The organism is Luteibacter rhizovicinus (assembly GCF_004342265.1).
In the GTDB taxonomy this organism is placed as follows: Bacteria; Pseudomonadota; Gammaproteobacteria; order Xanthomonadales; family Rhodanobacteraceae; genus Luteibacter; species Luteibacter rhizovicinus_B.
In genome coordinates, this window is the sequence record NZ_SMCS01000002.1 from 1 (window position 1) to 461373 (window position 461373).

382 protein-coding genes, 2 tRNA genes, 1 pseudogene and 3 riboswitches (1 of these 388 only partly in view) are annotated in these 461373 nt (G+C 63.2%); of the genes and pseudogenes, 184 read left to right on the forward strand and 201 right to left on the reverse strand.

All coding sequences use genetic code 11. From position 1 onward, the window contains the following. The first annotated feature begins 206 nt into the window (after window positions 1-206). The 6 genes from EC912_RS04220 to EC912_RS04245 all read left to right on the forward strand — a co-directional run bounded on the left by EC912_RS04220 (window position 207) and on the right by EC912_RS04245 (window position 5423). Window positions 207-1043, forward strand: coding sequence for a cytochrome b/b6 domain-containing protein (locus EC912_RS04220; RefSeq protein WP_132141908.1), 837 nt, complete (start codon window positions 207-209; stop codon window positions 1041-1043). Next, on the forward strand, window positions 1036-1791 hold the full coding sequence (locus EC912_RS04225; RefSeq protein WP_132141909.1) for a molybdopterin-dependent oxidoreductase: 756 nt from the start codon (window positions 1036-1038) through the stop codon (window positions 1789-1791). The genes EC912_RS04220 and EC912_RS04225 overlap by 8 nt, the downstream gene beginning before the upstream one ends. A gap of 179 nt (window positions 1792-1970) precedes the next feature. Then, window positions 1971-2369: an HU family DNA-binding protein gene (locus EC912_RS04230; RefSeq protein WP_132141910.1), complete on the forward strand. Its 399-nt coding sequence runs from the start codon at window positions 1971-1973 to the stop codon at window positions 2367-2369. 181 nt (window positions 2370-2550) lie between these two features. Next, on the forward strand, window positions 2551-2937 hold the full coding sequence (locus EC912_RS04235; RefSeq protein WP_132141911.1) for a BlaI/MecI/CopY family transcriptional regulator: 387 nt from the start codon (window positions 2551-2553) through the stop codon (window positions 2935-2937). Between the two features lies 1 nt (window position 2938). Further along, entirely contained in the window at window positions 2939-4684 is a 1746-nt protein-coding gene (locus tag EC912_RS04240; protein ID WP_132141912.1) for a M56 family metallopeptidase, read from the forward strand. A 70-nt stretch (window positions 4685-4754) separates the two neighbouring features. Beyond that, window positions 4755-5423: an HAD-IA family hydrolase gene (locus EC912_RS04245; RefSeq protein WP_132141913.1), complete on the forward strand. Its 669-nt coding sequence runs from the start codon at window positions 4755-4757 to the stop codon at window positions 5421-5423. A gap of 181 nt (window positions 5424-5604) precedes the next feature. Here EC912_RS04245 and EC912_RS04250 read toward each other — a convergent pair whose 3' ends face one another. The 6 genes from EC912_RS04250 to EC912_RS04275 all read right to left on the reverse strand — a co-directional run bounded on the left by EC912_RS04250 (window position 5605) and on the right by EC912_RS04275 (window position 11053). After that, the gene (locus tag EC912_RS04250) at window positions 5605-7215 is read right to left on the reverse strand and encodes a sulfite reductase subunit alpha (protein WP_243649146.1); all 1611 of its coding nucleotides are present in this window, start codon (window positions 7213-7215) and stop codon (window positions 5605-5607) included. Further along, window positions 7212-8228 (reverse strand): FAD:protein FMN transferase, encoded by a 1017-nt coding sequence (locus EC912_RS04255; protein ID WP_243649147.1) that lies wholly within the window; start codon window positions 8226-8228, stop codon window positions 7212-7214. The genes EC912_RS04250 and EC912_RS04255 overlap by 4 nt, the downstream gene beginning before the upstream one ends. Before the next feature lie 61 nt (window positions 8229-8289). Next, entirely contained in the window at window positions 8290-9099 is an 810-nt protein-coding gene (locus EC912_RS04260) for a DUF4198 domain-containing protein (protein WP_132141915.1), read from the reverse strand. A 26-nt stretch (window positions 9100-9125) separates the two neighbouring features. Beyond that, entirely contained in the window at window positions 9126-9638 is a 513-nt protein-coding gene (locus EC912_RS04265) for a DUF2271 domain-containing protein (RefSeq protein ID WP_132141916.1), read from the reverse strand. Window positions 9639-9648: 10 nt separating this feature from the next. Next, the gene (locus EC912_RS04270) at window positions 9649-10269 is read right to left on the reverse strand and encodes a PepSY-associated TM helix domain-containing protein (protein WP_132141917.1); all 621 of its coding nucleotides are present in this window, start codon (window positions 10267-10269) and stop codon (window positions 9649-9651) included. Window positions 10270-10441: 172 nt separating this feature from the next. Continuing rightward, window positions 10442-11053 carry an outer membrane protein gene (locus tag EC912_RS04275; RefSeq protein WP_132141918.1) on the reverse strand — a complete coding sequence of 204 codons (612 nt, stop codon included), beginning with the start codon at window positions 11051-11053 and terminating at the stop codon, window positions 10442-10444. 381 nt (window positions 11054-11434) lie between these two features. Here EC912_RS04275 and EC912_RS04280 point away from each other — a divergent pair, with 381 nt between their 5' ends. Beyond that, window positions 11435-12838 (forward strand): tryptophanase, encoded by a 1404-nt coding sequence (locus tag EC912_RS04280; protein ID WP_132141919.1) that lies wholly within the window; start codon window positions 11435-11437, stop codon window positions 12836-12838. Window positions 12839-12871: 33 nt separating this feature from the next. Here the strand turns inward: EC912_RS04280 and EC912_RS04285 are convergent, their stop codons facing one another. From EC912_RS04285 to EC912_RS04305, 5 genes are all read right to left on the reverse strand, one after another. Further along, the gene (locus EC912_RS04285; RefSeq protein WP_132141920.1) at window positions 12872-13141 is read right to left on the reverse strand and encodes a hypothetical protein; all 270 of its coding nucleotides are present in this window, start codon (window positions 13139-13141) and stop codon (window positions 12872-12874) included. A gap of 863 nt (window positions 13142-14004) precedes the next feature. Continuing rightward, the gene (locus EC912_RS04290; RefSeq protein ID WP_165973505.1) at window positions 14005-14757 is read right to left on the reverse strand and encodes a hypothetical protein; all 753 of its coding nucleotides are present in this window, start codon (window positions 14755-14757) and stop codon (window positions 14005-14007) included. A gap of 184 nt (window positions 14758-14941) precedes the next feature. Next, complete coding sequence (locus tag EC912_RS04295) at window positions 14942-15226, reverse strand: hypothetical protein (protein ID WP_132141922.1); 285 nt, start codon at window positions 15224-15226, stop codon at window positions 14942-14944. Window positions 15227-15409: 183 nt separating this feature from the next. Further along, window positions 15410-15685, reverse strand: a complete 276-nt coding sequence (locus EC912_RS04300) for a hypothetical protein (RefSeq protein ID WP_132141923.1) — start codon at window positions 15683-15685, stop codon at window positions 15410-15412. 77 nt (window positions 15686-15762) lie between these two features. Next, entirely contained in the window at window positions 15763-16782 is a 1020-nt protein-coding gene (locus EC912_RS04305) for a ShlB/FhaC/HecB family hemolysin secretion/activation protein (protein WP_165973506.1), read from the reverse strand. Window positions 16783-16984: 202 nt separating this feature from the next. On the opposite strand from EC912_RS04305, the gene EC912_RS04310 reads away from it, so the two are divergent. The 6 genes from EC912_RS04310 to EC912_RS04335 all read left to right on the forward strand — a co-directional run bounded on the left by EC912_RS04310 (window position 16985) and on the right by EC912_RS04335 (window position 22133). Beyond that, window positions 16985-17659, forward strand: coding sequence for a response regulator (locus tag EC912_RS04310; protein WP_132141925.1), 675 nt, complete (start codon window positions 16985-16987; stop codon window positions 17657-17659). Then, entirely contained in the window at window positions 17652-19091 is a 1440-nt protein-coding gene (locus tag EC912_RS04315; protein ID WP_132141926.1) for a sensor histidine kinase, read from the forward strand. The genes EC912_RS04310 and EC912_RS04315 overlap by 8 nt, the downstream gene beginning before the upstream one ends. A 203-nt stretch (window positions 19092-19294) precedes the next feature. After that, window positions 19295-20131 (forward strand): alpha/beta hydrolase, encoded by an 837-nt coding sequence (locus EC912_RS04320; protein WP_132141927.1) that lies wholly within the window; start codon window positions 19295-19297, stop codon window positions 20129-20131. Window positions 20132-20147: 16 nt separating this feature from the next. Continuing rightward, entirely contained in the window at window positions 20148-20507 is a 360-nt protein-coding gene (locus tag EC912_RS04325; protein WP_132141928.1) for an EamA family transporter, read from the forward strand. Further along, on the forward strand, window positions 20504-20923 hold the full coding sequence (locus tag EC912_RS04330) for an EamA family transporter (RefSeq protein WP_132141929.1): 420 nt from the start codon (window positions 20504-20506) through the stop codon (window positions 20921-20923). Before EC912_RS04325 ends, EC912_RS04330 begins: the two co-directional genes overlap by 4 nt. Beyond that, window positions 20907-22133 carry a DegT/DnrJ/EryC1/StrS family aminotransferase gene (locus EC912_RS04335; protein ID WP_132141930.1) on the forward strand — a complete coding sequence of 409 codons (1227 nt, stop codon included), beginning with the start codon at window positions 20907-20909 and terminating at the stop codon, window positions 22131-22133. Before EC912_RS04330 ends, EC912_RS04335 begins: the two co-directional genes overlap by 17 nt. Here the strand turns inward: EC912_RS04335 and tsaB are convergent. The 3 genes from tsaB to EC912_RS04350 form a co-directional block, all read right to left on the reverse strand. Beyond that, on the reverse strand, window positions 22130-22819 hold the full coding sequence (gene tsaB / locus EC912_RS04340; RefSeq protein ID WP_132141931.1) for a tRNA (adenosine(37)-N6)-threonylcarbamoyltransferase complex dimerization subunit type 1 TsaB: 690 nt from the start codon (window positions 22817-22819) through the stop codon (window positions 22130-22132). The two genes, EC912_RS04335 and tsaB, sit on opposite strands and share 4 nt — an antisense overlap. Next, window positions 22816-24153 carry a cell envelope integrity protein CreD gene (gene creD / locus EC912_RS04345; protein ID WP_132141932.1) on the reverse strand — a complete coding sequence of 446 codons (1338 nt, stop codon included), beginning with the start codon at window positions 24151-24153 and terminating at the stop codon, window positions 22816-22818. Before creD ends, tsaB begins: the two co-directional genes overlap by 4 nt. 86 nt (window positions 24154-24239) lie before the next feature. Further along, the gene (locus tag EC912_RS04350) at window positions 24240-26168 is read right to left on the reverse strand and encodes an ATP-dependent DNA helicase (protein WP_132141933.1); all 1929 of its coding nucleotides are present in this window, start codon (window positions 26166-26168) and stop codon (window positions 24240-24242) included. A 116-nt stretch (window positions 26169-26284) separates the two neighbouring features. On the opposite strand from EC912_RS04350, the gene EC912_RS04355 reads away from it, so the two are divergent. Continuing rightward, window positions 26285-29044, forward strand: coding sequence for a valine--tRNA ligase (locus tag EC912_RS04355; RefSeq protein ID WP_132141934.1), 2760 nt, complete (start codon window positions 26285-26287; stop codon window positions 29042-29044). A 236-nt stretch (window positions 29045-29280) separates the two neighbouring features. Here EC912_RS04355 and lptG read toward each other — a convergent pair whose 3' ends face one another. After that, a complete protein-coding gene (gene lptG, locus EC912_RS04360; RefSeq protein ID WP_132141935.1) occupies window positions 29281-30372 on the reverse strand; it encodes an LPS export ABC transporter permease LptG in 1092 nt (363 codons plus the stop codon). Then, window positions 30372-31478: an LPS export ABC transporter permease LptF gene (lptF, locus tag EC912_RS04365; RefSeq protein WP_132141936.1), complete on the reverse strand. Its 1107-nt coding sequence runs from the start codon at window positions 31476-31478 to the stop codon at window positions 30372-30374. Before lptF ends, lptG begins: the two co-directional genes overlap by 1 nt. 97 nt (window positions 31479-31575) lie before the next feature. Between lptF and EC912_RS04370 the strand changes: the two genes are divergently transcribed. Both EC912_RS04370 and EC912_RS04375 read left to right on the forward strand, forming a co-directional pair. Then, complete coding sequence (locus EC912_RS04370) at window positions 31576-33066, forward strand: leucyl aminopeptidase (protein WP_132141937.1); 1491 nt, start codon at window positions 31576-31578, stop codon at window positions 33064-33066. Window positions 33067-33081: 15 nt separating this feature from the next. Next, the gene (locus EC912_RS04375) at window positions 33082-33504 is read left to right on the forward strand and encodes a DNA polymerase III subunit chi (protein ID WP_132141938.1); all 423 of its coding nucleotides are present in this window, start codon (window positions 33082-33084) and stop codon (window positions 33502-33504) included. 16 nt (window positions 33505-33520) lie between these two features. Here EC912_RS04375 and EC912_RS04380 read toward each other — a convergent pair whose 3' ends face one another. Continuing rightward, window positions 33521-37069, reverse strand: coding sequence for a hybrid sensor histidine kinase/response regulator (locus tag EC912_RS04380; protein WP_132141939.1), 3549 nt, complete (start codon window positions 37067-37069; stop codon window positions 33521-33523). A 145-nt stretch (window positions 37070-37214) separates the two neighbouring features. Then, window positions 37215-40718 carry a hybrid sensor histidine kinase/response regulator gene (locus tag EC912_RS04385; RefSeq protein ID WP_132141940.1) on the reverse strand — a complete coding sequence of 1168 codons (3504 nt, stop codon included), beginning with the start codon at window positions 40716-40718 and terminating at the stop codon, window positions 37215-37217. Window positions 40719-40811: 93 nt separating this feature from the next. On the opposite strand from EC912_RS04385, the gene EC912_RS04390 reads away from it, so the two are divergent. The 5 genes from EC912_RS04390 (at window position 40812) to EC912_RS04410 (ending at window position 45677) form a co-directional block, all read left to right on the forward strand. Further along, window positions 40812-42275, forward strand: a complete 1464-nt coding sequence (locus EC912_RS04390) for a GTPase (protein ID WP_132141941.1) — start codon at window positions 40812-40814, stop codon at window positions 42273-42275. 283 nt (window positions 42276-42558) lie between these two features. Then, window positions 42559-43185: a YceI family protein gene (locus tag EC912_RS04395; protein ID WP_243649149.1), complete on the forward strand. Its 627-nt coding sequence runs from the start codon at window positions 42559-42561 to the stop codon at window positions 43183-43185. Next, entirely contained in the window at window positions 43169-43756 is a 588-nt protein-coding gene (locus EC912_RS04400) for a cytochrome b (protein ID WP_132141942.1), read from the forward strand. The genes EC912_RS04395 and EC912_RS04400 overlap by 17 nt, the downstream gene beginning before the upstream one ends. Next, window positions 43753-44313, forward strand: a complete 561-nt coding sequence (locus tag EC912_RS04405) for a YceI family protein (protein WP_243649151.1) — start codon at window positions 43753-43755, stop codon at window positions 44311-44313. Before EC912_RS04400 ends, EC912_RS04405 begins: the two co-directional genes overlap by 4 nt. 11 nt (window positions 44314-44324) lie before the next feature. After that, a complete protein-coding gene (locus tag EC912_RS04410) occupies window positions 44325-45677 on the forward strand; it encodes a GTP-binding protein (protein ID WP_132141943.1) in 1353 nt (450 codons plus the stop codon). 42 nt (window positions 45678-45719) lie between these two features. Here the strand turns inward: EC912_RS04410 and EC912_RS04415 are convergent, their stop codons facing one another. Further along, window positions 45720-45947, reverse strand: coding sequence for a glutaredoxin family protein (locus tag EC912_RS04415; RefSeq protein ID WP_132141944.1), 228 nt, complete (start codon window positions 45945-45947; stop codon window positions 45720-45722). A 71-nt stretch (window positions 45948-46018) separates the two neighbouring features. Here EC912_RS04415 and EC912_RS04420 point away from each other — a divergent pair, with 71 nt between their 5' ends. Continuing rightward, the gene (locus EC912_RS04420) at window positions 46019-47401 is read left to right on the forward strand and encodes an L-serine ammonia-lyase (RefSeq protein ID WP_132141945.1); all 1383 of its coding nucleotides are present in this window, start codon (window positions 46019-46021) and stop codon (window positions 47399-47401) included. Between the two features lie 75 nt (window positions 47402-47476). Here EC912_RS04420 and EC912_RS04425 read toward each other — a convergent pair whose 3' ends face one another. After that, complete coding sequence (locus EC912_RS04425) at window positions 47477-47857, reverse strand: hypothetical protein (RefSeq protein ID WP_132141946.1); 381 nt, start codon at window positions 47855-47857, stop codon at window positions 47477-47479. Between the two features lie 170 nt (window positions 47858-48027). Between EC912_RS04425 and EC912_RS04430 the strand changes: the two genes are divergently transcribed. After that, window positions 48028-49695, forward strand: a complete 1668-nt coding sequence (locus EC912_RS04430) for an APC family permease (protein WP_132141947.1) — start codon at window positions 48028-48030, stop codon at window positions 49693-49695. A 178-nt stretch (window positions 49696-49873) separates the two neighbouring features. Then, on the forward strand, window positions 49874-51400 hold the full coding sequence (locus EC912_RS04435) for a trypsin-like peptidase domain-containing protein (RefSeq protein ID WP_165973507.1): 1527 nt from the start codon (window positions 49874-49876) through the stop codon (window positions 51398-51400). Window positions 51401-51440: 40 nt separating this feature from the next. Here EC912_RS04435 and EC912_RS04440 read toward each other — a convergent pair whose 3' ends face one another. From EC912_RS04440 to metX, 3 genes are read right to left on the reverse strand one after another with little or no spacing between them, the layout of a single operon-like run. After that, the gene (locus EC912_RS04440) at window positions 51441-52511 is read right to left on the reverse strand and encodes a homoserine dehydrogenase (RefSeq protein WP_132141949.1); all 1071 of its coding nucleotides are present in this window, start codon (window positions 52509-52511) and stop codon (window positions 51441-51443) included. After that, window positions 52508-53695 carry a cystathionine gamma-synthase gene (metB, locus tag EC912_RS04445; protein WP_132141950.1) on the reverse strand — a complete coding sequence of 396 codons (1188 nt, stop codon included), beginning with the start codon at window positions 53693-53695 and terminating at the stop codon, window positions 52508-52510. The genes EC912_RS04440 and metB overlap by 4 nt, the downstream gene beginning before the upstream one ends. Window positions 53696-53700: 5 nt before the next feature. Beyond that, the gene (gene metX / locus EC912_RS04450; protein ID WP_132141951.1) at window positions 53701-54735 is read right to left on the reverse strand and encodes a homoserine O-succinyltransferase MetX; all 1035 of its coding nucleotides are present in this window, start codon (window positions 54733-54735) and stop codon (window positions 53701-53703) included. 99 nt (window positions 54736-54834) lie between these two features. Further along, a riboswitch (SAM riboswitch) is annotated at window positions 54835-54950 on the reverse strand. 197 nt (window positions 54951-55147) lie between these two features. Between metX and EC912_RS04455 the strand changes: the two genes are divergently transcribed. Both EC912_RS04455 and EC912_RS04460 read left to right on the forward strand, forming a co-directional pair. After that, window positions 55148-56164 carry a cysteine synthase A gene (locus EC912_RS04455; protein WP_132141952.1) on the forward strand — a complete coding sequence of 339 codons (1017 nt, stop codon included), beginning with the start codon at window positions 55148-55150 and terminating at the stop codon, window positions 56162-56164. A 70-nt stretch (window positions 56165-56234) separates the two neighbouring features. Continuing rightward, window positions 56235-57839, forward strand: a complete 1605-nt coding sequence (locus tag EC912_RS04460; protein WP_132141953.1) for a peptide chain release factor 3 — start codon at window positions 56235-56237, stop codon at window positions 57837-57839. Window positions 57840-58033: 194 nt separating this feature from the next. Here EC912_RS04460 and EC912_RS04465 read toward each other — a convergent pair whose 3' ends face one another. Further along, a complete protein-coding gene (locus EC912_RS04465) occupies window positions 58034-59689 on the reverse strand; it encodes an FAD-dependent oxidoreductase (RefSeq protein WP_132141954.1) in 1656 nt (551 codons plus the stop codon). Between the two features lie 147 nt (window positions 59690-59836). On the opposite strand from EC912_RS04465, the gene EC912_RS04470 reads away from it, so the two are divergent. From EC912_RS04470 to EC912_RS04490, 5 genes are read left to right on the forward strand one after another with little or no spacing between them, the layout of a single operon-like run. Beyond that, window positions 59837-60769 carry a CPBP family intramembrane glutamic endopeptidase gene (locus EC912_RS04470; protein WP_132141955.1) on the forward strand — a complete coding sequence of 311 codons (933 nt, stop codon included), beginning with the start codon at window positions 59837-59839 and terminating at the stop codon, window positions 60767-60769. Between the two features lie 60 nt (window positions 60770-60829). Continuing rightward, complete coding sequence (locus tag EC912_RS04475; RefSeq protein ID WP_132141956.1) at window positions 60830-64468, forward strand: response regulator; 3639 nt, start codon at window positions 60830-60832, stop codon at window positions 64466-64468. Window positions 64469-64472: 4 nt separating this feature from the next. Next, entirely contained in the window at window positions 64473-65300 is an 828-nt protein-coding gene (locus tag EC912_RS04480) for a CheR family methyltransferase (protein ID WP_132141957.1), read from the forward strand. A 20-nt stretch (window positions 65301-65320) separates the two neighbouring features. Next, window positions 65321-65866, forward strand: coding sequence for a chemotaxis protein CheB (locus EC912_RS04485; protein WP_243649153.1), 546 nt, complete (start codon window positions 65321-65323; stop codon window positions 65864-65866). Next, window positions 65863-66867: a diguanylate cyclase domain-containing protein gene (locus EC912_RS04490; RefSeq protein WP_132141959.1), complete on the forward strand. Its 1005-nt coding sequence runs from the start codon at window positions 65863-65865 to the stop codon at window positions 66865-66867. Before EC912_RS04485 ends, EC912_RS04490 begins: the two co-directional genes overlap by 4 nt. 859 nt (window positions 66868-67726) lie before the next feature. Here EC912_RS04490 and EC912_RS04495 read toward each other — a convergent pair. Both EC912_RS04495 and EC912_RS04500 read right to left on the reverse strand, forming a co-directional pair. Beyond that, complete coding sequence (locus EC912_RS04495; RefSeq protein ID WP_132141960.1) at window positions 67727-70198, reverse strand: acyl-CoA dehydrogenase; 2472 nt, start codon at window positions 70196-70198, stop codon at window positions 67727-67729. Window positions 70199-70277: 79 nt separating this feature from the next. Further along, window positions 70278-71153, reverse strand: a complete 876-nt coding sequence (locus tag EC912_RS04500) for an alpha/beta hydrolase (RefSeq protein WP_132141961.1) — start codon at window positions 71151-71153, stop codon at window positions 70278-70280. Between the two features lie 140 nt (window positions 71154-71293). Here EC912_RS04500 and EC912_RS04505 point away from each other — a divergent pair, with 140 nt between their 5' ends. The 5 genes from EC912_RS04505 to EC912_RS04525 all read left to right on the forward strand — a co-directional run bounded on the left by EC912_RS04505 (window position 71294) and on the right by EC912_RS04525 (window position 75805). Then, the gene (locus EC912_RS04505; RefSeq protein ID WP_132141962.1) at window positions 71294-71884 is read left to right on the forward strand and encodes a TetR/AcrR family transcriptional regulator; all 591 of its coding nucleotides are present in this window, start codon (window positions 71294-71296) and stop codon (window positions 71882-71884) included. A gap of 101 nt (window positions 71885-71985) precedes the next feature. Beyond that, window positions 71986-73773, forward strand: a complete 1788-nt coding sequence (locus EC912_RS04510; RefSeq protein ID WP_132141963.1) for a phosphoenolpyruvate carboxykinase (GTP) — start codon at window positions 71986-71988, stop codon at window positions 73771-73773. 141 nt (window positions 73774-73914) lie between these two features. Then, the gene (locus EC912_RS04515; protein WP_132142776.1) at window positions 73915-74460 is read left to right on the forward strand and encodes an RNA polymerase sigma factor; all 546 of its coding nucleotides are present in this window, start codon (window positions 73915-73917) and stop codon (window positions 74458-74460) included. Next, window positions 74460-74879 carry a hypothetical protein gene (locus EC912_RS04520; RefSeq protein ID WP_132141964.1) on the forward strand — a complete coding sequence of 140 codons (420 nt, stop codon included), beginning with the start codon at window positions 74460-74462 and terminating at the stop codon, window positions 74877-74879. The genes EC912_RS04515 and EC912_RS04520 overlap by 1 nt, the downstream gene beginning before the upstream one ends. Before the next feature lie 20 nt (window positions 74880-74899). After that, window positions 74900-75805 carry a DUF4097 family beta strand repeat-containing protein gene (locus EC912_RS04525; protein WP_132141965.1) on the forward strand — a complete coding sequence of 302 codons (906 nt, stop codon included), beginning with the start codon at window positions 74900-74902 and terminating at the stop codon, window positions 75803-75805. A gap of 170 nt (window positions 75806-75975) precedes the next feature. Here the strand turns inward: EC912_RS04525 and EC912_RS04530 are convergent, their stop codons facing one another. After that, window positions 75976-76929 (reverse strand): hypothetical protein, encoded by a 954-nt coding sequence (locus EC912_RS04530; RefSeq protein WP_132141966.1) that lies wholly within the window; start codon window positions 76927-76929, stop codon window positions 75976-75978. A gap of 259 nt (window positions 76930-77188) precedes the next feature. On the opposite strand from EC912_RS04530, the gene EC912_RS04535 reads away from it, so the two are divergent. Further along, a complete protein-coding gene (locus EC912_RS04535; protein ID WP_132141967.1) occupies window positions 77189-80086 on the forward strand; it encodes an EAL domain-containing protein in 2898 nt (965 codons plus the stop codon). A 19-nt stretch (window positions 80087-80105) separates the two neighbouring features. Here the strand turns inward: EC912_RS04535 and EC912_RS04540 are convergent, their stop codons facing one another. Next, window positions 80106-81023, reverse strand: a complete 918-nt coding sequence (locus EC912_RS04540; RefSeq protein ID WP_279389022.1) for an Hsp33 family molecular chaperone HslO — start codon at window positions 81021-81023, stop codon at window positions 80106-80108. A gap of 170 nt (window positions 81024-81193) precedes the next feature. On the opposite strand from EC912_RS04540, the gene mtgA reads away from it, so the two are divergent. The 3 genes from mtgA (at window position 81194) to EC912_RS04555 (ending at window position 83348) form a co-directional block, all read left to right on the forward strand. Then, entirely contained in the window at window positions 81194-81886 is a 693-nt protein-coding gene (gene mtgA, locus EC912_RS04545; protein ID WP_243649154.1) for a monofunctional biosynthetic peptidoglycan transglycosylase, read from the forward strand. Window positions 81887-81895: 9 nt separating this feature from the next. Continuing rightward, on the forward strand, window positions 81896-82819 hold the full coding sequence (locus tag EC912_RS04550) for a glycosyltransferase family 2 protein (RefSeq protein WP_279389018.1): 924 nt from the start codon (window positions 81896-81898) through the stop codon (window positions 82817-82819). 100 nt (window positions 82820-82919) lie between these two features. Further along, a complete protein-coding gene (locus EC912_RS04555) occupies window positions 82920-83348 on the forward strand; it encodes a CBS domain-containing protein (RefSeq protein ID WP_132141971.1) in 429 nt (142 codons plus the stop codon). Here EC912_RS04555 and EC912_RS04560 read toward each other — a convergent pair. Further along, entirely contained in the window at window positions 83345-84625 is a 1281-nt protein-coding gene (locus EC912_RS04560) for an NTP/NDP exchange transporter (protein ID WP_279389019.1), read from the reverse strand. The two genes, EC912_RS04555 and EC912_RS04560, sit on opposite strands and share 4 nt — an antisense overlap. Next, window positions 84622-84807, reverse strand: coding sequence for a hypothetical protein (locus EC912_RS19350; protein ID WP_165973503.1), 186 nt, complete (start codon window positions 84805-84807; stop codon window positions 84622-84624). The genes EC912_RS04560 and EC912_RS19350 overlap by 4 nt, the downstream gene beginning before the upstream one ends. Window positions 84808-84859: 52 nt before the next feature. Between EC912_RS19350 and EC912_RS04565 the strand changes: the two genes are divergently transcribed. Then, complete coding sequence (locus EC912_RS04565) at window positions 84860-86194, forward strand: serine hydrolase domain-containing protein (protein WP_207906766.1); 1335 nt, start codon at window positions 84860-84862, stop codon at window positions 86192-86194. 168 nt (window positions 86195-86362) lie between these two features. Here the strand turns inward: EC912_RS04565 and EC912_RS04570 are convergent, their stop codons facing one another. The 3 genes from EC912_RS04570 to gcvH form a co-directional block, all read right to left on the reverse strand. After that, window positions 86363-87403 (reverse strand): energy transducer TonB, encoded by a 1041-nt coding sequence (locus EC912_RS04570; RefSeq protein ID WP_132141972.1) that lies wholly within the window; start codon window positions 87401-87403, stop codon window positions 86363-86365. A gap of 262 nt (window positions 87404-87665) precedes the next feature. Further along, a complete protein-coding gene (metJ, locus tag EC912_RS19780; RefSeq protein ID WP_343136918.1) occupies window positions 87666-88253 on the reverse strand; it encodes a met regulon transcriptional regulator MetJ in 588 nt (195 codons plus the stop codon). 511 nt (window positions 88254-88764) lie between these two features. After that, a complete protein-coding gene (gene gcvH / locus EC912_RS04580; protein WP_132141974.1) occupies window positions 88765-89163 on the reverse strand; it encodes a glycine cleavage system protein GcvH in 399 nt (132 codons plus the stop codon). A 327-nt stretch (window positions 89164-89490) separates the two neighbouring features. Between gcvH and EC912_RS04585 the strand changes: the two genes are divergently transcribed. After that, on the forward strand, window positions 89491-90648 hold the full coding sequence (locus tag EC912_RS04585) for a DUF3103 family protein (RefSeq protein WP_165973508.1): 1158 nt from the start codon (window positions 89491-89493) through the stop codon (window positions 90646-90648). A gap of 45 nt (window positions 90649-90693) precedes the next feature. Here EC912_RS04585 and gcvT read toward each other — a convergent pair whose 3' ends face one another. Next, complete coding sequence (gene gcvT, locus EC912_RS04590) at window positions 90694-91803, reverse strand: glycine cleavage system aminomethyltransferase GcvT (protein WP_132141976.1); 1110 nt, start codon at window positions 91801-91803, stop codon at window positions 90694-90696. 172 nt (window positions 91804-91975) lie between these two features. Between gcvT and EC912_RS04595 the strand changes: the two genes are divergently transcribed. From EC912_RS04595 to EC912_RS04610, 4 genes are read left to right on the forward strand one after another with little or no spacing between them, the layout of a single operon-like run. Further along, complete coding sequence (locus EC912_RS04595) at window positions 91976-93118, forward strand: MlaE family ABC transporter permease (protein WP_132141977.1); 1143 nt, start codon at window positions 91976-91978, stop codon at window positions 93116-93118. Further along, window positions 93115-93924: an ABC transporter ATP-binding protein gene (locus EC912_RS04600; RefSeq protein ID WP_243649155.1), complete on the forward strand. Its 810-nt coding sequence runs from the start codon at window positions 93115-93117 to the stop codon at window positions 93922-93924. Before EC912_RS04595 ends, EC912_RS04600 begins: the two co-directional genes overlap by 4 nt. A gap of 5 nt (window positions 93925-93929) precedes the next feature. Beyond that, complete coding sequence (locus EC912_RS04605; protein WP_132141978.1) at window positions 93930-94868, forward strand: MlaD family protein; 939 nt, start codon at window positions 93930-93932, stop codon at window positions 94866-94868. Beyond that, on the forward strand, window positions 94865-95485 hold the full coding sequence (locus EC912_RS04610; RefSeq protein WP_132141979.1) for an ABC-type transport auxiliary lipoprotein family protein: 621 nt from the start codon (window positions 94865-94867) through the stop codon (window positions 95483-95485). Before EC912_RS04605 ends, EC912_RS04610 begins: the two co-directional genes overlap by 4 nt. Window positions 95486-95512: 27 nt before the next feature. Here EC912_RS04610 and EC912_RS04615 read toward each other — a convergent pair whose 3' ends face one another. Both EC912_RS04615 and EC912_RS04620 read right to left on the reverse strand, forming a co-directional pair. After that, window positions 95513-96133, reverse strand: a complete 621-nt coding sequence (locus EC912_RS04615) for an alpha-ketoglutarate-dependent dioxygenase AlkB family protein (RefSeq protein WP_132141980.1) — start codon at window positions 96131-96133, stop codon at window positions 95513-95515. Continuing rightward, a complete protein-coding gene (locus EC912_RS04620) occupies window positions 96130-97533 on the reverse strand; it encodes an amidase (RefSeq protein WP_132141981.1) in 1404 nt (467 codons plus the stop codon). Before EC912_RS04620 ends, EC912_RS04615 begins: the two co-directional genes overlap by 4 nt. Window positions 97534-97660: 127 nt before the next feature. Here EC912_RS04620 and EC912_RS04625 point away from each other — a divergent pair, with 127 nt between their 5' ends. The 4 genes from EC912_RS04625 to EC912_RS04640 are packed head-to-tail and all read left to right on the forward strand — an operon-like array spanning window position 97661 to window position 103591. Beyond that, window positions 97661-99310: a 4Fe-4S dicluster domain-containing protein gene (locus EC912_RS04625; RefSeq protein ID WP_132141982.1), complete on the forward strand. Its 1650-nt coding sequence runs from the start codon at window positions 97661-97663 to the stop codon at window positions 99308-99310. Then, on the forward strand, window positions 99310-100572 hold the full coding sequence (locus tag EC912_RS04630) for a glycosyltransferase (protein WP_132141983.1): 1263 nt from the start codon (window positions 99310-99312) through the stop codon (window positions 100570-100572). Before EC912_RS04625 ends, EC912_RS04630 begins: the two co-directional genes overlap by 1 nt. Continuing rightward, on the forward strand, window positions 100569-100805 hold the full coding sequence (locus tag EC912_RS04635) for a hypothetical protein (protein ID WP_132141984.1): 237 nt from the start codon (window positions 100569-100571) through the stop codon (window positions 100803-100805). The genes EC912_RS04630 and EC912_RS04635 overlap by 4 nt, the downstream gene beginning before the upstream one ends. A 14-nt stretch (window positions 100806-100819) precedes the next feature. Then, window positions 100820-103591 carry a glycosyltransferase family 4 protein gene (locus tag EC912_RS04640; protein WP_243649196.1) on the forward strand — a complete coding sequence of 924 codons (2772 nt, stop codon included), beginning with the start codon at window positions 100820-100822 and terminating at the stop codon, window positions 103589-103591. Between the two features lie 18 nt (window positions 103592-103609). On the opposite strand, the gene EC912_RS04645 is transcribed toward EC912_RS04640, so the two are convergent. The 3 genes from EC912_RS04645 to EC912_RS04655 all read right to left on the reverse strand — a co-directional run bounded on the left by EC912_RS04645 (window position 103610) and on the right by EC912_RS04655 (window position 107926). Then, entirely contained in the window at window positions 103610-105709 is a 2100-nt protein-coding gene (locus EC912_RS04645) for a hypothetical protein (RefSeq protein ID WP_207906767.1), read from the reverse strand. Window positions 105710-105953: 244 nt separating this feature from the next. Further along, complete coding sequence (locus EC912_RS04650; RefSeq protein ID WP_132141987.1) at window positions 105954-106916, reverse strand: lysylphosphatidylglycerol synthase transmembrane domain-containing protein; 963 nt, start codon at window positions 106914-106916, stop codon at window positions 105954-105956. Then, complete coding sequence (locus EC912_RS04655) at window positions 106913-107926, reverse strand: glycosyltransferase family 4 protein (protein WP_243649197.1); 1014 nt, start codon at window positions 107924-107926, stop codon at window positions 106913-106915. The genes EC912_RS04650 and EC912_RS04655 overlap by 4 nt, the downstream gene beginning before the upstream one ends. Before the next feature lie 383 nt (window positions 107927-108309). Between EC912_RS04655 and EC912_RS04660 the strand changes: the two genes are divergently transcribed. The 10 genes from EC912_RS04660 (at window position 108310) to EC912_RS04705 (ending at window position 119559) form a co-directional block, all read left to right on the forward strand. Then, complete coding sequence (locus EC912_RS04660) at window positions 108310-109254, forward strand: glycosyltransferase family 2 protein (protein WP_132141989.1); 945 nt, start codon at window positions 108310-108312, stop codon at window positions 109252-109254. A 328-nt stretch (window positions 109255-109582) separates the two neighbouring features. After that, window positions 109583-110329, forward strand: coding sequence for an electron transfer flavoprotein subunit beta/FixA family protein (locus tag EC912_RS04665; RefSeq protein ID WP_132141990.1), 747 nt, complete (start codon window positions 109583-109585; stop codon window positions 110327-110329). A gap of 22 nt (window positions 110330-110351) precedes the next feature. Further along, complete coding sequence (locus tag EC912_RS04670) at window positions 110352-111296, forward strand: electron transfer flavoprotein subunit alpha/FixB family protein (RefSeq protein WP_132141991.1); 945 nt, start codon at window positions 110352-110354, stop codon at window positions 111294-111296. Window positions 111297-111432: 136 nt separating this feature from the next. Continuing rightward, window positions 111433-112536 carry a CDP-glucose 4,6-dehydratase gene (gene rfbG, locus EC912_RS04675; protein WP_132141992.1) on the forward strand — a complete coding sequence of 368 codons (1104 nt, stop codon included), beginning with the start codon at window positions 111433-111435 and terminating at the stop codon, window positions 112534-112536. After that, the gene (locus EC912_RS04680) at window positions 112533-113474 is read left to right on the forward strand and encodes an NAD-dependent epimerase/dehydratase family protein (RefSeq protein ID WP_132141993.1); all 942 of its coding nucleotides are present in this window, start codon (window positions 112533-112535) and stop codon (window positions 113472-113474) included. Before rfbG ends, EC912_RS04680 begins: the two co-directional genes overlap by 4 nt. After that, window positions 113471-114430 carry a glycosyltransferase family 2 protein gene (locus EC912_RS04685; RefSeq protein WP_132141994.1) on the forward strand — a complete coding sequence of 320 codons (960 nt, stop codon included), beginning with the start codon at window positions 113471-113473 and terminating at the stop codon, window positions 114428-114430. The genes EC912_RS04680 and EC912_RS04685 overlap by 4 nt, the downstream gene beginning before the upstream one ends. A gap of 11 nt (window positions 114431-114441) precedes the next feature. Continuing rightward, window positions 114442-115209 (forward strand): glucose-1-phosphate cytidylyltransferase, encoded by a 768-nt coding sequence (gene rfbF / locus EC912_RS04690; RefSeq protein ID WP_132141995.1) that lies wholly within the window; start codon window positions 114442-114444, stop codon window positions 115207-115209. Beyond that, on the forward strand, window positions 115206-116267 hold the full coding sequence (locus EC912_RS04695; RefSeq protein WP_165973509.1) for a lysylphosphatidylglycerol synthase transmembrane domain-containing protein: 1062 nt from the start codon (window positions 115206-115208) through the stop codon (window positions 116265-116267). The genes rfbF and EC912_RS04695 overlap by 4 nt, the downstream gene beginning before the upstream one ends. Further along, on the forward strand, window positions 116264-117598 hold the full coding sequence (locus tag EC912_RS04700) for an NAD(P)/FAD-dependent oxidoreductase (RefSeq protein WP_132141997.1): 1335 nt from the start codon (window positions 116264-116266) through the stop codon (window positions 117596-117598). Before EC912_RS04695 ends, EC912_RS04700 begins: the two co-directional genes overlap by 4 nt. A gap of 2 nt (window positions 117599-117600) precedes the next feature. Then, the gene (locus EC912_RS04705; RefSeq protein ID WP_132141998.1) at window positions 117601-119559 is read left to right on the forward strand and encodes a DUF7024 domain-containing protein; all 1959 of its coding nucleotides are present in this window, start codon (window positions 117601-117603) and stop codon (window positions 119557-119559) included. Window positions 119560-119694: 135 nt separating this feature from the next. Here the strand turns inward: EC912_RS04705 and EC912_RS04710 are convergent, their stop codons facing one another. The 7 genes from EC912_RS04710 to EC912_RS04740 form a co-directional block, all read right to left on the reverse strand. Next, a complete protein-coding gene (locus tag EC912_RS04710) occupies window positions 119695-120861 on the reverse strand; it encodes a nucleotide sugar dehydrogenase (protein ID WP_132142785.1) in 1167 nt (388 codons plus the stop codon). Between the two features lie 171 nt (window positions 120862-121032). Beyond that, window positions 121033-122358, reverse strand: a complete 1326-nt coding sequence (locus EC912_RS04715; RefSeq protein ID WP_132141999.1) for a hypothetical protein — start codon at window positions 122356-122358, stop codon at window positions 121033-121035. 32 nt (window positions 122359-122390) lie between these two features. Next, the gene (locus EC912_RS04720; protein ID WP_132142000.1) at window positions 122391-124445 is read right to left on the reverse strand and encodes a hypothetical protein; all 2055 of its coding nucleotides are present in this window, start codon (window positions 124443-124445) and stop codon (window positions 122391-122393) included. A gap of 16 nt (window positions 124446-124461) precedes the next feature. Then, window positions 124462-125061 carry a hypothetical protein gene (locus tag EC912_RS04725; protein ID WP_132142001.1) on the reverse strand — a complete coding sequence of 200 codons (600 nt, stop codon included), beginning with the start codon at window positions 125059-125061 and terminating at the stop codon, window positions 124462-124464. After that, window positions 125058-125456: a GtrA family protein gene (locus EC912_RS04730; RefSeq protein ID WP_132142002.1), complete on the reverse strand. Its 399-nt coding sequence runs from the start codon at window positions 125454-125456 to the stop codon at window positions 125058-125060. The genes EC912_RS04725 and EC912_RS04730 overlap by 4 nt, the downstream gene beginning before the upstream one ends. Further along, a complete protein-coding gene (locus EC912_RS04735; RefSeq protein ID WP_132142003.1) occupies window positions 125440-126387 on the reverse strand; it encodes a glycosyltransferase in 948 nt (315 codons plus the stop codon). Before EC912_RS04735 ends, EC912_RS04730 begins: the two co-directional genes overlap by 17 nt. Continuing rightward, window positions 126384-127334 (reverse strand): UDP-glucuronic acid decarboxylase family protein, encoded by a 951-nt coding sequence (locus EC912_RS04740; RefSeq protein WP_132142004.1) that lies wholly within the window; start codon window positions 127332-127334, stop codon window positions 126384-126386. The genes EC912_RS04735 and EC912_RS04740 overlap by 4 nt, the downstream gene beginning before the upstream one ends. 260 nt (window positions 127335-127594) lie before the next feature. On the opposite strand from EC912_RS04740, the gene EC912_RS04745 reads away from it, so the two are divergent. Both EC912_RS04745 and EC912_RS04750 read left to right on the forward strand, forming a co-directional pair. Next, the gene (locus EC912_RS04745) at window positions 127595-128479 is read left to right on the forward strand and encodes a class I SAM-dependent methyltransferase (RefSeq protein WP_165973510.1); all 885 of its coding nucleotides are present in this window, start codon (window positions 127595-127597) and stop codon (window positions 128477-128479) included. Window positions 128480-128559: 80 nt separating this feature from the next. Next, entirely contained in the window at window positions 128560-129972 is a 1413-nt protein-coding gene (locus EC912_RS04750) for a mannose-1-phosphate guanylyltransferase/mannose-6-phosphate isomerase (RefSeq protein WP_132142006.1), read from the forward strand. A 49-nt stretch (window positions 129973-130021) separates the two neighbouring features. Here the strand turns inward: EC912_RS04750 and EC912_RS04755 are convergent, their stop codons facing one another. The 8 genes from EC912_RS04755 to EC912_RS04790 all read right to left on the reverse strand — a co-directional run bounded on the left by EC912_RS04755 (window position 130022) and on the right by EC912_RS04790 (window position 141453). After that, on the reverse strand, window positions 130022-131374 hold the full coding sequence (locus tag EC912_RS04755) for a phosphomannomutase (protein WP_132142007.1): 1353 nt from the start codon (window positions 131372-131374) through the stop codon (window positions 130022-130024). Between the two features lie 20 nt (window positions 131375-131394). After that, entirely contained in the window at window positions 131395-132312 is a 918-nt protein-coding gene (locus EC912_RS04760) for an NAD-dependent epimerase/dehydratase family protein (RefSeq protein ID WP_132142008.1), read from the reverse strand. Then, window positions 132296-133330 carry a GDP-mannose 4,6-dehydratase gene (gene gmd / locus EC912_RS04765; protein WP_132142009.1) on the reverse strand — a complete coding sequence of 345 codons (1035 nt, stop codon included), beginning with the start codon at window positions 133328-133330 and terminating at the stop codon, window positions 132296-132298. The genes EC912_RS04760 and gmd overlap by 17 nt, the downstream gene beginning before the upstream one ends. Before the next feature lie 99 nt (window positions 133331-133429). Next, window positions 133430-136801 carry a glycosyltransferase family 4 protein gene (locus EC912_RS04770; RefSeq protein WP_132142010.1) on the reverse strand — a complete coding sequence of 1124 codons (3372 nt, stop codon included), beginning with the start codon at window positions 136799-136801 and terminating at the stop codon, window positions 133430-133432. A gap of 22 nt (window positions 136802-136823) precedes the next feature. Beyond that, on the reverse strand, window positions 136824-138212 hold the full coding sequence (locus EC912_RS04775; protein WP_132142011.1) for an FkbM family methyltransferase: 1389 nt from the start codon (window positions 138210-138212) through the stop codon (window positions 136824-136826). Further along, window positions 138209-139435, reverse strand: a complete 1227-nt coding sequence (locus tag EC912_RS04780) for an ABC transporter ATP-binding protein (protein WP_132142012.1) — start codon at window positions 139433-139435, stop codon at window positions 138209-138211. Before EC912_RS04780 ends, EC912_RS04775 begins: the two co-directional genes overlap by 4 nt. Beyond that, the gene (locus EC912_RS04785; protein WP_132142013.1) at window positions 139435-140229 is read right to left on the reverse strand and encodes an ABC transporter permease; all 795 of its coding nucleotides are present in this window, start codon (window positions 140227-140229) and stop codon (window positions 139435-139437) included. The genes EC912_RS04780 and EC912_RS04785 overlap by 1 nt, the downstream gene beginning before the upstream one ends. A gap of 54 nt (window positions 140230-140283) precedes the next feature. Beyond that, a complete protein-coding gene (locus EC912_RS04790; RefSeq protein ID WP_132142014.1) occupies window positions 140284-141453 on the reverse strand; it encodes a trans-sulfuration enzyme family protein in 1170 nt (389 codons plus the stop codon). Window positions 141454-141654: 201 nt separating this feature from the next. Here EC912_RS04790 and rfbB point away from each other — a divergent pair, with 201 nt between their 5' ends. The 4 genes from rfbB to rfbD are packed head-to-tail and all read left to right on the forward strand — an operon-like array spanning window position 141655 to window position 145038. Continuing rightward, window positions 141655-142695, forward strand: a complete 1041-nt coding sequence (gene rfbB, locus EC912_RS04795; protein WP_132142015.1) for a dTDP-glucose 4,6-dehydratase — start codon at window positions 141655-141657, stop codon at window positions 142693-142695. Next, window positions 142692-143579: a glucose-1-phosphate thymidylyltransferase RfbA gene (rfbA, locus tag EC912_RS04800; protein ID WP_132142016.1), complete on the forward strand. Its 888-nt coding sequence runs from the start codon at window positions 142692-142694 to the stop codon at window positions 143577-143579. The genes rfbB and rfbA overlap by 4 nt, the downstream gene beginning before the upstream one ends. Further along, on the forward strand, window positions 143576-144133 hold the full coding sequence (gene rfbC, locus EC912_RS04805; protein WP_132142017.1) for a dTDP-4-dehydrorhamnose 3,5-epimerase: 558 nt from the start codon (window positions 143576-143578) through the stop codon (window positions 144131-144133). The genes rfbA and rfbC overlap by 4 nt, the downstream gene beginning before the upstream one ends. Next, window positions 144130-145038: a dTDP-4-dehydrorhamnose reductase gene (gene rfbD, locus EC912_RS04810; RefSeq protein WP_132142018.1), complete on the forward strand. Its 909-nt coding sequence runs from the start codon at window positions 144130-144132 to the stop codon at window positions 145036-145038. The genes rfbC and rfbD overlap by 4 nt, the downstream gene beginning before the upstream one ends. A 20-nt stretch (window positions 145039-145058) precedes the next feature. Here the strand turns inward: rfbD and glmS are convergent, their stop codons facing one another. From glmS to EC912_RS04835, 5 genes are all read right to left on the reverse strand, one after another. Then, window positions 145059-146888 (reverse strand): glutamine--fructose-6-phosphate transaminase (isomerizing), encoded by a 1830-nt coding sequence (gene glmS / locus EC912_RS04815; RefSeq protein ID WP_132142019.1) that lies wholly within the window; start codon window positions 146886-146888, stop codon window positions 145059-145061. Between the two features lie 17 nt (window positions 146889-146905). Continuing rightward, entirely contained in the window at window positions 146906-148276 is a 1371-nt protein-coding gene (locus EC912_RS04820) for a pyridoxal-phosphate dependent enzyme (RefSeq protein WP_132142020.1), read from the reverse strand. Between the two features lie 219 nt (window positions 148277-148495). Next, window positions 148496-148720, reverse strand: a complete 225-nt coding sequence (locus EC912_RS04825; protein WP_132142021.1) for a YdcH family protein — start codon at window positions 148718-148720, stop codon at window positions 148496-148498. A 436-nt stretch (window positions 148721-149156) separates the two neighbouring features. Continuing rightward, complete coding sequence (locus EC912_RS04830; protein WP_132142022.1) at window positions 149157-149780, reverse strand: hypothetical protein; 624 nt, start codon at window positions 149778-149780, stop codon at window positions 149157-149159. Then, window positions 149780-150310 (reverse strand): DUF4398 domain-containing protein, encoded by a 531-nt coding sequence (locus tag EC912_RS04835; protein ID WP_132142023.1) that lies wholly within the window; start codon window positions 150308-150310, stop codon window positions 149780-149782. The genes EC912_RS04830 and EC912_RS04835 overlap by 1 nt, the downstream gene beginning before the upstream one ends. Window positions 150311-150419: 109 nt before the next feature. Between EC912_RS04835 and EC912_RS04840 the strand changes: the two genes are divergently transcribed. Further along, entirely contained in the window at window positions 150420-151529 is a 1110-nt protein-coding gene (locus EC912_RS04840) for a PilT/PilU family type 4a pilus ATPase (RefSeq protein WP_165973511.1), read from the forward strand. Between the two features lie 149 nt (window positions 151530-151678). Here the strand turns inward: EC912_RS04840 and maiA are convergent, their stop codons facing one another. Then, entirely contained in the window at window positions 151679-152332 is a 654-nt protein-coding gene (maiA, locus tag EC912_RS04845; protein WP_132142024.1) for a maleylacetoacetate isomerase, read from the reverse strand. Between the two features lie 116 nt (window positions 152333-152448). Between maiA and EC912_RS04850 the strand changes: the two genes are divergently transcribed. The 4 genes from EC912_RS04850 (at window position 152449) to EC912_RS04865 (ending at window position 156773) form a co-directional block, all read left to right on the forward strand. Further along, a complete protein-coding gene (locus EC912_RS04850) occupies window positions 152449-153612 on the forward strand; it encodes a phosphoglycerate kinase (protein WP_428993087.1) in 1164 nt (387 codons plus the stop codon). Next, a complete protein-coding gene (locus tag EC912_RS04855; RefSeq protein ID WP_132142026.1) occupies window positions 153612-154250 on the forward strand; it encodes an HAD hydrolase-like protein in 639 nt (212 codons plus the stop codon). Before EC912_RS04850 ends, EC912_RS04855 begins: the two co-directional genes overlap by 1 nt. A gap of 159 nt (window positions 154251-154409) precedes the next feature. Next, window positions 154410-155507, forward strand: a complete 1098-nt coding sequence (locus EC912_RS04860) for a hypothetical protein (RefSeq protein WP_132142027.1) — start codon at window positions 154410-154412, stop codon at window positions 155505-155507. A gap of 99 nt (window positions 155508-155606) precedes the next feature. Further along, window positions 155607-156773, forward strand: coding sequence for a hypothetical protein (locus tag EC912_RS04865; protein ID WP_132142028.1), 1167 nt, complete (start codon window positions 155607-155609; stop codon window positions 156771-156773). Between the two features lie 36 nt (window positions 156774-156809). Here the strand turns inward: EC912_RS04865 and tkt are convergent, their stop codons facing one another. Next, complete coding sequence (tkt, locus tag EC912_RS04870) at window positions 156810-158807, reverse strand: transketolase (RefSeq protein WP_132142029.1); 1998 nt, start codon at window positions 158805-158807, stop codon at window positions 156810-156812. A 240-nt stretch (window positions 158808-159047) separates the two neighbouring features. On the opposite strand from tkt, the gene EC912_RS04875 reads away from it, so the two are divergent. Both EC912_RS04875 and EC912_RS04880 read left to right on the forward strand, forming a co-directional pair. Continuing rightward, window positions 159048-159800 carry an outer membrane protein gene (locus tag EC912_RS04875; protein ID WP_132142030.1) on the forward strand — a complete coding sequence of 251 codons (753 nt, stop codon included), beginning with the start codon at window positions 159048-159050 and terminating at the stop codon, window positions 159798-159800. A gap of 206 nt (window positions 159801-160006) precedes the next feature. Then, window positions 160007-160603, forward strand: a complete 597-nt coding sequence (locus tag EC912_RS04880; protein ID WP_207906768.1) for a porin family protein — start codon at window positions 160007-160009, stop codon at window positions 160601-160603. A gap of 69 nt (window positions 160604-160672) precedes the next feature. Here the strand turns inward: EC912_RS04880 and EC912_RS04885 are convergent, their stop codons facing one another. The 4 genes from EC912_RS04885 to EC912_RS04900 form a co-directional block, all read right to left on the reverse strand. Continuing rightward, the gene (locus EC912_RS04885) at window positions 160673-161677 is read right to left on the reverse strand and encodes a class I fructose-bisphosphate aldolase (RefSeq protein WP_132142032.1); all 1005 of its coding nucleotides are present in this window, start codon (window positions 161675-161677) and stop codon (window positions 160673-160675) included. A 137-nt stretch (window positions 161678-161814) separates the two neighbouring features. Further along, window positions 161815-162261, reverse strand: coding sequence for an energy transducer TonB (locus tag EC912_RS04890; RefSeq protein ID WP_132142033.1), 447 nt, complete (start codon window positions 162259-162261; stop codon window positions 161815-161817). A 256-nt stretch (window positions 162262-162517) separates the two neighbouring features. Then, a complete protein-coding gene (gene pyk, locus EC912_RS04895; protein WP_132142034.1) occupies window positions 162518-163987 on the reverse strand; it encodes a pyruvate kinase in 1470 nt (489 codons plus the stop codon). 74 nt (window positions 163988-164061) lie between these two features. Next, window positions 164062-164889, reverse strand: a complete 828-nt coding sequence (locus tag EC912_RS04900) for a S1/P1 nuclease (protein ID WP_132142035.1) — start codon at window positions 164887-164889, stop codon at window positions 164062-164064. Window positions 164890-165045: 156 nt separating this feature from the next. Between EC912_RS04900 and gap the strand changes: the two genes are divergently transcribed. Continuing rightward, the gene (gap, locus tag EC912_RS04905; RefSeq protein ID WP_132142036.1) at window positions 165046-166059 is read left to right on the forward strand and encodes a type I glyceraldehyde-3-phosphate dehydrogenase; all 1014 of its coding nucleotides are present in this window, start codon (window positions 165046-165048) and stop codon (window positions 166057-166059) included. 758 nt (window positions 166060-166817) lie between these two features. Here gap and EC912_RS04910 read toward each other — a convergent pair. The 3 genes from EC912_RS04910 to hppD are packed head-to-tail and all read right to left on the reverse strand — an operon-like array spanning window position 166818 to window position 170173. Continuing rightward, entirely contained in the window at window positions 166818-167798 is a 981-nt protein-coding gene (locus EC912_RS04910) for a fumarylacetoacetate hydrolase family protein (protein ID WP_132142037.1), read from the reverse strand. After that, window positions 167795-169090, reverse strand: coding sequence for a homogentisate 1,2-dioxygenase (hmgA, locus tag EC912_RS04915; RefSeq protein ID WP_132142038.1), 1296 nt, complete (start codon window positions 169088-169090; stop codon window positions 167795-167797). The genes EC912_RS04910 and hmgA overlap by 4 nt, the downstream gene beginning before the upstream one ends. An 18-nt stretch (window positions 169091-169108) precedes the next feature. Beyond that, window positions 169109-170173 carry a 4-hydroxyphenylpyruvate dioxygenase gene (hppD, locus tag EC912_RS04920; protein ID WP_132142789.1) on the reverse strand — a complete coding sequence of 355 codons (1065 nt, stop codon included), beginning with the start codon at window positions 170171-170173 and terminating at the stop codon, window positions 169109-169111. Between the two features lie 111 nt (window positions 170174-170284). Between hppD and EC912_RS04925 the strand changes: the two genes are divergently transcribed. Then, the gene (locus tag EC912_RS04925; RefSeq protein ID WP_132142039.1) at window positions 170285-170734 is read left to right on the forward strand and encodes a MarR family winged helix-turn-helix transcriptional regulator; all 450 of its coding nucleotides are present in this window, start codon (window positions 170285-170287) and stop codon (window positions 170732-170734) included. 157 nt (window positions 170735-170891) lie between these two features. Here the strand turns inward: EC912_RS04925 and EC912_RS04930 are convergent, their stop codons facing one another. Continuing rightward, window positions 170892-172403, reverse strand: a complete 1512-nt coding sequence (locus EC912_RS04930; protein WP_132142040.1) for a peptide MFS transporter — start codon at window positions 172401-172403, stop codon at window positions 170892-170894. A 106-nt stretch (window positions 172404-172509) separates the two neighbouring features. Beyond that, complete coding sequence (locus tag EC912_RS04935; RefSeq protein ID WP_132142041.1) at window positions 172510-173358, reverse strand: tryptophan 2,3-dioxygenase; 849 nt, start codon at window positions 173356-173358, stop codon at window positions 172510-172512. Window positions 173359-173600: 242 nt separating this feature from the next. Between EC912_RS04935 and pdhA the strand changes: the two genes are divergently transcribed. From pdhA to EC912_RS04965, 6 genes are all read left to right on the forward strand, one after another. Beyond that, the gene (gene pdhA / locus EC912_RS04940; RefSeq protein ID WP_132142042.1) at window positions 173601-174680 is read left to right on the forward strand and encodes a pyruvate dehydrogenase (acetyl-transferring) E1 component subunit alpha; all 1080 of its coding nucleotides are present in this window, start codon (window positions 173601-173603) and stop codon (window positions 174678-174680) included. A gap of 12 nt (window positions 174681-174692) precedes the next feature. Beyond that, on the forward strand, window positions 174693-175673 hold the full coding sequence (locus EC912_RS04945; RefSeq protein ID WP_132142043.1) for an alpha-ketoacid dehydrogenase subunit beta: 981 nt from the start codon (window positions 174693-174695) through the stop codon (window positions 175671-175673). A 20-nt stretch (window positions 175674-175693) separates the two neighbouring features. Beyond that, window positions 175694-177079 (forward strand): dihydrolipoamide acetyltransferase family protein, encoded by a 1386-nt coding sequence (locus EC912_RS04950; protein WP_132142044.1) that lies wholly within the window; start codon window positions 175694-175696, stop codon window positions 177077-177079. A 132-nt stretch (window positions 177080-177211) separates the two neighbouring features. Then, complete coding sequence (locus EC912_RS04955; RefSeq protein WP_132142045.1) at window positions 177212-177826, forward strand: glutathione S-transferase family protein; 615 nt, start codon at window positions 177212-177214, stop codon at window positions 177824-177826. A 91-nt stretch (window positions 177827-177917) separates the two neighbouring features. After that, window positions 177918-178382, forward strand: coding sequence for a DUF1456 family protein (locus tag EC912_RS04960; RefSeq protein WP_132142046.1), 465 nt, complete (start codon window positions 177918-177920; stop codon window positions 178380-178382). A 74-nt stretch (window positions 178383-178456) separates the two neighbouring features. Then, window positions 178457-178840 carry a VOC family protein gene (locus EC912_RS04965; RefSeq protein WP_132142047.1) on the forward strand — a complete coding sequence of 128 codons (384 nt, stop codon included), beginning with the start codon at window positions 178457-178459 and terminating at the stop codon, window positions 178838-178840. Window positions 178841-178892: 52 nt separating this feature from the next. Here the strand turns inward: EC912_RS04965 and EC912_RS04970 are convergent, their stop codons facing one another. The 8 genes from EC912_RS04970 to EC912_RS05005 all read right to left on the reverse strand — a co-directional run bounded on the left by EC912_RS04970 (window position 178893) and on the right by EC912_RS05005 (window position 184900). Next, the gene (locus EC912_RS04970; protein WP_132142048.1) at window positions 178893-179216 is read right to left on the reverse strand and encodes a hypothetical protein; all 324 of its coding nucleotides are present in this window, start codon (window positions 179214-179216) and stop codon (window positions 178893-178895) included. Between the two features lie 2 nt (window positions 179217-179218). After that, complete coding sequence (locus EC912_RS04975) at window positions 179219-180589, reverse strand: tryptophan--tRNA ligase (protein ID WP_132142049.1); 1371 nt, start codon at window positions 180587-180589, stop codon at window positions 179219-179221. A gap of 98 nt (window positions 180590-180687) precedes the next feature. Further along, window positions 180688-181608 (reverse strand): arginase, encoded by a 921-nt coding sequence (rocF, locus tag EC912_RS04980; RefSeq protein ID WP_132142050.1) that lies wholly within the window; start codon window positions 181606-181608, stop codon window positions 180688-180690. 8 nt (window positions 181609-181616) lie between these two features. Further along, window positions 181617-182009 (reverse strand): rhodanese-like domain-containing protein, encoded by a 393-nt coding sequence (locus EC912_RS04985; RefSeq protein ID WP_165973512.1) that lies wholly within the window; start codon window positions 182007-182009, stop codon window positions 181617-181619. Between the two features lie 217 nt (window positions 182010-182226). Continuing rightward, window positions 182227-182302 (reverse strand) — tRNA-Thr (locus EC912_RS04990). A gap of 35 nt (window positions 182303-182337) precedes the next feature. Beyond that, window positions 182338-183108, reverse strand: coding sequence for an SPOR domain-containing protein (locus EC912_RS04995; RefSeq protein WP_132142052.1), 771 nt, complete (start codon window positions 183106-183108; stop codon window positions 182338-182340). A gap of 53 nt (window positions 183109-183161) precedes the next feature. Beyond that, complete coding sequence (locus EC912_RS05000) at window positions 183162-183920, reverse strand: type III pantothenate kinase (protein WP_132142053.1); 759 nt, start codon at window positions 183918-183920, stop codon at window positions 183162-183164. Beyond that, window positions 183917-184900: a biotin--[acetyl-CoA-carboxylase] ligase gene (locus tag EC912_RS05005; protein ID WP_132142791.1), complete on the reverse strand. Its 984-nt coding sequence runs from the start codon at window positions 184898-184900 to the stop codon at window positions 183917-183919. Before EC912_RS05005 ends, EC912_RS05000 begins: the two co-directional genes overlap by 4 nt. 267 nt (window positions 184901-185167) lie before the next feature. Between EC912_RS05005 and EC912_RS05010 the strand changes: the two genes are divergently transcribed. Both EC912_RS05010 and EC912_RS05015 read left to right on the forward strand, forming a co-directional pair. Then, entirely contained in the window at window positions 185168-185521 is a 354-nt protein-coding gene (locus EC912_RS05010; protein WP_132142054.1) for a hypothetical protein, read from the forward strand. A 96-nt stretch (window positions 185522-185617) separates the two neighbouring features. Next, window positions 185618-186385 carry a zinc-dependent peptidase gene (locus EC912_RS05015; protein ID WP_243649157.1) on the forward strand — a complete coding sequence of 256 codons (768 nt, stop codon included), beginning with the start codon at window positions 185618-185620 and terminating at the stop codon, window positions 186383-186385. Here EC912_RS05015 and EC912_RS05020 read toward each other — a convergent pair whose 3' ends face one another. From EC912_RS05020 to EC912_RS05045, 6 genes are all read right to left on the reverse strand, one after another. After that, window positions 186386-187768 carry an ATP-binding protein gene (locus tag EC912_RS05020; protein WP_243649158.1) on the reverse strand — a complete coding sequence of 461 codons (1383 nt, stop codon included), beginning with the start codon at window positions 187766-187768 and terminating at the stop codon, window positions 186386-186388. A gap of 86 nt (window positions 187769-187854) precedes the next feature. Then, window positions 187855-188547, reverse strand: a complete 693-nt coding sequence (locus EC912_RS05025) for a response regulator transcription factor (RefSeq protein WP_132142056.1) — start codon at window positions 188545-188547, stop codon at window positions 187855-187857. Beyond that, window positions 188547-188915 carry a PepSY domain-containing protein gene (locus EC912_RS05030; RefSeq protein WP_243649159.1) on the reverse strand — a complete coding sequence of 123 codons (369 nt, stop codon included), beginning with the start codon at window positions 188913-188915 and terminating at the stop codon, window positions 188547-188549. The genes EC912_RS05025 and EC912_RS05030 overlap by 1 nt, the downstream gene beginning before the upstream one ends. Next, entirely contained in the window at window positions 188912-189892 is a 981-nt protein-coding gene (dusA, locus tag EC912_RS05035) for a tRNA dihydrouridine(20/20a) synthase DusA (RefSeq protein WP_132142057.1), read from the reverse strand. Before dusA ends, EC912_RS05030 begins: the two co-directional genes overlap by 4 nt. A gap of 140 nt (window positions 189893-190032) precedes the next feature. Beyond that, window positions 190033-191313, reverse strand: a complete 1281-nt coding sequence (locus EC912_RS05040; protein WP_165973513.1) for a DUF418 domain-containing protein — start codon at window positions 191311-191313, stop codon at window positions 190033-190035. A 202-nt stretch (window positions 191314-191515) separates the two neighbouring features. Next, window positions 191516-191902, reverse strand: a complete 387-nt coding sequence (locus EC912_RS05045; protein ID WP_132142059.1) for a VOC family protein — start codon at window positions 191900-191902, stop codon at window positions 191516-191518. A gap of 268 nt (window positions 191903-192170) precedes the next feature. Here EC912_RS05045 and EC912_RS05050 point away from each other — a divergent pair, with 268 nt between their 5' ends. Further along, window positions 192171-192920 (forward strand): DUF5694 domain-containing protein, encoded by a 750-nt coding sequence (locus EC912_RS05050; RefSeq protein WP_132142060.1) that lies wholly within the window; start codon window positions 192171-192173, stop codon window positions 192918-192920. A 136-nt stretch (window positions 192921-193056) separates the two neighbouring features. On the opposite strand, the gene EC912_RS05055 is transcribed toward EC912_RS05050, so the two are convergent. The 31 genes from EC912_RS05055 to tssB form a co-directional block, all read right to left on the reverse strand. Next, the gene (locus EC912_RS05055; protein WP_132142061.1) at window positions 193057-193431 is read right to left on the reverse strand and encodes a hypothetical protein; all 375 of its coding nucleotides are present in this window, start codon (window positions 193429-193431) and stop codon (window positions 193057-193059) included. A gap of 48 nt (window positions 193432-193479) precedes the next feature. After that, window positions 193480-193896, reverse strand: a complete 417-nt coding sequence (locus EC912_RS05060) for a DUF1801 domain-containing protein (protein WP_132142062.1) — start codon at window positions 193894-193896, stop codon at window positions 193480-193482. Window positions 193897-194112: 216 nt separating this feature from the next. Continuing rightward, on the reverse strand, window positions 194113-194865 hold the full coding sequence (locus EC912_RS05065; protein ID WP_132142063.1) for a tetratricopeptide repeat protein: 753 nt from the start codon (window positions 194863-194865) through the stop codon (window positions 194113-194115). A gap of 298 nt (window positions 194866-195163) precedes the next feature. Then, the gene (locus tag EC912_RS05070) at window positions 195164-195466 is read right to left on the reverse strand and encodes a hypothetical protein (RefSeq protein WP_132142064.1); all 303 of its coding nucleotides are present in this window, start codon (window positions 195464-195466) and stop codon (window positions 195164-195166) included. Next, on the reverse strand, window positions 195463-196518 hold the full coding sequence (gene tssA, locus EC912_RS05075) for a type VI secretion system protein TssA (RefSeq protein WP_132142065.1): 1056 nt from the start codon (window positions 196516-196518) through the stop codon (window positions 195463-195465). The genes EC912_RS05070 and tssA overlap by 4 nt, the downstream gene beginning before the upstream one ends. Then, the gene (locus tag EC912_RS05080) at window positions 196515-202988 is read right to left on the reverse strand and encodes a filamentous hemagglutinin N-terminal domain-containing protein (protein WP_132142066.1); all 6474 of its coding nucleotides are present in this window, start codon (window positions 202986-202988) and stop codon (window positions 196515-196517) included. Before EC912_RS05080 ends, tssA begins: the two co-directional genes overlap by 4 nt. A gap of 11 nt (window positions 202989-202999) precedes the next feature. After that, window positions 203000-204706, reverse strand: coding sequence for a ShlB/FhaC/HecB family hemolysin secretion/activation protein (locus EC912_RS05085; protein WP_428993088.1), 1707 nt, complete (start codon window positions 204704-204706; stop codon window positions 203000-203002). Between the two features lie 132 nt (window positions 204707-204838). Beyond that, complete coding sequence (locus EC912_RS05090; protein ID WP_132142067.1) at window positions 204839-205174, reverse strand: hypothetical protein; 336 nt, start codon at window positions 205172-205174, stop codon at window positions 204839-204841. Then, window positions 205171-208815: a protein kinase domain-containing protein gene (locus EC912_RS05095; RefSeq protein ID WP_132142068.1), complete on the reverse strand. Its 3645-nt coding sequence runs from the start codon at window positions 208813-208815 to the stop codon at window positions 205171-205173. Before EC912_RS05095 ends, EC912_RS05090 begins: the two co-directional genes overlap by 4 nt. A gap of 6 nt (window positions 208816-208821) precedes the next feature. Next, window positions 208822-209547, reverse strand: coding sequence for a PP2C family protein-serine/threonine phosphatase (locus EC912_RS05100; RefSeq protein ID WP_132142069.1), 726 nt, complete (start codon window positions 209545-209547; stop codon window positions 208822-208824). Further along, the gene (gene tagF / locus EC912_RS05105) at window positions 209544-210296 is read right to left on the reverse strand and encodes a type VI secretion system-associated protein TagF (RefSeq protein WP_132142070.1); all 753 of its coding nucleotides are present in this window, start codon (window positions 210294-210296) and stop codon (window positions 209544-209546) included. Before tagF ends, EC912_RS05100 begins: the two co-directional genes overlap by 4 nt. 3 nt (window positions 210297-210299) lie before the next feature. After that, window positions 210300-213776, reverse strand: coding sequence for a type VI secretion system membrane subunit TssM (tssM, locus tag EC912_RS05110; RefSeq protein WP_132142799.1), 3477 nt, complete (start codon window positions 213774-213776; stop codon window positions 210300-210302). A 26-nt stretch (window positions 213777-213802) separates the two neighbouring features. Further along, window positions 213803-215134 (reverse strand): type IVB secretion system protein IcmH/DotU, encoded by a 1332-nt coding sequence (gene icmH / locus EC912_RS05115; protein ID WP_132142071.1) that lies wholly within the window; start codon window positions 215132-215134, stop codon window positions 213803-213805. Between the two features lie 4 nt (window positions 215135-215138). Next, a complete protein-coding gene (tssK, locus tag EC912_RS05120; RefSeq protein WP_132142072.1) occupies window positions 215139-216476 on the reverse strand; it encodes a type VI secretion system baseplate subunit TssK in 1338 nt (445 codons plus the stop codon). Window positions 216477-216712: 236 nt separating this feature from the next. After that, on the reverse strand, window positions 216713-218011 hold the full coding sequence (tagH, locus tag EC912_RS05125; RefSeq protein WP_132142073.1) for a type VI secretion system-associated FHA domain protein TagH: 1299 nt from the start codon (window positions 218009-218011) through the stop codon (window positions 216713-216715). A gap of 36 nt (window positions 218012-218047) precedes the next feature. Further along, entirely contained in the window at window positions 218048-218590 is a 543-nt protein-coding gene (locus EC912_RS05130) for a DUF6931 family protein (protein WP_132142074.1), read from the reverse strand. 10 nt (window positions 218591-218600) lie between these two features. Beyond that, the gene (locus EC912_RS05135) at window positions 218601-220610 is read right to left on the reverse strand and encodes a type VI secretion system Vgr family protein (RefSeq protein ID WP_132142075.1); all 2010 of its coding nucleotides are present in this window, start codon (window positions 220608-220610) and stop codon (window positions 218601-218603) included. A gap of 88 nt (window positions 220611-220698) precedes the next feature. Continuing rightward, a complete protein-coding gene (locus EC912_RS05140) occupies window positions 220699-221976 on the reverse strand; it encodes a tetratricopeptide repeat protein (protein WP_132142801.1) in 1278 nt (425 codons plus the stop codon). 101 nt (window positions 221977-222077) lie between these two features. Then, window positions 222078-222365: a PAAR domain-containing protein gene (locus EC912_RS05145; RefSeq protein WP_132142076.1), complete on the reverse strand. Its 288-nt coding sequence runs from the start codon at window positions 222363-222365 to the stop codon at window positions 222078-222080. Between the two features lie 138 nt (window positions 222366-222503). Further along, window positions 222504-223400, reverse strand: coding sequence for a hypothetical protein (locus tag EC912_RS05150; RefSeq protein WP_132142077.1), 897 nt, complete (start codon window positions 223398-223400; stop codon window positions 222504-222506). A 33-nt stretch (window positions 223401-223433) separates the two neighbouring features. Next, a complete protein-coding gene (locus EC912_RS05155; protein ID WP_132142078.1) occupies window positions 223434-224075 on the reverse strand; it encodes a dual specificity protein phosphatase family protein in 642 nt (213 codons plus the stop codon). A gap of 65 nt (window positions 224076-224140) precedes the next feature. After that, window positions 224141-225133, reverse strand: coding sequence for an FYVE zinc finger domain-containing protein (locus EC912_RS05160; RefSeq protein WP_132142079.1), 993 nt, complete (start codon window positions 225131-225133; stop codon window positions 224141-224143). A 48-nt stretch (window positions 225134-225181) separates the two neighbouring features. Further along, window positions 225182-226213: a hypothetical protein gene (locus EC912_RS05165; RefSeq protein ID WP_132142080.1), complete on the reverse strand. Its 1032-nt coding sequence runs from the start codon at window positions 226211-226213 to the stop codon at window positions 225182-225184. A 72-nt stretch (window positions 226214-226285) separates the two neighbouring features. Further along, window positions 226286-226882: a hypothetical protein gene (locus tag EC912_RS05170; protein ID WP_132142081.1), complete on the reverse strand. Its 597-nt coding sequence runs from the start codon at window positions 226880-226882 to the stop codon at window positions 226286-226288. Window positions 226883-227429: 547 nt separating this feature from the next. Next, on the reverse strand, window positions 227430-230168 hold the full coding sequence (gene tssH / locus EC912_RS05180; RefSeq protein WP_132142083.1) for a type VI secretion system ATPase TssH: 2739 nt from the start codon (window positions 230166-230168) through the stop codon (window positions 227430-227432). Between the two features lie 66 nt (window positions 230169-230234). Next, entirely contained in the window at window positions 230235-231260 is a 1026-nt protein-coding gene (gene tssG, locus EC912_RS05185) for a type VI secretion system baseplate subunit TssG (protein WP_132142084.1), read from the reverse strand. Continuing rightward, complete coding sequence (tssF, locus tag EC912_RS05190; protein ID WP_132142085.1) at window positions 231224-233107, reverse strand: type VI secretion system baseplate subunit TssF; 1884 nt, start codon at window positions 233105-233107, stop codon at window positions 231224-231226. The genes tssG and tssF overlap by 37 nt, the downstream gene beginning before the upstream one ends. A gap of 5 nt (window positions 233108-233112) precedes the next feature. Further along, the gene (gene tssE / locus EC912_RS05195; protein ID WP_132142086.1) at window positions 233113-233616 is read right to left on the reverse strand and encodes a type VI secretion system baseplate subunit TssE; all 504 of its coding nucleotides are present in this window, start codon (window positions 233614-233616) and stop codon (window positions 233113-233115) included. A gap of 107 nt (window positions 233617-233723) precedes the next feature. Further along, window positions 233724-234227 carry an Hcp family type VI secretion system effector gene (locus EC912_RS05200; RefSeq protein WP_132142087.1) on the reverse strand — a complete coding sequence of 168 codons (504 nt, stop codon included), beginning with the start codon at window positions 234225-234227 and terminating at the stop codon, window positions 233724-233726. A gap of 86 nt (window positions 234228-234313) precedes the next feature. After that, window positions 234314-235807 carry a type VI secretion system contractile sheath large subunit gene (gene tssC / locus EC912_RS05205; RefSeq protein WP_132142088.1) on the reverse strand — a complete coding sequence of 498 codons (1494 nt, stop codon included), beginning with the start codon at window positions 235805-235807 and terminating at the stop codon, window positions 234314-234316. A 5-nt stretch (window positions 235808-235812) separates the two neighbouring features. After that, on the reverse strand, window positions 235813-236328 hold the full coding sequence (gene tssB / locus EC912_RS05210; RefSeq protein WP_132142089.1) for a type VI secretion system contractile sheath small subunit: 516 nt from the start codon (window positions 236326-236328) through the stop codon (window positions 235813-235815). An 812-nt stretch (window positions 236329-237140) separates the two neighbouring features. Between tssB and EC912_RS05215 the strand changes: the two genes are divergently transcribed. The 3 genes from EC912_RS05215 (at window position 237141) to EC912_RS05225 (ending at window position 239277) form a co-directional block, all read left to right on the forward strand. Beyond that, the gene (locus EC912_RS05215) at window positions 237141-237563 is read left to right on the forward strand and encodes a helix-turn-helix domain-containing protein (protein ID WP_132142090.1); all 423 of its coding nucleotides are present in this window, start codon (window positions 237141-237143) and stop codon (window positions 237561-237563) included. Window positions 237564-237748: 185 nt separating this feature from the next. Further along, window positions 237749-238669 (forward strand): RHS repeat-associated core domain-containing protein, encoded by a 921-nt coding sequence (locus EC912_RS05220; protein WP_132142091.1) that lies wholly within the window; start codon window positions 237749-237751, stop codon window positions 238667-238669. Window positions 238670-238779: 110 nt separating this feature from the next. Beyond that, on the forward strand, window positions 238780-239277 hold the full coding sequence (locus EC912_RS05225; RefSeq protein ID WP_132142092.1) for a hypothetical protein: 498 nt from the start codon (window positions 238780-238782) through the stop codon (window positions 239275-239277). Between the two features lie 134 nt (window positions 239278-239411). Here EC912_RS05225 and EC912_RS05230 read toward each other — a convergent pair whose 3' ends face one another. The 5 genes from EC912_RS05230 to EC912_RS05250 form a co-directional block, all read right to left on the reverse strand. Next, window positions 239412-240230, reverse strand: a complete 819-nt coding sequence (locus tag EC912_RS05230; RefSeq protein ID WP_132142093.1) for a shikimate 5-dehydrogenase — start codon at window positions 240228-240230, stop codon at window positions 239412-239414. Between the two features lie 182 nt (window positions 240231-240412). Beyond that, on the reverse strand, window positions 240413-242680 hold the full coding sequence (locus EC912_RS05235) for a transferrin receptor-like dimerization domain-containing protein (RefSeq protein WP_132142094.1): 2268 nt from the start codon (window positions 242678-242680) through the stop codon (window positions 240413-240415). 40 nt (window positions 242681-242720) lie between these two features. Next, the gene (locus EC912_RS05240) at window positions 242721-245114 is read right to left on the reverse strand and encodes a TonB-dependent receptor plug domain-containing protein (protein ID WP_165973514.1); all 2394 of its coding nucleotides are present in this window, start codon (window positions 245112-245114) and stop codon (window positions 242721-242723) included. Between the two features lie 930 nt (window positions 245115-246044). Further along, complete coding sequence (locus EC912_RS05245; RefSeq protein WP_132142096.1) at window positions 246045-247691, reverse strand: alpha/beta hydrolase; 1647 nt, start codon at window positions 247689-247691, stop codon at window positions 246045-246047. Between the two features lie 213 nt (window positions 247692-247904). Next, window positions 247905-249068 carry an acyltransferase family protein gene (locus EC912_RS05250; RefSeq protein ID WP_132142097.1) on the reverse strand — a complete coding sequence of 388 codons (1164 nt, stop codon included), beginning with the start codon at window positions 249066-249068 and terminating at the stop codon, window positions 247905-247907. Window positions 249069-249233: 165 nt separating this feature from the next. On the opposite strand from EC912_RS05250, the gene EC912_RS05255 reads away from it, so the two are divergent. The 3 genes from EC912_RS05255 (at window position 249234) to EC912_RS05265 (ending at window position 253325) form a co-directional block, all read left to right on the forward strand. Then, window positions 249234-251342: a TonB-dependent siderophore receptor gene (locus EC912_RS05255; protein ID WP_165973515.1), complete on the forward strand. Its 2109-nt coding sequence runs from the start codon at window positions 249234-249236 to the stop codon at window positions 251340-251342. A 76-nt stretch (window positions 251343-251418) separates the two neighbouring features. Then, window positions 251419-252246 (forward strand): AraC family transcriptional regulator, encoded by an 828-nt coding sequence (locus EC912_RS05260; RefSeq protein ID WP_132142099.1) that lies wholly within the window; start codon window positions 251419-251421, stop codon window positions 252244-252246. 17 nt (window positions 252247-252263) lie between these two features. Continuing rightward, window positions 252264-253325 (forward strand): alpha/beta hydrolase family protein, encoded by a 1062-nt coding sequence (locus tag EC912_RS05265; RefSeq protein WP_132142100.1) that lies wholly within the window; start codon window positions 252264-252266, stop codon window positions 253323-253325. A gap of 9 nt (window positions 253326-253334) precedes the next feature. On the opposite strand, the gene EC912_RS05270 is transcribed toward EC912_RS05265, so the two are convergent. Both EC912_RS05270 and EC912_RS05275 read right to left on the reverse strand, forming a co-directional pair. After that, window positions 253335-253619, reverse strand: coding sequence for an addiction module antidote protein (locus EC912_RS05270; protein WP_132142101.1), 285 nt, complete (start codon window positions 253617-253619; stop codon window positions 253335-253337). A gap of 3 nt (window positions 253620-253622) precedes the next feature. Continuing rightward, window positions 253623-253919: a type II toxin-antitoxin system RelE/ParE family toxin gene (locus EC912_RS05275; protein WP_132142803.1), complete on the reverse strand. Its 297-nt coding sequence runs from the start codon at window positions 253917-253919 to the stop codon at window positions 253623-253625. Between the two features lie 232 nt (window positions 253920-254151). On the opposite strand from EC912_RS05275, the gene EC912_RS05280 reads away from it, so the two are divergent. Next, window positions 254152-254754: a DUF2306 domain-containing protein gene (locus EC912_RS05280; protein ID WP_165973516.1), complete on the forward strand. Its 603-nt coding sequence runs from the start codon at window positions 254152-254154 to the stop codon at window positions 254752-254754. On the opposite strand, the gene EC912_RS05285 is transcribed toward EC912_RS05280, so the two are convergent. Beyond that, a complete protein-coding gene (locus EC912_RS05285) occupies window positions 254743-255894 on the reverse strand; it encodes a helix-turn-helix domain-containing protein (RefSeq protein WP_243649161.1) in 1152 nt (383 codons plus the stop codon). The genes EC912_RS05280 and EC912_RS05285 overlap by 12 nt on opposite strands. Window positions 255895-256024: 130 nt before the next feature. Here EC912_RS05285 and EC912_RS05290 point away from each other — a divergent pair, with 130 nt between their 5' ends. The 4 genes from EC912_RS05290 (at window position 256025) to EC912_RS05305 (ending at window position 262852) form a co-directional block, all read left to right on the forward strand. Further along, window positions 256025-257905, forward strand: a complete 1881-nt coding sequence (locus EC912_RS05290; protein ID WP_132142103.1) for an ABC transporter ATP-binding protein — start codon at window positions 256025-256027, stop codon at window positions 257903-257905. A 168-nt stretch (window positions 257906-258073) separates the two neighbouring features. Then, on the forward strand, window positions 258074-260413 hold the full coding sequence (locus EC912_RS05295; protein WP_132142104.1) for a TonB-dependent receptor: 2340 nt from the start codon (window positions 258074-258076) through the stop codon (window positions 260411-260413). Window positions 260414-260415: 2 nt separating this feature from the next. After that, window positions 260416-261936 (forward strand): esterase-like activity of phytase family protein, encoded by a 1521-nt coding sequence (locus EC912_RS05300; RefSeq protein WP_132142105.1) that lies wholly within the window; start codon window positions 260416-260418, stop codon window positions 261934-261936. 31 nt (window positions 261937-261967) lie between these two features. Then, window positions 261968-262852, forward strand: coding sequence for a hypothetical protein (locus EC912_RS05305; RefSeq protein WP_132142106.1), 885 nt, complete (start codon window positions 261968-261970; stop codon window positions 262850-262852). 34 nt (window positions 262853-262886) lie between these two features. Here EC912_RS05305 and EC912_RS05310 read toward each other — a convergent pair whose 3' ends face one another. Then, a complete protein-coding gene (locus tag EC912_RS05310; RefSeq protein ID WP_132142107.1) occupies window positions 262887-263669 on the reverse strand; it encodes a hypothetical protein in 783 nt (260 codons plus the stop codon). Beyond that, entirely contained in the window at window positions 263669-264148 is a 480-nt protein-coding gene (locus EC912_RS05315) for a hypothetical protein (RefSeq protein ID WP_132142108.1), read from the reverse strand. The genes EC912_RS05310 and EC912_RS05315 overlap by 1 nt, the downstream gene beginning before the upstream one ends. A 513-nt stretch (window positions 264149-264661) precedes the next feature. Between EC912_RS05315 and EC912_RS05320 the strand changes: the two genes are divergently transcribed. Beyond that, window positions 264662-267697: a TonB-dependent receptor gene (locus tag EC912_RS05320; protein ID WP_132142109.1), complete on the forward strand. Its 3036-nt coding sequence runs from the start codon at window positions 264662-264664 to the stop codon at window positions 267695-267697. A 773-nt stretch (window positions 267698-268470) separates the two neighbouring features. On the opposite strand, the gene EC912_RS05325 is transcribed toward EC912_RS05320, so the two are convergent. Both EC912_RS05325 and EC912_RS05330 read right to left on the reverse strand, forming a co-directional pair. Further along, a complete protein-coding gene (locus EC912_RS05325; RefSeq protein WP_132142110.1) occupies window positions 268471-268869 on the reverse strand; it encodes a hypothetical protein in 399 nt (132 codons plus the stop codon). A 35-nt stretch (window positions 268870-268904) separates the two neighbouring features. Beyond that, a complete protein-coding gene (locus EC912_RS05330) occupies window positions 268905-270068 on the reverse strand; it encodes an MFS transporter (RefSeq protein ID WP_132142111.1) in 1164 nt (387 codons plus the stop codon). 172 nt (window positions 270069-270240) lie between these two features. Here EC912_RS05330 and EC912_RS05335 point away from each other — a divergent pair, with 172 nt between their 5' ends. Further along, window positions 270241-271017 carry a ferredoxin--NADP reductase gene (locus tag EC912_RS05335; RefSeq protein ID WP_132142112.1) on the forward strand — a complete coding sequence of 259 codons (777 nt, stop codon included), beginning with the start codon at window positions 270241-270243 and terminating at the stop codon, window positions 271015-271017. Between the two features lie 58 nt (window positions 271018-271075). Here EC912_RS05335 and EC912_RS05340 read toward each other — a convergent pair whose 3' ends face one another. Then, entirely contained in the window at window positions 271076-271738 is a 663-nt protein-coding gene (locus EC912_RS05340; protein WP_243649162.1) for a serine/threonine protein kinase, read from the reverse strand. A 73-nt stretch (window positions 271739-271811) separates the two neighbouring features. Here EC912_RS05340 and EC912_RS05345 point away from each other — a divergent pair, with 73 nt between their 5' ends. From EC912_RS05345 to EC912_RS05355, 3 genes are all read left to right on the forward strand, one after another. Next, window positions 271812-272588 carry a DUF3298 and DUF4163 domain-containing protein gene (locus EC912_RS05345; protein ID WP_165973517.1) on the forward strand — a complete coding sequence of 259 codons (777 nt, stop codon included), beginning with the start codon at window positions 271812-271814 and terminating at the stop codon, window positions 272586-272588. Between the two features lie 5 nt (window positions 272589-272593). Further along, on the forward strand, window positions 272594-273076 hold the full coding sequence (locus EC912_RS05350; protein WP_132142808.1) for a DUF456 domain-containing protein: 483 nt from the start codon (window positions 272594-272596) through the stop codon (window positions 273074-273076). Between the two features lie 69 nt (window positions 273077-273145). Continuing rightward, window positions 273146-274900 carry a DUF885 domain-containing protein gene (locus EC912_RS05355; protein WP_132142115.1) on the forward strand — a complete coding sequence of 585 codons (1755 nt, stop codon included), beginning with the start codon at window positions 273146-273148 and terminating at the stop codon, window positions 274898-274900. Between the two features lie 22 nt (window positions 274901-274922). Here EC912_RS05355 and trhA read toward each other — a convergent pair whose 3' ends face one another. Next, on the reverse strand, window positions 274923-275591 hold the full coding sequence (trhA, locus tag EC912_RS05360; protein ID WP_132142116.1) for a PAQR family membrane homeostasis protein TrhA: 669 nt from the start codon (window positions 275589-275591) through the stop codon (window positions 274923-274925). A gap of 284 nt (window positions 275592-275875) precedes the next feature. Here trhA and EC912_RS05365 point away from each other — a divergent pair, with 284 nt between their 5' ends. Further along, the gene (locus EC912_RS05365) at window positions 275876-276703 is read left to right on the forward strand and encodes a universal stress protein (RefSeq protein ID WP_165973518.1); all 828 of its coding nucleotides are present in this window, start codon (window positions 275876-275878) and stop codon (window positions 276701-276703) included. A 139-nt stretch (window positions 276704-276842) separates the two neighbouring features. Continuing rightward, on the forward strand, window positions 276843-277511 hold the full coding sequence (locus EC912_RS05370) for an energy transducer TonB (RefSeq protein WP_132142118.1): 669 nt from the start codon (window positions 276843-276845) through the stop codon (window positions 277509-277511). A 457-nt stretch (window positions 277512-277968) separates the two neighbouring features. Here EC912_RS05370 and EC912_RS05375 read toward each other — a convergent pair whose 3' ends face one another. Beyond that, on the reverse strand, window positions 277969-278268 hold the full coding sequence (locus EC912_RS05375) for a hypothetical protein (protein WP_132142119.1): 300 nt from the start codon (window positions 278266-278268) through the stop codon (window positions 277969-277971). A 287-nt stretch (window positions 278269-278555) separates the two neighbouring features. Here EC912_RS05375 and EC912_RS05380 point away from each other — a divergent pair, with 287 nt between their 5' ends. From EC912_RS05380 to EC912_RS05390, 3 genes are all read left to right on the forward strand, one after another. Beyond that, complete coding sequence (locus tag EC912_RS05380) at window positions 278556-279029, forward strand: cysteine dioxygenase (protein ID WP_243649163.1); 474 nt, start codon at window positions 278556-278558, stop codon at window positions 279027-279029. 43 nt (window positions 279030-279072) lie between these two features. Beyond that, complete coding sequence (locus EC912_RS05385) at window positions 279073-280446, forward strand: FAD/NAD(P)-binding protein (RefSeq protein ID WP_132142121.1); 1374 nt, start codon at window positions 279073-279075, stop codon at window positions 280444-280446. A gap of 111 nt (window positions 280447-280557) precedes the next feature. Then, entirely contained in the window at window positions 280558-280809 is a 252-nt protein-coding gene (locus tag EC912_RS05390; protein WP_132142122.1) for a hypothetical protein, read from the forward strand. A gap of 7 nt (window positions 280810-280816) precedes the next feature. Here the strand turns inward: EC912_RS05390 and EC912_RS05395 are convergent, their stop codons facing one another. From EC912_RS05395 to EC912_RS05405, 3 genes are read right to left on the reverse strand one after another with little or no spacing between them, the layout of a single operon-like run. Beyond that, window positions 280817-281146 (reverse strand): low molecular weight protein tyrosine phosphatase family protein, encoded by a 330-nt coding sequence (locus EC912_RS05395; RefSeq protein WP_132142123.1) that lies wholly within the window; start codon window positions 281144-281146, stop codon window positions 280817-280819. A 9-nt stretch (window positions 281147-281155) separates the two neighbouring features. Beyond that, entirely contained in the window at window positions 281156-282169 is a 1014-nt protein-coding gene (locus tag EC912_RS05400; protein ID WP_132142124.1) for a zinc-binding alcohol dehydrogenase family protein, read from the reverse strand. A gap of 49 nt (window positions 282170-282218) precedes the next feature. Continuing rightward, window positions 282219-283409, reverse strand: coding sequence for an MFS transporter (locus tag EC912_RS05405; protein WP_132142125.1), 1191 nt, complete (start codon window positions 283407-283409; stop codon window positions 282219-282221). A gap of 139 nt (window positions 283410-283548) precedes the next feature. On the opposite strand from EC912_RS05405, the gene cls reads away from it, so the two are divergent. Both cls and EC912_RS05415 read left to right on the forward strand, forming a co-directional pair. Further along, on the forward strand, window positions 283549-284970 hold the full coding sequence (cls, locus tag EC912_RS05410; RefSeq protein WP_132142126.1) for a cardiolipin synthase: 1422 nt from the start codon (window positions 283549-283551) through the stop codon (window positions 284968-284970). Between the two features lie 75 nt (window positions 284971-285045). Further along, complete coding sequence (locus tag EC912_RS05415) at window positions 285046-285816, forward strand: prolyl oligopeptidase family serine peptidase (RefSeq protein ID WP_243649164.1); 771 nt, start codon at window positions 285046-285048, stop codon at window positions 285814-285816. Here the strand turns inward: EC912_RS05415 and EC912_RS05420 are convergent. The 5 genes from EC912_RS05420 to EC912_RS05440 form a co-directional block, all read right to left on the reverse strand. Continuing rightward, window positions 285813-286205, reverse strand: coding sequence for a hypothetical protein (locus EC912_RS05420; RefSeq protein WP_132142127.1), 393 nt, complete (start codon window positions 286203-286205; stop codon window positions 285813-285815). The two genes, EC912_RS05415 and EC912_RS05420, sit on opposite strands and share 4 nt — an antisense overlap. Before the next feature lie 33 nt (window positions 286206-286238). After that, on the reverse strand, window positions 286239-287465 hold the full coding sequence (locus EC912_RS05425) for an MFS transporter (protein WP_132142128.1): 1227 nt from the start codon (window positions 287463-287465) through the stop codon (window positions 286239-286241). A 217-nt stretch (window positions 287466-287682) separates the two neighbouring features. Next, a complete protein-coding gene (locus EC912_RS05430; RefSeq protein WP_132142129.1) occupies window positions 287683-288702 on the reverse strand; it encodes a Gfo/Idh/MocA family oxidoreductase in 1020 nt (339 codons plus the stop codon). Window positions 288703-288715: 13 nt separating this feature from the next. Next, window positions 288716-289708 (reverse strand): inositol 2-dehydrogenase, encoded by a 993-nt coding sequence (gene iolG / locus EC912_RS05435; RefSeq protein ID WP_132142130.1) that lies wholly within the window; start codon window positions 289706-289708, stop codon window positions 288716-288718. Further along, window positions 289701-290567, reverse strand: coding sequence for a MurR/RpiR family transcriptional regulator (locus EC912_RS05440; protein ID WP_132142131.1), 867 nt, complete (start codon window positions 290565-290567; stop codon window positions 289701-289703). The genes iolG and EC912_RS05440 overlap by 8 nt, the downstream gene beginning before the upstream one ends. 207 nt (window positions 290568-290774) lie before the next feature. On the opposite strand from EC912_RS05440, the gene EC912_RS05445 reads away from it, so the two are divergent. The 9 genes from EC912_RS05445 (at window position 290775) to EC912_RS05485 (ending at window position 302320) form a co-directional block, all read left to right on the forward strand. Beyond that, a complete protein-coding gene (locus tag EC912_RS05445; protein ID WP_132142132.1) occupies window positions 290775-291806 on the forward strand; it encodes a sugar ABC transporter substrate-binding protein in 1032 nt (343 codons plus the stop codon). A 19-nt stretch (window positions 291807-291825) separates the two neighbouring features. Beyond that, a complete protein-coding gene (locus EC912_RS05450; RefSeq protein ID WP_165973519.1) occupies window positions 291826-292986 on the forward strand; it encodes an ABC transporter permease in 1161 nt (386 codons plus the stop codon). A gap of 13 nt (window positions 292987-292999) precedes the next feature. Next, on the forward strand, window positions 293000-293788 hold the full coding sequence (locus tag EC912_RS05455) for an ATP-binding cassette domain-containing protein (RefSeq protein ID WP_132142133.1): 789 nt from the start codon (window positions 293000-293002) through the stop codon (window positions 293786-293788). A gap of 29 nt (window positions 293789-293817) precedes the next feature. Next, window positions 293818-295788: a bifunctional 5-dehydro-2-deoxygluconokinase/5-dehydro-2-deoxyphosphogluconate aldolase gene (locus EC912_RS05460; RefSeq protein ID WP_132142134.1), complete on the forward strand. Its 1971-nt coding sequence runs from the start codon at window positions 293818-293820 to the stop codon at window positions 295786-295788. Then, window positions 295785-297665, forward strand: a complete 1881-nt coding sequence (gene iolD / locus EC912_RS05465; protein WP_132142135.1) for a 3D-(3,5/4)-trihydroxycyclohexane-1,2-dione acylhydrolase (decyclizing) — start codon at window positions 295785-295787, stop codon at window positions 297663-297665. The genes EC912_RS05460 and iolD overlap by 4 nt, the downstream gene beginning before the upstream one ends. Continuing rightward, the gene (iolE, locus tag EC912_RS05470; RefSeq protein ID WP_132142136.1) at window positions 297662-298561 is read left to right on the forward strand and encodes a myo-inosose-2 dehydratase; all 900 of its coding nucleotides are present in this window, start codon (window positions 297662-297664) and stop codon (window positions 298559-298561) included. The genes iolD and iolE overlap by 4 nt, the downstream gene beginning before the upstream one ends. Beyond that, the gene (gene iolB / locus EC912_RS05475; protein WP_132142137.1) at window positions 298558-299367 is read left to right on the forward strand and encodes a 5-deoxy-glucuronate isomerase; all 810 of its coding nucleotides are present in this window, start codon (window positions 298558-298560) and stop codon (window positions 299365-299367) included. Before iolE ends, iolB begins: the two co-directional genes overlap by 4 nt. A gap of 5 nt (window positions 299368-299372) precedes the next feature. Beyond that, complete coding sequence (locus tag EC912_RS05480) at window positions 299373-300902, forward strand: CoA-acylating methylmalonate-semialdehyde dehydrogenase (protein ID WP_132142138.1); 1530 nt, start codon at window positions 299373-299375, stop codon at window positions 300900-300902. A gap of 104 nt (window positions 300903-301006) precedes the next feature. Then, window positions 301007-302320: a carbohydrate porin gene (locus tag EC912_RS05485; protein WP_132142139.1), complete on the forward strand. Its 1314-nt coding sequence runs from the start codon at window positions 301007-301009 to the stop codon at window positions 302318-302320. A gap of 100 nt (window positions 302321-302420) precedes the next feature. On the opposite strand, the gene EC912_RS05490 is transcribed toward EC912_RS05485, so the two are convergent. After that, complete coding sequence (locus EC912_RS05490; protein ID WP_132142140.1) at window positions 302421-302609, reverse strand: CPXCG motif-containing cysteine-rich protein; 189 nt, start codon at window positions 302607-302609, stop codon at window positions 302421-302423. Window positions 302610-302681: 72 nt separating this feature from the next. Here EC912_RS05490 and EC912_RS05495 point away from each other — a divergent pair, with 72 nt between their 5' ends. The 4 genes from EC912_RS05495 (at window position 302682) to msrB (ending at window position 305395) form a co-directional block, all read left to right on the forward strand. Further along, the gene (locus EC912_RS05495) at window positions 302682-303395 is read left to right on the forward strand and encodes an HAD family hydrolase (RefSeq protein WP_132142141.1); all 714 of its coding nucleotides are present in this window, start codon (window positions 302682-302684) and stop codon (window positions 303393-303395) included. A gap of 74 nt (window positions 303396-303469) precedes the next feature. After that, window positions 303470-304408, forward strand: a complete 939-nt coding sequence (locus tag EC912_RS05500) for a YihY/virulence factor BrkB family protein (protein ID WP_132142142.1) — start codon at window positions 303470-303472, stop codon at window positions 304406-304408. After that, window positions 304405-304746: a glycine zipper 2TM domain-containing protein gene (locus tag EC912_RS05505; protein ID WP_132142143.1), complete on the forward strand. Its 342-nt coding sequence runs from the start codon at window positions 304405-304407 to the stop codon at window positions 304744-304746. Before EC912_RS05500 ends, EC912_RS05505 begins: the two co-directional genes overlap by 4 nt. 88 nt (window positions 304747-304834) lie before the next feature. Beyond that, window positions 304835-305395, forward strand: a complete 561-nt coding sequence (msrB, locus tag EC912_RS05510) for a peptide-methionine (R)-S-oxide reductase MsrB (RefSeq protein ID WP_132142144.1) — start codon at window positions 304835-304837, stop codon at window positions 305393-305395. 79 nt (window positions 305396-305474) lie between these two features. Here the strand turns inward: msrB and EC912_RS05515 are convergent, their stop codons facing one another. From EC912_RS05515 to EC912_RS05530, 4 genes are all read right to left on the reverse strand, one after another. Further along, the gene (locus EC912_RS05515) at window positions 305475-305780 is read right to left on the reverse strand and encodes a hypothetical protein (protein ID WP_132142145.1); all 306 of its coding nucleotides are present in this window, start codon (window positions 305778-305780) and stop codon (window positions 305475-305477) included. Between the two features lie 13 nt (window positions 305781-305793). Next, window positions 305794-308133: a S9 family peptidase gene (locus EC912_RS05520; RefSeq protein WP_132142146.1), complete on the reverse strand. Its 2340-nt coding sequence runs from the start codon at window positions 308131-308133 to the stop codon at window positions 305794-305796. A 101-nt stretch (window positions 308134-308234) separates the two neighbouring features. Beyond that, a complete protein-coding gene (locus EC912_RS05525; RefSeq protein ID WP_132142147.1) occupies window positions 308235-309047 on the reverse strand; it encodes an SDR family NAD(P)-dependent oxidoreductase in 813 nt (270 codons plus the stop codon). A 19-nt stretch (window positions 309048-309066) separates the two neighbouring features. Further along, window positions 309067-309579 carry a hypothetical protein gene (locus EC912_RS05530; protein ID WP_132142148.1) on the reverse strand — a complete coding sequence of 171 codons (513 nt, stop codon included), beginning with the start codon at window positions 309577-309579 and terminating at the stop codon, window positions 309067-309069. Window positions 309580-309723: 144 nt separating this feature from the next. On the opposite strand from EC912_RS05530, the gene EC912_RS05535 reads away from it, so the two are divergent. Continuing rightward, complete coding sequence (locus EC912_RS05535; protein ID WP_207906794.1) at window positions 309724-310467, forward strand: YdcF family protein; 744 nt, start codon at window positions 309724-309726, stop codon at window positions 310465-310467. Window positions 310468-310532: 65 nt separating this feature from the next. Then, on the forward strand, window positions 310533-311042 hold the full coding sequence (locus EC912_RS05540) for an OsmC family protein (protein WP_132142150.1): 510 nt from the start codon (window positions 310533-310535) through the stop codon (window positions 311040-311042). Between the two features lie 4 nt (window positions 311043-311046). Here the strand turns inward: EC912_RS05540 and wrbA are convergent, their stop codons facing one another. Beyond that, window positions 311047-311646 carry an NAD(P)H:quinone oxidoreductase gene (gene wrbA, locus EC912_RS05545; RefSeq protein ID WP_132142151.1) on the reverse strand — a complete coding sequence of 200 codons (600 nt, stop codon included), beginning with the start codon at window positions 311644-311646 and terminating at the stop codon, window positions 311047-311049. A 176-nt stretch (window positions 311647-311822) separates the two neighbouring features. Between wrbA and EC912_RS05550 the strand changes: the two genes are divergently transcribed. The 4 genes from EC912_RS05550 (at window position 311823) to EC912_RS05565 (ending at window position 314356) form a co-directional block, all read left to right on the forward strand. Continuing rightward, window positions 311823-312110: a hypothetical protein gene (locus EC912_RS05550; RefSeq protein ID WP_132142152.1), complete on the forward strand. Its 288-nt coding sequence runs from the start codon at window positions 311823-311825 to the stop codon at window positions 312108-312110. Between the two features lie 229 nt (window positions 312111-312339). Continuing rightward, window positions 312340-313269, forward strand: a complete 930-nt coding sequence (locus EC912_RS05555; protein ID WP_132142153.1) for a hypothetical protein — start codon at window positions 312340-312342, stop codon at window positions 313267-313269. 15 nt (window positions 313270-313284) lie between these two features. Then, window positions 313285-313485, forward strand: a complete 201-nt coding sequence (locus EC912_RS05560; protein WP_132142154.1) for a hypothetical protein — start codon at window positions 313285-313287, stop codon at window positions 313483-313485. Between the two features lie 100 nt (window positions 313486-313585). Beyond that, window positions 313586-314356 (forward strand): AraC family transcriptional regulator, encoded by a 771-nt coding sequence (locus tag EC912_RS05565; RefSeq protein WP_165973520.1) that lies wholly within the window; start codon window positions 313586-313588, stop codon window positions 314354-314356. Window positions 314357-314363: 7 nt separating this feature from the next. Here the strand turns inward: EC912_RS05565 and EC912_RS05570 are convergent, their stop codons facing one another. Continuing rightward, window positions 314364-314993: a LysE family transporter gene (locus EC912_RS05570; RefSeq protein WP_132142156.1), complete on the reverse strand. Its 630-nt coding sequence runs from the start codon at window positions 314991-314993 to the stop codon at window positions 314364-314366. Window positions 314994-315175: 182 nt separating this feature from the next. On the opposite strand from EC912_RS05570, the gene EC912_RS05575 reads away from it, so the two are divergent. After that, window positions 315176-316483 carry a NupC/NupG family nucleoside CNT transporter gene (locus EC912_RS05575; protein ID WP_132142157.1) on the forward strand — a complete coding sequence of 436 codons (1308 nt, stop codon included), beginning with the start codon at window positions 315176-315178 and terminating at the stop codon, window positions 316481-316483. Between the two features lie 247 nt (window positions 316484-316730). On the opposite strand, the gene EC912_RS05580 is transcribed toward EC912_RS05575, so the two are convergent. After that, entirely contained in the window at window positions 316731-318344 is a 1614-nt protein-coding gene (locus EC912_RS05580; protein ID WP_132142158.1) for an alpha-L-fucosidase, read from the reverse strand. Further along, window positions 318319-319497 (reverse strand): XylR family transcriptional regulator, encoded by a 1179-nt coding sequence (locus EC912_RS05585; protein ID WP_243649165.1) that lies wholly within the window; start codon window positions 319495-319497, stop codon window positions 318319-318321. The genes EC912_RS05580 and EC912_RS05585 overlap by 26 nt, the downstream gene beginning before the upstream one ends. A gap of 471 nt (window positions 319498-319968) precedes the next feature. Here EC912_RS05585 and EC912_RS05590 point away from each other — a divergent pair, with 471 nt between their 5' ends. From EC912_RS05590 to fdhD, 9 genes are all read left to right on the forward strand, one after another. Beyond that, on the forward strand, window positions 319969-322788 hold the full coding sequence (locus EC912_RS05590) for a TonB-dependent receptor (protein ID WP_165973521.1): 2820 nt from the start codon (window positions 319969-319971) through the stop codon (window positions 322786-322788). A 65-nt stretch (window positions 322789-322853) separates the two neighbouring features. Next, entirely contained in the window at window positions 322854-325067 is a 2214-nt protein-coding gene (locus EC912_RS05595) for a sialidase family protein (protein WP_132142161.1), read from the forward strand. 100 nt (window positions 325068-325167) lie between these two features. Continuing rightward, window positions 325168-327135: a sialate O-acetylesterase gene (locus EC912_RS05600; protein ID WP_132142162.1), complete on the forward strand. Its 1968-nt coding sequence runs from the start codon at window positions 325168-325170 to the stop codon at window positions 327133-327135. Beyond that, window positions 327132-328730 (forward strand): DUF5597 domain-containing protein, encoded by a 1599-nt coding sequence (locus EC912_RS05605; RefSeq protein WP_132142163.1) that lies wholly within the window; start codon window positions 327132-327134, stop codon window positions 328728-328730. Before EC912_RS05600 ends, EC912_RS05605 begins: the two co-directional genes overlap by 4 nt. A gap of 11 nt (window positions 328731-328741) precedes the next feature. Next, window positions 328742-331255 (forward strand): beta-glucosidase, encoded by a 2514-nt coding sequence (locus tag EC912_RS05610; protein ID WP_132142164.1) that lies wholly within the window; start codon window positions 328742-328744, stop codon window positions 331253-331255. 2 nt (window positions 331256-331257) lie between these two features. Next, window positions 331258-334110: a TIM-barrel domain-containing protein gene (locus tag EC912_RS05615; RefSeq protein WP_132142165.1), complete on the forward strand. Its 2853-nt coding sequence runs from the start codon at window positions 331258-331260 to the stop codon at window positions 334108-334110. A 50-nt stretch (window positions 334111-334160) separates the two neighbouring features. Then, complete coding sequence (gene dusB / locus EC912_RS05620; protein ID WP_132142814.1) at window positions 334161-335147, forward strand: tRNA dihydrouridine synthase DusB; 987 nt, start codon at window positions 334161-334163, stop codon at window positions 335145-335147. Window positions 335148-335597: 450 nt separating this feature from the next. Next, window positions 335598-337913, forward strand: a complete 2316-nt coding sequence (locus EC912_RS05625) for an FdhF/YdeP family oxidoreductase (RefSeq protein ID WP_132142166.1) — start codon at window positions 335598-335600, stop codon at window positions 337911-337913. Further along, window positions 337903-338697, forward strand: coding sequence for a formate dehydrogenase accessory sulfurtransferase FdhD (fdhD, locus tag EC912_RS05630; protein ID WP_132142167.1), 795 nt, complete (start codon window positions 337903-337905; stop codon window positions 338695-338697). The genes EC912_RS05625 and fdhD overlap by 11 nt, the downstream gene beginning before the upstream one ends. A 1-nt stretch (window position 338698) precedes the next feature. Here fdhD and EC912_RS05635 read toward each other — a convergent pair whose 3' ends face one another. From EC912_RS05635 to fusA, 4 genes are all read right to left on the reverse strand, one after another. Further along, window positions 338699-339040: a hypothetical protein gene (locus EC912_RS05635; RefSeq protein ID WP_132142168.1), complete on the reverse strand. Its 342-nt coding sequence runs from the start codon at window positions 339038-339040 to the stop codon at window positions 338699-338701. Continuing rightward, window positions 339037-339576 carry a molybdenum cofactor guanylyltransferase gene (gene mobA / locus EC912_RS05640; RefSeq protein ID WP_165973522.1) on the reverse strand — a complete coding sequence of 180 codons (540 nt, stop codon included), beginning with the start codon at window positions 339574-339576 and terminating at the stop codon, window positions 339037-339039. Before mobA ends, EC912_RS05635 begins: the two co-directional genes overlap by 4 nt. Further along, on the reverse strand, window positions 339573-340772 hold the full coding sequence (locus EC912_RS05645; RefSeq protein ID WP_132142170.1) for a molybdopterin molybdotransferase MoeA: 1200 nt from the start codon (window positions 340770-340772) through the stop codon (window positions 339573-339575). The genes mobA and EC912_RS05645 overlap by 4 nt, the downstream gene beginning before the upstream one ends. Before the next feature lie 713 nt (window positions 340773-341485). Continuing rightward, entirely contained in the window at window positions 341486-343561 is a 2076-nt protein-coding gene (gene fusA / locus EC912_RS05650) for an elongation factor G (protein ID WP_132142171.1), read from the reverse strand. Window positions 343562-344024: 463 nt separating this feature from the next. Here fusA and EC912_RS05655 point away from each other — a divergent pair, with 463 nt between their 5' ends. From EC912_RS05655 to EC912_RS05680, 6 genes are all read left to right on the forward strand, one after another. Next, complete coding sequence (locus EC912_RS05655) at window positions 344025-344732, forward strand: YoaK family protein (protein ID WP_132142172.1); 708 nt, start codon at window positions 344025-344027, stop codon at window positions 344730-344732. 84 nt (window positions 344733-344816) lie between these two features. Beyond that, window positions 344817-345797: an aldo/keto reductase gene (locus EC912_RS05660; protein WP_132142173.1), complete on the forward strand. Its 981-nt coding sequence runs from the start codon at window positions 344817-344819 to the stop codon at window positions 345795-345797. A gap of 76 nt (window positions 345798-345873) precedes the next feature. Further along, window positions 345874-346680, forward strand: a complete 807-nt coding sequence (locus EC912_RS05665; RefSeq protein ID WP_132142174.1) for a CHAD domain-containing protein — start codon at window positions 345874-345876, stop codon at window positions 346678-346680. A gap of 51 nt (window positions 346681-346731) precedes the next feature. Next, a riboswitch (cobalamin riboswitch) is annotated at window positions 346732-346962 on the forward strand. A gap of 209 nt (window positions 346963-347171) precedes the next feature. Then, window positions 347172-349463, forward strand: coding sequence for a 5-methyltetrahydropteroyltriglutamate--homocysteine S-methyltransferase (gene metE / locus EC912_RS05670; protein ID WP_132142175.1), 2292 nt, complete (start codon window positions 347172-347174; stop codon window positions 349461-349463). A 169-nt stretch (window positions 349464-349632) separates the two neighbouring features. Beyond that, window positions 349633-350847, forward strand: a complete 1215-nt coding sequence (gene metK, locus EC912_RS05675; RefSeq protein WP_132142176.1) for a methionine adenosyltransferase — start codon at window positions 349633-349635, stop codon at window positions 350845-350847. 947 nt (window positions 350848-351794) lie between these two features. Continuing rightward, window positions 351795-352076, forward strand: coding sequence for a hypothetical protein (locus tag EC912_RS05680; protein ID WP_132142177.1), 282 nt, complete (start codon window positions 351795-351797; stop codon window positions 352074-352076). A gap of 456 nt (window positions 352077-352532) precedes the next feature. On the opposite strand, the gene EC912_RS05685 is transcribed toward EC912_RS05680, so the two are convergent. The 5 genes from EC912_RS05685 to xylA form a co-directional block, all read right to left on the reverse strand. Beyond that, window positions 352533-353678 carry a sugar ABC transporter permease gene (locus EC912_RS05685; RefSeq protein ID WP_132142178.1) on the reverse strand — a complete coding sequence of 382 codons (1146 nt, stop codon included), beginning with the start codon at window positions 353676-353678 and terminating at the stop codon, window positions 352533-352535. 42 nt (window positions 353679-353720) lie between these two features. Further along, complete coding sequence (locus EC912_RS05690) at window positions 353721-355265, reverse strand: xylose ABC transporter ATP-binding protein (RefSeq protein WP_132142179.1); 1545 nt, start codon at window positions 355263-355265, stop codon at window positions 353721-353723. 84 nt (window positions 355266-355349) lie between these two features. Beyond that, window positions 355350-356363: a D-xylose ABC transporter substrate-binding protein gene (xylF, locus tag EC912_RS05695; protein WP_132142180.1), complete on the reverse strand. Its 1014-nt coding sequence runs from the start codon at window positions 356361-356363 to the stop codon at window positions 355350-355352. 26 nt (window positions 356364-356389) lie between these two features. After that, a complete protein-coding gene (gene xylB, locus EC912_RS05700; protein ID WP_132142181.1) occupies window positions 356390-357892 on the reverse strand; it encodes a xylulokinase in 1503 nt (500 codons plus the stop codon). Window positions 357893-357920: 28 nt separating this feature from the next. Beyond that, the gene (gene xylA / locus EC912_RS05705; protein ID WP_132142182.1) at window positions 357921-359237 is read right to left on the reverse strand and encodes a xylose isomerase; all 1317 of its coding nucleotides are present in this window, start codon (window positions 359235-359237) and stop codon (window positions 357921-357923) included. Between the two features lie 177 nt (window positions 359238-359414). Here xylA and EC912_RS05710 point away from each other — a divergent pair, with 177 nt between their 5' ends. From EC912_RS05710 to EC912_RS05720, 3 genes are read left to right on the forward strand one after another with little or no spacing between them, the layout of a single operon-like run. Then, window positions 359415-360593 carry a XylR family transcriptional regulator gene (locus EC912_RS05710; protein ID WP_132142183.1) on the forward strand — a complete coding sequence of 393 codons (1179 nt, stop codon included), beginning with the start codon at window positions 359415-359417 and terminating at the stop codon, window positions 360591-360593. 14 nt (window positions 360594-360607) lie between these two features. Next, the gene (locus tag EC912_RS05715) at window positions 360608-361681 is read left to right on the forward strand and encodes an aldose epimerase family protein (RefSeq protein ID WP_132142184.1); all 1074 of its coding nucleotides are present in this window, start codon (window positions 360608-360610) and stop codon (window positions 361679-361681) included. A 24-nt stretch (window positions 361682-361705) separates the two neighbouring features. After that, window positions 361706-363574, forward strand: coding sequence for an ATP-binding cassette domain-containing protein (locus EC912_RS05720; RefSeq protein ID WP_132142185.1), 1869 nt, complete (start codon window positions 361706-361708; stop codon window positions 363572-363574). A 603-nt stretch (window positions 363575-364177) separates the two neighbouring features. Here the strand turns inward: EC912_RS05720 and ppc are convergent. Next, a complete protein-coding gene (gene ppc, locus EC912_RS05725) occupies window positions 364178-366883 on the reverse strand; it encodes a phosphoenolpyruvate carboxylase (protein ID WP_132142186.1) in 2706 nt (901 codons plus the stop codon). Between the two features lie 94 nt (window positions 366884-366977). Then, window positions 366978-367067, forward strand: a riboswitch (S-adenosyl-L-homocysteine riboswitch). Between the two features lie 17 nt (window positions 367068-367084). Between ppc and ahcY the strand changes: the two genes are divergently transcribed. From ahcY to EC912_RS05745, 4 genes are all read left to right on the forward strand, one after another. Beyond that, window positions 367085-368515: an adenosylhomocysteinase gene (gene ahcY / locus EC912_RS05730; RefSeq protein WP_132142187.1), complete on the forward strand. Its 1431-nt coding sequence runs from the start codon at window positions 367085-367087 to the stop codon at window positions 368513-368515. 131 nt (window positions 368516-368646) lie between these two features. Continuing rightward, window positions 368647-369471 (forward strand): methylenetetrahydrofolate reductase [NAD(P)H], encoded by an 825-nt coding sequence (metF, locus tag EC912_RS05735; RefSeq protein ID WP_132142188.1) that lies wholly within the window; start codon window positions 368647-368649, stop codon window positions 369469-369471. A 247-nt stretch (window positions 369472-369718) separates the two neighbouring features. Beyond that, a complete protein-coding gene (locus EC912_RS05740) occupies window positions 369719-370237 on the forward strand; it encodes a DUF4124 domain-containing protein (protein WP_243649166.1) in 519 nt (172 codons plus the stop codon). Window positions 370238-370293: 56 nt separating this feature from the next. Continuing rightward, entirely contained in the window at window positions 370294-371211 is a 918-nt protein-coding gene (locus tag EC912_RS05745) for a branched-chain amino acid transaminase (RefSeq protein ID WP_132142189.1), read from the forward strand. A 223-nt stretch (window positions 371212-371434) separates the two neighbouring features. On the opposite strand, the gene EC912_RS05750 is transcribed toward EC912_RS05745, so the two are convergent. The 7 genes from EC912_RS05750 to EC912_RS19355 all read right to left on the reverse strand — a co-directional run bounded on the left by EC912_RS05750 (window position 371435) and on the right by EC912_RS19355 (window position 377655). Continuing rightward, window positions 371435-372721 (reverse strand): sensor histidine kinase, encoded by a 1287-nt coding sequence (locus EC912_RS05750; protein WP_132142190.1) that lies wholly within the window; start codon window positions 372719-372721, stop codon window positions 371435-371437. Beyond that, a complete protein-coding gene (locus EC912_RS05755; protein ID WP_132142191.1) occupies window positions 372705-373391 on the reverse strand; it encodes a response regulator transcription factor in 687 nt (228 codons plus the stop codon). Before EC912_RS05755 ends, EC912_RS05750 begins: the two co-directional genes overlap by 17 nt. A 247-nt stretch (window positions 373392-373638) precedes the next feature. Next, window positions 373639-374565, reverse strand: a complete 927-nt coding sequence (gene rimK / locus EC912_RS05760) for a 30S ribosomal protein S6--L-glutamate ligase (RefSeq protein ID WP_132142192.1) — start codon at window positions 374563-374565, stop codon at window positions 373639-373641. Further along, a complete protein-coding gene (locus tag EC912_RS05765) occupies window positions 374562-375014 on the reverse strand; it encodes an ATP-dependent zinc protease family protein (protein WP_132142193.1) in 453 nt (150 codons plus the stop codon). Before EC912_RS05765 ends, rimK begins: the two co-directional genes overlap by 4 nt. 114 nt (window positions 375015-375128) lie before the next feature. After that, window positions 375129-375692, reverse strand: a complete 564-nt coding sequence (locus tag EC912_RS05770; RefSeq protein WP_132142194.1) for a hypothetical protein — start codon at window positions 375690-375692, stop codon at window positions 375129-375131. Between the two features lie 159 nt (window positions 375693-375851). After that, a complete protein-coding gene (locus EC912_RS05775; RefSeq protein ID WP_132142195.1) occupies window positions 375852-377504 on the reverse strand; it encodes a cyclic peptide export ABC transporter in 1653 nt (550 codons plus the stop codon). Continuing rightward, window positions 377395-377655, reverse strand: a complete 261-nt coding sequence (locus tag EC912_RS19355) for a hypothetical protein (protein WP_165973504.1) — start codon at window positions 377653-377655, stop codon at window positions 377395-377397. Before EC912_RS19355 ends, EC912_RS05775 begins: the two co-directional genes overlap by 110 nt. 287 nt (window positions 377656-377942) lie before the next feature. Here EC912_RS19355 and EC912_RS19840 point away from each other — a divergent pair, with 287 nt between their 5' ends. The 6 genes from EC912_RS19840 to EC912_RS05800 all read left to right on the forward strand — a co-directional run bounded on the left by EC912_RS19840 (window position 377943) and on the right by EC912_RS05800 (window position 383975). Further along, window positions 377943-378131 carry a DUF6229 family protein gene (locus EC912_RS19840; protein WP_428993081.1) on the forward strand — a complete coding sequence of 63 codons (189 nt, stop codon included), beginning with the start codon at window positions 377943-377945 and terminating at the stop codon, window positions 378129-378131. An 89-nt stretch (window positions 378132-378220) separates the two neighbouring features. Then, window positions 378221-381094: a type 2 lanthipeptide synthetase LanM family protein gene (locus tag EC912_RS05780; protein WP_132142196.1), complete on the forward strand. Its 2874-nt coding sequence runs from the start codon at window positions 378221-378223 to the stop codon at window positions 381092-381094. Between the two features lie 102 nt (window positions 381095-381196). Further along, complete coding sequence (locus EC912_RS05785) at window positions 381197-381781, forward strand: hypothetical protein (protein ID WP_132142197.1); 585 nt, start codon at window positions 381197-381199, stop codon at window positions 381779-381781. Next, entirely contained in the window at window positions 381778-382332 is a 555-nt protein-coding gene (locus EC912_RS05790; RefSeq protein ID WP_132142198.1) for a hypothetical protein, read from the forward strand. The genes EC912_RS05785 and EC912_RS05790 overlap by 4 nt, the downstream gene beginning before the upstream one ends. 228 nt (window positions 382333-382560) lie before the next feature. Beyond that, window positions 382561-383397 carry a transporter gene (locus tag EC912_RS05795; RefSeq protein ID WP_132142199.1) on the forward strand — a complete coding sequence of 279 codons (837 nt, stop codon included), beginning with the start codon at window positions 382561-382563 and terminating at the stop codon, window positions 383395-383397. 173 nt (window positions 383398-383570) lie between these two features. Continuing rightward, window positions 383571-383975 carry a DUF2628 domain-containing protein gene (locus tag EC912_RS05800; RefSeq protein ID WP_132142200.1) on the forward strand — a complete coding sequence of 135 codons (405 nt, stop codon included), beginning with the start codon at window positions 383571-383573 and terminating at the stop codon, window positions 383973-383975. A 105-nt stretch (window positions 383976-384080) separates the two neighbouring features. Here EC912_RS05800 and EC912_RS05805 read toward each other — a convergent pair whose 3' ends face one another. Then, entirely contained in the window at window positions 384081-385349 is a 1269-nt protein-coding gene (locus tag EC912_RS05805) for a serine hydrolase domain-containing protein (RefSeq protein WP_132142201.1), read from the reverse strand. Between the two features lie 375 nt (window positions 385350-385724). Here EC912_RS05805 and EC912_RS19620 point away from each other — a divergent pair. Continuing rightward, window positions 385725-385892: pseudogene (locus EC912_RS19620) on the forward strand (LysE family transporter); the annotation flags it as partial. A gap of 77 nt (window positions 385893-385969) precedes the next feature. Here the strand turns inward: EC912_RS19620 and EC912_RS05815 are convergent. Further along, window positions 385970-388948 carry a sensor histidine kinase gene (locus EC912_RS05815; protein ID WP_132142203.1) on the reverse strand — a complete coding sequence of 993 codons (2979 nt, stop codon included), beginning with the start codon at window positions 388946-388948 and terminating at the stop codon, window positions 385970-385972. Between the two features lie 445 nt (window positions 388949-389393). On the opposite strand from EC912_RS05815, the gene EC912_RS05820 reads away from it, so the two are divergent. Then, a complete protein-coding gene (locus EC912_RS05820) occupies window positions 389394-390050 on the forward strand; it encodes a hypothetical protein (RefSeq protein ID WP_132142204.1) in 657 nt (218 codons plus the stop codon). Here the strand turns inward: EC912_RS05820 and EC912_RS05825 are convergent. The 6 genes from EC912_RS05825 to EC912_RS05845 form a co-directional block, all read right to left on the reverse strand. Next, window positions 390007-391029 (reverse strand): beta family protein, encoded by a 1023-nt coding sequence (locus EC912_RS05825; RefSeq protein ID WP_132142205.1) that lies wholly within the window; start codon window positions 391027-391029, stop codon window positions 390007-390009. The two genes, EC912_RS05820 and EC912_RS05825, sit on opposite strands and share 44 nt — an antisense overlap. Further along, on the reverse strand, window positions 391026-391556 hold the full coding sequence (locus EC912_RS05830; protein WP_132142206.1) for an ImmA/IrrE family metallo-endopeptidase: 531 nt from the start codon (window positions 391554-391556) through the stop codon (window positions 391026-391028). Before EC912_RS05830 ends, EC912_RS05825 begins: the two co-directional genes overlap by 4 nt. Further along, window positions 391556-392179 carry a hypothetical protein gene (locus tag EC912_RS05835; protein WP_132142207.1) on the reverse strand — a complete coding sequence of 208 codons (624 nt, stop codon included), beginning with the start codon at window positions 392177-392179 and terminating at the stop codon, window positions 391556-391558. The genes EC912_RS05830 and EC912_RS05835 overlap by 1 nt, the downstream gene beginning before the upstream one ends. Window positions 392180-392397: 218 nt before the next feature. Further along, the gene (locus tag EC912_RS05840; protein WP_132142208.1) at window positions 392398-392919 is read right to left on the reverse strand and encodes a hypothetical protein; all 522 of its coding nucleotides are present in this window, start codon (window positions 392917-392919) and stop codon (window positions 392398-392400) included. Window positions 392920-392962: 43 nt separating this feature from the next. Then, window positions 392963-393187 (reverse strand): DUF6538 domain-containing protein, encoded by a 225-nt coding sequence (locus EC912_RS19785; RefSeq protein WP_343136925.1) that lies wholly within the window; start codon window positions 393185-393187, stop codon window positions 392963-392965. A 94-nt stretch (window positions 393188-393281) separates the two neighbouring features. Next, window positions 393282-393355: transfer RNA gene (locus EC912_RS05845), tRNA-Gly, on the reverse strand. A gap of 147 nt (window positions 393356-393502) precedes the next feature. Here EC912_RS05845 and EC912_RS05850 point away from each other — a divergent pair. From EC912_RS05850 to EC912_RS05875, 6 genes are all read left to right on the forward strand, one after another. Next, window positions 393503-394177, forward strand: a complete 675-nt coding sequence (locus tag EC912_RS05850; RefSeq protein ID WP_132142209.1) for a hypothetical protein — start codon at window positions 393503-393505, stop codon at window positions 394175-394177. Window positions 394178-394252: 75 nt separating this feature from the next. Next, a complete protein-coding gene (thiS, locus tag EC912_RS05855) occupies window positions 394253-394453 on the forward strand; it encodes a sulfur carrier protein ThiS (RefSeq protein ID WP_132142210.1) in 201 nt (66 codons plus the stop codon). 30 nt (window positions 394454-394483) lie between these two features. Next, complete coding sequence (locus EC912_RS05860) at window positions 394484-395284, forward strand: thiazole synthase (protein WP_132142211.1); 801 nt, start codon at window positions 394484-394486, stop codon at window positions 395282-395284. 9 nt (window positions 395285-395293) lie between these two features. Next, window positions 395294-396013 carry a tRNA (guanosine(46)-N7)-methyltransferase TrmB gene (gene trmB / locus EC912_RS05865; protein WP_132142212.1) on the forward strand — a complete coding sequence of 240 codons (720 nt, stop codon included), beginning with the start codon at window positions 395294-395296 and terminating at the stop codon, window positions 396011-396013. Between the two features lie 64 nt (window positions 396014-396077). After that, entirely contained in the window at window positions 396078-397796 is a 1719-nt protein-coding gene (poxB, locus tag EC912_RS05870) for a ubiquinone-dependent pyruvate dehydrogenase (RefSeq protein ID WP_207906797.1), read from the forward strand. 235 nt (window positions 397797-398031) lie between these two features. Then, entirely contained in the window at window positions 398032-399849 is a 1818-nt protein-coding gene (locus EC912_RS05875) for an SLC13 family permease (RefSeq protein WP_132142818.1), read from the forward strand. Between the two features lie 198 nt (window positions 399850-400047). Here the strand turns inward: EC912_RS05875 and EC912_RS05880 are convergent, their stop codons facing one another. Continuing rightward, window positions 400048-400383: a Rieske (2Fe-2S) protein gene (locus EC912_RS05880; RefSeq protein ID WP_207906798.1), complete on the reverse strand. Its 336-nt coding sequence runs from the start codon at window positions 400381-400383 to the stop codon at window positions 400048-400050. A gap of 86 nt (window positions 400384-400469) precedes the next feature. On the opposite strand from EC912_RS05880, the gene EC912_RS05885 reads away from it, so the two are divergent. The 4 genes from EC912_RS05885 to EC912_RS05900 all read left to right on the forward strand — a co-directional run bounded on the left by EC912_RS05885 (window position 400470) and on the right by EC912_RS05900 (window position 404190). Then, window positions 400470-400757 carry a hypothetical protein gene (locus EC912_RS05885; RefSeq protein ID WP_132142215.1) on the forward strand — a complete coding sequence of 96 codons (288 nt, stop codon included), beginning with the start codon at window positions 400470-400472 and terminating at the stop codon, window positions 400755-400757. A 66-nt stretch (window positions 400758-400823) separates the two neighbouring features. Then, window positions 400824-401702 carry a methylated-DNA--[protein]-cysteine S-methyltransferase gene (locus EC912_RS05890; RefSeq protein WP_132142216.1) on the forward strand — a complete coding sequence of 293 codons (879 nt, stop codon included), beginning with the start codon at window positions 400824-400826 and terminating at the stop codon, window positions 401700-401702. 85 nt (window positions 401703-401787) lie between these two features. Further along, the gene (yedA, locus tag EC912_RS05895; RefSeq protein WP_132142217.1) at window positions 401788-402708 is read left to right on the forward strand and encodes a drug/metabolite exporter YedA; all 921 of its coding nucleotides are present in this window, start codon (window positions 401788-401790) and stop codon (window positions 402706-402708) included. Between the two features lie 69 nt (window positions 402709-402777). Then, window positions 402778-404190: a short-chain fatty acid transporter gene (locus EC912_RS05900; protein ID WP_207906771.1), complete on the forward strand. Its 1413-nt coding sequence runs from the start codon at window positions 402778-402780 to the stop codon at window positions 404188-404190. 139 nt (window positions 404191-404329) lie between these two features. On the opposite strand, the gene EC912_RS05905 is transcribed toward EC912_RS05900, so the two are convergent. Genes EC912_RS05905 through EC912_RS05920 form a run of 4 tightly spaced genes read right to left on the reverse strand, consistent with a single transcriptional unit; the run spans window position 404330 to window position 408800 of the window. Beyond that, on the reverse strand, window positions 404330-405643 hold the full coding sequence (locus tag EC912_RS05905) for an ABC transporter permease (protein ID WP_132142822.1): 1314 nt from the start codon (window positions 405641-405643) through the stop codon (window positions 404330-404332). A 22-nt stretch (window positions 405644-405665) separates the two neighbouring features. Beyond that, window positions 405666-406829: an ABC transporter permease gene (locus tag EC912_RS05910; protein WP_132142218.1), complete on the reverse strand. Its 1164-nt coding sequence runs from the start codon at window positions 406827-406829 to the stop codon at window positions 405666-405668. Between the two features lie 10 nt (window positions 406830-406839). Further along, window positions 406840-407526 carry an ABC transporter ATP-binding protein gene (locus tag EC912_RS05915; RefSeq protein ID WP_132142219.1) on the reverse strand — a complete coding sequence of 229 codons (687 nt, stop codon included), beginning with the start codon at window positions 407524-407526 and terminating at the stop codon, window positions 406840-406842. Between the two features lie 29 nt (window positions 407527-407555). Further along, window positions 407556-408800 (reverse strand): efflux RND transporter periplasmic adaptor subunit, encoded by a 1245-nt coding sequence (locus tag EC912_RS05920; RefSeq protein WP_132142220.1) that lies wholly within the window; start codon window positions 408798-408800, stop codon window positions 407556-407558. Window positions 408801-409022: 222 nt separating this feature from the next. Here EC912_RS05920 and EC912_RS05925 point away from each other — a divergent pair, with 222 nt between their 5' ends. The 3 genes from EC912_RS05925 (at window position 409023) to EC912_RS05935 (ending at window position 411718) form a co-directional block, all read left to right on the forward strand. Further along, complete coding sequence (locus EC912_RS05925; RefSeq protein ID WP_132142221.1) at window positions 409023-409709, forward strand: fumarylacetoacetate hydrolase family protein; 687 nt, start codon at window positions 409023-409025, stop codon at window positions 409707-409709. Window positions 409710-409775: 66 nt separating this feature from the next. After that, window positions 409776-410180: a large-conductance mechanosensitive channel protein MscL gene (mscL, locus tag EC912_RS05930; protein WP_132142222.1), complete on the forward strand. Its 405-nt coding sequence runs from the start codon at window positions 409776-409778 to the stop codon at window positions 410178-410180. Window positions 410181-410275: 95 nt separating this feature from the next. Next, window positions 410276-411718 (forward strand): M20/M25/M40 family metallo-hydrolase, encoded by a 1443-nt coding sequence (locus EC912_RS05935; RefSeq protein WP_132142223.1) that lies wholly within the window; start codon window positions 410276-410278, stop codon window positions 411716-411718. 80 nt (window positions 411719-411798) lie between these two features. Here EC912_RS05935 and EC912_RS05940 read toward each other — a convergent pair whose 3' ends face one another. From EC912_RS05940 to EC912_RS05950, 3 genes are all read right to left on the reverse strand, one after another. Next, the gene (locus EC912_RS05940; RefSeq protein WP_132142224.1) at window positions 411799-414891 is read right to left on the reverse strand and encodes an efflux RND transporter permease subunit; all 3093 of its coding nucleotides are present in this window, start codon (window positions 414889-414891) and stop codon (window positions 411799-411801) included. A gap of 10 nt (window positions 414892-414901) precedes the next feature. Further along, a complete protein-coding gene (locus EC912_RS05945) occupies window positions 414902-416038 on the reverse strand; it encodes an efflux RND transporter periplasmic adaptor subunit (protein ID WP_132142225.1) in 1137 nt (378 codons plus the stop codon). 134 nt (window positions 416039-416172) lie between these two features. Then, entirely contained in the window at window positions 416173-416634 is a 462-nt protein-coding gene (locus tag EC912_RS05950) for a MarR family winged helix-turn-helix transcriptional regulator (protein WP_132142226.1), read from the reverse strand. Window positions 416635-416709: 75 nt separating this feature from the next. Between EC912_RS05950 and EC912_RS05955 the strand changes: the two genes are divergently transcribed. Continuing rightward, a complete protein-coding gene (locus EC912_RS05955; protein ID WP_132142227.1) occupies window positions 416710-417222 on the forward strand; it encodes an O-acetyl-ADP-ribose deacetylase in 513 nt (170 codons plus the stop codon). Between the two features lie 44 nt (window positions 417223-417266). On the opposite strand, the gene EC912_RS05960 is transcribed toward EC912_RS05955, so the two are convergent. The 12 genes from EC912_RS05960 to EC912_RS06015 all read right to left on the reverse strand — a co-directional run bounded on the left by EC912_RS05960 (window position 417267) and on the right by EC912_RS06015 (window position 430817). Continuing rightward, a complete protein-coding gene (locus EC912_RS05960; protein WP_132142228.1) occupies window positions 417267-418934 on the reverse strand; it encodes a BatD family protein in 1668 nt (555 codons plus the stop codon). Beyond that, window positions 418934-420871 (reverse strand): tetratricopeptide repeat protein, encoded by a 1938-nt coding sequence (locus EC912_RS05965; protein WP_132142229.1) that lies wholly within the window; start codon window positions 420869-420871, stop codon window positions 418934-418936. The genes EC912_RS05960 and EC912_RS05965 overlap by 1 nt, the downstream gene beginning before the upstream one ends. Continuing rightward, window positions 420868-421848, reverse strand: coding sequence for a VWA domain-containing protein (locus EC912_RS05970; RefSeq protein WP_132142824.1), 981 nt, complete (start codon window positions 421846-421848; stop codon window positions 420868-420870). Before EC912_RS05970 ends, EC912_RS05965 begins: the two co-directional genes overlap by 4 nt. After that, entirely contained in the window at window positions 421841-422353 is a 513-nt protein-coding gene (locus EC912_RS05975; protein ID WP_132142230.1) for a DUF4381 family protein, read from the reverse strand. Before EC912_RS05975 ends, EC912_RS05970 begins: the two co-directional genes overlap by 8 nt. Then, entirely contained in the window at window positions 422350-423285 is a 936-nt protein-coding gene (locus EC912_RS05980; RefSeq protein ID WP_132142231.1) for a DUF58 domain-containing protein, read from the reverse strand. The genes EC912_RS05975 and EC912_RS05980 overlap by 4 nt, the downstream gene beginning before the upstream one ends. Continuing rightward, the gene (locus tag EC912_RS05985) at window positions 423282-424274 is read right to left on the reverse strand and encodes an AAA family ATPase (protein ID WP_132142232.1); all 993 of its coding nucleotides are present in this window, start codon (window positions 424272-424274) and stop codon (window positions 423282-423284) included. The genes EC912_RS05980 and EC912_RS05985 overlap by 4 nt, the downstream gene beginning before the upstream one ends. 362 nt (window positions 424275-424636) lie before the next feature. Further along, entirely contained in the window at window positions 424637-425311 is a 675-nt protein-coding gene (locus tag EC912_RS05990; protein ID WP_132142233.1) for a hypothetical protein, read from the reverse strand. A 173-nt stretch (window positions 425312-425484) separates the two neighbouring features. Beyond that, window positions 425485-427755 (reverse strand): type IV pilus secretin PilQ, encoded by a 2271-nt coding sequence (pilQ, locus tag EC912_RS05995; protein WP_428993082.1) that lies wholly within the window; start codon window positions 427753-427755, stop codon window positions 425485-425487. A 17-nt stretch (window positions 427756-427772) separates the two neighbouring features. After that, entirely contained in the window at window positions 427773-428297 is a 525-nt protein-coding gene (locus EC912_RS06000; RefSeq protein WP_132142234.1) for a pilus assembly protein PilP, read from the reverse strand. A gap of 8 nt (window positions 428298-428305) precedes the next feature. Then, complete coding sequence (locus tag EC912_RS06005) at window positions 428306-428974, reverse strand: type 4a pilus biogenesis protein PilO (RefSeq protein ID WP_132142235.1); 669 nt, start codon at window positions 428972-428974, stop codon at window positions 428306-428308. Beyond that, window positions 428971-429759, reverse strand: coding sequence for a PilN domain-containing protein (locus EC912_RS06010; RefSeq protein WP_132142236.1), 789 nt, complete (start codon window positions 429757-429759; stop codon window positions 428971-428973). Before EC912_RS06010 ends, EC912_RS06005 begins: the two co-directional genes overlap by 4 nt. Beyond that, the gene (locus tag EC912_RS06015) at window positions 429759-430817 is read right to left on the reverse strand and encodes a pilus assembly protein PilM (RefSeq protein ID WP_132142237.1); all 1059 of its coding nucleotides are present in this window, start codon (window positions 430815-430817) and stop codon (window positions 429759-429761) included. Before EC912_RS06015 ends, EC912_RS06010 begins: the two co-directional genes overlap by 1 nt. A gap of 243 nt (window positions 430818-431060) precedes the next feature. Between EC912_RS06015 and EC912_RS06020 the strand changes: the two genes are divergently transcribed. Together EC912_RS06020 and EC912_RS06025 are read left to right on the forward strand one after the other, a co-directional pair. Further along, window positions 431061-433559: a penicillin-binding protein 1A gene (locus EC912_RS06020; RefSeq protein ID WP_132142238.1), complete on the forward strand. Its 2499-nt coding sequence runs from the start codon at window positions 431061-431063 to the stop codon at window positions 433557-433559. A 62-nt stretch (window positions 433560-433621) separates the two neighbouring features. Continuing rightward, window positions 433622-434278: a hypothetical protein gene (locus EC912_RS06025; RefSeq protein ID WP_132142239.1), complete on the forward strand. Its 657-nt coding sequence runs from the start codon at window positions 433622-433624 to the stop codon at window positions 434276-434278. A gap of 88 nt (window positions 434279-434366) precedes the next feature. Here the strand turns inward: EC912_RS06025 and EC912_RS06030 are convergent, their stop codons facing one another. From EC912_RS06030 to glnE, 4 genes are all read right to left on the reverse strand, one after another. Further along, window positions 434367-435662, reverse strand: a complete 1296-nt coding sequence (locus tag EC912_RS06030) for a citrate synthase (protein WP_132142240.1) — start codon at window positions 435660-435662, stop codon at window positions 434367-434369. A 253-nt stretch (window positions 435663-435915) separates the two neighbouring features. After that, window positions 435916-436164, reverse strand: coding sequence for a type B 50S ribosomal protein L31 (locus EC912_RS06035; protein ID WP_132142241.1), 249 nt, complete (start codon window positions 436162-436164; stop codon window positions 435916-435918). A gap of 155 nt (window positions 436165-436319) precedes the next feature. Then, window positions 436320-437258, reverse strand: coding sequence for a nucleoside hydrolase (locus EC912_RS06040; RefSeq protein WP_132142242.1), 939 nt, complete (start codon window positions 437256-437258; stop codon window positions 436320-436322). A 49-nt stretch (window positions 437259-437307) separates the two neighbouring features. Next, complete coding sequence (gene glnE / locus EC912_RS06045; RefSeq protein ID WP_132142243.1) at window positions 437308-440184, reverse strand: bifunctional [glutamate--ammonia ligase]-adenylyl-L-tyrosine phosphorylase/[glutamate--ammonia-ligase] adenylyltransferase; 2877 nt, start codon at window positions 440182-440184, stop codon at window positions 437308-437310. Between the two features lie 190 nt (window positions 440185-440374). On the opposite strand from glnE, the gene EC912_RS06050 reads away from it, so the two are divergent. The 3 genes from EC912_RS06050 (at window position 440375) to EC912_RS06060 (ending at window position 444680) form a co-directional block, all read left to right on the forward strand. Next, complete coding sequence (locus EC912_RS06050) at window positions 440375-442237, forward strand: LTA synthase family protein (protein ID WP_132142244.1); 1863 nt, start codon at window positions 440375-440377, stop codon at window positions 442235-442237. Between the two features lie 239 nt (window positions 442238-442476). Next, window positions 442477-443778, forward strand: a complete 1302-nt coding sequence (locus EC912_RS06055) for an aspartate aminotransferase family protein (protein ID WP_132142245.1) — start codon at window positions 442477-442479, stop codon at window positions 443776-443778. Window positions 443779-443804: 26 nt separating this feature from the next. After that, the gene (locus EC912_RS06060) at window positions 443805-444680 is read left to right on the forward strand and encodes a CPBP family intramembrane glutamic endopeptidase (protein ID WP_165973524.1); all 876 of its coding nucleotides are present in this window, start codon (window positions 443805-443807) and stop codon (window positions 444678-444680) included. On the opposite strand, the gene EC912_RS06065 is transcribed toward EC912_RS06060, so the two are convergent. Next, window positions 444674-446644 carry a CocE/NonD family hydrolase gene (locus EC912_RS06065; RefSeq protein WP_132142247.1) on the reverse strand — a complete coding sequence of 657 codons (1971 nt, stop codon included), beginning with the start codon at window positions 446642-446644 and terminating at the stop codon, window positions 444674-444676. The genes EC912_RS06060 and EC912_RS06065 overlap by 7 nt on opposite strands. Before the next feature lie 207 nt (window positions 446645-446851). On the opposite strand from EC912_RS06065, the gene EC912_RS06070 reads away from it, so the two are divergent. Beyond that, entirely contained in the window at window positions 446852-447709 is an 858-nt protein-coding gene (locus EC912_RS06070; RefSeq protein WP_132142248.1) for a LysR substrate-binding domain-containing protein, read from the forward strand. A gap of 755 nt (window positions 447710-448464) precedes the next feature. On the opposite strand, the gene groL is transcribed toward EC912_RS06070, so the two are convergent. Together groL and EC912_RS06080 are read right to left on the reverse strand one after the other, a co-directional pair. Next, a complete protein-coding gene (gene groL, locus EC912_RS06075) occupies window positions 448465-450111 on the reverse strand; it encodes a chaperonin GroEL (protein ID WP_132142249.1) in 1647 nt (548 codons plus the stop codon). Between the two features lie 57 nt (window positions 450112-450168). Beyond that, window positions 450169-450462 carry a co-chaperone GroES gene (locus tag EC912_RS06080; RefSeq protein WP_132142250.1) on the reverse strand — a complete coding sequence of 98 codons (294 nt, stop codon included), beginning with the start codon at window positions 450460-450462 and terminating at the stop codon, window positions 450169-450171. Between the two features lie 269 nt (window positions 450463-450731). Here EC912_RS06080 and EC912_RS06085 point away from each other — a divergent pair, with 269 nt between their 5' ends. From EC912_RS06085 to EC912_RS06095, 3 genes are read left to right on the forward strand one after another with little or no spacing between them, the layout of a single operon-like run. After that, the gene (locus EC912_RS06085) at window positions 450732-451430 is read left to right on the forward strand and encodes an HAD hydrolase-like protein (protein ID WP_132142251.1); all 699 of its coding nucleotides are present in this window, start codon (window positions 450732-450734) and stop codon (window positions 451428-451430) included. A gap of 13 nt (window positions 451431-451443) precedes the next feature. Then, a complete protein-coding gene (locus EC912_RS06090) occupies window positions 451444-452763 on the forward strand; it encodes a DUF5690 family protein (RefSeq protein WP_132142252.1) in 1320 nt (439 codons plus the stop codon). Next, on the forward strand, window positions 452760-453944 hold the full coding sequence (locus EC912_RS06095; RefSeq protein ID WP_132142253.1) for a TIGR03364 family FAD-dependent oxidoreductase: 1185 nt from the start codon (window positions 452760-452762) through the stop codon (window positions 453942-453944). Before EC912_RS06090 ends, EC912_RS06095 begins: the two co-directional genes overlap by 4 nt. 12 nt (window positions 453945-453956) lie before the next feature. On the opposite strand, the gene phnF is transcribed toward EC912_RS06095, so the two are convergent. Beyond that, complete coding sequence (phnF, locus tag EC912_RS06100; RefSeq protein ID WP_165973525.1) at window positions 453957-454664, reverse strand: phosphonate metabolism transcriptional regulator PhnF; 708 nt, start codon at window positions 454662-454664, stop codon at window positions 453957-453959. A 100-nt stretch (window positions 454665-454764) separates the two neighbouring features. Between phnF and EC912_RS06105 the strand changes: the two genes are divergently transcribed. Further along, window positions 454765-455952: an alpha-D-ribose 1-methylphosphonate 5-triphosphate diphosphatase gene (locus tag EC912_RS06105; RefSeq protein WP_243649167.1), complete on the forward strand. Its 1188-nt coding sequence runs from the start codon at window positions 454765-454767 to the stop codon at window positions 455950-455952. On the opposite strand, the gene EC912_RS06110 is transcribed toward EC912_RS06105, so the two are convergent. Continuing rightward, a complete protein-coding gene (locus EC912_RS06110; RefSeq protein ID WP_132142256.1) occupies window positions 455949-458210 on the reverse strand; it encodes a TonB-dependent receptor in 2262 nt (753 codons plus the stop codon). The genes EC912_RS06105 and EC912_RS06110 overlap by 4 nt on opposite strands. Before the next feature lie 222 nt (window positions 458211-458432). Here EC912_RS06110 and cutA point away from each other — a divergent pair, with 222 nt between their 5' ends. From cutA to EC912_RS06125, 3 genes are all read left to right on the forward strand, one after another. Further along, complete coding sequence (cutA, locus tag EC912_RS06115; RefSeq protein WP_132142257.1) at window positions 458433-458771, forward strand: divalent-cation tolerance protein CutA; 339 nt, start codon at window positions 458433-458435, stop codon at window positions 458769-458771. Between the two features lie 80 nt (window positions 458772-458851). Continuing rightward, the gene (locus EC912_RS06120; protein WP_132142258.1) at window positions 458852-461074 is read left to right on the forward strand and encodes a protein-disulfide reductase DsbD family protein; all 2223 of its coding nucleotides are present in this window, start codon (window positions 458852-458854) and stop codon (window positions 461072-461074) included. Window position 461075: 1 nt separating this feature from the next. Continuing rightward, on the forward strand, window positions 461076-461373 hold the 5' portion of the coding sequence (locus EC912_RS06125; protein ID WP_132142259.1) for a TlpA family protein disulfide reductase. Its footprint extends 245 nt past the window's final position; 298 of the gene's 543 nt are visible here — the first part of the coding sequence; the start codon lies at window positions 461076-461078; its stop codon lies beyond the right edge, outside the window.

Consider the following 461373-nt stretch of genomic DNA (forward strand, 5'->3'; position numbering starts at 1 on the left):
ACGGCACCTCGGCGGGAAAAAGCCCGGCCAAGGTGTAACCCATGTCCTGGCACACCTGTTACCTATGTCCTGGGTCCATACACGCACGCCGGAATCCGCAGCGGTGCGCCCGGGAAGGCCCCGTCGCACGAATTCACGCTCTTCGCGAAAGCAATCCGTCCGTCGCCGGGTCATACTCCATATCGCCCCATGCGGACGGATGCCCCATGACCGACACGAACGGATCGCGCCTCGTCTATCGCCATCGCTGGCCAGTGCGCGTCATGCACTGGATCAACGTCGTCTGCCTGTTCGTGCTGCTGGGCAGCGGACTGCAGATCTTCAACGCCCATCCCTCGCTGTACTGGGGCATCCGCTCCGATCCCGGCAAGGAAGTCCTGAAAATAGGCGCCGCGCAACAAAGCGACGGCCAGCTGCGCGGCATCACGACGGTCGGCAACCATGCGTTCGACACCACCGGCGTACTCGGCGCCTCGCGCGTCGGCACCGACGTTCAGCCGCGTGCCTTCCCGTCGTGGGCGACGATTCCCGGTCCCGGCTGGCTCGCGATGGGGCGGCGCTGGCACTTCTTCTTCGCGTGGCTCTTCGTCGTCAACGGACTCTGCTATATCGCCTGGTCGCTGGCCAGCCGGCACCTGCGCGACGACCTCGTGCCCACGTGGCGCGACTGGCGCGGCATGGGACGCTCCATCGTCGATCACCTCCGCTTCCGCCACCCCCATGGCGACGAGGAGCTCCGCTACAACGTGCTGCAACGCATCGCCTACCTCGTCACCATCGTCGTATTCGGCGGGGGCATCGTCCTGATGGGACTGGCCATGTCGCCGCGCATGGACGCGGTGCTATCGCCACTGGTCGATCTCGTCGGCGGCCGGCAGTCGGCCCGCACCATCCATTTCGTCATCGCGTGCGGTTTCGTCGCCTTCATCGTGGTGCATGTGCTGGAAGTCATCATCACCGGCCCGCTGAACCAGCTCCGCGGGATGATCACCGGCTACTACCGCGTGAAACCCGAAAAGCCGCAGGAGACTCCCCATGACTGAACGCCGCCGGTTCCTGCGCAATACCCTTCTGGCGCTGGGCGGTGCCGTCATCGCCGGCTGCGACCGGATATCGAACAGCGACACCGGCGCGCGCGTACTGGGTACGGCCGAAGACGTGACACGACGGATGCAGAAGCTGTTCTCGCCGTCCCAGGCACTGGCGAAAGAGTACGGAGAAGCCGATATTTCGGCGGTTTTCCGGCCAAACGGCAGCACCATGCCGGATACGGACGACTATCGGGCACTGCTCGAATCCGGCTTCAGGGACTACCGGTTACAGATCGACGGTCTCGTGGCACAGCCGATGCAACTGTCGATCGCGGACCTGCGCGAGCTTGGCACCCGTACGCAGATCACCCGCCACGACTGCGTCGAAGGCTGGAGCGCTATCGGCAAATGGACCGGCACACCGCTGTCCGCCGTGATCGATCGCGTCGCCCCGACACCGGCCGCCCGCTACGTGGTCTTCCACTGTTTCGACGAGATGGAGGAAGACACGCCTTACTACGAAAGTATCGACCTGACCGAAGCCCGGCATCCGCAGACGCTGCTTGCCTATGCGCTGAATGGCAAGGATCTGCCCGTCGCGAACGGTGCGCCGTTGAGGCTGCGCGTCGAGCGCCAGCTCGGCTACAAGCAGGCTAAATACATCCGCAGACTGGAATTCGTGGACTCCTTTGGTGGCATAGCAGGCGGCAAAGGCGGCTACTGGGAAGACAATGGATACGAGTGGTATGCAGGCATCTGATGCGGTGCATCACGGGTCGGAAATGAATGAAGACCCCTTCGTCCCTTAAAAAAAGGGTCGAAACGAGAAAAAAATCTCGCTTACCCTATTTCACACGGCGCAAAGCAACGCTAGAGTGAGTCGCCCGCTGGGCACCGGCCGGAACGGCCGAACTTTTCGATCACGTGACAAGGATAACCATGGCCAAGACCACCAAATCGGCGGCGACAAAGAAAGCCGTCAAGGCGCCTGCCAAAGCCGCTGCTAAGGCTCCCGCCACCCTCAAGCCGATCAAGGACGCGCTGTCGAAGTCCACGCTCGTTGCCCATCTCGTCGAGCACAGCGGCGTCGAAGGCAAGGGCGTGAAGGCCGTTCTGGCCTCGCTTGAAGCCGTCATTGCTGCATCCATTCACAAGAAGGGCGCTGGCTCGTTCACGCTGCCCGGTCTGCTGAAGATCACGTCCGTAGCTGTTGCGGCCAAGCCGAAGCGCAAGGGCAAGGATCCGTTCACCGGTGAAGAGCGCATGTTCGCCGCCAAGCCTGCATCGGTTAAGGTCAAGGTTCGCCCGCTGAAGAAGCTCAAGGACGCGGCAGCCTGATCCGTTCGCGCATGACGCCCTAGCGTCCACGCGCAACGACAAGCATTCCAGACGCCCCCGCCTTCGGCGGGGGCGTTTTGGTTTGTGAGGTATGCACACACGGGATATGCCGGAAGTCATGCTTGACTACACGTGTAGTCAAGTGCACCCTGACTACACGTGTAGTCAGAGGCAATACCCCATGCTCAAGCGATCCATCGGCGATCAGGAACTGGCCCTCCTGGAATACGTTTCCAGCCATCCGAAGAGTTCGGTAGCGGATGTGCAGACCGGTTTCGGCGAGCCACGCAGTCTGGCGCGCTCCACGGTTCTGACGATGATGGAGCGGCTGCGCACGAAGGGCTATCTCGGTCGCCGCCGCGCCGAAGGTTCCTTCCGCTACAGCGCCAGCAGCGGTGCGACCGATGTCATGCGCGGCGCCGTCGGCAGCTTCGTCGAGAAAACCCTGCGCGGTTCCGTCTCGCCTTTTGTCGCATGGATGTCCGAACGCGGCGAAGTCACCGACAACGAACTGGCCGAGCTGGAAGCGCTGGTCAGTACGCTCCAGTCGAAGCGCAAAGGCCGCTGACATGGACGCCCTTGCCGAAACCCTGCTCCTGCGCCTCGGGCATACCTCGTTGCAAGCCTGCGTACTGGGCGCCGTGGTGTATGCACTGACCCGATACATCCCCTCGCTGTCGGCCGCGACGCGTGCATTGCTGTGGTGGCTGGTGGGCGTGCAAGCTGTCGCCGGCCTGTTCAGCGGTACGGCGTGGCAACTGCCGTGGCTCCCCTCGCCGCAGCCCACCGCGATCGAACCTACCACCATCACTGTCATGGCGCCCACGACGTGGCATGCCTCGCATGTCCCTTCCCTGCCCGAAGCACACGGCATCGCGTGGACGACATGGTTGTTCGCGGCCTGGGCAGCGATCGTCGCCATCCAGGCCATCGTCGCCTTCGTGCAGTGGCGCCGCATTCGCGGCGTGATCGCCCGCGCGTTGCCCCACGACGACGCACGCCTTGAGACGATGGTGTCGCAGCGTGCGCGCCGCCTGGGCATGCGCCGTTCGCCCGCTCTCGCATGTTCCGTTGAAGTCGTCTCGCCCCAGGTGGTCGGCATCCTGCGACCCACGATCCTGCTACCCGTCGAAGCCATACTGGACGACAGCGAGCTGGAGATGGCACTCGTCCACGAACTGGCCCATGTACGGCGCGGCGACATCTGGCTTGGCTGGATTCCCGCCCTCGCGCGCGCCCTGTTTTTCTTTCACCCCCTCGTGCATTACGCCACGCGCGAATACGCCCTTTCCCGAGAGGCGGCGTGCGATGCGGAAGTGCTGCGTCGCGGTCGTCAGGCACCACAAGCCTATGGACGTCTGCTACTGCGCATGGGCGTTTCGCCGCATACGCGGCATGCGCTCGGCGGCGCCTCCCCCACGTTCGAAACCCTGAAAAGGAGACTCACCATGCTTCAGAACGCCAACGAGAAGAGCCCCCGCGCGCTTGCCTGGTTCCTCGTCGCCGTCGTATCCGTGGCGGGCGTGGTGCCGTATCGCGTCGTCGCCTCGACCCATGTCGCACCTGCCGTCGATATGCAGGCACGTCCCGCACCGGTTGCCCCCAGTCTTCCGCCGCTACCGACCGCCCCGCCCGAGCCGATGCCGCCCGGCGTTCCGCCGGCGCCCCCCGTACCACCGCAGCCGACCGCGCCATTCGGCAGCGAGTTCGACCACAGTGTGGTCACGTTCGACAGCGACGCGCGCAGCGCTTACGTCATCATGGACGGCCGTTCGATGTTCATGAGCGGCACGCGTGTCGATGCGCAGCGCGCCAGGCAGCAGCGCAAGGGCGACGAACCCCTGCTGTGGTTCCGTCGCGCCGATGGCGAATGGGTCGTGCGCGATCAGACGTATATCAAGAAGATCCAGTCGGCCTTCTCGTCCGTCAGCGACCTGAGCGAAAAGCAGCAGGCCCTGGCCGGGAAACAGCAAGCGCTCGCCCAGAAGCAGCAGGGCCTGGGACAGCAGCAGGCGTCACTCGGTTACCAACAGGCAAAGCTCGGTACGAGACAGGCGGAAATGTCTTTACGCGCGCCCGACCCGAGCCTGTCCAGCGCACGCGATGTACTGGTAGGCGAGCAGAACAAACTCGCCGTCGAACAGAGCAAAATCGGAGAGCAGGCAGCAAAGCTCGGTATGCAGCAGGGCGAACTCGGCTCGCAGCAGGCGGAACTGGGGCAGCGTCAGCGGGAAGCAGGCCAGCGCGCCCAGCGCGACGTCGAAAACTTGCTCGACGAGGCTGTGCGCACGCACGTGGCGCAGGCTGCGCGCTGACGGAAACGCAGGTCTCCGGTAAGGTGAACACCTTCGTCGCCACGCGACGCGCTCACTTACCGGAGACCTCATGCAACTGACCGCCGGCCGCACCATCGAAGCACGGGCCCTGCTATTCGATATGGATGGCACCCTGATCGACTCGCGCATCGCCGTCGAACGTATCTGGAAAGCATGGTGCGAGCAGCACGGTGTCGACTGGCACTATGTCCTGCCCCGCCTGCATGGCGTTCGTCTTGCCGACTCCGTACGCAGCTTCGCGCCGCCGGGCACGGATCTGGTCGCCGAGACCGCGCATCTGTACAAACTGGAACTGGAACAGACAGATGGCATCGTGCCCATTCCCGGTGCTATCGACCTGCTCGCATCGCTACCCGCCGACCGCTGGACGATCGTCACCTCCGCCGACCGGGAACTGGCCGAGGCGCGACTGAAGAGTGCGGGCATCGCGCCGCCCGAACGGATGGTCTGCGGCGACGACGTCGCCCATGGCAAACCCGATCCGGAAGGTTATCTGGAAGGCGCGCGGCGTTTCGGCGTCACGGCCGGGGAATCGCTGGTGTTCGAGGATGCCGCCGCGGGGATCGAGGCGGGCATGCGTGCCGGTGCGCGCGTTATCGCGTTGGCCGGGGATCATCCCGAAGAGCTGCGTGAGGGTATCGAATGGGTGCCGGATCTGACATGGCTGCGATTCGATGGGGTGGTTGGGGATAAGGTGCGGCTTGCGGTAGTGCGTTAGGAGCGGATAGCGGAAGAGGCGCACGTTCGAGCGTGGTCGCTGCGGATTCCGGCCTGCGCCGGAATGACGGTGAAGCAAATGAAACCCGCGATGTTGATCCCGCCCTCTTCGTCATTCCGGCGCACGCCGGAATCCGCAGCGACCACATCCGGAAAAGTACAAACGCACGGGCATAACCACCTCAGTACACATCCCGCCGATACCGCCCCGCCGCCGCAAGCTCTTCGACACGCACATCCCCCAACACACTACGCAACGCCGTATCCACCCCGGGCGCCATGCCCGCCAGGCTCCCACATACATACACGCTGGCCCCATCGGCCACCCAACGGCGCAAGTCATCGCCTGCGGCGCACAACGCGTCCTGCACATAACGCAACGAGCCGCCATCGCGCGACCACACCAGATCCAGCCGCTCGATATCCCGCGACGCGCGCCACGCTTCCAGCTCGTCCACGTGCAGACGGTCCACTGCCGCCTGCCGTTCGCCGAAGACCAGCCAGTTACGCCGGTGTCCCGACGCGATGCGCTGCTTCAGTAAGGCGCGCAGTCCTGCGATGCCCGTACCGTTACCGATCAACACGACGGGACGATCGTCGGCCGGCGCATGAAAGCCCGCGTTACGACGCACGCGAACATCGATCTCCGCACCGACGGCCGCATGATGCGTCAGCCAGCCCGAACCGACGCCCAGTGCACCATCCGGGCCTCGTTGCCGACGCACGACAAGATGCAATGCACCATCGCTCGGCAGCGACGCAATGGAATATTCGCGATGCGGCAACGCGGCGAGCGTCGGAAGCCAGACATCGGGCGAGCATCCACGAACCTTATCGGGCACCGGCAGATGCATGCCAGCCAGCAGGTTCGTCAGCGCACTATCGGCGACAAGTTCCGCCTCTTCCGTCCAGCGTGCGATATCGGCGGCCCCATGCCGCGGACCGATCTCGACGATATCGCCCGCATTCCATTGCAGCCACGAGGCATCGCCGGGCACCAGCGCTACATGAAAACAGGCTTCGCCAAGGCTGCCCGCATTGAGCAGACGCCGCTCCGTCAGACGCCATGCCTGATACGAAGGACGCTGCCAGTCAGGCATCTCCGTATTTCCACTGAGCTGACCGATGTGGTGCTGCCAGTGCCGAAGCGCGCCCTCGTCGCCGTTGTCGACCTCCACCAGATCGAACAACGGCAGCGCGCCGGACGCATGCAACCAGTGTTCGAGGTGATAGCCGAATGCGCAGAAGTCGTCGTAGTCGCGATCGCCCAATGCAAGAACGCCGTAACTCAGATGACCAAGCGCAAGCGGTGCGGACATCGCGGCGCGCTGAAACCCCACCGCGCTGTCCGGCGCATCGCCCTCGCCCGTGGTACTGACGACGAACAGGACCCGTGCGTGACCCGCAAGCGTGCTCGCATCGAGTTGTCCGATCGTACGTGTGTCGACCGGTATGCCCGTATCGCGCAACGCTTCCGCCGTGCGCATGGCAAGCTCCTCGGCGAATCCCGTCTGCGATGCATGGACGACAAGAATACGTTCGGCGACCGGCGTTGCTACCGCGACGTCTATCACGCGCGATGCGGAAACCCTCTCACGACGACGCCCAACGGCCAGCGCCACGCTTCCGGCCGTCCAGATCAACGTAATGGCAATCGCCCAACCCAGACGCTGCGAGTCGCCGCTCGCGGAAAACAGGCTGGCCCGATGCCAGCGCCACAACATGATGGCGACCGCGATCAGGCACACGCCTATCAGGCATTGTCCCAGCAGTGCCCGCCGCGATGCGGTCACGACTTCAGCGCCGCCGCGAACGCCGGCGACATGCGTTCTTCGAATCCGTGTTCGCCATAGAGAACGAAAAGCACGGCGATACCATGAGTCTTCGCATACGCCATGCCCGCATCGGGACCGAGTACCGTCATCGTGGTACCCAGCGAATCGGCGTGCATGCAGTCGGCCGCGATGATGCTTACCGACGCGATTTTATGAGCGACGGGATAGCCCGTACGCGGGTCGATATGGTGTGAGAAAACCTTGCCGCCGCTTTCGAAGAAATGCCGGTAGTCACCCGAGGTAGCAATGGCGCGATCGCGCAGCGAGACGATCCGTTCCACCTGATCCACGTCGTCGACGGCACCCGCCGCCGCACCCGGTCGCTCGATACCGACATGCCACGGTGTGCCATCGGGTTTCCGGCCGCGTCCGCGCAGCTCGCCGCCCACTTCGACGAGATAGGCATCGATACCCTGCGCATCGAGCCAGCGTGCCACCTGATCGACACTGAAACCTTTCGCGACCGACGACAGGTCGACGTAAACGCCACCGGGCTGCAACGCACGATGGTTCTTCGGATCGAGCTGGACATGTTGCCAGCCAACCCGCGCGCGCGCCGTGGCGATGGCCTCCGGCGTCGGTGCTTCATGCGAGTGACGCTCCGGGCCGAAACCCCACAGATTCACCAGCGGTCCCACGGTCGGGTCGTACGCGCCACCGGACGACGATGCCAGTTGCAGCGCATAGCTCAGCACGTCGTAGAACTCGACGGGCAACACCTGCCACGTACCGGCCGGCGCGCTGTTGAACCGGCTGAGATCGGACGCCGGTTTCCACGTACTCATCTGCAAGTCGACGCGATCGACTTCGGCCTGGATGCCGGCACGGATGCGCGCCGGATCGGCCTCGGCGGGAAGGACGGCGTTGACCGACCAGGTCGTTCCCATGACCTCGCCTTCGAACCGGCGTACGTCGTTCGCTGTCGCCAGGGGAGCCACCAACAGAAACAGCAGGACGAGGATCGCTTTCATGGATGGCATCGCAGATGGAAAGGCCCGGACGCGATAACGCGCCACGGGCCGGATGGCTTACTTACTGGGGCAGTACTTCGAACGTGGCCGTATAGGCCAGCCGACGCTGCTTCGCTTCCTTGACGCTGGTATGGGTGTCTTCGGCACTGGCGTTCACCCAGTACATGCCCGGACCGGGGAACGTGATGCTGAAGTTGCCGTCCTTGTCGGTGGTGGTATCGATCTCGTCCGGCGAATTGCGGTAACGGGTGGCACCCGGAATCGCAATAACCTTCAGATTCGCCGCCGGCTTGCCGTCCAGCACCAGACGGAACTTCGCCGGCTCGCCGGCCGCAAGGTCGTTCGGATGCGTCACGGGAACCAGCTCGAGGCCGACGTTCGTGGCCTTCAGCGCACCGGTGCTCGGCGTGCCCTGCGTCACGAAGGTTTCGACACGCGTGGACATCTCGCCCACCTGCACGTTCTTCGCACCGGCCGGGACGCCGGTTTTCAGTTCGCCTGCCTTGCCGCGCCAGCGCTTCTTCTGGCCGTCGAGTTCATAGCTGGCGGTCAGCCCCTGGTTCACCAGTGCAAGACGATACGTGCCCTTCTGCGGAACGGCCAGATCGAACGTGCTGCGGTACTTGCCCGTCGACGCATTCTCCGGCTTCACCGTCGTGCCGTCCGGCGCGGTAATGACCAGCGTGTCCAGCTGCGCGGGGAAGTGATCCGGGTAATACAGATCGTTGGAGATCGCAGCGTCGACCGTCACCCAGGCCTCGTCGCTGGACAGCACGGTAGCCGACGGCACCATCCACATCTTGTGGGCCTGTGCGGCCAGCGGCAGGGCAAGGGCGAGGCAGAGCGCCGCGCGGGCGAGAGTACGTGTCATGGTCGTCTCCTGATGCTTACTAGGAACTAGGGATTGAGGTCGAGGCTGATCAGGCCGAGTTCGTCCTTGCCCTGCGCCGTGAGATGCGTGGGCTTCGCGGATGGCCAGTCGAAAGGAATGCGCTGCATTTCGCGACCGCCGACTTCGCGCGCGGCTTCGACGACGAGTTCGTAATGACCCGGCGCCAGCGTGCCCAGCGGCGGCTTGCCATCGGAAAACGAAAGTTGATGCTGGCCGGCGGGACGCGTCGCGCCGGACACGCCGTCGATCGGCATCGTCTGCTCGCGCCCGCTGCGCCGCCACCACTGGCGCATGTCCTTCAACCACTTCGTACCTTCGCCGTCGGCCTTCTTCACGTCGTACCAGACCGCCAGATTCGCGGCGACCGTGTGGTCTTCGCGCTCGATCCAGACAGCGACATACGGCCGGTGGTATTCGGCCACCTTCAGCGTGGGAATTTCCACGGTGAGATTCATGTCCGCACCGAACGCCGGCGCGGCAACGGCGAGGCAGACGGCAACGATAAGACGACGACGCATGAAACCCCCTTCAGTGAATGAACAACAGCACCAGCACCAGCGGCAGCACCAGACCGAGCGCAACCATCGGCCAGGTGGCACCGCGCTGCGCGGCGTGCATCTTCAGCAGGAACAATCCGGTGATCGCGAAGATCAGGCAGGCCAGCGCGAAGATGTCGATAAACCAGCTCCACACCGCGCCGGTATTGCGGCCCTTGTGCAGATCGTTGAGATAGGAAATCCACCCGCGGTCGGTGACTTCGTATTCCACCTCGCCGCTATCCCGCTGGATACTCAGCCATGCATCGCCACCAGGGCGCGGCAGCGCGAGATAAACCTCGTCGTCGCTCCAGTCCGCGTCTTTTGCCGCCAGCGAGAGATGCATCCGCGTATCGATCCAGTCGCGAACCGGTGCAGGCAATGGCGCCGACTTGCCGCTCGCAGCCAGCGTCGCCAACACGTCGGCCGGCAGCGTCGCCTTGCGATGCTCCACCTTCGGCGCCGCCTCGATACTGCCGGCGTGATTCAGCGTAAAGCCCGTACCGGCGAACAAAACCAGCGCAATCAGGCAGACCGCGGAACTGATCCAGTGCCACTGGTGCAGATACTTAAGCCAGAACGCGCGGCGTTGCCGGTCGACGGTATCGCGCATGTGCTGGCGTGGCCCCTGAGGTTTCGGATCGGTATGGGCCTACATGGTAGACGAGATGCGAATGACTCGCAATTGCGATGAAGGACGTCGGCAGGCCGCCATCAGAAGGGGCAAGAGCCGGGGCGGCCCTTGCCCGTCGATTCAAGATGCGACCCTTGATCGAACAACGGTCTTAGAACCTGTATTCGGTCGACAACTGGACGGTGCGCAAATTGAAGTGAATACGATCTTCATCGGACCGAGTTGCCATCCAATACTTATCCACAGACAGCCCGATGCTCCACGACGGCGCGACGTTGAAGCCGACACCAAGGCCCAGATAGTTGCCATTGTCGCGAATGCGACTTTTTACCTGGCCTTCGACCGACTGGAACGACGACGATGCCCGCCAATTCTGCCAGCCCGCGCGTCCCGTCACATACCAACGATCAGATAGTGCGAAGCGCACATTACCGCCCCAAGCAATGGTCGAGATTTTATGCCGACCGGCATAAGGGCCGACATCGTCGGTGCCCGTAAACGTCGACGTGCCAAACTTCTGATAGGCCAACTCCGGACCGAACGACCACTGATCACCGAGCGCCCAGCGAAATCCGCCATTCACGCCCAGCGTTGCGCCACTGTCTTTTACACGCTCGTCGAAGTACGGCACCGTCACGAAAGAAGACGTCGCCTTACCGACCTGCGCCCCGACAAACCACCCCGCCCCATCCTTCGCGGCTGCCGAACCAGCCACCGCGAAACACGCCACAGCAGCCACACCCATCCACATATGCTTCTTCATTCCATGACTCCTTGTGTCGTTCAATCCTCACCCGTCTGTCCGTCAGATCGGGCGTTCACTGCAAACCGGGAGCCTCACCGAGACAGCCCGGCTCTTACGCAAGCGTCAGCTGAAACCGATCGCTTCGAGAGCAATGTAGAGATCGACACCTGTCTCGTCACTACGACTAGTCCGAAAGAACATGGCATTTGTATGCCGCGCCATGACGGCGCACGACGAAGCCATGTAAGGGAATTCCGGCGCTCGGGTAACCGCATCGATCTCAGAAGCGGCAGAAGGGCACAGCGGCGCCTACAACCGAAGTGATATTGCAAGCACCATCACGACAGCGGACGCTCCAACGACGAAGTCCAGGTTGATTCGCGACTTCCGGAGGCCGTCATGAAGCGAGTTCCCGAGCCATACCGCATAAAAATGGTCGAGGCAATCCAGACACTCAGCGCCACCGAGCGTCAGCATGCGCTTGAGCGGGCCGGCTTCAATCCGTTTCTGTTGCGCAGCGACGAGGTATACATCGACCTGTTATCCGACTCCGGCACGGGCGCCATGAGCGACAGGCAGTGGGCAGGCCTGATGACAGGCGACGAGGCATACGCCGGCTCGCGCAACTTCTTCCATCTGCGCGATGCGGTCGCCGAACTATTCGGCTATCCCTATACCGTCCCGACTCATCAAGGACGTGGCGCCGAGCAAATACTGTTTCCTTGTCTTGTCGAAAAGAAGCGCCGAAGCGGACGCGCAAACAACCCTGTCTTCATCTCGAACTTCCATTTCGACACAACAGCGGCACATGTCGAGCGCGCTGGCGCTCGCGCACTTAATGCATTGACCGTCGAAGCGCTGGATACCGAAGAGTATTACGCCTGGAAGGGAAACTTCGATCTGGCGCTCCTCGAATCGCTTATCGACGAACACGGAAGCGACAACATCGTAGCGATCATCACCACCGTCACATGCAACAGTTCGGGCGGCCAACCGGTATCGCTGGAAAACATGAAAGCTGTCTACGCCATCGCACGACGGCACAACATTCCCGTCGTGATCGATGCAGCCCGTTTCAGCGAGAACGCCTACTTCATTCAACAGCGCGAAACTGGCTACGCAGGCACCCCCATCCGCGACATCGTAAGAGCCATGTTCCAATGCGGCGACATGCTGACGCTATCGGCGAAAAAAGACGCCATGGTCAACATCGGTGGATGTTGCAGTATCCGAGACGACAAGGAACTGTTCGAAGCCGTGCGCGCACAGTGCGTGCTTATGGAGGGCTTCGTCACGTACGGCGGTCTCGCGAGCCGGGACATGGAGGCACTCGCCATCGGTCTTGATGAGGCCGTCGACGAACGTTTCCTCGCGTTTCGCGTCGGGCAGGTAACCCATCTTGGCAAGCGCCTGCGGCAGGCGGGCCTACCGATCCAGCATCCCGTCGGAGGACACGCTGTCTTTCTGGACGCGGCCCGCATGTTGCCCGGTATCGCCCCCGATCGATTTCCCGCGCTTGCACTTGCGAACGAACTATATCTACACAGCGGCGTTCGCGGCGTGGAAATCGGCTCCCTGCTGATGGGACGCGACCCAAAGACGGGACAGCAAAAGCCCACGCCCCTGGAGCTGTTGCGACTGGCCATTCCGCGTCGCACGTACACCAACGACCATATGGACTATGTCGCCGACGCCCTGATCGACATTCATCAACACGCCTCCAGCATCCGCGGCCTGACCTTCGTCCACGAGCCACCGGTTCTAAGGCACTTCACAGCGCGACTGGTCCCGGTGCTGGACTGACCCTCCGCTTCTACAACAACAGCCGACATTCGTTCAGCCCACCAACGCATCCGCCGCCTTAGCGCGATACAACGCCACAACGAGACCCAGAGCCTCGTCGGCAAGCCCTCCCACCGACGACATCGCCTGCGCCATCTCGTCCGGATCGAAATCGGTATTTGCGGTCAGCGCCAGCATCTTCAACAGCGACTTCGTCGCGACAATTCGGGAGTACGCCACATCGTGCAGCGCTTGCGGCGGAAGATCGAGATTCCCCGCGCAGAGCGGACATGCGACGTGTAACGAAGGCGTGAGATGCGACATAGACGGTTCCTTGTGCCCGATAGGCCGCCACCCCCAAAAGGGTGGCGGACGTGTCGGGGTCGAAAACCGGTCTCTACCTAACCCGGCCAAGCCGAAGCCTGCCCGACACGCCCGCCATAAACACGCAGGAGTGAACGCAGGCAGCAGTTGCTGACCTGCGTAGGAGAGAAACGGGTTTCGACACCCGGCCGCCGAACTCGGCGACCCGGAAAGCATCCCAGCCCCTCACCCTCGCAACCATCCGATTATTCCGAAAAATGCGACGAATATTCTTGAGAGTGTTGGTGGGTGGCAAGCCGAACGTAACGAAAGTGCCAGCACTCATTCCTGCACAGCACAGAGGCTTTGGTGAAAACATCTGCCACACCACCACCCAGCACAGCCGGTAGGCAAACGCCGCATACGATGTCTCATCTAGTAGAGCGAGATATGTTCATCCACATGACGTCCGCACTTCCTGCAAGGCAGAGGCTTCGATGCCTTCCTGAGGAAACTCCCTACACCATGGTAGCGGCCACCACAGCGCGGGCACCGACAACGAAGAAATGGTAGCCCCGAGGCAATAAGAATGATCGGTGCTGCTACCAATGTCGCCCATCGCGCAACAGTCGGAAACAGCGCTATGCGATGCGTCGCCGCAACCGCCGAAGTCGCGACAACAAATCCGGCTATGGCCCAACCCTGTTTCTTCCGCATTTCCGCTGAAGCCGCGCGCATCCGACGATGTTCTCGAAAAGATTCATCCATGATCGACCTCATATCCAATAGATTCGCTACGAATCAAGCGTAGTCCTGCACCATTCCGATACGGCCAGAAGACCATCGCTCCGAGAAGTACTAGACACTCACTGCGACGGCTGAAATTACCGCGCATGCCGTTCCCCACCTTCCGAAGATGTCAAACCTTCGCTCTCCAACAATCCCAGGTCGCTGAGGAACCGATTGGCGCAATGGCTCCCAATTGCTGTTGCCGCCCTTCTTACTTCCGCCTCGTCACCAGCAAGCCAGCGATCGACACTCGCTGTCTTCTTTGTAGCGCCGAGACACGGCGATTCCAGAACGGTTCCCTTGTCGTCGCGCACTTTGATTACGACGTTGTAGTAGACCCGGTAATTGTCCTGTTCAGATAGCTTCTCGTAGTCGACACCCCAGAACGACGCCACTGCCTGCAAAGAGAATTTCCCGTCACTTCTGACGGTAACGCCATGGAGGCCGAGCTTACGCCTCAAAGCTTCTGCAGTCGCACTGGTTGGCTCACTGTATGCGAGTGACTCGGCGGGTCCAAATGCACTAGGAAGCGAGTCAGTGTCTGTATAACCACCCGGCGGGACCGGGTTTCGCTGCCTGATCGTGGTGTAACCACCCGCGAAGAGGGAGGCAACTGTCTTCGCTGCCGTCGCAGCCACGACCTTTCCCTTGGTCTGCGTTCTCAATTTAATCGGCAAACTCGAAGGAGATGTAATCCCTTCCAGACGCATCCTCTCGACCAAATCCGCCGAGGGCACTCCCGTCACTCGAGGGGGAGGTGCGCTGGCGCAACCGCCGAGGACAAGAATCACACCGATCAAACTGGCCTTATTCCGTTGAAACGCCATGTCACCACTCTCCCTTTCCATGTGTTATTTCTCCAATCAAACTCAGATACAGGTTACTTCGATACGTGAAAATGACACTGCCCCGAAGCGCAGCAGTACCGACATTGATCGGTGCCACCTCGCAACTTTTTCCGTGCCATGCACGCCATCAGGCTTCGCGCCATCGAAGAAAATCAGCACGACGCTGCGATTCATACTGGAAACATCAAGGCAGAACAGCACCTCCTTCAAGAAGGTCCAGCAACCGGCGAACAGCCTCGCCGATCAGCACAGGCTGACGATCAGTCGATTCTGTGTAACAGATTTCCTCAATCTTATTTGAGCAGTCAGAGAACACCGCGCGCAACCAACGCTCCTCATGAGCAACGACATCATTTTCCGCAAGATACAAGCAGGACTGAAGGCCTCCAATCTCTAGCTCACCCGCCAAGTAAAGTGCACACGCTCGTTTGACGGACTCAATTGTCTTTGGATAAAGCCAATGTTTCATTCAACCGATTTTCAGTTGCACCGCGCGTTGTCGTCGTGATTGAAGAAAGCAGCCCGGACTTTCCTTCCGACCAGTTTCCTCCCATGGGTGCGTTTCCACGCCGGCGTCGAGTACTACGTCGCATCTGGCCGCGGGGGCGATCCCGCCTTGATCGCTGGTGAGGCTGGCAGCGATCACGTGACATCAAGACTCATGGACGGAATTAGTCCACGCAATCAGCATGGCTAGTCCGCCCGCAACAACGAACAGCAAAAATTCGGGCCAAATAACAGCATGACTAGTCAGATTTTCAATAGTTTTGGAGAAACCATACATCCGACATGAATGCGCAAAAAGTACGACATTCGCCATTACTCCGGAAAGAAGGAATATTGTCCTATAGCGGTATCGCTTAATCAGGCGACCGATGACTGGCGCAACAAAACCACCAAAAATACCCGAAAAAAATCCATCGAACACACGACTACTCCTTGCCGCTATTGCTACCCGAAACAGCTGCATCAGCCGCCTTGCCGGCAGACTTCCCAACTACAAATTTATTCAGTCGCCCAGCGCTTTCCGACGCGCTGTGCGGCGAGGTCAACTGTGCGCGATTTGCCGCGCGTAGCGAAGGTCTGCCAGTAGCCCACGACCGTCTGGCGATAGGCGTAGTCGTACAGAGATGCCGTGAAAAGCCAATGGCCCATGGGAACGCTGTAGCTGGCATTCGTGCCGCGTGTTCCATGCCGTGAACTGGCGGGCAGGTTCCGGTTGATTCCCACCGACAGGAGGTCGTTCAACCGCAGCGGATTGTCGAGGGCCAGATTCAGCCCCGCCTGCAGGCGCCCGGTAGCACGCGAACCGGTGTCGTCCAGTGTGGCGACGACATGCCAGGGCCGGCTACGCCGCATCGCGATAACGAGGTCGGACTCCCCCGCAAGCCGTCCGGGCGCGATATCGACGTTGGCGTCCTGCGACGACAGGCGCTTGATCTGCTCAAGACCCTGCTCGATGTCGCGCAGGTTGAGCAGGTCGCCGGGGCGGATCGGAAAGGCGGTCCGCCATGTTTCGTCCTGCGAACCATGGGCAAGGCGAATGTTTCCCACCGTTCCCGGCAGCACGGCCAGACGAAGCACGCCCGGCGCGACCGCCTGTTCTGGCAGAGCGATACGCGTCGTGACATAACCCCGGTTGGCAATCAGGGCGGCTGTCCGTGCCCGGATCGCCTGAACGCCCTTCGGCCCGACGCAGCGACCGGCATAGCGGTCGAGGTAACGCTGGGCGAAAGCGAACTCCCTCGCATGTGCACCGTCGAGCCGGATAGCCGAAAAGCGCAGGCACTGCGCCTCCGCTGGCAGGTCGATGCGATGAGGGGCGACGTCCTGCGACTCCAGCCGCACCTCGGGCGCGTTGCGCTGATCGGCCCGCGCCTCGGCGTCGCGTTGCGCACGATCCCGTTGTTCCTGCCGGTCCAGCAACGTCTGCGACGCGGCGGATGAAGCGAATAAAGCCGCTGTCGCGACCGCAAGGCTACGCACGCGGAGCGTCATGCGCCGCGGCGGATAGAGCGTTGTCATCCCTGATGTCCTTGAAGCTTCCATCGGCCAAACCGACCGGCAACGGCCACTCTAAAAGGCGTGCCCGCGAGAATCCGCACGACTAATCTGAAAATCCCTGCCGATTTAGCGTCATATACGTGAACGATTAATCCGACAGGCCTTCGCCTCGGGGTTCCCCGAGGCGTATTCTTGCGCCAGCACCCCAGCAGGCTTTCCCCTGATGCGCATCCTTGTAGCCGAAGACGACGCCGCCATTGCCGCGGGCGTCCGTGCGTCGCTGGAACAGAGCGGGCACGCGGTCGATCACATTACCGATGGCGCCAGCGCCGATACCGCGCTGCGCGATCACCCCTACGACCTGCTCGTGCTGGACCTGGGCCTGCCGGCGCTGGACGGCAGCGACGTACTTGCCCGACTGCGACGACGCGGCGCGGGCATTCCGGTGCTGGTGGTGACGGCGCGCGAGGGCTTACGCGAACGCGTCCGCGTACTGGACCTGGGAGCCGACGATTACCTGGTGAAGCCGTTCGCCCTGGTGGAGTTCGAGGCACGCGTGCGCGCCCTGCTCCGTCGACGCACGACACAGGGCACGCCTGAATTGCAGATCGGCCAGCTGCGTCTGGATATCGCGGGCCATCGTGCGTGGATCGGGCAGTCGCCCCTGGAATTGACAGCACGCGAATTCGGGCTGGTCGAAGCGCTGGCCACACGACCGGACAAGGTCACCAGCCGTGCGCAGCTCGTCGAAGCCCTGTGCAACTGGGACGAAGACCTGACCGACAACGGTCTGGATATCGCGCTGCACCGCCTGCGTCGCAAGCTGCATGGATCTGGCACGAACGTGCGGACGATTCGTGGTCTGGGTTACCTGTTGGAAGAAATGCAGGATGCCTGACGCCGGTTTCGCGAAAACCACACATTGGCGACGACGCGGGAACGAAAAACCCAGCCTTCGACGTCGCTTGCTCACGTTTCTGCTGGTGCCCGTGCTGATCGTGCTGCTGCTCGATTCTCTGCTGGCCTATCTTGTCGCCCTCGCCTATTCCAATCGCGTGCACGATGCGGACCTGTCCGACTCGGCGCTGACGCTCGCCGAGATGATGACCAGCAATGCGCTGGACGGCGAACTGACGGCACAGGCGCGCTTCCTGCTGGAATACGATCCGGACGGACGCAATTACTACTCGGTGATCAGTTCGACGCGCGGACGGCTCATCGGCAATGCCGAACTCGGCAATCCGGGGCACCTGGTCGCCGTCGACCGCGCACCCGTGCTTTACAATTCGTCGCTCGGCAACCGGCCGCTGCGCGCGGCGGTGATGCGCATCCCCAATCCCAATGCGCACGAGCCGAACGACGTCCTCACCATTACCGTGGCGGAGAACCTTCGCGACCGCCACCAGCGCGCGCGCGAAATCCTGATGCTGACCCTGCCGTTGCAGACGCTGCTGATCCTGGCGATCTTCCTGCTCCTGTGGTTCGGCGTCAGCTACGGTCTGCGCGTACTCGAACCGCTGACCGCGCGCCTGGGCCGGCGCGGACACGACCTCAGCCCCATCGGCGAGACCGATGTGCCGGTCGAGATCCTTCCGTTGACGCGCACGATCGACGACCTGTTCGCCCGCATGCGCGGCATGATGACCTTGCAAGAGCGTTTCATCGCCGACGCCGCGCACCAGCTGCGCACACCGCTGGCGGGCATCCAGTTGCAGGTGGAGCGCATGGACACCACCAACGACGTGACGGCGCACGCCGATGCGCTGGCGCATATCCACCGGCTGTCGACCCGCGCCGCGCGCACGTCCGCGCAGTTGCTTGCGCTTACCCGCACGCAGTCGCCACATCTGGACGAAGCGGGCCGCATGTGCGCGATCGATCTGGCCCAGATCATTCCCGAGGCCGTCTCGTTGCGCGTGCACCAGGCCCTGGGCTCGCGCATCGATCTGGGCTACGAAAGCAATATGGAAAGCAGTCCCATTCTGGGCGATGCCCTGATGCTGCAGGAGCTGCTGGATAACCTGATCGACAACGCGTTCCACTACGCCGGACCCGGCCATAGCATCACCGTCGGTCTTCACAGGATCGACGACGCCGTGCTGCTCAGCGTCGAGGACGACGGCCCCGGCGTGGACGATGCGTTCCTGTCCCGGCTGGGCGAGCGCTTCTTCCGCGTGCCCGGCGTCCGTGAAGAAGGGACGGGCCTTGGACTGGCCATCGTGGAAAGCATCGCCGAGCAGCACGACGCCAAGGTGACCTTCCTTCGCGGGGCCTTGGGCGGCCTGCGCGTGGAAATTCGCTTCTCGCCGGCAGAAACGCCCCCCGCGTGACGAGTCCGCTCTTGTGCAGAAGCGCGCTTGAGCGCGCTCCCTGAGTGGGGCGCGGCCGTTCGCCATCCACTTCGCAGGAAATCGCGCTCAGACGCGCTTCTGCAGGGAAAGCTCGGTACAGGGCGCGTACAGCTGCCGAAAGGTTAGTGAAACCGCCTGGTGACACGCTGCAAGCACTATCCAGACCTGCGCGGAGCGCCAACGTGGCCAATTCGGCTGAATTCATCTATGAAGGCGATCGCACCGGCGTATTGCTTATTCATGGGCTTACCGGCACTCCGACTGAAATGCGTCTGGTGGGCAAGGGTCTGAACCGTGCTGGCTTCACGGTCGTCGGCATGCAGCTCGCAGGACATTGCGGTACCGAGGACGAACTGCTCGCCACTACCTGGGAAGACTGGTACGCCAGCGTCGAAGCCGCGGCCGAAACGCTGCGCGGACGTGTCGACCACCTGTTTGTTGCCGGCCTGTCGATGGGCGCGCTGCTCGCGCTGCGACTGGCGGCCCGGCGTCCCGAGTGGGTCGACGGCGTCGGCGTCTATGGCGCCACGTTCCGTTACGACGGCTGGAGCATTCCCTGGACGGGCAAGCTGTCCTTCCTGCTGCCGTGGTTCAAGCGTTTCGGCATCGGTCGCAAGCGCAGCTTCATCGAACAGCCGCCGTACGGCATTCGCGACGAACGCCTGCGCGCGCAGGTCAGTTCCGCGATGTTCTCGGGCGACAGCGCGGCCGCCGGCCTGCCCGGCAATCCGTGGCATTCGCTGGCCGAACTGTATGCGTTGGCGAAGGACGTGCGTAAGTCGTTGCATACGGTGACGGCTCCGTGTCTCATCGCCCACGCCGTCGAAGACGACGTGGCCAGCGTCGGCAATGCCCAGTTGGTCGAATCGCGCGTCTCGGGTCCGGTCGAAATGCTCCTGCTCGGCGACAGCTATCACATGATTACGATCGACCGCGAACGGCGCACGGTCATCGACCGCTCGGCGGATTTCTTCCAGCGTATCGTCACCGGTGCACGCCCGACGCGCGTGGCGGCGTAATGCACGGGCACGTCGTATGAGTACGCTTGCCGTCATTTTGTGGATACTCAACGTCGTGCTCGATACCGGCGGCCAGCTGGCCTTCAAGGCTGCGGCAAGCGACGACCGCGCCGGTGAAGGCATGGCGCGCTGGCGCTATATGTTCGCGCGGCCGTGGCTGTGGGTCGGCGTCGGCTGCTACGTGTTCGAGTTCCTCGTCTGGATCGCCTTCCTGTCGCTGGTGCCGTTGTCCGAGGGCGTGTTGCTTGGCTCGATCAATATCGTGGTCATCATGCTCGCCGGGCGCTGGCTCTTCCGCGAAAAGCTGACGCCGATGCGGGTTACGGGCATTCTTTTGGTGGCCGCGGGCGTCGCCATCGTCGGAGTCGGCGGATGAAGCGTTTTTACCTCATCGGCTTCGCGCTGCTCCTGGCGTTCGACACGCTGAATCTCGTGTGCTTCAAACTCGCGGGCAACCATGCGCTGCCCGTGGAGATGTCGATCGAGTGGATACAGCGTGTGTTCTCGCATCCCTGGATCTACGGCGCGATCTTTGGCTACATCGGTGCGTTCTTCACCTGGATGAGCCTGCTCAAGCACGCGCCGATCGGTCCCGCGTTCGCGGCATCGCACCTGGAAGTGATCAGCGTGATGTTGCTGTCCTACTGGATATTCTCCGAACCGGTGACGACACCCCAGATCATCGGCGCCATCGCCATTCTGCTGGGCATCGTCTGCCTCGCCATCTCGGAAACGGAAGTCGCCGAATCCACGCCCGGCGCCGCGGACAGCGCGCATGTCGTATCGCCCTGACCGCGAACTCCCCCCGACGGCTGGCCTGCCATTGGCCATGGGCGACCTGCGTGCGCGTCCCGGCAAACGTCTGACCGATGCCGCGGCGGCGTTGCTGGATGTACCGGCGACGCAGCTGGAATGCTCCGGCACGGCGTCGCTCATCGTGTCCCTGCTCGCCCTGAAGGAACTGGCGCCGAACCGACAGGAAGTCGTCATGCCGGCGTACACCTGCCCGCTGGTTCCGATGGCGGTACGAAAAGCGGGACTGATTCCCCGGCTGTGCGATCTGGCACCCGGGCAGTTCGACATGGACAGCGAACGCCTCGACGCCGCTTGCGGCGACGCGACGCTGGCCGTGCTGCCCACGCATCTGGCCGGCCGCATCGCCGATGTCGCGACCTCGGTTGCCATCGCCCGGCGCGCGGGAGCGTTCGTGATCGAGGATGCGGCGCAGGCGCTCGGCGCGCGTCACGACGGCAAGAGTATCGGCATGCTCGGCCACGCCGGTTTCTTCAGCCTTGCCGCGGGCAAGGGGCTGTCGATCTACGAGGGCGGGCTGCTGGTCGCGAGCGATCCCGACCTTCGCGCCCGGCTGGCTCGCGTCAGCGCCGAACACGTACCGCGTCGTCCCTTATGGGAACTGCGGCGCGGCATCGAATTGGCAGGCTACGCCGCACTCTACCGGCCGCGCGGCCTGCGCTGGGCGTATGGCGATCCATTGCGCCGCGCATTGCGTCGCGGCGATCTCGTGGCCGCCGCCGGCGAAGACTTCGGACCGGACATTCCGTTCCATCGCGTGGGCCGGTGGCGTGAACGCGTGGGCGCCACGGCTATCGACCGGCTGCCCGGTTTCCTGCGCACGACGGCACGGCAAGCGATGCGACGACTGCCGCGCCTCCAGGCGATCGAGGGACTGCATGTGTTCTCCGATCGTCCGGGCGACGAAGGCACCTGGCCTTATTTTCTTATCGCCATGCCGGACGAAGCCACGCGCGATGCCGCGCTGTCCCGTCTGTGGCACGCCGGTCTCGGCGTGGGCCGCCTGTTCATCCATGCCCTGCCCGACTACGCGTACCTCGGTGCGATGAAGGGCGACGACGATGTCGCCAACGCGCGCGACTTCGCCGCGTGCACGCTCACCGTATCGAACAGCCCGTGGATCGACGACGGTACGTTCGAGCACATCTGTGCGGTGCTCGAAGCGCTTGTCGTCCGAAGCCGCGCTTAGGCGCGCCCCTGCTCCACCAGCGTGAGCGCGACCTTGTCGCGCAGATAAACCGGCAACGCAAACTCCGGCGATACGGCCATGCCGTCGCGGAATCGACGTGCGGCAATTTCCGCGATGTGACGCGCCTGCGGAAAACGCGCTCCATCGGCCGACAGAACCGGCGCGTGGATACGTTCGCGAAGCACGGCTTCGTACGTGGCCCAGCCAGTGCCGACGACATGCCACGCCGACGCTTCCGGCAGGATGAGCGCCGCCGCCGTGTCCACACGTTCGGTATCCAGAGCGATCAGCCCGCCGTTGTCGTCGCGGCGATAGCATGCGACATAGATTTCGCCCATGCGCGCATCGATGACCGCCAGGATGGCGGCCTCGTCTTCCGGCGCTTCCAGCGCCAGTGCCTCCAGCGACGATACGGTGACTACGGGTACGCCCAGCGCCATGGCCATGCCCTGCGCCAGCGACACGCCGAGGCGTACGCCGGTGAATGCGCCGGGACCGCGACCTACCGCGATACCGTTGAGCGCTTCGCGCGACAACCCTGCCTCGGCCAGCAACGCGTTAGCCATCGGCAACACCAGCTCGGCGTGACGGCGCGGTGCGATCTCGCTGCGCTCGATCACTTCGTCCCCGTGGACGAGGGCGACCGAGCAGGCTTCCGTTGAGGTTTCGATGGCGAGGAAGTTCATGGCGTTTCCGTAGTGCGGGTCGACGTCGGCAGTCCGTAGGCGTACCAGTCAGTACGACGCGTGAGATACATCAGCGTGGCAACCACGGCCAGAAGCACGATGGCACCGATGAGCAGCGCGTATTGTTCCGCGCCGATCAGGCCGTAGAGTATCGCGTAAACCAAGGCCAGCACGCCGCCCAGCATGGCGCCCGCCCGCCAGGTGTCCAGTACCGCCGCCGCATAGCCGCCGACGATCAGGACCACGGCCGATGCCGCGGACAGATAGGCCCATCCGAAACCGATCTGCTCGGACAGCGCCAGCAACAGCACATAGAACGTGGCCATCGCACCGCCTACCAGCAGGTATTGCACCGGATGGACACGCAGGCGCTTCAGCACCTCGAACAGGAAGAACGCGACGAAGGTCAGCGCGATGAAGAGCAGACCGTATTTCCCGGCCCGCTCGTTCTGCTGATACACGCTGGCGGGCTGGTACAGATCCACGCCGAACGCCGAGGCCGCCAGCCGCGTGTCCACCTTGTCGTTACCCGCGTCCCAGTGCTGGCCGTAGTCGCGGTTCAGATCCAGCATGTGCCACGTCGCCGCGAAACCATCGGACCGCACGTCGCGCGAGGTGGGGAGCAAGGCGCCCGCGAAACTCGGGTCGGGCCAGGGCGCCTTGATGTCCACCGTATTGCTGCGCGCGAGGGGCAATACGCGCAGCGATTCGGTGCCCGCGATATGGGCGACGACGGTGAAGTTGACAGGTGTATCTCCCTGCGCGGCGAGGTCGACGGGCAACGAAACCACCGAGAATTCTCCCATCCGGTCCGTCGACGATGCGAAGCGCCGGGGCTTGCCGTCGATCGTCACGGAAATATCCTTCAGGCCCTGCGCATCGCGCAGCAACAAGCGCAGTTCGGCTTTGTTGCCGAGCCATGTCGCGTTGCTGGCCTTCTCGAAGGTACGGACATCCTCCGGCAGGATTCGCCCGGAAATGTGCACCTCGGCGACGTAGATGGGCGCTTCGTACATGCCGTATTTACGCTTGTCGACGGTCAGGTTCGCCGTCGTGGACAGCGTATCGGCGAGTACGATTTCGGTGGACATGCGCGTCGCCGTGGTCGTGGTTCCCGCCACGGCGACCTGTTCCTGCGTGGGGATGGCGAGCACCAGCCCGCCTATGGTCTGCGCGCCGCCCCAGCCCTGCGCGATGCGCGCGGTGGCATCGTCGCGCAACGCCTGGCGCTCCGCGACGAGACCGTTGATCTGCCCGAGCGGGATAAGCATCAGCAGCGCGAGCAATCCCACGCCGAGTACCTTGGCGGTAATCGTCTGTGTCCAGGTAAACATCGATGTCCCTTTCGGTCTGAGTAATACACAGCAAAGCGCTGCGCCCGGCCGTGGCCGGGCCGGGTTTCTGGCGGAATGCGGGCGAATCAGGCGTCCGCGGTGACGTCTTCGGCAAAAAACGACTTCACGTCGTCCAGCGAGCGCGTGCGCGGCATGGGAGGAATGCTGGCGAGGAACAGCTTGCCGTAGCCCTTGGTCATCAGTCGCGGATCGCACAGCACCAGCACGCCGCGATCGTGCACGTCGCGGATGAGCCGCCCCGCACCCTGCTTCAGCGCAATGACGGCGGTAGGTACCTGCCAGCCCATGAAAGGATTGATGCCCGCGTTTTCCAGTGCTTCCAGCCGTGCCTGCAACACCGGATCGTCCGGTGTCGCGAAGGGCAGCTTGTCGATGACCACGACACTGAGTGCCTCGCCCGCGACGTCGACGCCCTCCCAGAAACTGGCCGCCCCCAGCAGCACGCCGTGGCCGCTGGCGCGGAACTCTTCCAGCAGGCGATGACGTGGCGCGCTGCCCTGCACGAACAGCGGCCAGGGCACGCGGCCCTCCAGCAGTTCGGCTGCGCGACGCAACGCGCGGTGCGAGGTAAAGAGCAGGAACGCACGTCCGTTCGACGATTCCAGCACGGGCAGGATCGTTTCCACGACGCGGTGGGTATAGTCGCGCGCCGCCGGATCGGGCAACCCTTGCGGCAGATACGCCAGCGCCTGGCGGGCGTAGTCGAACGGGCTTTCCAGGCTGAGCGTGCGCGGGTCTTCGATGCCCAGCTGGCGGGCGAAGTGCTGGAAGTCGCCCGCGATCGACAGCGTGGCGGACGTATGGATCCACGCCGCGTCGGTCGCCATGCGCATGGCGCGCAACGGTGAGGCGAGGTCCAGCGGCGTGGCATGCAGCGCGAAGCCGCGCGGCCAGGTTTCGTACCAGCGCACGTCGGCGTCGGAGTGTTCTTCGACGATACGGTCCAGACGCATGCTGAGCATCTGCGCACGCTCGAACGCGTTGGTCAGCCCGCGCGAACGTTCCGCCTGCGCGCCGAGCAGATCGGCCAGCGCGGCGAGCACGTCGCGCAGCTCGGTCAGGCCGTCGTGCACGGCTTCGTTTCGTTCCAGCTCGCCGAACGAACCCTTGGCGGGCAACGAGTCCATGGCGAGGCGAACGCGCTTGACGATGTCCTGCAGCGCTTCGACCGGTTCCAGCAGCAAGCCCATGGCGCCGGTAATACCCTGGCATTCGGCCAGCGCGTCCTGCGCGAGATCGACGATCTGGCGCGCACTGATGCTCTGCGAGAAGAACTGTCCGGCAAGCTCGGGAATCTGATGGGCTTCGTCCAGGATGAACGCGTCGGCACTCGGAAGGATTTCGCCGAATCCCTCCTGCTTCAGCGCCAGATCGGCCAGCAACAGATGATGGTTCACGACCACCACGTCCGCTTCCATGGCTTCGCGACGCGCCTTCACCACATGGCAGTCGTCGAAGAACGCGCATTCGGTGCCCAGGCAGTTCTCCGACGTGGACGTGACGCGCGGCCAGACCGGCGAATCCTCGGGGATATCGGCCAGTTCCATGCGGTCGCCGCGGCGCGTGCGCGCCGACCACGCCCGGATCGTCGACAACTGGGAGGCCAGCACGCGGTCGTGATGCCCTTCCCTCACCGACTGGTCCAGACGGTACAGGCACAGATAATTGGACCGGCCCTTGAGCAGGCTGCTCCTGATCCGGCTGCCCAGCACCGATTGCACGCGTGGCAGATCGCGGAAAAACAGCTGGTCCTGCAAGGCCTTGGTGCCGGTGGAAACGATGACCTTGCGCCCCGATATCAGTGCGGGCACCAGATAGGCGAAGGTCTTGCCGGTGCCCGTGCCGGCCTCGGCGATCAGCAAGTCCCGCCCGTCGATGGCCTCGGCCACGGCGGCCGCCATCCGTTGCTGCGCCTCGCGTGGCGCGAATCCGGGCACTTCGCGCGCAAAGGGGCCTTCCGCCCCGAGCAGCGCGGCTACGTCGTGTTCAGTCATGGGCCAAGTATCGCCGAGGGCGCCCTTTTTGGCACCGCCCGGTCGGGGGCCCTACAATGCAAGGTCTTTAGTTTATTCACGCGCGCCCGCAAGCCGGCGCCAGCCAAGAGCACCGCATGGACAAGAGTTTCGAGCCCAGCCAGATCGAGTCGACGTGGTATTCCCGCTGGGAATCCAATGGCTATTTCAAGCCTTCGGGCAAGGGAACGCCGTATACGATCATGCTGCCGCCGCCGAATGTGACCGGCACGCTGCACATGGGCCATGCGTTCCAGCACACCATCATCGACACGCTGATCCGTTACCACCGCATGCGCGGTTTCGACACGCTGTGGCAGTTGGGCACCGACCACGCGGGCATCGCGACCGAAATGGTCGTCACGCGCCAGTTGAACGCCGAAGGCAAGCAGCGCTCGGACTTCGACCGCGAAGCGTTCATCGATCGCGTGTGGACGTGGAAGGCCGAATCGGGCGACACGATCGGACGCCAGATGCGCCGCATGGGTGTCTCCGGCGACTGGACCCGCGAACGTTTCACGATGGACGAAGGCCTGTCCCAGGCCGTCGTCGAGACCTTCGTGCGCCTGTCCGAGGAGGGCCTGATCTATCGCGGCCAGAAACTGGTCAACTGGGACCCCGTGCTGAAGACGGCCATCTCCGACCTTGAAGTGGTCAGCGAGGAAGAAGACGGTTCGCTGTGGTCGATCCGCTATCCGCTGGCCGACGGTTCGGGCGAGCTCGTCGTCGCGACCACGCGTCCGGAAACCATGCTGGGCGACGTCGCCGTCGCCGTGCACCCGGAAGACGAGCGCTATGCGCACCTCGTCGGCCACATGCTGAAACTGCCGCTGTCGGATCGCGAGATTCCGATCATCGCCGACGATTACGTCGAGAAGGACTTCGGCACCGGCTGCGTGAAGATCACGCCCGCGCACGATTTCAACGATTACGCCATCGGCCAGCGCCACAACCTGCCGATGATCAACATCTTCACCGACGAGGCGAAGATCAACGACAACGCGCCCGAGAAGTACCGGGGTCTCGATCGCTACGTGGCGCGCAAAGCCGTGCTCGCCGACCTGGAAGAACAGACCTTCCTCGTCGAGACGAAGAAGCACAAGCTGCAGGTGCCGCGCGGCGACCGCACCGGCCAGGTCATCGAGCCGTTCCTTACGTGGCAGTGGTTCGTCCGTATGGACACCCTCGCGGCGCGCGGCCTCGAAATCGTCGAGCAGGGTCACGTGAAGTTCGTACCCGAGAACTGGATCAACACCTATCGCCATTGGCTCGGCAACATCCAGGACTGGTGCATCAGCCGCCAGCTGACCTGGGGTCACCGCATCCCGGCGTGGTACACCGACGCCGGCGACATCGTCGTGGCCCGCACCGACGACGAAGCGCGCGAGCGTGCCGCGGCGAACGGTTATACCGGCGCGCTGCGCCGCGACGACGACGTGCTGGAAACATGGTTCAGTTCGGCGCTGTGGAGCCATTCCACGCTCGGCTGGCCGGATGCCGACGCGCAGAAGGCGCTCGGTTTCGATCGCTACCTGCCGACCGACGTGCTCGTCACTGGCTTCGACATCATCTTCTTCTGGGTCGCCCGGATGATCATGATGACCGATCATTTCACGGGTGAAGTGCCGTTCCGCGACGTGTATGTCACGGGCCTGGTCCGCGACAAGGACGGACAGAAAATGTCCAAGTCGAAGGGCAATGTGCTCGACCCGCTCGACCTCATCGACGGCATTACGCTGGACGAACTGGTCGACAAGCGCACGCGCGGCCTGATGCAACCGAAGATGGCCGAGAAGATCGAAAAGGCGACGCGCAAGGAATTCCCCGATGGCATCCCCGCCTTCGGTGCCGATGCGCTGCGTTTCACGTTCGCCTCGCTCGCCACACACGGTCGCGATATCAAGTTCGATCTGGAACGCGCCGCTGGCTACAAGGCGTTCTGCAACAAGTTATGGAACGCTTCGCGTTTCGTGCTGATGAATCTTGGCGAAGGCGCGGTCGCGCCGGTCGCCTCGCCCGCGACGGAAGCCGAGCGCTGGATTCTCACGCGTCTGCGCAACACGCTGGGCGAAGTGAAAAACCAGCTCGACATCTACCGCTTCGATCTCGCCGCACAGGCGCTGTACGAGTTCACCTGGAACGACTTCTGCGACTGGTTCCTCGAACTGTCCAAGCCCGCGCTCGGCGGCGACGACGCCGCGGCAGCCGCGTCCACCCGTCATACGCTTGCCGTGGTGCTGGAAACCCTGCTGCGCGCGCTGCATCCCATGACTCCCTTCGTCACCGAGGAAATCTGGCAGAACGTGCGCCCGGTACTCGGCATCGAAGGCGACACGATCATGCTGCGTCCGTACCCGGAAGCAACCGACATCGCCGGCGATAACGCCGCCGAGGCGGAAGTCGAATGGGTGAAGTCCGTCCTGACCGGCGTGCGTCGTATCCGCTCGGAGATGAACATTTCGCCGGGCAAGACGATTCCGCTGCTGCTCGCCGACGGTACCGACACGGATCGTGCCCGCGCTGCGAAATTCGCCGCACAGATCGCGTTCCTCGGTCGCGTCGAAACGCCGACGTGGATCGAAGGCAGCGACGAACCCGCTGCTGCCGTGGCCGTGGTCGGCACGTTGCGTGTATTGATTCCCCTGGCCGGGCTTATCGACGCCGATGCGGAGAAGGCACGTCTTGCCAAGGAAATCGCACGCGTGGAAGGTGAAGTGCGTAAGTGCGAAGCCAAGCTTGGCAACGCGAACTTCGTCGCTAACGCACCGGCCGAGGTGGTTGCACAGGAACGTCAGCGCATCGCCGACTGGAACGCGCAGGCCCATGCCATGCGGGAGCAGGCGCAGCGGCTGGGTTAAGAAGACCTTCCCTATGCCCCACCGTCGCCCCTGCGCAGGCAGGGGCCCAGTGCGGTGCGACAGGTTTAGCGACCGCGTAGGGTCATGCTTTTGTACGCCGGCATAAAGAGCATGATCAGGCGCCCCGCGATAACCCGTTGCACCACACTAGATTCCTGCCTACGCAGGAACGACGGTGAGGGCTCTGTCCGGTGCGGTAGTGGGGGGCGCGCGACGAAGCATGTGCCCGATCCGCCTTACCCGAATCGCCTGAAATACGCCAACGCCCCAACCACCAGCAACGACGGCGGCAACAGGTTCGCCAGCAGCGGCGGCAGTCCGTAGACCGTGCCGAAGTTCACCATCGCGCCCTGCAGGAAGTACCAGCCGATGGCCAGGATGATGCCGATGAACAGGCGCTTGCCAAGTCCGCCCGAACGCAGCGAACCGAAGGCGAACGGCATCGCGCACAACACCAGGATCAGTACGTTGAAACCGAACAGCACGCGGCCCCAGTACGCCACCGCGTACGCGCCGGGATTCTGCCCGTTGTTTTCCAGATAGCGCATGTTGCGCCGCAGATCGCCCATCGACAGATATTCGGGATGGATGACCGACTGCTCAAGCACACGCGGATTGAGATGCGAATCCCAACGCGCTGTGTCCTCGTGCTGTGCATGCGTGCCGGTATCGTCCAGCGTCGTCGTGCGCACGTTCGTCATCACCCACTGACTACCGTCGTGCACGGCGCTGTCGCCGTGCGCGAACTGCTTCACCTGTCCGTCGTCGGAGAATTCGAATACGCGCACGTCGACCAGCTTGACCGTATCGCGCTCGCCTTCCTGCGTCGCGATCGCGGACTTGGCATTGATAAACCGTTTTCCGTCGCGCGCCCACAAGCCACTGCTTGTCGCGCCGAGATTGCTCGAACGCATGCGCACCTGGATGGCCTGCGCATGCTGGTCGCCATAAGGCGCGGCGGTCTCGCCCATGACGATGACCGCCACCGTCAGCACCGCGATCACGCCGGCCGCCGACGTAGCGATGCGCAGCTTCGACATGCCGGCGGCGCGCAACGCGGTCAGTTCGCCGCTGGCCGCCAGGCCACCAAGACCGAGCAGGCCGCCGATCAGGGCGGCGTTGCTGAACATCTGGTACATGCGCCGCGGAATGGTCAGCAGGATGTAGGCAATCGCGTCGTATAGCGTGAAACCGTTCTTGCCGATGTTGCCGAGCTGGCGGACGAACTGCGTCAGCGCATCGAAGCCCGTCAACACCAGCCAGACGAGGAGCAGCGTCCCGAGGACGCTCATGCCGATGAGGCGGTCGGCGCGCTTGATGCCGAACATCAGGCGGTCCTCTTCGCGGCGCGGCGCGGCGTGTACTGTCGCCAGAAGAACCATGCGGCGACAGCGAACACCGCCAGATGCAACACCCAGATCGGTGCCGACGTATGCAGGTGTCCCTTCAGTATCTGCGCGCGGGCGATCAGCTGCCAGATGACGTAAAGGAAATAGGCCAGCACCGCGATAAGCAGACGGCCATAACGGGCGTCGCGCGGCGCCTGCCGCGACATCGGCAGCACCATCATCATCAGAACCAGCGTGCTGACCGGAGCGGCCACGCGCGATACGAACTCGCCCAGGGCATCCGGCTCGCGACTCGTGAGGAGCTGGGCGGTGGTCAGCTCGTGCGACGGATCGGTGTCCTGCTCGTCCTCGCCCACCGTGGACAGCGAAATGTCGTTGCGCTCGTACTTCATGCGGCGCCAGTTGTCGCCGGCAAGCGGAATTTCGAACTGCCAGCCATTGGAAAGACCCAGGAAGCGGCTTTCGCCGTCGCTTTCCTGATACATCTGCCCGTGTTCGGCATTGACGACGCGAACCTGCGGGTTCCCGTTGGAATCGACGCGGTCGGTGGCGATGAAGGTTTTGCCCAGTTTGGTGCCGTCGCGGCTGAGCGTATCCACGAAGATGATGCCCCCCTTTCCGGGCAGCTCCGTGAACCGGCCGGCGTCGAGACCGGCGGCGATGACCGAGCGATTGGCGGCGGCGATCAGCTGGTCGCTGGTACGCGAGGCGAGCGGGCCGAGCCAGAGCGACACGGTGCCGACCGCGACCGTGGTGATGGCCGCCAGCAGCGTGACCGGACGAAGCATGCCGCGCGGGCCCATGCCGGACGACGCCAGCACGTGCATTTCGCTCTCGCGATACATGCGCCCCAGGGCCATCAGGGTTCCCAGGAAAGCCGACATCGGCAGCAGCATGGACAGGAGATCGACCATCTGCAGGCCCAGGACCTGGAACATGATGGTCGGCTGGATGCTGCCGTTGGCTACCTTCTGAAGCACGGTCGCAAACGCGCCGCCGGCGAAGATCACCAGCAGCACGACGGCTGTGGCGAACACGCCATAGGCGAGCTCGCGAAGGAAGTATCGGTCTAGGATGCTCAGCATTTGGTAGAATTACCGGTTCATGCCGGGCCGGTTCCGGCCGACAAACCTCAAGTCTAGCCTGTCCGGCCCCCGGAGGGCTTTAGCAGGGTACGTAATTATGACGCTTCAGTTCAGCCTCGGTTCCATCGCTCCCGAATCAGCCGAAACCGCCGTCGCGGTGGTCGGCGTCTATGAGAACGGCATCCTGACCAGCGCCGCGGCGCGCGTGGACACGGCAGCCAACGGAGCCATCAAGCGGCTGGTCGAAAGCGGCGACGTGACCGGCAAGACCGGCGCGGTCACCACCCTGCTCCACCCGGCCGGAATCGCGGCAAAACGCGTACTCGTCGTGGGCCTCGGCGCCCAGAAGTCGTTCGATGCCGCCCGCTACCAGCGCGTTTGCCTCGAAGCCGCACGTGCCATCGGCCGCCTGCCGGTGGACGAAGCCGTCTCCTGGCTGGCCGAAATCGAGGTCCCGGGCCGCGATGCGGCCTGGCGCGTTCGCGTTGCCGCGCTGGCGACCGACCACGCCGCCTATCGCTATACCGCCACGTTCAAGCCGCGCGACAAGGCCCCGCCGCACGAACTCAAGTCGGTGACTTTCGTCGCGCCGGGCGAGGCGACCGCCGGCCTCGACCAGGCCCGCGCCATCGCCGAAGGCGTCCGTTTCGCCCGCGAACTCGGCAATCTGCCGCCCAATATCTGCAATCCGGCTTACATCGCCGATCAGGCCAGCGCGTTCGCCGATGCGAACGAAGGTGTCACCTTCGAGGTCCTGGACCAGCAGGCGATGGAAAAAGAGGGCTTCGGCTCCCTGCTCGCCGTGGCACGCGGTTCGGCCAATGAGCCGCAACTGGTCATCCTGCAGTGGAACGGCGGTCAGGCCGGCGAGCGTCCGTATGCTTTCGTGGGCAAGGGCATCACCTTCGACACGGGTGGCGTCAGCCTGAAGCCCGGCCCGGGCATGGAAGAAATGAAGTTCGATATGTGCGGCGCCGCGGGCGTCCTCGGCGCCTTCGTGGCCGCCGTGCGCATGAAATTGCCGTTGAACCTCGTCTGCGTGGTCCCGGCTGTCGAGAACATGCCCGACGGGGCCAGCTATCGTCCCGGCGATGTGCTCACCAGTCTTTCCGGCCTGACCATCGAAGTACTGAACACGGATGCCGAAGGCCGTCTGATCCTTTGCGACGCGCTTACCTACACGGGCAAGCGTTTCGAGCCGCACACCATCATCGACGCCGCCACGCTCACCGGCGCCTGCGTCGTCGCCCTGGGCAAGCACGCCAGCGGCCTGATGACGAAGGACGAAGACCTCTCGGCCGAACTGCTCGCCGCGGGCGAATCCACGCTCGACCGTGCATGGCGCCTGCCGCTGTGGGACGACTACCAGAGCCAGCTCGACTCGGGCTTCGCCGACGTGGCGAACATCGGCGGCAAGTACGCGGGCGCGATCACGGCCGGCTGCTTCCTGGCGCGTTTCACCGAAGGCCAGCGCTGGGCGCATCTGGATATCGCCGGCACCGCGTGGGACGAAGGCCGCAAGGGCATGGCGACGGGTCGTCCGGTGCCCCTGCTGGCCCAGTGGCTTCTCGATCGCTGCAACGGTTAAGCGCAGGCAGCCGCCATGCGTCGCGCCGATTTCTACCTTATCGACAAACCTCGCTTTCGCGAGGACCCGTTGCTACTCGTCTGCGAGCTTGCCCGCCGCGCTCATGCGGCGGGTCAGCTCACGCTGATCCTCACCCGCGACTTTCCGCAGGCCGAGGCGGTGGACGAATATCTCTGGTCGTTCGATGAAGACGCCTATATTCCGCACCAGCTCGCGGGCGACGACGACGACGAAGCCACGGCGGTACTCATCGTGCCGCCCGGCGTCGACACGGCGGACCGGCCGCTGGTCATCAACCTGCGCGATACCTGCGCGCCCGGTCAGTACGACCGCGTACTGGAAGTCGTCGCCGCGGATCCCGCCGAACGCGACGGGTCCCGCGTTCGCTGGCAGGATTACAAGCGTGGCGGTTTCACCGTCACCAAGCACGACATGTGACAGGCGCGGCGGCAGTCTATGCCGCCGCGTGACTCCATTGCGCAATGACCTGGTCGAGATCGGTGCCCCGCACTGGCTTGCGTACGAACCCGTTCATGCCCGCCTCGCGCGTTGCGTCCGCTTCGTCGCCTATGGATCGCGCACTCACGGCAACGATGGGCAGCGTGGCGTAGTGATCCATCCGCCTGACCAGCCGCGCGACCTGAAAGCCGTCGATACCCGGCAGATCCAGATCGAGCAGCATCAGGTCGTAACGCCGGCAGGGAAGTTCCGCCAGCGCCGCAAGACCATCGACAACATGCGTGACGTCATGGCCGCGCTCGCGCAACAGGCCGCCGATGACGTCGGCCACGGTGGGATCGTCCTCGACCATCAGGACGGAGACGGGGTTTGTCGTATCGCCATGCGCGAGCCCGAAGGGCCGTGGCGAACGGTTGGCACACGAACACTCCACCAATGGCAAACGCACCCGAAAACGCGTCCCGCCTTCGACTCCCGGCACGACGTCGATCCGGCCGCCCATCAGCAAGGCCAGCTCGCGACAGATGGAAAGACCGAGTCCCGATCCCAGCGCACGCTGCGGCGACGCACCCTGCTCGAAACGACGAAACAGGCGCGTACGCAAGGCATCGGAAATGCCGGGCCCCGTATCCGTTACGTCGAAGATCAGATGATCGGCATCGCGCGAAACGGCCAGGGTCACCGCGCCGGCGTCGGTGAACTTGACCGCGTTGCCAAGCAGGTTCTGCAATATCTGGCGGATGCGCGTGCCATCGCCGCGAATGTGTCCGGGAACGTCCGGGGAAAAGCTGCTCTCCAGTAGCAGGTTCTTGTGCCGTGCGGACACGCGGGCAAGCATGACCACTTCCGCCACGATGTCCCGCGTCGAAAGACACGTGGTTTCCAGTACCAGCCGACGCGACTCGATGCGGGTCAGATCCAGTGCCTCGTTGACCAGTCGCAACAGGAGCTCGCCCGACCGGGTCAATGCGTCGACATAACTTCGCTGGGTAGCGGTCAGCGATGTGAGCCCCATCAGTTCGGCCATCCCCAGCACGCCCGTCATCGGCGTACGGATTTCATGCCCGAGCGTCGCCATGAAGTCCGTCTTCGCTTCGTTGGCTTCTTCGGCCAGGCGGCGGCGCTGGTCGGCAAACTGCAGCGACAGCGACTGGTGCAGACGACGGCGCGACGCCACGACCAAGGCAACCACGATGGCAAGCGCGACAAGCACGTACGACGTCCATGCCCACCAGCGCAGCCAGGGCGCCGCGTCGACGATCACCGTAAGAGGCCGGGCCAGCTCGCCACGTACGCCATCGCGCGCGGCACCGGAAATGGACAGACGATAGGTACCGGCGCCGAGGTGCGCGAATTCGCGGATCCCCGAAGCGCCGACCGAGAGGGACGTCGCATGTCCGGCCGTCTCCAGCGAGAACGTATAACTATTGGCGGAAGGATCGACGTAGGACAACACCCGCGCGGCAATACGAACGTCGCGATCGTTCCAGCCCAGCCGGATCGTATCGTCGACGATCGGCAGCGCCACGCGCGTGCCTCCCCTGGCGACACTCGCTCCCGCCACTTCGACGGGAGGCCGCCGCGCGTGATCGCTTTGCCGGTCGGGGCGGAATCCGACCAGTCCGCTCAGCGTAGCGCCGTACATCGTGCCGTCGGGCAGCATGACCGTCGTGCCGTTCGTGAATTCGCCGCTGGAAAGACCGTCCGCCTCGCCGAAGGGACGGAACCGGCCCGTGCCGGGATCGAAGCGCCAGACGCCGGTCGGCCCATAAACCCACAGACGGCCCAGCGAATCCAGCCGCAAATTGAGGATATCGGGCGATGGCCAGCCGTCCGTCGCCGTCACGGCACGGTCGAGAACCGCCACGCCGTTCCGTATCGCGTAGTGCTCGAGGGCATCGGGTCTGGCCAGCCAGAATCCGCCCTCGTGAAGCTCGAAGGCATTCACCCTGCCCTTCGACACACCGTCGACGGGTCGCAGGGTGGCCGTTGCATCGTCCCAGCGCGCCAGCCCCGCGGTACTGGCGTGCCAGAGTTTGCCCCCGACGAATTCGAGCTGAAGCGTTTCCGTGTTTCCACGCGCGGGCACGGCGAAGGCCACGCGACTGACCGCAAGCGACTGCGGATCGATGACGAATACGCCACGCGCCAGGACAGCCGCGAACACGCGACCGTCAGGCACTTCCGCGATGGCCGTGACCGCGCGGTCGATGCGTCCCGGCGCGATGGAGCGCACTTGTCCCGATTCGCGCAGGTGCAGGCCATTGGCCGTTCCCACCCATAACCGCTCGCCCGCTCCTTCATGCAGCGCCTGGATACGCGACGTACCTACGTCGTACGTTCCTTCGGCTCGCCCCGTCACCGGATCGAAACGCCTGATCCAGCCACGCATGCCGCCAACCCATAGCCGGTCGGCGCCATGCGCCGCGATGGCGGTTACCGTTCGACCCGGCAGACTGGCCGCATCGGTCGGTATGTGACTGAAGCGGGTGAAGTCGTCCCAGGAGGGACCGATGTAGGCGAGTCCTCCGTCACTCTGTGCGAACCATATTCCGTGCTCGTCGTCTTCCAGAATCTGACGCACGGTGCGTCCCGGCAAACCGCCGCGCGCGGTCCACAGCGCCGGTAGCGGATGCACGCGGCCGTGGCGGTCCAGCAAATGGAGCCCCATCGCCGTCGCAACCCACAGCAGACCGTGACTGTCGGCAAGCGACGCGTCGATCGGCACGGCAGGCAAACGGTTGTCGCGATGCGCGACCCCGTTTGCATCCACCCGATACAGTCCGCGGTCCGTCGCAATACGCGGACCGGACGCGTCGCCATCGATGCGATTGACGCGATGGGGCCCGTCGTCGGCGAACCGGACCGCATGAAAGCGATCGTCGGTGTCCATCACGTCGACACCCGTGGGGCTTCCGATCCAGAGGCGGCCGTCGATGTCCGCGAAGAGCGATGTGACGATGTCGGATGCGGGACCGTCGCCGACATGGCCGCGACCGAAACGCTCGAAGCCGGAACCGTCGGCGCGCATACGATTGAGTCCCGTCTGCGCCGTGCCAATCCACAACGAGCCATCCAGCGTCTGCGCCAGCGACGTCACATCGTCGTCGGAGAGACTGCTCGTGTCGTCCGGATCGTGCTGCCAGCGCTGCGTCCGGTTCTCGGAAACATCGTGGCGCTGAAGTCCACTGCCCGACCCCGTCCACACGCGACCATTGCTGTCGACGAGCAGCCCGGTCGTGGCGGAAGTCGCTGCCGGACCGCTGCCATCGCGTGCTCGCGTCTCGAATCGCACACCGTCGAATCGCGCGAGACCCGTCGCCGTGCCGATCCATAAGAATCCACGGCTATCCTGCGCAACGGAATAGACCTCGCTGCTGGGAAGTCCCTGCGCAAGACCATAACTGCGGAACTGCGGTGTTGGCCGCGGCGCCGAAACATCGACGGCAGACGCGGACGAGATCGGTCCGGATGAAATCAGCCCGGAAGCGATCAGCCCAAAGGCAAGTGCGAACATCCCGTTCGTGGGTAGCAGTCTTGGCATGCGCAATTCCTTATGCGAGCCAGATGATGACACGTGCGCAATCGGGAGCTGCCCGAAAAATCTGAGTAAGCGCAGGGATCGCGGCCGTTTTCGACGGGGCGGCCGCCATGGTGTCGTGTAGGCGTTCGCGCAGTCCGGCCCTTCCTCACCTGGGGGCTTCGAGCACGGCGTCGAGATCCGCACCGCTCATCGGTTTACGGACGAAACCATTGATCCCGGCCGCACGGGTGGCGCTGGCCTCGTCGCCCACCGAGCGAGCGCTCACGGCCACGATCGGCAACTGTTCCATACCGTCCATTCGCCGGACCATGCGCGCGACCTCGAATCCGTCGATGCCCGGCAGGTCGAGATCGAGCAGCATCAAATCGTACGGGCGGCACGAAAGCTCCGTCAAACCCGCCAGTCCATCGCTCGCGTGGGTGATTTCGTGTCCGCGCCGCCGCAGCAATTCGACGATGACCTCCGCGACCGTCGCGTCGTCCTCCACCAGCAGTACCCGAAGACGTCGACCCGGCACCGGCTGACAAGACGGCAACGCCGGTGCGGGAGACACGCACGTGCATTCGGTCAGCGGCAGCCGCACCCTGAAACGGCTGCCTCGACCGAGCGCGCTGTCCACTTCGATGCTGCCACCCATCAGGGTGGTCAGTTCGCGACAGATCGCCAGCCCCAGCCCAGCACCCTGTTTGCGCTGTGGCGATGCCCCTTGTTCGAAGCGACGAAACAATCGCGAACGAAGTTCGTCGGACAAGCCGGGTCCCGTGTCGGAAACGTCGAACACGATATGGCCGGCCTGTCGCGATACCGCGACGGCGATGCCACCCCGATCCGTGAATTTCACGGCATTGTTGAGCAGATTCTGCAGTATCTGGCGAATGCGCGTGGCGTCGCCGCGGATACGTTCGGGTACATCGCCGGCCACGCTGGCGTCCAGCACCAGATGCTTTTCCCTCGCCGCGGCGGCAGCCAGATCGACCACTTCCCTGACAGTCGCGCGTACCGGCAGACACTCGGATTCGAGTACGAGCCGGCGCGCTTCGATGCGCGTGAGGTCGAGTGTTTCGTTGATCAGCCGGAGTAAAAGCGTCCCCGAACGCCGCACCGCATCGACATAACCGTGCTGCACGGTATCCAGCGGTGTCTGCGCTAGCAGTTCGGCCATACCGAGCACGCCTGTCATCGGCGTGCGCAGTTCGTGGCCGAGCGTCGCCATGAATTCGGTTTTGGCCTGACTGGCTTCGACCGCCAGCGCACTCTGCTGTTGCGCCAGCCGCATCGTCATGGCCCGGCGCTGGCGCTGGTGCGCGATGGTCGCGAAACCCAGCATCAGAGCGAGTCCGCAGGCCAGGTAGAGCGTCCAGGCCCACCACCGGTTCCACGGCGGCGCGTCGACGATGATCGTCAGGGGCTTCGCCAGTTCGCCCATGTCGCTGTCTCCACCGCCGCCGCGCACGTGCAGCGAATAGAAGCCCGGCGCCAACCATTCGAACTCCCGTACTCCTCCGGGGCCGGTACGGGAAAGTCGCGCACCGTCGCGATTCGTCAGCGCGAATTCGTGCCAGTTACGCGCGGGACTGCTATAGGAAAGCGTGCGCGCACGTATTCGCAAGTCGCGATCGTCCCAGCGAAGAACGAGAGTTCCGCTATCCAGCGGAACGGCGATACGCGAGCCATCGCGAGCGACGCTGGCATCGACCAGCAATACGGGTGGAGGTTTCACGTGATCGCTTTGCCGGTCGGGACGAAAGCCCACCACGCCGCCCAGCGTCGTGCCGTACACCGTGCCGTCGCGCAGTTTGACAGTGGCGCCCGCCGTGAACTCCACGCTGGCCAGTCCGTCGGCGATACCGAATGTCCGGAAGCGCGATGTCGAAGGATCGAAACGCCACGCACCCGTGTGCGCATAGATCCACAGCCGTCCCAATGCATCCAGCCGCAAGCCGAGTACATCCGGCGACGGCCAGCCTTCGTTCGCCGCGATCGATCTGTCCAGCATCGCGACCTCGCCCTTCCAGCGATAGTGCTCGAGGGCGTCGGGCCGTGCGAGCCAGAAGCCCTCCTCGTCGAGCTCCACCGCGTTGGCGCGTCCCGGTGCCACGCCGTCGACGAAGCGCATCTGCCCCGTCGCATCGTCCAGACGAGCGAGCCCGGCCGAGCTCGCCTGCCAGAGTCTTCCCTGCACGACGGTCAGTTCGCGCGTTTCGTTCTGACCGCGCCGCGGAGACTGGAAAAAAAGCGGGGTAGCCGTAAGCGACCGCGTATCGACCTCGAAAACGCCATCGATCGACGAGGCAACATAAAGCGTTCCGTCGCCACGTGTGACGATACCCGTCACCGCGCCGCGGAGTTGTCCTGGCGCCACGCGACGTACACGCCGCTTGTCATACAGATAAAGACCCGCGCTCGTCCCGACCCACAGCCGGCCATCGTCGGTCTGGCGTAACGCTTCGACACGCACGGAGCCGACGGTACAGGCACGTTCGACGGCTCCCGTCGCCGGATCGAAAAGACGGATCCATCCACGCAGTCCGCCGATCCACAGCTTGTCGTCGCCCCGTGCCGCGACCGCCGTTGCCGCGAGTCCGGGCAGGCCATGCGTGTCGGTAAAAATGTTCGTGAAGCGCGTGAAGTCGTCCCACGAGGGTCCCAGGTAAGCAAGCCCGCCGTCGCTGAGCGCGAACCACACGCCGTGCTCGCGATCTTCCATGATCTGGCGCACGGTCCGCCCCGGCAAACCGCCTTTCGCGGTCCATGCTCCTTCGATCAGGTCCAGACGGCCGTACCGGTCGAGCACGTGCAGGCCTTTGGCCGTCGCGATCCACAACATGCCGTGCGTGTCGCTCAGCGATGCATCGATCGCCACGGCAGGAATCCGCATATCGCGATACGCCATGCCGTCGACCAGACGATAGAGCCCGATATCCGTGGCGATACGCACCTCGCGCTCGTCGCCATCGATGCGATTGACCCGCGGCGAGACGCCGTTCTCGAAGACGATCCGGCGTATACGGCCATCGGTACCGACGCGCTCCAGCCCCGCATCGCTGCCGACCAGCAGTCCGCCGTCCGCCGTGGCGAAAAGGCTGCGGATCGCATCGGTCGGCGGACCGTCCGCGGCGCCCAGTTCGCGCGCGGGACGATCGAAACCGTTCTCGTCTTTTCGCAGGCGCTGAAGGCCGCTGCGTGCCGTGCCGACCCATATCGCGCCGTCCCGCGTCTGCGCGATCGCCGTGACATGGTCTTCGGAAAGACTACCGGGGGCCGCCGGATCGTGATGCCACTGCCGGAACGTACCTGCCGATGCATCGTAGCGATTGAGACCTGTGTCCTTGCCGCCGGTCCACACCTGATCGGCTGCATCCACGAAGACCGTCGACAACCGGTTCGAAGGCAGCGAACCGGGACGCGATACATCGCGTGCATGGACTTCGAATTCGACGCCGTCGAAACGGGCCAGGCCAGCCGCCGTGCCGACCCAGATATATCCGGTCCGGTCCTGGGCGACGGCGTGCACCTCGCTGCTGGGCAGGCCCTGGCCGAGACTGTAGCTGCGGAACTGGGGGGTCGGCTGCGGCGGCGCGATGTCTGCCGGAGACCGCGAGGCAAAAAGCGCGGCTGCGGCGACGAGCATCCATCTCGTGGCGGGCATGATGATGATTCTGCAATTCCTTATGCGACCCCGATCATGCCACGCCGGATCGTGTAGGGCTAATCCGACACAAGGGGCGGCTAGAATGCGGCCATGTCCCGACGCATGCGTCTGCTCATCTCCGCCATCGGCCTGGCGGCCCTCGCCTGGCTCGTCCTGGCCGCGTTCGATCGCCTGCTGAGCCTGGCGCAGCGCTACATGACGCTGCCCGAAGCGCTGCGCATCGTTATCGCCGTCATCCTCGCTATCTTCCTGATCGCGGGCGGCGGCGTGCTGTGGTGGCTGTTCGGCCGACACCCCGCGCGACGTCCGGTCAGCGCCCCGGACCGGTCGACCCTGGAAACGCGTATCGAGGCGGTCTCCCGGTTGGGCGGCGACACCGGGGACCTGTCGGCCGAACTGAGGGAACTGGACCGCCGGCGCGCCGGCGAGCGCGTATACGTCGCCCTGTTCGGAGACATCTCCACCGGCAAGTCGAGCCTTGTCGCCGCGTTGTGTCCGGGTACCTCGCCGCCGTCCGACGTGCTTGGCGGCACCACCCGGGAGGTCGGTCATTACGAAGGCCAGCTTCCCGACGGGCGTCCGCTGACTCTCGCCGACGTACCGGGCAGCCACGAGGCGGACGGCGAAGCGGTCGAGCGCATGGCCCGCGACGAAGTCCTTCGCGCGCATGCCGTCGTGTACCTGTGTGCCGGCGACCTGTCCCGCACCCAGGCCGCCGACGTGCGCTGGCTTGGCGACTTCGGGAAACCCATGCTGCTGGCGCTCAACAAGGCCGACCAGTGGACGGACGCCGAACGCGCGACCCTGACCGCACGGCTACGCACGCAGGCGGATGGGATTCCGGATACGGTGATCGCGATCAGCGCCGGCGGCACGGAACGTTTCACCCGCGAACTGGCGGACGGGACGATCGAACAGGTGCAACGCCAGCGCCGCCCGCAGCTCGCCCCGCTTTACGACGCGCTGGATCGCGTTCTCGCGCCAGGTGCGGAAGGCCTCGAGGCGCAACGGCAGAACGCGGTCCTGGCAGGGCTGCACCAGAAAACCGGCGAGCGCGAAGCCGAAGTGCGTGCCGCGGAAGCCTCCCGCATCGTCACGCGCTACTCGCGCCGGGCCATCGTCGGCGCGATGGCCGCCGTGGCGCCCGGCAGCGACCTGCTGATCCAGGGCGTGCTCGCGGCCGGGCTCGTGCGGGCGCTGGCCGCCCTCTACGACGTGCGGGTCAGCGACGTCCAGGTCGAAGAACTCGTCCGCCAGGCGCGGCTAACGCTGCGTACGGGGACGTCCATCGTCCTGGCTATCGCCGGCAACGCGCTCAAGGCGTTCCCCGGTCTGGGCACGTTGGGCGGCGGCGTGCTGCACGCGTTCGCCTATGCGCTGGTTTTCGACAGCCTGGGCAAGGCGCTGGCCGCATCGCTGGCCCAATGCCAGACCCTGGACCAGCGCGACGCGACGGACCGGATGAAAGACCTGCTGCAGGATGAGGATGGCTCGCGGCTACGCCGATTGGCCGCGCTGACCAGCGACGCGTTACGTAACAAAGATGCGATGTAGGAGCGGGCTTGCGAGCGAAAGCCGATGAAACGAGGAAACCTGATGCTCACATCCGCAAGCCCGGCCGTCTGGCTGCGAATGCAGTCCACATCGTCGCCGCTCCGTTGGCTTTCGCTCGCAAGCGAGCTCCTACAATCCGCGAGGGTGCTCCTACAAGAACCCGCCTGTTCAGGTTGCTATCGTTCGGCGAACAATCCGTTCCCCCTTCCCCCGCTGGCATGACCGCCCGCCTTCGGCCACACTGTTTTCTTCGCCCATGCTTACCGGAATGGAGGATCGCCGCATGCGTTTTGCCTACGTCCTCATTGCCGCACTCGCGCTGCCCGGCACGACGTGGGCCGACACGGCGACCTATCGCTACGACACCGTGCACAGCCAGGTGGTTTTCAGCGTGACCCACAACGGTTTTTCGCGCCCGTTCGGCCGTCTTCCGATCGCCGACGGCGTCCTGCGTTTCGATGACGCGGACTGGTCGCGTTCCAGTACCGAACTCACCATCGACCTGTCGAAAGTCGACATGGGCGACGACGCATGGAACAAGGCCGTTCGTGGTTCCGATCTCCTCGCCGCCGACACGTCGCCGCGGGCACGCTTCGTCAGCACCGGGGTCGAACGTCGCGGCGACAGCGATGGCGTGCTGCACGGCAACCTGACCTTGCGCGGCATCACCCACCCCATCGACATCGCCTTTCGCCTGAACCGGGTCGGCCGCACCATTTACGGATTGCATACCGTGGCCGGTTTCTCCGGTACGACCACGCTCGACCGTACCGTATTCGGCATGACCGGCAATCCGAATTCCATCGGGCAGAGCGTCGCCGTCTGGATCGAGGCGGAAGCCATTCGTACGGACGAAAAAACACCATCCGCTTCGTCACCCAAGGAGGCCGCCCATGGCGCTACGCAGTAACCCCACAGGCTGGAGTCCGGTCACCAAGTTTTTCCACTGGCTGATGGCGCTGCTGATTCTGGGCAACGGCTTCTTCGCGTTGTGGATGGACGGACTGAAGCCGTCGCTGAACAAGATCAACATGTTCGCGCTGCATAAATCGATCGGCCTCACCGTGCTTTCGCTGTTCCTGTTGCGCCTGCTGTGGCGCGCCGTGGATCGCCGCCCGCCCGACGAGCCGGCGCCGCGCTGGCAGCAGATTGCCGCGCATGCGGTTCACGGCCTGCTGTACCTGCTGATCGTCGCCTTGCCGCTGACTGGCTGGCTGTTCAATTCGGCGCACGGCTATCCGCTGCAATTCTTCAAGCAGTTCAACCTGCCCGCGCTGGTGGAAAAGAATCCCGGACTGTCCGACCTGATGGGTTCCGTGCACGAATACCTGTTCTGGTTCCTCTGCCTGGTACTCGTCGCCCATATCGGCGGCGCCCTGAAACATCATCTGATCGATCGCGACGATACGCTGCGCCGCATGCTGCCTTTCGCCCGCACCCGTCGCTCCGCCCCACCCGTCCCACCCGGAGATACGCCATGACGTCCATGTTCCGCCCCATGCTGGCCCTGGGCCTTGCCTTCGCCCTGCCCGTCGCCGCGCATGCCGCCGACTACACTGCCCAGCCTGCCAGCACGCTCGGTTTCAGCGGTAAATTCCAGGGTGCGCAGTTCGATGGCACCTTCAAGAAGTTCACCGCGGCGATCAGTTACGACCCGGCCAATCTGGCTTCCTCGAAATTCGACGTGACGGTGGATGTCGCCAGCGCAACGACCGGCGATGCCGATCGCGACGGTGCGCTGCCCGGCAGCGATTTCTTCGATGCATCGAAATTCCCGAAGGCGCATTACCTCACGACAGGTTTCACCAAGGACGCCAGCGGCGCGATTACGGCGCACGGCAACCTGACGCTGCACGGCGTGACCAAGCCCGTCGACCTTATCGTGACGTTCACACCGAAAACCGGCAGCGCGACCCTCGCGGTGAAGGGTGCGGTCAAGCGCCTGGACTTCGGCGTGGGCAGCGGCGAATACAAGGACACCGGCACGATCGCCGACGCAGTCGAGATCAACGGTAACCTCCAGCTGCTGCCGAAGTAAGCAAGGTACGCATGCCGTCTTTCTGGGATCGCGTGCGCGGCTTCGCAAGTCGCGCACGCACGCCGCCATCCTCCTCGCCACCCTCGCCCGCGACCGCGGACGGCGTGGCCCGAAGCCTGCGCGACCTGCTCGACGATCCCTCGATTCCCGCCGATGTGCGCACGTCCCTGGCGGACGATTTCGCGCGCATCGAGGCCATGCTCGCGCGCATCGAAAACGGTGAACTGCATGTCGCCGTGTTCGGCCGGGTATCGGCGGGCAAGTCGGCGTTGGGCAATGCGCTGCTCCGGCGCGGAGCGTTCACGGTAGGCGTGCTGCACGGCACGACGACCGACGCGAATCCAGCTCGCCTCGACGAAGCCGCGCACGATGGGCTGGTCCTTATCGACACGCCCGGCATCAACGAACTGGGTGGCGAGGAACGCGAGCACCTCGCTTTCGAAGTCGCCGAAGTCAGCGACCTGGTGGTCTTCGTCGCCGACGGCGACCTGACCCGCGAGGAGCGCGATGCGCTGCGCACGCTGGCCGAAACGCGACGTCCGCTGATCGTCGCGCTGAACAAGATCGATCGCTATACCGACGACGAACGCGAGGGCTTGCTCGAACGTCTTCGCGAGCATACGAAAGGCCTCGTGCGACCCGAAGACGTGATCGGCGTCGCCGCGCTTCCCTCGCCGAAAGTCTTTGTCGAAGTGGACGAACGCGGTCGCGAAGTACGACACGAACGCGCCATGCCGGCGGATGTGCGCGCCTTGCGCGAACGCCTGCTAGCCATCGCCGAGCGCGAGGGCAAGGCATTGTCGTCAGTCAACGCGGGTCTGTTCGCCGGCCGGTTGACCGACCAGGTCAGCGAACGGATCGCAACGGCGCGCCGCGATCTGGCCGGTCGCCTCATCAGGCAGTACTGCATTGCGAAGGGCGTCGCGGTGGCGCTCAATCCGGTGCCGGTGGCCGACCTTCTGGTCGCCGCCGGCCTGGACGCGGCCATGGTGGTTCAGTTGAGCCGCGTCTATGGCCTGCCGCTGACCCGCAGCGAGTCCGGGCGGCTTGTCGCCGTGATTTCGGCGCAACTGGCCGCCCTGATGGGTGCCATCTGGGGCATGCAACTAGCCGCGTCGGCGCTGAAGGGACTGAGCGGCGGCCTTTCCATTGTGGTCACCGCCGCCGCGCAGGGCGCACTCGGCTGGTATGCGACCGTCCTCATCGGCCGCGCCGCCGAGCGCTATCTGGTCGCGGGCAAGTCATGGGGCGAATACGGCGCGAAACGCGCTGTCGCGGATATCGTGGCCAGCCTGGACCGCGACTCGATCCTGCGCGAAGCGCGGGAGGAGATTCTGAAGCGGTTGAAGACCCGTCACGCCTGACCACCCTTGCAGGAGCGCGCTCCTGCGACAAACAACAGCCGGTCAGCCTTCCGCGAACGCGCGCACGGCTTCCACGTCGAACGGCCAGTCCAGTTCTGCCCCATCCGCACGGCGCAGCACGGGAACGCGGATGCCGTAGCGCGCTTCCAGCCCCTCGTCGTCGTCGATCCACTCACTGTGGAAATCCGGCAGCCGGGCTTCGGCCAGAAGGGCCAGCGCCTGGTCGCAAAGGTGGCAGTCGTCGCGTTGGAACAGAACGAAATCGGGCATGCGCGGGTGTATGGGGTCGGAGTCGGCAAGGCGTAGAATACCCGGCTATCCCCACATCGCCGTATTCCCCCATGGCCGTCAGCGTTTTCGACCTCTTCAAGATCGGTATCGGTCCTTCCTCGTCCCACACCGTGGGCCCGATGCGCGCCAGTGCGCGTTTCGCCGAGCACTGGCTCGACGAGAAAGGCGTGCTCGACCGCGTGGCGCGGGTGCGCTGCGAGCTGTTCGGGTCGCTGGCCATGACCGGACGCGGCCACGGCACCGACAAAGCGGTGTTGCTCGGCTTCGAGGGCGAGTGGCCCGACCGCGTCGACCCGGACACCATCCCGGCTACGCTGGAACGCATCCGCGGCACGAAGCGCATCCGCATTCTCGGCCGTCACGAGATCGCGTTCGACGAAAAATCCGATCTCGTTTTCAACAAGCGCCAGAAGCTTCCCTTCCATACGAACGGCATGCGCTTTTCGGCCTACGACGCCGAAGGCAACGAACTGGCCACGCGCGACTATTACTCGGTCGGCGGCGGCTTCGTGGTCAATCCCGACGAAGCGGCCGAAGACCGCATCGTGGCCGATACCAGCGAACAGCCTTATCCGTTTTCCTCGGGCGACCAGCTGCTGGCGCTTTGCGAAGAGCACCACCTGTCGATCGCCCAGCTGATGATGGCGAACGAGAAAATCTGGCGTAGCGAAGCCGACATACGCTCCGGCCTGCTGCACATATGGAAAGCCATGCAGGACTGCGTCAACCGCGGGCTGCGTTCGCCGGGCGTCCTGCCGGGCGGCCTGAAGGTGAATCGCCGCGCGCCGGCCATGGTCGCCGAGCTGCGCGCGCAGCCGGAAGCCGCGCTGCGCGATCCCCTGACCATTCTGGACTGGGTGAATCTCTACGCGCTGGCCGTCAACGAAGAGAACGCGGCCGGCGGCAGCGTCGTTACCGCGCCGACCAACGGCGCCGCGGGCATCGTACCGGCCGTACTCCACTACTACTTCCATTTCTGCCCCAACGCGAACGAAGACGGCGTCATCGAATTCCTGCTGACGGCTGGCGCCATCGGCATTCTGTATAAGGAAAACGCGTCCATCTCCGGCGCCGAGGTCGGTTGCCAGGGCGAGGTCGGCGTGGCCTGTTCGATGGCTGCGGGCGGCCTGACCGCCGCGATCGGCGGCAAGGTGCGTCAGGTGGAAAACGCCGCCGAGATCGGCATGGAACACAATCTGGGACTGACCTGCGATCCGATCGGCGGTCTGGTCCAGATTCCCTGCATCGAGCGCAACGCCATGGGCGCGGTCAAGGCGATCAACGCCAGCCGCATGGCGCAGAAAAGCGATGGCAAGCACCACGTGTCGCTGGACAAGGTCATCGCGACCATGCGCGATACGGGCCGCGATATGAAGGACAAGTACAAGGAAACGTCGCGCGGCGGTCTGGCGGTTAACGTTATCGAGTGCTGAGCTCTCGCGCTTGTTTGCTCTCTAGTTGCTCTCTGTGGGAGCAATAGAAAGCACCAGGAGGCCCGACGTCGTCGATCAGCGCTGCGGGCAAAGCCTCGGCAAGCGTTCGACGATCTCTACGCGCACGGGCTCGTCCTCTCCCCACCAGTTGGCCACGGCGGAATAGCAGACGCGCAGTTTGCCGCTGCGCGTATCGAAGCGCTGGCGGCTGGTGAAGGCAAAACACGACACGCTGGCCAGATTGCCGCGCTCACGCATGGTCTGCGCGCACAGGCGTACGGCCGCCACCGGGTCTTCGCCCGGATAGAGGGTGAAATAGAACCCCTTGGAGGTCCTGTCATAGGACTCCGAGTCGATCAACCTACCTTTATCGCTCCACTCGCTGGCGGCATTCACCCCGCCGCTTACCGACATAGCGACAACGAACACGCCGCAGACGGTCAATACCGAACGCATCCGAACCCCTTCTTCCAGGCTGCGCCCGGCAGTGTATCGCTCCCGGCCGAGACCGGGGTGAAGTGCCCCTGCCGGTCAGCACGGCTGACAGGTGGCGCCGGGGCTGTCATCATCCCGCCCTTGTGCCGCCTTGAGGGACCTCCCTGGTCTCCCATCCGACCGGAGTTTACATGTCTCATAGCGCTATCCGCCGCGACGTCGGCGCCTTTGCCCTCATGCTTACCGGCCTGGGCTCGATCATTGGCTCAGGCTGGCTCTTCGGTGCATGGCATGCCGCCCAGCTCGCAGGACCCGGCGCTATTTACGCGTGGATTCTCGGCGCGGTCATCATTCTCTTCATCGCCCTGACCTACGCCGAGCTTGGCGCGATGTTCCCCGAATCGGGCGGCATGGTGCGTTACGGTCATTATTCGCACGGCTCGCTGGTGGGCTTCATCGCCGGCTGGGCGAACTGGATCGCGATCGTTTCGGTGATTCCGGTCGAAGCCGAAGCCTCGGTGCAGTACATGGCCTCCTGGCCGTGGGAATGGGCGCAGTGGGCCAAGAGCCTGTATGTCGTCACCGAAGGTCATGGAGAACTTTCCCCGCCCGGCCTCGCCATCGCCGGCGTCCTGGTCATGGTGTACTTCTTCCTGAACTTCTGGAGCGTGAAGCTGTTCGCCAAGAGCAACACGGCTATCACGATCTTCAAACTCGTCGTGCCGGCCGCGACCGCGATCGCCCTGATGATGACGAGCTTCCACTGGGAGAACTTCAAGATCGGCGCGCATGGCGGCACGCACGCTTTCAATCTCTCCTCGATCCTGACGGCCGTGGCCATCAGCGGTATTGTCTTCAGCTTCAACGGCTTCCAGAGCCCCGTGAACCTGGCCGGCGAAGCGCGCAATCCGGGCCGCAGCGTTCCGTTCGCGGTCATCGGTTCGATCCTGCTCGCCACGGTGGTCTATGTGCTGCTCCAGGTCGCCTTCCTCGGCGCCGTGCCGCCGGAACATCTGCACGAAGGCTGGGCCGGCCTGAACTACAGCTCGCCGTTCGCACAGCTGGCAACGGCATTGGCGCTGAACTGGATGGCGATCCTGCTGTATGCGGACGCCTTCATCAGCCCAAGCGGCACGGGCGCGACCTATACCGCCACCACCGCGCGCATGATTTACGCGATGGAGCGCAACGGCTCGCTGCCGAAGATCTTCGGTCACATCCATCCGCGCTTCGGCATTCCGCGTCCGGCGATGTGGCTGAACCTGGCCGTGTCGTTCGTGTTCCTGTTCTTCTTCCGCGGCTGGGGTACGTTGGCGGCAGTGATCTCGGTCGCCACGATCATCTCGTACCTGACCGGCCCGGTCAGCGTGATGACCCTGCGCCGTACCGCTCCCGAACTGAAGCGTCCGCTGCGTATCTCGGGGCTGCCGGTGCTTGCCGCCCTGGCCTTCATCTTCGCGACCGAACTGCTGTACTGGGCAAGATGGCCGCTGACCGGCGAAATCATCCTGCTGATGGTCGTCGCGCTGCCGATCTACTTCTACTATCAGGCCAAGACCGGCTGGGAAGACTTCGGCCGCCAGCTGAAGGGCGCGTGGTGGCTGATCGTCTACCTGCCCGTGATCGCAGCCATCTCCTGGGCCGGCAGCTCGACCTTCGGCGGACACGACTACATTCCCTATGGCTGGGATCTGCTGGTCGTCGCGATCTTCGGCACGGTCTTCTACTTCTGGGGCATCTCGTCCGGCTGGCGTACGCCGACCGTCGATGCGGCGCGTTTCGACGCGCAGGAGCACCCCGGCGCGATCGTCGAGCCGCCGGATGCGGACGAGACGGCACGGATCACGGGTCACCGCTGAGGCGACCCAACCTGGATGAGAAAACAGCCGGCGCAAGCCGGCTGTTTTCGTTTGAGCGCCGTGAAATTAAGGCGTCATTTTCAGAATCGTCTGAGAGATGTCTCCACCAACCCGATACATCCTGAACCTTCCACGTGGACATCTCCCGCGACAACCGGAAGGCACAAGGAAAAACGTCGTGATCCAACTATCGAAACAGAAGCAACGCATTCAGATCGCCGTCGCGAGCCTCGCGGCGCTCGCCATTCTCGGAACGCTCCCCGCGCGAGCCACGGACGACCCGCATATCACGCAACTCGCCGCGACGTCGAACGCACCATTGCTACTTTCCACGGCCCCCGGCGCCGAACGCTTCCGCCCGGTCGGCAAGCTGATGGCGGCGTCCCACTGCACAGCAACGCTGATTGCCGGCGAAGGCCCCGTCGATCCGCAACGACCGGCGCTGATCCTCACGGCAGGGCATTGCGCCGCTCACGACCTTGGAGACAATAACGCGATCGTCGATGCGCCCGCGGACTCCGCATGGCGCTACACGCCCGCGTACTTTATCGATACGCAACCGGCACATACCTCATTCGCGGTGGAACGCGTGCTGTATGCCACGATGAAATCCATCGATCTGGCCGTCATGCAGCTCGACGCGACCTATGGCGATCTGGCTGCGGTGGGTATCGCGCCGATGCGCCTCGAACCGACGGCAACGACGATCGCCACACCCATCGAACTAACCCACGTTCCCATCATTGGCGTGCCGGACGAAGAACGCTACCTGCGCCATTCGCTATGCACGGCGAACGAAGCAAGGCGACTCTTCGAGGACCGGCATCCATGGTTCTGGACGTCCGCGGTTCCGAACGACTGCGAGGGCGTCGCGGGCGGGACCTCCGGTTCACCCGTCGTGCTGCGCGACCGCGCAAGCGTTATCGGCGTCCTGAATACGACCGTCGACGAAAGCAACGGATGCGGTTCGGGGCGTCCATGCGAGCTGGTCGAAGGCGAAGGTATGCCGCGCGAAGGCAGCAGTTATTTCATTCCCATCGACAGCATCGCACGCGCCTTCACCACCGATGGGATATTCGATGTCGACCTGCTCGATCCCGGTTCCGGTATTGCCCTTACCCGTACGGGACATTGGTCTACGCGCGAACTTGTCGCCGACGCGGAAGGCAACATGCACCCGGCCATCTGGAACCTGCAAGCCAGCACCCAGTTCGACGAACTCCGCTACAAAGTGGGTTTCGCCCAGACCCTGGACTGCGCCATCACAGAGGGCTACAGCGCTGCACTACGTACTACGGACCAGCCCCTTATCAACCTGCCCACGCCGACACGCGAAGGCATCTATGGCATGTGCATCGTCGGACGAACGAATGGCGACTCCGACTGGCAGAAACCGGAATACGCGTCGGTAAAACTCCGTCAGATCGACGAAACACCGCCGACGCTTACACCTCTTATCGCCGTCCTTCGGGAAACCGAAGAAAAATGGGATGTCTACGGCGCCACGCAACCCAGCGAAGTGAGCAGCGTCCAGATCAAATTCGGGCCCCGAGCCACCACGGACTGCGATGTCGACGAGGGCTACCACTACGCCGATGCGCATTGGGAGACGCTATCCAGGGCGCGCGCACCGTGGCGGTTCTGTGCACGCGGTGCCGATCTGGCCGGCAACCCCTCACCGGTCACGTGGCGCGACTTCGAGTAAAAATAAGGACTCGGGACGGGGCACCCTGTCCCGAGCAGGATTAGCCCAACGCGAGCACGTCGCCCAGAAGTGCCTGCGCCGTGATTTCCGGTCCCGCACCCGGTCCCTGAATCACCAGCGGCTGCGCGTGATAACGCGTGGTCGTCAGCGCGAACTGGTTGTCGGTCCCGGACAGACGCGCGGCTGGATGATCCGCCGGAACCTCGACCAACCCCACCCTTGCCCGGCCGCGCTGGTTCAGCCGCGCCAGATAGCGAAGCACCGTGCCGCGCGACCGCGCGGCGGCCTGCCGCTCGCGCAACGGCGCATCCAGTTCGCCGAGACGATCGAGGAAGGCCTTCGTTTCGATGCCACGCAATGCTTCGGGCACGAGACTCTCGATTTCCACTTCATCGCTACCCAGTGCGAAACCGGCATTGCGCGCGATGATGAGCAGCTTGCGAGCGACATCCTCTCCGGAAAGGTCCGAGCGCGGATCGGGCTCCGTGAAACCCAGGCGCCGCGCATCGCGCAGCAGTTCGGAAAACGGACGGCTGCCGTCGTACTGATTGAACAGCCACGACAGGGAACCGGAGAACACGCCTTCGAGGGTAAGCAGGCTATCTCCGCAGCTACGCAAACGGCGCAAGGTCGAAAGCACCGGCAACCCGGCGCCCACGGTCGCGGCATCGCCATAAACCGAACCGCGCCCGCTGGCATTCTGCAGGGCACGCCAGCCGCCCAACGCACCGCCGGCGAGTGCCTTGTTGGCGGTGACCACGTGGTAGCCGGCTTCCAGCCAATCGGTGTGGCGCCGTGCTTCGTTGGCACAGGCCGTCGCGTCGACGACCACCTTGCGCACCGCGCCACTGGCATCCAGCGCGGCAAGCAGCGGCCGGTTGTCCCTGCCCTCAGGCGAACGCTTCAGCTCTTCTGCAACAGCAGAGCCCTTCAGACCTGCCGCAAGCACATGCTGGCGCCGCGAGTTGGCCGCACCGACCAGACGCAACGAACGGGCGGCCGGCGTGTCGAGCAAATGGAGCAATGCGCGACCCACGACGCCGGTACCGAGCAGCACCACGGCCGTATGCGGAACGATAGTCTCCGCCGGAGCAACAGCGACCGCGTTCATGCGCCAACCTTGCGTTTGGGCGCGGCGACGCGTGCGGCCCGTTCGAGCGCGGCATCGAGGTCCGCCAGCAGATCGTCGCCATCCTCGATACCGACCGACAGACGCAGCAGGCTATCGGAGATGCCGGCGACAAGACGTGCTTCGGGGGCCATGGACGCATGCGTCATGGTGGCCGGATGCGCGACGAGGCTTTCGACGCCACCGAGCGATTCGGCGAGCGAGAAGTAGTGCAGCCCGTCGACGAAGGCTTCGATGGCTTCGACGCCGCCGGCGATCTCAAAGCTGAGCATGGCGCCAAAGCCGAGCTGCTGCCGTGCCGCGAGCGCATGGCCAGGATGACTGGCCAGCCCCGGATAGAAGACCCGGCTCACCGCCGAATGGCCGTCCAGACGTTCGGCGATGCGATGCGCATTTTCTTCATGGGCGCGCAGACGCACGGCAAGCGTGCGTACGCCGCGCAGGGTCAGGAAGCTGTCGAACGGCGAACCGGTAAGGCCATTGCAGTTGCCCCACCACTTCAGCTGCTCGGCAACCGCGGGATCGCGCGCGATGACCGCACCGCCCACGACATCGCTGTGACCGTTGATGTATTTGGTGGTCGAATGCACGACCAGATCGGCGCCGAGCTTCAACGGTTGCTGCAAAGCCGGCGAAAGGAAGGTGTTGTCCACGACGACGAGCGCACCGGCGGCATGCGCGGCCTGCGATACGTGGCGAACGTCGGTAATGCGCAGCAGCGGATTGGACGGGGTTTCGATCCACACCAGCGCCGGCTTCGCCGCGAGGCCATCGGCCAGCGCCGCCGGGTCGGTGAAGTCAACGAAACGCACCTGGAAGCGTCCCTTCTTCGCCCACGCATCGAGCAGGCGCCAGGTGCCGCCGTAGCAATCGTGCGCCGCCAGAACCAGCGCACCGGCGGGCACGAGTTCCAGCGCCAGCGCCACCGCGGACATGCCGCTACCCGTTACCACCGCACCCGCGCCCTCTTCCAGCTCGGTCAACGCATCGCCGAGCAGGTCGCGCGTGGGATTGCCGCTGCGCGAATAATCGTAAGCGCGCTTGCGACCGAACCCTTCGAACGCATAGTTGGTGGACAGATGCAGCGGCGGCACGACGGCACCGTGCTGGGTATCGCTTTCGATGCCGGCGCGGACGGCGCGGGTGCAGAGGCGGGAATCGGTCATGGGGTTTAGTCTCCGCAACAATCGTTGAGTACGTGGCGCAGCAGCGGGGCCAGCTGCGCGGTTTCTTTCAGAAAAGCGTCGTGCCCGTAGGGCGAGTCGATGACTTCGAGCGTCGCGGTGCCGGCGAGCCGGCGCTGCAGTTCGCAAAGATCGGCCAGCGGCACGAGGCGGTCGGACGGGAAGCCGACGAGCGTCGTCGGCGTGGCGATCGATTCGGGTGCCACGTCGTGCAGGTCGATGGACTCGGACAGGGCCAGGAAGCGCTCGGCATCGAAGCGTTCGACGAAGCGGCGACCCGCATGCTCGAGATAGTCCTCGACCGGGAAATGGAAACGACCGTCGCGCAGCTCCGGGCCTGCGGCGAAGCGGCGCGAGAATTCCTCGCTGCCGCGATACGTCGTCATTGCCAGCTGACGAGCCAGCGCGAGCGCCTCGTCCGTACGGCCGGACGAAAGCCCGAGCCGCACGATGCCGCGCTGGATCGAACGCTGCGCGGTCGACAGCGGATGCGGGCGATGCGCACCGGCCAGAAGCACCAGCTGGGACAGTTTCTCGGGGTGACGCGCGGCGAAGGCCAGCGCGGTCATGGCGCCATAGGACGAGCCAACGAAGGCACGGGCGCGGACGATGCCAAGGGCGTCGATCAGCGCGGCCAGCGCGTCGGCCTGGTCCTCACTGGAAACCGAAGGCGTGCCACCAATATCCTCCGGCGTCAGCCAGTCGATCGACAGGACACGGCATCCACGCAGGTCGATGGCGGCCGATTCACCGACCAGTTCCTGCCACCAGCCAGAGGCGCGATCGCGGCCGGTGCAGACATCGCGGTCGGCCGAAATGCCACCTTGCACGATGACCGTCGGGGCGCCGGGTGCGCCGCACCAGAGGTAACGGACGTCCACGTCGACCGGACCGCTGCCGTACTTCGGCGTAAAGGTCACGCGACGCGTGCCGCGCTGCTCGGTGAGATCGGCGGTTGCCCGCGGCAAAACGGCGGGAACGACGGCTTCGAAAGGGGTCACGATGGCGGGCTCTGCTGACATTGCGGCGATTCTCCGTAAAGCGGGTTCGAGCTTCCGCGGAGTAGCCAACAAGAGAGGGCTGCCACCGACGGGGCATGCGCGAACGCCGCCCGTCAGGACATCCCATCTATCGGCTGACGCTTTGGATAGCGCCCCGCAGGAGTTGGCACCGTCGCGGAAATCCGCAGGTTGCCCCGGCTTCAAAGGGCCTGTCCCTCAGCCGGTCTCGATGAGTGGAGCCGACGATACGCCCCGAACCGGATACGTGTCAACAGACGTTTAGACGTCCATACATCCAAATTCATCGCGCCGCGCAAGTATTCATCCGCAAGAATCCATGAAAATCGAATGATTTAGCCTGCTATACACCCGAAGCCGATGCGGCCTAAGATCGGCGGATCGCCCGCCCCGGGCCTCGCTCAAATGACCTTTTATGGATATTCGCCAGGACTTCTCAGCCGCCGTCGGCGACACACCCCTGATCCGGCTCTCCCACGCGTCGGCCATAACCGGGTGCGAAATCCTGGCCAAGGCCGAGTTCCTGAACCCCGGCGGGTCGGTCAAGGACCGCACCGCCCTGGGCCTGCTGGACGACGCGGAGCATCGCGGCCTGATCCGGGCCGGCGGCCTGCTGGTCGAGGGCACCGCTGGCAATACGGGTATCGGACTGGCCCTGCTCGGCGCCAGCCGGGGCTACCGCACCCTCATCGTCATGCCCGAGACCCAGAGCCGCGAAAAGATCGACGCGCTGCGGGTAACCGGCGCCGAAGTACGCCTGGTGCCCGCCGTGGCCTATAAGGATCCTGGCCACTACGCCCATGTCGCCCGGGCGCTCGCCGAGGACTTCAACGCCACGGACCCTGGCTGTGCCTGGTTCGCCAATCAGTTCGACAATACGGCCAACCGGGACTACCACGAGACCCATACCGGCGCCGAGATCTGGGCCCAGACCGATGGCCAGATCGACGGTTTCGTCTGTGCCGCGGGAACCGGCGGCACGCTGGCGGGGGTCGGGCGGGCTCTGAAGGCCATGCGTTCGGGCATCCGGATCGCGCTGGCCGACCCTGCCGGATCGGCCCTGGCCAGCTTCGTCAATACCGGCGAACTGAAAGCCGAAGGCACGTCCATCAGCGAAGGCATCGGCAGCAGCCGCATCACGGCCAATTTCGACGGCGCGCCGGTGGACCTGGCCTGGTCGATCCCCGACGACGAATCCGTACCGGTCCTGCACGACCTGCTCCACCGCGAAGGTCTCTGCGTGGGCGGCTCCAGCGGGGTCAACGTGGCCGGCGCGATCCGCCTCGCGCGGACCCTGGGGCCCGGCCACACGGTAGTCACCGTGCTGTGCGACAGCGGTATGCGCTATCAGGCCAAGCTCTACAACCCCCGGTTCCTGCGGGAAAAGGGCCTCCCGGTGCCGGACTGGCTGGACGCCGCCTTCCCCGGCTGAGCGCCCGGTGGCTGAGAGGGCGACCCTGACGCGGTACACTACGCAGTTAAGCCCTCATCGCGCAGCCCTCATGTCTTCACACCTCACCGAAACCCGGCGACGTCGCAGTTTTGCGATCGTCAGCCATCCCGACGCCGGCAAGACCACGCTGACCGAAAAGCTCCTGCTGTTCGGCGGCGCGATCCAGATGGCGGGCTCGGTGAAGGGCCGCAAGGCTGCCCGCCACGCGACATCCGACTGGATGGCGCTGGAAAAGGAGCGCGGCATTTCGGTGACTTCGTCGGTAATGCAGTTCCCGTACGACGACGCCATCGTCAACCTGCTCGATACCCCGGGACACGCGGACTTCTCCGAAGACACCTATCGCGTGCTGACGGCGGTCGACTCCGCGCTGATGGTCATCGACTGCGCGAAGGGCGTCGAGGAACGCACGATCAAGCTGATGGAAGTCTGCCGGCTGCGCGATACGCCGATCATGACCTTCATCAACAAGCTCGACCGCGAAGGCCGCTCACCGATCGAACTGCTCGACGAAGTAGAGTCGGTACTCGGCATCGCCTGCGCACCGCTGACCTGGCCCATCGGCATGGGTTCGCGCCTGAAGGGCGTCTATCACGTGGCGCTGGACGAAGTGCATATCTTCGAGCCCGGCAAGAACTTCACACGCCAGGACTCGACGATCTACAAAGGCCTGGATCATCCGGATCTCGTGGCACGCATCGGCGCCGACGCGTTGAAGGAAGTGCGCGACGAACTCGACCTGGTGCTTGGCGCATCCAATCCGTTCGACATCGAAGCCTACCTCGCCGGCAAACAGACGCCGGTGTTCTTCGGCTCCGCGGTGAACAACTTCGGCGTACAGCTGCTGCTTGACTTCTTCGTCGAGAAAGCGCCGTCGCCGCGTCCGCGCGAAACGCTGACACGCGAAGTCAAACCGGAAGAGGAAAAGCTCACCGGTTTCGTGTTCAAGATCCAGGCGAACATGGACCCCGCGCATCGCGACCGCGTCGCCTTCATGCGCGTGTGTTCGGGTACGTATACCGCCGGCATGAAGATGCAGCAGACGCGTACCGGCAAGGAAGTGCGCATCGCCAATGCGCTTACCTTCATGGCGTCGGATCGTGAAATCGTCGAACGCGCTTATCCCGGCGACGTCATCGGCCTGCACAACCACGGCACCATCACCATCGGCGATACCTTCACCGAAGGCGAGCCGCTGTCGTTCACCGGCATTCCGAACTTCGCGCCCGAACTGTTCCGTCGTGCACGCCTGCGCGATCCGATGAAGATGAAGGCTCTGCAGAAAGGCCTCGCCCAGCTGTCCGAGGAAGGCGCCACGCAGTTCTTCCGTCCGCTGATGTCGAACGATCTGATTCTCGGCGCGGTCGGCGTGCTTCAGTTCGATGTCGTCGCCTATCGCCTGAAAGACGAATACAACGTCGACTCGAGTTTCGAGCCGGTCGGGGTATCCACCGCACGCTGGGTGCATTGCGACGACGCGAAGAAGCTCGAGGAATTCCGCGAGAAGAACGCGACGAATCTGGCGATCGACGGTGCGGGCGAGCTGGTTTATCTCGCACCGACACGCGTCAACCTGCAACTGGCGCAGGAGCGCTGGCCCATGGTGCGCTTCGCGGCGACGCGCGAACATGCTGCGGCGGTGGAAGTTAAGTAAGAGCGCAATCGTTCGCGCTTGCACGAAAACCGTTCGCCTCGCCGCGGATTCCGGCGTGCGCCGGAATGACGGTGAGGGAAGGTGGATGTTGCGGCGCACAGGCCCTCTTATCGTCATTCCGGCGCACGCCGGAATCCGCGGCGGCCACGTGTGGCGAGCGACAAGATCGCACCAGGCGAACGCGAAAGACCGATCTACACCGTCGGGTTGAGGAACTTGTGGATCGCCTGCACCACCACCGATCCCTCGCCCACGCCCGATGCCACGCGCTTGACGGAACCGGAGCGGACATCGCCTACCGCGAACACGCCCTTCAGCGTCGTGGCATACGGCGAATCCATCGACGACACGGCACAGCCGCTACCCGTTTTCACGAAACCCTTGTCGTCCAGATCCAGGCAGCCGTTCAACCAACCCGTATTCGGCTCCGCGCCGATCATCACGAATACGCTGCTGATCGCGTGGACGCTGCGGTTCCCCTTGTCGTCGATCCATTCCACTTCGCGAAGATACGTGTCGCCCGCAAGCCGGTCGACACGGCAATACGTGTGCAACGTGATGCGTGGCGACTGTGCGATGCGCTGGACGAGGTAGTCGGACATCGTCGCGGCCAGGCCTCCCGAACGGACGAGAATGTGCACGTGCGATACGGTACGCGACAGAAAGACAGCCGCCTGCCCCGCCGAATTGCCACCGCCCACCACGACGACTTCCTCGCCATTGCATAGCGTGGCTTCCATCGCTGTCGCTGCGTAATGAATGCCCTGCCCTTCGAAGCGCTCGTAGTCGGGCACGTCCAGCTTTCGGTAGCGCGCGCCCGTGGCGACGACGACGGCGCGCGTCATCACGGTCGAACCATCGTCGAGCGTCAGGCGGTAAGGATGAGACGAACAGTCCATGCCCGACACCGCCCGCGATACGGCCATGTGCGCGCCGAACTTCATCGCCTGCACCTGCGCGCGGCCGGCGAGCGCCTGACCGGAAATGCCGGTGGGAAACCCGAGGTAATTCTCGATCTTCGAACTGGTGCCCGCCTGTCCGCCGGGAGCCAGCGCTTCGAGCACCAGCGTGTCCAGACCTTCGGACGCGGCATACACGGCAGCGGCAAGCCCCGCGGGTCCCGCACCCACGACGGCGACATCGTGTATGTGATTGCCATCCACCCGCAGACTGAAGCCGAGTTCGTCGGCCAGCTGTGCATTCGTGGGATTGCGCAATACGTGCCGGTCCGGCGTGATGACCACCGGACATTCGTGCGGTTCGAGACCGAAGCTGTCGATCAGGTGGCGGGCGTCCTCGTCGATCTCGGTATCCAGCAACCGGTACGGATAGCCGTTACGGATAAGGAAACTGCGCAGCCGGATGGTGTCGGCGCCGTGCGCGGAGCCGGCCAGCGTGACGCCACCGTGCCCATGCTGGATCAGCCCCACCCGGCGAAGGATGAAGGCACGCATGATGATTTCGCCGATATCCGGCTCGGCGGACACCATGCGCCGGAAGTTGGCCGGCGCCACGCGGATCAGGCGCGTATCGGCGCCGGTCCGGCTATTGACCAGGATCTGGCGCTCGCTGAAAAGATCGACTTCGCCGGTGAACTGGTTCGGGCCGTGGACGGTGAAGACATTCGGATTGCCGGCCTCGTCGATGTCGTAGACCTCGATGCAGCCTTCGAGCACGAACAGATAATCGACCCGGCGATCGCCACGCCGAATCAGGATCGTGCCCTTTGGTACATGCTCTTCGCGCCCGTATTGCATGACGCGCGCGGCCATATCCGGGTTCAGGTGCGGAAACGTCTGCTCCTGGCGCATATACGGGTCGGAAGGATTGTGACCGGGCGGCTGGTTCATCGTGGGCATTCCTGAGAGGACGAATACTGCCGGAAGGCCCGGCTCCGACGAACGGTAGTACGCGGCGGGGACGGCATCTTGTACTTATTTATCGCCCCCATGGTGTGCGCTTCCCTTTAAGCTTGCTCCATCAAACAGGGGAAGCCAATGTCCGAAGCCGAAGTCCTGCCGCCGCCCGTACCGCCGACGGTCGAGCCCCGCTGGATGCGCTGGATGCGCTCGCCCGCGGCACGCATCGCGATCTTCGTCGTGCTGCTCATCGTCCTCGGCTCCGTGGCCCGGGCGATCAGCCACGCCATCTACGGCGATTCGCTCAAGCACCTCGCCTTCATGGACGTCACGCCCCTGATCGAAGCGCTGCGCCTGCTACCCATCGTATTGGCCTACTGGATACTCGTTCGTTTCGTGGAGCGCAGACGCATTGCCGAACTGGCCCCGCGCAAGCTCGTCCCCCACGTACTGCTGGGTCTGGCCGCGGGTTTCGCACTCTTCAGCGCGGTCGTGGGCGTCCTGTGGTCCTTCGGCGCCTTCACCGTCTCCGGGATCAACCACGACGTGGTCTGGCTCGGCCCCATCCTCGTCCTGGGCGTCGGGGCGGGTGTCGGCGAGGAAATCATCAGCCGCGGCGTGCTCTTCCGCATCGTCGAGGAAGGTCTCGGAACGTGGGCGGCTTTGCTGATATCGGCGGCCTTCTTCGGCGGCATGCATCTCGGCAACCCCAACGCCACCACCTGGAGCGCACTGGCGATCGCACTCGAGGCCGGCCTGCTGTTCGGCCTCGTCTACCACGTCACCCGCTCCCTCTGGGTCTGCATGGGCATGCACGCTGCCTGGAACGTCGCGCAGGGGCCCTTTTACGGCATTCCCGTGTCCGGCTTCGACCAGCATGGCCTGCTCGCTTCGCATATGCAGGGCCCGGACTGGCTGACCGGCGGCGCATTCGGTGCCGAAGCATCGGTCGTGGCGCTTGCGTTGTGCTCGATCCTGACGGCAGTCTGCCTTGCCGTGGCGATTGACCGCGGCTCCATGGTGCCGCCGTTCTGGCGCCGTCCGAACCGGCACCTGCCCGTTACCATCTGATCGCACGTATGTAGCCCCAGGCAAGGATGCCGGTTTTCCCTAAGCCTTTCCGGTATCCATATGTCGTCCAGCAGCAAGAAACAGTCATGGCTGGCCAACCAGCCACTTCAGCGCAAGATGCTGATTGCCATCTGCGCCTTGCTCGTCGTCCTCCTGGCGGCGAGCGCCGCCAACCTGCTCTCTCTGGCCCGCGAAAAGGAAACCAGAGCCTGGTCGATGCACACCTATGAAGTGCTGGTGGCCCTGGCCGATGTGGAGAACGATGCGCAGAGCCGGCAGGTCGCCGCCCGCGGCTACCTCCTGAACCTCTCGACCAGCGAGTACGCGGATCTGGAGAAAGCGGATACCGAGCTCACCGCCAGCCTCGCGAAACTCCGCGAACTGACCGCCGACAATCCCCTCCAGCAGGGACGCATCGACCGTCTGGTCGAGATGCTCGACCGCTGGGAAAAGGAAGTCATGAAAGGCGCCATCGATCCCATGCGGGAAATCGGCGCGGCATCGACGCCAGAGGCATCCCTTGCGCGCGACGCTATCCGCCGCACTTACCTCGACCGTCGCACGGTATTGATGACCGACGTCCAGGCGCTGATCGCCGACATGACGGCCACGGAAAATGCCTTGCTCGTCCAGCGTAACGTCGCACTGGACGACACCCTGAACCTGGTCCGGGCATTCAACATCGGCTCGATTCTCGTGAGCCTGCTGTTCGCCGGACTGGTGCTTGCCATGACCTTCCGCCTGATCACGCGCCCCATCGTGCGCATGACCGAGCTGATGACACGGCTGGCGGCGCACGATCACAATGTCGACATCCGCCAGCTGGACCGTCGCGACGAAATCGGCCAGATCGCACGCGCCCTGCACGTCTTCAAGGAAATGGCGATCGACACGGCCGGCCAGACCTGGCTCAAAAGCGGCGTGTCGGCCATTTCCAGCAAATTGCAGGGTGCGACGACCTACCGCGAATTCGCCAATGTGCTGACCGGCGAACTGGTGCCGCTTCTGGAAGCGGGCGTCGGCGTGTTCTACATATGGAACGACGACTCATCCACACTCGAACTCCTCGGCAGTTACGGTTACCGCCAGCGCCGCCACGCCACGACCGGGTACGCCATGGGCGAAGGCCTGATCGGACAGGCTGCCGCCGAACGCAAAACGATCGTTCTTCAGGACGTTCCGGACGACTATGTCCGCATTCATTCGGGCACGGGCGAAGCGCCGCCACGGTCGATCGTCGTCATCCCCGTGCTGTCGCGCGATGCGCTGCTCGGCGTCGTCGAGATCGGCAGCTTCGCGCACCTGACCGGTGTTCAGGAGCAACTGCTCGACGAGTTGATGCCTATCGTTGCGCTGTCGCTGGAGAATCTGGGTCGCGCGCTGCGCACCCGCGCCCTTCTCGACACCACCCAAAGGCAGGCCGACGAACTGCGCACTTCCGAAGACGCGTTGCGCGCCCAGCAGTCGGACCTTCAGGCAACGAACGCCGAACTCGAAATCAGGACGTCCGAACTCCAGGAGCAATCGCAGCGCCTCGTCGCGTCGGAAGAAGAACTCCGGGTACAGGCGGAAGAGCTGCACGCATCCAACGAAGAGCTGCGCGAGAAAGGCACGACGCTCAACCAGCAGAAAGACGCGCTGGAGATATTGCAGCGCGACACGCAGGAAAAGGCCGAGGAGCTGGCACGCGCCAGCCAGTACAAGTCGGACTTCCTCGCCAACATGTCGCATGAACTGCGCACGCCGCTCAACAGCCTGCTTATCCTGTCGCGCAGCCTCGCCGACAACGACGAGAACAACCTCAGCGGCGAGCAGGTCGAATCGGCACGCATCATCCACGATGCGGGCTCCAACCTGCTGCGGCTCATCAACGATATTCTCGACCTGTCGAAGGTCGAAGCCGGAAAGATGGAGCGAGTGATCGACGATTTCGCCATCGCCGATCTCGTTCGCACCCTGGGCCGCACGTTCAACCACGTCGCCCAGGAAAAGAAACTCGGTTTCACCATCGATGTCGAGGCTGGTCTTCCTTCCACTATCCGGACCGATGCCGCCAAGCTCGAACAGGTAACGAACAACCTGCTGAGCAACGCATTCAAGTTCACGTCCGACGGAAAAGTCACCGTGCATATCGGTCGCCCGTCGGCCAGCCTCGCTTTACCGGCGACCCTCGATCGCGCCACCGCCGTCGCCATCGCGGTGACCGATACCGGCATCGGTATTCCCAAGGAAACATTCCAGCGGGTTTTCCACGCCTTCGAGCAGGTCGACGCGAGCACCAGCAGGCAGTACGGCGGCACCGGACTGGGACTGGCCATTTCGCGACGCATCACCGAACTGCTGGGAGGCGATATCGTGCTCGCCAGCGAGCCCGGCAAGGGAAGCACGTTCACCATCGTCATTCCCGAACAGGCAACGGAAGACGGCACGCGTCCGGAACCCATTCCACGCGAGCAAGCCGCCGCCGAGGCCACGCTGCCGCTCAGTCCCGCATTGATCGCCGACAGCATCGACGACGACCGCGCGACGATCGTCTCGGGCGAAACGACCATTCTCATCGTCGAAGACGATCCCGCCTTCGCCCGCATTCTCGCCGACATGGTCCACCGCAAGGGTCATCGCGTACTGGCGTCGGCGGATGGCGAATCCGGTCTGCAACTCGCTCGCCAGTTCCAGCCCACGGGCATCCTCCTGGACGTCATGCTGCCCGGCATGGACGGCTGGACGGTCATCGAGCGCCTGAAGGGCGAACCGCGCACGCGCCATATACCCGTCCATTTCATTTCGGCGACCGACGATGCCACGCGCGGCCTGGAACTCGGGGCCGTCGGCTTCCTCACCAAACCCGTCAGCCGCGAGGCCATCTCCAAAGCATTCGAACGCCTGCTGCATTTCGCCGAAGGACGCACGCGCCATCTGCTCGTGATCGACGACGATGCCAGCGCTCGCACGGCGGTGCGCACCCTGCTCCGCGACGACTCGGTCATCATCGACGAAGCGGCGTCGGGCGAAGAAGCCTTGGTCATGACGGCCGACAACACCTACGACTGCATCGTGCTCGACCTGGGTCTCCCGGGGATCTCAGGCATGGACTTCCTCGAACGCCTGTCGAAAGCGGGCAATGTTCCGCCCGTTGTCGTCTATTCGGGCCGGGATCTCAGCCGCGAGGAAAGCCTGAAAATCAGACAGTACACAGACAGCATCGTGGTCAAGGGAGCACGCTCGCCCGACCGTCTGCTGGACGAGGTCAGTCTGTTCCTGCACAGCATACGCAGTGGCTCGAGGCGCGCCGATGCCGGCGACGCCCATCAGGGCGAAGTCGGACTGAACGGTCGCAAGGTGCTGCTCGTCGACGACGACATGCGCAATCTCTTTGCCCTGTCGAAAGTACTCCGGGCAAAAGGTATGAACGTGGTGATGGCACAGGACGGCCAGAAGGCACTGAAAGCCATCGACGACGACGGCTCGATCGAACTGGTGCTGATGGACATCATGATGCCGGTCATGGACGGCTACGAGACGATGCGCGAGATTCGCGCACGCCCAGCCGTCGCGCGCATCCCGATCATCGCGCTCACGGCCAAAGCCATGCGCGGGGATCGCGAGAAATGCCTGGAGGCCGGCGCCAACGATTATCTGTCCAAACCCATCGATGTCGATCGTCTGCTCTCGATGATCCGCGTCTGGCTGCCGTCCTGATCCGATGGATATCGAGGACATCGAAATCGAACTGTTCGTCCGCGCCATGCAACTACGGCATGGCTACGACTTCAGTGGCTACGCGCCTGCATCGCTGAAGCGGCGCGTGCAGCAGCTGGTGCGCACGCACGATATGAAAGACATCAGCGAGCTGAACCGGCACGTCCTTCACGAAGACGGCTTTCTCGCCCGCGTGATCGAAGGTCTATCGGTACCCGTCTCGGAAATGTTCCGCGATCCGAAGGTTTTCCGCGCCCTGCGCGACACGGTATTCCCGGTACTCGCGTCCTACCCCCAGATCAACATCTGGCAGGCAGGCTGCGCCCATGGACAGGAGATCTATTCGCTGGCCATCCTGCTGGAAGAAGCCGGGCTCTACGAGCGTTCGCAGATTTACGCGACGGACTTCAACGATGCCGCGCTCGCCCTGGCGCAGGAAGGCATCTACGCGACACGCGATGCACGCGACTGGTCGCGCAACTACCAGGAGGCCGGCGGCGCCCGTTCGCTCAGCGACTACTACAGCGCACGCTACGACTTCATCAAACTGGACCATCGACTGCGTCGCAACGTCACGTTCGCAAATCACAATCTGGTGACCGACGACGTGTTCTGCGAAGCGCATCTGATCTTGTGCCGCAATGTCCTCATTTATTTTTCCAATCCGCTGCAGGACCGTACGCTTGGCCTGTTCCGCGACAGCCTGGTGCGCGACGGCTTCCTTTGCCTGGGCACACGCGAAAACATCGATTTCGCGCCCTCGGCTATCGATTTCTCCGCCGTCGACAGCAGCCTCAGGATTTATCGGCTCGGAGGGCGACTCGCGAAATGAATGCGTGGAATGCAATCCTCATGGGCTGCAGCGCCGGCGGACTCACCGCCCTCCAACACGTGCTCGCGGAGCTCGACCCCGACATCCCCCAGCCCATTCTGGTCTGCTGCCATACCGGGTCGGCCGATGTCGCCCTGTTGTGCGAGCTGCTCGCGCGGCATTCGCGCCTGCCTGTCGAGGAAGCGCGCGAGCGTGCGCCGGTACGTGGTGGCGTCGTACACGTCGCGCCCAGCGGCTATCACCTGCTCGTCGAACCCACGCTGCGCTTCGCCCTGAGCGTCGACGACAAGGTCGCGTACTCCCGGCCCTCCATCGACGTCATGTTCGAGTCCGCGACCGACGCGTTCCAGGGACACCTGGTCGCCGTCCTGATGACGGGTGCCAATGCCGACGGCGCCGAGGGTCTTGCTTATGTACGCCGGCACCACGGATACGCCGTCGTCCAGGACCCGGCCAGCGCCGAGGCCAGTGCCATGCCCCAGGCCGGTCTCGACATCGCCGGCGCGGACGCATGCGTGCCGCTGAACGCCATCGCAGGAACGCTCAACCGCTTATGTCTGCCATGAACGCCTTACGTCCCAAGATCCTCGTCGTCGACGACACGCCGGCCAACCTGGTCGCCATGCGCCGGCTGCTTGCACGCGCCGACGCGGATATTTTCGAAGCCGGCAGCGGCAACGATGCGCTTGCCCTGTGTCTGGATCACCAGTTCGCGCTTGTACTGCTCGATGTGAACATGCCGGAGATGGACGGCTTCGAAGTCGCGCAGCTGATCGCCGAGGCCGACCAGCTGCGGGAAACGCCGATCATCTTCGTTACGGCCGCGTATGGCGACGACGTCAATCGCATGAAGGGCTATACCTCCGGTGCGGTCGACTATATCGCCAAGCCGATCAACGACGTGATCCTGCAGTCGAAAGTACGCATCTTTCTCGAACTGTACCGGGCACGGGCCCTACTGCAGCAGGCGCTGGACGAACTGTCGCTGCGCAACACCCAGCTGACCAGCGAGGTCGCCGAGCGCACGCGCATGGAAGAACTCGTCCGCCATCAGGCCACGCACGATGCGCTGACCGGCCTGCCCAACCGTGTGCTGTTCCGCGACCGGCTTTTGACGGCTATCGATCAGGCGAACGAAAAAAACCTGCACTTCGGACTGGCATACATCGACATCGATGGATTCAAGAACGTGAACGACGAGCACGGGCATGGCACGGGCGATGCGCTCTTGCAGGCCATTGCGTCGCGACTGAATGGCCGCACTCGTGCGGATGACACCGTCGCCCGGCTTGGCGGCGACGAATTCGCCGTACTGCTGAAGGATGCGACGGATGCCAATGCCGCGCTGGCACGCTGCCAGACGCTGTGCGACGCCATCGCGGAACCCTATACGCTCGACGTACACGGCGAGCGCATCGCGACCAGGATCGGTGCCAGCATCGGCGTGGCGATGTTCAGCCGCGACCCGGACGGCGATGGTTACGACCGGCTGGTAGCCCGCGCCGATACGGCGATGTATGAGGCGAAGCGCAGCGGCAAGAACCGCTGCGTCATGGCGCCCGGCTAACCCCTCGGATCATCGTATCCAGCAACGCCCATACGCGCCCGACTCCCTGGTCGACGTAGTCATGCCCGTCGCCTGGTTTAGGCCAGGTAGCGAGCAGACCCGGCAGATATCCCTGTGCAATGGTCGCAGCTCCGTGGGAGCGCGCCTGCGCGCGAAAGGGTGCTCGCCGATACGATCCGGTTAAGGGCAGCCGTTGCTCGGCTCGTGTTGGCAGCGGCTTCGTCGGCTCACGCCCGTGCCTCGGGGAAGCCGCGACCGGGTTGGCCCTTGGGGCCTTCGGCGCCGTCCCTGCGGGAGCGGGCCGTAGCGCCGCTTCGCTCCGTCACTAGGCGTCGCGGCCCTCGGCTAAGGCGGCCCCAAGGGCCAACCCGGCCACGGCACCGTCGGTTGCGGTTTGTTGTGGGGAGAGCGTGAGCCGAGCACGTGATGGGACAGGACCGGCATGCGGTCAGCTCTGTCCATACGTCGACGCGATGCTTTCCTCCACGTGACCGCAACGTTCGGAAGAGCCGTCGGCCACCACCCTCGACGCGACTTGCGCAACCGAGCGCGAAGGGCGGATCAGGCCCGCAGGGGGCGGACCTGGACGGTCCGCCGTTTTTGCTGAGGCAGGGATGCCGAATCAAAAACCCCCGCCCGCAGCGCGGGCGCGACGGGGCGCAGCCATCAGACACAAGCCGCGCAGCGGCTCTCCCTTCCCGAGCGACGGTGAAGCCGGAGCGTCGAGGGTGGTGGCCGACGGCTCTCCCCGAAACGTCCGAGCGCGAAAGCGATGGCGAAGCCGAGCCCTCCCCCAAAGGCGTGAAGAACAAAAAAAGGCCCGCGTTTCCGCGGGCCTTTTTCCCCATCAACGCGAACCTCAGGCCGCCTTGACGCTCTTCACCGGATGCTCGCCGCGAATAACGGCCGAGCGCAGTTCCGACGTGTCGAAGTCGTCGACCGAGATGAACTCGGCGACGCCATCACGCACGCGCTGGAGCAGTTCGCGCTCCGCCGCGGTGATGGCACCCAGCTTCTCGGCTTCGATCAGCTGGTCGTTGTACTCGTGCGCCTTGATCAGGCCGCTCTTCTGCGCCTTCACCAGCTTGCGCTCCACCGGCTCGGCGGCGATCACGTCGGGCAGCAACGCATTCATGCGGCCTACCGTGTTGTTCGCCGTCGGGGTCAGATATGTCCATGTCGTCAGGCGATCGCGCGCTTCGCTGGGCGCCGTGATCAGCGCTGCGACGCGACGACCCAGGCGATCCGACGGCGGCACTTCGCGACGGCCGAACGGGAAAACCAGCGCGCGCAACACCCACGCCACCGGACGCACCGGGAAGTTGCGGATGACGCCATCGAGCGCTTCCTGCATGCGGTACACGCATTCATGGAAGGCCCACGCCAGCAAGGGGCGGTCGGCTTCCGGGCGCCCCGTATCCTCGTAACGCTTCAGCATGGCGCTGGCGATGTAGAGGAAGCTCAGGACGTCGCCGAGACGCGCGGACAGCTTTTCCTTGAACTTCAGCTTGCCGCCCAGCACACCCATGGCTACGTCGGCGCAAAGCGCCAGCGCGGCGGAGTAACGATTGAGCTTGCGGTAGTAGCGACGGGTATACGCATCGCCGGCGGTTTCGCCGATACGCGACGCCGTGATACCGAGCGTGAAGCTGCGCACCGCGTTGGAGATGCCAAAACCGATGTGACCGAACAACGCCTTGTCGAAGGTGTTCAGACGCTCGCGATAGTCTTCGATAGCGAGCGCCTGCATTTCCTTCAGCACATAAGGATGGCAGCGGATGGCGCCCTGACCGAAGATCATCAGGCTACGCGTCATGATGTTCGCGCCCTCGACCGTGATGGCGATGGGCACGCTCTGCCAGCCGCGCCCCATGTAGTTCTTCGGGCCGAGGATGACGCCCTTGCCGCCGTGCACGTCCATCGCGTCGCTTGCGATCTGACGGCACCATTCGGTGGCGTGGTACTTCGCGATGGCCGACGGCACCGCCGGCTTCTCGCCGCGATCGACGGCTGCGGCCGTGGCGCGCGACAGCGCCTGCGTCGCATACGTCAGTCCGCCGATGCGGGCCAGCGCTTCCTCGACACCTTCGAAGCGGCCGATCGCCAGACCGAACTGCTTACGCATACGGGCATACGAACCGGTAGCCGACACGGCCATGCGCGCGGCACCCGTGGCGTTCGACGGCAGCGAGATCGCGCGACCGACCGACAGGCATTCGACCAGCATGCGCCAGCCCTGCCCGGCCATGTGCGGTCCGCCGATCAACGTCGACAGCGGCACGAAAACGTCCTTCGCGTGAATCGGGCCATTCTGGAACGGCGTATTCAACGGGAAGTGGCGACGACCGATTTCCATCCCCGGGGTTTCACGCGGCAGCAGCGCCAGCGTGATGCCGAGATCTTCCTTTTCGCCCAGCAGCTTGTCCGGGTCGTACATGCGGAACGCGAGACCCACCACCGTGGCAACCGGTGCCAGCGTGATGTAGCGCTTGTCGAAGGTCAGACGGATACCGACGGTTTCCTCGCCGTTCCACATGCCCTTGGTAACGATGCCGTAATCCGGAATCGACGTAGCGTCGGAACCGGCATAGGGACCGGTCAGCGCGAAGCAGGGAATTTCACGGCCGTCCGCAAGACGCGGCAGGTAATGGTTCTTCTGTTCGTCGCTGCCGTAATGCATCAGCAATTCGCCCGGCCCGAGCGAGTTGGGCACAGCCACCGTGGACGCCAGCGTCTGCGACATACTGGACAGCTTCTGCAACACCGCCGAATGAGCCAGCGCGGAGAAGCCGAGGCCGCCGTAGGTCTTCGGGATGATCATGCCGAAGAAGCGATTCTTCTTGAGGAATTCCCAGATGTCCGGCGGCAGGTCCGCCAGCTCGTGCGTGATCTGCCAGTCGTCGACCATGCCGCAGAGTTCTTCGACGGGGCCATCGAGGAAGGCCTGCTCTTCGACGCTGAGCTCGGGTTTCGGCTGCTTCAGCAGCTCGGACCATTCGGGCTTGCCCGAGAACAGCTGGCCCTCGAAACCGACCGTGCCGGCTTCGAGCGCGGTCTGCTCGGTAGCGGAAAGCTTCGGCGTGACCTTCGCGAACAGCGAGAGCAGCGGCGCGCTGATCTTCTTGCGGCGGAAATCCACCATCAGCAAGGGAGCGGACACCAGGGCGAGGACGATCAGCAGGACCACCGTCGTGACGGGCGCGCGGGCAAGCAGCCCGACGACCAGGACGGTGACAGCCGTCGCCACGACCCACGTACGCAGGCTGGTGCGGTGGTAGGCACACGCGCCGGAGGCGATCAGCGCCGCAAGCACAACAAGAATCACGGACATCGGGGTTACCTCGTTACTGTCTTCAGGCTTCGATGCAGCCGGGACGTTTCGGACCCGGCCGGTTGGTACTCAGGTTCGTTTACAGAGTTTCCACAAACGCGGCGATTTCCCGCGTGAACGTGTCATTGGCGTCGCCGGCGACCATGTGGGTCGCGTCCGACAACGCCACATGCCGCGCGTGCGGAACCAGTCGCAGGAATTCGTCGACGGTGTCGCGCGACACGACGTCGCTGCGGCCACCGGATAAAAGGAGAACGGGCACCTGGACTCGAGCGGCAGCGGCGAACAGACGCGGCTGATAGCGTTCGCTTTCGGCGACGACGCCCTCGAGCAGCGCCGGGTCCCAGTGCCAGCGCAGGCGGCCCGTTTCGTCCTGACGCATCAGTGGCTTCAGCTGCGACTCGGTCTTGCGTTCGCGACGATGAGGCATATAGACCTCGATCGCCGTCGCGGCCTCGTCGTAGCTGGCGAATCCATCGGGGTGCGCGCGCATGAAACCGAGGATACGTTCGACGCCGGCCGTTTCCCACCGTGGCGTGATATCGACCAGCACCAGCGCCGAGAAAGGCGCAACGCCCTCGGACTCGCCCGCGACCACCAGGCCGAGCAAGCCGCCCATCGAAGCGCCGACCAGCACCGGGGCCACGCCATCTTCGCTGGCCCGCCGGGCGACGACAGCCCCCAGGTCGGCCACGAACTGTTCCATGTGATAGTCGCCGCCGGGCACGCGATCGCTTTCGCCATGGCCTCGCGCGTCGAAAGTCGTCGCGTCGAAGCCGCGTTCGGCAAGGCTTCGGGCGGCGCCCGTCCAGGCGTGCCGCGTCTGGCCAAAACCGTGTGCGAAGACCAGCGAGGGCCGGCGCGAACCGGGCCACCGTTCGACGGCGATAGAGATACCGTCACGGGACACGACGGTCTCGCGCCGGGATGTAACGAGGGAAGGATTGGCAACCATACGCCTGAGTATGTAACTCCATGGCCACTGCGTCAATACGCCGCCGTACGGTCATTCAACGCGTTGAAAGTCAAGGTCTTATGCAGCATGGCGGGGCACACCCCGATTGCAATGCGCCGCCGGTCCGCTACCATGCGCCGATGAATGCCGGTGCCAAAAACGAACGAGTCCGTCTGTCCGCCGAAGATTGGGAAGACGGCGCCCTGGCCCTTATCGCCGAACAAGGCGTGGGCGCCCTTGCTGTCGAAGCCCTTGCGCGGCGCCTCGGCGTCACCAAGGGTAGCTTCTATTGGCACTTCCGTACGCGCGAAGCCCTGCTCCAGGCGGCACTGGAACGCTGGGAGGAGTACGGCGAGCGGGAAGTCCTGGGCAAGATGGAGCTGATCAGCGATCCGCGCCAGCGCCTGCCGGAATTGTTCCGCCGCGTGGCGCACGAATTGCAGCCGCACCGTGTCTACGCCGCCCTGCTGAAAGCGTTGGATCACCCGCAGGTGGTGCCGGTCATGGCGCGCGTTTCCCAGCGACGCATGGATTTCCTCAACGCGATGTATCGCGAGGCCGGTCTGGAACCGGTTACCGCCCTGCATCGCGCGCGTCTGACCTATGCGGCGTACGTGGGTTTCCTTCAACTCAATTTCACGCTGGGATTGCCGCGACTCAGTCACGATGAATTCGACGCTTACGTCGAACATGTCATCGCGACGCTGACGCCGGAAAAGACCGGCAACTGAACGATACGGCGCAGGATGCTGCGTCGTACCTTGCCAATACCAGCGCTCGCAAACTACTGTCTCCCCATGTTTTTGCATGGAGACCACGAAGGATGCGCGAAATGGCAAGCTCTCTGGAACCGTTGAATCGCTGGGTCGATGAAGTCGCCCGGCTCACTCGGCCAGACCGGATTCACTGGTGCGACGGCTCCGACGCCGAGTACGACAGTCTCGTCGAAACGATGCTCGGGACGGGCGACCTGATCGCACTGAACCCGGAAACGAACCCGCGCAGCTATCTGCACCGGTCGCATCCTTCCGATGTCGCCCGCGTCGAACACCTCACCTTCGTCTGCACGCCGAAGGAAGACGACGCCGGCCCGAACAATCACTGGATGGCACCGGCCGACGCGCACGCGAAGATCGACGCCCTCTTCGACGGCGCGATGAGCGGCCGCACCATGTATGTGATCCCCTATTGCATGGGCCCGATCGATTCGCCGATCGCCCGCTGCGGCGTGGAGATCACCGATAGCCCCTACGTCGTCGCCAACATGCGCATCATGACGCGCATGGGTACGCCGGCGCTGAAGCGCATCGAGCGTGAAGGCCGCTTCGTCCGCGGCCTTCATTCCACGGGCGACCTCGATCCCTCGCGCCGGTTCATCATGCACTTCCCCGACGAACTCTCGATCAAGTCGATCGGTTCGGGCTACGGCGGCAACGCCCTGCTCGGCAAGAAGTGCCATGCGCTGCGCATTGCCAGCTACCAGGCGCGGCAGGAAGGCTGGCTGGCCGAACACATGCTGATCGTCGGCGTGGAAAATCCCAAAGGCGAAAAGCACTACATCGCCGCGGCTTTCCCGTCCGCCTGCGGCAAGACCAACCTCGCGATGCTGATTCCGACCGAAGGCCATCGCAAGGACGGCTGGAAGATCTGGACCGTCGGCGATGACATTTGCTGGATGACGCCGGGCGAAGACGGACGTCTATGGGCCATCAATCCGGAAGCCGGCTACTTCGGCGTGGCGCCGGGCACCGGCCCGAATACCAATCCCAGCGCGCTGGCCACGCTAAGCCACGATGCGATCTTCACCAATGTGGCGCTCACCGCCGACAACCGTCCCTGGTGGGAAGGTCTTGGCGAAGGCGAACCGGTGACCGACTGGCAAGGACGTCCTTACGACAAGGCGAACGGTCCGGCGGCTCATCCCAATTCGCGGTTTACCGTCAGTGCGAAGCAGTGCCCGAGCTGGGCTCCCGAAGCGGAAGAAGCGCGCGGCGTTCCCCTTTCGGCCATTGTCTTCGGCGGTCGCCGCCCCTCGCTGGTTCCGCTGGTGTTCGAGGCCAGGGACTGGGCGCATGGCGTACTGGTCGGCGCGGCCATGGGCTCGGAAACCACAGCGGCGGCCACGGGCGCGGTGGGCGTTCTGCGTCGCGACTCGATGGCGATGAAGCCGTTCTGCGGCTACAACTTCGCCGATTACTTCGCGCACTGGCTGTCCTTCGACCAACCCGGCGCGCACCTGCCGAAGATCTTCCACGTCAACTGGTTCCGCAAGGATGGCGACGGCGCCTTCATGTGGCCCGGCTACGGCGACAATCTGCGTGTCCTGGAATGGATGATCGGCCGGGTCGAGGGGACCGTACCGGGTCTCGAAACACCGATCGGCACGGTACCCGCCGCAGGCGAACTGAATGTCCGGGATCTTGCACTCAGGAATGGCGCCCTGTCCGAACTGCTGAACGTGGACATCGAAGGCTGGCGGGCCGAGCTGGATCATATCGGCGAATACCTGGACAGCTTTGGCGAGCGGATGCCCGAGCGGCTGAAGGCGGAACGCAAGCGGGTCGGTGACGCTCTCGTCGCGGCAGCGGTGGGTATGGAAAAAGAACGCGCGATAGGTTGATCCAAAGCACACCCCGAAGGCAAAACGCCCGGCACTCGCCGGGCGTTTTCGTTTACCCCGCCACAATCCTTAAACCATTGCGCCCCAACGGGCATCCAAGCTGGCAAGATGAGCGCCCTATGCCTCGCCAGCAAAACATTCATGCAGCCTGAGCTGCCCGCGGAATCGTCCGACGACGATGTCGTGCGCGCCGCCGCGGCAGGCGATCGCAAGGCGTTCGAAACGCTCTACCGCCGTCATGCCGACCGTGTGTACGGCGCGGTCCTCCGGCTTGCCGCATTCGACCATGCGCGGGCGGAAGACCTGGTCCAGGAAGCCTTCGTGAAGGCGTGGCAGAAACTGGAGAGTTTCCGTTTCGAAAGCGCTTTCGGTACATGGATCTACCGCCTTGCGGTGAATACGGCGCTGATGTCCATACGTGCCCGCAACGCGGACCCGGTCACCATCATGGATGACGAACACCTTCCGGATCAGGCCGACCGGCCGTTCTGTCCCGCGGAACGCGAGGAACTCGAACAGGCGATCGGCGCACTGCCCCCGAGGGCTCGCGCTGTACTGGTATTGCACGACGTGGAAGGCTGGAAGCATGAGGAGATCGCCACCGAACTCGGTATGGCGGTCGGCTCGTCGAAAGCGCAACTGCATCGCGCGCGGGGCCTGCTCCGTCGCGCGCTTGGAGAAAAGTGATGAACGAACTCGATTACCTGCGCCAGATGCGCGCGATGAAACAACCGGTCACGCCGCGGCGCGATCTGTGGGCGGACATCGACCGTCGACTCGACGAGTCTGCGACGACAGCTCCCCCCAGTCGCCAGCGTGGACGCCCATGGCTGATGGCGGCGGCAATCGCCGGCGTCGCGGTGCTGGGTGGCGGGTTGGGACTCCATCTGATCGCGGCCAACCCGGCCCCCGACTTTGCCAGCGCTCCAGCCTGGAAGCCGACCGATCCGCGCCTTTCCGGCGCCGCCGTGGAACTGGACGCCGCGCGCATGGAACTGAGCCAGGCCATCCAGGATTCGCCCGACTCCCCGGCGTTGCAACGCCTCCTGGAACGAACCGAACACCAACGCGATCGCCTGCGTCACATCGAACAGCAAGCCGGCTAAGCCTCGCAGAAGAGAATCCCATGAAAACGCTCTATTACGTCCCCCTGCTGCTGGCTTTGTCGATCGGTCAGGCCCTCGCCGGCACCCCGATCAATCTCAATCGCGACGTGCGCGCGAATGCTCACGTCAATATCGACAACGTGAAGGGCGAAGTGACCGTCACCGCCTGGGATCGCAATACCGTGCAGGTGTCGGGCACGTTGGGCGATGGCGCCCGACCGCTGGAAATCGAAGGCGACGAGCACGAAGTGAATATCAAGGTCGAGTCGGGCGGTAAATCCGGCTGGATGAGCTGGGGTAACGATACCCGCATGCAGGCCACCATCCTCAACATACGCGTGCCCAAATCGGTCGACGTGGACATCAATGTCGTCAGTGCACCGGTCAGTATCGACGGGCTCGATGGCGGACGCATCAGCATCAATACGGTCAGCGGCCGCGTGCGTGCCAGCGCCCGTACACCGGCCATCGAAGTGCAGAGCGTCAGCGGCAATATCGACTTCTCCGGCAAAGCGAACAAGGCCGACCTGCAGACCGTCAGCGGCGACATCGTCGCGCCGACCGTCGCCGAAAAAGTGGACGCACAGACGGTATCCGGACGCATGACAGTCGGTGGCGGCCCATGGCGCCAGGCGTCGTTCAGCACCGTATCGGGGGATGTCCAGGTCAATGGCGGTCCCGCCCGCGACGGCAAGATCGATGTCGACTCCATGAGTGGCGACGTGCAGGTGCAGCTACCGTCCGACACCTCGGCACGGCTCGCGGTCTCCACCTTCAGCGGCGAAATCCGCAGCGACTATGGCAGCGCGTCGAAGGGCGAGGACGGTCCGGGCAAGGAGCTGAAGGCGACGATCGGCGACGGCAACGGATACGTGCACATCGAATCGTTCAGCGGCGACGTGAAGATACGCAAGCAGGATCGGTAAGCGATCTCCAACGGCTTTGTGCAGGAGCGCGCTTGCGCGCGATCCCTACAGAGCGAAAAGCTTGTTTCTTCGATGACGCGGGCGGTCTGCAAGTCGGGGTGCGGCGATCGTTGGCGACACGCTCCGCTTCGGATCGCGCGCAAGCGAGCTCCCACACAACAACTAGCGACTCAGAGATCCTGATGGTACTGGACGTACGGCGTGCGGCCCTGATCCGGCTCCGGACCCGCGGCGGGCGTCGGGGCATTGCCCGAGGACCAGACGTTCTGCGCACCGACACTGAGCGCGCCGCGCCACGGCAGATGCCAGGTAACGCCAAGATCGATGGACGACCAGCGACGATCGCTATTCAGGCCATTGATGGCGGCGGCTTCCGGCTGCATCGTGCGACCGGTGATCGAGCCGCTGACCGGACCGCGCTCGACGCCGAAACTCAACGCTTTCTGGTCGATCGAACCGACACCCAGCAGATTGCCGGGCAGTAGCCGGATACGGCCGACGCTGGCACCGAGGTCGATACCGTTGCGTCCGTCGAAATTCACCCTGCCGAAGGCATTCAGTTCGGTGCTGGAGGCGAATACTCCCAGCGGCAGACCGGACGCCGTCGACAGACCGGGCACGACACGCGGAAGCACCGGGTTGCTCGACGAAGGGCGGGCGGAGCCGATGCCAACGCCAAGGCTGTAGGCATCGCCACGGAAAGTGGCTCCTACTTCGCTGCCCACGATGCGCGGCGGCGCGCCGGGGGTGCTGCACAGATCCGTACGGGTGGAAACGCTGCTACCGCAGGATTCGGTGGAATTGAGCCACGCCTGGCCGCTTACGTCGGCATGCGCCTGAAGACGCGGCCCCAGGTCGTACTGAAGACCCGACGTGATCAGCCGCGAGCTGTCCAGCGGACGCAGACTCAATGGAGCGGTCGGCGCCGGGTTGTCATCGGTGTGCACGGCCAGGGTCCGGCCGTCGGGGGCACGCCACAAGGGCGTCGTGGTACCCGTCGTTTGCCACGAACCCGGCTGCTGACCCAGCAACCGTGCGGCTTCCGCGTCATTTCCGCCAGGCACGACCTGACCGGCCGCGGCGAGCGGCAGGAGCAGAAGCAAGGTGGAAAGTGATCGGCGCATAGGTATCGTGTCGACAAGGTTGGCTGAAATCCCCGAGGTCCCGTCACAGCCATACGAGAACAGCCCAAGGATACCCCATTTTACTTTTTACTAACACCCCATCTGGGTCGCTTCAGGAAAGGCTTACGCTGCCGTTTAACCATGGCGGGCCCCCGGTTCCCGGCCTTGCACCTGACTTTCACAACCCTCCCGGAACATCGCCGCAAGCGGCCATACCCATATAAACTGCCTCAACCCTGACCCGGAACCGCCGCCAGCGATGACCATCGCTTCTGAACACAGCACGGCCACGACTGAGTCCTATCCGGGGGACTACGAACCCCTGCACGGGGCGGTCGAACGACTCTTCCGCGCAGCCGACGCGGAACTGGTCGCGGACGAGTGCCGCCTGCTGGTGACGTGTTTCGTTCCCGACGCCAAGGTGACCTGGCGCAACGCGGACGCCCCGGTCGACGACCTGCCCGGCCACGTGGCGCTGGAGCTTGCCGTCGAACCGCGGACGCTGCGGGTACTCGACCTGCGCACCGCCAACACCGATCGCCACCTCTGGCACGACCCGGTGTCCTGGGTCGGACGCCTGGCCGCCGTTCGCCTGCGCCAGCTCGCGGAGACCGCGAATCTTTACGAAGCGATCTCCCGCCTGGCGCTGGCCGAACGCCTGCAACGTGCGCTGTACGCCATCGCCGAACAGGCAGGCGCCGAGCACAACATGAAGGACATGATGAGCTCGCTGCACAGCATCGTCGGCAGCCTCATGTATGCGGAAAACTTCTTCATCGTCCTGTTCGACGCCCAGGCCCAGACGGTACGGTTCCCTTATTTCGTCGACTCGCTCGACCCGGACATCCCCGATCCCGAGGGCGTCCGTCCAATCGACGAGATCGAGCACAGCCTGACGTGGTACCTGCTGCACGAGGGCCGCTCGATGATGGGCGCCAGCTCCGATCTCGAACTGGAAATTCCCGGCCCGCACCGTCGTGCCGGCCCGCCCAGCGAGGACTGGCTCGGTGTGCCGATGAAACGCGGCGACGACGTCGTCGGCGCACTCGTCGTGCAAAGTTATCGCGACGACACGCGCTACACGGAAAACGACCGCGAACTGCTGACTTACGTCGCCCAGCACGTGCAGACGGCGCTGGAGCGACGCCAGGCCCACGAAGAACTGGAACGCCGCGTCACCACCCGTACGGCCGCATTGCGCGAGGCCAACCGCGTGCTGCGCCAACAGGTATTGCAGCGCCAGCGCGGCGAACGGTTGCAGGCCGCACTGTTCCGCATCGCCGAACTCGCGAATACGTCCGACAGCATCGAAAATTTCTATGCCGCCGTGCATCGCGTCATCGGCGGCCTTCTGTACGCACGCAATTTCTATATCGCACTGCTCACCGAAGACCAGAGCAAGCTCACCTTTCCCTACTCGGTCGACGAAGTGGACGGCGCGCGCGAACCGCGCGAGCTGGGACGCGGACTGACCGAGTTCGTGCTGCGCAATGGCAAGGCCCTGCTCGCCGACCGCGACGAAGTCGACCGGTTGCACCGCGAGCAGATCCTGACCAGCAGCGGTGCACGCTCGCTGCACTGGCTTGGCGTTCCGCTGATCTGGAACGAGAAATCCATGGGCGTACTGGCGGTTCAGAGCTATTCGCCCGAACACACCTATAGCCCGCGCGACCAGGAACTGCTGACCTTCGTCAGCTATCACATCGCCAATGCGCTGCAGCGCAAATACACCACCGAATCGCTGAAGCAGGCATATGCCAGCCTCGAGCGCCGCGTGACGGAGCGCACCCGCGCTCTGGCGCTGGCCAATCGCGATCTGCGCGAACAGATCGCCGAGCGCGAGCGCGTCGAGCGTCGCCTGAAATACGAAACCCTGCACGATTCCCTGACCGGACTGCCGAATCGCACGCTGCTGCTGCAGCGGCTGGAGCAGGCACTCAATCACTATCACGAAGATCCCACCGCACTCTTCGCCGTGCTGTTCATCGACCTCGATCGTTTCAAGGTCATCAACGACTCGGTAGGCCACCTCGTGGGCGACGATCTGCTCTTCCAGGTCGGCGGACGCGTGCGCGCATGCCTAAAAACGCGCGATGTCGTGGCGCGTCTCGGCGGCGACGAGTTCGCGGTGCTGGTCGAAGGCATCACGGACCCGCAATCCGCCACGCAGATCGCCGAGCGGATCATCGACCAGTTACAGGCGCCGTTCCGTCTCGGCCCGAAAGAGATCTTCACCTCGGCATCGATCGGCATCGCGTTACCGACGCCGGAGTACAAGCGACCCGAAGAATTGCTGCGCGATGCGGATTCGGCCATGTACCGGGCGAAGGACGAAGGCCGCCACCGCGCCGCCGTATTCGACGATCGCCTGCGTCGCGAAGCCTTGTCGCTGCTGGAACTGGAGGGCGACCTTCGCCGTGCGTTGACCCGCAACGAGTTCGTTCCGTACTACCAGCCCATCGTCGAACTGGCCGACAGCCGCGTCGTCGGTTACGAAGCATTGCTTCGCTGGCGACATCCGGAACGCGGTTTGCTGGCGCCCGCCGATTTCCTGTCCGTCGCAGAGGACACCGGCTGCGCGGAGGCGATCGACTGGCAGATATTCCAGCAGGTCTGTCTCCAGGCACGCGCGCTGGCACGCAACGAGGGATTCATCAGCATCAACGTTTCGGGAAGCCACTTCCGTTCGCCGAACCTGGACCAGCGCTTGCTCGACCTGCTGGCGGAGCACGACGTACCTGCGCGTTCGATCCGCGTGGAAGTCACCGAACGCGCGCTGCTCGAGAATCCCGCGCAGGTTAAACGCATGCTCGACAATCTGCGCGCCCACGGCGTGGGTATCGCGCTGGACGACTTCGGCACCGGCTACTCATCGCTGAGCTATCTGCACCAGTATCCGATCGAGACACTCAAGATCGATCGTTCGTTCGTGGTCGAACTGTCGGACGAAGGCGAAGGCCACAGCACGGCCGTCGTCCGCGCGATCCAGGCGCTGGCCGACTCGCTGAAGATGCAGGTCATCGCCGAAGGCATCGAGACGGAATCGCAGAAGCGCGTGCTTCAGAGCGTCGGCTGCCGTTACGGTCAGGGCTTCCTGTTCGCGCAGCCGGCACCGGCGACCAAGTGGCTGCGCGCTCCGTTGACCCTGAGTCTTTAAGAGCGCGCTTCCTCGCCGCTTACTGCAACGTCGAGGGGCCTTCGGAAGCATCGGCGCCGCTCAGCAGGTGCTCGGCGTCCACACGGTCGAACGTGTAACGGGTGGCGCAGAACTCGCAGATCACTTCGATCTCGCCGCCACGCTGTTCCAGCGTGGCCTCGATTTCGTCGCGCCCCAGCGAGCGAAGCATGGCATCCACGCGCTCGCGCGAGCACGTGCAACCGAACGCCACTTCGCGCGGATCGTATAGCCGCACGGTTTCTTCGTGATACAGCCGGTACAGCAGATCTTCCGGACGCGTGGCGAGCATTTCGGCCATACCCAGCGTATTGGTGAGCTGACTCACGCGATTCCACGCATCCAGATCTTCTTCGGCCGCGCTGTGCCCGCCCTCGCCCGGCACCCGCTGCAGCATCAGACCAACGGCCTGATCGCCGTCCGCGGCCAGCAGGATGCGGGCGGGCAACTGTTCGGATTTCTCGAAATAGTTTTCGATCGCGCCCGCCACATCGGGAGCATCGTCCAGGTCGACCAGGCCCTGGTAGCGTTGTCCACGCTCGGCCGTGCCAATGGTGATCGCCAGCATGGCCGCGGGCAGCTCCTTCAGGTCCAGCGGCGAAGGCAGATCGCCCTCCCAACGGGCAAGGCCGCGCAGGCGACCTTCGTCCGTGCATTCGGCGAACAACATACGAATCGCTCCATCGCTGCGAAATTCGAGCGACAGCGATCCTTCGAATTTGATATTGCCGGTCAGCAGCGCGCTGGCAGCGATGGACTGCCCCAGCAGATCGCGCAGCTCGTCCGGATATTCCGCACGCGAGGCGATTTCGCGCCAGCTCGTGCCAAGACGCACCAGAACACCGCGCACGCCAGCGCGTTCCAGCATGAATCGGTGCAGTACGTCTTCGACGGGCACCTGTTCGACGATGGGCTCAATCACGGTAGTCCTCCGGGTCAAGCCGCGAAAGATGGGGGTTCCGGAGCGCGGGGGCAAGGCGCCGCCGCCGGACTCATGCGTCGCGGGCAAACGTATACTGCCGCATCCCTCGCCATGCCGACACCATGAGCCCCGAACACCGACCGACAGTCCGCCGCCGTATCGTTCGCATGCTCGCCGTTCTTGCGGTGTCATGGCTGGCGCTGTCCTGCTTCGTCGTACTGGCGCTGCGCTTCATCCCGCCCTGGACCAGCGCCATGATGATGGAACGCCGTGTAGACGCCGTACTGCAGGGAGAAAAGGACTTCACACTACGCCATCGATGGGTTGCGTGGTCGCAGGTATCGTCCCAGGTGCCGCTGGCCATGGTCGCGGCGGAAGACCAGAAATTCCCGTTTCATCACGGTTTCGACGTGGACGCGATCCAGGATGCCATCGATGCCGCCGACGACGGCAAGCGCCTGCGCGGCGCCAGCACTATCAGCCAGCAGGTCGCCAAGAACCTGTTCCTCTGGAACGGTCGCAGCTTCGTGCGCAAGGGACTCGAGGCGTACTTCACGGTACTTATCGAGACTCTCTGGCCGAAGCAGCGCATCCTCGAGGTCTATATGAATATCGCGGAGCTGGGCGACGGCGTTTATGGCGTCGGCGCGGCCAGCGACGCGTTCTACCGGCAGTCGCCCGCCCAGCTTTCCCAGAGCCAGGCCGCGCGGCTGGCGGCGGTACTACCCAATCCCAGGAAACTCCGTGTCGACGCGCCCAGCGCATACGTGCAGCGTCGCACGACCTGGATCACACAGCAGATGGCACACCTCGGCGGACCGGATTACGTTACCCGCCGGAATCCATCGAGCACACGCTGAAGGATGGACATGCAATCGTTAATCGTCGTCGTTCCCGCCTATAACGAGGCCGATGTACTCCCCGCATTCCACGGACGGCTTATGGCCGTGCTGGACGCCATGCCCATCGCGAGCCGCGTGCTCTACGTCGACGACGGCAGCGCGGATAACACCTGGTCGCTCATCGACAGCCTGTCCACCGCCGACGAGCGCGTCGGGGCGATCCGGCTATCGCGCAATTTCGGCAAGGAAGCGGCCATGACGGCCGGTCTCGACCGTGCCGACGCCGATGCGGTCGTCGTCATCGATGCCGATCTGCAGGATCCGCCGGAACTCATTCCCGACCTGCTGGCACGCGCCCGCGAAGGCTTCGATGTCGTCTACGCCACGCGCGCCGCGCGGGACGGCGAAACGGCATTCAAGCGTTTTACGTCCGCCGCGTTCTACCGCGTCATGGAACGTCTTTCGGATACGCCCGTTCCCCGCGACACGGGCGACTTCCGCCTGATGTCGCGCCGCGCGGTCAAGGCGCTCGGCGCCCTGCGCGAACGGCAGCGATTCATGAAGGGACTGTTCGCATGGGTGGGTTACCGGCAGACGTCGCTCGTTTATCACCGCGACCCGCGCCTCGCCGGCAAGACGAAATGGAATTACTGGCGCCTGCTCAATCTTGCGATCGAAGGCCTGACTTCGTTTTCCACGGCGCCGCTGCGGCTGGCCACCTGGCTCGGACTGTCTGCCGCGCTGTTCTCGTTCGTCTACGCGATGTGGATACTGATCAAGGTGCTGTTCTGGGGCGACCCGGTGCGCGGCTACCCGACGCTGATGATCGTTATCCTCTTCCTGGGCGGCGCACAGCTCCTGGCTCTCGGCGTCATCGGCGAATACGTCGGTCGCACCTATGCCGAAAGCAAGCAGCGTCCCCTCTACTACGTGGACGAAGAGCGTCCGTAGCCCTCCGGGAGGCGTGCCTTCACCTGACCGTTACCCCCGCAGGCAATGCGGGAGGTAGACTGACCGCGACAGCGTTTCACGACCATCCGGGAGGGAAGCAATGCGCCAGGTGAAGCATCTGCTGGAAACCAAGGGAACGAAGGTTTATTCCATAGCGCCCGACGTACCGGTGCTTGAGGCGGTCAAGCAAATGGCCGAGCGCGGCGTCGGTGCCCTGGTGGTATTACGCGGCGATCGTCTCGCCGGCATCGTTTCCGAGCGCGATTACGCACGCAAGGTCATTCTGAGAGGCCGCTCCTCGTCCGACACCGCCGTTTCGGAAATCATGACCGAGCCGGTGCTTACCGTAGGCGCCGAAGCCTCGGTGGACGATTGCATGCGTCTTTGCACGGATAGCCACATCCGCCATCTTCCCGTCGTCGACGGCGATCGCGTCATCGGCATGATCTCGATCGGCGATCTGGTGAAGGCCGTGATCGACGAGCAAGCCGAGGAAATCGGCCAGTTGCATCGTTACATCGCAGGCTAACCTCGTTCTTCGGGAAGCAGATCGGGCGCGCGGGCAGCCCTGCGCGCCACGACCGTGGCCAGGCCCGAGAGGGCGGCGCAGATCAAACCGAGACCCGCGATCGTCACGCCCACGCCGCGCAACGCCTGGATGCTGGTGGTCACCAGAAGATCGCCGAAGCGCCAGACCGTGGTCTCGATGAAGTTCTTGCCCTTGTAGCGCGCCTCGCGAGGCATGCGCGTATAGAGAGCATCCGACGCCGGCTTGGTCATGCCGTACGCCAGTCCCCGCGTGCCAATCTGAACAATGGTCAGCAATGAAATCGCCACGCCGAACATCTGGATGTCGGGCGTGCCGAAAATCGCCACCAGCGCAAGCAGGACGAAATTCACCACCGAAGGAACCACCAAGCCCCAGCCCGCACCGAACCGGCGCAGGATCAGCGGCGTAAGCGTGACCTGGAGCAACGCACCCAACAGATTGATCGCCAGGTCCAGATGCGCATAGAAAGCGGTGCGGGCGGCATTGTCGAGATAGTGCGCCTTCGCATAATCGGCAACGAGCGCGTAGGCCATCGTGGCAATGCCGTCGCTCAACAGCATGAGGAAAGCCATGTTGCGCAGGAATGGCTGCGACCAGGCGGCCTTCACGCCTTCCAGCAACGAACCGCCGATGGGTTCCTGCTCTTTCGCATGAACACCGGATTCGGCATCGCGACGGGCAAGCACCAGGAGCAGCCCCAGCGCGATCAGCAGGACGACCGCCGAGACGACAAGCAGCGGCGCCACACCGACCAACCCGACCAGAGCCGACGTCAACGCCGGACCGCACAACGCACCGCCCATGCCGCCCAGCGCGATCAGCGAGAACAGGCGCCGCGCCTGCGCGCTGTCGTAAATGTCCGCCATGAAGCTCCAGAAGAGAGACACGACGAACAGATTGAAAACGCTGACCCAAACGAAGAACACGCGTCCCAGGGCCTTCGCGCCGATCTGATCCTGAATGAGAAAAGCGGGTATGAACGCCACGAGACAGACCACGAAGAACACGTAGCTGACGATAAGCACGCGTCGTCGCGGAAAGCGGGAAACCACCCAGCCGAACACCGGGGTCAGCAGCAGCATCACTACAAACGTGATGGCGTAGAAGGCTGGCAACCCGGCCGCCCCCACCGCGCCGCTCAGCTGATCGCGTACCGGACGAATGATGTAGTAGGACGTCATCACGAAAAAAAATGCGATGGACGAAAGCGCAAGAGCGGGGCCCTCACCAGAGGCGACTTGTCGACGTGTGTTCACGTGAGGTCCGGTAGAAGAGGGGCTTGTGCGGCGCGGCAAAGCCTAGCATGGGTATCCACCTTAGCGTCGGCGCCCATCTGGCCGCCACCCCGGCCCGTTCCCGGCACGCCGTACGCGTTGTGGGCAGCGCTGAAGTAAAAGACAATGGCCGCGACAATGATCGAGAGTACGATCAGCAGCATCCAGTTCCTTTACCCGCGGCGTGTCCCCACGCCTCAATGCCGCGAGAACAGCATGTCGTTTCGTTTCGCCCTTCTGCTCGCTACCGCCCTGCCCTGTGCCCTGGTCGCCACCAAGGTCGCCGCCGCACCGCCCCCGCCCCCCACCAAGCTCCCCGTCGTGCACGTAGACCCCGAGGCGCAGCATCTGCCGCCCGAGCGCGTGCGCGCCACGATCGAAAGCTATAAGAAATGGCTGGATGAAGTCGAAGCCCGCGATGGTGCTCCCGCCGTCGTCACGGCGCTCGTTGTCGATGACAAAGTCGTCTACGAACGCGCCATCGGCTACGCCAACGCAAAAACGCACGAAGCCGCCACGCCGGAAACGGTGTTCCGTCTCGCGTCCCTTTCGAAGGCCTTCGCTACCGGCGTCACCGCCGTCCTTGTACGCGCAGGCACGCTGAGCTGGGATACCAAGCTCATCGACACCATTCCGTATTTCAAGCTGAAGGATATGCAGGCCGCGCAGCAGGCGACGGTGCGCGACATCCTCGGTCAGCGCCTGGGCCTTCCGCGCAATACGTACGATGCGATGCTGGAAGCCGACGCGCCTTACGAAGAACTGGTCCGCAAGCTCGACGAGGTCGACCTCTCGTGCAACGTCGGTCAGTGCTATGGCTACCAGAACGTCGCCTTCAGCATGATTGGCGACGTGATCTACGCCACCACGGGCGACTATTTCTTTCGCCAGGTAGAGCGGCGGATCTTCCAGCCCCTGGGAATGAATAACGCCAGTTACGGGCGCGACGCGCTGGAGGCCAGCAAGAGCTGGGCCCGGCCACATCGTGGCGGTCCGCACAACTGGATTCCGTACGAGCCGAACGATAGCTATTACCGCGTGGCCCCCGCCGCTGGCGTGAACGCCAGCCTGCGCGACATGGAGCAGTGGCTGATGGCGCAGATGGGCGGGCGGCCGGACGTGCTGCCCACGCCCTCCCTCGACGTGCTGCATGCACCCGAAGTGTCGACGCCCTCCGAGGAGCGCTCGCTCCCATGGCGACGCGCACGGGTCACCGATGCCCATTACGCACTCGGCTGGCGTGTCTTCAAGTACGCCGACGAAACGCTGATCTATCACGCTGGCGCCGTCTCCGGTTACCGCACGATGATCGGCTTCTTCCCGAAATACCACGCAGGCGTCGTCACGATGTGGAACGCCGCGAGTCCGATGCCCGCCGGCCTGATGCCGATGGTGTTCGACAGCATGCTCGGATTGCCGCACGTCGACTGGGCAGGTGTGGAGAGCGCGGCACCGGCGACGCATGCCGCGCCGGCGAAGTCGAAAGGCAAGGCGGCGGGTACGAAGAAGTCCAAGGCGAAGACGGCGAGCAAGAAGAAAGCGAAGCCCTGATGGTCGGACGCCGCAACCAACGCGGCGATGCGGGTGACCGGCAAAGACCTCACCCGCGCGCCGTCGCTCCTGCGCAGGGGCGACGGTGAGGAATACAGGTACTGAGGGAATTCACACAAAAAAAGGCGCGCCCTCCCGGGCGCGCCTTTTTCGCTTCCCACCCGGAACTCAGCGCCCCAGATTGAACAGGATGCGGCGACGCAGCGTCACCGGCATCGGTTCGCCGTTACGCATGGCGGGCTTGAACTCCCAGCGACCCACCGCGTCGAGCGCGGCGCGATCGAAGACATGCTTGGGCTGCGAGTCGACGACCGATACATTGGTCACCACACCCTGGCCGTCGACGCTGAGTTCGACATCCACCCAGCCTTCCTGATTGGCACGCATCGCAGCCGTCGGATAGCGCGGACGAACCTGCTTGGTAAGCACCGCATCGCTGATCGCATCCCCATCCCCACCTGCCGCTGCCGCTGGTTTCGCCGCTGCCGGTTTCGCCGCGCCGACAACCGCCGCCGATGCCTGTTGCTGCTGCGCCAGGCGAGCCGCCTGCTCACGCGCGACCTGCTGACGCTGCGCCTCGGCTACCTGATCGGCAGCCTGCTGCTTGGCCGCCGCCGCTGCGGTCTGCGCTGCGAGCTGCTGTTGCTTCTGCTGGTCCAGTGCCGCCTGCTGCTCGCGATCGAGCGTCTTGCGCTGCGCGTCCAGCTTCGAGCGCAGGATCGTCAGCGTGTAATTTTCCGGATCGGCCTTGGCCAGCAGATCGATTTCACGCTGCGCCTCGCCGAAGTCCCGCTGATTGATCGTCTGCTCGGTCGCCGTCGCCCCGAACGGGAAGGTTTCGCGAAGCGCGTCGGCGGCCACCGGGTGGCCAGGCTGCTTCTCGAGCACCTTCATATAGAACTCGAATGCGTTGTTTCCCGCCGGCGCGACGAGACGCTGCTCGTTCATTGCCTTGCGAGCCTCGGCCAGGAGCTGGTCGACACTGAGCGATTCGACGTTGGCCACGGGCGGCGCGGCTTTTGCGGCGGCAGCCGTCGGCGCCACTGCCCCGACCGGCGCGATGCCCTGATTGGCGTCGCGGTAGGGTTTGACAATGAGGAACCAGGCAGCGATGGCAAGCGCCAGAACAATGACCATCACGGCCAGGACAACGGGGCTGACGGCCCCGCGCACGCGCATGCGTGCCGGAATGCGGTTTCGGGTTTGCATGGTTGCTCGCTGCAGGTTCATCGATACGCGCGCCCCCTGATGGCTTGAAGCGGAAGACCCCCCGTCTCCCGCAGCGCGGATGTGGCTGAAAGGTAACTGCAATAGAGCCACGGGTCCAGCAAATGAACCTAGGAGGTTTTCTTGGGGGCCGAAACGAAGAACCCCGACACGAGGGCCGGGGTCAAGTCTTCGAGTGTCTCCCTGCGCTGGGCACCGCAGGGAGATAATTCGAAACGACAGCTCTTTCTTATTAGTGTGAAGCTTACTTCTTGGCCTTGGCGGCCTTGGTCGCGCGTACCACCTTGGCAGCGGCAACCTTCTTGGTAGCAGCCTTGCGCGGAGCAGCCTTGCGCACGGCCTTCTTCACAGCCTTCTTCACCGCCTTCTTGGCGGCAACCTTCTTCGCGGGTGCCTTGCGGGCAACCTTCTTCGCGGCGGCCTTCTTGGCCGGCGACTTGCGGGCTACGGTCTTCTTGGCAGCGGCCTTGCGAGCACCGGTTGCCTTCTTCGCGACCGGCTTACGGGTCGATGCTTTCTTCACCGCGGTCTTCTTCACGGCGGCCTTTTTGGTGGCCTTCTTGGCCGCGGATTTCTTGGCAGTGGCTTTCTTGGTTGTAGCCATGGTTCGTCTCAGCTCCTCATCAGTTGGCAGTGGTTGCCCAGTAAAAGCGTGGAGGAACGCTTCGACCAGCAGATCGCTGTTCGTCGCGTGCCTCAGGTTATTCACCTGGCGGCGAGTGCGTTCATCGGATAGCAGACGCAACACGTGCAGCGGAATCGAGACAGTGATCTTGCGTACCGCTCCCGCTTTGTAACCGTGTTCGACATACGGCCTGATGAATTTTCCCATTCCCATATCACCCGTTCCCCGTCAATTGACGCAAAAGCTATTCCTGAACATACCCGCTGTCAATAAAATTTGGTCATGAAATTAAGACCTTGCGGGTGGTTTATAGCACCCCCGAATTACGCCACAGGGGCATCCGGGGGCACGTTTCGCATACCTTCGATAATCGTTTGGATGTCCAAAGACAACCCGTGCAATCGAGTACGAATGCGACAAAAACACCTTAAAAAAAGCTATTTTCTTAACAACCGTCCGCAGCGCTCTCCGCGGGAGGTTCGCGATCTAGCGAAGCGAAACGTTGCGCGCTGGAGCTCGGCCCAACCCCGATTTCGGGGCATGAACGGAAGTCGACTGAGGTGAAAAAAAATTTCCCGATCGACCGCCATTCTGGTCCGGAATGGTCGCTTCGACACCCTTTCGCGGTCGCCGAGGCAAACCGACGCGGTCGCACCGCAGACAAAAAAAGATGCCGGTCGCGGACGACCGGCATCTTTTTTTTGCGTCGAACGATGGATCAGTGGTCTTCGTTTTCGATCAGTTCGGCGTACGCGTCGGCATCGAGAAGTTCATCGAGTTCCGCCTTGTCGGTCATCTTGATCCTGAAGATCCAGCCGGCTTCCCAGGCATCCTCGTTGATGGTTTCCGGCTTGTCGCTCAGCACGTCGTTCACGGCGACGATTTCGCCGGAAACGGGAGCGTAGATATCCGACGCCGCCTTCACAGATTCGACAACCGCCGTGCCGTTGCCTGCCTGGACGCTTGCTCCCAATTCCGGCAGCTCGACGTAGACGAGATCGCCGAGCGCGCCCTGCGCATGATCGGAAATACCGACCGTGACGGTCTTGCCATCGTCTTCGATGCGGACCCATTCATGGGACTTCAGAAATTTCAGATCGCCGGGAATCTCACTCATGGGGGTCTCCAGGGTGTCGTGTGTTGGGGAGGGCTGCCAGTTATGGGACGTAGTGTACTTCAGAGCGCACGAATCGAAAGATCGAAGAACTTGAGAGGGCGACGCCCAATAAAAAGGACCACGGGATCACCTACCGGCATCTGATCGATTATCCCGCAGACCTGTAAGGCTCGCCCTGCATATCCGCTTATGCAAGGACGCCTAAGGTGCTAGCCGTCGACATCGCCACGCCCATGCCAAACATCAGGCCGGGGCGAGCGACGGCGGCACCGCATGGCGACCCCCTTTAATGCGCCATGACCTCCCCACATGAATTGGAAAAGCATCATGAAATGGAATACCCACAAGAAGCTGCTCGCGACCGCCCTGGCTCTGTGCCTGTCGGCACCGCTCCTGGCCGCGCCGGATACGGCAAATCCCGTTGCCGCGGCCACGCGGGACGCCGCGCAAACGGTGGCCGGCATGCTCGGCGAACCGGCCTTCGATCGACTGCTAGGCACGCGCCTTCTTGCCGGCCCGGCGCAATTGCATGACCTCGTGTCCCGGTATCAGAACGAACATGGCATCAGCGACGCGACCCGGCACCTTCGGGAAGCGGATCGCCAGGCCCTTCATGCCAAAGGCCTGGATGGAATGCTGGCGGGAGCTTTCGAAGTGCGTCTCGTATTGCCCGCGGGATCGACTGGCGTGCCGCAAGATCTGAGTACCCTGCTCGTTGCGGCCGCCCCCCAGGGCGAACGGGATGACTCCCACCATGTAAAAGCCTATGACGCCTCGGGCAAGGTCGAGATTCTCGATGTCGATGCCGGGATCGACCGTCCGCTGCTCGTCGTCGACATCAACGGCGACGAGACGCTTCGCGCCGGCCTGGAGGTCGTCAGCGCCGCCCTGCAGGATGCGGGCCTTCAATCGCCCGGTTCGCCTGTGAGCCGCGCTCGCGCGGCATCGAAGGCCACCGGCGACCTGACCAAACTCACCAGCCTCCGCCTCGAGTGGGACCACGAGCGTGACGGCCTCGGCCCCGACGCCGAAGTCTTCGCCCTCGTGATGGGCATCAACAAAGCCGGCACCGGAGCGGAAATATCGCCCGTACCGCTTCGCTGGGTGGATCACGATAAGGTGACTTATGAATCGAACTTCCCGATCGTCGTATGGGACGACTACAGCATCGATGCCGTCAACATCCAGCTATGGGAAGACGATGGCGATACCAACTTTCAGGAGATCGCTGTCAATCTGGTAAAGGCGGGAACCGCCGCATTAGCCAGCAACCCGGGCACGGCACCGTACGCCCTGATCGGAAAGATCAGCGAAGCCGTCATCGGCGCACTTTCGAAAGAGTATTTCTTTAACAAGCCCGACTACGTGGACGAGTTCCACCTGATCCGCCGCGGCAAGAACTACGACGGCGTAAAGGGCGTCGTCAAACTCGAACCCGACCAAAGGAACAACGCCACGGCGTCGTTCAAATACGAAGGCCAGTAACTCACGTGCAGCGAGGAGGCATGCCATGCCTCCTCGCTTTGCCGGTTACGCGTCGGCGATACCCGGCTGGGGCTTGCCGTCGCGCACGAACGGGAACTTGACCACGCGCACCGGAACTTCCTTTCCGCGAATGTCCACGCGAACGTCGCCCGGCTCGCCAACGGGAATGCGGGCGAACGCCACCGCCCGATTCAGCGTCGGGGCAAAGCTACCCGAGAGGATTTCGCCCTCGCCGTTGGCCGTGAGCACCTTCTGGCCATGGCGCAGCACACCCTTCTCATCCAGAACGAGACCGACCATCACGCGAGGCACGCCGGAAGCCTTCTGCTTCTCCAGCGCCTGACGACCGATGAAGTCGCGCCCTTCGTCGAGCGAAATGGTCCAGGCCAGCGCGGCTTCCCACGGCGTGACCGTGTCGTCCATGTCCTGGCCGTACAGATTCATGCCGGCTTCCAGACGAAGCGTGTCGCGTGCCCCCAGACCAGCCGGGACGACGCCCGCAGCGTGAAGAGCCTTCCACAGATCAACCGTGCGCGATTCCGGTACGACGATTTCGAAACCGTCCTCGCCCGTGTAACCGGTGCGCGCGATGAACAGCGGCATGCCATCCGGACCTTCAACCTCGGCGGCGGCGAACTTGCCGAGTTTCTCGACACGGACGCGCGTTTCTTCCGGCAGCAGACCCAGCACCTTTTCGCGCGCGGTCGGTCCCTGCACGGCGATCATGCCGAACTCGGGCCGCTCGCGAACCGCGACGCCGAACGCGGTAGCCTGCTTTTCGATCCACTTCAGATCCTTCTCGCGGGTGGCGGCGTTCACCACCAGACGGAAGAAGTCTTCACGAAGGAAATAGACGATGAGGTCGTCGATAACGCCGCCCTCTTCGTTCAGCATGCAGGTGTAGAGGGCTTTGCCCGACTTCGTCAGCTTGTCGACGTTGTTGGCAACGAGCTTGCGCAGGAAGTCGCGCGTGCGCTCGCCGGTCAGGTCGACCACGGTCATGTGGGACACGTCGAACATGCCGGCGCCCTGACGAACCGCGTGATGTTCCTCGATCTGCGAGCCATAGCTGATCGGCATGTCCCAGCCGCCGAAGTCGACCATGCGCGCGCCGAGCTCGCGGTGGGTGGCATTGAGAACGGTCTTGTCGGTCATGGAGGTACCTTGGGGATAGGGCAGCCCCGCATTATCAATGCCGGCCGGCGGCAATCCAAGCGCGGGCGCAACATGCGCCGGCGCACGGGCGGTAGAGATGGCTATACATACTTATATATATGTAGCCCGGCCAAGCCATCCCGACGACCCGGACACCTGCTAGCCTTCTCCCATGACGACGACGTCCCTCCCCGGCCGAGCCAAGGTGTTCCGCGATGCGGCGGCGTCGCGGCTGGCGCTTACCGGCGACTGGACACTGCCGCATTACGTGGATCTGCAGCATTCGATCGCGGCGATCGCCCACGATGTCGATGCGTCGACGACCGTCGATGCGCGGGAGTTGGGCGCACTGGACACGTCCGGCGCGCTGGTCATCGCCGAACTGCTTGGAAGCGCCCGTACACAGGCACTGGCCCAGGACCCCACGATTCCGGTCGCGCGACGCGCACTGCTGAAAACCGTCGGCGACGCTCTGGATACTTACTGTCATGCCGCGCCACGCGAGCGACGCTCGTCGCTGTCGATCCTGCTCGAACGGATCGGCCGGGCGACCGAATCGTTCTGGAAACAGTCGCTCAAGCTGCTCGGCTTCATCGGCATGGTGCTTCAGGCTATCGCCGCGACCGTCTGGCGTCCGAAGCGCTGGCGGGTCACCGCACTGGTCTCGCATATCGAGCAGACCGGTCTCGACGCCGTCCCCATCCTTTCGTTGCTGTCCTTCATGGTCGGTGCCGTGGTGGCCTTCCTGGGCGCCACGGCACTGGCGACCTACGGCGCCAGCGTCTTCGTGATCGACCTGATCGGTTTCGCCTTCCTGCGCGAGTTCGGCGTACTCCTGACGGCTATCCTTCTGGCCGGCCGGACGGCCAGCGCGTTCACGGCGCAGATCGGCTCGATGAAGGCCCGCGAGGAAATCGACGCCATCCGCACGTTGGGCCTCGATCCCATCGAGCTGCTCGTACTGCCGCGGGTTCTGGCCCTGCTGGTCGCCCTGCCGCTGCTTACTTTCATCGCGATGGTGACGGGCATCCTGGGCGGCGCCGTCGTCTGCTTCAGCGTCCTGCACATGTCGCCCGCGATGTTTCTTTCGATGTTTCGCGACGATATGACACTGGGCCAACTCCTGGTCGGCATGGCCAAAGCCCCGGTCTTCGCGTTCCTGATAGGCGTGATCGGATGCATGGAAGGTTTCAAGGTCAGCGGCAGCGCGCAATCGGTCGGCGAACACACGACCTCCAGCGTGGTGCAGTCGCTCTTCGTCGTGATATTGATCGATGCGGCAGCGGCACTCTTCTATATGGAGATGGGCTGGTGAGCGCCTTGCCGACTCCCATACCGAAGCGCGAGACCGTGATCGAGGTGCGTGGCCTCGTGAACCGGTTCGGCAACCAGACGGTCCACGACCATCTGGACCTCGATGTCTATCGCGGCGAAATCCTTGGTGTGGTCGGCGGCTCGGGCACGGGCAAGTCGGTTCTGCTGCGCACCATTATCGGACTCGTTCGACCGGTGGCCGGCACGGTCCGCGTATTCGGCGAGAACCTGCTCGCGCTTCCACCCGAACGACGATCCATGGTCGAACGCCGCTTCGGCGTCCTGTTCCAGAGTGGCGCGCTGTTCTCGTCGTTGACGGTGTCCGAGAACGTCGCCCTTCCCCTGGTCGAACACGCGGGCATTCCGCGAGCCGATGCCGAACGCCTCGCGGGCGTGAAGCTCGCGCTGGCCGGCCTGCCGATCGACGCGGCGCGCAAGTACCCGTCGCAGCTGTCCGGCGGCATGATCAAGCGCGCGGCACTCGCGCGCGCGCTGGCGCTGGACCCCGAAATCCTTTTCCTCGACGAACCCACGGCCGGCCTCGATCCGATCAGCGCGGCGGCGTTCGACAGTCTGATCGTCACACTGCGGAACGCCCTCGGCCTTACCGTATTCCTCGTTACCCACGACCTCGATACGCTCTATACGACGTGCGATCGCGTCGCGGTGCTTTCCCAGCACCGCGTACTCGCCGCGGCGCCCATCGATGAAGTGGCGGCGACGGACGACGCCTGGGTACAGGCCTATTTTCACGGACCGCGCGGCCGCGCGGCCCTGCAATCCGCCCATCCTGAGCGGAAGGACTGACCGGAATGGAAACGCGCGCGCACCACATCCTCATCGGACTCTTCACCGTACTCGTCGTCGTCGCGGGCCTCGCCTTTGGCGTCTGGCTGGCCAAGACACGGTCGGACCAGGAGTGGAATTACTACGACGTCGTCTTCAACGAAGCGGTCACCGGCCTCTCCAAAGGAGGCGCCGTTCAGTACAACGGCATTCGTCTGGGCGACGTCACGCAGCTGCGACTCGACCCCGACGACCCGCGACGCGTCCTGGCACGCATTCGCGTATCGGGCGACACGCCACTGCGCAAGGACACCCACGCGAAGCTCGCGCTGACCGGCGTCACCGGCGTTGCGTTCATCCAGCTGAGCGGCGGCTCGCCCGGTAGTCCATTGATCGTCGGACACGATGGCGAGGTGCCGCTGATCGTGGCCGATCCGTCGCCGTTCGCGCGCCTGCTCGCCAACGGTGAAGACCTGGTCACCAATATCAATCAGGTGGCCGCGCGCGCGAACGATCTCCTGTCCAAGGACAACGTCCACCACATCGAACACATGCTCGAGCATCTGGACAAGACGACCGGCGTGATCGCCGACGAGCGCGAAGACATCCGCGACCTGATCAAGCAGCTGACCATCGCCAGCCGGCAGGCGAATGCGACCCTCGCGGAAACCCAGAAGCTGGTGCAGAACGCGAACGGTCTGGTCCAGAACCAGGGCAAACCGACGCTCGAAAGCGCCCAGCGTGCGATGGCGTCCCTCGAACACACCACCGCCAGCATCGATCGTCTTCTCAACGACAACAGCGACGCCATCAATGGCGGAGCGCAAAGCCTGGGCGACCTGGCCCCCGCATTGCGCGACCTGCGCGACACCCTCAATTCGCTGAGATCGATCACCCGGCGCCTGGACGAGAATCCGAGCGGTTACCTGTTCGGCCGAGATAAGACCAAGGAGTTCACCCCATGAAGCATGCCCGTCTCGCCGGCCTGCTCGGCCTTGCCCTGCTGTCGGGCTGCTCGATCATTCCCAAAGCGGAAACGCCACATATATATACGTTGCCCGCGAGTCCGGGCGGACGGCCCATGGCGGCACAGCAAGTCGCCTGGTCCCTGCGCGTGTCGACACCCAATGCACCGCGCGCGCTGGACAACTCGCGCATTTCCGTCGTGCCCGAGACCAACACGATCACGGTGTACGGCGGCGCACGCTGGAGCGACACCGGCCCGCACCTGCTTCGCGATCGCATCGCCGACGCCTTTCGCGACAGCGGCCGGGTCGCGGCACTCAGCACAGACGAGAACGATCTCCAGGCCGATTTCGAACTGGGCGGCAGCCTGCGCGCATTCCAGACCGAATACACGAGCGGCAAGCCAGAGGTCGTGATCCGGTACGACGCCCTGCTCGCCGATACGCATCGTCACCGCATCGTCGCCAGTCGTACGTTCGAGGCGCGGCAGCCGGTGAATGGAAAGGATGTGCCGCAGGTCGTCGCCGCATTCGGCCAGGCGGCCGATGCCATCAGCGCGCAGATCGTGGCCTGGACGTTAGAGCAGGGTGCGACACGCGGATCGGCACCGAAATGACGCCCCTCTGCTCTCTGTGGGAGCGCGTCAAGTCCGGTGAATTTTTTCCACGTACCTAAACGTCAGATTGATGCGCGGACCATGCACACGGACGCGCTTCGGCAGATCGTGCCGATAAAGCGCCTGCGTATCGCCGGCCATTCGCAGCAGGCTTCCATGAGTCAGGTCGACAGCGACCGTACGACCGCCCGTCTCGCGATCGCGAAAACGGAACGTCCGCGTTTCGCCGAGACTCACCGACGCAATCGTCGGCCGCGGCCCGAGTTCGGGCTCGTCGTCGGCGTGCCAGCCCATCGAATCGCCACCGTCGCGATACAGATTGGCCAGCACGCTATTGAAACTCACGCCACACGCTTCGCTTGCCCGATCGCGCAACGACGCGAGTACCGGCATCCATGGGTGGGGTACGAAGCGCGTCCGCGAATAGGTATAGACGGCATCGGCATCGCCGATCCATGCCGACAGACGAGGCGAATCGACCATGCGCCCGAACATCCGGATGCGATGGACCTCCCACGGCAATTCGCCGGAGAGGTGTCGCAGCAGACTATCGGCCTCCGCGACACCCAGCCATTCGGGACACATGGTGACGTCGGCACCCGGAAGATCCACGCGATACCAGCGCGCAGGTTCCGGAAACAGGCTCATCCCACGGGCTCGACCGGATACTCCGGTTCCGCGTCCAGCGACGAGGCACACACGGCCGCCAGCTCCAGCAGGCGCAGGTCCGAACCGCGCGCACCGACGAGCTGCATACCGATCGGCATGCCATTGGGCAACGTACCCATCGGGATGCTGACGGCGGGACAGCCGGCGAGGCTGGCGAAGCTGCACAGGTCGGCCTGCGAGGTGGGAACCGGCCCGTCGAGCGGGAACGCACCCTGCGATGTGGTCGGCAACACCAGGACGTCGACCTGCGCGAACAACCGGCGCATCTTCAATGTGGCGGCATCGAGCACGAGGTCGGCGGCGGCGTACTGCGCCGCGCTTTTCGTGGCGGCGAAGTCCACCATCTGGCGGAACTGGGGCGAGACCGGATAAGCCTCGTCCGCCAACTCCTCGCTGAAGGTGTTGAGCATCTCCGCTTCCATCAGGAGCAGGCCGGCGCGACGCGTCTTCGCGAAATCCCAGTCCGAGAAATCGACGGTGCGACGTTCGCCCAGTTCGCGAGGCAGTTTTTCCAGCGCTGCCTCGAAAACGTCGATGACGTCCTGTTCGACGCCGATAGCGGCCAGGTCGGGCAGAAAGCCCGCACGAAGATTGCCCGGCTCCCAATCCGGAGGCGAGAACGCCACACGGCGACGCCGCGAGCGGGCGTCGTCGGCGTCATAGCCGGCAAGCGTCTGCAGAAGCACGGTCAGGTCGTCCACGCCGCGCGCCAGCAAGCCCACCGCGTCCAGGCGCCTTGCCGCGGGCACGAGGCCCCGTGTCGATATTTCGCCATGCGTGGGCTTCAGTGCATAGACGCCGCAATAGCTCGCGGGGATACGGATCGAGCCCAGACTGTCCGAACCGATCGCCGCCGCCGCGAGACCCGAAGCCACCGCCGCTGCCGCACCGCCCGACGAGCCGCCGGCCGTATAACCCAGGCGATGCGGATTGTGCGTCGCACCATAATGTGGATTATTGGTCGCCATGCCGAGCGCGCCCTCGTCCATATTCGTCTTGCCGAGCAGGACGGCGCCCGACGCGCGAAGCCGCGCGACGGCGTGCGCATCGACCTCGGCCACCCGCGTCCGCCTGCGCATGCCGGCCCGCGTCGGCATGCCGCCCACGTCGAAGTTGTCCTTGATCGCGATGGGAATGCCGTCGAGCCGGCCGATAACGCCGTCACGGCGGCGGCGATCGGCCGCCAGCGCCTGTTCCTGGGTCAGGCTGGGACGCAGGTCGACATACGCATTGAGCTTCGGATTGAGCCGGTCGATGGCGTTCTGGTACACATCGGACAGTGCCTGGGGCTGGACCCGTCCACTGGCTAGCCAGTGAAGCATGCGCAAGAGCGTGGCGCGGCGCATTTCGATATCGGCAACAGGCGGCAATGTATTCATGAACTCTCCCTTGTCTGGGGCGATTATGGTCGGTATCCCTGAACACTTCGCAAGACCCTGCCACGAATTGCGCACGTTTCAAACGCATGATTGCCGCTGCGCGGCCGAAAACGGACAATGAGCGGTCATGCGCGGAATCTTCCGCGCGCCGCAGCCAGCCATAACGGAGCCAGCCATGAGCGAACGCGAAACCATGGAATACGACGTCATCGTCGTGGGAGCAGGCCCGGCGGGCCTGGCCTTCGCCATTCGCCTGAAGCAGGTTCAGCCGGAAACGACGGTCTGCGTGATCGAGAAAGCCTCGACCATCGGCGCACAGATTCTGTCCGGTGCGGTCATCGAACCGGAACCGCTGAATGCCCTGCTCCCCGACTGGGGCAAAAATCCGCCGCCGGTATGCGTGCCGGTGAAGAACGACGAATTCTGGATGCTGCGCGACCATGCCTCGGCCACGAAGCTGCCGACGCCGCCGCAGATGCACAACCACGGCAACTTCATCGTCAGCCTGGGCGCACTGTGCGCATGGCTGGCACCCCAGGCCGAAGCGCTGGGCGTCGATGTGTTCCCCGGCTACGCCGCCGCCGAGCCGCTGTTCGACGACGCGGGCGCGGTCGCCGGCGTACGCATCGGCGATATGGGCGTCGCGCGCGACGGCACCCACAAGCCCGGCTACACGGAAGGCATCGACATCCGCGCGAAAGTGACCGTGCTGGCCGAAGGTTGCCGCGGCCACATCAGCAAACAGCTCATCGCGAAATTCGCCCTCGACAAAGACAGCGACCCGCAGACCTACGGCATCGGCATCAAGGAACTGTGGCAACTGCCCCCGGGCCGCGCGGAAGCCGGCAAGGTCGTGCACACGCTGGGCTGGCCGCTCTCGTCGGACACCTACGGCGGCAGCTTCATCTACCACCTAGATAACGATCGTGTGGCTATCGGCTTCGTCGCCGGCCTCGATTATCCCGATCCGAACTTCTCGCCGTTCGAAGCATTCCAGCAACTGAAGCACCACCCGAAGATCAAGGAACTGCTGGACGGCGGCACTATCGTCTCCGCCGGCGCGCGAGCGATCGTCGAAGGCGGATATCAGTCGCTACCCAAAGTCGAAATGCCCGGTGCGATGCTGATCGGCGATTCGGCCGGGCTGCTGAACGTGCCGAAGATCAAGGGCACACACCAGGCCATCCGCTCCGGCATGCTCGCGGCGGAACACTTTGCCGCAACAGGCACGTCAACGGGCTGGGACGCGAAACTGCGCGCTTCCGCCGTCATGGCGGAACTGAAGAAAGTCCGCAACATCCGCCCCGGTTTCAACAAGGGTCTATGGGTAGGCCTGATCAACGGCGCATGGGAAACCGTCACGGGCGGCATGTCGCCGTGGACGCTGAAGAACCACGCCGATTGGTCGTCGCTGAAGAAACTCGGCGATTACGAAGTGCCTAAACGCGACTACGTCGATCGCACGCTCGCCCCGCGCGACCGTCTCGCCAGCGTGTATTTCGCGGCGACGGAGCATGACGAGGACCAGCCGATCCATCTGAAAGTCGCCGATACGAACATCTGTATCGAGAAGTGCACCGTGGAATACGGCAATCCGTGCCAGCGTTTCTGCCCGGCTGGCGTTTACGAAATCGTGGACGACGAGGCCGGCAAGCGTCTGCAAATCAACGCGGCGAACTGCGTGCACTGCAAGACCTGCGATATCAAGGATCCGTATCAGATCATTACCTGGGTCACGCCTGAGGGCGGGTCCGGGCCTAATTATCAGAATCTTTGATGGATATCGGCTGGAAGCTGCGTCGCCTCGGGCATCTCGTCCGCCGACTCAAAGGCAGCATCGCGATCCGCGGCTGGCATGGCACCCTGCGCCGGGCGATGCGGGATCGTGGCGTCGACGACTCGGACGTCAACGCAGACGTCGCTCTGCGTGCTCCTGCTGAAGGCAAGCGACATCGCCGGATCCTCGTCGTCGAGACGATGACTCCCGATCCGACGCGCGACTCCGGTTCGATGCGTCTATGCCATATATTCGAACTGCTCAACGCCGATGGTTGGTACATCGACTTCATCGCCGATGACGACGATGCAATGCCGCGTGACATTGCGAGGCTCGCGGCGCTCGGTGTCGAGGTACACCGCGGCAACCCCGCGCCGTGGATGCGCGAACACGGCATGGCGCTGGACGCCGTGATGCTGTGCCGATTGCCGGTAGCCGACCAGTACGTAGCGCTTACCCGTCGACTGGCACCGAAGGCACGCATCATCTTCGACACGGTCGATCTGCATTACGTCCGCGAGGACCGTGCCGCTGCGCTTACCTCCAACGCCGCGCTCGCCCGCCAGGCTATCCGCTCACGAAAGCGGGAACTGGACATGGTCGCACGGGCCGATGTAACGCTCGTCGTGAGTGGGAAAGAACGGGAAATTCTCGCCCGCGAAGCACCCCAGTCTCGAGTGGAACTGGTCAGCAACATTCACCGCGTCGCGGGCCGCTCGCAACCGTTCGCTTCGCGCAGCGGACTCCTGTTCGTCGGTGGTTTCGGGCATCCGCCGAACGAAGACGCGGTGCGCTGGTTCGCCGCCGAGGTACTGCCCTTGGTACGCGAGCGCGATACGTCGATCGTGTTTCACGTCGTCGGCGACATCGATGAATCGACACGCCACGCCATCGCGCAACCAGGCATGATCGTGCATGGTCGCGTCAACGACCTCGCCCCGGTACTCGCGCAGACCCGTGTGTCAGTGGCACCGCTGCGTTTCGGCGCGGGCGTAAAGGGCAAGGTGAACCAGGCGATGAGCCATGGCTTGCCAGTGGTGCTGACGACACTAGCCGCTGAGGGAATGTACCTGCAGGACGATATCGACGCGCTGATCGCGGACCAAGCCGGCGCCATGGCCGATGCCATCGACCGGGTCTATCACGACGAAGCGCTCTGGATGCGACTGTCCGATGGAGGGCTAGAGAACGTTCGCTCTCACTTCTCTACGGAACGCGCTCGCGAAACACTCCGTCGCGCGCTGAACGAGCCATCCGCATGAGATCCTTTTTTCGCCGCGCACCCTACGGTCTCCTTCGCTTCATCGGACGATATCCCGCACTTAAGCGTCTCATTGTCGACGCGGTCTATCGCTTTCCCGCACTCGACGCGACGCTGCGCACGGTGGCAAATCGGGCTACCCATCCGGAAGCCGCGCTCGACGTCGATGCTGCGCGCATGCCGGACGCTAGCCGTCGCGCCTACGAGCGAATGCGCGGGGGACGGCGCCCGTGAATATACTCATCGACATGCAGGGCGTGCAGACCGACAGTCGTCACCGCGGCATAGGACGCTATTGTCTCGCCGTAACCCGTGCTTTCCTGGAACTCGGGCGCGATGTCCACGATACTGGCCTGCTGTTCAACGCGGCACTGGACGGCATCGACGATGCCATGGAAGCGCTGGCGGACGTCGGTGAAAAAGTCCACCGCCGCGCCGTCGGACCGATCCGCAAAACGTCATCGGACAATCCCATCAACGACGCGCGACGCGACGCGGCCGAGCGTATCTTTACGCATGCATTGAACGCGGGGAATCCCGATGTCGTCTGGCTGAGCAGTATCGTGGAAGGTTTCGCGAACGACGCCCTCGTTCCGCATTCGACGCCAGACGCCTTCACCGTGGCCACGCTCTACGACCTGATTCCGTTACACGACTCCGCGTATCTCGGCCACTCACGGTCACGTGACTGGTACATGCAACGGCTCGAGGTCCTCAAGCGCTGCGACCTACTCCTCGCCATCTCGGAATGGGTGCGTACCGATGCCATAGCGCGACTGGGGATCGATCCCGATCGTATCGTCGCAATCGGGGCCGGTGTGGAGACGTGCTTCACCCCACTCACACCTGGCACCGATCACACGGAGTTCCTGCGCGACCGCTTCGGGATTACACGCGCGTTCGTGATGTACAACGGTGGTTTCGATAAACGAAAGAATGTCATTTCATTGATCGAGGCGTATGCGGCGCTACCCGAAAAACTGCGCGCCGAACACATCCTGGTCGTGGTCGGTCGAGTCGATCTCCTGCAGAGCGAGCGGTTCGCCGAAACGATTGCCGCGCTGCACCTGCATCCCGACGAAGTCGTCTTCACCGGATTCGTCAGTGACACCGATCTGGTTCGTCTCTATCAATCGTGCGCGCTGTTCGTCTTCCCTTCGAAGCGCGAAGGCTTCGGCCTCACCCCACTGGAAGCCATGGCGTGCGGCGCGCCGACCCTCGTCAACGACGCGACGAGCCTTCCCGAGGTAGTCGCGGACCCGGAAGCACTGTTCAACGCTGATCAGCCCGGCGCCATCACGGCACGAATCCAGGCGGTGCTGACCGATTCCGACCTCGAAGGTCGCCTGCGCCGGAGCGGCCTCTCGCGCTCATCGCACTTCAGCTGGCGCGCGGTCGCCACGCGCGCCCTGGCGGCCATCGAAACGCACGCGACCGAACCGGGGGCACGACGAAGCCGTGACGATACCCCACTGGCATTCGACCTTCCTATCTATCGGGTGGACGCTGCTAACGTCTCAGATACGCTGCCAATCCTCCGCCGGTGGCCGGGGAGCGTAATCTGGTCCGGCCCGCTCCCGACGACCGGACCTTCGCTCGCCGCCGACCGCTTCCGCCTTGGTGGCTACGCGAGACTCGACGAGCCGGGCAGCGGCAATGACTGGATCGCCCTGCTGGAGGAGGATGCCATCGGCGTGCTGCGCGGTGAAACGCTGCCGGACGATGCACTGCAAACATGGCTCAAGGACCACCAATGGAGTCATCCCCTGGCCCGTCAGCGCGCGGTGGAACAAGCCATTGCAGGACCGATCGCTGCTGCGTTGAGCGATGACGATCTAGCCTGCGTCGCGGACGCCCTGACCCGCGCCACACACGCGCGGCATGCTCGCTGGCTGGTCGACGTCACCCACATCGCTGCGAACGATCTCGGAACGGGCGTGCACCGCGTCGTGCGATCCATCTTGCGTGAGTGGCTGGTCCATCCGCCGGAAGGCATCCGAATCGAGCCCATCGCGTTCCGGGAAGGCCGGTTCCACCATGCTCACGACTACGCATGCGAGCTCATCGGGACAGATGCACCTGGCGGGCTCCCTGGCGATCTGGTTGCCATTACCGGCAACGAGGTTTACATCGGACTGGACTGGGCCATGGAAAGCCTGCCTTCCAGTGCGCCACTGCTGCGCACCTGGCGACGCGCCGGCGTGCCAATGCACTTCGTGGTCTACGATCTGTTGCCGCTGACCATGCCGGACGCGTTCCATGCGCAGTCATGCCGGAACTTTGCGAGTTGGATGGTCGCGATCGCCGGTCTCGGCGACGTCCTGCACTGCATCTCCCGAAGCACGGCTTCGGACGTCACGAAATGGCTGAGTGACAACAAGACCGGAAGAATACCGAAGGTGACCGGCTTCGAACTCGGCGCCGAACCGGGGGAGGAGCGCCGGGTAAGCGAACTCGATTCGGTCCTGAAGGAAGCGATGTCCGCCAGTCCTTCACTACTCATGGTCGGCACGGTCGAGCCGCGCAAGGGGCACGTCCAGGTACTCGACGCCCTGGAGTTGCTTTGGGAATCCGGAGTCGACGTTATCCTGATCATCGTCGGCCATCGCGGCTGGCTCGTGAAGGACTTGATCGAACGATTGCAGCAGCACCGCGAGAAAGGCAGGCGGCTGTTCTGGCTCGATGATGCCGACGACGACGTGCTGGAAGCCGTCTACCGTCAATCGACCGTCCTGGTGGCGGCCTCGCGCGGTGAAGGCTATGGCCTGCCGCTGATCGAAGCGGCGCGCCGAGGCAAACCCGTCATCGCCAGGGCGCTTCCGGTTTTCCGGGAAGTCGCCGGCGACTATCCCTCCTACTTCAACACCGATTCACCGGCGGGCCTGGCGACCCATCTTGCCCGCTGGCTCGTCGACCGCCCGCCGCCTGGCCCCCATCCGACATGGGTGACCTGGCGGCAGAGCGCGCACCTGTTGAAGCAGTCGATCATGTCGACCGGGCACGACATCGCGCCATCCTGACAACACCCCAGCCTGGATCTACTGTTGGCGAAAATCGATGCCTCGCAGAGAGGCGCCCAGCACGCGCGAATCGACGCTCATGCCCAGTGCGGCGGGCGATGTCGCGGCAGGCACGTCGACATGCAACGTGACGACACTCCGTCCTTCAGGTACCGGTACGGCTAACGTGTGCACCGCATCGTCAAGCATGGTTGCGCTGACAGGTGACGCCGATACCCCGGAGACATCCACGATGGCCAGGCTCACGGACACCGGTCGCTGAGGCGTCGCGGCGAAAGCCAGTAAGTGAAATTCAGCCGTGCATCCTCCCTGTTTGCACTCGGCAGGGACCGGGATCGTCAGGTCGGCGCTCGCTCCCGACCAGCGATTGACGGGTTCTTTGTCGTGCCAGCCATTACCCAGGACGGCGTCCGCCGCCTCGACATCATTGACGATATCCAGGGGGTAGTGCACACCCGACAGGAGCTTGGCCCTAGCCTCGCGGCGCCCCGCTTCGCTGGCGTACATCGGCTTCAGAGTAACGATGGAGAACAGGGGCTGCTCGTCCACGGACAGTAACGCGTCCTTGCGCAAGGCCTCGACGTTGCCCGCGTAGGCCGCTTTGATCTGCGCCGGGCACAGGAAGCTCCGATTGGTGTCGAACAAAGCGAGGGTCAGAGCCGAATATCCCTTGGCTTCAGCAACGCAGGGCCAAAGATGTGCCGCCCACAGGCTGTCGAAGTAAGGGATGATCACCGCGTCGACTTCATGATCAAGCAACGTCGCGCGGATAGCTGGAAGATCGCCCAAGCCGAACCTGTTCATGGCGAACTTTTGCAAGTTGGGTGGCCATCGGTCGCGCGCGATTTCGATCTGCTTGTCTCCGCCGACGTTGTAGGCAATCACTCCGAGCCTGGGGCTCAGGTAGTTGGCCATCACATCATTGCCGAAGGGCATGAAGAAGACCTTCGATCCGACGCTGATCCTCGCAGCCAACGGTGCGGCGACCTCACGATCGATCGTGGCCAGATCACGGCGGTAGTTCCGATAGTCGCGCGACATGTCGACCAGGTGCGGCATGCTCGAAACGATCAACAGCACGTACACGGCCGTCCAGACCCATCCGTGCCGGGGCCGTGCCCGCGCCGCGCCCAGGACGACGAGGCCCCACATGCCAAGCAGGAAGAGCGCTTCCCAACGGTAGGCCGCGCGCATGGCACGAAAGCCCGGAATGTGTTCGGACACGAACGCATTGCCTGTGGGCATCAAGCCGGCTTCGGCCTGCATGAAGGGACCGCTCGCTCCATCGGGCTTGACCGCTCCGATCTTGAGCGATGGCCCCAGTGACATGTACAGACCGAACAGAGCCACGACCAGGAGCAACCACGCACGACGATCGTGTTTACGAACGGCAAGGAAGCACCCGAGGCCGATGAACGACAACGGCAGTGCGAACGTCGTGATCCAGACTGATGCGTCGCCAAAAAACACGGAGTCGCTGCGAGCGCGGCTCCAGCCCAACCAATCCCACAGCCAGAACTCCCCCTGGGACGGCTTGATCAGGAAAGTAAGATCGAGCGCCCAGCCACGAAAAAAATCCAGTGGCGCAGGCGAAAAAGCCGATTGCCCCATGTATCCCGTGTAGAGCAGATAGGCACCGCCAAATCCCACCAGATACGCAGGTAACACTCCTCTCGCGATGCCCGGCCATGAGACCGGGGACGCGATGAATCGGAATGCGAGCAGGATCGCGCTTGCAACGGCAAACATCATGAACGTGTAGCCATCCATGAAGAGTGCGATGACGCAAAGAGCCACAAAGATAGCGGCGGCGCATCCCTGGCGCCGAAACGACGCCGTCGACAAATCGAACAGGGCTAGCGCCGACGACAGGTAGAGCGGAAGCAGGGCCATGCCCAGCGCGAGGGACGAATACGACTGATGTGCCCATATCATGGGCAAGGTCATCCATGCCGCTGCGGCGAGTGCCGCCATGCCGGATTTCGCTCCCAAAGCCCTGGCGAACCGATGCGCGCCGACGTAGCCGACGATAAGCCATAAGGCATCCGCCGCGGCATAGGCATCCGACGCCTGCAATCCCAGGCGGACGAACCAGCCGGCCAGCCATGCAAGCGGCAACCCTGTCGCCAGAGCTGTCGGCACCGGATACCCGAACGACCGGGCATGCAGCGAATACCAATGCTGGTCGGCAAACGCCTGCGCGTAACCCATCACGGAAGCCGCCTGACCCATCGTCGGCATACCAAAGAAAGGCACGGCGCCGTTGACGAGCAGTGTCCATAGCGCTCCGGTGGTCAGGATAAGCATCATGAATGCGGCTTTGCGGTCGAACCTGGGCATTTCGTTGGTTTCCATGTCTTTATTATTGCCTGCGAGCCAGAAGAAGCCGCCATCCCGATCCGATGAGAAATGCCAGGGCGTCGGCCAGGGTGGTGGCAAGTCGCAATGTCACGCCGAGCGCAAGAGCCGTAGCCTCTCCGAACAACGGAGAGAAAAGCAGCAGCATCACGGATTCCCTTACTCCTATCCCCGCTGGGGCACCGGGAAGAACGTAACCCGCGAGCCAGGCAAGCGCGAAGAACCCTCCCACCTCCAACAACGGCGCTTCGGCGGCCCCGAACCAATAGTGCGACTGGAGTTGCAGGACTAGTCCCATGCATAGGTAGGAGAGAACAGAGAGCAACGTCACCTGCAGTGCTGCGCGCCAACCCGGAGGCGTCATCTCGGCGTCCCCAAGCGCACGCAGCATCAGTCGGGGAAACATCCGCTTCAGCAGCAGGATGCCGATCCACGGTGCCGTCAGAAGCACGACGAAGCAGACCCCAAGACCGGCGGCGTCGAGCCATGGAGGCAATGTCGCCACGCGGTGCCCTACGAAGAGGAGCATGGAAAGCGACGAGATGCCGAGGGCCGTACCGATGCCCCAGAGTACTTCCGTCGCCATCGTCATCATGGTCACCGGGACGGCGATGCCTTCCGTCTTGGCGAGTAACACTCTGCCGACGAACTGTCCGACGTTGCCTGGAAGGTATTTGCCGAACTGCGCGACCATGTACAGGCTCTGCACACGCGCAAGCGGACGACGTATTCCCTGATCCCTCAACAACACCTGCCACACTCCGCCCGCCAGACCTATCGCACCCAGCGCAAGAAGGACCGACGCGATGGCCACCCAGACATTCGTTGCACTCCAGACGACACGTGGTATGCGGTCGACGTTTGTCAGGACACGCTGCACGAAGAAACCCGTTGCGGTCAAAGCGACAACCCACCCGATCGCACGCTTCAGCCTGCCAAGGTGTGCCCCCATCGTACTGGCCGTCATGATCCGGACCGATACGCTTCAAGCGTGCGTTCGGCAACGACACGCCACGAATATAGAGACACGATCACCTCACGCGCACCACGGATGAACGCTGTGCGACGTTCCTGAGACCAGGTACGGATCTCCTCGATCTTTTCAGCCCAACGGACGGCGTCACCGGCGGGAAGCAGGAATCCCGTCGTATGGTCGATCACTGCGTCGACAATGCCTTCGATACCGCTGGCAAGCAACACGCCGCCATCGGCAGCTGCCTCCAGCGCAGTCAAGCCGAAACCTTCCACGTCCACACCTCCCGAAGGAATGTTGGGCATGATTACTACCAGGGCACTGCTGCGAAGCGCCAACAATTCCTCGCTGGAGACGAACTCGCGATACTCGATTCTGGGAGAATCTCGAAGGACATCCAACTCATTCCGGTCCCAGCACTTGCCTACGACCACGAGACGCAGGTTTCCGGGAAGTAGTGGCATAACCTCGTTGGCGAACCATGCCGCCCCTTTGCGCTTGACCAGTCTCCCGACAAACAAGATGAATGGCTCGCCATGTCGGGGGTCGGAGAACGCACGAGGCGCAACGTCCACACCCAGGGTCACCACCGTCACGTCCGTGAATCCCGCTTCCTTGCACAGACATGCCGTGGGGCCAGAGATGGCGATGATGCGTACCGATCGACCGACCAAGCGTACGCCCAGCGCAAGGTAACGCCCATATAGCCACGGCAATATCCCGCGGCGGCGACCAAAGACCAGATCGAGTCCGTACGCCGTCATGACGATGCGTTGCGACGAGCCCTTCAGTCTTGCCACCAACGCCAGGGGCCACATCACGAGATCACCGAGGTGGATCACATCCATTCGCTTTCGCAAAAGAACCACGATCGAACCTGCCATGAAGCACAAAAGCCTAAGCAGACCCGGCGGCGCACCACTCGTCTTGCCGGGCAACGCTCTTACTTCGAGCCTGGTCCGGGTAGCCAGCTCCGAACTTAGCTTGACTGCATAGGTTTCCATGCCGCCAATGGCCGGAGGCCACTTCCGCGTTATGAACAGCACACGTTGCGGCACGTTCAACGCCAAAGTTCCGCAAGAGCATTAACCAGCGGAGGCCGGCTGCGCGACGCGTCGATGTTTTTTATCGATAGGCAGGCAGAAATCATGGCTTCATCGTATCCCAAGGAAAGGCCGCTCCTGCCTCTTCGGCATCTCGCCGGATGGTAAAGAACGGCAGCGCCATTCAATGAAACAGACGAGTCTCGGCTTCAAAACGCGAGTTGAACACAAAATCGCATCGCCGATTATCGTAGACTCGTTCAATATTGTGAATCGTGTAAACGTAAGTGGACGCTTGTGCGTTGGAGATGACCATCGGCTCCGGATCGGAGCGAGGGAGACGCATGAAGCTCATCATCCAAATCCCATGTCTCAACGAGTCGGAAACACTCGGCATCGCCCTGTCCGAGCTACCTCGACACGTCCCGGGCTTCGATGTCGTGGAGTGGCTGGTTATCGACGACGGCTCCACGGACAACACAGCTGACGTTGCTCGCTTGAATGGCGTGGACCACGTGGTCCAACACCCAGTAAATCGGGGCCTGGCGGAAGCCTTCATGACGGGGATCGACGCGTGCCTCACGCTTGGCGCGGATGTCATCGTGAATACCGACGCCGACAACCAGTATTGCGGCAGCGACATCCCGACGTTGACCTCCGCCATCGTCGCAGGCGAAGCGGAGATCGTGATTGGCGCCCGGCCGATCGACGAGACCGAACACTTCTCGTGGATCAAGAAGAAATTGCAGCATCTGGGCAGTTGGGCCGTCCGCATGGCGAGCCGCACCGATGTCGCCGATGCCCCTAGCGGATTTCGCGCCATCTCCCGCGAGGCCGCCATGCGCCTTAATGTCTTCAACGCCTATACGTACACGCTGGAGACCATCATCCAGGCGGGACAGAGCAACATGCGGGTGATCTCGGTTCCTGTCCACACCAATGAGGACCTGCGTCCATCGCGGTTGGTAAAGAGCATTCCCAGCTATGTAAAGCGCTCATTGCTGACGATCCTGCGCGTGTTCGTTATCTACCGCCCACTGGCGTTCTTCGCATCGCTCAGTGGCATCTTCATGGCCATCGGCCTGATCGCAGGCATCCGATTCCTCTATTCCTACATCGACGGCTCGGGCGAAGGCCACGTCCAATCCGTCGTCTTCAGCGCGCTATGTATCATCGTTGGCTTACTACTTCTGATGATGGGCCTGATAGGCGATCTGATCGCGACGAACCGAAAGCTGCTGGAGCGAGTCGATGTGAGGCTTCAACACATCGAGCGCGATCGTGACTGACCGAGTCTCGTCCGCCTTCGCTCCCCAGAAGTTGTAAATCGACGGAGCAGGCACCGGGCGGGGAAGTCTCATCGGAAATATTCCACTGCCGTTGACATCTCGCGGCAAAGGCCCTGATCCGCTCCGGATCGGGGCTGGCCAGACCGCCCGTTGACCGGAATCAACACCCGGAAGACATCCGTACGTCCTTACTGGCGGCCCTGACGGGGGCTCCGGGAGACTCGTGGAAAGCTACGGCCGGCTTCACGCTCCCACGCTATAATCCCCGGTCAACTCGTTAAGGCTCCGAACCCCAACGCCGGGGCGGCGCCAATCCAAGGAAACACAGATGAAGATTCTGGTCGGGTACAAGCGCGTCGTGGACTACAACGTCCGCATCCAGGTAAAGCCGGACGGCACGGGCGTCGTCACCGACGGCGTGAAGCTCTCCGCCAATCCATTCGACGATATCGCCCTCGAGGAAGCCCTGCGCCTGCGCGAGAAGGGTGTCGCCGAGGAAGTCATCGTGGTCGGCATCGGTCCGGCCGACCTGACCGCCCATCTGCGTAACGGCCTGGCTATGGGCGCCAACCGCGCCATCCACGTGCAGACAGCCGATGCCGTTTCGCCGTTGACCGCCGCACGCACCTTCCTGAAACTGATCGAGAAAGAGCAGCCGGGCCTGGTGATCCTGGGCAAGCAGGCCATCGACGACGACGCCAACCAGACCGGCCAGATGCTGGCCGGTCTGTGGGACCGTCCGCAGGCGACGTTTGCCAGCAAGGTCGAAATTGCAGGCGGCAAGGCCACCGTGACTCGTGAAGTCGATGCCGGCCTCGAAACCATCGAAGCCGACCTGCCGGCCGTGATCACCACCGACCTGCGCCTGAACGAGCCGCGCTTCATCAAGCTCCCGGACATCATGAAGGCCAAGGCCAAGCCGATCGACGTCATCGAGCTGGCCTCGCTGGGCGTCGACGCCGCCGACCACATCAAGACCACCCACTATGCCGCGCCGCCCAAGCGCAGCAAGGGCGTGATGGTCAAGGACGCCGCCGAGCTCGTCGCGGCTCTCAAGCAGAAGGGCCTGCTGTAAAGCAGCCGACCGGAGAATCGACATGTCCAAGATCCTCGTAATCGCCGAACACCTCGACGGCAAGCTCAACGGCGCCACCGCGCGAGCCGTCAGTGCTGCCTCGGCCGCCAAGCCCGAAGCCATCGACGTGATCGTGCTATCCGATGCGCCAGACTCCATCGCCGCCGAAGCCGCGCAGATCGACGGCGTCCGTAAGGTACTGACCGTCGCCCGCGCCGAGAACGCTCATGCGCTCGCGGCCGTGCTCGCACCGCAGATTGCCAGGGCCGCCGCCGGTTACACCCACGTCTTCGCGCCGTCGACCACTTTCGGCAAGGACCTCGCCCCGCGCGTTGCCGCGCTGCTCGGCGTCTCCCAGGTCAGCGACGTGATGACTGTGGAGGGATCGCACAGCTTCAAGCGCCCGATCTACGCCGGCAACGCCATCGTCACCGTGGAAGTCGACGCGGCCTCGACAGTCGTCGCCACTATCCGCACGGCCTCCTGGCCAGCGGCCGCCTCGAACGGCTCTGCACCGGTGGAGGCGCTCAGCGTCGATGCTGCCCTGCCCTCGCACACCCGATTCGTGAACCTGCAGCAGGGCAAGAGCGACCGCCCCGACTTGCAAGGCGCACCCAAGGTCGTCTCCGGCGGCCGTGGCGTCGGCTCGAAGGAGAACTTCGAAATCATCTACAAGTTTGCCGACAAGATCGGTGCAGCCGTGGGTGCCTCGCGCGCCGCCGTGGACGCCGGCTACGTGCCGAACGAAATGCAGGTCGGCCAGACCGGCAAGATCATCGCGCCGGAGCTATACATCGCCGTCGGTATTTCGGGTGCGATCCAGCACCTGACCGGCATCAAGGACGCCGGCACGATCGTCGCGATCAACAAGGACGGCGAAGCGCCGATCTTCGAGATTGCCGACATTGGTCTGGTCGGGGACCTGTTCAAGATCCTGCCTGAACTGGAAGCCGCCATCGGCCAGTGACGACCGAAGACGCCGAGGGAAGCGGGACAAGCAGGACGCTCAAGCGTCTCGCTTGTCCAGGATTTACAACGCCATTGACGCTTTCGGAACGAGACAGACATTCCGAATTCACGGCTTGACAAGGATACGTGTAACGATGCGAGCTACCGAATTTCTTGCCTTTGAAGCTGCTCTCCGTGGCAAGCGGGTGTTCGTGACCGGCCACACGGGTTTCACTGGGAGCTGGGCGTGCTCATGGCTGGCACAGATCGGCGTTGACATCTGCGGTTTCTCACTCGCCCCCGAAACGTCTCCGAGCCTGTGGGAAGAACTGGCCCTCCAGGGCAGCATGCAGTCAATCATTGGCGATATCTGTAATCGCGAGGCCCTGAACACAGCCGTCCTTGCGTTCGCCCCACAGGTGATCCTTCACCTGGCTGCGCAGCCGCTAGTCCGCCGTAGCTATCGCGAACCCTTTGAGACGTTCAATACAAACGTCATGGGCACGCTTAACGTACTCGAAGCCGCCCGTAGTGTTCCCGGTCTCGAAGCCATCGTCTGCGTGACGACGGACAAGGTCTACGAGAACAAGGAATGGCCGTGGCCCTATCGCGAGAACGATTCTCTCGGCGGGAAGGATCCGTACAGCGCATCCAAATCCGCCACTGAAATGGTGATTCAGAGTTATCAGTACGCTTTCCAGACGGCCGACGGCCATGCTCTCCCGGTCGCCACTGCGCGGGGCGGCAATATCATCGGCGGGGGAGACTGGTCGGAAGACCGACTCGTTCCTGACTTCGTGAGAGCCGTCGCGAGCGGATCGGCGCTTACCCTGCGCTATCCCGACGCAACGCGCCCCTGGCAACACGTGCTTGCCCTTGTCCAGGGCTACCTCATGCTTGCGGCGAAGCTCATGGATTCTCCCAAAGCTGCGGCTCGCAGTTGGAATCTGGGGCCCGCCGACGGGCGCGCATTGACTGTGCGCGCCGTCCTGGAGAGCCTCTCGAAAACCTGGACCCGACCGAATCTCGAGTATCTGGATAACCCCGTGAAGGAGGCCCAGCTTCTGGCGCTCGATAGCACCCTTGCGCGTGACGTGCTTGGCTGGAGCCCCGCTTGGGACGTCGAGGAGACCATCGAGCGCACCGCTGCCTGGTATCGCGACTTCTACGTGGGCGAGCACGGAGCGGCGGTGATTACAGCGGCTCAAATTTCGGCCTGGCGCGACACGCTGCTTGAACGTAAACACCACCCTGCATGACTCGCATCCTACTGACCGGCGGATCCGGATTTATCGGAAGCAGGTTCCTTGCGCATCTCGCGACCGCGAATATTGACGCGGTTTCAATCGGGCGTGGCGCGCTACGCAACGGCTATGAGACTCCCACCGACCACCGTGTCGTCTCGCAGCTTGCTGCGGAACAGGTGCGGGAGGCAGTCGGAAAAACACCTATCGACGCAGTCGTCCACCTAGCCGCAGCGGGCGTGAATCCGGGTGATCGAGATATTGGCAATCTGCGCACGATCAACGGGCTGTTGCCGGGTGAACTCGTGGAGTTGGCACACGCTTTGGGAGCTAGGGGCTTCGTCATGTCCGGGAGTAATTCGGAATATGCCCGTTTCGACGGCGACCGCATCCGGGAAGATGCTCCGCTCGAGGCAACGAAAGTGTACGGAGCGACGAAGGCCGCAGGCGCGCTCATGGCGCTCGCGACCGGCGCGGCGTTGGGGTTGCCCTGCGCAAATCTACGCCTGTTCAACGTTTACGGTCCCGGTGAAGCTCCGCATCGCCTGCTTCCGGCTCTCTGCAAGTCGCTTCTCCAAGGCAAAGACGTCCCCCTTTCCCAGGGCCATCAGGTGCGCGACTTCATCCACGTCGACGACGCTTGCTCGGCCCTCATGGCAGCCCTTTTCGGGGTGATGGACGGCACTCTTCCAACCGGCCATTACAACGTGTGTACCGGAGAGGGCACGAGCGTACGCACCTTTGCGCTGGGTGTAGCGAATGCCATGAACGCGGATCCCTCGCTCCTTCGCTTCGGCATGATACCCATGCGCCCGGATGACCAGCCCCGGGTCGTTGGTGATCCATCCGCGCTCGAGTCGCACACGGGATGGCGGCCGCGATTGTCCGTTATCGAGGGCATCGCTGAAACGCTCCCTGATTCTCATCAAGTCAAACGCGCTGGAATGCCATGACCTCACTACCGCTGATATCGATAGCTATTCCGGTTTACAACGAGGAAGGGAACATCGCAGCGCTGTATAGCCGGCTCGACACACTCTCTGCCTCGGTGGCTGACGAATGCCACCTGGAGTTCGTCTTTAGCGACAACAGCTCGACTGATGCGACATGGAGCATGCTCGAAGCCCTGGCGGCAGAAGATGAGCGCGTCAGAGCCATCCGGTTTTCGAAGAATTTCGGCTTCCAGCGCTCCATCATGGCGAACTACCTGCATACCCGCGGCGATGCAGTCCTTCAGATCGACGCCGACCTGCAGGATCCGCCCGAGCTATTGAAGGAGTTCCTTGCGCTCTGGAAGCAGGGCTATCACGTCGTGTACGGCGTGCGCAGGTCGCGCCCGGAAGGCAAGTTCATCCATTCGTTCCGAAAGCTCGGTTACTGGATCATCGACCGAATCAGCGAACATCCCATCCCACGCAATGCCGGCGATTTCCGGCTGGTCGACCGAAAAGTCATCCAGGCGCTTGAAAAGCAACGTTCGGCCGAGCCATATCTTCGCGGCCTCATCGCTGGCATGGGTTTTCGGCAAATCGGCGTAACCTATGACCGATCCGCACGCGTCGCTGGCTCGAGCAAGTTCGGCGTGGCGCAGTTGATGCGTCTGGGCCTCACCGGTGTATTCAATCACTCACTGGTACCGCTCCGCCTTGCGACTGTGGCCGGCATCGTAATCCTATCGCTGTCCGCGCTCGGCACTGTGTATTACCTGGTGCTGAAGTTGCTTTTCCCGGACTTTCCGCGAGGCCTGGCAAGCCTGCATATCCTCATCCTTTTCGGAATCGGCTTCCAGTCGTTGCTGCTTGGCATCCTGGGAGAATACTTGCTACGCATATACCGAATTCTTCGCAAAGAGCCCATCGCCATCGTCCAGGATTCGCTGAATCTGGATTCCGACGAAATCAAACTTTGAGTGGCCCAAACATGAAGGCAGTCATCCTTGCAGGCGGTCTCGGCACGCGTATCGCGGAAGAGTCCGATTACAAACCGAAGCCGATGGTCGAGGTCGGCGGTCGTCCGTTGCTCTGGCACATCATGAAGAGCTATTCGAAGCACGGGATCAAGGACTTCGTGATCTGCCTGGGCTACAAGGGCTACGTGATCAAGGAGTACTTCTTCAATTACTACCGCCACACAGCCGATCTGGAAATCAATCTCCGCACGGGTGAGGCATCGGTCCTGGATACGCAAGCCGAGGACTGGACGATCACTTTGATCGACACGGGCCAGGACACGATGACCGGCGGCCGGGTAAAGCGTGTTCGAAAATACCTCGGCGAGGAAACATTCTGCCTGACCTATGGCGACGGTCTGTCCGACATCGACATTTCCCGGGAAGTATCTTTCCATCGAGAGCACGGCAAACTGGCCACCGTTGCTGCAGTACAGCCGCCCGGCCGCTTCGGTGTCCTTAACCTGGGCAAAGACGCGAACGTGGCGAGCTTTGAAGAGAAGCCCCAAGACGAGATCGGTTGGATCAACGGCGGCTTCTTTGTCCTCGAGCCGTCGGCGCTGGACTATATCGAGGGCGACGACACATCCTTCGAGCGTGCCCCACTTGCAAACCTTGCCAAGGACGGACAGCTCATGGCATTCCAGCACCACGGCTTCTGGCAGCCGTGTGACACGCTGCGCGACAAGCGTGAACTGCAGGCGCTATGGGATGCCGGCAGCGCTCCCTGGAAGGCATGACGATGCTCGATGAGCCAGTGTCCCTCACCACGCCGACGAAAGGCAAGAACGGCATCGTTCGCCTAATCATTGGCTGTGCCCTGTCCGCCGTGTGCCTCTACTTTGTATTCCGTAACATTAGGTTCGAGGAAGTCGGGCGCGCACTCGCAACGTTCCGCTGGCCGTATCTGATCGTTGGCGTGCTTTCCCTCGCGGCTGGTTACACGGCACGTATTTTCCGCTGGAAGCTGCTACTCAAGGCATGCGGGCCGAAGGTTACGACGGCGGCATGCGCCAGTCCTTTCCTCGCTTCGATCGCGCTGAACAATGTCCTACCGTTCCGCTTGGGAGACGTTGTTCGGGCGCTGGTTTTTCCGGCTGCTCTGGGCGTAACCAAAACCGGTGCGACCGCCACTCTCGTTCTTGAGCGGCTGGTTGACCTGCTTACGTTGCTCATGTGCCTCGCGGTTGCAGCATCCTTCTTCCCGAAGGGTGCACTTCCCGCTTCGGTCGTGGATATCGTCATCGTCCTCTCAGTGATCGGTAGTGTCGCCTTGCTTGGCTTGATCCTTTTTACGGGTCTCATCGTGCGCCTGGTTCGGTGGTTCGCTACGCGAATCGAGCCGAAGGCACCGACGAAAGTGGTCGTCGTCGTGCGGGCGATCGCCGACCTCGTCGAGGCACTGCAGTCGATCTCGCGCATGCGCACGGTCTTTGCTGCGCTCGCCATATCGTTTGTGGCCTGGGCGGGTGAACTCGGCCTCTATCTGGCGCTCATGCAAGGCATCGGCATGGCGTTCTCCCTGCCCGGAGGCCTGCTGCTGATGTCGATGGCTACGATAGCGACGCTGGTACCTTCCTCGCCCGGCTATGTTGGCCCTTACCACCTCGCCGCGTTCACCGCAGCGCATTTGATGGGTGGATCGTCGACGCAGGCCATGACGCTAGCCGTCCTGTGCCATCTAGGCGTGTGGCTTCCTACGACGATCGCAGGCGCGACCGTCATGATTTTCAATCGCAACCTGTTCAATGCGGCGCGCAACCAGGCCTCACTCGAGGCACCCGGAGATAGAAAATGAACCACCCCGCCCCTGTTTATGACGCCGCCATCGTGGGTGCAGGCTTCGCCGGCCTCGTTGCCGCGTTGCGCCTCGCCCAGGCAGGCAAGAAAGTCGTCGTGCTCGAGTCGGATTCGTGCCCAGGCGGCCTCGCCGGAACCTTCGATTTCGACGATGGCGTGCGCATCGAAAAGTTTTACCATCACTGGTTCAACAACGATGCATACGTCCCGAAGCTCGTAGAAGAGCTCGGCCTGAGCGATCTCATCCTGACGCTGCCCTCTCGGACGGGCATGTATTACAACGGCCGCCTCTGGAAGCTTTCCACGCCCCTCGACGTGCTTCGCTTCAGCCCCCTGCCTTTCATCGACCGCATCCGCCTTGGCTGGTTGGTTTTTCAGGTCCGGAAGGTGAAGGATTGGAAGGAGATCGAACATCTGACCATTCGCGAGTGGCTCGAACCCCTCTGTGGAAAGAAAGTGTTCGAACTTGTCTGGGAGCCGCTCATTCGTTCGAAATTCTCGGTATTTGCCGAAGACATCAACGCGGTATGGTTCTGGAAGAAGCTCGTGCTTCGTGGCAGCACCCGCGATCCGAAGGGCGGCGAACAGCTTGCCTATTTCCGTGGCGGTTTCGGCCGGCTCGCAGAGGCAATTGCGGAGCGGATCGTGTCTCTTGGTGGCGAAATCCGCTACAACGCATCGGTTACCGGCACGATCACGGACGGCGACAGAATCCACGCGTTGCAGACGAGCGGCGATGAAGTCACGGCCAAGAGTTTCCTGTTCACACCGTCCTTCAAGATCATCGCGAAGATTCTGAAGGATGCGCCAAAGGCCTGGCTCAATTCGCTTGAGCGTGTCAACTATCTCGGCAACGTCTGCCTTGTCATGGAACTGACGCATAGCCTGTCGGATACCTACTGGATCAACGTCAATGACCCTGGCTTCCCGTTCGTTGGCGTCATCGAGCACACGAATCTCGACGACAGCTCGCACTACGCGGGACGTCATATCGTGTTCCTCTCCCGCTATCTCGCAACCTCGGACGAGACCTGGTCGATGAGCGATGACGAGTACCTCCAGTACGCGCTACCTCACCTTGAGCGGATGTTCCCCAAGTTCCGTCGGGACTGGGTGAAAGAATTCCGTATCTGGCGGGCCGACTACGCGCAGCCGGTCACTGAGCGCGGCTACTCGGAATACGTCCCGGCGGAAGAGACGCCTTATAGAAATGCCCTGATCTCGACAATGGCCCAGATCTATCCCGAAGACCGCGGAACCAACTATGCCATCCGCGAGGGCACTCGCATGGCGGAGCGCCTTTCGGATTTGTCGAAGCAGGATGCCTGATCATGGGTAACGGAGGAGGCAACATCGGCCCTCACTTGGTGCGCGGCGGGCGTTCGCTCACGGTATCGGCCACGCTCGCGCTCGGTGCATGCATTTTCGCTTGGGCATTCCCGTATGGGTACAGCGCCAGTCCGGATCTAGCACATCATTACGGCCTCATCCGCTGGTTGATGGAGCATTGGGGCGTCTCCGAGGGCGCTGCATCGATCCTTGGCGAAATGAGCATCTATCCGAGATATGCGCACATATTGGCCGCCGTCCTGGGCACCGCCGCACATTCGCCATTCCTAGGGATGCAGCTCGTCGCCACGGCATCGCTCGTTGTCTGCTGGATAGCACTCGCTTCCATGTCGCAACTCCTGCCTGGCCGTGCATCGTGGATGTTCGTCTGCACCTTCGTCGTCCTTATTGCGTTGAACCGGGAAACCATCAGTCTGGATCTCGTTGGGCACGAAATCGTGGTCAACTATTTCTTCTCGCAACTAGCTGGGCAAGCCTGCTTTCTGGCCATCGTCGCGTTCTGCGCACGTGCAGAGACCAACAAGGGATCCGGCATCGTCTTGCCGTTTGTGGTGATCGCACTGGCCGTGCTCATGGCAGGCATCCACCTCGTGCCAGCAATCGAAGGGCTGGGATATGGATTAGTCCTGCTTTCCGCGCACGCATTGTCGGATAAGCGGACCTGGCTGCTACGGTCTGCCGTGCTGGTTGGCGCTGTCGGCGTCGGGGTGGCGGCGATGTACTTGCACCCGGCATTCGCTGCGTCGCGCTCGATCAGTGAGAACAACGGCTTCCTGCCGCTTTCTGCGGTCACGACGCTTCCACGACTGATGCTACTCGCCGCGACTACCGGCCTCGCATCGCTGGCCCTCATTTGGATTTCGCTGCCCTGGCATCGTTTCCATCTGCCGCGAGTGGCAGCCGTGGCCCGCCACATTGGGTCTGCGGGAGCCGCAATCGCGTTCCTATGCATGCTGCAGGCGGTCGCCGCAGCCATGCATCTGGGTTCGGAATACGCGGTGCGAAAATACGCTTTTGGGCTCTCGACGATTCTCCTGATGGAGATCGCGCTGCTCGTGACCGTATTCTGCTCGAAACGCTTTGCGCAAGATTCAACGCGCGCGCCTTTCGCCTGGTCGCAGCCAGCGATGGTTCTCGCCGCCTTATGGATCTTTTCGTTCTCCGACAGTCGTCCCGACGTGGACGCGCCGTCGTTCCTGGCCCTGGAAAATGCCGCCACGGTGGCTAAGGAAACTGGAGCCGTTAACGGCGAGCACCCGGCCTACGCCCGCGGCCTCGTCCTTGGCGACATGAGTAATGTCGCCAACTACCTCGTATCACAAGCCATCTTCGGCGCACCACGCGATGGGAATGTCTTCGCACCACTGTACGATCGCGAGTTTCCGGCGCCCGAAACCGTAGGCGCCATATTCAGTTCGACGAACGATCCTAGCTTTTGGTCGGATGAGGGCTGCGTGCGAACCCGGCTCGACGGCGGCTTTGTCGTGAGCAACGGACAGTGCATCCGCGCCAGGTTTTCCGATGCGTGCCGGGAGACATTCATCTTCTCCTTCAAGGGATTCCTTTCAACGAGCATGATGACGGGCTTCAGCAATGCCGAGGAGGGCGGGCGCTGGACGGAAGGGAATCGCTCAACGATCACGTGTCGCAAGGCGGAAGGCAACCCTGACTGGACGCAGCTCAAGCTCGACGTTCAACCGTTCAGCCCGAACGGTCACGTGCAAGCTGTCGAGATTTCCATCAACGGCGTTTCCGCAGGAAAATATTCGCTCACCGATGCCGCGACGTTGACAGTACCTCTCCCCGAGGCAGCTCGCAACGATCATCATGCGCTCACCGTATCACTTTCGCTTCCCAATGCACTCTCACCGAAGGAAGCTGGTCTAAGCTCCGATGGTCGCAAGCTTGGGCTCATGTTGAAGAGGGCCACCCTGCAATGAAAGCTTCGACGTCGCGATGCCTTGGTGGGTTAGATCAACGCATGCCATCTCCCCGCGCTCCGTCTCACTAGCGCCGCGCGGGGCGAAGAAAGGCCGGGAGCATGCTCCCGGCCTTTTTTACCGCCGCATTGCGAATCAGTTGTCGCCGAACAAGTCTCTCGTGTAGACCTTGTCAGCCACGTCAGCAAGCGAATCTGACATACGGTTGCTGATGATGACATCCGCCTCCCGCTTGAACCGGGCCAGGTCGTTCACGACCTCCGAATGGAAAAACTTCTCCGACTCGAGCACTGGTTCGTAGACGATGACCTCAACACCCTTCGCCTTGATGCGCTTCATGATCCCCTGGATGCTGGACGAACGGAAGTTGTCCGAACCGCTCTTCATGATCAGGCGATAGATCCCAACGACCTTCGGCTTGCGGCGCAGAATATCGTCGGCGATGAAGTCCTTGCGCGTCGTATTCGACTCGACAATGGCCTTGATCAGCGTCTGCGGAACGCTCTGGTAGTTAGCAAGCAGCTGCTTGGTGTCCTTGGGCAGGCAATAGCCGCCGTAGCCAAAGGAAGGGTTGTTGTAGCCACCACCGATACGCGGGTCCAGCGAAATACCTTCGATGATGTGCCGGCTATCGAGCCCGTGCGTTACCGCATAGGTATCCAGCTCATTGAAGTAGGATACGCGCATCGCAAGGTAGGTATTGGCGAACAGCTTGATAGCCTCGGCCTCGGTTGAGTCCGTAAACAACACGGGCACGTTGTCTTTTTCGGCACACTTCTCAAGCAGGCCAGCGAAAATCTTCGCCGCCGGCGAATGGTCGCCGACGATGATGCGCGATGGGTAGAGATTATCGTGCAGCGCCTTGCCTTCCCTGAGGAACTCGGGCGAGAAGATGATGTTATCCACGCCGAACTGCTCGCGAAGCTTCTTTGTGTAACCCACCGGAATGGTCGACTTTATGACCATGGTCGCCCGGGGATTGATATCGAGCACCTGCCGAACCACGGCTTCGATCGAGCCCGTGTTGAAGTAATTGGTGTCCGGGTCGTAGTCAGTCGGCGTGGCGATGACGACGAACGACGCGCCCTCATAGGCATCTTTCGGATCGAGTGTCGCGCGGAAATTCAACTTTCCGCTCGAAAGTGCAGCCTCGAGCTCTGCGTCAACGATCGGCGAGCGCATCTGGTTCAGCATGCTGACCTTGCTCTCTACAATGTCCAGTGCGACCACTTCGTTGGCCCTGGAAAGCAGGACACCGTTTGACAAGCCTACGTAGCCAGTTCCAACGACGGCAATTTTCATAGTCATGCTCATTCCAACTGATAGTGTGAGGCGGCTCTTTCTTAGGCACGACGGCTATCTGGACCGTCGCCAGGCCTCGTTCGTTCCCGCCACTCGGAGGTCAACTGACGGAAGATACAACGGCAACGGTGGATAAGCATCAGTTATCCACAGCCACGTCACATCCTGAGGTTATGCGTGTTCTGCATGAGTTTCGGGAGCCGATCTCCGGATTCCAAGCAACCTGCACCGCGCTATCCGGACAACCGGTGCCGCCAGGCGAAGAGCCAGGTAGGAAATCACCACGAGTTGCCACAACACATACGGCCAACGGATGTTGTTCGTTATCTTCCACGCCGAGCCCGTCACGAATGGTCGCCAGAGTGCGCTGAACTCCGGGGCGTACCAGCAAAGATGTTCTTGCGCATAGTTGTTTACCCAGCAGGCATCCATCTCGTTCTGTCCAAACAAGTAGCCGTCCAGCGAAACCCACGCCGAGAGCAAAAGAACCAGCAACGTCAAAGCAAAGCGTATGGGCTCAACCCGCGTCGCTCGCAGGTCCACGGCAAGCAGGAGGGATGCCGGCGCTGAAAGGAAGAGAAAGAAGCGGGGTCCCCAGAATGCGCCACCGTACCAGGCCCACCACTTTGCATAGGTCACGACAGGCAAGGCAAGCGCAACAAAAGCGACCAAGGTAGCCTTTCGGTCCAAACCGACGGCCCTCCGAACGTCGGCGGAAAAGCAGAGTAGTAGGGCCGGCATGTAGAACACCAGTCCCTTACCGAACGAGAGAGTGATAGACATCAGGCCCAGTAACAACGGATAGCTGAAACCCGGTTTGCCGGAATACGGCAGGACTGTAACGGCGCCGTGTTCGTCGGCAGAAAAATATCCCTGTCCGAGCCCGGCATGTTTGAACCACATCTCGAGCAAGACAAGGGCGACCGCAATGCCGACCGCGACAAGGGGTACCATCCTCTTGTATACGAGAAACAAGACGACCGTGAACCCGACAAGCGAAGGGAGCAGCGCAGGCGTATTCACGCATCCCAGGGCGAACAACACCGCGGATATCATGGGCCGCCGCTCCACTAGCAACGCGGCCTGGAACACGCACAGAGACGTCAACACCTCGCCATAATAGTTCTGCAGGTGGTGGGGAAACATCGAAGCAGACAACATCAGCAGCCACCAGGCGCGGCCGACACCCGGTGTGTACCGGGCGGCCAGTTCGCGGTAGATGAAGATGGCGAATACCGCGAATACGACGAGGTTGAACCACGCGACGAATCCGGCAAGGTCCGCCTCGACCTGGCTCCCAAGCCATGCAAGGGGCATGGACAGAACCGGCTGCACGAAGGAAAACTTCGAGAACCCCCCATCGCCGCCCAGGAATGTCTGGACGGTCTGGAATCGCACTGCTCCGTCGCCGTCGACGGTTGGATACAGGGTAAAAATCATCACGATGAAGCCGGCGCTAATGAGCGCCCACTCCCACCTCTTGATCAGAGTCTTCATATCGCTTCCTTTCAGGCGTTTCTTGCCCCGCGTCAGGGTACTAGCTCATTCAGCTCCGCCGAGGCAGGAGCCACGCCACGGTCGTGCAACCACAAGCGCCCTTCAAGAACCGCGCTTACGACCAAATGCCCATGCTCACCCGCAGTCGCCGGCACGATGAAGGTCACTCTGCGAGTCTCTGCCGGCATGATGTCCGAGTCGCCGCCGATGTCCACGCGCGGGATCCACCCGTCAGGATCAATCGGGGTTTGGTCACCAACCTTCTGCCAAGAAAGACGCAACGGATTAGGCGCGGACCAAGCGGCCAACGCGTGAAGCGAACCATTTGCGATCGCCACGGTGACGCGGTATGAGTCACCCACTCGCTGCAGCGACTCGATCCGCAGAGATATCCCGGAGATCTCGTTCACGGGAACTTCGCTCAGAACGCCTTCCGAACAGGACGTCTGGCCGACAATGACTATCGGCTCCGCCGCGCCATTGGGAAAGGGCTTCTTGAGTCGCTGAGCGAAGAACGCCTTCGCTGAATCGAGCCGATCCGACGCCTGCCGACAGGGACCTTTGTCTCCGCGTGGATCGTAGCCAGGCGGGATGTTTCCCGAGTAGCCGTTCAGCGTCGGCAATCCCTTGTCCTGTGCCAGAATCACGCCGTCAAGCTCAGAATCGTAGGACGCGACGTCCGTCCTCAGAGGATTGAAAACGATGGCACGAGCGGGCATGGGCGAAGGAAGCTCGCTGGCAAGATGCGAAATGCGCCCTCGGGCTTGTTCGATATCCAGTTTGATCGTAGTGGTGGCGCCGGATTCGCCGATCATGATGACCACGAGCGCCGCACCAAGGATTTTCCAGTTAGTCCTCACGGAGCTCATGGCATCTACGCCGATCGCCACCAACAATGCGACCGGCAGCGTCATCACCACCACGATTCGTGAGACCGCCCGAACCGATGTGATGCCGGGAAGCCTCGCGATAACCATGTATAGCGAATGGCCACCCACACTCAACGTAAGCACCGCAAGCAGCAGGACGGAAACGAGTGCCACCCACCGCATGCGAAGCGTCGAGTGGATCAGTGCAACGACTACCAGTCCCAGGATGCCAATGCCGAAAAACATCTGCTGCTCGGGCCGCATCGGTACCGAGGTCACGAAACGGCGGCTCAAATCGCCCCAAATTGTCGACGCATCGGCCAATAGGTAGCTCTGCGGCCGCGGAAGCATCGTCACGATCTCTTCGGGAGCTCGCTGGAATGCGTAGACCTTTGAATAGTGAAGGTACGGATGCATCAGCCAGATCAGGGCAAGTGCCGCCATGACGATCATCGTCACGGCCCGAATCAGTTGTCGCCGCGTCACTGGCTCCTTCCACTGGCGCCACTGCCCAAACCAATACTGTGGCCCGTAACCCTCGACCATCCACTGAGCCACGGCCCACACGCCGATAAGCAACAACATGAAGTAGCCAAGATAGATGGCGATGTAAAACTGCGCGACTGTGGCGAACGCCAGCCAGCCGAGCCACCGCCACTCACCCGTCTCGCGAAAACGCTGCCACAACAGCAGGCCCGCAGGGATCAGGCAACGAAACGTCAGCTGCGCATGCCCATGGGTCGCTATGACGGGCAACGGGAAGGTGAAGGCGAACGCACCCAGTGCGCTCGCCAAAGGCGAGAACCGCAACTTGCGAAGCACAACGTGGCAGACGATGAAGTTGGCCAGGTATCCCGACAGATACCAGAGGTCGAAGGCGGCGTAACGATCCCATCCCAGCGAGCGAATCACCGAATAGAGCCAAGCGGTACCCAAATGATTGTCGGAGAACGTCAGGGTGCCCGGCATTGGGTAAAAGAACGACGGGCTCATGAGACTGCGATCGCTACCAGTTACCCAGCGATAGAAATGCTCAAGCACGACGCTATTGAAACGCGCATCGCCAAGGTCGCCGGGCACGCAGGCCAGGTGGCAGGTCTGCGCGAGCGGCACAAACCAGAAGCCGACGAGAAGCACCACCAGCGGCGTGGCCCAACGCCAAGCCCAGCCGCTCTCCATATGGCCATGAGCAGAATGAGGATGAGAGATAGGGTGCATCGCGATTCCTTCGCCGTCAGTGGCAGCGATAGTCCGTCGCCATCACGCTGTTGCGGAATGGGTCGGTCAGCGCATCGGTGTATTGACCCATCAGCAGGCGATGGGTCGGCAACAGGTTCTTTCGGTAGAAACGGCTGAACGTCGCGAGGCGCACGCCCCACGGCGTCAGCTTCACGCAGCCGTCCTGGATCACGATGGTGCCCGACTGAAGCTGCTCCGTAAGGCGCACCTCAACCAAGTGGTGTTCACGAACATATTCTTCGGTAAACACCTGCCGGAACGCATCCTCGCGGATGCCGCCGCCACGCTGCTCGAGCTTCTCGAGGATGTAGAACGAGAGCGAACGATCGATCACCGTCGGTACCGAAATGGCGAATGCATAGCCACCAAGCAGCCAGATGAGGACGAGCTGCGCGACTTCCAGGCCGGTGAATTCTCGAAACCAGCCGCATGTGGCAAACGCGCCGATAACCAGCACCGCCGCAATCACAGCGTCGAGGATCGTGGCGTAAAACACCACGTTGACGCGGAAATTCCGCATATGGATGTAATAGATCACCAACAGGGCGACGACGAAGACAATCGACGCAAGCAGCGCGCGCAAGTATTTGTTCATTTGAATACCAAAAGTTTGTTCGCTACGAAGCTGAAGGCCATTTGCATGCAGGTTGCCAGAAGGAACCCAATGCGATAGTCGAAACCAAGGCGGTCAGCCCAAACGTACATGACCGTTGCATGTAATAAGGCAATGACGGCGTACACGCCAAGGAAAAGCGACCCCTGCTTTACGACGCTGCCTTCCTGCCCCTTGAAGACGAAATATCGACTACCAAGAAACGAGACCGTAATGCCGAAGCACGCCGCGATGGCATTGGCTTCGCCCGCCAATGGCACGTGCAAAACCTCCATGCAAAAGCGCAGGACGCAGAAGTGGACCGCCGTCGCAACGAGTCCATTGATGATGTAACGGACGACTTGCCCACCCAGCGCCGTCTTAGCGCTCGCGGGCATGAAGCACCTCATCGACGAACTCGCGATAACTTCCCTTGCTGAGCACTCCGCCACCGCGCATCATGCCGGACAGCATGAGGATGATCAGGGTGAGCGCAGCCGTCTGGAGGAACACGAGCAACAGGATGCCAAAGGCCAGCGAGAACCAGCCGGGCGTGGCGAATCCCAGGGTCTTCAACAGCAGGGCGGTGATACCACCCACCACCGACATGCCCGCGACCAGCGTGCAGGCGATTCCCACGCGCACGAGGACGTCCTCCGCGAACACCATGAGCGCACGAAACCCATGCAACGCCAGGCCGACGAAGTTCATCTTGCTCTTTCCGGCGTAGCGAGGGCCACGATCAAGGGCGCAGCTTTGCACGCGCAGCTTGGAACCCAGGACGCATGCAGCAACATGGATCCACAACTCTTGCATCGATGCCAGACGGCGCACCGCGGGCATCTTCGCCGCCATGAAATTGCCAAAGCTGATGTTGCGCCCGCTGAGAAGCGAGAAGAGCGTCTTGTAGACCACGTAGAACGTTTTGAATTTGACGGACTCGACGCGGCTCTTGCGTGCACCCACGACCACGTCGACATCCGGCGAAGAGAGGCCGGCCACGAGCTCAGTGATGCTCTCCGGCGTATCCTCGCCGTCGGAATCCATCACGACCACGGTGACGTCGTCGCCGAAGTTATCGGCGACATAGCTGAGGCCGATCGCAATGGCGCGCTGGTGTCCGACGTTGCGGCGCAGCCGGACGACTACGCCATCCAGGCCCGCAGCGACGATCGCCGCCACATCCACCGGTTGACGCACCGAACCGTCATCGACGGCGACAATGTAAGTGTCCGGGCCCTGTGTTCGTGCCAGTTCCAGAAACAACCGTGAAGACGCTTCGACGTCCTCGTAGACCGGCATCACGACGACCTTCTGCGCCGAGCTCATGCCTGCAGACGGTGTCTGAAATACGCGATGGTTTCCTTCAGGCCATCTTCGAGACCGACCTTGGGCTCCCAGTCGAACGTCGCCTTCGCTAGGCTGATGTCCGGCTGGCGCTGCTTCGGGTCGTCCGACGGCAGCGGCCGATAGACGATGGTCGAGGTGCCACCGACGAGACGGACCACTGTCTCGGCCAGCTCGAGCATGGTGAATTCGCCCGGGTTGCCGATGTTCACCGGACCGGTGAAATCCGCTGGGGACTCCATGAGCCTCAGCATGCCTTCGATGAGGTCGTCGACGTAGCAGAAGCTGCGGGTCTGCGTGCCATCGCCATAAATGGTGATTGGCTCGCCCTTGAGCGCCTGTACGATGAAGTTACTGACAACGCGCCCATCGTTGGGGTGCATGCGGGGACCGTACGTATTGAAGATACGCATGACCTTGACTTCGAGGTTATGCTGGCGCCAATAGTCGAAGAACAAGGTCTCGGCGCAGCGCTTGCCCTCGTCGTAGCAGCTGCGGATACCGATCGGGTTTACGCGGCCCCAGTAACCTTCCACCTGCGGGTGGATCTCCGGGTCGCCATAGACTTCGCTGGTGCTGGCCTGCAGGATGCGGGCGCCAACGCGCTTGGCCAGGCCGAGCATATTGATCGCGCCGTGCACGCTCGTCTTGGTGGTTTGCACGGGATCATGCTGATAATGCACCGGCGAGGCCGGGCATGCCAGATTGAAGATGCGGTCCACTTCCACGTAGAGCGGGAAGGTGACGTCGTGGCGCATAAGCTCGAAGCGCGGATGGGCCAGAAGCCCATCAACATTGGCCTTGCTACCGGTGTAGAAATTATCCACACACAGGACATCGTGTCCGGCCTCAATGAGACGATCGCACAGATGGGACCCAAGGAAGCCGGCTCCGCCAGTCACCAGAACGCGTTGTTGATTCTCAGACATTTCCATTCCTCGGGATCCACGGGAGCCGTGGTTGCCGCAGAGCGCCTGCCCCTTTGCCAACCCGCCCCCAAATTCTTTCGATTGTATGCGAACTTCAGGCCACCGACCGAACTGGCAAGGAGTCCTCTTTCCAGGCCTTGGTATTCAATGACTTGTGGCTGCATTGCGGCGCCCGGATAATACACGACCCCCAAGGCTCTGCGCCCCAAATGTGCCAGTGTCGATTAGACTCAGGAATCCTATCCAGCCGGAAGATTCGGATGTCGTCTGCTGTTAAGAACCGTTTTTCGGGAATCGTCCAACCACTCCCGCTGCCACCCGGGGAAAACGAGACTTCACTTCGGACCTGGCTTGAGGGCCTCTCACTCGATAGAGCTCCCGAGGCCGAACTGACCAACTACCTGAATGAAGATTTCAGACGATTTGTCTACACCCTAGGAATGGTCCCCGAACGGACAGGGCGCCTGCTGGAAATCGGCGCCAATCCTTACTTCACCACCGTGCTGCTCAAGCGCTTCCGCCAGTATGACGTCCACTGCAGCAATTATTTCGGTGTTGACGGCGGCGGCGGGCGCCAGACGGTTGTTCACGTCCCGTCCGGCGAAGAGTTCCCCATCGATTATCTGAATAACAACGTGGATGTCGAGGATATCCCGTTTCCTGGCCCGTTTGACGTCATCCTGTTCTGTGAAGTCATCGAGCACCTCGTATCCGACCCGCTGAACGCGCTGCGCCGCATCAAGGAAAGGCTGACACCGGGCGGAACGCTGATACTCACTACGCCCAACGTCAACCGGCTCGAGAATATCGTCAAGATGGTGGCCGGGGCGAACATCTACGACCCCATTTCGGGCTACGGTGTGTACGGACGCCACAATCGCGAATACAACAAGCACGAACTGTTCCTCATGCTCGACCACCTGGGTTTCGATCTCGAGACGATGTTCTCGTCGGATGTCCACGAAAACCTCTCGGACAACTATTACCCTACCGAGCGGCTCGCCGAGCACATTCTGTCCACGCCGAACCGCGTCCACGATCTCGGCCAGTACATCTTCCTCCGCGCCCGCAACAATCGCCCTGCCAAGTCGGGCAAGCCCCGCTGGCTGTACCGGAGCTACCCCGAAAGCGAGCTCTGCGACTGAACGGCGGTTCGGGATCGCCCGGCCAGACGGGCGGGCTCCCGCTATAATTGGCCGGTTAACGTACTCTTGGAGCGGAACCCATGATTGTCCCAGTCATTCTCAGTGGCGGTAGCGGAACCCGTCTCTGGCCCCTCTCACGGAAGAACCGCCCCAAGCAATTTTTGGCCCTGGTAGGCGATACGACCCTGTTCCAGCAGACCGTCGAGCGTACGCGCAAGCTGGGCGACAGCGGTACGCCGATCGTCGTCTGTAGTGAGGATCACCGCTTCACCGTCGCCGAGCAGCTTCAGGAACTCGGCGTCGTCGGGTCGTCGATCCTGCTCGAGCCAGCAGCTCGCAATACGGCTCCCGCCATCGCCCTCGCCGCGATGCAGGCTCGCCAGAATGATGCCGAGGCCGTTCTGCTCGTCCTACCTGCTGATCACCTCATCGGCGATGAGACCAGCTTCGTGGATGCCGTGAAGCGCGCCGCACCGTTGGCCACTGACGACTGGCTGGTGACGTTCGGCATCCGCCCCGAGGCTCCGGAAACCGGCTTTGGCTATATCAAGCGCGCCGAAGCCGTCTCTGACAGCGGCTTCAAGGTCGCCCAGTTCGTCGAGAAGCCTAATGCGGAGACCGCCGCGAAGTACGTCCAGAGTGGCGACTTCGATTGGAACTCCGGGATGTTCCTGTTCAAGGCCTCACGCTACCTGGAAGAGCTCGAGAAGCACTCACCGGCGATTTATGCCGCCGCCGCCAAGGTATTCGCCACCGCACAGCCGGACCTCGATTTCGTCCGCTTCGACAAGGCAAGCATGATCGAGGTGCCAGACGACTCCATCGACTACGCTGTGATGGAGAAAACGGATCGAGCCGCCGTGGTTCCCGTGAGCTGCCGCTGGAGCGATATAGGCTCGTGGTCGGCCTTATGGGAGGCCGCTGACAAGAACGCCGAGGGCAACGCTGCCCACGGCGACGTCATTGCGCTTGACACTCGCAACACGCTGGTTCGCACCCATGAACGACACATGGTTGCGACCATCGGCCTCGATGACGTCGTGATCGTCACCACACCGGATGCCACCCTCGTCGCCGCACGTGACAAGGTTCAGCACGTCAAAAAGATCGTCGATCAGCTCAGCAGCGCGGGCCGTAGCGAGCATCTGGCCCATCGCCAGGTCTATCGTCCCTGGGGCAGCTACGACTCGATCGACATGGGCGAACGTTTTCAGGTCAAGCGTATTGTCGTCAAGCCGGGGTCCGTTCTCAGCCTGCAGATGCATCACCATCGTGCGGAACACTGGATTGTCGTATCGGGCACCGCCGAGGTGACCTGCGGCGAGAAAGTGTTCCTTCTCGCTGAAAATCAGAGCACCTACATTCCGCTCGGCGTAACGCATCGCCTGCGCAATGTAGGCAAGGTGCCGCTCGAGCTGATCGAAGTACAGTCGGGCAGCTATCTGGGGGAAGACGACATCGTTCGCTTCGAGGATGTTTACGGGCGAGCGTAATTCCGAGCTGTCCTGATGAAAAGCGGACCACTTCAGTGGCCCGCTTTTTTTATGCCGGCGTTCCGCCGATGAGGTCTCGCAACTCCGCCGTCCTTACTTCCATCACACTGGCATCGCCACGTGACTCGATATTCAGCCGCAGCAGCGGCTCGGTATTCGACGAACGCAGGTTGAAGCGCCACGTCCCGAACGACATGCTGACGCCGTCGATAGTCTCAATACTCTCGGCCGACGGCTTGAAGTACTCGACAATACGAGCCACTGTGGCTGCGGCATCGTCAACGCGGAAGTTGATCTCGCCACTGCATGGATAGGCCGCCATTCGCTCTACCAACATATCGGTCAGCGAGGTGCTCGTCTTGCCGATGCGCTCGGCAACGAGCAGCCACGGAATCATGCCCGAGTCACAATAGGCGAAGTCGCGGAAGTAATGGTGCGCACTCATCTCGCCGCCGTATACGGCGTCCTCGGAACGCATGCGCTCCTTGATGAAGGCGTGACCGGTCTTGCTCTCCACCGCGACGCCACCGGCAGCGGCAACCATGTCGACTGTATTCCAGGTCAGGCGCGGATCATGGATGATTTTCGAACCCGGATGCTTCTCCAGCAACTGGGCGGCGAGCAGACCGACGATGTAATAACCCTCGATGAAGCCACCCTGCGCATCGAAAAGGAAGCAACGATCGAAGTCGCCGTCCCAGGCGATGCCGAGATCGGCACCCGACGCGATCACGGCCTGCGCGGTGGCATCGCGATTTTCCGGGAGAAGCGGGTTCGGAATGCCGTTGGGAAACGTGCCGTCCGGCTCGTGGTTCACGCGGACGAAGGTAAAGGGCAGGTGCGGTTCGAGCAGGTCGACGATGGCACCGGCACCGCCGTTGCCCGCGTTGACCACGATTTTAAGGGGGAGAAGCGCGGCGACGTCGATGTATCCCAGCAGGTGCGAGATATAGGCAGACTTGTCGTGATCAGCATGGATGGCGCCTCTCGCCGCACGCGCCTCGCCGAACGCATTCTCTTCGACCATACGCTCGATGTCGCGAAGACCGGTGTCGCCGCTGATTGGGCGCGCACCTTCACGGACCAGCTTCATGCCGTTGTAATCGAAGGGGTTATGGCTAGCGGTGACCATAATGCCGCCGGCAACGACACGGTGCGCCGTCTGGAAATAGACTTCTTCCGTGCCGCACAGACCGATGTCGATCACGTTACGGCCTTCGTCGGCAAGGCCGCGCGCCACTTCGGCCGCGAAGGTGGGGCTATCCAGACGGATGTCATAACCGACGACCACTTCACCCTCACCCACCGTACGGGCGAAGGCTCGACCGATGCGATAGGCAATGTCGGCGTTGAGTTCATCCGGGACGCGACCGCGGATGTCATAAGCCTTGAAGCACTTCATGCAAGTTCCTGGAGGCGCGCTCAGCGCGCCGGCAAAGGATTGGCGAACATCCACTCGAGCGTCGTGCGCAGTGGAATGATGTCGAGTGGCCCGATCAGCGAACGCAAGCGGCGATTGTCGCCAGTCAGGCGAGCCACTTCGTTACCACGAACGAAGACAGGATTCACGCGGACCTCGATCTCATAACCGGCGATTTGCTGCATCATGCCAATGACCTCCATCAGCGAGACCGACGTACCCGAGCACAGGTTGACCGTCTGGCCTGCCGCACTTGCAGACAGCAAACGGACATAAGCATCGGCGACGAAGCGCACGTCCTGGAAGTCGCGCGCGACATCGATATTGCCCAGCTCGATCACGCGCTCACCGCGCTGGAAATGCGAGACGATCTTGGGAAGCAGGAAGTTCTCCGCCTGCCCCACGCCCGTGTAGTTGAACGGCCTGGCAAGAACGACCGGCAACCGATCGGACCAGAGTTTCGCCATGTACTCCATGGCGAGCTTGCTGACCGCATAGTCGTTCGCCGGGGACGCCTCGACGGATTCGCTCAGCAGCTCCACATCGCTGTTGCCGTAGACGTTTGCACTGCTGGCCAACAGGACGGCACGAGGGGTCTTCGGCAGAGCCGCGAGTGCCTCCATCAGGTGACGCGTCCCAACGACATTCGTACGGTACATCTCGTCCGCATCGCCGTGAGCCACGAATGCAATGGCGGCCAGGTGGATGACGGCATCCGGACGCGCGTCGCCCACCGCGCGAGCGACCGCCGCGCGATCCAGCAGATCGACCGACGGCGCATCGAGATCCTCAGGCCGTTCAGCCAGTCCGAGAACGTCGCATCCGGCCGCGCGAAGCGCCGCGACCACGTAACGACCCGTGAAGCCCTTATGACCGGTAACCAGCACCCGGCCGGGCGTGCCCTCAGAACGAGGCGTCACGTTCGTTCCGACGCAGATCGGCTTCCACCATCATCTTGCAGAGGTTCTCGAGCGTAGTTTCCGGCTTCCAGCCCAGCTTTTCGAATGCCTTGGCCGGATCGCCGATGAGGAGCTCGACTTCCGCCGGGCGGTAGAACTTTGGATTAATCCTGACCAGGACCTTGCCGGTCTTGCGGCAAGTGCCAGTTTCGTTTTCTTCGCTACCCTTCCAGTCGATATCGATGTCGACCGCAGCGAAGGCGAGCGTGACGAAATCGCGCACGGTTTCCGTGCGGTTGGTAGCGAGCACGAAAGTGTCCGGCTCGTCCGCCTGCAGCATGCGCCACATGCCTTCGACGTACTCCTTGGCAAAACCCCAGTCGCGCTTCGCGTCCAGATTGCCGAGCTCGAGAACGTCCAGCTTGCCGAGCTTGATCTTGGCGACCGAGTCCGTGATCTTCCGGGTAACGAACTCGCGGCCACGCAACGGCGACTCGTGATTGAACAGGATGCCGCTGGAACCGAAGATGCCGTACGACTCGCGATAGTTCACCGTGATCCAGTGCGCGTAGAGCTTTGCCACGCCATACGGGCTACGCGGATAGAACGGCGTGTCTTCCTTCTGCGGCACGGCCTGCACCTTGCCGAACATTTCCGAGGTCGACGCCTGGTAGAAGCGAATCTTCGGATTGACGATGCGAATGGCTTCGAGCATGTGCAGCGCGCCCACGCCTGTGATTGCCGCCGTGGTCGCCGGCTGGTCGAACGAGACGCCGACGAAGCTCTGCGCCGCCAGGTTGTATACCTCCGTCGCGCCGGTGGTCTGGAGCAGACGGATCGCCGACCCGCCATCGGTCAGGTCGAATTCGACCAGCTCCAGGTTCGGGTGATTCTGGATGCCCAGCTCTTCGATACGCCAGAAGTTAACCGAGCTTGTGCGCCGATAGGTCCCGTATACGCGGTAGCCCTTTTCCAGGAGCAACTCCGCCAGGTAGGCGCCGTCCTGGCCCGAAATTCCGGTGATCAATGCTGTCTTCATCTGTTTCCGTCGCTGTAAATAATTGATTTAGCTGGGCCACCCATTTTCCATGACCGACCCAGGTGACTCAAGCCCGAAAGCTGCTTTTCGCGCGCAAGCCTAGGCAACAGGCTCTATTTCCACGGTGTGGAACAGCACTTTCGCGTCAGCATCGACCATGATCCGGACTTGCATGCCCCGGATGTCTTCGTCGAGTACGAGGTCGTGCGTACCGATAACGCCTGTGCCCGGGATGAGCGGGTCGGAGCCCAGGCGCCACCGGCCCTCCTGGGCGACGACGTCTATCCATGCACGGCCATGCCCGCTCGCGAATTCGCCATCCACACGAATGGAATAGCGTCCTGCGGCGAGTTCAAAGGCGGGCGTACCGAAAAGCAATCCCGGCATGCATGTCGTGGCGCGGCACTCTCTTGCAAGGCGCCCGGTGGTCGATTCGGCTCGATAGTCGCTTGCGAGGAATCGACGATTCCCTTCGGACGCCCAGCTATCCTGCCAGCCGTCATCGGCGACCACATCGATCAACTGCGCGGCGCTCTGCTCCCATGTTAGCCAAGGCATGTCGCGCGACGCCGGCGCCTGCCCCTGTGCGTGCAATCCAAGCCAAAGCTCAAGCGCGTTGGCCATTGGCACAGCCTCGAGACCACTGAAATAGAAGGCGTGCTCCCCGGCAACCTCACGGAATACCGGGAGGTCACGCGCGATGATCGGCAGGCCGTACTGCGCCGCCTCGATCAGGGGAAGGCCAAAACCCTCGCCCTCCGAAGCCGCCAGCAATGCCGAAGCGGCGTGATACATCGCGACGAGCTCATTGTCGCCCGCCTTCTCCATCCAGAATAGACGCTTCCCAAGCTGGGGATGATGTCGAAGCACAGACACCAACTTTTCGACATGCCAGCCTGCCTTGCCGACGAGGACCAGGTTGACCTTAACGCCACGACTCCACAATTCCTCGACCGCAGCCAGAGCCTGGGCATGCCCCTTGCGCGGCTCCACGGTACCGACCATCAGTAGCGTTGGCTGAGAGTCGAGACCCGACGGAAGCGCTGACGGGTCAGCTGGGGCGGTCACACCCTTGGCAAGATCCGCACCAAGGTGGAACCAACCGAGACGCAGCGGTGTCACGCGCGGCGGCGCAGCCTGCGGAAGCCATCGTTTGAACTCATTGGCCACTGTGCGTGAAATCGCGACGATACCGTCGGCGACCTCCGCGATCGCTTCGTACCAGGCTCGGAACGTCGGCAATCCCGGCGGATCGAAACAATCCGGCCGGAATAGCGGGAGCATGTCGTACACGACGAAGGTCACGCGAACACCGAGGCTCCTCATCCGCACGAACGTGCTCTTGTGAGCGGGCACCAGGTGCGCGGCCAGATCCAGGCCCAGGAAAATGTCACCTTGACGGAAATCGACAGGGCTGTCGCCGGGCAACGTCGCGCCGTGATGAAAACGTCTTCCAACGTAAGAGCGCGCATAACGGAAGACGTCGCCTGCATGAATATAGACCGGCTCGACGCGAAAGCCTTCCGGCACTGCGCCGAGCAATTCGGCGACGATGTGCCGGACGACGCGCTGAATACCCGTCCCCGCATCGGTAAGCACAAGCTGGGAAATATCGACATACAACGCCCTCTGCCTGAAACGCGCAGGAGCGTTCTCAGCCATCGCGGCCGCGATGCGGGAGAGATCGTCAGTAGCCAGACCCGAGACGCCTGGGATCGACACCAGCTCATCAATATGAGATGCCAAACCCCGCCCCTTAGCCAGGTCCGACGGATCCGCGATATGCCACCGTGGCGAGCCTAAGCTCAACGCAGCCATGGGTAAGCCCGCAAATCCATCGATTCTTTCGCGACGATCCAGAGCCGCGTAGCCCCCCCATCCATACAGCATTGCCGTCAACAGCATGGGGTCCTGATGATTCAGCTCTTTCGCAACCAGGTCACAGACGTCGTCTCGCAATAACAACGCGGCACGACATTCCCTCGCAGCGATGAGGAGAGATGCAGTTGACTCAACATTGAGGACGTCGATGTACACCTCATCGAACATCGAACCGATGAACGAGTGAATCGAATGCTTCTTCCACGCCAGCGGCAGGCGCGCATGTGCGAAAGCATGATCGCTGAGATCACCGAAAACGTCGACATGACCTGATAGTTTTGCCAATGCATCGAGTGAGGCACCGCTCGTCAGCAGCGCAATCCTCCGCGATCCATCCACCGAGAGCGCGGACGGTTCGGCCAGCCTCTTCCGATCCTCGGCGAAACGCTGTTCGATGGCCTCCCATGCGAGACGGGCAGAATTGTCCCAGGAGAACCGTTTTGCCTGCGCAATGCCATGCTCACGAATGCGCTGCCGAAAGCCCTCGTCGGCAAGGCCGCGGTGAAGCGCCATCGATATCGAGACCACATCATAGGGATCGAAAAGAGCTTCGTCGCAGTTGATGACCTCGGGCAGGCTTGTCGTATTCGAACCCACCACCACCGCTCCGCACGACATAGCCTCCAGAGCGGGAAGCCCGAATCCTTCATGGGTCGATGGGAACGCGTAAAGCGCGCTCGCGTTGTAGAAGCGAACCAGTTCCTCGTCGCTGACAAATCCGGTGAATACGAGTTCATCCGGCGACAAGCCGTGATCGTTACGCGCATCTTTTAGCGCCTCATGCTCAGGCTCGCCGATCCCTCCAACGAAAACCAGCTGATGCTGCTCTCGTAAGGTAATCGGAAGGCTCGCATACGCCTCAATCAGCCGTACAAGGTTTTTTCGCGGATCGTACCCACCGGCGTACATCACGAAAGGCCTGACGATTCCGTATTTACGCCCGACCGCGGCGGCGTTCACCTTCCCGGAAAGCGGCCGGAACGCAGTATCAACGGCCGCGGAAATGTTTACGACCGTACCGGGCTTTACACCAAGAAGGCTCGATGCCTCCTGTGTCGTGAACTCGGAAATGCCAAGCAAAAGATCGCAACGACGCAGGTGGTCGAGCTTGCGCATGTACCAGGTCGCGACGTTCGGATTCGCCAGATACACATCTGGAACGACGAGCGGGATCAGATCGAAAACGATTGCGACTTGCAAGGCCGAGGAACCCGGCCGCACTGAGGTGACCACGGAATCACCGTAGCCATCCACCATGCTCATCGTAAGAACGACGTCAGCGCAGAAGTCCTCGATAAACTGCTCTCGAACACACTCGGCGACAATACCGCGTAGATGGTTCGCGGGATCGATTGCCGCCGTGGGAACGACGCTCTGCCAGCAGACCACGCGATCAGGGGCAACGAAGCCTCGGAGGGTGTCCCGCAAATATGCCGCGGATGCTGTCATCGCGCCGTTCAGGAGGAACCATACCTCGTGTTGTCTGTCTGCGAGTGCCATCGCCTGCGCAAGGGCGAGACAGTACCGTCCCACGCCCCGGATACGCCCACCGGGTGACTGGCATGCCTGCAGGTCGATCAGTACGCGCATATATCCCCCATAAAAACCAAACTTAACCTCGCAATTTTCTCTCGATGGCAGCACGCAGTTGCACTTCCATTGCTTCTGCACTCTCCGTCATGGCAACCGGCGGCTCATTTCCTGCTCCCGCCAATGCAACGGGGAAAAGAAAAGCCCGCCCGCGCCTGCCGATCGCCGTCTGCGGGCCGGCGACCAGGCGCACGGCCGCGCGAAATCCTGGGGTACGCAGGGCAGCATGCAGTAAAGGCTTCGACGCCCTGGCGGCACGCGCGACAATGGGGCGACTCAGTCGCCAGACTGCACGTGCGACACGCACAGACTGCCCCTTGACCAGTCTCACGGGTGCTGTAATACGCCAGGACGTACTGCGCACCATGGCGTGGACGATGTCGTCGCGCCGCGAAACCTCCAGCTCGAGCTGAGCGACCCGGCCGGTCAGCTCGCGATGCTGTTGGATCACGCGCGAGTGCTCATTGATCATCGAGTTGTGCAGGGCATCGCGTCGAGCGTCGGCGGCGAGCAGGGCATCGCGTTGAGCGACGGCGGCGAGCAAAGCATCGCGTCGAGCGACGGCGGCGAGCAGGTCTTCGTTGGCGCGCGCGCGCCAACGAGTATGCTCCTCGGTTACTACGCCCAGGCTACGCGACAGGTCGGCTACGCTCGACCGCAATGCGTTGACTTCGATGTTCAGGTTGTGAGCCAGAAGGTGGAACTCCACGCGCTGCTCATGAGCTTCCTTGTCACGCGCCCTCTCATAGTCGTCGAAGACATTTGGTGGCAGGTTGAAGGCCGCAACCAGCTCCTCGTGTTCCTTGGCGACGAAATAAAGGTTGAGGCCATCGTTGTATGCCCTCACGTAGCCGCGCTCCGTAAGCAGATCTTCCCATTGCCAGGCCGTACTCACCTGGCTATTGGGCTCCGTCGCCTCGACCACGATGATCCACGGACGAACCGTCGCGAACGAGCAGGAGGCAAGCGCAGCGCGCTCCGCGCCTTCGCAGTCCACTTTCAGGAAGTGAACCTCGTCAAAGGGGTGCGCACTCAGGATTTCATCGAGAGGAACGGCGCGTACCGTGCGCTCGATGACCTCGCGGCCTTCCGCGACATATCGCGCCGCGAGTTCGGCGTCGTTAGTGGAAAGCCCCGTACCCTGCACTTCGAAGAAGGAGAGAGCCCCCCCTTCGCCAACAGCGACGTTGAGGTTAATGTCATGCGGCCTGTCTTCCTTGAGCATGTCGAACCAATGTTTCACCGGTTCGATGTTGATCCCTCGCCAACCATTCAGTGAGAACGCCTTGGTGACCGAATCGACCGTCGGATGCTGGGCACCGACATCAACGTACACGCCATGCTGTACGTGCTTGAGCGCACGATGGAGCATAACGTCCTCGAAATTCTGAGCGTAGCTAACAAAAGTCATGGCGTGGACTTGATATCGAACTTTGGAGGAATCCAGGCGCTGCCGACGAAGTGAGCGTGCGAATGATTGGCAACCGTGAAGATCAGGGCCAGATCGCGCCACTCATAATTGTCTACCAGATGAGTATCGGTACTCACCAACGCGGTCGAGATCGAATAACTCCCTGGCCCCAGGTTCATTGTGAACCGTGCGACATAGGACACCGTACAACCGGCAGGAACATCATCGACGACTTGCCTGGTATGAAAGGTGTTGGTTCCAAAGACCGGCTGCCCAAGCCGGTCTTTGATCATGTATCCCAACACCAGACGCGGGATGTCGGCGCGCGCCTCGACATCTATGCGCAATTCGACATCCTGTCCCACGTCGACGAACTCAATCTGCTCCCCTTCCATGGTATGCAGCCGTATTCCCTTGACGACGGCTTCGAACGTTCCGGACGTGGTCTGTACCTGCCCCGTCTCCAGTCGCTCCACCTTCATCGTGCTGTTCTCACGCTCGGCTATGAGTGCGTTGTAGGCATCCATGACTTCCACGGGATCGCCGTCACGAACGACACGTCCGCCCTGAAGCAAAACCGCGCGATCGCACAAGCTCTGGATTGCGCCGCTATCGTGCGACACGATCAGAAGACTCGTCCCCTGCTCCCGGAACTCTTTGATACGCTTGAAGCACTTATGCTGGAAGTACGAGTCACCGACGGAAAGCGCCTCGTCCACGATGAGAATATCGGGGCGAAAGGCCGTCGCCACGCTGAACGCGACACGCATCTGCATGCCGCTCGAGTACGTGCGAACGTGCTGGTCAAAGTACTCACCGATTTCAGCGAACGCTTCGATTTCAGGCATGGCCGTGTCGATTTGCTCGCGCGAGAAACCCATCAGCCCGGCAGCGTGATATACGTTCTGCCGCCCCGAGAGGTCCGGGCTGAAGCCCATGCCGAGCTCAAGGATGGCGGCGATCCGTCCGTGCACGGCAACGGTGCCCTCGGTCGGCATCAAAGTGCGGGTGATCAGCTTGAGCAAAGTGCTCTTGCCCGCACCATTCTGGCCGACGATGCCGATGGCCTCGCCACGTCCGACAGAAAACGAGATCTCACGAAGGACCCAGTGCTCGTGACGCGGCGTCACCCTGACACCAAACCACGACGCGAAGCGCTTGAATTCGCTTCCATAGTCGCGAAAGGCCTTGCCCAGTCCATTCACTTCGAGGATGTTGGGCATCACAGGACATCCACCATTTCAGGTGCCGCACGGCGGAACATCAGGAAGGCAATCGCCAGGAGAAAAATACTGCCCAGCGCGGTCCAGACAAGAGGAAGGAGGTCTGGGCCGCGTCCGTAAAGCAACACGTTCTGGAACGCCGAGACGATGTAATACAGCGGATTCGCAGCGATGACACGGCCGAAGCCCGCAGGCAGGATGCTCGGCATGTAGACGATCGGCGTAATCCAGAACCACAACTGAAGGATCACGGCCATCACCTGCCCAACGTCACGGACGAAGACATTGATAACACCCAGCAATAGACCGATGCCAAGCGAGAAGGCGACGTTGATTGCCATCAGCAGCGGGAGCCAAAGCAAGGCCCACGTCGGCGGATGGCCGACGATCGCAAAAATGAAGATCGTCGCGACGAACAGCATCAGATTGCTGACCAGAGCAGACCCGACAGCGATGAACGGCAGCGTCGCCCGTGGGAAGTAGATCTTCTTCATCAGGTTGCCATTGTCGACAAACAACGTCAGAGACCGCGTCACTACTTCGATGAACAGCGACCATGCCAGCATGCCAGCCATCAAATAGATGGAGTAGGCGTACTGGTTTGTGGTGCCGGGAAGCTTCGCCCCCATTACCCTGGAAAGAACAACCGAATAGATGGCCACCTGTGCCAACGGCTGCAGAACCATCCACGCCGCGCCCAGCCTGCTGCGCGCGAAGCGCGCCTTCAGGTCGTTCTTGACCGAGGACAGAATGAAGTGGCGGTAGCGCCAGACAGCACGTAATAACTCGCTCATGAGTTCATTCTTCTATTGCGGACGGAAACACCGGACAAACCGCGGCGACAACCATCACCGGCCAAGTGCCCGGCCAAGCTCAGAACGCAAATCTTCCACATCCTCAACACCCACCGACAACCGAATCAACCCATCGCTGATCCCCAGCCGCTTGCGCGTTGCCGGCGGAATCGACGCATGAGTCATGATCCCCGGGTGCTCGATCAGGCTCTCGACGCCGCCGAGGGATTCGGCCAGCGCGAAGATCTCGCAGCGCTCCAGCATCTTGCGGGCTGCGCGGATACCGCCCTTCACTTCGGCCGAGATGATGCCGCCAAAGCCGTCCATCTGGCGACGCGCCAGCGCGTGCTGCGGGTGGGACTTCAAGCCCGGGTAGATCACCCGCTCGATCGCGGGATGCTTCTCGAGCCAGCGCGCGATATCCATCGCCGACTCGCAATGCGCCTTCATACGCAGGTGCAGGGTCTTCAGCCCCCGCATCGCCAGGAACGAATCGAAGGGACCGGCTACCGCACCCACCGAGTTCTGCAGGAAGCCCATGCGCTCAGCCATCTCGTCGCTGGCCGCGACGACCATACCGCCAACCATGTCGGAATGTCCGTTGAGGTACTTGGTCGCCGAGTGCAGGACCAGGTCCGCGCCGTATTCGATCGGGCGCTGGAGCATGGGTGAGCAGAATGTATTGTCGACCACGAGGATGAGGCCGTTCTTTTTTGCGAAAGCCGACACCTTCGCCAGGTCGACCAGCTTGAGCATCGGGTTCGTCGGTGTCTCGGCCCAGATCATCCGCGTATTGGGCTTCAGAGCAGCCTTGAGAGCGGCCGTGTCATTGAGATCGACGAAACTGAAGTCGAGGCCCGCCGACCGTCGGCGCACGCGCTCGAACAGGCGATAGGTGCCACCGTAAAGGTCGTCCATTGCAATGACGTGGCTACCCGAATCCAGCAGGTCGAGTACCGTCGATGCGCCGCCGAGACCCGATCCGAAGGCAAAACCCGCAACGCCCCCTTCCAGGTCCGCGACGCAGCGCTCGTACGCCATCCGGGTCGGGTTCTGCGTACGGGAATACTCGTAGCCCTGGTGCTTGCCCGGACTCGATTGGACATAGGTCGACGTGGCGTAGATCGGCGTCATGATGGCGCCCGTCGATGGGTCAGGCTGCTGGCCGGCATGGATCGCTCGCGTGCCCAGTCCCAGTGCTTGCGTCGATTTCTTGTAAGCCATTGATCTACCTGAAGTTGATTGGTCGGCCGGGCATGCTTCGGCGCGATAAGCGTTCCATATTACCGTCTTGATCGTCTCTCGGCTCGAGAGTCTGAAACCTCGTTCATCTACTTCAGGTCAGGGCGACGAGGCACCCGCGTATCGACCATAATCCCGTGCATCGCCCATGGGACGCCGTCCTGGGCCACGCCAAGGCTGCTCATGTCCACATTCCTGGTTACCGGCGGCGCCGGTTTCATCGGCGGTAACTTCGTTCACCGCGCAGTGGCCGCAGGCCACCGCGTCGTCAATCTGGACAAGCTGACGTATGCGGGCAATCCAGCGACGCTGGCCTCGCTCAAGGACCATCCAGGTCACCGCTTCGTGCAAGGCGATATCGGCGACCAGGCGCTGGTCGCCCGCCTCCTCCGCGAACATCGTCCCGACGCGGTCGTCAACTTCGCCGCCGAGTCGCACGTCGACCGTTCGATCGACAGCCCCGCAGCGTTCATCCTGACGAACGTCACGGGAACGCTCGCGCTACTCGAAGCCACTCGCGACTATTGGCGGAACCTTCCCGACATCGAGTCCGGCGCATTTCGTTTCCTGCACGTGTCGACCGACGAGGTCTACGGCTCGCTCGGGGAGGGACGCTTCACCGAAAGCACCCCCTACGCTCCTAACTCACCCTACTCGGCATCGAAGGCCGCATCCGACCACCTCGTGCGCGCCTTCCATCACACCTATGGATTGCCGACGCTGACGACAAACTGCTCGAACAATTACGGGCCATACCAATTCCCTGAGAAACTGATTCCGCTGGTTATCCAGAAAGCGCTCGCCCACGAAGAAATCCCGGTCTATGGGGACGGACTCAACGTCCGTGACTGGCTTTTCGTGGAAGATCACTGCGACGCAATCACTGCCGTGCTGACCAAAGGACGACCTGGCGAAACCTATAACGTAGGCGGCGACAGCGAGCGCACGAACCTCGACGTCGTACACAGCATCTGCGCCCTGCTCGACCAACGCGTTCCCGCGTCCGCGCCCCGCGAGACCCTCATTCGTTTCGTCAGGGACCGTCCCGGCCACGACCGCCGTTACGCCATCGATCCCAGCAAGATCCACAGCGAACTCGGCTGGACCCCCCGCAACGATTTCACCTCCGGATTGGCACTCACGATCGACTGGTACCTCGCCAACCAACCTTGGGTTGCACGAATTCTCGATGGCAGCTATCGCATGGAACGTCTCGGACAATGAAGAACCGTAAAGGCATCATCCTCGCGGGCGGCTCGGGGACAAGGCTCTACCCGATCACGCAAGGCGTCAGCAAACAGCTGCTGCCTGTGTACGACAAGCCGATGATTTACTACCCGTTAGGGACGTTGATGCTGGCCGGCATTCGCAACATCCTGGTGATCAACACACCGCACGAGCAGCCGATGTTCCAGCGCCTGCTCGGCGACGGCTCGCAGTGGGGGATCTCCATCGACTACGCCGTACAGCCCTCGCCCGACGGGCTAGCCCAGGCATTCCTGATCGGGAAGTCGTTCCTCGATGGAGCGCCCAGCTGCCTGGTACTGGGGGACAACATCTTCTACGGCGAAGGCCTGATCGATCGCATGCGCCGCGCCGACGCCAGGGATGAGGGCGCTACGGTCTTCGGCTACTGGGTCCGCGACCCCGAGCGCTATGGCGTAGCGAGCATCGGAACCGACGGCAAGGTCCTCGACATCGAGGAGAAGCCCGTTCAACCGAAATCGAACTACGCCGTCACCGGCCTCTACTTCTACGATGAGCACGCACCGACGTACGCGGCGGAACTGAAACCGTCGCCTCGCGGCGAGCTGGAAATCACCGACCTTAACCGCCGCTATCTACGACACGATCAGTTGCATCTGGAGCAACTCGGGCGCGGCCATGCGTGGCTCGACACGGGTACCCATGAATCGCTCATGGAAGCGGGAAACTACATCCAGACCATCGAGAACCGTCAGGGTCTCAAGATCTGTTGCCCCGAGGAAATCGCATTCGTCAACGGATGGATCGACCGCGACCAGCTTGTACGGCTGGCCACGCCGCTGTCGAAAGTAGGCTATGGGCAGTATCTTCTGCGGCTTGCCGAACAGGACGGACAGCCGTGAAATACATCGCCACAGAACTTGCCGGCGTCGTCATCGTCGAACCCACGGTGCATGGAGACGACCGCGGCTTCTTCTTCGAAAGCTTCAACCAGGCAACCTTTGCGCAGAACGGCATCGATGCCAACTTCGTGCAGACGAACGTCTCGCGCTCTCGGCGCGGCGTGCTTCGCGGCCTCCACTACCAATGGCCGCGACCGCAGGGCAAGCTTGTCAACGTGCTAGAGGGCGAAGTCTACGATGTCGCCGTCGACATCCGCCCCGATTCGCCGACGCTCGGACAATCTGTCGCAGTGATGCTTTCGGCGGACAACAAGCGACACCTCTGGATCGCTCCGGGCTTCGCTCACGGATTCTGCGTCGTGTCCGAGTACGCCACGTTCTCCTATCAGTGCACGACGCTATACGATCGCGCCGCCGACTGGGCCATTCGCTGGAACGACAAGCGTTTCGCCATCGACTGGCCGCTTTCCGATCCGGACCTCTCCTCAAAGGATCGCACCGCGCCCTATTTTCAGGACGTGCCGCGAGAACGACTACCAGACTACCTTCCGTGAAAATCCTGCTACTCGGCGCGGATGGCCAACTAGGCAGCCATCTTCGACATACCCTGCTTCACCTCGGGGATCTCCTGGTATCAACGCGGACGGGGAGCAGCGGCGCACTTCCTTGCGACCTGCTCGATACCGACGCGCTCTCTGCCATGCTCCGCCGCGAACGCCCCGACCTGGTCGTCAACGCATCGGCCTATACGGCTGTCGACCAGGCCGAAACCGACATTTCCACGGCGATGGCGATCAACGCGGAAGTGCCGCGAGCCATCGGACACGCGGTGACCGCATGGAATGGAGCCGTCGTGCATTACTCCACGGACTACGTATTCGACGGAATGCAGACGCGCCCTTATACCGAGGAGGACGCCACAGCCCCGCTGGGCATCTACGGGCAAAGCAAACTCCGGGGCGAACTCGCACTCTCAGCAAGCGGCGCGGACCATCTGATCCTGCGCACCGCCTGGGTTTATAGCCTTCGTGGCCGCAACTTCCTCACGACGATGCTGCGCCTTGCGACCGAGCGGCCCCAAGTACGGATCGTCGCCGACCAGCGAGGTACACCAACGAGCGCTGGCTTCCTCGCCGATGCCACGGTGCGCATTGCTTCATCCTGGATGGGAGACCCGATACGCCGTACGCTACGTGGCGGCGTTTATCACCTGACCGCCAATGGCGAAACAACGTGGTACGACTTCGCTGAAGCGTTGTTCTCCGATGCCCATGAGACCGATCGAATCGCCAATGTGCCGACGATCCTGCCAATCGCCACGAGCGATTATCCCACCCCGGCACGTCGTCCCGCCTATTCCGTTCTCGCGATCGACCGCATCGTCAAGACGTTCGCAGTCGCCGCCCCCCACTGGCGCGACGACCTTCGGCATGTGTTGGGAAGCGCGGCTTCCCGTTAAGGCCTTCGACCACCCCACCCTCACTCCACCGTCACCGACTTCGCCAGATTCCGCGGCTGATCAACATCGGTGCCGCGCATCACGGCTACGTGATACGAAAGCAGCTGCAACGGGATAGTGAATACCGCCGGCGAGATGAACTCGCCGCCCGACTCCAGCCGCACCATCACCCCCTGCTCTATCGTGTCGTCCATCTCCGCATGCTCGTCGGCGAAGACGAACAGTTCGCCGCCACGCGCACGAACTTCCTGCAGATTGGACTTCAGCTTGTCGAGCAAGGGACCATTGGGCGCTACCGCGACGATCGGCATGTCCTCGTCCACCAGCGCCAACGGGCCGTGCTTCAGCTCGCCGGCCGGGTAAGCCTCGGCGTGGATATACGAGATTTCCTTGAGCTTCAGCGACCCTTCCAGCGCTACCGGATACTGCACGCCACGGCCGAGGAAAAGGGCGTTGTGTTTCAGGATGAAATGCTCGGCCAACTCTTCGATCTGGGGTTCGATGCGCAGCGCGGACTCGATGAAGCGCGGCAGCGACTGGAGCTCCTTGCACAGCTTCAGGTAACGGGTGTGATCCAGACCACGGCGGCGCCCAAGATCGAGTGCAAGTAGCGCAAATGCCGCCAGCTGCGTGGTGAATGCCTTCGTCGAAGCAACGCCGATTTCCGGGCCTGCACGCGTCATGAGGCGAAGATCGGACTCGCGTACGACCGACGACTCAGGAACATTGCAGATCGCGAACGTGGCGAGGTAACCGCGACGGCGCGATTCGCGCATCGCGGCCAGCGTGTCGGCGGTTTCGCCCGACTGCGACACGGCAACGAACAACGTGTCTTCGGGCACGACGACATCGCGATAACGGTATTCGCTCGCCACTTCCACGACGACGGGAAGCCGCGCCAGCTCTTCGATCCAGTACTTGGCGACCATGCCGGCGTGATAGCTCGTGCCGCAGGCGACGATGTGGATCTGCTTCGTGCGATCGAGTACCGGATCGGCATCGATCCCGAAGATATTGGGCAGCACGCCGTGCTGACCGATGCGTCCTTCCAGCGTATCCGCGACGGCGCGCGGCTGCTCGAAGATTTCTTTCTGCATGTAGTGACGGTATTCGCCGCGCTCGACCGCGTCGGCCGACAACTCACTCTCATGCGCCGCGCGATCGGCCGGCTTGCCGTCCAGTGTGAAGACCTGAACGCTTTCGCGGGTGATCTCGACGACATCGTCTTCCTCGAGATACATCATGCGATTGGTAACCTTGATCAGCGCCTGCGCGTCGGACCCGAGGAAATTCTCGCCAATACCGATACCCACCAGCAACGGACAGCCGCGGCGCGCACCGACGACACGGCCGGGCTCATCGAGGCTCAGCACGGCGATCGCGTAGGCGCCTTCCAACTGGCGTACCGCCGCGAGTACGGCTTCACGCAGCGAACGGCCGTCACTGAGCAGGTCATCGATAAGCGCACCCATGACTTCGGTATCGGTCTCCGAAGTAAAGACGCGCCCGCGCGCTTTCAGTTCCTCGCGCAAGCTTGCGTAGTTTTCGATGATCCCGTTGTGCACGATCGCGACGCGACCCTGCACATGCGGATGCGCATTGGTTTCGTTCGGCACGCCGTGCGTTGCCCAGCGCGTATGGGCGATGCCCGTACCGCCAGGCAGCGGGTCGGCGTCGTACAGCGCTTCCATTTCACGTACTTTGCCCTTGGCGCGAACGCGGCGAATCGCATCGCCTTCGGCGATGGCGATGCCTGCCGAATCGTATCCACGATATTCGAGAGCCTTGAGGCCCGCGATCAGGATGGGAGCGACATCGCGCTGCGCAGCGGCGGCAACAATTCCACACATGGCACGTATCCTTTGGTTCAGTTGACCTTGCGACGCAGATAATTCAGCAGGTCGATACGAGTGATAAGACCGAGGAACTGGTCACCGTCGACAACGATGGCGACATGACCTTTCTCGAAAACGGGTAGGAGGGCCTGGATCGACGAGGTCACCTGAAGCATTTCGGGCGACGCGATCATTGCCGTGGAAACGGGGTCGCGGAACCGCGTCTCGTCGGAGTGCACGTGAAGCAGCACGTCGGACTCGTCGAGGATGCCCACGATGCGGTCGCCCTCCATGACCGGCAGCTGGGATACGTCGTACAGCTTCATGCGGTTATAGGCGGTGATTAGCATGTCGTCCGGCTTCACCACGACGGTGTCGCGCTGCGCGTAAGGACGCAAGATCAGATCGCGCAGATCGCCGAAACGTTCGCGCTCGATGAAGCCGTTGTCGAGCATCCAGTAGTCGTTGTACATCTTCGACAGATACTTGTTGCCGGTATCGCAGACCAGCGTGACCACGCGCTTGGGCGTCGTCTGTTCGCGGCAGTACTTCAGCGCGGCGGCGAGCAGCGTGCCCGTCGACGAACCGCCCAGCACGCCCTCCTTCGCCAGCAGTTCGCGTGCGGCGAGGAAGCTTTCCTTGTCGCTGATCGCATAAGCTTTCTTCACGCGCGAGAAGTCGCTGATCGACGGCAGGAAGTCTTCGCCGATGCCCTCGACCATCCAGCTGCCGGACTTCTCCGAGAGCACGCCTTCGTTGATGTACTGGGCGAGGATCGAACCGACCGGATCGGCCAGAACGATTTCCGTACCCGGCGAATGCTCGTTGAGATACGCGGTCAGTCCACTCATCGTGCCGGACGATCCACAACCGACGACGATCGCGTCGACCTTGCCGTCCAGCTGCTCGAGAATTTCCGGACCGGTCGTCTGGGCGTGCGCCAGCGGGTTGTCGGGATTCCCGAACTGATTGATGAAGTACGCCCCCGGCGTTTCGCGAGCGATGCGCTCGGCCATGTCCTGGTAGTACTCGGGATGCCCCTTGGCGACGTCCGACCGGGTCAGCACGACCTCGGCGCCCATGGCCTTCAGGTTGAAGATTTTTTCGCGACTCATCTTGTCCGGCACAACGAGGATCAGGCGATAGCCCTTCTGCTGCGCGACAAGCGCCAGCCCCAGGCCAGTATTGCCCGCCGTACCTTCCACCAGGGTGTCGCCGGGTTTGATCTTTCCGGCACGTTCTGCACCCTCGATCATCGACATGCCGATGCGATCCTTGATCGATCCACCGGGATTCGTGCTCTCGAGCTTCAGGAACAGTTCGCAACAGCCTGCGTCCAGACGCTGGGCGCGCACCATCGGGGTGCGACCGATCAACTCGAGGACGCTGTCGTAAACGCTCATCTGAACTCCGTCGTGTGACGCGCCGCCTTTGCGACGCCTGATTGCAACCGGAAAGTTCCGGTCGCGGACGCCCATGATAATGGTTGCGCCGCCCGGAAGCCTCCCGGCCCGACGGCCGACGACAAATGGCTTAGTCCTCGCCGCCCGCCATGAAGCAAGACAAAAAAACGGCGGGTACGTTCCCGTACCCGCCGTTTTGCCTAATTCGCGGCTTACCGATCAATGCGATCGATGTCGCCAGTCCCACATTCGCTGGAGTCGCGTCTTGGCCTGCAGCTTCTCGGTCTTCATCGCCTTGAGCGAAGAATCGTCGACAGGCAGCACGCCGATTTCGGCGTCATGTACTTTGCTGTCGAGTTCCCTATGGCGATAGTAGAGTTGACGAAAATCCACGTCGGACTTCATGAATGCTTCGACGTCGTCACGCTGCTGGTTTTCGAACATATCGATCTCCTCGCGGGTAGTCCGGGGCACGGGAACCGTGACCCTCTTCGTTCGGGAGCGATGCGCGCACGGATCTCGCCAAAGGGCGGGACGGGTGACTGGGAGGCGCGGTTGGCTCGATGAACGTACGCTTCGCTCCGGCAGGCCCGTCACGTGGAATTCTCGTGACGGGGAGATCGAAGCTACTCCGCTTGGAAGGGGCGCGCAAGGGCGCCCGGCCTACTGCGACAATCGGTCAATCGAGCGATAAATTACCGTTAAACCAGTAACTTATGTCGACACCCCATGCAGGGAGTGCGCTTGAGCGCAATCGCTGTATGGGGTGTCGTGGACGATCGCCGATACAAAAAAAAAGCGCCCGCGTTATTCGCACGGGCGCCTGTTTCGCTTAGTAGGATCGCGTTCAAGCGCGCTCCTACAACACCGAGCCTCGGGCTTACTTCTTCGGCTTCTTGACCGGAGCGGCCGTGTCCGGCGAGTTGGCATCGCGCATCGCACGCGCAGCCTGCTCGGCCAGCGCTGCCTGCTTCTTGGCTGCGTTGGCGACACGGGCCTGGGCCTCGGCCAGCTTGCGGGCCTTGTCGCCCTCGGCCTTGGCCTGATCCAGCGCCTGCGAATACTCCACGCCCTGCTGCTGCAGGCGTGCGGCTTCCTCGGTGATCATCTGGTTCTGCATCCGCTGCTGCTCGAGCTGGCGGCGGGCCATTTCGGCGTCGAGGCGGCTGGCTTCCAGCAGGATCGAGTCGTGCTCGCGATCGAGCTGGGCCGACTTGTTCTGCGCTTCCTGCAATTGGGCCATGGCCTTGGCGATGTCGACGCGGCGTTCGGCGATGTACAGGTAGTGCGGCCGCTCCTTGGAAGGAACGCCCGATAGCTGGCCGACAGCCTCACGGGCCCGCGCCTGCTCCGCCTGGGCATAACCGCCGAGGGCCGGATCGCTGGACAGCTGATCGAGGCTGGACGTGAGGCGACGGATATCGAGGTCATCCTTGGCGGCCATGGCGCCACTGGCGGCGAACGCCAGGGCGAGTGCCGAAAAAACGATGGTAAAGCGCTTCATCAGTGGCCTCCCTGATTGTCGTCGCGCAAGGGCTGGGTCTGGCCGCCTGCCGGGGGCGCGCCTTGGGCGGCCGGCTCGGGCAACACGGATTCCGTTTCCTGCACATTGGTCGGAATCGGCACGGTGTCGTTGGCGTGGTTGTCGATCATTTCGACGCGCATCCGCGCGTTTTCCTGACTCTTGGACTGGTTCTGCGCGCGGGCGGCACCCAGACGGGCCTTGGCCCGGGCCAGTTCGCTGTCGGCACGGGATTCGGCGGCCAACGTGGCGGCCACCTCGTACTTACGGGAGGCCATGGCGGCCTGGGCTTGCTGGAAGCGGCTCTGTGCGTAATCCAGGTCGACAGGGGCGTAGTCGGCGGCGCCAGCGTCGCGCGCGGCCTGCAACTGGGCCTGGGCCTGGTTCAGGGCACCGTCGGGTGGCGGGGTGCTTGCGCACCCTGCCAGAGTGGCAATAACGAACCCCAGAGCCGCCACGGCGGCTAGCCGAAGGACGATCTCATGGGGTTTCGACGGCAAGTTGTGCACCATCACTCGTTCCTCTTACAGATTTGCGAGATATTGTCGATAAAGTAGGCCGAAGCCAGGCAAAGGCTCGGGCCTTCTGTCTCGATTGTAATGCGAATCTCTGGGGGGTTAGGTGGATATCGGTTATTTCCTCAAGTTGATGGTCGACAAGGGCGCGTCGGATATGTTCCTGACGACAGGCGCCCCCGTGAACATCAAGGTCGAGGGCAAGCTCTACCCGCTCGGCAACACCGGTCTGCCGAGCGGCATGGTCAAGAAAATCGCCTATTCCCTCATGGACGAAGGCCAGGTCCCCCAATTCGAGCGCGATCTCGAACTGAACATGGCGCTGGCCGTCAAGGAAGCCGGCCGCTTCCGTATCAACGTGTTCAAGCAGCGCGGCGAGATCGGCATGGTCATCCGCGCCATCAAGAGCGAAATTCCGTCGCTGGAAGAACTGAAGCTGCCGTCGATCTTCCGCGACCTGGTCATGGAGCCGCGCGGCCTCATCCTGGTCGTGGGTGCCACGGGCTCGGGCAAGTCGACCACGCTGGCGGCCATGCTCGATCACCGCAACCAGAACAGTTCGGGTCACATCCTGACGGTCGAAGACCCGATCGAATACCTGCACCGGCACAAGCGATCGATCGTGAACCAGCGCGAGGTGGGTCTGGATACCCACAGCTACGCCGAGGCGCTGAAGAACGCCATGCGCGAAGCGCCCGACGTGATCATGATCGGCGAAATCCGCGATACGGAGACGATGGAAGCGGCGATCGCGTTCTCGGAAACCGGTCACCTCTGCCTGGCGACGCTGCATTCCAACAATGCGGACCAGACCCTCGAACGCATCCTCAACTTCTTCCCGGAAGCGAACCACAAGAACGTCCTGATGAACCTGGCGCTCAATCTGCGCGCGGTCATCAGCCAGCGTCTCGTGCTGGGCAAGGACGGTCACCGCATGCCGGCTACCGAAGTCCTGCTGAACACCCCGCTGATCCGCGACATGATCCGTCGCGGCCAGATCCACGAGGTGAAGGAAGCCATGGACCGCAGCCTGCAGGAAGGTATGCAGACCTTCGACCAGTCGCTGTATCGCCTGTACAGGGAAGGCCAGATCACCCTCGACGAAACGCTGAACAAAGCGGATTCGCGCGACGGCCTGGCTCTGAAGATCCGCCTGTCGGAAGGTTCGACCGGCAGCGAGTTCGCCTCGAGCGATCCGTACGGCATCGGGGTTTGATGGCGGCACTCGCGCTGAGGCACCAGCCAGCGCGAGGCAACCGGGTTTTCGCGCGCAGGCGCGCTCCCACAGAAAGCTGGGTCTCCGCTGCTCTCTGTGGGAGCGCGCCTGCGCGCGATGGCCTAAGAAGCGATGAAGACACGAATCAACTACTGGGCGTCCCGCTGGGCTTCCGGCGCAGCATCCATGAATGCCGGTATCCCCGCGCAAGCCTCGACGATGCGGCGGATGGCCGGACAATCGTCCAGCGGCACGCTCCAACGCACCGCGTTGTAAACCTGCGGCACCAGACACGCATCCGCCAGCGTCGGCGTATCGCCGTGGCAGAACCGGCCGGTTGGCCCGCGCGCCAGTAATGCCTCGAAGCCTTTGAGGCCCAGCGCGATCCAGTGCCGGGACCAGGCGGCCTTCTGCTCCGGGCCGGCACCGAAGTCCTTCTCCAGCGCTTGCAGCACGCGAAGATTCCCCAGCGGATGCACGTCGCATGCGATGACCTGCATCAATTCGCGCACGCGCGCCCTGCCCTCGATGTCTTTCGGCATCAACGGGCTTTCGGGGTAGCGCTCGTCCAGGTATTCCATGATCGTCATCGACTGCCGGACGACCAGCGTGCCATCGACCAGCGTGGGCAACTGTTCCTGGGGAGAAAGCTCGCGATAGTCGGGGGCATGCTGCCGGCCGCCGTCCTCGATGAGATGCACGGGCACGAGCTGGTACGGCAATCCTTTCAGATTCAGCGCGATACGCACGCGATAGGCCGCGCTGGAGCGCCAGTAGCTATACAGAACGAGTGAAGAAGTCATCCTTGTCTCCTGTGGAAAGTGCCGGAGTCTAGCACCCGCATTGCGCCGCCACGCCCGCGCCCCGGACAATAGGCGTCTTTCCTTCAGCACTGGAGTCGAATGTGTCCGTCATCCGCATGAGTGACCTCGATCTGCGCGGCAAGCGCGTACTGATCCGCGAAGACCTCAACGTGCCCGTCGCCGGGGGGAAAATTACATCGACCCAGCGTCTCGACGCGGCGCTGCCCACGATCCGCGCGGCACGCGATGCCGGCGCACGGGTGATGGTCCTCTCGCATCTCGGCCGTCCGAAGGAAGGGCAGTTCGACGAGGAAGCCTCGCTTAAGCCCGTCGCTACATGGTTGGGCGAAAAACTCGGCAAGGACGTCCGCCTCGTACGCGATTACCTGGAGGGCGTGGAAGTCGCCGAAGGCGAAGTGGTCGTCCTCGAGAATTGCCGCATGAATATCGGTGAAGGCAAGGACGACGAAGCACTGTCGAAGAAGTACGCTGCGCTCTGCGACGTATTCGTCATGGACGCCTTCGGCACCGCGCATCGCGCGCAGGCATCCACTCATGGCGTCATCCGGTTCGCACCCGTCGCGGCTGCCGGCCCGCTGCTTTCGGCCGAACTCGATGCGCTGGGCAAGGCGCTGGAAAATCCCGCGCGTCCGCTGCTGGCGATCGTCGCCGGCTCCAAGGTTTCCACGAAGCTCACGCTGCTGGAAAACCTCTCCAGTCGAATCGACCAGCTGATCGTGGGGGGGGGCATCGCCAATACCTTCATCGCCGCGGCGGGACACAAGGTCGGCAAGTCGCTTTACGAAGCCGACCTGCTCGATGCCGCAAGAAAAGTCATGGCCGAAGCGAAGGCCCGCGGTGCCGACGTACCCGTGCCGACCGATGTGGTCGTAGCGACGGAATTCTCAGCCACCGCGAAGGCGACGGTGAAGCCCGTCGATCAGGTCGCCGACGACGAGCTGATCCTCGACATTGGCCCGGACACCGCGAAGCGCTACGCCGAACTCATTGCCAAAGCGGGCACGGTCGTATGGAACGGCCCGGTCGGCGTGTTCGAATTCGACGCTTTCGGCAAGGGCACCGAGACGCTCGCCCGGGCCATCGCCGCGTCGAAGGCATTTTCCATCGCCGGCGGTGGCGACACGCTTGCCGCGGTGGACAAGTACGGCATCGAAGACGGCGTGTCGTACATCTCCACGGGTGGCGGCGCGTTCCTCGAATTCCTCGAAGGCAAGGAACTTCCGGCCGTGGCTGCGCTGAAAGCACGGGCGGCCAAGTAATGCTCTGCCTGTTCGATCTCGACGGCACACTGATCGATTCGGAGGAAGGCATTTTCGACGGCGTACGGCATTCGCTCGCCGCCGTCGGCGCGCCGATCATCGACGACACCGCGCTGCGTGCATGGGTCGGCCCACCGCTGCGCCATAGTTTCGGGCAGGTACTCGACGGCGACGTCGAACGCGTGGAGGCCGCCGTGGCGGCCTACGGTCAGCGCTTCAAAGAAGCCGGCTGGTCCCGGTACAAGGTGTATCCGGACATTCCCGAAACCGTCGCGGCACTCGCCGCGGCGGGCCACACGCTGGCGATCGTCACCAGCAAGGTGCGTCCGCATGCCGAGCCCATCGCGGCGCACCTCCCCTTCGGCCACCTCTTCTCGCGCCTGTACGCGCCAGGACCGGAAACGGCTCGCAGCGAGAAGGCCGACATGATCGCCGCCGCACTCGCCGATTTCGGTAGCGCGCCTGCCGATGCCGTGATGATCGGCGACCGGCGCTACGACATCGAAGGTGCCGTGGAAAACCATGTGCGCGGCATCGGCGTGCTATGGGGGTTTGGCGATCGCGAAGAGCTCGAAACGGCTGGCGCGTCGTCTATCGCCTCGAAGCCATCCGAACTCGAGCAACTCGTACGCGGATAGTTTTCCCACCGATCGACGTGCCACCGGAACGTCGACGGCGCGATTTTTCAGAATAATCGCGTCGTCGGGCAACCCCCGCCGTAACTACGCTATGCGCCACCCCCCGCATAGACAGCCCATGTCATGGAATCTCCGACGGTCATTGTCGATGTTGACGCCATGAGCCGTCTCGACAGGGCGCTGCACCTGTTCAGCCACCACATCATCCACAACGAATCTCCGTCCGCCTGCGTGCGGTGGACCGCCAATATCGTCAATGTCTGGCTACGAACCGCGGCGAGTGTCGGGGTGCCGCACATGGCCCGTCAGGCGGTCGCGTACGCTCTCGAAAGCGGCATAGGCAACCGCTCGCTGTCACTCGCCACCCGAACCGCCATGGGGGGAGCGGCGGGAGCCCTGCCGGTCGTCATGGCCGGTGGCGGATTGTTGCGGGACTATCGCAACGGCACGACCACCCGGGCAAGTATCGTGAGCCGGATTGTCGCCATGCTCAACGGAGCCATCATCGTCGCCATGGCGGGCGTCACGGGCGCACTTCCCTCTGTGACGGCATCCGTGGTGGCCTTGCAACTCTACTGCCTGCTGCGCGACATCATCCAGCTTCAATTGACCGCCCCGGATAACACGCACGGCGTATCGGGCCGCGCCCTTGGCGCTGCCGCTGGCGCGTATGGCAGCATCCAGATGGGCGCCAGCGCCGCCGGCGACTGGTTTGCCTATCCTTCCGGGGCGAGCGCCAGCGGATCGACGTATCCGTGGCGGAACGATCTGATTCGTACCGCGCTCGCCCAGCTCGCCGCGCTGCTCGATCACGTCACGTTCCGCGGCATGCAGCGCTTCGAGGAGGGCATTGCAAGTCAAGGAGAAGACCACGATGGTCTGCGCATCCGTTTGCGCTATGTGCCCCCGACCGTTGCGCGCATAAGCCAGGCGGCGACGGGCGTGATAACGGCACGCATCGGCCTGCAGACCAGCGGGGCGCTCGCTGCCGCCACCGCCGCGCACGCACTCGCCGGATCGAATCTCTCCGGAACCTTCCAGCAAGACCTCGCCAGACTCATCGGTGCCGCCGTACTCGGCGCTGGCTATGCGACCTATGTAGGTCAGACGATACGCAGCGACAACGTCTACCACGTGGACAACGTCCATGCCGAACTCGGACTCCCTGCCTCCGATCCCGCTTTCGCAAACATGGACACACCCAGGTTCACGACATCTTTCGCCATGGTCGATGAAACCAGACATCCCACTCGCTAATACGGTAATTAATCCAGCGGATTTTTCAGAATAATCGCCCTGTTCGCAGCTGCGCCCCGCTTCTAGCCTTCCCCATCGACGAATCGATGAGGAAGCACCATGCAACCAGGCCTATTCGTACTTACCGAAGAACACACTCGCCAGATCAACCGCTGGCTCTGGCTCTTCAGCCACGAAATCGTATCGAACGTCTCGACTTATACGCGCGGACGCTGGACCCGAAATGTCCTTGCGTCCGGAACGCGTCTACTGGCAAGCGTGGGATTACCGACCATCGTTCGTCATGGCATCACGCACCTGCTCGAGCAGAGCCTGGGGCGCACCTCACGCACGGATCGCATCGTAGCTAGCGCGACCACGGCGCTGGTTCCGCTCGTCTGGACAGGGGGAGCACTCGCCGCCGACTGGCACGATGGCGGGACCACACGCACGCTGCGGATCTCGCGAGCCATCGCGCTGCTTGGCGGAGTAGCGACGCTCGGCTGGGCGGTGGAGTCCGAAGCCGCGACCGTCATAAGCAGCGGCATGATCGGCGCTTTGCTATACAGCGTTCTGCGCGATCTTGTGCAAATGGTATTTACCGCGCCCGACAACACCCGTGGCCTGGACGCTCGGGCAATCGTCGGATCGGGAATGGCGTACAGCGCCGCGCAGATGGCTGGCGGCGAAGTGTCGGCCCGTTATTTTCCGACCGGCAATGCGGAAACCGGGGAATGGAACTGGCAGGGTGCGCTTGCCGGCGCGTCGTTCAATATCCTGCTGGAATGTGTCGACGACCTGATCTTCAGGAGCATGCAGCGCGCATTCGAACGTGCCGATAGCGACGGCCGGGATATCGAAGGGCTTCGGGTCCGCCTGCAAACGGTACTTCCATCCGGCGCCGACTTCCGCCGCTCGCTTGTGGGTGTCGCACCCGCTCGCGCGATGCTGATTACGACGGCGGCCATGGGTGCACAGGCAACCAGTCAGGAATTGCAGCGCGCCATGTGGTCGCCCGAGCTGACCGGGTCGATAAGCAACGTACTGGGAAACCTGATCGTACTCGTCGGTTATGTCGTGCTGTTCGGACAACTGATCCGGCGGCAGAACAGCTACGGCGTCCAGCAAGCCGAAGGAAACGGCCCGTCCATGCCGATGGGCGTTCGTGGCACGCTGACCGCGTACCGGCCACGCGGCTCGAACGCACCCCAACCCGGTAACGGCGCCGTTCCCGGCCAGGCCACGCAGCAGAGCAACCTGGAAGAAGTCGTCACCCAACACATGTGACGACGGGGGCGCCCACGAACGCGGGCGCCCCTCACATCAGCCGATGACGCGCTTCAGCGCATCGACGACCGCAACGGTCGTGATACCGAAGTGCTCGTACAGCTTGTTCGCCGGTGCCGAGGCACCGAACGTGGTCATGCCGATGGTGATGCCGTCCAGGCCGACGTACTTGGCCCAGAAATCGACGCTTGCCGCTTCCACGGCCACGCGGGCACGGCACCAGCCGGGCAGCACGCCTTCGCGATATTCCACCGGCTGCGCATCGAACTCTTCCGTGCAGGGCATGGATACTACGCGAACCGGCACTCCCTGCTGACCGAGGGTTTTCGCCGCTTCCATCGCCAGTTCAACTTCCGAACCGGTCGCGATGACAATGGCCTTGAACTTCTCGGCCGGCTCGTACAGCACGTAGCCGCCCTTTGCGATGTTCGCGAGCTGCTCATCGCTGCGCTGCTGAGGCTTCAGGTTCTGACGCGAGAAGATCAGGCACGACGGATTGCCGGCGCGCTCGATCGCCACCTTCCACGACACCGCCGACTCGACGGCATCGCAGGGACGCCACACGCGATTGTTCGGAATCAGGCGCAGCGTACCGAGATGCTCGACCGGCTGGTGCGTCGGACCGTCTTCGCCCAGACCGATGGAGTCATGCGTATACACGTGGATGACATGTGCCGGAATCAGTGCCGACATGCGAACCGCGTTGCGTGCGTAGTCGGAGAACACCAGGAACGTCGCGTCGTACGGGATGAAACCACCGTGCAACGCGATGCCGTTGGAGATCGCCGACATGCCGAACTCGCGCACGCCATAGTGGATGTAATTCGCATCGGCACCGCGAAGACCGATGCTCTTCGAACCCTTCCAGATGGTGAGGTTCGATGGCGCCAGATCGGCCGAACCGCCGATCAGTTCCGGCAGGTGCGGACCGAACGCATCCAGGGTCATCTGCGACGCCTTGCGAGATGCCACGTCCGGACCTTCGATCTGCATCTTGCGAACATAGGCATTCGCGACCTCGTTCCAGTCGGCCGGCAGATCGCCTGCAAGGCGACGTTTGAATTCGGCGGCGAGCTCCGGATAAGCCTTCGCGTAAGCATCGAAACGCTCGTTCCAGCTCTGCTCGCGCTTCGCGCCAGCTTCCTTCGCGTTCCACGAGCTGTACATGCTCTCGGGAATTTCAAACGGGCCGTATTCCCAGCCAAGCGCCTTGCGCGCGGCGGCGACTTCGTCGGCACCCAGCGGCGAACCGTGCGACGACTCCTTGCCTTCCTTGTTCGGCGCACCGAAGCCGATGATGGTGCGGCAGCAGATCAGCGTGGGCTTTTCATCCTGCGAAGTCGCTTCGGCGATGGCCTTCTTGATGGCTTCGGCGTCATGTCCGTCGACCGCCGGAATGACTTTCCAGCCATACGCTTCGAAACGTGCAGGCGTGTCGTCGGTGAACCAGTCGTGCACTTCGCCGTCGATGGAAATACCGTTGTCGTCGTAGATGACGACCAGCTTGCCGAGCTTCAGCGTGCCCGCGAGCGAAGAGACTTCGTGCGAAATGCCTTCCATGAGGCAACCGTCGCCCACGAAGACATAGGTGCGATGGTCGACGATGTCGTGGCCTTCGCGATTGAAGCGTTCCGCGAGCACCTGTTCCGCAATGGCGAAACCCACCGCATTGGCCAGACCCTGACCCAGCGGACCGGTCGTCGTCTCGACACCCGGCGTGTGGTGGTATTCCGGATGGCCGGCCGTACGCGAACCGAGCTGACGGAAATGCTTCAGTTCGTCGATGGGCAACGCATAACCGGTCAGATGCAGCAACGCGTACTGCAGCATGGAACCATGGCCGTTCGACAGGACGAAACGATCGCGATTGAACCAATGCGGATTGGTCGGATTGTGTTGCAGGAAATCGCCCCAGAGAACCTCGGCGATATCGGCCATGCCCATGGGCATACCCGGGTGGCCGGACTTGGCGGCTTCGACGCCATCCATAGCCAGGGCGCGGATCGCATTAGCGCGTTCGCGGCGTGTCGTCATCGGCGTTCTCCAGGTAGTCGGCAGCTGAAAACGTCAATTGTCGCCGATCGCATCGAGCTTGTCGTGGACGATCGTGCTGCGGTGCAACGGTTAACAGAGCCTTAATATTTAACACCCACGTAATGAACTCCTTCAGGTTTCCCCCGATCTAATAGACCGGCAGATGCATCCATGACACCTGCCCCTTCGGGCCCGCCGAACCCCCGGCAGCACGCAGGCCAATAAGATTTGGAGAACCCCATGAGCAAGAAAACGCTACTCGCACTCAGCTTCGTCGCCGCAGGTTTCGTCGCTATCCCGGCTTTCGCCCAGGACTCCGCGGCGTCCGTCACCGACTCGGCACCCGCCGCCGGCGGCAACTTCCAGCCCAACCAGCCTGTCGGCAGCGGCAACTGGTTCATCGGCGCCACCGTCGGCCGTACCAACGGCAGCAGCAATGGCGGCTTCGGCAGCAATGCCAGCGGCTTCAACTTCCTGAAGGGTGAAAAAGACCGTCGCACGGGCTACGGCCTGCTTGGCGGCTACCGCTGGAAAGTCGGTAACGACCTGGGTCTCGGCCTCGAAGCCGGCTATGTCGACCTCGGCAACTACCGCGTGAAGAACATCTTCAACTCTGGCGACGTCAACCAGCGCAGCAGCGAAAACGCCCTGCGCGGCTGGACGCTCGGTGTGAACGGCAAGATCAACCTCGTGCCGCAGTGGTACATCAGCGCGCGCGGCGGTTTCTTCTACGCCAACGACAACAACAACAATTACAACAACAGCGTGGGCCAGGATCTTGGCCTTTCCAACGGCGGTCGCGCAGGTCGCGGCAGCTGGTACGCCGGTGTAGGCACGGGCTGGGACATCAACGAGCACTTTGGCGTTGGTCTCAACTACGACTACTACCACGCCAATGCGGGCAAGATCCGCAACGACGCAACCGGCGTGACCACGTCGGATCTGAAGCGCTCCACGGGCATCATTTCGCTCGCGGGCGAATACCGCTTCTAAGCGACACGTTGGTTGTTCGACCCTTAAGCCATGGCGTTAATTCGCCATGGCTTAATCGTTTCTTAATACGGAAATCACGCGAGTTGAATGTTTCGGCAGGGAGCCGCATCTAGGGGTCAGCGCGACGACAAACCGCATGCGCAACGTGACCGGATCAACGCCATCCCCAAGCGCCGGTTGCGAAAAGTCCTAATAGGAGAATCTCCATGAAGAAGACACTTATCGCCCTCGCTTTCGCTGCCGCCGGCCTTGCCGCGATCCCCTCCGCTTTCGCGCAGAGTGCGAACGGTAACGGCGGCTGGTTCGTCAACGGCAATGTCGGCCGCACGTCGATCGACAAGGGCCCGTATGACGGCCACGACACCGGTTATGGCATCAACGGCGGCTACCGCTGGACCGTTACCCCGTCCGTCGCTCTCGGCGTCGAAGCGGGCTACAACGATCTGGGCAATATCAACGCCAAGAACATCTTCAATGGCGACCGCGTCGTCGATCGCGGCAAGTCGCAGCTGCACGGCTGGACGGCCGGCGTGAACGGCCACTTCAATATCGATCCGAAGTGGTACATCAGCGCTCGCGGCGGTATCTACGACTGGAAGGGTCACGGCATGGAAAGCGGCAGCGACAACAACATCGTTCGCCGTGGCATCGACAAGACCAGCTGGTACGCCGGCGCCGGTGTTGGTTACGACTTCACCAACAACGTCAGCCTGGGTATCAACTACGACTACTACAACGCGAAGAAGAACAACGTCGACCTGAGCACCGACATGGTCTCGGTCAGCGCCGAATATCGCTTCTGATCGTTGCTGTAAATGTAAAAAAAACGGGCGCCTCGGCGCCCGTTTTCTTGTCAGGCTTTCGGAGGCCGATCAGCCCTTCCACTGCCCCAGGGCAGCCAGGCCGTTTTCCTTCGCGCGTGCGGCGACGATCTTCTGTGCCTCGGCGACGTTGCCCTTCAGGTCCTTCGACCACAGGTCGAGCGCGGCCTGTTGCATGGCGCGACCGTACGAGAAGCTCAGCGGCCACGGGTGCGGTCCAAGCTTGTTCATCTCGTTGAGGTTGGCCGTGGCCTGCTCGTCCTTCTGACCACCGGACAGGAACACGATACCCGGCAGCGATGCCGGCACAGTGGCCTTCAGCACGTGGACCGTCGCCTCGGCAACTTCGCTTGCCTCGGACGGCTCCGCGGCGGTGGTGCCGGCGATGACCATGCTGGCCTTCAGGATGGTGCCTTCGAGCATGACGTTCTGCTCGTACAGGGCGTTGAACAGGCTGCGCAGCACGGCTTCGTGCACTTCGTAGCTGACTTCGATGCTGTGGTTGCCGTCCATGATGACTTCGGGCTCGACCATCGGCACGATCCCGGCTTCCTGACACAGCGCGGCGTAACGTGCCAGCGCGTGGGCATTGGCTTCGATAGCCGAGGAGCTCGGATTGTCGTCGGAGATATTGATAACCGCGCGCCACTTGGCGAACTGGGCACCCAGCCGTGCGTATTCCTGCAGGCGCTCGCGCAGGCCGTCGAGGCCTTCCGTGATGACGTCGCCCGGAAAGCCGGCGAGCGCGACGGGGCCCTTGTCGACCTTGATACCCGGAATAATGCCGTTCTTCTTCATCAGTTCGGTGAACGGCACGCCGTCCTTGGTCGACTGACGAATAGTTTCGTCATACAGGATCGCACCGGAGATGTGCTCGGACAGACCCGGGGTCGTCAGCAGCAGCTCGCGGTAGGCGCGGCGGTTTTCTTCGGTGTTCTCGATACCTACGGCCTTGAACCGCCTGGCAATGGTCGTGGTCGATTCGTCGATAGCGATGATGCCTTTACCGGGCGCGACCATTTTCTGGGCGATGGTTTCGAGATCTTCGATGCTCATGACAACTCCGTGGATCGGGGCGGTGCGTATACCGCAAGGACGGGTCTCGCCCCGACGGCAAGTCGGGGCTCGGATAGAAAGCCGGCGAAGTATAGGACACAAGGCCGGGCACCCCACGGGGCGCCGCAGCAAGGGGGTCAGGAAGCCTGGGCGTAGCCCGGCACGACACACTTCTTGAGGATTTCGGCGCGTTTGGCCTGATCGGCGGGCATGTTGAACTCGACCACGTAGTAGGTGGCGATGGGATTGCCCAGGCGGTTATTGGCTGCCGGTGCGTAGTGGAAGTTCTTTACGGCGCTGACTGCGGGAATGCCGAGGTCGCCCTCGGGCACCACACGAACGGCGACGAGGTCGCGGGTCACGCCATCGGCGCCGATGGTGTACGTGACCGCCGCGCAGCCGGGCTGATCGAGGTTCTTGCCCGTGTTGGGCACGTCGACATCCACATGGCTATTGGTCAGCGTCCAGTAAACCGGCACGCGGTCGGGGGCGACCTTCTTTACCGACTGGGATTGGGCGAACACGGGTATGGCCGCGGTGCAGAGCGCCAGGGCAAGGGAAATACGGGTGAGTCGGCTGGTCATGGCGCCCTCGGTCGTTGGGAAACTCGTCGGACTGAGTTTAACGCCGGGAGGGTGTGAGCGTGTTGCGAAAACCCGCACTGACGACAAGAGCCGCGAACCACGACGACGCGACGACCGGCCGCACCGCGCTGGGCTCCTGCCTGCGCAGGAGCGACGAACCTCGAGGGAAACTTTCCTCCTCTCCCCGTCGTCTCTGCGCAAGCTTCGGACCCACGGCGACCACCCGCGGCAGTCGCGACACGGCGGACGATCGGGATTACAGGTCGCGAAGACTATCCGCGATCCCATCCTTCCCGATCATCAGCAACTTCAGCGTATTCGTACCGCCACCGCGACCGATATGGTCGCCGTGAGTCAGGATCACGCGATCGCCCTCGATCAGCTTGCCCAGCGCGAACAGATGCTGGAGCGCCGCGCGCGCGGTATGCGCCGGGTCGAGGTTGTTCTGTTCGAAATCGATGGGCTGTACGTCGCGCAACATCAGCATGCGGCGGCGGGCCACGCCCGAGGGCGACAGCGCGTAGATCGGCACGGCGAAGCGGTAACGCGACAGCCACTGCGCCGTGGCGCCCGACTCGGTCAGCGCCACGATGGCGCGAACGCCGACCTGGGCGGCAAGCTGCATGGCCGCCAGCGCGATGGCCTGGTCGCTGCGGTCGAGATGATGAATGCCGGGACGCAGGTCGTCGCGCGGCTCGAACTGGCGCTCGGCACCGAGGCAGATGCGGCGCATCGCCGCCACGGCCTTGTCCGGATGCGCGCCCGCGGCGCTTTCCTGCGACAGCATCACGGCATCGGTGCCGTCGATGACCGCATTGGCGACGTCGAGCACTTCGGCGCGCGTCGGAATCGGCGCAGTGACCATCGACTGCAGCATCTGCGTCGCGGTGATCACCGAACGGTTCCGCAGAACGGACTCGCGAATGATTTTCTTCTGCAGACCCGGCAGCTCGGCATCGCCGATTTCCACGCCGAGATCGCCACGAGCCACCATCACGACATCGGAGGCATCGATGATTTCGCCGAGAACGGGGATAGCGTCCGCGCGCTCGATCTTCGCCACGATGGCCGCGTCGCCGCCGGCTTCGCGCAGAAGACGACGCGCTTCGTGGAGGTCTTCGGCGCAACGCACGAAGGAAACGGCGAGGAAGTCGGCACCCATTTCGGCGGCGAGCTTGATGTCGGCACGGTCCTTATCCGAAAGCGCCGCGACGCTGAGGCCGCCGCCCTGTCGATTGAGCCCCTTGCGGTCCGATAGACGGCCACCGATCGCAACGCGGCAGCGTACTTCGGCGCCCACCACTTCGATGACATTCATCGCGACGAGGCCATCGTCGAGGAGCAACACGTCACCCGCGACCACGTCGTTCGGCAGACCGTAATAGCTGACGCCGACACGCGACGCGTTGCCCGGAGGGGCATCCGGACGGCAGTCGAGCACGAAGCTATCGCCGGCCATCAGGTCGACGGGGCCGCCAGCGAATTTCTCGATGCGGATCTTCGGACCCTGCAGGTCGGCAAGGATGCCGACCTCGCGACCGACGGCTTCCGCCGCGGCACGCACGGCGGCGGCACGGGCGCGATGGTCGTCCGGCTGGCCATGCGAAAGGTTCAGGCGAACCACGTCGACGCCCTCCTCCAGGATGCGTTCGAGCATGCCCGGAGCATCGGTGGCGGGGCCGAGGGTGGCTACGATCTTGGTGCGGCGTACTTGTATGTCGGTCATTTCACGAAGTTAGCACAGGCTTCAATCGAGGGAATACGTGGACGGGCTTATGAAATTTCCCGCCCACGCCCGGGTCAGTTCCGCAGGGTACTGTTGAGCAGATCGGCCAGACGCTTGCCGGCCTCGCGCAGGCGGCGCTCGGCGATGGGCAGCTCCGCGCTGACGTACGCATCGTCGATGACGTGACCGGCCGGATAGACACCGTCGTCGCGGGTGATCCGGCAGGACTCCTCCGCCCACTGGGCATAGGGATTGTCCAGCGGCTCGCTGGCCGGCGGCGGTACGACCGGACCGTTGTCGGCCAGATTCTGCGCGTACTTCTGCCACTTCAGCCCGCGGGTGTTGAGCATGCTCGAGTCCCATACGCGATGCAGGTTCGAACCCTTGCCGTCCATCTGAACCTGATAATCGTTGCCGCCCTTGTCGTCGCGGTAGCCGGCGTGCAGCGGCTGGTGCACATCGCCGACGAAATGGACGACGAAATTCAGCGCCTGCGCACGGTCGGCGTCGGAAGCGTTGCTGTCGCCCAGGATCGCCACGTACTTCTGCAGGCCGCCGACCACGCAACGACCGTCAGAGCAGTCCCGCGGCGGCACATAAGTGCAGGTTTTATCGGCGAAATTGATGTAATGCAGCGATCCGGTAGCCTTGCCGAGCGCTTTCGTTTCGGGGTTATCCCGCAGTTCGTCGGCCCAACTGGCGATATCGCTCAGCGAATTCGCGTTCTCGGCATGCAGCAGGCGATCGACCTGGGCGCGGGCCTGCGGCGTCAGCTGGCGCTGGGCCAGATCGGCGACGATGCGGTGGCCGTTGGCCCCCCAGGCGTGGGCGGAAGGGGCGACGGCGCAGACGGCCAGCGCGACGAGGGCGGCAAGGGAGCCGCGCGCGGTAAAGGAGGTCATGGATGGCATCGGCGTAGGTGAACGAGCCACGAAGTCTGCCACACGTGTGCCTTCGGGAGATGACAACTCGCCGCGCCGCAGCAAGCCGGGTATGGGGCCTTTCCGCTAACATGACGGTTTTAAACCACCCGCACCCCTTCGAAGAGGACGCAGCTTATGGTCATCAAGGTCGCCATCAACGGTTACGGTCGCATCGGTCGCAACATCCTGCGCTCGCTGTACGAGGCAGGTCGCAACAACGAAATTCAGATCGTGGCGGTCAACGACCTCGGCGATGCGGAAACCAACGCCCACCTGACGCAGTACGACACCGCGCACGGCAAGTTCCCGGGCGAAGTGTCCGTCGACGGCGGCGACCTCATCGTCAACGGCGACCGCATCAAGGTCTTCGCCGAGCGCGATCCCTCGAAGCTTCCCTGGGGCGAGCACGACGTCGACGTGGTGCTGGAATCCACCGGCTTCTTCACCTCGAAGGCCAAGGCCGGCGCGCATCTGGCTGGCGGCGCCAAGAAGGTCATCATCTCCGCCCCCGCCGACAAGGACGTGGACGGCACGTTCGTCTACGGCGTCAACCACGACAAGCTGACCGCGGGCCACCAGGTCATCTCCAACGCCTCGTGCACCACGAACTGCCTCGCGCCGCTCGCCAAGGTGCTGCACGAGAAGATCGGCATCGTGAACGGCCTGATGACCACCATCCACTCCTACACGAACGATCAGGTCCTGACCGACGTGTACCACTCGGACCTGCGTCGCGCCCGTAGTGCCACGCACAGCCAGATTCCGACCAAGACCGGCGCCGCTGCCGCGGTCGGCCTCGTGCTGCCCGAGCTCAACGGCAAACTCGACGGCTTCGCCATGCGCGTGCCGACAATCAATGTCTCGGTCGTCGACCTCGTGTTCACCGCCGCGCGCGCGACCACGAAGGAAGAGATCGACGCCGTCATCGCCGAAGCCGGCAACGGCGCGATGAAGGGCATCCTGACGACCAACACCAAGCCGCTGGTCTCGATCGACTTCAACCACAACCCGCATTCGTCGATCTACGACGCGACGCAGACCCGCGTCATGGGCGGCACGCTGGTGAAGGTCCTCTCGTGGTACGACAACGAGTGGGGCTTCTCGAACCGCATGCTCGATATGACCAAGGCGTTGATGGCGGCGAAATAATCCGCTGAGCTCGGAAAAAAAAAGGCCCGCTTTCGCGGGCCTTTTTTTAGGTTCTTCACGCATTAGCGGGAACGATCTCGCGCGTCTGGCCGCTCTTTGGGTAAGGACCGCCGCTGCGTGGCTTGTGTCACTAGCGGCTTCGTCGGCTCACGCTCGTGCGTCGGGGAGGCCGCGACCGGGTTGGCCCTTGGGGCCTTCGGCGCCGTCCCTGCGGGAGCGGGCCGTAGTCCCGCTTTCGTTCCAACGGGTCATCGCGGCCCTCGGCTAAGGCGGCCCCAAGGGCCAACCCGGCCACGGCACCGTCGATTGCGGTTGGCTGTGGGCAGAGCGCGAGCCGAACACGTGATGGGACCGGCATGCGGTCATCACTGGCCATGCGTCGACGCGATGCTTTCCCCCACGTGACCGCAGCATCCGGAAGAGCCGTCGGCCACCACCCTCGACGCGACTTGCGCAACCGAGCGCGGCGGGCGGACCAGGCCCGCAGGGGGCGGACCTGGACGGTCCGCCGTTTTTGCTGAGGCAAGGATGCCGAATCAAAAACCCCCGCCCACAGCGCGGGCGCGACGGGGCGCAGCCATAGAACAAAAGCCGCGCAGCGGCTCTCCTTCCCCGAGCGACGGTGAAGCCGGAGCGTCGAGGGTGGTGGCCGACGGCTCCCCCCGAAACGTCCGAGCGCGAAAGCGATGGCAAAGCCGAGCCGTCCCCCGAAAAAGCGAGAGGAACCCTTTTTGTTTGCGAATCCCGGAAGAAGCGAACTACGCCTTCGCGATCGTCTGCTCAATAGCGCCAAAGATCGACACGCCCTGCCCGTCCTTCACTTCGATGCGCACGGTATCCCCGAACGAAAGGAACGGCGTGCTGGCCTTGCCGTCGCGCAGGGTTTCGACCGTGCGTTGTTCGGCGAGACACGACGCACCCTTCGACGTATCGTGATTGGCGATCGTGCCGGAGCCGACCAGCGTACCGGCCGTCAGTGGACGCGTCTTCGCGGCATGCGCGACGAGCTGCGCGAAGTCGAACTGCATGTCGACGCCGCACTCGGCTTCGCCGAACCATGCGCCGTTGATCCAGGTCAGCATCGGCAGATGCAGTTTCTCGTCGCGCCAGATATCGCCCAGCTCGTCGGGCGTGACGAAAACCGGCGATAGTGCCGAACGCGGCTTGGATTGCAGAAAGCCGAAACCTTTGGCCAGTTCGCCCGGAATCAGGCCACGCAGCGACACGTCGTTGACGAGGCCGACCAACTGGATGTGCTCGGCGGCCTGTACGGGCGTGACCCCCATCGGAACATCGTCGGTAACGACCAGCACCTCGGCTTCCAGATCGATGCCGAATGCCTCGCTCGACACGACCACCGCATCGCGCGGCCCGAGGAAACCCGCGCTCGTCGCCTGATACATCAGCGGATCGGAATAGAACGATTCGGGCACTTCGGCGCCACGGGCCTTGCGCACGCGCTCGACGTGCGGCAGGTAGGCGCTGCCATCCACGAATTCATAGGCGCGCGGCAACGGCGCGGCAAGCGCGGCGAAATCCACCGCGAAAGCGCCGGGTGCTGTCCCGCCGTTCAACTGCTCCGACAACGCATTCAGGCGCGGTGCCGCGGCATGCCAGTCGTCCAGCGCCGCCTGCATCGTCGATGCGATGCCCGTGGCTTTTACCGCCTGCGTCAGGTCGCGGCTGACGACGATCAGTGTGCCGTCGCGACCGCCTTCCTTCAATGAACCGAGTTTCATGCGTTCCCTTTGTAGTGCTTTTTCAGTCCGCGCCAGCATTCGTAGTAATCGCCCTGAAGCTGGGGCGACGACAACGCCTGTGTCGTCGGACGAATGACTTTGCGCGTCTCGAACATGAAGGCCATGGTACCGGTGATGTGATCCGGCTTCGACGTGTCCGCGGCGCTCGCCTTCTCGAAGCTGGCCGCATCCGGCCCGTGTCCGCTCATGCAGTTGTGCAGGCTGGACCCGCCGGGGACGAAACCGCCGGCCTTGGCATCGTACGCGCCATCGATCAGGCCCATGAATTCGCTGGCCACGTTGCGATGGAAGTACGGCGGACGGAACGTGTGCTCGGCCACCAGCCAACGCGGCGGGAAGATCACGAAGTCCATATTCGCCGTTCCCGGCGTATCGCTGGCGGACGTCAGTACAGTGAAGATCGACGGATCGGGATGATCGACGGCGATCGATCCGATGGTGTTGAACAGGCGCAGATCGTACTTGTACGGCGCGTAGTTGCCGTGCCACGCCACGACATCCAGCGGCGAATGGTCGATACGCGCCGACCACAGCCCGCCCTGGAATTTTGCGACGAGTTCGAACTCGCCGTCGACATCTTCGAAGGACGCTACCGGTGTAAGGAAATCGCGCGAATTGGCGAGACCGTTCGCACCGATCGGGCCGAGATCGGGCAGATGCAGGTGCGCGCCGAAGTTCTCGGCGACGTAACCACGTGCTTCGCCATCGGTAAGTTCGACCCGGAACCGGATGCCGCGCGGAATCACCGCGATCTCCAGCGGCTGGACATCGAGCACGCCAAGTTCCGTCGCGATACGCAGTCGTCCCTGCTGCGGCACGATCAGCAGCTCGCCATCCGCATCGTAGAAAAACCGCCCGTCCATCGATCGGTTCGCGACGTACAGATGAATACCGCACCCCGTCTGATCGGCAGGACCGCCGTTACCGCCCATGGTTGTCAGACCGTCCAGAAAATCCGTCGGTTCCGACGGCATTGGCAGCGGATCCCAACGCAACTGGTTCGGCGTCGCCGGCGCTTCGTCGAAGCGATTGTGGAAGGCCTTCGTCGGTAACTCGACGAACGGCGAATGCTGCGCCGCGGGCCGGATGCGATATAGCCAGCTGCGCCGGTTCTGGTGACGCGGCGCGGTGAATGCCGAGCCTGAAAGCTGCTCGGCATACAGTCCGTGCGCGACGCGCTGCGGCGAATTCTGGCCAACGGGCAACGTTCCCGCCACCGCCTCGGTGGCAAACTCGTTACCGAATCCCGACTGGTATCCCGGTGTCGTCATGGCGAGATGGCCTTTGTGTCAGAGAACGCCGCGACGCATCTGGTCGCGCTCGATCGACTCGAACAACGCCGTGAAGTTGCCGTTGCCGAAACCTTCGTTGCCCTTGCGCTGGATGATCTCGAAGAAAATCGGACCGATATTGTTCTGCGTGAATATCTGCAGCAGCAGTTTCTTCTTGGTCTCGTCGTCCGCGTCGATCAGGATCTTGTTCTTCTGCAACCGCGCCACGTCTTCGCCGTGCCCCGGCATGCGCAGGTCGATCACTTCGAAATACGTGTCCGGCGTATCGAGGAACGCGACGTTCTGCTCGCGCATCGCCTCGACGGTTTCGTAGACGTTGTCCGTGAACATGGCGATGTGCTGGATGCCTTCGCCCTTGTACTCGTTCAGGTACTCGTTGATCTGCGACTTCTCGTCCGACGACTCGTTCAGCGGGATGCGGACCATGCCATCCGGCGCGGTCATCGCCTTCGAAACAAGACCCGTCTTCGCGCCCTTGATGTCGAAGTAACGAATTTCGCGGAAGTTGAAGAGGCGCTCGTAATATTCCGACCACTTCTGCATGTTGCCGAAGTGCAGGTTGTGCGTCAGGTGATCGATGAAGGTCAGGCCGAAACCTTTCGGGTTGCGATCGACGCCCGGCAGCCAGTCGTATTCGTCTTCGTAGACTTCGCCCTTCTCGCCGTACTTGTCGATCAGGTAAAGCGCCGCACCGCCGATGCCTTCGATGACCGGCACATCGAGAGCCAGCGTTTCGGTCTTGTGGGTGAGCTTGTCCGCGCCGTTGCCGAGCGCCGTCTCAAGGACGTCGGTCGCGGGACGGTTGAAACGGATCGCAAAACCGCAGGCGCTGGGACCGTGGTTGGCCACGAAGTCAGCGGCGAAGGAATCGGGCTCTTCGTTGACGAGGAAGTTGCAGGTGCCCTGGCGGTAGAGCGTGATCTTCTTCGTCTTGTGCTTCGCGACGGGGATAAAGCCCATGCGCGGAAACAGGTTGTGCAGCAGCGCCGGATCGGGCGCGGCGAACTCGACGAATTCGAAGCCATCGACACCTTGCGGGTTCTCGAAGGTGGTGACTTCCATACCGATGTTAGTCTGGGCGCTCATGGGGGTCTCCTGGCGTGCAAAACGGTTTGCGCTGGGTATCCTTAAGTTATAGTTTCATATGAAACCATTTGCAAGGAGCGGCGCAGCATGTCCGCCAGACCGAACGTGGCGCACGCGCCCCTGGAACTCGAACATTTCCTGCCTTACCGGCTCTCGATCCTGTCGAACACGGTCAGTCAGGCCATCGCCGCCGATTACCAGCAGCGCTACGAGCTGAGTATGACCGAGTGGCGCGTGATGGCCGTGCTAGCCCGCTTCGAGGGGCTGTCGGCGCGCGAGGTGGCCGAACGGACCGCCATGGACAAGGTCGCGGTCAGCCGGGCGCTGGCGCGGCTGGTCGACGCCGGCCGGGTCGACCGCGGCACCCACGACGGCGACAAGCGCCGGTCGGTACTGCAGCTGACGGCCGAAGGCTGGGCGATCCACGACGAGGTCGCCCCCCTCGCCCGCGAGCACGAACGCGAGCTTCTGGCGAAGCTGGACGACGAGGAGCGCGCTTGGCTGAGCCGCATCCTCGACAAGCTGATGGCGGCGTAAAAAAGCGGGGGTGGGGGATGGGAAGCGGGGGCGTAGCCCCGGCGATTGCCCGAGGGGACTGATAACGCCCAGCGGATGCAACGCCTGCCCGGCGCGTGTCGTTCCCTCAAACGGGCGCCGGAAACGCGCCCCCACTGCCCGCCCCCAATCCCCGCTCTTATTTCACCCCGTGCATCAACTTGTTGATCAGCGGCGCGATCAGGAACAGCGCCACACCGGCACCCAGCAGCAGCCAGAAGCTGAAGGTGAAACCGTCCAGCGCCGACTGCACGGTCATGCCGTTCTCGCCGCTGATATGGCCGGCGAGCAGACCGGAAAGGTTGTTGCCGATGGCGGTCGACAGGAACCAGCCGCCCATCGCCAGTCCCACGACCTTGCTCGGCGCCAGCTTGGTCACCATCGAAAGACCGATGGGCGACAGGCACAGCTCGCCAAGGGTCTGCATCACGTAGCACAGCGCCAACGGCCAGAACGGGATCTGCCCGTTGCTGTCGACCGTCTTGGTCAGGGCATACATCAGCACCAGGAACGCCAGTGCGTTGAAGATCAGGCCCAGGCCGAATTTGCGCGGAATCGACGGTTCGCGACCGATGCGCGACGACCACGCCCAGGCCAGCGCTACCAGCGGTGCGCAGATGAGGATCGCGGCGGAGTTCACCGACTGGAACCAGCCGGTCGGGAACACGAACGCACCGTCGAACATATTGCGGTTGACGATATTTTCGGCGAGGAAGTTGAACGAGCTGCCGGCCTGTTCGAAGAACATCCAGAAAGTCACGTTGAACGCGAACAGGAGCAACATCGCGATCACGCGATGGATCTGCACCTTGCCGTGACGAATCGCCTCGACGACCAGCATCACGCCCACGCCGATGAACAATGCCCCCAACAACCACGCGATCACGATCGCGCCAGCCTTGGCCATCAGCAGATAAACCAACGGAATAGCGACGACGATGCCGACCACGACCATGAGCAGGCTCTTGGCCTCGTTACGCTCCGGCGGCGGCACGCCGATACCCTTCATCTGGTGCTTGCCGATCCAGAACCAGATCAGGCTGAAGATCATGCCCACGCCCGACGCGGCGAACACGACTTTGTAGTTCTGCTCCATCGGCGTATTGCTCAGCACCGAAGCGAGCCAGCCGGTGATCAGCGGCGCGACGAGTCCGCCGCCGTTGATGCCCATGTAGAAAATGGTGAAGCCGCGATCGCGGCGATCGTCGCCCGGCGCGTAAATCTGGCCCACCAGCGACGAGATGTTCGGCTTGAAGAGCCCGTTGCCGACGATCACCGTGGCCAGACCGGCCAGGAAAATCTGCTGGTTGGGCATCATCACCATGAACAGGCCCGTGCCCATCACGGCCGCGCCGACCAGGATCGAGCGCTGATAGCCGAGGATGCGATCGGCGACATAGCCGCCGAAAATCGCCGAAGCGTAGACCAGCGCCAGGTACGCGCCGTAAGTCCGGCTGGCATAGGCCTGTCCGGCCTGATCGTGGTTGAAGAACTGCGCCACGATGTAAAGCGTCAGGGCCCAGCGCATGCCGTAGAACGCGAAGCGCTCCCAGAACTCCGTCATGAACAGCATCCACAGCGGACGGGGGTGACCCAGCGTCTGCGGGAATTCGGGGATGGGGCGTGCGGTCTCGGTAACGGCTGGCGTCATGGGCTTCCCTTGGGGTTACGGTGGCGTCGGCGTCCTTCCGTTGGACGTGAAGGCGACGTGCACGTTTAACCGCCCGGGCGGTGCCCCGTCAAATGCGTGCGCAGCATCAGGTGCCTAAAACGGTGCGGACTTCCAGCAATTCGGGGAAGAATGTCTGCTCCAGGGCGCGGCGCAGGAAGGCCACGCCAGACGACCCACCGGTCCCCGGCCGGTAGCCGATGATGCGTTCCACCGTCTTCATATGGCGGAATCGCCAGAGTTGGAAGCTTTCCTCGACATCCACCAGCTGTTCGCACAGGTGGTATTCCGGCCAGTAATGCCCTGTGTCCTCGTAGATACGGCGCAGCGCGGGAAACAGGTCCGGGTTGCTGCAGTACGGCTGGGTAACGTCGCGGTCCAGCAAGGACGCGGGCACCGCGTGGCCGCGGCGCGCGAGATAACGCAGGAATTCGTCATACAGGCTGGGAGCCTCGTACACCTCGCGCAGGGCGGCCAGTGCGGCCGGGTCGTGCTCGAATACCTTGAGCATGTCCGCGAGCTTGTTGCCCAGCATGAATTCGACCATGCGGTACTGCAACGACTGGAAACCGGAGGACGGGCCCAGCACTTCGCGGAACTCGAGGTACTCGGTCGGCGTCAGGGTGGCCAGCACGGCCCACTGCTCGTAAAGCTGGCGCTGGATCTGCTTGACCCGCGCAAGAATTTTCAGGGTGCCGTCGACATCGTCCGCCCGCAGGTGCGCCATGGCGCCACGAAGCTCGTGGATCAGCAGCTTCAGCCAGAGCTCGGAGGTCTGGTGCTGCACGATGAACAACATTTCATCGTGGTGCGGTGGGTCGGACAGCGGCTGCTGCGCCGCCAGGACCAGGTCCAGCCTCAGGTATGACCCATAGGTCAGGCGACCTTCGAGGTCGGTCCGGATGCCAGGTTCGAGCTCACGCTGCCGATCGGTCATGAAGCCGCCATACCCCAGTTAAGCCCGCAATCTTAAGATTATTTGAAGGGTACGTGCGGTCTCTACACGGCTTTAACCACCCCGGCCAGACGGCCCCGTATGCTGCGCCGTCCCTTGCCGCGTCATAATACCCCTGATATCTAGTGCGCCCCGCAAAGGTCTGAAGTGTGTGCACGTCCCGCTGGATGGGCTGCCGCCTCCCTCGTAATGCGCTAAATCTTTACTCACTCCGGGAGCGAGTCGTGTCCATCGCCGCCAAGTTCGAAATCGAATACCTGCAGTACCTTGACCAGGATGGCAAGGAAGTTGGCAAGGAACTGCCTGAATTCGCAAAGGATCTCGACCATATGGTCGAGCTCTACAAGCTCATGGTGTCCACGCGCGTGTTCGACGCCAAGTCGATCGCCCTGCAGCGCACCGGCAAGCTCGGCACCTATGCCTCGTGCCTCGGCCACGAAGCCGCGCACGTCGGCATCGGCAGCGCCATGCGCCGGGAAGATTCCCTGGCGGTCAGCTACCGCGAATACGGCGCACAGCTGTATCGCGGCGTGAAGCCGCGCGAGGTCTACATGTACTGGGGCGGCGACGAACGCGGCAACGATTTCGCCGACGCGCCGAAGCACGATTTCGCCTGGTGCGTACCCATCGCGACGCAGTGCCTGCATGCCGCGGGCTCCGCGCTCGCGTTCAAGATCCGCAAGGAACCGCGCGTCGCCGTCTGCACCATCGGCGACGGTGGTTCGTCGAAGGGTGATTTCTACGGCGCCATCAACATCGCCGGCGCGCAGAACCTGCCGCTGGTCGCCGTGATCGTGAACAACCAGTGGGCCATTTCGGTGCCGCGCCGCATCCAGTCGGGTGCCAATACGCTGGCCCAGAAGGGTCTGGCAGCCGGCCTGTTCTGCATCCAGGTCGACGGCAACGACATCATCGCGGTACGCAAGGCGATGGAAGACGCGCTCGAGCGTGCACGCAGCGGCCAGGGTGGCTCGGTCATCGAAGCGGTCACCTACCGCCTCGGCGACCACACCACCGCCGACGACGCCCGCCGCTATCGCGGCGAGCAGGAAGTGAAAGACGCCTGGGACCGCGACCCGGTGCCGCGCCTGCGCAAATGGCTGGAAGCGAAGGGCAAGTGGGACGAAGCGAAGGAAGAGGCCTGGAAGGCCGAATGCGACGACTGGATGGACAAAGAGGTCGATGCATACCTCGAGACCAAGACCCAGCCGGCGACGGCGATGTTCGACTATCTGTACGCCGAACTCCCCGCCGACCTCGTCGCGCAGCGCGACTTCGTCGCCTCCCTCGATCGCCAGTCGTAAGGAATCCATCCCATGGCACAAATTACTCTTATCGAAGCCGTTACCCAGGCGCTCGCCTATGAAATGGCGCACGACGAAAGCGTCGTGGTACTCGGCGAAGACGTCGGCGTCAACGGCGGCGTGTTCCGCGCCACGCAGGGCCTGCAGGAAAAATTCGGCGAATGGCGCGTGCTGGACACGCCCCTGGACGAAACCACCATCGCCGGCGTCACCGTCGGCCTGGCCGTGCAGGGCATGAAGCCGGTCGCCGAAGCCCAGTTCGAGGGCTTCATCTATCCGATGATGGAACAGATCGCCTGCCACGCCGCGCGTCTGCGCAACCGCACGCGCGGTCGCATGACGGTACCGGCCGTGTGGCGCGCCCCGTGGGGCGGCGGCATCCGTGCGCCGGAGCATCACTCCGAAGCGAACGAGCATCTGTTCACCAACATCCCGGGCCTGCGCGTCGTCATGCCGTCGTCGCCCGCGCGCGCCTACGGCCTGCTGCTGGCCGCTATCCGCGATCCCGATCCGGTGATGTTCTTCGAGCCGAAGCGCATCTACCGCCAGTACAAGGAAGAAGTGCCCGACGACGGCGAAGCGCTGCCGCTGGACGTGTGCTTCGTCCTGCGCGACGGCACCGACGTCACGCTGGTCACCTGGGGCGCCCAGGTGAAGGAATGCCTCGAAGCCGCCGACGAACTGGCGCAGAAAGGCATCAGCGCCGAAGTCATCGACGTCGCCACGCTCACGCCGCTCGACTTCGACACGATCGCCGAATCGGTCACCAAGACCGGCCGCTGCGTCATCGTGCACGAGGCTCCGAAAACGGCCGGCTACGGCGCCGAGATCGCCGCGCGCCTGTCCGAGGAATGCCTCTACAGCCTGCTCGCTCCGGTCGAACGCGTGACTGGTTTCGACACGCATATTCCGCTGTTCCGTCTGGAAATGAAGTACCTGCCCAGCGTCGAACGCATCGTCGAAGCCGCCCAGCGCACGCTCGCTGCCAGCTAACCCATACGGAACCGACCACCATGGCCGATATCAAAACCTTCCACCTGCCCGACCTCGGCGAAGGCCTGCCCGACGCGACGATCGTCGAGTGGCACGTCAAGGTAGGCGACACGATCAAGCTCGACGCCCCGCTGGTGTCGATGGAAACCGCCAAAGCCGTCGTCGACGTGCCGTCGCCCTACTCCGGCAAGGTCACCAAGCTCTACGGCGCGGCCGGCGACATCATCGATACCGGCGCCGAAGTGGTCGATATCGAAATCGACCCGAACGCCAAACAGCGCGCCGAGGCGGAAGCCACGGGCCATCACCATGGCCCGAAGAAAAGCGTCGGTAGCCCGGCGCCGGACGATGCCGGCAAGGTTGTCGCGTCCGACGACGGCGGCGAGATCGAATCGAACGGCAAGAAAGCCGACCGCGAAGACGAAGGCACCGTCGTCGGCGCCATGGTCAGCGGCAACCACGTGCACACCGAACAGGTCAGCACGGTCGGTGGCGTGAAGGCGGTCCCCGCCGTGCGCGCGCTGGCGAAGAAGATGAAGATCGATCTCTCCCGCGTCGTACCTTCGGGCGCCGGCGGCGTGATCACCATGAAGGACGTGAAGGACGCCGCCGCGAACGGTTCGGCCGCGCTCGGTGCCGCACCGGTCCGTTCGGCTGCCGCGCAGCACCTCGCGCCCACGCTGCCCGAGCCAGGCCCGGCACCGCAGCGCACGCCCGTGTCGCTGGCCGGCAAGCCGGTCCGCACGTCGCCTCCCGGTTCGCAGGCGATGGGTCAGCCCGAACAGCTGAAGGGCGTTCGTCGCAACATGGCGCGCGTCATGGCCGAGGCTCACGCCAACGTCGTGCCGACCACCATCGTCGACGATGCCGACCTGCACGCCTGGATCGGCAAGCAGGACATCACCGCCCGCCTGATCCGCGCCATCGTCACGGCCTGCAAGACCGTGCCGGCACTGAACGCGTGGTTCGACGGCAAGAACCTTACCCGCACGCTGCATCCGCACGTGGACATCGGTATCGCGGTCGATACCGACGACGGCCTGTTCGTTCCCGCCCTACGCAACGCCGACGTACTGGATGGCGCCGGCGTCCGCGCCGCGATCAAGCGCCTGCGTTCGCAGGTCGAAGATCGCAGCATCCCGGCTTCGGAGCTTTCGGGCTACACGATCAGCCTGTCGAACTTCGGCATGTTCGCCGGCCGCTACGCGACACCCGTCGTGGTTCCGCCGACCGTCGCCATCGTCGGCGCCGGCAAGCTCAGCCACGATGTGGTCGCCGTCATGGGTGGCATCGAAGTACACCGCCGCATGCCGCTGTCGCTGACCTTCGACCATCGCGCCGCCACGGGTGGCGAAGCCGCTCGCTTCCTGAAGGCGATGATCGACGATCTCGGACTGCCGAACTAAGGCAGGTTCGAAAAAAAGCCCCGGGAAATATCCCGGGGCTTTTTTCTTGCGCCATCGCGCTCGAGAGCGCTCCTACAAATACGGCGCCCATACGGTCACAATGGATCCATCGTCCCTGTGGAGTCATGTCGCGTGCGCCTGATCGGAATGCTCGATTCACCCTTCGTACGCCGCGTGGCCGTCAGCTGCAAATTCATGGGCCTGCCCTTTTCCCATGAATCGCTCTCGGTGTTCCGCGATTTCGACACGTTCGCCTCGATCAACCCCGCCGTAAAAGCGCCGACGCTGGTGACGGACGACGGCGTGGTGCTGATGGATTCGAGCCTGATCCTCGACTACCTCGAACGCCTGGTCGCACCCGACCTGCGACTGACCCCGACCGATATCGGCGAATACGCGCGGTCGCTGCGCATCGTGGGCCTCGCGCTCGTCGCCGCCGAGAAGGCGGTGCAGGTCTATTACGAACTCAACAAGCGCCCCGAAGAAAAGCGTCACCAGCCCTGGCTGGACCGCGTCGATGGCCAGCTGCATGCGGCGTATCGCGCGCTGGAAGACGAAATCGGTTCGGGTGACGGCTGGCTGTTCGGAGCAAAACCCCTGCAGGCGGACATCACCACCGCGGTCGCATGGCGCTTCGCCAAGGACGCCCTGCCCGAATTCCTGCATGCGGATCGCTATCCGCGTCTTGCGGCCTTCGCCGAACGCGCCGAGGCACTGCCGCCGTTCCGGGACACGCCGGCCGAGTAATCCCGGCCAGCCTATCCATGCCTCGATATCCCTGTGGGAGCGCCGTTACAGGTACGGGCTGCGGTACCCTATCGTTTTAGGACTCCCCGCCATGCTCAACAACGACACTCTCCGTAGCATCCGCTACATGCTCGATCTGGCCGACGTCCATGTCGTCCAGGTCATCGGGCTGACTGGCGTGACCGTGGAACTGGCGGATGTGAATGCATGGCTGCGCCGCGAGGACGAGGAAGGCTTCAAGGCCTGCCCCGACGAAATCATGGCGCACTTCCTCGACGGCCTGATCGTCCAGCGCCGCGGCCGCGACGAAAGCCAGCCGGCCCGTCCGGTCGAAAAGCGCGTGAACAACAACGTGGTGCTGAAGAAGCTTCGCGTCGCTTTCGAACTGAAGGACAGCGACCTGCACGAAATCATGCAGGCGGCGGGATTCCCCGTCTCCAAGCAGGAAATGAACGCCCTCTTCCGGCAGCCGAAGCACGCCAACTTCCGCCTTTGCGGCGACCAGTTCCTGCGCAATTTCCTGAAGGGTCTTACGCTGCGCCTGCGGCCCGGCTGATCCTTCCATGGCGACATCGCGCACGCTCTGCTAGCGTTCGACGGACAACCACAGCAAGGTTCGGAGACAAGGACATGCACCATAGCCGCCTGTGCACGCTGGTCCTCGACTGCAAAGTCGACGACCTTGCCGAAGCCACGCAGTTCTGGAGTCGCGCGCTAGGCAAACCCATCGTCACGACCGATCAGGATGGCGATGGCAAGTACGCCGAACTCGATACCCCACCCGACGAACTACGCATCCTGCTTCAGCGCGTGGAGCGCGACAGCCGCGTGCACCTGGACATCGAAACCAACGATCTGGAAGCCGAAGCGGCACGTCTCGAAGCGTTGGGCGCGAAGCGGATCGCGATGGTGAAAGACAGATGGTGGGTGATGGAAGCGCCGACAGGTCAGCGCTTCTGCGTCGTGCATCGCCAGGGCGAGGAATTCGGACCGAACCTCAATCGCTGGGATTAGGTTCGTTTTCTACGCTTTCCGTGGGAGCCGACAGAAAGCACAGAAAGCAGTTTTACGGTCGGCGGCGCCACACGTAGTAGCGAACCAGCATCGCCAGCGCCAGCACGGCAAGAAAACCGCCATAGCCATACAGCGCCGGAATCACCTGCTTCCAGATGCCGCCACTCTCCGGGCCGAAGTCGCCGACCTGCTTGATTTCGACGGAGTCGAACGCGATCACCGCAAGCTGCACGGACGCCACTGCTGCGGCGATCAATGCCAGCACGTCGAACGCACGCCGGGTCGCGTTGCGGATCAGCGTCTTCGGATAGGCCCAATAAGCCCAGCCCAGAATCAGCAGCCAAGGCGCCAGCAACAGGATCGCGAGATAACGCATGGCTATTCCGCCTCGGCCAGCGCGTCGAGCGCACCGCGCAAGCGCAGCACGGCGGCGGCACGAGCGGCCTCGTCCGGATGCGCGGGACTGGTGGCGACTACCGCTCCGTCCAGCATCAGTGCGATATGACCGTCGCGCGATTCCACCGACGCGTTCGTGCCACCCAGGGTTCCGAGGCGCTGGCGAAGCGCGCCGGCCGCCTTCGGATCGGCGAAGGCCTGCGAGAGAAGCAATTCCTCGCCGTCCGCAGCAAACAGACGGAAGCGGAAGCTGCCGTCGGTATCGCGGAAACTGGCGAAGCGCGGCGGCTTCGCCTTGCCGGCGTGCACGGCCACCGACGCGACAGCCGTCGGCGCAGTGCGATGCTTCGCGCTACGCAGGCCAACCGCATCACGCAGCGTAGCAACGAGCGGCGCCGCGATGGCGCGGGCTTTTGCCGCACCGGCGAGCAGGATGTCTTCCATATCGTCGGGACGCGCCATCAGTGCGTCGTAACGCTCGCGCATCGGAGCCACGTCGGCTTCCACGCGTTCGAACAATACCTGCTTCGCTTCGCCCCATCCCAGGCCGCCCTTCAGCGCTTCGGCGAAAGCCGCCGTTTCCACCGGTGTCGCGAAGGCCTTGAAGATGGTGAACAACGCCGAATCGTCCGTTTCCTTCGGCTCGCCCGGCAGGCGCGAGTCGGTCACGATGCGCATGACCGTTTCGCGCAAGCGCTTGGCGCCACCTTCGAAAAGCGGAATGGTGTTGTCGTAGCTCTTGGACATTTTGCGCCCGTCGAGTCCGGGCAGCGTCGCCACCTGCTCCTCGATCTGTACCTCGGGCAGCACGAAGAACTCGCGGCCATAGATATGGTTGAAACGCTGTGCGATATCGCGCGCCATTTCGATGTGCTGGATCTGGTCGCGACCCACCGGCACCTTGTTCGCATTGAACGCGAGGATGTCGGCAGCCATCAGCACCGGATACATGTATAACCCGGCCGTGATGCCCGCATCGGCGTCTTCGCCGGACTCGACGTTTTTGTCGACCGCAGCCTTGTACGCGTGGGCGCGATTGAGCATGCCCTTCGACGACACGCAGGTCAGAAGCCAGGTCAGTTCGGGAATCTCGGGGATATCCGACTGCCGGTAAAACGTGGCGTGGTTCGGATCGAGCCCGCCGGCCAGCCAGGTCGCGGCGATCTGCAGGCGGGACGCCTCGATGCGCGCCGGATCGTCGCTCTTGATCAGCGCGTGATAGTCCGCCATGAAATAAAAGGCGTCGACGTTCGGATCGCGACTGGCCACGATGGCCGGGCGAATCGCACCGACGTAGTTGCCGAGGTGCGGTGTGCCGGTGGTGGTGATGCCGGTGAGTACGCGTGTATGCATGGCGATCTTGGGCTGGCGGGTAACCCCTCGAGTTTAGCTCGCCCGGCGCGACATAGCGCGACCCCGCCCTGCGGCAGGCCGTCGCGGGCCGCAGGCTGCTAGCGCATCAGTGTCGACTTGCCGAACAGCGACTCGACCAGGTCGACCGCGAGACGGGCTGTCTGGTTGCGCTTGTCGAACGCGGGGTTCAACTCGACGATGTCCAGCGAGCCCACGCGACCGGTGTCCGCGATCATCTCCATGCACAGCTGCGCTTCGCGGTAATTCGGGCCGCCGCGCACCGTGGTGCCCACGCCGGGGGCAATGGAAGGATCGAGGAAATCGACGTCGAAGCTGACATGGACGTGCGTGTTCGCGTCGATATCGGCCAGCGCTTCTTCCATGGCGGCTTTCATGCCGATCTCGTCGATATAACGCATGTCGTATATGTCGACGCCCACTTCGTGCACGAGCCGCTTCTCGCCCTCGTCCACCGAACGGATGCCGATCTGGCGGAAAACGTCCGGCGATGTCGCGGGCGTCACGTCGCCCAATCCGGTCAGTGCATCGGGGCCGTAGCCGCAAAGGCAGGCCACGGGCATGCCGTGGATATTGCCCGACGGCGTGATCTGGCTGGTGTTGAAGTCCGCATGGGCATCGAGCCAGATCACGCGCAGCTTCGTGCCCTTCTCGCGGCAATGCCGGGCCACGGCGGTGATGGAACCAATGGCCAGGCAATGATCGCCGCCGAGCATGACCGGCAGATTGCCCTCTTTCAGTTCGGCATAGACGGCCTCGTAGACAGCCGTATTCCAGGCGACGACCTCGTCCAGATGGCGATAGCCATCGGTCGGTGGCGCCCACGGATTCAGCGGGCCGGTGAGATTGCCGCGATCGACGACGTGCATGCCACGGCGGGCCAGACGCGCGCCGAGATTGGCGACGCGCAGCGCTTCCGGGCCCATGGAACTGCCGCGATGACCGGCGCCGATATCGGTAGGCGCGCCCACCAGGGCGACCGAGCGGGTAACAGGACTCATGAGTGTTCTCAGGGTGAGGGGCGTTCGCGCACGAGAGGACGGCCATCGGCGCGCCAGGCGTCGACGCTGCCTTCGAGCAGGTGCACGTTGGTGTAGCCGAGCGACTGGAGCGTATCGCGGGCACGTGCGGCGCGTTTGCCGGACTTGCAGTAGACGACGACTTCGCGATCGCGCGGCACGCCGAGCACGCCATGCCGCGCGGCGACTTCGTCGACCGGTACGTTCAGTGCGCCGGCGATATGCCCGTCGCCGTATTCGGCAGGCGTGCGCACATCGAGCAGGAGCGGCGCCGCGTGACGCTGCTGTAGATCGGCGAAAGCCGGACGGGTGACGTCCTGTGCGAAGCCGGATAACGGCAGCGACAGTACGAGCATCAGCAGGATCGTGCGAAAGCGAATCATCCGCCGAGTGTACATCGGGCGTCCGGACAGTCTCGTTGCAGTGCGGTAACCGGGCCATGCCGCGCCGCGAAAACCGGCTGCCCGGCTGCGGATCCGGCGTGCGTCGGAATGAAGGTGATGTTAGCTGTGCGATAACTCGCAAGCCCCTCGACGTCATTCCGGCGCACGCCGGAATCCGCAGCGATGCGATCGAAATGGCCAGAAGCGAAGGGACTGATGGTGCCGGCACCCGGATTCGAACTGGGGACCTACCGCTTACAAGGCGGTTGCTCTACCAACTGAGCTATGCCGGCATCAGGGCGGCGATTCTAGCAGGATGGACGCAGGCTCAGAAACAGCCCGTCGAACGCGTGGCGATGCCGGGCGTACGGACGCTGCGTTTCCAGTCGAAATTCGCGTCGTCGGCCACCACCAGATCCAGCCACCAGACCGGCGTGGTTTCCGTACGTTCGCTCATTTTCGCCGGAAAGCCCTGCACGGCGACCTCGTCGCGACGCTTGCGCGCATTGGCCGGATCGTGGAACAGACCCAGCGCCACGGTGTTCTGCAGATCGCCGGACGTCACCACGAAATAGTCCTTCACGCCCTTGGCTTCCAGCTTGCGCGCCTCGGCCAGCGCCTGTTCGCGCGTGGCGTACGCGGGCAGGAAAACGCGCCATCCGCGCGACTGGCTGGTCTGCTCCTGCCGCGAGCGCATGCGGGCCGTTCGCGGAGAAAGCGCGGTGCGGGCCGCGCGCATATCGGCCTGATTCGAGAAAGGCCCCAGCGCGAGACAGCGGTAGCTACGGCGCGTGCTTTCCCCCGCGCTCGACGCCGGTGCGGGAGGAGGAGACGGCGCGGTAGCTACTGACTGCACGGGCACGGGCGCGGCGGATGCCGGCGCCGCTGGGGAGGACGAAGCCGGCGTCACAAGGGCAACGGGTCTCGCCGGTGCCGCGATCGACATGGCCGGCGCCGGCAACTCGGCCAGCAGACGCAGTTTCGGTACGCCCTTGTCCGTGGGATCGACCGCGTGCACGCCGCTGTCCCCGAGCCACAGCCACGCCGCCACAGCGATGTTCAGGGCAATCAGCAGGACGAAAAGCAGGCGAGGCAGCATCGAAGGCCTTTGCGGAAGACGTGAGGCCCGATGGCCCGCGAACGGCGTGGATTCTAGATGGAATCGCCGCTCGGGGAATGAGTCGCGGCCCATACGGCCAAACCGCGCAGCACGGTATCGGGAACCAGCGTGACCGGATGGTCGAGCAAGGGCGCGAGAACATCGGCATCGCCACCGCCCAGCGTGATGGTGGGCGAGCCACCCAGGGACCCGGACGCGCGCGCCACGAAGCGATCGACCAGCGCCGCGGCGGCCTGCCAGCAACCCGATACCAGGGCGTCGGCGGTGTTGTCGGCCAGGTCACGCAGGCTGCCTGTCTGGGACGGTCGCACCTGCACCGTCGCACCCAGCACCGACTGCTGCATCAGCAACGGTCCCGGCGCGATCCAGCCGCCGAGATGACGGCCGTCGGCGGCCAGCGCATCCAGCGTCAATGCCGTGCCGACGCTGGCGAGAACGCACGGCGCCCGTCCGCTGGCTTTCGCATCGACCATGGCCAGGAAGCGGTCGACACCGAGACGCTGCGGTTCCGCGTAAGCGTTGACGACGCCGCAGGCCTGCGCCGGCGAACGCACCCACTGCACTGCACGGACGAAGGTGTCGCGTGCCGCGTCGGACACCAGCGTTTCGCGCGCCGCGTCCACGACGGAGGCGCCTACGATGCGTTCGGGCACGGGCCAGGTCTGCCAGAGCAGCGCCAGTTCGTGGCCGATGTCCGCATCCCAGCCGAAGGCGCCGCGGCGCACGAATTCGTCGCCGTCCAGCAGCGCGAACTTGAGCCGGGTGTTGCCGAGGTCGAGCAGGAGGATCATGGCTTTCCCTGTCTGCGCACGGAAACATCCGCACTGTCGATCGCAACGATATCGCCTTCGTCGCGTCGCACGAGCAACGCGCCGCGAGGATCGACACCCTCGCCCGTTCCAGCGAACTCGCTCTGCGCGCCGATCACCCGCAACGGTTCGCCCTTGAGCAAATCGTACTGCGCATAGTCCGCGACGAAACCCGCGAAACCCTGGCGGTCGAACTGGCGCAATCCTTCCACCAGTTTTTCGATAAGCACCCCCGCGACGCGATTGCGGCCGGGCGGATCGTCGCCGCGCAACGAAGCAAGATCGGTGATCGGTTGTTCCGCCTGTTCGTGCAGCGCATCCGGAAGACGAATATTGACGCCGATGCCGATCACGGCCGTACAGGGGCCAAGGTATTCGCCGCTGAGCTCCACGAGAATGCCCGCCAGTTTCGCCTGCCCGGCCAGCACGTCGTTCGGCCACTTCAGTCCGGCCGTGCGGATGCCGAGTTCGTCGAGCGCGCGCATCAGAATCACACCCACCGCCAGCGACAGGCCGGTCATTCCCGCGAAACCACCGTCGAAGCGTTTAAGTATCGACAGGTACAGATTCATACCCGGCGGCGACAGCCACGCTCGGCCACGCCGGCCGCGCCCCGCCGACTGCATTTCGCCGATGACGATGCTGCAGTCGTCCAGAGTGGGAAGCCGCCGCTGGAGTTCGCTCGATGTGGAGTCGATCTCCCAGTGCACTTCCAGCAGACCCAGGTCTTGCGCGATGTCCGGGGGCAGATGCTCGCGAATGCGCGCAGGGTCGAGCAGTTCGGTGCGCCACGGCAGCCGGTATCCACCGCCCACCTTCGCCTCGACCGGCACGCCCTTCAGGCGCAGCGCCTCGATCTGTTTCCACACCGCTGCACGGGTCACGCCAGCGCGACGCGCGAGCGCGGCGCCCGATACGGCCTCGCCTGTCGCGAGGGCTTCGAGAAGATCGCGGGCGAGCATCAGGGCGCGCGTGCCGTACGGACGGAAGAGGAACGGAGGGGGACGATAAGGCACATCTGCCGATTTTAAGGCAGCGTGAAGGCGCACGCCCATTTCCGGGGCAATATAGCCGTCGATCGGCCCGGGCAAGGTAGCCTTCCAGCATCTAAACGCATGATCTTTCGAAATAAAACGAAGGACGCGCCAGCTCGGGGCTCCTGGCACTGGCGAGCCCCGAAAGTTTCTGAGAGGATCGGCCGTCCCCACGGGACTCTTAGGGGTTACCCGATGAATGCCAGAACATACGTGTTCGGACTGCTGTGTGCCACCGGTGCCACGGGTACCGCTGTCGCATCGAGTGTCGATCTGACCGGCAACCTGCTCTCGGTGGGCGGGAATGCTGCGTCGTCGGCAAACTTCGAAAGCGGTTCGTCGCGCAGTGCGCAGGGTTCGTCGCGTAACAGCGACAATGGCGGCGACGTCATGTCGACGCGCAGCGTCGGCACCACCTCGCGCAATACCAGCACGGCCATGCCGTCCACCGGCGAAGCGGACGAAAGCCAGCGCGATGGCTCGCCCGCACCGACCGCCCGCTCGCAAAACCCCAGCTGGCAGTCGTTACTGCCCGGCTCGATGCTCTGAACGCCTGACGCTTCGCCGTCGGCAACACTTCCGTTTTCATCCCTTCGTCCCGATATCGGAACGAACGCGTCATCGTGCGCACACTGAAGCTTCCGCGTGATCGAACGTCTACGACGCTACCTGGCACGCTTTCGCTCGCCACCCGTCCCCATCGACGAGTCGCTGTGGAAGCACGCGTTGCAACGGGTGCCGTTGGCCCGGTCGCTGCCGGCCGCGAAACAGGTCCAGCTGCGCGAACTGGTAACGGTGTTCCTTCACCGCAAGCGATTCCATGCCATTGCCGGCGCCGCGCTGGACGACTTCTGGCGCCTGGCCATTGCGATGCAAGCTTGTCTTACCGTACTGACGCAGGGAGCGAAAGCGCTGGATGGCTGGACGAACATCATCGTGTATCCGGGCGAATTCAACGTGCGGCGCAGCCATCACGATGCGCGCAGCGGCGTGGTGCACGAAAGCGACGACACGCTGATCGGCGAAGCGTGGGAGCGCGGCCCCATGATCCTGTCTCTGAGCGATGTGGCGCTGGACCTCGAAGCGCCATGGGACGGTTACAACGTGATCGTGCACGAAATGGCGCACAAGCTCGACATGCGATCCGGCCCGGCCAACGGCGTTCCGCTGCTGCCGCCCACGATCAAGCGTCGCGAGTGGATCGACAGCATGCAGCGGGGATTCGACCGGCTGTCGCGCGAGGTCGCTCGCGGACGCCGTACGCAGATCGATCCGTATGCCGCCGAAGCACCCGAGGAATATTTCGCCGTGACGAGCGAACTGCACTTCTCGCAACCGACCCTGTTGGCACAGGAGCAACCGGACGTCGCCCGGCTTCTTGCCGCGTACTACGGACCGTCGCCCACCACCTGATCAACCCGGCGGAATGCGTACCGTGAAACGCGCGCCGCCCAGTTCTTCCGAACGGTCGACCTGCATCTCGCCCTGATACGCCTTGACGATGTCCTGCACGATCGACAGGCCGATACCGTGGCCCTGCACGCGCTCGTCGCCACGCACGCCTCGTTGCAGCACGCGGCCGATCTTGTCGTCGGCAATACCGGGACCGTCGTCCTCGACAATCAGCAGAAGGCCCCGACGACCCGCGCCGGTGCCCAGCGAACGCGCCGTCAGCAGCACGCGATGCTGCGCCCACTTGAAAGCGTTCTCGACAAGATTGCCCATCAGCTCGAGCAGATCGCCCTGCTCGCCCGGGAATGCCGCACCGTTGTCGATTTCGAACTCGCACAGGACGTTCTTCGCGGCGTAGACCTTTTCCAGGCTCTGCACGAGATCTTCCGCGTGGCCGGCGATTTCCACGGCCGAGGCGAAAGTCTGCCTGCCGGACGTCGCCGCGCGCGACAACTGGTAGGCCACGAGTTCGTCCATACGGCGCACCTGGTCCACCAGATCGCCACGCAACTGCGCGCCATCGGGCGCGGATTCCAGCTGCGAACGAATCACCGCCAGCGGTGTTTTCAGACTGTGGGCAAGATCCGCCAATGTGTCGCGATAGCGCGTGCGTTGCTCGCGCTCGCTGTCGATGAATGCGTTGAGGCGACGCGTCAGCACCGTCAGCTCGACCGGATACGGTCCGTCCAGATGATCCCGGCTGCCGCGCTCGATATGCGCCAGATCGCTCGAAACGCGACGCAACGGAAGCAGGCTCCAGCGCAGCAGGAACAACTGCAGCAGCATCAGCATCATGCCCAGCATCGCCAGCCACAGGAATTGCGTACGCCGGTAAGTGGCGACCTGACGTTCGAACTGATCCTCGGTCTGCGCCACCGCGAACGTCAACGGGACCGAACGCTTTTCGGTACTGTCCAGCGACACGCCGTAACTGAAAACGTATAGCCGTCCGCTACGCGTTTCCACGGGTTCGAAAGTGGTTTCGCCGGGCGACAACATGCGCACGAAATCGAAGTCGCGACCGAGCGCGGACGACGATTCCCAACGGAAGTTGTCGTTGCCCACGATGATCGCGTAAAGGCCCGAGCCCGGTCGCGAAAAATCGGGATTGGGCTGGCTGTCCGGCGTGGTGACCTTGCCGGCGCGCGTAATGTCCGTGCCGGTGATGTAAGCGATGGCGTAGTTGTGCAGCCGGTCGTGCATGGCGCTCAGCTCGCTGGCGTAATTCGCCTTGTTCTGGGCGAGCCCCGTCAGACCGAGAAAGGCCGCCAGCGCGAAACCCGTGGCAAGCGCCGCACGCGCCGCAAGGGACAGGGGCCGGGGCTGCTTATGTAGGAAAGCCATATCCATGTGCGGCTAGCTTGCATCGCCTGATGTTGGCGCACGTGTCGACGGCGGCAAGCCGCCGCCGGCACGCGCCGGTAAACGGATCAATCCTCGTCCGCTTCGTTGCGCGGAATGGCGAAGCGGTAACCGCGGCCGCGCACTGTCTCGATGGGCTTGAGAGCACCTTCCGGGTCGAGCTTGCGACGCAGGCGGCCGATGAAAACCTCCAGCACATTCGAGTCGCGGTCGAAATCCTGCTGATAGATGTGTTCGGTGAGGTCAGCCTTGGAGACCAGCTCGCCCGCATGCAGCATCAGGTATTCCAGCACCTTGTACTCGTAGCTGGTCAGGTCGACCTGCCGGCCTTCGACGGTGACCGTCTGCGCCGTGGTGTCGAGCTTGATCGGACCGCACGCCAGCACCGGCTTGGACCAGCCGCTGGCACGACGGACCAGCGCGTTGATGCGCGCCAGCAGTTCTTCGACGTGAAAGGGCTTGACCAGATAGTCGTCGGCGCCGTACTTCAGGCCTTCGACCTTGTCCTGCCAGCTACCGCGCGCCGTAAGAATAAGAATGGGATAGCGCTGGCCTCGCTCGCGCAGGGCCTTGACCAGGTCCATGCCCGACAGCTTGGGCAGTCCCAGGTCGATGATCGCCAGATCGAACGGCACTTCGCCGCCCAGGTACAGGCCTTCCTCGCCATCTTGCGCGGCATCGACCGCGAAGCCGTCGCGCTTCAGGCGTGCGGCGAGAGTCTCGCGCAGCGGTGCTTCGTCCTCTACCAACAGGATGCGCATCAATGTTTCTCCTTATTGTCCCGGTCGGTCGCTTCCGGAATCTTGGCCGTTTCGGTACGGACGGGCACCACGCGAACGTGCCCGTCTAGGGTAAGCACTTTCACACGGTATTCGGTGATGCGGCCGCGCTCGACGAGCCGCGTATCCGCAGACAGCACCTTTCCCCCCGTGTCTTTCTGAACTTTGCTCACCGCCTGCTCCAGCGTCAACGCCTGGTCGGACGCGGCGCAGACGGAGGCGCCGCAAAGCAGCGCGGCGAAAAATAGCGGACGAAACGTGATTTTCATGTTTGGCGCTGGCACGGCGGCCGTAAGGCTAATCGGCCGATCATGCCGGGCTGAATTGAATTGCTCCTGAATACGGCTCACGCGGCCTGTCGCATTGGCGCAAGAGCGGCCTCCACGAGAGCCCAACCGGCACCCGGCAGGTGGGCGCCTTCGCTCAGTGTACGGCGGAAACCGCGGGCCCCGGGCTCCCCCTGGTACAGCCCCAGGATATGCCGGGAGATGTGCTTCAGCTGGGTCCCACGGGCCAGTTCGGCCTCGATATAGATACGCATATGCTCCAGAACCTCGGCCCGATCCACCAGCGGTGCACCGTACAGCTCAGTCTCCAGCCGCGCCAGCAGGAAAGGGTCGTGGTAGGCGCTGCGGCCCAGCATGACGCCATCGACCCGGGTCAGGTGCTCCCTGACCGCGTCGACCGTCGTGATCCCGCCATTGATGACGACGACCAGTTCCGGGAACTCCCGCTTGAGGCGGTAGACCCGCTCGTAGTCCAGCGGCGGGATTTCGCGATTTTCCTTGGGACTCAGACCCTGCAGCCATGCCTTGCGGGCATGGACCACCAGAATTCCCACCCCCGCGGCCATCATCTGCTCGGTGAAATGCTGGAGGTCGGCGTACTCGTCCTGATCGTCCACGCCGATCCGGCATTTCACCGTCACCGGCACATCCACGGCATCGGCCATGGCCCGAACGCAGTCGGCCACCAGCGCCGGCTCGCGCATCAGGCACGCCCCGAACTTGCCCGACTGGACCCGATCGGATGGGCAACCGACGTTGAGGTTGATCTCGTCATACCCCGCCACCGCGCCCATCCGCGCCGCCTGCGCCAGCTCCACGGGATCGCTGCCGCCCAGTTGCAGGGCAACCGGATGCTCCTCGTGGCTATGCTCGAGCAGGCGCGTCTGACCGCCACGCACCAGCGCCGCGCTGGTCACCATCTCCGTATAAAGCCGGGCATGGGGCGACAGCAGACGGTGGAAGTAGCGGCAATGCCGGTCCGTCCAGTCCATCATGGGGGCGACGGTGAGGCGGAAGGGGGTGGGATCGATGCGGGACATGGCGCCATTGTAGCGGGCCGCACGAACGTAGGAGCGCGCCTACAAGCCTGTGGAGAACGCCGCTCGGGCCAGGAGCGATGCCCGAACTAACGAGAGTTATCGGGCAACGACAAACATCTCTGACCCGGCGACCTCGAACGTCACATCGACGCGGCGACAATCCGCATCGGTGGCCGGCGCAGATAAGTCAGATAGCGCCACAGCCATTCCATCGGACCGTAGCGGTAGCGACTCAGCCACCAGCGACTGAGCAGCAGTTGCAGCGCGTAGAACAACAGCACATAGACCACCTGCCATGCACGCGAAAAATGCACCGCGAGACCGAGCCCATAGCCGTAGAACAACCAGGTACTGACCAGCGATTGCAGAAGGTAATTGGTAAGTGCCATGCGTCCAGCCGGCGCCAGCCATGCCAGCACACGCGCACCGCCGGGATGTTGCAGCCATAGCATCAGGGCACTGAGATAGCCAAGGCACAAGAGCATGCTGGAGATTTGAAGCAGCATCAAACTGACCTGACTGAGTGGCGTCTCGAGGCCGGGAATGAAAGAAGTGCTGCACCACGACGCAAGGAGCGCGAGCAGAATACCTGGCAGCAATGTCCAGCGCAGCATGCGCCGGAAGAACGGCAGGTGCGCCTGCGGTTTGACCATTCGCCCGGAACGAATCAGCCAGACGCCGAACAGAAAGACACCGAGGATCATCGGACCCTCCAAAAAGACGTACCACCAGTGATCGACCAGATCCCGGGTACGTTGGCGCGACATCGCGGTATAGCTGCCGTGGAGCAGTAGCGGTTCCGCGACGGCAACCTTGTTCACCCACTTCTCATGTGCCTTTTCACGCTCTTCTACCTTCTGCGCATACGCTGCTGGGGTACTGTGCAGGGCGTGGTACGTCCTCGCCATGCCTATCGAATAGGTCAGCACGGGCACCAGGTACAGCAGCAACGCCAGTCGCCATAGCCAGTTCATTCGCAAGTGACGGAAGCCCAGCAGCAGAACGAAGGCCACCAGCGCATACATGACCAGAATGTCGCCAGCCCAGATCAGGCAAGCGTGGATCAGGCCGAATCCCAGCAAGGCTACGCTGCGCCGAAGATAGGGCCGCACAAAGTCGCGCCCGGCCCGTTCGGCGCGCGTCATCATCACGGCAAAGCCCATGCCGAACAGCAGACTGAACAGTGTCCAGAATTTGCCTTGCACGAAGGTGAAGATGAACCAGGCGGCGGCGTAGTCCAGTCCATGCAGGGTGGCTGGCAAGATGTCCCTGATGGCTACCAGCGGGCGCACCATGAAATCCACATTCATCAGGAAAATGCCGAGCAGGGCGAATCCCCGAAGCACGTCCAGCGCCTGGATGCGTTCGTCGAGTGGAAGCGGCATCAACGCATGGCTGTCGGTATTACTGGTCGCTTGCATATGCCCCCGCACCATGACTCGACAGCGCACAGTCTGTGGCAGGACCGTGCGCACGGCTAGTATGTCGAATGGCCCATTTATGACACCCACCTTATGCGATGCGTTCAACACATCGCACGAGGTTCGCCATGAGTCGAAAGCGGACCGTCCTGCTATCCGTTTAACTCGACGATCCGCCCCCGGGTTTCATGTTTTTTGCAATTCACTGCCCCAAAGGGGGCTCCCAAAGTTCGACCTTGTTGCCCTCTGGGTCCATGACCCAACCGAACTTCCCGTACCCGGAATCGTCCGTCTTTTCCAGGACGTTACATCCTTCGTCCCGAAGTGCCTGAAGTAAAGCGGTCAGGTCTTCAACGCGATAGTTGACCATGAAGGTCGACTGGCTCGGCGCGAATTGGTCGCCATCTGCCGCGCCGATGGACCACACGGTCGTTCCGTTTGTCGGATGGCCCGATGCGTCCGCCCACGTGAACGCCGTGCCTCCCCATGCCTGGACGTCGATTCCCAGGTGCTGCTTGTACCAAGCGCGCAGTGCGACAGGATCCTTCGCGTTGAAGAAGATTCCTCCGATACCTGTGACTCTCTTCATTTGAGCCTCCGAAGTGCGGCAAAGTTGGAGCGTACCGCATATCTGTGGCGCTCTTCTTTAAACCAAATTTTCGGGGGATACATCAAACGGGACTGAAATGCAGCAGTCAGGTCAACCTAATCCGTACAACTAAGAATGGATTGTTTACCAGACACTAGTTCGCAAACGGTCTTAACTCAGGGGCTCTCAAATGCTCGATCTCTGCAAACGGATATTTCTTGCACGGCGGATACGGTGCTCTGGGGCCATCCTGCTACTGGCGCCCATCTTGTCCTTCGCCCAGACATCACCTGCGCCGGTGGACGTGATGATCGTGGGTGTTTTTCACATGTCCAATCCTGGGCACGACATCCACAACATGAAGGTCGACGACGTACTTGCACCGAAACGTCAATCCGAGATCTCTGCCGTGGCAGACGCACTTGCTCGCTTCAAGCCAAACAAGATTGCGGTGGAGTGGTCTAAAGATGTCGTCGACGAGCGCTACCCAAAGTACCTCGCGGGAACCCTTCCGCCTTCCCGTAACGAAGTGGTCCAGCTGGGATTTCGACTGGCGAAGGTCGCCGGATCGAAAGGTGTATACGGCATCGATGCCGACGGTGATTTTCCGTATGAGCCGCTCAAGACTTATGCCGATGCCCACGGCTTTGGCAGTCTCCTCAAGGCACAGGACGACGCGATTGATCGACAGGTTGCCGAAGAGGAGCGCGTGCTCGCCACGAAGGGGATATCCGCCGAGTTACGCCTTCTCAACGATCCGGTTCGACTGAAGGGAGGCAATGCTTTTTATCGAACCGCTCTTCGTATGGGTGCAAACGACGCTCAACCTGGCGTAGACCTCCTGTCTGCCTGGTATCGCCGCAATTTCCTGATCTGCGCGAACCTTCTCCAGCTTTCCCAGCCAGGCGATCGGATCGTGGTCTTCTATGGAGCCGGTCATGCCTTCTTGTTGCGGCAGTGCGTAAGTGAAACACCGGGACTCCGGCTTGTCGAGGCGAACGACTATCTTCAGCCGTAGTGACCCGGACCCGACGCGCATAGTCGGTGCCGCGCTCCCGACCTGATCAGCGGGAGTGCGATGCTACGAGCGTTTAGCATGACTCAGGAAAAGCGATTTACCCCATTCCCGCGACCAACAGAACAAACGTCGTTGCTCAGATGATCTTGGCAGGAATCGTTGCATCCTCGTCCAGGGAATACACCGCGCACAAACGATGATAGCCATCCGCGACGATGAGTTTGCTGTTCTCGCTGTCACGTACCAACAATACCGGAGACATTCCCTCGCCCTTGACGATCTTCTCGCGATCGCTTTCGACATGGGAGTTACTGATGCCAAGCCGGGATAAGTTCGATGCGCGCAGCAGGTCTTTGGCTGCGAATTCGCATATGCGCACGCGCCGCAGTTTCTTCACAAGTCTGGTGACCGTGGCTGCATCGAATAGCAGGCTGAGATAGGACCCGGCCGCCACGTAGTCGTGTTTTTCGGGTTTGTCGAGCCATTTGATGGAGAGAGGCTTCTTGCTCATGCGTCTTCCTCGGCGGGTTGGACACTGCAGGCGTTTTTTTGCGGCAGCCTATTTCGCTCGCTTTGTTGCTGCCTTTCCGCCAGACGTATTGAGGGCGATCGCCGCACGGATGAGCGCCTTGAACGCGTCCGCGTCCACAGTATTCCCCTCTTCGATGTCGATCGCTCGCCTCGTGTTCCCGTCGAGGCTCGAGTTGAAGAGCTTGGCCGGATCTTTCAACGACGCACCCTTGGCAAAGGTCAACTTCACTTTCGCTTTGTAAGACTCGCCGGTGCAGATGATCCCATCGTGCTCCCATACGGGCGTGCCCATCCACTTCCACTCTTCGACGACCTCCGGGCCTGCCTCATGGATGAGCTTACGCATCCTAGCCAGGGTCTCCCCACGCCAGTCCCCAAGGTCGGCGATTCTTTTGTCGATCAGCTTGGATGCCGACTCGCCTTCGGTCGAACCCGACTTTTTCATGCGCTTCTCCTCCGCGAATAGGCTCCGGTAGCCATGGCCCCTGCATCGGCTCAATCCTAACGAAATCGGAAGCGGCACGCGTGGTGCGACCGGCCGGCAATCGACGAGACGGTGAAGTACATGACCGGGACTTTAGGTGGATGGCAGCGACCCGGGCCAGCGTTACCATCCGGCGACATAACGACAACGTAGAAGGAATTCCACCGCCAAAAGCCCTCAGGAGTCGCCGAGCTGCGCCAGTTCCGACTTGGCCGCCTTCAGCCATGGCTGCTCTTTGCGCCGGTAGTAACCGGGCATCAGCTCCGCGCGGCGGATCTGGCTCCGCAGCACATCGCGGGCTTCGCCTTGGCGCTGGCTTCTGGCGAGTAGACGGCCATAACGGAACCGCCCTTCCTCGCCCGGATAACTGTCGGCCAACACGCGGTACTCGCTCAGCGCCTCTTCGGTATGACCCAGTTCTTCCAGGCAACGGGCATAGAGCAGATGCCCTTCGCTGGATTTGTAGCTGGGGTTTGCCTTGATCAGCGCTTCCAGGGTCTGGCGCGCCGCGCTGTAATTTCCGCCGCCGGCCTGCGCCTGAGCGAGACCGAGCATGAAATCCGCCTCGGTCGTGTACATACCGGTGAGGAGGCTCTGGTAGAGCTCTTGCGCGTTGGCGTAATCGCCGAGTTGCATGCTTTCCTCGGCGAGGTGGCGACGATTGTCCACCGTATCGGCGAGCTCAAGCCGGCGTTTCAGCTCCCGGCGCCGCCGCTCCGGATCGATGATCTTCAGGGTCTTGCTCGCCGCGTTGCGTCCGCGAGGGTCATGACGCAGATCGGGGACAACCGCCACCAGCACGTATACCAGCACGGCCAGATACGAACCGATCACGATCAGCCATATCCAGTAAAGCGGGCGACCGCTTCGCACCACATGGATGGCGCATGCCACCTGAAGGCCAATGGACAGCAGAAAAACGATGGGCATGCCTCTTCCCTTCCACGTAGCCATGCGTAAATCGCGGATGCTACATCACCGCTGGCGTCCTGAGGAACAGACGCCCCAACGCGCTCACGCCCCTTGCAGGAGCGCGTTTGAACGCGATTCGTGAGTATGGGAGGGCCAAGCGCGGCCGTCGGCACCTCGCTTCGCAGGGGATCGCGCTCAAGCGCGCTCCTATAGGTCTGCGACGAATTCCATTCGCGTCAGGAACTAGGGCGGAACCGAGGACAGTTATCGGGCGACGATAAATGTCTCGAACCCTGTGGGCGCACCCACCATTCCTTTACCGGGCCGAATTGCTCAGCACTATATAAGCGACACCACACGTCAAAGCCGCGGACACCGCGAGTAAGCAGCGCACCCGGACAACGGTCGATTTTTCCCCGGCCGGATCCGGTTCTATCCTGGCCGCGCCGAAGTAGAGCTTCATTAAAAGCGTTCTGTCCGAGTTGGAAAACACACTGCCTTCCACCCTCGCGCCACCGATGGTCTTGCCAGCTTCGGCGAGCCGGACCAGGAGACGGTAACCTTCGATCAGGTACCAGACGTTGACCATGCCGAGAAAAATAATGGCAACGCCAATCATCCTTCCTCCGCCTGCACACCCGAAATATGCTGCAGCTCGTCGATACCGGCTGGCGCGAGATCTTTCAGCAGATCCATGAAGTTCCTGCCGACCAGCCGCTGCGCCCTTCGCAGCAGCAACGGTACCGGACTGGAAGGTTCATTGGCTGCGTAATAGGCGCAGATATCGTCAATCCTCCGCATGACATCCTGGGGTCCGGCGATGCGCCCGCTGGATGAATTCGCCGCGGCACCCTGCCCTGTCGATGCCGCGCCGCCGTCGACCTCGGCATCGTCGTCGGTCGCTTCACCACTGGAAGTTCGCGCCGCCCAATGTGGCTCGACGAATTTCGCGAGTTCGCGCAGGTCGTCGAGAAGCACTCGCAGGTCCGGTGCGGCGGTTCCCAGGTGTTCGTTCAGGATATGGTCGATGGCCCGGGCATGTTCAAGCGCTTGCCGGATGGCTTCGACCGATACCTTGAACTGCTCTTCGGAGCAATCCAGACAACATGCTTCGATCTCGCTCAGGGACGGCGCGGCGCTGGTTCCGTCGCCCGGCAAGATCTTCAGCGTACCGTTGGCGATGCGTAAATCGCGCAGACTGAAACGACCGAGGCGGGGCGATTGCACGAAGGGTGTTACCCGAAAGTAACCCAGCAGGCCCAGCGGATCGCCGAGCGACACCACGGCATTGACCCGCGAGGTCGGATCGTCGTTGTCCTCGGCATCGAGTTGCGGATGCACGCTGTCCCAGAACGTTTCGAGCAGACCGCGAATGAGGGCCAGGCCGTCGGCCCATCCACGCAAGCCATGCATGCGCGTCCATGCCGCACACAAATGCACGGACACGCGAAGATCTCGCGAACGTTCGAGCAAGCCCAGGGATCGCTGCTCCACCTTTTCCCAATCGGGCTCCTCGGCGGCAATCACGCTGTCTCCGGTAACGCGCTCGGTCTTCGCCTCGGCGGCACGTTCCAGCGCCAGAAAATCCGGGTCGTATTCGAGGTTGTCGCCCGTCGGTGCCTCGTCGGCAAGCGGCACGAGCAGTTCGCTCAACAGTTGTTCCGTCATCATGGCAGTTGTCCCAATGTCGTGGCGGCTTCCGCTCCGTCGCAGCTCGACTCGTCATCCGGATCGCAGCCCGGTTGCTGATCCGCCGGCAAATGGATACCCGGACGCACGATACCGAACGCCCGATAACTCGCTGTAACCGCACTCATATCGACGTACGAGTCCGCGCGATTGCCACTGCGCTGGGCGCGGCTGGCTGCCACCGAGGTCGGTATGTTGACGCCGATTTCGCCACCGATGGGCAACACGCTACCGTCGGCGGCCAGAGCGTAGAAATAGGCCGGGGGCTGCCCGATGAAGGCCACCGTCTGAAGCCCGGTACCCACCACATAAATCGGCGCGCTACTCATGCCGATCCGGCCGGTGGACGCGTAGGTACCGAGTCCGTCGAGGATCGGCGTCGTGCCGGTCTGCAGCAGATCGCCGCCCCTCACGGCCAGATAGAGCGCCGCCGTCCCCGCGTTCACCGAGTAGGCACTGCCATCCACCGAAGCAAGCGTCAGCGTCTGGCCGTTGGTCAGGCTGAAGCCACCCGGCGCGGCGAAATTGCCGAGCACGCCGATGCGGTTGTCGACGACATGCTGCGCATCGCCGAACATGGCGCTACCCGCCGCGCGGCCGCTGAGTGTATTGGCCATGAGACGGCCCGCGCTGCCTTCGCTGATGGCACCCGCCGAGTTCAGGACGATCTCCGTGCCGCTCACCGCACCGTCGATCGCCAGATCGCCATTCGTTGTGGTCAGCACCGTCTGGCTACCGCCATCCAGCGGACCGGTGACGCCAAGCGTCCGCGCATTGGTCAGGCTGAAGCCGCTGGCACCGAAGCCACCCACGCTGCCGATCTGGTTCGCCTGGTTCAGCGTTGTACTACCGACGGAACTGCCGGTCAGACGGCCCGCGGTCAAAATGCCGCCCGTCTGCGCGATCGTCGAGCCACTGCGCAGGTCGAGCGTACCGCTGGCCGTTACGTTGTTGCCCAGCGTGAGGCTTTGCCCGCTGAGAGAAACATCGCCACCACTCAACGCACCGCCCATCGCGAGCGTACCTCCGCGGGAGATCAGCGTCAGATTGCCGTTGCCCGCGCCGATCGCCGGCACCGTCAGGGTGCCGGCCGCCAACAGGCTCACGTTGCCGTTCGCCGTGTTCGTCAGCGAGGCGATCGTCAGGTCGTTCGCATCGGCCAGCGATACGCCAGCGCCGGTCGCGGTCACCGCACCCACGAAATCGTTGCCGGCGTTGCTCAGGTCGATCGCCCCACTGGCATTGAGGTTGCTGCTGCCAGCGACATGCAGTGCACCGCTCTGACGGATGGCGTCGCCGCTGTTAACGGTCAGCGTGCCCGCGCCCACATTGCCCAGCGTCAGTGCCGTAGCACTGGCGATCTGCGTCGCGCCGCCGGTCAGATTCACGGAGCCACCGAAGCGATTACCCGCATCGCTCAGCGTGATCGCGTTGCTGCCTGCGTTGATATCGCTGCTGCCGCTGACGTTCAGCGCACCGCTCTGGTTGATGGCGCCACCGCTTTTCGCCGACAGGTTGCCGCCGACGACGCCGCTGCCCAGATTCAACGCGCCCATACTCGTCGCGGTCAGCGCACCGGTGCTAAGGGCGCCCAACGTCAATGCACCGCCGGTGGCAATCTGCGTTGCACCGCCCGTCAGATTCACCGCACCGCCGAAGACGTTATTCGTATCGTTCAGCGCAATCGTATTGCTTCCGGCATTGAAGCTACTGGTACCGCCGACGCTCAGTGCGCCACTCTGGTCGATGCCGCCGTTGCCGGTCGCGACCAGATTGCCGCCGATCGTACTGCTGCCCAACGTCAACGCCGTGCCACTGGCGATCTGCGCCGTGCCACCCGTCAAATTCACCGCACCGCCCAAAGCATTGCCGGTATCGTTCAGCACGATGGCACCGTTGCCAGCATTGAGGTTGCTGGTGCCACTGATACTCAGCGCACCGCTTTGACCGATGCCGCCGCCGTGGCTGTTCGCGATCAGGTTACCGTCGACGCTGCCGCTGCCCAGGTTGAGATCGCCCTGACTGTTTGCCGTCAATGCACCCGTGTTCAAAGTACCCAGTGTCAGCCTCGTGCCGCTGGCGATCTGCGTCGCACCGCCGGTCAGGCTCACCGCACCGCCGAATGCATTGTTCGCATCGATCAGCGTGATCGCGTTGCCACCCGCGTTGAAACTGCTGCTGCCGCTTACGTTCAGTGCGCCGCTTTGGACGATGGCGCCGCCGCTGGTCGCGATCAGATCGCCGCCAACCGTGCTGCCGCCCAACGTCAACGCCGTGCCACTGGCGATCCGCGACGTACCGCCCGACAAATTCACCGCACCGCCCAAAGCATTGCCGGCATCGTCCAGTGTGATGGCACCGTTGCCTGCATTGAGGTTGCTGGTGCCGCTCACGCTCAACGCGCCGCTCTGGCTGATGGCGCCGCCGTTACTGTTCGCGGTCAGGTTGCCGCCTATGCTGCCGCTGCCAAGATTCAGCGTGCCTGTGCCGGTTGCCGTCAGCGCGCCCGTATTCAAATTGCCCAACGTCAATGCCGTACCGCTGACGATTTGCGTCGTGGCACCCGTCAAGCTCACGGCACCACCGAACGCGTTGCCTGTATTGGTTAACGCAATCGCGTTGCTACCCGCGTTGAAGTGGCTGGTGCCACCCACCGACAGCCCGCCGCTCTGCTGGATCGCGGTCGTATTGGTGAAATCGAAGCGGCCACCGGTACCGAAACTGCCCAACGTCCCAATCGCATTCGCGCCGGTGAGCGTCGCGTTGCCGGCGACGTTGCCGCTGAGCATGCCGGCACTGATTATGCCGCCTGTCTGCTGGACGTTTCCCCCTGCGGACAGCGCGACGTTGTTCGAGCCCGTCACATTTTGATTCAGCACCAGATCGCCGGCCGAAGCCAACGTCACGCCGGTCGAGTTGACGGCTGTATCGAGCGATAGCGTGCCGGTAGTGGTCGCCAGACCAAGGTTGCCCAAGACGGTCAACGGTCCGTTCACCAGCAACGACATGTTGTTGCTCAGACTGAAATTCGGCGCATTGAATGCGCCAAGCGTGCTTACCTTGTTCGCGCCATTCAACGCGACATTGCCCGCTGAGTTGCCGGTCAGGACATCCGCCGTGATCGCAGCGCTGCCTCCCTCGCTGATCGCACCGGCCGAATTCAAGGTGGTCGTCGTGCCGTTCACCGCGCCGTCGATCGCCAGATCGCCGGTCGTCGTGGTCAGCGCCGTCTGGCTACCACCGTCCAGCGGACCGGTGACCGTCAGCGTCCGCGCATTGGTCAGACTGAAACCGTTGGCACTGAATCCGCCCAGACTACCAATCTGGTTGAGCTGATTCAGCGCCACGCTACCGACGGCGCCGCCAGTCAACGTCGCAGCCGTCAGGACGCCACCGGATTGCGCAATCCCCGCACCGCTGCGCAAGTCGAGGGTGCCGCTGGCCGTTACGTCATTGCCCAGCGTGAGGCCTTGCCCGTTGAGAGAAACATTGGCGCCACTCAGCGCACCTCCCGTCGTCAGCGTGCCTCCGTTGGCAGTCAGGTTCACATCGCCGCCACCCGCGCCGATCGTCGATACCATCAGATTGCGGGCGGCTACCAGATTCACGTTGCCGTTCGCCGTGTCCGTCAGCGGGGCGATCGTCAGGTCGTTCGCATCGGCCAGCGATACGCCAGCGCCGGTCGCGGTCACCGCACCCACGAAATCGTTGCCGGTGTTGCTCAGATCGATCGCGCCACCCGCGGTGAGGTTGCTCGTGCCGCTCACGCTCAACACGCCGCTCTGATTGATGCCGCCGCTGCTGTTAACCGTCAGGGCGCCCGTACTCACATTGCCTAATGTCAGCGACGAGCCGTTAGCGATCTGCGTCGCGCCACCCGTCAAGTTCACCGCACCGCCGAAGGCATTAGCTGCATTAGCCAGCGTGATCGTGTTGCTACCCGCGTTGATGCTGCTGGTGCCACTGACGCTCAGCGCGCCGCTCTGACCGATGGCGCCGCCGTTGCTATTCGCGATCAGGTTGCCGCCGACGCTACCGCTGCCCAGATTCAACACACCCGTGCTCGTCGCGGTCAGCGCACCGGTACTCAGGTTGCCCAGCGTCAACGCGGAGCCATTGGCGATTTGTGTCGTACCGCCAGTCAGACTCACCGCACCACCGAAGGCGTTACCTGCATTGGCCAGCGTGATCGTGTTGCTACCCGCATCGATGCTGCTGGTGCCACTGACGCTCAGCGCGCCGCTCTGACCGATGGCGCCGCCGTTGCTATTCGCGATCAGGTTACCGCCGACGCTACCGCTGCCCAGATTCAACGCGCCCGTACCCGTTGCCGTCAGCCCGCCGACGTTCAGATTGCCCAACGTCAATGCCGAACCGCTCACGATTTGCGTCGTGCCGCCAGTCAGACTCACCGTACCGCCGAACGAGTTACCCGCATTGTTCAGCGTGATCGGGCCACTGCCCGAGTTGAAGCTGCTGGCGCCGCCCACCGACAACGCGCCGCTTTGCTGGATGGCCAGGAAATTGACCAGATCAAATGTGCCGGCGGTGACATTGCCCAACGACGAGATTAAATTCGCATTGCCGAATGCGGCCCTGCCGGTAACGGTGCCGCTCAACGTTCCGGCCGTGACGACGCCGCTTGTCTGCAGGGCATTTCCGCCTGCGGACAGTGCAACGGTATTCGAGCCTGTCACGTTCGCGTTCACCGTCAGATCGCCAGCGGAAGCCAGCGTCACATCGGAAGCAGTGATCGGTGCAGCGAGGCTCAACGCCCCGTTTCGCGTTGTCAGGCCGACGCTGTTCGTCGCATTCAGCGCTCCATTGACCAACAGCCCCGTATTGTTCGTCAGGCTGAAATTCGACGCGCTGAAACCGCCGAGCACGCTGACTAAATTCTGGCCGTTCAATGCCACATTACCGCCAGCGCTACTGCCGGCCAGCGTGCCCGCGACGATCGCCCCGGTGGTTGCCTGGGTTTGATTTCCCGACGAGACCAGACCGACGGCACCACTGCCTGCGTCGAGCGTGCCGTTCAGTACGAGGTTTCCGCCTGTCACCGCTACGCCACCTGAGTGACCGACGAGGCTGCCGGTGGCGCCGACCGTCAGATCGGACGTGCCGTTGTTGATTGTCACGCCCCCCGCGCCACCGTTGACCGCGTCCGATACGAGCAGTGCCTGCGTGTTGGTCAGGCTGAAGCCGTTGGCGGTAAACCTGCCGAGGTTGCCGATCTGGTTGGATTTCGTCAGCGTTGTGCTGCCTCCGGAACTGCCGGTCAGATAGCCTGCCGTCAACGCGCCAGCGGTCTGCGTAATCGCACCACCCGACTGCAGACCGATCTGACCGGAGCCGGCATTGATCGAGCCGGTCAACTGGATCGCGTTGCCGGACACGTTGATGCCGCCGCCCACGGGCGTGCCCCACGCATCGATACTGCCGCCCAGCGCAACGTTGGCATCCGAGACCAGGGTGACACTCCCGCCGTTCGCACCGGATACGGTGATGGCGTTGAGGTTGACGACGTCGCCGCCGTTGGCGACCAGGCTGATGCTACCGCCCGTGCTGCCGATGCCCTGGGCGCGAAGCACGCCGCTGTTGTTGACCAGTTGGGAAAACAGCGCAGGTGCCGCCGACGCCTGCAGCAGAATCGTGCCGTTGTCCGCCACGACCGTGCCGCTGTTGATCACCGCTGGCTGGCCTAAGTTGGACTGCTGCAAAGCGCCGGTAATGGCGATATTGATCAGCCCGCTGCTGTCGAAGCTGAGTACCGCCTGGTCCGCACCGTCCATCTCCACGCGACCCAGCGAGGCGGAGATGAAGCCCTGATTGCTCACGCTGGCGCCGATCAGCGCCACCGAGCCCCCCGACGACGCCGAGATCGTGCCGCCTTGATTAACGATGCCGCCACGGGTGGAACCGGCCGTAAGATTATAGGCGCCGCTGATGAAATCGCTATCCGACATGTCCAGCGTGCTGGCCAGCAGGCTACCGACGTTCAACGATGCGCTGGGGCCAAAAATGATCCCATTCGGGTTGATCAGGAAGATCCGGCCGTTCGAAGTGACGCTGCCGAAAATCTGGCTGGGAACTGCTCCGCCGATGCGATTGAGTGTGATCGCATTGGTCCCGGGTTGATTGAACGTGACCGTGGCAGCGCTACCGACATCGAAGCTGTTCCAGTTCAGAATGGCCTTCGCCGATGACTGGTTGACGGTCAGGATGGGGTTGGTTCCCGTGCCACTCAACGTAGTGCCGGCGCTGCCGCTGGACACGCTGGGGCCGTTGGGAATAGCGTTGGGCGGCGGCGCCGCCAGCAGCTCGCTGCACGGCAACAGCGACCCGGCCACCAGACCGAGCAGGGACAGACTGACTGGCAAGGCCTTGCGGCGCAGCGACGAGATACGCATACCGGCAGTTCGGCAATGCGTGACGCAATGGGTATGCTTCATGGTCGCAGCCCTCAAAAGGTAAGACCGAGCCGCGCGTAAACGCGCGTGCCCCTGGCACCCGATGCCCGGTCCGGGCCCCAGGGCCTGGATGCATCCAGGTGCAGTTCGAACTGGTGGAATCCGGGCAACCGGAAAATGAATCCCGCGCCTATGCCGCGCATCGTCGGCACCTTCGTCGTGGCATCGATGCGGTTGGCACCGGCCGCGAATCCGCGGGCGACATCGATAAACGCCTCCAGCTCCAGCACCTCTCGCCACGGACGGCCAAACGGCGAGGCCATGCTGGCGAAACCGGGCGCGTCCACGTGGTACTCAAGCGAGGCGTAGTAACCGCGATCGCTCAGGTACTGGGCCACCGGATAAGCGCGCACGCTGTCCGGTCCACCCAGCGAAAACTGTTCCAGCGGCGTCAGCGCAGCGCGGGTGTACTGGCCGTTGAACTTGAAGTAGAGCCGCTGGGTCGGCGTGAGGAACTGCAGACGGGTATAAGTCAGCTTCTCCACCAGAAAGCTTCTGGCATGCCGTGGGCTCACCAGATCCGGCTCGGCGGAATCGTCGCTGATCGACTGGCGCAGACTGACTTGCAGCAAATCGATGCCATGAAAGCGTACGTCGGTGCGGTTGAGTGCGAAGCCCAGCTCGGCGACGTCGAACCGCTCGTTCGACAGACGCATCCCCATGCTGCTCAACCTGGACTCCTCGCGGATGGCGTGCAGCGTGCCCTGCATCTGCAGGTTCTCGCGGTTGACGAACTTCCAGTCCGCTCCCGCGTAATAGAGCGAGCTGGGACCTTCGACCTTGAGCGCGGCCAACTCGCCGTTGTTGACCTGCAACGAACTCTGGCTACCGCCGATCACCCCGCTCAAACCCGGCACGACCACCGTCGGAACGCTGTAGCTCACGGAGCCGAGATGGCTCTGCCGTGGATCGAGTGCATAGGCATACGTGCCGGACAACACGTCGCCGAGACCCAGCGGGCTGTACCAGCTCGCACCGACCTGGGCGCGATAACGGCCGGTAAGCGACGTGCCGTAGTTGTTGCCGCCAACGCTGATCGCATAGGGACGCGGCGTCTCGCGCGCGACCATCACCAGATCCGTCTCGCCATCGTTCTCGCCGGGTTGCAACACCGAAGAAACGGCGATGCCCGGCAAGTCGCGTGCATACAGCAGAGCCGTATCGACATCGCTCTTGCGCAACGTCCGGCCACGCAGATGCTCGGCCGGCGCCGCGACAACCTCCGGCCGATAGCGTTTGGTTCCCTTCACGGTGACCTTACCGATCTGACCTTCGAGCACGCGGATTTCGATGATCTGGTCGGCCCCCACGTTCTGCGCCGGAAGGTATGCCGTGGCGACGATGAAACCAGCCTGGCGGTAGGTGGTGGTAATCGCGTCCGCCGCGCCCTGCAGTTGCGCGAAGCTCAACTCCGCCGCGGCACCTTCACCGGCCAGCTTGTGGAATTGCGCATCGGCAAGCGTCTGCATGGCGGCTGGCGTGATGCCGGCATCGGCATGCTCGCCCACGCCCTGCACACGGAATCCGCGCGTCCAGAGCTTTCTCGGGCCACCGCCTGCATCGCGATTCTTGACTGGCGGCAGCACGTGGCCGGCCGTCGCCGGATGCACGGATACGGGCATATCGGTCGCTGCCCCTTCCTGCCCCCACGCCCGCCCTATCCCCAACGCCAGGAGCATGGCGGAGGCCAGACACTTTATTCGCATGATCCCCATTCCCCCGGTACCAGACGCGCGCGTCCCCGCAAACGATGCGCCATGCACCGCTTCGGTCCCCGCTTCGATGGCACCCTGTTCCGTCGATAAACCCTTGCCATCCACAGTAATCCCATTTCATTCGCCATGCAGAAGCCCCCTCGCCAACCATGTCAGCACTGCAAGCAGGAGCAGGGTCAATACCAAAGCCATCAGCCATCGGCGGTCGAACCACGAACGGGATCCGAACAGCATGGGCAGCGCATCGCGCTGACTGCCCCGTCCAGGTGATTCCGCCGGCGCCACGTGCGATGGCGTGATCGCATTGCGCGCGGTAATGCCATGGCTGTCGTGTACCGAAGCCAGCACTTTGCGCCGACGCGCCCGATACTCGTCGCGGCCGATCCGGCCCAGCCGGTGCGCTTCGTCCAGAGCGTGCAGGTTCTGGTTGGCGTGGCGTTCCCATTCGGTCATTTCAGGTCCCGCATCAATCTGAAGCCCACGTCCTTCTGTGCCGCACCTTTGTCCTCGCGGCGCGCCTCGACCGTGCATTCCGACCAGTAGCTGGTGAAGCTGCCGCCGCGCACCATTAACGTGCCCCCGAGAGTTACCCACTCCCACACGTTCCCCGCCATGTTTACCAATCCCCACGGATTGGCCTCGCGTCCGCGCGCCGACACGGGCGCGCCGGTACCGTCGCCCGCACTGGCCTTGGGTGGAATGCAATTGCTGTCTTCGGCCTGGCGCCAACCGCTGCCTGCCTGCGCCGCATGTATCCACTCGGCGTCGGTAGGAAGACGATAGGGCCAGCCACCACTGGCCTTGGTAAGCCACGAGGCATAGGCCCTCGCCTGAGCGACGCCGATGTTGTCCATTGGCAGACGACCCAACTCCTGATCGTCGACAGTCACGGCACTGCACTGGCCGGTCGCTGCGCAGAAGCGGTTGAACTCGGCCACGGTGATCTCCGCGCGGCTCAACGCGTAGGGATGACCACCGTCGATGCCCGGTATCACCACCAGTGCGGGACCGCGATGGCCATCGACCTGGTCGAAACAGAATTTGCCGCGACCGACCATATCCGGATCGCCGCACGGGTCCGGACCATCCGGCAGACGAGGACCGGCCTCCGCGACCGGCGCCGTACCCGCGGCGACCGTGGCCGTCACGGGTGCGACCTTGCGACGGGCAGCCCTGGCCACGCCCGTCGCTTCTGTCGCTACCGCCGTCGACGTGGCGGCGGCGGGTGCCGCGTCGGTCGACATGAGCCGGTCCAGTCGCGCACTCAACGTGCCTTCGGGCAACTTGCCGCGCGTCTTGAGATCTTTTTCCAGCTGCGTCATGCCAGCGGCGTCGCTGCGATACAGACCGTCGAGCTGCATTTTGATCCGAGCGTAATCCGCATCGGCCAACCGCTGCTCGCCCGCCCCCATGATTGCGGCGACGACGTCGTAACGTGCCTTGGCAGCGCGTAGATCGAGACGGTTCCCCAGCGTCTCCGTACCCTGCCCCAGCATGTCCGCGGCGCGCTGGTACTGGCCCTGCTGGAAGACATCTTTCGCCTGGCCGAGATACGCCCCGGCCAACAACTGCGGACCGTCGCCGCTAAGAAATGCATTACCCGGTTGCAAGGCGCGGATCCGGCTCAGTGCGTCCCGCGCCTTGGTCACGTCATTGACGGTAGCCGCACGATGCACCGATTCGATGCGTGCCGTGACCTCGGCATCGGCGCTGTCCTTGTCCAACCGGGCCATCAGTGCCTGCTGGAGCGCGTCGAGTCGGCTTTGCTGTCCAAGTAGCGCTTCGGATTTTGGAGCAAAACGCAGACCAAAATCCACCAACGCCAGATCCTGCTGCAGATGAAGCGGGTCGGTTTGCTGGGACGCCGCGTTGGCGATAGCCACACCCAGCGCATCGGCAAGCCGATGGGTTTCCGGTGCGGTATCGCTACTCAACGTTTCCATCGTCGACGCCACCGCCGCCTGCCACGCGGGATCCAGCGAAGGTTTGGCGACCAGTCCGGCCAACGTATCGCGCGCTTCGGCCAGATCGTGCGTGGATGCGGCGGGTTGTGCCGCCAGCTGCTTGCTGGCATAGGCACGATCGGCGACGTCGACCTGCACCGCGCGCAACTGCAAGCGCAGCGACGAGGGGAACCACTGGCTGGCGACAGCGAGCCGGCCACGTGCTTCGTCCCGCCGGCCGGCGGCAAGCGATTGACCGATGGCTTCGTCGTAAGCCAGCTCCAGTTCCGGATTCTTCAGCAGGGTGCTGTCCGGTTCGATGGCGTGAATCTTCGCCAGCGTGGCGGCAGCGTTGTCGGCGTCGTTCCCGAAGATGGCACCCGCGGCGATCTGTCGACCCAGGTCGGTGTCGAAGGTATTGAGCAATGCATTCCTCTGCCGCTCCATTGCCTCGCGCCGGCCATCCAGCGTCGGTGCGTACAAACGCATGCGATCGCGCATCGCGAATACGTGCAGCGCTCCGGCATAGTCGTAACGGCCGGCCGGCGGATTCCACCGTGCATCGATCCGGCTCAGCAGGAAGTTCTGGATGGCATCGCCGCGATCGTCGAGCAGACGACGACGATCGTCGTCGTCAAGGCTGGACAGCGCCTGCAATGCCTGGTCTTCGTCGCGGTAGTGCTGTGGATCGTTCGGTGCGAAACGCGCGGATACCTCAGTGACATGGCGACCGTGCAGATATCGCACCGCCCCCCAGCTCCCTCCCGCGAGCACGGCGAGCGCGGCTACGCCGTAGCCGAGCACAGGGAGCAGCCTCTCCTTGAGACCGATATCGCGAAGCCCTTCAAGCAGCGCGTCGACGTTGTTCAGCCGGTGCTCGCTGGTAAAGGCGACGGCCTGACACAGCGTGCCGTACTGGCGTCGCGTGAGTCCCGCCACCGCAGGCGGCTTGCGATCTTCACGCATCGCTACCTCGGCGCTGAGCTTGTCGAAGGGATGCTTGCCGGTCAGCAGTTCGAACACCACGCAACCCAGCGCGTAAATGTCGTCGCCCGGTGAGGGCAACTGACCGCGAATCATCTCCAGGCTGGCATAGGCCGGGGTCAGTGCGCCGAGGGTGGCGGCATCGAACACCGTCTGCTCACCGGACGCATCGCCCATGTGTTTGCCCGCACGGGCGATGCCGAAATCGAACACTTTGGGTATTCCCTCGCGAGTCACCATCACATTGCCCGGTTTGAAATCGGAGTGGACGACACCGGCCGCATGGGCACGCCCCAGAGCGCGCGCCATGCCGTCGATCAGCGGTCGCGCGCGGCTCAACGGCATGCCGTTATAGGCCTGCTCGCGGATCAGCGTCTTCAAATCGCAGCCGTCGATGTATTCCATCGTCATGAAGACGTTGGTGCCGTCCTTGTCGAAATCGAATACACGCACGATGTTGTCGTGCGCCAGTTTCTGCGAACGCCGCGACTCGCGCTGCAGGGCGACCAGCGAATCCGGGTGACGCCTGAATTCGTCGTTGAGCACCTTGACCGCCAGCCAGGGATCGCGGTCGCGCGCTTCGACCTTGCGGTCGTCGCGGGCCAGAAACACCACGCCCATACCGCCGCGGCCCAGCTCGCGCTCGAGATAGAACCGGCCTTTGAGCAGACTGCCCACCGTCGCGTAATCGCCACCCGCCGCGTCGGCGATACGCTGCCAGCTTTCCAGACTGGAAGTGCTGTGCGAATGAGTGCCGGTAAGCCCGACATGCGTGCCCGATGGCGCGGATGGCACAGCGGCGGCGGGCTGCACACGCGTGATATCGTCCGCGTCCAAAGGCACCGCGCGCGATCTCGGCATGACCACCGTGGCGTCGTCGTCGACGAGCGACGGCGGGGATGTGCGCGCGGTGGGCTTCACTACCGTCGCATCTTCCTCCGGTGCCGGTGCGGCACGCAGCGCATCGAGCCGGGTCACCAGCGTGATGGCGTCATCGGTGCCGATACCGTCCTCTTCGCGCAGGCGGCGCAGGGTTTCGACGCCGGCGAGGTATTCGTTTTCGTGCAGCGCGCCGCGGGATTCCAGCGCACCGAGTACAGCGGCAAGATCGAGCTTCCCGCTGCGCAGGGCAGTCACCAGTTCGACGACGGAAGCGGAGTCGTACATGGCCGGTTACTCCTGTAAACGGACGATAACGGCGGAAACGTTGTCGCGGGCCGCACGGCCCAGCGCCAATTCGAACAACCTGCCCAACAGCGATTGCGGATCCCGTGCACGACCGCATTCGGCATCCAGCTCGTCGTCCGGAATTTCCTTGTTGATACCGTCGGAACAGAGAAGGAACTGCATGCCAGGACGGCAGCCTGCAACCACCCAGTCGACGAACAGTTGTTCCTCCGCACCGATCGCACGAGTCAGCACGCCGTTGCCCGGCGCCGGAGCGGATGTCGCACTGGCGGGACCGAACTGGGTCTCGTCGTCCTTCACGCCATGCACGTGATCGTGAGTAATTTGCCGCAGCCGGCCATCGTCGTAGCAATAGGCGCGGCTATCGCCCACCCAGCCGCAGAGCATGAAGTCGCGATCGTGCACCAGCACCACGATGGTCGAGCCGATCAGATCCACGCTGCGCGCTTCCGCGGTGCTGCGCAGATCGGTGTTGATCGTCTCCAGGGCGTCTTCGATCGACTCCACGAAGTCGAGCACACTACCCGGCCGCGGCAGTGCGGTAAGGCGCTCGACGATCAAACCGCTGGCATAGTCGCCCGCCGCGTGGCCACCCAGTCCATCCGCCACTACCCACAAGCCAACGTCGTCGCGAACCAGAATCGCGTCCTCGTTATGACGCCGGACCTTACCGGTCTCGGTACGTCCAACCGTGCGATAGCTCACCGTCATGACCCTGCTCCGACTGGTTCGTGGACCGCCGGCACAGGCCATCGCGCGTCGATGTGCGCGGCCTCGAGGAAGCCTGCATACAACGCGGGATCGGGCAATCCAGCGGTAAGCAGCAACGATCCGGACGCGCGATCGGCCTCGGCGCTCCACCATAGACACCAGCCGTCGCTTGAAGCGATGCTCTGCGTCCACATCGCGGTCAGCAACGCCGTCGCGTCGACGCTCTCCGGCAACGGCAAGCGGTACTGGACCGCATGCTTTCGATCGAGCCGGAAAGACGGTGCGCGCGCTGGCAACGCACGCGTTTCGACGGGCATCGTAAGGGCCGCGACCTGTGCATCGAAGGTCTCGACATTCGAACGAACCGCCTGCGCCGCACGAAAAACGTTTTCCATCGCCGCGAACCAGCGCCCGTCGTCACACAGCACGCCGGGTTGCGCAGGCGTATCGGTCGCGACGCGCCCCGCGATCACCATCGGGAAATGGCGACCGACCCGGTCCGTCGCCGGCCCCAGCACGCCCGCCCAGGCCGCTCCGGTGCAGACGCCCGGAGCGAGCAAGAAGCGCCATAGCGGGCTAGCGCGATAAGCCGACTGCCATCGCTCGCCCAGGACGTCGCGACTTTCCGCCACGGCGTGCGAGAAGTGGCGGTCCCACACATCGACGAAGGCCGAAGGCAGCCGGCGCTGCACGAAGTCGCCCGCACCGGGCAATTTGCCGAAGAAACCGGGAGCCGCGATGCTTTGCATCGTCTAGCCTCCGCACCGGAAGCGCTGCACGTCGCCACTGAGGAAGGGATTCTTCAGGTTGCCGGCCTGCAACGGCAGTTGCACGACGTGGCCGCCAAAGTCGAACTCCGCATTGAAACGCAGATCGGACTGGCGCTTGAGGCGCGCCGCCTGCAGTGCACGGAAGAACGACCATTCGCCAAGGTAATCGAGTGTACCGAGCGGCTTACCCGCCGCATCGTAAGCCGTCAGCGTGACATGCCCCGGCGTAGGACCGGGCCACTTCATCGTCATGCTCGCCGCGCCACCCTGGCGATAGTCGTACTTCTGTCCGTCGATCTCGACCAGCAACCGATCCACGCCCTCACCCAGCGTGGGCGCAAGCAAGGTGAAGCCGACCTCCGGCTGGCTGCCGCCACGGAAGTACATCTGCCGGATGCGATCGGCGGCCTGCACCTGCGCAAGGATCGCGGGCGGACCGGCCACGGCGCCCGGCCCACTCTTCCAGCGCCAGGTTTTTCCGCTGACATCGATCAGCTTTTCCAGCGACTGTCGGTACAGCGAATCGAAGCGGCCACCGTTACCGAACAGGTCGCCGAAATTCTGCAGCGGAATCTCGCTCTGGCTGTTCGCATCGAAGGGATAACGTCCCCGCGTGAAATCGGCGCAGTCGGTACCGATCGCCTGCTTGACCTGATCGCCCAGCGCACTCTGCGTGCCGCTTGCCACCAGCGCCTCGCTCTTGCCGGTCAGCGCATCGATCCACCCGGCTACCGGCGGGGGCAATTGTGTTGCTTCCTGCCGCGCCAACAGCAATTGCGGATTCGGCTGGCTCGCGCTGAAGTCGGTCATGGTGAGCAAGGTCTTGCTGAGCTGGTCCAGCACACCGAGCACGTGATCGATGGGCGCGGCGCCCGCGGCACCTTCGCCGAGTTTGTTCAGTGTGGCGAAATGTTCGCTGATGGCCTGACCGGGCGCCGGTCCACTGCCTGCTCCCGCGTGGTCACCGCCCAGCACGGCGGCCAGCGCGTGGTTGGTCGCAGCTTTCTTTTGCGCCACGCTGGCGGCCTTGGCCAGGACACTGGCTGTCGCGTCCGGCGCACTGGCGCGCATCAGATCGGTCGTGTTGTCGCGCACAAGGCCGAGCAGCAATTTGAGCGGCGAACTCGGCCCACCCAACTTGGCCGCTATCGCGCTGGCATCCTGGATGCTGGCCGCAGGCTGTAACTGCAGATCGGCGAGCAACGCATCCCAGGTCTTGATGTAATCCTGCTCATACAGCACCTGAACCTGCTGCGCGAGACGGGCCTTCTGGATCGTATCGGTGCGCGCGGCACCGAACACCCAGTCGTTCTGCACGAACTGGTCCACTGCCTCGCCGATACCTTTGCCCGCCTCGGAGGCAAACACCGACTGGGTGTACAACGCAGGCAACGGCTCGGACAAAGGTGTGCCGCTCCTGCGACGGAACACATTGCCAAGCAGGCCCAATGCCTTGTCCAGTTGCAGCGGCGGCTGGGCGGTGCTTTCCACCCCGAGTTTGAAGCTGCCGTAGACCAGGCTCGACAGGTCCGCCGAACGCAGCGTATTACGTGCCTGCTCCACCAGCGCCGCGTCTACCGGCAGCGTGTGCAGCCGGCCGGGCTCCGCGAGCAGCGCATGGAAATGCCCGGCCAACGATTTCTGCAATACGGGATCGTCCGGGAAGACACCGCGCCATTCGATATCGGACAGTGTCCCGAGCTCGTCGGCATCCACATGCGCCGGCTGGCCCAGCATCAGGTAGCCCTTGAGGTAGTAGTACAAAGCCTGCGGATCGGCGGCATGACGCGTCAGGCCGTGGCGGAACTGCGCGGCAATGCCAGGCAGCAAGGTAGCGTTGAGTTCGCGTAGATAGGCGTCGTGCAATTCTTCGCCGACCGCATGCCCCTGATAGAGGCCAAGACGCATCAGCAATGGCACGTGGCCGCGGTACAGATTCGCGGCATCGACCGCACCGCCGATAGCCTCCAGCCGCGTAAGCGACAGTGCGAAGTACTGCCGGGGCGTGGTGGCTGTCGAAGGATCGGGCGAAGCCGGGCGTGCCTGCAATGTCGTCTGCACCTGCGCCAGATAGTCGCTGTTGCGCGCATAGCTGCCGGCCATACCGGCCACCAGTAAAACGGTGGCCAGCAGCACGCCCGCATAGCACGCGACCTGCAACCACGCCTTGCGTCGCTCCAGCCTGGGATTGGTGCCTGCGAACCCCGACTCCTTGAACAGCACTTCCTTCAGAAGACGCTCGACGAAAAAGGTACGACTCTGCATGCCGGGTGCATGCACGCTCGCATCGTCCAGCCCGAAGGTGCGGGCCACCGCGCCCATCATGCGATCGATCGGCGTGCCCTCCTGCGTGCCGGAGGTGAGATACACCCCCCGCAACAACAACGGCGCGCCGTAGGCATGACCGGCGAACACGCCTTCCACGAACTGTCGCGCCGTTTCGCCCAATGCGGCGAACTGTTGCGGGAACGAGAGCACCGCCGCGCGGCGCAGCCGGTCGCGTTCCACATGCAGGCGATCGAGCAACCGCGAATTGAGCCGTTCCAGCAGCAGGTTGAATTCGTCGGCGAACATCCTTGCCGCGCTGCCGTCCATGGTCTTCGCGACCGGGAACGACATACCCCACACCTGGCTGCGCAGTTCGGGATTGAGGTCGTCGAAGAACTCCGTAAAACCGGCCACGAGATCGCACTTGGTGAACACCATGTACACCGGGACACCGATGCGCAGGTGCTCGACCATCTCGTCGAGCCGGCGGCGGATGGCCTGCACGTGCTGATCGCGCTCGGCCTCGTCGAGCACGATCAGATCGGACATGCTCATGCTGACGATCACGCCATTGACCGGCCGACGCCGACGGTACCTGCGCAACAGTTTCAGGAACTCCGTCCACGCGGCGCCATCCGCCTGACGATCGGAATCCTGCGTGATGTAGCGGCCGGCCGTGTCGAGAAACACCGCCTCGTCGGTAAACCACCAATCGCAATTGCGCGTGCCGCCGATGCCGCGCAGCGCCTGCTTGCCAAAACGATCGGCAAGCGGGAAATTCAGGCCGGAGTTCTTGAGCAGCGTGCTCTTGCCCGAGCCGGGCGGACCGATCACCACGTACCACGGCAAGGTATAGAGATTGCTTCCCCCGCGACGCGTCTTGCGCAGGGTCTGCACGGCTTCCTGGAAGCGCGCATAAAGCTGCGCGCGTTCGCCGCCGTTCTGGTCGTCGCCGACGTCCTGCGTCGCGGCCAGCTCGCCGGACATCCGGCTGGCCTTGTTACGGTGACGCAACTGCTGAATCTGCAGCCATGCCGCCCACACGATCACCAGCAGAAGAATCGTCAGCAAGCGGGCGACCGGACTGGCCAACGGTTGCATCGAGCCCAGCCCGAGATAGGGACCGAGCCACCAGATCAGCAGCGCCAACAGCAGCAAGCCGATCAGCGTCACGAACCAGCCGGATTTCATTAGCGCGACGAGCTTGCTCACGACGGTCAGGCCCCTGGTTGAAACAAAATCTCGACACGCCGATTGCGCGTGCGGTTCGCCGGCAGTTCCGCCGGCAACGCGATGGGCTGCGACGCGCCGGCGCCGCTGGACTCGATGCGTCCCGGCTGGGCCAGGCCCTGCCCCAGGATCTGCGCCACCGCCCGCGCCCGCACTGCCGATAGCTCGTAGTTGTCCTTGAAACGCAGCGAGCGCACCGGCTGATCGTCGGTGTGTCCGACCACCACCACGCGTCCGACGAGCTGATCGATCGCGGCGGCCACTTTGCGCAGCAACCCCTGCTGGTCGGGCGCGACGTCCACGCCACCCGACGGGAACATGGCGGCCGCATTGAGTCGTACTTTCGCTTGCCCGTCGGGCTGCTCGTCCACGCTAAGAAGGCCAGCCTGTTCTTCCGGCGCCAGCAACAGCTTCAGGCTCTTTCGCGCCGCTGCGGGACGTGGCGCATCCTCCGGGGGCACGGAGCTCAGCAGGCCGATCTGCGCAACCTGCGCACTGATCGGCGAGGACTGTGCATTCAGCCGCGCATGGAACCAGAGGAAGGCGCCGAACAGCACGCATGCCGCTGCTGCCGCGATCACCCACAGCGGGACATAGCGCAGCACCGGATTGCGGCGATCCTCGATACCACGCCAATGCGGCGCAAGCGCCTCGGCGGCCGGCCCGCGCTGCGCACGAATGCGCCGATAAAGATCGTCCTGGATCTCGGCCAACCGGGCCCGTCCACCCGCTTCGATCTGATAACGCCCGCAAAACCCAAGCGTCAGACCGATGTACATCAGTTCGATCAGATCGACATGGCGCGGCACGTCATCGCACAGACGATCCAGAATAAGGAAGAATTTCGCGCCGCCGTAGGACTCGCTATGGAACGTCACCAGCAGCGTCTTCTGCGCCCAGCCGCTCTGCTCGCTCCATGGCGAATTGAGCACGGCCTCATCGAGCATCGTGCACAGCACATAGCGCGCCGCGGTGACCGCATGCGCCGCGATTCCCGCCTCGCCCGCGCGACTCTCGAACTTGCGAATCTGCACCAGCACCTGCTCGCGCAGATGCGCCGTATCCGGCGGGGACGCGTTGTGCCGCAACTGCACCGAAAGCAGCAGCAACGGGCTGGCAGCCTGAACCAGCGGATTCAGGCTGCGGCCGAGAAATTCGCTGATATCCGCCCCGGCGATGCCAGGCGCCGCGGACCGTGTCGAAGCGTACGGCGGCGCGGCAGGTGGCGGTGGCCCGGCGACGGGCGGCGCGCTCTGGCGTGGACGTACGACGGTTGCGTCGGGGAAGGGATCGTCCGTACCCGGACCGGGCGTACTCATGCGCTCACCCTCTGATTGCCCATAGCTGCAAATCCAGTCCGGCGAATTCGCTGCCGAAATGGAAGGCGATGCCACCGGATGTCTTCAGCTCCCGCCACAGCGACGCCTGCTTGTCGAACTCGAAATAGAGGTAGCCCGAGTGATAAGGAATCTGCCGTGGCGCCACCGGCATCGGCGTTACCGAGATACCCGGCAGCTGCAGGTTCACCAGATCGCGAATCTTCTCGACCGGGCCGATCTTGGCCTGTGCCGGCAACTGGCGGCGCAGTTCTTCCGCCGGCAGATCGCCCTTGGCCGCCAGCACGAAAGCAGCGGTGTCCAACAGGCTCATATCCGGCACCACCGCCACCCACACACCGAACTTCCGCTTCTGCACCGGGATCGGCGTGGCCGTCTGTTCCAGCACGGCACTCAGGCTGCCGCGCAATGCCGCGATCACCGGCTCGAAGCTGCTTTGCAACTGCTCGTGGCGATACGGCGGAAATGCCGGCGGACGCTTCCCCGGCGCAGTGAACGTACTCAGTTCGCCGGCCATCGCCACCAGCGCGCTATACAGTTCTTCCGGATGCAGCAGCGGTGCCGAGGCCCAGTGCGCAACCACCGGCTCATAACGGTTCACCGATTGCAGCAGCAGGAAGTCGGCAATCTCCGCCGCGCCGCCACGATCGGTCAGCGCCACACGACTGGCCAGCGCCTCGCCACGTTGATGCAATAGCCCGAGCAGTTCGACCAGAAAGGTCGTCAGGCGCGACACCGCCTGGCAACCCAGCGCGCTCGGCATGAACGCTTCGTCCAGCACCACGCGACGATCCGCGCGACATTCGACGATCCGCGCCAATGGAATCTGCGTCAGCCCTTCCAGCGGCTGCGACTGCGGAATCAGGCGGCAACTCATGCCACCCACTTCCAGCAGCGCCGTGCCTTCCACGCTGCCCGACACATCGTTCACTTCCGTCTCGCGCACACGGAAGCGGAATAGCCGATCCACCGGTGCCTCGGGACGACCGCTGTCGGGCTGCGAAGGCGAACGCAGCGGCAACGTGAGAAATATAGTCTGGTCCCGCCAGTTGGCGTCCACTTCGATAGCGGGAGGCAACGGATCGTCGCCCGGCATCGCGAACGGCGTGCCGTCGGAAAACACGCCGCGCGCACGACGGATACCCAGCTTGCCGATCGCCAGCAAGTCCGTCTCCAGCTCCAGTTCGGAAAACCCCCAACCGTGAGGACGAACACTGCCAGCGCGCAGATCCACGTAGCGCTCCAGATAGCGCTCCTGCTGCTGCATGTGCTGCGGTCGAAGGAACAGACCCTCGCTCCACACGATTTTATTGTTCTGCGTCATTCGCCCTGCTCGTCCATCTTGATGGCCCGCCCGAGTGATACCGCTCCCTCCGTCGCAGCCGTCTTCCGCACCGCCCAGCGCACGGCGATCGCAGGCCGCTATGCATGCAGCCTTCGGCAATAGGTCGACTAACAAGGATTGTGCTGCCGGTCGCCAGAGCGCACCCGTCATTTCGTCTCAGCACACGGCGGCGTGTCGTGCTGCCGCTTCCCGCAGCGTCGGGTACGCGGGGTCGACTAGCGCTTGGCAGTACGCCGCGCTGTTTTCAACCGCGCCAGTTGCGCCTCGTAGGCACGCGCGAACTCATCGCCGAACAGTCGGCGGAAGCACTCGTCCGGGTCTTTCGCCAGACCTTCGAAGTTCTCGCGATATCGCTCCCAATAGCGCCCCTTGCCCGCGAAGGCCGAGCGTTTGCCGGAGCCATCCACTTCCTGCTCGAAACGATCGGGACTGAAATGGAACAGCAGCGACTCGAAAGCAGCGCGCATGCCCGCCAGCATCGCCATCTGGTGGCAACGAATGTCGTCGAAGGCGTCGTCGAACGCCGCCGTGCCAGACAGAAAGGCCGCGCTGGTCGGCGCCATGATTTTCTGGATCGCCTCTTCGGGCGTAGCGGCGAACTTCAGCGGATTGTTCTCGGAGCGCTGGATGATCGTCACCGGCAGACGAAAGATATTCTTGATTTCCGCGCGCGCGCGCAGGACTTCCATCACCCCTTCGACAACGATGTCGAAGATCCGCGCCAACTCCGGCGGCAGGGGTGCATCCGATGGTGGCGCGGGGGTTGCGACGGCGGGTGGTTCGACCACCGCGGCGGGTGCCCCGGCAGGCGGGGCGAAGTCGCCCATCGTCAGATCCCAGTTTTCCGGCAGCGCGTGGGCCTCGCGCAACTCGATCGTCTTCGGCGGCTGGAAGTGGTCCGCGGCACCTGACGTATGGCTCCACCCCATGTCGCCGATGGATGCATCGCTCATGGGTTTTTCTGGGGCCGCATCGAACATGCGTAGCGGATCCAGTTCGCTCGCAGGATGACCCACGCCGATGCCGGCCAGGAAACCGTCGTCCAGCAATCCGCCGCCTGGCGGTGCCTGCGATGGCGAAGGCATCGCAGGCCAGCCCCGATCGATATCGAAAGGATCGCCGCCACCTGCGCTGGTTGGCAACACAGCCGGCAAGTCCTGTGTGGCGGCGGGTACGACGGAAACAGCCCCTGCCAACTGCAAGCGCACTTCGATCTCGAACGTGTCGAGCTGCAGCCTGTCGCCGTCGCCGAGCGCTGCCGGATCGCCCTTCGCCAGCGGCGCTCCGTTGAGCAGCATGCCGTTGGTACTGCGATCCTCGATGAAGTACATGCCGTTGAGATAACGCACGACCGCATGAGTACGCGACACGCCCGGCGCGCCGAGCACCCAGTCGCTCTCGTCGGCACGACCGATGCTGCCGCCACGACTTTCGAAGGTCATGCTGGCACCGCTGCCGAACTGCGCTGCTTGCCGGCCGGCCACGGTAAGAATCAGGTTCTGCGACGTCGACATGCTGCGTTCTTCCTCATGAGTGTTGCCGATGCGGCTTCATGCGCCTTCCTGTCCGGCATCGGCGAGCAGTCCAAGCGCATGCTCGACGAAGGCGATTCGACGCGCGTCGAATCGCTCCGTATCCCGCGCCGCCAGCAGATTGAGCGCGGCGACCGCGGCGCGCGCCGTGAGATGTTCGGCTGGCGGCACCGGTGTTTCCTGATTCGCCGGTGCCAGGCTACCGCCCGACCAACCGGCCGCCGCCGCCAGCCACGCACCGATCGTGCGATAGCCGCCGGAATGGGCAAATTCAAACGCGGCACGGCGATTGGCCTCGCTGGGTTCGCGCACCCACTTTTCGGCCAGCGACGCACCCGCGCGATCTTCCGGCTCCAGCGTTTCGCCGCGCGCGCACTGGCACAGCCACGCCACCACGTACCGGCGCGGCAACAGACGCGCCATCAGTTTCAGCGCATCCCCCGACTCGCCCGCCTGCAGCAGCGTCCGCACGGCGACTTGCGGCGCCATCTCCGGAGCCAACCGTCCGCGGGCCTCGTCGGAGACGGCCATCTGTTCGCATGCCTGCCATACCGCGCTCATGCGTCTTCCCTCACCCGATCATGATCAGGCCACCGGCCAGCTGCGCGATGCCTTCGCCATTCAGGGACAGCATCGGCGCCTTGACGTCGGCCTTCGCTCCCCCTTCCACCTGCAGCATCGCGTCCGAATGCACTTTGAGGCTCGCGCCTGCGCCGACGTCCATGGTGACGCCCGCCTTGATGTTCACCTGTACCTGCCCTTCCATCTTCAGCGCCGACTGCGCGACGATGGTGACGTTAATGCCCCTGATCTCGATCTCGCCCGAGCTCTTCATCACGAGGCTGGACGCACCGGTCACCAGCTCGATTTCGGTGCCGGCATCCAGCTTGAACTTCTGCCCGATGGTGGTAGTGCCATTGACCGTCACGTCGAGCGTATTGTTGTTGCCGACCTTGTGCTTGCGGTCGTGCTGCACGTCCATGCTCTGGTCGTTCTTGATCGTGATGGTTTCGTCGTGATCGATCGCCACCACATGGTCGTGCTCCACTTCTTCGCGCATATCTTTCTGCGCGTGCAGCAGCATTTCCTCGCTGCCTTTCTTGTCCTCGAAGCGGATCTCGTTGGCATCCTCCGCGCCACCGCCGGCGTGGCTGCGGGATTTGATACCGCTCTGCGTCTTGTTGTCCGGCAACGCATAGGGCGGCATGTGATCGGCGTTGTAGACGCTGCCGATCACCAGCGGCCGGTCCGGGTCGCCTTCGAGGAAGCTCACCACCACTTCTTGGCCTACGCGCGGGATGGTTTGCATCCCCCAGTTCTTGCCGGCCCATGACGAGGCTACGCGCACCGGGCAGGAGTTCTTCGCGTTCGGCTTGTCCGGCCTGTTCCAGTGAAAGGTGACCTGGATGCGGCCGTGCTGATCGACGGCAATGTCCTCGTCGCTCTCGCCGGTCACGATCGCCGTCTGCAAACCGGCGATCGTGGGCCTGACCGCCTGCGGCAGGCTACGGAACGGCAGCTTGCTCTCGATCGTTTCGAAATCGCAGGAGAACGGTTCGCCGCCGCTGTCGCCCGATGCGTAACCGGATTCCTCCAGATGCGTCCGCGCAGCGATCACCAGATATTCCTGACTCCATTCGCGACGCGGCGCGTCGGTCAGGCCAAACAAGGCACCGACTTCCAGGCCACAGGCGCCGGTACGACCGGTGTAGCGGGCGCGCTGCGCGTTATGCGCTTCCGCGCGCACCTGCGCATAGTGCTGGCCGACGTCCACCGCGACATGGCTGCCGGGGAAGTCGAATACCTCCAGTCCCGACACGGGGTGACAGTCGGCTGCATGGCCGATCTCTTCGCCAGCCAGCAGCGAGGCACGCGGACGCAGCGGATCGTAGTCGGTCAACTGATAGCGGGTGGGATGCACGCCACGTTCGAGGCGCCACTCGCTTACCGCCGCGATGGTGCGGTTGCCTTGTTGCGCGGGAGGCACGTAAGGCAGCGTATCGAACGGCCGGTGCCGGGCGTGTGCGCCCAGTGCGTCGGCCAGCACCATGGTGTGCGCATGGGCACCGTGACTGAAGAAGTAATAGATGCCTTCCTGCTCCAGCAGCCGGCTGATGAAGTTGAAAGTGTCCTCGCGGTACTGCACGCAGTATTCCCGCTTGGGATAGCTGCCACTGAGGCTCAGTTTCACATCGCTGTAGCCGACCTCGCTCAGCGCCGTGCGCACGATCTCCGGCACGCTCATGTCGGTGTAGATGCGGCAGTCGTATCGATGGGTCAGCAGCCACGGCTTGGGCACCAGCGTCGCCTGATAGACCGCGTAACTCAGCTTGTCGACGGTGGTGAAACCGGTCTGCGCGATGTCCGCCACGATGCCGTTGAACCAGCGCTTGTACCCATCCGGCGTCTCAAGACGCACCGTCATCGAGGTACCCAGCAGCTTGCGCAGGTCGATGTGCGCGTCCTTGCCGAGCAGTTTCAGGCGAAACGAAAACAGTCGCCCTAACGCCTCGCTGGCGTCCATGGCGGCGAACAGCAGCTGGTCGCCGAGATCCGATTGCAGCGTGATCGTGCGCGCCATCAGTGAGTCCAGAAAAGATCTGCCGCCAGGCCACGGCGACGCTGGCCGATACTCACATAAACCCACGTGCGGCAGCCGACAATTCGTCTCAACCGGTACGTGCCAGCACCACCCAGCCATGCACGGGCTGACCGCCCTCTTTGCGCAGCGTGTCGGATGCCAGATGCACCTCGGCGAAGCCAGCCCCCGCCAATGCCAGGCGCACGTGCCATGCGGAATGGCGGTAGCGGCCGCTGACGCCGAGCTCCACGCGGTCGTCCTCTCCGTCCAGCGCTTCCACGGTAAAGGCAAGCCAGCCGCCTCGGCGCAGTGCGCGATGCGCCGCGATGGCGACCGTCCCCAGAGCACCGAAATACACCAGCGTGTCGGCAGAGACCACCAGGTCGAAAGCGTCGGGACGATCTTCGAGATAAGCCGTCAACTCGCCCACGACCAGCGCGTCGTAACCGCCTCGCCGGCGCGCCTTCTCCACCATGCCACCGGACAGGTCCACTCCGACCAGGCGGCGCGCATAAGGCCGTAGCAGCGGTGCGCACAACCCGGTACCGCAGCCGGCATCGAGCACATCCAGCATCCGCGATGGAGCGCTCAGCCTCGGTGCCAGGGCGTCGGCCAGCAGTTGCGGCGCACGATAGTCGAGGTTTTTCAGCAACTGCTCGTCGAAGCTTTCGGCGAAGCCGTCGAACACGTCGCGCACGTATGCGTCGTCCGCGCGTGGCGGCGCCTCCGCACCGCCGCAGGCTGCCAGCATGTGCCGTGGAACGGGATTTTCCGGCTCGCGCGTCATCCAGTCGCGGTACACCGCAATGGCTTCGTCATGACGCCCCAGCATGTACAAGGCCACCCCCAGCGATTCCAGTGCGCGCACGTTGCGCTCATCCAGTCGCAGGGCCGAACGAAAACATTCGATGGCCTGTTCGATGTGTTCTTCGTGCTGCGCGTGATTGCGCAGGAACAAGCCGAGCAAATAGTGGCCATGCGCAAACTGCGGCACCTGTTCAAGCAGCCGGGCATAGGCTTCGAACGCCTCATCCAGCCGCTCTTGCGCCTCCAGCACCACCGCGAGATTGCTCTGCGCGTTGTAATGCTCCGGACCATACGCCAGCGCAAGCCGGTAACAGGCTTCGGCATCGGCCAGGCGACCGCATTCCTTGTGGATATTGCCGAGATTGTTATGCGCGTCCGGATGTGTCGGCGTGATCGTCAATGCCTGGCGAATCAGCTCCACGGCATCGTCGCCGCGGCCGCGCTGATGACACAGCATGCCGAGGTAGTGCAGCGCATCCGGCTGCGCCGGGTGCAGATCCAGCACCTCGCGATACAGCCGCTCCGCCGTATCCAGCTCATCCGACTGATGTGCCTGCATGGCCTGCTGCAATATCGCGACATAGCGCGGCGCACTCTCGCGTGCCCGCGATTTCACACGAACGACATCGGCAGTCCTATTCATTTCGCTCGCCCCGCCATTCAACCGATCAACACCTTGAAACAACCCAACACGATCACCCCGCCATGCGCCGTGCTGTCGCCAACGCGCGCCGCCGGCAGTCCGGCAATCAACACCTTCGGCGATCCCATCACAATCGAATCCGGCGGCCCCACGCATACCGCCATATCGCTGATGCGCGCTGCCGGAAGGCCGCCAATCAGTACCTTCGGCGCGCCGGGCGCGGAGATGGGGCCGCCGACATGCGGAACGATGCCCGTCACCATCGGGCAGACATGAAGATCGGTGAGCCGGGCGGCGGGTTGCATGACGTTTCGGCGAACTCTGGTTGATACGGTCACGTGGTTGACCGGATGCTCTCATCGCGAAAGGGCCGGCACCCGGCAGATTGTCTCAACGGTTCAGCGCCCACTCCCGTCAAGAGCGCCCAACCCAAGGCATGTCGCTCAAACGATACGGACCACTTTGACGGGTGGACCGTTGGTGTTAAGTCCCAGATCCTGTCCGTATAGTTCCCAACTATCGCGACGGCGCACCCCGATCACCATGGCGTACCCACCCATGCCACCACCGCCTGCAACGCCGTAGTCCCCCACGCCAAAAGTACGGACCCCGTCGAGCGACCGCGTATCAAAGCTGCCATTCGCGTCGATGGCGGCCTTCAGCGCGACTCCCGACTGGTTATGGCGCGGCTGGATATGCGCTACGAAGACCGTACTTCCTTCCCGGTAGGCAGCGAAACAGCATCCGCTGAGCTTGCCCGTGGTCATGAACTCGACGTTCGTGGGGAGATACGCCGATTCGATGGAGGCGTAGTTAACTGCCTCGGATGCCTTGATCATTCGTACATTGAATACATCGACCGGCTCCTGTGCCAGTCCATTGGCCAAAGAGACGCTGGTGATCCTGAGTCGGTTGCGCCACGGCGCAGGCGCGATAACGCCGGCATGCTGTTCGCTTGCCTCCGAGTAGGCGAGCAGGGTCTGCACGCTGGAAACGGATTGACCGGCCTCGTTCAAGGTGTAGTTAGTCAGAAATTCCACGGGATCCGCATAGAGGTACGCCAGATACAGTTGCGCCAGAAGTCTGGAAAATGCACCGTTGGCATCGCGCGCATTGGCTGGCGGCTGCAGGTTGGGCAACAGTCCCACAGACCCCTTCTGTAGCTTGGCATCGGCCCAGGCGTTGAACGCCACCAAAGCGTCCTTGATCTCGTTGATCGAGGGGTTGTTCGGCGATAGCCGTGCCACGCAACGATCCAGGCTTTTCAGCAAGCTACTGCGCGGCTTGCCGCCGATTCCCGTATCGGTGATCCACTGCTGGTGGTTATACATCGCAACCATTCACTCGTACTCCTGCGCCCACCCCATGCTCTATTACTGTGTAGCGCCCAGGGCGAGCAGCCCCAATGCCCCATCGAACACGTCGATGCGTTCCTGCTCCCCCGCCCTCATCTTCTTTGGTCGGTGGGTTTTCATGATCTCGAATACGGCCTTGTTCTCTTTCGGCTCGCATCGGACTTGCGAAAAGGTTTCGATGTAGTAGGACGAATCGGCGCGATCCATCAGCTTCCCGTTTTGCGAATATTCCTTTACCCACGTGGAGTAGGGGCCGTTGTGCCCACCCGCATTGATATTGAAGACGATGTCGGGGCGCTCTGTTTGCCCGTCGGATATGAGCTGCGATGCCTCATCCCAGGTAAACCCCTCGTGGCGCATCAGGTAGACGATCAACACGAACGACGTACGGCTATTGCCGTTTGCGCAATGCATGGTGACCACGCCCCCGTTTTTTACTTCCCTATGGACCAGGTCCGCCGCCGACATGAAGCGGGGCACCGTCACCGTTGCCACGTCCTCGGCCTGGCCATGAAACGTCTGCGATATGTCTATCCGATACCAGCCTTCGGTGTGGTCCTTGGCGTACGCCCTTTTACCGAACACGATGAATTTATTGCCACTGCTCAACGTGCCGCCGCCGTTTTCCACCGAAATAGTCCACCCCTTAAGCTCTGGCATGAGCGTCACCTCAGTACTGTTACGTGGAATGGGCCTCGGCCCGCCATCGTCCCGTTCGCTGCGAATCACCCATTGCAGCGAACACAAACTCGCGCGTCGTTCTGCAGGCCTGCGGCCTGGTCGCCGGGGCGAGTGGCCGGATTGACTACAGCGCGCGTGAAGCTGGAGCAGGAATCGCAAAAAATCTCGCCGCAACGTCGGCAATGGTGGCGTCGTCGCAAGGTGCTGAATATCACGCCGCACCACAGGCAACCGGCCCGCGTAGCATCGACGATCCACGGCTGCCTCGTTGCAGGTACCGCGGGGACGACCGTCCAGTTCGCCCTGGCATCTCTTATTACTTTGACGATCCGGTCGACCTGACGCTGGTGCAGGCCTGTCAAATAGCAATCCCAAACGGCGAATCTCGCCATATCGATGGGCTGACGTCCCTGGTAAATCTGAATATTCGACATCCCCGGGAACAACTCGATCGCACGGCCGTGCACATCGATCCACATATGGTGGAAAGATGGCGGCAAATCGCCCGCCGCTCCGCCATCCATTCGTGTCTTGTACTCAACAAATAGCCGATACGGAGTCACGGCCGTACCGCCGGCAGCCGAGAGCGTCAGGCCATTCGCTTCAATGGCCAGCCGCATCACTGCATCGACGGCGACCGTGCGCGCAGCATCCGGGGTGTCGCTGGCGGTCATCACCCATGTCCCTTGTACCTGGCCCAACCGGTCGGCGTTGGCCTGATTACGGAACCAGCTGCGCCCGTGATGATCCAGCGAGTTTCTTCCGTCCAGACCCGTTGTCACATAGTCAAACATAAGAGAGGGCCAGACGGCGCTGTGATAACACCCGGTCAACGCCCAGTTCCAGCATGCGAGCTGGCCCCAATCCCCCGCGCGATACAGGTTGCCGACCTGGTTCTGAATAACCTGCATTACCAATGGACTCAACGTAGGCACATCCAATTCCTTGCAAATGAAATGTGATTTCTCATGGCCCGCGCCTGACCAGACCTTCGGCGAGTGAAAAGCCTCTGGCTGGAATAACGAGTAAAGGCCCATTCGGATCTTCCGCGGATCACTCAGCCTCAATAGCAGTTTGCCGGGCCCTCAGGGCTTCCTGACGACCGGCGTCGGGTACAGCCGGTAAACCCTGATAGACCGATCAGCCGTGGCTATATGTTGACCATAAATCTTCCATGCGCCCGCGCGTCTTACGCCGACGATATAGAGCTTGTTTGTCCTGTGGTCATAGCCGTCGACGCCATCCCCCGTGGGTCCGTAGACCTCCATGGCACCTCCAGCGGCATTCGAAAAATCAGCTGCTGTGGCCCCTTTCTGACCCACTAACTCTCTGGCCAGCCTGCGCCCTGTCTTTCGCTTGGAGACATCGCCATTTCTGGCATCGGGATAAGCATGCGCGGCATAGACCTTGCCATCGCCCGCAAGTTTGTAAGCCAGACTGCAACCGGTCATCTGGGTGGTAATCATGATGTCGGCATTACCACCCAGAGCCACGCCGGTCATCTGCGAATGGTCGCTTGCTCCGACTATCGAGTCATGCCACGCGATCGCTGGTATCTGGATGGCCTCGAAATAGCATCCATGTTGTTTTCTTAGCGCAGTCATGGGCTCGATACAGAATCGATTGAGCCCCCCGTCATAGCTAAAATGACAAGCAATTTTTCCGGGGGAATCGTTTCCGGAAACCAGCAACTCGTTATGGTTCAGCCATCTGACCGGATCACTCAGTAACCCGTTGTGGAGCAAGTCAAAACAAGCGGTACCGCTGGTGTCGCCGGCCCAGTAGGTTTTTTCGATCAACTCTCTCAGCTTTGCGTCTAGGTTTCCCGCAGGCAGGGTCAGATAGCCGGTCTTCTCGACCAGCGGTTGGCACAGCACAGTGGACAGCAACATGCAGGCGCGCCGCCTCTTGCGATCGGTGTCATTACCCGCATTCTGGTTGTTCCGCTGCGAGAGTCCGTTACTAAAAGCATCGAAGGTTATCTTCGAGGCGAAGTTGCCTTTGATCCAGGTCGATCCGTAATCAGCCGCCACGTGCCGAAGGTTATATGCCACACCGGGATAGTTCTTCACGAAGCCAAGGGTCTCAACCACCCTGGTCTTTGAATCCTTGCTCATCTTGTATCTCCGGTGCGATACGACGCCGCAAACCAGGCACGATGACCATGCCCAACCTATCCGTTGCAAGCGTCAGCTATAAGGAGCATGGATCAGAAAATCCCGGGCGGTGTCGTAGTCCAGCATGGAAGGAGAGCCGTACCCTACGGGCGGCACATAACCGACGGCAAAGTTATCAATCGCGCAACCGCTCTTTCTCAACAGATAGACCGCCTTGAGTAAGCAGGAAAGATCTGGCATGTAGTGGCCGCTGTTGTTGTCCACTTTCACCAGCCTGTGCGATATCCCAACAGTCATGTGACCGGCACAGATCAGCCCCTTGCCGGAGGGAATCGTCGAATGATGGACTTCACGCATGTCCGTGGGTTGCTGCTCGATGGCTAAGAAATTGCCATCCACGGTAATCACATAAATGTAGTCGCCCGGCGCAAGCCCATCGCTGGGTCTGGCGAACGGGCGATTCATCCAATGCACGCAACCGCTCAGAAAGCTGATCTGCTGATCGTCGCGTTCCAATGGAGACAGGTAGCGGGTCTGCCTTGGACCAGGATTGTCCTCGCCGCGATAATGCTTCTTCATCATGACCTGCGTGCGGTCATAGCGACGGCCGAAGACGTCCGTTGCTCCACCCTGGCTTCGCCATTGCATTTCTTCAGCGCTTATAGACATGAGCTGCGTCCGTGACCCCACTTCGAAAAATTTCGCTTCGTTGGATAGCTATTTCAGATTGCCCGACAGGGCATAGCACCCGACTGCTTCGGATAACACCTACGTTCCGGTTCGCGGAAATTCGCGGATAAAACCTTCGCCGTTCGTGTCACCCGGAGCCCTTTTCCCCCGCCGATCCGTTCTGCCGGCGGCCGTGATCATGCCGATCCCCTTTTGCACCTCCCCTTACGTTCGGCTTTGTAAGGCTGTCGTGATTTCCCTGGCGATAGCGCCCCGTTACCTCCTTGCGTGCGGCGGACTTCTCCTTTCCCTCTGCTATTTGCGCTGACTTTTTTTGACCCTTTTCGAGATCGGCCAACACAACCAGCGCCTGGTCGCCACATTTCTTGTGACGATTGTCTTCTCCATCGACGCTCTTGCCGACAAGACCACGAGCGGCGACACCGCATACATTACATACTGGAGTTCCCATTTTGTTTTACCTCTTGTCAATCGACAAATTGAACAAAGTAGCGCTAAAGAAGCGGCCACTATTTCACCCACTTAACTAGTCGAATACGTAAGAGAATGCCCCATCACTTATATGCACTCGGGCACCCGTTATCGGTCTACCGTCCATCATTTTCGTTAGAAATTCACGACTGACATCCGGCAGCATGCTATTGGTCAGAATCGCATCGATCATGCGTCCGCCCGACTCACTCTCGGTGCAACGACTGACCACCAGCTTCACCACGTCGTCGTCGTACTCGAACGGAATCTTGTAGCGCCCCTCGATCCGCTTCTTGATCCGGTTGAGCTGTAGCTTGACGATCTGTCCCAGCATCTCCGGACTCAACGGGTAGTACGGAATCGTTACCAGCCTCCCCAGCAACGCTGGCGGGAAAATTCGCAGCAACGGATCACGCAACGCCTTAGCCATTCCCTCATGATCTGGCATCTGCTTCGGGTCCTTGCACAGGTCCGCGATGACGTCGGTGCCAGCATTGGTGGTGAGCAGGATCAGGGTGTTCCTGAAGTCGATGGAGCGACCTTCGCCGTCTTCCATCACGCCCTTGTCGAAGACCTGAAAGAAAATCTCGTGGACATCGGGGTGGGCTTTTTCCACTTCGTCCAGCAACACCACGCTATACGGCTTGCGGCGCACGGCTTCGGTGAGTACGCCGCCTTCGCCGTAGCCGACATAGCCGGGTGGCGCACCCTTGAGTGTCGAGACGGTGTGAGCTTCCTGGAATTCGCTCATGTTGATGGTGATGAGGTTTTGTTCGCCGCCATACAGCGCTTCGGCCAGTGCCAGCGCGGTTTCGGTTTTGCCGACGCCGGAGGTGCCGGCGAGCATGAAGACGCCGATAGGCTTGTTGGGATTGTCGAGTCCGGCGCGAGAGGTTTGTATGCGTTTGGCGATCATCTCCATCGCGTGGTCCTGGCCGATGACTCGTGTACCCATCAACTTCGCCAGGTTCATCACGGTCTCGATTTCGCTCTTGACCATGCGGCCGACCGGTATGCCCGTCCAGTCGGCGACCACGGCGCCAACGGCGACGTAATCTACCGTCGGCAGGATCAGCGGATGCTCGCCTTGCAACTCGGCGAGTTCTATCTGCAAGCCCTTTAGCTCGTCCAGTGATGCGGAACGTTCGGCGTCGCTCAGTGCGGGTGTCGGCGCGATGGCCTCGGCATCGGCTTCCGCATTCGCCGCCTGTTCCAGCTGGCTGCCAGTGCCTTCCACCGGCGCCAGGTCGCCGCGCAGCCTGGCGCGGATGGCGAGGATTTGCTCGACCAGCACCTTCTCGGCTTGCCAGTCGGCATCGAGCTTTTCCAATCGTGTCTTCTGCGTCGCCAGCTTCTCGCTGGCGGACGCCTCCCGCTCGGCGACATCCACACCCACCGTTTTTTCGCGACCGATGATGCCCAGCTCGGTTTCCAGTGCCTGAATGCGCTTGCGCGTGTCGTCCACTTCCGGCGGCACCGCATGCTGGCTGATAGCGACGCGCGCGCAGGCCGTATCGAGCAGGCTTACCGCTTTGTCGGGCAGTTGTCGCGCGGGAATATAGCGATGCGACAGTTTGACGGCAGCTTCCAGCGCCTCGTCGAGGATCTGCACGCGATGATGTTTCTCCATCACGCTGGCGACGCCGCGCATCATCAGAATGCCTTTCTCTTCGCTGGGCTCGTCCACTTGCACGGTCTGGAAGCGACGGGTAAGTGCGGGGTCCTTCTCGATATGTTTCTTGTATTCGGCCCAGGTGGTCGCGCCGACGGTGCGCAGGTTACCGCGCGCAAGTGCCGGCTTGAGCAGGTTGGCCGCATCGCCGGTGCCTGCCGCCCCGCCCGCACCGACCAGCGTGTGCGCTTCGTCGATAAACAGGATGATGGGCCTGGGCGAGGACTGTACTTCCTCGATGACCTGGCGCAGGCGGTTTTCGAACTCGCCTTTCATACTCGCGCCAGCCTGCAACAAGCCCACATCGAGCGTACGCAGCTCCACGTCCTTGAGCTGAGGCGGCACGTCGCCGGCGACGATGCGCAGCGCGAAACCTTCGACCACGGCCGTTTTGCCCACACCCGCCTCGCCGACGAGCATCGGGTTGTTCTGTCGACGACGCATAAGAATGTCGACGACCTGACGAATTTCCTCGTCGCGGCCGACGATGGGATCGATCTTGCCGCTGCGCGCCTGTTCCGTCAGATCGACCGTGAACTGCTTAAGCGCCTCTTGCTTGCCCATCTGCGCCGGGCCCATCGCCCCGCTGGCTTCGCCAGGCGTGGCACCACCCATGTGAAAACCGTCGCTGGCGTGCTGGCCGTCTTCGGGCGAACCCGAAACGACCTCGGCGAACCGCTCGACCAGCGCTTCGGGCTTGATCTTGTCGAACTCCGCGGAGATCGCCACCAGTACATTGCGCAGATGACGCGTGCGCAACACGCCGACGATCAGATAACCGGTGCGCACCTGCGCCTCGCCGAACATCAGCGTGGCGAATACCCAGCCGCGCTCGACGGCTTCCTCGACGTTGGCGGAAAGATCGGAGATGGTGCTGGAACCGCGCGGCAGACGATCCAGCGCATCGGTGACATCGCGCGCCAGGTTCGATGGATTCAGATTGAATTGCTTGACGATGCGGTGCAGATCCGAATCCTGCAGCTGGAGGATCTGGTGGACCCAATGCACCAGTTCCACATACGGGTTACCCCGCAGCTTGCAGAACACCGTAGCGCTTTCGATGCCGCGGTAGGCAAGCTTGTTGAGCTTGCCGAACAAGGCGCTGCGACTGATGTCGGCCATGAATGCTTCTTCCTATGTTTTGATGATGCGCCAATCCACACTGTTTCGATGCCCGTATCGAGCGCCCTATCCCGACGGTCGCAACACCACGTCGTCGGCGTCGGCAATGCTCCACGCGCGCTGCCCCAGCCAGCTATCCAGACCCATTCGCCCGGCCTGACCCAGGCGAACGACCGGCACCTCGTCCGCCTTCAACACCAACTGCAAGTCCCAGGATTTCTCGTCGCCGACGAAGGTTCTGACGGTGGCGGCCAGTTGCCGCAAGGTTTCGCCGCCAGGAAGAAGGCGCTGAAAGGTCGCCCGGTCCAGCGGCCCCAGGCGTAGCCGGAAGCGTTGCTGGCAACCGCGCACCTGCGCGCCCAGTACCGCCGTGCGGCCCAGCTCGGCCACCTCACGATCCGCTCCCAACCGGCAATACGCATCGCGTGGAAGCGGCATCCATTCGGCGACAAATTCGACGACTTGCACGGGAACGCTGAAGAAACGTTCGAGTAATCCGCGCAGTCCTTCGGCATTACGCGCCAGCTGCAACAGACGGCCGGCAAAGAAACGCTTGGCGTGGTCCGGCAGCGCGTCGCGCTCTTCGAGGTGCGGCGTGGCCAGACCAATCAACGCACCAACGTAGAGTCGGAAGCGATCCTCGTCGGGCCGATCGAACTGCACCGTGGGCTGCGCATCCGCCCATGCCCGGTAGAACAGGCTCAGCATGCGGTGATGGAAAATGTCCGCGAAGGCGACGAAGGCACCGTCCTTCGCATTGAGCTTGCGATCCATTGCATATTCGGTGAAGTGCAGCGGCAACGGCGCATTCGGTCCGAACAGGCCGAGGAAAAGCCCGTACAGCCGGCCGGGCCGGTTGTCGCCGCCCGGTTCGTAACGATCGATGCTGCGTGGTGCGAAACTCAACGACGGCGTATGGCGCAGCCGCACCGGATCGTCCGACGGTCTGGCCGAACGCCCCAGCCGCGGCTTCCCGGGAAACGCGCACTCGATCGCACGAAGCGCCTCGAAAAATTCGAAGGCCTCGGGCTGTTTCCGCAGCGCCTGTTCCAGCGCTACAGGATCTGCCGTGTACCGAGCCGGGCTGGCCATCGGGCGACCTCGTTTCGTTCCAGGGTGCGCAACACGGTTTCGGTGAACGAGTTCACCGAAACGTAGCGTGCGAAGAAGTGCTGCATCACCGCGCCGAGCAGATAGGCGCCGGTGCCTTCGAAGGCGCTGTCCTCGCAGGTAAGCGTGACCTCCAGCCCTCGACCGAAGGCGATCGGGCCGGGTACCGGAATGCGCCGCACGATCGGCTGCGCGGCGACCGACTTGATGCCCTCGACCTGACGCAGTGCCGCCGCGTCGAAGGGATCGCAATACAGGGCCAGCATTTCGCGCAACGCTGCCGCGCCCTGCCCGCTGCCGTCCTCGAACAACGACAGATAGTTGAGTTGAAGGTGGCTGAGTAGGCGCCAGGCGGTCTCGCCGGTGGCCGTCGCGGCGCGCGGCCGGGTCGGACCGGCAACACAGCGCACGCGCTCCACCGGCACTCCGGCCTCGAGCGTGAAATCGGTATGCGACTTGCCCACCGGCATGTGCAACGGCAGATCGCGATTGGTGCACATCAGCTGCATGCCGAGCTGACGCAGACCGGTGGCATAGGGCGCATCCGCCGCATCCACCAGCGATACGTATAGTTCGCTGCCAACGTAGCTGGACCGTGCACCCTGCCGTTGTTGCCGCGCCGATAGCAGGCGCGGCTCGCGGCGCACCGTATAGAAAGCGGCGTGACGACTGTGCCAGCTGCGCGTATCGCCGCCGTAGAAGGGCAGAAAGCGCTGCTCGGGTTCCTGCCGGTCGCCGAAACCATCGACCTCGCCGACGCTGTGAATCTCGAAATCCATCGGCCGCGTGCGGTCGGCGAGGATGTGATACTCGGTCTTGCCCGTCGCGAGATGGACGCGGTCGGCACGGCGCGGAAACAGATTGATCGCCGGTGTGCAGAACAGGCGAAAGTGATCCGCACTCACTGTGTTGTGCAGGCTGGCGACGCTGCGATCGAACAGCACGACGATCTCGAACGCATGTCCCTGCGCCCGCTGCAGCAAGCTGTGCAGACCGGTGAATTCGGCGAACAGAAAGCGCTCGGGACAGGCAAAGTATTCCTGTAGCAAGCGGTAACCGGAGAATGAGCGCCCGTCGTAGGGAATCAGCGCTTCCTCATCGGCGAAGCCGCGTTGGCGAATGTCGCGGCCATCGCGGTACTGGCTGATCGGCCCGCTCGCGCCGGTCGCACGCACCACATAGCCCACGGCGTTGCCGTGAAGTTGTTCGTAGATCTGTTTCGGTAGTTCATCGGCGCCGGCTATGAACACCGGAAGCGCGTCGAGCGCCAGCATGCCCGCCTGCACGCCAGCCTGCGTCTCGAACTTCAGGCGCAGGGCAGCGCGAACGGTCCGGCCAGCCGGCACGTCGATGCCAGCGGCGGCGATGGCCGCGGGTGTTTCCAGGTACTTGGCTTCACTCAACGCCAGCGGCCACAGCGTCACTTCGTGCGCGGTGCGGTATTCGCATGCGGTGCGCTCGTCGCCGGCGATCAGGCTGCGCAACGACGTATGACGCGGCACGCGGCAGCCAGTCGCCAGGGTGCTTTCCTTCAGATCGGGCTGCAGTTGCACCACCGCCATCGACGGCACCGGCGCCAGGTAGTGCGGGTAGATCATCTCCAGCAGATGCTGGGTGAATACGGGATATTGCGCGTCGAGCTTGAGTTGCACGCGTGCCGCGAGGAAGGCAAAGCCCTCCAGCAGGCGTTCCACGTACGGATCGGCGCACTCGAACCCTTCCAGGCCGAGGCGGCCGGCGATCTTCGGATAATCGCGCGCGAACTCGCCGCCCATCTCGCGGACGTGCTGCAGCTCACGGTTGTAGTAACGCAGCAGGCGCGGATCCATACGATTCAGCCGTAGCCCTCCGTGACATCGAGCCGGCCCGTTTCCAGGTCCACTTCGGTCTTCAGATAGAGGTTCAGAGGCAGCGGCTGGGCCCACATCTCCGATTCGATGTCGAACACCAGCGATTTGCGATCCATGCGTGTTCCATCCGTACGCACCGTGACGCGCAACGTGCTGGCGACGAGCCGTGGCTCGAAGGTCACGATGGCTTCCTTGATCCGTTGCTGCAGGACGCTGGCATCGATTCCGACCAACGCAGCGCCGGCCAGGTCGGGGATACCGAAATTGAGCACCGAACGCACGGCCTCGGGATAGTCGTCCAGCGATTGGTGTGTGCCCAGATTGACGCAGTTGAGCAACCAGGACAGATCGCGCGTCACGCACTCACGCAAACGCGCGGCGGAGATGACACGGCGCTCGCGACTCTCTTCGCTGCGCCCCGGCTCGTCGTCGGTCAGCCGGTCGAGTAACGAGGGCTGCAATCGTTCCTGGGTCGTCAGTTCGGCCACGATGCGCTCCGGCTGTTCACGCGCCGTCGAACACGTTCCGCGGCCCGGTGGCAGTGATGGAATCGAGGGGCGGGACGGATGTCCCGCCACGTTTATGTCGCAGCCGATCAGATCTTCGCGACGCCCTGAATGTCGTACGTGAACTCCTTCGCGCCGCCCTTCGCCGTGCCCTTGTCGTCCTGCGGCTGGAAGCTGTATTTGAACTTGCCGAAGTGCAGCGTGATGTTCTCGGTCAGTCGGTCTTCACCACCGGAACCGCCGGTGGATACCGAGGTCACCAGCACGCCTTCACTCAGTTCAATGGTGAGGAAGTCGCTCTGCTCGCCCGTCGCATTGGTGACGTAGAGCCACGCGTCATCGACGCGGCCACCGGTGCAGCAAGCATCGATCAATGCGTTGGAGCAGCCGTCCACGTACTTGGTGATCGAGATGTCCTGCACGTGCGCCTTGCCGCCACTGGCGGAGCCAGCGCCGCTATGCAGATCGCCGGAGTTGCTGGTGCCCCACGACCAGGCCAGGATCGGCACCTCGCCCTTGTGCTTCTTGTGATTGGACGCGCCTTCGATCTTGACCTTGCCGGTCCCGAACTTGATGTGCATGTCGAATGCCATGAAACCGCTCCTCTGGTGCAAACGTTAGTTGGCTATAGCCGCCGGCCGTGATGCCGGCCGGCGATGTCTTCTGCGATATGTTTCGATTAGGCCTTGGCTGCGGATGGCAGACGCGATACCAGCCGCAACGACACGGTCAATCCCTCGAGCTGGTAGTGCGGTTTGAGGAAGAACTTCGACGAGTAGTAACCCGGTGCGCCCTCCACTTCCTCGACCACGACTTCCGCCGCAGCCAGAGGCTTGCGTGCCTTGGTGTCTTCGCTGGAGTTGGACGGGTCGCCGTCGACGTAGTTGGTGACCCAGCGCGTCAGCCAGCTTTGCATCTGCTCGCGATCGCTGAACGAGCCGATCTTGTCGCGCACGATGCACTTGAGGTAATGCGCGAAGCGGCAGCAAGCGAACATATAGGGAAGACGTGCGCCAAGCGCCGCATTGGCCGTGGCGTCAGGGTCGTCGTACTCATCGGGCTTGTTCAGCGACTGTGCGCTGATAAAGGCCGCCATGTCCGAATTCTTCCGATGCACCAGAGGCATCAGACCCATTCTGTCCAGCTCGGCCGAACGACGGTCGGTGATAGCGACTTCGGTGGGACACTTCATGTCCACGCCACCGTCGTCGGTCGGGAAGGTATGCGTGGGCAGACCTTCCACGGCACCGCCGGACTCGATTCCGCGAATACGCGAGCACCAGCCATAAGCCTTGAACGATCGATTGATGTTCACCGCCATGGCGTAGGCTGCGTTCTGCCAGGTGTATTTCGACGAATCGGCGCCGGTGGTGTTTTCTTCGAAATCGAACTCTTCCACCGGGTTGGTCGTGGCGCCATAAGGCAACCGCGACAAGGTGCGCGGCATCGCCAGACCGATGTATTTGGAGTCTTCCGACTCGCGCAGCGAGCGCCACGCGGCGTAATCGGGCGTCGAGAATATCTTGGCGAGGTCGCGCGGGTTGGCCAGTTCGGTCCAGCTATCCATGCCCATCAGCCGGGGCGCAGCCGCCGCGATAAATGGCGCATGCGCTGCCGCCGCCACCTGGGCAATGCCGTTCAACAGCTCGACATCGGGCGGACTCTGGTCGAAGTAGTAGTCGCCGACCAGGCAGCCGTACGGCTCGCCGCCTAGCTGGCCGTACTCTTCCTCGTAAACTTTCTTGAAGATGGGGCTCTGATCCCAGGCGGTGCCCTTGTAACGCTTGAGCACCTTGCCGAGGTCTTTCTTGGAGATGTTGAGCACGCGGATCTTCAACTGCTGATCCGTCTCGGTGTTGTTCACCAGATAGTGCAGACCACGCCAGGCGCTTTCCAGTTGCTGGAAGTCCGCCTGGTGCATGATCTGGTTGAGCTGCTCGCTGAGCTTGCGATCGATCTCGGCGATATAGGCCTTGATCGTCTGCGAGACATCTTCAGTGACTACGTCGGCGCGGCTCAGCACCTGCTCGGCGAGCGTGCGTACGGCCGACTCCACTTCCTCTTTCGCGCGCTCGCTTTTGGGCTTGAACTCTTTGTTCAACAGCGCCGCGAAATCGCCCGCGTCGAGGGTCTGAGCCTCGGCGCCGGCTACAGCCAGTTTTTCGGTTGCCATGTCCGTCACTCCCCGTTCTTGCCGTCGTCAGGCTTCGGCGCCGATGTCAGCGACTGCAGCAAGGCCGGATCGCGGATCGCTTGCGCGATCAGGCTCTCGGCACCGGCCTTGCCATCCATATAGGTATCGAGATTGGCGAGCTGGGTGCGCGCCTCGAGCAATCTGGCCAGCGGTGCCACCTTGCGCGCCAGGGCCGCGGGCGAAAAGTCGTCCATGCTCTCGAACGTAATATCCACGTTGAGGCTACCTTCGCCCGTCAAGGTGTTCGGTACGGCGAAGGAGACGCGCGGCTTCATCGCCTGCAGGCGGCTGTCGAAATTGTCGACATCGACCTCCAGTGCCTTGCGCTCTTCAAGCGAAGGAAGCTCACCGGCATTGGCGCCGGAAAGGTCGGACATCACGCCCATCACGAAAGGAATCTGTACCTTCTTCTGTGCGCCGTAGACCTCGACGTCATACTCGATCTGCACGCGCGGCGCCCGGTTGCGGGCGATGAACTTTTGACTACTCTGGGTTGCCATTTGAAGTCTCCCGTCGAACTTCCGCGGTTTCGTGGCGAGCCGGACGGCTCGCGCATGCTGACATTACGGCCGTATAGCCGTCTTTATAATGACGTCATTCAAGCGACAAGACCCTGCCTGGACCCCGCCATTTTTCGTTTGCCAGTCTAGGGTCGCCCGCGCACGACTTACCCGTCATTTCGTCTCACCTGAAGGCCCGATGTCGCCCGAGCCGGTAGATCGAGGGGCAGCATCCGCCACTTCGCCCCTCAACGGAGCGTGCGACAACCCCGGTTTCGCGCCGTTCCGACTCCGCGAATCATGCGTTGCGGCGGCCAATCCATTGCATCGCCGACTTACCCGTCATGTCCGAGATCGTCTTCCACGAGCAGATTCTTCCCGAACCCGGAGACAGTGCCGGGCCCCTACCCCGCAATCGCGGAAGGCATGTCCAGCGTCGTCAACCGATGGCTGGCAAAGGCGCGCAGGAACATGGCGCCCCATCCGGCCGATGAGATCCATCGTCATCCGCTCTGGAACGAACGGGAGCTTTTCGAAACGACCATCCTCATGTCGCTCGAGTAGTGCATTAGTTCTCTGCAAAATCGGCAAAAACATCTCCCTGGCCACTTTACGATCGCGGACCGCCATCCGGCATGGCGGGATTCGCCGTCGTCGTGCGCATACATGGATAGGCAGGTGCTGTTACCCAAAAGGTAACGCCACGCCAGTTCGTCCATCAAGCCAGAGGAATCCTGCCGTTGAACGCGCCTGTCTCCCACTCATTCGCATCATGCGGATCGAACCTTGCCTTTCCGCCTGTGGGAGCAGGTGTGGCCCTATCGTGTCCGATGCCCGGCGGCGACGCGATATCGTTATCCGTCTTCATGCCCGCCATCGATCCGCGATATCGGCGCATCAAGAGCTACATCGAAAAGAACCTCGATGACAGCGAACTCGACGCGGCATCGATCCAGGCAGTGTTCGGTCTATCCCGCGCCACTCTCTATCGGCTGTTCGACGAAGTCGGCGGCATCACCCGCTATATTCGCGACTCGCGACTGACGGCTGCGTATAACCACCTGCAGCAACACCCTTCCTGCAATCTCACCTGGTTGCTGTACGAACTGGGCTTTGCATCGGAACGGCAATTTCAGCGCTCTTTCCGGGCACGATTCGGCGTTTCACCCGCGCAATGGCGGGAACGTTGTCGACACCGCGAAGACGGATATGAGTGTGTTCTGGATTTCGCATAAGCGGCCCCGGTAGGTTCTTAGTCCAGCTTGGCAAGCCGGCGCTGAAGCCTCTTCTTCCAGTCGGAATCGGGCTCGACAGCGATCAACTCTTTCAGAGCCGCCATTTGCGCGACATCGAGCGCACCTTTTGCCAACGGCAAACAGCATAAATTCTTCCAAGTGCTAAGGGGGGGGTACCGCCGCGCATGGCAACACCCTGCACGCTAAGCTGGCTTAAGGCACCGGACCAACAAGGGGTTGGGACGAAGAAACTGAAGATAGTGGCAGGCACTGTACTCACTACGTTCCTCGCTTCCGCCGCTTGCTATGCAGAAGAGGTTACGTACTACCTGACCAATCCGCTTGGCACACCACTCGTCGTCACTGACGCGCAGAACAACATCATAAGACGGCTAGATCAGAAGCCCTATGGACAAGGTGTTCTGGATGTAGAGAGAGGGGCCGGATATACCGGGCATGTAGTAGACGAGGATACGGACCTCATCTATATGCAAGCCAGATACTACGATCCTGAACTCGGGCGATTTCTATCGACTGACCCTGTTGCATCAGTTCCTGGGACTCCTGCGACACTCAACAGATTCGCATACGCGTTCGATAATCCGCTCAGCAATCCCGACCCTGACGGAAGAGTCGTCGTCCCTGCGAACGATCGGGCTAAGCGGCTACTTGAACGCGCAGTTGCGTCAAGTACGGTGGTCCGCGGCCAATATGAGCGATTGAATGGTTCGACTAATACGTTTCGGGTCGAGAACATATACGTAAGTAGTAAAAACGGCGGTCAATCGCACGTAGTAGCGGATCAATGGCAGGACGCCCTGAAGAAATCCTATGGCGGAACAGGGAAGGGAAGTGGCGGAACGATCTATATCAATCGGTCCAGCGAGGCGGTTCTCGTGGCAGAAACAAAAGGCGGGGAACCTACAAAGACGCCGCTTTCCCAGGAAGAGGTCATCTCTCACGAATTTGCTCATGCTATCGACAATGACACCGGAAATACTTCTGGATCCCGAGAAGAACGAGAGCACAATGCACGTGAAATCGAAGATAGCTATCGTGACGAGAAAAAACTGCCCGGGCGGCGCAACAATGTGGATGGAAACTAGTGAGCGCAAGATCATTACTTATATCGACACTATCGCTCTTGACAGCGATGCCAGCTTACTGCGCTGGAGCAACGCCGCCTGATCGCGGACTCGATCCCCGGCTAGGGCGCGTGCGCGACGAAGTTACCCGCCTCGCCGACGTCGAACGAGACTATCGCGGCTGCATTGCGTCCGCGGACGATTCACTAAAGCGTGTCGCTGAGGCCATTCGAGAAGTTGAGCATCCAAAAAACGTCACTCTCTCCATCCTTCTCGTCACGTTGGGTGGCGACTATGTCTCCGGGACGTACGCGATCGTAGGGCGACGGGGAACACAGTCCTTTGTATACGATGGCAATCGGCAGAAAACCTATCCCTTGCTCACTCATACAGCGGCGGAAATCACACGAGCAACAACTGTCGCAGCGAAGCAAGTGGCGCCGCCTCCGGCCCCGTCATCAACTCAGGTAGCCGATCATGTCTCCTGCACGGTAATCGTCGACCTGACATCGGGCACCAGCCGACTCCTTTCGTCGCTCTCGGACAATGCGGGGCTGGACAGTACCGTGGTGTCTAAGGTTTCGGACATTGTCGATGAAACGGTCAAGGTACATTCCGACGACGATTAAGTGAAACTTACCGCATCTTGGGGGCAGCCCCGTACTGTCCACGGAATCGGGGATAGTCCACCCTGCCCCCATGTTGCGATCCGAACGAATGCACTAACATCGCGCTACTGCAGAGAGCCCAACTTCGATTCAGCTCAGCCGCCAGCATGCGCCGCCGCACGCGCGATCAACTCATCGTCGGGTCGCACGCCGGTGTACAGCACGAACTGCTCCACGGCCTGCAATGCGATCACTTCGGCGCCGGTAATCACGGGCTTGCCCTTCGACCGCGCCAGCTTGATCAACGGCGTTTCGGCCGGCAGCGCGACGACGTCGAACACGAGCATTGCTTGCTCTACCTGTTCGCTACTGAAAGCCAGACGTTCGGCGTCGGGACCGCCTTCCATGCCGATGGGCGTGACGTTGATCAACAGATGCGCCTGCACGTTCTGCGTATCGGGTGCCCAAGCGTAACCGCACATGTTGGCCAGCTTACGACCGGCCGCTTCGTTGCGTGCCACGATGGTGCCCTGCCTGAAGCCGGCGTCGCGCAACGCGCAGGCGACCGCTTTGGCCATGCCACCGCTGCCGCGCAGCGCAAGGACCGTGTCCGACGATACGCGGTGCTGTTCGATCAGCTTAGCGACCGCAATGTAGTCGGTATTGTATGCACGCAGGAATCCGTCGTCGTTGACGATGGTATTGACCGACTCGATGGCCGCCGCCGACGTGGCGATCTCGTCCAGCAACGGAATGCATGCTTCCTTGAATGGCATCGAGACCGCACAGCCGCGAATACCCAGTGCGCGTATGCCGCCGATCGCGGCTGGCAGGTCCTTGGTAGTGAATGCCTTGTAGACGTAATCCAGGTCCAGCGCGTCGTACAGGAAATTGTGAAAGCGCGTACCAAAATTGCCCGGGCGTCCGGATAGCGACATGCATAGCTTGGTATCGCGGCTGATGCTTTTCGACATTTATTCGTTCCTGTGACAAGCCTCTGTGCAGGCCGGCAACCGAGCGTGACGCGCGATACCCAGCGCCACGTAAAAGGCCGGAAAGCCTGTCAGGATGCCATCAAGGAAACCCGCTTTCAACGTCACCGCAAGGCAACCACCGACCATGCTCGGCGCCCTGCCGCCTTGCGCCGGACTTGAGTTCACCTCGTGTCAGGCCGCAAAGCATCGGTGGCGGCGGCCAACCTGCGCGACGCTTCTTCCACCGCCTGGGCCGTACGGGTTACCGCGGTACGTGCATCGCTCCACTTGCGCTGGTCGAGCGCATCGCGAATCGCAGGTAGCGTCGATACCTCGTAGCCTTCCTTAAGACTGGGCGCCGCCAGAAGATGGCGATACCAGGGACGGCCTGACAACCCTTCGCCGAGCAGCGCGGGCTCTACCTGACGCAAAGCATCGTTGGCTCGACGCAACGTTTTTGTCCCGGCCGACGTACCGGTGTCTTCGTAGCTTGCATAGGCACGATCGTAAGCCTGTGCGCTATCGGCGAAGCGACGTTGCGCATCGCGCAATGCACTCAGGTCGATAACGGGAACATCGTCCTCCAGACGCCCGGGCTCTGTCTGTCCGCGCCAGCTCACCGCCGCCAGCGCATACGCATGGCTATCCAGCAAAGCATTGTGCTTACGCGCCTGCTCGCCGAGTTTGCGGTTATAGGCCTGCAACGCATCGATATCCTTGCCGAGCACATTCGCCTGATCGGTATAACGCCAGGGGAGGAGATCGGCATTGGCGACACGCAGCACGACCCGTGCATCCGTCTTGGCCAGTGCATCGATGTACTTCAGGCCCGGATCGCCGAAACGCTGATAATGGGTGTAGCTGTCGTACAGCGAATGATAGACCGGTACGCTTTGTTCATCGCCGTCGCGGTCGTAACCGTAACGCACGTGCAGCGACGGAATGCCAAGGTGGTGCGTAAAGGCGACGAAGTCCGATCCGGTACCGAGCGGAGACAGCGGCAAGTCGTTCGCCGGATCGGGGCCTTTACCCTCACCTGACGCCACAGCGAGTTTCGCGCGCAGGCGATTTTCTACGCTCGCTCCCGTTTCCGGATCGCGCACGTCGGCGGCGACGCCGCCGATCAATCGCGCCAGTGCCGGAGCGCCCGCGGCACTGAGGAATCCGCGGCTGGTGGTGTCGTTATTGAGATAGAACACCGCTTTGCGACGTAGCTCGTCGGCATGTTTGTCGGTCCACGCACGCGAACCGAGGATGCCGAGCTCTTCACCGTCCCAGCTGGCGAAGACCAGCGTTCGCCGTGGCTTCACTCCCTGCCGATACAGCTCGCCGATGGCTTTCGCTTCGGCAAGCATGGCAGTTGTACCGGCCAGAGGATCCCATGCACCGAATACCCACGCATCGTGATGCACGCCACGCAGTACCCACTGATCCGGCTCGTCGCTACCACGCAGGGTGGCGATGACGTTGTACAGCGTTTCCCAATGCCAGTCCGACGTCACCGCCAGGTGCGCCCGAGCCCCGCTGCCACCGATGTGATACGCGAAAGGCAAGCCGCCCTGCCAGCGCGATGGTACCTGTGGACCACCCAGCGCCCTGAGGAAGACTTCGGCGTCGCCATAGCCAATGGTCACTACCGGAATGGACTGGCCGGGCAATTTCTTCTGCGCCTGAATTCGCGCGCCAGCCCGGGCATCGAGGGTATCGTCGATACCAAGCGTGCCGCGCTGGATAGTACGTGGCGTACGCCACGCACCTTGCGGATAGACATCGCCTTTGACGTAGCCGTCTTCACCCGGATCGGAAAAGATCACGATGCCGACAGCACCATGCTTCTCCGCCAGACGCGGTTTCACCCAGCGACCGGCACCGCTGGAACGCACCAGTACGATCTTGCCTTTGACGTCGAGACCCGTCCTCGCCAGTTCGTCGTAATCGGCCGTCAATCCCTGGTTGACGTAAATCAGCGGCGCGCTTACGTCGCCATCGGCGCTATACGCTTCCATGCCCGGCAAGACATCCTTGCGTTGCGTCGTGTCGGGATCGCCTTCGACCGCGGGCTCGGTGAAATTCGCCGCATAAGGATGCTCTCCCAGCAGTTCGAACTTTTGCCGATCCGGATAAGCGACAAGTACCCGGAACGTCTCGACACGCGTGTCCCAGCCGAACTGACGAAACTGAGAGGCTATGTAATCGGCATTTTCCTTGTTGTGTATCGAGCCGATGTGGTTGGGTGCCGACGTAAGCCGCTTCAACCACCCGTCGAGATCGGCGCTTTCGATACCTGCATCGACACGGCGCTCCAATGCGCGCTGCTGCTCGCCGTGCGCACCGATAAAACCGTAAGGTGGCGACACTTGCGTGGATTCCTGCGCCCAGGCTGTAATCGCTGTCAGCAGGAGAATCGCTGTCGCGGCAATCGACCTCGATGGATGGAAAGAACGAATCATTGCTTCTTGACCTCGATATCTTGATGCGCGTGGGCGGCGATCAGAACTTGTAAGTGACGCGACCGTAGTAATAGGCACCGTTCCAGCTCATCGGCGAGAACAAGCTATACAGGAAGTTGCCGTTCGTGGAGTTGGCATAGATCACCTGCTGGGGATGCGCATTGGTAACGTTGTCGCCGCCCACCGTGAAAGTCCAGCGATCGAGGCGATAGTCCACCGAAAGATCGAGCGTCCAGCGCGACGCGAAGGTCTGGTCGAGCTGCGGTCCGCTATTGCTGTACACGGTATAGCTGCCGTAACCATTGACGTTCGCATGCACCGCCCACCGCTGGTGCAGATAGTCCAGCCCCAGATCGAGCTTGGTGCGCGGATTGGTATCGCCCAGCAAACCCAGTCGCTCGCGACGCTCGACACGCTGCACGGCCACGCCAAGCTGATCGAGGATCGCCGGATTGGGCTTTACCGAAAGCACCTTATTCTGGTTATAGGACCAGCTTAGGGTAGTGTTCAACCGATCGCCGTTACTGAAATCGAAACCATACTGGCTGACCACATCGACACCGCGCGTGCGCGTATCCACCGCATTGGTGAAGTAACGAAGCGACTGATAGTTGGCATCGATACCGTTACCGGTGAGATAGCTCGCCACCTTTGGCGTATTCACCGGAATATTCGAGGACAGGTTGATGCGATTGGTGATCTTGATCCAATAAGCATCCACACTGAGCTGCCACGCATCGATCGGATCGAGCACCACGCCCACGGTTGCGCTTCGCGACTTCTCGGGCTTGAGTTTTTCCGCGCCGAGCAGTTGCGCCACCGGCGCGTCGACCGGGAAGGTGCCCGACTGGACCAGCACCTGACCATGACCAAGATCCTGAAGCTGGCTGGACACGTCGGCGTAGTGCTGCTGCACCAGGGTCGGTGCGCGGAAGCCGGTGGAAACCGTACCGCGCACAGCCACCCGTGGCGTGAAATCGAAACGGCCGGACAGCGATCCGGAGGTCGTCTTGCCGAAGTCGCTGTAATCCTCGTGCCGCCCCGCCAGCGAAACGGCAAAGCGATCGGTGAGATTGGTTTCCAGATCGATGTACTCGGACACATCGTGACGCTGCCATCGACCAGAGCTGTTGCCGGTGATGCCGCCGTTCGAACCGTACTGCGAATACACATCGCCCGGCGTCACCTGATAAGTCTGCCGCAGGTACTCGGCACCGAACGCGACCGACACCGGATTAGGCAGCCAGCTGGGGCGAAATTCCTTGCTCAGGTCCAGATTGACGACGTCCTGCGAACTCTTATACGTCGCGCCGACGATAGAGAACGGCGTGTATCCATACGTGCGATACCAGTCCGCATTGATCTGATCGAAGCGCGATCGGTAACGGTTCTTGCCATAGTTGAGCGAGAAGTCGTAATGCCATCCATCGCCCACTTCACCGCGCACGCCGCCCACCACCGACAGGTCGTCGACGATGGGCGTCGCCAGCGGCAGATAGCCATTGGGATAGATGGATCGTACGTTGGTCGAATCGTTGCGATGACGGTATAGCAACGCGCTTTCGGCACGGTCGCGCCGATACAGCGCGAAGCCGTAAACCTCCACGGCCTTGCTGAAGTCGTACTCCGCGTTCACACCGAGCTTGGTCGATTTCACGGCCGGATCACCCAGGCGATACACCTTCTGCCCATAAGTACTGCCCACCGCCGACGTACCAAGATCGCGACCGGCACGATTGGTGTAATCGTCGTTGGCGAATTCCCCGGAGACATGCACGAATCCCTTGTCTCCCAGCTTGAATCCGGCATCGCCCGAAAGCTGCCGCTGCTTGCCATCGCCCTTGCTGTAACCGCCGTACTGGGCGCTGACACTGCCACCCTCGCCCCCCTTCTTCAGGATCACGTTGATGACGCCTCCAATAGCATCCGATCCATAGCGCGCCGATGCGCCATCGCGCAGCACCTCGATGCGTTCGACCGCCGAGATCGGTATCGCGTTGATATCCACCGGATTGGAACCGCGACCGATCGCACCGCCCAGATTGAGAAACGAGCCGGCGTGCTGGCGCTTGCCGTCGATAAGGACCAGAACCTGATCGGGACTGAGCCCCCGCAACGTCACCGGACGCACGACCTCGGCACCGCTGATGGTGGTGGGCTGCGGAAAACTGATCGACGGAACGAGTCGGGCCAGCGCCGCACCCAGCTGATTGCTACCCGAACTCTGCAGCTGATCCGACGAGATCACATCCACCGGCTGCAGCGAGCTGCTGACCGTGCGGTCGGTGCTGCGCGTGCCGGTAACGATCACGGCGTCGAGCTTTGCGGGGTCTTTCGCGGGTGTTTCTTGCGCCAGCAGAGGCTGGCTCAAGCCAAGCGCGGAAGCGATGCCCAGCGCCAAAACACGCGGGACCGGGCGAATTGCATGGTGCATCCTGAACTCCTGAAGCCGATAACTATCGGTGATGGATGCGCCAGCCATGTCCATAAAAAAACCCGCGTCGGACTGGCCGGCGCGGGTTTGGTAAGCGGGAAAGACCTATAAGGCCAACGGTCAGCAGACCGCCTCTTCCACACTTATTCCGCGCACAAACAGGCCACGACAACAGTCGGCGGCGAGGTTTGCGGTACGCGGAAAATGAATGTTCACGGGGCGACTATAGGGATATATGAAATTCGTGTAAAGAGCGGATGGACGTCCATACGACCGTCCGCCTGTGACAAACCGCCGCAACTCGTCGGTTCCGTTACTTATGGTTCTTCGCGCAGTACGGAGGCGATCTCGCGCTTCTGGTTGCTCTTTGGTTGAGGATCGCCGTTGGGCGGCTCGTGTTGGCAGCGGCTTCGTCGGCTCACTCTCGTGCGTCGTGGAGGCCGCGACCGGGTTGGCCCTTGGGGCCTTCGGCACCGTCGGTTGCGGTTAGCTGTGGGCAGAGCACGAGCCGAGCCTACGGGTGGGCGTGGACCCGGATGAAGTCACCCATGACCATGCGTCGACGCGATGCTTTCCCCCACGTGACCGCAGCATCCGGCAGAGCCGTCGGCCACCACCCTCGACGCGACTTGCGGAACCGAGCGCTGTGGGCGGACAAGGCCCGCAGGGGGCGGACCTGGACGGTCCGCCGTTTTTGCTGAGGCAGGGATGCCGAATCAAAAACCCCCGCCCGCAGCGCGGGCGCGACGGGGCGCAGCCATCAGACAAAAGCCGCACAGCGGCTCTCCTTCCCCGAGCGACGGTGAAGCCGGAGCGTCGAGGGTGGTGGCCGACGGCTCTCCCCGAAGCGTCCGAGCGCGAAAGCGATGGCAAAGCCGAGCCGTCCCAAAAAAAGGCATGAAGAACCCGACACGATTCCCCGGCAAAACGCTACTTGCCTGCCGTAGCTCCGACGCCTTTGGGAGCCACGAATGAGGGCCTCGCAACAGCATACATTTCGCGCGCAATCTGGCTTCGCAACGCGACACGATCCTCGCCTTCCTTATAGAGATCGAAATGCCCACGACCGGCCTTGAACCGGACATCGCCTCCATCCGACAACTCGTCGAGAACCGCCTTCAGTCGATGCGCCGGGCCATCGAGATAGAACGTGTCCTCGGTGCCCACGATGACGTGGACTTTCCCGCGAAGCTGATCTTTCAGGCGTGGCCAGTCCCTTTGCAGGTACCGGACGATGTCGTAGTGCTCGCTCCAGTAGGCAAGGACCTTTGGGTCGATCGCTCCCGTGTCGCGGTCGAAGAGCTGCTGCGGACGTCCGTCGATGCCCTTGGGTGAAAACACCCATTCATAGGACGCCATTTGTCCGCCGAATTCCCCCAGCACTCTTTCCAGCCGGGCGAAGTCGCGGACCGTCCATATCACCTCGCCGCGCTCGCGCACCAGAGGTGCCTCCGAACCATCGGATCTTTTGTAAAAGTTCGCCTGCTTGCCGTACAGATCCACGCCGCTGAAGTCGTGAAAATCGGTAGGGTCGGGCGAAGTCGCCCATGCGCCGCCAAACATGGAGGGGTAATGCGTCTGAACCCACAGCGCTGCCCAGCCGCCTGAAGAATGACCGGTGAGAAACCGGCCGCTGGCCTTGCCATCCATTCTGAAGGTGCTCTCCAGATGCGGAATGAATTCCGTGGTGAGCGCACTTCCCCATGGACCGTTGTTTACCGAATCGGCGAACTCGTGCGTCCCGGTCGGACTGGACTCCTCAAGCAGCACCCAGATCATCGGAGGAATTTCTCCCCGCTTCATGCGTGCCCAGATCGACGCCACGGCATCGGGATAGTCCGCAACCGTCGCACCGTAACCATGGGTCAGATATATGGTGGGATAGCGCTCCGAAGATCCCTCCTTATAGCCCGGTGGTACCAGGACCATCGCCCTCATTTCGATCCGTCGACCCCAGAAAGCCGAAAGTGCGGGGCTGGCGAAATTCACTTCGGTGACGTTGGCTCGTGCCTCCGGCTCAGCCGCGCGCAGCCATTCGGGAGCGCCCGCCGGAAATAGCCATGGATCGTGGGAGGGGATGGCTTGCGACAGACGAAGCGAGGGGATGCTTCCACTTCCCACCTGAACCAGTGTGACCTCGCTGAGCAGATCCGGCGCCTTCCTTCCGGCATACGCATAGTCCCGGTCGACATCGAGGACAGCCTGGAATGCGTATGCTCCATGCGGAAGCGTCGAGAACGCCTGCGGCCACGCCATCGCATCGAGATCCACATCAATGGAGCTCCGGGCGTCCATAGCTCCGACTTCGCGCGCAGCCACGAACGTTTTCACCGTCATTGGCTTGATGGGATTGATATCGACCGCATCCGGAAGCTTTACCGCTCTCCCCGGCTCATGGGACCCGTCGACCGGCATGGCAAAGATAAGAAGTCGCCCACCGCCATTGCCACTGACACCCGACGAAAGGGAAACCCGGACGAACGCGTGATTCGCGTCCGCATCCTTGGCGACGCTATTCTGCAACGATGCGGCAAGAAGACATACGGCAGCCAGGGCCGCACGGAATGGCAGTTGCATGGATCACTCCCCGATACGAAGTTCGTATTCGACGCGCGCTTCGCGCCCAAGAGATCGTGAGCAATCCGCATGCCATGGCCGGCGCGAGCATTCAGGCCAGACAAACTCCGGCCGAACCTGTCCGCGGCTATCCGGAGCTGTCCGCTACCGGGAAACGGACAGTTACGCGCCGAGTCACGAACGAACCGCCACCTGCGGTGAAGCCGAGCCAGACTAGGCCGTTGGCTCAGTCGCAGCTCCGCGCGCAGCGATCGAGCGCTTTACGAGAGTAAACGCCCGCTTGCGCGCCGGTTCGGAGAAATAGCGCTCGACGATAGCGCCAAGCGCAAATGCAATCGCCAGCGTCGGGAAATACCATAGCCATGCCAACGGCATGCCAAGACCCGTGGTCTTCGCTACGGCGACGACGCCGAAGACCACGAACATATGGGTCAGGTAGATCTCGTAACTCCAGCGCCCGGGTGCCGCCAGCCACGCGAAGGCTCGCGGGACTTTCGAGCCTTCCGGCATGGCGTGCGCCGCGAGGATCAGGCAGCCTGCCGATAACGTCAGCACCAGCATGTAGCTATCGTGGATGGTTCGCCAGAGCCAGCCGCCGGAGAACATGATCGTCAGGAATCCCAGCGCGCCGATAACGACGAGAACGCGGCGAGCCATCGTGCCGGGGTGCCAGCGAGTGCTCAGCATGGCGGTGAGAATACCGGTCGCAATGGCGGCCATGCCGGGCAGGTATGCCTTCTCCTGCCATATCTCGTTGTCCGCGTTCATCGCGTGCAGCCACGGTAGTGCCAGTGCAAGTACCGCGAGTGCAAAAACGAAGGCGCGCGTTCGTCCCAGCGTCAGGCATACCAGCGGGAACGCGAGGTAGAACACTTCCTCGACGGACAGCGACCACAGCACGTCCCAGCCGCCTGGCAGGTAGCCCGTGCGTCCCTCATAGACATTGAGCGTGAACGTAAACGCCGAAGCGATCGCGCCGCCCAACGATTGCCCTTCGCGCTGGATGACGTAGTTGTCCACGCCCGCGAGATGGGAGACCGAAAGGACTGCCACCAGGACAAGCAGGCAGGGAACGATGCGAGCGACGCGCCGGGCATAGAAGTCGCGCATGTCGATGGCGGCGAAACTGCCGTTTCTATCCAGCGTGTGGCGTGCGATCAGAAAACCCGAGATCACGAAGAACACGAACACCGCTTCGTAACCGTTGTAGATCAGCCCCTTGAGGAACGGCGTGGGCAACCAGGCCGCCAGGTCGGTCTTGTGCAACGGAAGTCGCAGGCCGAGATGATGCATCACGACGAACAGAATGCTCGCACCACGCAGAGCGTCGATCCCGGCATTTCGCGAGCGCGTCGCGCCCCTTCCCGACTCCAGCATGCAACTCCCCAGACCTGATGTGCGACGCGAGTCTAGCAGTCGATCGGAGACGTGCCTGAAAGACCCCTCTTTTCAAAAAGGCCCGATCCGGGCATCATGTGAATGAGATTGATTCGCATTTATAGTGGTGATATAGCCGCGCCACGTCAGGGATACCCAAAGCAGATGACCACTAGAAGAAACGCCTTGCCAGCGCTGATGGCCGCGCTTGTGCTGCCTGCGTTAGCCATCGGCCAGACGCTTCCATCCGATAGCGGCGACGCGCAGAAAGCGGTCCAGCTCGCTCCCGTTTCAGTCCACGGCCAGACCCTCGACGAAGGCTATACGCGTACCGATGCCGCCGCCGGCACCAAGACGGATACGCCGCTGATCGAAACCCCGCAGGCGGTGTCCGTCATCTCCGCGGCGCAGCTCCTGGATCAGGGCGTACTCACGATTCAGGACGCCCTGCGCTATTCCGCCGGCGTCCGTTCGGATGCCTACGGCGTCGATAGCCGCGGCGACGATGCCTTCGTGCGCGGTACGTCGTTCACCCAATACCTCGACGGCCTGCGCCAGTACTTCGGCGGCAGCTACGCACGGACCGAACCGTATTTCCTCGACCACATCGAAGTCGTACGCGGTCCGTCGTCCGTGCTGTACGGCCAGGGCACCACGGGCGGCCTGATCGCACTGAATTCGAAGTTGCCGCAGTCGACACCCATGCATGAAGTGAACGTGCAGTTCGGCAACTACGCCCGCAAGCAGATCGCGTTCGACTTCACCGGCCCGCTGGACGACAAGGGGCACTGGAACTATCGCCTGATCGGCGTGGCGCGCGATTCCAACTCGCAGATGGACCACGTGCCCGACGACCGCAACGCGCTCGCGCCTTCCGTATCGTGGACGCCGGACGAAAACACGCGCTGGGTGTTGCTGGCCAATCTCCAGTTCGATCGCAACGGCACGACGCTGAACTTCCTGCCGCATTCGGGCACCTTGCTGCCCAATCCGAACGGACGCATTCGTACGAATCGCTTCGCCAGCGAACCCGGTTTCGACCGCTACAACACGGATCAGCGTTCGTTCTCGTCGCTGTTCGAACATCGCTTCGACGATACGTGGAAGTTCTCGCAGAACCTGCGCTATTCGCATGACAACGTGGACTACCGGTCGCTCTATCCCAACGTCTATTCCAATCCGGGCAATCCATTCCTCGACGAGGCGCAGCGGGAAGTGACTCGTTACAGCTACGTGTCGATCAACCGGCATCGCCGGTTCGTCACCGACACACATGCGGAAGCCGACTTCGACTTTGCCTCGATGCATCATCGCGTGCTGATCGGCGTGGACGCGGGTAGCTCCCATACGGACAGCCGTCAGGGCTCGGGTTTCGATGCAACACCGTTCGACCTGTACGCACCTGTATACGGCAACGGTTTCACGCCGCCCGATATTTTCAGGGCACCTTCCAGCCGCACGAAGCAAACCGGCGCTTACCTTCAGGACCAGCTCGAGTTCGGCTCGCACTGGCTGGCGACACTGGGCGTCCGCCACGACGACGCATCGACGAAGACCGAAGGCAGCCATACGATGAAGAACCAGGCGACCACGTCGCGCTTCGGCGTGATGTATCGCTTCGACAATGGAATCGTCCCTTACGTCAGCTATACCGAATCGTTCCAGCCACTGGACAGCCTCGACTTCTACAACCGTCCTTACGCACCGCTACGCGGCAAACAGTACGAGGCCGGGGTAAAGATCCAGCCAACCGGTAGCAACACGCTGTTCACCGCCACCTGGTACGACCTTCGCGAGGAAAACCGTCTGGCCCCGGATCCGGCCAATCCTCTCAATCAGATCCAGGCCGGCCGCATGCACACGCACGGTGTCGAGCTTGAAGGATCCACGCGTATCGCGAATCACGTCGATCTTCTGGCGACCTATACGTGGACGAATGCGAGGCCCGACGATGGCACCATCGTGGCCGGCCTGCCGAAAAACCAGGCATCGACCTGGGCGGTCTATCACGTGAACGCGGCGGACAGCGACGGCCTGAGCTTCGGCGCGGGTGCGCGCTATATCGGCAAAAACTACGACCAGAGTGGCACGCTGCGCATAAACGCGAAGACGCTGTTCGACGCCATGATCGCGTACGACACCGGCCCATGGCGCCTTTCCGTCAACATCGCGAACCTGACCGACCAGATTTACGAGGCGACCTGCCTTGATCGCGGCGACTGCTTCTACGGCCCTCGCCGCAGCATCGTGGGCAACGTGCGCTACCGCTTCTGACCAGCAAGAACTATCAAACCCCGGCTGCTGACGGCGGCTATCCTGTGGAACATCCGATCCATCGTGGGGTTCCAACATGGCCGCCGCCGAGAAAGCGCTCTGGTTCATCGAAACGCACTTCGCCACGGATATATCGCTGGCCGATGTAGCGACCGCCACCGGGGTATCGCAATACCACCTTTCAAGGCTGTTCCAGGCGACCACCGGCTGGTCCGTCATGAAGTACATGCGCGCACGACGCCTGAGCGAGGCAGCGCAGGCACTCGCCAGCGGCGCCCGGGACATTCTCGATCTGGCACTTTCGTCCGGCTATGGCTCGCACGAAGCGTTCACTCGCGCGTTTCGCGACCAGTTCGGCATGCCCCCGGAAGCCGTGCGTCTACGGGCGTCGTGTGCCGACCTCCCGCTCGTGTCGGCCGTGAGAGGTGGCGCCCAGCCCGACTGGCCCGTCGAAACCCCGCGCGTCGAAGTATCCGGAGCCCTGCTGATCGCTGGCAATGCAGGCCGATACAACAAGTCGACTGGCGCCGGCATACCCGCGCAATGGCAGAAACTCAACCTGAGTGCCGATGGTCCGTTACTCGAAGGGCGCGTCACATACGGGGTGTGCTGCAACGACGACGACGAAGGCAACTTCGAATACGTCGCCGGTTTCGAGGTACCGAGTTTCACGGATGTCGGCAATCGCGCGCACATCCGCGTTCCGGCAAGGCGCTACGCTGTCGTGCGGCACGCCGGTCATATTTCTTCCATCCATCGCACATGGCAGGCCATGCTTTCGGTAGCTCTTCCCGACGCGGGACTGGAGCTTGCCGACGGCCCGAGCTTCGAACGTTACGCGCCCGATTTCGACGGACGGACCGGGGTCGGCGAAGTCGAAATCTGGTTGCCCCTGGTACCGTGACTCAAGGAAAACGCAACATGCGCTCGTATCTATGTGCCCTGGTATTTGCCGCTTCGATCATTTCCACGTCGCAGGCCGCCATCGTCGGCGAAATACACCGGACGACCACCACGCCGACGGCTGCACTACGCAGCGCCGGTCACGATGCCACATTGCGCGTCACCATCTGGTATCCGGCGGCAACCGGAGCCATCGAGAAGCCATTGGAAATCGGACCTCCCGGCAATCCCCTGTTCGTATCCGGCAGCGCAGCGGCGGACGCGGCATTCGCCGAAGGCGCTCATCCTGTGATCCTGCTATCGCATGGGTTTGGCGGAAGCGCGCGCATGATGGGATGGTTGGGTACGGAACTGTCTCGCCACGGATACGTCGTCGTCGCCGTCGACCACCCCGGCAACAATGCGCTGGGCCCCATGACGGCAGCCGGTGCGCTGCTCTGGTGGGAGCGTGCCGAGGATCTGAAGGCCGCGCTTCGCGTCGCCGAAAGCGATCCGCTCGCCGGCCCGCACATCGACAGGAAAAGACTCGGCGTCGCCGGCTTCTCGGCGGGCGGGTTTACATCGCTGGTCGCCGCTGGCGCGCGTGTCGATGTCGATCGCCTCGTACGCTTCTGCAACACGCATCCCACCGACGGGGTATGCATGCCGCAAAAGGAAGCACCCGAACTGACCAGCGAGGCGGTTAAAAAAGCGTCGCACGAACCCGCGATTGCCGCACAACTCCGGCACGCGGCCGACGATCACTCCATCCCGGGGATCCGTGCCGCGTTCACGATAGCGCCGGCGATCGTGCAGGCACTGGATCCAGCGAGCCTGCGTGCTATCGATATCCCCGTACGCATCGTACTGGGCAATGCGGATGTCACCGCACCTCCGTCGACCAATGGCGACGTTGCGGCAACGCTGCTCCCCCACGCCACGCTGACCGCGCTACCCGATGTAACTCACTACGACTTTCTAGGCACCTGCACGCAGGATGGTCGCAAGCTCGTTCCCCTGTGCGCACTGAAGCGGCCGCAGGAAGACACACACAAGAAAGCACTCGATGCGGCAATCTCGTTCTTCGACGCCAACATCTGACGAGGCGGCTCAGGCGGCGTGAAGGTGCAGGCCCAGCGCCCGGATAACCCGCATCACCGTGGCGAACTCGGGATTGCCCTCGGCCGACAGGGCGCGATACAGGCCTTCGCGCGAAATGCCGGTGTCGCGAGCAAGTTTGCTCATACCACGCGCGCGGGCGATGTCGCCCAGCGCGGCACGGACGAGACTTCCGTCACCGGGGTCTTCTTCGAGGCAGGCATTGAGATATGCCTTGCGGGTGGCCTCGGTGGCCAGATGATCGACTGCGTCCCAGCGAGAGAATTTTTCCGCCATGAGTTACTCCTTCCATTCCGAAGCGATGGCCAGCGCGCGTTCGATGTCCGCGGATTGCGATTGTTTGTCGCCGCCAGCCAGCAGCACGATCAACCGTGCGCCTCGCCGCGTGTAGTACACGCGGTAACCTGGTCCGCAGTCGAGTCGCAGCTCGCTGACACCCCGGCCGACTGGCTTTACGTCGCCCGGATTACCCAGGGACAGCCAACGTATCCGCGCAACGATTCGCATCGCGCCGTGGCTGTCCCTGAGACCCGAGTGCCAGCGGCGAAACGTTTCGCTCTGGACTATCTCGAACATGACGGACTGTAACTCATAGATCACACCCAGTAAATGGCGGGGGACCTGCTGCCCCCTCATCCATTTCAGCGGCATGGGACATCTTCCCGAAGAAGGCATCCACGCTTCGGACCGTACGATCCGGCCGATCCGGACGACTGGAGCCGCCCTCGCCGCCAACCTGCCTGCATCGAAAACCCAATGGGAGGCTGCGATGCGGGACGTATGGCGAAAGACCGGACGAGGATTGGCATTGACCCTGTTCACGATGGGAAGCATCGCGGTGGCGGCGTACGCGTTCACGTATTTCCGGATGCCGCACAACATCGGCAACCCTTTCGATGCCAATTTCGCAACATCGGGCTTTGACGTACCGGGTCACTTCTTCGGCGCGGGTCTCGCCTTGCTCCTCGCACCGCTACAGCTAAGCCGGACCGTACGCCGGCGCTGGCCACGCCTGCACCGGCTGGGCGGCTGGCTTTCGGCGGGAGGCATCCTGATCGGCGCGCTCTCGGGGTTGTCGCTTTCGACCCACTCGCAAGGGGGCGCCGCCAGCGGCATCGGGTTCGCGCTGCTCGCACCGACCTGGCTATTCGTCACGGGCAACGGCATCCGCTATGCACTGGCCGGCGATACCGAACGCCATCGACGCTGGATGTCGCGCAGCGCGGCCCTGACGTTTTCCGCCGTGACCCTGCGCCTCATTCTCGCCGCTGGCACCATCCTAGGGATGCCATTCGGCGATACCTATATCTTTGCGGCATGGGCGTGCTGGCCGATCAACCTGGCCGTCTGCGAGATCATCCTGCGCTGGCCGGGCCGGCGCATGCCGGAAGCTATCGCGTCAGTCGCCTGACAAGGCATCGTGGGACTCGCGTCGGCGATAAGCGCTCGGGGTATCGCCTGTCTGCTTCTTGAAAGCGGCGTTGAAGGTCGACTTCGACGTGAACCCCGAGGCGTAGGCGATATCCAGGATGCTGCGCGAATCGTCCGGATCGGCGAGCCTCACGCGTACCGCTTCGATCCGCAGTCGATTGACGTACTCCCAGAAGCAGCAGCCGAAACGGCGATTGATTACCGCCGACACGAGATATTCGGGATAGCCGCTGCGTTTCGCGACCTGCGCGATGGTCAGTGCCGGCTCGAGGTACAGAGCACCCGGCCCCTCCATCAACCGGGCCAGCCGTGTCTCGACAGCGGGAAAGCGCGCGTCGTCCCGAGCCGGGGTATCTTCCGCCGCGGGGGCGGCCGGGATTGATTCCGGTACCACGGGAGGCTGCCCCAGGCAGCACCATCCCACCACACAGATCCACGCCGCGACCGCGCCGAACAGCAATCCATAGTCGACACCGGGAATCTTCACCAGCCATTGGGCCAGCGCGATCAGCCAGATAACGATCTGGAAACCCGCCATCGCGTCGATCCAGTACAACGACATACGATCCGCGTCCGAGCGCCGCTCCCTCAATGCGCGCCGGTAACGATGGACGCGGACCAGAGCGGCGACGACATAGGAAAGGCCATACGCGAACAGCGCGATATTCATCCATGGCGCGGTGATGCGCCCGCCCGCCGCCAGTCTTTCGAACAGCACCTGCGCCGTCGCGCGATCGACGAAAATCAGATCCGCGTTGCTGGCAAGCAGTACGGCGAAACCCGTGAAATGCAGCAAGTCGCGAATACGAAAGCCCTGCCCTCTCGTCAGGGCGCGTACGTACAAATAGAAGAAGCTGCCGTAGAACAGCGGAAACAGTCCGACGAAGCGATACGCACGCAACCACGCAGCGTCCGGCGCATGCCAGTAGATCGCCTTCACGGCGAGATCGAGACCGAGCAATGCCACCCACGCGGCGAGTACGCGATTGGCCTGCGCATTGGCCGGCCGCCTCCACAGGGCAAGAGCCAGCAGCACCGCCTGCAAGGCAGCGGCGCTATAGATGAATACCCAGGCGGTCATGAGGTGGACATGCACTCTTGAATCGGTGAAGGCACTCACGATCCTCGCCGAAAGCGGGCCGGCCGTCATCCATTACTTCCCGCATGCCGCCGCGTCGGGAGAGCGGCGTGAATCGTCTGTCTACACCGGCAGCGCTAAACTGGGCGTCGCCATCCCGCCGGAAGCAACCATGCCACCACACGCCCGAACGGGAGGTCGCCGACCGGAAGCCACGCCGCCGCTCGGTATCCGGGAACGGCTCGGCGCACTGGCCAACGTGCCACCGTTCATCAAGGCGGTCTGGCAGACCAGTCCCCTGCTGACCATCGAGAACCTGGTCCTGCGCTTGCTCCGCGCGCTGTTGCCGGTCATCACGCTCTTCGTCGGCAAGCTGATCATCGACGAGGTCACCCACCTCATCGCCGGAGGCGCGCGACACGGCAGCGCGAGCGAATGGCTGGCCAGCGGCGAACTCGACCGGCTCTGGTGGCTGCTCGCGCTGGAGTTTTCGCTGGCTGTGGTCGCCGATCTGCTGGGGCGTCTGGTTTCGCTGGTGGATTCGCTGCTCTCCGAACTCTATGCCAACGCGACCAGCGTCCAGCTGATGGAGCACGCCGCGAGCCTCGACCTGGAAGATTTCGAGGACGCCGACCTGCAGGACCGCCTCGATCGCGCGCGTCGCCAGGTGGCCGGTCGCAGCGGCCTGCTGTCGCAGCTATTCGGGCAGGCTCAGGACATGGTCACCATCGTCAGCTTTGCCGTGGGCCTGTTCGTCTATGCACCCTGGCTGATTCTGCTGCTGCTCGTGGCGCTGGTGCCTGCCTTCCTTGGCGAAATGCACTTCAACGCGAAGAGCTACGCCGTCAGCTACGAATGGACGCCGGAACGACGCGAACTCGACTACCTGCGCATGGTGGGAGCGAGCGCGCAGACCGCCAAGGAAGTGAAGAGCTTCGGCCTGAACAACTTTCTGATTACCCGTTACCGCGAGCTGTCGAAAGCCATGTACGCGGCGAACCGGAAAATCGCCGTGCGCCGCGCCGCATGGGGCGGGCTTTTCACCACGATAGGGACGCTTGGCTACTACGCCGCCTATGCACTGATCGCATGGCGTACGGCACGCGGCGAATTCACCATCGGCGACCTGACCTTCCTGTCCGCGTCGTTTCGCCGTTTGCGCACGCTTCTGGAAAGCCTGCTCGCCGGTTTCTCGCAACTCGCGGGACAGGCGCTGTATCTGGACGACCTGTTTTCGTTCTTCCGCATCCAGCCCGAAATCCACTCGCCCGAGCACCCTCGCCCCTTTCCCGAACCCATTCTTGAAGGCTTCCGTTTCGAAGGCGTGGGTTTCCGCTATCCCGGCGCGGAGCGCTGGGCGGTACGCGATCTGTCCTTCACGCTTCGCGCGGGCGAAGTGCTTGCGCTGGTCGGCGAAAACGGTGCGGGCAAGACCACCATCGTGAAGTTACTCTCGCGACTGTACGACCCCGACGAAGGACGCATTCTTCTCGACGGTCATCCGCTCGCCGAATACGACCTGGAAGCACTGCGCTCGCACATCGGCGTCATCTTCCAGGACTTCGTACGCTATTACCTGCGCGCCTCGGAAAACATCGCGGTGGGCCGTATCGAAGCGCGCGACGACATGCAACGTATCGAGGACGCCGCCCAACGCAGCCTGGCCGACGACGTCATTGCACGACTACCCAAGGGCTACGAGCAAATGCTCGGCAAGCTGTTCAAGGGTGGCGTCGACCTGTCCGGCGGCGAGTGGCAGAAGATCGCGATCGCGCGGGCCTACATGCGGGCCGCTCCGCTGCTTGTACTGGACGAACCCACGGCAGCACTCGATGCCCGCTCGGAGTATGGCGTTTTCCAGCGATTCAAGGATCTCTCCGAAGGAAAGACCGCAGTCATCATTTCGCATCGCTTCTCGACGGTTCGTATGGCCGATCGCATCCTGGTCCTCAGCCAGGGTCGAGTCGTCGAAGTCGGTAGCCACGACGAGCTTGTCGCCGCAGGCGGTTATTACGCCGAACTGTTCGAACTGCAGGCCGCGGGTTACCGCTGACGCGTAACGAAGAGGAGCCTGTATGCCGGATCCTCTTTGCCTCGAATGTAACGAACGCTAAGGTTCGTCACCGGACTGTCACGAAATATACATTCCACGGTGAAAGTATCGCCCCCTTAACAGCCTGGCGCATTCGAGCGTCGGCGCTCGACTATCAGGGGACGATACGTGCCGAAGAAATCATTGCTTGCGCTTGCACTGGGCGTGGCGCTATCGAGCACCGCATGGGCTACGCCCGGCGACAACACCGATATCGACACGGAGGGCACGGCGAAGCCGGCGGCTGTCGATCTCGATGCCGTATCGGTCATCGGTACGGGCGAGTCGCGGCAAGTGCAGCGCGTGCGCCCGAAAGACCTGGCCGTTCTCCCGCCCGGCACCAGCGTGCAGAAAGCGCTCAACATTCTTCCGGGCGTCAATGCCCAGTCGGTCGACGCGCTCGGACTCAACGAGCAGTCGCTGACCATGAGTCTGCGCGGCTTCAACTCCACGCGCCTCGGCTACACGCTCGACGGCCTGCCGCTGGGCGATAGCGCGTACAACAATTACAACGGCCTCAGCATCAGCCGCGCGTTGATCTCCGAGAACCTGGGCGGCGCGGCACTTGCCGGCGGCATCGGCGCGCTGGGCACCGCATCCACCAGCGACCTCGGCGGCACGGTGGAATACACGACGAACGATCCCGCGAAAACGATGGGCGCACGCGTCAGCCAGACCTTCGGCAGCGACAACACGAAACGCTCCTTCGCCCGTTTCGACACCGGCGAGCACAACGGATTCTCGATGTACTTGTCCGGCATGCGCGCCACGTCGGACCTCTGGGCCGACCAGGGCGCGTACAACGAATCGACCAACAAGCAGTTCAACGGCAAGGCCGTCTACGACTTCGCCGGTGGCCGCATCACCGGCTTCGTCGATACGTCGCGCATGTCGCAGGCCGACAATTTCTATCTCTCCAAGAGCGAACTCGCGCGCGGGCTTGGCTGGGACTGGGGCGGTTATGCACCGGACTGGAAAAAAGCCGTAGGCAAGGCGTACTGCAATACCGCGACGCTCAACGCCAGACTTTGCGACAGCAGCGGCGCCGACAAGGATGCCGATGGCGCGTTCACCGCAGGCCAGATCCTCCGGTCGGACGACCTGTATTACCTCGCCGGCGACTTCTTTCCGACCGACACCGTCACGATCCACGCTCAGGTCTATCACCACGAAGACGCGGGCGAAGGGCACAACTGGACCAGCGGCACATGGTCCAACAAGAGTCAGCCGAACCAACTGCCAATCGCCTTCCGCAATACGCTCTATGGCATCAACCGCACGGGCGCCGTACTGTCCGCGAGCTGGGACATCGGCATGCATCATGTCGAAGGCGGCGTCTGGTACGAAAACAATAACAACACATCGTCCCGCTACACGAGCAACGTCACCGGCCCGCGCGATCTGAGCGGCCCGGCTACCGGCCAACCCGATAACGGCGTATTCGCGCAGCGAACGCTGGTGATCACACGCCAGGCCTATTTGCAGGACACGATGAAGTTCTTCGACGATCGCCTCACCGTCGACGCGGGCGTGAAAAGCCCGCACTCGTCGGCTGCCGCGCAGGCGCTGCCGGGCATCGCGAAAACACCCATCTCGCCCACGTCGAACAATCAGTTCTCGACGGGAAAACTGTCGGCCAGCAAGGCGTTCCTCCCCGAGGCCGGTGTGCGTTACCAGATTGCGAAAGGCCAGGAAGCGTTCGTCAGCTATGCCCAGAACATCGCCATGTTCCAGGGCGGCCCGAAGCTCGGCCCGCAAGCTGTCAGCCAGTCAACATGGGATAGCCAGGGCAATCTGCAACCGGAGAAATCGCGTTCGCTCGAAGCCGGATACCGGCTCGACCGCGACATGTACCAGGCCTCTGTCGCTGCATACAAAGTGCGCTTCGACAATCGCCTGCTCCAGTACAACCCATGCGACTCGCGCCAGGCCGTCGGCCCGACCTGCGGCAACCGCTTCTACAACGTCGGCGGCGTCGACAGCCACGGTGTGGAACTGACCTTCGTCTGGACGCCGGTCAGCTACTTCCAGTGGTACAACTCCGCGTCGTTCAATCGATCGACCTATGCGAACGATTATGTGCAAGGCGGTGTCGTCCAGCACACGAAGGGCAAGATCCAGACCGATACGCCGAACAAGCTCTTCGCAAGCGAAGTCAGCTTCAACTACGGTGGCTGGTTTGCCTCGCTACGCGGCAAATACACAGGCAAGCGTTATTACACATACACGAACGATCAGGGCTTCGGCGGCTTCACCGTGCTCGATCTCGGCGCGGGTTACGACTTCGGTGCCACGGAGTTCGCGAAAGACGTCCGGCTCTCGTTCAATGTCACGAACCTGACCGACAAACGCTACGCCAGCAACCTCGACTCAAGCGCGTTCCTGCCGAGCGATCCGGCCGGCACCACGTATGTGTTCCACGGGTCGGCACCGACTCAGGTGTTCGGCACGCTCGACATCCGGTTCTGAGGATGCGCGCGATCGCTACGATCATCGTTTCGCTTGCGCTCCTGCCGGCCCTTGCGGCCGGCGTGGAGTTCGACACACCGCACCTGAGCAACGCGAAGGGGAAGGTGTCGGTCGAACTGGGCGGACAACGCTTCGTGAACCATGGACTCGTCGGTGCGGGCCGCCTTTCGGCAGGCACCGTCGACTTCATGGGTGACACGCTGGGCTCGTTCTCTTCGCTCGCCATCGACAAGGCGAGCTGGAAACGCGTCGGCGATCGGTACGAAGGGGTGATGTGGACGCTCCCCGATCGCGGCCGCAACGATCCCGGCGCGGGCCTGTTTTACGACTACGCCGCGCGGCTGCATCGCTTCCGCGTACGCGTCAGGCCGTATACGGGCAAGCCGCTTCCCGCCGATCGCGCGTCGCAACGCCAGGTCGACATCGTCCCCGATGGCGGGATCGAGTTGCGCGACTTCAGGGGTACGCCGTTCACCGGCGCGGACCCCGGCACAGGCACCCTCGTCGAGAACGGCATCACGCTACCCTCTCCGGCTAGCGGCACCGGCGCGGGGAAAGTATCGATCGACGCCGAGTCCCTGCAGTTCACGCAGGACGGCGGCTTCTATGTCGGCGACGAGTATTCGGCCAGCGTGTTCCATTTCGACCCGAAGGGCCGGTTGACCGGCGTGATCGTACCGCCCGCCGCCGTGACGCCGCGTCGCGACGGGCGTATCGATTTCAACTCGCTCACACCGCCGCAGACGGGGCGACGCAACAACCAGGGCGTCGAAGGCATGTCGCTTTCGCCCCATGGCACACGCCTCTTCGTCGCCTTGCAAAGCGCACTGTTGCAGGACTCCGCTACCGGTGACGCGAGCGGACGCGCCGACACGCGAGTCATTGTCTACGACGTCGCCAACAATCCCGTACCGGCACAACCCATCGCGCACTACGTCGTCCAGCTTCCGACCTACAACGACGCAGGCAAAGGCAAGCCAGCCAACCGGACCGCGGCACAAAGCGAAATCCGCGCGATCAACGGGCATCAGTTCCTGATGCTCTCGCGCGACGGGAATGGGTTGGGTACCGACAACGACAAGCCCATCGTCTACAAGAGTGTCCTTCTCGTCGATACGGACGGCGCCACCAATCTTGCCGGCACAGCGTATGAAACCGATACGACGCCCGTGCTGCGCGCAGCCGACAGCATCGTATTGAAGGCCGATATCGTTCCCGCGCACTGGGTCGAACTCATCAATATGCTTGCGCCGGCGCAGCTTGGCCGCTTCGGGATGAACGTCGCGACCACACCGAAGAACCAGCCAACGACGCTTTCCGAAAAATGGGAAGCCATGGACCTCGTGTCCGTGAGAGATGCGTCACACCCGGACGACTATCTGTTGTTCGTCGGTAACGACAATGACTTTATCGCTCGCCACTGTGTCATGCAGGGACAGGCCTGCGATTCGACCTTCGATAACGACAACATGATTCTGGTGTACCGCCTTACCTTGCCCACGATGCAACGTAGCGGTCGCTAGTACACGGAACCCAACCAGCGAGGCAACGCGCATGAAGAAGTCGTTCGTCAGTACGTTCGTCGTGGCCGCCGTTCTCGGCACCGCCTGCGCCCATGCAGCCAATGCACCGGCCGCGGTCGACAGCAAGGAATACAAGGTACTTCTCGATCCCTCGCGCTTCGCGAGCAATCCGTCGTCGGCTGCAAGCAGCCTGCTTGGCGACCTTTCCGTCCGTCTTTCGCAACTGGCCTTCGACAAGACCGTGTCGGGCGGCTTTTCGGTGGACAAGCGGGATAACGTCGCCTACTACGACACGGCGGGCACCTGCGTCGTGCGCGGCAATAACTACGCGGTCCGGACGCGCAGCGGCGGCGACTCCGACATCCAGTTCAAGTTCTCGCATCCGGACGAAGAACTTTCGGCGGCAACGCTGGTTACCGGCACGGGCAAGAACAAGAGCACGAAGCTGGAGACCGACGTCGGCCCGGCCAGCCTTGTCTATTCGCATTCCACCAAACAGGACCCGGCCACGACCGGTGCCCCGACCACCGTCGCCGACCTGATTACGCAGTTCTCGGGTGCCTCGACGCTGTCCTCATACAAGACGCAGGCACTGGTACCCGTCAACGGCCTGGACATCGTCCAGCAGGAATACACCGGACCGGTGTCCGATCTGGGACAGTCCGATGCGGAGTTCACGCTGACGCTGTGGTACGTCGGCGGCAGCAGCGCTCCCGCTCTTGCCGAGCTGTCCTACAAAGTGAAAGCCGACTCCAGCGCCTATTTCACGACGCCCGTGCTCACACGCTCGCAGACCCTGCTCAAGGCAATGAGTACGCTCGACGGCTGGATGCTCAGCCCGTCGACGACGAAGACAGCGTGGGTATACAACTATCGCTCGGCCGCGTATCCGAACGGATTCTGCAGCGGCACCTGATGCGACAGCCGCGGACATGTGGGAGCTTGCGCTCCTACATGTCCGTCATGGCGGCCCGCGCGTCGATCACTGCTTGCTGCGATACGCGAACCGCTCCGCGCGTTGGCTGATCGAGGTCGATAATCAGCATGCCGGCCAGCGTCAGCAACACGAACAGCATCGTCGTCGACCAGCGCATCCGCCCTTTTTCCCAACCGACCAGCGTCGCCACCACTACCGCATAAAGCAGTAGCAGCACGAGCACGAGCACGCGACGCGGCACATGGGCGGCACGGGCCGCCTTCCGCGACGCCGCCAGATCGAATGTCTCGTTGACGGTCGATATCACCGAAGCGGCAAGTGCCGTGCCACGAACGGGCTCCAGTCCACCAGTCATGGTGGACCAGATGCGTGTCTGCAAGGCACTGGTGCGGGCGTAACTGGCCGCTTCCGCCTCGTCGGTCGGCGCACTGCCATAGACGACGCGCTCGTCCGCATAGGTTCGCAGCAAGGGATTGAGTGCCTCTCGGGTATCGGCATCCAGCAGCTGCGTTCGCAGCCATGTGGTCCCGATCGCATTGCCTTCGGCGACGACCAGCTCGCGACGCGCGTCGTACCGATTCAGACTCATCGAGAACGTAAAGCTCACCAGTAGCGCAAGCAGTCCGAGGACGGTCGTCAGCGTAAATCCGTCCGAAGCCGGCTCCGTGGCGTCCGCCCCGCGAAGGCGGCTGCGCGCCAGCAGGCCGAGCTCCCTGGCTGCAACAAGAGCCGCCAGCACCACCAGGCCGAAAAGCCAGAGCGCCCAGTCGATATCCGCACCGTCGCTTCCTGGCATCAATAGTGATCCTGTCGCTGGATAAGGATATCGACCGTGCGCGGCGCGCCATCGACGACGAGTTCGAGCCGGATGGTCGATTCCCGACCAAGCGCGTCCACCGCTTTCTTACCGGACGGAAATTCCCAATGCAAATTCAGCACCTGGGGCTGTGTGATCGCCACACCTTCGTACTCATGGTCATGGGGAGGGTAGCTCTGCCCCTGCAGGATCCAGCTGGCCCGCGTCAGGCTCACGGCATGCTTTCCGGGATTGACCGTGATCGCCGGATGCAGGGTGATGTCCGACTTGCTCACGACCAGGACCGGCATGGAAACACGCCAGTCGTAACCACCCAATACGTAATTGCCATCGGCGCTCTCGATCCAGCCTTGCGGGGCATAGACCTGCTGACGCAATGCACACGCGCTCACCATGGCAAGCGAAAGCGCCAGTACGGCGCAGAAGAGCAAACGAAGAAGCCGCGGGTGTCCGGTCATACAGTAAGAGTTGCCTCCCCCAGAACTGCCGGCCAGCGCAGTTGTTCGGGTCCGCCCCCGGTAGAAGTACCTAGGCTGCCCGTTGGCATCGATTTAGCACGATCCAGTCGCAACCTTCCGCGAGACGGATCAAAGCCTTCGGGAAGGAGGCCCGGGACGTATTATTTTGATCTTTTTCTTATGCCATTTGGCACCCCCGTCCGGGCGCCCGGCGCGGCAGCGCAAGAGGTCTTTAGATCGACATAAATACGGCATTTATCCCTACAAACTGTTGCGTAGCAACACGTCGAAAAGACGTCTGGACGGCCGTACTTTCTTGTCGCGATGCGGCTAGACACAAACAAATTTGTGCTGTAAACCATCTCACTAGCCTATTTGGATCGTGACAAATAGGTGTTTCACAGGTGACGGTTCCGGGTACGCGCTTTGGCAGCGAGGGGGAAGTCATGCCTTTCGTTTCCGCGGCTCGGCTACCGCATCGTTTCGGGGGCTTTGACTTACATCGGGGAAGGCATGAACAAGAAGTTGCTGATACGCAGGCACGCTTTGGCACTGGCTGTCGCCACGTGCTTCGGTGCCGCGACGGGCGCTTACGCCCAGTCCACTACGGGTAATCTCTACGGCACCGTGCCGGCGGCCGCTGGGGAGACGGTCACTATCGAAAGCACCAATGGTCTGAAGCGCGAAGTTCCGGTCGACGCGACCGGCCACTACGTGGCCAACCAGCTGCCACTGGGTACTTACACGGTCACCCTTCGTCGCGATGGCAATGTCGTCGACCAGCGCAAGGACATCGCGCTGCGCGTCGGTACCAGTACCGACGTGTCGTTCGCGGCCGCCGCAGCTGGCGCCACCGCCGCAACGGACCTCGGCGGGGTGACGGTCACCGGCACGTCGCTACCGCCGATCGACGTCACCAGCGTCGACTCCCGCACGGTCATCACCTCCGAGCAGCTCGCCCGCCTGCCGCTCGGCCGTTCGGCCGAAGCCATCGCACGCCTCGCGCCGGGCGTGGTCAACAACGGCGGCGGTTTCACCAGTGACACGAACCGTTCGGTGGCAAGCTTCGGTGGCTCCGCCGCCACCGAGAACGCCTACTACATCAACGGCTTCAACACGACCGATCCCCTCAATGGACTCGGTGGCCTGCAGTTGCCTTACGGTGCCATCGACCAGCAGGAGGTCTACACCGGCGGTTACAGCGCGCAATATGGTCGCTCCGACGGCGGCGTCATCAGCCAGGTGGGCAAGCGCGGTAGCAATGAATGGCACTTCGGCGCGCAGGTGCTGTGGGAGCCCGGATTCGCTCGCGCCAGCAACAAAGACCTGTACTACACCAGTCCGCCCAAGTCGCAGGTGGCCGGCACCCTGTACCAGCCCAAGAGCCAGAACGAGACCTGGACCACGACGGTCAGCGCATACGCAGGTGGCCCGCTGATCAAGGACAAACTGTTCTTCTTCGTAGCCGCCGAGTTCGAACGCAAGCAGCAGAAGAACGTCAACGCCGTCGACAACACCTCGACGCCGGCGTCGGACAACCGGTTCAACGCGCCTCGCTGGTACTCCAAGCTCGACTGGAACATCACCGACAGCAACATCCTGGAGTTCACGGGAGCGTCGGACAAGCGCGAAGGCAGCGGCACGCGTTACAAGTACAACTACACCGACCGCACGCGCGGTGCCGTCATCGGTCCCGTCGACGATACGAAAACCGGTGGCGATCTCTATCTTGCAAAGTACACCGGCTACATCACCGACGACCTGACGGTCAGTGCGATGTACGGCGAAATGAAAACCAAGAACTACGACGTTCCCGGCAACTACGATCCGAACCTGACCCGCGTCACCGGCATCACCAGCCAGAATCCAGCGCTCAACGGTGGCACGCCCATCGGGAATAGCCAGGTGACGTCGCTTGCCAATCCCGGGCGAAGCAACAAGCAGACGAACTTCCGCTTCGACGTCAGTTATCACATTGGCGACCATACGATTGCCGTCGGCGTCGACAACATGAAGTCCGAGGCAAACGATCAGGGCACGTTCGATCCGGGTCCGGGTTACACCTGGAATTACCGCGTCACCAATACGCCGAATCAGCCCATCTCGTCCGGCAGCGCATCGGGTGCCAATTTCGTTCCGGCTCCCGCGCTGTTCCCGAACGGCGCCGGCGGCTATTACGTGGGCCGGAACATTTCGAACAATTCGGTCAGCGTCCGTTCCGATCAGCGCGCGCAGTACATCGAGGACAAATGGCAGCTCACGGACCGTTGGCTGCTATCGCTCGGCCTGCGTAACGACCAGTTCACCGACTACAACCCGAGCGGACAGGCATTCATCACGCAGACGAAGCCGCAGTGGGCGCCACGCCTCGGCGCCAGCTGGGACGTCTATGGCGATGGCAGCTTCAAGGTCTTCGCCAACGCAGGCCGTTACTATCTCGGCCTGCCGCTCAACCCGGCCACGGGTGCCGCATCGGGCTACGTTTCCACGCAGCAGTACTACACGTACAGCGGCATCGCGGCGGACGGCACGCCGACCGGGCTTACGCAGATGAGCGGCGTGGTTTCGGCTAACAACTCCTACGGCATCTCTCCCGATCCGCGAACCGTTACGGCGAAAAACCTGAAGGCGGAGAATCAGGACGAATTCATCATCGGCTTCGATAAGGTGATCGGCAAGAACTGGATCGCCGGAATGAAGGCTACGCAGCGCAAGCTCAACAATGCCATCGACGACTACTGCCAGATCGACCGCGTGCAGGCGAAGGCTACGGCACTCGGATACAACGTCGTCCCGAACAACAGCTGCTATCTGATCAATGCCGGCGCAAGCAATACATTCACTCTCGTGAACCCAGCCGGTACCGTATACGAAGTGCCTCTTTCGCGCGACGAAATGGGCTTCCAGCAGCTGAAGCGTAAGTATTACAGCCTCGAAACGTTCGTCGAGCACACGTTCGACGGCACCTGGTACGGCAAATTCGACTACGTCTTCTCCCGCAGCTACGGCAACACCGAAGGACAGGTTCGTTCGGATCTTCGTCAGAGCGGCGCGTCGGCAAGCGAAGACTGGGATAACGCCCAGATCATGGAGAACGCTGGCGGCGTCCAGAACAACGACCATACCCATGTCTTCAAGGCATACGGTTACTGGCAGGTCGCTCCGGAATGGCAGCTGTCGGGTAACCTCGCAGCCGTATCGGGTTCGCCGGAAATCTGCCTGGGTTACTACGGTCCCGACCATTCCGACCCGGTGTCCTATGGCAACGCCTACCACTTCTGCGACGGCAAGCCTTCGCCGCCGGGTAGCCATGGCCGCCTGCCATGGACGTTCCAGCTCGACCTCGGCGTGACCTACCGTCCGACGTTCGCGGACGAGAAGCTCGCATTCTCGGCCAACGTCTTCAACGTACTGAACCAGCAGCGCGCAACATTCCGCAATCCCAACAAAGAAGGCGATTCGCCGAACACGCCGAATCCGCAGTACCGCATCCCGCTGTATACGCAGGACCCGCGCTATGCACGTCTGACGGTTAGCTACGACTTCTGATAACGATTCACTATGGGGATGCCCAAACATCCCCTTGCGCCCTTCGAGTCCTTCGGTGCCTCCCCCACCGAAGCCCTCCAAGGGCGCTTTTTTTTGGCTCTTCACGCATTAGCGGAGACGATCTCGCGCGCCTTGCCGCTCTTTGGGTAAGGACAGCCGCTGGATGGCTCGTGTTGGCAGCGGCTTCGTCGGCTCACGCTCGTGCGTCGGGGAAGCCGCGACCGGGTTGGCCCTTGGGGCCTTCGGCGCCGTCCCTGCGGGAGCGGGCCGTAGCGCCGCTTCGCTCCGTCAATGGGTATCGCGGCCCTCGGCTAAGGCGGCCCCAAGGGCCAACCCGGCCACGGCACCGTCGACTGCGGTTTGCTGTGGGAGAGCGTGAGCGGAGCACGTGGATGGCGCGGACCGGCATGCGGTCGTCTATCGCCATGCGTCGACGCCATGCTTTCCTCCACGTGACCGCAGCATCCGGAAGAGCCGTCGGCCACCACCCTCGACGCGACTTGCGCAACCGAGCGCGGCGGGCGGATCAGGCCCGCAGGGGGCGGACCTGGACGGTCCGCCGTTTTTGCTGAGGCAGGGATGCCGAATCAAAAACCCCCGCCCGCAGCGCGGGCGCGACGGGGCGCAGCCATCAGACACAAGCCGCGCAGCGGCTCTCCCTTCCCGAGCGACGGTGAAGCCGGAGCGTCGAGGGTGGTGGCCGACGGCTCTCCCCCGAAGCGTCACAGCGCGAAAGCGATGGCGAAGCCGAGCCCTGAGTGAAGAACCTCTTTTTAAGCCTCCGGCTGTTCGCCCGCCGCCGCGACGATGGTTTCCACGTAACCGAGGATTTCCGCGACGGGCAGATCGAAGACGCCGGCGTCGCCGTTGACGAAGGCCTGGGTCCAGACGTCGTAACCGGCGCGCCACTCCGTGTCCTCGGCGGCGATGCCGTCGATTTCGAGAACGCTGGCGTCCAGCGCGGCGCGGTCGACGGGGATATGCGGCAACGATCTCTGCAAACCGCCTTCCACGCGATGGTTCCGAAGCTTCAGGTCGGTAATCGAGACATGGAAAACTTCGCCAAGCCCGGGCAACGCTTCGATCGCGCGAATGATGACCCGCGACCCGTCTTCATTTGGCCGGGTGCGATACGACCATATCTGGCCTTCGGCGTACACGTGCTGAGTCATCGTGCTTTCCTGCTGGATAAGCACGCCATCTTAGATCAGGCGTGCGCGATCGCATCGCCGCGACGCTCGTACAGCGCCGATGCCACGACCACGCCCAGACCGCCGAGTGCCACGAAAGCCCCCATCAACGGCAGATTGGTGAGCGGCAAACCGGCGGCGATCACGACACCGCCCAACCATGCGCCCGTGGCGTTGCCGACGTTGAAAGCGCCCTGGTTCAGTGTCGAAGCGAGGTTGGGTGCCGCGCGCGCCTGATCCAGAACGCGGACCTGCGCGGCGGGGACCACCGCGAAGGAGAAGATGCCCCAGACGAACAGGGTGACCAGCGTCGCGATCTGGAAATGGCTGGTCCACGCGAAGATCGCGAGAACCACGGCGTTGCACACGAACAGCGCGGCCAGCACCGGCATCAGCTTCCAGTCGGCCAGACGGCCGCCGAGAAGGCCGCCCACCGTGATGCCCGCGCCGAACAGCAACAGGACCCAGCTCTTGGCGTGATCGGAGAAATGCGTCACGTCGCGCAAGATGTACGCGATATAGGTGAATACGGTGAACATGCTCACCGAGGCCAGCGTGCTCACCAGCAGCGCCATCTGCACGCGCGGCGTCGCGATGGCACGGAACTCGCGGAGCATGCTCTGCTCTGCCTGCATCGGAATAGTCTTCGGCAACCAAAGCGCGAGCGCCGCCGCGGCCGCCACGCCGATAAGCGTCACCGCCATGAAGGTCGAGCGCCAACCCGCCACCTGCCCAAGCGCCGTACCGAACGGGACGCCCAGCACGTTCGCCAGCGTGAGGCCGGTGAACATCAGCGCCACGGCCTGCGCGCGCCGCTCGGGAACGAGGTCCGCCGCCACCACGGCGCCGATACCGAAGAAGGCGGCATGACAGAAGGCGGTCACCACGCGCGCCGCCATCAGCAGACCGTAATTCGGCGCGATGGCGCACAGCACGTTGCCGAGGACGAACATGCCGATCAGCGTCAGCAGCGCTTTGCGCCGGGGCCAGCGGGCGGTCACCAGCGCCAGCACGGGCGCCCCGATTGCCACGCCAATGGCATAGCCGGATACCAGCATGCCGGCCGCGGGCGCGGTCACGCCCAGGTCGGCGGCCACCTCGGGCAGCAGGCCCATGATGACGAATTCGGTGGTGCCAATGCCGAACGCGGCAATGGCAAGGGCAAGTAGGGGCAGGTACATGGGTGCGAGTTTACGCCCTAATGTTGCGCCGCACCATAAAGTGTCCGGCCACCCCCAATTCGCTTATCCTATGCAGCTATCGCGTGGACACAGGGTCCGTCGCGGGCTCGCAAGGCAACCGGCCATCCGCGCCGTTCCCCAGCCAGAGCCCTCTTATCTGGAAGGCATTCACATGGTGGCAATGGCGACCGAACACGTCATCGACGTGCATCACTGGAACGACACCCTTTTCAGCTTCCGCACCACGCGGGACCCGGGGTTCCGCTTCGAAAGCGGGCATTTCGTCATGATCGGCCTCGAAGTCGACGGGCGTCCCCTGATGCGCGCCTATTCGATCGCCAGCGCCAACTACGAGGAACACCTGGAGTTCTTCAGCATCAAGGTGCAGAACGGCCCGCTGACCTCCCGTCTGCAGCACCTGAAGCCGGGCGACCCGATCATCGTCAGCCGCAAGCCGACGGGCACGCTGGTGCTGAACGACCTGAAGCCCGGCAAGCGCCTTTACCTGCTGGGTACCGGCACCGGTCTCGCACCCTTCCTCAGCATCATCCGCGATCCGGAAACCTACGAGCGCTTCGACACCGTCGTGCTGGCGCACGGTGTCCGTCATGCGAACGACCTGGCCTACTCCGACTATCTGGAGAAAGAGCTGCCCGCCCACGAATACCTCGGAGACATGGTGCGCGAGAAGCTCGTCTACTACCCGACGGTCACGCGCGACGACTTCCGCAATCGCGGCCGCATCACCGATGCCATCGCGGATGGCGAAATGGCCCGCGCCACGGGACTGCCCCCGCTCGACCCGGCGCATGACCGCGTCATGCTCTGCGGTAGCCCGTCGATGCTGGACGATATCTGCGCACTACTCGACGGCCGCGGTTTCCAGGCTTCGCCGCGCACGCGCGAACCGGGCGATTACGTGATCGAGCGGGCGTTCGTGGAGAAGTAACGTCCGGCCGGATCGCGCGAGCCCCGATCGCGGCTGCGCAACGCGGCGGTTCGTTCGGTCAGCGCCTGATCCGCCCTTGCCCCTCGTTGTCCCAATACCCGAACACCTTCCGCGCGATCAGCTTGTAAAGCCGCTTGCCCGTCGCTCGCCATAGCCGCGAATGCGGCGCGGGCTGCGCGAGAATATCGCGCTGACGCAGACTCAGGCGCTCAGGCACGTAGGTGCGCTTGTGCTTGAGTAGATGCCGCAGGTCCTCGCGCGCCAGCAGGCGGAACAACCGCCCCCGCTTACCGCGCGTCCACGCGATCTGGAAATCCACCAGTCCGGGCGAGCCATCTTCCCGCACCAGCCAGTTCGGCTCCTTCGCCAGATCGTTGTGGACGATGCCGCGACGATGCAGCACGGCAAGCAGGCGCAGCGCGTCGCGGTAATACGCCGGATCGCGCGGCTGCCCCGCCTGCATCGGCTTGCCCGCCATATAACTCCGCTCCAGATGCCGGCCATCCCAGGCCAGCAGACGCGGCACGCCGTCGATACCGTCCAGACGCGAAAGCGCACGGGCCTCCCGGGCAGCGGCGCGGCGCGCGAACGAACGCGCCCACCAGCGTGCCGCGCCGATGTCGCGGCGAATGAAGGTGACGCCATCGCGCTCGACGCATTCGATGCGGCCGAGTTCGTCGGCCTTGAGCAGCGTGACGGTCTCCGTTGTCGTGGATTCCACGTTTTTCCTTCGATTCATTGACACCGCTCCCACCGACGACCGTTAAACTGTGCGCTCGCAGGGAGAAATGACGATGTTTGTGCGACACATCCTGTCGCTGGTTTTCGCGACCGCCGGGCTCGCCGCCTGCAAAGGCGGATCCGATAAAGCAGTGGACGATACGGCCGCGGTGCCCGCCGCGTCGGCTTCGGTCGACGCCAAGGATAACGAAAGCGGACCCGATGGCCTGTATACGGTCGAACTGAAGGTACCCCAGCTGGCTGCCGAACAGGCGCCGCTGAAAACCGTCATCGACAACTACGTGACGGCGCAGAAGAAGGCTTTCCTCACCAGTCTGGACGCCCCGGGCGCGCGCGATCGTGCGCGCGAATTGCCGTGGGACCTCAATCTGGACGTCGCCGTCGCCGCCCGCACCGATCGCTTCGTCAACGTACAGGTCGATGGTTCGGCATTCACCGGCGGTGCGCATCCGGCGCCGATCGTCGACAGTTTCACCTACGACTCACAGGCCCGGCGCGTCGTCACGCTGCCGGAGTTCTTCACGGACCCGCAGGCCGCCGAAACCGCCTTCGCCGCCGAATCGCGACGCCAGCTACTCGGCGCGCTGGACGACCAGGACGATCCGCTCGCTTCCACCAGCGAGCAGGTCGACGAAGGCACGGCGCCGGGCAAGGACCACTATCGCGTATTTACCCTGCTGACCGGCGACGATGGCAAGGTGCACGGCCTGACCTTTATCTTCCCGCCCTATCAGGTGGCTTCGTACGCTGCCGGCGCGCAGGCCGTGGATATTCCGACCGAGATCTTCGCCTCGTACCTGAAGCCCGAATACCGCGACGCCTTCCGCTGATGACGCTGGATATCGTTCTTTATGTCGTGGCCGCATTGCTGGTGGTCGCGGGCGTCGCGGGAGCGATCCTACCCGCGCTGCCGGGTATTCCGCTGATCTTCGCGGGACTGTGGCTGGCCGCGGGCACCGACGGTTACCGGCATGTGGGCTTGTGGTGGCTGCTCGGTATCGCCGCTGCCGGACTGATCGGCGTCGGGGTCGATTTCATCGCCGGCACATTGGGCGCAAAGCGGGTCGGCGCGAGCTCGCTGGCGTTATGGGGCGCGGCGATCGGCACGCTGGTCGGGATGTTCTTCGGCCTTCCCGGTCTGTTGCTCGGGCCGTTTCTCGGCGCGGTCGCCGGCGAGCTGATGTCCGGCAACAGTGCCCTGCGCTCCGCGCACGTCGGGGTCAGTGCATGGTTCGGCATGCTGCTCGGCACGCTGGTAAAGCTGGTCGTCTCTCTGGTGATGATCGGCCTGTTCGGCTTCGCCTTCCTTTTCAACTGATCGGCCTTCCGGCACATAGTCTCCCTTCCCGGCGGCAGCTACCCTGCCCCGATACAGAGGGAGACATCCATGTTCCGACGCCTGGCACTCGCCACCGCCCTGTCCTTCGCCATCGGCGCCGTCAGCGCCCAGTCCGCCACCCCTCCCGCCTGGATCGCGCACAGCAATGCGGATGCGCAGATCCTGCTGGACGTCGTCGCGAAGTTCAGCCCCGAATCGGCATCCAGCTTTGGTCTGGACGGCTACGACCGGAAGGTGGCGGATCTCGGCCCCGATATCGACCAGCGGCAGCGCGTGGCGCTGACCGGGGCCAGGACGAAGCTCGAAACCCGCCTGACCCAGGAAAAGGACACCAATGTCCGGCAGGATCTTCAGATCCTGATCCACCAGATCGACTCCCAGCTCAAAGGCATCGACCTCAACGCCCGCTACCTGCTTCCCTATCAGGACGTCGGCCAGCTTATCTTCGGCGGCGAATTCGCCCTGCTCAAGGATGAAATCGCACCGGAGCGTCGCGTCGCCGCCGTCGACCGCCTGAAGTGCTATGTCGGTATGACACCGGGCTGCACGCCGATCGTCGACGAAGCCAAGGCCCGTACTACCGAGCGGCTGGGCGACAAGAACCTGCTTGGACCGTACAAGGGCGACGTCGAACAGAAACTCGGCAACACCGCCCGCTACACCGACGGCGTACGCAAGCTCTTCGCCAAGTACAAGATCGCGGGCGCCGACGAAGCCCTGGACAAGATGGACGCCCAGATGAAGGGCTACGACGCCTGGGTCAAGGCGACGATCCTGCCCCGCGCACGGACGGACTTCCGCCTGCCCGAGCCGCTTTACGCGTACAACCTCGAGCAGGTCGGCCTGGACATCGCGCCGCGCGAGTTGATCAAGCAAGCGGAACTCGAGTTCATGGAAACCCGCTACGCGCTGCAGACGCTTGCGCCCGTGGTGGCGAAGGCCGAGGGCCTGCCCGATGGCGATTACCGCGCGATCATCAAAGCGCTGAAGAAAAAGCAGCTCGACAAGAACGCCGTCGAACCGACCTATCAGGACGTGCTCGGCAAGATCGAAGCGACTATCGTCAAAGAACGCATCGTCGAACTGCCCAAACGGAAGATGGCATTGCGTCTGGCCTCGGAAGCCGAGAGCGCCGCCGTCCCCGCACCGCACATGGACCCGCCACCCTTCGTCAACAACAAGGGCGAACGCGGCACCTTCGTACTGACCATGGGCAACCCGCCGACGAGCGGCGCCAAGTCGGATGCCTATGACGACTTCACGTTCCCCGCCGCTGCGTGGACGCTGACCGCGCACGAAGGGCGCCCGGGTCACGAGTTGCAATTCGCGGCCATGGTGGAACGCGGGGTGTCCCTGACGCGCAGCCTGTTCGCGTTCAACAGCGTCAACGTCGAGGGCTGGGCACTTTATGCCGAAGCGGAGATGGTGCCGTACGAGCCACCCGCCGGCCAGTTCGTCGCGCTGCAGTTCCGGCTGCTGCGCGCCGCGCGCGCGTTCCTCGACCCGATGCTCAATCTCGGTCTGATTACCCGCGACCGGGCCCACGACATCCTCGTCGAGGACGTGGGCATGTCCGAAGCGATGGCGCGTCAGGAACTGGATCGCTATACGTTCAATTCGCCCGGTCAGGCCACGGCGTATTTCTACGGATACACGCGCATCCTGCAGCTACGTGCCGAAACCGAAATCCGTCTGGGCAAGCGCTTCGACCGGAAGGCGTTCAACGACTTCCTGATCGCGCAGGGCTTGCTTCCGCCCGATCAGCTGGCCGAGGCGGTACGCACGGGATTCATGACGAAATAGAAGATCGGACCCGGCGCGCCGCTCAGCGCGGCGCGTCGGGAATGACGTAAAGCAGCACGGCCAGGTAATGCAGAACGCTGCCGGCCAGCACGAAGAAATGCCATATCGCGTGGTGATAGGGCAACCGCCGCGCCATGTAGAACGGAACGCCGGCGGTATATGCCAGGCCGCCGGCAAACAGCAGCACGAGCCCTCCCGTTTCGACATGCGTACGCAGGGGCTCGATGGCCACGACGGCAACCCAGCCCATGGCGACATAGAGGAACACTGCAGCCTTGCGATACCGCTTGAGCATACCCAGCTCCAGCGCACTGCCGACGATCGCGATTCCCCAGATCGTCCCGAACAGACTCCAGCCCCACGCGCCCGGCAGGGCCAGCAGCGTGAATGGCGTATACGTACCGGCGATCAGCAGGAAGATCGCGATATGGTCCAGCGTCCGCAACACACGCTTGGCCATGACGCCGGGAATCGCGTGATACAGAGTCGAAGCCGTGTACAGCAGGATCAGCGTCGTGCCGAAAACGGAGCTGGCCACCACGGCACGCGCGCCACCGTACAAAGCCGCGAAGGCGACCAGCACGGCGAGTCCGGCGATGCTCGCCACAAGCCCGATCCCATGAATCACGCTGCTGGCGACTTCTTCGCCATGCGGATATTGGGGCGACGCTGTGCTTGCGTTGACGGCCATGGTGTCTCCAATAGTTTTAAACGCCGCGGGGCGAACCACGCCGGGGTACGGTACCCCAGAGCCCACCAAATGAGAACCGTTCCCGACACCGCGCCATCTCATTTGGACGTCCAATGTTAAGAACGACCTCACCCGGCCTGAACATTCAGCGAAGCTCTCCCGTCATAACGTGTGCGTCGCCGGAAACGATCTCCCCCGATTCACCGGCCCTCTGCCCACCCTCCCGGTGGGCATTTTTTTTCCGCGCGCTTGACCCGACCGGCCTTGAGGTGTTCCATCGCCACATGACCATCGAACTCCTGTTGCACCTGGGTCGTCTTCCGCCGCAAGGCGCAAGCCTGCGTGCGGCCCTCATACTCGCCAAACGCATCGGGGCGCACCTCGACGGCCTGTATGTCGTCGACCTGCCAGCCGCGGCATTCACCGTCCCCGAGGCGGTGCCGATGCAACTGGACGCCGTCCGGCAACGCGCCACCGACGCGCGAGCCATGGCCGGCGAATGGCAGACACTCCTCGAACCGCGGGGCCTCGCCGGCAACTGGCGTGTCGGCAACGGCGATACCGTGCAATTGCTGGTCCATGCCTCGGCCGGTTACGACCTGCTGATCATGGAGCGCGGCGGCACGATGCGCGGCGATGCGCCGGTCGGCTTCGGCGTCGTGTCGCGAACCGTCTTCGGCAGCAACCGTGGCGTCCTGGTGATACCCGAGCAGGCTCCCGTCAACAGTCTCGGCGACAACGTACTCATCGCCTGGAACGGCAGCAAGGAATCGGCGCTGGCAGTACGTGCCGCCCTGCCCCTGCTGCGCAAGGCCGGCAAGGTCACGGTCATCGACGGCAGTCGCGACCAGGACAACGATGTCTGTTCGCTGCCCGACACGAATATCTGCGGCTGGCTCGATACGCACGACATCAAGGCGGACGTCAGGCGCCTGGACGAAGCCGCCGTCGCGGCACCCGGCCCGGCCCTGCTGGATATGGCCCATGCCGACAACGTCGACCTGATCGTCATGGGTGCCTGGGGGCGTTCGCGCCTGTCGGAGATGGTCCTCGGCGGCACGACCCGTTACCTGTTCATGCAGAGCGACGTACCCATGCTGGTCGCCAACTAGCGGACGTCTATACGCCCGCTTGCAAAGACGTCGCAGACATGCTGTTCTGTAGCCGGACCTGAACGCATCCCCACCCGGCCATCCGCCGGAGGCGTTCCGAGACCGCGCTCTACCTTCCCTCATCGTCAGGAGGTGGCTCATGTCGTCCGCACGTCCGCAATTCCTCGCCGAAGTTCATCCCGACACGGTTCGCATCGTGGCCATGAGTGCGGCCATCGCGCTCAATGCCGCGGTCCTGCTCGCCGCCATGCGCCCTATGGCCGCGGATATATCGCTGATCGAAGTCGCCAAGCCTTTCGCCATCGCATGGCACGAACCGCCGCCGGTCGCGCCGATCCCGCCACCCATCGATCTGAAGCCGATACCCGCGACACCGCACGCGCCGACGGCGGCAGCGACGCCGCATCCCACACCCGCTCCCGTTGCGGTCAGCACGCCGACCGACGAAGGCACGATCGCGCCGGTTCCCGTCACTCCCTCCATCGCGCCGCCCACCGATGCCGCACCCGTCACGGCGGCGCCGCTGGCGGGCGTCACGCTCGCCTATGTATCGGCGCCAGCGCCTGCTTACCCGACGATCGCGGTGCGTCGCCATCTCTCCGGCACGGTTGTGCTTCGTGTGCTGGTAGACGAATCGGGCAAGCCGATCGATGTGGTCGTGGAGTCGAGTAGCGGCCACGACGTGCTCGACAAGGCAGCGCGAGAGCAGGTACTTGCGAAATGGACGTTCCAGCCTGCGCAAACCAACGGTCAGCATGTAAAGGCGTGGGCACGCGTGCCCGTCACTTTCGATCTGCGTAGTCTGTAACGCGCCCGGCGATGGCGTGCCGCAGTCCTCACTGCGACCGCGGCACACCATCGCCGAACGTCACCCGTTCCCTCATCGTCATTCCGGCGCACGCCGGAATCCGCGGCGAGGCGATCGGTGATCGCGACGGCGATGGTCGCTTTCAAGCGGACACTTCAGCGTTCGGGCTTGCCCTCACGTGGTCGCTGCGGACCCCGGCGTGCGCCGGGGTGACGGTGAGGAATGTCCAGTTCGCACGCAGGTCTTGTGTAGGAGCGCTCTTGAGCGCGATGTCCTCGAGGTTGCGGGAAGTGCTGAATCACCGTTATCGCGATAACCCACTGCACCGCACTGGGCTCCTGCCTGCGCAGGAGCGACGGTGAGGGGATGGGATTTTCGCAGCGATAGCTGGGTCAGACATGGCGCGCAGCGCAACCAGGCACGAGGGATACCCGTCCCTCGTGCACGGAAAGAGCATTCAATGCGTCGTCGGCGCCGCCTGCGTGACCACCACCTGCGGACGGCGAGCCGAACGTGCGATCAGCCAGACGATCACAGCGACGAGCAGTACCGGCGCAAGCAACGGCAGCATCGCGATGGCCACGATCGGGCCGGCGATCAGCAGGGCCAATCCGCCGAACAGCACGCCGAGCACACTAGCGATGATGCTGAACACGCCGCCGATGATGCCGAAGGCGAGCTTGAACACCGCGCCGATCAGCGCGAAGACCAACCAGAACGAAACGACAAGCATAACGAGCGCGGTAAAGACGATCATCGGTATTCCTCCAGCGAAAGACGCCAACCAACCCGTGCGTCCGGTACGGCTTCGATGCACGGGCCGCCAGAAGAGTTTAAAGGCGATTTCATCAAGGAATACTCCCGATTCGGCCCTGGGGTTACGCCCGTTTAACGGCCAGCATGGTCCACTCCCGCCCATCAAGGTTTGGGGCGGCCCTTATGGGAAATCGTTCATCCGTCATCAGAACCCTGCGTGATGTCGCATTCGACTGTAGCGGAGGGCAACATCCCGATCTCGCCCTTATGGGACGGGAGCTCGGGCGTGTGATCCACAGCCGTAGCGGCGAGCTGGATGCCGCGCTGGGTACGCTGCGCGAGCGCCGTCGCGGCTTCGAGCGCTGGCTGGTGGCCGAGCGCGCGAAGCCCGGCATCAGCGTGCTCGTCATGGCGTGGCCGGCGAACTACGCCACGCCCGTGCACGATCACGGCGGCCTGTGGGGTCTGGAGGCCGCGATTTCGGGTGCACTCGAAGTCGAATCCTTTCTGCACGATCCGGTCGACCGCTCGCTGCGCAGCCAGGGCCGCACCTGGCTTGGCCCCGGCGATGCCACGTGGTTCGACGCCGCCGAAACGCACACGCACCGCTGTCGCAATTTGTCGCGGCAGGAAACCGCGCTGACGCTTCACGTGTATGGTGGCGATCTGGCACAGTACCTCGCGTACGAGCAACCGGGCCCATCCGGGCACTGGATCGCTCGTCCTCGGCATTCGGAAATAGCCGGACGCCTGACGGCCTGACCAGGAAAAGCGTCAACGACCGCCACGGGGCGAAGGATCAAACATGTTTCGAAAGGTCGCCATCATCGGCGGCGGCGCTGCGGCCGCAACGCTGGTGAGCGAATTGCTGGAACGGCGTACGACCCAGCCGTTACATCTTTACTGGTACACCGGCGACGGTTCGGGCCGCGGCATCGCTTATGGCACGCGGTCTCCGCACCATCTGCTGAACGTGCGTGCCGCGTCGATGGGTATGTTCGCGAGCAAGCCGCAGGGCTTCCTCGAATACGCCCAGGCGGCGGACCCGACGGTTTCCGGTTCGGATTTCCTGCCGCGTCGCCTTTACGGCGAATACCTGGAGTCGCGCGTCGCGCAGGCGATGGCCAAGGCATCGGCTTCGGGGCATGAAGTCCGCCAGATTCCCTTTACGGTCGATTCGCTGGTACCCGAGCCCAGTGGCGTTACGGTCGGTTATGGCGACGAGTCGAACCAGACCGACGCCGCCGTGCTGGCCATCGGCTCGCTGCCGCCACGCTCGCTGCCCGGCGTCGACGCCGACGTCATCGCCAGCGGCCGCTATATCACCGATCCCTGGCCGTTCCTTGCGAACGCGGAACCCGATGAGCGCCCTCTTCGCGTGCTGGTCATCGGGCTTGGCCTGACCGCCGTCGACGTACTGCTCGATCTCTCCGAGCGCTGGCCCAACGCGACATTCACCGCGTTGTCGCGCCACGGTCTGCTGCCCGAAGCGCATCTCAGTGCCGCGTCGGCACCGGCAGGCGATGGGGCGGAGCTGGTCGAAGCACTGGAAGACGATCCGAATATCCGCATGTGGATCGCCCGTCTGCGCGAAGCGACGGAGCACGCCGACGACTGGCGCGTCGTCACGGACAGCCTGCGGTCGGTGACATCGAAACTCTGGACGCTGTTGCCCGACGAGCAGCGCTCGCGCTTCCTGCGTCACGCACGCTGGGCATGGGAACGTGCCCGCCACCGTATGCCACCCCAGGTTGCCGAAAGCATCGCCGCCATGGAAAAAGCCGGCCGCTTCCTCCGCGGTCGCGGCCGGATGCAGACGGTGAAGCTCGCCGACGATGGCTCGCTGTCCGTCACGCGCGTCAAGCCGGGCGGCGTGAAGGAAACCGCCAGCTTCGATGTCGTCGTGCAGACGGTCGGTCTCAACACCGACACACTGCGTACCGAGCACCCCCTCGTGCGCCAGTTGGTGACCAACGGGCATGCCAGACCCGAAGCACTGGGCCTGGGTTTTGCGGCACAGGCCAACGGCGCCCTGCTGGACGGCGACGGCAAGCCGCGCCCGAACCTGTTCGCCATCGGCACGCTGCTGCGCGGGGCGCTGTGGGAGTCCACGGCGATGCCAGAAATCCGCGTACAGGCGCGCAATCTGGCCGACACGCTGCTGCGCGACCAGGGATGATCGTTACGTACAAGCGAGCAGGGCTCCGGTGGAGCACCATGCAAGACCACCGGAACATCACATAGCCGCGGCGATAGTGGCACCCCGGCTCAGAAACGAGAGGATCGCAGCATGCGTGCCGATATCGAAGAAGGCTTCATGGTGTTCATCGCCGACGGACAGGACGGCATCGGTTCGGTGCGCCAGCTCAAGCGCGACACCGACGAACTGGTCGTCTACATCGAGAACGCGGGCGACTTCGTCGTACCGGCTTCGGCTGTCGCGGAAGTGCACTCGGGCAAGGTGATCCTCAACCTGCATCACCTCGGTGCCGATCTGCGCGAAGCCATCCGTCACGCGCGGGATTCCGAATACCCGCACTGACGGGTTTCTATCGCGCAGGAAGGAACGGCGTCACTTTGCGCTCGAGCAACCGCACGAGTTCGGGCTGCATGAATTCGTAATCGTCGGGAATATCCAGACAGACGACGCGTGCCCCGCCGAGGCTGGCGCGGAATTTTTCCGCCAGCTTACGGCGATGACTCTTCTCCATCACGAAGATCAGGTCGGCCCATTGCACGAGTTCGTTCGACACCGGCACATCGGCGTCGTGCTTCAGACCCGCCGAGGCGACCTCGATACCCGGCCAGTCCGCGAAGACATGCTCCGCGGTCGGACTGCGCAGGCGGTTCTGTCCGCAGATGAAAAGAATGGTTTGCATGACGAACTTTCAGAACCCTTCCAGCACCACCTTGCCGATCGCACCAGAACTCTCCAGAAGCGCATGCGCCCTGCGCAGATTCGCGGCATCGATTTTTCCGAAGTTCTCGCGCATGGTGCTGCGCAAAACACCCGCGTCGACGAGATCGGCAACTTCGTTGAGGATCTTGTGCTGCCGGATCATGTCCTCGGTCCTGAACAGCGAACGAGTAAACATCGACTCCCAATGCAGCGAGATGCTCTTGCGCTTCAGTGCGGTGATGTCGAGCGGTTCGGCGGGATCGTCGATGAGACCGAGCTTGCCCTGCGGTTTCAGCAGGTCGACCAGCGCGGCATAGTGCTTTTCGGTATGAGTGAGGCTCATGACGTAGTCGACGCCTTCCGGCGCCACGGCGCGCACTTCGTCGCCGAGCGGCTTGCTGTGGTCGACGACGTGATGCGCGCCTAGCTGCGTGACCCAGTCGCGCGTTTCCGCACGCGATGCCGTGCCGATGACCGTGAGACCGGTGAGCCGGCGAGCGAACTGCACGGCCATGGAGCCGACGCCACCGGCCGCCCCGACGATCAGCAATGTGCCGGCCTTGCCCTGGGTGCCGGGCGCGACGCCCAGGCGATCGAACAGCAGCTCCCATGCCGTCAGCGATGTCAGCGGCATCGCGGCGGCTTCGGCGAAGCCGAGTGTCGACGGCTTGCGGCCCACGATGCGCTCGTCGACGACATGCAGTTCGCTGTTCGCGCCCGGCCGGTCGATCGCGCCGGCATAGAACACCGTATCGCCTTTCCTGAACAACGTGACTTCGGCACCTGTCGCTACGACGGTACCGGCGACGTCCCATCCGAGCACCTTGTCGGCGCCTTCGGGATCCATGCGCTGACGGACTTTCGTGTCGACCGGATTGACCGAGATGGCTTCGACACGGACCAGCAGGTCGCGCCCCTGCGCCACGGGCTCGGGCAGTTCGACGTCGATCAGGCTGTCCTCGCGATCGATGGACAGCGGCTTGCGATAGGCAACGGCTTTCATGCATCAGCTCCGGGAAGGCAGGGGGAATAAGGTCTTGGCGGATAATGCATCATGCGCATTCGGTTGCGACGGTAGCGCGAGTGTGGCGGCGATCGATGGCCGCGCTGCCCAGCGTTACGAGGAGCCCGGCCACCGCGACGGCGGCGCCTGCAAGACTCACGGCAGGCAGGCCATAGCCGCCCGCGATGACCATACCGCCGATCCATGCGCCAGCGGCATTGCCGAGATTGAAGGCGGCGATGTTCATCGTCGAGGCCAGATTGGGTGCATCGCCCGACACATGGACGACGCGCAGTTGCAGCGGAGCGACGGTCGCGAAGGAAACGATGCCCCAGACGAAGACGGTGACGATGGCGGCCAGCGTGTTGTGCATGGTCCAGGCAAAGATCACCATCACCACGGCAAGCACCGCGAGGATGGCGGCCAGCGAAGGCATCAGGCGCCAGTCGGCGAGACGGCCGCCCAGCATGTTGCCAATAGTGGTACCCAGACCGAACAGGACCAGCACCGCACCGGTGGCATGCGCGCTGATGCCGGCCTGCTCCTGCAGAATCGGCGCGATATAGGTGAACACGGTGAACACGCCGCCGAAGCCGAGTACGGTCATCAGCAATGCCATCAACACCTGCGGCTCGCGCATGACGCGCATCTCGCGCCCCATGTGCGGCGCTTTCAGGTTCGGCAGCGAAGGAACGAAACGAACGACAGCCACCGCGGCGATCACGCCCAGCGCGGTCACGGCCCAGAACGTCGAGCGCCAGCCGGCCCACTGACCGAGGATGGTGCCGAAGGGAACGCCGAGCACGTTCGCCAGGGTCAGTCCCGCGAACATCAGCGAAATAGCCCGGGCGCGCTGATTGGCCGGGACCAGATGGGCGGCGACGACCGCGCCGATACCGAAGAACGAACCGTGACAGAACGCCGCGACGACGCGAGCGACCATCAGCATGTTGTACGTGGGCGCCACGGCGCACAGCGCATTGCCCAGAATGAAGACGCCGAGCAGCAGCAACAGCGCGCGCTTGCGCTCCATCTTCGCGGTGGCGGCGGCGAGCAACGGGGCGCCGATGGCCACGCCAAGCGCATAGCCGGAGACGAGAAGTCCCGCGGCGGGAATATCGACGCCGAGATCGCGCGCCACCTCGGGCAGCAGGCCCATGATGACGAACTCGGTGGTACCGATGGCAAAGGCGGCTATCGCCAGTGCCAGCAGGGGAAGGCGGGACGCGTGGGCGTTCATACGATAGGCTCGGGTTGGCGAGCGGGCATTTTCCGCCCCGCCGGCTCTTGCACATAGCACGATAACGAACAAACACTCTTGCCGGATTGTTGAAAATGGCATTACCCAGCCCCTCAGACCGACACAGGAACGTGCCCGCATGTGGCTGACGATCATTGCCTTTGCCGCGCTTGGCCTGCACGCAGCGGGCGTTCTTGCCGCGATGCATGCGGTCATGCACGCCCGCACGGCCCAGGGTGCGTTCGCCTGGGCGCTGGGTCTGGTGTTGCTGCCCTACGTGACGCTGGTGCCTTATCTGTTCCTGGGCGAGAGTCATTTCTCCGGCTACGTGGACCTTCACCGGCAACGGCAGGAACGGCGTTTCGTGCTGTGCAACGGGACGGAATGGCCTGATCGCGGCGCTTATCTGAAGCGCCATGCCGTAGCGAACGACGAGCGTTATTCCGCCATCGGCAACATGCTCAAGACAGGCATGCACGGTGGCCATGCCCTCACGCTTCTGATCGATGGCGAGGCCGCCTTCGCCTCGATGTTCGAAGCGATTGCCCGTGCCGAGCACTACGTACTGCTGCAATTCTTCATCATCCACGACGACGAGCTGGGCCGGCGGCTGCAGACAGCGTTGCTCGAACGTGCCGCCGCCGGCATCCCGGTATGCGTGCTCTACGACAGCATCGGCAGCCACGACCTTCCCCGTCATTACGTCGCGCGGCTGCGCGAAAGTGGCGTCCAGGTCCATCCTTTCGCGACGCGACGCTGGCGCAACCGCTTCCAGCTCAATTTCCGGAATCACCGGAAAGTGCTGGTCGTGGACGGTTACTGCGGCTTTGTCGGCGGCCTGAACGCCGGCGACGAATACCTCGGTCTCAAGCCGCCCCTCGCGCCGTGGCGCGACACCCATATCCGCATCGAAGGCCCTGCCGTCGCCGACCTGTACCGTTCGTTCGCCGAAGACTGGGACTGGGTGACCGGCGAGCAGCCGCCCTTCCGGCCGCCGCACGAACACTGCGGCAATGCGCAGACGATGATCGTCGCCACCGGTCCGGCCGACCGGCAGGAAAGCTGCTCGCTGTTCTTCACCCAGGCCATTCACGCCGCGCGCGAACGCGTATGGATCACCACGCCCTATTTCGTACCCGACCAGTCGGTGTTCAGCGCGCTACGCCTGGCGGCGTTTCGTGGCGTCGACGTGCGCGTCCTCATTCCCTGCCGTCCCGACCACCGTACCGTGTTCATGGCATCGACGCTGTACGCGCACGAGGCCACGCTCTGCGGCGTGAGGGTATTCCGCTATCGCCCGGGCTTCATTCACCAGAAGGTGATGCTGATCGACTCCGACACCGCGGTCGTGGGCAGCATGAATCTGGACAACCGCTCGTTCCGGCTGAACTTCGAAATCGCATCGCTGAATGTCGACGAGGCATTCGCCGCCGAGGTCGAGAAAATGCTGACGGAGGATTTTGCGAACGCCGATGAAGTGAATCCGGAGGAATACCGACGGCTGCCGTATCTGAAGCGGGTCGCGCTGCAAGTGGCACGGATGTTCGATCCGGTGCTTTGAGGGACGGCATTCCCCACTTGCCTGAAACGCGTTACTCATCTCAGATAGACCCCCAACAGGTCGAAGAGAACCCCCATGATCCGCACCCTACTGCTGGCCACCGCCATGGTACTCACCACCGCTGCCCACGCCGCTCCCGCCCATTTCGTTTCCCGCCAGTTCGACGTCGACGGCAAACCGTTCCGTTACCAGGTATTCGTTCCCGCGGACAACGCGAAAGAAAAGAAGCATCCCGTCGTGCTTTTCCTTCATGGCAGCGGCGAGCGCGGTTCGGATAACCAGAAGCAGATGAGCCAGGGCCTGCCGCCGTGGCTGAAACAGCACATGGACTTTCCGGCCGTCGTCGTCATACCGCAGGCACCCGACGACAGCGAATGGAACGATCCACAGATCGCAGACGCCGCGATGAAAGCGCTGGACCGCAGCGTCAAGGAATTCCATGGCGACCGGCATCGTCTCTATCTGACCGGTCTGTCGATGGGCGGCTTCGGATCGTGGCAGCTAGCCGCCGATCACCCCGGCACGTTCGCGGCAGCCGCGATTATCTGCGGCGGCATCACGCCGCTCACCGAAGCGCGCGCGCTGTATGTGCGCGGCATTGCGAAAGACGGCGATCCCTTCGCGATCGTGGCGGAGAAAGTGCACGGCCTGCCGGTATGGATCTTCCACGGTGCCGACGACAACGTCGTGCCGCCCGAACAGTCGCGTCAAATGAATGCGGCGCTGAAGGCGCGTAACAGCGAAGTGCGTTACACCGAGTTTCCGGGAGTCAATCACGGCTCGTGGGAGAAGGCATACGCCACGACCGAACTATGGCCGTGGATGTTCTCGCACACGACGCCTTAGGACTTGCGCACGCCGTTTAGCGCGTCACGCAGCCCACCGGAGAACATCGCCCAGCCGATGGCGACACCGACCAACGCGCCGGTGAAATCGAAGAAGGTGCGCAGGCCGATGGCGTCCGGATCGTGCACGGCGGCCAGCTTCAGACGGAGCAGCGCCAGCGACTGGAGCGGCGCGACGTTGAAATAAAAGAGGTTCCATATGTCCTGCCCGCCGGCGAGGACGAACGCGAGGATCACCGAGATGGCCAGCTCCTGGCCGTGATGCCAGCCGTTTCGCTTACCATAGGCGTGTATCAGCACATACATCGCGATGCCGACGGCCAGCGCGATGGCGCCAGCCTGCAACGCGCCGACCATTCCATACCCCATCCACGACCTGTCGTACGGCATTCATGAACTCTTAGCGGCTGAGGCAAGCGTCCATTATGCCTGTCGCGCCATACCGGCGGAGCGTCCGAAACGCAGGTAAAGAGACCCGGCGAGCAGCGCGGCGGCGACGGAGCAGCCGCTGGCGAGCAGGAAAATCGCGGGATAGTCGTAATGTCCCGCGACCCAGCCACCGATCGGTCCGGTCAGGCCAAGCGCCACATCCAGGAACACCGAATAGGCGCCCAGCGCCGCACCGCGGTTATGCGTGCTGACACGTCCTACCGCTTCGACGCCCAGCGCGGGGAACACCAGCGCGAAGCCCGAACCGGTCATGGCTGCGCCGATCAGTGCCGCCATCGGCGTGGCGGCCTGCCAGAGCAGCACCAGACCGACGCATTCGACGAGCAGGGAAATCACGGCCACGCGATAGCCGCCGAAGCGGTTGATGGCGTTGCCGAAGATCAGGCGAATGCCGATGAAGCAGCCGCCGAAGACGGATAGCGACAGCGCCGCATCGGGCCACTGGCGACTGGTGTAGTACAGCGCGACGAAGGTCGACAGTACGCCGAAGCCGATCGAACCCAGTGCCAGACCGGCGCCATAGGGAAGCACACGCGCCAGCACGCTGCGGAACGGCAGACGTTCGCCCGCCGACGGCGCGACCTTGCGCTTCCACATCGCGAACGGCAATGCCAGCGCGCCGAGAGCGAAGGTCAGGACGCCCAGCGATATCACACCGTAATCGCGCGCCAGCGTGACGCCCAGCGGCGCACCGAGCGCGATACCGCCGTAAGTGGCGATGCCGTTCCAGGAAATGACTCGCGCCGTATGTTCGCCGCCGATGCCGCCGATGCCCCAGGTGATGGACCCTGTGCTGACCCAGCTTTCCGCGAAACCGAGCGCCAGCCGGCTGCACAGCAGCAGGGCCAGCGATGCGGCGGGTAGCGATTGCGCCAGTGCGCAACCGACGAGGAATACGCCACTCAGCGCCAGCGCACCCAGACCGAAACAGACCGTTTTCTTCGGCCCGACGACATCGGCCCAGCGACCGGCGTGCGGTCGGCTGAGCAGGGTCGCAAGATATTGCACGCTCACCGCCAGCCCGGCCCAGACCGTGGCGTAGCCAAGATCCAGATGCACGAAACCTGGAATCACCGCGAGCGGGATGCCGATGTTGAGATAGCAGACGAAGGAGAAAACGACGGCGGACAGGATGCGCGCGGTAACGGCGAAACGCCGGCCGCGATGGGGGACCAGATCGGGGAGCGCGGAGGGGGACATGGGAGGGTCTTTTGGCGCGGGGACTCCGTAATTATAGGCCAGTCGCTGCGACCCTGCTGCGTCGCAGCATCGCTGCGGATGCCGCTTTATCGCTTCGTAGGCTTTCGCGCGCAGGCGCGCTCCCACAGAGAGCTGGCGCGCACTTGATCTCTGTGGGAGCGCGCCTGCGCGCGAAAGCCTACGAAGCGGGGATGCGTCATGGCAATCTCTCTCGAACCTACAAATCCACCGGCTGCCCGCTACGCAACGACTCCCGCAACGCCACGGCAATCCGCGTCGCCTCCACCGCATCGTCGATAGTCAGCTCGAACGGTGTCTCGTCCAGCACGGCATCGACGAAATGCCTGGCCTGCGTCACGAATGCCGGTGCGAAGCGTTCGTAGAACGACGGCACAACGGTATTCCGCACGCCCGCGGCATCGGAAATCTCCACGCGATCCGCACGCGGATTGCGTCCGATGCTCACCTTCCCGGCCGTGCCCACCACATCGGTATGCGTGTCGTGACCGTGCGCCTGCGTGCGCGAGGCGTAGAACATCGCCATCCGGCCGTCCGCGAATTCGCAGATCGCCACGCCGTTGTCGACATCGCCCAACGCTTCGAGCGGCGGATACATCGCCACCGTTCCCGTCGAGTACACGCGCTTCGCAACGGGCCGACCCAGCAACCAGCGCGCGAGATCGATATCGTGCACGCTGCAATCGAGAAAAATACCGCCACTGGTCGGCGCGAATTCCAGAAACGCACCGCTCGGATCGGCCAGGTCGGTGGTCTGCGAATAGACCATGAAGGGTCGACCGATACCGCCTGCCTCGATGTGGCGCGCGGCATGCCGGTAACTCTCGTCGAAACGGCGCACGAAACCGACCATCGCACGCGACGCGCTCTTCGCCGCATGTTTCGCGACGCGGCGGCAGTCGTCCAGGTCCAGCGAAAGCGGCTTCTCGCAGAACACGTGCTTGCCGGCATCCAGCGCCTGCTCGATCTGCGTGGCGTGCAACGAAGTCGGCGTGACGAGAAAAACCGCATCGATGGCCTCGTCGGCAAGCATCGCTTCGAAGCTGTCGTACACCCTCACATCGCCCAATGCCTCGCTGGCCCAGGCACGTTCGGCTTCCACCGGGCTGGATACCGCCACCAGCTCCGCGCGCGGCACCGCACGCGCGAGGTTTTCCGCGTAGCGGCGGCCAAGCCTGCCCAGGCCCGCCAGGCCGATGCGCAGCGTTTGCTTGCTCATGGCTGTCTCCGCCTCAGACCGAACATTCGAGGGCGCGGCCTTCGCGCCAGGAACGCGCCGCCAGTTCCGCAAGTTCCAGCGCCTTGATGCCGTCGGCAATGGTCGTGCGTACAGGCGATCCATCGGTCAGCGCATCGAAGAAATGCGCGATCTCCAGCGCATATGCCTCGCGATAACGCTGCAGGAAGAAATGCTCGGGCAAGTCCGTGCTGATGGCTTTGCCGGTAAAGGCGATCACCTCGGTCGGCTTCACGTGCCCGGCCTGCAACATGCCGCCACTGCCCAGCACTTCGAAGCGCTGGTCGTATCCGTAAGCGGCGCGGCGCGACGTGTTGATCTGGCAGATACGGCCGCTGCGCGTGCGGATCGTGACCGCCGTGGTGTCGATGTCGCCGGCTTCCGCGATGGCCGGATCGCTGAGACAGCTACCGGCCGCATGGATGCTCACGGCTTCGTCGTCGAGAATCCAGCGGAAGATGTCGAAATCGTGGATCAGCATGTCCTTGAAGATGCCGCCGGACGATTTGATGTAGCTGACCGGTGGAGCGCCAGGATCGCGGCTGGTGACGATCAGCACTTCGGGCGTACCGACTTCACCCGCGACCAACCGGCTCTTCAGTGCCGAGAACGTGGGATCGAAACGTCGCTGGAAACCGATCATGCAGACGACGCCCGCCTTCTCGACCGCCGCGGCGCATGCACGCGCGCGCTCGAGATCGAGATCGACCGGCTTTTCGCAGAATATGGCCTTGCCCGCGGCGGCGGCGCGCTGCATCAGATCGGCGTGCGTATCGGTGCTGGAGCCGATGACGACGGCGCCGATCGACTTATCGTTCATGACCTGGTCGACACTGGCCACTTCGGCGCCGTGCAGATCCGCCAGTTCGCGTGCCGCTGCCTCGTTGACGTCCACCACGTAGCGCAGATGCGCCTGCGGGTGGCGAGCGACGTTGCCGGCGTGAATTTTACCGATGCGTCCGGCACCGAAAACGGCTACTTCAATCATCGTATTCTCCTCGGGATAGGGTTTCTTCGACAGTCAATTCGAGTTTGTAGGCCAGCGCGACGAACAGCGCCTGGCAGAGACAGATGGTGCTGGTGAGTCCGCGGAAGGCGAACGCGCTGCCTTCCTTCACCTTGAGCACGACGCTCGCATGGCGGCCGAGCGGGCCAAGATCGCTCTCCGTAATCGCCAGCACATTGGCCTTGTGCTGCTGCGCGACGCGCATCGCGTAAAGCGTTTCCTTGCCGTACGGCGGAAAGCTGATCGCGATCATCGCGTCGCCCTTGCCGATGCTGCGCAATTGTTCGCGATACATGCCACCCAGACCGCTGACCAGATGCACATGCTTCGTGGTGTGCTGCAGTGCGTAAGCGATATATGTCGCGATGGCGAAGGACCGGCGCACGCCGACCACGTAAATATTTTCGGCCGCCGAAAGCATGTCGACCGCGGCCTGGAAGCGTGTCTCGTCCAGCTCGGCGGACAGTTCGTCCAGGCCCGCCTTGCTGGCTTCGATGAAGCGCGACGCGATCTCGACGGCGGGGAGCTTGTCCGGACGGCCCTTGATCACGCTGCGGATGCGCTGCTGGTAGCTGCGCGCCGGCGCGGCCTGTTCGGTATAGGCGTCGCGGAACACCGCCTGCATCTCGGTAAAGCCCGAATAGCCGAAACGCTGGGCGAAGCGGACCACGGCCGAGGCGTGAACGCCGCACCCTTCCGCAATCTCATTGACCCGCTGGACCATGATGCTGGTCCGGTGCTCCTCGAGATACCGCGCCACGCCCTGCAACTGGCGCGGCAATGCCTCGAACTCAGCCCCGATGCGCTCCATCAGGACATCCACGTCGCTGCGCTTGGCCATTCTTCGTTCTCCATCCCACCAGCGACGCATTGAAACACGCGGTGGAATGTTTTTTCCATTTCTTTTTATTGTGCAATGCAAGTTGCAAGAGCCCGAAAGGCGTGCCTATGCTGATATCCGAACTCAACACAGCGGTCGGCAACACGGACCGCGTCGCAACGACACTCACCCGACGGCCTTAATCGGCCGGTGAACCGTGGAGGCACTATGCGATTCAACACGTTCTACGCCCTGTCGGCGGCAGCCCTTATCTTCGGCGTCGCATCCTCCGCGGTCAGCGCGGCACCCGGCGACCGCTACGTCCTGGTCACCCACGCCGCCGATTCGGATTCGTGGTGGAACACCATCAAGAACTCGATCAGGCAGGCCAGCGAAGACTTCGGTGTCGAAGTCGACTACCGCAATCCGCCGAACGGCGATCTTTCCGATATGGCCCGCCTGCTCGAACAGGCCGCGGCGCGCAATTACAGCGGCGTTGCCTTCGATATCGCCGATTTCAACGTGTTGCAGAAATCCGCCGCGCGCGTCACCGCCAAGGGCATTCCGGTCGTGACGATCAACTCGGGCACCGCCGAGGAAAGCAAGAAGCTCGGCGCCATCATGCATATCGGCCAGCCCGAATACGACGCCGGCAAAGCCGCGGGCGAACGTGCGAAGGCCGCGGGCATCACGTCATTCGTCTGCGTGAACCACTACGCGACGAACCAGGCGTCGTTCCAACGCTGCCAGGGTTTCGCGGACGCCATCGGTGCCGACATGCGCAAGTCGATGATCGACAGCGGCATGGATCCCACCGTCGTCGCCAGCAAGGTCAACGCCTATCTGCGCAATAACCCGAAGACACAGGCTGTACTCGCACTAGGCCCCAACGCCGCCGAGCCGACCATCCAGGTACTGGAAAAGATGGGCCTGAGCGGCAAAACCTACTTCGCCACGTTCGATCTTTCGCCCGCGATCATCCAGGGCATCAAGCACGGCACCGTCACCTTCGCGATCGACCAGCAGCCGTATCTGCAGGGCTATATGGGCATCGCGGCACTCGTCATCGCCCACGACCAGAAGACCAACGATCCGGCGAAGATCATCGCGGCGCTGAAAGCCAATCCGAAGTTCCAGGCGCGTCTGAAGGAATACGACCTCAAGCCTGTGTATAGCGCGACCGGCGTCAGCTCGGGCCCCGCCTTCGTCACCAAGGACAACGTCGCCACTGTCGAGAAGTACGCCGGTCAGTACCGCTGATCGGTCGGAGAACATATCCATGAGTGTCATCAACGAGAACGTTACCGCCATGATCGACAGGAGCCGCGCACCCGCGCCGGAAAAAGCCGCCCCCGACGACGAACGCGTCCGTCGCCTTTCCCTGTGGAAGATCCTGCTCGACCGTCCGGACCTGGGTTCTATCGCGGGCACCGTGCTGGTGTTCGCACTGTTCGGCATCTTTGCCGGCGACTCGGGCATGTTCGCGCTGGATGGCATCATCAACTGGTCCCAGGTCGCCGCGTACCTCGGCATCATCGCGGTAGGTGCCTGCCTGCTGATGATCGCCGGCGAATTCGATCTTTCGATGGGTTCGATGATCGGATTCGCCGGTGTCATGGTCGCGGTACCGCCGATGTATCTCGGCTGGCCGGTCTGGGCTTCGGTGCTGTTCGCTTTTGCCGGTTCCATGGCGCTTGGTGCCCTTAACGGGTACCTCGTCGTCCGTACGAAGCTGCCGTCGTTCATCGTCACGCTCGCCTTCATGTTCATCCTGCGCGGATTGACGCTGGTGCTGTCGACGCATTTCGCCAACAGCACGATCGTCAGCGGCGTGGGCGACAAGATCGGCAGCGACCCGGTCATCGCTGCCCTCTTCCAGGGCACCACGGGACACTGGGTATTCAGCGGGCTGGCCGGCATGGGACTGATCGACAAGTTGCCCAGCGGCGAGCCGGTCGTCGGCGGCTTGCCCAAGGTGCTGGTGTGGTGGCTCCTGCTCGCGATCGGCGCCGGATTCGTGCTGGCGCGTACGCGCTTCGGCAACTGGATCTTCCTCGTCGGCGGCGACTCCAACGCTGCCAAGAATGTCGGCGTCCCCGTGCGTCGCGTGAAGATTTCCCTCTTCGTCCTCACCGCCTTCTGCGCCTGCCTGTTCGGTGTGCTGCAGGTGTCCGACGTCGGCTCCGCCGCCGCGGATCGCGGTTTGCAGAAAGAATTCGAAGCCATCATCGCGGTCGTCATCGGCGGTACGTTGCTCACCGGCGGATTCGGTTCCGTGCTCGGCGCGTGCTTCGGCGCCGTGATCTTCGGCGTCGTCCAGATCGGCATCTCGTACACGAACATCGACTCGGACTGGTATCGCGTCTTCCTGGGCGGCATGTTGCTGCTGGCGGTGCTGTTCAACCACTACATCCGCAGCCGTGCCACGGCTAATAAGTAGGAGCGACGACGTCATGGCCAGCGAATACATCCTCGAACTCGACAACGTCAGCAAATACTTCGGTACCGTCATCGCGCTGCAGGACGTCACCCTGCGCCTGCGCCGCGGCGAAGTGCACTGCCTGCTCGGCGACAACGGCGCGGGCAAGTCGACACTCATCAAGACCCTGGCGGGCGTGCACCGCCCGAGCACCGGCGACTATCGCGTGGAAGGCGAGTCGGTGAAGTTTTCTTCGCCGCGCGAAGCGCTCGACCGCGGGATCGCCACGGTATATCAGGACCTGGCGCTGGTGCCGCTGATGAGCGTGGCGCGCAATTTCTTCGCCGGGCGCGAACCGCGGCGCAAGCTCTTCGGCGTCATTCCCGTCATCGATATGAGTTACGCCAACGAAGTCGCACGCGAGAAGCTCTCGGAGATGGGCATCAACGTACGCGATGCCGGCCAGCCGGTCGGCACCATGTCCGGTGGCGAACGCCAGTGTCTGGCCATCGCCCGCGCCATCCATTTCGGGGCGAAAGTCCTCATCCTCGACGAACCCACGGCCGCGCTGGGCGTGAAGCAGTCGGCCAACGTGCTCAAGCTGATCCACAAAGCGCGCAAGCGCGGCATCTCGATCATCTTCATTACGCATAACGTGCACCACGCCTACCCCATCGCCGACAGTTTCACGCTGCTCAATCGCGGCCAGTCGATGGGTTCCTTCGCCAAGAGCGACATCACGAAGGAAGCCGTGCTCGAAATGATGGCCGGCGGCACCGAGATCCAGAGCCTCGTCGACGAACTCGAAGGACGCGCGGCCTGACCGCGCGTCCCTCCACGGAAGAGATCCCCATGTTCAATCCCCCACCGCGATCCCCCTCTCGCCCCATCGATGTCGTCTGCCTGGGCCGGCTCGCCGTCGACCTTTACGCGCAACAGATCGGCGCGCGTCTCGAAGACGTCACCAGCTTCGCCAAGTATCTCGGCGGCTCGTCGGCCAACATGGCCTTCGGTACGGCGCGCCTCGGCCTGACGTCCGCGATGCTGTCGCGCGTGGGGGACGACCACATGGGTCGCTTCCTCACCGCATCGCTTCAGTCCGAAGGCTGCGACATCAGCCAGGTCCGCGTCGATCCCGACCGGTTGACCGCGCTGGCGATCCTCGGCATCAAGGACCGCGAGACCTTCCCGCTGCTGTTCTATCGCGAGAACTGCGCCGATATGGCGCTCGCGGCCGACGACATCGACGAAGACTTCATCGCCCGCAGCCGCGCGCTCGTCGTCACGGGCACGCACTACTCCGAGCCGGGCGTGCATGCCGCCAGTTCGCGTGCCGTGGCATTCGCGCGCAAGCACGACGTCCGCACCGTTCTCGATATCGACTACCGCCCCGTCCTGTGGGGCCTGACCGGACGCGGTAACGGCGAAACCCGTTTCGTCGCGGCCGATCACGTAACACGCCATCTCCAGGCGATTCTTCCCGACTTCGATGTGATTGTCGGCACGGAAGAAGAATTCCATATCGCGGGCGGCAGCGACGACCTGCTCGCCGCGCTGCGTGCCGTGCGCGGCGTCAGCGCCGCCACGCTGATCGTGAAGCGCGGCCCGCTGGGTTGCAGCGTCGTCGAAGGTCCGGTTCCCGCCTCGCTCGACGATGCCCCGACGTATCGCGGCGCACGGGTCGACGTGTTGAACGTACTTGGCGCGGGCGATGCATTCCTTTCGGGCTTCCTCACCGGCTGGCTGAACGGTGAAACGATCGAGCGCAGCTGTGCGTTCGCCAATGCCTGCGGCGCGATCGTGGTATCGCGGCACGGCTGCGCGCCGGCCATGCCCAGCCGTGCCGAACTCGATGCGTTCCTCGGCCGCGAAGGCGGCATCGCGCATCCGGATCGGGACGACCAGCTCGCACATCTGCACCGCACCAGCGTGCCGCGCACCGCATGGGACGATCTGCACGTGTTTGCGTTCGACCATCGCGTACCGTTCTTCGAGCTGGCGCGCGACTGTGGCGCGGACGAATCGCGCATTCCGCTGCTCAAGCGCCTGCTGGTCGACGCGGTCGCGGCCACCGAACGGCATAACCATCTGCAGGGACACATCGGCCTGCTGGCCGACGACCGTTACGGCCAGGATGCACTCAATGCCGCCACCGGCCGTGGCTGGTGGATCGGCCGTCCGGTCGAAGTGCCGGGTTCCAATCCACTGGAATTCGAACGCGGCCGCTCGATCGGCACACAGCTCGTGTCATGGCCGAAGGAACACGTGGTGAAGTGCCTCGTCGCATTCGATCCCGACGCGGAGCCGGCGCATCGCGTGGAACAGGAAACGCAGTTGCGTTCGCTGTACGACGCGGTGCGCGTCAGCGGTCACGAACTGCTGCTGGAAGTCATTCCCCCGGGCACCTACGAAGCGGCGGAACGCGACGAGCGTGTCCTTCGCTCGATGAAACGCATCTACAACCTCGGCATCCGCCCCGACTGGTGGAAGCTCTGTCCGCCGCAGAAAGATGCATGGGAAGCCGTCGACGCGCTTATCGAAGAACGCGATCCTTACTGCCGCGGCGTCCTCCTGCTGGGACTCAACGCACCGGTGGAAACCCTCGCCGAAGGCTTCGCCGCCGCAGCGGCCAGCCGAACCTGCCGTGGCTTCGCCGTCGGCCGGACCCTGTTCGTCGACCCCGCTTCGGCGTGGCTGCGCCATGAGATCGACGACGCGATGCTGGTGGCCCGGGCACGCGAAGCCTTCGAGCACATGATCGGTCTGTGGCGCGCTATCCGGCATCCGCACGCCGTTGCCGCCAAGGCGGGATACGCCGCATGAGCGATACCGTACGACTGACCTGCGCGCAGGCCCTGATCCGCTATATCGCCGCCCTGCGCACGCGCGACGACGACACCGGCGAACTGGTGCCGTTGTTCGGCGGCGTGTTCGCGATCTTCGGACACGGCAACGTGGCGGGAATCGGCGAGGCGCTGCATGCGCACCGGGACAGCCTCCCCACGTATCGTGCCCATAACGAACAGGGCATGGCGCATGCCGCGATCGCGTATGCGAAGAGCCACATGCGCCGCCGCATGATGGCGGTCACCAGTTCGATCGGCCCGGGTGCGACCAATCTCGTCACCGCCGCCGCGCTCGCCCACGTGAACCGGCTGCCAGTTCTGCTGCTGCCCGGCGATATCTTCGTGTCGCGCGCGCCCGATCCCGTGTTGCAGCAACTGGAGGACTTCCAGGATGGGACCGTTTCCGTCAACGACTGCTTCCGTCCGGTGTCGCGTTATTTCGACCGCATCGTCGCGCCGGAGCAATTGCTTACGGCGCTGCCCCGCGCGATCCGGGTACTCACCGACGCCGCGCTCTGCGGCCCGGTGACACTGGCCCTGCCGCAGGACGTGCAGACCCAGGCATACGACTATCCGGTGTCGTTCTTCGAACCGCGCGAGGTCCGTTTCCGTACGGCACCGCCCGCGAACGACGATGTGGAACGCGCCGCCGAAGCGATCCGCGCCGCCGAACGCCCCGTCATCGTGGCGGGCGGTGGCGTGCTGTACGGCCGTGCCAGCCTCGCCTTGCGCGACTTCGCCGAACGCCACGGCATTCCCGTCTGCGAAACGCAGGCGGGCAAAGGCGCGTTGCCGTGGAACCATCCCCTGCAGCTCGGTCCGGCGGGCGTCAGTGGCTCGTCCGCCGCCAATGCGCTGCTTGCCGAGGCCGACCGGATCATCGCCGTGGGCACGCGTCTGCAAGACTTCACGACCGGTTCGCGCTCGCTGTTCGCCCACGTGCCGATCCTCAGCATCAACGTGAACGGGTACGACGCGCTGAAAGGCGAAGGTCTCGATATCGTGGCCGACGCGACACTTGCCCTGGATGCGCTGTCCGCACAACTCGACAGCTACCGCGCACCCGATCGCTGGACGTCTCGCTCGCGCGATGCCGGCCAGGCGTGGCGGGACGTGGTGGACCGGATCGTCGACGCACGCACGCCGCCCGACGGCCGCCTGCCGTACGACGGCGAGATCATCGGTGCCGTGCAGCGTTCGTCGGCGGCATCGACAACGAAGGACATCGTGGTCTGCGCCGCCGGCACGCTACCGGCCGAACTCGAAAAACTGTGGCGCACCGAAACACCGGGCGGCTACCACATGGAATACGGCTATTCGTGCATGGGCTACGAGATCGCCGGCGGCCTTGGCGTGAAGATGGCCCGGCCGGACCGCGAGGTCATCGTCATGCTCGGCGACGGCAGCTATCTCATGATGAATTCGGAAATCGCCACATCGGTGATGCTCGATGCGAAGCTCATCATCGTCGTGCTCGATAACCGCGGTTACGGTTGCATCAATCGTCTGCAACAGGCCTGTGGCGGCGCGCCGTTCAACAATCTTCTCGACGATTGCCTGCAAGGTCCGCACGGCGCACCGGTCATCGACTTCGCCGCGCATGCACGCGCGCTTGGCGCCATTGCCGAGCATGTGGCCGATATCGCCGGCCTGGAAGCCGCGATGCATCGCGCACGCGCGGCGGACCGCACCTATCTCATCTGCATCGACACCGACCCCGCGCGCACCACTGACGAAGGCGGAACGTGGTGGGAAGTCGCGGTGCCGGAAGTCTCGATGCGCGACGCCGTGCACGATGCGCGCGCGTCCTATGAATCCGCATTGAAGGCCCGCAACGGCCAGGTGAAAGCATGACCATCCGTATCGGTATCAATCCCATTTCCTGGAGCAACGACGACCTGCCCTCGCTCGGCGGCGAGATCCCTCTATCGACAGCATTGAGCGAGGGCAGGACCATCGGTTACGAAGGCTTCGAACTGGGCAACAAGTTTCCCAAGGACCCGAAGGCGCTGCGCGACCTGATGGCCGGCTACGGCCTGGCCGTGGTATCCGGCTGGTACTCCGGCAGGGTGGCCGCGCGCGAAGCCCGCGATGAAATAATTGCCGTCGACAAGCATCTTCGCCTGCTGGCGGAGAACGATTGCAAGGTCATGGTCTACGGCGAGGTCGCCCACGCCATTCAGGGCGAACCCGTTCCGCTGTACAAGCGCCCACGCTTCCACAGTGCCGACGAGTGGAAGCGTTACGGCGAACGGATCACCGAATTCGCGCGGCACACGCTGAAGCACGGCGTACGCCTCGCCTACCATCACCATATGGGCGCCTATGTCGAATCGCCCGACGACATCGCACAACTGATGGCGAACACCGGCGACGAGGTCGGACTGCTGTTCGACAGCGGGCATACCTATTTCGGTGGCGGCCATCCGCTGACCGTGCTGAACCAGCACATCGACCGCATCTGTCACGTGCACTGCAAGGACGTCCGCCCCGACCTCATCCGCCTCGCGCGCAATCGCCAGTGGACCTTCCTCGAGTCCGTCCTCAATGGCGTCTTCACCGTGCCGGGCGACGGCGTCATCGACTTCGCCGCGATCGTCGCCCGGCTGAAAGAGCATGGCTACGAAGGCTGGCTGGTCGTCGAAGCGGAACAGGACCCTTCGGTCGCACCGAGCTACGAATATGCCGACAAGGGCTATCGCACCCTGCGCGGCCTGCTCGACCGCGCTTCGCTCGGGGAAGCCGCATGAGCCTGCTCGTCAAAGCCCTGCGTGAAGGCGAAAGCATCGTCACCGTGACGCCCGAGAGCGCGCACTGGAAGCACGTCGGCTTCGTCGCGCGGCGCCTCGTCGCGGGACAGAGCGTGGATATCGCCCTTCCCGCGGACCGCGAAGGCTGCCTGGTCGTACTCACGGGAACCGTCGACATCGCCGTCGGCGATTCGACATGGCGCAACCTTGGCGGCCGTGGGAGCGTCTTCGACGATCGTTCGCCTACCGCCGTGTACGCGCCACCGTCGTCGGTCTGCCGCGTCACCGCGTACGACGACGTCGAACTTGCGCTGGCCAGCGCGCCCGCGACGGGTCGTTTCCCGGCGCGACTGATCGAGCCGCAAACCATGAAGCGCTCGGCGCGCGGCACCGGCAGCAACACGCGTTACGTCTGCGACATTCTCCCTGAGACCGAAGACGCCGAATCGCTGCTCGTCGTCGAAGTCGTCACGCCCGCGGGCCACTCGTCGAGTTATCCGCCGCACAAACACGACACCGATGCGCTTCCCGAAGAAAGCGTACTCGAGGAAACCTACTACCACCGCATCGATCCACCGCAAGGTTTTGCGTTCCAGCGCGTATACACCGACGAGCGCGACATCGACGAATCGATGGCCGTCGGCGATCACGACGTCGTGATGGTTCCCCGCGGTTATCACCCCGTGGTGATGCCGCACGGCTATCGCGGCTATTACCTGAATGTCATGGCCGGACCGCGCCGCGAATGGCACTTCCGCAACGACCCCGCCCACGAATGGATGCTCGCACCAGTTTCCCGGAGTTGAACGACATGTCCGCCCAGATTTCCGAACGTAGCGCCACCCTTCCCCGCATCGGCCACTACATCGCCGGCAAGCCCTATGCCGGCAGCGCCGCGCGCTCCGCACCCGTCTACGACCCGGCCCGTGGCGAGATCGCCGCGGAGGTCGCCCTCGCCTCCGCCGACGATGTCGACGTTGCCGTGCGTGCGGCTAACGAAGCCTTCCACGCGTGGTCGCAAACGCCTCCGCTGAAGCGTGCGCGCGTGATGTTCCGGTTCAAGGACCTGATCGAACGCGACATGGACAAACTCGCACGCATCGTCGTGCACGAACACGGCAAGGTGCTTTCCGATGCGAAGGGCGAGATCGTGCGCGGGCTCGAAGTGGTCGAGTACGCATGCGGTATCCCCGAACTGCTCAAGGGCGAGTACACCGAGCAGATCGCCAATGGGATCGACGCATGGACGATGCGTCAGGCGCTGGGCGTCTGCGCGGGCATCACGCCATTCAATTTCCCCGCGATGGTACCCATGTGGATGTTCCCCATGGCCATCGCCTGCGGCAATACATTCGTACTGAAGCCGTCGGAGCGCGACCCGTCGCTTTCGTTGGAACTTGCGAAATTACTTAAAGAGGCGGGCCTTCCCGACGGCGTGTTCAACGTCGTACAAGGCGACAAGACCGCCGTCGACGCGCTGCTGGATCATCCGCTGGTACGCGCGGTGAGCTTCGTCGGTTCGACGCCTATCGCCGAGTACATTTATTCGCGCGGCAGCGCGCAGGGCAAACGCGTACAAGCCCTGGGTGGGGCGAAGAATCATATGATCGTTATGCCCGATGCCGACCTCGACAAGACCGCCGACGCGCTCATGGGCGCCGGATACGGCGCGGCAGGCGAGCGCTGCATGGCCATTTCGGTCGCCGTAGCCGTCGGCGAAGCCACCGCCGATGCCCTGGTGGAAAGGCTCGCACCCCGCGTTCGCGCCCTGCGCATCGGCAGCGGCCTGGACGAAAGCGTGGAGATGGGCCCCGTCGTCACCAGCCAGCACAAAGACCGCATCACAGGCTACATCGACGACGGCGTACAGAGCGGCGCCGAACTCGTCGTGGACGGCCGCGGATACCAGGTAGCCGGCTGCGAGCAGGGATTTTTCGTAGGCGGAACGCTGTTCGATCGCGTCACACCGTCCATGCGGATCTATCGCGAGGAAATATTCGGACCCGTCCTGTGTGTCGTTCGTGTGCGCGACTTCGCATCCGCGTTGAAACTCGTGGACGATCATGAATACGGCAACGGAACATCGATCTTCACGCGAGATGGACAGGTCGCGCGCGAATTTGCCCATCGTGTGCAGGTCGGAATGATCGGCATCAACGTGCCAATTCCTGTACCGATGGCGTTTCACAGTTTCGGAGGTTGGAAGAAAAGCCTGATGGGCGACCACCATGCCCACGGCCCCGAATCGGTGCGTTTTTATACGCGTCAGAAAGCCGTAACCCAGCGTTGGCTGAACCACGATGAAAGCACGGGTGCGGAGTTCGCTATGCCGACGCATTAAGATAGCGCCGCTGTACGCAGGGGGAATGCACTGCGCAAGGATCGCTACAAATTGAAAACCAACAACCACCACGTACATTGCGTCACTTTCAGGGAGAACGTTTCATGCTCACCAACAAACTAATGCGGCCACTGAGTACGGCGTTGCTCGCCTGCCTGGGTCTTGGTTTGGCCGGCCATGCAAGCGCGCAGGACGCGTCGGACAAATATCTGTTCGGCGACTGGAATGGAACGCGAACCCGTCTCGCGGACGAAGGCATCACCTTCGACCTCGGCTACGGTAGCGAAGTGGCGCACAACTTCACCGGCGGCACGAGCCATCTGACCCGCTATACGGATCAGTGGAAACTCGGGTCCACGCTCGATCTCGACAAGCTCTGGGGTTGGAAGGGCGCCACCTTCCGCATCATGGTTACCGACCGTAACGGTCGCAATCTCGGTGCCGACGCCCACATCGGCAACAACCAGCTGATCCAGGAAGTCTACGGCCGCGGCCAGACCTGGCATCTCACCGAATTCTCGATCGAACAGAAATTCTTCGACGGCAAGCTCGACTGGAAATTCGGACGTCTACCTGTCGGTAGCGATTTCGCCGCGTTCTCCTGCGACTTCCAGAACCTGACGTTCTGCGGCGCGCAGCCCGGCAATATCGTCGGCGATTACTGGGTGAACTGGCCGACCAGCCAGTGGGCCACGATCGTGAAGCTCAATACGACCGAGCAGACCTACATCCAGATCGGTGCGTATCAGGTCAATCCGAAATACGTCGACGATCGCTACGCGCGCAAGAACGGCTGGAAGCTCAACAATCCGGGCGGCACCACCGGCGCACTGATTCCGCTTGAGTTCGGCTGGACGCCATCGGTCGGCGGCCTGCCCGGCAGCTACAAGATCGGCGGCTGGTACAACACGTCCAAGGGCAACGATCTGTACCTCGACGTCAACCGCGAACCGATTGCCTTGACCGGCGGCAAGCCGCTCCAGCGCGACTCGCGTTATGGCGGTTACATCAACTTCGAGCAGCAGGTCTCGGGTGTAGCGGGCGGCAAGGGCACCACGGTGTTCCTGAACATCTCGCAGGCGGATCGCGACACCTCGGCCACCGATGGCCAGATCGCGCTGGGCATGGAATACAAGGGCATCTTCGATCGCCCGAACGATTTCGTCGGCGCAGCGCTGGGTGCAACGCACGCGAACGGACGCAGGGGCGACTATCAGCGCCTGTTCAACGAAACGCATCCGGACCAGGCGACCGTGGTCAACGACGGTTACGAGTACGTCGCGGAAGTGTTCTACAACTGGTCGCCGATCGCGTCGATCAATCTTCGTCCGAACCTGCAGTACATCCTGCATCCGGGCGGCACCAGCCAGAACAGCAATGCGTTCGTCCTCGGTCTGAAGACCAGCGTTACGTTCTGATAGAAGCGACATGGAAGAACGAAACGGCCCGGCACACCCGGGCCGTTTTTTTGCTTGTGCAGGAGCGCACAAGAGCGCTCCTACAAGAGCGTGCGTGCACTCAGGCGTCGTTTTCGCCGGATACCGTGACGAAAACTTCCTCGTCATCGCCTACCGTTACCCGGACATCGATCGGGCGGCAGCACACCTGGCAATCCTCGACATAGATCTGATCGCCAGCCGAGGCGTCCACGACGATCTCGATGGATTCGCCACAATACGGGCAGTGGATGTTGACGAAATCGGTCATGGGTCGTTCCTCCGGGGGAGTCTCGCCCGTTATGCTACGCGGCTTCCACCGGATTCCAAGCGGAGCACCGCCATGATCGACCTGGTCGGTTTCGACGGCGACGACACCCTCTGGCATAGCCAGGGCTATTACGACCATGCGCAGGCGGAATTCGAGAGAATTCTGGCCAATTACATCGATCTGGCCGATGCCGGCCTGCTCGATGCGCTGCTGGCCACCGAGCGCGGCAATCTTTCCCTGTTCGGCTACGGCGCGAAAGGCATGACCCTTTCGATGATCGAATCGGCCATCGAACTGACCAATGGCCGCATCGGCGCGGCGGATATCCATCGCATCGTGAAGCTCGGCAAAGACGTGCTGAGTCACCCGGTCGAGCTGCTGCCCGGCATTCGCGACGCGGTGGAAACCGTGGCGCGTACCCATCGCATCGTGCTCATCACGAAGGGCGATCTGTTCCATCAGGAGTACAAGGTCGCACGCTGCGGACTGGCCGACCTGTTCCACCGGATCGAAATCGTGTCCGAGAAAAACCCAGCGGCGTATGCGCGCGTTTTTCGCGAATTCGACATCGCCCCGGAACGTTTCGCCATGGTCGGCAATTCGCTGCGCTCGGATATCGCGCCGGTGGTCGCCCTTGGCGGCTGGGGTATCTATATGCCGTATCACAGCACCTGGGCGCACGAGACGGAAACCGATTTCGCGGTGAACGAGCGGGTGATCGAGGTGGCCGGTGCCGAAGGCATTCCCGACGCGGTCGCCACGATGCACGCCACGTCCGAACGTTAACGACGACATCTTCTTCGCGTCTTACCGGCGACTCTTCACTCCACGCTCACCTGCGGCAGGGAGACGGTTTCGTCATGCACAGACATATCCACCTCGGTTTACGCGTGGTCAAGACCACCGCGACGGGATTCAGCGACGACGAACTGATGACACGGGCCGCCGCGCTGGCGTTCTATTCCGCCCTTTCATTCGCGCCCCTGCTGGTGCTGTTGCTATGGATCGTGGCTTCGCTGCGCCCCGAATGGCAGAGCCAGCTCGTCGATAGCCTGAACGGCCTCGTCGGCGAACGGGCGGCCGGTGCCGTGCAGCTGGTCATCGCCAATGCCAAGGAGCGCCCCGGTGTCGGCAGCATGGCCGGCATCATCGGTCTCGGGGTCACCATCGTGGGCGCTTCCGCCGTGTTCGCCCAGCTTCAGGGCGCGCTGAATCGCGTGTGGAGCCTTCAGCCCAGGCCGGGACGAGCGGTGCTGGGCTGGCTGCGTGCCCGAATGCATGCACTCGGGCTATTGCTGTCGCTCGCCTTCCTGTTGATCGTCTCGTTCTCCGCCAGCGCCATGATCGCCGTGTTCGTGCGTGGCGGTACCACGGCATGGCAGATCGTCGAGGCGGTGATCTCGCTGGGTATCTTCGTCGTTATCTTCGCTGCGATCTTCAAGGTACTTCCCGACGCGATCATCGAATGGCGCGACGCCATCGTCGGCGCCGCACTTACCGCCGTGCTGTTTGTTATCGGCAAGTACGCCATCGGCATTTATCTGGAGCACAGCAATGTGGGCGGACCGTATGGACCGGCCGGTGGCGTCGTGGTGTTGCTGGTATGGGTCTACTACTCCGCGCTGATCCTGCTGTTGGGCGCCGAATTGACGGAAGCCGTCGCCGAAGCGCGCGGCAACCCGATTAAACCGCGGCCATACGCCATGTCGCTACGTGCGGATAAGGCCCCGGATGTTGACCCGTCCATCACGGGCGCGGCGGTATCCCTGTCCAGGCCCCATAAGGAGGATCCCTCATGAAGAAGCCCCTGATCGCGTTTACCGCTCTTGCCCTGATCGCCAGCGCGGCCGTCGCCCCGCAAGCCCAGGCACAGAGCAGCCATCGCCGCCAGGTGTGCGAGAACGTCGAGGTCAGGCACAGCGATGCCAAGGACCAGCACCAGATCGCCGGTACCGCCATCGGCGCGGTGGCGGGCGGCGTGCTCGGCCACCAGGTCGGCGGCGGCAAGGGCAAAACCCTGGCCACGGTCGCCGGCGCGGTAGGCGGCGGTTACGCCGGCAATCGCATTCAGAAGAACAATCAGGACAAAAACAGCTATACGACGACGGAACGTCGCTGCCATTACGTGGACGACTGAGTACCCCATGTAATAGCCGGGGGCTACGGCCGGTCTCATGGGTAAGGCGCTCTGCGGGGCGCCACCCCACTTGAGCGAGGTTCCGCCCATGAGCACCGCCGATCGATCCCGCCGCCGCTTCGTCGGCGCCCTGGCCGCCGTTTCCGCCCTGGCGCTGGCCATCAGGCTTCCCCGTGCGGCGGAAGCGCCCGCGCCGGGTAACGTCACTCTCGATTGCTTCGGCGCCGACAAGAAGCCGCTGGGGCCGTGCGTGCAGCCGCGTGTCGTGCTGTCCGATGCCGAGTGGAAGAAGAAGCTCAGCACGAAGGCTTACGACGTCACCCGGCGCGACGGCACCGAGCCGGCGTACACGGGAGAAGGCTGGGATCGTCACGACAACGGTCTGTATCGCTGCATCTGTTGCGACACCGCGCTTTACGATTCGGCGACCAAGTTCGAATCCGGCACGGGCTGGCCGAGCTTCTGGCAGCCGATTTCGAAACGGAACGTCGTCGAACACCAGGACACCAGTCTGTTCATGACGCGCACGGCGGTTTCGTGTGCGCGTTGCGATGCACATCTGGGGCATGTCTTCGACGATGGTCCGCGTCCGACGGGTTTGCGCTATTGCATGAATGCGGCGGCGATGCGTTTTGTAGCTGCCACATAGGAATCGACAGCGTCGTCGCCTGCCCTGCATGGTCGCCGCGGATTCCGGCGTGCGCCGGAATCCGCGGCGAGGCGATCGGCTATCGCGATGACATGCCACCAAGCGCCTGCCGCGCCGCCTCGTCCGTCATCGGAAAGAACCGCCAACCCGCTCCCTGCCCGACCGCCCGGATAAACCGTCCGTCGGGCAACCGGCATATCAACGTCGTCGCTTCACCGGAACGCACGACGCGAAGCACGACAGCTTCGGCCCCCGCCCACTCTTCGTCGCCGATCCGTATGTGCTCCCCCGCCAGCGAGATACCGCGCAGCCTTCCCCTGTCGCGGTATCGATAAACGAGCCAGCCGCCGATCAGACAGACGAGCAATAGTCCGAGCGATTGCATGGCTCGTATCCGTTCAACCGCCCGGAGGCGTCATCGGTGCCATCTGGTATTCCTTCGGCGGAGTACCACCCTGCAGGTTGCGCACGAAGTAATCCCAGCGACGGCGCGTCATGTACTGCGTCGCTTCGCCGTAGCCGTGATGGGCATTGGGAATCATGATCAGGTCGAAATCCTTGTTCGCCTTGATCAGCGCGTCGACCACCAGCAGCGTTTCATACGGCGGCACGTTGTCGTCCATCGTGCCGTGCGCGAGCAGCAGGTGTCCCTTCAGACCGGCGGCGTGCGCCTGGTTGGCCTGATCGTCGTAGTTGGACGTACCGTCGGCTTTCTTCTCGAGCAGACCCTGCCACTTCTCGGCCCAGTCGTCCTCGTAGTTGCGGTTGTCGTGATTGCCGCTTTCCGAGATACCCACCTTGAACAGATCGGGGTAACGGAACATCGCGGTCGCGGTCGCGTTGCCGCCGCCCGAATGGCCCCAGATACCGACTTTATCCATGTCTATCCACGAGTAACGCTTGCCCAGTTCGCGCAGACCCGCGACCTGGTCGGGCAGCGTGTTGTCGCCGATATTCTGGAAGTACGCATCGTGGAAGGCCTTCGTGCGCCACGGCGTACCCATGCCGTCGATGGCGATGACGATGAAGCCCAGTTCCGCCAGCGCCTGGTTGTCGCCATGCGCGGGAATGAAGCTGCGCGTACGCACCGAACCGGTCTGCGGGCCCGGATAGATGTAATCGACGATCGGATACTTCTTCGACGGATCGAAGTGCGTCGGCTTGAACATCAGACCGTAGAGATCGGTCTTGCCATCGCGAGCCTTGACCGTGAAGGCCGTCGGCGGCACCCAGCCCGCGGCCTTGAGGCGCGAGATATCGGCGCGCGCGACTTCCTTGACCGTGGCGCCCGTGTCCGAGCGACGCAGCACGGTCACCGGCGGATTGTCGATCGTGGAATACGAATCGACGAAGTACGTGCCGTCCTTCGAGAGTTCGACCGTGTGATCGGCATCTTCAGGCGTCAGCAGCGTCAGGCCCTTGCCGTCGAAACCGATCTTGTAGAACTGCTGGTAATACGGATTGCGGCCCTTTTCCTTGCCGACGCCGCGGAACCAGATCGTCTTCGACTTCGGATCGATGCGCAGTACTTCGGTGACATTGCCGTCGCCCGAGGTGATCTGATGCTTCAGCTTGCCGGTCTTCAGGTCGTACATGTACAGCTGGCCCCAGTTGCTGCGCTCGCTGAACCAGATGACCTCGTCGGTTTCGGGCACGTACTGCCAGTTGACCTTGCCGTTGCCGCTTTCGAAGTACGTCTTCGCCTTTTCGCCGAAGACTTCGCGCACCGCACCGGTTTCCGGGTTGGCGACGCGGAACCATTCCTGCTTGTGATCGCGCGACGTGGAAACGAACGCAATGCTGCGACCGTCGGCGGCCCAGCGCACGTCGTCCCATTCGCCGGGGCTGCACGACACGTCGTCGCACAGCGTCGAACGATGCTGGTCGGGCGGCATCTGGAAACGAACGGTTTTGTGCGACGGCACGTCGATCACGACGCGCTCGATCATCGTCACGTCCTTGTCGCCCGGCAGCGGATACTTCCAGGTGTCCACCGTCGGATGACCGACGTTGGTGCCGACCAGCGTCATCTCGCCGGTCTTGCGCTGATCCTGCTGGAAGGTCGCGATCTTCTTCGAATCCGGCGACCAGACGCCGATGGCTTCGTCGGTATGTTTCCAGCCCGCGTTGTCCGTCGCATAGCCGTAGTTGGCCACGCCGTCGGTGGTCAGTTGCGTTTCCGCACCGGTCGCGATGTCGCGCACCCATAGGTTCCAGTCGCGGATAAAGGCTTCCTGCTTGCCATCGGGCGACGCCAGGCCGGGCTCTTTGGCCAGCGGCTTGCCATCGGCGCCCTTCTTGGCGGCCGGCTCGGCGCAGGCAGCGAAATCGGCGTCGCAGACGAAATGCTTGCGGCGCGCGGTGACGTCGTAGCGGCCGTCTTCGCGCACGGTATACGCGGACACCGGAAGCTTGTTGGCCTCGACCTTCTTGCCCAGCGCGGTGCTCAGCGCCGTGGCGAGCTTGTCCTGGTCGAACGCCGGGGTGACCTGACCGGTCGCGGCATCGACGCGCAGGAAACGGTCGCCGTTCTGGTCGTGGTCGCGATACCAGAAGTGCGTGTCGTCGGTCCAGGTAACCCGGCCCACCGCATGGTCGACCAGCGGACCGGCGATGTTCCCGAGGAAGCTTTCCGCGTGCTTATAGTCATTCGCGGTGAGCGTCTGCGCGGCTGCGCCGGCGGAAACGAGGCCTAGCAGCAGAGCGCCCGCCAGCCGCGTGTTGAGAATCGTCGACATCGCATAGTCCCCGTGTCATGGCTAAGGACAGCGCCGGACGGCGCCGCAAACCCACGAGGCTACCGGCAGAAGGCCCCCGGAACGTATGCCATTGGTCACCCCTAGTGACCGCCCATCCTGAACTTGCGGCCCTGTTTCTCGACCAGCCGCAGCGCCAGCGCGTCGGGCATCAGCTTGAACAGGGACTTGATCAGCCCGTTGACCCGCCCGTTCACGTAGACCGCCTTGCCGGCCTCGACGGCCTGCCAGCCCTGCCGGACGACCGTGGGAGCGTCCATCCACATGAATTTCGGCATCTGGGACACGAGCTGTCGCGAGCCGCTGACGTCGTGGAATTCCGAATAGGTGAACCCCGGGCACAGGGCGGTGACGTTAACGCCCGTACCCAGCGTTTCCAGCGCCAGCGACTGGGAAAAACGGATCAGGTATGCCTTCGAGGCGCCATACAACGTGTGTCCCGCCGACCCCGGAATATGCCCGGCCAGCGAGGCCACGTTGACGATGCGTCCGTAACCGCGCGCCTTCATGCCGGGAAGCAGGCGATGGCTGAGTTCGGTCGGCGCCGTCATCAGCACCTGGATAAAGTCCGCGTGGGTTTGCCAGGGACTCTCGTCGAAATAGCCCGGGACGCCATAGCCCGCATTGTTGATCAGGATGTCGATGGGCAGATGCTGGTTGTCCAGCGCGGCGACCAGCGCTTCGACCGCATCGGGCCGGGCCAGATCCAGCGGCGCGACCGTGGCTTCGACGCCATGCCGCGAGCGCAGCTCGGCGGCCAGTTGTTCGAGGCGATCGGTACGCCGCGCGGTCAAGACCAGCGCGATGCCATGGGAGGCGAGTTCGCGCGCGAATGCTTCGCCAATACCGGAAGACGCGCCCGTAATGAGGGCGCGACGTGGAGGATTCGTGGTCATGTAGAAGCCTTGTGCTCGCTCACTTCCCGTCGTCCGACTCTTTCATCAATGCCGAAATCTGCGCCTTGTGCGATTCGTAGAAAGCCACGTTGGCCTGATTCACTTTCTTCTGATCGACGTACTTGGCCATCTCCGGATTGCTCTTCGCTTCCGACGCGATGGCCGCGTTGGTGACCGCGAGGTTAGCCAGCAGGAAGTCGCGCGGCGTGAAGCCGTACTTCTTGATAAGCGGCGCGATACGCGGATCGGCGCTCACCACCTGGTTCGCCAGATCCTCCAGGCTGTGGATTTTGTTGAAATCGGTCGGCGCTTCGCTGGGTTTGATACCCGCGGCCTTGGCTTCCTGGGACACGGCGACGATGCGTTTGAACACATCGTCATTCAGCTGGTAATTCTGAATCGCCTGCTTGTCCGACTCCGGAATGTGCGAAGCCGGGTAGTCCTGGGCCAGGGCGGCCATGGGAACCAGAGCGGCGAGCAGCAGCCCGAAGGCGGCGGCGACGCGGGCTACGGCGGGAAACGAAAGCTTCATCGACAACTCCTCAAGTGCGTTGGACACGTTTGACGGCCGAGGATAAGGGCGGAAAGGTTAGGTTTGTGTCTTCGCGTTCACGGAACGGTTAATCGCGAATGTCTCGCCACCGACGCGGGCGATAGGTAGGCTTCGCACATGATCCTGACCGTCACCCTGATCCTCGTCGTTATCGGCGTCCTGTTTCTCTGGCGCCGCCGCCGTCGCGCCGCCGGCACCTTCTTCGCCCTGTCTGTCCTGTGGACCTTCGCGGTCGGCTGCGGCCCCGTGGCGGACTGGCTGCTGCGCGATCTCCAGGCGGGGATGGCGCAGGACGTCGACCACTGGGGACAACGCAACGTCATCATCCTGCTGGGCGCGGGCACCCTGCGCGGCGACACGGGCGCCGTGGAACCGGGCATGGCGGCGAACGGCCGCATCCTGCGTGCCACCGAGCTTTATCGCGCGTGCAAGGCCACGGGCGCCGTATGCCGGCTGGAAGTCAGCGGCGGCGACGCGGCCGGGCTCAAGGAGCCGGAAGCCGCGGTATACAGCCGGACACTGGAGCGGCTGGGCGTTCCCGCCGATGACCTTCTGCTCGAACCGCGCAGCATGAACACGTTCCAGAACGCCCAGTTCAGCGCGCCCCTGCTGGCCGGACTGCATCCGGACCGCGTCGTACTGGTCTCGTCCGCGTTTCACCTGCGCCGCGCTTCGCTGTACTTCGCGCACTTCGCGATCGAGGCCACGCCCGTGCGGGCCGACTACCTCAAATCGAGCTACGACTGGCTGCCCCAGGCGTCGAACATGTACATGGCGGATGTCGCGCTGCACGAATACATCGGCATCGCCCGCTATCGTTTCTATAACGCGATGGGCTGGAACGTCCCGCGCGTCAAGGCATCGTAAGCGCCTGCCGGATGCGGCGCACGAACGTGTCGCCGTCGAAACCCATCATTCCCCCCGAGATTGCCATGACCGCCCCACTCACTCCCATTCCTCCCTCCGGCGCCGGTGCGGTCGTCGAACCGACGGGTGCCGGCCTTTTCCAGAGTCGCGTTACCGCGGGCAACCTGCACTTCATCGCCGACGAGCCGGTCGCCGATGGCGGCAACGGCACCGGCCCCGGACCGTACGATCTGCTGGCCGCGGCGCTCGGCGCCTGCACGGTCATGACGCTGCGTCTGTATGCGTCGCGCAAGTCCTGGGATCTCGGCCGGCTTCGCGTCGAGGTCGTCCATACGAAGGACGCCACGCGAACGCCCGCCGACGTCTTCACGCGCACCATCGTCTTCGATCCGTCGATCGACGGGCAGCAGCGCACGCGGCTGCTCGACATCGCCGACCGCTGCCCCGTTCATCGCACGCTGGAAGGCGGCGCCAGCGTGGTTACCCACGTGTCCGACGTCCTGCCGGTGCCCGTCGCCTGCGAGCCCGGAGCCCATGTAACGGATATGGAACAGGCCTGCGCCGAGACCGGCTGAAGACTCAACCGAACAGCTTCGCCGCGACCTCGGCGATGTGCTTGCCCTGATACTTCGCGCCCGCCAGTTCGTTGGCACTCGGCTGGCGCGAACCGTCGCCTTTGGCGATCGTCGTCGCCCCGTAAGGCGCGCCACCGGTGATCTCGTCCATATTCGTCAGCCCGGCGAAGCTATACGGCAGGCCGACGATGATCAGGCCCAGATGCATCAGGTTCGTGATGATCGAGAACAGCGTCGTTTCCTGACCGCCATGCTGCGTGGCCGTGGAAGAAAAGGCCCCGCCGACCTTGCCGTTCAGTGCGCCGCGCATCCACAGGCCACCGGTCTGATCGAGGAAGTTGGCCATTTGCGACGCCATGCGGCCATAACGGGTGCCGACGCCGACGATAATCGCGTCGTAAGTTTCCAGGTCCTCGACCTTCGCAATGGGTGCTTCCTGCTCCAGCTTGAAGTGCGAACTTCTTGCGACCTCTTCGGGCACCAGTTCCGGCACCCGCTTGATATCGACCGTCGCGCCCGCCTCGCGCGCGCCCTCGGCGACGGCCTTCGCCATCATTTCGATATGGCCATAGGCCGAGTAATAGAGCACCAGTACTTTTGCCATGACGGTGGACTCCGGGTGGGCCCCCAAATCTAGGCGCCCCCGGGTCAATGCGACGTAGAAGACCGCAAAAGCATGCAGCTGGCAGCATGGACGTCCAATCCACGCGGCACGGCAAGGGAGGAACATTCCCTCCCAGGACAGTGTCCAACAGCCATCGCATGACGACGAGGTGCCCCATGCCCGTGGCATTGCTCCATCCCACCGGTACGCCGAAATCCGCTGCCATCGCACCGGCCGACCGGTTCAGGACCGCACAGGCATGGAATGTCCTGCGAGCCGCCGCGCGCATCGAACCCGACCACGACGCCGTGCTCGCGTGGTATCGCGACGACCCCATCGTTTCGCTCGATCGCCGGACGGCGGAGGCGCTGGTCGCCGAGGGGCGGCATGACGAGGTGCTGACGTTTCTGGATGAGGTGCATGGGTTGGGTGACGGGGCGGAAATGCGCTGGTCGGCGTTCTGAACCATCTCAATCCCCTCACCGTCGTCCCTGCGCAGGCAGGGACCCAGGGCGACCACGCACGCATTGACCGTATCGCGCACGATCCCGCTCCCGAAGCACGAACACCCATACCGCGAAAACCTACTGCACCGCGCTGGGCTTCTGCCTGCGCACGAGCGAAGGGTAGGTAACGTAACGACAACCGGCCTGCTCGCGCTAAAGTGCCTCATCGCAAGACAGGAACCACCCCGTGTCGATCGACGAAGCGCAAAACTCCGAACGCCAGGAGCGCATGACCGCCGAGCGCGCCTACGAGCTTTTCTGGGCCGAACTGCTCGATGCCGGTGCGACCTTCGCCTGCGTCGGCACCGGATGCACCGCGCCACTCATCTGCGCCTGTCTCGATAAACCCGAACAGACCCTGCGCGTACGCCCCTACTTCCGCTCCCGCCGCATCGAAGATCACGCGGAAACGTGCGAAGTACTCCACGGCACGCGATCCGGTACACGGAAACCGGAAACGCCCACGCCCGACGTATTCGAACTGGAACGCCCCGCCGATCACTTCCGCGCTTCACCGCAACCGGGCACCCCGTCCGTACAGACCGCGCGGGAAGCTCCCGCGACGAAAAAATCGTCGGGCCTGCGCACCGGCGCCAGTCACTACTACCGCTTGTCATCCGTCGTGCAGAAGTTTCTCGAACATCGCCGCGACGGCACGCTGGCCGAAGCCACCGTCGCCATCGGCGGCGAAACGCCGACGTACGAGGCGCTGTTTCGCAATGTCTATCGGCAGAAAGTCGAGGACATAACAGGCGTCCGCGCTATCTGGTGGGGCACCGCATACGTGCAGCGCCTGAAAAAAGAAAACGGCTACTTCATCCGTTTCACGCGCGCATTCAGAACCGGCGAGCAGGAAACCAAACCGACCATCACGCTCGGCGAGAAGCTGATCGAGGTATACCCCGTGCGCAAACTGCTACGCGCGCGGCTCGACAAGCTGATCGCGGAAACCGGCGGTTACTGCGTCGTCTTCGTCTGGGCAAAACCCTGGACACCGGCGGAAAGCGAAGCATCGTTCGTTCGCTTTTACGTGAACAACCCCGACCACATCGACATACGTGGTCCGGAGGTTCTCGAAGAACTGAAACAGACCTCGCGAATCGCCCGTGCCCGGTAACGGTATGCTTTCGTCATGACGCCCAAACCGCCGAAAAAGCCCCGTCGCTGGCATCGCCTGCATTACGCGCGGCGTCCGCGCGATGCGTCGCACGACTATAACGACGCCGACTACGACGGCGGCAACGCGTCGGGCGGCCTGTATCTTCGCCACGTGATCGCCCTCGGCGCCGCGATCGTGGTTATCGTCGTGGTTGTCCGCTGGCTCATCGGCTAGGGCATATCAGTTCCGACTCACCCAAACGGGGGTAGGGAGCCGCGCGCAATACATGGACGATGGGTCCACCAGCACGCCGTCATGTGTGAGGACCCGCCCCATGATCAGCCAGCCACTGCCCGAGCGCACCGACTACCCGACCGTCATCGTCGATCTCGGCACACGTTCCGCCGCCTTCGATCCGCGCACCCGCCTTTCGGGCGATGCGCTGGACGAACGCGCGCATGCGACCGAAATACACCTGTCGCCCGAGGGACGATCGCAGGGCCAGGGACCGGAAGACCTGCTGTTGATCTATCGCGGCTCGCGCTCGTCGCAGGATGGAAACACGGAGAACATTTTCTTCCGTCGCCATACCGCGAACCCACGACGGATCGATGTCGCCTCGAAGCACACCGCGATCCATGCACTGGGCCACGTGCTGCTCGACACGCTCCAGGGCAGCGCCGTCGCGAACTCGCCGCTGCTGATGCATATGGCGCTGGCGCTGCGTGAACTGCTGGCCGGGCACGCGTCCGTTACGCAGGACGCCGGAGCGTTACGCGGCGGTCTCGCCGCATGGCAGGAGCGCCGGGCCATCGCCTATATGGAGGCCCGCCTGGACGAATCCTTCTCCGTAGCCGACGTGGCCGCCGAATGCAGCCTGTCGGTAAATCATTTCTCGCGCGCCTTCCGATGTAGCGTCGGCATGCCGCCACACCGATGGGTACTGCAACGGCGGATCGCCCGGGCACGGGAACTGCTGACCGGCACCGCCCTCCCCCTTGCCGATGTAGCCCTGGCATGCGGGTTTGCCGAACAGAGCCATTTCACCCGGGTCTTCGCCCGAAGTGTCGGACTTCCGCCGGGCGCCTGGCGCCGTATGGCCTGACGCGCGGTCAGACCGCCTTGCGGCCGAAGATCAGGTGCAGGCCGAACAACGCAAAGAACACGCCCGCGCCGCCATCGATCCAGCGGCTGGCCCGCACGTAGCCCCGGCGCATGGCCGGCAGCGCGAATACGCCGGCCACCACGGCGAACCAGGCGAACGTTTCCACTGTCACCAGGGTCCACAGTCCCCAACGCGACGACGTATCGACGCTATCGCCAAGGAACGCGGAAAAGATACTGGCGAAATACACCGCCGCCTTCGGATTGGCGAGATTGGTCAGGAGACCGCGACGCAGGGCCACGAGAGGGCTCGATCCGCGCAGGTCGACGACCGGGCCGGCTCCCGGCTGCGGCGCGCGAACGGCGCCGCGCAGCATCTGGAACGCCATCCACAGAAGATAGGCTCCGCCGCAGATCGCAATCCCCCGCTCCAGCCAGACCAACCGGTGCAGCAGCAATTGCAGGCCCAGCAGCGCCAGCGCCGCCCAGACCGCCACGCCGAGGGCGATGCCGACGACGCCGAACAGCGCTTCGCGCTTCGACCGGCTGGCGGCCAGCTGCGATACGAAGAAGAAATCGGGGCCGGGAGTAATCAGGGCCACGATGTGCACGACGGCGATAGTCAGAAAGAGATTCATGGGCGAGTCCGGGGGCGACACATGAGCCTAACGTCCTGACGAGACTGAGTAAATCCTCGCCGAAACAGCAGGCCTCCACGAACCTCGCCGCGCTGCGCCTTGCCCCACCCCGCCCCGTCCTCTACGCTGCCGCAATTTACGCGGTCACGGGGCTTTCCCCGGCCTTCTAAGGGGATTGTCTGATGCTGGCTCTGCTTGGCCATGTTCTATTTGGCCTGTTCGGTTTGGCGGTGCTCGTGGGCATCGCGTTCATTTTTTCGAACAATAAGCGCGTCGTCGACTGGAAACTGGTCGCCACGGGTATCGCGCTGCAGATCTGCTTTGCGGCGATCGTGCTGAAGGTGCCGCTGGGCCGCGACGTTTTCGATGCTATCGCCACCGGCTTCGTCCGCCTGCTCGACTACGTCGACGTGGGTTCGCGCTTCATCTTCGGCAGCCTGCTCGACAGCTCGAAGTTCGGCGTGATCTTCGCGGTGAAGGTGCTCCCGACCATCGTGTTCTTCGCCGCGCTGACCGGCGTGCTGTACCACCTCGGCATCATGCAGCAGATCGTCAAGGGCATGGCCTGGGTCATCACCAAGGTGATGCGCGTGTCCGGCGCGGAAACCACCAGCGTCTGCGCCAGCGTGTTCATCGGCCAGACCGAAGCGCCGCTGACCATCAAGCCCTATATCGAGCGCATGACCCAGGCCGAGCTCATGACCGTCATGATCGGCGGCATGGCCCATATCGCCGGTAGCGTGATGGCCGCGTACGTGGCGATGCTCGGCGGCGACGACCCCGTGCAGCGCATGTTCTACGCCAAGCACCTGCTCACAGCGAGCGTCATGGCCGCGCCGGCCACGATCGTGCTCGCGAAGATCCTCGTGCCCGAAACGCAGGAGCCGCTGACCCGCGGCACCGTCAAGATCGACGTCGAACGCACCACCGCCAACGTCATCGACGCGGCGGCCACGGGCGCGGGCGACGGCCTGAAGCTGGCGATGAACGTCGGCGCCATGCTGCTCGCCTTCATCGCGCTTATCGCGCTGATCAACGGTCCGGTGCAGTGGCTCGGTACCGTCGGCGGCCCCGAGGGCAGCCTCAATCACTGGCTCACCGGCTTCGTCGGCCACGACGTAAAGCTGAGCCTCGAAACCATCTTCGGCTGGGTCCTCTCGCCCATCGCATGGCTGATCGGCGTGCCCTGGCAGGATGCGACGCTGGTCGGCAGCTTCATCGGACAGAAGGTCGTCATCAACGAGTTCGTCGCTTATGCGGATCTCGCCAAGCACCTCGACGAGCTGCTGCCCCATAGCCGGTTGATCGCCACGTACGCGCTGTGCGGCTTCGCCAACTTCTCGTCGATCGCGATCCAGATCGGCGGCATCGGCGGGCTGGCACCGAATCGTCGCGCGGACCTGGCGCGCCTCGGCCTGCGCGCCGTGCTCGGCGGCTCCATCGCCACGTTCATGACCGCGACCATCGCGGGCGTGCTCGAGGGGTTCTGAGCGATTAAGTCTTAGCAGCCCGCCGCAGATTTACGGGACAGACCTGTGGGAGCGCGCCTGCGCGCGAAAGCCAACGTAGCGAAGATGCTATGCGTGACGTCCGCAGCCCGGGAAGCGGGCTCGCGGAGGTGAGCACCCGTCATCCTCGCCCTGTTGGCTTTCGCGCGCAGGCGCGCTCCCACAACAGGTCGGCCTCACGGCCGCGTCCCAAGGGCATGCCCCGCAGGTCTGCGGCGAGTTTGCGGGTTTAGGTTTCTATGCGGAACACATACGCATAGCGGCCTACCGGCTTAACCGGCAGCGTCAGGCGAAGTCCATCCTTCTCCTGCGTCCATTTCACCGCCTGCCCATCGGCCAGCATCGTCACCTTCCGCACGCGATCGTCCGCGCCAACCGAACGAATCGTCAGTGCCCCATCCGCGGGCCAGCCCAGCGCGATCGCATAGAGCACCCCATCGCGTGTCGTGAACCGGATGTCCTGCGCGGTGAATGGCCGTGCCTTGCCTTCCTGCATCGTGCCCGCGACATTGCGCGTCGGACCCTCGCCAAAAACACGCCACGGCTTCGACGCATAAATCGCGTCGCCATTGATCTTCAGCCAGCCGCCGATGGCGAGCAATGTCGTGCGCTCCTCCCCGGTAATCGAACCATCGGCACGCGGCCCGATGTTGAGCAACAGATTCCCGTTTTTGCTGACGACATCGACCAGCGTATGCACGACGGTTTCGGGCGACTTGTACGTATCCCCTTCGACATAACTCCACGACGCATTTCCCAGCGACGTATCGGTCTGCCAGTGCGTCGGATGGATACCATCGAGCTGGCCGCGTTCGACATCCAGCGTGCCCGCACCTTCGGGAAAGGCGCCCAGCTTGTAATCGACCACGACGCCACCGCGTTTCGCACCGTCGTTGTAGTAGTAAGCCAGCAGCGGCGGCAGCGCATTGCGGAACGACGGATGCCCGATCCACCAGTCGAAGTAGATCAGATCGGGGTGATAGCGTTCGACGATCTCGGCGGTGCGCGCCGTCCAGTCGTCGAGCCACGCTTGCGACACAAACGTCCAGTCGGCCGCCAGGTCGAGGTCGCCACGCGTGGCGACGTGCGCATGCGCCGGACCGTAGAACGCGGCATAACGTGGATCGTTCACGTCGGAATCGATCGTACGGCCGTTATCGAAGAACCAGTCGTGTTCCGCACGATGCGACGACAGCCCCAGATGCATGCCTTCGGCACGGATAGCCGCGGCCAGTTCGCCGACGATGTCGCGATGCGGACCCATCTTCATCGCCGTCCAGTCCGATAGCTGGCTGTCGTACATCGCGAATCCATCGTGATGCTCGGCCACCGGCACCACATAGCGCGCGCCGGCTTCGCGGAAGAGCTTTGCCCAGGCGCGCGGATCGAAGCGCGGCGCCTTGAACAACGGGATCAGATCTTTGTAACCGAAACGATCCTGCGGACCATACGTCGCGATGTGATGCGCGAATTCCGGCGTACCCGGCTTGTACATATTGCGCGAATACCATTCGTTGCCGAACTGCGGCACCGCATAGATGCCCCAGTGAATGAAGATGCCGAACTTCGCATCCTCGTACCACGTCGGCGCGCGATAGCCTTGCAACGATGCCCAGTCGGCATGGAAAGGCCCTTGCGCAGCGCCGTCCGCCACCCGACCCAGCAAACGAAGACGTTCCGCATCGAACGCCTTACCCGATTCGCGCCATGTCCGGTCGATGGCTTCGGGGTCGACCTTGCCAGCGGTGGGCGCCGTGGCCTGCGCATGCGTTGCACCGGAAAAGAACAAGGCGGCCGCTATCAGCGCACGCAGGGAATTAGTGACCAAGGCGGGCAAGCGCATGCTGTTTTTCCTGATAGGACTTGGGCGTGCAGCCGAGCTCGCGGCGAAACACGGTGTAGAGGTATTGCACCGACGTAAAGCCGCAGCGCTGCGCGATATCGGCATAGCTGGTTTCGCCTGCGGCGAGCATCGACTGCGCTCGTTCGATTTTGTGACGCAGGATTTCCTGGTGAACACTGCGTTTCAGGCCCATCCGGAAGTGTTCCTCCAGCAGCGAACGCGAAACGCCTACGTAATCGGCGACCTGCTCGGTCTTGATGCCCAGGCAACCGTATTGCCGGATGTATTGCAGTGCCCGCATCACGTGCGGGCTACGCACCGTCTGGTGCCGGCTCGACGCCGCCGCGTCGATGCCATCGGGCGGAACGACGACGCGTGCGTCGCGCCGGTCGATGCCCTGGAGCATCCCGTGCAACCATTCGGCCGCGGTGCGCCCCATCTGCACGGTGCCCTGTCGGATCGACGTCAACGGAATGCGGCACAGCGTGCGCGCCAGCGGATCGCTGTCGATGCCGATGATCGCGATCTGCTCGGGCACGGCGATGTCGGCCATCATGCAGGCCTGGATGACCTGCCGCGCCCGTGCATCCGTTACCGCGATCAGGCCCACGGGCTTGGGCAGGTCGCGCAGCCATGCGATCAATGCGTCGGTGGATTCGCTCCACCCCGCCGCGCTGGTCGCATGACCGCGGTAGATGCGTGCCGGCACACCATCGCCGACCACCGTCGTTGCGAATATGCGTTCGCGTTCCTGCGCCCAGCGGCTGGACGGAAGTTCCGGCAACGAATACAGCGCGAAGTTTCGCAAACCCTGCGCTACGAGGTGGTCGTAGCCGAGGCGGATCAGCTTCGCGTTGTCCGTCGCCACATAGGGAAGATTCGCGGGATAGCGCGCCGGGTCGGCATACGAGCCGCCCACCGCGACGATCGGAATGTCGACGGTCGCCAGGGCGTCGGCCACCTGCGGGTCGTCGTAGTCGGCGATGATCCCGTCGCCGGCCCAGTCGGCCAGACCGCCCAGCCGCGCACGGAAGTCCTCCTCGAGGAACAAATCCCATGTCACGCGGGTGGAACTCAGGTAAGCGCCCACGCCGGCGATCACCTGCCGGTCGTAAACCTTGTTGGCGTTGAAAAGAAGCGCAATACGGTGCACGCCGCCCGATCCGACCATCCCTCCGTCCCTTCTCCATCCGCGCCCCCGCGCGGCCATGGGGTTGAAAACTACAGGCGAAGAGGCCCGTTCAGGCACATTTGCGGCAAACGCAAACGAAGAAACGTCAATCCCGATGAGCAATTTCGTAATTGTGTGAAGAGAGGCATCGCTCCAGCATGCAGCCCAGTCGCATGCCGCCCGTCGACGAGGGGCGACGGTATGGGATCAGGAGCCAGGGGAGGCTCGTCGGGAAGCGAAACGCTGGCAAAGCGGATCGCCTCGTGGGGCGTCAGGGGTGCGGAACAGGACACCGGATCGGGGCCGGACGTCCGTCGGAAGCCCATCGCTCTCAAGTGATGCAGGAATGGCAAGCGCGCCGAAAGGGCCGCGCGGGCATGGGTAACTGCGGAAAACGTCCGGCGGGCACAGCCTCCCGGAATGAACGAAAATATTTCGGGGAGAGCAATAAATATGAATCACCGGTCCGAACAGACCAGGGTCCAGCGCGTCGACCAACGCCTGACCGTCGCCCGCCTGTCCGCGGGTATCGCCATCGCCATCGCCCTGCTGCAGGCACCGGTGCACGCCCAGGACGCAGCGCCCGCCGGAACGCAGGCCCAGACCGCGAAACCGGATACCCAAAAGAAGAAGACCGAGGCGCAAAAAAAAGCCGAGGCAAACAAGCAGGTCGATCCCACGGCCACGGAGCTCGGCGGGATCACCGTCACCGGCGTGCGCGCCAGCCTCCAGTCGGCGGCATCGATCAAGCAGAACGCCGACCAGATCGTCGATTCGATCGTGGCGGAAGACATCGGCAAGCTGCCCGACAGCAACGTAGCCGAAGCGCTACAACGCATTTCGGGCATCCAGATCGACCGCAACTACGGCGAAGGCAGCAGCATCGCCATTCGCGGCCTGACCCAGGTGCGCACCGAGCTCAACGGCCGCGACTCATTCACCGCCAACGGCGGCCGCGCGCTGAGCTTCGAGGATGTTCCGTCCGAACTGCTTGCCGGCATCGACGTCTACAAGAATCCCTCGGCGGAAATCATCGAAGGCGGTCTGGGCGGCACGGTGAACCTGCGCACGCACAAACCGTTCGATTTCGAAGGCAGAAAGCTCGCCGTTACCGGCGAGTACGATTACGGCGATCTGATCAGCAAGGGCAATCCGTCCGCGTCGGGTCTCTTCAGCAACCGCTGGAACACGGACATCGGCGAATTCGGCGTGCTGCTCGACGTCGCCTATCAGAAGCATGCCTTCCGTCAGGACGTCGTCTCCACCGAACCGTTCTATCAGGTCAATGAAGGAAGCGGCGGTCCGGACACGATCTATCCGGGCTACGCAGGCCGGACCCTCAACGTGCCGCACGGCGGTGGCGTCGGCGAAACCTACGGCGATCGCAAGCGTCTGGGCACCGCGCTGGCACTGCAATGGCGTCCGAATGCCGAGTCCGAGCTATACCTGCAGGCGCTGCGTTCGGACTATAAGTTCCAGTGGAAGGATTATGCGGTCTTCGGCTACAGCAGCGCGAACGGCATGGTTCCCCAACCCGGCGCACCGTTCCAGTTCGGTCCGAACGGCGACTTCCAGAGCGGCACGTTCAGCGGCACGACCGATGCCGGCAGCGGCGCGTACAGCGCCGGCATCCCGGTCGACTCGAACTCCAGCCTGGCGACGCGTCACTCCAAGACCACCGACATATCGTGGGGCGGTTCGTGGAATGCGACGAACTCGCTGACGCTGAGCACCGACTTTCAGTACATCAAAGCCACGACGGATCAGTTGCGCTACATCCTGAACACGCACACCACCGCACCGTCGATGTTCCAGGATATCTCCGGCGGCATTCCGGTCATCACCGTGCCGCAGGGTTCGCTCACCGATCCTTCGACCCAGCAGATGGGTTTCGCACTCGACGATCGCGACAAGAGCAAGGGCCGCGAATTCGCATGGCGTGCCGATGCCGAATACACCTTCGACAGCAATTTCCTCCAGTCGATGAAGTTCGGTGTGCGTACCACGGATCGCAAGGCCGACACGCAGACCACGGGCTATCGCTTCAGCTACTTAGGCAAGGACCTGTCGACGCTTCCGTCGTCCATGTGGATCGTCAATTCGTTTAACGACTTCTTCCGCGGCAACGCGAACACCTTCGGCGAAACCATCGCACCGAACCCGGCGCTGCTCTCCGATTATCCGGGTTCGCTCACGGCCCTCGGCATCACCGCCCCGCTTACCTATAACCCGTTCCTGGCCAACCACCAGAACGAGAAGACTTACGCGGCGTACGGCGTGCTGCGCTTCGGCTGGCGCATGTGGGACATTCCGGTCGACGGCAATATCGGCATGCGCGGCGTGCGCACGAAGGTCGGCACCTCCGGTTTCATGTCCGATCCGAACGGTAGCGGCACGTACACCCCGCTGAGCGTCAACAGCACGTACAACTCCTACCTGCCCAGCCTGAACCTCAATATTCACCTGACCGATAAGCTGCAGTGGCGTTTCGCGGCGTCGAAGGCACTGACGCGTCCGAACTTCGACCAGCTGAATCCGACGCTTTCCCTGTCCACGCCCAATGCGAGCGGCGCGAACACCTTTACCGGTTCCGCGGGCAATCCGAACCTTCAGCCGATGAAGGCCAGGCAGTACGACACGTCGCTGGAGTGGTACTACAACCCGACCAGCATGCTGTATGGCGCGCTGTTCTATAAGAGCGTGGACGGCTTCATCGCCAACGGCGTCTTCAACGAAACCTATAACGGCCAGGTCTACCAGGTCACCCGCCCGACCAACGGCGACAACGGCATCATCAAGGGTGCCGAAACGGGCTACCAGACCTTCTTCGATTTCCTGCCGGAGCCGTTCAATGGCCTGGGCGTGCAGGCGAACTACACCTATGTGTACAGCAAGGCGCCGAGCCCGAGCGCGACCGATACATCCGGCCGCCCGTTGCAGGTTCCCCTCGAAGGCCTGTCGAAGAACAGTTACAACTTCATCCTGATGTACGAAAAAGGCCCGGTTTCCGCGCGCGTCGCGTACAACTGGCGTAGCCAGTGGGTGGAAACGACAGCCGGTAACGGCACGGGCAACCTGCCGATCTACGACAAGGCATTCGGCCAGGTGGATGCATCGGTTACCTATCACGTCACCGATGCGTTCTCGCTCACCGGTGCCGCGGTCAACCTGACCAATACGAAGCGTTCGACGATCTTCGGTCTGGACTCCCGTCCACGCGATGTGCAGATCAACGATCGTCTGTTCAGTCTGAAGGCGCAGTTCACCTTCTGACAATGCAGGACCCGGCAGCCCGCCCCGAGCGGGCTGCCGGCATGTAGTGGCTTACGGGGAGAAGGATGGGCACGTACCGACGATGGCGGTCATGGCACAGCGCGTTGCTGACGATAGCGGCCGGGCTGATATCGACCGGCCCGCTGTCGACCGGTGCATCCGCGCGCGATGCCGTTCCATACACATGGAACAGCGTGCGCATCGGCGGCGGCGGATACGTCAGCGGCCTTTCCTGCCACCCGCGCGTGAAAGGCCTCTGCTATGCGCGCACCGACGTCGGAGGCGCCTACCGCTGGGATGCGGCAAAGACGCGATGGATACCGCTGACCGACTGGATCGACGCGGACGATGTCAACCTGGCCGGTATCGACAGCCTCGCGTTCGATCCGTCCGACCCCGAGCGGCTCTATCTGGCCGCCGGCACCTATACAACGGAACAAGCGGGCAACGGCGCAATCCTCCGTTCCGACGATCGCGGCGCGACGTTCCAGCGCACCGACCTCCCCTTCAAGCTCGGCGGTAACGAACTGGGTCGCGGCAACGGCGAACGCTTGTCCGTGAATCCCATCGACGGTCGCCAGCTGATGTTCGGTTCGCGCGGCGCGGGTCTGTGGCGCAGCGACGACCGCGGTGCGACCTGGCGACATGTCGATAGTTTTCCCGCCGTCGCGACCGCGCCTTCCTCCACGGCGGAAAACAGTTGGCGACGGCAGTCCATCGGTATCGTGTTCACCGTCTTCGACACGTCGACCGTCTATGCCGGTGTGTCGACACGCGAGACCTCGCTGTTCGAATCCAGCGACGGCGGCAACGCATGGCAACCGGTGCAGGGACAGCCGACAGGTCTGCGTCCTACCCATATGCGCGCCGATGGCCGTGGCGGCTGGTATCTGACTTACGGTGACGAACCGGGTCCCGACGAGATGAACGACGGCGCGATATGGCATTACGAGCCGAAGAGTCATGCGTGGACCGACGTGACGCCTATTCCGCGCGACGGCAAGCCCAGCGGCTTCGGCTGGGGCGATATCGCCGTCGACACGAAGAACCCCGACCGCCTGCTGGCCAGCACGCATGCCCACTACAAGCCTGCCGGCGATCTGCTGTTTCGCAGTACCGACGCCGGCAAGCACTGGACGGAGGTATTCGCCCGCTCCGACTTCGAGCACGACAGCGCCATCTGGACGCGCGACCACATACCGCACTGGATGACGACGGTCGTCATCGATCCCTTCGACAGCGATCACGCGATGTTCGTCACCGGATACGGCATCTGGGCCTCGCGAAACCTGCTTGCCTTCGACAGCGGCGCGCGGGCCTCGTGGTGGTTTCAGGACGATGGTCTCGAGGAAACCGTACCGCTTGGACTGGCGAGTCCAGCCAAGGGTCCGCCGCTGATAAGTGCCGTCGGCGACCTCGACGGATTCCGCCACGACGACCTGACCCGCGCACCGCTGCAACTCGCCGGTCCGCCGCGTTACATGAATTCCGAAAGCATCGACGTCGCGGGCAACGCGCAGGACATCGTCGTTCGCGCGGGACGCATTCGTGGCACCCCCACGACGGCACGGGCGGCCTGGTCCACCGATGGCGGACGCTCCTGGACTGCTTTCGCCAGCGAGCCCGACGACGGTGCCGGTGCGGGCACGATCGCCGTGGCGGCCGATGGCGTTGCGATGCTGTGGATGCCGGTGCAGGCGCGCACCGCATGGCTGACCGTCGATCGCGGCGCGCACTGGACACGTACCGGTGGCGTGCCGGTCAGGTCGCGCGTCTTCGCCGACCGCGTCGATCCGAAGCGCTTCTATGCGTGGTCGCCGATCGACGGCCGGCTGTATGTCAGCCGCGATGGCGGCCACGTATTCGCGGCCGTAGCCGGCGAATTCGCCGACGCGCTGGCCGCGGAAGCCGGCGAAGCATACGCCACGCCGGGCAAAGCCGGCGACTTGTGGTTCGCCAGCGCCACGGGCGGCCTCATCCACGGCGACAGCGACGGCCGGTTGATCGGCCGCGCCGCGCATATCGACATCGCCGATTCGCTGGGTTTCGGCAAATCGTCTCCCGACAGCACCACGTCCACGTTATTCGTCGCAGGCAAGCGCGACGGGAAACGTGGCCTCTATCGCTCAACCGACGACGGTGCGAGCTGGGTAAGAATCAATGACGACACACACCAGTTCGGCCGCATCGGACACGTCACAGGCGACCCGCGCCTCTTCGGACGCGTGTATTTCGCCACGGGAGGTCGTGGGATTTTTTATGGCGATGAACACAAGTAACCGGAAGCACACCTACCTTGTAGGAGCCCGCTTGCGGGCGAAAGCCAACGGAGCGAGGAAGACCGATGCTCACATCGCGAGCCCGACCTTCTGGCTGCGAATGCCGCGCATATCTTCTCCGCTTCGTCGGCTTTCGCCCGCAAGCGGGCTCCTACAGGTGTGCTTGCTGCTTCTGTTGCCCCTCAGCGCCCACGCCCAACTCGACCTTCCCCTCGTCTACTCCACCGGCACCGTCCTTCAACGCGACCAGCCCATGCATGTCTGGGGCTGGTCGACACCGGGCTCGATCGTCCGCGCGACATTCGACGGCAAGAATGCCAAAGCAAAAACCGGCACCGACGGCCGCTTCGACATCGCCCTCCCCGCACACAAAGCCGGCGGCCCGTACGTTCTCGCCATCGACAACGGCAAGGAACATCGCGACATAAGCGACGTCCTCGTCGGCGACGTCTGGCTCTGCTCCGGCCAGTCGAACATGGAATTCATGGTGTCGCAGACCCGCGATGCGGAAAACGAAATCGCGAATGGCAACGACTCCGCGATACGTCATTTCAAAATCCCCGACTCATGGGCGCCCACCCCCGAGGATCGCCTCGCCGGTGGCGAGTGGATTGCCGCCTCACCCGCGAGCGTCGGCAAGTTCTCCGCCGCATGCTGGTTCTTCGCACGCGAGATGAAGGCAAAGAGCGGCGTAGCGCAGGGACTGGTCAACAGCACCTGGGGCGGCAGCCGCATCGAAGCCTGGATGAATGCGGCCACGGCCGGCGTCCGCGCCGACGATGTCGCCGCGCGCATGAAAAAGATGGACGCCGACGAGCAACGGGCGACGGACGCAACGCGTCAGCGCCTTGCCCGCTGGAGCAACCCGGCGCCGCATACCGGCGCGGCATGGTCCTCGCCGGATCTCGACACGAAAGACTGGGTATCGATCACCGTCCCGGGCTACTGGGAAACCCAGGGCTATTACGGCATGGACGGAACGGCCTGGTATCGCACCACGTTTACGCTGACCGCGCGGGAAGCGAAGCAAGGTATCACCCTCGGCCTCGGAACCATCGACGATTCGGACACCAGCTTCGTCAACGGAACGCAGGTCGGCGAAACGAAGGCGAAATGGAACGGCGTACGCGCCTATCGCGTCGACCCGGCGATCCTGCATGCGGGAACGAACACGATTGCCATCAAGGTCGTGGATCTCGGCGCAAACGGTGGCATCTATGGCGAGGCGAATCTGCTTTACGTCCAGCCCGAAGGCGGCGAGAAGCGTCCCCTGAAAGGGCCATGGCTGTTCCGGCCAGATACCGTCACGGTGACTGCCGCCGAAGGAAAGAACCAGCTCGCGACACTGCTTTACAACAAGATGATCCACCCGCTCATCGGCTTCCCGCTGCGCGGCGTGCTCTGGTATCAGGGCGAAGCAAACGCCAACAAGGGCGAAGCATTGGCCTATCGCGAACAGTTCGCCGGCCTGATCGGTCAGTGGCGAGGCGAATGGAAAACACCCGGCCTGCCCGTCGTCTGGGTGCAACTGGCCAACTGGATATCCGGCAACGACACACCGGACGAAAGCCCATGGGCCGAACTGCGCGAATCGCAGTCCGCGAATCTGGCGCTGCCAGCAACCGGCGAAGCGGTCATCATCGACATCGGTAATCCGAAAGACATTCATCCGACGAACAAGCAGGACGTCGGACACCGGCTAGCGCTCGCCATGCGCCATGCCGCATTCGGCGACATGGCACCGTGGTCGGGTCCGCGCTATCGCGATCTGAAGATCGACGGTGCCAACGCCAGCATCGGCTTCGATCTGTACGGCGGCAAGCTTGCCGTCCGTAGCGGCGACGCGCCGGCAGGTTTCGAAATCGCCGGCGCCGACCGCCGCTTCCATCCCGCCACGGCACGGATCGAAGGCGACCGCGTCATCGTTGCCAGCGGCGCCGTCTCCCATCCCGTCGCCGTGCGCTACGCGTGGAGCGACAACCCCGAACAGGCCAATCTGACGAACGGCGAAGGCCTTCCCGCGTCGCCGTTCCGCACGGAAAGCGCGACTCAACGGAGTCACCGATGAAACGAAGCACACTGACCGGCGCGCTGCTCGTCGCACTCGCCATCTGCGGAGCGGGCTGGGCCACCGAGATGCCGCGCATGGCAAGCGAGAATGGACGCCACGCGCTGATGGTCGACGGCAAACCGTTCCTCGTGCTCGGCGCGCAGGTCAACAATTCCAGCGCGTGGCCCGCGATGCTCGACAAAGTCTGGCCTGCGATAGGCCAGATACATGCCAATACCGTGCAGGTCCCCATCGCATGGGAGCAGATCGAGCCCACCGAAGGCCGGTACGATTTCAGCTTTCTCGACACGCTGGTGACGCAGGCACGCGAGCACAATGTGCGGCTCGTGCTGCTGTGGTTCGCCACGTGGAAAAACAACGGTCCGAACTACGCACCTGCCTGGGTGAAACTGGATAACACCCGTTTCCCGCGCGTGATCAATCGCGAAGGCAAGACACTGGGATCGCTGTCGCCGCATGCTCCCGCCACGCTGGAAGCCGACCGCAAAGCCTTCGTCGAGCTGATGAAGCACCTGCGCGTTATCGACGGCGACCGCCATACCGTCATCATGATGCAGGTGGAAAACGAGTCGGGGACGTATGGCACCGATCGCGACCACTCGCCCACCGCCGACAAGCTCTTCGCCGGTGCAGTGCCCGATGCGTTGCTGAAGCGGGATGGTAAAAAACCCGGCACGTGGCAACAGGTCTACGGCGCCAACGCGGCGGAGTTCTTCCACGCGTGGTCCGTCGCGCACTTCATCGAACAGGTCGCCCATGCGGGCAAGGCGGTCTACGACCTTCCGATGTATGCCAACGCGGCCCTGCGCGATCCGTTCAAGCCCGGTCCGCCGGGTGGTTACTCCAGCGGCGGTCCCACGGACAACGTACTTGATGTCTGGAAGGCGGCGGCGCCTTCGCTCGACCTGCTGGCACCGGATATCTATATGCCGGAGTACGACAGGTACACGGCCGTGCTCGATCGCTACGCCCGGCCGGACAACGCACTGTTCGTCGCCGAAACCGGCAACGCGAAACCGTATGCACGCTATATATTCGCGGCGCTCGGCAAACGCGGCATCGGCTTCTCGCCATTCGGCATGGACTTCACAGGCTATGCGAACTACCCGCTCGGCGCGCGCAAAGTCGATAGCGAAACGATCGATGCGTTCGCGGACAACTACAAACTGATCGGACCCCTCGCCGGCGTACTCGCCGAGCTGTCGTGGCAAGGCAAGGTCTGGGGTGTCGCCGAGCCCGTCGACCGGCATACCCAGGATATCGATCTCGGCGACTGGTCCGCGCACATCGGCTACGGCCAGCCGCAGTTCGGTGTCGATCCGGCACCCGGCAATGCCGAGCCCGTCGGTGGCGTGCTGATCGGCCAGATCGGCAAGGACGAATACCTCGTCACAGGCCGCCACGCACGCGTGAACTTCGGGAACGGGAAAGCAAACCCCGGGCGCAATTTCATTCTTGCGCGCGTCGAGGAAGGTCATTACGAGAACGGACGCTGGATCTTCGATCGCCTGTGGAATGGCGACCAGACCGACTACGGCCTCAACTTCACCGACGTGCCGCAGGTGCTGCACGTCAAACTCGCTACGTTCTGAAGGAAGTCACGATGCTGAAGAAAGCACTTACCGTCGCGCTATTGACGGGACTCGCCGCGAGTTCGGTGTTCGCACGGATCGCCGCCGTCGACGACACGGCAGTCGATCAGCGTGTCGACGCCATGCTCGGCAAACTGACTCTCGAACAGAAGGTATCGCTGCTCGGCGGCGTGGAGAATTTCTACGTGCGCCCGGTTCCCGCGATCGGGCTGCCGCGACTTACGATGTCCGACGGCCCGTTCGGAGTTCGCGCGCCCGGCCCGTCGACGGCGTATGCGGCAGGCATCGGCCTTGCCGCGAGCTTCGACCCTGAATTAGCCCAACGCGTCGGCACGGCCATGGGCCGCGATGCGCGCGCCCGGGGCGTGCACTTCCTGCTCGGCCCTGGCGTGAATCTTTATCGCGCACCGCAGAACGGTCGCAACATGGAGTACTACGGCGAAGATCCGCTGCTGGCCGGAAAGATCGCCGTCGGGCTCATCAAGGGCGTGCAGGGCGAAGGCGTCGTCGCCACCGTGAAACATTTCGCGGCGAACAACTCAGAATACGACCGCCGCCACCTCGACACCCTTATCGACGAGCGCACTCTGCGCGAACTCTATCTTCCCGCCTTCGAAATGGCCGTCAAGGAAGGTCATGTCGGTGCGGTGATGACCAGCTACAACCTCGTCAACGGCGATTATCTTTCCGAGAACCAACCCATCAGCCACGACATCCTCAAGGGCGAATGGGGTTTCCGCGGCTTGTTGATGTCCGACTGGGAGGCCACGCACGACGGCGTCAAGGCGTTCAACGCCGGCCTCGATCTGGAGATGCCGGCCGCCACCGCCATGAAACCGGAGACGATACTTCCCGCGCTGCGCGATGGCCGTCTGACCGACGCCGCTCTGGACGATAAGGTCCGCCGCATCCTGCGCACCGCCGCGCGCTTCGGTTTCCTCGACCGGGACCAGAAAGATGCGGCGTTGCCCCTGTTCGATCCCGAGAACAATAAGGCAGCGCTGGACGCCGCACGCGAAGCACTCGTATTGCTGAAGAACGACAAGGTCCTGCCGCTCGACGCAAACACGATCCGCACGATCGCTGTCATCGGGCCGGCCGCGCATCCGGGCAACGCCAGCGCGGGCGGCAGCTCGCATATCGACACGTTCCGCACGCAAAGCATCCTGACCGGCCTGACCGATCGCCTGGGTGGCAAGGTCCGTGTGCTCTACGCCCGCGGCCTGCCCTCGCCCGAACAGGTCTTCAAGCAGGAAGCGTTCGTCACCGCGGATGGCTCGCCGGGGCTGAAGCGCGAGACCTTCGCCAATGCAAACTTCAACGGCAAGCCGTCGGCCAGCGACGTGGACGGCAAGATCGACCAGTGGAAGCCGGAACTGTGGACGACGCCCGCCGTCGACCGGACCAGCATCCGTTGGAGCGGCCGCTTCGTACCGAAGACGTCCGGCCGTTTTCTGTTCCTGACCGCGGCCGCGAGCAAGGACACTTACGTTCTCTACATCGACGGCAAACCGGTCACGACACAGCCGGAACGCGAAGGTCAGGCGCCGCTTTACGCGACCGTCGACCTCAAGGCCGGCAAGGCTGTCGATGTCCGCCTCGATTACAGGCCCGACGTCAGCTATAGCCGCATGGGTCTGGGCGTGGTGTCGCTCGACGATCTGATCTCGGCCGATGCACGCAAGATCGCGGCTTCGGCCGATGCCGCGGTCGTGGCCGTCGGTTTCGATCCCACTTCGGAAAGCGAAGCCTACGACCGCACTTTCGATCTGCCATGGGGCCAGGAAGCCCTGATCGAAGCGGTGGCGAAGGCCAATCCCAAAACCATCGTCACCGTCACGTCCGGTGGTGCGTACGCCACGGATCGCTGGCTCGGCAAGGTGCCGGCGCTGTTGCAGAACTGGTATCCCGGACAGGAAGGGGGCCAGGCCATCGCGGAAGTCCTCTTTGGCGACCGCGCGCCCGAAGGCAAGCTGCCCATCAGTTTCGAACATCGCTTCGCCGACAACCCCGTGCACGACTTCTACGACGCGCCCGCGCATCCGGCCGGCACCAACCCCACGGTGAAGTACGGCGAAGGCGTGTTCCTCGGTTATCGCTGGTATACGAGCAATCCACGCAAGGCCCAGCCGCTTTATGCCTTCGGCTACGGCCTGACGTATACGACGTTCCGCTTCGCCAATCTGAAGCTGTCCGCGACACAGGCTCATGCGGACGACAGCATCACCGTCGATGTCGACGTCACCAATACCGGCTCGCGCAACGGTGCCAACGTGGTGCAGGTCTATGTCGGCGATCCGTCGGCGAAGGTCGCCCGCCCCGCGAAGGAGCTCAAGGCATTCGAGAAAGTACGGCTGGCACCAGGTCAGACGCGCCATGTCTCGCTGACCCTCGACCGCCGCGCCTTCGCCTATTACGACGTGCATCGCCACGACTGGCAGATCGACGCGGGCCGCTTCAAGGTCTATGTCGGCGACGCCTCGGACCATACGCCGCTCGCGGCCGACCTGACGCTCGGGAACTGATCATGAAGTCCACCACACTCGCTTCCCTGCTTCTCACGCCGCTCGCCGCCGCTTTGCTTGCCAGTTGTTCGTCGTCGCCATCGGCCCATGCCACGACACCGGTCAGCCACGCGACGCGCATCGCGGACGGTGCGGTCGTCGCCGTCGATCGCTCGACACAGAAGGTACGCCTGCAGCTCGTATCTCCGAAGATCGTGCATGTCACGGTCGCGCCGGACGGCAACTTCGATCTGCCCGCCAGCCTGATGGCGGTCAAAACCGGCGGCGACGGATCGTTCTCGCTCGACGAGTCCGGCGATGACGTCGTGCTGAAGACGTCGGCCCTCGAAGCCCATGTCTCCACGAAGGATGGTGCCGTCCGCTTTACCGATGCGCAGGGCAAACCCATCCTTGCCGAGCGCGCCGGCGGCCGCACCTTTGCGCAGACGACCGTCGAAGGCAAGCCGTTCGTCGCGATTCGCCAGCGTTTCGAATCGCCCGACGACGAGGCGTTCTACGGACTGGGTCAGCACCAGAACCGCCAGATGAATTACAAGGGCGAGGACGTCGAACTCGCCCAGCACAATATGGATGCCGGCATTCCGTTCGTCGTCTCCACCCGCAATTACGGTCTGCTGTGGGACAACAATTCGATCACGCGCTTCGGCGATCCGCGCGAGTATCCGCTGGCCGGCCAGACGCTGAAGTTTTACGACGCGGACGGTAAGGAAGGTGGACTGACCGCCCGTTACTACACGGGCGACACGCTGAAGGCGACGCGCGTCGAGCGCGAGGTCAACTACGCCTACATCAAGGACCTGACGACTTGGCCGGCCGAACCGACCGCGAAGAAGACCGACCGGGTCGTCTGGGAAGGTTCATTCGAAACCGTGTCCTCCGGCGAACAGAAATTCCGGCTGTACTCGTCCAGCTACGCGAAGGTCACCATCGACGGCAAGGTCGTATACGACGACTGGCGTCAGAACTGGAATCCCTGGTACCACAACATCCGTCTGCCGATGGAAACCGGCACGAAGCACACGATCAAGATCGAGTGGAAGCCGAACGAAGGCTATATCGCGCTCTACCATCTCGACCCGCAGCCGGACGCGGAACAGCGCGATCTCTCGATGTATTCCGAGGTAGGTCATGCGGTCGACTACTATTTCGTCGCCGGCTCGAATCTCGACGATGTCGTTTCCGGTTACCGGACGATCACGGGCAAGGCGACGATGCTGCCGCGCTGGGCATACGGCTTCTGGCAGAGCCGCGAACGCTACAAGACGCAGAAGGAAATCGTCGACACCGCGACACGCTATCGCAAGCTGGGCCTGCCACTGGACAACATCGTCGAGGACTGGAGCTACTGGCCCGAGAACGCGTGGGGCTCGCACGAGTTCGATGCGGCACGCTTCCCCGACCCGAAGGGCATGATGAAACAGCTGCACGACATGCACGTGCAGCTGATGATTTCCGTGTGGCCGAAGTTCTATCCGGAAACGAAGAACTACAAGGAACTGGACGCCAAGGGCTACATCTATCGCCGCAACGTCGAAAAGGGCGAGCGCGACTGGATCGGCACCGGTTACCTCAACGCCATCTACGACCCGTATGCGAAGGAAGCGCGCGACATCTACTGGCGGCAGATGCAGGAGAACCTCGGCGTGCTGGGCATCGACGGGTGGTGGCTCGACGCTTCCGAGCCCGACATTCATTCGAACCTCGACATCGCCGAACGCAAGCTGCGCATGGGACCGACCGCTCAGGGTCCGGGCGCCGCGTTCTTCAATTCCTATCCGCTGGTCCATACGACCGGCGTCTATGAAGGCCAGCGTGCCAGTGCGCCGGATCGTCGCGTATTCATCCTCACGCGTTCGTCGTTCGCCGGCCAGCAGCGCAATGCCGCCGCCACATGGAGCGGCGATGTGGTGTCGCGCTGGAGCAACCTGCACGATCAGATATCGGCGGGCGTGAATTTCTCGCTGTCGGGCATTCCGAACTGGACGACCGATATCGGCGGCTTCGCGCTGGAACCGCGTTACGAGAAACCCGGTGCGGCCGATCTGAAGGAATGGCGGGAACTCAATCTCCGCTGGTTCCAGTTCGGCACGTTCACTCCGCTGTTCCGCTCGCACGGCCAGTTTCCGTACCGCGAAATTTTCAATCTCGCGCCGAAAGGTTCGGACGTTTACGAATCCCTTGCGTGGTACGACCGTCTCCGTTATCGCCTGATGCCGTACATCTACACCCTGGCCGGCGATATCTGGCAGGACGACGGCACCATCATGCGTGGCCTGGTCATGGATTTCCCGAACGATACGAAGGTGCGCACGATCGACGACGAGTTCATGTTCGGCCCGGCCTTCCTGGTCGCACCGGTGCATGAGTACGGTGCGCGCAGCCGTATGGTCTATCTGCCGGCCGGTTCGGATTGGTACGACTTCCAGACGGGCAAGCGCCATGCCGGCGGCACGACCATCGATGCCGACGCACCGCTCAACCGCATGCCGCTGTTCGTTCGTGCCGGCGCCATCGTTCCGGTCGGCCCGGCGATCCAGTACACCGGCCAGAAGCCCGACGCGCCAATCACGGTCTATGTCTACCCCGGACGCAACGGCAGTTTCTCGTTGTACGAGGACGAGGGGACGAACTATGGCTATGAGAAGAATGCGTCCAGCCACATTCCCCTTACGTACGACGACGCAAGCCATACGCTTCACATAGGTGAACGCCAGGGCAGTTTCCCCGGCATGGTGGAGAAGCGGCGGTTCCGCGTGCGGCAACTTGGGGAAAACGCGCGTCCCGGCGTGGACTTCGAGGCAAAGGCCGATAAGGAAGTGGAATACACGGGGCAGGCGGTGACGATCCAGCTCTGATGTGCCACCGAGGTGGCCCCCGCATGCCCGGGGGGCCTAAAATGCCCCCCATGCACATCGGCCCCTACCCGATCGCGCCTGCCGTGGTGCTCGCACCCATGGCCGGCGTCACCGACAAGCCCTTCCGCCTGCTCTGCAAGCGGATGGGCGCCGGGCTGGCCGTGTCCGAAATGACCACTGCCGATCCGCGCCTGTGGCAGACCCGTAAATCCCTGCATCGCATGGATCATGTCGGCGAGCCGGAGCCGGTCAGCGTCCAGATCGCGGGCTACGACCCGGGCATGCTGGCCGACGCCGCGCGCTACAACGTCGACAACGGCGCGCAGATCGTCGATATCAACATGGGCTGCCCGGCGAAGAAGGTGTGCAATGTCTGGTCCGGTTCGGCGCTGCTGCAGGACGAACCGCTGGTCGCACGCATCCTCAAGGCCGTCGTTACCGCCGTGGACGTGCCGGTCACACTGAAGATCCGTACCGGCTGGGATCGCGACAACCGCAATGCCCTGACCATCGCGCGCATCGCCGAAGACTCGGGTATCGCCGCGCTGGCCGTGCACGGCCGCACGCGCGCCGATAAGTACGAAGGCGAAGCGGAGTACGACACGATTGCCGCGGTGAAGGCTGCGGTGCGCATTCCGGTCATGGCCAACGGCGACGTCACCACGCCCGAACAGGCACGCCATGTGCTCGCCGTCACCGGTGCGGATGCCGTCATGGTCGGTCGCGGGGCGCAGGGCCGGCCGTGGATTTTCCGTGAAATCGCGCATTACCTGGCGACTGGCGAAACATTGCCCGAGCCCGATGCCGACGAGGTATGCGCCATCCTGTGCGCGCATCTCGAACATCTTTATGCGTTCTATGGCGAACTGCAGGGCGTGCGCATCGCGCGTAAGCACCTTGGGTGGTATGCGAAGGATCGCGCGGAGAACGCGGCATTCCGCGCGGTGGTCAATCGCGCCGATACCGCCGATGCGCAGTTGCGGCTGACGCGTGAATACTTTGCGGCGCTGGCGGCTGGGACGGCGCTGGCGGCTTAGGTGGCACGGATGGCGTCAACTGCCTGTCACCGTCCTCCCTTTCTTCACCGTCATGCATTCCCTCACCGTCATTCCGGCGTACGCCGGAATCCGCAGCGATAGTGTATGCCTGGCGATGTACTTGCCGTGCTGCGCAATGCAAAACAAGAGCGAGAACATGGGCGGATGGCGACAACCGATTGGGCGGCTGCGGATTCCGGCGTGCGCCGGAATGACGGTGAGGGGCGCGGTGACGGTGAGGGAGTGGTGTCGGCGGGGAAGGAATAATGGCGAGCGGAAAAGGTGACGGTAAGGTGAGTGGTTGCGGTAAGGAAGTTACGAGCGGGAGAGGCAGTGAATCCGATCGCTAAAGCCACAGGTCGGTGCCTGCTGCCTTGACGTCGCCATGAAGCTTCCTCACGCCAACGGGCGTACCATTCGCAAATGCGCACAGGCACGGCGAGGCGACCCATGACCGACGAAACGAAAGTCCCCGGCATCGAAGACTATGAAGGCGCGGCTGGCGGCTGGGGCGCTCTTGGCGCCGTAGCGAAAGCGATCAGTGGCCAGATGGCCATCGCCCGCGAATCCATCGCGCTGCACAAGGTCAACCAGCCGACCGGTTTCGACTGCCCCGGCTGCGCATGGCCCGATCCGAAGCACACCTCGTCGTTCGAATTCTGCGAAAACGGCGCCAAGGCGGTGTCCTGGGAAGCGACCGCCAAACGGGTGAAACCGGAATTTTTTGCGAAGAATCCGGTCTCGGCCCTGTGGAACCTGACCGACTACGCGCTGGAAGGTCTCGGCCGCCTGACCCATCCCATGGTCTACGACCGCGCCACGGACACCTACATTCCCATCGCATGGGACGCGGCGTTCGAACGGATCGGTACGGCGCTGCGCGCCCTGCCCGACCCGGACATGGCGGAGTTCTATACCTCCGGTCGCGCATCGAACGAGGCCGCCTTCCTGTATCAGCTTTTCGTACGCGAATTCGGCACCAACAATTTCCCCGACTGCTCGAATATGTGTCACGAGGCGACCAGCGTCGGCCTTCCCACATCGATCGGTGTCGGCAAGGGTACCGTCACGCTCGACGATTTCGACCACTGCGATGCGATCTTCTGCATCGGTCACAACCCCGGCACCAACCATCCCCGCATGCTTACGACGCTACGCGAAGCGTCGCTGCGCGGCGTGCCCATCGTCGTACTCAATCCATTGTCCGAGCGCGGTCTGGAACGCTTCACTTCGCCACAGCACCCGGCGGAAATGCTTACCGGCCGCTCGGTCCGCATTGCGTCGACGTATTACAAGCTGAAAATCGGCGGCGACGTCGCGGTGCTGAAGGGCATGATGAAATTCCTGCTCGACGCCGACGCGGAGAATCTGGCGGCCGGCGGCGAAGGTGTCATCGACCGCGATTTCATCGCGACGCATACGACGGGTTTCGATGCGCTATGCGACGACGTGCGCGCTACGTCGTGGGATGCGATCGAATTCAAATCCGGCCTCACCCGCACCGAAGTGGAAACCGCCGGAGCCATTTACGCCGAGGCCAAACGCGTGATCGTCTGCTACGGCATGGGCATCACGCAGCACGCGCACGGCACCGAGAACGTCCAGCAGATCGCGAACCTGTTGCTGATGCGCGGCAATATCGGCCGCGAAGGCGCCGGCATCTGCCCACTGCGCGGCCATAGCAACGTGCAGGGCGACCGCACCGTCGGCATCACCGAGAAACCGAACGAGGCCCTCAACGAGGGACTTCGCCGCACCTATGGCTTCGAGCCACCGATCGCGCACGGGCACGATGCCGTCGAAGCGGTACGCGCCATCCGCGACGGACGTTCGAAGGCACTGATCTGTCTGGGCGGCAACCTTGCCGTCGCCATGCCCGATACGAAAGAGACCTTCGAAGCGATGCGCGGACTGGATCTGGCCGTGCATATCGCCACGAAACTCAATCGTTCGCACCTGATCCTGGCAAAGGAATCGCTGATCCTTCCCTGCCTCGGCCGTACCGAATTGGACGAACAGGCCACCGGTACGCAATCGGTTACCGTGGAAGATTCGATGTCGATGGTGCATGCCTCGGCGGGCAGTCTGAAGCCCGCATCGGAGCATCTGCGCTCCGAGCCCTGGATCGTCGCCGGCATGGCGAAAGCGGCGCTGCCGCATACGAAGGTCGACTGGGATCGTCTGGTCGGCAACTACGATTTCATCCGCGACGATATCGAAAAAGTGTTTCCGATCTTCGCGCAGTTCAACGAACGGGTACGCGAGCCTGGCGGATTCCGTCTGCATATCGCAGCGTCGGAACGCGAGTGGGCCACGCCGGACAAGCGAGCGCACTTCCTCATCGCACGCGGCCTCGACGAGGATGCGGCGGTCGACGAGGGCGGCCTCATGCTGACGACGGTCCGCTCGCACGATCAGTACAACACCACCATTTATGCCCTGAACGATCGCTACCGCGGCGTCAGCGGGCGACGCGACGTTGTATTCATGCATGCGAACGATCTCGCCGCGCGCGGACTGAAGCAAGGCGACCGTATCGACGTCGTCGCCACCGGACCGAACGCACAGGATGGCAAGGTACGCGCGGTACGCGGATTCATCGCCGTCGCTTTCGATATCGCGGAAGGCGCCGTGGCGATGTACTACCCGGAAGGCAATGCGCTTATCGCGCTGGAATCGCACGATCGCAAATCCGGCACTCCCGCCTATAAGTCGGTACCCGTGATGATCAGCGCAAGCAGCGCGAAGGCGGCACGTGCGGTCTAAACAAACCAGGCACAAGGGAAGCGCGAAGCGTCCGGTCATTCGCGTCGAAGCGGGTATCGCGACGTCCACGGAGGATTACCTCGCCGAAGAGGTACCTGTCGCCATGCATTTCAACGGCACGCCGTATGCCGTGATGATGACGACGCCGGCGGATCTGGAAGACTTCGCTTACGGCTTCGCACTGACCGAACGCGGACTGGCGAAGGTCGACGATGTCGAAGTGTCCGAGTCGCTGGAAGGCATCGTCATCGACATCCGCGGCGACGTACGGGACACACGTTCGCCCCGCGACATGCCGGGGCGCAGCGGCTGCGGCATCTGCGGCAGCCGCGAACTGGAAGACATCGTGCGGCATCCGGAGCCGGTAGGCGAAGGCATCAGCATCCATGCCACGACCGTGGAACGCGCACTGGAAGAACTGCGCGATCGCCAGCCGATCAACACCGTGACGGGGTCGGTGCATGCGGCGGCCTGGATCGACGCGCAGGGCACCGTCATTCTCGTGCGTGAAGACGTCGGGCGGCACAATGCGCTCGACAAGCTGATCGGCGCCATGCGTTGCGGCGGAGTCGACCCCACCCTTGGCTTCGCGGTCATTACCAGCCGCGCCAGCTACGAGATGGTGACGAAAGCCGCCACCGCCGGCATTGCCATCGTGGCGGCGATCTCGGCGCCCACCGCGCTGGCCGTGCATCTGGCCGATGCCTGCAATGTCACGCTGCTGGGATTCGCGCGACCGGGGCGGTTCGTAATGTACGCGCACGAGCGTCGCGTACGCTGTTAGGTCAGACGTTGCGCCGGCGACGTGCGCTGTCTTTCACGTCCACGTCGAAAAGTATGCGCATGGCGTCGATGCCCCCGGTCGGCACATCGAAGATGAGTCCTTCCTTGCTCGGCAACCGCGAGGCCAGCTCGCGCACTTCGGCGTCCGGCAGGTCGATGCGCCAGTCGGCGGCCTGTCCGTCCAGTCGACACGTCCGGCCTTCGTGCAGGCTGACCGCGTAGCGCATCAGGAAGAGCGACCCGAATGCGGTGGTGCCGATGATCGACACGCCGCCCAGCAATTCGGACAGCTCGTCCTCATCGATGCGCAGACGCACTGTGTGACCTTGCAGCTGCACTCTCATAGGCTGGCCTCGTTCCATTCGTCGGGAGTATTGCAGTTACGCAGGGCGCGCGTGTCCGTCGCGTCGACGGGCAGTCCGGCGACACCCAGTCGCCGTTGCAAACCACCGATCGAACAATCGCGACCGGGGTGGGACACCATGTCGGCAAGTACGTCGCGCGTATGCGCGTCCAGCCGCATGCGCATTGGCAGGGGGTGTGCGATCCAGCACGCACATGCCTCGTCCGTGGCCAGCAGCAATGGCGCCAGCCATTCTGGCGTCAGTTCCGGCATGTCCACGGGAACGATCAGCAGTTCGCCGTCGTCCAGCACGTCGGCGACGCTGGCCAGTCCGCCAACGGGTCCGGCATCCGGCCAGCGGTCGGGAATGCCGTTGTACTGGGGACGGTTACCGCTGATGACGACCTTCGCCACGCCAGTCGCGAACAATATGTCGCGCATGTGCTCGATGAGCGGATGCCCGTGCCACGCCAGCATCGCCTTGTCGGTTCCCATGCGGGACGATCGGCCACCGGCGAGCACGATGCCGGCGGTCAAGGCGAATGGCCGGCATCGAGGGGATACGCGTCCGCCATGTTGCCGTCCGCGCTACTCAGCGACAGCCACACTTGCGCCTGTGTAAAGGGCAGCATGCGGTAAGCCGTCTGGCGACCGACCGGACGTGCGCGCAGCCGCGCGCCGTCGTCGCTGAAGAGATTCGCTAGTACGAAATGACGCAAGCCTTCGCGCAGATCCGGTGTTTCGTCCGACAGCACTCGCAGCGGCCGCTCGGAAGACAGGCCGAGCATCGTCCGTATGAGTGGGGCGACAAAGAAGCGCATGCCGACGGCCACCGCCATGGGATTGCCCGGCAATGCCATGAGCAGCGGCCCGTTCGCCAGGCGCGCCGCGAGCAGCGGCTTACCCGGGCGAATCGCTACTTTATGGAACAACGTACGTGCGCCGAGTGCGGCCATCGCCGCGGGCAGGAAGTCGTAACGCCCCGCGGATACCGCGCCTGTCGTCACGACGAGGTCGACGTGCCGGTCCAGTGCACGCGCGAGCGAAGCGCCGAAGGGTATGACGTCGTCGCCGACGGTATCGCACTGGACCACGTGCGCTCCGCACGAGGTAAGCGCCGCACGCAGGAAGGGCCCATTGGAGTTATGGATCGAGCCGGGAGTGAGTATTCCGGCACCCGCGTGGAGTTCCTTTCCCGTGCAGATGATCGCGACGCGCGGTTGACGGCGGACCGTGGCTTCGTCGATGCCCAGCGCGGCCAGCAACATCAGGGCGGCGGCATCGATCTTCCGGCCGGCCGGGAGCGCGGGTTCGTCGTGTGCGATGTCGTCGCCCGCTTTGCGGACGTGTTGTCCGCGTACCGTATCGTCCAGAAGACGAATGGTGTCGCCTTCGCGTTCGATGCGTTCGACTGGCACGACGGTATCGAATCCGTCGGGCATGCGCGCACCGGTCGCGATTTCGCAACTGTCGGCGCCGGTTTGTTCCAGCGTGACGTCGCCGGCGGCTTGCATGCCACGTACCGTATGGATGCTGCCTTTCGACAGCGCGGCAGTGCCTGCGCGCAAGGCATATCCGTCCATCGCGGCGTTGTCGAAAGCGGGAAGCCGCATGGTGCTGGCGATGTCGCTGGCGAGTACGCGGCCCAAGGCATCGGCAATGGCGACCCGCTCGGTGTCGAGCGGCTGCGTTTCGGCAAGCAGGGTGGCCAGCGCGTCTTCATAGGAAATCATGTGGGAAGCGTAGCGCACGAGGCGGTGCTGCAGGAGCGATGGAACCGGCGGCGCATCCCGCCCCCTCACCGTCGTCCCTGCGCAGGCAGGGACTCAGTGCGGTGCATCGGGTTGTCGCGATCACGCTCGATCAGCTCTTCAAAGCGTTGCGACGTGCGAGGGTGAGGCAGGGAGCTCGCCGTCCCCCACGTCGAGGCCACGTCGGGCGGTCGCTGCGCGACCCGGGTGGCCGGGCGGGGCTCGGTGAGCGGGCTTCCTGCCCGCACACCGAGGAAGGGGCGTCCTGCCCCTTCCCCCCCTGCGGGGCCTTATCCGCCCGGCCACCCTCGCCCTCCTACCGGCCTCGACGTGGGGGACGGCGAGCGCCTTCGGATGGTGGGGGAATATTGGGGTTAAGAGCCGCGTGCGGTGCAATACCTTCCGCGCTTCGCATGCGCATGTCGGGGAACGCGCCTCGCTTCATTCGGTACTCATCTTCCTCACCGTCACCCCGGCGTACGCCGGGGTCCGCAGCGACCACGTGGGGCAAGATCCAACGCTGAGGTTTTCGCTTGAAAGCGGCCATCGCCCTCGCGACCACCGACCACCTCGCCGCGGATTCCGGCGTGCGCCGGAATGACGGTGAGGGGGCGGGAGTTCCCGGTGATAGCTGGGTTCAAACATGGCATTCGGCGCCACCACAAAAAAAAGGGCACCCGAAGGCGCCCCCATCTTCATGCCGACCGTCTCGCCGGCGGGACCGATTGCTGCGATTGCGCAGGGCGATAGGCCGCGAATGCCACCGTGGCGGATGCCCGGCCCTGGCTCAACGAGCGCAGCGAGGTCGTGTATCCGTCCAGTTGCGCCAGCGGAACTTCGGCTTCGATTTCCGTCCGGCCCGCTTCTTCGACGAGGCCGATGACCTGCCCACCGCGACGCTGCAGATCGCCGAGTACATCGCCGACCGCGGTGCCCGGCGCACTGACGGACACCCGCATGACGGGTTCCAGCAGTACTGTACCGGTGGCCTCCAGCGCGGCGCGAACGCCTAGCTGGGCGGCACGGTGGAAGGCCATCTCGCTCGAATCCACCGCGTGGAATTGACCGTCCAGCACCGTGACCCGCGCACCCACCACGGGATACCCGCGCGGACCTTCCTGCAAGGCGGAGAGGATGCCTTTCTCCACGGCTGCCTGGAACGCCTTCGGAATGACGCCGCCTGTCGTGCGATCGTCGACGACGTTGCCGCCGTCCTCATGCGGTGCGACGGACAGGACGACGCGCGCGAACTGGCCGCTGCCGCCGGTCTGTTTGGCGACCTTGCCTTCGACGGCGCCCGAGTCGCGCGCTGGCGTTTCCTGATACGCCACGCGCGGCGATCCGGTGCGCACCGCAACATCCCATTCGCGTCGCAGGCGCTCGACCATCACTTCCAGGTGTAATTCGCCCATGCCCCATACGAGCGTTTCGCCCGTTTCGGGATCGGTGCCTACGCGGAAGGACGGGTCTTCCTGGGCAAGGCGGGCCAGGCCGTTGCCAAGACGCAGCAGGTCGGCGGAGCGTTCGGGCGATAGCCGCCACGCGAGCACGGCGGGTTGCGCCTCGATAGCTTCGAGACGAAGGCGATGGTCGGTGGCCGTGAGCGTTTCGCCTGTCGCGACGTCTTTCCATCCGGCGATGGCCACGATGTCGCCAGCTTCGGCGACTTCGATGGCTTCGGTGTCTTCCGCGCGCAGCACGGCCAGCCGGCCGATGCGTTGCACGCGGTCGTTGCCGCTGCGCCATACCTGGTCGCCGACGTGCAGCTTGCCCGCATACAGACGGATGAACGCGAGCGGGCCATGCGCCTGGTTGACGACTTTGAAGACGAGCGCGGCCAGTGGCGCGTCCGCATCGGGCGCGACCATGGTGTCGCCATCGTCGGTATGCGCGACGACGGCCGGACGGTCCAGTGGCGACGGCAGGTACGCGACGAACGCGTCCAGCAACGGTTCGATACCGACGTTCTTGAATGCCGAGCCGGGTAGCACGGGCGAGCCGCGGCCCGCCAGCGTCGCGCGGCGCAGTGCAGCCATCAGCATGCCTGCGTCTACGGGGCGTTCTTCCAGCCAGGCTTCCAGCAATACGTCGTCATGCTCCGCTACCGCGGCAATCAGCGTCTGGCGTTCGGAAGCGTGCAGCGCGGCCTCGTCGGCCGACCACGCGACGACCTCGGGTTGTCCCGATGCATCCCAACGCCATGTGCGTTCGCCGACGATGTCGACGAGCGCGATCATCTGCTCGTTTTCGATCAACGGACGCGCGACTGCCCACGGATTGGCGCCGAGCCGCTCGCGCATCTGCACGAGGACGGCGTCGAAATCCGCACCGGGACGGTCCATCTTGTTGATGAAGGCGATCAGCGGCACGCCATGCCGGCGCGCCTGGCGCCACACGGTTTCGGACTGCGGCTGTACGCCGGCGACTGCCGAGAACACGGCAACGGCGCCGTCGAGGACGCGCAGCGAGCGCTCTACTTCGATGGCGAAATCGATGTGTCCGGGTGTGTCGATAAGCGTCAGCCGATGCATGGCCTGCCCTTCGGGCGTCCAGGCAGCCTGCACCGCCGCGGCACCGATGGTGATGCCTCGTTCGCGTTCCAGTTCCATGTGGTCGGTGGTCGTTGCGCCGTCGTGGACTTCGCCGGTGCGATGGATCGCGCCGGCCTTCCACAACAGGCGTTCGGTCAACGTGGTTTTGCCGGCGTCGACGTGGGCAATGATGCCGAGGTTGCGACGACGTTCGACGGGGATGACTTGGCGGGTACTCATGGTGACGTGTATTCCTGTTACGAAACGCCAGGGGCTGGTTCGTGCAAGGGAGAGCGAGATCGACCCGTTCAGCTGACTCGTGGCCCCTGGCGGGTAACGGTCAGCAGTGGGGCTCGCGATGGTTTTTCATGGCACGTGTGCTCCGGTGAAAGGCAAAAAAAAAGCACCCTTTCGGGTGCTTTGGATGAACGGACGATAGCGACGGATGGATTATCCGTTCGTATCGCCCCGCTGCAGACGCACGCACCCGCGATGCGCCTGCAAAGCAGGCGACCTGTCGTGGATCAGTATGTGCATCACGCGGATCATGTTCGTTCGGTGTCCTTTGGTTGCCGCGCAGGCTACGCCTGTCGCGACAAGGTTTCAACGTGACCCATCAGATCGGGTTGGGCGCACTTCTTTTCAAGACCCGGCCGCCCGGCCGGGCTAAGCTGGCTCCCACGCGAATGAATGAGACACCCGCATGCCCCTTTTCTCCCGGTCTCCCCTCGCCTTCGGCATCCTGCTCAGCTTTGCCGCCGCTTTTGTCGACACGATCGGTTTCGTCGCGCTTTTCGAGCTGTTCACGGCCCATGTCACGGGCAACTTCATCGTTATCGGTGCCACGCTGATCGGCCATCACGGCGGCCTGGCCATGAAGCTGCTGGCGTTGCCGGTGTTCGTCGTTTCCGTCGTCGTCACGACGCTTGCGGTGCGCGCGCTGGAACATCGCGGCCGGCAGACGCTCGGCTGGCTGCTGGCCGCGCAGATCGTCCTGCTCTGCGTGTTCATGGCGTCGGGCATGCACTTTGCGCCCATTGTCGATGCGGATGCATGGAGTACGGCCGTGACGGGACTGATCGCCGTCGCCGCCATGGGCATCCAGAACGCCGGTTCGCGCATCGTCTTTCCGACCATCGCGCCGACCACGGTCATGACGGGCAATGTGACCCAGGTCGTCGTGGATCTCACCGACCTGTCCCGGCGCGGCACCGATGCGGATCTGACCGGTGCACGCATGCGTCTGGGCAAGATGCTGCCGGCGGTACTGGCATTCGCGATGGGGTCGCTCACCGCGGCGCTGCTGTGGCAACGGGCCGGGTTTGCCTGCGTCGCGCTGGCTATCGCCGCACTGGTCGTGGCTTTCTTCGTGGCGCCAGCCGGACAGCCCGCGCCGGCGCACTCGCCGTAATGCGGTCCCATCGGTATAGCTGGCGCGATCGTCCGGATCGGCACATCATTCGAGACCTTCGTTCGTTCTTATGAAGGCTGCTCGATGGAATACGTAAAACTCGGCCATACCGGTCTCGATGTCTCTCGCCTCGTCCTCGGTTGCATGACTTACGGTGTGCCCGATCGCGGCAGTCACCCATGGACGCTGGATGAAGATGCCAGCCGGCCGCTGATCCGCAAAGCCGTGGATCTGGGCATCAATTTCTTCGATACCGCAAATTCCTACTCCGACGGTACGTCGGAAGAAATCGTGGGACGTGCGTTGAGGGATTTCGCGCGACGCGACGAAGTCGTGATCGCCACCAAGACGTTCTTCCCGATGCACAAGGGACCGAATGGCGGCGGTCTGTCGCGCAAGGCGATCCTTCATTCGATCGACGCGAGCCTCGAACGGCTCGGCACCGACTATGTCGACCTATTGCAGATTCATCGCTTCGATCCGACGACGCCTATCGAGGAAACGCTGGAAGCGCTGCACGATGTCGTGAAAGCCGGCAAAGCGCGTTACATCGGTGCATCGTCGATGTTCGCGTGGCAGTTCGCGCGGATGGTCTATACCTCGCGCATGAATGGCTGGACGGAATTCGTCAGCATGCAGAACCATCTGAACCTCATCCAGCGCGAGGAAGAGCGCGAGATGCTTCCGTTCTGCGAAGACGAAGGTATCGCGGTACTGCCGTGGAGTCCGTTGGCGCGCGGTCGCCTGACCCGCGACGCGGACACCACCAGTGCGCGGCAGAACACCGATAACTACGGCGGCACGTTGTACAACGGCGCGGTGGAATCCGATCGCGCGGTGATCGGGGCGGTGGCGCGGGTCGCGGCCAATCGGGGCGTGCCTCGTGCGCAGATCGCGTTGGCCTGGGTCATGAACAAGCCCGAGGTCACCGCGCCGATCGTCGGCGCATCGAAGCCGCAGCACCTCGACGATGCGGTCGCGGCGCTGGAGATCGCGCTTTCACCGGAGGAAATAGCAACGCTGGAAGCGGCGTACCTGCCGCATCCGGTGGCGGGTTTCGAGTAGTCGAAACCCGCAGGCGCGCTCCCACAGAAAGCTCATAGAGCAACATGCTCGCGTCCTTTACCCCTAACATCGACAAATGCCCGCCGACACCCCAGACCTTGGCCTCCTTCTCGCCGACCTCGCCGCCAATCAGGCGCGTGCGCTCGCGCGTGCCCTTGGCCGGTCGAAAGACCGGCACAAGGCGATTCACGAGGCACGAAAGGCCGTACGCCGCCTTCGCGCCGTACTGAACATCGGCCTGGCCAGGTTCGACGACGATGCAAGCGCCATCGACCGGGGACTGCGCGCACTGGGACGCGGCCTGTCCACCCTGCGCGACTCACATGTCGCCGTGGTCACGGGAAAAACCCTCGTCGGCGAAGCCAAACCCGCAGAACGTGCGGCATGGGACGCCGCCATCGCGGCGCTCGAAGCGCGCCGCGACGGCATGCTCGGCGAAGCGCTCCGGCTCGATCCCGAATTTCGCCGGCGCATCGCGCGCGTGCAGCGAGCCGCCGAAGCTATCGCCGCGCTCCCCTGGAAACGGGTAAAGAAGAAGCATGTCCGGGACGCGCTGGCACTCAGTGCCCGGCGAGCCCACCGCGCCGCCGAAAGGGCGCAGGAGGAAGGCTCGCCCGTGACGATCCATAGCTGGCGCCGCCGCGTGCGCCGGGAGCGCCTTCAGTTGCAGGCACTCCAGTCGATGCACAAACGCTCGGGCGTGCATATCGAAGGCGTCGTCGAACACACCGGTTCCATTCGCAAGCTCATGCGTACGGCCGACCGCCTTGGTTGGCAGCAAGACCTGCGCCTGCTGAAGAACGGCCTGCGCGCGACGCATACCGAGATCGACGAGGCCGTACTCGCCACGATTCGTAGCGCCGTCGCCTCCGCTCGCCCCTGAAACCATCTCTCTTCCCTGCGAGAACGTTTGACTTCGGACGTCCGGACGGCTAACTTTCGCGTCGTCAGCGGTCTTTATCTTTGTATTCGAATATAGAGATAAAGCTAAGAGGGAAGCCGGTGGGAATCCGGCGCTGCCCCGCAGCGGTATGTGGAAACGAACTCGTCAGGGGCTTCGAAGCCCCGGCACTGGACCGGATCGGTCCGGGAAGCGGCGAACCAGGTGGTGCGCATGCGCACCGTGTCCACGAGCCCGAAGACCTGCCGCCGACCGAAGGCGCGAGCGACCGTCATGGGTTGCACGCGCCTGGTCCGACCTGGGTTCGCGTTTCCGTTTCCGAAACGCTACCGGTTCGCCCGCGGGGGCGAAGGTCGACGGTCAGTCCGCCATGACGCTCGCGCTTGTCTCGCTCTTCAGAGCGGGACACACGGGCGCGCGTCGCGACGGTATGGCCGCCCTTCCCTCCTCTTTGCCACGAAGAGGATGCACTCATGCCACACGTTACCTACCTTGGATTTCCCCGCATCGGCCGGCGCCGCGAACTGAAACGCGCGCTGGAAAGTCACTGGCGCGGCGAAAGCTCCGCCACCGAACTACTCGATACCGCACGCGACCTGCGTCATCGCCACTGGGCGCTTGCCCGGGAAGCCGGCGCGGACAGCGTGCCGGTGAACGATTTCTCGCTTTACGACCACGTACTTGATACCGCGGTGCTGCTCGATGCGATCCCCGATCGTTATCGCGCACTGGATGCCGCCGATCCTCTCGCCGCCTATTTCGCCATGGCGCGCGGCGTGCAGACGGCTTCGGTGGATCTTCCCGCGCTTGAAATGACGAAGTGGTTCGATACGAACTACCACTACCTCGTGCCCGAACTGTCGACCGGACAGCGATTCGCTGCGCGTACGGACAAGCTGATCGGCGAATTCCGCGAAGCCACCGCCGCCGGCCATCTCGGCCGGCCGGTCGTGCTGGGCCCGATATCGTTCCTGCGGCTGGCCAAGACCACCGACGGCAGCGATGCACTGGCGTTGCTCGATGCGATTCTGCCCGCGTATGTCGACGTGCTGACGGCGCTGGCCGCCGAGGGCGCCGCATGGGTACAGATCGACGAACCTTGCCTGGCGCTCGATCTGGACGACACGGCACGCGATGCCTATCGACATGCCTATGCCACGCTCGCGGCAGCCAACGGCCCGCGCATTCTGCTCGCTACTTATTTCGCGGCACTGGACGATAACCTTCCCCTCGCCGTTTCGCTGCCGGTCGCCGGCCTGCACGTCGATCTGGTTCGCGCGCCGGAGCAGCTCGAAGCCGTCGCCCAGGCATTGCCCACCGATCGCGTGCTTTCGGCCGGTGTCGTGGATGGCCGCAACATCTGGCTAAGCGACCCGGGCAAGGTCATGGGGCAACTACGCGCGCTGTCGGCGCGTATCGCCGACGACCGCCTGTGGGTCGCCACGTCGTGCTCGCTGCTGCACGTTCCCATCGACCTTACCGGCGAAAACGACCTGCGCTCCTCGTTGCGCGACTGGCTGTCCTTTGCCCGGCAGAAAATCGCCGAACTACGCCGCTACGCCGATGCGCTCGCGGGCGACCCCGATGCGATGAATGCTCTCGCAAGACAAAGCGAACGCGTGGCGACGCGCGCGAAATCCAGCGACGTGGTCCGCGTCGACGTCCGCGCGCGCCTGCGCCAGCTGACGCCGCAGGCAGCACAGCGTCGGTCGGGTTATTCCAGTCGCGTCGTGTCCCAGCGCGAACGCTTCGGCCTGCCGGAACTTCCGACGACCACCATCGGTTCGTTTCCGCAGACGCAGGAGTTGCGCAAGGCGCGCTCGGCCTACCGCGCCGGCAAGCTCGACACGGCAACCTACGAAGCCGTGCTGCGCGACGACATCACGCGCGCCGTACGTTTTCAGGAAAGCATCGGCATCGACGTGCTCGTCCACGGCGAGCCCGAACGCAACGACATGGTCGAATACTTCGGCGAACAACTCGACGGTTACGCCTTCACGGCCAATGGCTGGGTTCAGAGCTACGGTTCGCGCTGCGTAAAACCGCCGGTGATCTACGGCGACGTCGCACGCCCGGAACCGATGACCGTGCGTTGGTCCGCATACGCGCAGTCGCTGACCCAGCGCCCCATGAAAGGCATGCTCACCGGCCCGGTGACGATGCTGCAATGGTCCTTCGTACGCGACGACCTGCCACGCGAAGAAGTGTGCCGGCAGATTGCACTGGCGCTGCGCGACGAAGTGCACGACCTGGAAGCCGCCGGCATCGGCATCATCCAGATCGACGAACCCGCGCTGCGCGAAGGACTGCCACTGCGTCGCGCCGAGTGGGCGAACTATCTGGGCTGGGCCGTACACGCCTTCCGCATCGCGGCCGGCGGCGTCAGCGACGCCACGCAGATCCACACCCATATGTGCTACTCGGAGTTCAACGACATCATCGAATCCGTCGCCGCGATGGACGCCGATGTCATTTCCATCGAAACCAGCCGGTCGCGCATGGAACTGCTCGATGCCTTCACCCGCTTCCGCTACCCCAACGGCATCGGTCCCGGCGTCTACGACATCCATTCCCCCCGCATCCCCAGCGAAGACGAAATGGCCGACCTGCTGACCAAGGCGCTGGCTGTCCTGCGCCCCGACCAGCTATGGGTAAACCCCGACTGCGGCCTGAAAACCCGCGGCTGGCCCGAGGTGGAATCGGCCCTGAAAGCCATGGTCTCGGCGGCGGAGAGACTGAGGGCACGCGTCCGGGCGGCGGCGTAATCTTCGTGTGCAGGAGTGCCCTGGCGCGCTCCTGCACACGTTTTCTGTCTGAATATCACGCAACCGTCAGGGAGGCGCGATAGGCTTGGACTGCAAAACCGCCAAGGGCCGTGTATCATAGCCCGCCCCCATTCATCTCTTTATCCGTAAAGAAGGATATATCACCGCGATGAGCAGCTACCTCTTCACCTCCGAGTCGGTCTCCGAAGGCCATCCGGACAAAATCGCCGACCAGATCTCCGACGCCGTTCTGGACGCCATCCTGGCCCAGGATTCGCGTGCACGCGTGGCCTGCGAGACGCTGGTGAAGACCGGCGTGGCCATCGTCGCCGGCGAAATCACCACCAGCGCCTGGATCGACCTCGAAGCCCTGACCCGCAAGGTCATCCTCGACATCGGCTACGACAGCTCCGAAGTCGGTTTCGACGGCGAGACCTGCGGCGTGCTGAACCTGATCGGCAAGCAGTCCCCGGACATCAACCAGGGTGTCGACCGCAAGAAGCCGGAAGAACAGGGCGCGGGCGACCAGGGCCTGATGTTCGGTTACGCGACGAACGAAACCAACGAATACATGCCGGCGGCGATCCACTACGCGCATCGCCTCGTCGAGCAGCAGACCAAGGTCCGCAAAAAGAAGAACAGCCCGCTGCCGTGGCTGCGCCCGGACGCGAAGAGCCAGGTCACCCTGCGTTATGAAGACGGCAAGGCCGTCGCCATCGACGCCGTCGTGCTTTCCACCCAGCACGATCCGGGCGTGAAGCAGAAGGACCTGATCGAAGGCGTGCGCGAGCTGATCCTGAAGCCCGTGCTGCCGGCGAAGCTCCTGCACAAGGGCACCAAGTTCCACATCAACCCGACCGGCAAGTTCGTGATCGGCGGCCCCGTGGGCGACTGCGGCCTGACCGGTCGCAAGATCATCGTCGACACCTACGGCGGCTGGGCCCGTCACGGTGGTGGCGCGTTCTCCGGCAAGGATCCGTCGAAGGTCGACCGTTCGGCTGCCTACGCGGCTCGCTACGTGGCGAAGAACATCGTCGCCGCCGGCCTCGCCGATCGTTGCGAAATCCAGGTCAGCTACGCCATCGGCGTCGCCGAACCGACCTCGATTTCGGTCACGACGTTCGGCACCGGCAAGATCTCCGACGAGAAGATCGAAAAGCTGATCCGCAAGCACTTCGACCTGCGCCCGTACGGCATCATCAAGATGCTCGACCTGGTGCACCCGATGTACCAGCCGACGGCATCCAACGGCCACTTCGGCCGCACCCCGTACGACATCACGGACGCGAACGGCAACACGTTCACCGCGTTCTCGTGGGAGAAGACGGATAAGGCCGATGCGCTGCGTGAGGCTGCTGGTCTTGGTGTTGCGAAGCGTAAGTAATTCGCTTCGGACAGTGCGATATAGAACGGGCGCCGCGAGGCGCCCGTTTTTTTTGCGCGCGCGTCGAACGATTCAACACCGAGAGAAACATGCCCCCTCACCGTCGTCCCTGTGCAGGCTTCGGACCCAGTGCGGTGCAATGGGTTGTCGCGAATACGCTCGATCAGCTCTTCGGAGCGTTGCGACGTGCGAAGGTGAGGCAAGGAGCTCGCCGTCCCCCACGTCGAGGCCACGTCGGGCGGTCGCTGCGCGACCCGGGTGGCCGGGCGGGGCTTCGTGAGCGGGCTTCCTGCCCGCGCACGAAGGAAGGGGCCTTATCCGCCCGGCCACCCTCGCCCTCCTACCGGCCTCGACGTGGGGGACGGCGAGCTCCTTCGGATGGTGGGGGAATTTTGGGGTTAAGAGCCGCGTGCGGTGCAATACCTTCCGCGCTTCGCATGCGTATGTCGGCGAACGCGCCTCGCTTCATTCGGTGCTCATCTTCCTCACCGTCATTCCGGCGTACGCCGGGGTCCGCAGCGACCACGTCAGGCAAGCTCCAACGCTGAGGTTTTCGCTTGAAAGCGGCCATCGCCCTCGCGACCACCGACCACCTCGCCGCGGATTCCGGCGTGCGCCGGAATGACGGTAAGGGATGGTGTGGCCTCATCGCATTCTCAAATAATTACCACGCATTTTTCGGAATAATCGGATGGTTGCGTGGGTGACGGGTTGCGATGCTTGCCGAGCCGTCGACTCCTTTGACGGCCGGGCGTCGAAACCCGATTCGCTTATAGACCACGCAGGTCGACTTACGTCGCCTGCGTTCACTCCCGCGTGTTTACGGCGGGCGTGTCGGGCAGGCTTCGGCCTGGCCGGGTTTTGGTCTAGGCGACCGGTTTCGACCCCGACACGTCCGCCACCTCGCGCATCGCGGGTGGCGGCTCTTCGGTCACATGGAGCCGTGTATGTCCTCTCCCTTCCCCGATCTGATCTCTTCCTGTCCCGTGTGTCGCGGCGATCTCGCGCTTTCCGTGGATGAGTTGCACGATGCTGCGCAGGTGCGGCTTACCGCATCGGCCGCGATCTTGAGTCAGCTAGCGCTTTCGACACACACCGATTTCGATGCGACGTCGATGTCGCAGGCCATGATGGCCGTGCGGCGACTGGTCGATGAAGCGGCGGAGTTTGTCGTGGCGATCTGGCGCGAAAAAGGGTGTGTCGCCGATACCTCGGTTCAAGCTGCCTGACTCGAGCGATAAAAAGCGAAGGTCTCCACTCGCCCTCACTGTCGTTCCGGCGCACGCCGGAACCCGCAGCGAGGCGGTCGGTGGTCGCGACGGCAATGGTCGCTAACTCTCAGCGTTCGAGCTTGCCCCACGTGGTCGCTGCGGACCCCGGCGTACGCCGGGGTAACGGTGAGGGGGTGGCGGCGGTTCGCGCGCAGGTCACGGTAGGCCTTGTGTAGAAGTGCGCTTGAGCGCGATGTCCTCAGGGCCGCAGGAAGTGCTGAATCACGGTTATCGCGATAACCCACTGCACCGCACTGGGTTCCTGCCTGCGCAGGAACGACGGTGATGGGGAGGCAGCGCGAGGCGCCATCAGCGTTGCGCTTCGCTCTCCATGCTCATGACCTCAGCGTTCGGTGGAACCCGCCGGCCCGAATTGCAACGCTCTTCTAGCAACACGGCGCAAAGCGCAGCCGATCAAGCGTTCCGATTAGACCCAGACAACACATCAACCCAAACAGCCAACACCAGAATCACACCCTTAATAATCATCTGCCACGAGTTATCGACATCCATCAACTGCATGCCGCTATCGAGACTGGCCATCACCAACGCACCGATCAGCGCGCCGTAAACCGTACCCGAACCGCCACGCATCGACGTACCGCCGATAAAGCAGGCGGAGATAGCGTCAAGCTCGCCACCCGTACCCGCCGACGGCGAACCCGACCCCGTGCGCGCCACCGTGATAATGCCCGCGAAGGCGCACATCAAACCCATGATCGCGAACACGGCCAGCTTCACGCCCGCCACATTGACGCCGGAAAGCCGCGTGGCTTCCATATTGCCGCCCACCGCGTAGATGTGGCGACCGAACACCGTCTGCGTGGCGATATACGAGAACACGGCGAGCAGCGCGAGCAGGATCATCACCGGGATGGGAATGCCGTCGGCATCGTTCAGCATGTGAACGAAGGCACCGATGAACACGCCGATGGCGACCACTTTCGCCACATCGATCCAGAGCGCGCCCTGCTGAAGACCGAGCTTCGCGCGGCGCACGCGGCGACGCGCGGTCAGTGCCACCAGAGCGAGGAAGATCAGGCCGCCGATGTAGATCGACAACCGCGGCGGCACGAAGCCCTGCCCCAGCGCCACCAGATCGTCGGGTACCGGCGCGATGGTCTGGCTGTCGGTGAGATAAAGCACCAGACCGCGAAACGCGAGCATGCCACCCAGGCCGACGATGAAGGACGGCACGCGCATCTTCGTAACGACGAAGCCGTTGAATGCGCCTATGGCAAGACCGAGCAGCAGCACCACACCGATCGCCGACCAGGTGCCCCATCCGTGATTGACAGCCAGGATCGCTACGACGCCGCCGAGCAGGCCAAGCATCGAACCGATGGACAGATCGATTTCACCGGCGATGATCACGAACACCATGCCGCACGCGAGCATGCCGGTGATCGCCATCTGCCGGAACAGGTTCGACAGATTATTGGGCGTGACGAAGATGCCGTTCGTCTTGATGTGAAAAAAGAGCCAGATCACCGCGACGGCAAGAAGCAGCGCGAGGATCTTGTAGCGGACGAACAGTTGCTGCACTTGCTGGGCTTGCATGTTGGCTTCCCTGAAAACGCGGAATGGGATTCTTGTTTTTTGTCAGGCGGCGTTCGGTGTCGCAGCCGCGCTGTCGATGGCGGCGGCGAGCACCTGCTCCTGGGTCAGCCCGACGTTCGGGAAGTTACCCTTGAGCTTGCCCTCGCCCATCACCAGCACGCGGTCGCTTACGCCGAGCACTTCGGGCATTTCGGACGAGACCATGATGATCGACACGCCCTTCGCGGCGAGTTCGAACATCAATGTGTAGATATCGAACTTCGATCCGACGTCGACGCCACGCGTGGGCTCGTCGAGGATCAGCACCTTCGGGTTGGGCAACAGCATCTTGGTCAGCACGGCTTTCTGCTGGTTGCCGCCGGACAGGCCGGCGATGGCCAGCTCCGGGCTGGCTGTCTTCACACGCAGACGCTTGATCTCGGCTTCGACGGTCTGCAATTCGGCGGCGCGATCGATGCGGCCGGCATGCGAATAATGCTGAAGCGTGGCCAGCGTGATGTTGTCGCCAACGCCAAGCAGCGGAACGATGCCCTGGCGCTTGCGATCTTCCGGTACCAGCGAGAGCCCTGCGCGAATCGCCTGCTGTGGCGACGTTACCTTGATCGGCTTGCCCTCGAGCACCAGCTCGGCCGTGGAACGGCCCGGATACGCGCCGAAGATTGCCGATACCAGTTCGGTACGCCCTGCGCCTACCAGACCCGCGATGCCAAGAATCTCGCCGCGCCGCAGTTCGAACGACACATCGTCGACGCGCTTGCGGTTCGGATTGGCGACATCCCAGCACGTCACGTGGCGGGCTTCGAAGATCACCTCGCCCACGTGGTGTTCGCTCTTCGGGAACAGGTTGTCGATTTCGCGACCGACCATTGCCGTGATGATCGAATGCGTCGTCATCTCGCTCATCGGCTTGGTGAGGATGTGCTTGCCGTCGCGGATCACGGTCACCGTATCGCAGACACGCGCGACCTCTTCCAGCTTGTGCGAGATATACACGCACGCCACGCCTTCGCGCTTCAGGTCTTCGATGATCGACAGCAGCGTGTCGGTTTCGCTGGAGGTCAGCGACGACGACGGTTCGTCCAGAATCAGCAGGCGCGCGTTCTTCGCAAGCGCCTTGGCGATTTCGAACAGTTGCTGGTAACCGCCGCCGTAGTTGCTGACCGGTGCGGCCACGTTGACGCCTTTCAGCTTCAGCCGCGCGAGCAGCGCGTCGGCCTTGGCGTACATGGCGTCGTAATCCATCAGTCCGCCGAACTTGCGGATCTCGTTGCCGAGGAAGATGTTCTCGGCAACGGATAGCTGGGGTACCAGCATCAGTTCCTGGTGGATGATGACGATGCCGGCTTTCTCGCTGTCGCGCACGGAGTACGCATGCAACGGCTTGCCGTCCCACAGGATCTCGCCTTCCCACGTGCCGTAAGGATAGACACCGGAGAGGACTTTCATCAGCGTGGATTTGCCCGCGCCGTTTTCGCCACACAGACCGACGCACTCGCCGGGCCGCACGGCCAGATTGATGCCATTGAGCGCGCGCACGCCGGAGAACTCCTTGACGATATCGCGCATCTCGAACAGGTACTCGCTCACTCCCACTCCCTCGTCATGGAGAAACCCCGCCTCCCCGGCGGGGTTTCCCATTTTTACCAGCCGGCCGCGTTTGGTGCGCCGGTTTTACAGGCCTAGCTGAGCCTTCGTGTAGAAGCCGTCTTTTACGACGACGTCCGCGTTGGCCTTGGTCAGCAGCGTCGGCGTCAGCAGGATCGTATCGACATCTTTCTTTCCGTTGTTGAGCTTGCTGGTGTACTTCGGCGTTTCGCCCTTGGCCAGCTGAACCGAGAGTTCGGCCGCGTCGGTGGCGATCTGCTTGATGGGCTTGTACACGGTCATCGTCTGCGTACCGGCGATGACACGCTTCACGCCAGCCAGGTCGGCATCCTGACCGGACACCGCGACCTTGCCGGCCAGCTTCTGGCCTTCCAGTGCCTGGATGGCGCCGCCCGCCGTGCCGTCATTGGAAGCGACGATGCCCTGGATGTTGTTCTTGTTGGCGGTGAGTGCGTTCTCGACGATCTTCAGCGCATTGGCGGCGAGCCACTCGTTGGTCCACTGCTGGCCGACGATCTTGATATCGCCCTTGTCGATCAACGGCTGCAACACCTTCATCTGGCCCTGGCGAAGGATCTTGGCGTTGTTGTCGGTGGGAGCGCCGCCAAGCAGGAAGTAATTGCCCTTCGGCGCCGCGTTGACGACACCCTGCGCCTGCATCTCGCCGACTTTCTCGTTATCGAACGAGATATAGGCGTCGACGTCGGCACCTAGGATCAGGCGGTCGTAGGAAATGACCTTGATGCCGGCCTTCTGGGCCTGGGCGATCACGTTGGTGAGCGTCTTGGCGTTGAACGGCACGATGACCAGTACGTCGACTTTCTGGGCGATCAGGTTTTCGATCTGGGACTGCTGCTTCGCTTCGTTGCCGTCGGCGGAGCTGACTTTTACCGTGGCGCCCTTGGCTTTGGCCGCAGCGATGAAGTAGTCGCGGTCGCGGGTCCAGCGCTCTACGCGCAGATCGTCGATAGAGAAGCCGATAACCGGCGCTTCCTTGCTGGCGTGGGCCTGCGGCGTGGCGAACATGCCCGCGGCAATCATGGAAACGGCAAGCAATGTGTGTAATGCCTTGTGCTTCATGGTCTCTCCTTAGCTCTGGTCGCCCTTCAGGATGGGCGGATGTCGGCGCCGTTGGCGACGTCAGAAAAGATAGGCTTCAACTGCTTGTACAAGCGGCGGAACAAAGGGTGGCGGGTTTCGCGGAAATAAGCATGACGCGCTGCATCGGGCTCGCGAACGGCCAGACGCCCGGGCATCGGGCAGACCTGGTCGAGCGTAGCACCTGGCTCGGCGGCCAGGTGTGCAAGGCGCGCGGCGCCCAGCGCGGGGCCAACTTCACCGCCCCGGCGCAGGACGAGCGGCTTGCCCAGGATGTCAGCAAGCATCTGCGTCCAGTAGGCGCTACGCGATCCGCCGCCGATGACGGTGATCTCGTCGGCGACGAGGCCCGTGGATTCCACGGCGAGAAGGCCGTCCAGAAGGCCAAGGCCCACGCCTTCCAGCGTTGCGTTGACCAGATCGGTCCGCTCGGTGTCCGGTCCCAGACCGGTGAACGAACCTCGCGCATGCGCATCGTTGTGCGGCGTACGTTCGCCCGTGAGGTAGGGAAGGAACATCGGGCCGTCTTCACGCAGCCCGGCGGATTCGCCATCGGCCAGCAGGGACGGCACGTCCGCGTAACCGGTAAGGCGCGCGGTGAAATCGAGGCAACTGGCGGCGTTGAGCATTACCGACATCAGGTGCCAGGTGTCCGGCAACGCATGACAGAAGCTGTGCACCGCCTGTTCGGGACGGGAACGAAAACCGTCGGAAACGGCGAAGTACACGCCGGACGTTCCCAGCGAGAGCATCGCCTGACCATGGCGCACGATGCCCACACCCACGGCACCGGCGGCGTTGTCGCCACCGCCGGCGGCCACCGGCACGGCGTCGATGCCCCAGCGCTCGGCGACGTCGCGACGCAGACGGCCGCTCGCCTGACTGCCTTCGCGGACTTCGGGCATGTTCGCGCGCGTAAGACCGGTGGCGGCAAGCATCTCGTCGCTCCACTGCCGGCGCGCCACGTCCAGCCAGAGCGTGCCTGCGGCATCGGATGCGTCGGTGACGTAGTCGCCAGTCATCAGCAGACGCAGATAATCTTTCGGCAGCAGGACTTTCGCGACACGATCGAAAACGCCGGACTCGTGCTTGCGCACCCACGCGAGCTTGGGCGCCGTGAAACCTGGCATGGCCAGGTTTCCGGTAATGTCGCGAAAATGCGGAACGCGTTCCAGTTCCGCGCATTCGATATCGGAACGCCCGTCGTTCCACAGGATGGCCGGACGAAGCACGCGGTCGGCGCTGTCCAGCAACGTGGCGCCGTGCATCTGGCCGCTAAGACCGATACCGGAGACGCGGCGGCGACCGATGCCCGCGCGTTCCGCGGCACGCAACGCTTCGCCGACCGCCGCCTCCGTCGCCGCCCACCACGACGCGGGGTCTTGCTCGGACCATCGCGGCCGTGGATGGGATACGTCCAGCGGACTGGACGCCGTGGCGCGCACGTCGCCTTCCTCGTCGATCAGTACGGCCTTGACGGACGATGTGCCCAGATCGATACCCAGAAACATATGACTGTCCGTATCCCTGTCGAGCGGATCAACCATAAATATAGCGGTTGACGATGTTTTCAAGCAGTTCCTGTTCGCCCGACCGGTGGTTCGGATGGATATTGCGCAAGACTGCATCGTCGGCCATGGAGGCCAGACTGAAGCCACCGTCGAGGATTTTGCGACCGAACGTACCGTCCCATCCCGCATAGCGCCTGGCCTTCAGCTCGGCCAGCGTGTCGCGTTCGATCATCTTCACGGCACGTTCCAGGCCGAGCGCCAGCGCATCGATCGCGCCGATGTGCCCATGGAACAGGTCGGCCGGATCGGAACTCTGACGGCGCACCTTGGTATCGAAGTTGAAACCGCCGGACGTAAAACCGCCAGCGCGCAGGATTTCGTAGATCACCAGCGTGAGTTCCTCGACGCTGTTCGGGAACTGATCGGTATCCCAGCCGTTCTGCGGATCGCCGCGGTTGGCGTCGATGCTGCCGAAGACGCCCAGCGCGATCGACGTGGCGACCTCGTGCTGGAACGAATGACCGGCGAGCGTGGCGTGGTTGGCTTCCAGATTCGTCTTCACCTCGTTTTCGAGGCCGAACTCCTTGAGGAAACCGTAGACCGTCGCGGTGTCGTAGTCGTACTGGTGCTTCGTAGGTTCCTGCGGCTTCGGCTCGATCAGGATCAGTCCGTCGAAACCGATCTTGTACTTATGCTCGATGACCATCTGGAAGAACCTACCGAGTTGCGCGCGCTCGCGCTTGAGATCGGTATTGAGCAGCGTGTCGTAACCTTCGCGACCACCCCACAGTACATAGTTGGCGCCGCCCAGACGCAGCGTGGCATCCATCGCGTTACGCACCTGAGTGGCCGCGTAAGCGAACACGTCCGGCTGCGGGTTGGTCGCGGCGCCGGCCGCATAACGCGGATGGCTGAACACGTTGGCGGTGCCCCAGAGCAGCTTCATGCCCGTCGTGGCCTGCTTGGCCTCGAGCACGTCGACCATCTCGGCGAGGTTCTTCTGGTACTCGCCCAGGCTATTGCCTTCGGGCGCGATATCGGTGTCGTGGAACGTGTAGTAAGGCGTGCCCAGTCGCGAAAAGAAGTCGAACGCGGCATCGGCCTTCAGGCGCGCCTGGGCCATCGGATCGCCCGCCTGTTGCCAGGGACGTTCGAAGGTGCCGGCACCGAATACGTCCGAGCCCGGCCACACGAAGGTATGCCAGTAACAGACGGCAAGACGCAGGTGTTCGGCCATGGTCTTGCCCAACAGCTTCTTGCTGGGATCGTAGTGATGGAACGCGAGCGGGTTGTCCGATCCGGTTCCTTCGAAGCGGATCTTCGGGATGGCGTCGAAGTAAGACATGGCAGTCCTTGGGTGCTAGACGAATAGCCAAGATGCTGACGACGGGACTTCTGGCGGGCAATTGCGAAATTCGCCAGTCCGATGATCTTTTTCATTGCCGCGCTGCGTCATGAGGGGCGGATGACCTCGTGCTAGCGTGAGCGACCGGCAAGCCGCCAGGTCTTCCCTTCGAGAGTCATGGCCCCGCATCGCATCGCGCTGTTGTTCAACGCCAACAAGGTGTACGACCGGCAGGTCATCGCGGGTATTGGCCAGTATCTGAACTCCACTCGCGTGGAATGGGACCTCTTCATGGAAGAGGATTTCCGTTGCCGCATGCGCGATATCCATCGCTGGCAGGGCGACGGCATCATTGCCGACTTCGACGATCCGGACGCCACCGACGCCCTGTGCAATCTGACAATGCCGGTGGTCGCGGTCGGCGGGTCGTATCACGATGCTGCCGCCTATCCCGTCAACACGCCGTATATCGCCACCGATAACGCGAAGCTGGTGCGCCTGGCCTACGATCACCTGATCGAGCAGGGCTTGCAGCGTTTTGCTTTTTACGGCCTGCCGCCCAACCCACGCAGTCGCTGGGCGCTGGAGCGCGAAGGTGCCTTCGAACGCATTCTCGCCGCGGACGGCATGGAGAGCACGGTCTACCGCGGTTCGCCCACCAGCGCGGGCGGCTGGGGCCATGCGGTAGAGGAACTGGTCGCGTGGCTGCGTTCGCTGCCCAAGCCGATCGGTATCGTCGCGGCGACCGACGCGCGTGCACGGCAGCTTTTGCAGGCCTGCGTGATCGGTGAAATTTCCGTGCCCGAACAGGTCGCCATCGTCGGCATCGACAACGATCCGATGGCGCAGTTGCTTACGCGCATTCCGCTGACGTCGGTGATCCAGGGTGCCGAGGAAATGGGGCGCACCGCTGCGCATCTCCTGCATCAGATGCTGCGCGGCGCCACTTGCGCGGACACGCGGGTACTGGTGCCGCCGGTCGGCATCAACGTGCAGGCGTCGAGCAAGCACCAGCCGGTGAAGAGCCCGCACGTCATGCGCGCCAGCCATTACATTCGCCAGTACGCCTGTCTTGGCATCAAGACCGAACAGGTGGCCGACTATGTCGGCATTTCGCGCACGGTGCTCGAAGAACATTTCAAGCGCGAACTGAAGCAGACCGTGCACCAGGCCATCCTGCAGCACAAACTCGAAACGGCGCGCGAACTGCTCGCCGGATCGACGACACCGCTCACGGATATCGCCGTGCGCTGCGGCTTCACCTCGTTGCAGTACATGTATGCCGTGTTCCGCCGCGAATACGATTGCACGCCCAGGCAGTATCACGAAGCCCACCGCCAGATCATCCCCAGCTAGCACGGAAGCGATCCATGAACGCCATTACTCCCGCCCGACAATGGGGCGCGCTGCCAGACGGCCGTATCGCGCATCGCTGGACTCTGCGCAACGACAGCGGCATGGCGGTCGACATCAGCGATCTCGGCGGTACCCTGCTTTCCTGGCAGGCGCCGGATCGTCAGGGCCGCTTCGGCGATGTGCTGCTGGGTCACGCCACGCCGGGCGACTATCTGCATGCGACGGCGTATATGGGTGCTCTCATCGGGCGCTGGGCGAACCGTATCCGCGATGGCCGCTTCGAGCTGGATAACGTGCCCTACCGGCTGGACCGGAACGACGGCCCGAATCACCTGCACGGTGGACTGGACGGTTTTCACCACAGGTTGTGGGAGGTCGAGGCGTCGATCGGCGAACTGCACCTGCGTCTGGTATCGCCCGAGGGCGAAGGTGGATTCCCCGGCGAACTGAGCGTGGAGGTGACGTATCGCCTCGACGACGACGGCACGCTGGAAATCGCATACACCGCTCACACCGATGCGGCCACGCCGGTGAACCTGACGTCGCACCCCTATTTCAATCTCAACGACCGTCGTGGCGACATCCGCGACCACATGCTTCGCATCGACGCGGATGCGTTCCTGGCGACCGACGCGGGCGGTATCCCGTACCGGCGCCAGCCCGTCGCGGGCTCGGCTTTCGATTTCCGCGACGCGGCACCCATCGGCGCGCGCCTGCTCTGGCCGGACGATCAGCTGAAGATCGCCGGCGGCTTCGACCATTGCTATGTTCTTTCTGAGAGCAGTCTGCCTGAGAGCCGCCTGACTGGCGAGCACGCGCCGCTGCGCGAGGTAGCCGTCGTGGCCGATCCGGCCAGCGGCCGGCACCTGACTGTTTCGACGGATCAACCCGGCCTGCAGTTCTACAGCGGCCAGAAACTGGGCGGCACCGGCCGCCGCGAAGGCGGCCATTACGAGGCTTTTTCCGGCTTCGCGCTGGAGGCCCAGGCCTTCCCGGACCAGATCAACGGACCCGACGACGCCGCGGTGGTCCTCCGGCCGGGGGCGGTTTATCGGCAGACCACGCAGTACAGGCTCGGCGTCGACTGAGGAGCAGTCCGCTACACTAGGGGGATGTCTCTTATCCAACTCATCCACGTCGACTACAGCATCGGCGGCCCCCTCCTGCTCGAACAGGTCGATCTTTCGATCGAACCGAACGAGCGCGTGTGTATCGTCGGCCGTAACGGCGCCGGCAAATCGACCCTGCTCAAGCTCATCGCGGGTGAGATTCACCCCGACGACGGCGAGATCCGGGTCCAGGGCGGCACGCGCATCGCGCGTCTGACCCAGGAAGTCCCCCAGGGCACCGCCGGCAGCGTCTTCGACGTCGTGGCCGAAGGCCTGGGCGAACTGGGTCACCTGCTCGCCCGCTACCACCACCTGCTGGCCGAAGGCGATTTCGACGCACTTGGCGACGTGCAGAGCCAGATCGAAGCACAGAACGCGTGGGATCTGGACGCGCGCGTGCAGCGGATCGTGGAAGAACTGGAACTGCCGGAAACGGCCGACTTCGCCGATCTGTCAGGCGGCATGAAGCGTCGCGTGCTGATGGGCCAGGCCCTCGTGCGCGCGCCCGACTTGCTGCTGCTGGACGAACCGACCAACCACCTGGATATCGAAGCGATCGCGTGGCTCGAAGATTTCCTCAAGAACTTCGGCGGCAGCATCATCTTCATCACCCATGACCGCAGCTTCCTGCGTTCGCTTGCCACCCGCATCGTCGAAATCGACCGCGGCAATGTCACCAGTTGGCCGGGTGATTACGAAAATTACCTGCGTCGCCGCGAAGAGCGCCTGCATGCCGAGTCGCAGGCCAATGCACTGTTCGACAAGAAGCTGGCGCAGGAAGAAGTCTGGATTCGCCAGGGCATCAAGGCACGCCGCACCCGCAACGAGGGCCGCGTCCGTGCACTGAAGGACCTTCGCAACGAACGCTCCGAGCGCCGCGAGGTCACCGGTACGGCGAAGATCACACTGGCGAACGCACAGTCTGGCGGTCGCAAGGTTGTGGACGCGAAGCACGTCACGCAGGCGTATGGCGGCCGCACGCTGTTGCGCGATCTTTCCACCACGATCATGCGCGGCGATCGCGTTGGCATCATCGGTCCGAACGGCGCGGGCAAGAGTACGTTGCTGAAAATCCTGCTGGGCGAGCTGAAGCCGCAGGAAGGCGAGGTGACGCTCGGCACGGGGCTGGAGATCGCCTATTTCGACCAGCATCGTTCGACGCTGGACGATAGCCTGAATGCGCTGGACAACGTGGCCGAAGGCCGCGAGTACATCGAACTCAACGGCACGCGCAAACACATCATCGGCTACCTGCAGGATTTCCTGTTCTCGCCGGAACGCGCACGCGCACCCATCACCCGCCTGTCGGGCGGCGAACGCAATCGCCTGCTGTTGGCGAAGCTGTTCGCACAGCCGTCCAACCTGTTGGTGATGGATGAACCGACCAACGATCTGGACATCGAAACGCTGGAGCTGCTCGAAGAACTGCTCGGCGAATACAGCGGCACGCTGCTGCTCGTTTCGCATGACCGTGCGTTCATCGACAACGTTGTTTCGAGCACGCTGGTGCTGGAAGGCGATGGCGTCGTCGGCGAATACATCGGCGGCTATAACGACTGGGTACGTCAGCGCCCGGCTGCCGCAGCCGCGATGGCGCGCGCGTCGAAAGCCCAGCTGCCAGCGACATCCACTCCGGCTCCCGCCCCCGCGAAGCGCAAGCTGAGTTTCAAGGAACAGCGCGAACTCGACCTGCTTCCCGAGAAGCTGGAGACGCTGGAAAAGGACATCGCCACGCGTACCGACGCGATGAATGCACCCGGCTATTTCCAGCAGGACAATGCGGTGATCGTTCGTAACAACGAAGCCATCGCGAAGCTGCAAGCCGAGCTGGATGCGGCCTATAAGCGCTGGGAAGAACTAGAAAACGGTTGACGCTGAAGCGCTGACACCCCCTCACCGTCGTCCCTGCGCAGGCTTCGGACCCAGTGCGGTGCATTGGGTTGTCGCGACTACGCTCGATCAGATCTTCGGAGCGTCGCGACGGGCGAGGCAAGGAGCTCGCCCCTTAGCCTTATCTTCCTCACCGTCACGCCGGGGTCCGCAGCGACCACGTGGGGCAAGATCCAACGCTGAGGTTTTCGCTTGAAAGCGGCCATCGCCCTCGCGACAACCGACCACCTCGCCGCGGATTCCGGCGTGCGCCGGAATGACGGTGAGGGGTGAGGGGAACTGAGGGGCCGTCAGCGGTTCGCTTTGCTCGTCACACCCATTGCCTCACCGCTCGGCGGAACCAGCCGGCCCCCTCGCCGGGCCCGGTAGGAGGGCGAGGCTGGTCGGGCGGGTAGGCCCCGAAGGGGGAAGGGGCAGGACGCCCCTTCCTTCGTGCGCGGGCAGGAAGCCCGCTCACGAAGCCCCGCCAGTCCACCCGCGTCGCGCAGCGACCGCCCGACGTGGGCCCGGCGAGGGGGCCGGCTGGTTCCACCCAACGCCACAACACACCGCGACGCTCTTCCGGCGAAAGCTGGTCAAAACCAATCAACCAGTATTCTGCAACCCCTGCGACACACCATTCACGCACGCGACCAGCGCTTTCAACAATCCATCGTCCTGACCGCCCGTGGCACGCCAGCGCCTCAGCAAATCGACCTGCAGCAAACTCATGGGATCGACATACGGATTGCGCAGGCGAATGGATGTAGCCAGACGCGGATCGTCCGCCAGCAATTCATCGGCACCCTTCAGCTTCAGCACCCAACGTACCGTGCGCTCGAATTCATCGCGGATCATCGGGAAGAATGTGGTGTGGCGTTCGCCGGCAAGTTGCGAGAACGCTTCGGCAATGGCCAGATCGGCTTTTGCCAGAATCATTTCCACATCGTCCAGCATGGTCGAGAAGAACGGCCAGTCGTGCGCCATGTCGACCAGCGCCTGCTCGCCACATTCTTTCGATACCTCGTCCAGAGCGCTGCCTAATCCATACCAGCCAGTCAGCACCGCACGGCATTGCGTCCAGGCAAATACCCAGGGAATCGCACGGAGATCTTCTACACCTTTCATGCTGCGACGACGCGCCGGACGCGAACCCAGCGTCATGCGTTCGATCACATCGATTGGCGTGGCACCACGGAAGTACTCGACGAAACCTTCCGTATCGACGAATGCGCGATACGCCACGCGACTGCGATCGGATAACCGCGCCATCGTCTCTTTCCACTGCGGCTCGCGCTTTTCTTCGATGCGCGGTCGCAGCGAGGCACGCAACACAGCACCCAGCGTCTGTTCCAGGTTACGCACGGCCAGTGCGCGAATACCGTATTTTCGGTGGATGACTTCACCCTGCTCCGTTACGCGAAGCACGCCGCCGACCGAACCGCGTGGCGATGCCATGAGCGCGGGGGTGATGCGCGAACCGCCACGGCTGGCCGAGCCGCCGCGGCCATGGAAGAACCCGAGCCGGATGCCGGCGCCATGCGCCACTTCCAGCATTTCCACTTGCGCACGTTGCAGGCTCCAGCGCGATGCGACGGTGCCGCCATCCTTGCCGCTGTCCGAGTAGCCGAGCATGACCCACTGCCGATCGCCGCGCGCTTTCAGGTGATCGCGATAGACCGGATCGTCCAGCAGTGCCTGCAATGTTTCGGGGCCGCCTTTCAGATCGTCGATGGTTTCGAACAGCGGCGCGACGTCGAGGGGAACGCGGCCGTTTTCGAGCAAGCCGCCGCGACGCGCGAGCGCGAGGACGGCGAGGACGTCGGCTGCCGTTTCGGCCATGCTGATGATGTACAGGCCTGTCGCTTCGCTGCCGTAGCGTTTGCGCGAGTCGGCGAGCGTGGCGAAAACGTCGCGCAGCATGGTCGCCGCTTCGTTGTCTTCGCCTGCGACGAAGCTGCGTTCGCCGCTGGCATAGGGGCGCAGGGTGGCGACGCGGCGTGCGGTGTCGCGCTGCGCCCAGTCGTCTTCACCGAGCAGCGCCGCGAGCGCTTCGTCGTGTACCCGCGCATCCTGACGGACATCCAGGCGTGCAAGATGGAAGCCGAACGTGCGCGCGCGCCACAACAGGCGGCGAACGGCGTATGCACCGGCGTGTTCGCCACAGTGAGCCGCGAGGCTTTTTTCTACCAGCGCGATGTCGTCGATGAACTCATCGGCGGACGCGTATGCGTCGTCCTGTTCGTGCCGGGTTGCGTCGATGCGTGCGCTTACGAAGGCGAGGAAGCAGCGGTATGGCATGTCCGCGTGACGTGGACGGATGTGTGCGGCGGTGTCGGGAAGACGTTCGCGATAGTCTTCCAGACGGCGCACCAGCTTCTCGTCGAGATCGACGCGGTCTTCGGTCTGACTGAGCAGACGCGCCAGTTCGCCGAGGTCTTCTCCGTAGCGTTCCAGCACCAGCGAGCGCTGCGCGGATAGGCTGGCCGCGATCGTTTCGGCGCCGACATTCGGATTGCCGTCCATATCGCCGCCGACCCAGGTGGCGAAACGCAGCAGTCGCGGCGGGACGATGCCTTCGCCATAGGTTTCGCCCAGCGCCTGCTGCAAGGCTTCGTACAACGCGGGCAGCACGCGATAGATGGGACGGGCGATATAGAAACCGACGTGGTCGAATTCGTCCTGCACGCTCGGACGCACCGGTGACGCTTCGGCGGTTTGCCAGCCCGCGGACAGCGCCATCAGGATGCGCGCGTCGTCGTCGCGCAGTTCCTGCGGCGTACGTGTCGGATCGAATTCGTCTACCAGTGCGCGGACGATTTCCTGCTCTTTCTCCAGCAGCGAACGTCGTACCGCTTCGGTCGGGTGGGCCGTGAATACCGGTTCGACATCCAGCCTGCCGAGCAGCGCCACGAGTTCGTCGCGACCGACGCCTTCGCGCTTCAGCCGCGCCAGCACGGCGGCCAGCGACTCCGGCTGCGGCGACGAGCCTTCGCGCTGGTAGTCGCGGCGGCGCCGGATGCGATGTACGCGCTCGGCGGTATTCACCGCCTGGAAATAAGTGGCGAAGGCACGGGCGAGCGCTTCGGCTCCGGCCGCATCCAGGCCGGTCAGTGGCTTTGCCAGGGCCTCGACGGCTTCGCCGCTGCGGCGGCGCTGGATGGCGGCGGTGCGGACGTGTTCCACCTGTTCGAAGAATGCCTGCCCGCCCTGCTCGGCCAGCATCTGTCCGACGAGGGCCCCTAAACGGCGTACATCCTCGCGTAGCGGGCCGTCGTGGGGGAGGAATTCAGCGTCGCGTGCGGCTTCCATCGGGATCTCGTCTGCATGGATCGAACCCCGAGAGTACCGAAACCGACGTTCATCCGCTCATGGCGATTAAGAGATATAATCGGCGTCCGTTTTGCCCGCCGAGGGGCGCTGCGACCGTTGGGGCTTTCATGCTTACCACCGGCCAGGCTCGGCGCGGCGTGTTCGACAACGGCGCCCCCGTGACCATCCGGAGCTACGCCAATGAACGCCGTCACCCAAGACAACGTGACCCACGATTACAACGTCCGCGATATTTCGCAGGCCGCCCTCGGCCGCCGCCGCATCCGCATGGCGGAAGAGGAAATGCCGGGCCTGATGCAGATCCGTGCCCGCTACTCGAAGGAAAAGCCGCTTCAGGGCGTGCGTCTTTCGGGTTCGCTGCATGTCACCAAGGAAACCGCGGTCCTCGCCGAAACGCTGCGCGAACTCGGCGCATCGGTTCGCTGGGCTTCGTGCAACATCTTCTCGACGCAGGACGACGTCGCCGCGGCCATGGCCGCCGGTGGCCTGCCGGTGTTCGCCTGGAAGGGCGAGTCGCTGGAAGAGTACTGGGACTGCACGCTCGACATGCTGACCCATCCGGGCGAGACCGGCCCGCAGCTGATCGTCGACGATGGCGGCGACGCCACGCTGCTGATCCACAAGGGTCTGGAACTCGAGCAGGGTTCGGACTGGGTGAACAGCCCGGGTGCGAACCACGAGGAACAGGTCATCAAGGACCTGCTGAAGCGCGTCGCGAAAGAGCGCCCGGGCTTCTGGACGAAGGTCGCGGCCGAATGGCGCGGCGTGTCCGAAGAAACGACGACCGGCGTGCACCGTCTTTACCAGCTGGCCGAAGCCGGCAAGCTGCTGGTGCCCGCGATCAACGTCAACGACTCGGTCACGAAGAGCAAGTTCGATAACCTCTACGGTTGCCGCGAGTCGCTGGCCGATGGCATCAAGCGCGCTACCGACCTGATGGTCGCCGGCAAGGTCGCGGTCGTCTGCGGCTACGGCGACGTGGGCAAGGGTTGCGCCCATTCGCTGAAGGGCTTCGGCGCACGCGTCATCGTGACGGAAATCGATCCGATCAACGCCCTGCAGGCGGCGATGGAAGGCTTCCAGGTCACGACGATCGAAGAAACCCTGGGCACCGCCGACATCTATGTCACCACCACGGGCAACAAGGACATCATCACGCTGGAACACATGGCGGCGATGAAGAACAACGCCCTGGTCTGCAACATCGGCCACTTCGACAACGAAATCCAGATCGATCGCCTGAACACGGCGAAGGACGTCTCCCGCGAGACGATCAAGCCGCAGGTCGACCGTTACACGTTCGCTTCGGGCCGCGCCATCTACATGCTGGCCGAAGGCCGTCTGGTGAACCTCGGTTGCGCCCATGGCCACCCGAGCTTCGTGATGTCGAACAGCTTCTCGAACCAGACGCTCGCGCAGATCGATCTGTGGGCGAACAAGGATCTCTACGAGAAGTCGGTCTATCGCCTGCCGAAGAAGCTCGACGAAGAAGTCGCGCGCCTGCATCTGGAGCAGATCGGCGTGAAGCTGACGAAGCTGACGCCGGAACAGGCCGAATACATCGGCGTGCCGGTCGAAGGTCCGTACAAGCCGGATCATTATCGTTATTGATCGGTAGCGGTATCGGAACGAAAAAGGGTGGCCTTCGGGCCGCCCTTTTTATTTGCCGTACACATCATGCATCTTTTCATCTCGATTGAAAGATATATACTCGGAGCCAACATCCAGCCGGTTCCCTCGCCATGCCCGCCATCAGCTTCGAATTCTTTCCGCCGAAGACCGACGAACAGCGGGCTCAGCTCGATACCACCGTACGCAAGCTCAAGTCCCATGCGCCCGACTACGTGTCGGTGACGTTCGGGGCGGGCGGATCGACGCTTAGCTATACCGACGAGACGGTGAAACGTCTGCGCTCCGAGCATGCCCTCAGCGTCGCACCGCACCTGAGCTGTATGGGCGGCACGCGGGCCGAGATCGCGGCCCTGCTCGATACCTACCGCGAAACCGGTTGCCGCCGCATCGTGGCACTGCGCGGCGACCTGCCGTCGGGCATGGCGTCGCCCGGCGACTTCCGCTACGCGGCGGAGCTGGTCAGCTTTATCCGCAAGCACAGCGGCGACCACTTCCATGTGGAAGTGGCGGCGTATCCGGAGACTCATCCGCAGGCGGAAAACGCGCTGAAGGACATGCAGCACTTCAAGACGAAAGTCGACGCGGGTGCGAACGGCGCGATCACGCAGTACTTTTTCAATGCCGATGCGTACTTCCGCTTCGTGGACGATGCAACGAAGCTTGGCGTGAACATTCCCATCGTGCCGGGCATCATGCCGATCGCGAATTTCAGCCAGTTGCAGCGTTTCTCGGAAGCGTGCGGCGCGGAGATCCCGCGCTGGATCGTGAAGCGGATGCAGGCCCATGGCGACAATGCGGCGGCGATTCGCGAACTGGCGGCCGACGTGGTGGCCGAGCTGTGCCGGCGGTTGCTGGATGGCGGGGCGCCGGGGCTGCATTTTTATACGATCAATCGGGCGCGTTCCACGACGAGTGTGTTGGAGCGGTTGGGGTAAGACCCCGCTTTTTCGTACGTGATCGCTCTAGGTTCCTGCCTGCGCAGGAACGACGAAGAGGGGCTGAGAGCGACGCCGGCCCCCCCCACTTATCCACCCCGGATCGTCATTCCTGTGCAGGCAGGAATCCAGTGCGGTGCAGCCTGTTTTCGCGAGACGGTGCTACACGCTTCAAAACCGTGATCCACCGCGCGTGCCATTCACGCCCGATCCGATAGTCTCCGCCAGCTACCCTTGGCGAGACATCGTGACCACCCTCCTCCGCGCCACTTTCGTCATCGTCCTGCTCTGCGCGCCGGCCATTGCTCTCGCCCAGAACCCCATCCGCCGCTGCATCGGCACCAACGGTCAGCCGGTTTTCACCGACCAGCCCTGTTCGGCAATGAACGCTACCGCGGCCGTGCCGGCGCCGACGGGCACCCCTGCGGGAAACTCGTCCAGCGCGCAGCCGCCGTTGCCCATGCTTTGCGCCAAACACGTCGCCGACCTGCGGCAAGTCATCGTCGACGCCTTCGCGACGAGGGAGGCGAACCGGATCGGCGGAGTGGTGCTGTGGGATGGGTACGGGTCCAAAAGCGCCGTGGCCGATATCCAGGTCATCGGCGCCATGCTGCGCCAGCCGCTGGTTTCCGTAGGTGGCGCCGGCGAGGACGCCGACTCGGCATCCGAGATCGCGGTGACCACGTCGGATGCCGGCGGCAGCCGGACGTCGCGGTTCGGGATCGTCCGGCAAGCGGGCTGCCTCTGGCTTCGGCCACCGGACTGAGGGTGCCGCGCCAACCGTGTCGGGCTATTATGGGCGGTCACCTGGAGACCCCCCTCATGTCGCAGAACTACCCCGAATGGATCTGGCAGAACGGCGAGATCAAGCCGTGGCGCGATGCCACCGTGCATGTCATGGCCCATGCCCTCCATTATGGTTCCTCGGTTTTCGAAGGCATCCGTAGCTATGCGACGCCCGACGGCGCAGCGATTTTCCGGCTCACGGATCACCTGAAGCGTCTGTACCTCTCGGCGAAGATCTACGACATCGAGATCCCCTACACCATCGACGAGCTGGCCGCGGCCTGCCGCGATGTGGTGAAGAAGAACGACCTGCTCGCGGCGTATCTGCGCCCCGTGGCGTTCCGCGGTCTCGGCGGTTTCGGCCTGTCGGCCGAATGCCCGACCGATGTCGCCGTGGCGACCTGGCCGATGGGCCCGTACCTCGGACCCGAGGCCCTGGAAAACGGCATCGACGCCTGCGTGTCGAGCTGGCAGCGGTTCGCGCCCAACACCATTCCGGCCGGCGCCAAGGCGGGCGGCAACTATCTCTCCGGTCAGCTGATCGCGCGCGAAGCGCGTCGCCTTGGCTTCGGTGAAGGTATTGCGCTGGCTTCCACGGGTCTGCTCAGCGAAGGCGCGGGCGAGAACCTGTTCCTGGTATTCGACGGCGTCCTGCACACCACACCGGCCAGCGCGTCCATCCTTGCCGGCATCACGCGCAACACGCTGATCACGCTGGCGCGCGAGGAAGGCCTGGAAGTGGTCGAGCGCGACCTGCCGCGCGAGTACCTCTATCTGGCGGACGAGATCCTGATGTGCGGCACGGCGGCGGAAGTCACGCCGATCCGCTCGGTCGACGGCAAGCAGGTCGGCAGCGGCAAGGCCGGTCCAATCACGCGCCGTCTGCAGGAGCGGTTCTTCGGGCTATTCACCGGCGAGACGAAGGATCGCTGGGGCTGGCTCGAAAAGCTCTGATCGAATGCGCAGGCGCGGCTCTCTGCGGGAGCGCGCCTGCGCGCGAAAGCCTACGTTGCATTGAAGCAGCACATGGCATTCGCAGTTGGAAACACGAGCTCGCGATGCAAGTTCCCGGCTTCACCGCTCCGTAGGCTTTCGCGCGCAGGCGCGCTCCCACAGGTTCATAGCTTCGCCGTTTCATAGGTTTGCACCCACGATAAGGGGGAAACCGCGCAGTTTTTTACCGGAAATCGATGGTCGACACCGCGCCCGCCATATCCGGCCGGGGGCGTAGCGATACGTCCCAGTCGTACAGCTCGCACAGGCGACGCACGATCGCGAGGCCCAGACCCGCACCGCCGCCGGCAGCCCCTTCACCGCGAATGCCTCGCTGGAAGAGCTTTTCGGCGTCTTCGGGCTTGATGCCCGGTCCCGTGTCGAGCACGTCGATGCGGCCGTCGATCACGTGTACGGTGACCTTGCCCTGCATCGTGTACTTGATGGCATTGCCGATGAGATTGGTCAGCGCGACGGACAGCACCGACGCAGGTGCGTTGACGGTGACGGTATCGCCGACGATCAGCTCGATATCGATGGACTTGCCGCCTATCTGCGGACGTTGGCTCTCGATGACATCGGCCGCGACCCTGGCCACATCGGTGCTTTCGCCGCGCGTCGGTCCACGGCGCTCGGCACGCGACAGCAGCAGCAGCGCCTCGATCAGTTCGGTGGCCTGACGCGAGGCCCGCTCGATGCGCTTCAGGCGCTCGCGCAGCTTGTCGGTCAGGTCGGGCGAACCCTGCAGCAGCTCGGTCGTACTGGCGATAACAGCCAATGGCGTGCGCAGTTCGTGGCTGACGTCGGAGTTGAATTCGCGATCCCGCTCGACGACCGCGGTCAGCCGCGTCGCGTATTCGTCCAGCGCCTGGGCCAGCTGACCGACCTCGTCGTCCGCGAAGTGCGGCGCAAGCGGCTCCGCCTTGCCGATCTTGCGGAAATCGCGCAGGCGCTTCGCCAGTTCGGTGACGGGCTTGAGTACCTTGCGCGACAGCCAGAAACCCAGCGCCAGCGATAGCAGGCCGAACAGAAACACGGCGCCGATGACGCTGATGAGCAACTGCTGCTTACCCAGCTCTTCGCGCGAGGCGTCGTAACGCAGGAAGCTGATGATGCCCTTGTCGCGATAGACCGCCAGTTTGTAGTGACGACGCTGCGCGGTCTCGGGATCGACCTCGTAAATGTCGTGCACGCCGGTGTCCAGCGCCTGCCACGGAAGCGGCGCCTTGTAGAGCGTGCGATCGCTGAGGACACTGGCGGTGAGCAGCTTCGACGCAATGGGCTCGCCAGGATGCGCGACGACCTGCTCGTTCGCGTAGCGGGCATCGTCCAGCAAGCTGGCGTTGACGAGCTGGTCTTCGACGCGCTCGCGGATATTGAGCGCCGCGACCGCGAACAGCGCACTCAGGCCGAAGCCAAAGAGCGCGAACGAGACGATCAGGCGGAAACGAAGCTTACGTCTGGACCGCATCCGGATCGACCATGCGGTATCCAATACCGTGACGCGTGTGGATGAGCGGCTTCTCGAACGGCTTGTCTATCGCCGCGCGTAGACCATGGATATGGACGCGCAGCGAGTCGCTGTCCGGCAGTTCCTCGCCCCAGACGCGTTGTTCCAGGTCCTGCCGGGTAACCACCGACGGGCTGGCCTCCATCAGGGCCTGAAGGAGCTTGAGACCGATGGGATTGAGCTGGATCGACTTGCCCTCGCGGTTCACCGTCAGGGTGTCGAGGTTGTACGTGAGGCCATCGACCTTCAGTACCCGGCTCTGCGGCCCCTTGCCGCGACGCGCCAGCACTTCCAGGCGGGCCGCCAGTTCCTGCAGCGCGAAGGGCTTGGTCATGTAGTCGTCCGCGCCCGACTCGAAGCCGGTGAGCTTCTGCTCCAGCGCGTCGCGCGCGGTCAGCATCAGCACCGGGGTCTGCTTGTGGGCTTCGTGCCGGAGCTTGCGCGCCACGTCGAGGCCGTCCATGCCGGGCAGCGTCAGGTCCAGCACGATGACGTCGAAGTCGTGGACCACGGCCAGATGCAGGCCGGTCACGCCGTCGCCGGCGAAATCAACCACATGGCCACGGTCTTCGAGGTAATCGCCGATGTTGGTGGCGATGTCGTTGTTGTCTTCGATCACCAGTACGCGCATGCGGCACTCCGTGGATGGCTTTGGATTCGCGGGGGCCAGTGCCCCGTATCGAGAGCATAGAGTCTAGTGTGAAGAGTGAGAATAGCGTCGTAACGTCTCAATCTTTCTTTGACTCCGCTCCTCGGGACAAAGAAAGGCCCAGACCAGACTCTCGTCTGCCCTGGGCCCAAGCTACTGCCCCGATACCATAAGCCCGCGCGCGGATTCACAGTAGGACACGTATAAACCAGGACCGTTTAAATCGCTGTTAATGCCCTGCTTTCGCCTTGCGGCGGCGCTTCGGCTCGGGCGACGGACGCTCGGCAACCCGGGTTTCGCAGTGCGCCACGATGGCGCCGGCCACGTCGACGCCGGTGCTTTTCTCGATGCCTTCCAGGCCCGGCGACGCGTTCACTTCCAGTAGCAGGGGGCCCCGGGAGGACCGCAGCAGGTCCACGCCAGCCACTTCCAGACCCAGCGCCGAGGCGGCGTGAATGGCCACCGTGCGCTCGTCGTCGGTCAGTTCGACCGCCGTGGCGCTGCCGCCACGATGGAGATTGGCCCGGAACTCGCCCGGGGCCGAGGAACGCTGCATGGAGGCCACGACCTGGTCGCCGACAACAAAGCAGCGCAGATCGCTGCCATTGGCCTCGCGAATGAATTCCTGCACCAGGAAATTCGCGTACAGACCGCGGAATGCCTCGATCACGCTCTGCGATGCCGAACGCTTTTCGGCCAGCACCACACCCTGCCCCTGCGTGCCTTCGTTGAGCTTGATGATGTGCGGGGGCTCGCCAAGCATCGCGAGCAGGTCGGACGTGTCGTCCGGTGCGTCGCCGAACGCCGTGACCGGCATGTCGATACCGCGGGCTGCCAGCAACTGCAGGCAGCGCAGCTTGTCGCGCGCGCGCAGCACCGCGTCGGAAGGATTGGGCGTATACACGCCCATCAGTTCGAGCTGGCGCAGCACCGCCGTGCCGTAGAACGTGCTGGATGCGCCGATGCGCGGGATCACGCAGTCGACCGCGCCGAGCGGCTTGCCCTTGAAGTGGATCGCGAACGACTGCGGAGCGATGCTCATGTAGCAACGCAGTGGATCGATCACGCGCACCGTGTGCTTGCGCTTACGCGCGGCCTCGACAAGCCGCTGCGTGGAATACAGCCGCGCGTTGCGCGACAGGATAGCGATCTTCATTTTGTTTCCGTGGCGGCACGCCGCGCGGGCGACTGCGAGTAGGACAGAGAGGGGTCGACCCGGAAGCGTCCGTCGAGCGCGGTACGTCCCAGCAATAGGGGAAACAGCATATGGCGGCGATCGGTGAGATTGATCTCGGCGGCGAAACGCTCGCCGGCCAGTTCGATGTCCGCCAGGATGAACCATCGTGTGGTCACGTGACCGCCGGAATCCGTGACGGCGCGCCGCCCGGTGGCGCGTGCCTCGCACGGTTCGGACAGACCGCCCTTGCGCGTGGTGCGCACCTGGAAGCGCAGCCACGTACCGTCGGCGCGCTCGTCGACCTCGAGCCATTCGACGTGCAGCGACGAACTGCGCGCGCCGGTATCGAGTTTGGCCTTTAACGAAGCGATGCCGAATTGCGGAATCGCAAGACGTTCCCGCCAGCCGAGGGTGATGACATTCGCCATGAGTCTCGCGCGCTCGACCGGTGTGTTGCGGGGGGATGCGGATCGGGGGATCGATCCGGGGAACCGCTTCGACCAGCCGCGGCAGGGAAAGCATGCCGAAGGACGAAGACGGATTCAACTGGCACGAGTAAGAACCGCATTCCGCCCGTCACTTCGGTCAAGGTTCCGTGAACCATAGACAACCGCTTCCTCGACCGGATGGAGGCTCAGGAACGGATCGCGCGTACGGGATGTCGCGTCGACCGAGATATGCAGCGCCTCGTCCAGCACGTCGTCCAGCAGCCATTGCCAGGCCTCCCCACCACGCTTGGCGCTGCCAAGGTCGAGAAAGCGAAGTCGCCGCAGCCCGAGACCGGTGGCGAGCCGGGTCAGGGCCTGGCGTCCGGGCACGCCCTCGCCAAGACCCACGGTAAGTACCGCCCCCGGCGGGTGCAGGGCGGATATTTCACTGGCGAGACGCTCGAAAAACACAAGAAGACGCCCACGAGCCGTTTCGTTGTCGACCGCGGGGAATTCGGGAACCGCCAGCCGCAAAGGGCGTGGGTGGCGCAGCAGCCACTCGACCCGCAGGCGGCACAGGGTGCGGTGGAGATCGTCCGGGGAATCCGGACGGACCGGATGGCGCTCGTAACGTGCGAGCAGGCCGGCGATGCAGCGGGCTTGATGACTGTTATCCATAGGGCACTCCATTGCGTGGCATTGGCAACCGGGACTGCGGGAAAGTTATCGTCCGGCTAAGGGCCGCCGTCTTCGGTCGGCGCACATGATGTCGCCAATGCCCTTCACGGATGCAGGGGCGCATCCGACAAAACGTGTAGGGGAATGCCTCGTCGCACGCTACGCCGGGGTCGGACGACCCACCGATGACCAGTCGCGCGTATCGGACACGACCAGACCACTTTCGAGTTTTATGACGCGGTCCGCCACATGGAAATACCGGTCGTCATGACTGATGGCGATGATCGTTTTTCCGCGCCGCTTAAGTTCGGGCAACAGAGAGCAGTAGAAGAAATCCCTGAAGTGGGCATCCTGGTCCGCGGCCCACTCGTCGAAGAAAAATATCTCCCGGTCTTCCGCGTAGCACTGGAGCAGAGCCAGCCTTTTCCGCTGCCCCGTCGAGAGGGTCAGCTTCGAGAGTTCGCCCTGATTCGCCTGGACGTGCGACCCGAGGCCCAATGCGGCAAGCAACGTCTGGATGCGCTCGTCCGACAGATGCCGACCGTTCGAATCCAGAACGTGCGGGAAGAGAAAGAAGTCGCCAAAGACCCCGGTGAAACGCTCTCTGTAAAGAAACGGGTCGCCGTCGAGCGGGACGCCGTCGACGGATACGCCGCCGGCATGCGGACTTAACAGGGAGCTGAGCAGTAGCAGCAACGTCGACTTCCCGCTTCCGTTCCCCCCCACGATAAAGACCATGTCCCCTCGCCTGAAGTCCAGGCTGATGGGCCCCAGCGTCGGCAGCGATTCGACTTCGCCGGGATAGCTGTAGCAAACCCCGCGAAGGCTTATGCATTGCCAGTCGTCGAACGAGCGGCGCTCTTTGTCCGCGGGCCTGTTGTCGGGAGCTTCGCGGCCCAGGTCCAGACCGACGCGCTCGAGATGACGAAGACTGGCCGTACCCACGCCAACCTGTCTTGCGGCACTCACGATGAAGCCGATGGGGCCGCTCAGGAATAGCGCACCGATCACGAAGCGGATGATGGTGATCTGCGACAGCTCCAACGCCGCATAGCCCAGATACACGATCAGGAAAACCGACCCGTAGATGACCGCCGTCGACCAGGCCTCGTTGAAGCCCAGGCCTGCATGAACGTGGATCATGATCCGTCTTGCACGCTGGATAGCCGGCTGCATCAATTCGTCGGTGACATAGGATGCGCGGGAAGCATTGAGCGTCATCTCCTTCTTTCCTTCGCTGATGTAGCGAAAGTATTCGAAGACTTTCTCGTTGGCCTGCCGCAACTGGTCGAACTTGGATCGCAGTAATCGCTCGAGCGTCAGTGAAACCACAAGCGTCGTACACAGGAATCCAAGCAGGATGCCGAGCAACTGGAACGAAACGCTTGCCAGGTAACCTGCATACAGAATGGCCAGCAAAATATTGTAGGCAAGCAAGGGTGCAACGAGTACCAGCGGAGCGATGCTTGCGATGTCCTCGATAAGCGAACCGAAGACCGCATGTTTCTTGTCGGCTAATTTCTCGTATTCCAGATCGATGAATTTCTTCGACAGCTCGATACGTAACTGAGCCACCAGGTTCCCGCCCAGATTGGCCAAAAGAAACTGGGACGCCGCACTGGTAATCAGCAGCGCAACAAGCCAGCAGACACCGATCGCGAATGGCCGTAACCCAAGCGCGTGAAAACCGCCCGATGCCAGGTTATTGATGTGGGAAAGCAGCGCCATGGTTGAAACCGCGCTCGCCGCCGAGAGAACCACCGCGCCAATCAACGAGCCCCGATACTGGCGAAGAAAGCGTTTTAAGATCATCGAACCTTCCGACTGATTGATAAGTCGCTTCGTCCGGTGAACTTACATCGACATTTCCGGACTGCAAGCGGCGGTCTGTCCCTGAAGCATCTTCGCGCATTTCCCCGAACGGTAGCCTGAGTTCATCGACAAGCAAACCGTCATGTTTCATTGCTATGCAATTTCGGCAAATCTCATGAAGCTCGTAAAGATGCCGGCTTCAACTTCTGTGATCCGGTAGTCCTAAATCCATCCAACTCCGGAGCAAGAATGTTTTCAGGAGAACGTCGCGATGCGGAAACGCCTTGAAATGAAGGTGCGGTTGTTACGCTGGCGCAAACCGTGACCTTGTGACTAGGATTGCCCGACTCGGGAATTTGTCACCGTAGAAGCGTCCACTACGGTAAGTCGTTGTGCCATATCTGGGCGCATACCTGTAACAAACCATGGAGTACTCATATGCAGACCGACAATATCTTGGCTGGCTGGTTGAGTGGTGCTGACAGCGTAGATGGGTATGACAATCCTGCGGGATCGCTTTACACGGAAGGTCACGCCAACACGATGGCGGCCATGACCAGCCCCGATATCGCACTCGCATCGAACTGTAGTTCCTGTACGGCCTCCAGGCCGGGTTTCTGCTGCTGATATTCAGCAGTGGCGATAGCCGTGGCTAACCCCCACGGCTATTTCTGAAACGATGAGGTGCCTACATTCGGGAATGCCTGGAATTCAAAATGGATGAATCCCACTCGCAAAATACGTTTGCATCGATCATCGAGTACCTGACCGCCGACGCCAGGCAATCTCTCGCCAAGGACATTTCCATGCAGGCGGCCCTGGGCGAAGACGAGATACGCATCGTCCAGCAGGTCGCCGACAGAGCACTGCTCGACAGCGCCGAACGAAAACTCAATCGGGTTCTGTTGCTGGAACTGCATGCCGCGAAGCTATCCGGCCAGCTCCTCGGAGCCAACGAAACGGCGAAGTTCGCGGAATTCCTCAGACAAGCCAAAACACCCGGGTTCATCGAAAAAATCGGGCAACGCTACCCCGTACTGAAGCCGCGCTTGAACCGGGTGCTCGGGCAACAGAGCCAGGCGACTATTTCCCTCGCCGCTCGTATCGCTTCGGATCGCGACGACCTTTCGGCATTCATCGGGAATCCCGTTGGCGAACTGCTCTCAGTGGACCTTGGCGAAGGCGATGTTCACGACGGCGGACAAACGGTCGCCAGAGTGAAATTCACTGGCGGCACCGTGATGTACAAGCCGCGCTCGCTTCGTATCGATGCCGCGCTTGAAGGCTTCCTCGACAGACTTCTTTTCGACCAGCCGGACCACATCCAGGTCCCGGCCGTGCTTGACCGGGGCGACTATGGCTGGACGCGATACGTCGAGCACACATACTGCGTCGACGACATCGAACTCGCGGCGTTCTACCGGAACATCGGCCACTGGCTGGCGGTCATGCGCTTGCTTGGCGGCACGGATATCCACTACGAAAACCTGATTGCCTCGGGCCCCATACCTTTCGTCGTCGACGTCGAAAGCCTGTTCGTCGTCGATCTGATGCCACCCTCTTCGGATAAGGGCGAGGCGGTCGATCTGGCGGAAGCACTGATTCGTTCCTCGGTACTGCGAACCGGTCTGGTGCCCTTTCGCGCTCCGGCACTCGGTTTAAGCGGCGTGGACATTTCCGCCATTGGCGCATTGCAAGGCGAACAACCAAAAATACGCATCCCGGAAATCGTCAACCACGGAACCACCGATGCACGGGTCGGTCTGGTCAGTATCGATATCGAGATGGCCAAGAATCATCCCTGCATCAACCCGGACATCTCGCGGTTCTGGGAAAACATCGTGTCCGGTTTTCGGGAACTGACCGATCGTCTGGCCCAACTCCAGCAGGACGGACAACTGGCTCCCATGCTCGTTGCATTCGGGGGCTGCCGCATCCGGCTCATTCGCAGACCGACGCAGACCTACGTCGAAATCATGCGCATGCTCTGGCATCCGGCGTCCCTGCATGACGAACCGGCGGCCATCGAACGCGCGAGGGACTTGCTGGCGCGAAACGCCGCCGTTTCACCCGTGGCCCCTTCCGAGCCGGAAATCATCGCTTCCGAAATCGACGACATGCGTTACGGCGACATCCCCGTTTTCGCCAACGAACTGGGCCAGTCGCAAATCGACGAGGTGTTCCAGAGCTGGCTCGATATGCGTACAGAGCTGGAAGAACTGACGATACGAGGTGCCCTCGTCACCGCGCATCTCAACACGCGCCTCAACGACGACAAGCGCTCTCCTTACGACCTGGCCGCGCGTCATCCGCACGCGGCCAACATCGATCGGCGGCGACGGTCCATGGCCAGGAAAACGATCGAACAGCTGCTCCAGCTTTCGGTGCGAGGCCGCGACGGGACGATCACCTGGATCAGTCCCATCCTGGGACGAAGCGGATGGACGATGCGCACGCTGCAACCCAATCTTTATGTCGGACTGTCGGGCATTGCACTCGCACTGGCTGGCTATGACTATGAAATGAAGCGGGGACGCGTCGACGAAGTGGCTGGCGTATCGAGCGCGCTGGATGGTGTCCTGCAGGTACTGAGAAAAGCGGAAGACGCCGAGCAGCCGGAGGCCGTGGGTGGCTTTGTCGGACTGGGCTCCCAGATTCTCACGTGGCTGACAATGGATGTACTCAAGCCGGGATCCGGACTGCTCGAGAACGCGGTGAAACAAGCGGCCGTCATGGAGCAATGGGATATCGAGAATGAGCGTGTCTTCGATATTCTCGAAGGTATCAGTGGCGCAGTGGTACCCATATTGCAGCTTGCCGAAGCCACGGGAGACGCCCGTTGGCTTGCACTCGCCGCACGAGCGGGAAAACGCCTGGAAAGCGCCGCGATTCTCGATGAAAAGGGCGCCTGCTGGCCCGCTTCGATATTCAGCGAACCCATCGGCGGATTCGCCCACGGTGCAACCGGCACCGGCTGGGCGCTTGTCCGTCTTGGATTGAGCCAGGCCGGAAGTGAGGACGACCGGCAGCGCTGGCTTGCACTGGCCGAGCGCGCTTTCGATTTCGAAGAATCGCTTTACGACGCCGAAGCCCGCAACTGGATCGACGTACGAAAGCCCGAGAGTCGCGACTTCGCCAACACGTGGTGCCACGGCAGCGTCGGCATCGGACTGGCCGCGTGCGATCTCTATGCGCGCACCGGTCACGCCCGTCACCTGAGTACGCTGCAGCGCGCGGTGAACGCCGCCATCCAGGGTGGCTGGGGTTATAGCCATACGTTATGCCATGGCGACCTGAGTTCGTGGGAACTACTGATGCGCGCAAGCAAGATCGATCCCGATCTGGTTCCGCCGAGCGCCATGCCCGGCATCGCGATCATTCTTTCCAGTATCGAAGAACACGGGATCGTAGGCGGTCTCGCCAGGGATGCCTTCACGCCCGGACTGATGAGCGGCATCTCCGGCTCGATCCATCAGTTGAACCGGATGCACCCCGACTGTCCGCTTCCCTCCCCGCTTTTGATGGAGTACCGGGCGGGGGAGTACGTGCGAAACAAGGCGTTTGAAGGCGAGCTCGTAGCCAGCGGGTAATCTCCCGGGTGTAACGTGCAAGGCGAGAAACCAGGACAATCGTCGACCACGCCCAGAGCGTGGTTCCGGTAGCTCGTCATCGCGTAACACAAGGGGTTCTGAATGCGTCGTCGTTCCTTGCTTGCTCTATTACTGGCGTTTTACGTCATATCAGCCATGGCGGGTACGGACCCGGGGCGCCTGACGACGCGGAATCCCGACGGCTGGTTCACCTTATCGATTCCGGCTGCGCTAGCCAAAGTGCATCGCCATGCGGATGTCGATGGCGGCTTCTTCGATGGCGACGATACCGGCGCCCGGATATTCGTATCGTGGACCTACTGGACCTATGAGGCCACCCCCAATGCCCAACGCGACGGCAACGGTAACTATCCAAGAAACGCACCGTCGATGTGTAAGGAAAAATCCCAGAGCAAGCACATCGTTGTAGATGGACACCCGGCGATTGTGGAGCAATGCAAATTGTCCGCATCGATCCCTGCCTATCGCCAACAGAACTATCGCTATCGATATGCGGTTGGTTTTTCAGAACTATCCGTAGCGCAGGATGTGGACACCACGAGTGAGCCACCCGCAACGGGCGCGAAACGTGGCAGTGGTGTTTTCACTATCTACGTGGACTATCGCAATCAGGGAGACGAGGCATTGGCGAAACGCATCGCGACCTCGCTCAGATTCGTGCCGTGAACATGCGCTCGTTGACGAAATGCGTCGCCCTTAGCCTGCTTGTTGCGTTGCCCGCTACCAGCATGGGTCCGTTGCGTGCACAAACAGCCAGTGCAGCGGCAACCGATCGCGAGTTCTCGGGCACTTATCAAGCAGCCGATCCGGAACAACCCGGCATAGGCTTTCAGTTCAAAATCGCTCGAAAAAAGAGCGCGCTTCGCCTGTACGTCATTCCGGACGACATCGACTGCGACCCCATCCCATGGCTTGCCGAAGACGGTAAGACGCCCATCCAGGTGCACGCTGCGTCTCCGTCAAAACTGAAACAACTGGTCGGCGACCACGCCAATCAAGTCCATGCGATCGATCTGGATGGCGTGGGAATACTTGTTCACGCCCCTGCGGGGTGGCGGCTCAACGAGCATTTCGTTACGCAAACCGGCTACTTCATGGCACCGGCAACCGACTCGCAAGTCATGGCCGACGCGAGGCCTGTCGACATGAAGAAAGTCGATCCCGAATCCTTGTGCCCTGCGGATAGATGGCGCAAGGCGGGGATACGCCCGATTTAGTCCAAAGGCGAAACCATTCCTTCGAGCAGCGTCTTGAGCAGGCGCCTGCGGCCGTGCTCGTGGTCCGCTATCCGGCGCCAGTAGCAGATACCGTCGTGAACACAGATTTGCGGGAATTTTACGGCGAGCGATCTGCATTACGTATCATCTTTACGGAGTGTCGCAATATCTTGCTGTCTTCGCGCAAAAACGTGTTTACGCGTGGCGCCGAGGACGTTTGAAAGCACAATGACAAGTACATATGGCCGGCTAAAATACTTCAACTTCGCCGCTGTTCTCTTCACGGCTCTCATAGCCTCAGCCCACGTGCCCAGGTTGCACGCCGAAGCAGCACCTTCCTCTCCGATCTGCACGGATCGCCCCACAAAGGCAAACTCGACCTGCACAGTGCCGGCGGGCAGTTGGCAGTTAGAAACGGATATCGGCAGCTACGTGCGTGACAGTCAGCCAACCGTTCTTACCGAAACGGTCTACTACACCAATCCCACTCTTAAATATGGTCTGACGGACAGCACCGATTTGCAGGTGAACTGGGCACCTCGCATCCGCATTCAAAGCCAGGATCGAACGACGGGCGAGAGCAAAGTCTCGCGCGGCGGTGGCGACATCTACCTCCGGCTTAAAACCCGCATCCTTGAAAGCGACCGGGCCAGCATCGCGCTCATCCCGTTCGTCAAGGCACCGACGGCCGCACGTGGCATCGGCAACGATACGTGGGAAGGCGGCATTGCCATGCCCATTGCCTTGCCGCTGTCGGGCGGGTTCTCACTCACGCTTGGCCCCGAACTGGATGTACTCGCTGACAGCGATGGATCGGGACACCACGGAGCGTTGATCAATTTGATCAACGTCTCCCATCCTGTCACAAGCCGACTCACGCTGGCCGTCGAAGTGTGGGACTCCGTCAATCGGGATCCTTCGGGAACGGTGCGCCAGCAGTCAGCCGATATCGCAATGACTTACCTGGTCGGTCCTGACTTTCAGCTCGATGCCGGTGCGAACTTTGGTCTGAACAGCGCCACACCCGATAGCCATATCTACATCGGCCTGTCGCGCCGGTTCTAGATTCGATGCGGTCGGCTGCTTCCTTTGAAAGGAAAAGCGTAAGCCATAACGGTATCGGTGTGATCCAATTCGCAAAAATCGTGTGTGCATGGTGATGAAAACGCGTTACGTGCCTAGCATGGCCGACCGCACCCGATTCGTGCGAGATTCGTAACGGCTAACGAGGAGTTGTAATGGCTACTGTGGACTATCGCTCGGACCCGAAAATCAGCGAAAAATGGAAGGCGCGTTTCGCATTTTTCGACCAGTTCGGTGCGCCGAACACACCCGAATACAAGGCTGAGCTGAAGACGCTTCCCTTCGGCAAGAAGATCCTGATCAACACCAACATCTGGGCGTTTTTCTTTGGCCCCATCGCCATGGCGGTCATGGGCATCTGGCGCAAAGCACTGTCGCTGCTGGGCATCATCATCGCCGTGAGCATCGTGCTTGCCGTGCTGAATGTGCCCGATGCCGCCACGCGCGGCGTAGGCGTCGCATTTGGCTTCATGTGCGCCATCTGCACGAACTACGCGGTCTACCTCAAGAAGGTAAAGGGCCAGGATGGCTGGAACCCGTTTGAAGGTATGCGCCTCTGAGGAAACGACCAGGGCGAACTGATTCCGTAACGCGGGATCATGTGCGCCAGGGAGACCTCGAGCCCGGGTCCGGCAACTTGTCGGGCCCGGGCTTTTTCACGGGCATTACGGTCGTGTCATCAAATACTCCGCCACTGCGGAATAGGCGGGCAAGGATGTCGGGTCGTTCGCCGCATTGCCTGCGGTGGGGTGTGAGCTGAAGCGCGCGATCACCATTTGCGCGACGGGGTCGACGTAGATCGTCTGCCCGTGAACGCCACGGGCCATGAACGCGCCGTGCTCATTGTGTGTGATCCACCACATGTCGCGGTAGCTCCATCCTTTGAGCAGGCCATAGCCTGCCTTTGCAAAAGCGGCTTTGTCTCCGCCTGCACGGATGCGGTCAATCGCAGTCTTCGGCACCAGCCGCTTACCGTTGATGGTGCCGCCTTCGAGCATCAATTCACCGATCCGGGCCATGTCGCGCAATCCGGCATTAAGTCCTCCCCCGGCGTAAGGCGTTCCGAGGGAGTCGACGGTGTAGTAACCGTCCTGCTCGGCACCCATGCGGCTCCAGATGCGCTCAGCAAGTAACCGGGCAACCGATTTACCGGTCTTGCGCGCGATGATCCAGCCCATCGTATCGGTATTGATCGTCTTATAAGCAAAGGCCGTCCCGTGCTCTCCTTGCTTGCGGACGGTTTTGAGATATTCCCAATAGCTTCGCGGCCCCTTGTAATCGCTGGGCCGGGGGAGCGGGCTTCCCGCCGCCGAATAGGTCCAGACTTCCGCATTGGGATCGGCATAGTCCTCGCTGTACTGAAGCCCGGTCGTCATATCAAGCACCTGACGAACAGTGGCATCGCCGAACGCACTCTGCCGCAATTCGGGCACGATGGTTTCGACACGCGCGTTGTCATCGATCACGCCTTCTGCGACGAGCATTTCGCCCAGCAATCCCGTTAGCGATTTTGTCACCGACATCGCTCCGTGCTGTCCGGTTGCGTCGAGACAGCCCGCATAACGCTCATAAACCACCACGCCCTTATGCAGGACGACGATCCCATCCGTATAGTTTGCGTCGAACGCCTGCTGCCAGGTCATCGCTCCGCCGCCGCCCAGCGGGGTAAAGCGGATAGCGTCGATACCTGGGTCAATCCTCTGCACAAACGGGACGGCCGCACCCGGACCGCGCGACACACCCACTGTCGGCATGAGTTCGCGAAAATGACAGACCGTCCAACGCGACTTGGGGAAAGCAAAATAGTCGCTATCGGTGAAACGGATGACTTTGTCATCGGGCGGCGGGAAGCCAGTCATCCAGCCCAGCTTGCGCGGATCGGATTGCGTTGCCGTCAAGGAGGCTGCCGTCTGCGCGTGCACGGCGATCGGCATGGATGTCGTAGCGAGCCCCAACAGCCCGATTATTGCGGCAAAGCCCGATCTGAATCTTGATAACGACATTGGCGAAAGCTCCTTGCCGCGCTGGGGAAAAGGGTCGGCATGTTCCGGTAAGCGAATCCATCCCCAATCTCTCTCCGAACTCGCGCTCAGCACAACCAGCCTTTAGTTCCGGGGCGGAGGTAGGATGAATTTGGTAACGGCCGCGTAGTTGGCCCCGCCCCTCCTCTCCCCTGTATCAGGCGGGTGTTGCCGTATTTGCATATTGCTCGACCGGATAGCGGGCTTCAGATTACTCACAAGCCGCCGCCGCGGAAACCGAGAGGAGATAACAAGTGTGCTTAACCACCTCCGTCTCGGTTTCCCCGCTATCCTGGTGACATGCGGTGGGTGTTTACCGCAGGGGCCGCCTCAGCAAGTGTCCTTTGGTTCACCACTCTTGGATATGGCGCCAGGCTTTTGCAGCCAGTCTTCCGCAATCCTCGTGCCTGGCGAATCCTCGATGGCCTGATTGCCATTTTCATGCTCGTCCTTTGCCCCTGTTGCTGCGCCCACTGCAGTAAGGCGCCGCTAAAACACGATCGGGCGATGTCCAGACCGACTAAATGCGCACGTCAGCGCCATCGGCTAACCAACCCGCGATGCCGGCTGTATGCCAGGCGAGCCGGCACCTTCAAGGTCGCTCGCGTCCCCCCTTGCGGGCCTCGACCGATGGCCAGACTGCCCCCGATTTGCTTCGCTCTCTCGTGCATGCCCGCAATGCCCCAATGACCGCTTTTGATCGCGGCATCGGAATCGCCGTCGATACCGCGACCGTCATCAGTGACTACCGCGACTAAGGCTTGCCGTTCGTAGTAGAGATCCAGTCGAACATGCGTCCCTTGGGAGTGACGGAAAGCGTTGGCTACAAGCTCATGGGAAATCGCGTGTACTTCATCTGCAACGGCAGGACGCAAAGGCCGAAGTTCACCGTGAACCTCTACCGAGAATTCCATGGCATGAATGTCACCCAGGAGCTGGGCGAGCCTGGCAATGTCATTTGGCAGTGCATCTAACGAATCGCTTACGGACCGAAGTTCCATAATTTTATCGCGCCCCTCGACAAGAGCCTCGCCTGCGATCTGGATAACCTTTTCCAGCTTCACTCGCGCCACGCCATCGGTCAGCCCCGAGGTAGCTGCATGTGCATGCAGAAGAAGGGCCTGGAAGTATTGCAAGAGGGAATCATGAAGGTCGCGAGCGATCCGCTCACGCTCGCGCACGCGAGCCTGATGACTCGCGAAGATGCGCGAGATGTGCATTCGATACAGTGACCACGCAACCAGCAATGCGGCGAGTATGCAAAGCCCCTTGAACCACCATGTCTGGTAGAACGCTGGCAAGATTTCGAAGGAAAGCCTCGTCGCCGACGCTGGCCACACGCCATCCGCACTAGAAGCCTCCACAAGAAAGATGTAGTGACCAGGCCCGAGGTTGGAATAGTGCGCACTGCGCTGCGTACCTGCATCCTGCCAACCGTCGTCGATACCGTGAAGCACGTAGCGAAAGTGCGATCGTCCCGGCAGGGAGAGCGTGGCGGCTGTGTACGCCACGTCGATGCTTCGCGCCCCCTTTTCAAGCATGACTTCCCTACCATCGGCAAAGCGCAGGTCCTTCCCATTCAGGGAATCGATCGAAACCGGAGGTGGCGCAGGAACCGGTGGGATATGCGTCGGATCGATCCAGGCGACGCTTCGTTGGCTGGCTATCCATAGCCGACCATCCGTCCCCACTTCCAGCGGATCGAGCTGCACCGTGCCGATCGATCCGCGCAGCCCATCGTCCTGATCAAATAGCTCGTAGCCAACGGCATGGCTTGGCGCGGCTATCGCGGCCTTGATCTCCCCAGCCGCCACTCGATAGGCCCCGCGACTGGTAAGAATCCACAAATCGCCATTATCTAATTCGACGATATCGGCCGTGCTCAGGAAGCGTTCCCCATGCGTGCCAAGAAGACGTTGAAAGTACTCTCCTCGTTTGAGCATGAGGCCGTTGTTGCCGCCCATCCAAAGGCCGGCCTTGCCTGAATACAGGGCGCTCACCGCGCCCACATCGATACCCTGGAGCTTCGTATAACGATGCTCCTTGCCTTGCTCAAGCACCACCAGGGTGTTATCCGGTCGCCCTACCCAAACCCGGTCCTCTTGAACGGCCAGGGAAAGTGCTGTCTTAGGGTAGGCTAAATTCCATTCATGACCGTCCCAATGCCATAACTTCGAATAGATATCCAACCAGATATCGTTACGGGTGCCTACGGCCAATCCCGCGCAACCTCGCCCCGGTGTCCCGTTCCCTTTCGGCGCGCCGCTTTCGTGCGGCAGAGGAATGGAACGGGTCAAGCCATCGTGATAACGATGTAGAACGCTGTCGGCGCTCAACCAGACAGCGCCATCGGGCGCACGCGCGAGACAGGCGACATAACCCCCGAACTCTGGGTGGGCTTCGGTTAGCTTACCCACGCGCAATGGCGGCAACGATGAAAGACTGGCAACCCAGAGCGCGCCGTCGTCATCTGCAGCAATAGTTGGGCGATAGGTGCCGGCAGGCAGCGATAACGGCGTGAAGCGGGTGGCGCGAAACTGCTCCAGCCCTCGCGAACTGGCTATCCATACGTTGCCGTCCCTGTCGCTATAGGCGGCGGTAACTTCCATTTCCTCGCTTCCGTCGCCCGTCCGTACGCGCTCGGTAACAAGTTGATATCCGTCCGTGCTCGTCTCCACATGCACCCTGAGTAGCCCATCGATTGTGGGTACCCACAATGCTCGATAGCGATCCACGATCATGTCGGCCGTCGATGCCGCGCTGGAATAGGTCGTACTCGCTGGAAGGCCGGCCATTGCCGCCATTCCCTCGTCAGCGGTGAATCGCTCGAACTGCGACGACGCCGGAAGACGCCGATAGGCGACTCTGTCACTAAAGACCCAATACGAACCGTCCCATCCCTTGCCATAAAGATTGACGTCGATACCTGTCTTAGGGGAGTCCGCGGAGACGTGGATCGGGCGCCAGGTTTCGCCGTCCAATTCGTCCAGGCTACTGGCAGTGCCTACCCATAGCGCGCCATCCGTTCTTTGCGTGAACGCCATGATGGTTGCCGGGGAGCGGCCGCGATTCATTTGCGTCAGCACGCCATTGCGCAATCGAGTGATCCCGCCACGAAGATCGCCTATCCACAGACTCCCATCCTTATCGGCGAATAATGCGGAAATCAGGATAGCGGGCAGCTTGTCCTCGAACATTTTCTCGAAGCGGACACCGTCGAAACGGTATAGCCCGCTCGAACCGCCGACCCATAGATAACCCTGCGGATCCTGCGTGATCGCATAAATGCCCTGAGGCGCCCCCTCCCTGGCGGTGAACAAGGTCCGCTGGAGTTGATCGACGGGCAGAAATGGAACTGGATGCCCCTGCACTCCGACCTTGTCGTTTGCTCTTCCCAGATCAACGTCCGCCGCCTGCGCAGGAAGGTCCAGCACCATGCAGGTGACAATCAACGCGCGTGCAAAAGTCCGGAGCAAGGCTTTTATGCCAGGCACCGGCAGCGTAAACATCATCCTGGCGGTCCCCTGCAATGGTTGCAATGGTAATGGTAGGAACAAAGCTGTCAGAGACAATTGATCGGAATAGCTAAAGCCAGCAATCAGGTTTAACTGCCGATCCGGGCCGTTGCGGCCACGAACAAAGGAAACTAGAGCGGGTGAAGGGAACACCCACCCCCTATCCCAATTGTCTTTAAGACCAACAATTTGCGGCGGGACAAGAGGTTACAATCAGGGATACCAAAAACGGGACTGTCGGCAGGCTAGCACGCTCGGAGGCGGAACCACTAGGGAAGCCTCGTCACGGGGCCCGTTCCGGCACTTCTCGAATGAGGTGATTTTGCCATCCAATTCCGTCCACGGCCCCCTCTGTTGGTCGACGACCGGGAGCTAAGGTCCATCCGGCTCGACCCCTCATCGTGTGTCAGAATGACAGGCCGGCCTGTCGTATATCCGCCCAATGACCTACGCCGAAGACCTCAAAGCCCTGGTCATCTCAGCACTGCTCCCCACCCTCACCGTCGATGAGGTTATCGGAACCGAAGTACGGTTCGGGGAGGGGCAATTCCGCGCTGACCTCGTAATAGCCTCGCCCGTCCGGCTGAGCGCCCTCGAAATCAAAGGGCCCCGCGACAACCTCGATAAGCTCGCGGGCCAAGCTGAGGGGTATGACGCGATGTTTCTGGATTTTTCGGTAGTCGCGGATGCCGCGTGGCTCGACGCGCTCCGAATCAAACTACCCCGTTCGGCCGGCCTAATGACCCTCAGCGGGCAATCACTTCTCCGTATCCGGCAGCCCCGCATCCGTACCCGCCTTGGACCTGAGACGGCGCTTCGGTGGCTGCGAACGGAAGACCTCAAGCTTCTTCTTCGGGTACCGGGGCAGTCACTCCCGGGGCACTACGAGGGTCTTGTCGAGTTGGCGAGGAGAACGGTGCCGGCGCCGACCCTTTCCGCATTTGCCCTCATGTCCGTACGGGACCGGCTGCAACCTCGCTTTGACGCCTTTCGCCAGGAACTGGGAAAGACCGTCACGCTTGATGATGTGAGGATGCTGACTCTTGGCGACCGGATTACAGGCCCAGACGGGAAATCTGCCGCGCAAGATGAAAGTTGACTCGGTTCGCAATCCAAAAGGATGGGCTGCGCCCCGGGGGGTTGCCTGCCGCCGCCGCGTCGATGTTGTCATGCGCCCAGCACTTCAACGTCACGTACCGTCCATCGGCCCTGGCATCCTTGGCCGCCCGGATGTAGCCGCCGTCGGAACGGCGGTATCGATAATAGTAAAAACTCTCGTCGAGCATAACGTCGACGCGCGGGACCCAGTTCGTCACAGTCCCCTTGAAATCCATCGGATGGATTGCCGCATAGTCACCGTAAGACACTCCGGGGAAATGAGTCCGGCACCAGTTTCCAAGGTCGACCTCAAGTAGCCGGAACTCACCTGTGTCGTCACCTCCGCCTGCGGAGACCACGCTGTTGGGGAACGAGCTAGACGCCACGGAAAGATGCCGAAGACCAAGATTTCCTACGGAATTCAGCATTTCTACGAGTCTTGCAGCTGCGCCGTTGATGGTGGCGCGGGTGATGAACCCTGCGTCCAAAATGACCACGACATCTCGAAAGCCGACCAAACCGGTCAATGCAGCGGTGAACGCGTCGAAGTCACGATAGGAAGTAGGGATTCGAACTGCGACACGATGAAACTTCTCACGAAGACGCCCAACCTGAGTCAAGAACGGTTGCAACTCGAATGGCTCAAGGAGATGAACCATTGGAACGCAGTTAGTAGGAAGGTTGGCGTGCGCGAAATCTGTCCACGCCTTGAATCCGGCTGTGTCGTCAAGGAGTCGGTCGAATTCTGAATTTTGTAGGCTTTCGAGCGACGTTAGGTCTGCGACAAATGGGGCACCGTCCAGAACTTCGGACACCAACTCGACACTCTTGGCAACATCCCCGCCCGCATTCTTGGGCGTCCGTCGTGAACGAGTGAGCTCAATCACCGGAAACAGCTTTTTCAGGTCCGCGCCTGGTAGCTCACGAAGGCCACGAATTTCGGCCACACGCGAGCGAAGGATGGGGAGGTAATCCGTCATTGGTTAACCTGATATCCGAGTTTTTGCACGCGGTACTTCATCGCCAGAGCGGACACCCCGAATTGGGCGGCTAATGCAGAGAGGGACGTTTCACCGGCTGCAATTTTCTGCCGGACATCCTCGGCCGGCATCAAAAGCTCAGCGGCAAACTGGTCAGCCTCTCGTTCCATGCGACTCGGGTCATTGGTCCGGCGTGCAAACGTCCTGTCCCTAAATTCGGTCTGTCCCTCTGAGTGCAGAAGGAAGTGGGCGATTTCATGCGCTATGGTGAATCGCTTGCGGTTGAGGTGATGGAATGCGTTCACCCCGACAACCCATTGTCCGCTGCGAATTTCCAGGAACCCGGACATGTCGTCGTCCATGGGCTCTTCAACGACCTCAAGGCCCAGATACTCAGCCACTCCCCGGACGTTGAGCGGCAATCGCATAAGGTTCGCGGCCTTCAACTTGGCGACGAGCTCGGGACCAGTCATCGTGACAGCAGGGCCGACCGTTGGTTGTGTCGTCTTCTTTCGGACAATAGCCATCAGGGCGCCTCTTTGTCCGGAGGGAGCCCAATGGTGCCTTCCTCGTCTTCGCTGTTATCAAACGCGGACGGCTGTCGTTCTTTCAGATGCCTCTTGATTGCAACCAAGTCTTTTTCAACCGATTCCAACTGTCCAGATAGACCAATGTCCTGTACTGCATAGGACACCTCGTCTCGGAATTTATTTGTCTCAAGGTAGTGATGCATCGCAGTCTTCGCCGCTTCGTGGGCCATGTCCTCAGCCGCCGCCTTGGAGAAAAACCGCAGGGTCAGAACGGAGAGGACTCCCATCACGGCGATGAGAATTCCCATATAGGTAATTATGGTCTGGTAAAAACTGCTGAGTGCGGAGACCACATCTCCGTCGCTCCAACGGTTTTCTTGTACAACGGGCAAAGCTGCGGCTAGCGGAGCAGACACGACCGGTGCAGCAGCGCTAGAAATTGCCGCCGGCGCCCCAACTTTTGGACGGGCCGCATGGTGCGGCATGTGGCGAACGACGTCCTGGACATCGAAGGCATGCACCCGCCAAGCCTGAAAGAACAGACCCAAGATAGCAACTCCGGTCAGGACAGCATAAACATAAGCCTTGCGTCGATATTTCTGGCCAGGCTTGTCCTTCATAACCGTTCCCCGTCTCGTCCCGTGCGACATTGTGAGCGACTTCTTAGACGGCTGCCACTCTGATTTGGCCAAGTAGGCGCCGCGCCCTACGCTCTGTTGGCTGATTTATAAGCGAGTGGCTTCCATGCAAATGGGAATGACGTTGCAGCATCCCCATGCCCTTGGTTGCTCAGGACTATAGGGATGGGCATCCAGCGCGACCCGTGGACGACTCCTGTCTAGGTCGGCAGGGGCCGGCAAGGCTCCTCGATAAGGAGATTGAAGAAGGCGGACAACCTTTGCCGGTGCTTATTCATTGTGTGTCCGGCAGGCGGCTCAACTCCGTCGACCTTCGCCCTCTTGATGATGTCTTTAACCGACATATCCTTGTTTCCGGGAATCTTCGATGCGTTTCTCGGCCAAAACTGCACCTCGTCGAAGAACAGACAGCAATCATCGGACGAAAGAAACGAAAGCGGCTTGTCCCCGACGATGCCCAGAAACAGGCGGAGAGTGTGGCGACTGTCGAGCACCGTTTTCTTCTCGCGGCCCGCACGCTCCAGGTCGCTGATGTGCACGCCAATCTGGTGCGCCAGCATCTCTTTCTGTTTCGCTCGTCCCGCGCAAGGTGCCGCGCCGTTGTCGGCTGCCTGGGACGCGGGAGTCTGGGTGGCCTCTCGGACGAGCTCACGGAACTGCCGCTCGTCTTCCGCATTGTCGATTTGCACATTTCGGAAGACGGTGCCATTGGGAAGCGCCACCTCACCCAACGTCAGGTCGCGCCGGCCAACACTTCGCGCTGCATCAAGCGCTTTTTTTGAGGTCCACGCCCTCCCCCTTTCGTAGGCTTCTAAATGCCTCAGAGAGTGCCACAGCCATGCATTCCGCAACCAGTCGGGCAGCGTCCCCTTTGGTCATGTGAAGTGGACGAACAAGAAAGCGGGAGCCGACGACCGGCAAGAGGTCCGCAGGGACGCGGAAGCGGACGTAGAGTCCGGCCTTACGATGGAGGAAGAGGGGCTTTGGCACTGCGGCGATACCTCAAACGATACCTTTTAGGGGCCGTTTTCTGGGTATCGCTGATTGCCCGAATCCGTTGTGCCGCATGGGACACAGGGGTCGATGGAGCGGGTGAAGGGAATCGAACCCTCGTCAGTAGCTTGGGAAGCTACAGCTCTACCATTGAGCTACACCCGCGTCGGGCTGGGATGTTAGTACGTCGGTCGGTCTGCTGGAAGCGCTATCGGTTAGCGGCCGGCTGAACAGCCTGCGGGTCCCGGCCTGCACGGGCCCTGGCGGCCGCGCATAATCGGCGCAGGAACTTACCCGTCGGAGCTCGAAATCATGCGCAGGTCCGTCCGTCCAGCATCGCCTGTTCTTGTCGCGCTAGCCTGCGCCGCGTGCGCGCTGTCGACGGTTGCCATCGCGCAATCGGCCAATCCGCCCGCCCGGACGGTTTCGACGGCCAATATGCCGAAGCCCGGGGTCAGCTTCATCCAGGGTCCGACGCCGGAACGGCGCGTGACGACGACCAGTTACGGCACGTTGCCGACACCGGCGCGGCTGCACGTCACGGAGAGGCGTACGGACGGCAGCTATTACAGCGAAGACAACAACGGTAATTACAGCGAAGGCGCCTATTCGTCCGGAAGCTATGTCAGTGGCTATGCGGCAGGTTTCGGCGGTTGGGGCGACGACGACCGCCGTGGCGGTCATGGCGGCAATCACGGCCACGATCATGGGCATGACGGTCACGATGGTCACGATGGTCACGACGACGGTCATCATGGCGGCCGCCCCCAGAATGGCAATTCGGTCAGCGTCGCGCAGCCGACGCCCTCGCGCCCTTATCCGAACGCGGGCGGCGGACAGATCACGCTCGCGCCATCGCCGCCTCCGCCCCGGGACAACCACGGCGGTCGTCCGCCCCAACCGGGAACCGGGATTCCCGCCAATGGCGGCCCGCAGCCGGGTACGGGCATGACCGGTAACGGCTGGCGGCCGGGTAGCGGCCACTGAGTCCACACTCCCGATCGCTGCTGTAATAGCGTCGCAGGCGAGCGGCTCAGGCCGCCAGCCGCTACAATTGCGGGCATGCAAATCGTGCTCAACGGTAGCCCGCGCGACTGCGCGTCCGGCACCACTATCGCCCTGCTCCTCGACCAGTCCGGTTATGCCGGCAAGCGTGTGGCCGTGGAAGTGAATCTCGATATCGTGCCGCGCAGCCAGCACGCCAGCCATGCGCTTGCCGACGGCGACCGCGTGGAAATCGTGCACGCCATGGGCGGCGGCTGAGCGACCCGGCTTTTATCAGGACCGAACACCATGACCCAGCTAACGCAGACCGGCGACGACACGCTCGTCATTGCGGGCAAGCACTTCCACTCCCGACTGCTTACGGGCACCGGCAAGTACAAGGATTTCGACGAAACCCGTCGTGCCACGGATGCCGCGGGTGCGCAGATCGTCACGCTGGCGATCCGCCGCGTGAATATCGGTCAGGACGCCAGCCAGCCGAACCTGCTGGATGCGCTGCCGCCCGATCGCTTTACGCTGCTGCCCAATACGGCCGGCTGCTATACGGCCGATGACGCCGTGCGCACCTGCCGTCTGGCGCGCGAACTGCTCGATGGACATTCGCTGGTGAAACTCGAAGTGCTGGGCGACCAGCGCACGCTGTATCCGGACGTGGTCCAGACGCTGGCGGCGGCCGAGAAACTCGTCGCCGACGGTTTCGACGTGATGGTCTATACGTCGGACGACCCGATCCTGGCGCGCCGTCTCGAAGAGATCGGCTGCGTGGCGATCATGCCGCTGGCCGCACCGATCGGTTCGGGCCTGGGCATCCAGAATCGCTACAACCTGCTGGAAATTATCGAGAACGCCAAGGTGCCGGTGATTGTCGACGCGGGTGTCGGCACGGCGTCCGACGCTGCGATCGCCATGGAACTCGGTTGCGACGGCGTACTGATGAATACCGCCATCGCCGGCGCGAAAAATCCGGTGTTGATGGCCCATGCGATGAAGCTCGCCGTGGAAGCCGGCCGCGCCGCGTTCCGCGCGGGTCGCATTCCGCGCAAGCGTTTTGCATCGGCGTCCAGTCCTATCGACGGTCTGGTGGGTTGAGTTAACGCCATGCAGCACGACGACGAAACACCGGAAACCACGCCTTATCTGCGCCGCATCCGCAGCTTCGTGCTGCGCGAAGGCCGCATGACGCCCGCGCAGCAGCGTGCCTTCGACGACCATTGGACGCGCTTCGGCCTGGACTATGCGGCCCAGCCGCGCGATCTCGATGCCACATTCGGCCGCTCCGCACCCCGCGTGCTGGAAATCGGCTTCGGCAACGGCGAGGCGCTGGCCTGGGCCAGCGAGCACGATCTGGAACGCGACTACGTCGGCGTGGAAGTGCATAGCCCCGGCGTCGGGCGCGTGATGAATGCGCTGGCCGAACGCGATGCGGCCAACGTTCGCGTTTATAAGCACGACGCGGTCGAAGTGCTGGAAAACGAAATCGCACCGGGCGCACTGTCCGAAGTGCGCATCTGGTTCCCCGATCCCTGGCACAAGAAAAAGCACAACAAGCGCCGCCTCGTGCAGCCAGCCTTCGTCGAATTGCTGGCGTCCCGCATGGCTCCCGGCGGCCTGCTGCATCTGGCGACCGACTGGGAGGCTTACGCCGAACACATGCGCGAGGTCATGGAAGCCGCGCCGGGCTGGCGCAATCGCGTCGGCCCCGGACTTTCGGCGGACAAGCCGGCATGGCGTATCGAAACGCACTTCGAGCGTCGCGGTACCCGCCTCGGTCACGGCGTCTGGGATTTCCTTTACGAGCGGACGACGACGGCGCCTTGACCCGGCTTCGGGCATAACGCGGGGCTATCCCCCGCGGAGCCCCGAGTCCATGTCCATCGAAAGTCTGGCCGACCTTATCGCCGAAACGTTGCAGGAAGCCGGTGTCCGCCGCATCTACGGCATCGTCGGCGACAGCCTCAACGCCATTACCGAATCGCTGCGCGAGCGCGGCCGGATCGACTGGGTGCACGTGCGCCACGAGGAAGTCGCGGCCTTCGCGGCGGGCGGCGAGGCACAGCTGACCGGCGAACTCACCGTCTGCGCCGGCAGTTGCGGCCCCGGCAATCTCCACCTGATCAATGGCCTGTTCGACTGCCATCGCACGCGCGTCCCCGTGCTGGCCATCGCCGCGCATATTCCCAGTGCGGAAATCGGTAGCGGCTATTTTCAGGAAACCCACCCCACCGATCTGTTCCGCGAATGCAGTGTCTACTGCGAAATGGTCTCCGACCCCGCGCAGATGCCACAGGTTTTCGACTCGGCTATCCGCGCCGCGATCGGGCTGAACGGCGTGGCGGTGGTCGTGATTCCGGGCGACGTAGCGATGAAGAAATCGCCGGTAAAGCGAACCACACCGCTGGCCGGCCTGATCCCGCCGGTGCCGCGCATCGTACCGGCCGAGAAAGAACTCGACGCACTGGCCGCGTTGCTCAATGCCGGCAAGCGCGTCACCCTGCTATGCGGTCGCGGGTGCGCGGGTGCGCATGACGAACTGATGGCGTTGGCCGGCGCGCTCAAGTCGCCGATCGTCCACGCACTGGGCGGCAAGGAATACATCGAATACGACAATCCCTTCGACGTCGGCATGACCGGCCTGATCGGCTTCAGTTCCGGCTATTACGCGATGGAAGACTGCGACACGCTGCTGATGCTGGGCACCGACTTTCCCTACCGCCAGTTCTATCCGGAAGACGCGACAATCGCCCAGGTGGACCTGCGGCCCGCCAATATCGGCCGTCGCTGCCGGGTGGATCTCGGGGTGGTGGGCGACGTAAAGGCCACGCTACAAACCCTCTTGCCGCGGATCGAAGAGAAGCGAGTCAGCGGTCATCTGGATCGCTGCCTCGCCCACTACCAGCGCAGCCGCAAGGACCTGGACGACCTCGCCGCCATCGAGCCGGGGCACGACCTGATCCATCCGCAACAGGTCACGCGGCTGGTCAGCGAATTGGCCGAGGACGATACCGTGTTCACCTGCGATGTCGGCACGCCCACGGTATGGGCGGCTCGCTATCTGCGCATGAACGGTCGTCGCCGCCTGCTGGGTTCCTTCGTGCACGGTTCCATGGCCAACGCCCTGCCCCAGGCCATCGGTGCGCAGTCCGCGTTTCCCGGACGGCAGGTGGTCTCGCTGTCGGGCGACGGCGGTTTCACGATGCTGATGGGCGACCTCATTACGCTTACCCAGCAGCGGCTGCCGGTGAAGGTCATCGTGCTCAACAATGGCACGCTGGGCTTCGTCGAAATGGAAATGAAGACCGCGGGCCTGCTGGAAACTGGCGTCCAGCTCGACAACCCCGATTTCGCCGCCATGGCGAATGCGATGGGTATCCACGGCCGCCGAGTAACCCGTGCCAGCGACCTGCCCTCGGCCATCGCCGAGGTGCTTGCGCACGAGGGGCCAGCGCTACTCGATGTGGTGAGCAATCGCCAGGAACTGTCGATGCCGCCGAAGATCAGCGCCGCGCAGGTGAAGGGTTTCAGCCTCTATGCGCTGAAGGCGGTGATGAGCGGACGAGGCGATTCGATCGTGGATCTGGCGTTGAGCAATCTGAGCCGCTAAGCCGGCTCTCGCGCCGCTCCCACAGAGAGCGGCGCAGCCGCAGGCCTGATGGCGGGAGAAGGCCGCGCATAGAACGACACCCATTCAGCCCCCGCGCAACTTCGCATCTCATGCGCAGCGTATACTCCGAACGCATAACCCGCTGCCCTGGCCACACGATGCCGACAGCTCTACGTACGCGCAACACCGACCGGACCAGGAACGCCGGCTTGTGGCTCTGACTCTCACTCCCGAAATGATCCTCGTGCTTGGCCTGGTGGGCTTCACCATGGTCATGCTCGTGCTGGAGTGGATTCGCGCGGACATGGTCGCGCTGCTGGTGGTCGTGACCATCGGCCTTACCGGCCTGATTCCCGGCGACCAGGTGTTCAACGGCTTCGCCGGTAACGCGGTTATCGCCATCATCGCGATCATGATCATGGGCGCGGGCCTCGACCGGGCCGGTGTCCTGAACCTCACGGCCGCCTTCGTCATGCGCATGGCTCGCGGCGTCGAATCGCGCCTGGGCGTGGTGGTCAACAGCGTCACCAGCCTGTTCAGCGCCGTGATCCCGAGCCAGGCGCTGGCGGCGCTGATGATTCCCGTTACCAGCCGTCTTTCGGCGCGAACGGGCGTGCCGCTGTCGCGACTGCTGCTGCCGATGTCCTTCTGCATCCTGACGGCGACGAACACGACGCTGATCGCGAACTCGCCGCTGATCGTACTGAACGACCTCATCGCCAGCGCCAACAGCAACCTGCCCCCGGGTGCGCACACCATTCCGAAATTCGGTCTGTTCAGCGTCACGCCCGTGGGTCTGGTGCTGGCCGTGACCGGCGTGCTGTTCTTCTATGCATTCACCCGCAAGCTGCTACCCGAGCGCGAGGACGACCGCCTGAAGGTCACGCCGGGTCGTACGGAAAGCTACTTCGCGGACACCTATGGCATCGTCGGCGAAACGGCCGAGCTGACCGTAACCGCCGAAAGCCCGCTGGTCGGCATGAGCATCGGCGAGGTCGAACAGCTGCACGGCGCGCCGCTGATCCTCGCGATCAAGAACGGCAACGAATCCCGAGTGGCCCCGCCGTCCGACCAGATGATCTGGGTCGGTACCGTGCTCGGTGTGCTGGCTCCGAAAGAGGCCATCGGCGTTTTCGCGAACAACCAGCTGTGCCGCGTATCCACCCGCATGCGCCAGCTGGGCGAGCAGTTCAATACGACGCAGGCCGGTATTTCCGAAGCCGTCATTCCGCCTAGCTCGCGCTTCATCAAGCAGACCGTGGGCGAACTCCGCCTGCGCAAACGCTTCGGTATTTCCGTGCTGGCGGTGAACCGCGGCGATGAAGTGTTTCGCGAGGACGTGCGCGCCGTGGCGTTGCGCGCCGGCGATACCCTGGTCCTGCACAGCAAATGGCGCGACCTGATGCTTGCGCAGGAAGACCGCGACATCGTGGTGGTGACCGACGTACCGAAGGACGAAGCGCGCCCCGGCAAAATCTGGCAGGCGGTGGGTTTCTTCGTGCTGGCCAAGTGCCTCGCGCTGTTCACGCACCTGGACCTGTCGGTGGCGATGATGACGGGCGCGGTGGGCATGCTGCTGACCGGCGTGCTGAACATGGACGAGGCTTATAAGGCCATCAACTGGAAGACCATCTTCGTCACGGCATGCCTGATTCCGTTGGGCTGGTCGATGGATTCCACCGGCACGGCCTCGTGGATCGCCCAGGAAGTGCTGCAGATACTCGGCGGCGCGCCGCAATGGACGCTGCAGTTGTCCATCGCCGTACTGACGCTGCTGTTCTCGCAGGTGATGTCGAACGTGGGCGCGACGGTGATGATGGTGCCCATCGCCATCAGCGTGGCGGTCAGTACCGGCGGCAATCCATCGGCGTATGCGTTGATCGTCGCCGTATCGTCGTCGAACACGTTCCTGCTGTCGTCGGGCCACCCGGCACTGATGATGGTCGCGGGTCCCGGCGGTTACCGTTCGAAGGACTTCCTGCGGGTCGGCATTCCGCTGACCATTCTGGTTCTGACGCTGACGTTGGTCACCATCAATTACATGTATCGCTGAGCGCCGGCCCAGCCGTGCTTTTTGCTTTTCTGTGGGAGCGCGCCCGCGCGCGAAAGCCAACGGAGAGATGACGCGGTGGATGGCATCCGCAGCCAGACGATCAGGCTCACGGATATGAGCGTCAGGCTTCCTCGCCCCGTTGGCTTTCGCGCGCAGGCGCGCTCCCACCAAGTTCCCACAAAGACAGGCGTGGCCGGCTTACGGCAGCACAACCTGTCCATCCGCCACAGCCACCGGGACCGACCGCAAACGATCGCCGCGACACGGGCCCGCCGTGCATTCGCCGGTCGCGGCCGCGAAACTCGCGCCATGCGCCGCGCAAACCAGCACGCCGTCCTTCACCAGGAACTTGCCCGGCGCCCAGTCCAGACGACGCCCGGCATGGGGGCAGATATTGAGATAAGCGCGTGCTTCCGTGTCCCGGCGCCAGACCACCAGCGACTCGTCTTCGCCATTCACGACGGCGTTGACCTCGATGGCCTCGCCGTCCGGAATGTCGTCGAGGCGGCACAACACGGTGGCCGGGGATGAAATGGCCATGGGCACTTGTCTCCTGAAGGATTTGGCCCCAAGGTTAGAGGCCTGCATGCATGTCATTGTGCCATACGGATTTTTAACCAATGAGCTTCACGTTTCCGCCTCCCCGCCGCTCCCGCAATCCGCTCGTCCGCGTGTTCTCGCTGCTGGCGGGACTGGCCGTGCTGGGGGTTCTGCTGGTGTTCGGCGTAGTGGTTCTGGGTGTACTCGCGGTCGGCGGCATCGTCTTCTTCGGCTGGCGCCAGTGGAAACTGGCTCGTGCCCGCGCGACCGGCGCGGCCCCTGCCGCCCAGGCCCGCGCCAAGCACGATCCCAATGTGCTGGAAGGCGAATTCGTGGTGATCAACCAGAATCGCCACGCGCATCATTAATGCGCAAGATGCGGATGGTATGGGGCGTCGCCTCCTCCTAAGCTGGTCTTCTTCGGGAGACCTATGATGAATTCATCGACAGCTATCGCCTCATCGTCCACGTCCGATGCCCTCGAACGGGTACGCATCGAACTGGAACAGTCCGAAACAGCGCCGAACCTCGCCGATCTGGCGCGTATCGCGAACCTGAGCCCCACCCATCTCCAGCGCGCCTTCCGGCGTCGCTATGGCGTCAGCCCCGCCGAGTACGCCCGCGTCCGGCGCTTCGGCCAGTTTCGCAGCGCCCTGCGCGACGGCGCCGCGGTTACCGATGCCGTTTACGAAGCCGGTTTTGGCTCCGGCAGCCGGGTCTACGAGCAGAGCAACCGCCTCCTCGGCATGACTCCGGCGAGTTATCGCTCCGGCGGCGCGGGCGCGAGTATTCGCTACACGACCACCGACACCCCGCTGGGTGCGCTGTTGGTAGCGACCACCGAACGCGGCATCTGCGCCGTAACGCTCGGCGACGACGACGCGACGCTGGAAAAAAGGCTGGCGGACGAATTCCCGCTTGCGGCGCGCGAACGTGTCGATAACGGGCGGGAAGAATGGCTGGATGCCGTTATCGCCCGCGTGGCGAACGAACTGGGCTGGAGCGACCGGAAGCCGCCCGAACTGCCGCCGCTCGATATCGCGGCTACCGCCTTCCAGTGGCGCGTATGGGATGCGCTCACCCGCATTCCCCACGGCGAAACGATGAGTTACGGAAAACTCGCCGCGCAACTCGGCACACCGAAGGCGGCGCGAGCCGTCGGGCGTGCCTGCGGAAGCAATCGGCTGGCGTTGATCGTGCCCTGCCACCGTATCGTTCGCGAAGACGGGACGCTCGGCGGCTGGCGCTGGGGCGTGGAGCGCAAGGACCGGTTGCTGGCCGCCGAGCGTGCCATGAACGTCGCTCAACGCTGACCACGAAACGTTTCGCTACCGCCGCGCCACGCGCGGCGATATCGTCTCGGGTCCGCGTCTCCGGCGCGGCCCACGGACACTCCCCATGAACGACTCTGCCTGTACCACCGAGACTGTCACCACGCCCAGCCTTGCCGATCCCCGCTGGATGGTGCCGCTCGCGCTTTTTGCGCTGTATGTCATTTGGGGTTCCACCTATCTGGCCATCCGCTACGCGCTGGCAAGCTATCCGCCATTCCTGCTCGCGGGCGTGCGTTTCACCGTCGCCGGCCTGCTGTTGTTCGCGGTGCTGCGCCTGCGCGGCGCGCCGTTGCCCACCGCGCGGCAATGGCGCAATGCCGCCGTTACCGGCGTCCTGCTGCTCGGCTTCGGTAACGGCCTGGTCTGCTTCGCGGAGCAGTCGGTGAGTTCCGGCATCGCCGCCGTGGCGGTGGCCAGCATGCCGCTGTTCGCCGCCATCTTCGCCGGCATGTACGGCGACTGGCCCAATCGCGGCGAAACCGTCGGGCTGCTGCTGGGTTTCGTGGGTGTCGTCGTGCTGAATCTGGGCACCGGCCTGTCCGGTTCGCGACTCGGCGCGCTGGCGCTCATCTGTGCCGCCACGGCCTGGGCCTTCGGGTCGGTGTGGAGCAAGCGGCAGGACATGCCCAAGGGTCCGATGAACGTCGCGGCGCAAATGCTCTGCGCCAGCGTCGCGCTGATCCTAGTGGCCCTGCTGCGCGGCGAGCGCCTGCCTGCCCATCCCCTGCCCAGCGCCACGTTCGCCGTCGCTTACCTGGTGGTATTCGGTTCGATCGTCGCGTTCAGCGCGTATCTGTATGTGCTGAAAACGGTGCGTCCGGCGCTGGCGACCAGCTACGCCTATGTGAATCCCCCCGTCGCGGTGCTCTTCGGCGTGGCGTTCGCGGGCGAGCATGTCGGCCCGTTCGACATCGCCGGCATGGCGATCATCCTGGTCGGCGTGGGCATCATCACGCTGATGCGGCAGCGGGCCGCCGCACGCTGATTCGACCATCGGCCAGTTGCCCGTAGCGTCCGCTGCTTCCACCATGGGTGCGAATCAGGAGACGCTACGATGCAACCGAACGAAGAACGAGGGCTGGCCCGTTTTGCCCTGCGCTGCACCGCGTGGGCGGAAAGCTGGTTTCCCGATGCCTATGTGTTCGCCGCGCTGGCGGTCATTGTCGTCGCGTTGCTGGCGATGGGCATGGGCGCCACGCCGGTCGCGACCGTTACCGCCTTCGGCGACGGCTTCTGGAGCCTGATTCCCTTCACGATGCAGATGGCCTTCGTGGTCATCGGCGGCTATGTCGTCGCGACAGCCCCGATCGTCGCGCGTTTTATCGAACGGCTGGCACGCGTGCCGCGCACGGGGCCCGGCGCGATCTGCTACGTCGGACTCGTCAGCATGCTGGCTTCGCTGCTGAGCTGGGGTTTCTCGCTTGTTTTCGGGGGGCTGCTCGTTCGCGCGCTGGCCAGACGGGAAGACCTGCGCATGGACTACCGCGCGGCGGGAGCCGCGGCCTATCTCGGACTCGGCGCGGTATGGGCCATGGGACTGAGTTCGTCGGCGGCGCAATTGCAGGCCAATCCGGCGAGCATGCCGCCCGCCCTGTTGAAGATCACCGGCGTACTGCCCTTCAGCCAGACGATTTTCCTGTGGCAGTCGATCCTTCTCACCGTCGTGCTCATCGGCGTATCGCTGGTGGTGTGCTGGCTGACTGCGCCCCGTGCGAACGCACGTACCGCACGCGATGTCGGCGTCGAGGACAACGTGTCGACGCCTCCGCTACCGAAGCGCGAGCGGCCCGGCGAATGGCTGGAATACAGCCCGGTGCTGTCGGTCCTGATCGGTTTGCTCGGCCTTGGCTGGCTGGCGCATGAGTTCGCCTCCAAGCCGGTCGTCACCGCGATCGCGAACCTCAATACCTATAACTTCATGTTCCTTACCGTAGGACTGTTGCTGCACTGGCGTCCGCGTAGTTTTCTCAATGCCGTGGCGCGTGCCGTTCCGAGTACCACCGGCGTACTCATCCAGTTTCCGCTTTACGGTGGCATTGCCGCGTTGCTCACGCAGGCGAAGGGCGCCAGCGGCGAGCCGCTCGCGCATCATCTGGCGAATGCTTTCGTGCGTATCGCATCGACGGATAGCTTCACGCTCGTCATGGGCGTGTATTCGGCGATTCTCGGATTCTTCGTGCCGTCGGGTGGCGGCAAGTGGGTCATCGAGGCGCCGTATGTGATGCAGGCCGCCAACGATCTGCACGTGCATCTTGGGTGGGCCGTGCAGGTTTATAACGCGGCCGAGGCGTTGCCGAACCTGATCAATCCGTTCTGGATGCTGCCGTTGCTTGGTGTGCTTGGACTGAAAGCGCGCGATATCGTCGGCTTCACGTTTATGCAGTTGCTGGTGCATATCCCGTTGGTGCTGGGGTTGCTGTGGTTGTTGGGGATGACGTTGGCGTATGTGCCGCCGGTGATGCCGTAGCGCACGTTGGGCAACGCAACACGGACCCAAAACATTACCGCGAACGTCCCTGCACCCTCACCGTCATTCCGGCGCACGTGCGCCGGAATGACGGTGAGGGAGGTTGTCGTGCCACTGCGACATCTCCCTCGACCCGGCCCTACAACTCCCGCAACGCCGTCGTCACCGGCACCCGCGCGGCGCGCACCGCGGGAAACAACCCGCCGATAAACCCGATCGCCAACGCCCACTTCAACCCGGTCCACAGCAACGCAGGCGATACCTTGAACTGAAAGACGACCTGACTGAAGTTCGCCCCCAGCGTCGACGCGGTGTATCCGTTGAATATCGCCCAGACGATGCCAGCTCCGATCGCTCCGCCGATCAATGCCAGCAGCATTGTCTCCAACATCACGGACACCACGACCGGAATACCGCGAAACCCGATGGCTCTCAGCGTGGCTATCTCGCGAGAGCGCGCGGCGATGGCGGCGAACATGGTGTTCAGCGCACCGAATACCGCACCCACCGCCATGATCGCACCCACGACGATACCCACGATGCGCAATACCTTGGTCAGACCCTCGGATTGTTTACCGAAGTATTCCTTCGTCGTCGTTACGTCGACCTTGATGCGCGGATCGCTGACCAGCGCCGCCTTGAACGTATCGAATGCCTGCGGCGAGTCGAGGAGCACGGTGATCGATTGCACGCTGCTGCCCCGGCGATACGCCGAAGCCACGCTTTGCGTGTCGCCCCACAGTTCCGATTCCAGCACATCGCCCGATGCAAACACGCCAACGACCGTCCAGGTCTGCCCGGCAAGACGAAGCTCCTTGCCGACATCCAGTCCTTCGAATTGCTTGCGCGCGCCTTCGCCCACGATGAGTTCGCGCAGTCCCGGTTTGAACTTGCGTCCCTGCGTGATACGCACCTGATCGCGTAGCCCCCACACGGCGTCGCTGACGCCGCGAATAGGCACGTTCGCGTCGCTGTTCGGATCGCCCTTCATCGGAAGGTTCGCCACGACGACGATTTCACCCGACGCCGTCGGCCTGCCCTGCGCATCCTTGCGCACACCGGGTGCCTGCATCACGACATTGGCGCTGTCGCGATCCATGACCGAATTAAGCTCGGCCTGCGAGCCGCCGCGCAGGACAATCGCCGTGCGGTCGTTGCCCGCCGATTGCAGCGTGGCACTGAAACCGTCGCTCATGGCCAGCATCGCAACCAGCACACCGACGACGCCCGCAATGCCGATCACCACGACCGACGACGAGCCGATGCGCTGACGCAATGTACTGAGTCCGACGCGGGTGACCGACCAGGTCTGCCGGCCGCGACGGGTGAATACCATCCATAACGCCAGACCTACGGCGATGATGACGACGCCTTGCCAGGGGAGGCTGATCCACAGGGCAAGGAAGGCGGCGACGACAACGAGCATGCCGAGTCCGAAGAAGAACTTGTTCATGGCTTTCACGGGATAGTTCTCCTTAGCGACCGGCAAGCGCGTCGACGATGTTCAGTCGCATGGCGCGCATGGCAGGCAATGCCCCCACGGCGGCGCCGATAACGATCATCAGCACGATCCCGAGGACCCACGTACCTGTACCGATAGGTGGCAACTGCAACATGCCTCCGCTGCCCGCACTGATGATCGGGACGAGTACCGCGGCAAGCGCCAGTCCAAGAATGCCGCCGATAAGCAGCAACAGCACGCCTTCGGACAACACCATGGCCAGGACGCTACGGCTCGAGAAACCGATCGTCTTCAGCACGGCCAGTTCGTTGGTGCGTTCGCGTACGGCCTGAGCCATCGTGTTCGCCGTCAGCAGGATCAGGGTAAAGAACACCGCGCCCATGATCGACCCGACGATGAGCCCGATATTGCCAAGCTGCTTCGCGAACGATGCATTGAACGCCTGCTCGCTCTGCGACTTGGTTTCATGGTCGGAGTTGGCCGAGAGCGCATCGATGGCTTTCGCGACGCGATCAGCCTCCTTCGCATTGGTGAGTTTCACGATGTACCAGCCGACCGTCCCCTTCGTGTATGCGTTGGCTTCATCGAAGTAGGTCCAATGGAACAGGAACTGCTGATCGGTGCCGTTGGCGGCACCCTTGGCCGGCGTGTAGATGCCGACGATATCGAACGGCCAGGTCTTGTCGCCGTTCTTGCGTGGAAAGATCGTCGACTGAAGCGGAATCTTGTCGCCCACCTTCCAGCCGTAGCGCTTGGCCAGCGAGGCACCGACAATGGCGCCCGTTCGAGTCTGCTCGTAGGCTTTGCGTTGGTCGGCGGGGAGCTCGATCTCTTTATACATATCGAGATAGTTGTCGCTGACGGCAAAGCTCAGCACGAAGTTCTTCGGGTCCTGGAAGATGCCACCGAACCAGTTCGCGTGACCGACCGTGGCCACGCCGGGTATGGCGGCGACGCGTGTGGCAAGGCTGGCCGGTAGCGACTGGATGATTGAATAACGCGACGTCACGATCAGCCGGTCGACGCCCACGACGCTGTTGCCGCCCGACGTAAACGCGATGCGTACCGCGTCGAGCATGCCGAACAAGAGGAAGGCGGCAAGAATCGATACCAGCGTCAGGAACGTGCGCGACTTGCGCCGGAAAAGCGCGGCCCAGATCAGATGCAGATATTTCATGGCGCTTCCCTCAGCCGATGGCCTGTTCGACCAGCGTGCCCTTGTCGAGGTGCAGGGTGTGATTGGCGTATTCCGCGGCCTTGGGGTCGTGGGTCACCATCACGATCGTCTTGCCGTGTTCGCGATTGAGTTCGCGCAGCAGGCCGAGCACGTCTTCCGCCGACTGGCGGTCGAGATCGCCCGTCGGCTCGTCGCAAACCAGCAACGTGGGATCGGAAACGATGGCGCGCGCGATGGCGACACGCTGCTGCTGACCGCCCGACAGCTCGCCGGGTTTATGCGTGGCGCGATCTTCCAGACCCACGAGTTGCAGCGCGATCGATGCATTCTGCCGTCGCTGCGCACTGGATAGCTTCGTGAGTAGCAACGGCAGTTCGACGTTGCGCTGCGCGGTCAGCATCGGCATCAGGTTATAGAACTGAAACACGAAACCGACATGCGTCGCGCGCCAGCGGGCAAGCGAACCGCTGCTCATCTTGTCGATGCGTTCACCGGCGACGGTGATGCTGCCACCTGTCGGCGTATCCAGACCGCCGATCATGTTTAGCAGTGTTGTCTTACCCGAGCCCGACGGCCCCATCAGCGCGAGGAAATCGCCTTCCTCGATTTTCAGATCCACGCCGTGCAGCACTTCCACTTTCTGTTTGCCGCGTTCGTACACCTTGGAGAGGTCGTCGATATCGATCAATGTGGTCATGGGTCGGGCTCCGGTGATGGATGTCGCGCTCAGGGCGCGGGTTCGTTGGCGACGGCTGAGCCGTCCTTCAGTTCGGCGGGAGGCGAAACGACCAGCGTGTCGCCCGTGTTCAGGCCATCGGGGACAAGCCGCAGGTCGCCATAGGCATTCTTCGCCGGGACGACATCGCGCTTCCTTGCATGACCTTCCGTAACGAGGAAGACGACATCGTGGCCGTCGCGATGGACGATGGTCGTCGCGGGGATGAGGACGCCGCGAGGTACGGCCGCATCCACCGCCTTGCGTTCGAGAAAGGAGACGCGGGCACCCATGTCGGGAACGATGCGCCCGTCCTTGTTTTCCAGCGCCACACGCACTTTTACCGTTGCCTTGCCGCGGTCGGCGGCGGGAACGATGGCGATCACGTGTGCCGGAATCTTCCAGTCGGGATACGCGTCCAGCACGGCTTCGGCCGGCATGTCGGCCTTGACGCGACCGATGTATGCCTCGTTGACGTCGACATCGACTTCGAGCGAATCCATGTCGACGATAGTGCCGACGCCCGTGCGCGTGAACCCGCCGCCCGCCGAAAGAGGCGAGACGATTTCGCCGACTTGTGCCGCCTTGTCGGTGATCACGCCATCGAAGGGCGCGCGCACGATCGTGTAGTCGAGATTGACGTTCGCGACAGCGACCTGTGCCTCGGCCGAGTCGGCCTGACGCCGCGCCGTATTCAACTGCGCGCGTAACGTCGAGGCCTGCGTACGTGCCTGTTCCGCGATCTGCTTGGACACCAGCCCTCGCCCGACCAGTGCGTCCTGGCGGTCCGCGTCGCGCAACGCCTGATCCAGTTGCGCCTGCGCCTGGGCCACCTGGGCGTGCGACGCCGCCGCGCTGGCCCGGTAAGCGTCGAGGCTGGCGCGGGTAGCGTTGTCTTCCAGGCGGGCCAGTATCTGACCCTTATGCACCCGGTCGCCTTCTTCGATCAGCACTTCGGTCAATGTCCCGGTGATCTGGGCAGAAACCGTGGCTTGCCGACGCGCGGTGACATAGCCAGTGGCCTGAAGCACGGCGCCCGCATCGGGGTTGCTCGCCGGCGATACGGCGGTCGCGGTATGTATGGCTATGGGACGCCGTCCCATGACATACCAGGTCCCGCCAGCCAGGATGGCCACCACGACGACTGCGATGCCTGCGATCAACGCGATGCGACCACCGCGTCCCCCGCCGCCGTGCTGCTCGCGATGCGACTTCTCAATCCTGAGCTGCTTCAGGAGTTCAGCGTTGCTACTCATGCGTTTCCTCGCCCCCGCGGCATCCGCCGCCCGTGATGAAGCATGCGCTCCGTAAGAATTCGAAGGAACTACGGGGCATCAGGTGGTGGGAGTGACAGGTGTCAGGCCGAAAGTCGCGCCCCTCACCGTCGCCCTGCCTGCGCAGGGGCGACGGTGAGGGGTAGAAACGCGACGCAGAGGCATGCGCTTCCCGACATCGCCCACGCCCGCTACCCTTCCCCCATGACCACCATCATCACCGCCCCCACCGCCCCGACAGTCCCCGTCCAGGGAAGCGACCTGCGCTTCCCCGTACGCCGCATCTTCTGCATCGGCCGGAATTACGCCGACCACGCCAGGGAAATGGGCGCCACGGCGGATACGGCAAACCCCATGTTTTTCTGCAAACCCGCGGATGCCGTGGTAACCGACGGGGCCGACCTGCCCTATCCGTCCGTCACCAGCGATCTTCATCACGAAGTCGAGATGGTCGTGGCCCTGAAGGCCGGTGGCAGCGACATCGCCCCTGCCGACGCCGCCGGCCTGATCTGGGGCTATGGCGTGGGCCTGGACCTGACCCGCCGCGACCTGCAGGCACAGGCGAAAGCCAAGGGCGCTCCGTGGGACGTTGCGAAGGGTTTCGACCATTCGGCGCCGGTATCCGCGCTGCGCGCTGCCGAAACCGGGGTACCCGGCCCCGAAACGGAGATTACCCTTCGGATAAACGGGGATGTGCGCCAGCGGGCCACGCTGGGCGACATGCTCCTGGACGTACCCCATATCATCGCGGCATTGTCGAAGCTGTTCGAACTGAAAGCGGGCGATCTCATTTTCACCGGCACGCCCGCGGGCGTATCGGCGCTTCAACGGGGCGATCGTTACGAAGCCGAGCTGGTCGGCTTCGCGACGCTCTCCGGCAAGGTAATCTGACGTTTCGCGCCCTGCTTACATATAAACGATTAGTTTTCGCCCACCGCACACGAGGAGCAACAACCGATGAGCCTTATTTCGGAATTCAAGACATTCGCGCTGCGTGGCAACGTAGTCGACCTGGCTGTCGGTGTGGTGATCGGTGCCGCCTTCGGCAAGATCGTCACGGCGCTGGTCGACAACATCATCATGCCGCCCATCGGCTATCTGATTGGCGGTATCGACTTCTCCGACTGGAAGTGGGTGCTCAAGGCGGGCGACCCGACCACCAAGACGGCCGAGGTCGCCGTTCAGTACGGTGTCTTCATCAACGTGCTGATCCAGTTCGTCATCATCGCGTTCGCCATCTTCCTCGTCGTCAAGGCGATCAACCGCATGACGCGTCGCGAAGCCGCCGCTCCTGTCACGCCGCCGGACGTGGTGGTCCTGCAGGAAATCCGCGACCTGCTGAAAGCGGATCGACAGAAGTAAGCGGAGCGGGATCCACCTCCAAAACCGTGACCTTCGGCCTAGAAGTACGTGAGTCGAATAGACACATAATCGGGACTTTCCCACCGGGGGTCCCCATGAACCGTATCGTTCGCTTCCACGCGCTGGCACTTGGCCTGTCGCTTGCCTTATCGGCGCAGGCCGCCGATAAGGCCACCACTATTCCCGCAAAAGCGGTCAGCGCAGCCGAACAGCTGCGCGATCGCGCCGTGACCGACCAGACGGCATACAAGGTCGTCGAGTCGCTGACGACGGAAGTCGGTCCGCGCGTCGCGGGCAGCCCGAACGACGAGCGCGGCCGTGCATGGGCCGTGGCTAAGTTCAAGGAACTCGGCTTCGACAAGGTCTATACCGAGAAGGTGACCTACCCGCTTTGGGAGCGCCGCAGCGAGCACGGCGCGATCGTGTCGCCCTATCCTCAGCCGCTGACGCTGACTGCGCTTGGCTACTCCGCAGGCACGCCCAAGGGCGGCCTGACTGCCGATGTCGTCGGCTTCGCGGACCTCGATGCCCTGAAGGCAGCGGATGCAGCCACGATCAAGGGCAAGATCGTCTACGTCAGCACCCACATGCAGCGTCAGAAGGACGGGCACGATTACGGTATGGGCTCGGCCACTCGCACACTCGGTGCCGTCCTTGCCGCCCAGAAAGGCGCGGCCGCTTATCTCCTGCGCTCCGCCGGCACGGATGCACACAGCCGCACACCGCACACGGGCGTGACCGGATTCCGCGACGAGAAGCAGGCCATTCCGGCCGCCGCGCTCTCGCTGCCGGACGCCGACCAGCTTGAACGCGTCCTGGCCAGCGGCAAGCCGGTGACACTGAAGCTAGACCTCGATGTCGGTTTCAACGGCACCTATACCGGCGCCAACGTCATCGGCGAGATCACCGGCCGCAAGCATCCCGATCAGGTCGTCGCCATCGGCGGACATCTGGATTCATGGGATCTCGGCACGGGCGCCATCGACGACGGCGCGGGCGTGGCCATCGCCATGGCGGCCGCCAAGCTCATCAAGGACATGCCGCAGCGTCCGGACCGCACGATTCGCGTGATCGCTTTCGCGAACGAGGAGATGGGTCTGTGGGGCGGTCGTGCCTATGCCGACCAGCATGCCAAGGATGTGGCGAAGCACCAGCTCGGTACGGAATCCGATTTCGGTTCCGGCAAGATCTGGCGCATGACGGCGAGCGTAAAGCCGGAAGCACGCGGCGCCATCGAACAGATCGCCAAGGTCATCGAACCCCTGGGTGTCGCCTACGACGCCACGAAACCGGGTGGCGGCGGTTCCGACCTGTCGCAGATGCACGGCAAGGGCATGGCCGCGCTGTCGCTCACGCAGGACGGTACCGACTATTTCGACTACCACCACACGGCGAACGACACGCTGGACAAGATCGATCCGAAGGATCTGGCCCAGAACGTCGCCGTGTACGCCGTGTTCTCGTACATGGCCGCCCAGGCCAACGGCGACTTCGGCTCGGCACCGAATGCGTTTGCCAATGACGGCGCGCGCGACTGAGTAAGAACTGGCGCGTCTCTCCTGGGACGCGCCAGACACCGTCGCGCCGGACACCTTGTGTATGAGCCCGGAAGGCCGCGTTACACCTCCGCGGCAATGTCGCGCGGTTTGCCCAGCTTTTCCTGCAAACGATTCATATACAGATAGATCACCGGCGTGAGGTAGAGCGTCAGGATCTGCGATACCACCAGACCGCCAACCACGGCCAGACCCAGCGGGCGCCGGGTTTCCGCGCCCGCGCCGATGCCGAGCGCGATCGGCAAGGTGCCGGCGAACGCGGCCATCGTCGTCATCATGATGGGGCGGAAACGCACGCGGCAGGCTTCGGCGATGGCCTTCGCCGGGTCCATGCCCTCGTCGCGCTGACGCTCAAGTGCGAAGTCGATCATCATGATCGCGTTCTTCTTCACGATGCCGACCAGCATCACGATGCCGACGAATGCGAACAGATCGAGCGACGCGTTGAAGATCACCAGGGTCAGCAGCGCGCCGACAGCCGCGGCGGGAAGGCCGGAAAGAATCGTGAGCGGATGGATGAAGCTTTCGTAGAGAATGCCCAGCACCAGATAGATCACGAACACAGCCAGCAGCAGGAGCATACCCATGCCCTTGACCGAATCCTGGAAGGCCTGCGCCGTGCCCTGCACGCTGCCGCTCAGAGTTGCGGGCAAGCCAAGCTGTTTTGTCGCCTGATCGATCTGTGCGACGGCCGTACTCAGCGAGACACCCGGCGCCAGATTGAACGACACCGTGACAGCCGGTAGCTGACCCTGGTGATTCACAGTGAGCACCTGCGGTTTGCGCTCGAAGCGGGCGACGGTATCGAGAGGAATCGATTTGCCGGTACTGGACGTGACGTACAGCTTCGACAGCACCGCCGGATCGTCCTGCATGCGGCGTTCGACCTGGAGAATCACCCAGTACTGCGTCGCCGCGCCGTAAATCGTGGATATCTGACCCTGTCCGAACGCGGTACCGAGCGCCGTCTGCACCTGGTCCATCGTCAGGCCCAGCGGCGCCAGCTTGTCGCGGTTGACCGTCACCACCATCGACGGACTGTTCAGATCGAGATCGCTGGTGACGTCCTGGAAACCCGGGAGCTTCTGGAATGCATTCATCAAACGACCCGACCAGTCGTACAAGGAGTTCAGATCGGTCGACTGTACCGTGTACTGGTACTGGGCCTTGGATTGACGGCCACCCACCTGGATGGCCGGCGGATTCTGGATATAAGTGCGGATGCCCGGCACGGCCGCGAACTTGTGGCGCAGTTCCTGGGTGATCTCGTCGGGCGTGGTGTCGCGATCGCTCGCCGGCTTCAGCCGCAGAAGCATCGAGCCGGAATTTGCCGTCGCACGCGCACCGCCCGCACCGACGCTGGACATAACTGCTTCGATGTTCGGATCGTCGCCCGCGATTTTCGCCAGCACCTGCTGTCTTGCCGACATAGCGGCGAAGGAGATATCCGTCGGGCCTTCGGTCGTCACGCGCAGTTGGCCGCTGTCGCCGGCGGGAATGAAGTCCTTCGGTACGATGAAGAACAACAGGCCGGTCGCGGCAAGACTCAGTGCGAACACGAGAAGCACCGAACGCGGATGCCCCATGCACCAGGCCAGCGTCCGGGTGTAACCGTTCTGTACGGCCAGGAATCCCCGATCGAACCACACGACCACGAAGATGCGCTTGTTGTGATCGTGCGCGCGTACGAAGCGGCTGCACAGCATCGGTGTCAGCGTGATGGAAACAAAGCCGGAAATCAGGATCGACACGCTGATCACGACGGCGAATTCGTGGAAAAGCCGGCCGACGATGCCGCCCATGAACATGACAGGGATGAAGACCGCGACCAGCGATAGCGTCATCGAGAAGATGGTGAACCCGATTTCGGTCGCCCCCTTCACCGCCGCCTCATAAGGTTTTTCGCCGGCTTCGATGTGCCGCATGATGTTCTCGAGCATCACGATCGCATCGTCGACCACGAAACCCACCGCAAGGGTCAGCGCCAGCAGTGAAAGATTATCGAGGCTGTATCCCAATGCGAACATCGCGCCGAAGGTGCCGAGCACGGAGATGGGCAGCGCAATCGCCGGAATCAGCGTGGCCGATGCGTTGCCGAGGAACAGATAGATCACCAGCACGACCAGCACACCGGCAAGGACCAGCGTGAACTGCACGTCGTGCACCGATTCGCGAATGGATTGCGAGCGGTCGTACATCACATCCAGCCTTACCGACGGCGGCAGGGTTTCGGTGAATGCGGGCAACAACGCGAGAATATTGTCGACCGTCTGTACGGTATTGGCGCCGGGCTGACGCTGGATAGCCAGCGTGATGGTCCGGCCGCCGTTGAACCAGCTGGCCTTCTGATCGTCCTGCACGCTGTCGCGCGGCGAGGCGATATCACCCAGGCGCACCGGCGCACCGTTGCGGTAGGCCACGACGATCTGCCCGTAATCGGCGGCGCGCATGAGCTGGCCATCCGAACGGATCGACAGCAGCTGCCGGCTGCCGTTGAGGGAACCGGTCGCCTTGTTGACGTTGGCGGCAGCGACCGCATTGCGCACCTGATCGACGCCGATACCCGTCGCAGCAAGGCGGTCGGGGTCTACGTTGATACGCACGGCGTACTTCTGCGACCCGTATACGTTGACCTGCGCGACACCGTCGACCATCGACAGCCGCTGCGCGAGTTCGGTTTCGGCGTAGTCGTCGACGGTCGACAGCGGCAGTGTCGACGACTGCATGGTCAGGAACAGGATCGGCGCGTCGGCCGGATTCACCTTCCGGAAGGTCGGCGGCGTCGGCATGTCCTGGGGCAACTGCCGCAGTGCCGCCGAGATGGCGGCCTGAACGTCCTGCGCTGCCGCGTCGATGCTGCGGTCCAGCGTGAACGTGACGGTGATGGATGTCGAACCCAGCGAACTGCTGGAGCTCATGGAATCGATGCCCGCGATCGTCGACAACTGCGCTTCGAGCGGCGTCGCCACCGACGAGGCCATTGTCTCGGGCGACGCTCCGGGCAGGTTCGCGCTGATGTTGATCGTCGGGAAATCGACGTTGGGCAATTCGTTGACCGGCAGCTTCGGATACGCGGCGATACCGAAAATAACCAGTGCCGCCATCAGCAGCGTGGTCATGACGGGGCGGCGTATACAGAGTTCGGGCAGGGTCACGACGGAACCCTCAGTTCTTTTCGACGCGGATGTGCGCGCCGTCGACGAGCAGCATCTGTCCTTCGGTCACCACGCGTTCTCCCGCAGCCACGCCCTTGTCGATGACGACATGGTCGTTACTGGTCGGGCCGACGACAATGCTGCGCTGTTCGACGGTATTGTCCGCTTTGACGATAAAGACGAAGCTCCCTTCCGTCGAACTCTGCAACGCCACGACCGGAATGCTGACCGCGTCGCTGAGGCGGGTGGTCGGCAAGGTCACCTCGGCGAACTGACCGGAGGTCAGGCGGCCATCGGCGTTGTCGAATCGGCCCTTCAGCACGATCGTGCCCGTGGTGATGTCGACAGCGTTATCGATGAATTCCAGTTCGCCGGTCAGCGGCGCGCCCTTGTCGCCCGTGACCCGTGCCGTGACCGGCATCGCACCGCGACGCAATGTCGTGCGCACGGAGGGAAGGCTGTCCTCGGGGATGGAGAAGGCGACGCGAATCGGATCGATCTCGTTCAGCACGACGATGTCCGTGGTATCGGCCGAGAGCGTCGCGCCGGGATACGCCAGCGGCGCACCCGTCACGCCATCGAATGGCGCGGAGACGGTCGTGAAATCCAGTTGCACCTGCGCGGCCTGCGCGGCGGCGCGGTCGCTTTCCAGCGCGGCGCGGGCCACGCCGAGGTTCGCTTTGTACAGATCGAAATCGGCACGCGAAACGAATCCCTTGCCAAGCATGTTCTGATAGCGCGAAAGATCGGCCTCGGCCTTCACCAGTTGCGCCTGGTCGCGCGCGATGTTCCCTTTGGCCTGGTCCAGTGCTGCCTTCAGCGGGCGCGGGTCGATACGCGCGAGTACGTCGCCCTTGCGCACGTGCGCACCGGGCGTGAACGCCAGCGATTCAAGCTGCCCATTCACACGCGAACGGATGTTGACGGTCGAATAGGCCTCGGCACGGCCGATAACCTTCAGCGACAGATCGATATCGCCACGCGTCGCGGTCGCCACCGTGACGGGAACCGCGGCGCTCGCGGCCGGCTTCGCGGTCCCCGCGTCGCCACCCTTTCCGCCCACGTGTCGCCAGATCGCGAACGCGATAACCGCAACGACGAGCAGTCCGGTCAACAGGAGAAGTTTCTTCCTTGGGGAACGCTGCATGTGTACTCCGGCCGGACCGGCTGCGGTCCAGGGATGTCGTCCAGGGCAACGCCCGTGACGACAGCGGGTGGGTCGGCCATCGGCCAGTAAAAACGTGTAAACGGCGCGCGCGTTGACGCTGCCCCAAGAAGGGGTCAGTCCCCGTCGGCCGGATTATCCAGCGCCTGGAGGTTATCTTTCATGCGATTGAGCACATTCATGGTCGTTACCAGGTCCGCGTGGGAAATGCCGTTATGGGCATCCAGCCTGAGACCGCGGGCAATCTCGTCCATGCCGTCGATCACGCCACGAGCCTGTTCGGTGTCGTGCAATCGCCACGCACGGCGGTCGCGCGGGTCGGGGCGGCGCTCGACGAATCCCGCCGCCTGCAGGCGGTCGATGACGCGTCCCACCGCGATGGGTTCCATTTCCAGTTGCTCCGCCAGCTCGTTCTGCCGCTGGCCCGGATGGCGATGCAGCGCTTTCAGCGCGCGCCATTGGGCACGGGTCAGTCCGAAACGCACGGCTCGGCGATCGAAATGCTTGCGGAAAAGTAAGGTCACGTCGTTGATCAGGTAACCGAACGACATGTCTTCTGATTTAAGGGTCTCGGGCATAACCTTCGATACTGGCCGCTGGGGCCTTGGGGTGGCAAGGCGCCCATCGTAACTAATTGCCGCGTCGGAGGACGAATGGACATCGATTTGCTGGAAAGCGACATCACGATCCTGAACGTGGATGCGATCGTAAACGCGGCAAACGAGTCGCTTCTTGGAGGTGGCGGCGTCGATGGGGCCATCCATCGCGCGGCGGGACTCCGCCTTCTCGCGGCCTGCCGGGCGCTGCCCGAGGTCCGCCCCGGCGTGCGCTGCCCCACCGGGGAGGCCCGCATCACGCCTGGCTTCGACCTTCCGGCGCGCTTCGTCATCCACACCGTGGGGCCGGTCTGGCACGGCGGCGGGGACGGGGAAGCCGGTCGGTTGGCGGCGTGCTACCGGAACAGCCTGGCGTTGGCCCAGGCACACGGCCTCCGCTCGATCGCCTTTCCGGCGATCAGTTGCGGGGTTTTCGGCTATCCGCTCGATGAGGCCGCAGCGATCGCGGTACGTTGTGTGCGCGCCGCGATGGATGGGCCGGAGCGGGTGGTGTTTTGTACGTTTGGGAATGTGGCGACTGGCGCTTTTTCCAAGGCGCTTGGGGTGTAGTCGCGTACGTTCGCTTTACGCTTCCGGAAGGCCGCCGCGAAGCCTCATCGAGGATAAAGCGGCGGCAGCGGATCGTCGCTTTTCGAAACCGTATCGACTATCCAGACAAACCCCTGCGCAAAAGCCGCCCGCAGCGCGGCGCCATCGACCGTTCCCCCGCCAAAGCGTGCCCGCTGCAACGCCGCGACGGCGTCGCGCTGCGCGCCATCGCCAAGTAGCGGCAACAACGCACCCAGGCTTCTGAGTTCGGGATGCGCGACGCGTGCCCAGGCGAGAAGCGTCGACTCCTGTGCAGCCAGGTCCTCGCCGTGTGTCGTGGCGACGAAAGCCTCGCGTCGCTTGCCGTGATCGCGCACGGGCGCGGATGCTGGTTTTCCGCCGCTCGCCGGCGCTGGACGCCGGCGCGCCGTAACGAACCACGCAAGCATCGTCAGTGCCCAGAGTCCCAGCGCGCCCAAGAAAAGCCAGCGCCAGGGAAAGCCCGAAGCCGATGGAGCCACCGCGACCGGCGGCGCAACGGTACCCGTGTGCGCCGGAGCGACCGACGTCGGCGCAGCAGCCGCACCTCCCGTGACCTCGAGGTCGTGCGCCGGAATGCGCGCGGTTTCCAGACGATCCGTCTGGACGTTCCACCAGTGCAGGGTGGTCTCGGGAATATGCAGCGTCCCCGCACGACTGGGCACGACAGCGAAACCCTGCTCGCGCCAGCCTGTTATCCATGGACCGCTGTTCGCGCCGCCGGTATTCGGTTTATCCGGATAGACGTCCGCACCGTCGATCGGCGGCAGCGACAACGCCGGCAGCGCCTCGAAGGGAATGCCCGTGGCCTGCAGACGCATCGTCAGGGTGACCGGCTGCCCCACCCCCGCTTTCCCATCCTGCGGCCATCCACCGATGTTGAGCGTCAGTTCGCGGGCCGGCAGCCACGCGCCCTCCCCGGCTGTCGCCGGCTTCGCGCTTATCTCGATTTTCTGCGGCTGCCCGACGGCGTTGACCGGTGTGCCCGCGCCGAAGAATGCGCCCGGATCTTCCGCGTCGACCGCGGTACCCTGGAAGGTCGGCGGCCCGATCTGAAGCGTGCCGGCGCGCTGCGGCATGATGGCGTAGTGGCGTTCGATGACGTTGAACGTACGGCCGCCGCGCTGGGTCTGGAACGTTACGTCCTGGCCGACGCGGCGGATGTCCGTGCCATCGGCGCCCGGATCGCCCAGCGTGCCGTCGGCCAGTCGCACGCCGTAATAAAGACGCAGCGTGTAATCGATCTGCTGACCGACATACGCATGCGTGGTGTCGGTTTTGACGTCGAGGAAAACGGTCGCATTCGAGCGGGCCGGCGCGTTGGGATCCGTCGCGTCGACATTCAGTTCGAGAGCCGGCGTTCGCTGCCCGCCGATGGTCAGCGCCGGAACGGTGATGTGTCCCTCGTGACGAGGGCGCAGCGCGATGCCCAATACCGCCCGCGCACGACGCTGCCCGTTGACGACACTGAGCGATCGACTGACCTGCGTACCGAGCACGACGAAATCGGTGCCGAGCGGCGTCAGATCGGGTGAATCGATATCCACCGAAGCATCGGCTTCGATGTTCAGCGTGACGGTTTCTCCAACGCCCACGTCGGTGCGATCGAGCGATGCGCGCACGCCCGGCGCCTGCGCCAGTGCGAGATACGGCGCGCAGATCAGCGCGAACAGCACGAGGATCCTTCGCGACATTATTCCTCCGGTCCGACGCCATGACGGCGCTGGTATTCGAGCATGAACTTGCGTCGCAACAGACCGCCGGGATCGTCGGGCACGCGCTGCAATGCCTGGCGCACTTCCTGCGGAAGTTTCTGCGTGGCATCGCCGGGCGCTTCGGCGCCAAGATCGTGCACCTCATGGTCGGTGGGCTTCGCGTCCTTGTTGGCATCGCCACGGGCGAGTGCGGCGTCCATGCGCTCCTTCAACGCCTGCTGGGCTTTTTGCGCTTCGGCTTTCTGCTCCGCGGTTTTCGCATCGGCGTTGCCTTGCGGTGCCCCCGCAGGCGATTGCTTGTCTCCAGCGGACTTGCCGTCGTCGCGATCCTTGTCGCCCGGCTTGCCCTGCGGACCCGCTTCGCCGCCTTCCTTCTGGCCTTCGCTACCGTCGCGGGCGTCCTTACCGTCCTTCGACTGGTCGCCTTCCTGTCCGTTGTCCTGTTTGTCGCCCTGCTGTCCCTGCTGATCGGAACCACCGGGCTTATCGGGCTTCTTCGAACCGTCCTTGTCGTTGTCGCCCGACTTTTTCTGCTCCTGTTTTTTCTGCTGTTGCAGCCAGTCCTCGACCGCCTTGCGATTGGCTTTTGCGTCGTCCAGCGACGGATCGGTCCCGAGGGCGCGATCGTATGCGGCAATCGCATCGTCGTAGCGCCCCTGCTTCGCCAGCGCGTTGCCGAGGTTGTACTGAGCCTGCGCGCCCTGCTGTCCGTTCAACGCCGCCGAGGCGCCCGCGTAGTCGCCAGCGCGGTAAGCGGCGGCGCCACGCAACGCATCGCTATGCGCCAGAGACTGGGCACGTTTGGCATCGCCGCTGGCGAGTGCGTTCGCAGCCTGCTGATCGCGCGTGCGGAACAGATCCTCGATACCGTCGGCGTGCGCGCGACCCGGAACGAGAGGCATGAAAGCCAGCGCCAGCACCAGCACCAGCAGCCAGCCGCGCCTGAAGACTAGCGCGAGCAGGGGCAACAACGGCAGCAGGAACCAGGGACCGCGATCCTGCCATTCGCCGCCCTTCGCACCGGCGACCGCTTCCGCGCCCGCCACGTCATCGACCTGCGCCGCCAGGGCGTCGGTGTCTTCGTGACCCGAAGCAATCGGCACGTAGCGACCGCCGCCCGCGGCGGCGACCGCGGCGAGCGATGTGTCGTCGCGCGCCGCCATGACGACGTTGCCGGAAGCATCTTTCACGAATCCGCCATCGCCGGTGGCGATCGGTGCGCCCTGCGCGGTTCCTACGCCCAGCACGGAAACCCTTCGTCCTGCCGCGCGCGCGCGCCGGGCGGCGGCCACCGCGCCGGCGTCCGCACGATCGGTGACCAGGACGATGGAGCCACCCGATACGTCGGCATGACGAATCAGTTCGACCGCCTGATCGATGGCCCTGCCCGGGTCGTCGCCTTCCGCGGGCATCGTGTCCGGAGACAACGCATTCAGGAGATCGTCGACGCTGCGCGCATCCGAGGTCAGCGGTGCCACCACGAACGCTTCGCCCGCATAGGCGACGAGTCCGTTCAGACCGTCATGATGAGCGGCGAACAGATCGCGAACCTTGAATCGCGCGCGACTCAGCCGATCGGGCACGACGTCGCGCGAAAGCATGTGCGGCGACATCGACATCGCCACGACCTGCGCGGAACGCTGTGCGAAAAGCGGTTGTACCTGCCGGTCCCAGGCAGGACCGGCGAGAGCGATCGTCGCGAGCAGGCCCGACGCCAGCAAGGCCAGCGGAGCGAAGCGCGAGCGATTCGGCGCGCCGTCGAGCAGATACGGTAGCAACGCCGGATCGGCAAGCCGCGCGAGCACGCGCTGCTCGCCGGAACGACGACCGGTCAGCCATGCGACGAAAACCACGACAGGCAGCAACAACAGCCACGCCGGTTGCAGGAAATGAAACGAGCCGAACAGGGTGCTCATGTGCGCACCTCTGGCCCGACGAAACGCGGTAACGCGGCAAGCGCGAGCAGCACCATGGCCGCCAGCAGCGGCCAGCGAAACAGTTCGTAATGAGGACGTAACGGCTGGCCTGCCTGCGGCATCGGTTCGAGTGCGTCGATAGCGCGATATGCCTGGGCCAACTGATCGGTATCCGTAGCGCGGAAGAAGCGGCCGCCGGTCTGGTTCGCGATATCGGTAAGCATGCCGACATCGAGATCGGCCGACGGATTGATGACGCGGCTACCGAAGAAGTCCGGCACACGCATTGCATTCGCGCCGATGCCGATGGTGTAGATGCGAACGCCGGCAGCCTTCGCCGCCTTGGCGGCTTCCGCGGGCGAGATCGAGCCGGCGTTGTTCACACCGTCAGTCAACAGCACGACGACGCGTGCCTGCTCGGGAAGGGCAATGAGGCGTTTGACAGCGACAGCGAGCGCATCGCCGATGGCCGTCTCGGTGCCCGGCAAACCGACCACCGCACCGTGTAACTGGGCGCGCACGGCGTCCAGGTCGTAAGTCAGCGGCGTCACCAGGTAGGCCTGCGAACCAAACAGGATCAGACCCACTTCGTCGCCGGCACGCCGGTCGATGAAATCGCCCGCGATGGCTTCGACCGCGGCGAAGCGGCTTACCTGTTGTCCGGCGAGCAGCATGTCTTCGCGCGACATGCTTCCGGACAGATCCACCGCGAGCATCGTGGCGCGGCCACTGCGCTGCTGCGGCTGCGGCGGCCCCAGCCACTGCGGACGCGCCGCCGCGACGACCAGGCAGCACCATGCCAGCGCGAACAGCAGGACGGCGCTGGTGGAAGGGCGTGCGCGGCTTGCCTGCGTCAGTACCAACCCGGGATGCGGAAGATTGAGTGCCTGCGCCGGCGCGGCGGGACGCCATACACGACGGACGACGAAGGGAAGCGGCAGCACGAGGAACAACCAGGGCCACGCGAACTCAGGCAGGAGCATGCGCAACCTCCCCCATCCCGCGCGCGGCCCGTTCTGTCGATGCGAGCGCCACGGCTGCCCATGCGCGCAGGTCGCGCGCCACAGCATCGACATCCAGTTCGACAGCAGGTGCATACAACGCGTCGTCCAGCGCCGCGAGCCGATCGATATCGACACCCGGCGCGAGTTCGCCGAGAACATGACGCCATGCCTCGCCGCGACGGCTTACCGATGCCGGCCTGCGCGCGCGTGCGATACGACGGAGCAACTGCGATGTCGCCGCGACGAACGCGGCAACCTCGCCATCGCGGGCGTAACGCGCTTCCGCCGCACGCAGATCGCCGAGCGCCGCATGCACGAAACGACGCTGACGGCGACGTCCGCGCAGCCATAGTGCGAGCAGTACGATCGCAAGCAGGAGCAATGCGATAAGCACCCACCATCCGGGTGCGAGCGGCCACCACGCACTGACCGTCGGCACGTGGATGTCGCGAAGTTCGGGGCCGTTGGGAAGGATCACGGGCCGCGTCCCCTCGCGCCGAGCAGCGCGATGGTCGCGTCCAGAGGATCGACGACGGTGTCGATCGTGCGCTGTCGCAGGCCGGTAGCGGTGGCGAGCGCTTCGAGTTTCATCCGTCCCTGGCCGAGCGCGAGTGCAAAATCATCGCGCTGACGCGTCGCGTGCAGGACGACGTCGTAATGCTTTCCCTCGTGGGCGAGCGGATAACGCCCCGGTGGCGGCGCGGCCAGTTCCATCGCATCGGCCACGGTGAGTACGGCGACATCCGCGCGACGCATCAGATCGAGCAGTGGACCGCGCGCACCGTCGTCGCAGCTGAAGCCATCGCTGATCAGCAGCACGCGGCTGGCACCGTGCATGAGGCGTCCCGCACGCTGCAAGGCACCGGACAGGGATTCGAAGCCAGCATCGTCGGCGCGTGCGTCCCACGCGGCGATAGCCCCCAGGGCGGCAAGTGCGCCCCGCGCCCCGCCACGAGGACGCAGCAGGTGACGTTCCGCACCGAAGGCCAGCACGCCGACGCGATCGCCACCGCGTACCGCGTACCACGCTGCTACGGCCGCGGCACGCGCGGCCTGCACGGATTTGAAACGGACGCGGGTACCGAAACGCATGCCCGCATTGGTGTCCAGCAGAATCAGCAGGCGCCCTTCCCGTTCTTCCTGAAAGAGCTTGGTATGCAGGCTTCCGCTACGCGCGGTCAATCGCCAGTCGAGCCGGCGCACATCGTCGCCGGGCTGGTAGATACGCGATTCGGCATAGTCCATGCCGCGCCCATGCAACCGGCTGGGTTGCTGGCCGCGGCGCGCGGCGCGCGATACGACCGGCGGCGAAGGCGCACGCGCCACCCGCGCGCGGAGCGCGATCAGTTCGGCGAGACTGACGCTGACCTGTCCATCGCCATCGCGGTTCATGGAGACGCTGGCGTTCACGGCAGCGGTACGAGATCCAGCAGGCGATCGATGACGCTGTCGATCTTCACGCCCTCCGCTTCCGCCTCGTAGCTGGGCAGCACGCGATGACGCAGCACTTCGTGAGCCACCGCATGCACGTCTTCCGGCAGCGCATAAGCGCGCCCGGCCAGCCATGCGCGCGCACGGGCGCAACGATCCAGCGCGATGCTGGCACGAGGACTCGCGCCCCAGGCGATCCAGCGCTTCAGTTCGGGGCCGTAGACTTCCGCGCGACGCGTCGCCACGACCAGCTGCGTGATGTACAGCTCCAGCGCGGGCGCGACATGTATGGCGAGAACCGCATCGCGCGCCGCGAATACGTCCTCCGGACGCAGGACATGCGCCGGCGGCGGTACCGGATGCATCGCCTCGCGCGCCTGCTCGCGTGCAAGGCGCAGGATCGCCAGCTCCGCGTCGGCGTCCGGATAACCGATGGTCACGTGCATCAGGAACCGGTCGAGCTGCGCTTCGGGCAGCGCGAACGTGCCCTCCTGCTCGATCGGATTCTGCGTGGCCATCACCATGAAGAGTTCGGGCAGCGGCCACGTGCGGCGACCGATGGTGATCTGCCGCTCGGCCATCGCTTCGAGCAACGCGGACTGCACCTTGGCGGGCGCGCGATTGATTTCGTCGGCAAGCACGATGTTATGGAACAACGGGCCGCGCTCGAATTCGAATGCGCCAGTCTGCGGCCGGAAGATATCGGTACCCGTGAGATCGGCCGGCAACAGGTCCGGCGTGAACTGGATACGATGGAAATCGGCCTCGATCCGGGTTGCCAACGCCTTGATCGCCGTCGTCTTGGCCAACCCCGGTGCGCCTTCGACGAGCAGGTGCCCGTCGGCCAGGAGGGCGATCAGGAGGCATTCGACCAGATGCGGCTGACCGATGATGCTACGCCCGAGCTCCTCGCGCAGACGGACGAACGCGTCCTGGAGGGGCGTGGCGACGACTTCGGGTAGGGACATAGGGGATCTCGAGACATGGAACGAGGGTGAGACCACAAGGTACCCCAGAAGTTTAGACCGGAGCGGCGTTTTGTAGGAGCGCGCCGGCGCGTTCACCTCCTCTCCGAGGGCGAAAAGCCAACGGAGCCGTATAGCCAGAGGTCACAACGGGCCGAGTGGCGAAAACCTTCCGGTGCATCGAAACATGGCTGTTTCGTAATGCTGCGAATACCTTGCCGTCGGAGCTGCCTTCGACCCTATCGCGAGCGCCCATCGCGCGCATACGCGCTTCGCCAGAGAGCGCTCGCGGCATTCTTCGCAACAAAAAAAGGGCGGCTCGCCGCCGCCCTTTAACGTGACGTCGCGAGTAAGTCGCGACGGTATTACGGATTACCCCCACCGGTGGGTGTAAATATCGCATTGTCGCCCGAGCGGATGTAGCCGGGTGCATCGCTCAATCCCCCCCCTGTGAGGCGAGCGCTCCGATGAAGGGTCTGAACCAGATAGGGCTGACACTGGATCGACGATGAACCGCCTGTCGCGTACCAGCCAGTGGGAATAGGCGAATTACTGCAGATCGAGAGCCCTTCCGAGGCCTGGGCGATGGTAATGATGCCGTAGCCGTTACATTGAAGCGTCGTCAGTGCGACAGATGTTATGACCCATGGATTCCAGATCACTCCTGGGGCACAGACCGCGATGCCGTTGGTCGGCAGGCTCAGAACCATTCCGCCTTGAAAACCAGCGCAGGTCGAACTATTCGTTATGGCAGTGATGACATAAGGAGCGGGATAACCCGAACCGAAACAAGCCGACATATTGTTACTCGCAGGCTGGATATTCCACCGGAAAACATTGGCTCCCGGACAGGCCGCGTTGACGTCGGAATTTGTGACGACATAGCCAGCGGGCAATGCCTGGGTGCTGCATATGACCAGTGCAGTCGCCTGGACGGAAGCGCTTCCGGATTGTTCGGCCCGAACACTGGGGCTCGAAACCACGGCCAAAACGATGGCAGCGCAAAATCCAGGCACCATCGTTAGTCTCGAAAACAGCATCGCACGTACTCCTTTACGGTGATTTACACAGGCTGCCGATGAATGCAGCCGCTCAACCGTATCTCCCACAAACAGCAGATGCTGTGTAACCCGTCACGATCATTGCAATTGACAAATCCGTGAGCACAAAAAAAGCCCGCGATAATCGCGGGCTTTTTCGGGATCGTGCCCGTTTATTGAAGCGTCTCGCTCAGAATGCGCGGTGTCACGAAGATCAAAAGCTCAGCCTTGTTGTTGCTACGTTCGGTGCGGCGGAACAGTACGCCCAGACCAGGAATATCGCCAAGACCCGGCACCTTGGTATTCGTATTGGACTTAGTGATCTCGTAGATACCGCCAAGGACCACGGTCTGACCATTGTCGACGAGCACCGACGTGTTGATTTCGCGCGTGTCGATCTGCGGCACCGAACCGCCGCCCGGGCTCGGCACCAGGGCCGCCAGCGCATCCTTCTTCACGTTGATCTTCAGATAGACGCGGCTATCGGCCGTGATGGTCGGGGTGACGCGCAGCTCGAGCACGGCGTCCTTGAACTGGACCGTCGCGTTCTGCGCACCGCCGCCGCTGGAGCTTGCCTGATAGGTCACGTAACCGATCTGCTGACCCTGCTTGATGACCGCTTCCTGTTGGTTCGCGGTGATGACGCGCGGGCTGGAGATAACTTCGCCACGGCCTTCCGTCTGCGCCGCCGACAACTCGAGGTCGACGAGGTAGTTGGAGCCGAGAATCGCAAGACCCAGGCTGCCTGCCGGATTCGCGACCGGCAGGTTGACGTTGTAGCCGCCCGGCAGTTCGACCGAACCGGGGCGCGGGGCGGCACCCGTGCCGCCGTTCTTCACGTAGTCCGCGTAGTCCTGACCATACTTGACTTGGCTGTTGTGAACACCCGTCACAAGACCAGCGGTACCGGTACCGCCCGTACCGCTGCTGAGATCCGGCGTCGTACCGATGACCTGGCCGCTCGGATTCGTATTGGACGCCTGCACGCCCCAGCGAACGCCCAACGCACGGGTAAAGGTATCCGTGGCGACCACGATGCGCGATTCGATCAGCACCTGCTGCACCGGACGATCGAGGGTACCGATCAGTTCGCGCAGGTCCCGGATCTTGTCCGGCGTGTCGTTGACGAGCAACGTATTGGTGCGGTCGTCGAAGGAAACGCTGCCGCGCGCCGAGAGGAAACCGCGGCTACCGGTGCCCGCAGCGCCACCGCCCGTGGACTGCATGCTGCCCTGGGTCAGCAGCTTGGCGATGTCCGCCGCCTTGCCGTAGCTGATCGGGATGTAGTCGGAAATCAGTTCCGCCGAGTTCTCCGCTTTCTCGCGGGCATCGGCCAGGCTCTGCTCGTAGCTGGCCAGTTCGGCCTGCGGCGCGATCCAGATCACGTTGCCGCTGCGGCGCTTGTCCAGGCCCTTGGCGCGCAGGACGACGTCCAGCGCCTGATCCCAGGGAACATTGACGAGACGCAGCGTGACGCTGCCGCCGACGCTGTCGGACGCAACCAGGTTCAGGCCGGAGATATCGGCGATGAGCTGCAGCGCCGAGCGGACCGGAATGTCCTGGAAATTGAATGTGACGCGGTTGCCGCTATACGTCGGGTCCTGCCCCTTGACCAGCTTGGGGTTGACCGGCGCGGCCTTCTTCGGGGCCACTTCGACGACGTATTCGCCACCGCTCTGGTAGGCCGACACTTCGACCTCGCCCTTGGTACGGATGTCCATGCGACCGCCGCCCGGCGCGGCCTTCGTGTCGATCGACTGCACCGGTGTGGCGAAGTCGAGCACGTCGAGGCGCTGGGCAAGTTTCGACGGAATGCTGGCACCGCCGAGGCTGACGATGACGTGATCGCCTTCGCGATGCATTTCCGGGCTGGCCGTGGTGCTGCCGAGCGTGACCAGAACGCGGCCTTCGCCGTTCGGACCGCGGCGGAAGTCGATGTTGGAAATCGGCGTGCCGCCCGACGAAGGCAGTGCCTTGGTCGGATCGGAGACAACCGCCGTGGTCGTCGTGGCGCCCGTCGGTCCGTTGTTCACGGTGACGTAGAGGTTGTTGCCGTCGACCCGCGTCTTATAGGCGGACTCGCGGAACAGTTCCACCACGACACGGGTCTTGCCGCCCGCGGCGATGACCGAAATGCCGGATGTCGAACCCTTGCCGATGTCGATATGTCGCGTGGCGAAAGCGTTCGTCGTATCGGCCAGGTCGACGGCGATGCGAGGCGGGTTGCTGGTCGTGAAGACGTTCGGCTGCGGTGCCGGACCTGCGAAAGCGAGCTTCAGCTCCACACGGCCGCCGGGCTGGACGTCGTAGGTGACATTCTGCAGTGCCGTCGCGGCGGTCGCCGCGCCGGCGAAGATCGCCGAACAGGTAAGGGCCACGCCGAGGAACCAGCGGCGCATAGTGAAACGCGCGCTACCCGGCAGATGATTCTTATTGATGGTCATGTGCGTCATCCCCGAGTTCATTTTTCACCGACCGCAATGCTTGCCTGCCTTTCCATCCAGCCGCCGGTGCCGTTGGGCACCAGCTCGACGAGATCGATGCGATCTTCGGCGACACCGGTGATACGGCCATAGCTCTGCCCCAAGTATTCGTTGCGATGGACGCGGTGGATCACCCCGCCCGGATCTTTGATCAGTGCTTCCATCGACGGACCGGCACCTACCGTGCCCACCATCTTCAGGCTGTCGAGCGAGAACATCTCAAGCGGCTGCTTGGCGCGATTTTCGTCCGGCCGGGGGCCCGAACCATTCCCCTGCGCCTGCTGCATCTCGGCGCTGCTGGGACTGAACGGATCGCGCTGGTTCTGGTCCTGATAGGCGAACGTTTCGAAGGTACGGATCACGGGCAGCGGCGGAATCGGCGCGCCTTTCTTGTGTTTTTCCTGCGCGACCCAGTCGCGCAGGTCCGACTGGCCCCGGGTGCAACCGGCCAACGCCAGCGCACTGAAGGCCACGAGCAGGAACTGACGGTGTGTAGCGTGCATGCGCTTCATCACTTCTGCCCTCCCTGGGTCGCCGGCGCCGACTTGTTGACGTCGGTACTTTCGTCGTCCTCGAGGTAACGGTAAGTCTTGACCGTCCCCTGCAGAACCAGCATGCCGCCCGGTACCGGATCGCCGCCCTTGGACGCTGCCGTCTTCGGGGTCAACGACACATCGTGCAACGTCAGGATGACGACACGCGGCAATGAGGCCACACCGCTGATGAACGCGCCGAACTGGTGATAGGTACCCACCATGCGCAGCGTGATCGGCTTCTCGGCGTAGAAGTCCTTGGGCGTCTCGGGACCGGGCTGGAACAGCTCGGTCTCGATGCCGGCCGCAAGGGCCGTCTGCGAAACGTCGACGAGCAGCTCGGGCATTTCCGTCTTGCTGGGCAACTGACGCAACAGCGTCCGCAGCATGTCCTGCATTTCGGCCAGCTGCTGCTCCAGGGCTTCGAGGTTCGCCGCCTTGGCCTGCTTGTCGGAGAACTCGCGCTTGAGTTGCTCTTCTTTGCTTTCCGCCGAGGTCAGATCGTCCTGCTGATTGCTGATGTAAAAGTACCAGCCCGCCAGGGTTACGACCACGAACACCAGGCCCGTGAAGAACAGCTTGATCGACTTCGGCCAGGCGCCGACGTTATGCCGATCGAGATTGCGCAGATCGTCTAGGAATTTCATGGCTTGGCTCCTACCGTGGCGGCGGGAGTCGGACGCGGTGCGGCGACCGGTGCGATGGTGGGCGTAGCGGGAGCTGCCGAAGCGGCACCCGCGGCTGGCGGCGCGGCGACCGGTGCCGTGGGCTTGACCATCCCTGCCACCGGACCTGCGATAGCGGCGGGCACGGCGGCCGGAGCCGTCGAAGCGGCGCTTGCCGGAACCAGCGGTGCGCCACCGGCGGCGTTCGGATCGGAGGCGTCGGTACCTGGCTTGCTCAGGCGGACATCCAGGCCGAACGTGTACGGCATACGCGATGCGTCGTGCGTGTTTTCGGTCTTGCGCAGATCGACATGCCCCATCCACGGGCTGGCTTCGATGTTGCGCATGTAGTCGGCCACGCTGGTGTTCGACTGGGAAACACCGTCCAGCGAAAGCGCATCGCCGGACTGCTTCATGCCGGTCAGGCGGGCGCTGCCCGGGACGGTCTTCACCATTTCGTCGAACAGATGGACCATCTGCGAACGGTTGGCCTGCAGCTGTTCGATAATCTGTTTGCGCTGGAGCAGGCTCGACCGGACCTTCTCCAGATCCTTGATCTTCGCGATGCGGCTATCGAGCTGCTTGATCTCGTCCTGCAGATACGTATTGCGCTCGCCCTGATTGCTGATACGGGCATCCATCCAGAACGACCACGCCAGCAGCACGAAGACCGCGGCGGCAAAAGCAATGCCCAGCTGGATGTAAAACTCGCGCTCTCGCAGCTTGCGCCGCTCGGCTCGCCAGGGAAGTAGATTGATCCGTGCCATCAGTCGAAACTCCTCATGGCAAGACCTACCGCGATCATCAGTGCGGGGGCATCTTGTGCGAGGGACTCCGCCTGCACCCGGTTCGACAGCGACATGCGTGCGAGCGGGTTGGCGACGATGCAGGGAATGCCGAGCTGCTGTTCGAGTACTTCGCTGATGCCTTCGATGGAAGCGCAGCCACCGGCCAGGACGACCTGATCGACGCGGCTGTACTCGCTGCCCGCGAAGAAGAACTGCAGAAGGCGACTGACCTGCTGTACAAGCGATTCCTTGAACGGCTCCAGCGCTTCGATCTCGTAGGATTCCGGAAGACCGCCCTTGCGCTTGGCCCGGCCGGCTTCCTCGTAGGACAGACCGTAGCGGCGCATGATTTCGTCGGTGAGCTGCTTGCCGCCGAAAACCTGCTCGCGCGAATAGATCGTGCGCTGGTTCTTCAGCACCGCCAGCGTCGTCATGGTCGCGCCGATGTCCACGACGGCAACCAGCGCATCCCGGGATACCGAGAGCTGGTCGGCCACCATGCCGAAGGCGTTTTCCATGGCAAACGCTTCGACGTCGACCACCCGGGCGGACAGGCCGCCGAGGTCGAGAGCCGCGATGCGCATGTCCACGTTCTCGGTCCGCGAGGCGGCGAGAAGGATGTTGTTCATTTCGGGATTGTCGCGAACGGGGCCCATCACCTCGAAATCGAGACTAACTTCCTCGATTGGGTAGGGAATGTACTGGTTCGCTTCGACCAGGATCTGTCCTTCGAGGTCATCCTCGGACAGATCGGCCGACATGGGAATGACCCGGGTGATAACCGCCGAACCCGCCACGGCGGCAGCCGCGTGCTTCAGCTTTGACCCGGACCGGGCCAGGGCGCGGCGAATAGCTTCGCCGACCGCCTCGACCTCTACGATGTTCTTTTCGACTACAGCATTGGGCGGCAGCGGTTCAACGGCGTAGTGTTCGACGCGATAGCGCCCGCCTGTCTGACTGAGCTGCAGCAACTTTACGGCAGTCGAACTTATGTCGACGCCGATTAACGGCGCCGTCTTGGGTGTAAAGAGCCCCACGTTGTCCCCCTTCCCCGCGCCTTGTCGGAATGTAATGTCTTCGGCGCGAAGGCATTAGAACGAATCCTTAATGGATTAGCAACGGCCGATCAGACCCCTCTTCGGGAACTGAATCACAAGTTTAGTCACTGGCTTACATAATCCCCTTCAGGTTTGACCGAAAGTCCCCCCGGCGTCCCCAAACCGGCGTTGCATCTATACTCTGGACGATCCCTTTACGGTCGAAGATCCGATCCCGCATCCATGCGAATTCTCAAGCGTTTACTGCGCTATGCGCTGATTCTCGCCCTCGTGGGCGTGCTTCTGGCGGTTGGCGCCGTCGGTGTCGCCTACTGGCTGATCGCCCCCCGCCTGCCTTCCGTGGCGGTTTTACGCGACTATCACATGCAGGTTCCGCTCAGGGTTCTGAGCTCCGATGGCCGGCTTATCGCCTCCTTCGGCGAAACCCGGCGCATTCCCGTGCGCATCGCCGACGTGCCGCAGCGGCTCAAGAATGCCGTCCTGTCGGCCGAGGATGCCGATTTCTATAGCCATCCCGGCGTGGACTGGCACGGCATCGCCCGCGCGGGGATCCACGTCATCCTGTCCGGCGGCGACAAGGGGCCCGGCGGCTCGACCATCACCCAGCAGGTGGCGCGGAACTTCTTCCTGAGCCCCGAGAAGCTCTACTCGCGCAAGCTGACGGAGATGTTCATCGCGCTCCGGATGGAAAACGAGCTGACGAAGGACCAGATCCTCGAGCTCTATATCAACAAGATGTTCCTCGGCCATCGCTCGTACGGCCTTGCCGCCGCCGCTTCGTATTACTACGGCAAGACGCTCGACCAGCTCACCGTGGCCGAAAGCGCCACGCTGGCGTCGACGTTCCAGCTGCCCTCGGTGGTCAATCCGCTCAATAACCCGAAGCGCATGCTCGCCCGCCGCGACTGGGTACTGGGCCAGATGCTGTCGAACCGGTTCATTACCCAGGCCGAGTACGACGAGGCCGTCAAGGAACCCAACGACGCCTATCCGCACGAGCAGCAGATCGAAGTGGATGCGCCCTATCTCGCCGAGATGGCTCGTCAGCAAGTACTGGAGAAACTGGGCAACGATGCGCTGACCGAAGGCTATGTCGTGAAGACGACCGTGCCCAGCGACAGCCAGCAGGCCGCCAACGAAGCGCTGCGCACCCGCCTCGCGTCCTATGACCGCCGGCACGGCTATCGCGGTCCCGAAGGACACGAGGAACTGCCGGCGCAGGCCGGTCCCGAAGACTTCGATCGCGTTCTCGCCGGCTACACGAGCATCGCAGGCATGATGCCCGGCATCATCGTCGAAACCGGCGCGAAGGAGGCCAGGGTGTACCTGTCGGCGCGCGAATCCGTCACGCTCGATTTCGATACCGTCGCCTGGGCCCGCCCCTACGTCAACGAGGGTCGCGCCGGCGCTGCGCCGAAGGGCGTCGACTCGGTACTCAAGCGCGGCGACGTCATTCGACTCTCCCGTGGCGAAAAGGGCGAGTGGGAGCTGACCCAGATACCGGCCGTGCAGGCCGCGCTGGTCGCACTGGACCCCGAAGACGGCGCGGTGCGCGCGCTGGTCGGCGGCTTCAGTTTCGTACGCAGCAAGTTCAACCGTGCGGTCATGGCGGCTCGCCAGCCAGGCTCCAGCTTCAAGCCGTTCCTTTACTCGGCGGCGTTCGATCGCGGCTTCACGCCTGCATCCATCGTCAACGATGCGCCGGTCGTCTTCCCCGATCCGTCGCGCCCGGACGGCCAGTGGGCTCCCGCGAACGACGACAACAAATTCGACGGTCCGATGCGCCTGCGCGAAGCACTGGTGAAGTCGAAGAACCTGGTGTCCGTGCGCCTGCTCGATGCCATGGGCCTGCGCTACGCCCGCGACTACCTGCAACGCTTCGGCTTCACGCCCGACGCCCTGCCGCAAAACCTTTCGCTGGCGTTGGGCACGGCATCCGTGTCGCCCATGAGCATGGCGCGCGGCTACGCGGTGTTCGCCAACGGCGGCTATCTCGTCACCCCGTACTTCATTTCCGAGATCGACGATCGCGACGGCAAGCCCGTCTACCTCGCCAACCCGGAGCGTGCCTGCGCCGACTGTCAGGAGCGACTGCTCAGCCCGACCCAACCCGGCCCGCCGCCGGTCAATGCGCCGGCCGTCGCCGCGCGTCCGGCTGCTGCCAGCAGCACCGGCGGCAGCGAAACGGGCGATGCCGTACTGCCCGCCGACGCGCATGGCGATGCCACACGGGCTCCGCGCCTGGCGCCGCACGTCATCGATGTCCGCAACGACTACCTGGTGACGTCGCTGATGCAGGATGTCATCAAGCGGGGCACCGGCTCGGCCGCAAGAGAACTCGGTCGCGACGATCTCGCCGGCAAGACGGGCTCGACGAACGATCATCGCGATGCATGGTTCGTCGGCTTCAACAGCGACGTCTCCGTTGCCGTATGGGTCGGCTTCGACGACTTCACGTCGCTGGGCAAGGGCGAGTTCGGCGCGAAAGCCGCCCTGCCGATCTGGATGGACTATATGGGCAGCGTCCTCAAGGATCGCCCCTCGCACACGCTTTCGATGCCACCAGGCATCAGTACCGTACAGATCGATCCGGGTTCCGGCCTGCCCTCAGCGGGCGGCATGCCGGAGATCATGAAGGTGGAAGATGTCGACCGCCTTCGCCAGCAGGCCACACAAAAACAGGAAGAGGACCAGCAGCAACACGCCTACGATATCTTCTGACGCGAGGCGCCCGGACGGGCGCCGTTCGTGACACGCCAAAAACACCAGCACGGGGGTGAGCCATGGCAAGAGGCGAACATCATCGTATCCACGCGCAGGACAGAACACTGCGCAACCGCGTCCGCGTCGCCCAGGAGGCTGCCCGCCTCATGAGCGAGCACGGCATCCGCGATTTCCACCACGCGAAACTCAAGGCCGCCGAGCGGCTCGGCATACTCGATACGCAGGCTCTGCCTCGCAACAACGAGATCGAAGACGCGCTGCGGGAACATCAACGCCTGTTTCAGGCCGATAGCCAGCCGCAAGCCCTGCGCGAGCGGCGCGAAGCGGCCATAGAAGCGATGCGCTTCCTCCGGGGCTTCGATGCCCGGCTGGTCGGTGCGGTCCTCGAAGGCACGGCGGACGAACACTCGGCCGTCTGCCTGCACGTATTCAGCGACGATCCCGAAGCCGTCACGCTCTTCCTTCGCGAGCAGGGCATTCCACTGGAAACCCAGTCGCGCCGCCTGCGCTGGTCGAACAAGGAGCAGACCGAACATCCCGTACTGCTCTTCGGCGCGGACGGCATTCCTTTCGACATCACTGTATTGCCTCTCGACGCCATGCGTCAGGCGCCGCTCGACCGTGTGGACGAACGTCCGATGCGCAGGGCATCGGTGTCGATGGTGCAGACGTTGCTGGAGGAGGAAGACATGCAAGCCTTCGACAACGCGCAATGAAAAGACCCGCCACGAACGCGAAACAGGCCGAGCAAGGCGCATAAAAAAACGCCCCGCATTGCGGGGCGTTTTTTACTTGCCGAACGCCTTAGCGCTTGTCGGCGCCCACGTAATCGCGGACATCCGCACCCGTGTAGATCTGACGCGGACGGCCGATGCGCGATCCCGGGGTTTCGTGCTGCTCGATCCAGTGAGCGATCCAGCCGGACGTGCGGGCAATGGCGAACATCACCGTGAACATCTCGGTCGGGATACCCAGTGCCTTGTAGATCAGGCCCGAGTAGAAGTCGACGTTCGGGTAGAGCTTGCGCTCGACGAAGTACTCGTCCTTCAGTGCCGCCTCTTCGAGCTTCAGCGCCACGTCGAGCAGCGGATCCTTCACGCCAAGCTCGTTCAGCACCTTGTGGCACATCTCGCGGATGATCTTGGCGCGCGGGTCGAAGTTCTTGTACACGCGGTGGCCGAAGCCCATCAGGCGGAAGCTGTCGTTCTTGTCCTTCGCGCGCTTGACGGCGGTCTCGACGTTATCCGGCGAACCGATCTCCTCGAGCTGCTTCAGCACGGCTTCGTTCGCACCGCCGTGAGCCGGGCCCCAGAGCGCGGTGATGCCGGCGGCGATCGACGCGTACGGATTGGCACCGGTCGAGCCCACCAGTCGAACCGTGGAGGTCGAGGCGTTCTGCTCGTGATCGGCGTGCAGGATGAAGAGCAGGTCCAGCGCCTTGGCGGCCACCGGATTCAGTTCCAGCGGCTCGCTCGGTACTTCGAACATCATGTGCAGGAAGCGCGTGACGTATTCGAGGTTGTTGCGCGGGTAACGCACCGGCCAACCGACCGAACGACGATGCACGGCAGCGGCGATCGTCGGCATCTTCGCGATCAGACGGATCGCGGCAAGCTTGCGATCTTCCGGATTATCGACATCGAGCTTGTCGTGATAGAACGCGGACAGCGACGCGATCGACCCGGCCAGCATGGCCATCGGGTGCGCATCGTGGTTGAAGCCACGCAGGAAGAACTTCAGGTTCTCGTGCATCATCGTGTGATGCGTGATGTCGTGCTCGAACGACGCGAACTGCGTCTTGTTCGGCAGCTCGCCATTCAACAGCAGGTACGAGGTTTCGAGGAAGTTCGACTTCTCGGCGAGCTGCTCGATCGGGTAACCGCGATACAGCAGGACGCCCTTGTCGCCGTCGATATACGTGATGGCGCTCTTGGTGCTGGCGGTGCTTCCGTAGCCCGGGTCGTACGTAAAGTAACCCGTGTCCTTGTACAGCGTACCGATGTCGACGCACGCAGGGCCCAGGGTTCCGCTGATGAGCGGCATTTCGCTCTGGGTCTTGCTGGATTCATCGACCAATTTGACGGTTTTGGCGTCGGACACGGCGAGCTCCTTCAGTCTGCGCCGGCGCCCGAGGGTATAGGCACCGACCAATGTACGTTTTAGGGAAACGTCGCCCGGGGAGAGGCGACGCGACGGCCGCCGGAGCGACCGAATCCGCTCATTATCGCACACCGAAGAATCAAACGACCGTTAGATCTATGTCCGGATCCGGGGCGCAAAAAAGCACGGGGCGAGCATGGCTCGCCCCGTGTTTCTATCCTCGCGCGCACCCCGCAGGCGCGCTCGGGATGATTCAGGCTTTCTTGGCGTAACGCTGACGGAACTTGTCGACGCGGCCGCCGATATCCAGCGTCTTCTGCTTACCCGTGTAGAACGGGTGCGAATGGCTGGTGATATCGAGCTTGACCACCGGGTATTCGTTACCGTCTTCCCACTTGACGGTGTCCTTGCTGGACATGGTCGAACGCGTAAGGAACGCGAAGTCGGACGAGAGGTCCTGGAAGACCACGGACTGGTACTTCGGATGGATGTTTTCTTTCATGGCAGACTCTGGAAAGCGGGGTGAAAAGAGCGGCATTGTAGCCCGCCCACCGAACCTCTGCAATACAAGGGGTTACCCCCACGCTCCGCGCCCACGGAACCCTTGGTGTCGCCCATTGTCAGAAGCGCGCTCCCGACAATGGGCGACACAAGCAATCAGGCAGCGGGAACGCCCAACGCCGCGGCGATCAGCTCGCCAAAGCGGGCGTGATCCACGTCGAGCACGATCCTGGCGTTCGGCGTCCCACCCAACCGACCGTGCCAGTCGACGACCGTCGCACCGCGGGTCAGGCGGCCATCGAGTTCGATGGCGACATGGCGCGTTTCGGCGCGGGTCACGATGGAGGGATCGACCGCGACGGCCATCGCCAGCGCATCGGCTGCTATGAACCCCGCGCGCTCGTGCTTCGCATTGAATTCGCGCGCCGTGCCGAAAATGGCGTGGAAGAACCGCGCACGCTCATCGCCCTGCGCCGACCATGCCTGGTACACGTCGTCCGGAAACGCATGCCGCACGGTGGCTTCCCAGTCCACGAGTTCGAACATGGGAAACGCTTCGAAGACCACGTGCGCGGCTTCCGGGTCGAAACCGATATTGAACTCGGCGGGAATCTTCCCGGTATTGCCATGCCCGGTGACGGCGCCGCCCATGATCACCAGACGTTTGATGCGCTGGGGAAGCGTAGGGTCGAGTCGCACTGCCAGCGCAAGATTCGTGAGTGGCCCCAGGGCAACCAGCGTAATCTCGCCCTGCCGTTCGCGCGAGATACGCAGAAGCGCCAGCGCGGCGTGCTCGGCCTGCGCGCGAGGCGCCGGTTCCGGAAATCCGACATCGCCGAAACCGTCCGCGCCGTGCACGAAGGCGGCGTCTTCATCGGGAGCGCGCACCAGCGGCGACGGACAGCCGGCGAAGACAGGCGTATCGACATCCAGCAGCTCGACCAGCTTGCGCGCGTTGCGCACCGTGTGGTCCAGACCCACGTTGCCCGCGGCAACCGAAAGTGCGATGACGTCCGCATGGGCGTGCGCCATAAGAATCGCCAGGGCGTCGTCTACGCCGGGGTCGGTGTCGATAAGCAACAAGGGTCGGGTCATGGCCTGGCCTGATCTGATCGGCCGCACAGCATAGCGCTGCCCGGCGCGTTCAGACAGCCTCGGTCGCGCCCCAAAACGAGAACCCCAGTTCGCCGACCACCCGCTCCACCGACGCGCACAACGCGTCGAGCGCCGGACTGCGCTCCGCGACGCGCGTCCGCAGGTCCAGCGTGCACGCCAGGGCAACCTGCAGCAGATCGCCGTGCGCCACGTGCAGCGTATCGGCCTGCTCCATCGTCAGCAGGCCGACGTCGCGCAAGGCGTCGATGAGGCTCGTGTTCGCGGTCGTGTCGAGCAACGTCGGGTATCGGGACGCGTGCGCCAGAACCATGCCCTGCAATACGAATTCGATATCGAGCAGCCCGCCACGCCCCTGTTTGAGGTCGAGATGCGTCGCATCCGACCGGTCGCGCTCCTGCCGCCAGCGCGCACGCATGCTGCCGACCTCGGCGTACACGCGTGCGGGATCGCGCTCGGCCGAAAGCACATCGCGCCGCACCGCCGCCAGCGACGTCCCCAGCTTCGCATCGCCGGCGACGAGCCGTGCGCGCAGCAAAGCCTGGTGCTCCCAGGTCCATGCGCGACTGCGCTGGTAGCCGTCGAATGCATCGAGACTGGCCACGAGCAGACCTTTCGACCCGTCGGGGCGCAGTCGCGTATCCACCTCGTAGAGTCGACCCGCGTGGGTCGGCGCACTCAGCCAGTGCATGACGCGCTGGGCAAGGCGCTGATACCAGCGATTGCCATCCACCGGGCGCGGACCGTCGCTCATGACCGATGCGCGCGTACCGTCGTAAACGAAGACGAGATCGAGATCGGAGGCGAAGCCGAGTTCCTCCCCACCGAGACTGCCGTATCCGAGCACGGCGAAGCCCGTACCGGCACCGGGCAATCGCCCGTGCTGTGCGGCCAGTTCGCGCGTGGCGAGTGCCACGACCGCCGCCACGACCGCTTCTGCAAGGCCCGCGAGCCGGCGCGCCGTGGTCGCCGCATCGGCGCGTCCGTCATTGAAGGCCAGTCCCAGGCGAAAAGCGATGCTCGAACGAAATTCGTTGATGCGTTCCAGCTCGCGTTCGGCGTCGCGATCGTCGAGTGCGCCAAGCACGCGTACGATCTCTGCCGAAATATCCGCGCGCCGGAGAGGAATCTGGTCGATTCGTGGATCGAGCACGTCGTCGAGCAACAACGGCTGCGCGATCACGCGCTCGGCAAGGAACGCGCTGTCGGAGAAAACGCCGGCCAGACGCCGGCGCGCTCCGGGCTGCTCGTCGAGCAGCGCCAGATAGGACGAGCGTCGCGCAACAGCCTGGACCAGACGAACCAGTCGAAGCAGCGAGCCGGTCGGCGCCGCACTGGCGCGCGCCGCGGCAATCAGCTGCGGCATCAGCCGTTCCAGACGCTCACCCGAACGTGCCGACATCGCACGCACGGAACTGGCGCGTGGCAACTTGCGCAGCGCGTCGGCCGCTTCGTCGCCGGGCACGAAGCCGGAGGCCTCCATCGTTTCCGCGGTCAGCGATTCGTCGCGCGCGGCAGACCACAGCTCGACATCGGCCGCGGGCGCACCCGTGGCGCTTCCCCCTTGCGGCATCAGTACAGCGGCGAACTCTTCCGATACGGCATCGCGATGACGTGCAAGCTCGACGCCCAGTTCGTCCCATGACCCGTAACCGAGACCCAGCGCGATACGTTCGCGGGACAGTTCGTCTTCGGGAATATCGTGCGTCTGCGCGTCGCGCAACATCTGGACACGATTTTCCAGCCTGCGCAGGAAGAGATAAGCCGCGCGCAGCAGTTTCGCGCGAGCGGCCGGAATATGTCCGCGCGCCTCGCAGACCTGCAGGGCCGGCAGCAATCCGCGCACACGCAACGCAGGGTCGCGACCGCCCCGGATCATCTGGGTAAGCTGGACGATGAATTCGATCTCGCGGATGCCGCCCGGACCGAACTTCAGATTTCCCGCCAGATCCTTGCGGACCACCTCGGCATCGATCAGCGCTTTCATCTCACGCAGACCGGCGAAGGCCGTGTAATCGAGATAGCGGCGATAAACGAAGGGTCGCAACATATCCTGCAATTCGCGACCCGCGGTGCGGTCGCCCGCCACGGGACGCGCCTTGATCCAGGCATAGCGCTCCCAGTCGCGCCCCTCCCGCTGGTAGTACTGCTCCATCGCGGCGAACGGCAACACCAGACGCCCGGCATTGCCGAAGGGACGCAGGCGCAAATCCACGCGCGCGCAGATACCGTCCGACGTCGTCTCTGCCAGAAGCCGCACGAGCTGACGGGCCTCGCGAATGAAGTACTCGGCATTGTCGAGCTTGCGCGGGCCATCGCTTTCCCCTCCGGAGGCATAAGCCAGCACGAGGTCGATGTCGGACGAAAAATTCAGTTCGTTGCCGCCCAGCTTGCCGAAGCCGAGTACGACCATGCGCTGCTCGACGCCAGCGGGATCGCGCGCGCGCCCGTAGCGTTCCAGCATCGCGTGTTCCGACCAGCGCAAGGAAAGCTCCAGCAGCGTCTCGTATAGCGCGCTCGTCGACGAAAGCGTTTCGCCGACATCGTCCAGGCCATTCACGTCGCGGAAGACCAGGCGAAGCGACTCGGCGTGCCGGAAGCGACGCAACGTTGCCATGCAATCGGCCTCGTCGGCCGAAAGTGTCAGCGTCGCACTGCGGGTACCGGCATCGGCGGCGGAGCGAAGTCGCTCCAACCCGTCCGGAGCGAGCAGCTTCGGCTGGCGACGAAGTACGTCGAATGCGAAATCGCTCGCAAGCAACGTGCGGCGAATGCGTTCGGCGACACCCGCGTCGTCATGCAAAGGCACCCGGGCGGCCCGGCACGCGGCCATCACATCCGCATAGCGGCTGTCGATCAGGGCCCGGAGTTCGGCGCTTTCGCGCGGGTTGGCTGAAGGCGTGTTCATGGGGCGGCCATTGTGCCGGAGAAGGCGACCTTCCGGGCGCGCGCGCCCGACCCCTGGCTTTCCGCGATGTTGTCATCTGCATGTCGCCTGACAACCGGTTCATGTCAGCTGCGTTACAGTCCCTACCCCTTTGGGAAAGCAGCCGCGAGCTTGGGAACTTATGGCTTATAATTCAAAAGCTTGGAACGACATGAGCAAGCGCATCGCGCTACCTCTGCTGCTCGCCGTGGCATTCGTGCTGTACACCGGCATCCTCGACGGCAATCCCGGCGTAGCCGCGGATCGCTGGAGCGACCGTCCCTGGCACCTGTTCGCCAATGCCTTTCCCGGCCTCCTGCTCGCGTCGCTCCTCCTCGTCCTCACGCGACGCGCGCTACTGTCGTTCGGCCTCGCATTCTTTGTGCAAGGCGTCGTGCTGGCGGTCAGCGCGATCAAGATGAAAAACCTGGGCAGCCCATTGCTGCCCGCGGACTTCCGCATGGTGGGCCAGCTGAAAAATGGCGGCGCCTCCCTGCTCGGCGGCTATCTGCCGCACCAGATCGCGCCCTACCTGATCATTGCGGCCGGTATCGCGATCGTCGTGCTGCTCGCCCGATATGAAACTCCGCTGTTTGCACGGCGGACTCAGGGACGACGCCTGGTGACCGCCATGGCGCTGACCGGCCTGATCGGCACGCTGCTGGCAGGCGTACCCGCGTGGTCGCACGTTTACGACCACAACCGCCTGGGCATGGAGCCCTGGTCGGCCGCCGCCAATGCCGGCAATAACGGCGTAGTGACGACCATCATGCAGTTCCGCCTGCAGAACGCCGGAAAGAAAGTAAAGCCCGATCCCAACGCCGCCATGCAATTCCTCGGCACCACGGATGCCCAGCTTCGCGCGCATATGGAACAGGCCGCCGGCAACGCGCGACAGACGCCGGACATCGTGATCGTGCAAAGCGAATCCTTCTTCGACCCCTCGATCATCCGGGGTTACGAGCACGAGGACTTCGCACCCAATCTTCATCGCCTGGCGAAAACATCCAGCGCAGGCTCGCTACACGTACCGACGTTCGGCGGCGGCACGATTCGCACTGAATTCGAAGTATTGACGGGACTGTCCCTGCGCTACTTCGCGAACATGCAGTTCCCCTATCTGCAGATGCACAACGCCGTGGTACCCGGCATGGTGCGCGCACTGCGTTCGCACGGCTACGAAACCGTCGCCGTACACGGCAACGATGCAGGATTCTGGAACCGCACGACGGCGTTCAAGGCGCTGGGCTTCGATCGCTTCGTGTCTTTACCTGATTTCCCCAAGGATGCCCGGAAGGACGGCGAGTACATGGCGGACAGCGCCATGACCGACGAGATCATGTCGCAGCTACCCGACGCCGGTTCGCCGCGCCTCGTCTTCGCGATCAGCATGGAAGCCCACGGCCCGTACGACAAGACCGTCAACATCGACGCCGACGAACGCGATGCCATTCCCGTTCCCGACGGTATCGATGGCAACGCGAAGCTTCAGTTGCAGAATTACATCTATCACATGCGTCATGCGGATGCCGAACTCGGGCGCCTGGCCGAATTGCTGGCCAGGCGCGAACGTCCGACGCTTCTCGTTTTCTACGGCGACCATCTGCCGGCACTGGTCGAAACCTATGCCAAGGCGGGCTTCAGCAACGGGCAAAGCATGCTGACGCAGACGGTGCCGTGGATTCTCGTCGATGCGCATAACGATGGCCCCGCGCCAGCGCATGAGGATCTTGCCGCATGGATGCTTCCGGGCTTCGTACTGGAACGCGCCGGCGTGCATGACGATGCCTACTTCGCGCTGACACAGGTACTCGCGCCGCAGCTTGCGTCGCTGACGCACGCCCCCGATGCACCCACGGCGGCCGAAGACGCCGAGATGAAAACCACCGATAAGGCCATGGGCAATCTCGCGTTGCTGCGTTTCAAGAACCGCCTCGATCCGCTGCTTGCGCAGTACGTGCTGCCGGATGCCGCCACACTTGCGCGGCAGAAGGGCGAAGAGGAAGAACGCGCCGCGGCCGGTGCGCGGCAGTAACCTCGACGCGCGCAACACAGCGAATCGCAATAAAAAAAGGCCCCGCCGAAGCGGGGCCTTTTTGTATTGCGGCCATCATTTTTGAAGCAGGCGCGCAGAGAGAGGCAAGCTATTTGAAAGCCTTATATTCCCCATAAACAGTATTCGTTATCCGTGAGGCCATCTTCTGTTTATGGTCGACGTGTCGCCACGTGGCGAAGGCCTTGCTCTGGCCACGCCAACTCTCAGCAGAGGTGCTCATGTCGAAGAATGAAGATGCTCCCTTCTGGAGGTTGGCCCGGCAGCATCTTATTCGCTATGGCGGCCATTTCGAGCCGATGATCGTCGAGCGCGCGCAAGGCAGCTACGTCTACGACGCGGACAACCGGGCCATCCTGGATTTCACCTCGGGTCAAATGAGCGCGATTCTCGGTCATGGCCATCCCGAGATAGTCGATGCTGTCGCGCATCATGTCGCACATCTGGATCATCTTTTCAGCGGCATGCTGTCGAGACCCGTAGTCGACCTTGCCAGTCGCCTGGCGGCAATGACTCCCGGCGCGCTTGAACGCACGATGTTGCTCAGCACCGGTGGCGAAGCCAACGAGGCGGCTATCAAGATGGCGAAGCTCGCCACGGGGAAATACGAAATCGTAGCGTTCGCAGAATCGTGGCACGGCATGACAGGAGCGGCATCGTCCGCGACTTACAGTGCCGGTCGAAAAGGCTACGGTCCAGCAGCGGTCGGTTCGTTCGCCATCCCCGCACCTCACGCGTATCGGCCCCAATGGGTGCACGAGGGAACCTGGGATTGGCAGGCGGAGTTGGACTATGCGTTTGCGCTCGTAGACCGCCAGTCCAATGGAAGCCTTGCCGCATTTATCGCCGAACCGATCCTGAGTTCGGGTGGGGTGATCGACTTGCCACCCGGATATCTGACTGCCCTCAAAAGAAAGTGCGAGGAACGCCAGATGTTATTGATTGTCGACGAAGCACAAACGGGCATCGGTCGCACGGGCCTGATGTTCGCTTGCGAACGGGATAGTGTCGTGCCAGACATCCTCACACTTTCAAAGACGCTTGGGGCCGGACTTCCCTTGTCGGCCGTGATCACCACCTCCGCCATTGAGGAAGCCTGCTACGAGCGAGGTTTTCTGTTCTACACGACGCACGTTTCCGATCCACTGCCGGCCGCCGTCGGCCTCAAGGTATTGGAGATTGTCGAACGCGACAGGCTCGTTGACCGGGCGAAGGTATCCGGCAGGCATCTCGAGCTGGGCTTGCGCGCACTTCAGGATCGCCATGAGTGCATTGGCGATGTGCGTGGACGCGGCCTTCTATTAGGCGTGGAGATCGTCCAGGACAGACACACCAGACAGCCCGCGCCGGTGCTGGGTGCAGCAATTACTCGCCAGTGCATGTCGATGGGGTTGAGCATGAATATCGTGCAGTTGCCTGGGATGGGAAGCGTTTTTCGTATCGCGCCACCTTTAAACGTGAGCGACGACGACATCGATCTCGGGCTGGACATTCTCGATCGTGCGATCGCGCTGGTCGCATGACGCACAGAAAACACAGGAGCACATCCATGGTCATCGAAAAGCCGCAGTCGAGAATCGGCATCTTTCTGCTTCTGGCGTTCGGTCTTAGCGCCATCTTTTATGCGTTGATCATCGCGTGTGGTCATGTTTCCGGTGCCGGCGGGATGTATGTCACCGGCATGATGTGGGCACCGGCAATCGCCGCGATTCTGACGTGCCGCCTGATGGGGAAACCATTAACGGAACTCGGCTGGGGATGGGGACGTTGGCGCTATATCTGGATGGCTTATCTATTGCCTGTGGCGTATGCAGGCATCGCCTATGTGATCGTCTGGGCGAGCGGTATGGGCCACTTTGGCAGTCCCGTCTTTCTCTCGCAAATGAGCAAAACCCTCGGCTGGGTGTCCGCACCGCCATGGTTGATTGCGGCCGGTTCGCTGCTTGTTTTCGGAACGATGGGCATGGTCAGTGGCGTGGCTACCGGGTTGGGAGAAGAGTTGGGATGGCGCGGTTTTCTCACGCCTGAAATGACGCGAGCCTATGGCTTTACGCGCGGCACGTTTTTTACCGGCGTGATTTGGACGGCATGGCATTTACCCATCATTTTGTTCGCCGACTACAACTCGGGCACGCCAGTGTGGTTCGCCATCGCCTGTTTCGCGGTCATGGTGATGGCGCTGAGTTTTGTTTTTTCCTGGTTGCGGCTGCGCTCTGGCAGCGTTTGGCCAGCGGCGATTTTGCATGGCAGCCACAATCTTTTCATCCAGGTATGGTTGACGCCGATCACCGCGCCGAGCGGCCGCATTACGCCTTATGCCATCGACGAGTTCGGCTTCATGCTGCCCTTGGTGTGCATAGCGATGGCGATCGTCTTCTGGCGCTTGCGCGGCAGCGCGCAACCGGCCCTTGATCGCCATCACTGATCCACGACCGGCAGCAAGACCGCGGTGGGCTGGAGACTGGAACGCAGAATCGTGATGTTCGCCGGGCGATAGTCCGCCGCCTGCGCGTCGAAGATGTTCGGCACGAAGGTCTGCGGGTTACGGTCGTAAAGCGGAAAAAGCGTCGACTGGATCTGCACCATGATCCGGTGCCCGGACTTGAATACATGGTTCACATTGGGCAACTCGAATCGATATCGCTGTGCCTCGTTGGCCGGTATCGCCGTCGGATGCTCGAAGCTGTCGCGGTAGCGGCCACGGAAGATGTCCAGCGCGATCGGCATCTCGTAGCCACCCATCGAAGGATCGCTGGGTACATTCGGCGGATAGACATCGATGATCTTCACGACGAAGTCGCCGTCGGTTCCCGTAGTGATCGCACGGACATCCGCCACGGGAGTGCCACGCACGCGTACCGGCGAGGTCAGTACCGACGTCTCGTACACCAGCACATCCGGCCGGCCGTCCACGAAACGCTGGTCGTGCACCAGCCACGTACTCCAGGGGATGTATCCGGCATAGGTCGAGCCAAACGCGAAGAAGGGATCCAGCACGGGGCGTGGCAGGAAAGGAACAGGTTTGGCCGGATCACTGACATAGGTGTCACTCGCCTGCGACTCGGAAGGAGCGTCAAAGGACAAGATGAATCCGTGGTTGAGATACAGCGGCTTCAGGCCCGTCGCGCAACCGTGCTCACATGCCGCTGGCCAATCCTGAAAACGCTCCCAATGATTGTCGCCCGTGTTGTAGATCGACACGCGTGCAAGTTGCGCCGGCGGCCCGCCACGCAGGTGCTCATTCAGGAAGGGCAGCACCATGTCGCGGTTGTACTGTTTCGATGTGTCGCCTTCCGACTTGAGCGGTCCCACGGCATAGCCGGTGCCGTTGACCTGGCTGTGCGACCACGGCCCCATGACCAGCCAGTTGTTGGACGCGTGGCCCGCCGCTTTCAGCGCGAGCCACGCGTGGTTCGCACCCCACATATCCTCCTGATCGAACAGGCCTTGTTCCCACAACGTGGGGACCGAGGACGGACGGGCCGCCAGCAACCGGATGAGATCCTGCCCCTGCCAGAACGCATCGTATGCCGGGTGCGCCATCATGCGCGGAACGAACGGCAACTTGTCGAGCCCTCGGCTGCGCACGTAGTCTCCGGTGGAACCGGCGCGCAGGAACTCTTCGTACTTGTCGTAGACATCGCTCGGAGTCACCACGCCCGGCCCCTGCTGCACGGTCTGCATGTGTACGTAGCCGAGCATCAGGTTGCGAAAGGCTCCGTAGTGGAACCAGTCATCCCCCATGTACGCGTCGAGTACCGGACTCTCGGGCACCACGGCCTTGAGTGCGGGATGCGGATCGAGAAGGGCCATGGCCGCCGTGAATCCTTCGTAGGACGAGCCGATCATGCCGACGCGACCGTTCGATTCCGGCAGGTGCTTCACCAGCCAGTCGATGGTGTCCCAGGCATCGGTGACATGGTCGACCCTGGTTGGATTCAGCGCTCCGCGCACGGGGCGCATCATCACGTAGTCGCCTTCCGATCCGTACTTGCCGCGTACGTCCTGATAGACCCGGATGTATCCCGCTTCCACGAACACGGCATCCCCAAGCGGAAGCGCCGTCAGAAGCGATGCGCTAAGCGAGTTCCCCGCACGCTCTTCCGCGTTGTAAGGCGTCCGGGTCAACAGGATGGGAGCATCGTGAGCACCCTTCGGCACCATGATGACCGTATTCAACTTGACGCCATCGCGCATCGGAATCATCACGACGCGCCTGGTGAAGTCCTGACCACCAGGAACGACATCCGTGAATTTCTTCGGGATATCGTTCACACCAATCGATTGACCCTGCTGCTTCGGCGATTGCGCCGACGTAGCGGTTGCCGTGGCAACCACCACGACGGCAAGGAAACACAGCAGCCCCACTCTGCCCGGAGTCGTCCCCATACGTATTCCCCTGCTTTCTCGAAGTGATCGAAGTCTCGCGATCCTAACGACGCCTCTCCGGCAGCGATAACTAATAACTCTAATGAGCCTCATAAGACGCGGTTATCCGACGTGATCGGAAGTACGCGTAGCCATCCTTTTTACCGAGGCGTACCGACTTAACAATTGCTAATATCCATCCTCCGCGACATAACGCAGGGTGATGGCATGGGCATTCGACTCGATATCGCTCTGTTGCGAAATTTCGTTGCCATCGCCGACGCGACCGTCATGAGTCGCGCCGCGGAGCAGGTGGGTCGAACGCAGGCGGCCCTGAGCCAGCAGGTAAAGAAACTGGAGCAGACGATCGAGCAGCCGCTGATGATCAGAACCGGTCGCGGCGTCTCTCTCACGATCCACGGAGAGCGACTGCTCGCTCACGCGCACAAGATTCTGCGCATGCACGACGAAGCGGTGGCCGAACTCACGGGCGCGACTTTGTCGGGTCAATTGCGTTTTGGCTGTCCCGACGACTACGCCCGCATTTTTCTGCCCGGCCTGTTACAGAGCTTCGCGCGTCTGCATCCCCAGGTATTCATCGAAGTAGTTTGCGCATCCACGCCGCGACTTCTCGAGCGCCTGAAAGGCCAGTCTCTGGACATCGCGATCACTTCACTGCCAGACAGCCCGGAACGCGGCCAATTTCTGCGCTGCGAGCCGTTTGTGTGGGTGGGCCGCAAAGGGAGCGACGCCTTCAATCTCGATCCCTTGCAACTGGCACTGTCCGATCCGGACGCCCTCGACCACGTGGCCGCGACATCGAGCCTCGATCGCGCGGGACGCAGTTATCGCATTGCCTATGCCAGCGGCAGCGTCGCAGGACTGACGGCAGTCGTGCGTTCGGGCCAGGCGATAACGGTCATGACGCTGACCGGTGTGCCTCCCGATCTTCAGGTGCTGCCTCCTTCGAGCGGCTTGCCCCCACTTCCATCGGTAGGAATCACCGTTCAGACCGCCAGCCGCAGCCCCTCCAGATTGCTGAGTCGCTTCGAAGCACACGTGCGATCCGTTCTGCCGACGCTTTGATGTCGGTAATACGTAAAGAAGGTTCTTCACGCATTAGCGGGGACGATCTCGCGCAGCTCGTCGCTCTTTCGTTGAGGACAGTCGCTGGTTGGCTCGTGTTATCCGCGGCTTCGTCGGCTCACGCTCGTGCGTCGGTGAGGCCGCGACCGGGTTGGCCCTTGGGGCCTTCGGCGCCGTCCCTTCGGGAGCGGGCCGTAGTCCCGCTTTCGCTCCAACTGGGTATCGCGGCCCTCGGCTAAGGCGGCCCCAAGGGCCAACCCGGCCACGGCACCGTCGACTGCGGTTGGCTGTGGGGAGAGCGCGAGCCGAGCACGTGATGGGACAGGACCGGCATGCGGTCAGCTCTGTCCATACGTCGACGCGATGCTTTCCTCCACGTGACCGCAACGTTCGGCAGAGCCGTCGGCCACCACCCTCGACGCGACTTGCGCAACCGAGCGCGGCGGGCGGATCAGGCCCGCAGGGGGCGGACCTGGACGGTCCGCCGTTTTTGCTGAGGCAGGGATGCCGAATCAAAAACCCCCGCCCGCAGCGCGGGCGCGACGGGGCGCAGCCATCAGACACAAGCCGCGCAGCGGCTCTCCCTTCCCGAGCGACGGTGAAGCCGGAGCGTCGAGGGTGGTGGCCGACGGCTCTCCCCGAAACGTCCGAGCGCGAAAGCGATGGCAAAGCCGAGCCCCCCCTAGTGCGTGAAGAACCCAAAAAAAAAGCCCCGCCGAAGCGGGGCCTTCTGTATTGCAGCGAACTGAGACTTCTTAGAAGTCCATACCGCCCATGCCACCCATGCCGCCGCCCTGGCCACCATGGCCGTGGCCATCGTCCTTCTTCGGCATTTCGGTAACAGCGGCTTCGGTCGTGATGATCGAGCCGGCAACCGATGCGGCGAACTGCAGTGCCGAGCGGGTGACCTTGGTCGGGTCCAGAATACCGAACGCAACCATGTCGCCGTACTCGCCGTTGGCAGCGTTGTAACCGAAGTTACCCGTACCTTCCTTCACCTTGTTCAGGACGACCGACGGCTCTTCGCCGGCGTTGGCGACGATGGCGCGCAGCGGGGCTTCCAGTGCACGACGCGTGATCGCGATACCCAGGTCCTGGTCCGTGTTGGCACCCTTCAGGCCTTCGACAGCCTTCAGCGCGCGGATCAGGGCAACACCACCGCCCGGGACCACGCCTTCTTCGACGGCTGCGCGCGTGGCGTGCAGGGCGTCTTCGACGCGGGCCTTCTTTTCCTTCATCTCGACTTCCGTCGCGGCGCCGACCTTGATGACGGCAACGCCGCCGGCAAGCTTGGCAACACGCTCCTGCAGCTTCTCGCGGTCATAGTCCGAAGAGGTCTCTTCGATCTGCGCCTTGATGTTGCCGATACGTGCCTGGATCAGCTCGGCTTGACCCGCACCGTCGATGATCGTGGTGTTTTCCTTGGTGATCACGACGCGCTTGGCGCGGCCGAGATCGTTGATCGTCGCCTTCTCGAGCTGCAGGCCGACTTCCTCGGAGATCACGGTGCCATTGGTCAGCACGGCGATGTCTTCCAGGATCGCCTTGCGACGATCGCCGAAGCCCGGCGCCTTGACGGCGGCGACCTTGACGATGCCGCGGATCGTGTTGACGACGAGGGTCGCCAGGGCTTCGCCCTCGACTTCCTCGGCGACGATCAGCAGCGGCTTGCCAGCCTTGGCAACGGCTTCGAGCACCGGAAGCAGCTCGCGGACGTTCGAGACCTTCTTGTCGTGGATGAGGATGAACGGGTCGTCCAGTTCAACCTGCTGCGACTGCTGGTTGTTGATGAAGTACGGCGACAGGTAGCCACGATCGAACTGCATGCCTTCGACGACGTCGAGCTCGTTCTCGAGACCCGAGCCTTCCTCGACCGTGATCACGCCTTCCTTGCCGACCTTCTTCATCGCGGTGGCGATGATGTCGCCGATGTTCGCATCGGAGTTGGCCGAGATCGTACCGACCTGGGCAATGGCCTTGTCGTCGGCGGTCGGGTTCGACAGCGCCTTCAGACCACCAACGGCGGCGGCAACAGCCTGGTCGATACCGCGCTTGAGGTCCATCGGGTTGATGCCGGCGGCAACAGCCTTCAGGCCTTCCTGGATGAACGCCTGGGCGAGAACGGTCGCGGTGGTGGTGCCGTCGCCGGCGACGTCGGACGTCTTCGAGGCGGCTTCCTTCACGATCTGGGCGCCGATGTTCTCGTACTTGTCGGCCAGCTCGATTTCCTTGGCGACGGAGACGCCGTCCTTGGTAACGGTCGGAGCGCCGAAGCTCTTCTCGATCACGACATTGCGGCCCTTCGGACCCAGGGTGACCTTGACCGCGTTGGCCAGGGTGTTCACACCCTTGAGCATGCGCGCACGTACATCTTCGCCGAAGCGGACTTCTTTAGCTGCCATGGGACAAATCCTCGTAAATAGATGGGGTTGGATCGGGGGTTACGCGGCGAGCGAAGCTCAGCCCTCGATAACCGCCACGATGTCGTCTTCCTTCAGGAAGACCAGATCTTCGCCGTCGACCTTGATTTCCTGGCCGGCGTACTTGCCGAACAGGACGACGTCGCCTTCATTGACGCCCATCGGACGCAGCTGACCACCGGCCAGGATCAGGCCGTTACCGGCCGCGATGACCTTGCCGCGGGTGGGCTTTTCGGTCGCGCTGTCCGGGATGACGATGCCACCGGCCGAAACACGCTCTTCTTCCAGACGCTTGACGATGACGCGATCGTGCAGCGGGCGCAGTTTGCTCATGACTATTTCACCATGTAGTTGACTTGAAAGGAAAAAACATCACCCTGTTAGCACTTGGCCCGGGTGAGTGCCAGAATTTTAGCCGCAATCTTTCCTTTATCGGAAGAGGTTTGCGGTCCCAGCACAGATGGCGTCGCGGTGGCGGGGATCAAGGGGGCGCCGCGAATTCCTTGCATCCCGCCTAGACAACCGGCCCGCGTTGTCGGCCCCACGTCATTCGCGCGCCATCGCCCGCTGCCAGCATGCCTTCGCATTATGACGGAGGCGGTATGGCATTCGAACTGGCGGTTTTCGACATGGCGGGCACCACGGTGCACGACCCGGACCTGGTCACCCAGGCACTCACCGAAGCCCTGGGCGCCTTCGGTTGCCAGGTGAGCGCGGCCAAGGTGCGCCTGCTCATGGGCTACACCAAGCCGGCGGCCATTCGCAGCCTGCTCAGCGAGCACGATTTCGCGGCCGACGATGCGCAGGTCGATGCTGTCCATGCGGACTTCGTCGAACGCATGCTGCATTGCTACCGGAACGGCAATGACGTGCGCCCGATGGCCGGCGCCGAAGACGTTTTCGCGCAATTGCGCGGTGCCGGCATCCGCGTCGCCGTGAACACGGCGTTCTCCCGCGACATCGCCGAGACGCTGATCGGCCGCTTCGGCTGGCGGACTCGCGGACTTATCGACGATGCCACCTCGGCCGACCAGGTGGCCGAAGGGCGTCCCGCCCCGGACATGATCCGGCAACTCATGCTGCGCAACGGCGTCACCGATCCGCGCCGCGTCGTGAAGGTGGGCGATACGGAAGTGGATATCCGGGAAGGACGCCGTGCGGGCTGCGGACTGGTGATCGCCGTCACGACGGGTGCGTATGGCCGGGAGCAACTCGAGCCTTACCAGCCCGATGCCCTGCTCGACAGCCTGGCCGAGCTGCCACCCCTGCTCGCTTCGTTCGTCCCCGGCCAGACCCGCTAAAGGAGCGCGCGCCATGCGCATCGCTACCGGGTGGACTTCGCCGGAACGCTGGCCCGCTGGCATGCTGCCCGTCGCCGCGGGCCTTGCCGCCTTTTCCACGTACCTGTGCATGTACGCGTTCCGCAAGCCGTTCAGCGCGGGCAGCTACGACGGCATGACATGGCTGGGCATCGACTACAAAGTCTGGCTGGTGATGGCCCAGGTGCTGGGCTATGCGCTGAGCAAGCTCTGGGGTATCCGCCTTGTGCCTGAATTGCAGACCGCGCACCGGGCGCGGCATATCCTCGTGCTCATCGGACTCTCCTGGATCGCGCTGCTCGGCTTCGCCACGCTGCCGCCCGTCGCGGGCATCGTGTGCCTGTTCCTCAACGGCATACCGCTGGGCATGGTCTGGGGCCTGGTCTTCGGTTTCATCGAAGGCAGACGCGCGACGGAACTGATGGGGGCCATCCTCGCATCCAGCTTCATCTTTGCATCGGGCGTGGTCAAAGGCGTAGGCAAAGCCATGCTGCTGGCGGGCGTGAGCCAACACTGGATGCCCTTCCTGACCGGCCTGGTCTTCATACCGCCGCTATTGTTTTCACTGCACGTGATTTCGCGCATGCCGCCACCCGACGACGCGGACATCGCCGCCCGCGCACCGCGCGGCCAGATGGACCGCGCCGCGAGAAAGGCATTCGTTCGCCGGTTTCTTCCCGCACTCGTGCCGGTCATCACGCTATACGTTCTGCTGACGGTGCTGCGCGATTTTCGCGAAAATTTCGATACGGAAATCTTTCGCGAACTAGGACTCGGTTCGAGCGCGACGGTCTTCGGCGAAGTCGACACACCGATCGGCATAGGCGTACTGACGATGACCGCGCTGCTATGCCTGGTTCGCGACAACATGCGCGCCCTGATGCTCAATCACGCACTCATCGGCGGCGGCCTCGTCTGCGCGGGACTCGCCACGATGGCCTTCGTCGAGCACATGCTGACCCCGATGGCATGGATGACCTTTGTCGGTCTCGGTCTCTATCTGGCTTACGTGCCGCTCAACTGCATGTACTTCGAACGCGTCATGGCGAGTTTCCGTGTCGTCGGCACCGCGTCGTTCGTGATGTATCTCGCCGATGCATCCGGCTATCTGGGCAGCGTCGCCATGCTGCTGATCAAACAGTTCGGTGGATTGCACCTCAACTGGACCGAATTCTTCATACGAGCCGTCCTGTTATGCAGCATGGCCGGCATCGTACTCATCTCTCTTGCCGCGCACTGGTTCCGGCGCCATGGCCGGCAGAACGCGCACGTTCCCGCGCCGGCTCTATTCATGATGGAAAGCACCCGAGTATGACGAACGGAAAGACACGTAGCGCGATCGTGATCGGCGCAGGCATTGTCGGCCTGGCCATGGCGCGCGCACTCGCCGAGGACGGCTATCAGGTCACGGTTTACGAGCGGCACGAACGCGCGACTGGCGCTTCGGTCCGGAACTTCGGCACGATCTGGCCTATCGGCGTGCCCAACGGCAAACTTTACGAGCGTGCGATGCGTTCGCGAGCTGTCTGGAAAGCATTCTGCGAGGCCACGGGCGAATGGCACGACCCGTCTGGCTGCCTGCACGTCGCATGGCAGGACGACGAACTGGGCGCCATGGAAGACTACGCGAACATCAATGGGCAGCGTCGCTCGTGCCGGATGCTCAGCGCGGCGGAAACATTGCGTCTCGCACCCGCCGTCAATGCAAGCCATCTTCGCGGCGCGCTTTTCAGCGGCGATGAAATGACCATCGATGCACGTAGCGCGATACGCCGCCTGCCCGACTGGCTGGAACAACGTTACGGCGTCCGGTTCAACTGGAAGCGGCCGATTACCCGTGTCGACTATCCGCACACCTGGTCGGGTCGGCAGCGCATCGCATCCGCCGACCTGATCGTCGTCGCGGGAGGCGCAGACTTCGAACTGCTTTATCCGGACCTGTTCGCGCAGCAACCGATCACCCGCTGCAAACTGCAAATGATGCGGCTAGCTGCGCAACCAGCCGATGTCAGACTGGGTCCCGTCCTGTGCACCGGCCTGTCGATGGTTCACTACACGGGCTTCGCCGAAGCGGCCGGCGTGACCGCATTGCGCGAACGCTACCAACGCGAGCAGGGCGACCTTCTCAAGCTGGGTATTCACGTCATGGCCGCGCAAAACGGTGCGGGAGAAATCACCATCGGCGACTCGCACGAATACAGCCATACCGTCGAGCCGTTCGACGAAGCGCATATCAATCGCAAGGTCCTCGCCTACCTGGAACGCCTCATGGTGCTCCCGCATTGGGAACTGAAGCAGAGCTGGCACGGCGTTTACGCGAAGCGAACCGACGGCGGGACCGAGATGGTGCTCGAACCCGAGTCCGGTGTCCTCGTGGTCAATGGCTTAGGCGGTCTCGGCATGACGCTGTCGTTCGGACTGGCCGAAGAAATCGTAGCCGGATCGCGCCGTGCGGACCCTGTCGAAACCGATATCCGCACGGCGGTCGGCGCCTGACCCGAAACCGGCTCAGCGATCGCCGGTCGACATCACCAGTTGCACGCGCTCGGAAGCAAAACAGGTCAATCCATACTGCACGGGCATGTTCTGGCCGTCCGCATTCAGCGACTCCACCTCCAGCACGGGAAGCCCGGGCGACTGACCGAGTACGCGCGCCGTCGCGGCATCCGGCAGTCGCGCGCTGACTTTCGTATAGCTACGGAAATAGTCCGCGATACCGAATTCCGCCAGGGTGCGACTCACCGAGCCCGTGCGCTCGTAAATCGCGTCCAATCGTGGGAACCGCGCCGCCGGGAACCACGCCTGACTGTGGTCGACGACACACTGCTCGGCATAAGCCGAGGATTCGATCCACCAGGCCCGCTCGCCCCGCGCCAGCGCGAGTGCCGCCGCAACGCGCGGTGGCGGCGTCACCAGACCCGTCGCAAGCACTTTATTGCCGGCCGCGACATTCAGATTGTGCATGTTGCGGCTGAAGCTGGTCTTGCGTCCGATGACGTAGTCGTAGCATTCCTCGCGAACGCGCAGGCCGCCGCCGGGAGCAGTAAGCAGGACACCGTTCCCCGTCATCTCGCCCAGGGCACGTCGGACGGTATGCCGGTTGACCTTCAGCTGCCGCGCCAGCTCCAGCGCGGAAGGCAGCCGCTCTCCTCCGCGCAGGCTCCCGTCCCGAATCCGCTCGAGAATCCGCTGCTCGATCTGTCGCCATACGGGCATGTCGCATGTCCGGTCCGGCGGGATCATCCCCTGGCATGTCATGTTCATTGCATCTTGCTCGCGCAAACTTGCCCATGATCACAGGCGTACGGATTCGAGTGTGCAGCAGACAGCTTTCAGATCGGTGACAGATGCAAAGAAAGGCCCGCCGCCGTGGTCGATCGTCGGCGCAAGGGTCGTGCTTCGCGACGGCGTAATCGAGGGAGGCGTCGATGTCGAAGGGGGCCGGATCGCACGCATCCATACCGGACGCCGGATGCACGAGGAGGCTATCGATTTCGACGGCGACTTTCTTCTGCCCGGCCTGGTCGAGCTGCATACCGACAATCTCGAGAAACATCTGATGCCACGCGCGGGAGTGACCTGGCCCGCGCTGCCCGCCTTTCTCGCACACGATGCGCAATTGCTGGCCGCCGGCATTACCACGGTACTCGACGCCATATCGCTCGGCGATCTGGAGCAGGGCGGCGGCCGCTTCGATACCTTGCGGAACTCGCTCGATGCACTCGACGAGGCGCGGACGCATCGTCTGCTTCGTTGCGACCACTACCTGCATCTTCGCTGCGAACTCAGCTGGCCCGGTTTGCCCGGCTTGCTGGAACCGCTCATCGGGCGACCCGACCTGCGCCTGCTTTCCCTCATGGATCACACGCCAGGCCAACGACAGTATCGGGACGTCGATCAGTACCGTACCTACTACAGCCGCAATGGCCTGCGCTGGAACGACGACGAATTCGGACAACTGCTGGAGCAGCGTCGCGATCAACAACACAGGTATCGCGACCGGCAGCTCGCCGACGTCCTCCGCCTGTTAAGCGGACACCCCGTCCCGCTGGCCAGTCACGACGATACCGAAGTAGCACACGTCGACGATGCCGTCGCGGCGGGCGCCAGCCTTTGCGAATTTCCCACCACGCTCGAAGCCGCGCGTCACGCCCGCGCCGCGGGGCTTGGCATCGTCGCCGGTGCGGGCAATCTCGTTCGGGGCGGTTCGCACGCGGGCAACGTCGCCGCTTTCGATCTTGCCCAGGCGCACTGCCTCGACATCCTTTCGTCTGATTACATGCCCGCGAGCCTGCTGCAGGGTGCGTTCATCCTGCATCGACAAGCCGGTTGGACCTTACCCGAAGCCATCGCCACGGTGAGTCAGACGCCTGCGGCCGCGCTCGGTTTCACCGACCGCGGCCGCATCGCGTCGAACACGCGAGCCGATCTGCTTCGCGTGCACATGCACGGCGATCAACCCATCGCACGTAGCGTCTGGGTCGAAGGCATCCGGCATTTCTAGAACGTCATATCCACGCTCAGGAATCCCTGGCGGGGCGATCCGGTAAGCAGCGTCTGGAAGGTGCCGTTGGGGTCGGAGGTCGTGAAGCCGTTGCTGTCGATCGTCGCGATGTACTTCTTGTCTAGCAGGTTGCTGACCGTCAGCGACACTTTCAGCGACTTCGCGAAACCAAGGTTCTTGCGTTCCCACGACAGACCCGCGTCCATCAGCCAGAAGCCGGGTACCCGCTGGTCGTTGACGTACGTGTAGTAACGCGCACCCGTGTACTTCGCGCCGAGCCGCGCGCGAAACTCCCCGAACGTATACGACACGTCGCTGGCGAACATCGTCTTCGGCGAATCGACGACGGTCTTGCCGCGCGTGGCAATGAGCGCGCCGGCATCCAGGTAGTTATCGCGGTATTTCGCATCGTTGTACGTGGCCGAGTTGAACCAGCGGAACGCATCCGTCGGCTGCCAGACATAGGTGAACTCCGCACCTTTTGAATTGACCCTGCCGACATTGGCGATCTGATTCGGACAGCTCACCACACCGGCACAGGGAACGATCACGAGGAGCCGGTTCTTGAAATCGATGTTGTACAGCGCAAGCGACGACTGCACCGTGCGATCGATGTAACGCAGGCCGATCTCGCTGTTGCTCGAACGCTCCGGATGAAGACTTCCCGCCAGGGCGTCGAACGTTTTCTGCGTTGACGACCACGCGCCCGCGGCGCCCGGCTCGAAAGCGTTCTGGTTCATGGTGAACGAGGCGAACGATTCGAAGCCATTGCCGAAACGATAGTTGGCGCCGATCTGCGGAAGGAAATCGCTCTGCGCACTCAGCGTGCCGCTTGCGCGACCGGGCAGCAGCGCCACGGCACGGGTGGTCACGTCATGGCCCTTGAATCCCGCATCGATATGCAGCGCATCGTCCATCAGCGCCCAGGTGTCCTGCAGATACCATTGCCGGGTCAGTGTCGTGAAGCGCTGGCGGAAGAGCGTGTTGTAGTACGTGTCGTAGATCGTGTCCTGACTGATCGGTCCCGGCGCGGGAATGGGCTGGAAACTGCGGGCAATCGTGTACTTGCTGTCCTCGAACCAGAAGCCGCCTTCGAGGCGATGGTCGCCGAGATCGAGGGCAAGCGAGCTGGTAAGACCCCCGCGATTCATCAGGTAATGCGAGAGACGCAGCGCGATCGGCTCGTCGCCGGGTGCAGGCGTGTAAGGAAGGTCGCTTGCCGGCGCGAACCAGTGCCCCTGCCCCAGGTCGTGGTGATAGTACGGCTGGACCGTCAAGGTGAGACGGTCGTTGAGGAAGAACTCGCCCTTTACGGATGCCAGTTCGTCGTGGCGAATACCGTTGCCTGCGTAGTACGTGTCGTCCGCGGATGTCACGCAACCGCTGTACTTGCCATTGGCAATGTCGACCGCGCGTTGCCAGTCCGGCGCGAGATAGTCGAAGTTGTAACCGCAGCGCTTCAGCGAATCCTTGGACAGATCGAGATACGGCTGCTCGACCCGACGACTCACATCGACCAGCGCGGTGATGCGTCCGCCCGTCCAGTTGTAAAGCGCCTTCGCATTGATCTGGCGCTGGCGCTGGCTGTCCTCGCCCTTCCACTTGGGCGCATCGACATACATGCCCGAGAGATAGCCGCTGAAGCCTCCGATATCGCCGGTGTCGGCGCGAATGAAACCTCGCTTGAATCCGTAGGAGCCGCCGGTGGCGTTGACGCGCACGCCAGGCGTCATGGCCGGATCGTCCGTATGCAACTGCACCGTGCCGCCCAGATTGCTGGTCGACGCCGTGCCCAGTCCTCCGCTTCCCTGCGACAGTTCGAGATCGCCCAGATTTTCGCTGATCCACGCACGGGTCACGCTGAGACCGTCGCCGGAGTGGTAGTCGGTATTGCCCAGCGGAATGCCGTCGAGCGTGTAACCCAGCTGGGTGTGATTGAAGCCGCGAAGGCTGATGCGGGACGACCATTCGTCCGTGCCGAACGGATCGTTCGATACGAAGTTCACGCCGGGCAGCGTCTGCAGCATCTGGATCGGGCTGGTACCCGGCGTCGCGTTGTCGATCTGCTGCTTATCCAGCTGCTGGACCTGTCGCGTGGCGCTCTGGCCCACGACCGAGACGGTTTCCAGCGTTTTCGCGGCGCGAGTCGACGCCGCAGGGGACGACGTATCGCCCTCGACGACGCCATCGGTGGCGAGTACCGGTGCGGCAAGGGCCGCCAGCAGCGCGAGACTGAGCGAAGTGCGGAGCATGTTCATCGGTATGTCTTTTGTGTGGGTGGAAGGTTGACGACCGGCACGGACAACGGGCTCAAAGCAGCCGTCATTACGCGCGAGGGTCGTTACACCCCGGTTTTGGACACATGTCTTCCCTCGGGCACGGCGTGGACAGCGCGTCCGGGCTGTCTAGACAACCCTGCGGCTTTGATGCCGGACCTCGCGGGAGCTACCGTGGATGCCCCTGCCGCCCGAGCCCCGCCCATGAATCCGAACGACGACACCGAACGCGTTCTCCTCGCAATGACCGGTTGCGGGGAAGCGGCGGCCGCGCAAGTCATAGCGACGGCACTGGTCGAGGAGCGTCTGGCCGCCTGCGTCAACATCATTCCGGGAATTCGTTCCACCTACCGATGGGACGATCGGGTCCAGACGGAGAACGAAGTTGTACTTCTGATAAAGACCACGGCCGGGCGGTACGACGCCATGCAGGCCCGGCTGATCGAGCTGCATCCTTACGAAGTGCCGGAAATCGTCGCCATACCGGTGGAACGCGGTCACGCGGCCTATCTCGACTGGGTGCGGGCGTCCACGGGGCGGTGAAAGCGAAAGTCCACCGCACCGGTCATAATCACCGATGCACTTCGCGCGACCCAGAATCGCGCACCGACCGTGGAGCCGTGATGTCGCAATTTTTTCGCCTGGCCAGAAAACTGGCCGCACTGTCGCTGATCGCGCTCGCCTTCCCGGCACTCGCGCAGAACGACGACGACCTGCTGCCCGTCACCCAGGCCTTCCACCTCACGCCGGACGCCAGCCAGCCCGGCGTGGTGAAACTGCACTGGAAGATCGCCCCCGACTATTACCTCTATCGCGGGCGGATCAAGATCAAGGCGGAAGATGCCGGCGCGGCAACGCTGGGTGAACCGGCGCTGCCCGACGGAATCAAAAAGCACGACGAATACCTCGGCGACGTGGAGATCTACCACGGCGACGTCGAGGCCACGGTGCCGTACACGCTGACCGATCCGGCCGCGAAGACCCTGAAACTGTCCGTGCAATATCAGGGCTGCCATGAAGTCGATCCGAAGATCTGCTATCCGCCCAACACCGAACATCTGAGCCTGACGCTCGGCGCTGCCCCCGCGACACCTGCGGCACCGGCCGCACCGGCCGCCAGCCCTTCGGGCGCATCGCTCCTGGGCGCGCCCGCGGCGCTGCCGGGTACCGACGCACAGGCGTTGCCAGCCGATCGGGCCTTCCGCTTCGAGGCGATCGCGAAAGGCCGCAACGGTCTTCTGCTTCGCTGGACGATGCCGAAGGACTATTACCTTTATCGCGACAAGACCACGCTTGCCGTGTCCGGTGCATCGGGCGTTTCGCTTGGCGAACCGGACTGGCCGAGCGGCGTCGCCCATCACGACGAGCATTTCGGCGACACGATCGTGTACTTCGATCAGGTCGAATTGCCGATCCCGCTGATCGGCGCCGACAAGGCAAAAACGTTCACGCTGGACGTGGGCTACCAGGGCTGCCTGGAGAATGGCATCTGCTATCCGGTGATGAACCGGCAGGTGAAGTTCGATCTGGATGCGGGCACGGCAAGCATCGTCACTCCCGCCGCAGCGACCGCTGCGGCGCCCACCTCCGCCGACGACGTCGCGCCCACGCCACCGCCTCCGGGCGCTGCCGCGGAAGGCAGCGTCGGTATCGCCGCTGCACTGGGCCTCGCCCTGCTGGGTGGACTCATCCTCAACCTGATGCCCTGCGTCCTGCCCGTACTGTCGCTGAAGGCGATCACGGTCCTCGAAAGCGGAGAAAGTCCGGTCGAGGCGCGTCGCCACGCCTTGTATTACACGGCAGGCGTGCTGGTTTCGTTCGCCGCCGTCGGTCTTGCCGTCGTCGGCATCCGGGCCGCGGGTCATGCCGCGAACTGGGGCGCCCAGTTCCAGCAGCCCGTACTGGTCGCGGTGCTCGTCTACGTCATGCTGGCCGTCGGCCTGTCGCTGTCCGGCGTGGTCAACTTCGGCTCGTCGCTCGGCAATGTCGGCAGTGGCCTTGCTTCGCGCTCGGGACGATCGGGCGATTTCTTCACCGGCGTCCTCGCGGTCGTCGTCGCCAGCCCCTGCACGGCACCCTTCATGGGCTCGGCGATTGCCTACGCCTTCGCGGCACCGATGGCAGTCGCCTTGCTCATCTTCCTCGTACTGGGCCTCGGGCTCGCCCTGCCGTTCCTCGTCATCGGCTTCGTTCCCGCCGTGGCACGCCTGCTGCCACGTCCGGGCCGCTGGATGGAAACGCTGAAGCAGGCGCTCGCTTTCCCGATGTACCTCACCGCCGTGTGGTTGCTGTGGGTGCTGGCCAAGCAGCGTGGCGCCGATGCCGTCGGCCTGGTCCTTGTCGGTGCGGTGATGCTGTCCGCGGCGCTGTGGTGGTTCGAACGCAGCCGTGACCGCGCCACATGGTCACGCGTGTTCGTCGCGCTTCTCGCGCTGGGCGTCGCCAGCCAACTGTATTACCTGTACCGCCTGCCGGCCGCTCCGATGGCGGCGATCGCAGGCGACGAGGTGCCGTATTCACCAGAGAAACTCGCCGAACTGCGCAAGAGCGGTGTTCCCGTTCTTGTCGACATGACGGCCGACTGGTGCATCACCTGCAAGGCCAACGAAAAGGCCGTGCTCGATACCGACGCCTTCCGCGCGCTGCTGAAACGCACGGGCACGGTATACATGAAGGGCGACTGGACCGACGTCAATGCGCCCATCGCCGCCTTCCTCGAGCAGTATCACTCCGTCGGCGTGCCGCTTTATGTCGTCTATCCGAAGGGCGGCGGCGAAGGTCGCAAGCTTTCTACCGTGCTGACTTACGACAAGGTCGAAACGGCACTCGAAGCGGCGGCACACTGACGTGGCACGCGGACCTACGTTCTGGATCGTGACGCTGTCTGTCGTGGCAGCCGTCGCGGGTTTCTGTATCGAGCACCGGCGCACGGCACCTCCCCCGCCGCCAGCCGGTGTGGTCGTGGCCGGCATCGGCGACATACGACCCGATGCCTCCTACGTCGATGTCGACGGCCATTCGCATCGTCTGGCCGACTGGAACGGGAAGCGCGTCCTGCTGAACTTCTGGGCAAGCTGGTGTGCGCCGTGCCGGAAGGAAATGCCGCTGTTGAATGCGGCTCAGAAAAAATATGCGGGGCAGAACA

Bases quoted from the DNA above. Each gene is read 5' to 3' on its own strand.
- EC912_RS05260 (WP_132142099.1), top strand. From the start codon at position 251,419: ATGGCCGCCGCCGAGAAAGCGCTCTGGTTCATCGAAACGCACTTCGCC.
- EC912_RS06095 (WP_132142253.1), top strand. From the start codon at position 452,760: ATGACGAACGGAAAGACACGTAGCGCGATCGTGATCGGCGCAGGCATT.
- tssC (WP_132142088.1), bottom strand. From the start codon at position 235,807: ATGGCAACCGAAAAACTGGCTGTAGCCGGCGCCGAGGCTCAGACCCTC.
- EC912_RS05495 (WP_132142141.1), top strand. From the start codon at position 302,682: ATGATCGACCTGGTCGGTTTCGACGGCGACGACACCCTCTGGCATAGC.
- EC912_RS06090 (WP_132142252.1), top strand. From the start codon at position 451,444: ATGCGCATCGCTACCGGGTGGACTTCGCCGGAACGCTGGCCCGCTGGC.
- EC912_RS04660 (WP_132141989.1), top strand. From the start codon at position 108,310: ATGAAGCTCATCATCCAAATCCCATGTCTCAACGAGTCGGAAACACTC.
- EC912_RS04225 (WP_132141909.1), top strand. From the start codon at position 1,036: ATGACTGAACGCCGCCGGTTCCTGCGCAATACCCTTCTGGCGCTGGGC.
- EC912_RS04410 (WP_132141943.1), top strand. From the start codon at position 44,325: ATGCCGTCTTTCTGGGATCGCGTGCGCGGCTTCGCAAGTCGCGCACGC.
- EC912_RS04515 (WP_132142776.1), top strand. From the start codon at position 73,915: ATGCAGCCTGAGCTGCCCGCGGAATCGTCCGACGACGATGTCGTGCGC.
- EC912_RS05665 (WP_132142174.1), top strand. From the start codon at position 345,874: ATGCCCGCCGACACCCCAGACCTTGGCCTCCTTCTCGCCGACCTCGCC.
- EC912_RS04710 (WP_132142785.1), bottom strand. From the start codon at position 120,861: ATGAAAATTGCCGTCGTTGGAACTGGCTACGTAGGCTTGTCAAACGGT.
- EC912_RS04265 (WP_132141916.1), bottom strand. From the start codon at position 9,638: ATGCGTCGTCGTCTTATCGTTGCCGTCTGCCTCGCCGTTGCCGCGCCG.
- EC912_RS04750 (WP_132142006.1), top strand. From the start codon at position 128,560: ATGATTGTCCCAGTCATTCTCAGTGGCGGTAGCGGAACCCGTCTCTGG.
- EC912_RS04555 (WP_132141971.1), top strand. From the start codon at position 82,920: ATGCGCCAGGTGAAGCATCTGCTGGAAACCAAGGGAACGAAGGTTTAT.
- EC912_RS04820 (WP_132142020.1), bottom strand. From the start codon at position 148,276: ATGAGCGTTTACGACAGCGTCCTCGAGTTGATCGGTCGCACCCCGATG.
- EC912_RS05570 (WP_132142156.1), bottom strand. From the start codon at position 314,993: ATGAATCTCTTTCTGACTATCGCCGTCGTGCACATCGTGGCCCTGATT.
- EC912_RS04835 (WP_132142023.1), bottom strand. From the start codon at position 150,310: ATGGTGCACAACTTGCCGTCGAAACCCCATGAGATCGTCCTTCGGCTA.
- creD (WP_132141932.1), bottom strand. From the start codon at position 24,153: ATGTTTACCTGGACACAGACGATTACCGCCAAGGTACTCGGCGTGGGA.
- EC912_RS06000 (WP_132142234.1), bottom strand. From the start codon at position 428,297: ATGCACGCTACACACCGTCAGTTCCTGCTCGTGGCCTTCAGTGCGCTG.
- tssA (WP_132142065.1), bottom strand. From the start codon at position 196,518: ATGATGACGGAACAACTGTTGAGCGAACTGCTCGTGCCGCTTGCCGAC.
- maiA (WP_132142024.1), bottom strand. From the start codon at position 152,332: ATGACTTCTTCACTCGTTCTGTATAGCTACTGGCGCTCCAGCGCGGCC.
- EC912_RS04335 (WP_132141930.1), top strand. From the start codon at position 20,907: ATGTCGTATCGCCCTGACCGCGAACTCCCCCCGACGGCTGGCCTGCCA.
- EC912_RS04850 (WP_428993087.1), top strand. From the start codon at position 152,449: ATGAGTGACCTCGATCTGCGCGGCAAGCGCGTACTGATCCGCGAAGAC.
- EC912_RS04400 (WP_132141942.1), top strand. From the start codon at position 43,169: ATGGCGCTACGCAGTAACCCCACAGGCTGGAGTCCGGTCACCAAGTTT.
- EC912_RS04280 (WP_132141919.1), top strand. From the start codon at position 11,435: ATGAAGCGAGTTCCCGAGCCATACCGCATAAAAATGGTCGAGGCAATC.
- EC912_RS06120 (WP_132142258.1), top strand. From the start codon at position 458,852: ATGTCGCAATTTTTTCGCCTGGCCAGAAAACTGGCCGCACTGTCGCTG.
- EC912_RS04605 (WP_132141978.1), top strand. From the start codon at position 93,930: ATGGAAACGCGCGCGCACCACATCCTCATCGGACTCTTCACCGTACTC.
- EC912_RS05290 (WP_132142103.1), top strand. From the start codon at position 256,025: ATGCCACCACACGCCCGAACGGGAGGTCGCCGACCGGAAGCCACGCCG.
- EC912_RS06080 (WP_132142250.1), bottom strand. From the start codon at position 450,462: ATGAGCAAACTGCGCCCGCTGCACGATCGCGTCATCGTCAAGCGTCTG.
- tssH (WP_132142083.1), bottom strand. From the start codon at position 230,168: ATGGCCGACATCAGTCGCAGCGCCTTGTTCGGCAAGCTCAACAAGCTT.
- EC912_RS05615 (WP_132142165.1), top strand. From the start codon at position 331,258: ATGAAGTCCACCACACTCGCTTCCCTGCTTCTCACGCCGCTCGCCGCC.
- EC912_RS05520 (WP_132142146.1), bottom strand. From the start codon at position 308,133: ATGTCGACGATTCTCAACACGCGGCTGGCGGGCGCTCTGCTGCTAGGC.
- tkt (WP_132142029.1), bottom strand. From the start codon at position 158,807: ATGACGACACGCCGCGAACGCGCTAATGCGATCCGCGCCCTGGCTATG.
- EC912_RS05550 (WP_132142152.1), top strand. From the start codon at position 311,823: ATGCCCGTGGCATTGCTCCATCCCACCGGTACGCCGAAATCCGCTGCC.
- metJ (WP_343136918.1), bottom strand. From the start codon at position 88,253: ATGGGAAAATTCATCAGGCCGTATGTCGAACACGGTTACAAAGCGGGA.
- EC912_RS05160 (WP_132142079.1), bottom strand. From the start codon at position 225,133: ATGGGCCTTTACTCGTTATTCCAGCCAGAGGCTTTTCACTCGCCGAAG.
- EC912_RS06085 (WP_132142251.1), top strand. From the start codon at position 450,732: ATGGCATTCGAACTGGCGGTTTTCGACATGGCGGGCACCACGGTGCAC.
- glnE (WP_132142243.1), bottom strand. From the start codon at position 440,184: ATGAACACGCCTTCAGCCAACCCGCGCGAAAGCGCCGAACTCCGGGCC.
- EC912_RS05460 (WP_132142134.1), top strand. From the start codon at position 293,818: ATGTTCAATCCCCCACCGCGATCCCCCTCTCGCCCCATCGATGTCGTC.
- EC912_RS05775 (WP_132142195.1), bottom strand. From the start codon at position 377,504: ATGATCTTAAAACGCTTTCTTCGCCAGTATCGGGGCTCGTTGATTGGC.
- metB (WP_132141950.1), bottom strand. From the start codon at position 53,695: ATGACCGATTCCCGCCTCTGCACCCGCGCCGTCCGCGCCGGCATCGAA.
- EC912_RS04395 (WP_243649149.1), top strand. From the start codon at position 42,559: ATGCGTTTTGCCTACGTCCTCATTGCCGCACTCGCGCTGCCCGGCACG.
- EC912_RS04500 (WP_132141961.1), bottom strand. From the start codon at position 71,153: ATGGTTGCCAATCCTTCCCTCGTTACATCCCGGCGCGAGACCGTCGTG.
- EC912_RS04740 (WP_132142004.1), bottom strand. From the start codon at position 127,334: ATGTCTGAGAATCAACAACGCGTTCTGGTGACTGGCGGAGCCGGCTTC.
- rfbB (WP_132142015.1), top strand. From the start codon at position 141,655: ATGTCCACATTCCTGGTTACCGGCGGCGCCGGTTTCATCGGCGGTAAC.
- EC912_RS04415 (WP_132141944.1), bottom strand. From the start codon at position 45,947: ATGCCCGATTTCGTTCTGTTCCAACGCGACGACTGCCACCTTTGCGAC.
- EC912_RS06060 (WP_165973524.1), top strand. From the start codon at position 443,805: ATGGTCATCGAAAAGCCGCAGTCGAGAATCGGCATCTTTCTGCTTCTG.
- dusB (WP_132142814.1), top strand. From the start codon at position 334,161: ATGCACATCGGCCCCTACCCGATCGCGCCTGCCGTGGTGCTCGCACCC.
- EC912_RS05965 (WP_132142229.1), bottom strand. From the start codon at position 420,871: ATGAGCACCCTGTTCGGCTCGTTTCATTTCCTGCAACCGGCGTGGCTG.
- EC912_RS04535 (WP_132141967.1), top strand. From the start codon at position 77,189: ATGACCATCGCTTCTGAACACAGCACGGCCACGACTGAGTCCTATCCG.
- metK (WP_132142176.1), top strand. From the start codon at position 349,633: ATGAGCAGCTACCTCTTCACCTCCGAGTCGGTCTCCGAAGGCCATCCG.
- EC912_RS04620 (WP_132141981.1), bottom strand. From the start codon at position 97,533: ATGAATACATTGCCGCCTGTTGCCGATATCGAAATGCGCCGCGCCACG.
- EC912_RS05795 (WP_132142199.1), top strand. From the start codon at position 382,561: ATGACAAGTACATATGGCCGGCTAAAATACTTCAACTTCGCCGCTGTT.
- metX (WP_132141951.1), bottom strand. From the start codon at position 54,735: ATGTCAGCAGAGCCCGCCATCGTGACCCCTTTCGAAGCCGTCGTTCCC.
- EC912_RS05095 (WP_132142068.1), bottom strand. From the start codon at position 208,815: ATGTACGACTCCGCTTCCGTCGTCGAACTGGTGACTGCCCTGCGCAGC.
- EC912_RS04610 (WP_132141979.1), top strand. From the start codon at position 94,865: ATGAAGCATGCCCGTCTCGCCGGCCTGCTCGGCCTTGCCCTGCTGTCG.
- EC912_RS05330 (WP_132142111.1), bottom strand. From the start codon at position 270,068: ATGTACCTGCCCCTACTTGCCCTTGCCATTGCCGCGTTCGGCATTGGC.
- pilQ (WP_428993082.1), bottom strand. From the start codon at position 427,755: ATGACCATCAATAAGAATCATCTGCCGGGTAGCGCGCGTTTCACTATG.
- EC912_RS04960 (WP_132142046.1), top strand. From the start codon at position 177,918: ATGCTCAACAACGACACTCTCCGTAGCATCCGCTACATGCTCGATCTG.
- EC912_RS05605 (WP_132142163.1), top strand. From the start codon at position 327,132: ATGAAACGAAGCACACTGACCGGCGCGCTGCTCGTCGCACTCGCCATC.
- EC912_RS04310 (WP_132141925.1), top strand. From the start codon at position 16,985: ATGCGCATCCTTGTAGCCGAAGACGACGCCGCCATTGCCGCGGGCGTC.
- rocF (WP_132142050.1), bottom strand. From the start codon at position 181,608: ATGAGTCCTGTTACCCGCTCGGTCGCCCTGGTGGGCGCGCCTACCGAT.
- EC912_RS05305 (WP_132142106.1), top strand. From the start codon at position 261,968: ATGAAGAAGTCGTTCGTCAGTACGTTCGTCGTGGCCGCCGTTCTCGGC.
- EC912_RS19350 (WP_165973503.1), bottom strand. From the start codon at position 84,807: ATGCTGCTGATCGTACTCTCGATCATTGTCGCGGCCATTGTCTTTTAC.
- iolB (WP_132142137.1), top strand. From the start codon at position 298,558: ATGAGCCTGCTCGTCAAAGCCCTGCGTGAAGGCGAAAGCATCGTCACC.
- EC912_RS04475 (WP_132141956.1), top strand. From the start codon at position 60,830: ATGTCGTCCAGCAGCAAGAAACAGTCATGGCTGGCCAACCAGCCACTT.
- iolG (WP_132142130.1), bottom strand. From the start codon at position 289,708: ATGATTGAAGTAGCCGTTTTCGGTGCCGGACGCATCGGTAAAATTCAC.
- cls (WP_132142126.1), top strand. From the start codon at position 283,549: ATGTGGCTGACGATCATTGCCTTTGCCGCGCTTGGCCTGCACGCAGCG.
- EC912_RS04255 (WP_243649147.1), bottom strand. From the start codon at position 8,228: ATGAAAGCGATCCTCGTCCTGCTGTTTCTGTTGGTGGCTCCCCTGGCG.
- EC912_RS05780 (WP_132142196.1), top strand. From the start codon at position 378,221: ATGGATGAATCCCACTCGCAAAATACGTTTGCATCGATCATCGAGTAC.
- EC912_RS05710 (WP_132142183.1), top strand. From the start codon at position 359,415: ATGGCCCCGCATCGCATCGCGCTGTTGTTCAACGCCAACAAGGTGTAC.
- EC912_RS05765 (WP_132142193.1), bottom strand. From the start codon at position 375,014: ATGGCGAATGTCATCACCCTCGGCTGGCGGGAACGTCTTGCGATTCCG.
- EC912_RS05400 (WP_132142124.1), bottom strand. From the start codon at position 282,169: ATGAAAGCCGTTGCCTATCGCAAGCCGCTGTCCATCGATCGCGAGGAC.
- EC912_RS05990 (WP_132142233.1), bottom strand. From the start codon at position 425,311: ATGCTGTTTTCGAGACTAACGATGGTGCCTGGATTTTGCGCTGCCATC.
- EC912_RS05830 (WP_132142206.1), bottom strand. From the start codon at position 391,556: ATGGCTATTGTCCGAAAGAAGACGACACAACCAACGGTCGGCCCTGCT.
- fusA (WP_132142171.1), bottom strand. From the start codon at position 343,561: ATGAGTACCCGCCAAGTCATCCCCGTCGAACGTCGTCGCAACCTCGGC.
- EC912_RS05325 (WP_132142110.1), bottom strand. From the start codon at position 268,869: ATGACTCAGCACGTGTACGCCGAAGGCCAGATATGGTCGTATCGCACC.
- EC912_RS04455 (WP_132141952.1), top strand. From the start codon at position 55,148: ATGGATATTCGCCAGGACTTCTCAGCCGCCGTCGGCGACACACCCCTG.
- EC912_RS04975 (WP_132142049.1), bottom strand. From the start codon at position 180,589: ATGCATACACGCGTACTCACCGGCATCACCACCACCGGCACACCGCAC.
- xylB (WP_132142181.1), bottom strand. From the start codon at position 357,892: ATGTTTCTGGGTATCGATCTGGGCACATCGTCCGTCAAGGCCGTACTG.
- EC912_RS05770 (WP_132142194.1), bottom strand. From the start codon at position 375,692: ATGGATAACAGTCATCAAGCCCGCTGCATCGCCGGCCTGCTCGCACGT.
- EC912_RS04945 (WP_132142043.1), top strand. From the start codon at position 174,693: ATGGCACAAATTACTCTTATCGAAGCCGTTACCCAGGCGCTCGCCTAT.
- EC912_RS04890 (WP_132142033.1), bottom strand. From the start codon at position 162,261: ATGACCAGCCGACTCACCCGTATTTCCCTTGCCCTGGCGCTCTGCACC.
- EC912_RS04440 (WP_132141949.1), bottom strand. From the start codon at position 52,511: ATGAACGCGGTCGCTGTTGCTCCGGCGGAGACTATCGTTCCGCATACG.
- EC912_RS06070 (WP_132142248.1), top strand. From the start codon at position 446,852: ATGGGCATTCGACTCGATATCGCTCTGTTGCGAAATTTCGTTGCCATC.
- EC912_RS04595 (WP_132141977.1), top strand. From the start codon at position 91,976: ATGACGACGACGTCCCTCCCCGGCCGAGCCAAGGTGTTCCGCGATGCG.
- EC912_RS05540 (WP_132142150.1), top strand. From the start codon at position 310,533: ATGACCGCCCCACTCACTCCCATTCCTCCCTCCGGCGCCGGTGCGGTC.
- EC912_RS06110 (WP_132142256.1), bottom strand. From the start codon at position 458,210: ATGAACATGCTCCGCACTTCGCTCAGTCTCGCGCTGCTGGCGGCCCTT.
- EC912_RS04550 (WP_279389018.1), top strand. From the start codon at position 81,896: ATGCAATCGTTAATCGTCGTCGTTCCCGCCTATAACGAGGCCGATGTA.
- EC912_RS04295 (WP_132141922.1), bottom strand. From the start codon at position 15,226: ATGAAACATTGGCTTTATCCAAAGACAATTGAGTCCGTCAAACGAGCG.
- EC912_RS04530 (WP_132141966.1), bottom strand. From the start codon at position 76,929: ATGCGCCGATCACTTTCCACCTTGCTTCTGCTCCTGCCGCTCGCCGCG.
- EC912_RS05135 (WP_132142075.1), bottom strand. From the start codon at position 220,610: ATGGCGCGCACGATCACGCTGCAATCGGATCTCGGCGACCAGCTGCTG.
- EC912_RS06055 (WP_132142245.1), top strand. From the start codon at position 442,477: ATGTCGAAGAATGAAGATGCTCCCTTCTGGAGGTTGGCCCGGCAGCAT.
- EC912_RS05445 (WP_132142132.1), top strand. From the start codon at position 290,775: ATGCGATTCAACACGTTCTACGCCCTGTCGGCGGCAGCCCTTATCTTC.
- EC912_RS04405 (WP_243649151.1), top strand. From the start codon at position 43,753: ATGACGTCCATGTTCCGCCCCATGCTGGCCCTGGGCCTTGCCTTCGCC.
- EC912_RS06020 (WP_132142238.1), top strand. From the start codon at position 431,061: ATGCGAATTCTCAAGCGTTTACTGCGCTATGCGCTGATTCTCGCCCTC.
- EC912_RS04220 (WP_132141908.1), top strand. From the start codon at position 207: ATGACCGACACGAACGGATCGCGCCTCGTCTATCGCCATCGCTGGCCA.
- EC912_RS05955 (WP_132142227.1), top strand. From the start codon at position 416,710: ATGGACATCGATTTGCTGGAAAGCGACATCACGATCCTGAACGTGGAT.
- EC912_RS05010 (WP_132142054.1), top strand. From the start codon at position 185,168: ATGAATGCCAGAACATACGTGTTCGGACTGCTGTGTGCCACCGGTGCC.
- EC912_RS05140 (WP_132142801.1), bottom strand. From the start codon at position 221,976: ATGCAGGCACATCAGTCGGATGAGCTGGATACGGCGGAGCGGCTGTAT.
- EC912_RS04240 (WP_132141912.1), top strand. From the start codon at position 2,939: ATGGACGCCCTTGCCGAAACCCTGCTCCTGCGCCTCGGGCATACCTCG.
- EC912_RS04685 (WP_132141994.1), top strand. From the start codon at position 113,471: ATGACCTCACTACCGCTGATATCGATAGCTATTCCGGTTTACAACGAG.
- EC912_RS04485 (WP_243649153.1), top strand. From the start codon at position 65,321: ATGGGCTGCAGCGCCGGCGGACTCACCGCCCTCCAACACGTGCTCGCG.
- EC912_RS04970 (WP_132142048.1), bottom strand. From the start codon at position 179,216: ATGCGTTATCTCGCGATCCTGTTGCTGGCGCCTTGGCTGCTGATTCTG.
- EC912_RS05405 (WP_132142125.1), bottom strand. From the start codon at position 283,409: ATGAACGCCCACGCGTCCCGCCTTCCCCTGCTGGCACTGGCGATAGCC.
- EC912_RS05235 (WP_132142094.1), bottom strand. From the start codon at position 242,680: ATGATTCGTTCTTTCCATCCATCGAGGTCGATTGCCGCGACAGCGATT.
- EC912_RS04325 (WP_132141928.1), top strand. From the start codon at position 20,148: ATGAGTACGCTTGCCGTCATTTTGTGGATACTCAACGTCGTGCTCGAT.
- EC912_RS04735 (WP_132142003.1), bottom strand. From the start codon at position 126,387: ATGAGCTCGGCGCAGAAGGTCGTCGTGATGCCGGTCTACGAGGACGTC.
- EC912_RS04390 (WP_132141941.1), top strand. From the start codon at position 40,812: ATGTCCCGACGCATGCGTCTGCTCATCTCCGCCATCGGCCTGGCGGCC.
- EC912_RS04930 (WP_132142040.1), bottom strand. From the start codon at position 172,403: ATGACGCCAGCCGTTACCGAGACCGCACGCCCCATCCCCGAATTCCCG.
- EC912_RS05645 (WP_132142170.1), bottom strand. From the start codon at position 340,772: ATGATTTCCTATGAAGACGCGCTGGCCACCCTGCTTGCCGAAACGCAG.
- EC912_RS04860 (WP_132142027.1), top strand. From the start codon at position 154,410: ATGAGCCGTCTCGACAGGGCGCTGCACCTGTTCAGCCACCACATCATC.
- EC912_RS04420 (WP_132141945.1), top strand. From the start codon at position 46,019: ATGGCCGTCAGCGTTTTCGACCTCTTCAAGATCGGTATCGGTCCTTCC.
- EC912_RS19840 (WP_428993081.1), top strand. From the start codon at position 377,943: ATGCAGACCGACAATATCTTGGCTGGCTGGTTGAGTGGTGCTGACAGC.
- EC912_RS05900 (WP_207906771.1), top strand. From the start codon at position 402,778: ATGCAACCGAACGAAGAACGAGGGCTGGCCCGTTTTGCCCTGCGCTGC.
- EC912_RS05200 (WP_132142087.1), bottom strand. From the start codon at position 234,227: ATGGCATTCGACATGCACATCAAGTTCGGGACCGGCAAGGTCAAGATC.
- EC912_RS05490 (WP_132142140.1), bottom strand. From the start codon at position 302,609: ATGACCGATTTCGTCAACATCCACTGCCCGTATTGTGGCGAATCCATC.
- EC912_RS04720 (WP_132142000.1), bottom strand. From the start codon at position 124,445: ATGCACCCTATCTCTCATCCTCATTCTGCTCATGGCCATATGGAGAGC.
- EC912_RS05915 (WP_132142219.1), bottom strand. From the start codon at position 407,526: ATGACCACATTGATCGATATCGACGACCTCTCCAAGGTGTACGAACGC.
- EC912_RS05610 (WP_132142164.1), top strand. From the start codon at position 328,742: ATGCTGAAGAAAGCACTTACCGTCGCGCTATTGACGGGACTCGCCGCG.
- EC912_RS05430 (WP_132142129.1), bottom strand. From the start codon at position 288,702: ATGAGCAAGCAAACGCTGCGCATCGGCCTGGCGGGCCTGGGCAGGCTT.
- EC912_RS05370 (WP_132142118.1), top strand. From the start codon at position 276,843: ATGTCGTCCGCACGTCCGCAATTCCTCGCCGAAGTTCATCCCGACACG.
- EC912_RS05000 (WP_132142053.1), bottom strand. From the start codon at position 183,920: ATGATCCTCCTGCTCGACCTCGGCAACACCCGGCTCAAGTTCGCGCTG.
- EC912_RS04510 (WP_132141963.1), top strand. From the start codon at position 71,986: ATGGCAAGCTCTCTGGAACCGTTGAATCGCTGGGTCGATGAAGTCGCC.
- EC912_RS05055 (WP_132142061.1), bottom strand. From the start codon at position 193,431: ATGAGCAAGAAGCCTCTCTCCATCAAATGGCTCGACAAACCCGAAAAA.
- EC912_RS04275 (WP_132141918.1), bottom strand. From the start codon at position 11,053: ATGAAGAAGCATATGTGGATGGGTGTGGCTGCTGTGGCGTGTTTCGCG.
- EC912_RS04830 (WP_132142022.1), bottom strand. From the start codon at position 149,780: ATGAAGCGCTTTACCATCGTTTTTTCGGCACTCGCCCTGGCGTTCGCC.
- EC912_RS05450 (WP_165973519.1), top strand. From the start codon at position 291,826: ATGAGTGTCATCAACGAGAACGTTACCGCCATGATCGACAGGAGCCGC.
- EC912_RS05625 (WP_132142166.1), top strand. From the start codon at position 335,598: ATGACCGACGAAACGAAAGTCCCCGGCATCGAAGACTATGAAGGCGCG.
- EC912_RS05525 (WP_132142147.1), bottom strand. From the start codon at position 309,047: ATGACCACGAATCCTCCACGTCGCGCCCTCATTACGGGCGCGTCTTCC.
- EC912_RS05345 (WP_165973517.1), top strand. From the start codon at position 271,812: ATGTTTGTGCGACACATCCTGTCGCTGGTTTTCGCGACCGCCGGGCTC.
- EC912_RS05240 (WP_165973514.1), bottom strand. From the start codon at position 245,114: ATGCACCATGCAATTCGCCCGGTCCCGCGTGTTTTGGCGCTGGGCATC.
- EC912_RS05565 (WP_165973520.1), top strand. From the start codon at position 313,586: ATGATCAGCCAGCCACTGCCCGAGCGCACCGACTACCCGACCGTCATC.
- EC912_RS05425 (WP_132142128.1), bottom strand. From the start codon at position 287,465: ATGTCCCCCTCCGCGCTCCCCGATCTGGTCCCCCATCGCGGCCGGCGT.
- EC912_RS04375 (WP_132141938.1), top strand. From the start codon at position 33,082: ATGCGTCGCGCCGATTTCTACCTTATCGACAAACCTCGCTTTCGCGAG.
- iolD (WP_132142135.1), top strand. From the start codon at position 295,785: ATGAGCGATACCGTACGACTGACCTGCGCGCAGGCCCTGATCCGCTAT.
- EC912_RS05530 (WP_132142148.1), bottom strand. From the start codon at position 309,579: ATGAAGCTTTCGTTTCCCGCCGTAGCCCGCGTCGCCGCCGCCTTCGGG.
- EC912_RS05925 (WP_132142221.1), top strand. From the start codon at position 409,023: ATGACCACCATCATCACCGCCCCCACCGCCCCGACAGTCCCCGTCCAG.
- EC912_RS04715 (WP_132141999.1), bottom strand. From the start codon at position 122,358: ATGAAGACTCTGATCAAGAGGTGGGAGTGGGCGCTCATTAGCGCCGGC.
- EC912_RS04695 (WP_165973509.1), top strand. From the start codon at position 115,206: ATGACGATGCTCGATGAGCCAGTGTCCCTCACCACGCCGACGAAAGGC.
- EC912_RS05385 (WP_132142121.1), top strand. From the start codon at position 279,073: ATGTTTCGAAAGGTCGCCATCATCGGCGGCGGCGCTGCGGCCGCAACG.
- EC912_RS05800 (WP_132142200.1), top strand. From the start codon at position 383,571: ATGGCTACTGTGGACTATCGCTCGGACCCGAAAATCAGCGAAAAATGG.
- metE (WP_132142175.1), top strand. From the start codon at position 347,172: ATGCCACACGTTACCTACCTTGGATTTCCCCGCATCGGCCGGCGCCGC.
- EC912_RS04950 (WP_132142044.1), top strand. From the start codon at position 175,694: ATGGCCGATATCAAAACCTTCCACCTGCCCGACCTCGGCGAAGGCCTG.
- EC912_RS05805 (WP_132142201.1), bottom strand. From the start codon at position 385,349: ATGCCGATCGCCGTGCACGCGCAGACGGCAGCCTCCTTGACGGCAACG.
- EC912_RS04570 (WP_132141972.1), bottom strand. From the start codon at position 87,403: ATGCAAACCCGAAACCGCATTCCGGCACGCATGCGCGTGCGCGGGGCC.
- EC912_RS05715 (WP_132142184.1), top strand. From the start codon at position 360,608: ATGAACGCCATTACTCCCGCCCGACAATGGGGCGCGCTGCCAGACGGC.
- EC912_RS05505 (WP_132142143.1), top strand. From the start codon at position 304,405: ATGAAGAAGCCCCTGATCGCGTTTACCGCTCTTGCCCTGATCGCCAGC.
- tagF (WP_132142070.1), bottom strand. From the start codon at position 210,296: ATGCAAAGCATCGCGGCTCCCGGTTTCTTCGGCAAATTGCCCGGTGCG.
- EC912_RS04490 (WP_132141959.1), top strand. From the start codon at position 65,863: ATGAACGCCTTACGTCCCAAGATCCTCGTCGTCGACGACACGCCGGCC.
- EC912_RS04520 (WP_132141964.1), top strand. From the start codon at position 74,460: ATGAACGAACTCGATTACCTGCGCCAGATGCGCGCGATGAAACAACCG.
- EC912_RS04985 (WP_165973512.1), bottom strand. From the start codon at position 182,009: ATGATTCGCTTTCGCACGATCCTGCTGATGCTCGTACTGTCGCTGCCG.
- EC912_RS06025 (WP_132142239.1), top strand. From the start codon at position 433,622: ATGGCAAGAGGCGAACATCATCGTATCCACGCGCAGGACAGAACACTG.
- EC912_RS05935 (WP_132142223.1), top strand. From the start codon at position 410,276: ATGAACCGTATCGTTCGCTTCCACGCGCTGGCACTTGGCCTGTCGCTT.
- xylA (WP_132142182.1), bottom strand. From the start codon at position 359,237: ATGTCTTACTTCGACGCCATCCCGAAGATCCGCTTCGAAGGAACCGGA.
- EC912_RS05395 (WP_132142123.1), bottom strand. From the start codon at position 281,146: ATGCAAACCATTCTTTTCATCTGCGGACAGAACCGCCTGCGCAGTCCG.
- EC912_RS05685 (WP_132142178.1), bottom strand. From the start codon at position 353,678: ATGCAAGCCCAGCAAGTGCAGCAACTGTTCGTCCGCTACAAGATCCTC.
- EC912_RS04525 (WP_132141965.1), top strand. From the start codon at position 74,900: ATGAAAACGCTCTATTACGTCCCCCTGCTGCTGGCTTTGTCGATCGGT.
- EC912_RS05590 (WP_165973521.1), top strand. From the start codon at position 319,969: ATGAATCACCGGTCCGAACAGACCAGGGTCCAGCGCGTCGACCAACGC.
- tssG (WP_132142084.1), bottom strand. From the start codon at position 231,260: ATGGCCAGCCCGGCTCGGTACACGGCAGATCCTGTAGCGCTGGAACAG.
- gmd (WP_132142009.1), bottom strand. From the start codon at position 133,330: ATGAAGACAGCATTGATCACCGGAATTTCGGGCCAGGACGGCGCCTAC.
- ahcY (WP_132142187.1), top strand. From the start codon at position 367,085: ATGAACGCCGTCACCCAAGACAACGTGACCCACGATTACAACGTCCGC.
- EC912_RS05220 (WP_132142091.1), top strand. From the start codon at position 237,749: ATGGCAACACCCTGCACGCTAAGCTGGCTTAAGGCACCGGACCAACAA.
- EC912_RS05950 (WP_132142226.1), bottom strand. From the start codon at position 416,634: ATGCCCGAGACCCTTAAATCAGAAGACATGTCGTTCGGTTACCTGATC.
- EC912_RS04885 (WP_132142032.1), bottom strand. From the start codon at position 161,677: ATGAGCATCGAAGATCTCGAAACCATCGCCCAGAAAATGGTCGCGCCC.
- EC912_RS04755 (WP_132142007.1), bottom strand. From the start codon at position 131,374: ATGAAGTGCTTCAAGGCTTATGACATCCGCGGTCGCGTCCCGGATGAA.
- EC912_RS05745 (WP_132142189.1), top strand. From the start codon at position 370,294: ATGTCGCAGAACTACCCCGAATGGATCTGGCAGAACGGCGAGATCAAG.
- EC912_RS04235 (WP_132141911.1), top strand. From the start codon at position 2,551: ATGCTCAAGCGATCCATCGGCGATCAGGAACTGGCCCTCCTGGAATAC.
- EC912_RS04705 (WP_132141998.1), top strand. From the start codon at position 117,601: ATGGGTAACGGAGGAGGCAACATCGGCCCTCACTTGGTGCGCGGCGGG.
- phnF (WP_165973525.1), bottom strand. From the start codon at position 454,664: ATGCCCGTATGGCGACAGATCGAGCAGCGGATTCTCGAGCGGATTCGG.
- icmH (WP_132142071.1), bottom strand. From the start codon at position 215,134: ATGAGTACGCCCGGTCCGGGTACGGACGATCCCTTCCCCGACGCAACC.
- EC912_RS04640 (WP_243649196.1), top strand. From the start codon at position 100,820: ATGCAGGGCGTGCAGACCGACAGTCGTCACCGCGGCATAGGACGCTAT.
- EC912_RS05985 (WP_132142232.1), bottom strand. From the start codon at position 424,274: ATGTCCCTACCCGAAGTCGTCGCCACGCCCCTCCAGGACGCGTTCGTC.
- dusA (WP_132142057.1), bottom strand. From the start codon at position 189,892: ATGTCCCGCATCGATCCCACCCCCTTCCGCCTCACCGTCGCCCCCATG.
- EC912_RS04670 (WP_132141991.1), top strand. From the start codon at position 110,352: ATGTCCAAGATCCTCGTAATCGCCGAACACCTCGACGGCAAGCTCAAC.
- EC912_RS04900 (WP_132142035.1), bottom strand. From the start codon at position 164,889: ATGACCTCCTTTACCGCGCGCGGCTCCCTTGCCGCCCTCGTCGCGCTG.
- EC912_RS05815 (WP_132142203.1), bottom strand. From the start codon at position 388,948: ATGATGTTTACGCTGCCGGTGCCTGGCATAAAAGCCTTGCTCCGGACT.
- EC912_RS06040 (WP_132142242.1), bottom strand. From the start codon at position 437,258: ATGACCCGACCCTTGTTGCTTATCGACACCGACCCCGGCGTAGACGAC.
- EC912_RS05090 (WP_132142067.1), bottom strand. From the start codon at position 205,174: ATGACCGAATGGGAACGCCACGCCAACCAGAACCTGCACGCTCTGGAC.
- EC912_RS04355 (WP_132141934.1), top strand. From the start codon at position 26,285: ATGGACAAGAGTTTCGAGCCCAGCCAGATCGAGTCGACGTGGTATTCC.
- EC912_RS06005 (WP_132142235.1), bottom strand. From the start codon at position 428,974: ATGAAATTCCTAGACGATCTGCGCAATCTCGATCGGCATAACGTCGGC.
- EC912_RS05130 (WP_132142074.1), bottom strand. From the start codon at position 218,590: ATGAGCGCGGTATGGCAGGCATGCGAACAGATGGCCGTCTCCGACGAG.
- xylF (WP_132142180.1), bottom strand. From the start codon at position 356,363: ATGAAGCACAAGGCATTACACACATTGCTTGCCGTTTCCATGATTGCC.
- EC912_RS05580 (WP_132142158.1), bottom strand. From the start codon at position 318,344: ATGCGCTTGCCCGCCTTGGTCACTAATTCCCTGCGTGCGCTGATAGCG.
- EC912_RS05885 (WP_132142215.1), top strand. From the start codon at position 400,470: ATGAGCTTCACGTTTCCGCCTCCCCGCCGCTCCCGCAATCCGCTCGTC.
- EC912_RS04730 (WP_132142002.1), bottom strand. From the start codon at position 125,456: ATGCCCGCGAGCGCTAAGACGGCGCTGGGTGGGCAAGTCGTCCGTTAC.
- tagH (WP_132142073.1), bottom strand. From the start codon at position 218,011: ATGTCGACGTCGCAGAACCTGATTCTTACCGTGGCCGGCCGGCAAGCA.
- EC912_RS05720 (WP_132142185.1), top strand. From the start codon at position 361,706: ATGTCTCTTATCCAACTCATCCACGTCGACTACAGCATCGGCGGCCCC.
- cutA (WP_132142257.1), top strand. From the start codon at position 458,433: ATGAATCCGAACGACGACACCGAACGCGTTCTCCTCGCAATGACCGGT.
- EC912_RS05660 (WP_132142173.1), top strand. From the start codon at position 344,817: ATGGAATACGTAAAACTCGGCCATACCGGTCTCGATGTCTCTCGCCTC.
- EC912_RS05905 (WP_132142822.1), bottom strand. From the start codon at position 405,643: ATGAACAAGTTCTTCTTCGGACTCGGCATGCTCGTTGTCGTCGCCGCC.
- EC912_RS04965 (WP_132142047.1), top strand. From the start codon at position 178,457: ATGCACCATAGCCGCCTGTGCACGCTGGTCCTCGACTGCAAAGTCGAC.
- EC912_RS04480 (WP_132141957.1), top strand. From the start codon at position 64,473: ATGGATATCGAGGACATCGAAATCGAACTGTTCGTCCGCGCCATGCAA.
- EC912_RS04305 (WP_165973506.1), bottom strand. From the start codon at position 16,782: ATGACAACGCTCTATCCGCCGCGGCGCATGACGCTCCGCGTGCGTAGC.
- EC912_RS06035 (WP_132142241.1), bottom strand. From the start codon at position 436,164: ATGAAAGAAAACATCCATCCGAAGTACCAGTCCGTGGTCTTCCAGGAC.
- tssK (WP_132142072.1), bottom strand. From the start codon at position 216,476: ATGACGCAGAACAATAAAATCGTGTGGAGCGAGGGTCTGTTCCTTCGA.
- EC912_RS05750 (WP_132142190.1), bottom strand. From the start codon at position 372,721: ATGCGGTCCAGACGTAAGCTTCGTTTCCGCCTGATCGTCTCGTTCGCG.
- EC912_RS04460 (WP_132141953.1), top strand. From the start codon at position 56,235: ATGTCTTCACACCTCACCGAAACCCGGCGACGTCGCAGTTTTGCGATC.
- EC912_RS05835 (WP_132142207.1), bottom strand. From the start codon at position 392,179: ATGAAGGACAAGCCTGGCCAGAAATATCGACGCAAGGCTTATGTTTAT.
- EC912_RS05270 (WP_132142101.1), bottom strand. From the start codon at position 253,619: ATGGCGGAAAAATTCTCTCGCTGGGACGCAGTCGATCATCTGGCCACC.
- EC912_RS04615 (WP_132141980.1), bottom strand. From the start codon at position 96,133: ATGAGCCTGTTTCCGGAACCTGCGCGCTGGTATCGCGTGGATCTTCCG.
- EC912_RS05245 (WP_132142096.1), bottom strand. From the start codon at position 247,691: ATGCAACTGCCATTCCGTGCGGCCCTGGCTGCCGTATGTCTTCTTGCC.
- tssM (WP_132142799.1), bottom strand. From the start codon at position 213,776: ATGAAATCCGGCTGGTTCGTGACGCTGATCGGCTTGCTGCTGTTGGCG.
- yedA (WP_132142217.1), top strand. From the start codon at position 401,788: ATGAACGACTCTGCCTGTACCACCGAGACTGTCACCACGCCCAGCCTT.
- EC912_RS04665 (WP_132141990.1), top strand. From the start codon at position 109,583: ATGAAGATTCTGGTCGGGTACAAGCGCGTCGTGGACTACAACGTCCGC.
- rfbF (WP_132141995.1), top strand. From the start codon at position 114,442: ATGAAGGCAGTCATCCTTGCAGGCGGTCTCGGCACGCGTATCGCGGAA.
- EC912_RS04650 (WP_132141987.1), bottom strand. From the start codon at position 106,916: ATGACGGCCAGTACGATGGGGGCACACCTTGGCAGGCTGAAGCGTGCG.
- EC912_RS04260 (WP_132141915.1), bottom strand. From the start codon at position 9,099: ATGACACGTACTCTCGCCCGCGCGGCGCTCTGCCTCGCCCTTGCCCTG.
- EC912_RS05600 (WP_132142162.1), top strand. From the start codon at position 325,168: ATGCCGCGCATATCTTCTCCGCTTCGTCGGCTTTCGCCCGCAAGCGGG.
- EC912_RS05170 (WP_132142081.1), bottom strand. From the start codon at position 226,882: ATGTCTATAAGCGCTGAAGAAATGCAATGGCGAAGCCAGGGTGGAGCA.
- EC912_RS04370 (WP_132141937.1), top strand. From the start codon at position 31,576: ATGACGCTTCAGTTCAGCCTCGGTTCCATCGCTCCCGAATCAGCCGAA.
- EC912_RS04790 (WP_132142014.1), bottom strand. From the start codon at position 141,453: ATGGCTTACAAGAAATCGACGCAAGCACTGGGACTGGGCACGCGAGCG.
- EC912_RS05265 (WP_132142100.1), top strand. From the start codon at position 252,264: ATGCGCTCGTATCTATGTGCCCTGGTATTTGCCGCTTCGATCATTTCC.
- EC912_RS05455 (WP_132142133.1), top strand. From the start codon at position 293,000: ATGGCCAGCGAATACATCCTCGAACTCGACAACGTCAGCAAATACTTC.
- EC912_RS04470 (WP_132141955.1), top strand. From the start codon at position 59,837: ATGTCCGAAGCCGAAGTCCTGCCGCCGCCCGTACCGCCGACGGTCGAG.
- EC912_RS04630 (WP_132141983.1), top strand. From the start codon at position 99,310: ATGGATATCGGCTGGAAGCTGCGTCGCCTCGGGCATCTCGTCCGCCGA.
- rfbA (WP_132142016.1), top strand. From the start codon at position 142,692: ATGAAGAACCGTAAAGGCATCATCCTCGCGGGCGGCTCGGGGACAAGG.
- wrbA (WP_132142151.1), bottom strand. From the start codon at position 311,646: ATGGCAAAAGTACTGGTGCTCTATTACTCGGCCTATGGCCATATCGAA.
- EC912_RS05320 (WP_132142109.1), top strand. From the start codon at position 264,662: ATGAACAAGAAGTTGCTGATACGCAGGCACGCTTTGGCACTGGCTGTC.
- EC912_RS05310 (WP_132142107.1), bottom strand. From the start codon at position 263,669: ATGCCAGGAAGCGACGGTGCGGATATCGACTGGGCGCTCTGGCTTTTC.
- EC912_RS05315 (WP_132142108.1), bottom strand. From the start codon at position 264,148: ATGACCGGACACCCGCGGCTTCTTCGTTTGCTCTTCTGCGCCGTACTG.
- EC912_RS04875 (WP_132142030.1), top strand. From the start codon at position 159,048: ATGAGCAAGAAAACGCTACTCGCACTCAGCTTCGTCGCCGCAGGTTTC.
- EC912_RS05335 (WP_132142112.1), top strand. From the start codon at position 270,241: ATGGTGGCAATGGCGACCGAACACGTCATCGACGTGCATCACTGGAAC.
- EC912_RS05850 (WP_132142209.1), top strand. From the start codon at position 393,503: ATGCGCAGGTCCGTCCGTCCAGCATCGCCTGTTCTTGTCGCGCTAGCC.
- EC912_RS04270 (WP_132141917.1), bottom strand. From the start codon at position 10,269: ATGCGCGATACCGTCGACCGGCAACGCCGCGCGTTCTGGCTTAAGTAT.
- iolE (WP_132142136.1), top strand. From the start codon at position 297,662: ATGACCATCCGTATCGGTATCAATCCCATTTCCTGGAGCAACGACGAC.
- EC912_RS04910 (WP_132142037.1), bottom strand. From the start codon at position 167,798: ATGAAACTCGGTTCATTGAAGGAAGGCGGTCGCGACGGCACACTGATC.
- EC912_RS04780 (WP_132142012.1), bottom strand. From the start codon at position 139,435: ATGCCCAACATCCTCGAAGTGAATGGACTGGGCAAGGCCTTTCGCGAC.
- EC912_RS05575 (WP_132142157.1), top strand. From the start codon at position 315,176: ATGCTGGCTCTGCTTGGCCATGTTCTATTTGGCCTGTTCGGTTTGGCG.
- EC912_RS04770 (WP_132142010.1), bottom strand. From the start codon at position 136,801: ATGCGCGTACTGATCGACCTGCAGGCATGCCAGTCACCCGGTGGGCGT.
- hmgA (WP_132142038.1), bottom strand. From the start codon at position 169,090: ATGACGACACCGGGATACCAGTCGGGATTCGGTAACGAGTTTGCCACC.
- EC912_RS05655 (WP_132142172.1), top strand. From the start codon at position 344,025: ATGCCCCTTTTCTCCCGGTCTCCCCTCGCCTTCGGCATCCTGCTCAGC.
- EC912_RS06010 (WP_132142236.1), bottom strand. From the start codon at position 429,759: ATGGCACGGATCAATCTACTTCCCTGGCGAGCCGAGCGGCGCAAGCTG.
- EC912_RS05060 (WP_132142062.1), bottom strand. From the start codon at position 193,896: ATGAAAAAGTCGGGTTCGACCGAAGGCGAGTCGGCATCCAAGCTGATC.
- EC912_RS04495 (WP_132141960.1), bottom strand. From the start codon at position 70,198: ATGTCCGTGATTCTTGTTGTGCTTGCGGCGCTGATCGCCTCCGGCGCG.
- EC912_RS05145 (WP_132142076.1), bottom strand. From the start codon at position 222,365: ATGCAACCCGCCGCCCGGCTCACCGATCTTCATGTCTGCCCGATGGTG.
- EC912_RS04880 (WP_207906768.1), top strand. From the start codon at position 160,007: ATGAAGAAGACACTTATCGCCCTCGCTTTCGCTGCCGCCGGCCTTGCC.
- EC912_RS05255 (WP_165973515.1), top strand. From the start codon at position 249,234: ATGACCACTAGAAGAAACGCCTTGCCAGCGCTGATGGCCGCGCTTGTG.
- EC912_RS06065 (WP_132142247.1), bottom strand. From the start codon at position 446,644: ATGGGGACGACTCCGGGCAGAGTGGGGCTGCTGTGTTTCCTTGCCGTC.
- glmS (WP_132142019.1), bottom strand. From the start codon at position 146,888: ATGTGTGGAATTGTTGCCGCCGCTGCGCAGCGCGATGTCGCTCCCATC.
- EC912_RS05960 (WP_132142228.1), bottom strand. From the start codon at position 418,934: ATGTCGCGAAGGATCCTCGTGCTGTTCGCGCTGATCTGCGCGCCGTAT.
- EC912_RS05025 (WP_132142056.1), bottom strand. From the start codon at position 188,547: ATGCGCATCCTGTTGGTAGAGGACGAAGCACCGCTGCGCGAGACTCTC.
- EC912_RS04565 (WP_207906766.1), top strand. From the start codon at position 84,860: ATGTCGTTTCGTTTCGCCCTTCTGCTCGCTACCGCCCTGCCCTGTGCC.
- groL (WP_132142249.1), bottom strand. From the start codon at position 450,111: ATGGCAGCTAAAGAAGTCCGCTTCGGCGAAGATGTACGTGCGCGCATG.
- EC912_RS04465 (WP_132141954.1), bottom strand. From the start codon at position 59,689: ATGAACCAGCCGCCCGGTCACAATCCTTCCGACCCGTATATGCGCCAG.
- pyk (WP_132142034.1), bottom strand. From the start codon at position 163,987: ATGACCGACATACAAGTACGCCGCACCAAGATCGTAGCCACCCTCGGC.
- EC912_RS04245 (WP_132141913.1), top strand. From the start codon at position 4,755: ATGCAACTGACCGCCGGCCGCACCATCGAAGCACGGGCCCTGCTATTC.
- EC912_RS05440 (WP_132142131.1), bottom strand. From the start codon at position 290,567: ATGGCCAAGCGCAGCGACGTGGATGTCCTGATGGAGCGCATCGGGGCT.
- lptG (WP_132141935.1), bottom strand. From the start codon at position 30,372: ATGTTCGGCATCAAGCGCGCCGACCGCCTCATCGGCATGAGCGTCCTC.
- thiS (WP_132142210.1), top strand. From the start codon at position 394,253: ATGCAAATCGTGCTCAACGGTAGCCCGCGCGACTGCGCGTCCGGCACC.
- EC912_RS04995 (WP_132142052.1), bottom strand. From the start codon at position 183,108: ATGCTGCCTCGCCTGCTTTTCGTCCTGCTGATTGCCCTGAACATCGCT.
- EC912_RS04315 (WP_132141926.1), top strand. From the start codon at position 17,652: ATGCCTGACGCCGGTTTCGCGAAAACCACACATTGGCGACGACGCGGG.
- EC912_RS04680 (WP_132141993.1), top strand. From the start codon at position 112,533: ATGACTCGCATCCTACTGACCGGCGGATCCGGATTTATCGGAAGCAGG.
- EC912_RS04855 (WP_132142026.1), top strand. From the start codon at position 153,612: ATGCTCTGCCTGTTCGATCTCGACGGCACACTGATCGATTCGGAGGAA.
- trmB (WP_132142212.1), top strand. From the start codon at position 395,294: ATGCAGCACGACGACGAAACACCGGAAACCACGCCTTATCTGCGCCGC.
- EC912_RS05355 (WP_132142115.1), top strand. From the start codon at position 273,146: ATGTTCCGACGCCTGGCACTCGCCACCGCCCTGTCCTTCGCCATCGGC.
- EC912_RS05515 (WP_132142145.1), bottom strand. From the start codon at position 305,780: ATGCAATCGCTCGGACTATTGCTCGTCTGTCTGATCGGCGGCTGGCTC.
- EC912_RS05045 (WP_132142059.1), bottom strand. From the start codon at position 191,902: ATGAAGAGAGTCACAGGTATCGGAGGAATCTTCTTCAACGCGAAGGAT.
- EC912_RS05500 (WP_132142142.1), top strand. From the start codon at position 303,470: ATGCACAGACATATCCACCTCGGTTTACGCGTGGTCAAGACCACCGCG.
- EC912_RS05560 (WP_132142154.1), top strand. From the start codon at position 313,285: ATGACGCCCAAACCGCCGAAAAAGCCCCGTCGCTGGCATCGCCTGCAT.
- EC912_RS04380 (WP_132141939.1), bottom strand. From the start codon at position 37,069: ATGCCAAGACTGCTACCCACGAACGGGATGTTCGCACTTGCCTTTGGG.
- msrB (WP_132142144.1), top strand. From the start codon at position 304,835: ATGAGCACCGCCGATCGATCCCGCCGCCGCTTCGTCGGCGCCCTGGCC.
- EC912_RS05945 (WP_132142225.1), bottom strand. From the start codon at position 416,038: ATGCAGCGTTCCCCAAGGAAGAAACTTCTCCTGTTGACCGGACTGCTC.
- EC912_RS04505 (WP_132141962.1), top strand. From the start codon at position 71,294: ATGAATGCCGGTGCCAAAAACGAACGAGTCCGTCTGTCCGCCGAAGAT.
- EC912_RS05420 (WP_132142127.1), bottom strand. From the start codon at position 286,205: ATGCCGTACGACAGGTCGTGGATGGGGTATGGAATGGTCGGCGCGTTG.
- trhA (WP_132142116.1), bottom strand. From the start codon at position 275,591: ATGGCCGTCAACGCAAGCACAGCGTCGCCCCAATATCCGCATGGCGAA.
- EC912_RS19355 (WP_165973504.1), bottom strand. From the start codon at position 377,655: ATGAAACATGACGGTTTGCTTGTCGATGAACTCAGGCTACCGTTCGGG.
- gcvH (WP_132141974.1), bottom strand. From the start codon at position 89,163: ATGAGTGAGATTCCCGGCGATCTGAAATTTCTGAAGTCCCATGAATGG.
- EC912_RS05230 (WP_132142093.1), bottom strand. From the start codon at position 240,230: ATGTCGAAAAGCATCAGCCGCGATACCAAGCTATGCATGTCGCTATCC.
- EC912_RS04865 (WP_132142028.1), top strand. From the start codon at position 155,607: ATGCAACCAGGCCTATTCGTACTTACCGAAGAACACACTCGCCAGATC.
- tssF (WP_132142085.1), bottom strand. From the start codon at position 233,107: ATGGATCCGCGCCTGCTGCGTTACTACAACCGTGAGCTGCAGCACGTC.
- EC912_RS04775 (WP_132142011.1), bottom strand. From the start codon at position 138,212: ATGACTTTTGTTAGCTACGCTCAGAATTTCGAGGACGTTATGCTCCAT.
- EC912_RS04925 (WP_132142039.1), top strand. From the start codon at position 170,285: ATGTCCGCCAGACCGAACGTGGCGCACGCGCCCCTGGAACTCGAACAT.
- EC912_RS05375 (WP_132142119.1), bottom strand. From the start codon at position 278,268: ATGATCGTCTTTACCGCGCTCGTTATGCTTGTCGTTTCGTTCTGGTTG.
- EC912_RS04585 (WP_165973508.1), top strand. From the start codon at position 89,491: ATGAAATGGAATACCCACAAGAAGCTGCTCGCGACCGCCCTGGCTCTG.
- metF (WP_132142188.1), top strand. From the start codon at position 368,647: ATGCCCGCCATCAGCTTCGAATTCTTTCCGCCGAAGACCGACGAACAG.
- EC912_RS04290 (WP_165973505.1), bottom strand. From the start codon at position 14,757: ATGGAAAGGGAGAGTGGTGACATGGCGTTTCAACGGAATAAGGCCAGT.
- EC912_RS05390 (WP_132142122.1), top strand. From the start codon at position 280,558: ATGCGTGCCGATATCGAAGAAGGCTTCATGGTGTTCATCGCCGACGGA.
- EC912_RS05875 (WP_132142818.1), top strand. From the start codon at position 398,032: ATGATCCTCGTGCTTGGCCTGGTGGGCTTCACCATGGTCATGCTCGTG.
- EC912_RS06050 (WP_132142244.1), top strand. From the start codon at position 440,375: ATGAGCAAGCGCATCGCGCTACCTCTGCTGCTCGCCGTGGCATTCGTG.
- EC912_RS05755 (WP_132142191.1), bottom strand. From the start codon at position 373,391: ATGCGCGTACTGGTGATCGAAGACAACAACGACATCGCCACCAACATC.
- EC912_RS04230 (WP_132141910.1), top strand. From the start codon at position 1,971: ATGGCCAAGACCACCAAATCGGCGGCGACAAAGAAAGCCGTCAAGGCG.
- EC912_RS05100 (WP_132142069.1), bottom strand. From the start codon at position 209,547: ATGACGGTGAGCTATCGCACGGTTGGACGTACCGAGACCGGTAAGGTC.
- EC912_RS05065 (WP_132142063.1), bottom strand. From the start codon at position 194,865: ATGCCCATCGTTTTTCTGCTGTCCATTGGCCTTCAGGTGGCATGCGCC.
- EC912_RS04745 (WP_165973510.1), top strand. From the start codon at position 127,595: ATGTCGTCTGCTGTTAAGAACCGTTTTTCGGGAATCGTCCAACCACTC.
- hppD (WP_132142789.1), bottom strand. From the start codon at position 170,173: ATGGAAGTCACCACCTTCGAGAACCCGCAAGGTGTCGATGGCTTCGAA.
- EC912_RS05150 (WP_132142077.1), bottom strand. From the start codon at position 223,400: ATGGTTGCGATGTATAACCACCAGCAGTGGATCACCGATACGGGAATC.
- gcvT (WP_132141976.1), bottom strand. From the start codon at position 91,803: ATGACCGACAAGACCGTTCTCAATGCCACCCACCGCGAGCTCGGCGCG.
- EC912_RS05890 (WP_132142216.1), top strand. From the start codon at position 400,824: ATGAATTCATCGACAGCTATCGCCTCATCGTCCACGTCCGATGCCCTC.
- EC912_RS05165 (WP_132142080.1), bottom strand. From the start codon at position 226,213: ATGAGCAAGGATTCAAAGACCAGGGTGGTTGAGACCCTTGGCTTCGTG.
- EC912_RS04785 (WP_132142013.1), bottom strand. From the start codon at position 140,229: ATGAGCGAGTTATTACGTGCTGTCTGGCGCTACCGCCACTTCATTCTG.
- EC912_RS05860 (WP_132142211.1), top strand. From the start codon at position 394,484: ATGACCCAGCTAACGCAGACCGGCGACGACACGCTCGTCATTGCGGGC.
- EC912_RS05040 (WP_165973513.1), bottom strand. From the start codon at position 191,313: ATGCAAGCGACCAGTAATACCGACAGCCATGCGTTGATGCCGCTTCCA.
- EC912_RS04430 (WP_132141947.1), top strand. From the start codon at position 48,028: ATGTCTCATAGCGCTATCCGCCGCGACGTCGGCGCCTTTGCCCTCATG.
- EC912_RS05300 (WP_132142105.1), top strand. From the start codon at position 260,416: ATGCGCGCGATCGCTACGATCATCGTTTCGCTTGCGCTCCTGCCGGCC.
- EC912_RS05595 (WP_132142161.1), top strand. From the start codon at position 322,854: ATGGGCACGTACCGACGATGGCGGTCATGGCACAGCGCGTTGCTGACG.
- EC912_RS04385 (WP_132141940.1), bottom strand. From the start codon at position 40,718: ATGCCCGCCACGAGATGGATGCTCGTCGCCGCAGCCGCGCTTTTTGCC.
- rfbG (WP_132141992.1), top strand. From the start codon at position 111,433: ATGCGAGCTACCGAATTTCTTGCCTTTGAAGCTGCTCTCCGTGGCAAG.
- EC912_RS04935 (WP_132142041.1), bottom strand. From the start codon at position 173,358: ATGACCGATCGGCAGCGTGAGCTCGAACCTGGCATCCGGACCGACCTC.
- EC912_RS04330 (WP_132141929.1), top strand. From the start codon at position 20,504: ATGAAGCGTTTTTACCTCATCGGCTTCGCGCTGCTCCTGGCGTTCGAC.
- EC912_RS05005 (WP_132142791.1), bottom strand. From the start codon at position 184,900: ATGCTCGCCCGCGATCTTCTCGAAGCCCTCGCGACAGGCGAGGCCGTA.
- EC912_RS05480 (WP_132142138.1), top strand. From the start codon at position 299,373: ATGTCCGCCCAGATTTCCGAACGTAGCGCCACCCTTCCCCGCATCGGC.
- EC912_RS04825 (WP_132142021.1), bottom strand. From the start codon at position 148,720: ATGTTCGAAAACCAGCAGCGTGACGACGTCGAAGCATTCATGAAGTCC.
- EC912_RS05080 (WP_132142066.1), bottom strand. From the start codon at position 202,988: ATGAAGCATACCCATTGCGTCACGCATTGCCGAACTGCCGGTATGCGT.
- EC912_RS05820 (WP_132142204.1), top strand. From the start codon at position 389,394: ATGACCTACGCCGAAGACCTCAAAGCCCTGGTCATCTCAGCACTGCTC.
- EC912_RS04425 (WP_132141946.1), bottom strand. From the start codon at position 47,857: ATGCGTTCGGTATTGACCGTCTGCGGCGTGTTCGTTGTCGCTATGTCG.
- EC912_RS04350 (WP_132141933.1), bottom strand. From the start codon at position 26,168: ATGACTGAACACGACGTAGCCGCGCTGCTCGGGGCGGAAGGCCCCTTT.
- mtgA (WP_243649154.1), top strand. From the start codon at position 81,194: ATGCTCGCCGTTCTTGCGGTGTCATGGCTGGCGCTGTCCTGCTTCGTC.
- EC912_RS05485 (WP_132142139.1), top strand. From the start codon at position 301,007: ATGCTCACCAACAAACTAATGCGGCCACTGAGTACGGCGTTGCTCGCC.
- EC912_RS04285 (WP_132141920.1), bottom strand. From the start codon at position 13,141: ATGTCGCATCTCACGCCTTCGTTACACGTCGCATGTCCGCTCTGCGCG.
- EC912_RS05825 (WP_132142205.1), bottom strand. From the start codon at position 391,029: ATGACGGATTACCTCCCCATCCTTCGCTCGCGTGTGGCCGAAATTCGT.
- EC912_RS05365 (WP_165973518.1), top strand. From the start codon at position 275,876: ATGACCATCGAACTCCTGTTGCACCTGGGTCGTCTTCCGCCGCAAGGC.
- EC912_RS04625 (WP_132141982.1), top strand. From the start codon at position 97,661: ATGCGCGGAATCTTCCGCGCGCCGCAGCCAGCCATAACGGAGCCAGCC.
- lptF (WP_132141936.1), bottom strand. From the start codon at position 31,478: ATGCTGAGCATCCTAGACCGATACTTCCTTCGCGAGCTCGCCTATGGC.
- EC912_RS05275 (WP_132142803.1), bottom strand. From the start codon at position 253,919: ATGTTCGAGATAGTCCAGAGCGAAACGTTTCGCCGCTGGCACTCGGGT.
- EC912_RS05155 (WP_132142078.1), bottom strand. From the start codon at position 224,075: ATGCCAGAGCTTAAGGGGTGGACTATTTCGGTGGAAAACGGCGGCGGC.
- gap (WP_132142036.1), top strand. From the start codon at position 165,046: ATGGTCATCAAGGTCGCCATCAACGGTTACGGTCGCATCGGTCGCAAC.
- EC912_RS05250 (WP_132142097.1), bottom strand. From the start codon at position 249,068: ATGCTGGAGTCGGGAAGGGGCGCGACGCGCTCGCGAAATGCCGGGATC.
- EC912_RS04700 (WP_132141997.1), top strand. From the start codon at position 116,264: ATGAACCACCCCGCCCCTGTTTATGACGCCGCCATCGTGGGTGCAGGC.
- EC912_RS05920 (WP_132142220.1), bottom strand. From the start codon at position 408,800: ATGAGTAGCAACGCTGAACTCCTGAAGCAGCTCAGGATTGAGAAGTCG.
- EC912_RS05680 (WP_132142177.1), top strand. From the start codon at position 351,795: ATGTCCTCTCCCTTCCCCGATCTGATCTCTTCCTGTCCCGTGTGTCGC.
- EC912_RS04655 (WP_243649197.1), bottom strand. From the start codon at position 107,926: ATGGAAACCTATGCAGTCAAGCTAAGTTCGGAGCTGGCTACCCGGACC.
- mscL (WP_132142222.1), top strand. From the start codon at position 409,776: ATGAGCCTTATTTCGGAATTCAAGACATTCGCGCTGCGTGGCAACGTA.
- rimK (WP_132142192.1), bottom strand. From the start codon at position 374,565: ATGAAGATCGCTATCCTGTCGCGCAACGCGCGGCTGTATTCCACGCAG.
- EC912_RS05415 (WP_243649164.1), top strand. From the start codon at position 285,046: ATGATCCGCACCCTACTGCTGGCCACCGCCATGGTACTCACCACCGCT.
- EC912_RS05070 (WP_132142064.1), bottom strand. From the start codon at position 195,466: ATGATTGGCGTTGCCATTATTTTTCTCGGCATGGTCAACGTCTGGTAC.
- EC912_RS05785 (WP_132142197.1), top strand. From the start codon at position 381,197: ATGCGTCGTCGTTCCTTGCTTGCTCTATTACTGGCGTTTTACGTCATA.
- tssB (WP_132142089.1), bottom strand. From the start codon at position 236,328: ATGGCAACCCAGAGTAGTCAAAAGTTCATCGCCCGCAACCGGGCGCCG.
- EC912_RS05020 (WP_243649158.1), bottom strand. From the start codon at position 187,768: ATGGCTTTCCTACATAAGCAGCCCCGGCCCCTGTCCCTTGCGGCGCGT.
- EC912_RS04635 (WP_132141984.1), top strand. From the start codon at position 100,569: ATGAGATCCTTTTTTCGCCGCGCACCCTACGGTCTCCTTCGCTTCATC.
- EC912_RS04725 (WP_132142001.1), bottom strand. From the start codon at position 125,061: ATGAACAAATACTTGCGCGCGCTGCTTGCGTCGATTGTCTTCGTCGTC.
- ppc (WP_132142186.1), bottom strand. From the start codon at position 366,883: ATGGAAGCCGCACGCGACGCTGAATTCCTCCCCCACGACGGCCCGCTA.
- tsaB (WP_132141931.1), bottom strand. From the start codon at position 22,819: ATGAACTTCCTCGCCATCGAAACCTCAACGGAAGCCTGCTCGGTCGCC.
- EC912_RS05910 (WP_132142218.1), bottom strand. From the start codon at position 406,829: ATGAAATATCTGCATCTGATCTGGGCCGCGCTTTTCCGGCGCAAGTCG.
- EC912_RS05635 (WP_132142168.1), bottom strand. From the start codon at position 339,040: ATGAGAGTGCAGCTGCAAGGTCACACAGTGCGTCTGCGCATCGATGAG.